The 448074-nt window shown below is 68.1% G+C and carries 426 protein-coding genes, 2 tRNA genes, 3 pseudogenes and 1 riboswitch (2 of these 432 running past the window's edge); of the genes and pseudogenes, 199 read left to right on the top strand and 232 right to left on the bottom strand.

The genetic code is table 11. The features are described 5' to 3' along the window. On the top strand, positions 1-374 hold the final stretch of the coding sequence (locus ACIBH2_RS04125) for an HpcH/HpaI aldolase/citrate lyase family protein (protein WP_397113240.1). Its footprint begins 442 nt before the window's first position; only the last 374 of its 816 coding nucleotides appear in the window; its start codon lies off the left edge, out of view; the stop codon is at positions 372-374. Positions 375-422: 48 nt separating this feature from the next. Here ACIBH2_RS04125 and ACIBH2_RS04120 read toward each other — a convergent pair whose 3' ends face one another. Then, a complete protein-coding gene (locus ACIBH2_RS04120) occupies positions 423-1316 on the bottom strand; it encodes a DUF4437 domain-containing protein (protein WP_397113238.1) in 894 nt (297 codons plus the stop codon). A gap of 82 nt (positions 1317-1398) precedes the next feature. Between ACIBH2_RS04120 and ACIBH2_RS04115 the strand changes: the two genes are divergently transcribed. Then, positions 1399-1962 carry a TetR/AcrR family transcriptional regulator C-terminal ligand-binding domain-containing protein gene (locus ACIBH2_RS04115; protein ID WP_397113236.1) on the top strand — a complete coding sequence of 188 codons (564 nt, stop codon included), beginning with the start codon at positions 1399-1401 and terminating at the stop codon, positions 1960-1962. Positions 1963-2008: 46 nt separating this feature from the next. Next, positions 2009-2752 carry an arylmalonate decarboxylase gene (locus ACIBH2_RS04110; RefSeq protein WP_397113234.1) on the top strand — a complete coding sequence of 248 codons (744 nt, stop codon included), beginning with the start codon at positions 2009-2011 and terminating at the stop codon, positions 2750-2752. 10 nt (positions 2753-2762) lie between these two features. On the opposite strand, the gene ACIBH2_RS04105 is transcribed toward ACIBH2_RS04110, so the two are convergent. Genes ACIBH2_RS04105 through ACIBH2_RS04065 form a run of 9 tightly spaced genes read right to left on the bottom strand, consistent with a single transcriptional unit; the run spans position 2763 to position 10999 of the window. Beyond that, positions 2763-3503: an arylmalonate decarboxylase gene (locus ACIBH2_RS04105; protein ID WP_397113232.1), complete on the bottom strand. Its 741-nt coding sequence runs from the start codon at positions 3501-3503 to the stop codon at positions 2763-2765. Next, entirely contained in the window at positions 3500-4144 is a 645-nt protein-coding gene (locus ACIBH2_RS04100; protein ID WP_397113230.1) for a hypothetical protein, read from the bottom strand. The genes ACIBH2_RS04105 and ACIBH2_RS04100 overlap by 4 nt, the downstream gene beginning before the upstream one ends. Then, positions 4141-4911 carry an SDR family oxidoreductase gene (locus ACIBH2_RS04095; protein ID WP_397113228.1) on the bottom strand — a complete coding sequence of 257 codons (771 nt, stop codon included), beginning with the start codon at positions 4909-4911 and terminating at the stop codon, positions 4141-4143. The genes ACIBH2_RS04100 and ACIBH2_RS04095 overlap by 4 nt, the downstream gene beginning before the upstream one ends. Next, positions 4908-5816 (bottom strand): hypothetical protein, encoded by a 909-nt coding sequence (locus ACIBH2_RS04090; RefSeq protein WP_397113226.1) that lies wholly within the window; start codon positions 5814-5816, stop codon positions 4908-4910. Before ACIBH2_RS04090 ends, ACIBH2_RS04095 begins: the two co-directional genes overlap by 4 nt. After that, positions 5813-6502 carry a hypothetical protein gene (locus tag ACIBH2_RS04085; RefSeq protein ID WP_397113224.1) on the bottom strand — a complete coding sequence of 230 codons (690 nt, stop codon included), beginning with the start codon at positions 6500-6502 and terminating at the stop codon, positions 5813-5815. Before ACIBH2_RS04085 ends, ACIBH2_RS04090 begins: the two co-directional genes overlap by 4 nt. Continuing rightward, positions 6499-7620, bottom strand: a complete 1122-nt coding sequence (locus ACIBH2_RS04080) for a Rieske 2Fe-2S domain-containing protein (protein WP_397113222.1) — start codon at positions 7618-7620, stop codon at positions 6499-6501. The genes ACIBH2_RS04085 and ACIBH2_RS04080 overlap by 4 nt, the downstream gene beginning before the upstream one ends. A 12-nt stretch (positions 7621-7632) precedes the next feature. Next, positions 7633-8580 (bottom strand): alpha/beta hydrolase family protein, encoded by a 948-nt coding sequence (locus ACIBH2_RS04075; protein ID WP_397113220.1) that lies wholly within the window; start codon positions 8578-8580, stop codon positions 7633-7635. Then, a complete protein-coding gene (locus ACIBH2_RS04070; RefSeq protein WP_397113218.1) occupies positions 8577-9386 on the bottom strand; it encodes an oxidoreductase in 810 nt (269 codons plus the stop codon). Before ACIBH2_RS04070 ends, ACIBH2_RS04075 begins: the two co-directional genes overlap by 4 nt. Continuing rightward, entirely contained in the window at positions 9383-10999 is a 1617-nt protein-coding gene (locus ACIBH2_RS04065) for a carbon-nitrogen hydrolase family protein (protein WP_397113216.1), read from the bottom strand. Before ACIBH2_RS04065 ends, ACIBH2_RS04070 begins: the two co-directional genes overlap by 4 nt. Positions 11000-11250: 251 nt before the next feature. Between ACIBH2_RS04065 and ACIBH2_RS04060 the strand changes: the two genes are divergently transcribed. The 5 genes from ACIBH2_RS04060 to ACIBH2_RS04040 are packed head-to-tail and all read left to right on the top strand — an operon-like array spanning position 11251 to position 14744. Further along, on the top strand, positions 11251-12402 hold the full coding sequence (locus tag ACIBH2_RS04060) for a hypothetical protein (RefSeq protein ID WP_397113214.1): 1152 nt from the start codon (positions 11251-11253) through the stop codon (positions 12400-12402). Then, the gene (locus tag ACIBH2_RS04055) at positions 12399-12989 is read left to right on the top strand and encodes a neocarzinostatin apoprotein domain-containing protein (RefSeq protein WP_397113212.1); all 591 of its coding nucleotides are present in this window, start codon (positions 12399-12401) and stop codon (positions 12987-12989) included. Before ACIBH2_RS04060 ends, ACIBH2_RS04055 begins: the two co-directional genes overlap by 4 nt. A 19-nt stretch (positions 12990-13008) precedes the next feature. Beyond that, positions 13009-13596 carry a neocarzinostatin apoprotein domain-containing protein gene (locus ACIBH2_RS04050; RefSeq protein ID WP_397113207.1) on the top strand — a complete coding sequence of 196 codons (588 nt, stop codon included), beginning with the start codon at positions 13009-13011 and terminating at the stop codon, positions 13594-13596. Further along, positions 13593-13919: a Dabb family protein gene (locus ACIBH2_RS04045; protein WP_397113205.1), complete on the top strand. Its 327-nt coding sequence runs from the start codon at positions 13593-13595 to the stop codon at positions 13917-13919. Before ACIBH2_RS04050 ends, ACIBH2_RS04045 begins: the two co-directional genes overlap by 4 nt. Before the next feature lie 24 nt (positions 13920-13943). Further along, entirely contained in the window at positions 13944-14744 is an 801-nt protein-coding gene (locus ACIBH2_RS04040; protein WP_397113203.1) for an alpha/beta fold hydrolase, read from the top strand. Here the strand turns inward: ACIBH2_RS04040 and ACIBH2_RS04035 are convergent. The 5 genes from ACIBH2_RS04035 to ACIBH2_RS04015 are packed head-to-tail and all read right to left on the bottom strand — an operon-like array spanning position 14720 to position 20496. After that, entirely contained in the window at positions 14720-16138 is a 1419-nt protein-coding gene (locus ACIBH2_RS04035; RefSeq protein WP_397113201.1) for an aldehyde dehydrogenase family protein, read from the bottom strand. The genes ACIBH2_RS04040 and ACIBH2_RS04035 overlap by 25 nt on opposite strands. Then, positions 16135-17277, bottom strand: a complete 1143-nt coding sequence (locus ACIBH2_RS04030) for an FAD-dependent oxidoreductase (RefSeq protein WP_397113199.1) — start codon at positions 17275-17277, stop codon at positions 16135-16137. The genes ACIBH2_RS04035 and ACIBH2_RS04030 overlap by 4 nt, the downstream gene beginning before the upstream one ends. Then, positions 17274-18662: an aldehyde dehydrogenase family protein gene (locus ACIBH2_RS04025; protein WP_397113197.1), complete on the bottom strand. Its 1389-nt coding sequence runs from the start codon at positions 18660-18662 to the stop codon at positions 17274-17276. Before ACIBH2_RS04025 ends, ACIBH2_RS04030 begins: the two co-directional genes overlap by 4 nt. Beyond that, on the bottom strand, positions 18659-19975 hold the full coding sequence (locus ACIBH2_RS04020) for an acyl-CoA dehydrogenase family protein (RefSeq protein ID WP_397113195.1): 1317 nt from the start codon (positions 19973-19975) through the stop codon (positions 18659-18661). The genes ACIBH2_RS04025 and ACIBH2_RS04020 overlap by 4 nt, the downstream gene beginning before the upstream one ends. Continuing rightward, entirely contained in the window at positions 19972-20496 is a 525-nt protein-coding gene (locus ACIBH2_RS04015) for a flavin reductase family protein (protein ID WP_397113193.1), read from the bottom strand. The genes ACIBH2_RS04020 and ACIBH2_RS04015 overlap by 4 nt, the downstream gene beginning before the upstream one ends. Before the next feature lie 114 nt (positions 20497-20610). On the opposite strand from ACIBH2_RS04015, the gene ACIBH2_RS04010 reads away from it, so the two are divergent. Further along, complete coding sequence (locus ACIBH2_RS04010; RefSeq protein WP_397113191.1) at positions 20611-21396, top strand: IclR family transcriptional regulator; 786 nt, start codon at positions 20611-20613, stop codon at positions 21394-21396. 2 nt (positions 21397-21398) lie between these two features. Here ACIBH2_RS04010 and ACIBH2_RS04005 read toward each other — a convergent pair whose 3' ends face one another. Then, positions 21399-22106, bottom strand: a complete 708-nt coding sequence (locus ACIBH2_RS04005; RefSeq protein ID WP_397113189.1) for a hypothetical protein — start codon at positions 22104-22106, stop codon at positions 21399-21401. 99 nt (positions 22107-22205) lie between these two features. Here ACIBH2_RS04005 and ACIBH2_RS04000 point away from each other — a divergent pair, with 99 nt between their 5' ends. After that, positions 22206-23090, top strand: a complete 885-nt coding sequence (locus tag ACIBH2_RS04000; RefSeq protein WP_397113187.1) for a hypothetical protein — start codon at positions 22206-22208, stop codon at positions 23088-23090. Between the two features lie 9 nt (positions 23091-23099). Here the strand turns inward: ACIBH2_RS04000 and ACIBH2_RS03995 are convergent, their stop codons facing one another. Then, entirely contained in the window at positions 23100-23723 is a 624-nt protein-coding gene (locus ACIBH2_RS03995) for an isochorismatase family protein (RefSeq protein ID WP_397113185.1), read from the bottom strand. A 12-nt stretch (positions 23724-23735) separates the two neighbouring features. Then, positions 23736-24944 (bottom strand): CaiB/BaiF CoA transferase family protein, encoded by a 1209-nt coding sequence (locus tag ACIBH2_RS03990; protein WP_397113183.1) that lies wholly within the window; start codon positions 24942-24944, stop codon positions 23736-23738. Positions 24945-25073: 129 nt separating this feature from the next. Between ACIBH2_RS03990 and ACIBH2_RS03985 the strand changes: the two genes are divergently transcribed. Then, a complete protein-coding gene (locus tag ACIBH2_RS03985; protein ID WP_397113181.1) occupies positions 25074-25973 on the top strand; it encodes a hydroxymethylglutaryl-CoA lyase in 900 nt (299 codons plus the stop codon). A gap of 15 nt (positions 25974-25988) precedes the next feature. On the opposite strand, the gene ACIBH2_RS03980 is transcribed toward ACIBH2_RS03985, so the two are convergent. The 3 genes from ACIBH2_RS03980 to ACIBH2_RS03970 are packed head-to-tail and all read right to left on the bottom strand — an operon-like array spanning position 25989 to position 29505. Beyond that, a complete protein-coding gene (locus ACIBH2_RS03980; RefSeq protein ID WP_397113179.1) occupies positions 25989-27506 on the bottom strand; it encodes an MmgE/PrpD family protein in 1518 nt (505 codons plus the stop codon). Beyond that, positions 27503-28321, bottom strand: a complete 819-nt coding sequence (locus tag ACIBH2_RS03975) for a cyclase family protein (RefSeq protein WP_397113177.1) — start codon at positions 28319-28321, stop codon at positions 27503-27505. Before ACIBH2_RS03975 ends, ACIBH2_RS03980 begins: the two co-directional genes overlap by 4 nt. Next, positions 28318-29505, bottom strand: a complete 1188-nt coding sequence (locus ACIBH2_RS03970) for a CaiB/BaiF CoA transferase family protein (RefSeq protein ID WP_397113175.1) — start codon at positions 29503-29505, stop codon at positions 28318-28320. Before ACIBH2_RS03970 ends, ACIBH2_RS03975 begins: the two co-directional genes overlap by 4 nt. Positions 29506-29647: 142 nt before the next feature. Between ACIBH2_RS03970 and ACIBH2_RS03965 the strand changes: the two genes are divergently transcribed. The 3 genes from ACIBH2_RS03965 to ACIBH2_RS03955 all read left to right on the top strand — a co-directional run bounded on the left by ACIBH2_RS03965 (position 29648) and on the right by ACIBH2_RS03955 (position 32207). After that, on the top strand, positions 29648-31111 hold the full coding sequence (locus ACIBH2_RS03965; RefSeq protein ID WP_397113173.1) for a dihydroorotase family protein: 1464 nt from the start codon (positions 29648-29650) through the stop codon (positions 31109-31111). Positions 31112-31113: 2 nt separating this feature from the next. Further along, positions 31114-31746 carry a hypothetical protein gene (locus ACIBH2_RS03960; RefSeq protein ID WP_397113171.1) on the top strand — a complete coding sequence of 211 codons (633 nt, stop codon included), beginning with the start codon at positions 31114-31116 and terminating at the stop codon, positions 31744-31746. 65 nt (positions 31747-31811) lie between these two features. After that, positions 31812-32207 carry a hypothetical protein gene (locus ACIBH2_RS03955; RefSeq protein WP_397113169.1) on the top strand — a complete coding sequence of 132 codons (396 nt, stop codon included), beginning with the start codon at positions 31812-31814 and terminating at the stop codon, positions 32205-32207. Between the two features lie 12 nt (positions 32208-32219). Here the strand turns inward: ACIBH2_RS03955 and ACIBH2_RS03950 are convergent, their stop codons facing one another. Next, entirely contained in the window at positions 32220-33143 is a 924-nt protein-coding gene (locus ACIBH2_RS03950) for an SGNH/GDSL hydrolase family protein (protein WP_397113167.1), read from the bottom strand. Positions 33144-33281: 138 nt separating this feature from the next. Next, positions 33282-34184 (bottom strand): serine hydrolase, encoded by a 903-nt coding sequence (locus tag ACIBH2_RS03945; protein WP_397113165.1) that lies wholly within the window; start codon positions 34182-34184, stop codon positions 33282-33284. A gap of 60 nt (positions 34185-34244) precedes the next feature. Between ACIBH2_RS03945 and ACIBH2_RS03940 the strand changes: the two genes are divergently transcribed. Beyond that, positions 34245-35219, top strand: coding sequence for a LysR family transcriptional regulator (locus ACIBH2_RS03940; RefSeq protein ID WP_397113163.1), 975 nt, complete (start codon positions 34245-34247; stop codon positions 35217-35219). A 5-nt stretch (positions 35220-35224) separates the two neighbouring features. Here ACIBH2_RS03940 and bla read toward each other — a convergent pair whose 3' ends face one another. After that, positions 35225-36148: a class A beta-lactamase gene (gene bla / locus ACIBH2_RS03935; protein WP_397113161.1), complete on the bottom strand. Its 924-nt coding sequence runs from the start codon at positions 36146-36148 to the stop codon at positions 35225-35227. 170 nt (positions 36149-36318) lie between these two features. Here bla and ACIBH2_RS03930 point away from each other — a divergent pair, with 170 nt between their 5' ends. After that, entirely contained in the window at positions 36319-36513 is a 195-nt protein-coding gene (locus tag ACIBH2_RS03930; protein WP_397113159.1) for a CDGSH iron-sulfur domain-containing protein, read from the top strand. A gap of 6 nt (positions 36514-36519) precedes the next feature. Here the strand turns inward: ACIBH2_RS03930 and ACIBH2_RS03925 are convergent, their stop codons facing one another. Further along, entirely contained in the window at positions 36520-38982 is a 2463-nt protein-coding gene (locus ACIBH2_RS03925) for a phosphoketolase (RefSeq protein WP_397113157.1), read from the bottom strand. Positions 38983-39089: 107 nt separating this feature from the next. Here ACIBH2_RS03925 and ACIBH2_RS03920 point away from each other — a divergent pair, with 107 nt between their 5' ends. From ACIBH2_RS03920 to ACIBH2_RS03910, 3 genes are all read left to right on the top strand, one after another. Next, positions 39090-41054, top strand: coding sequence for a molybdopterin-dependent oxidoreductase (locus ACIBH2_RS03920; RefSeq protein ID WP_397113155.1), 1965 nt, complete (start codon positions 39090-39092; stop codon positions 41052-41054). 101 nt (positions 41055-41155) lie between these two features. Further along, positions 41156-42163 (top strand): LLM class flavin-dependent oxidoreductase, encoded by a 1008-nt coding sequence (locus tag ACIBH2_RS03915; RefSeq protein WP_397113153.1) that lies wholly within the window; start codon positions 41156-41158, stop codon positions 42161-42163. A 6-nt stretch (positions 42164-42169) separates the two neighbouring features. After that, positions 42170-43039: an aminoglycoside phosphotransferase family protein gene (locus ACIBH2_RS03910; RefSeq protein WP_397113151.1), complete on the top strand. Its 870-nt coding sequence runs from the start codon at positions 42170-42172 to the stop codon at positions 43037-43039. Between the two features lie 427 nt (positions 43040-43466). On the opposite strand, the gene ACIBH2_RS03905 is transcribed toward ACIBH2_RS03910, so the two are convergent. The 4 genes from ACIBH2_RS03905 to ACIBH2_RS03890 form a co-directional block, all read right to left on the bottom strand. Next, positions 43467-44891, bottom strand: coding sequence for a DUF222 domain-containing protein (locus ACIBH2_RS03905; protein WP_397113149.1), 1425 nt, complete (start codon positions 44889-44891; stop codon positions 43467-43469). A gap of 60 nt (positions 44892-44951) precedes the next feature. After that, a complete protein-coding gene (locus tag ACIBH2_RS03900; protein ID WP_397113147.1) occupies positions 44952-45545 on the bottom strand; it encodes a TetR/AcrR family transcriptional regulator in 594 nt (197 codons plus the stop codon). Between the two features lie 34 nt (positions 45546-45579). Continuing rightward, positions 45580-47034, bottom strand: a complete 1455-nt coding sequence (locus tag ACIBH2_RS03895) for a hypothetical protein (RefSeq protein WP_397113145.1) — start codon at positions 47032-47034, stop codon at positions 45580-45582. A gap of 91 nt (positions 47035-47125) precedes the next feature. Beyond that, positions 47126-47347 (bottom strand): hypothetical protein, encoded by a 222-nt coding sequence (locus ACIBH2_RS03890; RefSeq protein WP_397113143.1) that lies wholly within the window; start codon positions 47345-47347, stop codon positions 47126-47128. Between the two features lie 424 nt (positions 47348-47771). On the opposite strand from ACIBH2_RS03890, the gene ACIBH2_RS03885 reads away from it, so the two are divergent. Then, on the top strand, positions 47772-48545 hold the full coding sequence (locus tag ACIBH2_RS03885) for a glutamine amidotransferase (RefSeq protein ID WP_397113141.1): 774 nt from the start codon (positions 47772-47774) through the stop codon (positions 48543-48545). Here ACIBH2_RS03885 and ACIBH2_RS03880 read toward each other — a convergent pair. Both ACIBH2_RS03880 and ACIBH2_RS03875 read right to left on the bottom strand, forming a co-directional pair. Then, on the bottom strand, positions 48542-50107 hold the full coding sequence (locus tag ACIBH2_RS03880; protein WP_397113139.1) for a DEAD/DEAH box helicase: 1566 nt from the start codon (positions 50105-50107) through the stop codon (positions 48542-48544). The two genes, ACIBH2_RS03885 and ACIBH2_RS03880, sit on opposite strands and share 4 nt — an antisense overlap. A 237-nt stretch (positions 50108-50344) precedes the next feature. Continuing rightward, on the bottom strand, positions 50345-51304 hold the full coding sequence (locus ACIBH2_RS03875; RefSeq protein WP_397113137.1) for a helix-turn-helix transcriptional regulator: 960 nt from the start codon (positions 51302-51304) through the stop codon (positions 50345-50347). A 109-nt stretch (positions 51305-51413) separates the two neighbouring features. On the opposite strand from ACIBH2_RS03875, the gene ACIBH2_RS03870 reads away from it, so the two are divergent. Then, entirely contained in the window at positions 51414-52349 is a 936-nt protein-coding gene (locus tag ACIBH2_RS03870) for a Gfo/Idh/MocA family protein (RefSeq protein ID WP_397113135.1), read from the top strand. Positions 52350-52470: 121 nt separating this feature from the next. Then, complete coding sequence (locus ACIBH2_RS03865) at positions 52471-53418, top strand: alpha/beta fold hydrolase (RefSeq protein ID WP_397113133.1); 948 nt, start codon at positions 52471-52473, stop codon at positions 53416-53418. A 4-nt stretch (positions 53419-53422) separates the two neighbouring features. Here the strand turns inward: ACIBH2_RS03865 and ACIBH2_RS03860 are convergent, their stop codons facing one another. Continuing rightward, positions 53423-54427 (bottom strand): alpha/beta hydrolase, encoded by a 1005-nt coding sequence (locus tag ACIBH2_RS03860; RefSeq protein ID WP_397113131.1) that lies wholly within the window; start codon positions 54425-54427, stop codon positions 53423-53425. A gap of 25 nt (positions 54428-54452) precedes the next feature. Then, positions 54453-54953: pseudogene (locus tag ACIBH2_RS03855) on the bottom strand (DinB family protein); the annotation flags it as partial. Positions 54954-55040: 87 nt separating this feature from the next. Between ACIBH2_RS03855 and ACIBH2_RS03850 the strand changes: the two are divergent. Both ACIBH2_RS03850 and ACIBH2_RS03845 read left to right on the top strand, forming a co-directional pair. Beyond that, on the top strand, positions 55041-55631 hold the full coding sequence (locus ACIBH2_RS03850; protein WP_397113129.1) for a helix-turn-helix domain-containing protein: 591 nt from the start codon (positions 55041-55043) through the stop codon (positions 55629-55631). Between the two features lie 62 nt (positions 55632-55693). Beyond that, positions 55694-56485: an SDR family oxidoreductase gene (locus ACIBH2_RS03845; RefSeq protein ID WP_397113127.1), complete on the top strand. Its 792-nt coding sequence runs from the start codon at positions 55694-55696 to the stop codon at positions 56483-56485. Here the strand turns inward: ACIBH2_RS03845 and ACIBH2_RS03840 are convergent. Then, complete coding sequence (locus ACIBH2_RS03840; RefSeq protein WP_397113125.1) at positions 56470-57258, bottom strand: phytanoyl-CoA dioxygenase family protein; 789 nt, start codon at positions 57256-57258, stop codon at positions 56470-56472. The genes ACIBH2_RS03845 and ACIBH2_RS03840 overlap by 16 nt on opposite strands. Positions 57259-57344: 86 nt before the next feature. Further along, positions 57345-58091, bottom strand: a complete 747-nt coding sequence (locus ACIBH2_RS03835; RefSeq protein ID WP_397113123.1) for a helix-turn-helix domain-containing protein — start codon at positions 58089-58091, stop codon at positions 57345-57347. Positions 58092-58241: 150 nt separating this feature from the next. On the opposite strand from ACIBH2_RS03835, the gene ACIBH2_RS03830 reads away from it, so the two are divergent. Further along, positions 58242-58673, top strand: coding sequence for a hypothetical protein (locus ACIBH2_RS03830; protein ID WP_397113121.1), 432 nt, complete (start codon positions 58242-58244; stop codon positions 58671-58673). 2 nt (positions 58674-58675) lie between these two features. Here ACIBH2_RS03830 and ACIBH2_RS03825 read toward each other — a convergent pair whose 3' ends face one another. Beyond that, entirely contained in the window at positions 58676-59371 is a 696-nt protein-coding gene (locus ACIBH2_RS03825; RefSeq protein ID WP_397113119.1) for a DUF2993 domain-containing protein, read from the bottom strand. Positions 59372-59484: 113 nt separating this feature from the next. Between ACIBH2_RS03825 and ACIBH2_RS03820 the strand changes: the two genes are divergently transcribed. After that, the gene (locus ACIBH2_RS03820) at positions 59485-60864 is read left to right on the top strand and encodes an acyl-CoA dehydrogenase family protein (protein ID WP_397113117.1); all 1380 of its coding nucleotides are present in this window, start codon (positions 59485-59487) and stop codon (positions 60862-60864) included. A gap of 20 nt (positions 60865-60884) precedes the next feature. Here ACIBH2_RS03820 and ACIBH2_RS03815 read toward each other — a convergent pair whose 3' ends face one another. Further along, positions 60885-61580, bottom strand: coding sequence for a class I SAM-dependent methyltransferase (locus tag ACIBH2_RS03815; RefSeq protein WP_397113115.1), 696 nt, complete (start codon positions 61578-61580; stop codon positions 60885-60887). A gap of 182 nt (positions 61581-61762) precedes the next feature. Between ACIBH2_RS03815 and ACIBH2_RS03810 the strand changes: the two genes are divergently transcribed. Further along, the gene (locus tag ACIBH2_RS03810) at positions 61763-62404 is read left to right on the top strand and encodes a class I SAM-dependent methyltransferase (protein WP_397113113.1); all 642 of its coding nucleotides are present in this window, start codon (positions 61763-61765) and stop codon (positions 62402-62404) included. Here the strand turns inward: ACIBH2_RS03810 and ACIBH2_RS03805 are convergent. From ACIBH2_RS03805 to ACIBH2_RS03795, 3 genes are read right to left on the bottom strand one after another with little or no spacing between them, the layout of a single operon-like run. Next, on the bottom strand, positions 62322-63923 hold the full coding sequence (locus tag ACIBH2_RS03805; protein WP_397113111.1) for a flavin-containing monooxygenase: 1602 nt from the start codon (positions 63921-63923) through the stop codon (positions 62322-62324). The genes ACIBH2_RS03810 and ACIBH2_RS03805 overlap by 83 nt on opposite strands. Beyond that, the gene (locus ACIBH2_RS03800; protein ID WP_397113109.1) at positions 63920-66496 is read right to left on the bottom strand and encodes an SDR family NAD(P)-dependent oxidoreductase; all 2577 of its coding nucleotides are present in this window, start codon (positions 66494-66496) and stop codon (positions 63920-63922) included. The genes ACIBH2_RS03805 and ACIBH2_RS03800 overlap by 4 nt, the downstream gene beginning before the upstream one ends. A gap of 7 nt (positions 66497-66503) precedes the next feature. Beyond that, positions 66504-68027, bottom strand: a complete 1524-nt coding sequence (locus ACIBH2_RS03795) for a flavin-containing monooxygenase (protein WP_397113107.1) — start codon at positions 68025-68027, stop codon at positions 66504-66506. A gap of 291 nt (positions 68028-68318) precedes the next feature. Between ACIBH2_RS03795 and ACIBH2_RS03790 the strand changes: the two genes are divergently transcribed. Continuing rightward, positions 68319-68855: a hypothetical protein gene (locus tag ACIBH2_RS03790; RefSeq protein WP_397113105.1), complete on the top strand. Its 537-nt coding sequence runs from the start codon at positions 68319-68321 to the stop codon at positions 68853-68855. Here the strand turns inward: ACIBH2_RS03790 and ACIBH2_RS03785 are convergent. Then, positions 68843-69700: a helix-turn-helix transcriptional regulator gene (locus ACIBH2_RS03785; protein ID WP_397113103.1), complete on the bottom strand. Its 858-nt coding sequence runs from the start codon at positions 69698-69700 to the stop codon at positions 68843-68845. The two genes, ACIBH2_RS03790 and ACIBH2_RS03785, sit on opposite strands and share 13 nt — an antisense overlap. A gap of 140 nt (positions 69701-69840) precedes the next feature. Between ACIBH2_RS03785 and ACIBH2_RS03780 the strand changes: the two genes are divergently transcribed. Further along, the gene (locus ACIBH2_RS03780; protein WP_397113101.1) at positions 69841-70290 is read left to right on the top strand and encodes an acyl-CoA thioesterase; all 450 of its coding nucleotides are present in this window, start codon (positions 69841-69843) and stop codon (positions 70288-70290) included. Between the two features lie 12 nt (positions 70291-70302). Next, the gene (locus ACIBH2_RS03775) at positions 70303-71580 is read left to right on the top strand and encodes a hypothetical protein (protein WP_397113099.1); all 1278 of its coding nucleotides are present in this window, start codon (positions 70303-70305) and stop codon (positions 71578-71580) included. On the opposite strand, the gene ACIBH2_RS03770 is transcribed toward ACIBH2_RS03775, so the two are convergent. From ACIBH2_RS03770 to ACIBH2_RS03760, 3 genes are all read right to left on the bottom strand, one after another. Next, positions 71514-72776, bottom strand: a complete 1263-nt coding sequence (locus ACIBH2_RS03770; RefSeq protein WP_397113097.1) for an acyl-CoA dehydrogenase family protein — start codon at positions 72774-72776, stop codon at positions 71514-71516. The genes ACIBH2_RS03775 and ACIBH2_RS03770 overlap by 67 nt on opposite strands. 8 nt (positions 72777-72784) lie before the next feature. Next, the gene (locus ACIBH2_RS03765) at positions 72785-73804 is read right to left on the bottom strand and encodes a phosphotransferase family protein (protein ID WP_397113095.1); all 1020 of its coding nucleotides are present in this window, start codon (positions 73802-73804) and stop codon (positions 72785-72787) included. A gap of 207 nt (positions 73805-74011) precedes the next feature. Then, positions 74012-74308 (bottom strand): DUF6285 domain-containing protein, encoded by a 297-nt coding sequence (locus ACIBH2_RS03760; RefSeq protein WP_397113093.1) that lies wholly within the window; start codon positions 74306-74308, stop codon positions 74012-74014. Between the two features lie 419 nt (positions 74309-74727). On the opposite strand from ACIBH2_RS03760, the gene ACIBH2_RS03755 reads away from it, so the two are divergent. Both ACIBH2_RS03755 and ACIBH2_RS03750 read left to right on the top strand, forming a co-directional pair. Continuing rightward, the gene (locus ACIBH2_RS03755; RefSeq protein WP_397113091.1) at positions 74728-76359 is read left to right on the top strand and encodes an ABC-F family ATP-binding cassette domain-containing protein; all 1632 of its coding nucleotides are present in this window, start codon (positions 74728-74730) and stop codon (positions 76357-76359) included. Positions 76360-76441: 82 nt separating this feature from the next. Then, complete coding sequence (locus tag ACIBH2_RS03750) at positions 76442-76693, top strand: helix-turn-helix domain-containing protein (protein ID WP_397113089.1); 252 nt, start codon at positions 76442-76444, stop codon at positions 76691-76693. Positions 76694-76758: 65 nt separating this feature from the next. On the opposite strand, the gene ACIBH2_RS03745 is transcribed toward ACIBH2_RS03750, so the two are convergent. From ACIBH2_RS03745 to ACIBH2_RS03730, 4 genes are all read right to left on the bottom strand, one after another. Continuing rightward, a complete protein-coding gene (locus tag ACIBH2_RS03745; RefSeq protein WP_397113087.1) occupies positions 76759-77721 on the bottom strand; it encodes a hypothetical protein in 963 nt (320 codons plus the stop codon). 31 nt (positions 77722-77752) lie between these two features. Beyond that, positions 77753-78238 carry a hypothetical protein gene (locus ACIBH2_RS03740; RefSeq protein WP_397113085.1) on the bottom strand — a complete coding sequence of 162 codons (486 nt, stop codon included), beginning with the start codon at positions 78236-78238 and terminating at the stop codon, positions 77753-77755. A 171-nt stretch (positions 78239-78409) separates the two neighbouring features. Then, on the bottom strand, positions 78410-78826 hold the full coding sequence (locus ACIBH2_RS03735; RefSeq protein WP_397113083.1) for an acyl-CoA thioesterase: 417 nt from the start codon (positions 78824-78826) through the stop codon (positions 78410-78412). Positions 78827-78946: 120 nt separating this feature from the next. Continuing rightward, the gene (locus ACIBH2_RS03730) at positions 78947-79438 is read right to left on the bottom strand and encodes a cupin domain-containing protein (RefSeq protein ID WP_397113081.1); all 492 of its coding nucleotides are present in this window, start codon (positions 79436-79438) and stop codon (positions 78947-78949) included. 71 nt (positions 79439-79509) lie between these two features. Here ACIBH2_RS03730 and ACIBH2_RS03725 point away from each other — a divergent pair, with 71 nt between their 5' ends. Both ACIBH2_RS03725 and ACIBH2_RS03720 read left to right on the top strand, forming a co-directional pair. Next, positions 79510-80016: a MarR family winged helix-turn-helix transcriptional regulator gene (locus ACIBH2_RS03725; RefSeq protein WP_397113079.1), complete on the top strand. Its 507-nt coding sequence runs from the start codon at positions 79510-79512 to the stop codon at positions 80014-80016. 133 nt (positions 80017-80149) lie between these two features. Beyond that, the gene (locus ACIBH2_RS03720) at positions 80150-80476 is read left to right on the top strand and encodes a type II toxin-antitoxin system PemK/MazF family toxin (RefSeq protein ID WP_397113077.1); all 327 of its coding nucleotides are present in this window, start codon (positions 80150-80152) and stop codon (positions 80474-80476) included. Between the two features lie 33 nt (positions 80477-80509). Here the strand turns inward: ACIBH2_RS03720 and ACIBH2_RS03715 are convergent, their stop codons facing one another. Together ACIBH2_RS03715 and acnA are read right to left on the bottom strand one after the other, a co-directional pair. Beyond that, positions 80510-81076, bottom strand: coding sequence for a TetR/AcrR family transcriptional regulator (locus ACIBH2_RS03715; RefSeq protein WP_397113075.1), 567 nt, complete (start codon positions 81074-81076; stop codon positions 80510-80512). 253 nt (positions 81077-81329) lie between these two features. Beyond that, complete coding sequence (gene acnA / locus ACIBH2_RS03710) at positions 81330-84128, bottom strand: aconitate hydratase AcnA (protein WP_397113073.1); 2799 nt, start codon at positions 84126-84128, stop codon at positions 81330-81332. Between the two features lie 213 nt (positions 84129-84341). Here acnA and ACIBH2_RS03705 point away from each other — a divergent pair, with 213 nt between their 5' ends. Both ACIBH2_RS03705 and ACIBH2_RS03700 read left to right on the top strand, forming a co-directional pair. Next, entirely contained in the window at positions 84342-84905 is a 564-nt protein-coding gene (locus tag ACIBH2_RS03705) for a DUF6676 family protein (RefSeq protein WP_397113071.1), read from the top strand. A 294-nt stretch (positions 84906-85199) separates the two neighbouring features. Continuing rightward, positions 85200-86612 carry an NlpC/P60 family protein gene (locus tag ACIBH2_RS03700; protein ID WP_397113069.1) on the top strand — a complete coding sequence of 471 codons (1413 nt, stop codon included), beginning with the start codon at positions 85200-85202 and terminating at the stop codon, positions 86610-86612. Here the strand turns inward: ACIBH2_RS03700 and ACIBH2_RS03695 are convergent. After that, positions 86609-87478 (bottom strand): patatin-like phospholipase family protein, encoded by an 870-nt coding sequence (locus ACIBH2_RS03695; RefSeq protein WP_397113067.1) that lies wholly within the window; start codon positions 87476-87478, stop codon positions 86609-86611. The two genes, ACIBH2_RS03700 and ACIBH2_RS03695, sit on opposite strands and share 4 nt — an antisense overlap. Positions 87479-87538: 60 nt before the next feature. On the opposite strand from ACIBH2_RS03695, the gene ACIBH2_RS03690 reads away from it, so the two are divergent. After that, a complete protein-coding gene (locus ACIBH2_RS03690) occupies positions 87539-88324 on the top strand; it encodes a class I SAM-dependent methyltransferase (RefSeq protein ID WP_397113065.1) in 786 nt (261 codons plus the stop codon). A gap of 149 nt (positions 88325-88473) precedes the next feature. Here the strand turns inward: ACIBH2_RS03690 and ACIBH2_RS03685 are convergent, their stop codons facing one another. Further along, a complete protein-coding gene (locus tag ACIBH2_RS03685; protein WP_397113063.1) occupies positions 88474-89460 on the bottom strand; it encodes a TerC/Alx family metal homeostasis membrane protein in 987 nt (328 codons plus the stop codon). A gap of 220 nt (positions 89461-89680) precedes the next feature. On the opposite strand from ACIBH2_RS03685, the gene ligD reads away from it, so the two are divergent. The 3 genes from ligD to ACIBH2_RS03670 all read left to right on the top strand — a co-directional run bounded on the left by ligD (position 89681) and on the right by ACIBH2_RS03670 (position 92492). After that, positions 89681-90646, top strand: a complete 966-nt coding sequence (ligD, locus tag ACIBH2_RS03680; protein ID WP_397113060.1) for a non-homologous end-joining DNA ligase — start codon at positions 89681-89683, stop codon at positions 90644-90646. Between the two features lie 222 nt (positions 90647-90868). Beyond that, the gene (locus ACIBH2_RS03675; RefSeq protein ID WP_397113058.1) at positions 90869-91924 is read left to right on the top strand and encodes an alpha/beta hydrolase; all 1056 of its coding nucleotides are present in this window, start codon (positions 90869-90871) and stop codon (positions 91922-91924) included. A gap of 49 nt (positions 91925-91973) precedes the next feature. Then, positions 91974-92492: a hypothetical protein gene (locus ACIBH2_RS03670; RefSeq protein WP_397113056.1), complete on the top strand. Its 519-nt coding sequence runs from the start codon at positions 91974-91976 to the stop codon at positions 92490-92492. Positions 92493-92510: 18 nt separating this feature from the next. Here the strand turns inward: ACIBH2_RS03670 and ACIBH2_RS03665 are convergent, their stop codons facing one another. Next, the gene (locus ACIBH2_RS03665) at positions 92511-93056 is read right to left on the bottom strand and encodes a MarR family winged helix-turn-helix transcriptional regulator (protein WP_397113054.1); all 546 of its coding nucleotides are present in this window, start codon (positions 93054-93056) and stop codon (positions 92511-92513) included. A gap of 69 nt (positions 93057-93125) precedes the next feature. On the opposite strand from ACIBH2_RS03665, the gene ACIBH2_RS03660 reads away from it, so the two are divergent. The 4 genes from ACIBH2_RS03660 (at position 93126) to ACIBH2_RS03645 (ending at position 98052) form a co-directional block, all read left to right on the top strand. After that, positions 93126-95231 carry an MMPL family transporter gene (locus tag ACIBH2_RS03660; protein ID WP_397113052.1) on the top strand — a complete coding sequence of 702 codons (2106 nt, stop codon included), beginning with the start codon at positions 93126-93128 and terminating at the stop codon, positions 95229-95231. A gap of 2 nt (positions 95232-95233) precedes the next feature. Next, positions 95234-95761, top strand: coding sequence for a TspO/MBR family protein (locus ACIBH2_RS03655; protein ID WP_397113050.1), 528 nt, complete (start codon positions 95234-95236; stop codon positions 95759-95761). Positions 95762-95779: 18 nt separating this feature from the next. After that, a complete protein-coding gene (locus ACIBH2_RS03650; protein ID WP_397113048.1) occupies positions 95780-97237 on the top strand; it encodes an SDR family oxidoreductase in 1458 nt (485 codons plus the stop codon). A 68-nt stretch (positions 97238-97305) separates the two neighbouring features. Continuing rightward, the gene (locus tag ACIBH2_RS03645; protein ID WP_397113046.1) at positions 97306-98052 is read left to right on the top strand and encodes a hypothetical protein; all 747 of its coding nucleotides are present in this window, start codon (positions 97306-97308) and stop codon (positions 98050-98052) included. 40 nt (positions 98053-98092) lie between these two features. Here the strand turns inward: ACIBH2_RS03645 and ACIBH2_RS03640 are convergent, their stop codons facing one another. The 6 genes from ACIBH2_RS03640 to ACIBH2_RS03615 form a co-directional block, all read right to left on the bottom strand. Next, a complete protein-coding gene (locus tag ACIBH2_RS03640; protein WP_397113044.1) occupies positions 98093-98791 on the bottom strand; it encodes a cation transporter in 699 nt (232 codons plus the stop codon). After that, positions 98791-99120: an ArsR/SmtB family transcription factor gene (locus ACIBH2_RS03635; protein ID WP_397113042.1), complete on the bottom strand. Its 330-nt coding sequence runs from the start codon at positions 99118-99120 to the stop codon at positions 98791-98793. Before ACIBH2_RS03635 ends, ACIBH2_RS03640 begins: the two co-directional genes overlap by 1 nt. Before the next feature lie 51 nt (positions 99121-99171). Then, positions 99172-101502 carry a galactose oxidase-like domain-containing protein gene (locus ACIBH2_RS03630; protein WP_397113040.1) on the bottom strand — a complete coding sequence of 777 codons (2331 nt, stop codon included), beginning with the start codon at positions 101500-101502 and terminating at the stop codon, positions 99172-99174. Positions 101503-101571: 69 nt separating this feature from the next. Then, positions 101572-102378, bottom strand: a complete 807-nt coding sequence (locus ACIBH2_RS03625; RefSeq protein ID WP_397113038.1) for a DUF4389 domain-containing protein — start codon at positions 102376-102378, stop codon at positions 101572-101574. A 100-nt stretch (positions 102379-102478) separates the two neighbouring features. Continuing rightward, a complete protein-coding gene (gene ilvD / locus ACIBH2_RS03620; RefSeq protein ID WP_397113036.1) occupies positions 102479-104197 on the bottom strand; it encodes a dihydroxy-acid dehydratase in 1719 nt (572 codons plus the stop codon). A 43-nt stretch (positions 104198-104240) separates the two neighbouring features. Further along, positions 104241-104630, bottom strand: a complete 390-nt coding sequence (locus ACIBH2_RS03615) for a hypothetical protein (RefSeq protein WP_397113034.1) — start codon at positions 104628-104630, stop codon at positions 104241-104243. A gap of 179 nt (positions 104631-104809) precedes the next feature. Here ACIBH2_RS03615 and ACIBH2_RS03610 point away from each other — a divergent pair, with 179 nt between their 5' ends. Together ACIBH2_RS03610 and ACIBH2_RS03605 are read left to right on the top strand one after the other, a co-directional pair. Beyond that, on the top strand, positions 104810-105985 hold the full coding sequence (locus ACIBH2_RS03610) for an FAD-dependent oxidoreductase (protein ID WP_397113032.1): 1176 nt from the start codon (positions 104810-104812) through the stop codon (positions 105983-105985). 63 nt (positions 105986-106048) lie between these two features. Beyond that, positions 106049-106429 (top strand): hypothetical protein, encoded by a 381-nt coding sequence (locus tag ACIBH2_RS03605; RefSeq protein WP_397113030.1) that lies wholly within the window; start codon positions 106049-106051, stop codon positions 106427-106429. Here the strand turns inward: ACIBH2_RS03605 and ACIBH2_RS03600 are convergent. After that, the gene (locus ACIBH2_RS03600; protein ID WP_397113028.1) at positions 106406-107956 is read right to left on the bottom strand and encodes an amino acid permease; all 1551 of its coding nucleotides are present in this window, start codon (positions 107954-107956) and stop codon (positions 106406-106408) included. The genes ACIBH2_RS03605 and ACIBH2_RS03600 overlap by 24 nt on opposite strands. 199 nt (positions 107957-108155) lie before the next feature. Between ACIBH2_RS03600 and ACIBH2_RS03595 the strand changes: the two genes are divergently transcribed. Genes ACIBH2_RS03595 through ACIBH2_RS03580 form a run of 4 tightly spaced genes read left to right on the top strand, consistent with a single transcriptional unit; the run spans position 108156 to position 110169 of the window. Then, a complete protein-coding gene (locus ACIBH2_RS03595) occupies positions 108156-108506 on the top strand; it encodes a hypothetical protein (protein WP_397113026.1) in 351 nt (116 codons plus the stop codon). A 57-nt stretch (positions 108507-108563) separates the two neighbouring features. Continuing rightward, positions 108564-109238 carry an SDR family oxidoreductase gene (locus ACIBH2_RS03590; protein WP_397113024.1) on the top strand — a complete coding sequence of 225 codons (675 nt, stop codon included), beginning with the start codon at positions 108564-108566 and terminating at the stop codon, positions 109236-109238. A 59-nt stretch (positions 109239-109297) separates the two neighbouring features. Beyond that, on the top strand, positions 109298-109753 hold the full coding sequence (locus tag ACIBH2_RS03585) for a helix-turn-helix transcriptional regulator (RefSeq protein ID WP_397113022.1): 456 nt from the start codon (positions 109298-109300) through the stop codon (positions 109751-109753). A gap of 5 nt (positions 109754-109758) precedes the next feature. Next, complete coding sequence (locus tag ACIBH2_RS03580; protein WP_397113020.1) at positions 109759-110169, top strand: VOC family protein; 411 nt, start codon at positions 109759-109761, stop codon at positions 110167-110169. Positions 110170-110175: 6 nt separating this feature from the next. Here ACIBH2_RS03580 and ACIBH2_RS03575 read toward each other — a convergent pair whose 3' ends face one another. Further along, a complete protein-coding gene (locus ACIBH2_RS03575; protein ID WP_397113018.1) occupies positions 110176-111120 on the bottom strand; it encodes a LysR family transcriptional regulator in 945 nt (314 codons plus the stop codon). A gap of 111 nt (positions 111121-111231) precedes the next feature. Between ACIBH2_RS03575 and ACIBH2_RS03570 the strand changes: the two genes are divergently transcribed. The 3 genes from ACIBH2_RS03570 to ACIBH2_RS03560 all read left to right on the top strand — a co-directional run bounded on the left by ACIBH2_RS03570 (position 111232) and on the right by ACIBH2_RS03560 (position 114254). Beyond that, the gene (locus ACIBH2_RS03570; protein WP_397113016.1) at positions 111232-111522 is read left to right on the top strand and encodes a hypothetical protein; all 291 of its coding nucleotides are present in this window, start codon (positions 111232-111234) and stop codon (positions 111520-111522) included. A gap of 66 nt (positions 111523-111588) precedes the next feature. Then, positions 111589-111825, top strand: coding sequence for a hypothetical protein (locus ACIBH2_RS03565; RefSeq protein ID WP_397113014.1), 237 nt, complete (start codon positions 111589-111591; stop codon positions 111823-111825). Between the two features lie 20 nt (positions 111826-111845). Next, a complete protein-coding gene (locus ACIBH2_RS03560; RefSeq protein ID WP_397113012.1) occupies positions 111846-114254 on the top strand; it encodes an ATP-binding cassette domain-containing protein in 2409 nt (802 codons plus the stop codon). A gap of 56 nt (positions 114255-114310) precedes the next feature. Here the strand turns inward: ACIBH2_RS03560 and ACIBH2_RS03555 are convergent, their stop codons facing one another. Further along, positions 114311-115828 carry a catalase gene (locus ACIBH2_RS03555; RefSeq protein WP_397113010.1) on the bottom strand — a complete coding sequence of 506 codons (1518 nt, stop codon included), beginning with the start codon at positions 115826-115828 and terminating at the stop codon, positions 114311-114313. 271 nt (positions 115829-116099) lie between these two features. Between ACIBH2_RS03555 and ACIBH2_RS03550 the strand changes: the two genes are divergently transcribed. The 9 genes from ACIBH2_RS03550 to ACIBH2_RS03510 all read left to right on the top strand — a co-directional run bounded on the left by ACIBH2_RS03550 (position 116100) and on the right by ACIBH2_RS03510 (position 123074). Continuing rightward, a complete protein-coding gene (locus tag ACIBH2_RS03550) occupies positions 116100-117308 on the top strand; it encodes an AAA family ATPase (protein WP_397116804.1) in 1209 nt (402 codons plus the stop codon). Positions 117309-117334: 26 nt separating this feature from the next. Next, positions 117335-118309 carry a DUF58 domain-containing protein gene (locus ACIBH2_RS03545; RefSeq protein ID WP_397113008.1) on the top strand — a complete coding sequence of 325 codons (975 nt, stop codon included), beginning with the start codon at positions 117335-117337 and terminating at the stop codon, positions 118307-118309. Continuing rightward, positions 118306-119316 carry a VWA domain-containing protein gene (locus ACIBH2_RS03540; protein WP_397113006.1) on the top strand — a complete coding sequence of 337 codons (1011 nt, stop codon included), beginning with the start codon at positions 118306-118308 and terminating at the stop codon, positions 119314-119316. Before ACIBH2_RS03545 ends, ACIBH2_RS03540 begins: the two co-directional genes overlap by 4 nt. A 69-nt stretch (positions 119317-119385) precedes the next feature. Further along, complete coding sequence (fabG1, locus tag ACIBH2_RS03535; RefSeq protein ID WP_397113004.1) at positions 119386-120102, top strand: 3-oxoacyl-ACP reductase FabG1; 717 nt, start codon at positions 119386-119388, stop codon at positions 120100-120102. Positions 120103-120163: 61 nt separating this feature from the next. Then, positions 120164-121003, top strand: coding sequence for an NADH-dependent enoyl-ACP reductase InhA (inhA, locus tag ACIBH2_RS03530; RefSeq protein WP_397113002.1), 840 nt, complete (start codon positions 120164-120166; stop codon positions 121001-121003). 15 nt (positions 121004-121018) lie between these two features. Further along, on the top strand, positions 121019-122068 hold the full coding sequence (locus tag ACIBH2_RS03525) for a ferrochelatase (protein ID WP_397113000.1): 1050 nt from the start codon (positions 121019-121021) through the stop codon (positions 122066-122068). A gap of 95 nt (positions 122069-122163) precedes the next feature. Next, entirely contained in the window at positions 122164-122334 is a 171-nt protein-coding gene (locus ACIBH2_RS03520; protein ID WP_397112998.1) for a hypothetical protein, read from the top strand. A 28-nt stretch (positions 122335-122362) separates the two neighbouring features. Next, positions 122363-122578: an amidase family protein gene (locus ACIBH2_RS03515; RefSeq protein WP_397112996.1), complete on the top strand. Its 216-nt coding sequence runs from the start codon at positions 122363-122365 to the stop codon at positions 122576-122578. Positions 122579-122582: 4 nt separating this feature from the next. Next, on the top strand, positions 122583-123074 hold the full coding sequence (locus tag ACIBH2_RS03510) for a pyridoxamine 5'-phosphate oxidase family protein (RefSeq protein WP_397112994.1): 492 nt from the start codon (positions 122583-122585) through the stop codon (positions 123072-123074). Between the two features lie 118 nt (positions 123075-123192). On the opposite strand, the gene ACIBH2_RS03505 is transcribed toward ACIBH2_RS03510, so the two are convergent. Continuing rightward, positions 123193-124356, bottom strand: a complete 1164-nt coding sequence (locus ACIBH2_RS03505) for a TDT family transporter (protein WP_397112992.1) — start codon at positions 124354-124356, stop codon at positions 123193-123195. Positions 124357-124426: 70 nt separating this feature from the next. Between ACIBH2_RS03505 and ACIBH2_RS03500 the strand changes: the two genes are divergently transcribed. After that, entirely contained in the window at positions 124427-125335 is a 909-nt protein-coding gene (locus ACIBH2_RS03500; RefSeq protein ID WP_397112990.1) for a LysR family transcriptional regulator, read from the top strand. Between the two features lie 9 nt (positions 125336-125344). Here the strand turns inward: ACIBH2_RS03500 and ACIBH2_RS03495 are convergent, their stop codons facing one another. Further along, the gene (locus tag ACIBH2_RS03495) at positions 125345-126058 is read right to left on the bottom strand and encodes a dienelactone hydrolase family protein (protein ID WP_397112988.1); all 714 of its coding nucleotides are present in this window, start codon (positions 126056-126058) and stop codon (positions 125345-125347) included. A gap of 146 nt (positions 126059-126204) precedes the next feature. Here ACIBH2_RS03495 and ACIBH2_RS03490 point away from each other — a divergent pair, with 146 nt between their 5' ends. Further along, positions 126205-126570, top strand: a complete 366-nt coding sequence (locus ACIBH2_RS03490) for a metalloregulator ArsR/SmtB family transcription factor (protein ID WP_397112986.1) — start codon at positions 126205-126207, stop codon at positions 126568-126570. Beyond that, positions 126567-127067 (top strand): SRPBCC family protein, encoded by a 501-nt coding sequence (locus ACIBH2_RS03485; protein WP_397112984.1) that lies wholly within the window; start codon positions 126567-126569, stop codon positions 127065-127067. Before ACIBH2_RS03490 ends, ACIBH2_RS03485 begins: the two co-directional genes overlap by 4 nt. A gap of 7 nt (positions 127068-127074) precedes the next feature. Here ACIBH2_RS03485 and ACIBH2_RS03480 read toward each other — a convergent pair whose 3' ends face one another. Both ACIBH2_RS03480 and ACIBH2_RS03475 read right to left on the bottom strand, forming a co-directional pair. Then, a complete protein-coding gene (locus ACIBH2_RS03480) occupies positions 127075-127887 on the bottom strand; it encodes a hypothetical protein (protein ID WP_397112982.1) in 813 nt (270 codons plus the stop codon). Between the two features lie 22 nt (positions 127888-127909). After that, entirely contained in the window at positions 127910-128737 is an 828-nt protein-coding gene (locus ACIBH2_RS03475; RefSeq protein ID WP_397112980.1) for a DUF3097 domain-containing protein, read from the bottom strand. A gap of 116 nt (positions 128738-128853) precedes the next feature. Here ACIBH2_RS03475 and ACIBH2_RS03470 point away from each other — a divergent pair, with 116 nt between their 5' ends. From ACIBH2_RS03470 to ACIBH2_RS03460, 3 genes are all read left to right on the top strand, one after another. Next, entirely contained in the window at positions 128854-129285 is a 432-nt protein-coding gene (locus ACIBH2_RS03470) for an NfeD family protein (RefSeq protein WP_397112978.1), read from the top strand. Then, positions 129286-130446 carry an SPFH domain-containing protein gene (locus tag ACIBH2_RS03465; RefSeq protein ID WP_397112976.1) on the top strand — a complete coding sequence of 387 codons (1161 nt, stop codon included), beginning with the start codon at positions 129286-129288 and terminating at the stop codon, positions 130444-130446. 70 nt (positions 130447-130516) lie between these two features. Continuing rightward, a complete protein-coding gene (locus tag ACIBH2_RS03460) occupies positions 130517-131260 on the top strand; it encodes a TetR/AcrR family transcriptional regulator (RefSeq protein ID WP_397112974.1) in 744 nt (247 codons plus the stop codon). Positions 131261-131279: 19 nt separating this feature from the next. Here ACIBH2_RS03460 and ACIBH2_RS03455 read toward each other — a convergent pair whose 3' ends face one another. Genes ACIBH2_RS03455 through ACIBH2_RS03435 form a run of 5 tightly spaced genes read right to left on the bottom strand, consistent with a single transcriptional unit; the run spans position 131280 to position 136578 of the window. Continuing rightward, the gene (locus ACIBH2_RS03455; RefSeq protein WP_397112972.1) at positions 131280-132338 is read right to left on the bottom strand and encodes a 2Fe-2S iron-sulfur cluster-binding protein; all 1059 of its coding nucleotides are present in this window, start codon (positions 132336-132338) and stop codon (positions 131280-131282) included. Then, positions 132335-133273 carry an SDR family NAD(P)-dependent oxidoreductase gene (locus tag ACIBH2_RS03450; protein WP_397112970.1) on the bottom strand — a complete coding sequence of 313 codons (939 nt, stop codon included), beginning with the start codon at positions 133271-133273 and terminating at the stop codon, positions 132335-132337. Before ACIBH2_RS03450 ends, ACIBH2_RS03455 begins: the two co-directional genes overlap by 4 nt. Continuing rightward, positions 133270-134814, bottom strand: coding sequence for a flavin-containing monooxygenase (locus ACIBH2_RS03445; protein WP_397112968.1), 1545 nt, complete (start codon positions 134812-134814; stop codon positions 133270-133272). Before ACIBH2_RS03445 ends, ACIBH2_RS03450 begins: the two co-directional genes overlap by 4 nt. Positions 134815-134819: 5 nt before the next feature. Further along, entirely contained in the window at positions 134820-135701 is an 882-nt protein-coding gene (locus ACIBH2_RS03440) for a metal-dependent hydrolase (RefSeq protein ID WP_397112966.1), read from the bottom strand. A 31-nt stretch (positions 135702-135732) separates the two neighbouring features. After that, the gene (locus ACIBH2_RS03435; RefSeq protein WP_397112964.1) at positions 135733-136578 is read right to left on the bottom strand and encodes a metal-dependent hydrolase; all 846 of its coding nucleotides are present in this window, start codon (positions 136576-136578) and stop codon (positions 135733-135735) included. 469 nt (positions 136579-137047) lie between these two features. On the opposite strand from ACIBH2_RS03435, the gene ACIBH2_RS03430 reads away from it, so the two are divergent. Next, positions 137048-137380 (top strand): transglycosylase family protein, encoded by a 333-nt coding sequence (locus ACIBH2_RS03430; RefSeq protein ID WP_397112962.1) that lies wholly within the window; start codon positions 137048-137050, stop codon positions 137378-137380. Positions 137381-137450: 70 nt separating this feature from the next. On the opposite strand, the gene ACIBH2_RS03425 is transcribed toward ACIBH2_RS03430, so the two are convergent. The 6 genes from ACIBH2_RS03425 to ACIBH2_RS03400 form a co-directional block, all read right to left on the bottom strand. Next, positions 137451-138248 carry an ABC transporter ATP-binding protein gene (locus tag ACIBH2_RS03425; protein WP_397112960.1) on the bottom strand — a complete coding sequence of 266 codons (798 nt, stop codon included), beginning with the start codon at positions 138246-138248 and terminating at the stop codon, positions 137451-137453. Next, entirely contained in the window at positions 138245-139303 is a 1059-nt protein-coding gene (locus ACIBH2_RS03420; RefSeq protein ID WP_397112958.1) for a glycine betaine ABC transporter substrate-binding protein, read from the bottom strand. The genes ACIBH2_RS03425 and ACIBH2_RS03420 overlap by 4 nt, the downstream gene beginning before the upstream one ends. Beyond that, positions 139300-140172, bottom strand: a complete 873-nt coding sequence (locus tag ACIBH2_RS03415) for an ABC transporter permease (protein ID WP_397112956.1) — start codon at positions 140170-140172, stop codon at positions 139300-139302. The genes ACIBH2_RS03420 and ACIBH2_RS03415 overlap by 4 nt, the downstream gene beginning before the upstream one ends. 130 nt (positions 140173-140302) lie before the next feature. Continuing rightward, a complete protein-coding gene (locus ACIBH2_RS03410) occupies positions 140303-140755 on the bottom strand; it encodes a flavodoxin domain-containing protein (protein ID WP_397112954.1) in 453 nt (150 codons plus the stop codon). 75 nt (positions 140756-140830) lie between these two features. Then, the gene (locus ACIBH2_RS03405) at positions 140831-142078 is read right to left on the bottom strand and encodes a PQQ-binding-like beta-propeller repeat protein (RefSeq protein WP_397112952.1); all 1248 of its coding nucleotides are present in this window, start codon (positions 142076-142078) and stop codon (positions 140831-140833) included. Between the two features lie 8 nt (positions 142079-142086). Continuing rightward, on the bottom strand, positions 142087-142548 hold the full coding sequence (locus tag ACIBH2_RS03400) for a M23 family metallopeptidase (RefSeq protein WP_397112950.1): 462 nt from the start codon (positions 142546-142548) through the stop codon (positions 142087-142089). Between the two features lie 92 nt (positions 142549-142640). Here ACIBH2_RS03400 and ACIBH2_RS03395 point away from each other — a divergent pair, with 92 nt between their 5' ends. The 3 genes from ACIBH2_RS03395 to ACIBH2_RS03385 are packed head-to-tail and all read left to right on the top strand — an operon-like array spanning position 142641 to position 147657. After that, positions 142641-143939, top strand: a complete 1299-nt coding sequence (locus ACIBH2_RS03395) for an ABC transporter substrate-binding protein (protein ID WP_397112948.1) — start codon at positions 142641-142643, stop codon at positions 143937-143939. Beyond that, on the top strand, positions 143936-145813 hold the full coding sequence (locus ACIBH2_RS03390; protein WP_397112945.1) for a hypothetical protein: 1878 nt from the start codon (positions 143936-143938) through the stop codon (positions 145811-145813). Before ACIBH2_RS03395 ends, ACIBH2_RS03390 begins: the two co-directional genes overlap by 4 nt. After that, positions 145810-147657: a hypothetical protein gene (locus tag ACIBH2_RS03385; protein WP_397112943.1), complete on the top strand. Its 1848-nt coding sequence runs from the start codon at positions 145810-145812 to the stop codon at positions 147655-147657. The genes ACIBH2_RS03390 and ACIBH2_RS03385 overlap by 4 nt, the downstream gene beginning before the upstream one ends. Position 147658: 1 nt before the next feature. Here the strand turns inward: ACIBH2_RS03385 and ACIBH2_RS03380 are convergent, their stop codons facing one another. Continuing rightward, complete coding sequence (locus ACIBH2_RS03380; protein ID WP_397116802.1) at positions 147659-148276, bottom strand: TVP38/TMEM64 family protein; 618 nt, start codon at positions 148274-148276, stop codon at positions 147659-147661. 279 nt (positions 148277-148555) lie between these two features. On the opposite strand from ACIBH2_RS03380, the gene ACIBH2_RS03375 reads away from it, so the two are divergent. From ACIBH2_RS03375 to ACIBH2_RS03355, 5 genes are all read left to right on the top strand, one after another. Next, entirely contained in the window at positions 148556-150415 is a 1860-nt protein-coding gene (locus ACIBH2_RS03375; protein WP_397112941.1) for a methylmalonyl-CoA mutase family protein, read from the top strand. A 2-nt stretch (positions 150416-150417) separates the two neighbouring features. Next, a complete protein-coding gene (scpA, locus tag ACIBH2_RS03370) occupies positions 150418-152694 on the top strand; it encodes a methylmalonyl-CoA mutase (protein WP_397112939.1) in 2277 nt (758 codons plus the stop codon). Beyond that, on the top strand, positions 152691-153785 hold the full coding sequence (gene meaB / locus ACIBH2_RS03365; RefSeq protein ID WP_397112937.1) for a methylmalonyl Co-A mutase-associated GTPase MeaB: 1095 nt from the start codon (positions 152691-152693) through the stop codon (positions 153783-153785). The genes scpA and meaB overlap by 4 nt, the downstream gene beginning before the upstream one ends. 111 nt (positions 153786-153896) lie before the next feature. Further along, positions 153897-155579: a hypothetical protein gene (locus ACIBH2_RS03360; RefSeq protein ID WP_397112935.1), complete on the top strand. Its 1683-nt coding sequence runs from the start codon at positions 153897-153899 to the stop codon at positions 155577-155579. Between the two features lie 2 nt (positions 155580-155581). Next, positions 155582-155959 carry a hypothetical protein gene (locus ACIBH2_RS03355; protein ID WP_397112933.1) on the top strand — a complete coding sequence of 126 codons (378 nt, stop codon included), beginning with the start codon at positions 155582-155584 and terminating at the stop codon, positions 155957-155959. A 17-nt stretch (positions 155960-155976) separates the two neighbouring features. Here ACIBH2_RS03355 and ACIBH2_RS03350 read toward each other — a convergent pair whose 3' ends face one another. Beyond that, positions 155977-156378, bottom strand: coding sequence for a pyridoxamine 5'-phosphate oxidase family protein (locus ACIBH2_RS03350; protein ID WP_397112931.1), 402 nt, complete (start codon positions 156376-156378; stop codon positions 155977-155979). A gap of 263 nt (positions 156379-156641) precedes the next feature. Between ACIBH2_RS03350 and ACIBH2_RS03345 the strand changes: the two genes are divergently transcribed. Next, a complete protein-coding gene (locus ACIBH2_RS03345; protein WP_397112929.1) occupies positions 156642-158360 on the top strand; it encodes a SulP family inorganic anion transporter in 1719 nt (572 codons plus the stop codon). A gap of 1 nt (position 158361) precedes the next feature. Here the strand turns inward: ACIBH2_RS03345 and ACIBH2_RS03340 are convergent, their stop codons facing one another. Continuing rightward, positions 158362-159006, bottom strand: coding sequence for a response regulator (locus ACIBH2_RS03340; RefSeq protein WP_397116800.1), 645 nt, complete (start codon positions 159004-159006; stop codon positions 158362-158364). A 183-nt stretch (positions 159007-159189) separates the two neighbouring features. On the opposite strand from ACIBH2_RS03340, the gene ACIBH2_RS03335 reads away from it, so the two are divergent. Together ACIBH2_RS03335 and otsB are read left to right on the top strand one after the other, a co-directional pair. Then, entirely contained in the window at positions 159190-160149 is a 960-nt protein-coding gene (locus ACIBH2_RS03335; protein WP_397116798.1) for an acyl-ACP desaturase, read from the top strand. Positions 160150-160195: 46 nt separating this feature from the next. Then, positions 160196-164185, top strand: coding sequence for a trehalose-phosphatase (gene otsB / locus ACIBH2_RS03330; protein ID WP_397112927.1), 3990 nt, complete (start codon positions 160196-160198; stop codon positions 164183-164185). Between the two features lie 3 nt (positions 164186-164188). Here otsB and ACIBH2_RS03325 read toward each other — a convergent pair whose 3' ends face one another. After that, positions 164189-164746, bottom strand: coding sequence for a CAP domain-containing protein (locus ACIBH2_RS03325; RefSeq protein WP_397112924.1), 558 nt, complete (start codon positions 164744-164746; stop codon positions 164189-164191). A gap of 68 nt (positions 164747-164814) precedes the next feature. Next, complete coding sequence (locus ACIBH2_RS03320) at positions 164815-165984, bottom strand: MFS transporter (protein ID WP_397112921.1); 1170 nt, start codon at positions 165982-165984, stop codon at positions 164815-164817. A gap of 161 nt (positions 165985-166145) precedes the next feature. Between ACIBH2_RS03320 and ACIBH2_RS03315 the strand changes: the two genes are divergently transcribed. Continuing rightward, on the top strand, positions 166146-167225 hold the full coding sequence (locus ACIBH2_RS03315; RefSeq protein WP_397112919.1) for an AAA family ATPase: 1080 nt from the start codon (positions 166146-166148) through the stop codon (positions 167223-167225). Here ACIBH2_RS03315 and ACIBH2_RS03310 read toward each other — a convergent pair. From ACIBH2_RS03310 to ACIBH2_RS03275, 8 genes are all read right to left on the bottom strand, one after another. Beyond that, a complete protein-coding gene (locus ACIBH2_RS03310) occupies positions 167222-168073 on the bottom strand; it encodes a class I SAM-dependent methyltransferase (protein WP_397112917.1) in 852 nt (283 codons plus the stop codon). The two genes, ACIBH2_RS03315 and ACIBH2_RS03310, sit on opposite strands and share 4 nt — an antisense overlap. 5 nt (positions 168074-168078) lie before the next feature. Continuing rightward, a complete protein-coding gene (locus tag ACIBH2_RS03305; protein ID WP_397112915.1) occupies positions 168079-168420 on the bottom strand; it encodes a VOC family protein in 342 nt (113 codons plus the stop codon). A 1-nt stretch (position 168421) separates the two neighbouring features. Next, on the bottom strand, positions 168422-168586 hold the full coding sequence (locus ACIBH2_RS03300) for a CopG family transcriptional regulator (RefSeq protein WP_397112912.1): 165 nt from the start codon (positions 168584-168586) through the stop codon (positions 168422-168424). Positions 168587-168624: 38 nt separating this feature from the next. Then, positions 168625-169473 (bottom strand): EamA family transporter, encoded by an 849-nt coding sequence (locus ACIBH2_RS03295; RefSeq protein ID WP_397112910.1) that lies wholly within the window; start codon positions 169471-169473, stop codon positions 168625-168627. 20 nt (positions 169474-169493) lie between these two features. After that, complete coding sequence (locus ACIBH2_RS03290; RefSeq protein ID WP_397116796.1) at positions 169494-170495, bottom strand: alpha/beta hydrolase; 1002 nt, start codon at positions 170493-170495, stop codon at positions 169494-169496. A gap of 82 nt (positions 170496-170577) precedes the next feature. Then, positions 170578-171462, bottom strand: coding sequence for an amidohydrolase family protein (locus tag ACIBH2_RS03285; protein ID WP_397112908.1), 885 nt, complete (start codon positions 171460-171462; stop codon positions 170578-170580). After that, entirely contained in the window at positions 171459-172514 is a 1056-nt protein-coding gene (locus tag ACIBH2_RS03280; protein WP_397112906.1) for a nucleoside hydrolase, read from the bottom strand. Before ACIBH2_RS03280 ends, ACIBH2_RS03285 begins: the two co-directional genes overlap by 4 nt. Positions 172515-172532: 18 nt before the next feature. Further along, positions 172533-173744 (bottom strand): FAD-dependent oxidoreductase, encoded by a 1212-nt coding sequence (locus ACIBH2_RS03275; RefSeq protein WP_397112904.1) that lies wholly within the window; start codon positions 173742-173744, stop codon positions 172533-172535. A gap of 103 nt (positions 173745-173847) precedes the next feature. On the opposite strand from ACIBH2_RS03275, the gene ACIBH2_RS03270 reads away from it, so the two are divergent. Further along, the gene (locus ACIBH2_RS03270; RefSeq protein WP_397112902.1) at positions 173848-174420 is read left to right on the top strand and encodes a TetR/AcrR family transcriptional regulator; all 573 of its coding nucleotides are present in this window, start codon (positions 173848-173850) and stop codon (positions 174418-174420) included. Positions 174421-174435: 15 nt separating this feature from the next. Here the strand turns inward: ACIBH2_RS03270 and ACIBH2_RS03265 are convergent, their stop codons facing one another. Next, positions 174436-175962: an MFS transporter gene (locus tag ACIBH2_RS03265; protein ID WP_397116794.1), complete on the bottom strand. Its 1527-nt coding sequence runs from the start codon at positions 175960-175962 to the stop codon at positions 174436-174438. A gap of 505 nt (positions 175963-176467) precedes the next feature. Further along, complete coding sequence (locus tag ACIBH2_RS03260; protein ID WP_397116792.1) at positions 176468-177766, bottom strand: CoA transferase; 1299 nt, start codon at positions 177764-177766, stop codon at positions 176468-176470. 99 nt (positions 177767-177865) lie between these two features. On the opposite strand from ACIBH2_RS03260, the gene ACIBH2_RS03255 reads away from it, so the two are divergent. Further along, complete coding sequence (locus ACIBH2_RS03255; protein ID WP_397112900.1) at positions 177866-178627, top strand: thioesterase II family protein; 762 nt, start codon at positions 177866-177868, stop codon at positions 178625-178627. A gap of 367 nt (positions 178628-178994) precedes the next feature. Here ACIBH2_RS03255 and ACIBH2_RS03250 read toward each other — a convergent pair whose 3' ends face one another. The 3 genes from ACIBH2_RS03250 to ACIBH2_RS03240 form a co-directional block, all read right to left on the bottom strand. Beyond that, the gene (locus ACIBH2_RS03250; RefSeq protein ID WP_397112898.1) at positions 178995-179666 is read right to left on the bottom strand and encodes a DNA alkylation repair protein; all 672 of its coding nucleotides are present in this window, start codon (positions 179664-179666) and stop codon (positions 178995-178997) included. A 52-nt stretch (positions 179667-179718) separates the two neighbouring features. Next, positions 179719-181179 (bottom strand): SDR family NAD(P)-dependent oxidoreductase, encoded by a 1461-nt coding sequence (locus ACIBH2_RS03245; RefSeq protein ID WP_397112895.1) that lies wholly within the window; start codon positions 181177-181179, stop codon positions 179719-179721. A 103-nt stretch (positions 181180-181282) separates the two neighbouring features. Then, on the bottom strand, positions 181283-182476 hold the full coding sequence (locus tag ACIBH2_RS03240) for an MFS transporter (RefSeq protein WP_397112892.1): 1194 nt from the start codon (positions 182474-182476) through the stop codon (positions 181283-181285). Positions 182477-182559: 83 nt separating this feature from the next. On the opposite strand from ACIBH2_RS03240, the gene ACIBH2_RS03235 reads away from it, so the two are divergent. Then, complete coding sequence (locus tag ACIBH2_RS03235) at positions 182560-182931, top strand: MerR family transcriptional regulator (protein WP_397112889.1); 372 nt, start codon at positions 182560-182562, stop codon at positions 182929-182931. Between the two features lie 31 nt (positions 182932-182962). Here ACIBH2_RS03235 and ACIBH2_RS03230 read toward each other — a convergent pair whose 3' ends face one another. Together ACIBH2_RS03230 and ACIBH2_RS03225 are read right to left on the bottom strand one after the other, a co-directional pair. Then, positions 182963-184495: a hypothetical protein gene (locus ACIBH2_RS03230; protein ID WP_397112886.1), complete on the bottom strand. Its 1533-nt coding sequence runs from the start codon at positions 184493-184495 to the stop codon at positions 182963-182965. Continuing rightward, entirely contained in the window at positions 184492-184713 is a 222-nt protein-coding gene (locus ACIBH2_RS03225) for a hypothetical protein (RefSeq protein WP_397112884.1), read from the bottom strand. Before ACIBH2_RS03225 ends, ACIBH2_RS03230 begins: the two co-directional genes overlap by 4 nt. A gap of 235 nt (positions 184714-184948) precedes the next feature. Between ACIBH2_RS03225 and ACIBH2_RS03220 the strand changes: the two genes are divergently transcribed. The 4 genes from ACIBH2_RS03220 (at position 184949) to ACIBH2_RS03205 (ending at position 189080) form a co-directional block, all read left to right on the top strand. Further along, a complete protein-coding gene (locus ACIBH2_RS03220; protein ID WP_397112882.1) occupies positions 184949-185647 on the top strand; it encodes a TetR/AcrR family transcriptional regulator in 699 nt (232 codons plus the stop codon). 43 nt (positions 185648-185690) lie between these two features. Next, entirely contained in the window at positions 185691-187154 is a 1464-nt protein-coding gene (locus ACIBH2_RS03215) for a DUF6301 family protein (RefSeq protein WP_397112879.1), read from the top strand. A gap of 122 nt (positions 187155-187276) precedes the next feature. Further along, positions 187277-188422: an acyl-CoA dehydrogenase family protein gene (locus ACIBH2_RS03210; RefSeq protein ID WP_397112877.1), complete on the top strand. Its 1146-nt coding sequence runs from the start codon at positions 187277-187279 to the stop codon at positions 188420-188422. Then, positions 188406-189080, top strand: coding sequence for a TetR/AcrR family transcriptional regulator (locus ACIBH2_RS03205; protein ID WP_397112875.1), 675 nt, complete (start codon positions 188406-188408; stop codon positions 189078-189080). The genes ACIBH2_RS03210 and ACIBH2_RS03205 overlap by 17 nt, the downstream gene beginning before the upstream one ends. Before the next feature lie 35 nt (positions 189081-189115). Here ACIBH2_RS03205 and ACIBH2_RS03200 read toward each other — a convergent pair whose 3' ends face one another. Continuing rightward, the gene (locus ACIBH2_RS03200; RefSeq protein ID WP_397112873.1) at positions 189116-190879 is read right to left on the bottom strand and encodes a penicillin-binding transpeptidase domain-containing protein; all 1764 of its coding nucleotides are present in this window, start codon (positions 190877-190879) and stop codon (positions 189116-189118) included. A gap of 181 nt (positions 190880-191060) precedes the next feature. Between ACIBH2_RS03200 and ACIBH2_RS03195 the strand changes: the two genes are divergently transcribed. Continuing rightward, a complete protein-coding gene (locus ACIBH2_RS03195) occupies positions 191061-191438 on the top strand; it encodes a DUF4345 family protein (RefSeq protein ID WP_397112871.1) in 378 nt (125 codons plus the stop codon). Here the strand turns inward: ACIBH2_RS03195 and ACIBH2_RS03190 are convergent. Together ACIBH2_RS03190 and ACIBH2_RS03185 are read right to left on the bottom strand one after the other, a co-directional pair. Then, a complete protein-coding gene (locus ACIBH2_RS03190) occupies positions 191431-192378 on the bottom strand; it encodes an endonuclease/exonuclease/phosphatase family protein (protein WP_397112869.1) in 948 nt (315 codons plus the stop codon). The genes ACIBH2_RS03195 and ACIBH2_RS03190 overlap by 8 nt on opposite strands. Before the next feature lie 78 nt (positions 192379-192456). Further along, complete coding sequence (locus ACIBH2_RS03185) at positions 192457-192795, bottom strand: helix-turn-helix transcriptional regulator (RefSeq protein WP_397116790.1); 339 nt, start codon at positions 192793-192795, stop codon at positions 192457-192459. Between the two features lie 155 nt (positions 192796-192950). Here ACIBH2_RS03185 and ACIBH2_RS03180 point away from each other — a divergent pair, with 155 nt between their 5' ends. Next, on the top strand, positions 192951-193370 hold the full coding sequence (locus ACIBH2_RS03180; RefSeq protein ID WP_397112866.1) for an Hsp20/alpha crystallin family protein: 420 nt from the start codon (positions 192951-192953) through the stop codon (positions 193368-193370). Positions 193371-193454: 84 nt separating this feature from the next. Here the strand turns inward: ACIBH2_RS03180 and ACIBH2_RS03175 are convergent, their stop codons facing one another. The 3 genes from ACIBH2_RS03175 to ACIBH2_RS03165 all read right to left on the bottom strand — a co-directional run bounded on the left by ACIBH2_RS03175 (position 193455) and on the right by ACIBH2_RS03165 (position 196188). Beyond that, positions 193455-194510 carry a DNA polymerase domain-containing protein gene (locus ACIBH2_RS03175; protein WP_397112864.1) on the bottom strand — a complete coding sequence of 352 codons (1056 nt, stop codon included), beginning with the start codon at positions 194508-194510 and terminating at the stop codon, positions 193455-193457. Next, positions 194507-195598, bottom strand: a complete 1092-nt coding sequence (locus ACIBH2_RS03170) for an ATP-dependent DNA ligase (RefSeq protein WP_397112862.1) — start codon at positions 195596-195598, stop codon at positions 194507-194509. The genes ACIBH2_RS03175 and ACIBH2_RS03170 overlap by 4 nt, the downstream gene beginning before the upstream one ends. 194 nt (positions 195599-195792) lie before the next feature. Beyond that, positions 195793-196188 carry a cold-shock protein gene (locus ACIBH2_RS03165; RefSeq protein ID WP_397112860.1) on the bottom strand — a complete coding sequence of 132 codons (396 nt, stop codon included), beginning with the start codon at positions 196186-196188 and terminating at the stop codon, positions 195793-195795. A gap of 429 nt (positions 196189-196617) precedes the next feature. Here ACIBH2_RS03165 and ACIBH2_RS03160 point away from each other — a divergent pair, with 429 nt between their 5' ends. Together ACIBH2_RS03160 and ACIBH2_RS03155 are read left to right on the top strand one after the other, a co-directional pair. Beyond that, complete coding sequence (locus ACIBH2_RS03160) at positions 196618-196794, top strand: hypothetical protein (protein ID WP_397112858.1); 177 nt, start codon at positions 196618-196620, stop codon at positions 196792-196794. Between the two features lie 73 nt (positions 196795-196867). Next, positions 196868-198442: a DHA2 family efflux MFS transporter permease subunit gene (locus ACIBH2_RS03155; RefSeq protein ID WP_397112856.1), complete on the top strand. Its 1575-nt coding sequence runs from the start codon at positions 196868-196870 to the stop codon at positions 198440-198442. Here ACIBH2_RS03155 and ACIBH2_RS03150 read toward each other — a convergent pair whose 3' ends face one another. From ACIBH2_RS03150 to ACIBH2_RS03140, 3 genes are read right to left on the bottom strand one after another with little or no spacing between them, the layout of a single operon-like run. Continuing rightward, positions 198443-199750, bottom strand: a complete 1308-nt coding sequence (locus ACIBH2_RS03150; protein WP_397112854.1) for a nitrate/sulfonate/bicarbonate ABC transporter ATP-binding protein — start codon at positions 199748-199750, stop codon at positions 198443-198445. Between the two features lie 14 nt (positions 199751-199764). After that, entirely contained in the window at positions 199765-201501 is a 1737-nt protein-coding gene (locus tag ACIBH2_RS03145) for an ABC transporter permease (RefSeq protein ID WP_397112852.1), read from the bottom strand. Continuing rightward, a complete protein-coding gene (locus ACIBH2_RS03140) occupies positions 201498-202205 on the bottom strand; it encodes an MgtC/SapB family protein (RefSeq protein WP_397112850.1) in 708 nt (235 codons plus the stop codon). The genes ACIBH2_RS03145 and ACIBH2_RS03140 overlap by 4 nt, the downstream gene beginning before the upstream one ends. Before the next feature lie 211 nt (positions 202206-202416). After that, positions 202417-202586: riboswitch (M-box (ykoK) riboswitch) on the bottom strand. A gap of 216 nt (positions 202587-202802) precedes the next feature. Here ACIBH2_RS03140 and ACIBH2_RS03135 point away from each other — a divergent pair. After that, positions 202803-202991, top strand: a complete 189-nt coding sequence (locus ACIBH2_RS03135) for a hypothetical protein (protein ID WP_397112848.1) — start codon at positions 202803-202805, stop codon at positions 202989-202991. A 138-nt stretch (positions 202992-203129) separates the two neighbouring features. Here ACIBH2_RS03135 and ACIBH2_RS03130 read toward each other — a convergent pair whose 3' ends face one another. The 10 genes from ACIBH2_RS03130 to ACIBH2_RS03085 form a co-directional block, all read right to left on the bottom strand. Further along, the gene (locus ACIBH2_RS03130; RefSeq protein WP_397112846.1) at positions 203130-203513 is read right to left on the bottom strand and encodes a YybH family protein; all 384 of its coding nucleotides are present in this window, start codon (positions 203511-203513) and stop codon (positions 203130-203132) included. A gap of 44 nt (positions 203514-203557) precedes the next feature. Continuing rightward, the gene (locus tag ACIBH2_RS03125; RefSeq protein WP_397112844.1) at positions 203558-204184 is read right to left on the bottom strand and encodes a TetR/AcrR family transcriptional regulator; all 627 of its coding nucleotides are present in this window, start codon (positions 204182-204184) and stop codon (positions 203558-203560) included. Between the two features lie 59 nt (positions 204185-204243). Further along, positions 204244-204648, bottom strand: a complete 405-nt coding sequence (locus tag ACIBH2_RS03120) for a hypothetical protein (protein WP_397112842.1) — start codon at positions 204646-204648, stop codon at positions 204244-204246. Between the two features lie 161 nt (positions 204649-204809). After that, positions 204810-206678: a Na+/H+ antiporter gene (locus tag ACIBH2_RS03115; RefSeq protein ID WP_397112840.1), complete on the bottom strand. Its 1869-nt coding sequence runs from the start codon at positions 206676-206678 to the stop codon at positions 204810-204812. A gap of 129 nt (positions 206679-206807) precedes the next feature. After that, a complete protein-coding gene (locus ACIBH2_RS03110; RefSeq protein WP_397112838.1) occupies positions 206808-207677 on the bottom strand; it encodes an NAD(P)-dependent oxidoreductase in 870 nt (289 codons plus the stop codon). Positions 207678-207771: 94 nt separating this feature from the next. After that, a complete protein-coding gene (locus ACIBH2_RS03105; protein ID WP_397112835.1) occupies positions 207772-209103 on the bottom strand; it encodes a pyridoxal-phosphate dependent enzyme in 1332 nt (443 codons plus the stop codon). A gap of 1 nt (position 209104) precedes the next feature. Continuing rightward, positions 209105-210547, bottom strand: coding sequence for an alanine racemase (locus tag ACIBH2_RS03100; protein ID WP_397112833.1), 1443 nt, complete (start codon positions 210545-210547; stop codon positions 209105-209107). Next, positions 210544-211806, bottom strand: a complete 1263-nt coding sequence (locus ACIBH2_RS03095) for a heavy-metal-associated domain-containing protein (RefSeq protein WP_397112831.1) — start codon at positions 211804-211806, stop codon at positions 210544-210546. Before ACIBH2_RS03095 ends, ACIBH2_RS03100 begins: the two co-directional genes overlap by 4 nt. Further along, complete coding sequence (locus tag ACIBH2_RS03090) at positions 211803-213017, bottom strand: aminotransferase class V-fold PLP-dependent enzyme (protein WP_397112829.1); 1215 nt, start codon at positions 213015-213017, stop codon at positions 211803-211805. Before ACIBH2_RS03090 ends, ACIBH2_RS03095 begins: the two co-directional genes overlap by 4 nt. 192 nt (positions 213018-213209) lie before the next feature. Then, positions 213210-213752 (bottom strand): DUF2599 domain-containing protein, encoded by a 543-nt coding sequence (locus ACIBH2_RS03085; protein ID WP_397112827.1) that lies wholly within the window; start codon positions 213750-213752, stop codon positions 213210-213212. 259 nt (positions 213753-214011) lie between these two features. Between ACIBH2_RS03085 and ACIBH2_RS03080 the strand changes: the two genes are divergently transcribed. Continuing rightward, entirely contained in the window at positions 214012-214455 is a 444-nt protein-coding gene (locus ACIBH2_RS03080) for a hypothetical protein (RefSeq protein WP_397112825.1), read from the top strand. Here ACIBH2_RS03080 and ACIBH2_RS03075 read toward each other — a convergent pair. Then, a complete protein-coding gene (locus tag ACIBH2_RS03075; protein ID WP_397112823.1) occupies positions 214341-214835 on the bottom strand; it encodes an SDR family NAD(P)-dependent oxidoreductase in 495 nt (164 codons plus the stop codon). The two genes, ACIBH2_RS03080 and ACIBH2_RS03075, sit on opposite strands and share 115 nt — an antisense overlap. 122 nt (positions 214836-214957) lie before the next feature. Here ACIBH2_RS03075 and ACIBH2_RS03070 point away from each other — a divergent pair, with 122 nt between their 5' ends. Next, entirely contained in the window at positions 214958-215857 is a 900-nt protein-coding gene (locus tag ACIBH2_RS03070) for a LysR family transcriptional regulator (protein WP_397112821.1), read from the top strand. Positions 215858-215864: 7 nt separating this feature from the next. Here ACIBH2_RS03070 and ACIBH2_RS03065 read toward each other — a convergent pair whose 3' ends face one another. The 3 genes from ACIBH2_RS03065 to ACIBH2_RS03055 form a co-directional block, all read right to left on the bottom strand. Continuing rightward, positions 215865-216821 (bottom strand): oxidoreductase, encoded by a 957-nt coding sequence (locus ACIBH2_RS03065; protein ID WP_397112819.1) that lies wholly within the window; start codon positions 216819-216821, stop codon positions 215865-215867. Beyond that, complete coding sequence (locus ACIBH2_RS03060) at positions 216818-217432, bottom strand: TetR/AcrR family transcriptional regulator (protein WP_397112817.1); 615 nt, start codon at positions 217430-217432, stop codon at positions 216818-216820. Before ACIBH2_RS03060 ends, ACIBH2_RS03065 begins: the two co-directional genes overlap by 4 nt. Before the next feature lie 142 nt (positions 217433-217574). Continuing rightward, on the bottom strand, positions 217575-219308 hold the full coding sequence (locus ACIBH2_RS03055; RefSeq protein ID WP_397112815.1) for a GMC oxidoreductase: 1734 nt from the start codon (positions 219306-219308) through the stop codon (positions 217575-217577). Between the two features lie 97 nt (positions 219309-219405). On the opposite strand from ACIBH2_RS03055, the gene ACIBH2_RS03050 reads away from it, so the two are divergent. Both ACIBH2_RS03050 and ACIBH2_RS03045 read left to right on the top strand, forming a co-directional pair. Next, positions 219406-220113, top strand: coding sequence for a MerR family transcriptional regulator (locus tag ACIBH2_RS03050; RefSeq protein ID WP_397112813.1), 708 nt, complete (start codon positions 219406-219408; stop codon positions 220111-220113). A gap of 104 nt (positions 220114-220217) precedes the next feature. Further along, positions 220218-221513: an LCP family protein gene (locus ACIBH2_RS03045; protein ID WP_397112811.1), complete on the top strand. Its 1296-nt coding sequence runs from the start codon at positions 220218-220220 to the stop codon at positions 221511-221513. A 2-nt stretch (positions 221514-221515) separates the two neighbouring features. Here ACIBH2_RS03045 and ACIBH2_RS03040 read toward each other — a convergent pair whose 3' ends face one another. Beyond that, a complete protein-coding gene (locus ACIBH2_RS03040) occupies positions 221516-222940 on the bottom strand; it encodes a PLP-dependent aminotransferase family protein (RefSeq protein WP_397112809.1) in 1425 nt (474 codons plus the stop codon). Positions 222941-223075: 135 nt separating this feature from the next. Between ACIBH2_RS03040 and ACIBH2_RS03035 the strand changes: the two genes are divergently transcribed. After that, positions 223076-224254 (top strand): MFS transporter, encoded by a 1179-nt coding sequence (locus ACIBH2_RS03035; protein ID WP_397112807.1) that lies wholly within the window; start codon positions 223076-223078, stop codon positions 224252-224254. Between the two features lie 3 nt (positions 224255-224257). Here ACIBH2_RS03035 and ACIBH2_RS03030 read toward each other — a convergent pair whose 3' ends face one another. The 5 genes from ACIBH2_RS03030 to ACIBH2_RS03010 form a co-directional block, all read right to left on the bottom strand. Continuing rightward, positions 224258-225541 (bottom strand): cytochrome P450, encoded by a 1284-nt coding sequence (locus ACIBH2_RS03030; protein ID WP_397112805.1) that lies wholly within the window; start codon positions 225539-225541, stop codon positions 224258-224260. 117 nt (positions 225542-225658) lie between these two features. Then, entirely contained in the window at positions 225659-226846 is a 1188-nt protein-coding gene (locus ACIBH2_RS03025) for an FAD-dependent oxidoreductase (RefSeq protein ID WP_397112803.1), read from the bottom strand. After that, positions 226843-227394: a TetR/AcrR family transcriptional regulator gene (locus ACIBH2_RS03020; protein ID WP_397112801.1), complete on the bottom strand. Its 552-nt coding sequence runs from the start codon at positions 227392-227394 to the stop codon at positions 226843-226845. The genes ACIBH2_RS03025 and ACIBH2_RS03020 overlap by 4 nt, the downstream gene beginning before the upstream one ends. Positions 227395-227559: 165 nt before the next feature. Further along, positions 227560-228459, bottom strand: a complete 900-nt coding sequence (locus ACIBH2_RS03015) for an oxidoreductase (protein WP_397112799.1) — start codon at positions 228457-228459, stop codon at positions 227560-227562. Between the two features lie 128 nt (positions 228460-228587). After that, on the bottom strand, positions 228588-229253 hold the full coding sequence (locus ACIBH2_RS03010; protein ID WP_397112797.1) for an ArsR/SmtB family transcription factor: 666 nt from the start codon (positions 229251-229253) through the stop codon (positions 228588-228590). Between the two features lie 115 nt (positions 229254-229368). Here ACIBH2_RS03010 and ACIBH2_RS03005 point away from each other — a divergent pair, with 115 nt between their 5' ends. The 5 genes from ACIBH2_RS03005 to ACIBH2_RS02985 all read left to right on the top strand — a co-directional run bounded on the left by ACIBH2_RS03005 (position 229369) and on the right by ACIBH2_RS02985 (position 234603). Beyond that, positions 229369-230628, top strand: a complete 1260-nt coding sequence (locus ACIBH2_RS03005) for an MFS transporter (RefSeq protein WP_397112795.1) — start codon at positions 229369-229371, stop codon at positions 230626-230628. Between the two features lie 91 nt (positions 230629-230719). After that, a complete protein-coding gene (locus ACIBH2_RS03000; protein ID WP_397112793.1) occupies positions 230720-231565 on the top strand; it encodes an alpha/beta fold hydrolase in 846 nt (281 codons plus the stop codon). A 73-nt stretch (positions 231566-231638) separates the two neighbouring features. After that, entirely contained in the window at positions 231639-232388 is a 750-nt protein-coding gene (locus ACIBH2_RS02995; protein ID WP_397112791.1) for an alpha/beta fold hydrolase, read from the top strand. A gap of 148 nt (positions 232389-232536) precedes the next feature. Further along, a complete protein-coding gene (locus tag ACIBH2_RS02990; RefSeq protein WP_397112789.1) occupies positions 232537-232944 on the top strand; it encodes a hypothetical protein in 408 nt (135 codons plus the stop codon). 126 nt (positions 232945-233070) lie between these two features. Further along, the gene (locus ACIBH2_RS02985; RefSeq protein ID WP_397112787.1) at positions 233071-234603 is read left to right on the top strand and encodes an FAD-dependent monooxygenase; all 1533 of its coding nucleotides are present in this window, start codon (positions 233071-233073) and stop codon (positions 234601-234603) included. 67 nt (positions 234604-234670) lie between these two features. On the opposite strand, the gene ACIBH2_RS02980 is transcribed toward ACIBH2_RS02985, so the two are convergent. Next, on the bottom strand, positions 234671-236002 hold the full coding sequence (locus ACIBH2_RS02980) for a family 1 glycosylhydrolase (RefSeq protein ID WP_397112785.1): 1332 nt from the start codon (positions 236000-236002) through the stop codon (positions 234671-234673). A gap of 144 nt (positions 236003-236146) precedes the next feature. Then, the gene (locus ACIBH2_RS02975; RefSeq protein WP_397112783.1) at positions 236147-237463 is read right to left on the bottom strand and encodes a family 1 glycosylhydrolase; all 1317 of its coding nucleotides are present in this window, start codon (positions 237461-237463) and stop codon (positions 236147-236149) included. 243 nt (positions 237464-237706) lie between these two features. Here ACIBH2_RS02975 and ACIBH2_RS02970 point away from each other — a divergent pair, with 243 nt between their 5' ends. Next, positions 237707-238696 (top strand): diiron oxygenase, encoded by a 990-nt coding sequence (locus ACIBH2_RS02970; RefSeq protein ID WP_397112781.1) that lies wholly within the window; start codon positions 237707-237709, stop codon positions 238694-238696. Here ACIBH2_RS02970 and ACIBH2_RS02965 read toward each other — a convergent pair. From ACIBH2_RS02965 to ACIBH2_RS02955, 3 genes are read right to left on the bottom strand one after another with little or no spacing between them, the layout of a single operon-like run. Beyond that, positions 238693-239415, bottom strand: a complete 723-nt coding sequence (locus tag ACIBH2_RS02965; protein WP_397112779.1) for a TetR/AcrR family transcriptional regulator — start codon at positions 239413-239415, stop codon at positions 238693-238695. The genes ACIBH2_RS02970 and ACIBH2_RS02965 overlap by 4 nt on opposite strands. 46 nt (positions 239416-239461) lie before the next feature. Then, entirely contained in the window at positions 239462-239959 is a 498-nt protein-coding gene (locus ACIBH2_RS02960) for a class I SAM-dependent methyltransferase (protein ID WP_397112777.1), read from the bottom strand. Positions 239960-239974: 15 nt separating this feature from the next. After that, positions 239975-240394, bottom strand: a complete 420-nt coding sequence (locus ACIBH2_RS02955; RefSeq protein WP_397112775.1) for a hypothetical protein — start codon at positions 240392-240394, stop codon at positions 239975-239977. Positions 240395-240650: 256 nt separating this feature from the next. Here ACIBH2_RS02955 and helR point away from each other — a divergent pair, with 256 nt between their 5' ends. From helR to ACIBH2_RS02940, 3 genes are all read left to right on the top strand, one after another. Next, positions 240651-242858 carry an RNA polymerase recycling motor ATPase HelR gene (gene helR / locus ACIBH2_RS02950; RefSeq protein WP_397112773.1) on the top strand — a complete coding sequence of 736 codons (2208 nt, stop codon included), beginning with the start codon at positions 240651-240653 and terminating at the stop codon, positions 242856-242858. After that, entirely contained in the window at positions 242828-243325 is a 498-nt protein-coding gene (locus ACIBH2_RS02945) for a pyridoxamine 5'-phosphate oxidase family protein (RefSeq protein WP_397112771.1), read from the top strand. The genes helR and ACIBH2_RS02945 overlap by 31 nt, the downstream gene beginning before the upstream one ends. Positions 243326-243433: 108 nt before the next feature. After that, positions 243434-244084 (top strand): class I SAM-dependent methyltransferase, encoded by a 651-nt coding sequence (locus ACIBH2_RS02940; protein ID WP_397112769.1) that lies wholly within the window; start codon positions 243434-243436, stop codon positions 244082-244084. A gap of 7 nt (positions 244085-244091) precedes the next feature. Here ACIBH2_RS02940 and ACIBH2_RS02935 read toward each other — a convergent pair whose 3' ends face one another. Then, complete coding sequence (locus ACIBH2_RS02935) at positions 244092-245339, bottom strand: site-specific integrase (RefSeq protein WP_397112767.1); 1248 nt, start codon at positions 245337-245339, stop codon at positions 244092-244094. Between the two features lie 53 nt (positions 245340-245392). Then, a complete protein-coding gene (locus ACIBH2_RS02930) occupies positions 245393-245752 on the bottom strand; it encodes an Rv2640c family ArsR-like transcriptional regulator (RefSeq protein WP_397112765.1) in 360 nt (119 codons plus the stop codon). 100 nt (positions 245753-245852) lie between these two features. Here ACIBH2_RS02930 and ACIBH2_RS02925 point away from each other — a divergent pair, with 100 nt between their 5' ends. Next, positions 245853-246362, top strand: coding sequence for an ArsI/CadI family heavy metal resistance metalloenzyme (locus ACIBH2_RS02925; RefSeq protein WP_397112763.1), 510 nt, complete (start codon positions 245853-245855; stop codon positions 246360-246362). Positions 246363-246394: 32 nt separating this feature from the next. Here the strand turns inward: ACIBH2_RS02925 and ACIBH2_RS02920 are convergent, their stop codons facing one another. After that, the gene (locus ACIBH2_RS02920) at positions 246395-247849 is read right to left on the bottom strand and encodes an aminotransferase class I/II-fold pyridoxal phosphate-dependent enzyme (RefSeq protein ID WP_397112761.1); all 1455 of its coding nucleotides are present in this window, start codon (positions 247847-247849) and stop codon (positions 246395-246397) included. A gap of 807 nt (positions 247850-248656) precedes the next feature. Between ACIBH2_RS02920 and ACIBH2_RS02915 the strand changes: the two genes are divergently transcribed. Beyond that, a complete protein-coding gene (locus ACIBH2_RS02915) occupies positions 248657-249886 on the top strand; it encodes a serine hydrolase domain-containing protein (protein ID WP_397112759.1) in 1230 nt (409 codons plus the stop codon). Here ACIBH2_RS02915 and ACIBH2_RS02910 read toward each other — a convergent pair. Together ACIBH2_RS02910 and dinB are read right to left on the bottom strand one after the other, a co-directional pair. Then, positions 249870-250694, bottom strand: coding sequence for a lysostaphin resistance A-like protein (locus tag ACIBH2_RS02910; RefSeq protein WP_397112757.1), 825 nt, complete (start codon positions 250692-250694; stop codon positions 249870-249872). The two genes, ACIBH2_RS02915 and ACIBH2_RS02910, sit on opposite strands and share 17 nt — an antisense overlap. A 58-nt stretch (positions 250695-250752) precedes the next feature. After that, a complete protein-coding gene (gene dinB, locus ACIBH2_RS02905) occupies positions 250753-251979 on the bottom strand; it encodes a DNA polymerase IV (protein WP_397112755.1) in 1227 nt (408 codons plus the stop codon). A gap of 134 nt (positions 251980-252113) precedes the next feature. Here dinB and ACIBH2_RS02900 point away from each other — a divergent pair, with 134 nt between their 5' ends. After that, positions 252114-253100, top strand: a complete 987-nt coding sequence (locus ACIBH2_RS02900; RefSeq protein WP_397112751.1) for a DUF1353 domain-containing protein — start codon at positions 252114-252116, stop codon at positions 253098-253100. Between the two features lie 124 nt (positions 253101-253224). Continuing rightward, positions 253225-253980, top strand: a complete 756-nt coding sequence (locus tag ACIBH2_RS02895; protein ID WP_397112749.1) for an SDR family NAD(P)-dependent oxidoreductase — start codon at positions 253225-253227, stop codon at positions 253978-253980. 10 nt (positions 253981-253990) lie between these two features. Here the strand turns inward: ACIBH2_RS02895 and acpM are convergent, their stop codons facing one another. Beyond that, a complete protein-coding gene (acpM, locus tag ACIBH2_RS02890; protein ID WP_397112747.1) occupies positions 253991-254296 on the bottom strand; it encodes a meromycolate extension acyl carrier protein AcpM in 306 nt (101 codons plus the stop codon). Between the two features lie 156 nt (positions 254297-254452). Next, a complete protein-coding gene (locus ACIBH2_RS02885; RefSeq protein WP_397112745.1) occupies positions 254453-255304 on the bottom strand; it encodes a hypothetical protein in 852 nt (283 codons plus the stop codon). Between the two features lie 382 nt (positions 255305-255686). Here ACIBH2_RS02885 and ACIBH2_RS02880 point away from each other — a divergent pair, with 382 nt between their 5' ends. After that, positions 255687-256805: a hypothetical protein gene (locus tag ACIBH2_RS02880; RefSeq protein ID WP_397112743.1), complete on the top strand. Its 1119-nt coding sequence runs from the start codon at positions 255687-255689 to the stop codon at positions 256803-256805. Between the two features lie 281 nt (positions 256806-257086). Continuing rightward, positions 257087-257932, top strand: coding sequence for an SAM-dependent methyltransferase (locus tag ACIBH2_RS02875; RefSeq protein ID WP_397112741.1), 846 nt, complete (start codon positions 257087-257089; stop codon positions 257930-257932). Here the strand turns inward: ACIBH2_RS02875 and ACIBH2_RS02870 are convergent. The 3 genes from ACIBH2_RS02870 to ACIBH2_RS02860 form a co-directional block, all read right to left on the bottom strand. After that, a complete protein-coding gene (locus tag ACIBH2_RS02870) occupies positions 257929-258300 on the bottom strand; it encodes a DUF4913 domain-containing protein (RefSeq protein ID WP_397112739.1) in 372 nt (123 codons plus the stop codon). The genes ACIBH2_RS02875 and ACIBH2_RS02870 overlap by 4 nt on opposite strands. 98 nt (positions 258301-258398) lie before the next feature. Then, positions 258399-259214: an NAD(P)H-binding protein gene (locus tag ACIBH2_RS02865; protein ID WP_397112737.1), complete on the bottom strand. Its 816-nt coding sequence runs from the start codon at positions 259212-259214 to the stop codon at positions 258399-258401. 37 nt (positions 259215-259251) lie between these two features. Then, positions 259252-260220, bottom strand: a complete 969-nt coding sequence (locus ACIBH2_RS02860; protein ID WP_397112735.1) for an MBL fold metallo-hydrolase — start codon at positions 260218-260220, stop codon at positions 259252-259254. Positions 260221-260318: 98 nt separating this feature from the next. Here ACIBH2_RS02860 and ACIBH2_RS02855 point away from each other — a divergent pair, with 98 nt between their 5' ends. Beyond that, positions 260319-260750, top strand: a complete 432-nt coding sequence (locus tag ACIBH2_RS02855) for a MerR family transcriptional regulator (RefSeq protein WP_397112733.1) — start codon at positions 260319-260321, stop codon at positions 260748-260750. Here the strand turns inward: ACIBH2_RS02855 and ACIBH2_RS02850 are convergent. Both ACIBH2_RS02850 and ACIBH2_RS02845 read right to left on the bottom strand, forming a co-directional pair. Beyond that, the gene (locus ACIBH2_RS02850) at positions 260689-262011 is read right to left on the bottom strand and encodes a cytochrome P450 (RefSeq protein WP_397112731.1); all 1323 of its coding nucleotides are present in this window, start codon (positions 262009-262011) and stop codon (positions 260689-260691) included. The genes ACIBH2_RS02855 and ACIBH2_RS02850 overlap by 62 nt on opposite strands. A gap of 116 nt (positions 262012-262127) precedes the next feature. Beyond that, positions 262128-263078 (bottom strand): helix-turn-helix transcriptional regulator, encoded by a 951-nt coding sequence (locus tag ACIBH2_RS02845; protein WP_397112729.1) that lies wholly within the window; start codon positions 263076-263078, stop codon positions 262128-262130. Positions 263079-263140: 62 nt separating this feature from the next. Between ACIBH2_RS02845 and ACIBH2_RS02840 the strand changes: the two genes are divergently transcribed. Beyond that, complete coding sequence (locus ACIBH2_RS02840) at positions 263141-264277, top strand: epoxide hydrolase family protein (protein ID WP_397112727.1); 1137 nt, start codon at positions 263141-263143, stop codon at positions 264275-264277. A gap of 20 nt (positions 264278-264297) precedes the next feature. Here ACIBH2_RS02840 and ACIBH2_RS02835 read toward each other — a convergent pair whose 3' ends face one another. Beyond that, positions 264298-267474, bottom strand: a complete 3177-nt coding sequence (locus ACIBH2_RS02835; protein ID WP_397112725.1) for a carboxyl transferase domain-containing protein — start codon at positions 267472-267474, stop codon at positions 264298-264300. Between the two features lie 165 nt (positions 267475-267639). On the opposite strand from ACIBH2_RS02835, the gene ACIBH2_RS02830 reads away from it, so the two are divergent. The 5 genes from ACIBH2_RS02830 to narI all read left to right on the top strand — a co-directional run bounded on the left by ACIBH2_RS02830 (position 267640) and on the right by narI (position 275073). Further along, complete coding sequence (locus ACIBH2_RS02830) at positions 267640-268230, top strand: DUF308 domain-containing protein (RefSeq protein ID WP_397112723.1); 591 nt, start codon at positions 267640-267642, stop codon at positions 268228-268230. A gap of 129 nt (positions 268231-268359) precedes the next feature. Then, on the top strand, positions 268360-272052 hold the full coding sequence (locus ACIBH2_RS02825; RefSeq protein WP_397112721.1) for a nitrate reductase subunit alpha: 3693 nt from the start codon (positions 268360-268362) through the stop codon (positions 272050-272052). Further along, positions 272049-273707 carry a nitrate reductase subunit beta gene (gene narH / locus ACIBH2_RS02820; protein ID WP_397112719.1) on the top strand — a complete coding sequence of 553 codons (1659 nt, stop codon included), beginning with the start codon at positions 272049-272051 and terminating at the stop codon, positions 273705-273707. The genes ACIBH2_RS02825 and narH overlap by 4 nt, the downstream gene beginning before the upstream one ends. Beyond that, positions 273704-274342, top strand: a complete 639-nt coding sequence (narJ, locus tag ACIBH2_RS02815; RefSeq protein WP_397112717.1) for a nitrate reductase molybdenum cofactor assembly chaperone — start codon at positions 273704-273706, stop codon at positions 274340-274342. Before narH ends, narJ begins: the two co-directional genes overlap by 4 nt. Further along, on the top strand, positions 274339-275073 hold the full coding sequence (gene narI / locus ACIBH2_RS02810; RefSeq protein WP_397112715.1) for a respiratory nitrate reductase subunit gamma: 735 nt from the start codon (positions 274339-274341) through the stop codon (positions 275071-275073). Before narJ ends, narI begins: the two co-directional genes overlap by 4 nt. Here narI and ACIBH2_RS02805 read toward each other — a convergent pair whose 3' ends face one another. The 4 genes from ACIBH2_RS02805 to ACIBH2_RS02790 all read right to left on the bottom strand — a co-directional run bounded on the left by ACIBH2_RS02805 (position 275074) and on the right by ACIBH2_RS02790 (position 277881). Beyond that, the gene (locus tag ACIBH2_RS02805) at positions 275074-275934 is read right to left on the bottom strand and encodes a haloalkane dehalogenase (protein ID WP_397112713.1); all 861 of its coding nucleotides are present in this window, start codon (positions 275932-275934) and stop codon (positions 275074-275076) included. It lies immediately after the preceding gene. 89 nt (positions 275935-276023) lie between these two features. Further along, positions 276024-276854, bottom strand: coding sequence for an alpha/beta fold hydrolase (locus ACIBH2_RS02800; RefSeq protein ID WP_397112711.1), 831 nt, complete (start codon positions 276852-276854; stop codon positions 276024-276026). Further along, positions 276851-277444, bottom strand: coding sequence for a TetR/AcrR family transcriptional regulator (locus ACIBH2_RS02795; RefSeq protein WP_397112709.1), 594 nt, complete (start codon positions 277442-277444; stop codon positions 276851-276853). The genes ACIBH2_RS02800 and ACIBH2_RS02795 overlap by 4 nt, the downstream gene beginning before the upstream one ends. Before the next feature lie 77 nt (positions 277445-277521). Further along, positions 277522-277881 carry a VOC family protein gene (locus ACIBH2_RS02790; protein ID WP_397112707.1) on the bottom strand — a complete coding sequence of 120 codons (360 nt, stop codon included), beginning with the start codon at positions 277879-277881 and terminating at the stop codon, positions 277522-277524. 174 nt (positions 277882-278055) lie between these two features. Here ACIBH2_RS02790 and ACIBH2_RS02785 point away from each other — a divergent pair, with 174 nt between their 5' ends. The 5 genes from ACIBH2_RS02785 (at position 278056) to ACIBH2_RS02765 (ending at position 282734) form a co-directional block, all read left to right on the top strand. Beyond that, positions 278056-279261, top strand: a complete 1206-nt coding sequence (locus ACIBH2_RS02785) for a DUF418 domain-containing protein (RefSeq protein ID WP_397112705.1) — start codon at positions 278056-278058, stop codon at positions 279259-279261. A gap of 142 nt (positions 279262-279403) precedes the next feature. Beyond that, a complete protein-coding gene (locus ACIBH2_RS02780; protein ID WP_397112703.1) occupies positions 279404-280369 on the top strand; it encodes an alpha/beta fold hydrolase in 966 nt (321 codons plus the stop codon). Between the two features lie 127 nt (positions 280370-280496). After that, entirely contained in the window at positions 280497-281504 is a 1008-nt protein-coding gene (locus ACIBH2_RS02775) for an agmatine deiminase family protein (protein WP_397112701.1), read from the top strand. A gap of 83 nt (positions 281505-281587) precedes the next feature. Next, the gene (locus ACIBH2_RS02770; protein WP_397112699.1) at positions 281588-282436 is read left to right on the top strand and encodes an alpha/beta fold hydrolase; all 849 of its coding nucleotides are present in this window, start codon (positions 281588-281590) and stop codon (positions 282434-282436) included. Positions 282437-282485: 49 nt separating this feature from the next. Beyond that, positions 282486-282734 (top strand): hypothetical protein, encoded by a 249-nt coding sequence (locus ACIBH2_RS02765; RefSeq protein ID WP_397112697.1) that lies wholly within the window; start codon positions 282486-282488, stop codon positions 282732-282734. A 3-nt stretch (positions 282735-282737) separates the two neighbouring features. On the opposite strand, the gene ACIBH2_RS02760 is transcribed toward ACIBH2_RS02765, so the two are convergent. Continuing rightward, positions 282738-283550, bottom strand: a complete 813-nt coding sequence (locus ACIBH2_RS02760; protein ID WP_397112695.1) for an NmrA family NAD(P)-binding protein — start codon at positions 283548-283550, stop codon at positions 282738-282740. 84 nt (positions 283551-283634) lie between these two features. Between ACIBH2_RS02760 and ACIBH2_RS02755 the strand changes: the two genes are divergently transcribed. Continuing rightward, positions 283635-284561 (top strand): AraC family transcriptional regulator, encoded by a 927-nt coding sequence (locus tag ACIBH2_RS02755; protein WP_397112693.1) that lies wholly within the window; start codon positions 283635-283637, stop codon positions 284559-284561. A gap of 22 nt (positions 284562-284583) precedes the next feature. Here ACIBH2_RS02755 and ACIBH2_RS02750 read toward each other — a convergent pair whose 3' ends face one another. Continuing rightward, a complete protein-coding gene (locus ACIBH2_RS02750; RefSeq protein WP_397112691.1) occupies positions 284584-285498 on the bottom strand; it encodes a phosphotransferase family protein in 915 nt (304 codons plus the stop codon). Positions 285499-285580: 82 nt separating this feature from the next. Here ACIBH2_RS02750 and ACIBH2_RS02745 point away from each other — a divergent pair, with 82 nt between their 5' ends. After that, positions 285581-286564: a hypothetical protein gene (locus ACIBH2_RS02745; RefSeq protein WP_397112689.1), complete on the top strand. Its 984-nt coding sequence runs from the start codon at positions 285581-285583 to the stop codon at positions 286562-286564. A 227-nt stretch (positions 286565-286791) separates the two neighbouring features. Beyond that, positions 286792-287967: an alanine--tRNA ligase-related protein gene (locus ACIBH2_RS02740; RefSeq protein ID WP_397112687.1), complete on the top strand. Its 1176-nt coding sequence runs from the start codon at positions 286792-286794 to the stop codon at positions 287965-287967. Between the two features lie 9 nt (positions 287968-287976). Here the strand turns inward: ACIBH2_RS02740 and ACIBH2_RS02735 are convergent, their stop codons facing one another. Further along, positions 287977-288426, bottom strand: a complete 450-nt coding sequence (locus tag ACIBH2_RS02735) for a MarR family winged helix-turn-helix transcriptional regulator (RefSeq protein ID WP_397112685.1) — start codon at positions 288424-288426, stop codon at positions 287977-287979. Between the two features lie 64 nt (positions 288427-288490). Between ACIBH2_RS02735 and ACIBH2_RS02730 the strand changes: the two genes are divergently transcribed. Then, entirely contained in the window at positions 288491-288859 is a 369-nt protein-coding gene (locus ACIBH2_RS02730; RefSeq protein WP_397112683.1) for a VOC family protein, read from the top strand. A gap of 56 nt (positions 288860-288915) precedes the next feature. On the opposite strand, the gene nuoN is transcribed toward ACIBH2_RS02730, so the two are convergent. The 14 genes from nuoN to ACIBH2_RS02660 form a co-directional block, all read right to left on the bottom strand. Further along, a complete protein-coding gene (gene nuoN / locus ACIBH2_RS02725) occupies positions 288916-290523 on the bottom strand; it encodes an NADH-quinone oxidoreductase subunit NuoN (RefSeq protein ID WP_397112681.1) in 1608 nt (535 codons plus the stop codon). Beyond that, positions 290520-292142, bottom strand: coding sequence for an NADH-quinone oxidoreductase subunit M (locus ACIBH2_RS02720; RefSeq protein WP_397112679.1), 1623 nt, complete (start codon positions 292140-292142; stop codon positions 290520-290522). The genes nuoN and ACIBH2_RS02720 overlap by 4 nt, the downstream gene beginning before the upstream one ends. A 73-nt stretch (positions 292143-292215) precedes the next feature. Beyond that, a complete protein-coding gene (nuoL, locus tag ACIBH2_RS02715; protein WP_397116788.1) occupies positions 292216-294087 on the bottom strand; it encodes an NADH-quinone oxidoreductase subunit L in 1872 nt (623 codons plus the stop codon). A gap of 16 nt (positions 294088-294103) precedes the next feature. Continuing rightward, positions 294104-294403, bottom strand: a complete 300-nt coding sequence (gene nuoK, locus ACIBH2_RS02710; protein WP_029927508.1) for an NADH-quinone oxidoreductase subunit NuoK — start codon at positions 294401-294403, stop codon at positions 294104-294106. Further along, complete coding sequence (locus tag ACIBH2_RS02705; protein WP_397112677.1) at positions 294400-295248, bottom strand: NADH-quinone oxidoreductase subunit J; 849 nt, start codon at positions 295246-295248, stop codon at positions 294400-294402. Before ACIBH2_RS02705 ends, nuoK begins: the two co-directional genes overlap by 4 nt. Continuing rightward, positions 295245-297041, bottom strand: coding sequence for an NADH-quinone oxidoreductase subunit NuoH (gene nuoH, locus ACIBH2_RS02700; RefSeq protein WP_397112675.1), 1797 nt, complete (start codon positions 297039-297041; stop codon positions 295245-295247). Before nuoH ends, ACIBH2_RS02705 begins: the two co-directional genes overlap by 4 nt. Continuing rightward, positions 297034-299496 (bottom strand): NADH-quinone oxidoreductase subunit G, encoded by a 2463-nt coding sequence (locus ACIBH2_RS02695; RefSeq protein WP_397112673.1) that lies wholly within the window; start codon positions 299494-299496, stop codon positions 297034-297036. Before ACIBH2_RS02695 ends, nuoH begins: the two co-directional genes overlap by 8 nt. Beyond that, complete coding sequence (gene nuoF, locus ACIBH2_RS02690; RefSeq protein WP_397112671.1) at positions 299493-300815, bottom strand: NADH-quinone oxidoreductase subunit NuoF; 1323 nt, start codon at positions 300813-300815, stop codon at positions 299493-299495. The genes ACIBH2_RS02695 and nuoF overlap by 4 nt, the downstream gene beginning before the upstream one ends. Next, entirely contained in the window at positions 300812-301507 is a 696-nt protein-coding gene (gene nuoE, locus ACIBH2_RS02685; protein WP_397112669.1) for an NADH-quinone oxidoreductase subunit NuoE, read from the bottom strand. Before nuoE ends, nuoF begins: the two co-directional genes overlap by 4 nt. Further along, a complete protein-coding gene (nuoD, locus tag ACIBH2_RS02680) occupies positions 301504-302862 on the bottom strand; it encodes an NADH dehydrogenase (quinone) subunit D (protein ID WP_397112667.1) in 1359 nt (452 codons plus the stop codon). The genes nuoE and nuoD overlap by 4 nt, the downstream gene beginning before the upstream one ends. Beyond that, complete coding sequence (locus tag ACIBH2_RS02675) at positions 302862-303671, bottom strand: NADH-quinone oxidoreductase subunit C (RefSeq protein WP_397112665.1); 810 nt, start codon at positions 303669-303671, stop codon at positions 302862-302864. The genes nuoD and ACIBH2_RS02675 overlap by 1 nt, the downstream gene beginning before the upstream one ends. Beyond that, positions 303668-304222 (bottom strand): NuoB/complex I 20 kDa subunit family protein, encoded by a 555-nt coding sequence (locus ACIBH2_RS02670; RefSeq protein ID WP_397112663.1) that lies wholly within the window; start codon positions 304220-304222, stop codon positions 303668-303670. The genes ACIBH2_RS02675 and ACIBH2_RS02670 overlap by 4 nt, the downstream gene beginning before the upstream one ends. A 100-nt stretch (positions 304223-304322) precedes the next feature. Continuing rightward, positions 304323-304736 carry an NADH-quinone oxidoreductase subunit A gene (locus ACIBH2_RS02665; protein ID WP_397116786.1) on the bottom strand — a complete coding sequence of 138 codons (414 nt, stop codon included), beginning with the start codon at positions 304734-304736 and terminating at the stop codon, positions 304323-304325. Between the two features lie 303 nt (positions 304737-305039). Then, complete coding sequence (locus ACIBH2_RS02660; protein ID WP_397112661.1) at positions 305040-305459, bottom strand: hypothetical protein; 420 nt, start codon at positions 305457-305459, stop codon at positions 305040-305042. A 232-nt stretch (positions 305460-305691) separates the two neighbouring features. On the opposite strand from ACIBH2_RS02660, the gene ACIBH2_RS02655 reads away from it, so the two are divergent. After that, the gene (locus ACIBH2_RS02655; RefSeq protein ID WP_397112659.1) at positions 305692-306120 is read left to right on the top strand and encodes a CBS domain-containing protein; all 429 of its coding nucleotides are present in this window, start codon (positions 305692-305694) and stop codon (positions 306118-306120) included. A 529-nt stretch (positions 306121-306649) separates the two neighbouring features. Then, complete coding sequence (locus ACIBH2_RS02650; RefSeq protein ID WP_397112657.1) at positions 306650-307039, top strand: hypothetical protein; 390 nt, start codon at positions 306650-306652, stop codon at positions 307037-307039. Here the strand turns inward: ACIBH2_RS02650 and ACIBH2_RS02645 are convergent. Further along, a complete protein-coding gene (locus ACIBH2_RS02645) occupies positions 307036-307476 on the bottom strand; it encodes a MarR family winged helix-turn-helix transcriptional regulator (protein WP_397112655.1) in 441 nt (146 codons plus the stop codon). The genes ACIBH2_RS02650 and ACIBH2_RS02645 overlap by 4 nt on opposite strands. Positions 307477-307580: 104 nt before the next feature. Between ACIBH2_RS02645 and ACIBH2_RS02640 the strand changes: the two genes are divergently transcribed. Together ACIBH2_RS02640 and ACIBH2_RS02635 are read left to right on the top strand one after the other, a co-directional pair. Then, the gene (locus ACIBH2_RS02640; protein WP_397112652.1) at positions 307581-308480 is read left to right on the top strand and encodes an MBL fold metallo-hydrolase; all 900 of its coding nucleotides are present in this window, start codon (positions 307581-307583) and stop codon (positions 308478-308480) included. A 170-nt stretch (positions 308481-308650) separates the two neighbouring features. Continuing rightward, entirely contained in the window at positions 308651-309580 is a 930-nt protein-coding gene (locus tag ACIBH2_RS02635) for a hypothetical protein (protein ID WP_397112650.1), read from the top strand. Between the two features lie 76 nt (positions 309581-309656). On the opposite strand, the gene ACIBH2_RS02630 is transcribed toward ACIBH2_RS02635, so the two are convergent. The 6 genes from ACIBH2_RS02630 to ACIBH2_RS02605 form a co-directional block, all read right to left on the bottom strand. Beyond that, positions 309657-310019 carry a hypothetical protein gene (locus ACIBH2_RS02630; RefSeq protein WP_397112648.1) on the bottom strand — a complete coding sequence of 121 codons (363 nt, stop codon included), beginning with the start codon at positions 310017-310019 and terminating at the stop codon, positions 309657-309659. Between the two features lie 198 nt (positions 310020-310217). Next, positions 310218-310291: transfer RNA gene (locus ACIBH2_RS02625), tRNA-Met, on the bottom strand. 51 nt (positions 310292-310342) lie between these two features. Next, positions 310343-310810, bottom strand: coding sequence for a MarR family winged helix-turn-helix transcriptional regulator (locus tag ACIBH2_RS02620; RefSeq protein WP_397112646.1), 468 nt, complete (start codon positions 310808-310810; stop codon positions 310343-310345). Continuing rightward, on the bottom strand, positions 310797-312584 hold the full coding sequence (locus ACIBH2_RS02615; protein WP_397112644.1) for an MFS transporter: 1788 nt from the start codon (positions 312582-312584) through the stop codon (positions 310797-310799). Before ACIBH2_RS02615 ends, ACIBH2_RS02620 begins: the two co-directional genes overlap by 14 nt. A gap of 145 nt (positions 312585-312729) precedes the next feature. Further along, positions 312730-313770, bottom strand: coding sequence for an aldo/keto reductase (locus tag ACIBH2_RS02610; RefSeq protein ID WP_397112642.1), 1041 nt, complete (start codon positions 313768-313770; stop codon positions 312730-312732). A gap of 314 nt (positions 313771-314084) precedes the next feature. Continuing rightward, on the bottom strand, positions 314085-314678 hold the full coding sequence (locus ACIBH2_RS02605) for a TetR/AcrR family transcriptional regulator (RefSeq protein WP_397112640.1): 594 nt from the start codon (positions 314676-314678) through the stop codon (positions 314085-314087). 96 nt (positions 314679-314774) lie between these two features. Here ACIBH2_RS02605 and ACIBH2_RS02600 point away from each other — a divergent pair, with 96 nt between their 5' ends. Next, a complete protein-coding gene (locus ACIBH2_RS02600; RefSeq protein ID WP_397112638.1) occupies positions 314775-315206 on the top strand; it encodes a 4-oxalocrotonate tautomerase family protein in 432 nt (143 codons plus the stop codon). Positions 315207-315340: 134 nt separating this feature from the next. After that, positions 315341-316177: a class I SAM-dependent methyltransferase gene (locus tag ACIBH2_RS02595; protein WP_397112636.1), complete on the top strand. Its 837-nt coding sequence runs from the start codon at positions 315341-315343 to the stop codon at positions 316175-316177. A gap of 1 nt (position 316178) precedes the next feature. Here ACIBH2_RS02595 and ACIBH2_RS02590 read toward each other — a convergent pair whose 3' ends face one another. Together ACIBH2_RS02590 and ACIBH2_RS02585 are read right to left on the bottom strand one after the other, a co-directional pair. Beyond that, positions 316179-316595, bottom strand: a complete 417-nt coding sequence (locus tag ACIBH2_RS02590; protein ID WP_397112634.1) for a PPOX class F420-dependent oxidoreductase — start codon at positions 316593-316595, stop codon at positions 316179-316181. Between the two features lie 42 nt (positions 316596-316637). Further along, positions 316638-317564: an SDR family oxidoreductase gene (locus ACIBH2_RS02585; RefSeq protein ID WP_397112632.1), complete on the bottom strand. Its 927-nt coding sequence runs from the start codon at positions 317562-317564 to the stop codon at positions 316638-316640. 158 nt (positions 317565-317722) lie between these two features. On the opposite strand from ACIBH2_RS02585, the gene ACIBH2_RS02580 reads away from it, so the two are divergent. After that, positions 317723-319189, top strand: a complete 1467-nt coding sequence (locus ACIBH2_RS02580; protein ID WP_397112630.1) for a dolichyl-phosphate-mannose--protein mannosyltransferase — start codon at positions 317723-317725, stop codon at positions 319187-319189. 3 nt (positions 319190-319192) lie between these two features. Here the strand turns inward: ACIBH2_RS02580 and ACIBH2_RS02575 are convergent, their stop codons facing one another. Then, entirely contained in the window at positions 319193-320074 is an 882-nt protein-coding gene (locus tag ACIBH2_RS02575; protein ID WP_397112628.1) for a LysR family transcriptional regulator, read from the bottom strand. Between the two features lie 124 nt (positions 320075-320198). Here ACIBH2_RS02575 and ACIBH2_RS02570 point away from each other — a divergent pair, with 124 nt between their 5' ends. The 5 genes from ACIBH2_RS02570 to ACIBH2_RS02550 all read left to right on the top strand — a co-directional run bounded on the left by ACIBH2_RS02570 (position 320199) and on the right by ACIBH2_RS02550 (position 325180). Then, positions 320199-321641, top strand: coding sequence for a form I ribulose bisphosphate carboxylase large subunit (locus ACIBH2_RS02570; protein ID WP_397112626.1), 1443 nt, complete (start codon positions 320199-320201; stop codon positions 321639-321641). A gap of 16 nt (positions 321642-321657) precedes the next feature. After that, positions 321658-322080 carry a ribulose bisphosphate carboxylase small subunit gene (locus tag ACIBH2_RS02565; RefSeq protein WP_397112624.1) on the top strand — a complete coding sequence of 141 codons (423 nt, stop codon included), beginning with the start codon at positions 321658-321660 and terminating at the stop codon, positions 322078-322080. Positions 322081-322169: 89 nt separating this feature from the next. Further along, positions 322170-323159, top strand: coding sequence for an AAA family ATPase (locus tag ACIBH2_RS02560; RefSeq protein ID WP_397112622.1), 990 nt, complete (start codon positions 322170-322172; stop codon positions 323157-323159). Between the two features lie 16 nt (positions 323160-323175). Further along, positions 323176-324246, top strand: coding sequence for a class 1 fructose-bisphosphatase (locus ACIBH2_RS02555; protein ID WP_397112620.1), 1071 nt, complete (start codon positions 323176-323178; stop codon positions 324244-324246). 55 nt (positions 324247-324301) lie between these two features. After that, positions 324302-325180 carry a phosphoribulokinase gene (locus ACIBH2_RS02550; RefSeq protein ID WP_397112618.1) on the top strand — a complete coding sequence of 293 codons (879 nt, stop codon included), beginning with the start codon at positions 324302-324304 and terminating at the stop codon, positions 325178-325180. Here the strand turns inward: ACIBH2_RS02550 and ACIBH2_RS02545 are convergent. Beyond that, positions 325172-326764 (bottom strand): flavin monoamine oxidase family protein, encoded by a 1593-nt coding sequence (locus tag ACIBH2_RS02545; protein WP_397112616.1) that lies wholly within the window; start codon positions 326762-326764, stop codon positions 325172-325174. The genes ACIBH2_RS02550 and ACIBH2_RS02545 overlap by 9 nt on opposite strands. 111 nt (positions 326765-326875) lie before the next feature. Next, on the bottom strand, positions 326876-327463 hold the full coding sequence (locus tag ACIBH2_RS02540; RefSeq protein WP_397112614.1) for an HdeD family acid-resistance protein: 588 nt from the start codon (positions 327461-327463) through the stop codon (positions 326876-326878). Between the two features lie 152 nt (positions 327464-327615). Between ACIBH2_RS02540 and ACIBH2_RS02535 the strand changes: the two genes are divergently transcribed. Beyond that, on the top strand, positions 327616-328779 hold the full coding sequence (locus ACIBH2_RS02535; RefSeq protein WP_397112612.1) for a thiolase family protein: 1164 nt from the start codon (positions 327616-327618) through the stop codon (positions 328777-328779). A gap of 147 nt (positions 328780-328926) precedes the next feature. Then, complete coding sequence (locus tag ACIBH2_RS02530) at positions 328927-330036, top strand: winged helix DNA-binding domain-containing protein (protein ID WP_397112610.1); 1110 nt, start codon at positions 328927-328929, stop codon at positions 330034-330036. 21 nt (positions 330037-330057) lie between these two features. Here ACIBH2_RS02530 and ACIBH2_RS02525 read toward each other — a convergent pair whose 3' ends face one another. Next, positions 330058-330561 (bottom strand): winged helix-turn-helix transcriptional regulator, encoded by a 504-nt coding sequence (locus ACIBH2_RS02525; protein ID WP_397112608.1) that lies wholly within the window; start codon positions 330559-330561, stop codon positions 330058-330060. Between the two features lie 97 nt (positions 330562-330658). Between ACIBH2_RS02525 and ACIBH2_RS02520 the strand changes: the two genes are divergently transcribed. Both ACIBH2_RS02520 and ACIBH2_RS02515 read left to right on the top strand, forming a co-directional pair. Then, entirely contained in the window at positions 330659-332056 is a 1398-nt protein-coding gene (locus ACIBH2_RS02520; RefSeq protein ID WP_397112606.1) for an MFS transporter, read from the top strand. A 152-nt stretch (positions 332057-332208) separates the two neighbouring features. After that, on the top strand, positions 332209-333354 hold the full coding sequence (locus tag ACIBH2_RS02515; RefSeq protein WP_397112604.1) for a serine hydrolase domain-containing protein: 1146 nt from the start codon (positions 332209-332211) through the stop codon (positions 333352-333354). 11 nt (positions 333355-333365) lie between these two features. On the opposite strand, the gene ACIBH2_RS02510 is transcribed toward ACIBH2_RS02515, so the two are convergent. The 3 genes from ACIBH2_RS02510 to ACIBH2_RS02500 form a co-directional block, all read right to left on the bottom strand. Beyond that, positions 333366-334316 carry a patatin family protein gene (locus ACIBH2_RS02510; protein WP_397112602.1) on the bottom strand — a complete coding sequence of 317 codons (951 nt, stop codon included), beginning with the start codon at positions 334314-334316 and terminating at the stop codon, positions 333366-333368. A 68-nt stretch (positions 334317-334384) separates the two neighbouring features. Continuing rightward, positions 334385-334786 carry a hypothetical protein gene (locus ACIBH2_RS02505; protein WP_397112600.1) on the bottom strand — a complete coding sequence of 134 codons (402 nt, stop codon included), beginning with the start codon at positions 334784-334786 and terminating at the stop codon, positions 334385-334387. Positions 334787-334815: 29 nt separating this feature from the next. Next, positions 334816-335403, bottom strand: a complete 588-nt coding sequence (locus ACIBH2_RS02500) for a hypothetical protein (RefSeq protein WP_397112598.1) — start codon at positions 335401-335403, stop codon at positions 334816-334818. 66 nt (positions 335404-335469) lie between these two features. Here ACIBH2_RS02500 and ACIBH2_RS02495 point away from each other — a divergent pair, with 66 nt between their 5' ends. The 3 genes from ACIBH2_RS02495 to ACIBH2_RS02485 all read left to right on the top strand — a co-directional run bounded on the left by ACIBH2_RS02495 (position 335470) and on the right by ACIBH2_RS02485 (position 337780). Then, positions 335470-335877: an NUDIX domain-containing protein gene (locus ACIBH2_RS02495; protein WP_397112596.1), complete on the top strand. Its 408-nt coding sequence runs from the start codon at positions 335470-335472 to the stop codon at positions 335875-335877. Positions 335878-336012: 135 nt separating this feature from the next. Next, the gene (locus ACIBH2_RS02490; protein ID WP_397112594.1) at positions 336013-337134 is read left to right on the top strand and encodes an NAD(P)H-dependent flavin oxidoreductase; all 1122 of its coding nucleotides are present in this window, start codon (positions 336013-336015) and stop codon (positions 337132-337134) included. A gap of 148 nt (positions 337135-337282) precedes the next feature. Then, entirely contained in the window at positions 337283-337780 is a 498-nt protein-coding gene (locus ACIBH2_RS02485; RefSeq protein ID WP_397112592.1) for a sensor domain-containing protein, read from the top strand. A gap of 30 nt (positions 337781-337810) precedes the next feature. On the opposite strand, the gene ACIBH2_RS02480 is transcribed toward ACIBH2_RS02485, so the two are convergent. Next, the gene (locus ACIBH2_RS02480) at positions 337811-338044 is read right to left on the bottom strand and encodes a hypothetical protein (protein ID WP_397112590.1); all 234 of its coding nucleotides are present in this window, start codon (positions 338042-338044) and stop codon (positions 337811-337813) included. Positions 338045-338213: 169 nt separating this feature from the next. Here ACIBH2_RS02480 and ACIBH2_RS02475 point away from each other — a divergent pair, with 169 nt between their 5' ends. Next, positions 338214-339089, top strand: coding sequence for a DUF1524 domain-containing protein (locus ACIBH2_RS02475; RefSeq protein ID WP_397112588.1), 876 nt, complete (start codon positions 338214-338216; stop codon positions 339087-339089). A 36-nt stretch (positions 339090-339125) separates the two neighbouring features. Here the strand turns inward: ACIBH2_RS02475 and ACIBH2_RS02470 are convergent, their stop codons facing one another. Then, positions 339126-339578 (bottom strand): SRPBCC domain-containing protein, encoded by a 453-nt coding sequence (locus ACIBH2_RS02470; RefSeq protein ID WP_397112586.1) that lies wholly within the window; start codon positions 339576-339578, stop codon positions 339126-339128. Between the two features lie 131 nt (positions 339579-339709). Between ACIBH2_RS02470 and ACIBH2_RS02465 the strand changes: the two genes are divergently transcribed. Both ACIBH2_RS02465 and ACIBH2_RS02460 read left to right on the top strand, forming a co-directional pair. Then, entirely contained in the window at positions 339710-340834 is a 1125-nt protein-coding gene (locus ACIBH2_RS02465; RefSeq protein WP_397112584.1) for a DUF418 domain-containing protein, read from the top strand. Further along, positions 340831-341358, top strand: coding sequence for an NUDIX domain-containing protein (locus ACIBH2_RS02460; protein ID WP_397112582.1), 528 nt, complete (start codon positions 340831-340833; stop codon positions 341356-341358). Before ACIBH2_RS02465 ends, ACIBH2_RS02460 begins: the two co-directional genes overlap by 4 nt. Here the strand turns inward: ACIBH2_RS02460 and ACIBH2_RS02455 are convergent. Next, on the bottom strand, positions 341355-341927 hold the full coding sequence (locus ACIBH2_RS02455; protein ID WP_397112580.1) for a TetR/AcrR family transcriptional regulator: 573 nt from the start codon (positions 341925-341927) through the stop codon (positions 341355-341357). The genes ACIBH2_RS02460 and ACIBH2_RS02455 overlap by 4 nt on opposite strands. 40 nt (positions 341928-341967) lie before the next feature. On the opposite strand from ACIBH2_RS02455, the gene ACIBH2_RS02450 reads away from it, so the two are divergent. After that, entirely contained in the window at positions 341968-343206 is a 1239-nt protein-coding gene (locus ACIBH2_RS02450) for a KasA/KasB family beta-ketoacyl-ACP synthase (protein WP_397112578.1), read from the top strand. Here the strand turns inward: ACIBH2_RS02450 and ACIBH2_RS02445 are convergent. From ACIBH2_RS02445 to ACIBH2_RS02435, 3 genes are all read right to left on the bottom strand, one after another. Beyond that, positions 343190-345472 carry an excinuclease ABC subunit UvrA gene (locus ACIBH2_RS02445; RefSeq protein WP_397112576.1) on the bottom strand — a complete coding sequence of 761 codons (2283 nt, stop codon included), beginning with the start codon at positions 345470-345472 and terminating at the stop codon, positions 343190-343192. The two genes, ACIBH2_RS02450 and ACIBH2_RS02445, sit on opposite strands and share 17 nt — an antisense overlap. Positions 345473-345586: 114 nt before the next feature. Next, a complete protein-coding gene (locus tag ACIBH2_RS02440) occupies positions 345587-346018 on the bottom strand; it encodes a hypothetical protein (protein ID WP_397112574.1) in 432 nt (143 codons plus the stop codon). Then, positions 346015-346296 (bottom strand): hypothetical protein, encoded by a 282-nt coding sequence (locus ACIBH2_RS02435; RefSeq protein ID WP_397112572.1) that lies wholly within the window; start codon positions 346294-346296, stop codon positions 346015-346017. Before ACIBH2_RS02435 ends, ACIBH2_RS02440 begins: the two co-directional genes overlap by 4 nt. Before the next feature lie 208 nt (positions 346297-346504). Here ACIBH2_RS02435 and mtnA point away from each other — a divergent pair, with 208 nt between their 5' ends. From mtnA to ACIBH2_RS02415, 4 genes are all read left to right on the top strand, one after another. After that, a complete protein-coding gene (gene mtnA, locus ACIBH2_RS02430; RefSeq protein WP_397112570.1) occupies positions 346505-348520 on the top strand; it encodes an S-methyl-5-thioribose-1-phosphate isomerase in 2016 nt (671 codons plus the stop codon). Beyond that, on the top strand, positions 348517-349092 hold the full coding sequence (locus ACIBH2_RS02425; protein ID WP_397112568.1) for a 1,2-dihydroxy-3-keto-5-methylthiopentene dioxygenase: 576 nt from the start codon (positions 348517-348519) through the stop codon (positions 349090-349092). Before mtnA ends, ACIBH2_RS02425 begins: the two co-directional genes overlap by 4 nt. Continuing rightward, on the top strand, positions 349089-349772 hold the full coding sequence (gene mtnC, locus ACIBH2_RS02420) for an acireductone synthase (RefSeq protein WP_397112566.1): 684 nt from the start codon (positions 349089-349091) through the stop codon (positions 349770-349772). The genes ACIBH2_RS02425 and mtnC overlap by 4 nt, the downstream gene beginning before the upstream one ends. 134 nt (positions 349773-349906) lie before the next feature. Further along, on the top strand, positions 349907-363295 hold the full coding sequence (locus ACIBH2_RS02415; RefSeq protein WP_397112564.1) for an amino acid adenylation domain-containing protein: 13389 nt from the start codon (positions 349907-349909) through the stop codon (positions 363293-363295). Here ACIBH2_RS02415 and ACIBH2_RS02410 read toward each other — a convergent pair whose 3' ends face one another. From ACIBH2_RS02410 to ACIBH2_RS02390, 5 genes are all read right to left on the bottom strand, one after another. Then, positions 363296-363898, bottom strand: a complete 603-nt coding sequence (locus ACIBH2_RS02410; RefSeq protein WP_397112562.1) for a GTP-binding protein — start codon at positions 363896-363898, stop codon at positions 363296-363298. Further along, positions 363879-364253 (bottom strand): DUF742 domain-containing protein, encoded by a 375-nt coding sequence (locus ACIBH2_RS02405; protein WP_397112560.1) that lies wholly within the window; start codon positions 364251-364253, stop codon positions 363879-363881. Before ACIBH2_RS02405 ends, ACIBH2_RS02410 begins: the two co-directional genes overlap by 20 nt. Continuing rightward, positions 364253-364678 carry a roadblock/LC7 domain-containing protein gene (locus ACIBH2_RS02400; RefSeq protein ID WP_397112558.1) on the bottom strand — a complete coding sequence of 142 codons (426 nt, stop codon included), beginning with the start codon at positions 364676-364678 and terminating at the stop codon, positions 364253-364255. Before ACIBH2_RS02400 ends, ACIBH2_RS02405 begins: the two co-directional genes overlap by 1 nt. Further along, on the bottom strand, positions 364656-367208 hold the full coding sequence (locus tag ACIBH2_RS02395; protein ID WP_397112556.1) for a nitrate- and nitrite sensing domain-containing protein: 2553 nt from the start codon (positions 367206-367208) through the stop codon (positions 364656-364658). The genes ACIBH2_RS02400 and ACIBH2_RS02395 overlap by 23 nt, the downstream gene beginning before the upstream one ends. Before the next feature lie 93 nt (positions 367209-367301). Then, positions 367302-369608 (bottom strand): nitrate- and nitrite sensing domain-containing protein, encoded by a 2307-nt coding sequence (locus tag ACIBH2_RS02390; protein ID WP_397112554.1) that lies wholly within the window; start codon positions 369606-369608, stop codon positions 367302-367304. Positions 369609-369723: 115 nt separating this feature from the next. On the opposite strand from ACIBH2_RS02390, the gene ACIBH2_RS02385 reads away from it, so the two are divergent. Further along, positions 369724-370206 carry an LOG family protein gene (locus ACIBH2_RS02385; protein WP_397112552.1) on the top strand — a complete coding sequence of 161 codons (483 nt, stop codon included), beginning with the start codon at positions 369724-369726 and terminating at the stop codon, positions 370204-370206. Between the two features lie 60 nt (positions 370207-370266). Here the strand turns inward: ACIBH2_RS02385 and ACIBH2_RS02380 are convergent, their stop codons facing one another. Further along, entirely contained in the window at positions 370267-370599 is a 333-nt protein-coding gene (locus tag ACIBH2_RS02380; RefSeq protein WP_397112550.1) for a CopG family transcriptional regulator, read from the bottom strand. Beyond that, positions 370596-370895, bottom strand: a complete 300-nt coding sequence (locus tag ACIBH2_RS02375; protein WP_397112548.1) for a hypothetical protein — start codon at positions 370893-370895, stop codon at positions 370596-370598. Before ACIBH2_RS02375 ends, ACIBH2_RS02380 begins: the two co-directional genes overlap by 4 nt. A 200-nt stretch (positions 370896-371095) precedes the next feature. Here ACIBH2_RS02375 and ACIBH2_RS02370 point away from each other — a divergent pair, with 200 nt between their 5' ends. Then, positions 371096-372649 (top strand): succinic semialdehyde dehydrogenase, encoded by a 1554-nt coding sequence (locus tag ACIBH2_RS02370; RefSeq protein ID WP_397112546.1) that lies wholly within the window; start codon positions 371096-371098, stop codon positions 372647-372649. A gap of 41 nt (positions 372650-372690) precedes the next feature. Here ACIBH2_RS02370 and ACIBH2_RS02365 read toward each other — a convergent pair whose 3' ends face one another. Then, positions 372691-373026 carry a hypothetical protein gene (locus ACIBH2_RS02365; protein ID WP_397112544.1) on the bottom strand — a complete coding sequence of 112 codons (336 nt, stop codon included), beginning with the start codon at positions 373024-373026 and terminating at the stop codon, positions 372691-372693. Positions 373027-373446: 420 nt separating this feature from the next. Here ACIBH2_RS02365 and ACIBH2_RS02360 point away from each other — a divergent pair, with 420 nt between their 5' ends. The 3 genes from ACIBH2_RS02360 (at position 373447) to ACIBH2_RS02350 (ending at position 375688) form a co-directional block, all read left to right on the top strand. Next, positions 373447-373965 carry a DUF6879 family protein gene (locus ACIBH2_RS02360; protein WP_397112542.1) on the top strand — a complete coding sequence of 173 codons (519 nt, stop codon included), beginning with the start codon at positions 373447-373449 and terminating at the stop codon, positions 373963-373965. Beyond that, positions 373946-374800, top strand: coding sequence for a helix-turn-helix domain-containing protein (locus tag ACIBH2_RS02355; protein ID WP_397116784.1), 855 nt, complete (start codon positions 373946-373948; stop codon positions 374798-374800). The genes ACIBH2_RS02360 and ACIBH2_RS02355 overlap by 20 nt, the downstream gene beginning before the upstream one ends. Before the next feature lie 81 nt (positions 374801-374881). Then, a complete protein-coding gene (locus ACIBH2_RS02350; protein WP_397112540.1) occupies positions 374882-375688 on the top strand; it encodes a class I SAM-dependent methyltransferase in 807 nt (268 codons plus the stop codon). Between the two features lie 43 nt (positions 375689-375731). On the opposite strand, the gene ACIBH2_RS02345 is transcribed toward ACIBH2_RS02350, so the two are convergent. The 3 genes from ACIBH2_RS02345 to ACIBH2_RS02335 all read right to left on the bottom strand — a co-directional run bounded on the left by ACIBH2_RS02345 (position 375732) and on the right by ACIBH2_RS02335 (position 378958). Then, positions 375732-376139, bottom strand: coding sequence for a DUF779 domain-containing protein (locus tag ACIBH2_RS02345; protein WP_397112538.1), 408 nt, complete (start codon positions 376137-376139; stop codon positions 375732-375734). Next, positions 376139-377656, bottom strand: a complete 1518-nt coding sequence (locus tag ACIBH2_RS02340) for an aldehyde dehydrogenase family protein (protein ID WP_397112536.1) — start codon at positions 377654-377656, stop codon at positions 376139-376141. The genes ACIBH2_RS02345 and ACIBH2_RS02340 overlap by 1 nt, the downstream gene beginning before the upstream one ends. An 84-nt stretch (positions 377657-377740) precedes the next feature. After that, on the bottom strand, positions 377741-378958 hold the full coding sequence (locus tag ACIBH2_RS02335) for a transcriptional regulator (protein WP_397112534.1): 1218 nt from the start codon (positions 378956-378958) through the stop codon (positions 377741-377743). 159 nt (positions 378959-379117) lie between these two features. Here ACIBH2_RS02335 and ACIBH2_RS02330 point away from each other — a divergent pair, with 159 nt between their 5' ends. Continuing rightward, positions 379118-379984 carry a TIGR03621 family F420-dependent LLM class oxidoreductase gene (locus ACIBH2_RS02330; protein ID WP_397112532.1) on the top strand — a complete coding sequence of 289 codons (867 nt, stop codon included), beginning with the start codon at positions 379118-379120 and terminating at the stop codon, positions 379982-379984. A 7-nt stretch (positions 379985-379991) separates the two neighbouring features. Here ACIBH2_RS02330 and ACIBH2_RS02325 read toward each other — a convergent pair whose 3' ends face one another. Next, a complete protein-coding gene (locus ACIBH2_RS02325) occupies positions 379992-380987 on the bottom strand; it encodes an SMP-30/gluconolactonase/LRE family protein (RefSeq protein WP_397112530.1) in 996 nt (331 codons plus the stop codon). A gap of 201 nt (positions 380988-381188) precedes the next feature. Here ACIBH2_RS02325 and ACIBH2_RS02320 point away from each other — a divergent pair, with 201 nt between their 5' ends. Beyond that, the gene (locus tag ACIBH2_RS02320; RefSeq protein WP_397112528.1) at positions 381189-382079 is read left to right on the top strand and encodes an alpha/beta hydrolase family esterase; all 891 of its coding nucleotides are present in this window, start codon (positions 381189-381191) and stop codon (positions 382077-382079) included. A gap of 19 nt (positions 382080-382098) precedes the next feature. On the opposite strand, the gene ACIBH2_RS02315 is transcribed toward ACIBH2_RS02320, so the two are convergent. Together ACIBH2_RS02315 and ACIBH2_RS02310 are read right to left on the bottom strand one after the other, a co-directional pair. Beyond that, the gene (locus tag ACIBH2_RS02315) at positions 382099-382836 is read right to left on the bottom strand and encodes a MerR family transcriptional regulator (RefSeq protein ID WP_397112526.1); all 738 of its coding nucleotides are present in this window, start codon (positions 382834-382836) and stop codon (positions 382099-382101) included. Next, positions 382830-383756 carry an alpha/beta fold hydrolase gene (locus ACIBH2_RS02310; RefSeq protein WP_397112523.1) on the bottom strand — a complete coding sequence of 309 codons (927 nt, stop codon included), beginning with the start codon at positions 383754-383756 and terminating at the stop codon, positions 382830-382832. Before ACIBH2_RS02310 ends, ACIBH2_RS02315 begins: the two co-directional genes overlap by 7 nt. A 92-nt stretch (positions 383757-383848) precedes the next feature. On the opposite strand from ACIBH2_RS02310, the gene ACIBH2_RS02305 reads away from it, so the two are divergent. After that, positions 383849-384652 (top strand): hypothetical protein, encoded by an 804-nt coding sequence (locus ACIBH2_RS02305; RefSeq protein WP_397112521.1) that lies wholly within the window; start codon positions 383849-383851, stop codon positions 384650-384652. 74 nt (positions 384653-384726) lie between these two features. Here the strand turns inward: ACIBH2_RS02305 and ACIBH2_RS02300 are convergent, their stop codons facing one another. Continuing rightward, the gene (locus tag ACIBH2_RS02300; RefSeq protein WP_397112519.1) at positions 384727-385782 is read right to left on the bottom strand and encodes a hypothetical protein; all 1056 of its coding nucleotides are present in this window, start codon (positions 385780-385782) and stop codon (positions 384727-384729) included. Positions 385783-386022: 240 nt separating this feature from the next. Between ACIBH2_RS02300 and ACIBH2_RS02295 the strand changes: the two genes are divergently transcribed. Together ACIBH2_RS02295 and ACIBH2_RS02290 are read left to right on the top strand one after the other, a co-directional pair. After that, entirely contained in the window at positions 386023-386544 is a 522-nt protein-coding gene (locus tag ACIBH2_RS02295) for a hypothetical protein (RefSeq protein WP_397112517.1), read from the top strand. Between the two features lie 7 nt (positions 386545-386551). Beyond that, on the top strand, positions 386552-387121 hold the full coding sequence (locus tag ACIBH2_RS02290) for a hypothetical protein (protein ID WP_397112515.1): 570 nt from the start codon (positions 386552-386554) through the stop codon (positions 387119-387121). On the opposite strand, the gene ACIBH2_RS02285 is transcribed toward ACIBH2_RS02290, so the two are convergent. Further along, complete coding sequence (locus ACIBH2_RS02285; protein ID WP_397112513.1) at positions 387079-387552, bottom strand: nuclear transport factor 2 family protein; 474 nt, start codon at positions 387550-387552, stop codon at positions 387079-387081. The genes ACIBH2_RS02290 and ACIBH2_RS02285 overlap by 43 nt on opposite strands. A 15-nt stretch (positions 387553-387567) precedes the next feature. Further along, on the bottom strand, positions 387568-388506 hold the full coding sequence (locus ACIBH2_RS02280) for a phosphatidylinositol mannoside acyltransferase (protein WP_397112511.1): 939 nt from the start codon (positions 388504-388506) through the stop codon (positions 387568-387570). 138 nt (positions 388507-388644) lie between these two features. Between ACIBH2_RS02280 and ACIBH2_RS02275 the strand changes: the two genes are divergently transcribed. Next, entirely contained in the window at positions 388645-389502 is an 858-nt protein-coding gene (locus tag ACIBH2_RS02275) for an alpha/beta fold hydrolase (protein ID WP_397112509.1), read from the top strand. Between the two features lie 7 nt (positions 389503-389509). On the opposite strand, the gene ACIBH2_RS02270 is transcribed toward ACIBH2_RS02275, so the two are convergent. After that, entirely contained in the window at positions 389510-390820 is a 1311-nt protein-coding gene (locus ACIBH2_RS02270) for a glycosyltransferase 87 family protein (protein ID WP_397112507.1), read from the bottom strand. 102 nt (positions 390821-390922) lie between these two features. Continuing rightward, entirely contained in the window at positions 390923-391957 is a 1035-nt protein-coding gene (locus tag ACIBH2_RS02265) for a LacI family DNA-binding transcriptional regulator (protein ID WP_397112505.1), read from the bottom strand. A gap of 170 nt (positions 391958-392127) precedes the next feature. Between ACIBH2_RS02265 and ACIBH2_RS02260 the strand changes: the two genes are divergently transcribed. Together ACIBH2_RS02260 and ACIBH2_RS02255 are read left to right on the top strand one after the other, a co-directional pair. After that, a complete protein-coding gene (locus ACIBH2_RS02260; protein ID WP_397112503.1) occupies positions 392128-393771 on the top strand; it encodes a glycoside hydrolase family 13 protein in 1644 nt (547 codons plus the stop codon). After that, the gene (locus tag ACIBH2_RS02255) at positions 393753-394511 is read left to right on the top strand and encodes a DUF4328 domain-containing protein (RefSeq protein WP_397116782.1); all 759 of its coding nucleotides are present in this window, start codon (positions 393753-393755) and stop codon (positions 394509-394511) included. Before ACIBH2_RS02260 ends, ACIBH2_RS02255 begins: the two co-directional genes overlap by 19 nt. Before the next feature lie 324 nt (positions 394512-394835). Here ACIBH2_RS02255 and ACIBH2_RS02250 read toward each other — a convergent pair. Then, positions 394836-395585 (bottom strand): annotated as a pseudogene (locus ACIBH2_RS02250) (MFS transporter); the annotation flags it as partial. A gap of 131 nt (positions 395586-395716) precedes the next feature. Between ACIBH2_RS02250 and ACIBH2_RS02245 the strand changes: the two are divergent. Continuing rightward, positions 395717-396166: a winged helix-turn-helix transcriptional regulator gene (locus tag ACIBH2_RS02245; RefSeq protein ID WP_397112501.1), complete on the top strand. Its 450-nt coding sequence runs from the start codon at positions 395717-395719 to the stop codon at positions 396164-396166. Between the two features lie 53 nt (positions 396167-396219). Here ACIBH2_RS02245 and ACIBH2_RS02240 read toward each other — a convergent pair whose 3' ends face one another. Next, positions 396220-396735, bottom strand: coding sequence for an Lrp/AsnC family transcriptional regulator (locus ACIBH2_RS02240; RefSeq protein ID WP_397112499.1), 516 nt, complete (start codon positions 396733-396735; stop codon positions 396220-396222). Positions 396736-396842: 107 nt separating this feature from the next. On the opposite strand from ACIBH2_RS02240, the gene ACIBH2_RS02235 reads away from it, so the two are divergent. Next, the gene (locus ACIBH2_RS02235; protein WP_397112497.1) at positions 396843-398087 is read left to right on the top strand and encodes an MFS transporter; all 1245 of its coding nucleotides are present in this window, start codon (positions 396843-396845) and stop codon (positions 398085-398087) included. Between the two features lie 8 nt (positions 398088-398095). On the opposite strand, the gene ACIBH2_RS02230 is transcribed toward ACIBH2_RS02235, so the two are convergent. From ACIBH2_RS02230 to ACIBH2_RS02220, 3 genes are all read right to left on the bottom strand, one after another. Then, positions 398096-398713: a DUF4203 domain-containing protein gene (locus ACIBH2_RS02230; RefSeq protein WP_397112495.1), complete on the bottom strand. Its 618-nt coding sequence runs from the start codon at positions 398711-398713 to the stop codon at positions 398096-398098. Positions 398714-398850: 137 nt separating this feature from the next. Continuing rightward, positions 398851-399291, bottom strand: a complete 441-nt coding sequence (locus tag ACIBH2_RS02225; protein WP_397112493.1) for a YdeI/OmpD-associated family protein — start codon at positions 399289-399291, stop codon at positions 398851-398853. Positions 399292-399371: 80 nt separating this feature from the next. After that, a complete protein-coding gene (locus ACIBH2_RS02220; protein WP_397112491.1) occupies positions 399372-399785 on the bottom strand; it encodes a VOC family protein in 414 nt (137 codons plus the stop codon). A gap of 75 nt (positions 399786-399860) precedes the next feature. Here ACIBH2_RS02220 and ACIBH2_RS02215 point away from each other — a divergent pair, with 75 nt between their 5' ends. Genes ACIBH2_RS02215 through ACIBH2_RS02205 form a run of 3 tightly spaced genes read left to right on the top strand, consistent with a single transcriptional unit; the run spans position 399861 to position 401636 of the window. Continuing rightward, on the top strand, positions 399861-400739 hold the full coding sequence (locus tag ACIBH2_RS02215; protein ID WP_397112489.1) for a sigma-70 family RNA polymerase sigma factor: 879 nt from the start codon (positions 399861-399863) through the stop codon (positions 400737-400739). Further along, positions 400736-401185, top strand: coding sequence for a VOC family protein (locus ACIBH2_RS02210; protein WP_397112487.1), 450 nt, complete (start codon positions 400736-400738; stop codon positions 401183-401185). Before ACIBH2_RS02215 ends, ACIBH2_RS02210 begins: the two co-directional genes overlap by 4 nt. Beyond that, the gene (locus ACIBH2_RS02205) at positions 401178-401636 is read left to right on the top strand and encodes a nitroreductase/quinone reductase family protein (protein WP_397112485.1); all 459 of its coding nucleotides are present in this window, start codon (positions 401178-401180) and stop codon (positions 401634-401636) included. The genes ACIBH2_RS02210 and ACIBH2_RS02205 overlap by 8 nt, the downstream gene beginning before the upstream one ends. A 95-nt stretch (positions 401637-401731) precedes the next feature. Here the strand turns inward: ACIBH2_RS02205 and ACIBH2_RS02200 are convergent, their stop codons facing one another. The 3 genes from ACIBH2_RS02200 to mihF form a co-directional block, all read right to left on the bottom strand. After that, positions 401732-402772, bottom strand: a complete 1041-nt coding sequence (locus ACIBH2_RS02200; RefSeq protein WP_397112483.1) for a hypothetical protein — start codon at positions 402770-402772, stop codon at positions 401732-401734. Between the two features lie 240 nt (positions 402773-403012). Next, a tRNA-Leu gene (locus ACIBH2_RS02195) sits at positions 403013-403097 on the bottom strand. 169 nt (positions 403098-403266) lie between these two features. After that, positions 403267-403581: an integration host factor, actinobacterial type gene (gene mihF, locus ACIBH2_RS02190; protein WP_067708976.1), complete on the bottom strand. Its 315-nt coding sequence runs from the start codon at positions 403579-403581 to the stop codon at positions 403267-403269. 384 nt (positions 403582-403965) lie between these two features. Between mihF and ACIBH2_RS02185 the strand changes: the two genes are divergently transcribed. Beyond that, entirely contained in the window at positions 403966-404811 is an 846-nt protein-coding gene (locus ACIBH2_RS02185) for a tetratricopeptide repeat protein (RefSeq protein ID WP_397112480.1), read from the top strand. 117 nt (positions 404812-404928) lie between these two features. Here the strand turns inward: ACIBH2_RS02185 and ACIBH2_RS02180 are convergent, their stop codons facing one another. Further along, positions 404929-407211, bottom strand: coding sequence for an ATP-binding cassette domain-containing protein (locus tag ACIBH2_RS02180; protein ID WP_397112478.1), 2283 nt, complete (start codon positions 407209-407211; stop codon positions 404929-404931). 174 nt (positions 407212-407385) lie between these two features. Between ACIBH2_RS02180 and ACIBH2_RS02175 the strand changes: the two genes are divergently transcribed. Continuing rightward, on the top strand, positions 407386-407700 hold the full coding sequence (locus ACIBH2_RS02175) for a hypothetical protein (RefSeq protein WP_397112476.1): 315 nt from the start codon (positions 407386-407388) through the stop codon (positions 407698-407700). Positions 407701-407712: 12 nt separating this feature from the next. Here the strand turns inward: ACIBH2_RS02175 and ACIBH2_RS02170 are convergent, their stop codons facing one another. Beyond that, entirely contained in the window at positions 407713-408213 is a 501-nt protein-coding gene (locus ACIBH2_RS02170; protein ID WP_397112474.1) for a nitroreductase/quinone reductase family protein, read from the bottom strand. 154 nt (positions 408214-408367) lie between these two features. On the opposite strand from ACIBH2_RS02170, the gene ACIBH2_RS02165 reads away from it, so the two are divergent. Together ACIBH2_RS02165 and ACIBH2_RS02160 are read left to right on the top strand one after the other, a co-directional pair. Then, positions 408368-408589 carry a hypothetical protein gene (locus ACIBH2_RS02165; RefSeq protein WP_397112472.1) on the top strand — a complete coding sequence of 74 codons (222 nt, stop codon included), beginning with the start codon at positions 408368-408370 and terminating at the stop codon, positions 408587-408589. After that, positions 408589-409812, top strand: coding sequence for a hypothetical protein (locus ACIBH2_RS02160; protein ID WP_397112470.1), 1224 nt, complete (start codon positions 408589-408591; stop codon positions 409810-409812). The genes ACIBH2_RS02165 and ACIBH2_RS02160 overlap by 1 nt, the downstream gene beginning before the upstream one ends. 49 nt (positions 409813-409861) lie before the next feature. On the opposite strand, the pseudogene ACIBH2_RS02155 reads toward ACIBH2_RS02160, so the two are convergent. Next, positions 409862-410740 (bottom strand): annotated as a pseudogene (locus ACIBH2_RS02155) (NAD(P)-dependent oxidoreductase); the annotation flags it as partial. A gap of 186 nt (positions 410741-410926) precedes the next feature. Here ACIBH2_RS02155 and ACIBH2_RS02150 point away from each other — a divergent pair. Next, entirely contained in the window at positions 410927-411238 is a 312-nt protein-coding gene (locus tag ACIBH2_RS02150) for a winged helix-turn-helix transcriptional regulator (protein ID WP_397116780.1), read from the top strand. Between the two features lie 3 nt (positions 411239-411241). On the opposite strand, the gene ACIBH2_RS02145 is transcribed toward ACIBH2_RS02150, so the two are convergent. Continuing rightward, entirely contained in the window at positions 411242-411832 is a 591-nt protein-coding gene (locus ACIBH2_RS02145) for a TIGR03086 family metal-binding protein (protein ID WP_397112468.1), read from the bottom strand. A gap of 264 nt (positions 411833-412096) precedes the next feature. Here ACIBH2_RS02145 and ACIBH2_RS02140 point away from each other — a divergent pair, with 264 nt between their 5' ends. From ACIBH2_RS02140 to ACIBH2_RS02130, 3 genes are all read left to right on the top strand, one after another. After that, positions 412097-413311, top strand: a complete 1215-nt coding sequence (locus tag ACIBH2_RS02140; RefSeq protein ID WP_397112466.1) for a hypothetical protein — start codon at positions 412097-412099, stop codon at positions 413309-413311. A 126-nt stretch (positions 413312-413437) separates the two neighbouring features. After that, a complete protein-coding gene (locus tag ACIBH2_RS02135; RefSeq protein WP_397112464.1) occupies positions 413438-414787 on the top strand; it encodes a M20/M25/M40 family metallo-hydrolase in 1350 nt (449 codons plus the stop codon). A gap of 20 nt (positions 414788-414807) precedes the next feature. Next, entirely contained in the window at positions 414808-415344 is a 537-nt protein-coding gene (locus ACIBH2_RS02130; protein WP_397112462.1) for a YbhB/YbcL family Raf kinase inhibitor-like protein, read from the top strand. A 56-nt stretch (positions 415345-415400) separates the two neighbouring features. Here ACIBH2_RS02130 and ACIBH2_RS02125 read toward each other — a convergent pair whose 3' ends face one another. The 4 genes from ACIBH2_RS02125 to ACIBH2_RS02110 all read right to left on the bottom strand — a co-directional run bounded on the left by ACIBH2_RS02125 (position 415401) and on the right by ACIBH2_RS02110 (position 420826). Beyond that, a complete protein-coding gene (locus ACIBH2_RS02125; protein WP_397112460.1) occupies positions 415401-417233 on the bottom strand; it encodes an AMP-dependent synthetase/ligase in 1833 nt (610 codons plus the stop codon). A gap of 194 nt (positions 417234-417427) precedes the next feature. Then, positions 417428-418435, bottom strand: coding sequence for a GTP cyclohydrolase II (locus ACIBH2_RS02120; protein ID WP_397112458.1), 1008 nt, complete (start codon positions 418433-418435; stop codon positions 417428-417430). A gap of 158 nt (positions 418436-418593) precedes the next feature. Then, positions 418594-420105 (bottom strand): PfkB family carbohydrate kinase, encoded by a 1512-nt coding sequence (locus ACIBH2_RS02115; RefSeq protein WP_397112456.1) that lies wholly within the window; start codon positions 420103-420105, stop codon positions 418594-418596. Positions 420106-420181: 76 nt separating this feature from the next. Beyond that, positions 420182-420826 (bottom strand): GTP cyclohydrolase II, encoded by a 645-nt coding sequence (locus ACIBH2_RS02110; RefSeq protein WP_397112454.1) that lies wholly within the window; start codon positions 420824-420826, stop codon positions 420182-420184. A gap of 464 nt (positions 420827-421290) precedes the next feature. Between ACIBH2_RS02110 and ACIBH2_RS02105 the strand changes: the two genes are divergently transcribed. The 3 genes from ACIBH2_RS02105 to ACIBH2_RS02095 all read left to right on the top strand — a co-directional run bounded on the left by ACIBH2_RS02105 (position 421291) and on the right by ACIBH2_RS02095 (position 422400). Then, positions 421291-421581, top strand: a complete 291-nt coding sequence (locus tag ACIBH2_RS02105) for a hypothetical protein (protein WP_397112452.1) — start codon at positions 421291-421293, stop codon at positions 421579-421581. After that, positions 421578-421862: a hypothetical protein gene (locus tag ACIBH2_RS02100; protein ID WP_397112450.1), complete on the top strand. Its 285-nt coding sequence runs from the start codon at positions 421578-421580 to the stop codon at positions 421860-421862. The genes ACIBH2_RS02105 and ACIBH2_RS02100 overlap by 4 nt, the downstream gene beginning before the upstream one ends. 151 nt (positions 421863-422013) lie before the next feature. Beyond that, positions 422014-422400, top strand: a complete 387-nt coding sequence (locus ACIBH2_RS02095) for a hypothetical protein (protein ID WP_397112448.1) — start codon at positions 422014-422016, stop codon at positions 422398-422400. A gap of 58 nt (positions 422401-422458) precedes the next feature. On the opposite strand, the gene ACIBH2_RS02090 is transcribed toward ACIBH2_RS02095, so the two are convergent. The 3 genes from ACIBH2_RS02090 to ACIBH2_RS02080 are packed head-to-tail and all read right to left on the bottom strand — an operon-like array spanning position 422459 to position 424838. Continuing rightward, positions 422459-423541, bottom strand: a complete 1083-nt coding sequence (locus ACIBH2_RS02090; RefSeq protein ID WP_397116778.1) for a quinone-dependent dihydroorotate dehydrogenase — start codon at positions 423539-423541, stop codon at positions 422459-422461. Between the two features lie 14 nt (positions 423542-423555). Beyond that, the gene (locus ACIBH2_RS02085) at positions 423556-423822 is read right to left on the bottom strand and encodes a DUF5703 family protein (protein WP_397112446.1); all 267 of its coding nucleotides are present in this window, start codon (positions 423820-423822) and stop codon (positions 423556-423558) included. Next, complete coding sequence (locus ACIBH2_RS02080; RefSeq protein ID WP_397112444.1) at positions 423822-424838, bottom strand: YncE family protein; 1017 nt, start codon at positions 424836-424838, stop codon at positions 423822-423824. Before ACIBH2_RS02080 ends, ACIBH2_RS02085 begins: the two co-directional genes overlap by 1 nt. A gap of 182 nt (positions 424839-425020) precedes the next feature. On the opposite strand from ACIBH2_RS02080, the gene ACIBH2_RS02075 reads away from it, so the two are divergent. From ACIBH2_RS02075 to ACIBH2_RS02065, 3 genes are all read left to right on the top strand, one after another. After that, positions 425021-425374 carry a hypothetical protein gene (locus tag ACIBH2_RS02075; RefSeq protein WP_397112442.1) on the top strand — a complete coding sequence of 118 codons (354 nt, stop codon included), beginning with the start codon at positions 425021-425023 and terminating at the stop codon, positions 425372-425374. A 99-nt stretch (positions 425375-425473) separates the two neighbouring features. Beyond that, complete coding sequence (locus ACIBH2_RS02070; protein ID WP_397112440.1) at positions 425474-426007, top strand: hypothetical protein; 534 nt, start codon at positions 425474-425476, stop codon at positions 426005-426007. A 1-nt stretch (position 426008) separates the two neighbouring features. After that, positions 426009-428111, top strand: a complete 2103-nt coding sequence (locus tag ACIBH2_RS02065; protein WP_397112438.1) for an MMPL family transporter — start codon at positions 426009-426011, stop codon at positions 428109-428111. Between the two features lie 40 nt (positions 428112-428151). Here the strand turns inward: ACIBH2_RS02065 and ACIBH2_RS02060 are convergent, their stop codons facing one another. From ACIBH2_RS02060 to ACIBH2_RS02040, 5 genes are all read right to left on the bottom strand, one after another. Next, a complete protein-coding gene (locus ACIBH2_RS02060) occupies positions 428152-428661 on the bottom strand; it encodes a GNAT family N-acetyltransferase (RefSeq protein WP_397112436.1) in 510 nt (169 codons plus the stop codon). Between the two features lie 193 nt (positions 428662-428854). Then, complete coding sequence (locus tag ACIBH2_RS02055; RefSeq protein WP_397112434.1) at positions 428855-429691, bottom strand: heme ABC transporter ATP-binding protein; 837 nt, start codon at positions 429689-429691, stop codon at positions 428855-428857. Then, the gene (locus ACIBH2_RS02050; RefSeq protein WP_397116776.1) at positions 429688-430677 is read right to left on the bottom strand and encodes a FecCD family ABC transporter permease; all 990 of its coding nucleotides are present in this window, start codon (positions 430675-430677) and stop codon (positions 429688-429690) included. The genes ACIBH2_RS02055 and ACIBH2_RS02050 overlap by 4 nt, the downstream gene beginning before the upstream one ends. Positions 430678-430871: 194 nt before the next feature. Continuing rightward, positions 430872-431912, bottom strand: a complete 1041-nt coding sequence (locus tag ACIBH2_RS02045; protein WP_397112432.1) for a hemin ABC transporter substrate-binding protein — start codon at positions 431910-431912, stop codon at positions 430872-430874. A 20-nt stretch (positions 431913-431932) separates the two neighbouring features. After that, positions 431933-432892 (bottom strand): aldo/keto reductase, encoded by a 960-nt coding sequence (locus ACIBH2_RS02040; RefSeq protein WP_397112430.1) that lies wholly within the window; start codon positions 432890-432892, stop codon positions 431933-431935. A 246-nt stretch (positions 432893-433138) separates the two neighbouring features. On the opposite strand from ACIBH2_RS02040, the gene ACIBH2_RS02035 reads away from it, so the two are divergent. From ACIBH2_RS02035 to mshC, 5 genes are all read left to right on the top strand, one after another. Beyond that, entirely contained in the window at positions 433139-434071 is a 933-nt protein-coding gene (locus ACIBH2_RS02035) for an undecaprenyl-diphosphate phosphatase (protein WP_397116774.1), read from the top strand. A 39-nt stretch (positions 434072-434110) separates the two neighbouring features. After that, on the top strand, positions 434111-434848 hold the full coding sequence (locus ACIBH2_RS02030) for a histidine phosphatase family protein (protein ID WP_397112428.1): 738 nt from the start codon (positions 434111-434113) through the stop codon (positions 434846-434848). Between the two features lie 39 nt (positions 434849-434887). After that, a complete protein-coding gene (locus tag ACIBH2_RS02025; RefSeq protein ID WP_397112426.1) occupies positions 434888-435472 on the top strand; it encodes a DUF3090 domain-containing protein in 585 nt (194 codons plus the stop codon). 3 nt (positions 435473-435475) lie between these two features. After that, complete coding sequence (locus ACIBH2_RS02020) at positions 435476-436249, top strand: SCO1664 family protein (protein ID WP_397112424.1); 774 nt, start codon at positions 435476-435478, stop codon at positions 436247-436249. 247 nt (positions 436250-436496) lie between these two features. After that, entirely contained in the window at positions 436497-437735 is a 1239-nt protein-coding gene (mshC, locus tag ACIBH2_RS02015; protein WP_397112422.1) for a cysteine--1-D-myo-inosityl 2-amino-2-deoxy-alpha-D-glucopyranoside ligase, read from the top strand. A gap of 46 nt (positions 437736-437781) precedes the next feature. Here mshC and ACIBH2_RS02010 read toward each other — a convergent pair whose 3' ends face one another. After that, positions 437782-438357, bottom strand: a complete 576-nt coding sequence (locus tag ACIBH2_RS02010) for an NADPH-dependent F420 reductase (RefSeq protein ID WP_397112420.1) — start codon at positions 438355-438357, stop codon at positions 437782-437784. Positions 438358-438663: 306 nt separating this feature from the next. Here ACIBH2_RS02010 and ACIBH2_RS02005 point away from each other — a divergent pair, with 306 nt between their 5' ends. The 3 genes from ACIBH2_RS02005 to ACIBH2_RS01995 all read left to right on the top strand — a co-directional run bounded on the left by ACIBH2_RS02005 (position 438664) and on the right by ACIBH2_RS01995 (position 443443). After that, positions 438664-439215: an adenylate kinase family protein gene (locus tag ACIBH2_RS02005; protein ID WP_397112418.1), complete on the top strand. Its 552-nt coding sequence runs from the start codon at positions 438664-438666 to the stop codon at positions 439213-439215. A gap of 88 nt (positions 439216-439303) precedes the next feature. Then, positions 439304-442267: a crotonase/enoyl-CoA hydratase family protein gene (locus tag ACIBH2_RS02000; RefSeq protein WP_397112416.1), complete on the top strand. Its 2964-nt coding sequence runs from the start codon at positions 439304-439306 to the stop codon at positions 442265-442267. 279 nt (positions 442268-442546) lie between these two features. After that, entirely contained in the window at positions 442547-443443 is an 897-nt protein-coding gene (locus tag ACIBH2_RS01995; RefSeq protein ID WP_397112414.1) for an alpha/beta fold hydrolase, read from the top strand. 69 nt (positions 443444-443512) lie between these two features. Here ACIBH2_RS01995 and fadD11 read toward each other — a convergent pair whose 3' ends face one another. Next, on the bottom strand, positions 443513-445324 hold the full coding sequence (gene fadD11, locus ACIBH2_RS01990) for a fatty acid--CoA ligase FadD11 (RefSeq protein WP_397112412.1): 1812 nt from the start codon (positions 445322-445324) through the stop codon (positions 443513-443515). A 220-nt stretch (positions 445325-445544) separates the two neighbouring features. Here fadD11 and ACIBH2_RS01985 point away from each other — a divergent pair, with 220 nt between their 5' ends. From ACIBH2_RS01985 to ACIBH2_RS01975, 3 genes are all read left to right on the top strand, one after another. Beyond that, positions 445545-446900, top strand: coding sequence for an MFS transporter (locus ACIBH2_RS01985; RefSeq protein ID WP_397112410.1), 1356 nt, complete (start codon positions 445545-445547; stop codon positions 446898-446900). A gap of 70 nt (positions 446901-446970) precedes the next feature. Beyond that, a complete protein-coding gene (locus tag ACIBH2_RS01980) occupies positions 446971-447633 on the top strand; it encodes a response regulator transcription factor (RefSeq protein WP_397112408.1) in 663 nt (220 codons plus the stop codon). Position 447634: 1 nt separating this feature from the next. After that, positions 447635-448074, top strand: the start of a protein-coding gene (locus tag ACIBH2_RS01975; RefSeq protein ID WP_397112406.1) for a sensor histidine kinase. 1060 nt of this gene lie beyond the right edge of the window; 440 of the gene's 1500 nt are visible here — the first part of the coding sequence; it begins with the start codon at positions 447635-447637; its stop codon lies off the right edge, out of view.

Genomic DNA, 448074 nt, shown 5'->3' with positions numbered 1-448074 from the left:
CCGAACTCGGCATCACGCCCAGCCCCGACGATCGGGAGCTGCTCGCCCTGCGCGGTCAGGTGGTGCTCGCCAGCGCCGCCGCCGGTATCGCGCCGCCTCTGGGGCCCGCCAGCACCGACTTCCGCGACCTCGACGCGCTGCGCGAATCGACTCGCGCACTACAGCGTTCGGGATTCCGCGGGCGTTCCTGCGTACATCCGGCGCAGGTGCCGGTGGTCAACGAGGTGTGCACCCCCAGCGCGAACGAGGTCGCTCGCGCGCGTGCGCTGGTGGCGCGGTTCGAGGCCGCCGCCGGTGGCGTGCTCCTCGATGAGGCGGGTCGTATGGTCGACCTCGCGGTGGTGCGTCAGGCGCGTCGTCTGCTCGACGAATGATCGCTGCCGGGGACGGGGCCCCGGCAGCGAAACCATTGCCGCGCGCGGCTATTGGTAGGACGGATCGGCCCACGCGCCGATGGAGCGGGACCGCACCGGCTCCACGAAGCGCGGCGCGAGGCTGTGCGGGTACTCCGGCCCCCAGTTGGTGGCCTTCCCGGTCATCTCGACCTTGGCGTCATCGGTGTACCAGTCCACGAGATCGGCGTCGGAGCGCACCAACCAGGTGCAGCCCTGCTCGGCGTCGGCGGTGAAATCGCCGTGCCGAATGAGCGGCGGCCGCCAGAAGTACGTGCCCGGCCACATCTTGCCGAAGTTGTAGTCGAAGCCGCCGTCGAGGCAGTACGCCTCCTCCGAACACGGGTGATGCGCCAGCGGCTCCTCACGCCAGCCCGGCTTGGCTTTGATCAGTCGGGTGTAGAACCCGGTCTTCTCATCGCGGTGCAGCAGCTTGATGTACAGCCCCGGCACCGGCGTGCCGCCGAGGTCGAAACGCATGGGGCTGCCGTCCTTCACGTCGATCCACGGCATCTCGGCGGAGTTGAGCACCACGAGCTTCTGATCGGGGCGCACGAAGTCGCGATCGGCGTCGGCCGGATCGAAACGCCAGTCGCCGCCCTCGCGGAAGAGCAGGATCTCGGTGCCCTCGGTCACCGAGATCGGCGGTGTCCAGACGCCCGTGGGTGCCATCCAGAAGCCCTCGGGGCCGAGGATGGTGTCGCCGATGGTGACCTGCCCCGACAGCACGTACCACTCCGTCTCGGCGTGGTGCACGCCCGCCGGACGGGACCAGTCGCTGGTGAACCGGACCTTGAGCGAGGCCGAGCCGTCTTCCTCGTCGTAGCTCAGATTGCGTTGCTCCGCAGTGCCTTCGGCGTGCTGGAACTCGGCGATGTGGGTGATCAGATCGCGGTCGTCGATGAGTTCTACATGTGGACGCATGGGTCCTCCTCGTAGGAACGATATTTCCACTACAGAACGTACTGGTTATTAATAATCAGTACAAGGTGTACAGTAAATTTTCATGACCAGACCGGGACGCCCGGCGGGACCCTCCGCCGACACCGAAACGGTGGTGTTGACCGCCGCCTTGGAGCTGCTGCTCAGCGAGGGCGCCGCGGCGCTGACTCCGCAACGCCTGCATACGGTTACGGGCGTCTCGCGCAGCACCATCTACCGCCACTGGCCGACGCCGCGCGAGTTCCTCGCGGCCCTCATCGCGGTGGCCCCGCACCCGCCGTCGCGGCCCGCTGGCGATCTGGCGGCGGACCTGCACGCCGAAGTCGACCTGCTCTGTGATCGCCTGCGCGACAAGCCCGTCGCGGCCTTTCTGCGCGCGCTGGTGACCGCCTCGGCGGCGGACCCGTCCTGCACCCCGCTGCGCCACCGCTATGTCATGGACCTGCTCGAACCCTTCCGCGCCGCACTGCGCGCCGCGGGGACGACCGACGCCGACTACATCGAGGAGGCGGTGACGGCCGTGGTCGCGCCACTGCTGGTCGACGCCCTGCTCCTCGACCGCCCGATCCACCGCGAGCGCGCGCACCGCGCCGTCGACGACGTCCTCGCCCGCGTCGCCGCCTCCTGAACCCGTATCAAGCACCGAAACACCAGCAGCACAGGGGATTTGCCAGATGACCAACGCCGTGGGAACCCGAGCCGTCTTCGGGGTCATTGTTCCCAGTACGAATACCGTTGTCGAACACGACTACTGGCGCGCGGGACTGCCCGGTATCGCCTATCGCGCGGGTTCGATGTACATCCCGAGCCCGGTCATGGGCGACGACGAGGACTTCCAGGCCCTGCTCGGCCAGATCCGCGCCTCCATCGACACCGCCGTGCGCGATGTCCTCACCGCCGAGCCGGACCGCATGGTCATGGGTATGTCCGCCGAAACCTTCTGGGGCGGAGTCGAAGGCAATGCCGCGTTCGAACAGCGGCTGCGCGACCGGACGGGACTGCCGGTGACCACGGGCGCGAGTTCCTGTCGCGCCGCCCTGCACGAGCTGGGTTGCCGCCGGATTTCGGTCTTCTCCCCGTATCAGCCGATCGCCGATCGCGAGGTGGGGCGCTTCTTCACCGAGGCGGGCTTCGATGTCGCGGCCATCACCGGTCTGCGCTGCCCGACCGCCATGGATATCGCCCGCGTCGAATCGGATCGGCTGCGCAAGGTCGTCGCGGAACTCGACGGGCCGGATGTGGAGGCGATCGTCCAGGTCGGCACGAATCTGTCGTTCGTGGCCTTGGCCGATGAGCTGGAGCGCGAACTCGACAAGCCCGTTATCGCCATCAATGCCGCCACACTGTGGCACGCACTGCGCGATCACGGGCTCGACGATCGGGTGGAGGGTGCGGGTCAGCTGTTGCGGGAGCACTGACCCGCACCGGTCAGTGGTCGCGCAACAGCGACCCGGCTCCTTCGACGCGGTCGGTGATGCCGTTGTCACGCAAGGCCATCCACCAGGTGGCGGCGTTGATGGCGATCACCGGCTTGCCCAGCCACCGTTCGGCCTCGTCGGCCAGGCGCACCATGGACAGGTTGGTGCCGCACTGGATGAGCGCGTCGACGCCGTCGTTCACCTCGAGCAGCGCGGCCCGCAACTCGTCCTCGGTGACATGTGCGATGGAGACCGCGGTGGGGCATTTGAGCCCCTTGATGGCGGCGACCTCGAAGCCGAGCTCGCCGAAGAAGCGCACCACATTCTGGTCGCCGATCGGCTGATAGGGCGTCACCACGCCGATCCGCTTGGCCCCGAACAATTCCAGGGCGCGGCGGCACGCCTCCGCGCCGGTGGCCACCTCTAGTCCGGTCACGTCGTGAATCTGTTTCACGAACTGTCGATTGCCTTCGACGCCGCCCCAGAACGTCTCGGCGGACATACCCATGACCATGTATTCGGGTTCGCAGGTCAGTACCCGTTCACAGGCGGAGACGATTTCGGCGCGAATCTGCTCCAGGAGCCGATCCATTCCGTCGTCGTCGCTCATATTCTGATCGCGAATATGGATGCGGCTGAAATGCGATGTCACTCCCGGCACGCCCATCCGGTAGAAATCCGGTTCCACAATGGTATTCGTGGAGGGCGCGATCACGCCGAATTTGCGTCGCCAGCCCAGTGCGTCGGTCATCGAATCATCTCCTCGCGGGCCGCCCGCACGGGGACGGCCGATAGTCGCCACGCGGCGATCAGGAACGCGCCCTGGGCCGCGGTATTGCAGAGTTGTTCGGCCCATTGCAAGGCCACCGTCTGATCGGGGCGTGAGGCGAGCGGGCCGAGAATGAAGAACACCAGCAGTTGGGTGCCGAACAGCGCGGCGGCGGTGGTGTCACCGCGCCTGCGGGCGATCTCGATGAGGTATACGCCGGTGATGGTGGCGAAGACGGTGGTGCTGACCAACATGGGCAGCGGATCGGCGGCCAGCGCCGCACCCGCCGCGCACAGCACCGTCAGGATCGGCACCAGCAGTGCCAGCCAGCGCGGTATCCGGCCGCTGACGGTATGCGCCACCTCCAGGCACAGCAGCGCGAATCCGAGGGTCAGCAGCGGAAAGAGCATGCCGCGCAACCACACCAGATCGGGGCCGTCGGCCGCCGCGACGAGTTTCGCGGTGGCCTTGGCGAATCCGCCGGTGCCGATGAGCGCCGCCGCCCCCAGCGCCGCCCAGCGCCGCGACACCATCCGGCTGAGCAGCAGCACCCCGGCGGTGGTGAACAGAACGGGTACGTAGTCCTCGACGGCCAGGGAGACGGGATAGTCGACCGCGCTCATTCGCCGAAGGGGTTTCGTCGACGGAAGGGGGCGGTGGCGAAGCGGCCGATGATCCTGGGTGTGGTCAGCCAGCGCACATGCGCGCCATTGCGGGTGTGGTGCACGGCGCGCTCGGCGAGCCACGGCGCGACGGTGTCCACCGGGTCGGCCAGAATGTCGAACACCTTGCGCGCCTTGGCCAATGCGGCGGGATCGGCGTATCCGTGGGTGAGCAGATCGGTGGTGACCATGCCGGGGCTGAGCAGTCCGACCGACACCCCGGCGGGCATCTCCTTGGCCAGCGCCTTGGTCAGATAGGTGACCGCGCGCTTGCTGGCCCCGTAGGTGGCGAGGCCGGGCACGGTGCGGCCGTCGCTGCCGAGCCCTTCCATATTCCACACGTGCCCGCCGGACGCGCCCGCCATCCCCGCGATGGCGACCGCGGAACCGTTCAGCACGCCCATGAAATTGATGTCGATCACGGCGCGCGCGGCATCGACGGGCAACTCCCACAAGGGTTTCCGGTCGTGCGAGATCCCCGCGTTGTTGATCCAGATATCGACGGTGCCGAAACTGGCGACGGCCTCGTTCCACAGGTATTGCAGCTGGGCCCGGTCGGTGACGTCGGCGACCACGACGACGGCATTGTCGCCCAGATCGGCGCGCACCTTCGCGACGCGCTCGGCATCGGTGCCGCACAGCGCGACCCGGTGTCCGCCCGCGAGCAGGGCGCGCACCATCCCCAAACCGATGCCGCGCGTCCCGCCGGTCACCGCAACGGTGCTCATGTTCGCTCCAGTACGCCGTGCATGACCGCGGCCAGCGCGTTGTGCTCGAACATCTGGTACACGACAGCGAGTTTCGAGCCCGCGCCCATTCCGGGTTCGGCGTCGATCATGAACTCGCGGCCGACGAGCCTGCGTCCGTCCTGGGTGTGCAGTCGCACGAAATTCGCTCGGCCGTAGGCGTTTCCATTGCCGTACACGTCCGGCCCCTCGTGGAAGGACCGCACCCCGTCGCGGCGGACGGTGATGGTGAGATCGGATTCCACCGGACCGGACATGATCAGATGCTGTTCGGCGACGAGCAGGCTCACCGGGTTGATGGCGAGCTCCATGCGCAGACCGCCCAGCGGCTGCTGGTTCGCGCCCCACAGTTCGAGGTCACCGGCGTAGCTGCTCTTCTCCTTGGTCGGCACGGTGAAAGGTACCGGCCCACAGCGCGTCTCGGTCTCGAGGCGCTCGTCGACGAGCTTCGGGTCGCGGGTGTAGACGCCGTTGAACACCCCGACGAGCGCGGGCCCCTGGTACAGCACCGACGAATACACCTGGGTGTCGCCGAGCGTCTGATTCCAGGTGTTCAGCGACACCTGCCAGCCCGGCCCGTAGTAGTTGGCGTCCACGAAACCGCCGTAGGGCTGGCCGGATCCGAAGAAGTCCGGCCCGGTGTAGAGCCGGTCGGTATCGGAGTCACGCACACCGAAGGCGAACGGCGCGCCGAGCGCGAAGCGCCCCGCCAGGTCGCCGCCGCCGGTGAGGCCGCCGTCCATGTAGTAGGTGGTGACGCCGTTGTCGAACACCGACGACCGGCGAATGTCCTCGTACCCGCGCCACGTGCCCTGGGGATCGAAAAGGGAAGGGCGGCCGACCCATTCGCCGTCGATGCGCTTCTGGAATTCGCTCGGGGCGCTCATGCGACCAACTCCCCGCGAACCCGCTCGGACTGTTCCGCGCCCAGCAGCCGGGTGACCTGCGCCCACACCGGGTCCACTTCGGGGCTGAACAGATTGGCGCGATTGGCCCGGTCGCGGGCGGCGAGCTCGGCGTCGACGGCCGGAACTCCCTTGTCCACCAGGGTGAGCCAGTGCGCCAGGTAGCTGTCGACGGTGCTGTCCAAGGCCCGGAACGCGGGTTCGGTGGCGCGGCACACCACCATCCACGGCGACATCATGGCGCGCTGACGCGGCCCGATGGCGGCCGGGGCGATGCCCTCGAGCTGCCACGCCTCCTCCAGTAGCGGAGTGAGCGGCAGGAAGGCGGCGTCGAGGTACTCCAGATTGATCGCGAGGTCCGCGCGCGGAATCAGATCCAGGTGCATGGCGTGGTATTCGCCAGCGTGTACCGAATCGAGCGTGAAATGCGGTATGGCCGAATCACTTCCGGTGAACGCGAAGATCATGTGGCTGTCCAGGCCGATGGGCGGCACCACCAGATCGACGGTGACGACCTTGTCGATCGGTCCGCCGCGCAGTACCCGCAGCCGACCTACCGGGTCGGGCCCCATGGCGCTGGTGAGCGCCACATCCTCGGCGGTCTCCAGGTGCAGCGCGGTGGTCAAGGTGGACAGGGTGCGCTCGCTGAGCGCGGTGGGCAGACTCACTGGGCGGTACCTCCGGTGCGGGCCTTGTGCACCCAGGCACTGGCCAATTCGGGATTGTCACGGCGGGCGGGGGAGGGGATCACGGTGGCGGTGCGGCGCGGTGAATCACCGGTGATGATGTCGTCGCCGCCGACCCACCAGCCCTGCTTCATGAGTTCGAGTCGCCGCCGCCGGTAGGCGACCTGCAGGCCGTCGCTGCGCACGTGCAGTTCGTCGGAGAGGTCGAACGGAAGCAGTTCGGGCCGTTGCGATTCCACCACCGGCACGTCCTGGAGCAGGATCTTCTCGATGCGCTTGCGGGTATTGCCGTCGGCCCAGTCGCCGGTGAAGAAGTTGCGATACCCGATGATCTTGATGAGGGTGCGCTCCTGCGAGAGCGGGATATTGAAGTCGTAGAGCACGAGATCCCCGATGGGCAGCCGCACGTGCAGTTTCACGATATTCGGCAGGTACCAGGCATTGGTGACCGTCACGTACTCCGGTCGCGGCCGCCGCTTGGACAGCAGCCCCCACACGCCGCTGGGCGGGGGCGGACACAGCTGGATATCGGCCTCGGCCGACCAATCCGTCTGGCGGATGCGGAAATCCGGGATCTGCGGCTTGTCCGGATTGCCGAAGGCGGTGCCGTGCACGAACGGGGTGTGCGCGGCGTCCACCACGTTCTCGAAGGTGCGCTCGTAGTTGGCGTTCACCTCCATCTCGTAGTGCACGGCCTTGAACGTGGGATCGTCGTGTTCGGGCAGCACCGGGATGGGCGGGCGCTCCTCCTCCGGCAGATCGCCGAGGAAGGCCCAGACCATGCCGTAGCGCTCGACGGTGGGGTAGGCGTCGACGCGGGCCTTGCGGGGAATCTTGCGCTCCTCGGCATTGGCCGGGATCTTCACGCAGACACCGTCGGCGTCGTACTGCCAGCCGTGGTACGGGCAGGCGATGCAGTCTCCGGTGACGGTTCCCATCGACAGCGCCCCGCCGCGGTGCACGCACAGATCCGACAGGCAGGTCACGCCGCCGGATACGGTGCGGTACAACACGAAATCCTGTCCGAGGCAGGTCACCTTGCGCGGTTTTCGGGTGACTCGGTCCGCGAATTCCACCGCGTACCAGAAGTTCTTCAGCATCGTGTCCTGCTCCTATCGTCGAGTCAGCCGCACCGCGGCATCGTCGAATTCGGCCAGCTCGGCCTTGGCCGCCGCCTCGTCGCGCAGCTGTGCGCGAAGGAAAAGCGAGGTGAGGCGGGAGAATGGGGCCAGGGCGTCGGTCTCGCCCGGGCCGTCGAGAAAGGCGCGCGCGGCGGTGGGGTCGGCGTCGGCGATGCCGAAGTGATTGGCCCCGGGCACCACCGCCAGCAGATGGTCGCCGTCCGGCAGCGCCTCGGCGAAGGTGCGCCGCACCGGATCGGGCCGGTCGGCCCCGTCCTCGCCGTAGCGGTCCGCGCTGCCCTGGATGACGCCGTCGTGGGTGCCGACTCCCAACAGCACCGGGCAGGTGACCTGCGCGGGCAGGACCGTGCCGGGTTCCCAGCCCAGCATGGTGGCCACCATGGTGTGCGCGCCCCAGGCGAAAACCGCTGCCACGGAAGGGAAGAAACGCGCCGACTGCAAGACCACGGTGCCGCCCGCGGAGTGCCCGCCCAGCGCGACGCGGTCGAGGTCGAGCGCGCCGCGCAGCGGCTCGACCTCGTTGAGTTCGGCGACCGCGGCGAGGACGGCCCCGATGGTCGGACAGGTCGGGCGGCTGCCGTAGGCGTCGGGTCGGGCGGCGTCGAGGTCCACGCCCGGGGTGAGACCGCGCTGCCCGCCGAACAATTCGGCGACCCGGTCCATGGTGACCACCACGAATCCGCTGGCGGCGATCTCGGTGGCGAAGCGGCGGTAGGAGTCCTGGCCGACATTGACGCCCGAGAGGAACACCACCACCGGATACGGCGCGTGTACCGGGTCGGGGCCGAAAAACCCGGTCAGTCGTTCGGCGTCGGTGCCCGCGGCGACGGCCGGGTAGTAGACCTTCAGATGGGCGGTGTCGAACGGGGCCTCGCCCGCGGTGCGGGCCGACCACCACAGGGAACGAACGAGACTCATGCGGTCGGCCTCGGCAGTTCTCGGTCGCCGCCCCACAGGGCGCGCACCAGTCGCTGGGTGAGTTCGGGTCCGAAGAGGCGCTCGCCCATGACATTCGCCGGATCGCGCTCGGCGATATTGCGCCGAATCGCCAGATCCCGCGCGGCCAGGTCGGCGCGTTCCGCCTCGGGCACCGGCTGCGCGGCATCCACCCAGCCCAGCCACTGCTCGACGCGCGCGGTCAGCAGGTCGGCCACGGTATCGAGATTGGGCCGCGTCGGCGGGAAGGAGTAGCAGTAGGCGGTGGGGGACAGGCTGCCGCGAATGAATCCGGTGCGACTGGTGAACCAGGTGAAGTCCTTGTGCTCCTCCTTGAACGCCAGCCACGGTTCGTCGTTCTGGGCGTAGTAGCTGTCGAAGTAGTCGCCGTCGCCGACGAGGTCGCCGCGCGGAATCGCGTCCACGTAGAACCAGCCGTCCGGCCACAGCAGCAGCGCCGACCCCAGGTGCGGCACTCGAATGTGCGGTCCCAGCCACGCGGTCAGGTGCAGGTTCACGAAACCCGTTCGCGGGTCACCGATCCAGGAGTGCACCAGCCAATCGATCTCCGGGCCGGTGTAGGCGGCCAGACTGCCCGACGGGCCGGTGGCTGCGTCGCCGTAGCTCTCCAGATCGACGGTGGACGGGTCACGGGTGAGTTCGAAGCGCTCGGCGATGCGATCGCGCAACCCGCTCAACAGGTTTCGCCACTCCTCGAAGGTTTCGGTCACGTCGGTGCGCGGGGTGTCGTCCACCATTTGCTCGACGTGGCGCAGGGTTTCGCTCATAGCTGCTCCGATGTTGTTGTCATGGCGTCGATCGGACGGCGAGGGCGTCCGTCGACGAGGTCGGTGCCCCGCGAGACCGTGCGGTTCACGGCCTGTGCGGGACGGATGGTGGCGCGGGCACTGCTCGCGCGGGGTGGCACGGTGGTGACGAGGGGATGGCTGATCACGCCGGTGAACGGACCGCTCCACGCGGTCCAGAGGGTGAAATCCGGGCTCAGACCGTAGATTCCGCCGGTGAGCCCGCTCGCGCCGCGACCCGCGGCGACCACATTGAGCCGGTTCTCGGCCGCGCGTTCGGGCAGGCCGAGACGCAGCTCCCAGGGTTCGGTGGGGGTGCACGGCACCGCCACCACATCGGCGTCCTGGATGGCGGCCAGGCGGAAGGTCTCCGGAAACAGCGCGTCGTCGCCGACCACGAGAGCCAGTCGGCCCCACGGCAATTCGACCACGGTGAGCTCGTCGCCGAGCGCGGTGCACCAGGGGTGGCGGGCGGTCGCGTGCAGTTGCGGCTGCCGCGCGACGACACCGTCGGCGTTGATCAGCACACCGTGGTGCGCGTCGCCGTCCAGAACGGTCGAGACCACATGGGCGGTCGTACCGTGCACGGCCCGCGCGATATCCGCGACCGGCAGCGCCGCCAGTTCGGGCAGCACGATCAGGTCGACGCCGTCGAAGGCCAGAGCGCTGATGGTGTCGGCGCTCGGGTCGGCGATCGCGGCGGCCATGGTCTCCGCACCGGCCCGCGCCCGTCGCCCCGTGAACGAGGAGCCCAAGGGCGCGTACAGCTCCGGCCGTCGGGCCGCGAGAATATCGGTGCCGTCCGCGCGTTGTTTGTCGTCGGCGCGCGCGATGTCGATATCGGCGACGACGATCGCCTCGCCGGTGGCCGGGGCCATGGCCACACACGTGCCGTCCGGTGCGACGATCTGGCTTTCCCCCGCCCCGTGCAGGCGGTCCGCGGGTACGCCGAGGCGCTCGGCGATGGCGGGCAGCTGATCCTCCGGCAGCAGCGGGCCGACCTTGTTGGCGGCCACCACCCACACCCTGTTCTCCGCGGCCCGCACCGGAATGTGCAGGCTCGCTTCATCGGTCGCGAACGAGTTGAGGCTGTTGAGCAGCAACTGCGCACCGCGCACCGTCAGGGAGCGGGTGACCTCGTTGATCACGCCCTCCATGCACGCGTACATCCCGATGCGGCCCAGCGGGGTGTCGATGACCGGTGAATCGTCTTGGCCGATATCGAGGTAGTCGTTCTCCGCGCCCATGAGGATCTGCTTGTCGGATTCGCCGAGCAGTTCACCGTCCGGCCCGTACAGGAGGCTGGTGCCGGTGGTGCGACCGTCCGAACGCGCCAACGTCACGCCGATCTTGACGAAAAGCCCGTGCCGTTCCGCGCGTTGCGCGATGGTGGAGAGAAAGGCGTCTCCCAGCGTGCAGGCCATTCGCCGAGCGTGCGCGCGGTCGGCGTACCAGGATAGGTGGTTACAGAACTCCGGCAGCACCACGAGTTCGGCCCTCGCCTCGGCGGCGGCGTCGATCATGCGCAGGCAGGCGGCGAGGTTCGCCTCGACATCCGTCCCCGCGGCGAGCTGTGCGGCCGCGACACGTGTCATGTGCTCGCCCCTTCCCTAGCGTGTTTCCTACATCGAAACACTGTTTCCAATAGAGCTGATTCTGTACCGGGTCGGGTGATCTGTCCAGGGCTGGCCCGGGATTTCACGTCGCGGTAATGCCGGATGCGCGAAACGCCTTGTTTCCCTGGGGTTACGCGGTCGTCCGCCTTGACACCCGTGGGTACCGCAGGTTCAATATGGCAATTCCGAAACCGCGTTTCCTACAGAGAAACGCTTGCAGGAGGGTGGCTATGACGACCTCCGATTCCCCCGCCGGTGGTAAGACGGCCCTGATATTGGCCGGAACCCTGGCGGGTCCGGTGGCTGCCGGTGGATTGGCGCTGTTGTCCAAACCGTTCGGCGGGATACTCGGTATCCCCGGCGCGGCGGTCGGGTACATCGTGATGACCTGCCTCGTAATAGGTTGTGTCACCGCGCTTCTCACCCTGCGGTGGCCGGTCTCCCGACGGGTCGCGGGCGGCTGCGCCGTGCTGGCGGGTGCGGGTTTCGCGGTGGCGGGCCTGGTCTCCACACTGTGGGTGTTCGTCGCGGCCGTGCTGGTCGCCAGCGCAGCCGCCGGGCCGCTCATCGTGGCGGCGCGCATGGTCGCCTTCGAGAGCCGGGCGACGCTCACCGGATGGCAGGTGGCCACCGCCGTCGGTGCGGCCGGGGCGGGCGGCATGGCCTCGCTGTATGTCGCGGATCCGGGGACCGGCCTCGTCGTCGCTGGGGCGCTGACCGCCGTACTCGGCGCGCTCGTCGTCGCGGTGGAATCGATAGCGCCGCGACGGGATACGCCCGCCGGATACGACGTCGGCCCCGGCGCGCTGCCGCGCGGCCTGCTGATCGGCTATGCCGTGGTCGGCGCGCTGGTCGGCGGCACCATTCTGCCCGCGCTGCATCTACTCCTGTTCCGCTGGAACACCTTCGGAGCCGAACAGACGAATCTCCTGCTGCTGGCGGTGCTCTCGGCGGCGCTCGTGTTGGCGCTGCCCGGTCCGGATACCAGTGCCGTCCCGCCGCTGCTGGTGCTGGGAGCCGGAGGGCCGCTGCTCGTCGCGACCGCACCCGGGGAGTCCACGCTCGCGATCGGTCTGGCCGTCACCTTGATCGCCTGCGCCCGCGCGGCCCGCGGACTGGATTTCGAGCTGGTCCAACTGTCCTACGGCACCGGACGATCCGCCGCGGTGACACCGCGCAGCGCCGCGATCACCGCGCTGGTGGTGGCCGTGGCGGGGGCCGCCGGACTGGGACTCGTGGCCGGAGTCGAACAGTTCTCCGGCACCGGAACCGGTCTGACCCTGCTCTCGGTGCCGACGCTCATCGGCGCGGTGCTGTGCGGGCGCGCCGCGCTCGCGCCGCGATCCGCCGCCGCCCCGCTTCTCCAAGGAGGCATCTCGTGATCCGTTCCGCCGCCGCACGTCTGGCCGCCGCCGTGGCCATCGCCGCGCTACCCATGGTCGCCACGCTGCCCGCCGCGCACGCCGAATCGCAGGCCAGCATCCAGGTCAGTGCCAGCTCCGATCTCACCGAGGGGCAGCGAATCACAGTGGACGGCAGTGGATTTCGGCCCGGCCTGTCGGCCGTCGCGGTGGGCCTGTGCAAGCAGGGGTTCACCAATGGTTTGAAGGACTGCGACCTGGAGGGCGGCGCCACCTTCGTCAATATCTCCGACGACGGCGGTTTCCCGACCGTCACGATCACCGCGCGCCGCAGTTTCAACGCCATCGACTGCACCAAACAGCAGTGCGTGATCGCCGCCGCGCCGCTGCCCGGTACCGAACCCGACGCCGTGATCGCCGCCAATTCCGCCGAGATACCAGTCACTTTCGCCGGTGCGAATCTGCCCGTCGCCACCGCCCCGGCGACCACCGCGGCGGTGCGCTCGGACTCCGATATCGAGGGTCCATCCACTGTCCTCTGGGCGGCGACCGCCGCCCTGCTGAGCATTGTCGCCGTCATCGCCCTCGCCGACCGGCGGCGGCTGTGAAATCCCCTGAGGAGGAAATATGAGAAAGACCGGACTGCGCTTCGGGCTGCTGCTGGCCGCCCTGGTCGGCACGCTCGTCGCCACCGCCCCGACAGCCGTGGCCGCACCCACGCTCACCCTGGACGAAAGTTCCGGTCTCACACCGGGACAGACGGTGACGGTGGCCCTGGAGGGACTGCCGCCGAATCTGCCGACCGTCGCCGTCGGCCAGTGCAAGCCGCAGATCACCCTGCCCACCGACTGCAACCTCGGCGGCTCGATCATGGGCAAGGCCGACGCACAGGGCAAGTGGCAGCCCAACGACGGCAAATACGTGGTGACGCTGGCGGCGTCGATCGGCGGCGTGGACTGTACCTCCGCGCCCGGGGCGTGCACGATCGCCGTCACCAGCCTGACCGACGCGTCGAACATTCTCGCCTCGGTGCCGCTGAGCTTCGGCCCGAAGCAGACGACGACCACCGCCGCCGCACCCGACACCGACACGGTGGCCGAGGAGGACGAGGACAGCGGCACCGCGATCTGGATCGCCGTCGGCGCGGCGGTCGTGATCATCGCGGCGGTGGTCGTGTTGCTGGTGCTCCGGCGGCGCGGCGGAGGCACTCGATGACCGAAGCCCTCACCCATATCGTGCTCATGAAATTCCACGACCGCGCCGATGCCGAGCACGCGGCGAAGCTGCTCGCCGAACTCGACAGCGCGGTCCCGCAGATCCGTTCCATGACGGTCGCGCTGGACGAACTCGCCACCTCGGTCTCCTATGACCTGTACCTGGCGACCACGCACGCGTCGGAGGCGGAACTGCTGGAGTATCAACAACATCCGGCCCACCGTGAGGTCGGGGCCTGGTTGGTGCCGAGGTTGGCCGCGCGGGCGGTGGTGGACTACCGTCGGCCGAGGACGACCACCGAGACACTGCCCGGCAGCGGATAGCTCCCGGGGGAAACGGCAGGGACTATGCGGGACTTCACGGTTCACCACGACGGCGTCACCCTGGCGGTGTCTCGCGGTGGCCGGGGGCGACCGCTGGTCCTGTGTCCGGGGCTGCTCTCGACCCAGGCCGACCAGCGTGAGCTGGTCGACCTGCTGCGCGCCGACCACGACGTGATCACCTTCGATCTGCGTGGCCACGGCCGCAGCTCGACCGCCGACCGGTACGACTTCGCGGCATTCCTCAGCGATCTGACCGCCGTCATGGCGGAGGTGGGTCGGCTGGACCTGCCGTCGCCGCCGGTGCTGGCGGGCTACTCGCTGGGTGCGGACCTGGCCGTGTACTACGCCAGCGAGCACCCGGACACCGTCTCCGGGCTCGTCCTCGTCGATGGCGCGAATCCCCTGCCCGAACCGTTCATCACCGACGCCGACGCGGCGCAGTTTCAGGCCATGCGCGAGGACCCGGAGATGTGGGAGGAGTTCGAGCGCGCCAAGGGGACCGCGCATCAGATGCTGCTCGGCGTGGCGGATCTGATCGCACTGGATCGCGAGATCGATGTGGTGCGGGCGGCCATTCTGGAACGGTTCCGGGAGCTCGACCTACCGATCACCATGATCATGTCGCTGGCCATCGCGGGCGACAGCGACGAGGGGCGCGTACCCCGGCACAACGCGAACTGGCGCGCGGGTATCGAACGGCTCGTGCGCGCGAAACCCGAGATCGCCGCCTCCTGGCTCGACGGCCCGCATCCGCTGGTGTTCACGCACGCCCGCGAGATCGCCGAGGCGATCCGGAAGTTTCAGCGCGCACCGGAATTCGGGTAGGCGCGCGCGGGCATCCCGGCGCCGCCCTTGCGGAATGCGGCGGGGGCGTGAATGACGGTGGACTGCACGTACTCCCGCAAGCCCTCGTCGGCGTACTCACGGCCGAAACCACTGTTCTTGGTACCGCCGAACGGGGCGCGCAGCGACATCCCGGTGCGGTTGTGGGTATTGATGAAGGTGAATCCGGCTTCCAGCCGGGCCGCGAACGCGAGGGCGCGGTCCTCGTCGGCGGACCATACCGAAGCGGCCAGACCGAGATCGGAGTCGTTGGCGCGCGCGATCGCCTCGCTTTCGGCCTCGTAGGTGAGGACGGGGACCAGCGGACCGAACTGCTCCTGGCGCACCAGATCCGATTCGTCGGGGAGGTCCAGCGCCAGCGAGGGGGCCACGTAATAGCCGTCGTTGTCGGGGATATCGGCGAGCGGGATCATCCAGCCGCCCCGGTTCCACGCATCGGCGATGAGGTCGTTCATGCGCGCCACCGCGGCCGCGTTGACCACCGGGCCCATGGTGACCTGTTCGTCCAGAGGGTCGCCGACGCGCAGAATGCGGTGTGCGGCACCGAGATACGACTCCAGGAATTCGTCGAAGCGCCGCTTGGGCACATAGAGGCGCTTGGCGGCCATACAGACCTGGCCCGCGGTGGCGAACGAGGCCAGCACCAGCCGGTCGTAATCGTCGGCGGTGAGCGCGAAGTCGTCGAGGAAGATCGCCGGATCATTGCCGCCCAATTCCAGGACCACCGGCTTGAGGGCGTGTCCGGCGGCCGCCGCGATGGCCCGGCCCGCCTGCTCGCCGCCGGTGAAGGCGGCCTTGCGGACGAGCCGATGGGTGACCAGCGCCCGCACGGTCTCCGGGCCGCCGTGGATCACGTGGGTGCCCGGCAGCAGCGCCGCCACCTCGGCCACCGTCAAGGGTGCGAGCGGAGAAGGCTTGAGCACCACGGTATTTCCGGCGGCCAGCGCCGGACCGAGCTTGAGCACGGCGAGAATGATCGGCGCGTTCCACGGGGTGATGGCGGCGACCACGCCGAAAGGCTCCGGCGTGCACACGGTTCGGCCCTGCGCGTCGTCGGTGACCGACGGCACCAGCACGCGCGGCGCGTTCTCGCGCACCCAGCGCAGATAGGTGGCGGCGAAACCGATCTCACCGCGACAGTCGGCCACCGGCTTACCGGTCTCGCGCGCCAACAGCACGGCGAGGTCGTCGGCCTTGGCCGCCAACGCGTCCGCGGCGGCGGCCAAGGCGTCGAGCCGCCGCGGCAGGGGTTGGGTCGACCAGTCGCGGTAATCGCGGTGTGCCGCTTGGACGACGGCGTCGACCTCGGTCGGCTCGGTGACCGGTACCGAGCCGACGATCTCCGTGGGGTGGGCCGGATTCTCTCGGGTGATCATCGCTGCGGCTCCAGGGAATCGAGTAGGCAGGCGCGGCGCAGATAGGTGCGGGCGGCGACCGGGTCGGCGGCCAATTCCTCGACATGCGAGCGGAATCCGTCGTCCTGGCCGCGCAGGCGCTGCCAATTGGCGTGACTGGCGCGCTGGACGTGTTCGACGGCCACGGTGCGCCGCCATCGCGCCGCGGTGTCGAGCCCGAACTCCGAACCGCCCGCCAGCACGTCGGCGAGCGCGCCACCGAGTTGGACGGCATCGTGGATACCGCTGTTCATACCCATGCCGCCGAGCGGATTGTTCACGTGCGCGGCGTCGCCGAGCAGCAGCACCCGGCCGCGCCGGAAGGATTCGGTCACCCGCTGGTGGACGCGGTAGAGCGAGGCGTGCAACAGCCGCCACGGTCGCCCCAGCTCGGCCACGGCGGTCAAACGCTGTGGCAGACGGGACAATTCGAGATCGTCCGGGGTGTCGGCGGGCGTGGGGAGCAGCACCCGCCAGTGCTGCGGCGTGCGCAGCAGCACCAGCCATTCCTCGGGATCGAAGACATAGTTGATCGGCGCGATCCCGGGCAGCGCCGCCTCGAGATCCTCGTCGACCGAGGCCACCAGGAAGCGTTCCGGATAGGTGCTGCCCTCGAATCCCGCGCCGAGACCGCGTCGCACCGCCGAATGCGCGCCGTCCGCGCCGATCACCCAGTCCGCGCGCACCGGGCCGCGCGAGGTGTGCAGGATGACGCCGTCGTCACCGCCGGACAGGCCGAGCACTTCGTGCCCGAAACGCACCCGCGCGTGTGCGGGCAAGGCGTCGAGCAGGATCGGGGTGAGCCTGCTCTGCTCGCACTGCACCCGGAAGGGATAGGCGGTGTCCTCGGCGAGCACACCGAGATCCAGGGTGGCGATCGCGCCGCCGCCGCGCTCGCGGTACTGGAAGGTGGAGGCGATGATCCCCTGTGCCAGCAGCGGTTTCAGTACGCCGAGCCCGTCGAGCATCTCGAGGGTGGGCGGATGGAAGGTGGAGGCCCGCGATTCGGTGGCGAGTGCGCCGCCCTGTTCCAGGACGGTGACCGGAATACCGCGACGGGCGAGGGTGAGCGCGGCGGTGAGCCCCACCGGTCCCGCGCCCACCACGACGACGCCGCTCATGAGGTGTGCAGGGCGAAGCGGCCCTCGACACCCACGACCCGCGCTCCGGTGAAGAAGCGCAGGGTCTCCGCGGTGCCCTCCTCGCCGAGTCCGGACCACCCCCACGCCGGGCGCGGGGTCATCAGGTGCAGGCTCATGATCGAGGACCCGTTCACCTTGACCTCACCGGCCCGGATCTGTTGCGCCACGGTCAAAGCCAGCTGCTCGTCGGTACCGCACACATAGCCTTCGAGGCCGTAGGGCACCGCGTTCGCCAGCCGGACCGCCTCTTCGACGGAGTCGTAGGTGACGGTTCCGGCGACCGGGCCGAACACCTCGTCGGCCAGGTCCTCACCGAGAAGCGTTGGCGCGACATAGTTTCCGACATCGGGCGTTTTGCCGTACGAACGGAATTCGCGCCCCGCCAGCGCATCGCGCACGGTACGGGCGTGCCGCGAGTGCACCAGCGGACCGAACTCGGTCCCCGGATCGAGCGGAGGCCCGAATCGCAAGGCGTCCAAGCGTTCACCGATCGCCTCGAGCAGTTCCGCGGAGCGATCGGCGGGCACGATCAACCGGCCCAGTGCGCGGCACCATTGGCCATTGAGGGTGGTCAGCAGTTCGGCGGCCATGCGCGCGGCGGTATCGAGATCCGCGTCGGGCAGCACCACGAGTGGGTTGTTACCGCCCAATTCGAGTTGGCACGGGCGCAGCAGTGGGGCCGACGCGGTGGCGACCGAACGTCCGCCCGCCAGGCCGCCGGTGAACGACACCGCCTTGATGCGCGGGTCGGCCACCAACTGCGCACCGGTGGCGACGCCGCCGTGCACGAGCTGGAACATGCCCGGCGGGACGTGCTCGGCAATGTCCTCGGCGAGCAGGACGACGCTGTAGGGCGTCAGCTCACTGACTTTCAGAATGACCGGGCAGCCCGCGGCGAGCGCGTTGGCGACCTTGTGCGCGGCCATGGGCGCGGGCGCGTTCCAAGGCACCAGGCACAGCGCCGGACCCAGCGGCAGGCGATGCACCCGCACGCCGTCGCGGTCCTCGCGCAGCAGGCCCCCGCGCACTTGATCGGCGGCGAGTCGGAACGATCCGGCGACGATCGCGCCGAGCGGCGTGACCTGGCCGATCGGCACGCCCGTTGCGAACGCGTCGAGTTCGGCGATGCGCGCCAGCCGGGGCTCGAGGGCATCCGCTATGGCGTCCAGCATTTCCGGTGTGCTGGCCCCGGACGCGCGCTCCGCCACGGCGAGGGCGAGTTCGACGCGTTCGGGGGCGGTGGCCACGGCGCGCGCCACCTCGGCTCCGGTCGCCGGATCCTCCAGCGCCACACCGAGATCCACCGATGGCGTACCCCAGTCACCGTCGACCAGGTCGACGATCGCGGGCAGTTCGGCCGTCATCGCGCGGCCCCTTCCGGTGCGGCGGTGTTCGGGGCCGAATCCGGTGCGGTGGTGAACAATTCATTGGCCTTGGCGTCGGTCACGATCCGCGCCACCTCCAACATGCCCCGCTCGGCGGGGAAGGTCATGACCAGACCCATGGCCAGATCGCGCAGCGCCCGGCCCGCCACGCCGCTCATGGACGCCGCGGAGGTGCCGCCCGCCTTGAGTCCGCCCAAGGCCACCTGGAAGCACGCCTCGGTGACCGCGCCCTTGCCGAGCCGCCACTGGGTGAACACCTCCTGCTTCGGTTTGATCGGCGGTTCGACCGTCTCGATGGCGAGCTGGTAGCGCAGCCACAGGTAGGCGGTGCGCAACTGCCGGGTCATCTCGCCGATCAGCACCTGGTGCACGGGGGAGGAGGCGATGGGCTCGCCGGTGTCGGCGAAGGTCTTGCGCGTGGTGGTCGCCAGCGTCTCGTCGTAGACGTGCTGCGCGCACCCGGTGTACACCGCCGCGATGGCGAGCTGGTTGCCGACGAAACTGCCTCTGCTCATGGTGAGCATCTTGGTGAACGCGCCTGGGACCGCCAAGGCCTCGTCGGCCGGAATGAACACGTCGTCGAGGCGAATGCCATTGTTGGCGGTGGCGCGCATGCCCAGGCCGTCCCACGGCGCGCGCACACTGACACCCGGTGCGTCGCGCGGGACGAAGAAGGTCGCCAAACCCTCGGCGGTGTCGTAGCCCTCCAGTTTGGCGGAGGTGAGGTAGTAGTCGGCGACCCCGGTCGCGCAGCCGAAGGACTTCTCGCCCTTCAGAATCCAGCCGCCGTCGACCTTGCGGGCGGTGGTGGCGATGGTGATGTTCGCGGCGGCGGTCTTCACCGACTCGGAGGCGAAATTGGCCAGCCACACCCCGTCGGCCATGCGGGTGAGCACCTTCTCCGCGAAGGCGCGCACCTCGGGGATCTCCTCCTCGGCGAACAGGCCCGCGTCGATGGCCTCCAGCGGCAACAGTCCGCGCGAGGCGCTGGTGTTGTGGAAGAAGAACGCCAAAGCCGTTGAGGGGCAGGCGGTTCCCATGGCGAAGGTGGCGGCGGCGAGATCGCGCAGGGTACCGCCCAGGCCGCCGAACTTCTCCGGCACCACCAGGCCCAGCAGTCCGGCCTCGCGCAACAGCGCGATGTGCGAGGCCGGGAAGGTGGCCGTCTGGTCGGCCGCCTCGGCGGCGGCGCGCAGGGTCGGCAGGACCGATTCGACCCGTCGCGCGCGGTCGCGTTCGGCCTCGGTCATATCTTCGACGAGCCGTTCGCCGGTCAATTGATCGCCGTTCATCGGGCAATCCCCTCGTAGTAGGTGCGGTCGTGATAGATGAGCGGGGGTGCGGGCCGCGGCGCGGCGGCGTCCTGGACCAGGCCGAGCACGATGGTGTGGTCACCGGCCGGGTGGCAGGCGGCCACCACGCAGTCCAGCCAGGCCACCGCGTCGGTGAGCACGGCCGCGCCGCTGGCCGAGCGCCGCCACTCACCCACCCCGAAGCGGTCGCCGACCTCGCTGCTCGAGGTGGCGAAGCGGCGGCTGATGTCCTCGTGGTCGTGGCCGAGCACATTGATGGCGAAAACGCCGCTGTGCCTGATCAATCGGCAGGTCGTGCTGGCCGAAGCCAGACATATGGAGACGAGTGGCGGATCGAGGGCCACACTGGTGAACGAGCTCGCGGTCATACCGTGTCGCTCACCGTCGGCGCGGGTCGTGGTCACCACGACCACGCCGGTCGCCCATTGCGCCAATACCGCACGGAGATTTGTCGGATCCACCGTGGCCTCCGTTTCGATAGCGGAAACGCTGTTACGCACACGGTAACGCTACGGGTAGCGCTGTGCAAGCCGTGGACCGGGAGATTGTTGGCGTAACCGGGAATTCGGCGAGCCGTTTCCCATTGGGAAATCATGTGGCCTAAGCTGTATCCCGTGCCGGACACCGAAGCCGAGAGTCAGAGCCGCTCCATCGCCGCCGTCGAACGCGCCATGGACGTATTGTTGCTGTTCGGCCGTACCGGCCGTCCCGATCTCGGGGTCACCGAGATCGCCAATGAACTGGGCCTCACCAAGGCCGCCGTGCATCGCATTCTCACCGCGCTGCGCAATCGGGAACTGATCACCCTGGAGCCGACCACGCGCCGCTACGCGCTCGGTCACGCCGCCATCGCCCTGGGGCGGGCCTATCTGGCGCGCACCGATCTGCGGGTGATGGCCGGACCGGAGCTGCGGCGGCTGGCGGTGGCCACCGGTGACACCGCGACCCTGTCGATCCGCCGCGGCGATACCCGCATGTACGTGGATCAGATTGTGCCGGACCAGGAATTGCGGATGGAGGTCGCGCTCGGGGTGCCCTACCCGCTGCACGCGGGCAGCTCCTCCAAGGTGATCCTGGCCTTCCTGCGCACGGAGGAGATCGACGAGTACCTCGACCGGCACGAGCTGACGCCGTTCACCGACGCCACCATCACCACGCCGCGCAAACTGCGCACCGAACTCACCGAGATCCGCAAGCGCGGATACGCGGTGTCGTTGGGGGAGCGCCAGATCGGCGCGGCGTCGATCGCCGCGCCGGTGCTGGACCACGATGGCGGCGTGGTCGCCGCCATCAGCGTGTGCGGCCCGCTGTCGCGCTTCGAGCCGAGGATGAAGGAGTGCCTGCCGCTGCTGCAGAAGGCGGCGGGGGCGGTCTCGGCGCAATTGGGTTACGCGGGCTAGCGTCACAGGTTCGCGGCGGGTTTGAGCACCCCCAGCAACGCCGCCACCAGCACGCTGCCCCAGATCGCCCAGACATAGGGCAGACAGCCGTCGACGCTGCGGCGCAGCGTGGTGTTCACCTCGTCGGTCGGCCCCGTCGACATCAGTGTCGCGAAGGCGGGGCCGAAGGGGCGCAAGGTCATTCGAATGCCGAGCCCGGCCGCGATGGCGGTGGCGTAGAGCAGGATCTTGCCGCCCAGCCACTTCGGATTCGTGGTGACGCCGAACGGCTCCGCCGCGACGAAGGTGTAGACCCCCGACACCACCATGGCGGCGATGACCGCGAAGCGGATGGCGAGGTCGGCGCGCTTCACACTGGCGATACTCCCGTGCGTGCGATGCGCGATCACGGTGAGCGCCAACCAGATCGCCGCGAAGATCCAGACCCCGACCACCGACCACCATGGGAACAGCGCGATCCCGAACAGTGACGCGCCGTGCGGTTCCAGGGCCATCAGCGTGATGCCGCTGGGCAGGAACAACACCAGGCAGATCTTCGGCCCCAGGTCCAGGCCGCTCATGATGGCCAGCGCCGTCGCCCGCGCGGGTGGTGTGAGATTCGGGTTGATCACGAACCGGCTGGAGTAGAAGACGCCGAGGTCGCCACCCAGCCAGAACACGAACAACACCAGGTGCAGCAGAATCCACCAACCATTGGGGTGTGCGCCCATCCATCTCTCCCTGTTCTCTTCTGCGAAACGCTGTTTCGTTGTAGGCTCCGCCGATAGTTTCACATCGAAACGGTGTTTCCACAATCGAAACGGGGTCTCATGCGCAGCTTGTTGGCGGCCACCCTGTCCCTGCTCCTACTCACCGCGGTGCCCTCCGCCACCGCCGATGACGGTGTGCGCCAAGAGGAAACGCGCGTCGCCTCGGACGCGGCCACCGTCTGGTATCCCGAACACTCCGACCACCGGATGCCGGTGGCACTGCTGCTGCCCGGCGCGAATGTGCGCCGCGGCCACTACGCCCGCTTCGCCGCCGAGGTCGCGTCCTACGGCTTCGTCGTGGTGGTGCCCGAGCGCTATCCGATTCCCTTCTACAGCCTGCCCAGCGAATTCTCGCTCACCGAGGTGATGGAGTGGGCGCGCCAACGCGCGGCCGATCCGACCTCCGAGGTGGGGCGACTGGTCGACACGAACACGCTCGTGGTGGCCGGGCACTCCTACGGCGGGGCGGCGGCGCTGTACGCCGCGGCCGACCGGTGCCAGGTGCCGTTCTGTTTCGGCCTGAGCTACCGGCATCCGCCGGAGCTGAAGGCGATCGTCGGTCACGGCACCAACACCACCGTCGGCGGCACGGTGGATCCTGTTGACGTCCAAGGGATTCCGGTGATGTACATCAACGGCACCGAGGACGGGGTCAGCGAACCGGCCGAGGCGCACGAGAGCTTCCGGACCATGGCGGGCCTGCCGACGGGAGTCTTCGTGAATCTGGTGGGCGCGAACCACTTCGGGCTCGCCGATATCGACAACCCGCCGGGGGCCGCGCCCGACAGCCGGGTCGGGACCGCGCCGCGCGAGGAGACCATCACGACCGCCGCCCGGTGGACGGCCATGTGGTTCCTCGCGCAGCTCGGCGATGCCTCGGCACGGGATTTCGTCTACGACAGCGGGCCGCGTGCCGCGGCGGGTGTCGAGGTCGAAATCCGCTGAGCCACCCCGCTACCGGTCCTCGATCACGCGCAGCGCCGCGTCGAGATCGAGGACATCGGCGTATTTGGCATTGAGGTCGTAGAGATTCGCCTCGTGCAGCCGGGGGTCGCGGTCCCCGCAGGCGTCGGCGACCACCAGCGGACGAAAGCCGTGCTGGAGCGCGTCGGTAGCGGTGGCGCGCACACAGCCGCTGGTGGTCAGGCCGACGATGAGCAGGGTGTCGATGCCCTCGGCGGTGAGATTCGCGGCCAGCGCCGTGCCGTGGAAGGCGCTGGGATACTGCTTGGTCACCACGGTCTCACCCGGCAACGGTGCGGGGTCGTCGAGGAATTCGCCGAGGGGGTTGCCCTCTTCGAAGACCGACAGGGTGGGCACCTTGCGCCGGAACAGGCCGCCGTCGGTGCTGCCGGGCCGGTAGGAGACGCGGGTGAACAGTACCGGAACCTTGCTTGTCCGTGCGCTTTTCACCATGGTCGCCGCCGCGCGCACCGCCTCTTCGACGGGTGCGCGCAACGGGGAGCCGTCGGTGACATACGCCGCGCAGATATCGATGACCAGCACGGCTGGCCGGGTACCCGCGCCCAGCGGCGTGTTGTAACCGGCCGCGCGGGCGTCCTCGACGAGATCCTTCACGTGCCGTCCCCTTCAGATGACGCCAGTCTGGGCGAGTTTCGCGATCTGGTCGGCGTCCAAGCCGAGCACCTGGCCGTAGACCTCGGCATTGTGCTCGCCCAGGTCCGGCCCGGCATGCCGGACGGAACCGGGGGTGGCGCTGAGCTTGGGCACCACGTTCTGCATGGGAAGCTCGCCCAGTTCCGGGTGGGTGACACGGACGATGGCCTGTCGGGCCGCGAAATGCGGGTCGTTGAACATATCCCGCGCGGTGTAGATGCGGCCCGCGGGCACTCCGGCCTTGTGCAGGGTTTCGAGGAGTTCCTCGGCGTCGGCGTCGGCGGTCCACGCGGCGATGAGCTCGTCGAGTTCGTCCATGCGCGCGCCACGGGCGGTGTGGGTGGAATACCGCTCGTCGGAGGCCAATTCGGGCCTGCCCATGAGTTCGGTGAGCCGGGTGAACACGGTGTCCTGGTTGGCCGCGATGAGGACCATCTCACCGCCCGCGGTGGGGTAGACATTGCTGGGGGCGACATTCGGCAGGACCGAGCCGGTGCGCTCGCGCTGGTAGCCGGTGACCGCGTACTCGGGCAGCAGCGATTCCATCATGGCCAGGACCGCTTCGTAGATGGCCGAGTCGACCAGCTGTCCCTGCCCGGTGCGCTCCTTGTGGTGCACGGCCGCGAGGGTGCCGATGGTGGCGAAGACCGCGGCGAGGGAGTCGCCGAGTGAGATGCCGGTGCGCGCCGGTGCGTGGTCGGGATCGCCGGTGGTGTAGCGGATTCCGCCCATGGCCTCGCCGATGGAGCCGTACCCGGCGCGCGGCGCGTACGGGCCGGTTTGGCCATAACCGGTGACGCGCACCATGATCAGGCCCGGATTGATCTCGCGCAGCTGTTCGTAGCCCAGGCCCCAACGCTCCATGGTGCCGGGGCGGAAGTTCTCGATCACGATATCGGCGGTCGCGATGAGTTCCCGGGCCAGGCGCTGGCCTTCGGGATTGCGCAGATCGCAGGTGACCGACTTCTTGTTGCGGGCCACGACCGGCCACCACAGCGATTTGCCCTGGGACTGCTCGCGGCCCCACTGGCGCATGGGATCGCCGACGCCGGGCGCCTCGAGTTTGATGACCTCGGCCCCGAAATCGCCCAGCAGCTGTCCGCAGAACGGCCCGGCCAACAGCTGGCCCATTTCGATCACGCGCAGATCGGCCAGGGGCCCGGCGGTCGTTTCGGCTGTCATTCGGCCTCTCCATTCCTGTGGTGCAACCGATTCCGCGCGGTTCGGCGGTCCGGTAGGGTGAGTTTGAAAGTGGTAACACTGTATCCCTCAGTGAAACAGTGCTGCAAGACAAGCGCATGGGAGGCCGGAGTGGACGTCACCGTAGTGGAAGTCGCGCCCAGGGACGGATTGCAGAACGAAGCGGAGATCATCGCCACCGCCGACAAGGTCCGGCTCGTGGAGCGCTCGATCGAGGCCGGGCTGCGGCGCATCGAGGCGGTGAGTTTCGTGAATCCGCAACGGGTTCCGCAGATGGCCGATGCCGAGGCTGTGATGGCGGGGGTGCCGCGCGTGGACGGTGTGTCCTATGCGGGGCTGGTGTTCAACGACCGCGGTCTGGACCGGGCGCTGGCGGCGGGCGTCGACGAGATCAATGTCGTTGTGGTGGCGACGGATACGTTCAGCCGCCGCAACCAGGGCTGCGATACGGCCGAGGGCGTCGAGCGCTGGACGGCGCTGGCCAAACGCGCCGCCGATGCCGGACTGTTCCGCACCGTCACCATCGCCGCCGCGTTCGGGTGCCCCTTCGAGGGTGAGGTGGCGCCCGGCGCGGTACTCGATCTGGTGCGTCGGGTCGCGGAGGCGGGTCCCGACGAGATCGCGCTCGCCGACACCATCGGCGTCGGCACGCCGGATCGGGTGCGCACCTTGGTGAGCGGTACCGCGGCGGCGGCTCCGGAGGCGGCGGTGCGGTGTCACTTTCACAACACGCGAAATACCGGTTACGCCAATGCCATTGCCGCCCTCGATGCGGGTGCGCGGGTCCTCGACGCCAGTACCGGCGGCGTCGGGGGCTGCCCGTTCGCGCCCAATGCCACCGGCAATATCGCCACCGAGGACCTGCTGTACATGCTCGATCGGATGGCGGTGTCCACCGGCGTTCGGATGGACCGCGTCAGCGAAACCGGGACGTGGCTGGGGGAGTTGCTCGGCAAACCCGTACCCGCGCTGCTCGGTCGGGCGGGGCCGTTTCCGACGCCCGCCCGCTGACGCGGCCATCTGTCGTCATCCCTGTCGTTCGTCCGGACCGCTGTGGCGTAGGAGCCGCAGCAGGGGGTCGAGATCAGTCAGATCGGCCAGGCCGTAGACGGTTTCGCTGATGTCGTCGGCGGTGGCCGGGGACAGGATGTCGGCGGTGTTGAGACGGAATTTGGCCGCCAGCTCCTCGGCCGACAGCGGATTGCCGGGGCCGCCGCGATTGACGTCGACGCGTTCGGTCAGGGTGCTCCCGTCGCGGAGCTCGGCGGTGAGGACGGCCGGGAACTGGTGCGGGAAGATCTCGTCGCAGTGCGAGTCGGGACGGCACTCGACCTTCGCGGCCAGCGCGAGTCGCACCGGATTCCGGGCGGCCTCGTCGGTGAAGTCCTCGTGGAAGACGCCGAGGCCGCCGCCGCCCAGCAGCGCCGCCGCCACCGTGTACGGGCCGGAAAACGCGGCGTGGTAACCGGATTCGGGATTGCGCTTCGCGGCGACGGGTTCGCCGATCGTGCGCAGCACCGGTGTCGGCGCGCCCAGGACGAGACGGGTGATGTCGTCGGCGACCACGCCGCGAGCGCGCAGCCGCAGCGCCGCGTCGATACCGGCGTGGGTGAAGTGGTTGCACGGGTACGGCTTGAAGAACACCCCCGGCAGCTCCCAGTGCTCCCCGAGCCCGTCGGTGATCGCCGCGGGCACCGCGTGCTCGCCGCAGAAGGCTTGCAGCAGACCGAATCTGCCCTCGATGACCGTCGGCGGTCCGGTGATGCCGTGCCGTGCCAGACTCGCGGCGGTGACCGCCGCGTGCGCCGCCCACCCGCAATGCACCCGTTTGACGGTGCCGCCCGTGCGGTTCGCCTCCAACAGGCCCGACCCCATGCTCGCGGCAATGCCGATCGCGTGCGCGATCCCGGGGCCGTCGAGGCCCCACAGCATCGCCGCCGCCGCGGCCCCGCCGAGCGTCCCGCAGATCGCGGTCGCGTGCAGGCCGCGTTCGAAATACACGGAGTTGCCGAGCTTCTCGTCATATCCCGCCATACCGAGCCGCACCGTGAGCTCCACGCCGACCGCGACCGCGTCGAGCAGCGCGGCCCCCGAGGCATGCACCGATTCCGCCACCGCCAGGGCCGCGGGGACCACGCTGGCCGACGGGTGCAGCACCGAGGGCAGGTGCGTGTCGTCGAAATCCAAGGCGTGCGCGAGGGTGCCGTTGAGGAGCGCGGCACTGGGCTCCGGATAGCGGCCGGGCATGCCCAGGGCGGTCGCGCGGGGGTGCCCGGACCACTCCTCGATCAGCGCGTGGACCGCCGTCGCGGCCGGAGTGCGTTGTGCGGCAAGGCTGTTGCCGAGCACATCGAGTACCCGTCGCGCGGCGTCGTCCCGCAGCCGCGCGCCGACGCCGTGGTCGCGCGCGGTCACCGCGAAATCCGCCAGGGCCCGCACCACGGTGCGGGGATCGGGCTGCGCGACACCGCTCGTGGCCGCACCGCTGGCGGTATCGGCCGAAGCGGGTCCGCTGTTCGCGTATCTGCTGGAGGTGGCGCTCACCGGGTCACCGCCGCGAGCGGGCGGACGGGGGATCCGGTGCCGCCGACGATCCGCAGGGGCGCGAGCACGAAGACGAATTCGTGGATCCCCTCGGCCGCGAGGTCTTCCAGCGCCAGGTGTTCGAGAATGAAGATGCCGGACTCCACCAGCAGGACCCGGTGTACGGGCAGGACACTGTGGCCCGCGCCCGGGGCGATGCGCTCGTAGGCGGTGGTGTCCGCCCCGGTGGCGGTGACGTCGCGGGCGGCGAGCCAGCGGGCGGCGTCCACACCGACACCGGGGACGCCGGACTGGCCGCCCAGGTAGGCCGCCGGTTCGTCGAACAGCCGCGACCAGCCGGTGCGGACGAGCACCACATCGCCGGGCTCGGGATCGACATCGGCGTGCTTGGCGGCCTGTTCGAGGTCGTCGACGGTCACCTCGTAGCCGCCGGGGAGGTGGTCGGTGTCGTGCAGGCCCGCGATGTCCAGGAGCAGGCCGCGTCGCAGCAGGCCCGGAAGATGTTCGGCCCCATGGGTATCGAACGCGCCACCGCGCTGGGCGGCCATGGCGTCGACGCCGCCGTGCAGCAGACCGTCGTGGCTGACATGGCTGAGCGCGTCGATATGCGTGCCGACATGGCCGCCGGTCACGATCACCTCGTTCGCGGCCGAACCGCCGTCGGGGCGCACCATGTCACCGTGCCTGCGCGCGAGGGTCATGCGGAAGCCGGGATGGTTCGGCGAGCACGGCATACCGGTGAAGAACGGCTGTCCGAGTTCGATGAGGCGCACGCCGCCGCGCACCAGACTCACCAGGGGGTCGCGGTCACTCATCGGACGACCCCCGCCGCGCGCAGCCGCGCCAACTGGTCGGCGTCGACGCCGTACGCGCCGAGCACCTCCGCGGTGTGCGCGCCCAGTGGCGGTCCGGTCCAGCGGATGCGGCCGGGTGTCTCGGAGAGCCGGAAGAGAATGTTCTGCATACGGACGGAACCCAATTCGTCGTCGGGCAGTTCGGCGATGGTGCCCAGCGCCTGGAACTGCGGATCGGCCAGGACATCGGCGGCGTTGTAGATGGGGGCGACGGCCGCCTCGGCCTTCTCGAACGCCGCGACCACCTCGTCGGCGTCGCGCGCGGCGATCCAATCGCCGACCGCCGTGTCGAGTTCGTCGGCGTGGCGGGCGCGTTCGGCCCCGGAGGCGAACCAGGGCTGCTCGATCAGATCGGGCCGTCCGACCAGGCGCATGACGCGTTCGGCCACCGACTGCGCGCTGGTGGAGACCGCTACCCAGCGGTCGTCGGCGGTGCGATAGGTATTGCGGGGGGCGTTGTTCGAGGAACGGTTGCCCATGCGCGTCTGCAACTCGCCGAGCTGATCGTAGGCGATGAGCTGCGGGCCGAGCAGGGTGAGGATGGGTTCGATGATGGCCATGTCGATCTGCTGGCCGCGGCCACTGCTCTCGCGCGCCCGCAGGGCGGTCATGATGGCGAAAGAGGTTGTCAGCGCGGCGATTCCGTCGGCCAATCCGAACGGCGGCAGGGTGGGCGGCCCGTCGGGTTCGCCGGTGATGGCGGCAAAACCGCTCATGGCCTCGGCGAGCGTCCCGAAGCCGGGGCGGTGCGCGTAGGGGCCGATCTGACCGAATCCGGTGACCCGCGCCAGCACCAGGCCCGGATTGATGCGACGCAGTTCGGAGTATCCGAGACCCCAGCGCTCCAGAGTGCCGGGCCGGAAGTTCTCGATCACCACATCCGTGTCGGCGACCATGCGCCGGAAGATCTCCTGCCCCTCCGGTGCGCCCAGATACAGCGTCACCGATTTCTTGCCGCGCCCCAACATCTTCCACCACAGGCCCACGCCGTCGCGCTGTGCGCCGTGGCTGCGCACCGGATCGCCCTTCGGGTGTTCGATCTTCACGACCTCGGCCCCGTAATCGGCCAGCAGCGTGGCCGCCAGTGGCCCGGCGAACAGCGTCGCCACATCCAGCACCCGGATTCCCGACAGCGGACCGTCCATCGTTCGACTCCTCACCTTGCCGCCAGAATGTTTCCCACAACGAAACATGAGAGTGGGTGAACGGCATTGACTATCAGCGCATACTACTGCGATGATCGCCAAATTGATAAAGTTGTTTCGCACAGAGAAACTGGAGTGAATCGTGGCGGCGACCGACCTGCTCATCCGGAACGCCCGTGTCGTGCGCCCGGGGGATCCGTCCACCGACCAACCGGAGCCCGTGGATATCGCCGTCTCCGGCGGTGTGATCAGTCGAGTCGGGCCCGACCTGTCGGGGGCGGGCTTCGATCGGGTGGTGGATGCCCAAGGGCTGCTGGCGTTTCCGGGTGTGGTGGACGCGCATCAGCATTGGGGCATCTATCAGGAACTGTCCGCCGATACCGAGAGCGAGAGCCGCGCCTGCGCGCAAGGCGGGGTCACCACCGCGATCACCTACATGCGCACGGGGCGCTACTACCTGAATCGCGGTGGGGCCTACCGTGATTTCGTGCCCGAGGTGCTCGACCGCATGTCCGGGCGGGCCTTCGTGGACCACGCGCTGCATCTCGCGCCCATGACGGCCGAGCACATCGCCGAGATCCCCTCGCTGATCGAGGATTTCGGGGTGACCTCGTTCAAGATCTTCATGTTCTACGGTGGTCACGGCCTGCACGGGCGCTCCGCCGACCAGGCCGATTTCCTCATGATTCCGCCGACCGAACGCTACGACCTCGCGCACTTCGAATTCGTCATGCGCGGAATCCAGAGTGCGCGTGCGCGTTTCGGCAATCGGGTGTCGCTGTCGCTGCACTGTGAGACGGCCGAGATCATGACCGCCTACACCGAGATGGTGGAGCGGGAGGGCGCGCTCACCGGCCTGCGGGCCTACAGTGCCTCGCGCCCGCCGCACTCCGAGGGCCTGGCCATCTCCATGGCGTCCTATCTCGCGCACGAGACGGGTTTGGCCAATATCAATCTGCTGCACCTGTCCTCGGCGAAGGCGGTCGAGGCGGCGCTCATCATGGCGGGGGCGTTCCCGCATGTGGACTTCCGGCGGGAGGTGACCATCGGGCATCTGCTCGCCGATGTCGACACCGCGCACGGTCTGGGCGGCAAGGTGAATCCGCCGCTGCGGGAGCGCGCCGATGTGGAGGCGCTGTGGCGGCATCTGCTCGCGGGTGAGATCGACTGGGTGGTCAGCGATCACGCGTGTTGCCGCGATGAGCAGAAGTTCGGTGTGGACCGCGACGATATCTTCGCGGCCAAATCCGGTTTCGGGGGAGCGGAGTACCTGCTGCCGGGTCTGGTGGGGGAGGGTATGAAACGGGGTGTGCCGCTCTCGCGTATCGCCGAGCTGACGTCCTGGAATCCCGCGCAGCGCTACGGGCTCACCGGGAAGGGCAGCATCGCGCCCGGTTTCGACGCCGATATAGTTCTCGTCGACCCGACTGCCGAATGGACCGTCCGTGCCGCTGACAGCGAATCCGCCCAGGAGTACACGCCTTTCGAGGGGTTCTCGATGAACGCCCGGGTCACCGAGGTGTTCCTGCGCGGTCAGCACATCTACCGCGATGGCAAGGTGCAGGGCGATCCGCACGGGCGCTACCTGCGCCGGACTCCGGCCTGAGAGTGGTTTCCCTGGTCTTGGCCCTGGTGGCCGTCGTCGAGCTCGCGTGCGTGGCCCGATTGTGTACGCGTGCGGCGGGGCCGGGCCGGTGGATACTCGTGGTGGTCGGCGTCGGACTGGCCTACGACTCGACGGCTTTCGCCGTGGGCGCCCTGCTCGGCGAGGGAGCGGTCCTGCATGGGCTGAGCGTCGGTCGGTTCGTCGGGCATGCCGTGTTGACGCCACTGCTGGTGATCTGGGTCGGGCAGCGGGTGTTCCCGGCCTTGCGGCGGTGGTCCTATGCGCTCGCGGCGGTCCTGATCCTGTGGGGCGCTACCGAACTCGTTCACCTGGAGCTGACGCCGCGTACCTACGCGGACACCCTGCGCTACGTTCCGGCGACGCCCTCCGGTCCGCCGCTGCCCGCGTTGGCGGTCACCGTGGTCCTGCTGATCGCCGGAACGGCGTTGTGGCGCAGGCGCGAAACGCCGTGGCCGCTGGTGGCGGCGGTGGCGCTGACCGTCTGCTCGGGGGCGGCGTTCGCGGTCCCGCCATTGGGCAATATCGGGGAAGCTCTGCTCCTCGCGGGGCTGGTCACGGTGCCTTTCCAGGCCCACGCCCCCCGGATAGGGGTCTCGACATCGGCGATCGAGTAACTACGCTCGGCACCGGACGGAGGTGTCGCAGTCGGGCACCTCACTGCGATACGAAAGGATCCACCATGCTCCGATCACGCAGGACCGCCGCCGCCGCGGCAACGACCTTCGGCGCGATCACCGCTCTCGTGCTGACCGCCCCCAGCGCTCCCGCCGCCATCACCGATTTCACCGTCGCCCCCGGCCTCGGCTCCAGCACCTCCTACGGCACCGGCTGCTCCTACACCGCCACCGCCACCGCGACCCCCGGCGACTACGTCAGCTTCTACGACAGCCAGAACGGCTCCTTCGACCCGCCCGGCGCCATCCAGGTCCCCAGCTCCGGCAAGGTCACCGCCCAGTGGACCCCCGCCAGCACCGGCGTGCACAACCTCCACGCCGTCCAGATCGGCGGCCAACGAGACCTTCAGGTCACCGTCGGTACGGGCGTCAAGCTCGGCCCCATCTGCCTGGTGACCTAGTCCGGAAACCGTTCAGGCCTTGCCGCGCAACGTATTCAACACGGCTTCGGCCTGTACCGCCGCTCCGCGGGCGTTGGGGTGCATCGGGAAGGCCACTCCCGGTTTGTTGTGGACCGAGGAGACGCTGATGCCCTCCACGTAGCGCAGCGGCTCGGGTTGGCAGACGTCGTGACCGGTACTGGGCGTGTAGGTGTCGACGAACTCCACGCCGGTATCGGTCGCGACGGTCGCCAGCATGGCGTTCATCTGAATGAATTTGGCACGCAGATAGGCGACGTCGACATCGAGGGCCGGGAGCAGCGGCCAACACGATTTGGCGTCGGCGGGAAATGCGTTGAGGTAGTCGACGAGCAGGATGCGCGCCCGCGGTGACCGCTCCCGTATCTGCGCGATGACCTCTTCGATCGCGGGTGCCGTCGCCGCGATGTTCTTCGCCAAGCGATCGACGCCCTTGGCGGTAAGTTTTGCGGCACAAGAATTCTCGGCCGACCCGGTACCTTCCGGCAGCGGCCGCACACAGTCTCGCGCCGCCACCGTGAAGCCGATATCGTTCCCGCCGATACCCAAGGTCACGAGATCGGTCGTCGCCGTGAGCCGATCGAACTGCGGCGGATTCACGCCACCGAGCGGAAGCGCTTGGGGCGCGGTCATTTCCACCGTCGTGGCACTCCCACAACTGGCATCGCGAAACACGGCGACCTCGAGCACCTTCGCCACCCGGTGCGGATAGTTCAGCGCCGACTGCGCACAATCCGCCGGAGTATGTTCCGTCGCCGGTGGCAAACGCGTGAACACCCCAGCGGTCCACGAATCCCCCAGGGCGACATACTCCGAGAAGGCGGGCGCAGCGGCCTGCGCGGGCGCGTGCGTACAGACCAACCCGGCGAATCCCAGCGCAATCAGCGTATTGCGAAGAATAGGAGCACAATTCGACACGACGAACCTCCGAGCCGGTCACCGGACACGAAACAAGGAAGTGGTGCGATCAACTGTGGCGCACACTCAGTCTCGCACAATCGAGAACCGGCCATCGGGAACGAAACGCCCATAGCGCCTGATCGAGGGCCGCGGCGCTTACGCGGTGAGTGGGGCGGGGACCTCGGCGCGGAGGGCGTCGACGGCGGTGCGGGCGGCGCGGGACATGGCTAGGTCTACGGCGATATTGCGGCTGCCCAGGTCTTCGGTGCGGGCGAAGAGGGCCAGGGCGTAGCGGGCGCCGTCGGGGTATTCGACTACGCCCGCTTCCATGTGGAGGCCGGGGAGGGTGCCGGTTTTGGAGGCTACGCGGACCTCGTCGGGGAAACCGGCCGCTATGCGGGTCCAGAACATCTGGTGGCGCATGAGGTTGCGGGCGGCGGCGCAGGCGGCGGGGGAACCGGCGGCGTCGCGCCAGATGAGGGAGAGCAGGTGGGTGATGTCGCGGGCGGTGCTGGAGGTGGTGTGTTCGGGGCGGAAGACCCGCATGCGCGACACCTGCTCGCGGGTCAGGGTGGGGAAGATGGCCGCGAATTCGGAGGCGTCGCGTGCGCCGACATCGGCAAACATCGATTCGAGGAGGTGGCGTGGGCCGCCGATGACGCGGGTGCGGTCGAGGCCGAGCTCCGCGGCGAGGAGCGCGGGTGTGTCGCGGCCCACGCGGTGCAGCAGGAGGTCGGCGGCGGTGTTGTCGCTGACCGACATGGCGAACAGTGCGAGGTCGCGCAGGGACAGCTCGATATCGTCGGCGCATCCGGCGGTGCCCCAACCGCCGAGGCGGTCGGCGGCGCGCACCAGCACGCGTTCGGTGGGGTCGATCTGACCGGCCTCCACCTGACGGCTGAACTCCAGGACCAGCAGGATCTTGAAGATCGACGCGATCACCACCTGCTCGTCCGCCCCGACCGCGATCTCCCGGCCGTCGGCGATATCGACGGCGTGCAGCGTGCCGCGCACGGGCAGCTCGGCGAAGATCTCCTGGATACGTTGCTCTGGTGCCACCCTGACACGGTAGACACCCGGTCGGCGTGCTGCCATATCCGATCGCATATCGTCGAGGTCGTGGACCTGGCCCGGCATTTGCGCTACTTCCTGACGGTGGCGGGCGAAATGCATTTCGGCCGGGCGGCCGAGGTGCTCGGTATCGCACAGCCGCCCCTGAGCCAGTCGATCCAGCGCCTGGAACGCGAACTCGGGGTGGCGCTGTTCGACCGATCCCGCCGCGCCGTCCAGCTCACCGCGGCGGGCGAACTCCTCGTCGACGAGGCCCGCGCGTTGCTCGCCGCCGAACAGCGGTTGCGCACCGTCATGCGCAAGGCGAGTGACGGTGACCTCGGGACGTTGCGCGTGGGCGTCCCGGCGGAAACCCCTGCGGCCGTACTGCATACGCTGCTGCGGCGCTTCGCCGACGAGGCCCCGGCCCTGACCCTCGACCTCCAGGAACTCGACACCGCCGATCAGCTTCGCCTGCTCGCGACGGCGGAACTCGACGTGGGACTGGTGGATCAACCGGTCGACGCGCCCGATCTGGTGCGCGGGCCCACCGCGAGCGTGCCGCTCGGCGTGGTGCTGCCGCGCACCTCACCGCTTGCGCGCCTGCCCGAGGTCCGATTGGCCGATCTCGCTGGCCACGACCTCGTGCTCTTCCCGCGCGCCACGGCCCCCGGCTGGCACGATCGTCTCCTGAACAGCTGTCGCGCACAGGGATTCGAACCCGCCCGCATCCGCCACGCCCGCAATCCCGAATTCAGCCTCGGCCTAGTGCTGGCGGGCAAGGGCGTGGCGTTCATGCAGGAGGCCATGGCGCGGCGCGAACCCCGGGTGGCGTGGCGGCCACTGGTCGACCGCCCGCTGGTCCGCCGTCTCGCCGCAGTCTGGACCGACACCGCCGTCCACCCGGCGGTCCCGCGTTTCGCCCATACCGCCGCGGTGGTGCTCGCCGAAGAGGAGATGCCGACGCCGCTGACGTCCTCCGCTCCGGGGCAACCCTGGTCGATCTTCTACGCTCGGCCGGGCAACGAGACGCGGGACCCCTGAACCGGTCAGCGCACCTGTGTCACAACGACTTTCGTCGCCTCGGCGACCAGCGCGCTGTCCGGCTTCGCCTCCGCCGCCGCATGCGTGGTCAGCACCGCGATGACGATCGGCGCGGCGGCACCGGCGGGCCAGGTGACCGCCACGTCATTGGCCGACCCGTAATCCCCGGTCCCGGTCTTGTCGCCGGTCCGCCACTCCGACGGCAACCCGGCGCGAATGCGCTCGCCGCCGGTGGTGTTGGCGAGCAACCAGTCGGTCAGCTGCTGTCGCTCCGGCGCCGGGAGGGCATCCCCGACGACCAGTGCCTGATAGTCGCGCGCGATGGCCGCGGGCGTCGTGGTGTCGCGCTCATCGCCCGGAATCGCGGTATTGAGCTCGGGCTCCCAGCGGTCGAGTCGACTCACCTGATCGCCGATCCCGCGCAGGAACTCCGTCACCGCCTGCGGTCCGCCCAGCAGCTTCAGAATCTCGTTCGCGGCCGCGTTGTCACTGTAAGTGATTGCCGCGTCACACAATTCGCGGACCGTCATACCGCTCTCGACATGCTTGCCGGACACCGCCGACCCCTGCGCCTTGGCGACATCCGCCTCGGTGAAGCGAATGACCTGATCCCAGTAGCCGGTGCTGAGTGGATGCGCCTTCAGCAGCGCGCCGCAGGCGAGAGCCTTGAAGGTCGACATCATGGCGAACCGCTCGTCCTGGCGGTAGCCGGTGGTCTTGCCGGAAGCGGTATCGATCGCGAAGACCCCGAGGCGCGCGTCGTGCTGCTGTTCGAGACCGGCGTACTGGATATCGGCGACGGGCGTGGTCGACGTGGGTGCCGTCTCACTCGACGCGCCTGCGCACGCGCCGACCAGGGGAACGAGCGCGGTCAGCAATACGGCGATTCTCGTGCGGGCCGAGAGGGCCCCTCTCCTGCTCTGTGTCATGGCGACACGAGAACACGGCCGCCACGCGCCTGTCCAAGACCAACACTCGTACGAACCGATATTCCAGTGGATATCATCGCAGGTCCGGAGGCCCGGCGCGGAGGCAAGGTAGCCGCCGGTTTCCCCGCTCGGTGGCCGGGTATGTCCCGAGGCAGCAGAGGAGGTTGTCCATGACCGACGACTACCGCCGCGTGGTCCTCACCCGCGACGGGCCCGCCCTCATTCAGGGCCCGGTCGAGCTGGTGACCGATGACGGCACCGTGGTGCGCTCCGATCGCTTCGTCGTCGCCCTCTGCCAGTGCCGCCGCTCCAAGACGTTCCCGCTCTGCGACACCAGCCACCGCAAACGCCGCCGCGAGGCGTGAGCCGCCTCAGCGGGCGGGCCAGGACCAGTCGGCGACGGCGGGAATATCGGCTCCGTGCGACCGCGTCCAGGCGCGCGCGGTCCAGCGGGCGTCCACCATCTCCTGCCGCAGCCCCGCCGCGCGCTCACGCAGCTCCGGCACCCGGTCGATCACATCCATGACCAGGTGGTAGCGGTCCAGATCGTTGAGCATGACCATGTCGAAAGGCGTTGTGGTGGTGCCCTTCTCCTTGTATCCGCGCACATGCAGCTGGTCGTGGTTGGTGCGGCGGTAAGCGAGCCGGTGCACCAGCCACGGATAGCCGTGGAAGGCGAAGATGACCGGCCGATCACGGGTGAACAAGGTGTCGAATTCGCTGTCGGGCAGGCCGTGCGGATGTTCGGTCTCGGGCAGCAGACGCATGAGATCGACGACATTGACCACGCGAACCTTCAACTCCGGCAGGCGATCCCGCAGAATCGCCGCCGCAGCGAGGGTCTCCAGGGTGGGCACGTCACCGGCGCAGGCGAGCACCACATCCGGTGTGTCACCGAGGGTGTCGCGATTGCCCGCCCATTCCCAGATCCCCGCGCCACGCGCGCAGTGCACGGCCGCTTCGTCCACCGACAGCCACGATTCCTGCGGTTGTTTGCCCGCCACAACGACATTCACGTAATGGCGTGAGCGCAGGCAGTGATCGTAGGTCGAGAGCAGGGTATTGGCGTCCGGCGGCAGATAGACCCGCACCACCTCCGGACTCTTGTTCAGCACCACATCCAGGAAACCCGGATCCTGATGGGTGAAACCATTGTGGTCCTGCCGCCAAACATGCGACGACAGCAGGTAATTCAGGCTCGGAATGGGCCGCCGCCACGGCACTTTCGCGCTGGCGTCGAGCCATTTGGCGTGCTGGTTGAACATGGCGTCGACAATGTGGATGAACGCCTCGTAGCAGGTGAACACGCCGTGTCTGCCGGTGAGCAGATAGCCCTCCAGCAGGCCCTGGCACATATGCTCCGAGAGCACCTCGATCACGCGTCCGGTGCGGTCGAGTTTCACATCGAATTCGCCGACTTCGGCCTGCCAGTCGCGGCCGGTCACCTCCAAAATGTCCTGGAGTCGGTTACTGGCCAATTCGTCCGGGGCGAAGGTGAGGAAATTATCCGGATTGAGCCGCGTGACCTCGCGCAGCCAGCCGCCGAGAACGCGCGTCGCCTCGTGTTTGACCTGTCCCGGCGCGGGGACGTCGACCCCGTAGTCGCGCCAGTCCGGCAGGAACAGATCGCGAATTCTGCTGCCGCCATTGGCGATCGGATTCGCGCTCATGCGCCGTGTCCCGGTGGGCATCTGCTCGAGCAGCGCGGGCACCGGGCTGCCGGTCGCGTCGAACAGCTCCTCGGGGCGATAGGACTTCAGCCACTGCGCCAGCACCGCGCGATGGTTCTCGTCGGTGCGCGCGGCGGGCAAGGGCACCTGATGCGCGCGGAAGGTGCCCTCCACCGGCGCGCCGTCCACCATCGGCGGGCAGGTCCAGCCCTTCGGGGTGCGCAGGACGATCATCGGCCAGCTCGGGCGCGCGCCGTCGCCACCACCGCGCGCCGCCCGCTGAATCTGGGCGATGCGGTCCAGGCATTCGTCGGTGGCGGCCGCCATCGCCTGATGCACGGTCGCCGGATCACTGCCCGACACGATGGTCGGCTCGTAGCCGCAGCCGCGCAGCAGCGAGACGAGCTCCGACTCCGGGATGCGCGCGAGAATGGTCGGGTTGGCGATCTTGTACTCGTTGAGCGCCACAATCGGCACCACCGCGCCGTCTCGCGCCGGGTTCAGGAATTTGTTGGCATGCCAGCTGCCCGCCAGCGGGCCGGTCTCCGCCTCGCCGTCGCCGATCACACAGAACACCGTGAGTTCGGGATGGTCGAGCGCCGCGCCGTAGGCGTGCAGCAGCGAATAGCCCAGCTCGCCGCCCTCGTGGAAGGAGCCGGGCGTCTCCGGTGCACAGTGGCTCGGCACGCCGCCCGGGAAGGAGAACTGCGCGAACAGCGCCGCCATCCCGGATTCGTCGCGCGGAATATGGCTGTACAGCTCGGAATAGGTGCCCTCCAACCAGCCGCACGCATTCGGTCCGGGGCCGCCGTGGCCCGGGCCCGCCACGAAGACCGCGTCCAGATCCCGATGCCGAATGGCGCGATTGGCGTGCGCCCAGACCAGATTCAGGCCCGGCACGGTGCCGAAATGCCCGAGCAGGCGAGGTTTGATGTGCTCGGGACGCAAGGGTTCGCGCAGCAGCGGATTGCTCATCAGATAGATCTGCCCGACGGCCAGATAGTTCGCCGCCCGCCACCACGCGTCCAGGGCCGCGAGCTCCTCGGGCGAGAGCGGTCCGGGTGCGTCGCCGAGACGATACGGCTTCGGGGCGACGGTTTTGCCGCCGCCGCTATCGAGATTGTCGGCCGAGGTGTCGTCCTGGGCACCGACCTGCTGCGTCATTCGCGGACTCTCCTCACGCTGGGACGTCGCCAGCGGCACCGGATCGATACCGCTGGTGCTCGGGTTCCGGATGGAGATGCTTCGCCCACTCTACCTACGATCGGACCATGAAGGTTCTCGGCGCGTGCCCGCTCGATTGCCCCGACGCGTGCTCGTGGGAGGTGACCGTGCGCGATGGCGTCGCGGAGCGATTGCGCGGCAACAAGGAGCATCCGGTCACCCGCGGGGCGCTGTGCGTGAAGGTGAATCGCTATCTGGAGCAGGTGAATTCGCCGGAGCGCATCCAGTATCCGATGCGCCGCGTGGGTGCGAAGGGCGAGGGCAGGTTCGAGCGCATCAGCTGGGACGAGGCGCTCGACGAGATCGCCGGGCGGCTCACCGGAATCGTCGACGAGTACGGCGGTGAGGCCATCTGGCCGTTCCACGGCACCGGGACCCTCGGGTTCATCCAGGGCGTGGAGGGCTCGGCCGGGCGGCGGTTCTTCAATGTGCTCGGGGCGAGCCTGCACAAGATGACCATCTGCTCCATCGCGGGCGCGACGGGGCTGGAGTACACCCTCGGGACCTCGGGCGGCATGGATCCGGAGGATCTGGCCAAGTCCGAACTGATCCTGCTGTGGGGGACCAATCCGTTGACCTCCGGGCATCATCTGTGGAAGTTCATACAGGACAGCGGTGCGTACACGGTCGCGATCGATCCCGTGCGCACGCGGACGGCGGAGCGATGCGATGAGCATCTGGCACCGCTGCCGGGGACGGATGCGGCGTTGGCGTTGGGGTTGCTCCACGTCATCGTGTCGATGGGAGCCGAGGATCGCGAGTTCATCGCCGAACAGACGGTGGGATGGCCCGAATTCCGTGAGCGCATCATGGAATATCCGCCGGAGCGGGTCGCCGAGATCACCGGGTTGCCGGTGGAACGGATCGTCGCGCTGGGGGAGCGCATCGCCACCACCCGGCCGACCGCCATTCGCGCCTCGCAGGGCATGCAGCGGCACGCGGGAGGCGGGATGGCGCTACGTGTACTCGCGTGCCTGCCGGGCGTGACCGGCGACTGGGCGATTCCCGGTGGGGGACTGCACTATTCGACCAGTGCGCATTTTCAGCTGGATCTGCCGGAGCTGCTTCGACTGGATATGTTGCCGCATCCGGTGCGCACGCTGTCCATGACCCGGCTGGGCGAGGGGCTGCTCGAGACCGATGATCCGCCGGTCAAGGCGCTGTTCGTTATTGCCGCCAATCCGGTCGGGTCCAATCCCGATCAGAAGAAGGTGATCGAGGGGCTGTCGCGGGAAGATCTGTTCACCGTTGTGCTGGAACACTTTCCGACCGATACCGTGGACTACGCCGATATTGTGCTGCCCGCGACCATGCAGCCGGAACATCTCGATGTGCTCGCCGCGTACGGGAATTTGTATCTGGTGTGGAACGATCCGGCTGTCGCACCGCCGGGCGAATGCCTGTCCACCACAGAGACTTTCCGTCGGCTCGCGCATCGGATGGGGTTCGAGGATCCCGCGCTGTACGACTCCGACGAGGAGCTCGCGAGCCAGCTGCTGAAGCAGTACGACATCGACCGGTTGCGGGCCGAGGGGTTCCTGAAGATCGAACCTGGGCCGGTGCCCGCGGGGAAACTGCAATTCGTCTCCGAGCGGGCGGCGCGGGACGGGCACGACCCGTTGCCGTCCTACACGCCGCCCGCCGACTCGGGTGACGGGCTGGTGCTCATCTCGGCGGCCTCGCACTACTTCCTCAACAGTACTTTCGGGGCCAATCCCGAATTGCGCCGCCGGGCCGGGGATTCCCGCGTCACCCTGCATCCCGAGGATGCGGCGCGACTCGGAATCGAGGACGGCGCAGCGGTTCTGGTGTCCAATGCGCGCGGTGCGTTCGAGGCGGTCGCCGAGGTCTCCGATATGGTCCGCCCGGGTGTGGCGGCAACCACCAAGGGGCGGTGGGCGAAGTTCAACAAGGGGGCGACCGTCAACGCGACCGTCGCCGAACGTGACTCCGACTACGGCGGGGGAGCGGTCTTCCACGACAATCGGGTGCGGATCACGCCGCGAGGGTGAGCAGCGTCATCGCGGCCGGTCGGGTGCACGCGGCATAAATCGGGCACCCGTGCGCCTTGTACTGAGGAGTGTGTTCTCCGATATCGAAAGGCGGCCCCCGCATGCCCATCGCGGTTTCCATCCTCGACCTGGCGTCGATCGCGCGCGGCCAGACGGCGCGGCAGAGCTTCGACAACAGCGTCGCGTTGGCGCGGGCGGCGGAACGCAGCGGGTACCGGCGGGTCTGGTACGCGGAGCACCACAATATGAAGTCGATCGCCTCGAGCGCGACCAGTGTGTTGATCGGGCACGTCGCGGCCCACACTGACAGCATCCGGCTAGGGGCGGGCGGCATCATGCTGCCCAACCATTCGCCGCTGGTGATCGCCGAACAGTTCGGGACGTTGGAGACGCTGTACCCGGGTCGCATCGACCTCGGATTGGGGCGCGCGCCCGGCAGTGACCAGAAGACCATGTACGCGCTGCGCCGCGACCCCGCCTCGGCGGACTCGTTCCCGCGCGACGTGCTGGAACTTCAGGGCTACCTGACCGGGAACACTCGGGTACCGGGCGTCCACGCGGTGCCGCGCGCGGAAGGCATTGTCCCGCTGTACATCCTGGGGTCCTCGCTGTTCGGCGCGCAGCTTGCGGCGCACCTGGGCCTGCCCTACGCCTTCGCCTCGCACTTCGCCCCCGACGCCCTGCACGAGGCGGTCGCCGTCTATCGCGACACCTTCCAGCCGTCGGAGCAACTGGCCGAGCCGTACGTCATGGCAGGAGTCAACGTCTTCGCCGCCGAAGACCACGACGCCGCCCTCGAGCAGAAAACCGTCGCCTACCGCGCCCGCGCCCGCATGATGATCGCCCGAGGCCCGGCCGCCGGAGACTTCTCCGACGCCGAGATCGACGCTTTCCTCGCCTCCCCGAACGGTTACCAACTCACCAACATGACCAAATACACGGCCGTCGGCACCGCCACCGAAGTCCGCGCCTACCTGGAAGACTTCGCCTCCTCCATCCAGGCCGACGAACTCATCACCACCCACCACGCCTCCGACATCACCGACCGCGTCCGCTCGGTCGAACTCACCGGTGAGATCATGGCGACCCGCGAACCGGTCGTCCAGTAACCGGCAGTGGACGCACGCTATCGCGAGATCCTGCGCCGATTCGGCGACGAGCGCTCCGAAGTAGAGGAGCGCTCGGGCCAATTCCACGACATCCTGTTGACCCCGACCCGCGCGTACCGCATCCCGCGCACACCGAGCGCGGTTGCCCAACTCCGTGAGACGGCACAGGCACTGGACAACCTGTCCTCGTTGGGGCTGGTGGTCCGGATGCCCGTGGTGAAAGCTCTGCTCGAGGATTCGGCACCAGCCTGCATGGTGACAAGTCGAATCCCCGGCCACTCGTTGCCAACCGACGCCCTCACCTCCGCCACAGCTCTGGACAGCGTGGCCACCCAACTGCTGGCCCTCCTGAACGATCTGCAATCGGCACCTGTGCTGACCCGTGCACGCGAAATCCTTCCCACCACCAGCGCGGACCGATGGCAATCGTTCGCGCACGACGTCCAAGTCCACCTCTACCCACTCATGTCAGCAGCAGGCGAACAGCGAGCAACAGCCGAATTATCCGCAGCGACAACCCTTCCCGTGATCACTACCGCACTCGTCCACGGCGACCTCGGCGGCGAAAACCTCCTGTGGGAGAGCGGCCCCCTCCTCAGCGGAGTCGTCGACTGGGACTCCGCCGCCATAGGTGACCCCGCCGAAGACCTCGCAGCACTCATGGCTGGCTACGGAGTTGTGTTGGGAGAGCGCATTGTTCAGCTAGCGGGATGGCCCGAAGCACTGCTCGCTCGCGCCCACATAATCCGCGGGACGTTCGCGTTGCAGCAGGCGCTTGCGGGTGTCTTCGACGGAGATGCCGACGAAGTAGCCGATGGCCTGAGCGAATACGGTTACCGCCGCAGCAATGAAGTCCTGGAAAAGATCAAAGACTAAAGCATGAAGTGTGGTCGCCTCGCCTGCCTTTCCTGACTTGAGCTAACGCGACTTGGGAGCCTCGCCTTCGGCTTCCAGCCTTTGGGACTGCACTAATGCTGTTTTAGAGAAACAAGATAAAGAACAAAACAAGACTCGAACGTTAGGCGTCGGACAACGAGCGTCATCGAGTACGAGTGTCCACGGGTACTGGCGTCATCGGCGACCGGTGTCATCGGCGACCGGTGTCATCGGCGACTGGCGTCATCGAGCACGAGCGTCACCGGCGACCGGCGTCATCGAGCACAAGCGTCAACGGCGACCGCCGTCAACAAGCACGGGGAATCAATGTACGGGGGAAACAACGTGCGGACGTCGACGAACACAAGCGTCGACGACTGGTGGCGAGAAACGGTGTGATCAATCGGCGTCGAGGAACGCGCCGCGATCACTGCCCGCTGTGTGGGGCACGCCGCCTCGCCACATAGCGGGCTTCGCCGTGGTGGGCTCGGTTCACTCGCCACCGCCGCGCGGGGTCGATGTGCGCGGGTGCACGCCACGCCACGCGGCCCGGGAACTCCGAATCCTCGCCGAGGACTTGGGTTTCCCACCCCGCCTCGGTACCGGTGATCAACCCATGACAGCGATCACAGGCCAGGGTGAGGTTCTCGATATCGGTCGGGCCGCGCTGCGCGTAGCCGAGAACGTGGTGCATCTGGCACATCGTCGCGGGAGCGTCGCAGCCTGGACGGGTGCAGCCACGCTCGATCGCCGTACGTGCCAGCCGTTGCCACCTATTGCCGAGACGGGGACCGACGCCCAGGTGCAGCGGCATGCTGCGGCGGTGATCGAAGATCATCAGGACCGGGTGTGCGCGCTCGGCCATGCGCAGCGCCTCACCCAGCGGGACGCTGCCACCGGTGGCGGTCGTTGCGAACCCGGCAGCCTGTTCGACATCCTGCACGCTCATCGTCAGCACCACCTGGACCGGAATACCGCGATGCACGCCGAGATTCTCCGGGCCACCCGCGCGCAGAAACGCCTCGAACGCATCGTGATTGCGCTGCGCAGCCGTCCGGGTGTCACGCGCGGCAGCCGCCTTCACCGCCTCCGGATCGACCGGACCCGCAGTGGCGGACGGACTTTCGGGATCGGCCGGGTTGCACATGCCCGGACGCGCCCACTTGGCAAGCATGACGTCCATCAACGCCCGCAGTGCCGGTGTGAGGGTCATGGTGCCTTCGGACATGCCATCGACGCCTTGGCTGGTGAGGGTGATGGCGCGGCGACGCTGGCGGTCGACGTCGTTGGTGAGTTTTCCGTCCGGGTCGAGGTGGGCGAGGATCGCCTCACCGAGCTTGCGCATCCCGTGCGGGGTGACCTCGCGGGCGTGGTTGGCGAGTTCCTGCTCGGCCAACTCTCGATCCACAGCCGCGACGCTGGCGGGTACGCGGTTCATCGTCGCGATGATCGTGCGCACATGATCTGGGGAGATCGCGCCCTCGGCCTGCGCTTCGGCGGTGTGCGGCAACAACGGCTCATGGCGTGCACCGCTCGCACCCAGGAACGGCACCAAGTTCTCGGTGGCTTGAATACGCCGCCACGCCTCGGCCTTCGACAGATTCAGGGTCTCAACAAGATATTTGTGCAGCGCCGAGCGTCCGGGTACGCGCGGCAGGCCACGGTCGGAGGCTCCCATGACCAGGCGGTGGCCGAAGTAGGCGAGTTTCCGCATCGCCGTTTCGATCCGCAACATCGATTCGACGTATTCGTCGTCCGACAGCGGAATCAACGAGGATTCCGCCAATTCGTCGACCACGGCGACGAAGGAATCGACCGCGTCGTGTGCTCGTTGTACCCCACCCCGTATCATGCTGTAATTCTATCGCGAAAATGGTTGTGGCAGAACGGCTTTTGTCCGGTTATGGAATTCTCAGGAGTCTGTTTTCTTTCCTATTGCGGGGAGAATTGCTTGGTCGACGATTGCTGTGATTGTTTCGTCGCTTGGTAATTCGCCGCTGTCGAAAGTTTTCTTCATTACGAGCGCTTCGCCGATGTCGGTGACGACCGGGGTGAGGAAGTTGGGGTCGAGTTTTCCGGCGTCGGCGTAGGTGTGTAGGACGGTGCTGGTGAAGCGGCCGCCTTTGGCGTCGAAGACGTGGGTGTAGATTGCTTCGGCGAGTTCGGGGTGGCGTTGGCGTTCCATCAGGATGGTGACGACTGCTTGGGCGGTGGGGGTCGCCATCCATCGGACCATGAGTTTCAGTGCGTCTATGAGGTCTTGGCGCAGGTTGTCGGTGGAGGGGGTGGGGTGTTCTTGGGGGAATTCGGCTTGTAGGGCGTCTAGTAGGACTGCTTGGGGGGTGGACCAGCGCCGGTACAGCGAGGTTTTCGCGGTACCGGCGCGGAGCGCGATGTTCTCCATCGTTAGTTTGCCGAGTCCGACTTCGTTGAGTTCGGTGATGACGGCGGAGCGGATGGCCGCCACCAACTCGGCGTCGGTGCGACGGGTGCGGGTACCGGCCATGTCCCTCCAATCGGCGTTTCTGTCGTGCTGGAGACTAACCTTCCTGGTGCCGCAGCGTGACAACCACCGTCGCGAACGGCCCGAGCTCGACGGTGTTATCGGGTACCGGCTGGGAGACGGGCCCGACGGTTCGCGTGTCGATCACGGTGGCGGTTTCGGCGTCGGCCAGGTGGATTTCGATGGGTTCGGCGAACTTGTTGATCAGCAATACTTTTCGCTGTCCGGAGGCCGTCGCGAACCCGCGGGCGTGGATTCGCGGCTGCGGCGAGACCGTCCCGCCAACCGAGGTCTCGTGCAGCGTGTCGCCGGGTGCGAAGTTGTCCAGCAGGAGTTTCAGCACGTGGTAGCGCGCATTCGGTTCACCGGTGTCCCAGTCCAGTAGCGACACTCCCGGAATCATGCCGGGATAGTCGATGAATTCGGCGATCCCCACCAAGTCGATGCCCAATGCCGTGAGTTCCGACCACAGATACGCCACGACCGCGCCGCCGAGCGCCCAGTACTCCTCGGGAACTTCCGGCGCGGGATTCATCAAGTCGGGGGTGAAGGTGCCGATTTCGTTGATGAAGGTCTTCGTCTGCGGCGATAGGCGTCGGCGAATCGAGTCGATCAGCTGCACCTGTCGGAGAAAGCCGTCGGCTTGGGCGAAGAACGAGGCTCGCCACCGGTCGAACGGCTGATTTCCCTCGGGGCCGAACGGGTTCAGGAGTTCCGGTGTGGCGTAGAAGTGGTAGGAGATCGCGTCGAGCGGAATGCCGTCGGCGTGGTTGGCCGGGTCGAGGAAATGCCAGAAGTACTCGGGGTCGAGCTTCGACATGGACAGCGACAGGCCGATGAATTTCATCTCCGGGTCCAGGCCGCGCAGCCGTCCGACGACTTCGTCGTAGAGCCGGGTGTAGGTCTCGGGGGAGAGTTCGTGCCCGAAATCGGGCTCGCACAACACTTCCCAATACTCGAAGCGGTGCCGCCGTCCCGACTCATGCCGCACACCGAACTGATCGGAGAAGCCGCCGTCGAGATACCAGCGCCCGATCCGCTCGAAATGCTCCGCCACCTCGGTCAGGCTGGGATCGCGAAACGTGTTGCCCTGCTCGTAATTCCAGTGAATGACATCCAGGTCATCGGCGTAGGGCACCGGTTCGGGCGTATCGAACATCCAGGTCGGGATCGTGGCGAAGTTCATCACCACCGGACGGCCTTCGACGGCGTCCAGGAAATCGTCGACGAACGCGTCGAGATTGCTGAAATCCCACGAGGTTCGGCCATCGGCGGGCGGATCGAGTTCGGGCACAGACAGTTTCGGCGACGACCACCACGGCAGGAACCGCGCGTGGTCGACCTTCAACGCGCGCAGGGCGTCGAACGCCTTGTCATGGATCGCTGAGCCGCGGCGCAGCGGCGGCGCGGTCCACAGGTGGGTGGTGAGCTCGGTGCTCGACGTGGCGACCGGCGTGGTCCAGTTGACGGCGACCGGCAAGGAATACGACATGGGGAACTCCCAAACAGAGCGAGTAGGGCAACCCCCACGCTAGCTACAAATCTGTAGCTACGCAATTGTAGCTATCTGGTGCGGTGAGGGTTCACTCTTTTCGGGCATGGCGTCCCTCGCCGTCGGAGGGGATCGGTCGAATCGGCCAGGCGGACGGATCGGACCACGACACGCCCACCCGGGGTAGCTCCTCCGTCGGCGCGTCGAGTTCGCGCTGCACTTGGGCGAGGAATTCGTCGAGGCTGCCGTACCGCGTCAGGATCTCCGTCAACAATCGCTGCGCATCGCTGTTCGCTGCGCTCACTTCCGTCATTCCTGCACTCCTGTTCGAGTGAGTGGCTCGGCTGCTGGGGCCGTGGCGACGGACCGCCACCGGCGGGAGTGGAGGAGCTCCGGGTTGGGTGCTCCCGCCGGTGGCGGCTCCTTCGTGTACAGCGAGGCCCCGCTGCGGGGCGGGGCCGGGGGGCGCTTGGGCGAGCGTCCCCCGAACATCCCGAGCACGGAGACTGCCAGAGATTTGCGGTACGGCGGCCGGGAGTCCGCGCACCGCGCTCCGTGATCGGAATGCCCGTGGCAACCGTAGTGGTGACCTATTGGTGGGCAAGGGTTCGCGCGCGCCGTTGGCACGAGATGTCAGCGATATCTGGCACGGGAGGTCAGGATTTCCGAATATTCGCTCACCGGACATTCCGTCAACATCGCATGCGAGATAGCCGCGATCTTCCACAATCTGAGCCATGCCCAAACCATGTCTGCTCTTGCAGCTGCGGCCCGAGCGAGCCGCCGCGGACGACGAGTACCAGGCCATTCTGCGCGCTGCCGAGCTGGATGCGGATCGAATGAAGCGGATCCAGATGGACCAGGAGTTCCCGGATGTGGAACTCGACGACTTCTCCGCCGTCATCGTGGGCGGCGGACCCAGCAATGTCAGCAAGCCCGAGGAACAGAAATACGAGTACCAGCGCAAGTTCGAACCGAAGCTGCGCACGCTGGTCGCCGAGATCGCCCGACGGGACTTCCCCTATCTCGGGGCCTGCTACGGGCTGAGCATTCTGGCCGATGTGCTCGGCGGGAAGGTGAGCGAGGAGCGCTACGGCGAGACGGCCGGTGCGCAGACCATCGAATTGACCGACGCGGCCCGCGAAGACCCACTGCTGCACGACATTCCACAGACCTTCCGGGCCTTCGTCGGACACAAGGAGGCCTGTCAGGAGGTGCCGCCCGGCGCGGTCCTACTGGCCGGATCCTCCGGCTGCCCGGTGCAGATGGTGCGCGTCGGGCAGCACGTGTACGCCACCCAATTCCATCCGGAACTCGACGGCGACGGGCTCGCGCTGCGCATCGAAACCTACCGGCATGCGGGCTATTTCGATCCGGCCGAGGCCGACATCCTGATCGCGCTGGGCCATCGGGAGTCGGTGCCGGTACCGGGAGAACTGCTGCGCCGGTTCATCACTCGCTATTGCGAGACCGAACGCGAGACCGAACTCCAGGTACCGGAAGCGAATTAGCGGCGGCCCGACCGCGGGGCGGCCACGCCCTGCTCACGGGTGCGCTGCGGGTGCGAGGTGCGCCCGCGCGAGGCTCCGGCGGTCGAACGGGTGCCGGTGCCTCGGGTGGCGGTTCCGGTGCGCTCGTGGCCGCCCGTCTGACGGGTGCCACCGGCGTGGGCGGTCGCGCCGCCGCGGCGTCCATTGGCACCGCCGCGCGCCTCTCGGCTCTCGCCGTCGAAGCCGCGCGCACCACGCGAGCGATTGCCGCGCTCGTCGCCGCCCCCGCGGGCGGGGTTCGCGCCGCGAGACCGGTTGCCGCGCCCGTTCTGTCCGCCGCCAGCGCCCCGGCGACCACGCTCGGCATCCGAGCCCGCCGCGACCGGGCGGGGTGCGACCAGCGGTGCGGTCTCGCCGACCAGCGCGGTCACCGACGGCGACTGCGCGGTGACGCGCTCCGGCGCCACGGTGATACCGGCCTTGCGCAGCAGCACGGCCACATCTCTGCGCTGCTCGGGCAGCACCACGGTCACCACGTCGCCCGAGCTGCCCGCGCGGGCGGTGCGGCCCGAACGGTGCAGGTACGCCTTGTGTTCCGCGGGCGGATCGACGTGCACGACCAGTTCGACATCGTCGACGTGGACGCCGCGCGCGGCGATATCGGTGGCCACCAGTACGCGGGCGGTGCCGTCGGTGAAGGCGGCCAGATTGCGGTCACGGGCGGCCTGCGACAGATTGCCGTGCAGATCGGTGGCCGGGATTCCGGCGGTGGTGAGCTGCTTGGCGAGGCGACGCGCGTGATGTTTCGTGCGCATGAACAGGATTCGGCGACCGGTGCCGGAGGCCAGCGCGTACACCAGGTCGCGCTTGGCGTCGGCCCCGCCGATCTCGAACACGTGGTGGGTCATGGCGGGCACGGGGGAGTGCGCCTCGTCCACGCTGTGCGACAAGGGATTGCGCATGAACCGCTGCACCAGCTTGTTCACGCCGTTGTCCAGGGTGGCCGAGAACAGCAGGCGCTGACCGTCGTTCGGGGTCGCCGCCAGGATCCGGGTGACGCCGGGCAGGAAGCCGAGGTCGGCCATGTGATCGGCCTCGTCGAGCACCGTGATCCGCACCGCGTCGAGGGAGACCAGGCGCTGCTTCATGAGGTCTTCCAGCCGCCCGGGGCAGGCCACCACGATATCGGCGGTCTTCAGCGCGCGGGCCTGGCGATTCTGCGGCACGCCACCGAAGACGGTGGTCACCTGGAGTCGGCAGGCGGCGGCGAGGGGTTCGAGGGTGGCGGCGATCTGCGTCGCCAGCTCACGGGTGGGCGCCAGCACCAGGCCGACGGGCTGGCCGGGCTTGCGCGTCACCCCGGCGGCGAGCCGGTCGACCATGGGGATGGAGAACGCGAGGGTCTTGCCGCTGCCCGTCTTGCCGCGCGCCAGCACATCGCGCCCGGCGAGGGTGTCGGGCAGGGTGGCCGCCTGGATCGGGAAGGGCGCGGTGACGCCGTCCGCCGCGAGGCGGTCGGCGATCTGCGCGCGCACGCCGAGGTCGGCGAAGGTGGGGGCAGGGCTCGATGAACGAGTCGTCATAGGGGTCTGGGTGCCTTTCGAGCATCAGGGGGATCCACAGCGGTGCGCAGGTACATCGCCCGCAATTGCCGTAACCGCTGGGTGGCCGACGCGAAGAGAAGACATCCACGACGGAGAGGAGTAAGCAAGATCGCTACTCGACGTCGACAACCATAACCCAGGTGGGCCGATTCCCGCGCATCGTGTGGTCGTGATCTCCCGGTCGACCGCCCGGATATGCCCCCGATGTGCCCCGATTCAGTGCCGCTCGGCCGCCGCGAGGGCGCGTTCGCCGAGGGCGCGCAGCAGCGGGGCCAGCTCGGGCGGGTCGAGCAGGGTGTAGGCGACGGGCAGCGCCGCGAGGTTGTAGGCGACGTACCGGGCCGCGTCCGGATAGGTGGTGAGCAGGCAGGTGTGCTCGTCGACGGCTTCGAGCACGCCCTGCCGTGCGCCCACATGGCGCTGCGCCGCGTCGAGAGGCTCGTGCAGCAGTACCCGCGCCTGCACGGTGCCGGTGCGTCGAAGTGAGCGCGTCAACCAGGTCGCGGCATCCATCCCCTCGGGCAGTTCCCGCGGCGGCACACGGACCCCCGTGCGGTGCACGCCCTCGATCCGGTCCAGTCGAAATGTGCGCCAATCCCCGCGGTCCCCGTCGAAAGCGATGAGGTACCAACGGGTTCCGGCGGCGATGAGCCGATGCGGTTCGACGAAGCGCCGGTCGCTCGCGCCCGCCGCCTTGGTGTAGCCGAAGCGGACCTTCTCGTGCGCGCGGCACGCGGCGGCCAGGGCCGCGAGGGTCTCCGGTTCCACCTGCGGTCCTCCGGTCGCGGGCAGCACCTCGGCTTCGGACAGGTCGGCGACGCGGCGGCGCAACCGGCCGGGCAGCACCTGCTCGAGTTTGGCCAGCGCGCGCAGCGAGGCGTCCTCGATTCCGGTCACCGCGGATGTCGCGCCGGTGCGCAGTCCGATGGCGATGGCGACGGCCTCCTCGTCGTCGAGCAGCAGCGGCGGCATGGCCGTCCCGGCGGCGAGCCGGTATCCACCGACATTGCCCTGCGTCGCGTGCACCGGATACCCGAGTTCACGCAGCCGGTCGATATCCCGGCGAATGGTGCGCGGCGTGACCCGCAACCGCTCGGCCAACTCCACGCCCGTCCATTCCCGAGGCGACTGGAGCAGTGACAGCAGTTGCAGCAATCGGCCCGATGGATCTCGCATAGCCCCCATCTTGGCAGCGCAACAGGACTTTGGGTGTCCTATTGGCCTCCTACCGTCGGTAAAGCCAGAGCGACAGAGCAGATCAGCAAGCTGAAAGGACCACGCACCAATGAAGATCGCATTGCTCGGAACCGGTTTCGGTCGTGCGCACGCCGCGGTGTTCGCGGCCCGCGACGATGTCGAGGTGATCGTCTTCGGTCGCACCCCGGCGGCGCTCGCGGAGCTGGAAGCGACATACGGGTTTCCCACGACCACCGACCTGGACAGCCTCTACGCCGATCCGTCCATCGATCTGATCGATATCTGCCTGCCGACCGCGCTGCACCCCGAGCATGTGCTGCGCGGGCTGGCGGCGGGCAAGCATGTGCTCTCGGAGCTGCCACTGGGGTTGGATATGGCCGCCGCGGCCCGGGTGGTCGACGCGGCCGCCGCCAGCGACCGGCAGGTGTTCGTCGACATGTACGACCGGTTCAGCGCGGCCAACCGAATCCTCCTGGACGCCAACGCATCCGGAACCTACGGCCCGCTGCGCGAGCTCGAACTCGACAACCACACCGCGCGCCTGTGGCCCGGCTACGACCTCGGACTCGACACCATCCTCCCCGACATGCTGCACGGCGATATCGACCTCGTGATCGAGCTGCTGGGTCGCCCGGCGGCGACCAGCGTGGCGGCCACGGCTGGCCCGGACGCGGGTTCGGCCGTGCACGCGCTCTTCTCGTACCCGGACGCGGTCGCCCGCTGCTCGGGCTCCTCGCTCATGCCCCACCCCTACGGCAGCCACGGCGGCTACCGCGCCACCTTCGCCGAGGGCGTCCTCGAGTACGCCTACCGCCCCGGCGACACGGAATCGATTGTCGTGGAACACACCGCGGCCGGTCGCCGCGACATCCCCGCGACCGGACCCGACAACTACACCGCCATGATCGAGCACGTCCTGGCCTGCCTGCGCGGCGAGGCGGAGAACCGGATCACCCCGGCCAGCGTCATGGACGCGCTGGAGCTGACGCTCGACGTGCACGCACAGGTGTCCCGGCGGCCGTAACCGTGCCACCTAGGTGGTGATTCGCTCCACCCTGTTGCGGCGATCTTCAGCACCCGGGTGGCTCCTCCCGGCGGCCGGGCTGCCGGAGAGTAGGGGCTACGCACACGAACCGGAGCCTCTGATGACGATCGCCACCACACTCGCCACCTCGGGGGAGCGTCGTGCCACGGTCCAGACCGCGGACGGCGTAGCCCTCGCGGTGCGCGAATACGGCCCCCGCGACGCCGCGCTGACCGTCGTTCTGCTGCACGGGCATTGCCTGCGCGGCGAGTCCTGGACCTTCGTCCGCGACGAACTCACGCGGCGACACCCGACGGCCCGGATCGTCAGTTACGACCATCGCGGCCATGGTGATTCGGCCGCCGCCTCGCGGCGCACGTACCACCTCGAACAGCTCGGTCACGATCTGCGCGATGTCCTCGACGCCGTCGCGCCGACCGGGCCGGTGGTCCTCGTCGGCCACTCCATGGGCGGCATGACCGTACTCACCTACATCAGCCAGCGCCCGCACGAGATCGGTACGCGCGTCGTCGGTGTCGGCCTCGTCGCCACCGCCGCGAGCGGTCTCGCCGACGCGGGTTTCGGCCGCCTGCTGCGCAATCCGTTCATCGGGCTGTTCCAGGCCGCCGTCCGCCGCGCGCCGCGCACCATGCAGCGTGCGAAACTCCTGGCCTGCAAGGTCTTCGCGCCCATCGTCCGCGCGGCCGAATTCGGCGATCGCAAGGTCAGCCCGACGGTCCTCGCCCTGGCCAAGGCGATGCACAATCAAACGCCCATCGTCACCATGGCCAGCTTCCTGAGCGCGTTCATGACCTACGACCAGACCGATGCCCTGCCCGCGCTGTCGCGAATCCCCACCCTGGTCCTGTGCGGGTCCGCCGACCTGATGACCCCGCCCTCCCACGCGGTCGCCATCGCGAGGGCCGTCGACTACTCCGATCTCGTCATGATCGACGGCGCCGGTCATTCGGTGATTCTCGAACAGCCCCATCGCGTCGCCGACGCGCTCGCCCGCCTGCTGACCCGATCCGGCGAGCCGTCGACGCTGCGACTCGCCCTCGCCGCGTAGTTCCTCAGCCGAGGAAGCGCTGTAGCTCCGCGGTGACGAATTCGGGGTTCTCCTCGACGAGCCAATGCCCGGCGCGGGGAACATCGACTGCCGCGACGATATTGGTCAGGCGCGGGGAGACGGTGGCGCGGACCGCGTCGAGCTGACCCTGCGCGGTCATGAGGAGGGTGGGGACGGCGGTGGCCGGAGCCGCGAGAGTGTCCTGGACGTCCTTGTCGAGGGATCGGTAGAGCTCGAAGCCAGCGGACAACGTCTCGGGGCGGCCGTAGGTGCGCGCGAATTCGGTGATGTCGGCCTCGGTGAACGGGGACCGGTCCGAGGTACCGCCGAAAGCCGTGCCGCCGAAGGAAACCTGCGGATAGAACAGGGCCAGGTATTCGCGAACGTCGTCGCCGACGACCTCTTCGGGCACGCGCCGCTGGGAGTGGAAGGCGATATGCCAACTCAGCGTGCGGTAGGTGGCAGCGTCGAGGGCGGGTCCGGGCAGCGGCAGGTCCAAATAGCCGAGGCGGGCGGTGTCCGCGGGGAACTGCGCGGCGTACTGGAAGGCGACGGCCGCGCCGAAATCGTGGCCGATCACGCGGGCGTCGCGAATCCCGAGCTGCTCGGCGATCAGGGTGTGTATGTAGCGCGCGAGAGTCGCCTTGTCGTAACCGGTGGGCGTGCCGGTGTTGTCGCCCAATCCGGGCAGGTCGATGGCGTAGACGGTGTGGTGCTCGGCGAGGGCGGGCATGATCGGCCACCAGCCGTACCAGGTTTGCGGCCAGCCGTGGATCAGGACCACGGGCGTACCGCTGCCTCCGGTGACGTAATGCATACGGACGCCATCGATCTCGGCGAATTCGTGCCGAAATGTGTTGTCGAACCGCGGGTCGCCCTGGGTGGCGGCGGCATAGGGCGCGAGGGCGGTGGTCGTGGAACAGGCGGCGGCGCTCATGGTGAGTACGAGGCCGAACAGGAGGGTGGCCATCGTGCGTGCCGACCGGAGCGCGCGGGATGCGGTGATCATGAGTACGCCTTTGCTGGAGAGATCGGCGGCCGGTGGTGCCGTCGATGAGTTCGCGGAGGATGTCGGCGTGGCCCGCGTGGCGACCGGTCTCCTCGATCAGGTGGGTGAGCGCCCAGCGGACACTGGGGGCGGGACGATCCGCGCGGGGCAGTGGTGCGCCGAGATCGCAACAGCCGTCGAGGATTTCGTTGACCCGCTCGACCGTGGCGCGGTAGCGGGCGACGACCTCGGCCACGCTGTCGTCCGTCGAGACCCGGAATGTCGCGCGCCAGTCGGTGACGGTGTCGCCGAGGAACATCGCGCGCTCAACCCAGGTCAGATGGTTCACCAGGCCGAGCAGCGTGGTGCCGGACGGCACGACGGCCGTGCGCACCTGTGGTTCGGGCGCACCGTCGACCTTCGCGGCGATCGCGGCGCGCAAATAGTCGAGAAACCCGCGCAGCACCTCGGTTTCGCTGTTTCCGGTCCTAGGCGGCGTGGTGTCGCGGCGCTTGCGACGCCGAGCGGGAGCGGCGGTGGCACTCATCGAGACTCCTTCTGTCGGAATACGGCCAGTCTCGGCCGCTGCCGTGCGTGCTGGCACGCGATCTTGCGGTTTCGGCAAGATGGACCCATGGATCGCGAAACAGATGACGTTCTCGACGCGGTGGGGCCGCGGCTGCGGGCGCTGCGGCGCGAGCGCGGCCTCACCCTCGCCGATCTCGCCGCGACGACCGGTGTCTCGGAGAGCACCCTCTCCCGGTTGGAGAGCGGGCAACGCCGGGCCACCCTGGAACTGCTGCTGCCGCTGTCGCGCACCTACGGCGTCCCGTTGGACGATCTCGTCGGCGCGCCCCGCACCGGCGACCCCCGCATACATCTGAAACCCATCAAGAAGTTCGGCATGGTCTTCATCCCGCTGTCGCGGCGACCGGGCGGGGTGCACGCGTTCAAAATGATCATTCCCGCGACTCCCGAGCCCTTGGAACCGACTCCCAAGACCCACGACGGCTTCGAATGGCTCTACGTCCTCAACGGTCGGCTGCGTCTCGTACTCGGTGACCGCGATCTGATCCTGCCGCCCGGCGAGGCGGCCGAATTCGATACGTCGCTGCCGCACTGGCTGGGCAGCGCGGACGGCGGCGCGGTCGAACTGCTCATCCTGTTCGGTGTCCAAGGTGTGCGCTCGCACGTGCACGCCGATCGCGGCGATTCGCAGCATTAGCCGAATGCTTTGGGGCAGTGTCGGTTTAGAGTGAGGACGGATCCAGGGGAGAGGAGAACGCGATGACAGCGCAGGCGGGGCTCGCCGGACGAACCTATGTCGTCACCGGATCGGCCTCCGGTATCGGGGCGGCGACCGCCGCGCTGCTGCGGGAGCGGGGAGCCGAGGTCATCGGCTGTGATCTCGACAAGGCCGATGTCGAAGCCGACCTGTCCACACCCGAGGGGCGGCGGTCACTGATCGATCAGGTGACCGCGTACGGGTCGGTCGACGCGGTGCTCGCGATCGCGGGCGGCGGCAAGACCGGCCTGTTGGAGACGAACTACTTCGGGGCGGTCGCGACCCTGGAAGGGCTGCGGCCGCTGTTGGCGCGCAGCCCCGCACCGCGCGCCGTGGCGGTGTCGTCGACGTCGTCGCTGGCCTCGGCGGACGACCGCATCGTGCAAGCCTGCCTCGACGGTGACGAGGCCGCCGCCGTCGCGTATCTGGCGGACGACTCGACCGCCGGTGGTCCGACCGGCGGATACGGAATCGCCAAGCGCGCGTTGAATCGCTGGGTGCGCAGGACCGCGCCGACCGACGCATGGGCCGGTACGGGAATCGCCCTGAACGTCGTCGCGCCCGGGGTTGTCGACACTCCCGCGGCCGCATGGATTTTCGCCGATGACGAGGTACGCCGCACCGTCGAATCCGCTGCGCCGCAACCGTTCGGCGGATTCCCGGGACGCCCCGAATGGGTCGCCGAACTCATCTGCTGGCTCGCCAGCGTGGAGAACCGATTCGTCACGGGGCAGATCATTTTCGCCGACGGCGGCTCGGAAGCCGTGGCCGTCGGCGATCACCACTGGCGGTAGCCGGTCGGCGAAAGGTGTTCCAGCCCAAGACGGATGGCTTCTTCGACGGGTGAGCGGCCATCGATTCCCAGGGGCTCGGCCGATTCCACCGTGGGCGTGGCCATGAAGCGTGGTGTCGTGCCCCGATGCGCCTGTGCCGCGTGGATCAGGAACGGGTGGCACAGGTAGATATCGCCCGCACAGCCGGTGGCCCGCGTGACCGGTAGTTCGGCGGTGGCCTCCAGCACGCCGGTCTCGTCGATGCGGGTGGCGTCGAGGCCCTCCTCGCCATAGCGGCGCAGGCGTGCGGGTACCGCGAGATGGGAGCCGACGCGCAGGCGGGTGGGTGCGTCGACCTCGGTGACATCGGTGAACAGCACGAACATGAACAGGGCGCGCCCACGCGACCGGTAGTTCGTGAAGGAGTGACCGGTCCAGCCTTCGGGCAGATAGCTGCCCTCGAAGTGCCAGTAGTCGTCGTCGGGTGGGTCCGCGTGCGGGAAGCGAACCGGGATGGCCTCGATCCCCGACTTGCGCACCCACCGGCCGGGACCGACGAGTTGGTCGAAAGCCCTTTCCAGCGCGGGCATTCGGGCCACTGTGCGGAATGGTTCGGCGTCGTATCCGCGCAATCGCACCATCGGTCGGGTCCAGGTCGCCGGATCGCCTGGCGCACAACCGGTATCGGGCCACATGAGCTCCACGCACCGCCGTGCCGTCGCCCGGGAGAAGACCGACTCCAGGCGGACGAACCCGTCCTCGACGAATCTGGTGATCTGCTCTCGATCGAGCATCACCGCGCACCTTTCGCTCTCGCCTACATCGGAGGCGTACCCGGACCTCGGCGCGGTATGCGGCAGGAATCCCCGGGGGACAACGACTATCCGAGATCGAAACGAATTCCGGCGCGCAGCATGGTCGTCGCCGACAGTCCGATCATGTCGCGGAAGGTTTCGCTGAAGTGCGAGGGCGTGGCGAAGCCCGCGTCCAGCGCGGCGCGGGTGAGGTCGTGGCCGGAGACAGCGCCACTGACGGTCCGGATCAAGCGATTCCAGCGTTGGTACCCGCGAAAGGTGGTGCCGTACTGCTGGGCGAACAGCCGCAGGAAGTGGGAGGTGGACAGGCCCATATTCGCGGCGATCCGGTCGGCGCGGAAGGTGCGCGAGGAATCGCCGCGAATCTCGGCGGCCACTCGTTCGATGCGCGGATCGGCGGGCGGGGCGGTGCCGGAGATGGCGCTGGCGTAGACGCGGTCGGGGTCCACCCGCGCGCCGCGGCACAGCTCGACCAACTCGCGCTCTCGACGGTGGTGCAGCCCGAAAGGCCCTGTCGCGGCGGTCATCTCGTCGGCGATCGCGGTAGCGGGAGCGCCCGCGGGTTCGACGAAGAGGGCCAGGATCCACCCGTCGGTGGCGACCAGGCGTTGGGTCGTGCGGGCGGGGGAGAAGAAGCTTCGGGTGTGTATCTCCCCGTGCGCCTCGGTGTGCAGGACGAGTGGCGCGTCCAGTCCGATGCCGAGCATCGCGACGGAGGGGGAGTGGGGTTCGACGCCGAGGTCGGGGCCGATGTAGCCGATGTGGCCGGGGCGCATCCAGGCCAGTGGTGTGGGGGCATCGGCGGGGGTCATGGGGTTAGGTTAGCGGGTGGGGAGGTTGGCCTGAACGGTCGCAAATCGCACCTGGACCACGATTTTCGTGTGCCCAGATCGATTTTCGACCGCTCAGGCCAACCCTGTCTACTACAATCCGTAATAGACCCGAGAATGCGGGGAGACCCCATGACCCACTCACCAACACACCCCAACTCCACCTCGGCGAACGCCGTCCTACGCTGGACCACAATCGTCTTCGCCATCGCCCTGGCCGTCCACGGAGCCGACCACTTCCGCCGCGGCATGGACACCATCTCGATGCTGGTCATGACCCTCGGCACGATTCAGACGGTCCTCGCGCTCGCCACCATCGCCCTGGTGTTCACGCACCACCGATGGGCCCCGCTGGCGGCCATCGGCATCGGGTTCGCGAGCGCCATCGGCTTCACCGTCGTGCACCTGCTCCCGGACTGGTTCGGTCCGCTCAGTGACAGCTTCTTCAATCCCCCGGCCTCGGCGCGCGTCACCGGATTCTCCTGGTTCGCCGCGCTGTTCGAGATCGCGGCCGACCTCGCCATCGGCATCGCCGGACTACGTGCTCGCACCTCGTGGCGTTGATGTCACGGCAGGTCGGAGAAGTGCACGTCGTGGGCCATGGCGGTGACCTGTAGGCCGTCCGCGGTCGGCTCGATGGCGGTCAGCCGGGCACCCAGAGGCAGGCGCTGCAATGGCACGGTGAAGGTGAGGTTCTGGCGCAGCAGCGCCAGGGAGATCGTCGGGCCGCCCGTGGCGGGTTGGGCCGAGACCGGGGTGACCTCGATGCCGTTCTCGGTCGGGGCCACCGTCACCACGACTATGGCCGGTATCGAGAGACCATCGACGGGGAACGTCCCGGTGACGCGCAGACCCTCCGGGCTGTAGGAGATCGATTCCACCTCCGAGGGCGCGTACTTTCGCACGACGTCGTAGGGGACCACGGCGGTGGCCGTCGCGGTGGCGGCGACGAGATTCGAGGTGCGCTCGTTGATCAGATCGCCCAGCGACGCCGACACGTCGGTCAGCGTGACATCCAGATTCTGGACGGAGATGTCCTGGTCGGTCCAGTCACCGACCTGGATGTCGATCTCGCGGTAGGTGCCGTCGACCGCCTGCGTCAGAAACGGGAAGCCACCGATCTCGACCTTCGGTTGTCGGGGCAGGTTGTACTCGGCGGCGATCTTGCGACCGATCTCGTTCTGCGCCACCGTGACCGCGACCCGATCGCCGACGACCAGCGCGATCGCCAGCACGACGACCAGTATCAACAATCCGCGCATGCGCTACTCCGTTCGACCATCCCACCATCATGCTGTGCATCGCTGGCGACCGCCGCCGGGCGCGAACCGCCGCCTCCGCGTGTCGAAACCACCTGGCCGGGTATCGACCAGTCGTGACTTTCGATTTGACACCCACGGCGGCACAACACGACCTGGCCAAGCGGGCGCACGAATTCGCGCAGGACTACATCAGACCCGTGGCCTCCCACTACGACCGAGCCCAGGAATTCCCTTGGCCGGTCCTGGAGGAGGCCGCCGAGCGCGGGTTCTACAGTCCGCTGTTCTACCGCGACCTCATCGGCGACCCCACCGGACTGTCACTGCCGATGTTCATGGAAGAGGTGTTCTGGGGTTGCGCCGGTATCGGTTTGGCGATCGTCATGCCCGCGCTGGCGCTCTCGGCAATCGGCCAGGCCGCCACACCGGAGCAAATGCTGCGCTGGGCCCCCGAATGTTTCGGCACACCGGGTGATCTGAAGCTCGCGGCGCTCGCCATCTCCGAACCCGAGGGCGGCAGCGACGTCCGCAATCTGCGCACCCGCGCCGTGCGCGACGGCAGCGACTGGATCATCGACGGCCACAAGATGTGGATCGGCAATGGCGGTATCGCCGACGTCCACGTCGTCAATGCCGTCGTCGACGAACAGCTCGGGCACCGCGGCCAGGCGCTGTTCGTCGTACCGGGCGGCACGCCGGGCCTGGAACTGGTGCGCAAGCTCGACAAGCTGGGCTGCCGCGCCTCGCACACCGCGGAATTGAAGTTCGACGGCGTCCGCGTGCCGTCGGAGAACCTGCTCGGCGGGGAGGAGAAGCTGGAACACACCTTGGCCAAGCGGCGTGAAGCGGCCCGCGGCAACGGCCGATCCCGGTCGGTCACCCTGGGCACCTTCGAGCAGACGCGACCCATGGTCGCCGCGCAGGCGCTCGGAATCGCCAGGGCCGCCTTGGAGTACATGACCGGCTACGCCAAGCGGCGCGAGGCCTTCGGTGCGCCGATCATCGACAATCAGGGCATCGCGTTCCCCATCGCGGATCTGGCCACCCGCATCGACGCCGCCCGACTGCTGACGTGGCGGGCGTCCTGGATGGCCGCGCGCGGCGTGCCCTTCGAACGCGGTGAAGGATCCATGGCGAAACTGGTGGCCAGCGAAATCGCGGTCCAAGCCACCGAACGCGCGATCCAGACCCTCGGCGGCTGGGGCTACATCAGCGACCACCCGGTGGAGAAGTGGTACCGAGATGCCAAGCTCTACACCATTTTCGAGGGCACCAGCGAGATCCAGCGCATGATCGTCTCGCACGCTCTGGGCGCGGCCGAAGGTCGACCGCCCCTGCATATCGACCTCGCGCCCTCGGGCGGACCGCTGAACAAGGTCTTCGGTCGCGGCACCGAACTGCGTGGGCGTACCGCGGCCGCGGCGCTGAACATGCGTGATCGCGTGCCGGGTCCGATCGTCAAGGCCGCGTTGAAATACCTCCGCCCGCCCCGGTAGCCGTGATGACCGCTAGGTGGCTAATCGGTATCGGACGGCTTCCGGACATCGAAATGCGCCATCGCGCCGGACAATTCGAGCCGCTCGATGCGCAGCCCGGCGTCGGTGAACCACCGCTCCACGTCGTCGACGGTGCCGCCGGGGCCGAAGATCCCACCCCATCGCATGACGGTGACAGCGGTGGTGCCGATCTGATTCGCGCCCTGTACGAGGCAATTACCCACCAGCCGCCCGCCGGGTGTGAGACAGCGCGCCAGCTCGCGCACCGCCGACGCCGGACCCGGCAGGCAGTGCAAACCGTTGACGCACAGGCACAGATCGAATTCGCCCGCCGGGAACGGCAGCGCTTGTATATCGGCCTCGACGAATTCGATTCCGGTCAGCCCCAAGTGTCGCGCCTTGCGTTCGGCGCGTTCCAGCATGGTCGGCGAGATATCGGCGGCGATATAGCGCAGCCGCTGCTCCGGGCTCAACGCGCCCAGCGCGAGACCTCCGCCGCACGGCACGTCCAGCACCGCGCTGCCATCCGGAAGTTCCCGCAGCACTTCGAGATTGCGATAGATCAGCGCGGCGTCGGTGCCGAAGACGAGCCGCGCGAACGGCCGCGCGAAGCGCTCGTTCTCCACGCCCGCGTTGTAGAGCGCGCCCCAAATCGCCTCGAACGCACGGTTCTTCCACAGATCGGTGGCATTCCAGCCCGGGATGACACTGCTCACGGCCCACCTCCCGCTCGTGCCGTCCGCCACCACCGCGTGCGGACTCCGTTGCGCGCTGGGCGATTCGGCTCTGCCCAGGACGGTACGCCACTCGCGGCCGACCCGACATGGTTCGACCGGCCACAACCCGCCCACTGTGCCATAGTAGTGTCTGAGACACCGTAGCCGACGGAGAGGCAGCAATGACCGCCGCAGCGACCCGACCGCTCAATCGCCTCGTCCACGCGGGCTGGGGGCAACTCGCCCGCGTCTACGATTTCGCACCCGTCCAGCGGGTCATGTACCGACCACCGCAGGACGAGATCATCGCGCGCCTAGCGGTGCACGGGGCCCGCCGCGTCGCCGATGTGGGTTGCGGCACCGGCATTCTCGCCACCCGTATTCGCAACGACCTGCGGGTGGACGAGGTGTACGGCTTCGATGCCGCGGCCGGAATGCTGCGCAAGGCGCGGGCCCGCACCGATCGGGTGCTGTGGCGGCAGCGGCCCGCCGAGGACCTCGGCCTGCCCGACGGCGCCCTCGACGCGGTGGTGTCCACGCACGCGTTCCCGTTCTTCAACCACGAACCCGCGGTGGCGGAGTTCCGTCGCGTCCTGCGCCCCGGCGGGCTGCTCGCGATGGTGGTGTTCAACCCGGACGGACCGCTCACGACACCGATGCAGCCCGCCCTGGTGCGTGGCGCGGCCTACTGGCCGACGCCGGAGGAGATGCGAACCCTGCTGGAGGGCAATGGTTTCGAGGTCATCGAGCAGCGTCGGGTGCGGCGGCCGCTGTTCGGGGCCGCGCTCGTCCGCGATGTCGTGACCGTGGCGCGGCGGCGCTGACGCCACCGGTGTAGCGGTAGTCGTCCAGGGGGAAATGGCGGTTCTCCCAGTACATCTCGAGCTGCGTCGAGGGCCGGAAGGCCGCGCCGTCGCCCTGGTAGTTGATGTAGTAGGTGTTCGAGGTGACGCAGCCCTGGGTGAACAGGTGGGTGCGCTTGGCGCGCTTGTCCATACGCGCGAAGTAGCGGTCGTGCGGTTCCTGGCGCACCTCCGCTCGCGTCGCGCCGCGGCGACGGGTCTCGGTGATCACGCGGGCGGCATGGGCGGCGGTCGATTCGATGAGCGGAATGTAGGAGCCCGGTGCGTACCCGTAGGGACCGGTGATGAGGAAGGAATTCGGGAATCCGGGGACCGAGACGCCCTGGTAGGCCTGGAAGCGGTTCTCGTCCCAGAACGCGCCGAGTTCGATGCCGTCGCGCCCGTAGATCGGATACGGCGGCGTATAGCCCTTCTCCATGACCTTGAATCCGGTGGCGCACACCGCCATATCGAATTCGCGTTCGACGCCGTCGGCGGAGACGATGCCGGTGCGGGTGAACCGCTCGATGCGCTCGGTGACGAGATCGACGTGCGGCCGCGTGAAGGTCTTGAAGTAGTCGTTGGAGATCGAGGGGCGCTTGCAGCCCAGTCGGTAGTCGGGGGTGAGTTTGCGGCGTAGTTCCGGGTCGCGCACCTGCGTGAACAGGAAACCCTTGAGCGCGGTTTCGCCGAGGGTGAGCCCGACCGAGGTCAGGCGCGGATAGTTCGACACCGCCAGTCCCGCACCCAATCCGGCGTTCACGCCGATATTGCCGACCAGGCGCACGGTCTTCTGCAAGGGCGCGAAAGCGAGTACGCCATTGAGCACCGGTCCCATCGCGAAATCGGGTTTCGGGCCGATCCAGATGGCGCGCCGCTGGTAGACGCACAGCCGCGCCACGTCTTTGGCCAGTTCCGGAATCGCCTGTAGCGCGGTCGCGCCGGTGCCGATCACCGCCACTCGCTGGCCTCGGTAGTCGTAGTCGTGATCCCAGCGCGAGCTGTGCATGATCGTGCCGGTGTACTCGTCGATCCCCGGAATCGGCGGGGTGTTCGGCTGCTCCAGGCCGCCCACGGCCCCGATGACGAAACGGGCCGTGACCTCCGAACCGTCGTCGAGGGTGAGTCGCCACAGATCGTCGGCTTCATCGAAAGCGCCGCGCACGGTGCCCTTCCCGAGCCGCAGTTTGGCGCGCAAGCCCTGTCGGTCGACGACCTCCTCCGCGTAGCGCTGAATCTCGTTGCCCGGGGCGAAGAACCGCGACCACCGTGATCGCGGCTGGAACGAGAAGTTGTAGACCGGCGACGGAACATCCACGGCGACACCGGGATAGGTGTTCGCCAGCCAGGTGCCGCCGACCTTCGGCCATTTGTCGATGATCACGAAGTTCTCGATTCCGGCCCGGCGCAGCGCCACGCCCGCGCCGATACCGCCGAAACCGGCCCCGATGACGGCGACCTCGTACCTCGGATGGACGCGGGAACCATTGGTGGAGTTCATGATCGGGACCTCACATCCTCGCGCAGGGACGCGGCTATGGTGTCGGGCACCTGCTGCCTGCGCAGTTTGCCCGCGGTCGTGCGCGGCAATGCGGGCACGAAGACGATGTCACGCGGCACCTTGTAGGTGGCCAGGGTGGCCTTCACGTGTGCTTTGAGTTCGTCGGTGCTGGCCGCCGCACCCGGTTTCAGCACCACGGCCGCCGCCAACCGCTGTCCGAAATCGTCATCGGGCACCCCGACCACGCCCGCGTCCGCGACCGCCGGATGCGCGAGCAGCGCGTCCTCCACCTCCTGCGGAAAGACGTTCTCACCGCCGGAGACGATCATGTCGTCGGATCGGCCGTCGATGAACAGCCGCCCCTCGGCATCGAAATGTCCGATATCGCCGGAGTCCATGTATTCGCCGACCATGGCTTTGCGCTTACCGTCGCTGTAGCCGCGGAACAGCAGCGGGTTCTTGTTGATGATTCGGCCGGTGGTGCCGGTCGGCAGGTCGCGGCCCTGATCGTCGACTATGCGGATATCCACCATCCCGGTCGGTGGTCGGCCCACCGTGCCCGGTGCGGCGCGCAGATCGGCCGGGGAGGCCAGTGCGCCGATTCCGGTCTCGGTGGACGCGTAGCCGTTGTAGAGCACATCGCCGAATTCGTCCATGAAGGCCAGGGCGAGCCACGGCGGTAGTGGAGCCGCACCGCACGGCACCATCTGGAGGCTGGTGGTGTCGTAGCGCGCCCGCGCCTCGGGCGGCAGGTCCATGATCCGCTTCACCATGGTCGGCACCAGGCAGGCGATGCGCACACCGTGCTGCTCGATGTCGGCCAGCACCTGTGCGGGATCGAACTTCTCGTGCACGATCGCCGTCGAACCCAGGGCGAAGGCGGCCAGCAGGGCGAAGAAGCCGTACGTGTGGTGCAGTGGGGGAGCGATGACCATGGGCTCGCCCAGGCGTGGCATCGGCTGGAGATCGGCCACCTGCCCGACGGCGCGCAGCATGCGCGGATGCAGGGCGGCGACCATGGGTAGGACCGCACGGATACCGAGGTGGCGTGGCGCGCCCTTGGGCACGCCGGTGGTGCCGCCGGTGAGGATGATGATGGCGCTTCCGTACGCGGGCGCGCGCACGGGAGCACAACCCTCGGCGATCAGCTCCGCCACCGTCGGCAGCCCACCGGCCGCCCCGCGCACCAGCAGGCGCGCTCCCAGGTATCCGGATTGCTCTATCTCGGTATGGAATTCGGCGTCGTAGCAGAGCAGATCGACGCGCTCGCGGCGCAGCACCTCACCGATCTGCGGTCCCGCGAACCCGTAGTTCAACGGCACCACATCCGCCGACAGCCGCGCGGCCGCGTAGGTGGCCTCGACGAACCCGCGATGGTTGCGGCACAGCACCCCGACGCGGTTGCCCCGACCGATATCCCAGCGTTCCCGTGCGGCCGCCGCCAAACGTTCCACGCGCCGGTGCAGTTCGGCGGCGGTGATCGCGCCCTCGTCGTCGATCATGGCGGGACGTTCCGGGAATCGCGCCGCGAAGGTCGCCAGGACGGTGGAGAGGCCGACGCCGCCGCGCAGTGACAGCATCGTCGGCGCGATCCTGGTGGGCGGCAACAACTTCAGCGCGCCGCTGTCGGGCAACCGGCTCGCCACTGTCACCAGTCCGTCGAGGAGCTTGGTGGCGGATTCGACGGCGGCCGAGCGGTCTGCCCAGTCGACGGGCCGGGCGTTCGGGTTGCTCGCCTGGGCGTACAGGGTCATGGCGCGCTGCGCGGTGCGGGAGCTGTCCAGGGCGTACAGCACTGGGGCACCGGCTCTTTCGAACCACGGGCGGATGGCGAGCGGGCGATCCACGATGGCCCGGCACACCACGCTGGCCGCCTCTTCCGGCGTATTGCCCGGCATGTACCGGTAGATCCGCCAGGGGCCGAGCATGTCCGTGCGCACCAATTGCAGGTGGATGGCGGTCGAGGTGATGCCGTCGGCGCGCAATTCGGGTGCGGCACCACGCATCCAGGCGTGGAACGCCGCTTTCGTGGCGACATAATTGGTCCACCCGACACCCGGTACATGAACCCCGGCGGTGCTGACATTGACGATATGGCCGCACTGCCTGGCCCGCATGGACGGCAGCAGGCTCATGACCAGGCGCACCGGGCCGAGATAGTTGACCCGGGTGGTCTCGTCGACATTGTCCCAGCGGTCGACGGAGTCCGAGAGCCACCGGCGAATCGAGCGTCCCGCGTTGTTGACGAACACATCCACCCGCCCGTGGTCGGCGAGCACCCGCCGCACCAGGTCGGCACAGGCGTCGATATCGGTCAGATCGGTGGGGTAGGGGTGGATCGAGCCCGGGCCATCCACCTCATCGCGCAAGCGCGCCAACAGTTCTCGGCGGCGCGCCACGGCGATCACCGTCGCGCCGTTGGCGGCCAGACGCTTGGCGGTGGCGCGACCGACACCGGAGGAGGCCCCCGTCACCAGGATCACCTTCCCGGCGACGGCGGGTGCGAGCCGCCGATCGCTGATGCCGTAACTCGTTGCGCCGAGCGCGATCCGCAGGGATTTCGGCAGTTCCATCGGAGACTCAACTTCCTTGTCGAGCGGCGGAGATCAGCGGCGGGCCCGCGAACTCGTAGTCGGAGAACGGGAATCGGCGATGGCCACGTCGCGCCTGAAAGAATCCGGTGGGCCGGATGTAGGTGCTGTCGCCCTGCGAATTGCGGTAGTAGGTCGGCACATGCGCGTTGAGTTCGGCCAGGTACCAGCGGATGGCCGCGCCGTGCTCGTAGATCCTGCGGTGGAAGGCATCGTGTGCGTCCTGGCGTACGGCCACGAAAGTCGCACCGCGCCTGCGGGCTTCACCGATGGCGCGCACGGCATGGTCGGCGGTCATCTCCACGAAGGCGTGCCAGCCGCTGCCCGACCACGAATAGGGGCCGACGAGAGTCCAGCGATTGGGCAGGCTCGGCAGTGCGACGCTCTCGTACATCTGCAGGCCGTGTTCGGCGAAGTACTTGCCCAGATCGAGTCCGTCGCGGCCGACCACCATGCCCGGCGTATAGGTCTCCGGATCGGAGAACACGTGATAGCCGGTCGCGAGGACGATCATGTCGAAGACGCGTTCTCGACCGTCGGCGGTGCGGATGCCCTGTGCGGTGAAGCATTCGATGGGGCTGGTGACGAGTTCGACATTGTCGCGGTTGAAACTGAGCAGATAGCCGGTATTCGCGGTGGGGCGCTTGGCGATCGGGCCGTAGTTCGGGGTGAGCGCGGCCCGGGTTTCGGGGTCCTCGACCATCAGGCGCAGCAGTCCCCGGTAACCGAGAATGGCGGCGGCGTCGAGGGTGCGCATGGTCGGCCGCACCAGGCCCAGCGGCGCGTTCGACAGCGTCCGCAGCACCCCGTCGACGGCCACGAGCACCGCACCGTGCACGGCCGCCTGCAATCCGGGTGTCCGCAACAGCGCCTGGACCGCGTCGGGAATCTTGGGATTGGGCTTGGGAATACACCACACGGGCGTGCGCTGGAACACCGACAGACTGTCCACCCGTGCGGCGATGGACGGCGTGATCTGTACCGAACTGGCTCCGGTGCCGATGATCCCGACCCGCTTACCGGTCAGGTCGTAATCGTCATCCCACTCCGAGGGCCGTTGGATCTTGCCCCGATACTCCGCCAACCCCGGTATTCCGGGATCCTGTCGCGGACTGATGAAGGCACCCACCGCACTGACGACGAACCGCGCGGTCAGCACGCCACCGCCCGCGAGGTGCAGGTTCCAGCGATGGTTCGCCTCGTCCCACTCCTCGCTGACCACGGTGGTGTTGAACCGGATATGCGGATACAGCCCGAACCGCCGAGCCACCTCGATGTGATACCGCTTCACCTCCGCGCCCGGCGCGAACAACCGGCTCCACCGCGAATTACGGGCGAACGAGTACTGATACGCGATCGACGGAATATCGACTTCGAGCCCCGGGTAATGATTCTCGTGCCAACTGCCCCCGACCTCGTCGGCCCGTTCGAGGATCACGAAATCGGCCACCCCGGCCTTCGTCAACTTGACCCCGGCGGCGATGCCCCCGGGCCCCGCACCGATCACAGCCACCTCGACATCCGCCCCAGCAATGTCCGCCGGTCTTTTACCGTTCGCCGCAGTGCCCACGATCCCAAGGCCTTTCGAGTGAGGAATCCCCACTCGCCGGTGGGTACCACCAGGGTATGTGTGTCTGGGACAGTGATCAAGAGCGTTCGGTGCGGTGACCGCCTCATCTGAGGGCAATCGTGGTTGGTCCGCCGATACGGGGGTACGGCCTCAGACATGTGTGCGCGAAATTCATGGGTGCCATGAGATTTCGGTGCGCGTTCACGAATGTGCTCGGCGGAAGGATGAAAGGCGATGTCGGATACGTTGATCGACGTTCCGGCCGCGCGACTACAGACCGCCAAGCCCGACCCTCGCGTGGGGGTTCGGGCCGGTCGGTCGGAGTTCGACGCGGCGGATATGTGGCGGGATGCGCAGGCCGTGCTGGTGAGTCGTGTCATCGGGCCTCGACAGGTGAAGACCGTTCCGCGGCTGGTGGTTCCGGTCGGACCGACCCAGATCGCGTATCGGGTGTCGACGTATTCGGCCGAGGCGGCGCAGTTGGCGGCGGATGGGCGGGTGCTCGTTCAGCCCGGTGACTGGCGCGGGAACCCGGTGCTCGGATCGCATCAGCGGCAGGGTCGGGCGCAGCTGGTCACGGCGGGCACGCTGCTGCCGTACGTGCAGTCGGAGCTGGCGGCGAAGTACCGGTGGCGCATGCCGCTCGCGCGGTTGGCGCATCGACTGATGCACGGGGTGGCCCCGTACGGCGACGTGGTGGTGTTGGTGACGGTGTTCGAGCCGAGCCCGATTCCGCTTCCCGCCGCGGACCGTCCGGATCAGTGCGAGTGATCGACCGCCGCCGCGTCGGGGTGGGCCAGTAGCCATCGCATGCGCTGGCGGCTCTCGTCGTCGGCCGGGGTCCATACGGTCAGGAAGGTCTCGGGTACGGCGGCGAGGTCGAGTCGGGTGAGAGCGAAGGAGAGTTCGCCGATCGCGGCATGGCGGTAGGTCATGGTCTGGCTGGGCGGCGGGGCCACGTCGTGGGCGGCCCACATGCGCGCGAATTCGGGGCTGGCCGAGGAGAGTTCGCCGATCAGGCGGATCCACGCCGGGTCGTCGAGGTGCTGGCCGAAGGCCGCCCGGAACGACGCCACCATGGGCGGCAGGCCGGTGTCGCGGTTGACGAAGCAGCGGCAGCACGCGGGGGTGGCGAACATCTCCCACAACACGTTTCGGCTGCTGTCGGGTCCGGTGAGACCGGGCCAGAGCGCGGCGCAGGCGGTGTTCCAGCCGAGCAGATCCCAGCGGCTGTTGAGCGCGGCCGCGGGCAGCCCGGCCATGCTGTCGAGAATCTCCTGCACGGCGGGTGTGATGTCGACGGCGGTGGCGGCCGCGGGGATCAGCGGTACCTCCGCCAAGTGGTAGAGGTGCTCGCGCTCGGCGGCGTCGAGTCGCAGCGTCCGGGCGATGGCGTCGAGAATCTGCGCGCTCACATTGATGGGCCGTCCCTGCTCCAGCCACGTGTACCAGGTCACGCTCACCCCGGACAGCTGCGCGACCTCCTCGCGCCGCAATCCCGGGGTGCGCCGCCGCAGCCCCGGCGGCATACCCACGTCACCGGGCGTGATGCGGTCCCTGCGGCTGCGCAGGAAGGACGCGAGCTCGGTGCGGCGGGCGGAGAGGGTGGCGGTCACGCTCCCATGATCGACAAAGTCGGGTCCTGGTGCCAGGTGCTGCCGGTACCAGTGTCGAGAGTCTCTTGGTACCCGGCGCACGCCCTCCGCACAGTGGTGATCCGGAAGTCGTCGATCAACCGCTACGAGGAGATATCCGCATGCACCCCGTCACCGAGCGAACCGCCTTGACGCCGTTCACCATTCGCTTCGCCGTCCGCAGCTACGAGCTGGACACCAACCACCATGTGGCCAGCACCGTCTACCTGCAATACGCCGAACACTCCCGCTTCGCCTGCGGTCAGGCGGCCGGACTGTCGCCCGACCGCTTGCTCGCCGACGGCCTGGGTCCCGTCAACCTCGAGACCACCCTGCGCCACCACGCCGAACTGCGCGGCGACGACGAGGTGGATGTGTCGTGCGCCTTCGTGTGGGGTCCGGGCAAGACCCATCGCGTCGAACACGTGCTGCGCAAGCCGGACGGCACGCTGGTGGCCGAAGTGAGCAGCGTCAGTGGGCTTTTGGGCCTGCGCACCCGGCGCATGGTCAGCGATCCGGCGCAGCGCCTGCGCGAGCGTGCCAGCAAGCCCGAACTCCTCGGTCTGGCCTGAACGGAGGCTGCGATGAGACAGCGATTGGGAACGATCGATCACGGCTTCGTGCCGCGAAAACTCACCGTCTGCTACGCGGCCATCTGCGTCGGCGAGGTGGATACGGCGCTGCTGCGGCGGGCATTCGAGCTGCTCTGCCGGAAGTATCCGATGCTCGGTGGCACTCTCGAACTCGCCGACGGCGCGTGCTATGTGCGCATCCGCGAGGATTCCAGCGCCGCTGTGGAGATCGTCGACCGCGCGATCGCCGATTGGCTCGCGAACGCGACGACACCTCTGGACCCCGAACGTATCCTGGCCAAGCTCGAGATCGTCCGCGATGGGGGAGTGACCGCCGTCGCGCTCCGGGTGAGCCACGCCATCAATGACGCCACCATGGGTTTCGCTCTGCTCCAGGACTTCTGGCGCATAGCCGCGGCGCTGAGTGCGGCATCCGCACTGCCCGATCTGAACCCGGTATTTCCGGGCAGCCTCGAAAACCTGTACGCCGAGCGCGGATTGGCGCTGCCGCGGCTCACCCACGCGGACCCGGGGCTGCCGCTGCGCAGCATTCCCTCTTCGGACATCGGCACGGGCACGCATTTCAAGCCCTCGGTCGCCGAGCGCATCATGCTGTCCGCCGAGCAGACCGCAGACCTGCTGCGCTACGCCAGGGAGTCGGGGACGACGCTGCATGCCCTGCTGAGCGCTGCGATAATCCGCGCCGAACGGGCGATGATCCCGGATGCGCCGGGCAGTGCGACCGAACTGCCCATGATCCTGTACCACCTGGTCGATATGCGCCCGCACCTACAGCCTCCGGCGCACCCGGCCGATGTCACCAACGGTTTGGGCTTCGCACCCACCCGCACTGCCTGCGCACCCGACTCCGACCTCGATGTGCTGGCCAAGGACGTCAAAGATCAGATCAGCACCGGTATCGAGAACGGTTCCGCCGTGGCGGTCATGCTCGCCGCGTCCGCGCACGCCAGCACCGGCCACACCCGTGACTCCGTCGGCAGCTTTCTCACCAACTGGGGCGTGGTCCCCGCTCTCGACCAACCGGTCGGCGTGGAGATCATCGACTTTCGCGGCTTCGCCACCTCCGACCCGGTCACCATGGCCGGGTACTTCGCCTACACGTTCCACGGCCGACTCACTGTCGAGCTGGCCTACTCCGACCGCTTCTACCGGCCCGCGCGGATCACGGAGCTGCGCGAGCACCTCCTCGGTAATCTGCGGGCTCACACGCCCTTGACGGCGGCGCGGTCCATGAACCCGAACAGGTATCCGGCGACGCGGCGCATCTGAATCTCCTCCGCGCCCTCGGTGATGCGGTAGCGGCGGTGGTGGCGGTAGATGTGCTCGAAGGGTTTGTGCCGGGAGTAGCCGAGGCCGCCGTGGACCTGCATGGCACGGTCGGCGGCCTCACAGCACAGGCGATTGGCCCAGTAGTTGCACATCGAAACCTGTTCGGAGACCGCGAAAGTGCCGTAGGTATCCATCGACCAGGCGGTCTTGTGAATGAGGGCACGCAGCATCTCGCACTGGGTGTGCAGCTCCACCAGCGGGAACTGGATGGCCTGGTTGGCCGCGAGGGGTGTGCCGAAAGGCTTGCGCTCCTTGGCGTACGCGACGGCTTGGTCGATGCAGTATTGCGCCGCACCGAGACTGGAGGCGGCTTGGCGAATCCGGTTCTCGTTGAAGAAATGCTGCACCACGCCGAGCCCGCGACCCTCCTGACCGAAGATCGCCGAATTCGGTACGCGCACATCGGTCAGCGAGATGCGGGCGTGGTCGGTGGGCATGTTGAACGTCCACAGATACTCCTCGACGCGGAAGCCGGGGGCGTCGGTGGGCACCAGGAACGCGGTGATGCCGCGCCCGTCACCGGCCGCGCCGGAGGTGCGGGCGAAGATGAGGTCGGCCTCGGCGATGTGGACGCCGGTGTTCCAGGTTTTGGCCCCGTTGATGATCCAGTCGTCGCCGTCGCGGACGGCGGTGGTCTCCATATGGGTGGCATCGGAGCCGTGCTCGGGCTCGGTGATGCCGAAGGCGAAGAACTTGGTCCCGTCGGCCAATCCGTCCACCCAGGCCGCGCGCTGCTCCTCGGAGCCGTATTCGAGCATGAGCAGCAGGCCCACGTTGTTGGCGACGATGGCGTGTTCGTTCTGCAGGTCGCAGTGCAGGCCCAGCCCACGCTTGGCGAGGCGCTCGCGGATGACGGCCATGCCGAGGTTGGTGCCGTCACGCCCGCCGAACTCCTTGGGGAAGGCGTAGCGGTAGTGCCCCGCCGCGTCGGCGAGGCGACGCGATTCGGCAAGCAGCGCTTCCCATTCCGCGCTGGGCAGGCCGCCGCGCTCCCAGTCGGTGCGGGCGTCCTCGCGGCGGTGATCGAAGAATCGTGCGTTGTCGCCGCGCTGTTCGAGGGGGATGATCTCGGCCTCGATGAAGGCGTCGAGTTCCGCCAGATACGCGGTCAGCTCCTCGGGTAGGTCGAAATCCACGCGTTCTCCTAGCTTGTCGTCTCGGGGCTTGTCGTCTCGGGGCGGATCAGCATGAGCAGATCCCACTCGATCTCCGACACCCGGCGACCGCTGGCCGCCATGACGATGTCGCGGACGGTGCCGTCCACGTGCGCGGCCGCCTGCGACGCCAAACCGACACCCCACGCCAGCGTGCCCATGACCTTCCACCAGCGGAACCGGTCGAGGTCGAAGACGCCGCCCGCCGACTCGTAGCCGCGCACGAAGCTCGCGCGATCGGCGAACCCGCCGAATTCCTGGGCGTCCTCGCGGAAGCGCCACATGCGCAGCGCGGGCCAGGCCAGATCGCGCATCGGGTCACCGCCGCGCTGCGCGCCCTCCCAGTCCAGGACGGCCTGTAGTCCGTCCGCGTCGACCACGAGGTTCCCGTTGCGCAGATCGGTGTGCAGCAGGGCGGTACGTGGCGGCGGTCCGGGTTGTCGATGTTCGAGCCAGCGCAGCGCCATCGCGAAGACCGGTCGGTCGGCCAGCAGCGCCCGCACGCCCTTCTCGGCATCGGCCAGCGCGTCGGCGGCCGGGTCGGGCCCTGCGGCGGGTACCGCTTCCGGTGCCGACGTCGGGTCGATGGCGTGCAAGCGGCCCATGGCCGCACCCCACTGGTGGGCCACCGTCTCGGCATTGCCCACGGCGGCGAGGAGCCGTAACACCTTGCGCGGCACGGTCTCTCCCGCGACATGCGCGGAGATCAGGAACGGTTCGCCGACACGGGTCGGATCGCCGCACACCGCCACCACCTCGGGCACCGGAACATCGTGCGCGCGAGCCAGTTCGCGCACCGCCGCCTCCGCTTCGACCGACATCAGCTCCACCGCGGGCGGCACGAGGGTGGCGACCAACCTCCGCGCCGTCCCGCCGTCGACTTCCGCGGTGAAGGCGATATTGCGCCTGCGCGCCCCAGCCGAGAGCGGCACCACCTCCCGCACCCGAACCGGCCGCCCGAACGTCTCCGTGAGGAACTCCGCCAGCCCGGCGGCTGGATCCGCGCTCACTCGCCCTCCCAGCTGTCGCAACCCGGCGTGGCGGTGCCCGGTTGGGCGACGTGCAGCGTGGCGACGCCTGGCTCGGCGAGGATTGGGTCGGCGCTCATTCGCCCTCCCAGCTGTCGCAACCCGGCGTGGCCGTGCCCGGCATGGCGGTGCCCGGCGCGGTGATGACTGGGTCGGCGGTGTCCGGCTCGACGAGGGTTGGGTCGGCGCTCACTCGCCCTCCCAGCTGTCGTAGCCCGGTTTCGCGATGGCCAGGTCGGCGCGCACCACCTCGGTCAGCGCCTCCCAGAGGGCCCGCTCGTCGCCGTCGCGCACCGCCGCCAGGAGTTCGGACTCGCGCTGGGCTGCGGCTGGCCCCAACGTCCACTCACGTCCCAGGATTCGGGCCAGATTCGCGCCGACGCGCGCCCGATGTTGCAATTCGGGCGGCAGCGCGGGCAGCAAGGTGTCCTCCAGCAGTTCGGCCAGGGACTCCAGCAGGTCGGCTGCCGACGGTCGATTCTGCACGGGCGACTCCCTCATCGGATAACCGCGCCCAGCATGACACGAGGCTCCTGCTCGGCGCAGCCGCTTGGGTCAGGCGCTCGCGCAAGGGGTTTCGCTAACCGCATGTCGCTCGGAGGGCGGGGGCGACGGGCGCACCTCGAGTCGGGGGCGCGTGGTCGGCGAGGGAGCGTGGACGACGCCGACACCGCGCGTGGCGGTTCTTCCCGAGGGTCTGCGCAAAGACGAACCGCACCGCACGGACTGGGCGGTCGAAAACATCAGAACATGCGGCAAAGACGGCGTCCGCGCAGGTGGCGGTGTGATGTGACGCCCCTGACCTTGGTGTCTGCGGGGCAGCACGTAAAATCGGTGGTTCGTGTGTGTCGAGTGGACGCACAATCGAAGCGTTTGCCACCGCCCCACGTTCTGAGGAGACCTTTGTGATCACCGCGACCGACCTGGAGGTCCGGGCCGGAGTCCGCACACTGCTCACCGCGCCCGGTTCGGCGCTGCGGGTGCAGGCCGGTGATCGGATCGGCCTCGTGGGTCGCAATGGCGCTGGCAAGACCACGACGCTGCGCATTCTCGCCGGTGAGGGTGAACCTTACGCGGGCAAGGTGATTCGTTCGGGCGATATCGGCTATTTGCCCCAGGATCCCAAGGAAGGCGACCTCGATGTGCTCGCCCGCGACCGGGTGCTCTCGGCGCGCGGCCTGGACAAGCTGATCCGCGATATGGAGAAGCAGCAGGCCCTCATGGCCGAGGTGGTCGACGAGAACGAGCGCGACAAGGCTGTGCGCAAGTACGGCCGTCTGGAGGAGCGGTTCTCGGCGCTGGGCGGCTATGTCGCCGAGAGCGAGGCCGCCCGCATCTGCAACAGCCTGGGCCTGCCCGATCGCGTGCTCGGCCAAGCGCTGCGCACCCTCTCCGGCGGTCAGCGTCGCCGAATCGAATTGGCGCGCATCCTCTTCGCCGCCTCCGACGGCTCCGGCGGCAAATCCGATACCGTCCTGCTGCTCGACGAGCCCACCAACCACCTCGACGCCGACTCCATCACCTGGTTGCGCGGCTTCCTGCAGAACCACGACGGCGGCCTCATCGTCATCTCCCACGATGTCGAACTGCTCGCCGACGTGGTGAACAAGGTCTGGTTCCTCGACGCCGTGCGCGCTGAGGCCGATATCTACAACATGACCTGGAAGAAGTACCTCGACGCCCGCGCCACCGACGAACAGCGTCGCCGCCGCGAGCGCGCCAATGCCGAGAAGAAGGCGTCGGCCCTCAAGCAGCAGGCCGCCAAGATGGGCGCCAAGGCCACGAAAGCCGTTGCGGCACAGAACATGCTCAAGCGCGCCGAGCGCATGCTCAACGAGGTGGACGAGATCCGCGTGGCCGACAAGGTGGCGCGCATCAAGTTCCCCGAACCCGCGCCCTGCGGCAAGACCCCGCTCATGGCGAAGAACCTCACCAAGCTCTACGGCTCGCTGGAGATCTTCACCGGCGTCGACCTCGCCATCGACCGCGGCAGCCGGGTGGTCATCCTGGGCCTCAACGGTGCGGGCAAGACCACCCTGTTGCGCCTGCTCGCGGGCGTGGAGACGCTCACCGCGGGCGAGATCGAGCCCGGCCACGGTTTGAAGATCGGGTACTTCGCCCAGGAGCACGACACCCTCGACGACCGTGCCTCGGTGTGGGAGAACATCCGCCACGCCGCCCCCGACGCGGGGGAACAGGACCTGCGCGGCCTGCTGGGCGCGTTCATGTTCTCCGGCCCGCAGCTGGAACAGCCCGCGGGCACGCTCTCCGGCGGTGAGAAGACCCGTCTGGCCCTGGCCGGTCTGGTCTCCTCGGCGGCGAATGTGCTGCTGCTCGACGAGCCGACCAACAACCTCGATCCGGTCTCGCGCGAACAGGTCCTCGACGCGCTGCGCAGCTATGCCGGTGCGGTGGTCCTGGTGACCCACGATCCGGGCGCGGCGGAGGCCCTGAACCCCGAGCGCGTGATCATGCTGCCGGACGGCACCGAGGACCATTGGTCACAGGATTATCTGGAACTCATTCAGCTGGCGTGATTCTCGTCACAAGAATCCGTTGATCACGGCACTCTGAGTGTCTAGCCTGGAAAGAGGCTGCAGGGCGACTCGGAGGATGGCCATGAGTGACAGGCCCGCACAGGGTAAAGCCGCATTGGGTAAAGGCACACGCGTCACCGGAAAGTCGCGAGACCGCCTGCAAACCCAGCTCAAGAAGCAGTACGAGGCGGGGGCGAGCATTCGGTCCCTAGCCCGCGAGACGGGGCGCTCGTACGGTTTCATTCACAACGTGCTGGTGGAGTCGCATGTGCAACTCCGCAGTCGGGGTGGCGCGAACCGGCGCAAGTCCAGCGCGAAATCGTCGGGCAAATAGGCGATTTCGGGCGAATCGCGACACCCTCGGTGTCGTGAGTGGGATTCGTGCGGGCCGACCAGGTTTCAGCGGTCGGCCACCGAACCATCGCCCAGGACAAGGAGATTGGCCAGGCTCTCGAAAAGCGGGAGACCGGTCTTGATCTCCAGGTACGCGAACTGCCCCTGCGGGTTGACCTCGAGGAAGTAGAACTCGCCGTCGAGGCCCACCCGCAGATCCAGCACGCCGAAAGTGAGTCCCAGCGCGCCCATGAGCGTGGTGAGGGATTTACTCACCGAGGCGGGCAGTCGGTCCGGGGTGAAGGCGACCGCGGTGTCCAGGCGCGAATCCACCCAGCCCACACCGGATTGCGAATCGATGCGCACCGCCCACTCGATGCCGTCCACCCACACCACGCGCAGGTCGTACTCGGCCGGAATGAAATCCTGAAATGTGGTGGGGGAGTGGCGAATCGTGGGCAGCCGATCCAGATCGGCGGCGGAGGCGATGCGGGTCTCGGTGAACGGGCCGCGTCCGGTGCCGGTGCGCTTGTAGATGACCGGACCGTGCCGCGAGGCCAGGAAGTCGCGCGCCTCGTCGACATCGTTGGTGATGAGGGTTTCCGGAATCGCGAAGCCCGCGCGATACGCGGTCTCCAATTGCACGATCTTGCGGGTCGCGGTGCGGTCGGCGCCCGGATCGTTCACCCACAGGGCGGGAATCGACCACAGCATGCCCTGGAGGAAGCCGTCGCATTCGGCTTGCCGGAAATCGTCGTCGGCGCGATCGGCGCCGCCGGGCACCAGACATGGCTGCGGGCGACGCCACCACACCGAGGCCACGTCGTCGAGTCCGAGCACATGGGACAGACTGCGGCCGGTTCCGTCGCTGGCGAGGCGGAAAGTCCCGTTCTCGCGCGGGAAGTCGCGCATATCCAGCCGAATCGGGGTGAGCCCGTGGTGGTTTCGCAGTGTCGCGGCGAGGGCGTCGCCGTGGAGGTCGTCGGCTTCGGTAACCATGAGCACCGAACCCGTTGCGCGGGTGGTCATATCGTTGGCGACGTCGGAGCGCGGGCGCTCGTCAGTCGAGGCTGTCGCAGGCGGTGCCGTCGTCGCTGCCGGAGTGCGAACGGGTCTGGCAACAGGTCATGGTCGCGCCGCCGACGCCGGGGCGAGTGGTGAGATCCATTCGGCGGGCCCAGGTTTCGGTGAGCCGCGCCAGTTGGTCGTCGCCGCGGGTGGGGGTGTGGTCCTGCGGCAGTGTCATGGGCCGGTCGGTGAGGGTGATGCGCCGCCGCTGGGTGAAGTCGGCGGTCGTGCCCTCCCGCACCTGCACCAGCACTGGCCGGTCGTCACCGAGGCGCGGATCGCGCGCTTCGAGATCGCAATCGGTCAGCGCCACGACATCGGCCCACCGGAAGGTCCAGGTGCCGTCGGTGACGCGCACCACGACATGCCTTTCGGTGGCGTCGACCAAATAGCCGGGTAGCGGTGGCGCGGTGATAGCGGCGGGCGGTGCCGCGGTGCCCGGGGGCGCTGAAATACTGGGACGAAGAGCGCCGGTCATGCTGAACTCCGATCTGCTCGGGATTTGCTGTAGAGCCGAGCGTGATCTGGATCATATCCCGCGACGCGGCTTGTTCGGTTCGCAACGAAAGATTTCAGGCCTACCGGCAAACCCTTGTCGACCGTTCGGAAACCGCTATGGCCGAAAGATTTTCGGTGCCCCGCAGGGAGTTCAGAGGGCGAGCGCCTCCGGGAATTCCGCGACGTCCCGCAGTGCGGCTGCGGGATCCGCTATCAGCTTGCGGGCGGCGAGATCCATGATGCCCGCGACCACGTCGACGGTGGCCGAGACGGTGCCGTCGAGTTTGCGAATCTCCTGGTGCATGCGGAAGGCCTTGCCTTCGCCCCAGACGAATTCGCAGCTCACGGTGACTTCGTCGCCGAGGTGCAGTTCGCGCTGGTACTTCAGCGTCTGTTCCAGGACCACCGGGCCGATACCGGAGCCGATCATCTTCTCGCCGGGAATTCCGGCCGCCTTCATGAGCTCCCATCGGGCGTGCTCGGCGTACTGCAGGTACACGGCCTGGTTGACGTGGCCGTTGATATCGAGTTCGTAGCCTCGGACGGTGATGGGCACAGTGAAAGCCATAACTGCGGAAACTGGGGCCCGACCCGTTGGTATTCCTGGATTTCCGGTGGTCTGAGCCACATTCGGCGACCGCTCCGCAATTACGGGTCGCTCTGTGGTCGCTGCCACTCGCCCGGTTGTTCAGCGGCGGTTGGCGGTGCGCTCGGCCCACCATGCGGGAGCGTCGACGAAGTGGTTGTCGAATTCCTCTTGCGCGGCCGCGAGATCAGCGAACGTGGACTCACCCTTGGCAATCCGGTCCAGCAGCCGGAAGTACTCGAACCGCTCCACGCCCGGCATGAGCGCGATCATGATCTTGGCTCCGCTGTCCGGGCTCGCGCCGAAGGCGTGCGGCATGAGCTTGGGCACGATGAGCGAGCCGCCCGCCCCGACCGTCGTGATGCGATCGCCCGCCAGCACCTGCAATTCACCCTCGGCCACATAGAACAGTTCGGCGGAGCGCGTGTGGTAGTGCGGTGCCGCGCCGTCCGCGCCCTGGGCCATGGTGACCTCCAGGGTGCTGGCCGCCCCGCCCGCCTCGTTCGAGTCGATGAGCAGTCGCACCGTGACAGAGTCGGTGGTGAGGGTTTCGGCGTCGGCGGGGTAGCGGATGGCGGCCTGTGTGGTGTTCATATCCAGCTCCATGTGATTCGGTCATTGATAATTCGCTACCGAACTATATCCCAGCGAATAGAATCTCGTCCATGGGTGAACCGAACTCCGATCCGATCGACGCGATCGCGAACCAGTGGCGGCGCGAACGCCCCGACCTCGACCTCGAGGCCATGGGCATACTCGGCCGCCTCGGACGGCTCATGGTGCGCGGCGAACAGCTGATCAACGCGGTCTTCGCCGAACACGGCCTGCAGCGCGGCGAGTTCGATGTGCTTGCCGCCCTGCGCCGTTCGGGCGACCCCTACGAACTCAACCCCTCGGTCCTGGCGGACACCCTGATGCTGTCGCGCGCCGGAATGACCGGCCGCCTGGACCGCCTGGAATCGGCCGGACTGGTCCGCCGGGTTGCGGACGCCGGTGATCGGCGCGCCATCCGCGTGGCCCTCACCGAGCCGGGCCGCGACCTGGTCGACAAGGTCGTCACCGCCCACACCGAGAACGAAACCGCCATGCTGTCGGTGTTGTCTCCCGCTGACCGACGCGATCTGGACCGGATCGGGCGAATCCTGTTGGGCAGCTGGGAATCACGGCTCTGACGCTGATTGCCCTCTGGGAGGACGCAAATCGGCCTCGCGTGCGCAATGAAGCCGCTGACCTGGCCCGGGCCGAGGAGTTGGCCGCCCTACAGGCCACCGCCGACGCGGAAGGGCGCGGGCACGGGCACGTCGCGTGAACCGAGGCGATATCTACACCCTCGACCGAGACCGCCCCAGCCGCGAGAATGACGAGCGCACTCCGTATCGGGCCATCGTCACCGCTGGCTACCTGCTCGCTCCAGGCGAGAACTGGGTTGTGGTCGCGCCCATAGAAGGCCTCGACCCCGATCGTCTCGTCGCGGTTCCACTCGCCGATGACGACCCTGTCCAGGGTTGGATCCGTCCCGATCGGGTCACGACCGTCTATCGACCATGGTTGTCGGGTCCGGTAGGTCGACTCACAGCCGACACCATGACGGTGTTCGACCAGCGGCTCACAGTGGCGCAAGGCCTCGAATGACGGAGTGACTCAGCGCTATCGGGCGGTGAATACTCAGTTCTTGCGGCGGACCGAGGCTTCCACGAGGTCGAGGACGGCCGAGAGATTGTCGCCCGCGTGGCCGGAGGCGATCCGGGCGATGAGGCCGTCGAGGACCAGATCGAGGTAGCCGAGCAGCACCTCGGTGGGTACGTCGTCGCGCAGCGCGCCCTCGGATTTGCGGCGCTCCAGGCGGGCCACGGTGGCGGCGGTGAGCTCCTCGGAGCGCTGTTCCCAGTTCGCGCGGAATTCGGGGTCGTTGCGGAGGCGACGCGCGATCTCCAAACGCGTTCCGAGCCAGTCGAAGTCCTCCGGATGGGCGAGCATATCGCGCATCACCTGGACGAGGCCCTGATTCGCGGCGACCTCGGCCATGCGGACGGTGTCCTCCTGGGCGAGGGCCAGGAAGAGGGCGTCCTTGTCGCGGAAGTGGTGGAAGATCGCGCCCCGAGACAGACCGGTCGCCTCTTCGAGTCGGCGCACCGTCGCGCCCTCGTAACCGAATTCGGCGAAGCAGCTGCGCGCTCCGTCGAGAATCTGGCCGCGGCGGGCGGCGAGGTGGTCGTCACTGACCTTGGGCATGGACTCCTCCGAAACCATCTGTGCGGGGTGCGTGCGCCGGATGTGGCGTACGCACCCCGCACGAGCGACGAGCGAAGCGACCCGGACGGGTCGCGCGGTGTGACGGTGACGAAGCCGTCCACCACCGGAATCGAGTGCGGTTCCCCCGACCCGGCCGTCGCCGACCGGGCGGGGAGCGCTGTTCGATTCTCTGACAACGGTTTTCAACCGCGCCTCATGACGATCATCCCCGCTGGCGCGGGGCGGCGGCGAATCAGCCGCGGATCATGTTGCGCAGCACGTACTGCAGGATGCCGCCGTTGCGGTAGTAGTCCGCCTCACCGGGGGTGTCGATGCGGACGACCGCGTCGAAGACGACCTTCTCGCCGTTCTCCTTGGTGGCGGTCACCTTCATGGTCTTCGGAGTCACACCCTCGTTCAGCTTGGTGATGCCCTCGATATCGAAGGTCTCCGTGCCGTCCAGGCCGAGCGACTTGGCGCTCTCACCGGCCGGGAACTGCAGCGGAACGACGCCCATACCGATGAGGTTGGAGCGGTGGATGCGCTCGAACGACTCGGTGATGACGGCCTTCACGCCCAGCAGGCGGGTGCCCTTGGCCGCCCAGTCGCGCGAGGAACCGGAGCCGTACTCCTTGCCGCCCAGCACGACCAGCGGGATACCGGCCTTCTGGTAGTTCTGCGAGGCGTCGTAGATGAACGCCTGCGGGCCGCCCTCCTGGGTGAAGTCGCGGGTGTAACCACCCGAGACGTCGTCGAGGAGCTGGTTGCGCAGCCGGATGTTGGCGAAGGTGCCGCGGATCATGACCTCGTGGTTACCGCGACGCGAGCCCAGGGAGTTGTAGTCCTTGCGCGCCACGCCGTGCTCGTCGAGGTACTGCGCCGCCGGGGTGCCCGGCTTGATCGGACCGGCCGGGGAGATGTGGTCGGTGGTGACCGAATCGCCCAGCAGCGCCAGCACGCGAGCGCCCTTGATGTCCTCGACCGGAGCCGGTTCCATCTCCATACCGTCGAAGTACGGAGCCTTGCGGACGTAGGTCGAGTTCTCGTCCCACGCGAAGGTGTCGCCCTCCGGGGTGTTCAGGTTCTGCCAGCGCTCGTCGCCCTTGAAGACGTCGGCGTAGGACTTGCTGAACATCTCGCGGTTGATCGCCGACTTGATGGTGTCGTCGATCTCCTGCGGGGACGGCCAGATGTCGCGCAGGAAGACGTCGTTGCCGTCCTTGTCCTGGCCCAGCGCGTCGTGCTCGAAGTCGAAGTCCATGGTGCCCGCGAGCGCGTAGGCGATGACCAGCGGCGGCGAGGCCAGGTAGTTCATCTTCACGTCGGGGGAGATGCGGCCCTCGAAGTTGCGGTTGCCCGAGAGCACCGCGGTGACCGAGAGGTCGTTGTCGTTGATCGCCTTGGAGATCTCCTCCGGCAGCGGACCGGTGTTGCCGATGCAGGTGGTGCAGCCGTAGCCGCCCACGTAGAAGCCCAGCTTCTCCAGGTACGGCCAGAGACCGGCCTTCTCGTAGTAGTCGGAGACGACCTGCGAGCCCGGGGCCATATTGGTCTTCACCCACGGCTTGGAGGACAGGCCCTTCTCGACCGCGTTGCGGGCCAGCAGGGCCGCGCCCAGCATGACCGACGGGTTCGAGGTGTTGGTGCAGGAGGTGATACCCGCGACCACGACCGCGCCGTGGTCGAGCACGAAGTCGCCGCGCTCGGGATCGGAGACCTTGATCGGCTTGGTCGGGCGGCCCTCGGAGCCGTTGGCGGCGGTCGGGATGACCGCGTCGTCCTCGGCAAAGGAGAGCACGGCCGGATCGCTGGCCGGGAAGGACTCCTCGACGGCCTCGTCCAGCTGCGTGTGCGGGGTGGTGTCACCCTCGGTCACGTAGTTGTAGATGTCCTTGCGGAAGGCGATCTTGCTCTCCGACAGCAGGATTCGGTCCTGCGGGCGCTTCGGACCGGCGATGGACGGCACCACGGTGCTCAGGTCCAGCTCCAGGTACTCCGAGTACTGCGGCTCGTGGTCGGCGTCGTGCCACATGCCCTGCTCCTTGGCGTACGCCTCGACGAGCGCGAGCTGCTCGTCGCTGCGGCCGGTGAGGCGCAGGTAGTTGATGGTCTCCTCGTCGATCGGGAAGATCGCCGCGGTGGAGCCGAACTCGGGGCTCATGTTGCCCAGGGTGGCGCGGTTGGCCAGGGGCACCTCGGCGACGCCCTTGCCGTAGAACTCGACGAACTTGCCGACCACGCCGTGCTTGCGCAGCATGTCGGTGACGGTGAGCACCACGTCGGTGGCGGTGACGCCCGGCTTGATCTCACCGGTCAGCTTGAAGCCGACGACGCGCGGGATCAGCATGGAGACCGGCTGGCCCAGCATGGCGGCCTCGGCCTCGATGCCGCCGACGCCCCAGCCCAGCACGCCCAGGCCGTTGACCATGGTGGTGTGCGAGTCGGTGCCGACGCAGGTGTCGGGGTAGGCCTGGCCGTTGCGGACCATGACGGTCGGGGCCAGGTATTCGATGTTGACCTGGTGCACGATGCCCATGCCCGGCGGGACGACGCGGAAGTCGTCGAAGGCGCCCTGGCCCCAGCGCAGGAACTGGTAGCGCTCGGAGTTGCGCTCGTACTCGAGGTCGACGTTGCGCTCGAGGGCGTCGGCGCGGCCGAACACGTCGAGGATGACCGAGTGGTCGATGACCATGTCGGCGGGGGAGAGCGGGTTGACCTTGTTCGGGTCGCCACCGAGGGTGGTCACGGCCTCACGCATGGTCGCCAGGTCCACCACACAGGGGACGCCGGTGAAGTCCTGCATGATCACGCGGGCGGGGGTGAACTGGATCTCGGTGTCGGGCTGGGCATTCGGATCCCAGTTCGCGATGGCACGGATGTGGTCGGCGGTGATGTTCGCGCCGTCCTCGGTACGGAGCAGGTTCTCCGCGAGGACCTTGAGGGCGTAGGGCAGCTTCTCGGTGCCGGGCACGGCCGAGAGGCGGAAGATCTCGTAAGAGTTGCTTCCGACCTCGAGAGTGCCTTTGGCGCCGAAAGTATCGATACTCGTCACGTTTCAGCTCCACTCGTCTGTGAATGGGGGCCACCGGCGGGGCTGTGCCGATGGCTCTCGTCGAGGCGCAGGCCTCGTCCGGATTCAACCCTAACAGTACGCTTGTCCTGTGAACGCACGGGGAGGGTCCCCTGCGCCTCGCGACCGGTGCGGAGCGGACATTCGGCGCGCCGCGGTGAGGTGATGTGACAACCGGTCCCGTACTCTGCACCCGTGACCGTCTCGCACACCCAGGCCTTCACTCCCGCACTTGCCGAGCTACCGCCGGATACCGATCTGAAGGCCATTCTCCTCGACCTCGCAGACAATCATGTCGCGGCACCCAAGGGGAAGAAACAGGACGGACTCGCCGAGATCGCCGCCGACGCCCGTGACCACGGCATCGACCTGAATATCGTGGTGATTCAGGGCAATCCGGGCATCGAGGCGAAGTTGCGCGACCTGGCAACCGAGGTTGGCAAGCAGGAGCAGGGCACCGTGGTGGTGTTCAGCGACGACTGGGTGGGCACCTGGAGCGACTCCTACACCCGGGCTCGGCTGGAATGGGCCGAGGACAAGTCGAAGTATCGCGGGCCCGATCACACCGTCGATGCCGCGCGGACTTTCGTGGATCGGCTCGAATCGCACGATCCGGTGTCGTGGACGCTCATCGCCGCGGTGCTGACCGCGGGTCTGGTGGCGCTCATCGCCGGGCTGTATGTCGTGAAGTCGCGTCGCGCCGGGCGGGAGGCCGTCGAGTCCGCGCCGGAGCCCGATCGCGAGCACGAGACGGTCTAGTTCTCTGAATCTTTGCTGGCGGCCGGATTTTTTCCGGCCGCCGATGCTGTGTGCCTGTATAGCGGCATGCCGCCGAAGCGGGCTAACGCACGGCTACGAGTGAACTGATCGCGGGTCATTCTGGCGTGCCTCCCAAATGTGCACCCGCATGTGTCGTACCGTTTCGCAACGGCATTGTTGGGGAAGAAGTGTCATGCGGGCCTCGGGAGTTCCATGTTTCGAATGGTGCTGATGAGGCTCATGAGGCAGTAGTCGTGTATTCCCCCGGGGCCAGACAGGATCCAGGGAGGTGCGATGCGATTACCGGCGAAGCGGCGGGGACGCCCGGTACGGGTCGCCGTGGGGTTGCTGGTCGTGGTGACGGCGTTGCTCGTGGGGGTGAGCGCGCAGGCGGTGCCGCCGCCACCGCCCAATCCCAGCGACAGTGAACTCGGCGAGGCGGGAGCGCAGGTCGACGCCGGGGTCGGCGAGGTCTCCGCCCTCATCAACCAGGTCGCCTCGGCCGAACAGCAATTGCGGCAACTCGACAATGCGGTGGCCGCGCGCCGCGAGGCCGTCAACAAGGCGCTCGTCGATCTGCAGTTGGCGCGCGAGGCCGCCGATACCGCCGCGGCCGCCGTCGCCGCCAGCAAGCAAGAGCTCACCGATGCGGGCGGGCGCGTGGACGCCGCACACCGCGAATTCAACAAGTACGTGGCGCAGATCTACATGCGTCCCGCCTCCACCTCGCTCATCACCTACATGTCCGCGCCGGATCCGGAGACGGCGCTGGCGCGGGCGCAGGTGCTGACCATCGCGTCGAAGAATCAGAAGCAGGTCGTCGAGGCGCTGCGGGTCGCCCAGGTGGATCAGGCGAACAAGAATTCCGCCGCGCGCCTGGCGCAACAGCAGGCCGATGCCGCCGCCGCCGACGCGGAGGTGAAGAAGACCGAGGCCCAGAACGCCGTCGCCGCCGCGCAGGCGGAGTTCAACCAGCAGGCTGCGGTGCGCAACAACCTTGTCGCGCAACGCGTTAGCGCCAACCAGCGCTTGGAGGAGGCCCGTGCTCGGGTGGGCGGCCTGCAAAGCCAGCGCGACGCCTTCCTCGCCTGGGATCAGCAGCGCCAAGCCGAAGAGGCCGCCGCCCGTGCCGCCGCCGCGGCGGCCGCCGCCCGCGTGGCCGCGAACCGCGAGGCCAACGACCGCGCCGCCGAAGCCGCCGCCACCCACCGCCCGCACACTCAGCTCGGCGGTTCCCCCATCCCGCCCCGCTACGGCCAATCCCCAAGCCGCCCAACGGGAGACCGCGCCACCCTCATCGAAACGGTCGTCGACCGCGCCATGTCCCAGATCGGCGTCGATTACGCCTGGGGCGGCGGCGACGAAGACGGCCCCACCCTCGGCATCCGCGACGGCGGCGTAGCCGACAGCTACGGCGACTACGAAAAAGTAGGCTTCGACTGCTCCGGCCTGATGATCTACGCCTTCGCCGGAATAGGAATCTCGCTCCCGCACTACAGCGGCTACCAATACAACATGGGCACCCGAGTAGACGTCTCCGCCCGAGAACGCGGCGACATGCTCTTCTGGGGCCCCGGCGGCAGCCAACACGTAGCTCTCTACCTCGGCAACGGCAAAATGGTAGAAGCCCCCCAATCAGGCGACGTAGTAAGCGTTTCCCCCGTCCGCGAAGACGGCATCATGCCCTACGCGGTCCGCCTGATCTAATCCGCCTGCGGCCAAGCCACATTCGCCAATCGCTCTGCCAGCGAGTCCGCCTGGCGTACGCCTTGGCGGAACGCGTCCGGCCAACTCGCCAAAGGGTTGGCGGCGTAGGTCTTGAAAACGTCGATCATGGCTGCGTCGGGGGCGAAATGCACGACGGTGTCGGCCGAGGTGTAGGCGAGTTCGGCTTGGAGGAGTGCGCGCGGAACCTGGTGTGCCAGTGGCTCGATGACCACGAGGACGTCGGATTCCTCGGCGGCATCCGCATTGGTCGCCGACCACACGCCGCCATCGATGTAGTAGCGGCCGTCGACGACCACCGGCGGGAATGCGCCCGGCAAGGCGCGGCTGGCGGACACCGCCGTCGGCAGCGGCACTCCGCTGTCACTGCTCCATACGCGGCGTTCGCCGGTCTCGGCCTCGACAACGATGACCCGCAACCGATTCGGCCATTCCTTGCCGCCGACCAGCCACTCCATCGGTGCGAGATGGCCCGGCTGCGCCGGTTCCTCCGCCATCGCCAATTGCCCGATCTTGCGCCGCGCCACATCCCGATCGACCCTCGGATCGAACAGTAGGGAGAAAACCGCCCCCAGCAATTCGGGCTTCAAGGCAGGGCGTGACTCCGCGTCTGGATGCCCGTGGTGCTCTGCGAACTCCTCCAAATCCCGCCCGGTCGCGATCGCCGCGGCCACCATCGCGCCAGCAGAGGTTCCTACCACCGAGTTGGCTGCCCCCAGATCGATTCCCCGGCGGCGCAATTCGGCAGCCAATCCGGTCATCCACGCGGCTCCGGGAATCCCGCCGCCACCCAATACCACCGATCGTCGAACAGTCCCCCCGGACGTCCGATCATGCCCACTGTCCATGCGGGGCAGCCTATCCGCCGTCGTTGGCCTCCGCAGATCGACGCGGGTTAGCGTTTGTCCATGAGCGGGCCGACCTCACCCTCGTACACCCTTTCCAACGCATGGGATTTCGCTGAGGAGAGGCTCGCGCTGCTGGGTGCGGCATACGACGCGGACAGCATCGCACTCGCGCAGCGGCTGGGTGTCGGTGCGGGTTGGCGGTGTTTGGAGGCTGGGGCGGGGGGTGGCTCCTTTGCGCGGTGGCTGTGTGGAGCGACTGCGCCGGGTGGACGAGTTCTCGCGGTCGACGCCGATGCTCGCCATCTGAGGGATCTTCCTGGCCTCGGTGGGGAAGTCGCTCAGATCGACCTTGTCGCGGAGGAACTTCCCTCGGGCGCATTCGATTTCGTCCATACGCGGTTCGTGTTGTTGCACATCGCCCAGAGGGAGACCGTACTGGAGAAGCTTGTCGGAGCACTCGCTCCCGGCGGCATTCTTCTACTCGAGGAAGGCGATGGTCTCGGTGTCCGTGAGGAGATGCCGGGTGCGTTCGGGGAGGTCTGGCGAGCCTTCGCCCAGTCGACCGAGGCCGCGGGCGCGAACCAATCCTGGGCCAGAAGCCTCCCCTCGGCTCTCGGTGCGCACGGGCTCATCGACGTTGAAGCCGACGCGCAGATCCCCATGTTCCGCGGCGGCTCGCCGATGGCCCACATGTGGAGCCTCACCTGGGTGCAGGTCGCCGAAACCTTGGTGGCGCAGGGGATCTCGCGTGAGGTCATCGCCGCCGCCCGGGCCGAACTCGACGACGATCAGCGATGGTTCTACGCGCCGCCCACGGTCCGCGTGTGGGCGCGAGCCCGCTCATGAGATGGTGGCTGGGTTTCGGGCGCTGATGTTGAACATCCAGATGATCCCGACTCGACCGATCGGCGGGTCCGATCGGTCGTCGAATCAGGCTGTCACCGAATCACGACATCCTCTGTCAGGGTTTCTGGAAATCCATGCGGCGCTCGCCATTACGGATCGGCGGGCTCTTTCGTGCTGATCTCCGCCGTGGATGCCGTGGCCGCTTCCTTTCGCGACGCGATGAGGCTGGTGATCGTGGTGACGATGAGGACGCCGCAGATCACGCTCAAGGAGAAGGGGGTGGAGATTTCGGGGGTGTCGACGCCGGATTCGTGGAGGGCGTGTAGGACGAGTTTGATGCCGATGAAGCCGAGGATCACCGAGAGGCCGTAGCTGAGGTGGACGAGTTTCTTCAGGAGGCCGCCGAGGAGGAAGTAGAGCTGGCGTAGGCCCATGAGGGCGAAGGCGTTGGCGGTGAAGACGATGTAGGGGTCCTGGGTGAGGCCGAAGATGGCGGGGATGGAGTCCAGGGCGAAGAGGATGTCGGTGGTGCCGATGGCGAGCATGACCACCATCAGCGGGGTCATGATGCGCTTGCCGTTCTTCTCGATGAACAGTTTGGTGCCGTGGTAGCGGTCGGCGACGCCGAATTTGTGCTCGATGGACTTGAGAAGGCGGTTCTCCTCGAACTCCTCCTCCTCGGCTCGGGCCTCGCGAATGAGCTTCCAGGCGGTGTAGATCAAGAACGCGCCGAAGATGTAGAAGACCCAGGAGAAATTGGCGATGACCGCCGCGCCCGCGCCGATGAAGACCGCGCGCAGCGCCAAGGCGATCAGCACGCCGAACAGCAGGACGCGCTGTTGCAGATGCGAGGGCACCGAGAACTTCGCCATGATCAGCACGAAGACGAAGAGGTTGTCCACACTCAGCGACTTCTCGGTAATGAAGCCCGCGAAGAACTCGGTGGAGGCCTGCGCATTGCCCAGGACGAGCAGCCCGAGACCGAAGGCGACGGCCAAGGCGATCCAGACCACCGTCCAGATACCGGCTTCCTTCATCGACACGTCATGCGGCTTGCGGCCGATGAAGAAGTCGGCGGTGATGAGCACACCCAACCCGACAACGGTCAGCACCCACAGGGTCAACGACACATCCACTACGCACGCCTCCGGGGCAGCTCTCTACAACACGATCAACGAAACTGCCGCCAGACGCCGCAGCGAGGAATGCGCGGGAACACGGCCCGCGCCGCCCACGAGGCTACCCGGGAAACCAGCAAAGGTAAAGAAATCCCCAAGGCTTGGTCGGATCAAGGTCAATCGACTCGCCCCCGTGTTGTCGGCACACGCGGCCGGTTTGCCCGTTATCGTCGGATAGGTGGCCAGTAAGTCCGCGTCGTCGGCGGTGGAGTTGACGGTTGGCGAGCACACGGTGCGGGTGTCGAATCCGGACCGGGTGTACTTCCCCGAGACCGGCGCGACGAAGCTCGACCTGGTGCAGTACTACCTGAGCGTCGGCGACGGCATCGTCAACGCGCTGCGGGACCGACCGTGCATGCTGCACCGGTTTCCGAAGGGCCTGCCCGGCGGCAAGGTACATCAGAAGCGAGTGCCGGGCGGAGCTCCGGACTGGATACCCACCGTGGAACTGTATTTCCCGCGCTACGGCCGCACCGCCGACGAACTGTGCGTGGAGAAGCTCGCCGACGTGATCTGGGCGGTGCAGATGTCCACCGTCGAGTTCCACCCCTGGAACTCACGCCGCTTCGACACCGAGCGGCCCGACGAATGGCGCATCGACCTGGACCCGATGCCGGACTGTCCGTGGTCGCGAGTGCAGCGCGTCGCGGGCGTCGTGCATGAGCTGCTCGATGAACTCGGAGCGGTCGGCTGGCCGAAAACGTCCGGCGGCAACGGATTACACGTCTACGTACGGATCGCGCCGAACTACGGCTTCCAGGAGGTGCGTCGGGCCGCACTGGCCTTCGCGCGCGAGGTCGAACGCCGCGCCGCCGAGGATGTGACCACGGCCTGGTGGCGGCGCGACCGCGACCCGCGCATGCTGTTCGTGGACTACAACCAGAACGCGCGCGACCACACCATCGCCGCGGCGTACTCGGTGCGTGGCGTCCCGGAGGCGACGGTCTCCACGCCCGTGCGCTGGGCGGAGATTCCGGACCTGCATCCGCGCGATTTCACCATGGCCACGGTGCCCGCCCGCTACGCCGAACTCGGCGACCTGCACGCCGGAATGGACGAGGCGGTCTTCGATATCGAACCGCTGCTCGAGTGGGCCGAGCGCGACAAGGTCGACGTGGATCTCGACGAGGACACCGAGGACTGAGCGGGCTACCGCGTAACGAGTCCTCGTATTCTGCCGCTGTGCAGACTCTTTCGCTGCTGTGACCGACGGCACACAAGCGACGGCTAATAACTAGCAACACTTTGGTGTGGCGGGCCGATACCTCCTTCGAGCACCTGGTGCTCGTGTCCGTTCCGGTGTGGGGGCCGGTCTTCTTGTCTGCCTTGCGGTCTCGCGACCGCACGAGCGAAAGGGTCCGCATCGATGCGATCGACTCGCACAGTGTCGAATTCACTGAGACGCTTCGGCTTCCAGTGCCGGAGTGTGGCATTGGCGCTGGTAGCGCTACTGGCCGCGGCCATCGCCGTGGTGGGCGCGGGAGCGACCGCGCAGGCGGCGTTCACCCCCGCCGCCTTCGACTTCTGGGTCGACTCCCCGACCATGGGACCGATCAAGAGCCGGGTCCTGCGCGCGGCCGACGGCAACACCAATCGGGTGGTCTACGCCCTCGACGGCATGCGCGCACCGGAGACCTTGAACGGCTGGGAAATCGAAACCAATGTCGCCGAGGTGCTGGCCAGTTGGAACATCAATGTGGTCATGCCCGTCGGCGGCCAGTCCAGCTTCTACGCCGACTGGAACGCGCCGAGCGAATTCTTCGGCATCCCCGCTGGCACCGGCTCGGCGAACACCGGTTCCGGTGCGACGGACGCGCTCTCGGGCGGCCCGGGCAAGAGCTACCGCTACGAGTGGGAAACGTTCATCACCCGTGACCTGCGCTGGGCGCTGCGGGATCGGCTGGGCTTCAACCCGAATCGCAATGGCGTCTTCGGCTTGTCCATGGGCGGCAGCGCCGCGCTCACCCTCGCGGCCTACCATCCGGACCAATTCAGCTACGCCGGTGCCTATTCGGGCTACCTGAACATCTCCGCGCCCGGTATGCGCGAGGCCATCCGCCTGGCCATGCTCGACGCGGGCGGCTACAACGTCGACGCCATGGCCCCGCCGTGGGGTCCGCAGTGGCTGCGCATGGACCCGTTCGTCTTCGCGCCCAACCTGATCGCCAATGGCACCCGCCTGTGGATCGCCGCCGCCAGCGGCCGCCCCTCCGCCACCGATGGACCCAGTGTCGCCACCGTGAACGGTATGGCCCTGGAAGCCTTGGCACTGGCCAATACCCGCGCCTTCCAGGTGCGCATGGCGACCCTCGGCGGCGGCAATGTCACCTACTCGTTCCCGGCCTTCGGTATTCACGCCTGGAACACCTGGCAGGACGAGGCGTATCGGATGATTCCGGACCTCTCCGCCAATATCGGCTAGGGCGCGCGGTGGTCGTCGGTATCGTTGCGCGGCACAAGGCGGTAATGCGGTGCTGATAGCGGAAATCGATGTGGTGCGCGCGGTGGATTGGCTGCTGCGCGACCTGCCCGCCGCCGCCCTGCGCGGGATCGCCCGCCGGGCGGAAGCCACACGGCTGCAACGGCAGCGGCCGGTGACCGCCCGAGCGCTCACCGGCCGCGACGGCCTGGCGCGCTACCGTCGACCACTCCAGCGGACCGCCGTCGAACTCACCGAGATCCTGACGGTGCTGGAACCGCCGACCCCGCAACACGATTGGGAACGGGAGGCGCGGACCTACGCCGAAATCGGTTCGGCCTGCCTGGATCTGGCCTACCACATCGAGCACCGGCTGCTCTCGGCCGGTGACGACACCGGGAGTTGGGCGGTGCGGCTCGTCCACAGCGCCCATCACCTCGATACCTTTCTCCGCCCCGGAACGGTCGCCGACCAGGTGCAGCGCAGTTACTGCGCGCTGTTCGACGCCGCGGTCCTGGACGGGCGGGGGAGGTTGCGTCCGGGCATCCTCGAAACCGGTGCGCTGCCCTAGCTTTCGTCGCGGTCGGGACTATTCGTCGACACTGGCTGTGGCCGGTCGGCCGTGGCTCGCGGTCATCTCCGCGTGATGCTGGTGCAGCGCGCCGATCACGGCCGTGAGCACGCGATGGGCGGCGGCCAGATCCGCATCGGGCAGATCGGCCATGGCCGCTCTGGTGCGGATACCGAGCGGAATGAAGAACTCCTCGGCGGCGGTGCGGCCGGGCGTGTCGTGGTAGAGGATGACCCGTCGCCGGTCCGCGGGATCGGTACCGCGCCGCAGGTGCCCGGAGGCGGTGAGGCGCTCCACCATGTAGGTGACCGCCGCCGAGGACACACCCATCAGCTTGCCCAGCTGCCCCGGCGTCAGCGGCCGTCCCGCGTACTCGGCGGAGGCGATGTGCAGCATGGCTCGGAAATCATTGGGGCGCACGTTGTTCCATCGGGCGAAAACATGCCCCAATTGCTCCGAGATGGCGGTCAGGGCGCGCAGATCCGCGCCGATCTCGGTCTCCAACACCGCGCGCTCATCGCCCGGTGGCGTCCCGCGCGAGGCCGTTGCGTCGCTGTTGCTCACCCGCTCAGCCTAGTCCGCCCGGCCATTCATTCAGTTGCTTAACAATTAAGTTTCTGAGATATTCGAGTGGTGGGACTTTGGGATCGCTACGCCACGTTCGTCACCGCCCGGCGCTCACCACTGCTGCTGTTGGCGCTGCTCGCCGCCGCCGCAGCGCTGATCGCGGGCATCGGCAGCAACGATTCCGCCACGTCCGCGCCGCGATCACTGCCCGACCACGCGGAGTCGGCGCGCGTCGAACAACTGCTGAGGCAATTCCCCGATGGCGCGAATTCATCCGCGCTCGCGGTGATCACCCGTGCCGACGGCGCGCCGCTCGACGAGCGCGACCGCGCCGCGGCGACCTCCGCGATCGGCCGGGCCGTCGTCGCCGCGACCGGCGAAACCGGTTCCGGCCCACTGATTCCCGCGCCGGACGGCACGGCCGTGATCGGACCGATTCCGGTCCCGGCGGACCTGAGCGGCCTGGAACTGTCCGACCGCGTCGACGCGGTGCGCGAGGCCGCGCGCACCGACCTGCCCGACACGCTGCGACTCGAGGTGACCGGCGGCCCGGCCTTCGCCGCCGATATCGCCGATTCGTTCTCCGGGGCCAATACCACCCTGTTGGCCGTGACCGCCCTGGTCGCCGCGGTGCTGCTGATGATCACCTACCGCTCCCCGGTGCTGTGGCTGGTGCCGCTGCTCGTCATCGGCCTCGCGGACCGGGTGGCCACCAGTCTGGGCACGGCGCTGGGCCGCTTCACCGATCTCAGCTTCGACGGCTCCACCGCGGGCATCACCAGTGTGCTGGTGTTCGGCGCGGGCACCAATTACGCGCTGCTGCTGGTCTCGCGCTACCGCGATGAACTGTGGCGGGAGCCGAATCACCGGGTCGCCCTGCGACATGCGGTGCGCCGGGCCGGACCGGCGATTCTGGCCAGCAATCTCACCGTCGTCATGGCGTTGTTGATCCTGTTGGCGGCGTCGGTGCCCAGCACCAGGAGCCTGGGCGCTCCGGCGGCGATCGGACTGGTGCTCGCGCTGGTCTTCGTCCTGTTCGGCCTGCCTCCGGCATTGGTGCTGTGTCGGCGACAGATCTTCTGGCCGTTCGTGCCGCGCCCGGATGGCCGGGACAACGCCGAACGCGGTATGTGGCATGCCGTGGCGACCCGCGTGGTCGCCCGTCCCGCCCTGGTCGCGATCACCGCGACGGGCCTGTTGGGCGTCTGCGCGCTCGGTGTCCTCGCCGTCGACATCGGTCTGTCGCGCACCGAACAGTTCCGGGTGCGCGCGGAATCGGTCGATGGATTCGACACGCTGGCAACACATTTCCCGGGCGGGTCCGTTGATCCGACGGTGGTGGTGGCCAAGGCCGCGGCGGCGCCGGAGGTGGATCGGGCGCTCGCGGGGGTGCCGGGAGTGTTGGACGTCAAGCGCACCGGAGACACCCAGACCGGACTGGCGCGCTGGTCGGTGGTTCTCGATGCCACACCGACCTCCGACAGGTCCGCGAGCATCCTCGAGGACATGCGCTCGGCGCTGTCCGACATACCCCAGGCCGACGCCCTGGTCGGCGGTAACGACGCGCAGGCCCTGGACGGTCGCGATGCCGCGGCCCGGGATCGCGTGCTCATCGTCCCGCTCATCCTCGCCGCGGTCTCACTCGTGTTGCTGGTCCTGCTGCGCGCCCCGCCCGCCGCGTTGCTGCTGGTGGCGGTGACGGTCCTCAGCGCCCTCGCCGCGCTGGGCTTGGGCGGCTGGGTCGGCACGGTGTTCTTCGGTTTCCCCGCCTGGGACACCAATGTGCCGCTGCTCGCCTTCCTGTTCCTGGTCGCCCTCGGCGTCGACTACACCATCTTCCTGGTCACCCGAGCCCGCGAGGAGACCCCGGAACACGGCACCCGCGGCGGCATCGTGCGCGCGGTCTCGGCCACCGGCGCGGTGATAACCAGCGCGGGCGCGGTACTCGCGGCGGTGTTCTGTGTGCTCGGCGTGCTGCCGCTGATCACCATGGCGCAACTCGGGCTCGTGGTCGGTTTGGGCGTGGTGCTGGACACCCTCGTGGTGCGGACGGTGATCGTTCCGGCGTGGTTCGCCGTTCTCGGGCCGTGGGTCTGGTGGCCTGGGCGGGTGGATCGTGAGACCGCGTCGCAGGCGCGGCGACAACCGGTGACAACAGAGAGGACGGGGTAGTGATGAGTGGTACTGCGGCACAGCGGAATTCGTCGACCGACCGGTTCGAGGGCTACTCGACGCGCACCCAGGCGATCGGCGGGGCTGTCATCGTCGCGCTCGTGATAGCCGCCGCCGCGATCGGCAATATCGCGGCGGTGAACACGGCCGACAAATACGAGCGCTTGACCCAGCCCTCGTGGGCACCGCCCTCCTGGGTGTTCGGCCCGGTGTGGACGGTCCTGTACGCGCTGATGGCGCTGTCGGCCTGGTGGGTCTGGCGCGGCGGGCCGTGGCCGCTGGTGCGCACCGCGCTGGCCGCCTTCGGGGTGCAGTTGGCGCTGAACGCCGCGTGGACGCCGTTGTTCTTCGCCGCCGAGTGGCGGGGCGTGGCGCTGGTGGAGATCGTCGTCCTGACGGCGGCGATCATCGCGACGATCGTGTTGTTCGCCGGGCGCAGTCGGTTCGCTGCCGGGTTGCTCGTACCGTATCTGGTGTGGACCGTGTTCGCGACGGCCCTGAACTTCTCGGTATGGCAGTTGAACAACTGAGCCGGAAGAGGTGATGGCGTGCGCTGTGTGGTGGCCGGTGCGACCGGATATATCGGCGGCAGGCTGGTTCCCGAACTGCTTCGGCAGGGCCATTCCGTGCGGATCCTGGCACGCAGCCCCGAGAAACTGCGCGAGGTGTCGTGGCGCGACGAGGTGGAGGTGGTGACCGGCGACATCACCTCCGCCGAGGCCGTCGACGCGGCGCTGACCGATCAGGAGGTCCTCTACTACCTGGTCCACTCGCTCAATCGCGCCGATTACGAGGAGGTGGACCGGGCGGCCGCGCGCTTGGTCGCCGACAGCGCGGCCCGCGCCGGGCTGCGGCGCATCGTCTACCTCGGCGGTATCACGCCCGCGGGACAGGAGCTGTCACGTCACCTCCGGTCGCGAGCGGAGGTCGGCGATATTCTGCTCGCCGGTCCGACCCCCACCCTGGTGCTGCGGGCGGCGGTGATCATCGGCTCGGGATCGGCCAGTTTCGAGATGCTGCGGTATCTGACCGAGCGGCTGCCGGTCATGGTCACCCCGCGCTGGGTGCGCAATCGCATCCAGCCCATCGCGGTGCGGGATGTGCTGCACTATCTGGTCGCCGCCGCGAAGGTGCCCGAATCGGTGTCCGGGGCCTTCGATATCGGCGGGCCGGATGTGCTGACCTACGTGGACATGATGCGCGGGTACGCGGAGGTCGCCGAATTGCCGCGCCGCGTGATCGTGCCGGTGCCGGTGCTCACGCCGTGGCTGTCGGCGCAGTGGGTGAATCTGGTGACGCCCGTACCGCGTTCGATCGCGGTGCCGTTGATGGAATCGCTCATCAACGACGTGGTCTGCGCCGACGACGCCATCTCCGAACACATCGCGCCGCCGCCCGAGGGTCGCACCGGCTATCGGCGCGCGGTGGCCTTGGCGCTGGCGCGCATCAAGGATCTGGATGTGCCGACGCGCTGGTCCGATGCCGACGCGCCGGGTGCTCCGTCGGACCCGATTCCAACGGATCCGGACTGGTCGGGAGGAACGTTCTACACCGATGTCCGGGAATGCGCCACCGACGTCAGTCCGGAGCGGCTGTGGACGGTCATCGAGGCCATCGGCGGCGAAAACGGTTGGTATTCCTTCCCTTTGGCGTGGTCGCTGCGCGGCTGGATCGACCGTATCGCCGGTGGCGTCGGCCTGCGCCGGGGTCGCCGCGACCCGCATCGCCTGCGCACCGGCGAAGCCCTCGACTGGTGGCGCGTCGAGTACATCGACCGCCCACGGCTGCTGCGGCTGCGCGCCGAGATGCGGGTCCCCGGTCGGGCTTGGCTGGAACTGTCCGTCGTCCCCGGCGACGGCTCCGGAGCCGTCTATCAGCAGCGCGCGCTGTTCGAACCGCACGGCTTCGCCGGTCACCTGTACTGGAAGTCCATCGCACCGTTCCACGCGGTGATATTCGGCGGCATGGCACGCAATATCACCGCCGCGGCACAGCGAACGAAGTAACCCCCGACCTCGCAGGGGAGAGGTTTTCGGGGCTACGACCGCCCCCGCGCGTGCGGACATAATGCGGCATGGGGATTTTCAGGCCGACGTGCCCGGTGGGGGAGACCGAACGAGTATGGGTCGAGGAGATGTTGGGTTGGTGCGCGGCGCAATTCGGCACCGCACCGCTGCGCGCACCCGTGATACTCCCGACCGGCGAGTTCTTCCCCGGCCCGTACTCCGGCGCCGAAGCCGAGGCTCGCGCGGTGGTGGACCGGGTGCGTCGGTACATGGGCGTCGAGCCGAATCGCATTCTGGTGGAGGTCCGTTCGGACGTGGACGACCTGCCGGATGTGGCTTTCCTGGAGGGCACCTCGCACGGTGAGGCCGGGCACTACCGGGTGGAGCGCGGCCGCGCCGTGGTGTCGCTCGACCTGACGCGCAGCCGTTCCCCGATCCAGTTGGTGGCGACCGCCGCGCACGAACTGGCACACGAACGCCTCCTCGGCGAGCGCCGCATCGACCCGGACCGCCACGACGGCGAACAACTCACCGACCTCACCACGGTCTACCTCGGCCTCGGCGTCTTCAACGCCAACTCCGCCTTCCAATTCACCCAGGGCACCCACGGCTGGCGCTCCCAACGCCTCGGCTACCTCTCACCCCCGATGTTCGGCTACGCCCTGGCCTGCTGGTCCGTCATGCGCGGCGACCCCAAACCCACCTGGTCCAAACACCTCGACACCAACCCCCGCGTCTACATGAAACAAAGCCTCAAATACCTCCGCGCCACCCCCGAAGCCTTCCCCGCCTGGCGCGCCCCGCTGAACACGTGATCACCAGGTAATGGTGGCGGCAATGGCCGATGTCCAGCGCTCAGTCGCAGCAGGCGCAGGCGTCTGTGGGGGAGGGGGCTCGGGTGGACGGTGTCGGGCAGCAGGTGTCGCCGTGCCAGGCGTTGATGCCCTCCTTGATCGCGATCGCGGCGATGACCAGGGCGGAGATCGGGTCGGCCCAGGACCAGCCGAAGAGGCTGTTGAGCAGGAGTCCGACCAGCAGTACCGCGGAGAGGTAGGTGCACAGCAGCGTCTGTTTGGAATCGGCTACCGCGGAGGCGGAGCCGAGTTCGCGCCCGGCGCGGCGCTGTGCCCGCGACAGCACCGGCATGACCGCCAAACTCACTGCGGCCAAGGCGATTCCGATCGGCGAATGCTTCGCCTCGCCGATTCCGAGCAGCCCGCGAATCGCATCGACGCTGACGTAGAGCGCGAGCGCGAAGAACGAGAAGGCGATGATCCGCAGCGCGACGCGCTCGCGCCGCTCCGGATCCCGTCCGGCGAACTGCCAGGCCACCGCCGCCGCGGACGACACCTCGATCACCGAATCCAGGCCGAATCCGATCAGCGCGGTCGAGGACACTCGCGCGCCTTCGCCGAGCGCGATGACCGCCTCGACCACGTTGTAGGAGATGGTCGCCGCGACGAACCATCGAATTCGCCGTGCCAGTACGGCTTTGCGCTCCGGCGTCGGCCCGGCGACCGACCCTAGCGCGGGCATGCCCAAAGGTGCCGACATCAGCAGCAGTCCTCCGAGTCGGCGGCCGGGCAGCAGGCCGGATCGACCGCCAACACCAATCCCAGCAGATCCCCCAACGCGGCCCCGATGCGCGCGTCCGCGAGCTCATATCGACTGCGCCGCCCCTCCGGCACCGCCACCACCAGCCCGCACCCCCGCAAACAGGCCAAATGATTGGACAAGATCTGCCGGGTCACCCCGATCTGCTCGGCTAGTTCCGACGGATACCCGGGCGCTTCGCGCAACCGCAACAAGATCTGAGTCCGCGTCGGATCGGACAGGGCATGCCCGAATCGCGCCAACGCATCCCGATGAACCAGCGTCTCCATACCCGGGACTGTACATCAGAATCTGTATTCAGAAAACACTGAACTCAGGTGTCAGTGCAAGCGCAGCCATTGGCCGGTGGAGGGGATGCCGTTGCCGTCCACCACGAACAGGAGGTACCAGCCGGGTGGGGCCAGGGCTGGGTTGGCGGGCATGGTCAGGGTGAGGGAATTCGGTGGGGCGGAGGTGAATTCGACGTCGATGAGGCGTTGTTCGTTGTCGCTGGAGTGGGTGCAGGCGGACGGGCGGAGGAGGTTGGCTTCACGGACGGGCGTGTCGGTGGTGGCGATGATGGTGCCGCCGTAGGTGGCGGTGTCGGTGGAGAGGGTGAGAGCGGGACGCGGCCCCTGGAACAGGTAAGGGGGCCAATAGATTTCGATGCGGAGTTCTTCGGTCTTGCGCGCGGGGTTGGAGCCCGCGGTGACCACCTTGGCGTCGGGGGTGAGCAGGGCCACCGAATGGTAGAGGCGAGGGATGCGGGAGGGGGCGGTGTGCATCCAGGTATTGGTGGCGGGGGTGAAGATCTCGGCGTGGGGCGGAGCCGCGTGGGCCATTTCCTCCATGCCGGAGCCGCCGGTGGCGAGAACGGTGCGATCGGGGAGCAGGACCGCACTCAGATGCATACGCGCGTGGTCCATGGGCTGAACGGGTTCGTAGGTGGGCTGCGCCGTGGTGGTGTCGACGACGCGCGCGTCGGCCAAAGCCGGTGCGGGACTGTGCATATCGAAGCCGCCGCCACCGAGAATGAGCACCTTCTGGTCTTGTGCGGGCGGCAGTAGGACGCTGGCGGCCTGATTGCGGGAGCCGGGATCGGTGAGGCCCGCGACCTCGGTGACGGCCCCGGTGGCCGGATCCCAGAGGCACGGGCGCATACCGTTGTTGCCGCCGTACTGGCCGCCGGTGTAGAGCAGTCGGCCGTCGGCGAGCAGGACCAGGTGGCCGTACATGGGAATCGGCCCGGGCACCGGCAGCTGCGACCACGTCTCGGTGGCGGTGTCGAAGAGTTCCGGGACCACCGAGAGGAAATTGTCAGCGCCAAGCCCCGAGACCGCGACCACATTGCCGTTCGGCAGCGTGACGAGCGAGGGATACCAGCGCCCGAAAGTCATGTCCGGCAACCGATTCCAGGTCAGCGCCGCCGGATCGAAGACGAGCGCGTCACGCAGGCCGTAGAACGGGTCGTAGCGTTCGGTGCCGCCCGCGGCGAGCAACCGCCCATCGGGCAGAAAAGCCTGTCCGACGCAGAACAGGTCGATCGGCGTCTCCGGCGCGGCCATACCCGGATTCGGGTAATGCCAGACGCGCGTGCGGAATTCGCGCGCGGCATGGCGATCGGCGTCATTGCCGGATCCGGCGAAGAACAGCACATCCCCGGTGTGCAACAGCGCGGCATGCACCGGGTTGATCTCGGTACCGAAATCGAGAACGCGCCACAGCCCCATATGCGCGGCGTGCAGCAGGTCGGTCTCCAGCTCGAGCACCTGAAGGTACCCGGCATTGACCCCCTCGGGGGCGTCGATCACGCACACCACGAGTTCCGGTGCCGCACCGCCGAAGTCGACCAGAGCCGTTGCGGCACCCTGGTTCTCGGTGAACCCCCACGGCAGCACGGTCCATCCGCTCCACCCGTCGAGCGCGTGCCCGGTCCCGTCCAGGCCCCAGCCGATCGTATACACCCCCGCGTTCGCCCCACCCGGATTGTCGACGGCGAACACCACCAGCTCCGGCTTGCCGTCCCCATCCAGATCGGCCGCCGTGATCCCGGCGCCTTGGTTCTCCCACCCGTACCAGTCGGGCACCGCGACCCACGGCGTCCATTCGGCTACCGCTCCCTCGGCGCTGAATCCCTTGGCCAGCCGGAACTGTCCGGAGTTCGCGCCGGGCGGATTGTCGACCGTCAGCACCACGAGCACGTCCTGCCCGTCGATGCGCGTCAAACAGATATCGGCCCCTTGGTTCTCCCACCCGAACCAGTCCGGCACCGGCACCCACGGCGTCCAGCCGCCGGTCACCGTCCCATCGGTCGCCAGATCCCGCCCCACCCGGAAATACCCTTGGTTCTGTCCGGGCGGATTGTCCACCACGAACACCACCAGATCGAGCTGTCCACTGCCGGTCAGATCCGCGACCGCGATGCCCGCGCCCTGGTTCGCCCACCCGAACCACTCCGGCACGGTCTGCCACGGCCCCCATTCCCGCACCGACCCGTCGGTCGCGAATCCCAGCCCTACCCGGTACAGCCCGGCATTCTGCCCCTGCGGATCGTCGACCATGAGCACCACGACATCGGGCGCGCCATCGCCGTCGATATCGCCCACGGCGACACCGCAGTCCTGATTCTCCGCCGCGAACCAATCCGGTACCGGAACGAATTCACCTGCCACGCCTCGATACTCGTCCACCGGACACGATCGCGCCCGGTGATCGACAAGGTTGTCCGCCGATGTCCGCGTTCAGCGCGTCTGCGAGACCGAGACGGTATCCGAATCGTCGTAATCCACGGTGGACTGCGCGGCGGTCTGCCCGATACTGCCGAGAATGCCCAGAATCAGTATGGCGATGAGCAGAATCCGGCCGGACTTGGCGACCACCAGCGGCCGGGTGGGGGACTGGGCGGGCGGCTGGTTCGGGTAGGCCAACGGCGCGCTGTCACCGAACACGCCCTTCAGGTACGTGGGCGTGACGAGATAGGTGTAGGCGTTCGTGCGCAATTCGATCCGCACGACCGCGGCGGTGGCCTCGAATACCGCGCGCGGCATCCGGCCGGTGACGAGCACGATCACCCAGAGGAAGAACGCGAGGATCGCCCATCCCGTCGCGAACCAGCTCGACAACACCACGATCGGGAAGGCCAGCACGATGCGGAACAGCACCGCCAACCGATTCAACGGTGTCGCAGGCGAATAGAGCACGCGGACCGGGTAATCCACCGGATTCCAGGCGAAGGGCGGGTACGCGTCCACGAGCAGCATGCCGTAGGCGGTGACCCGCGTCGTGTACGTGAGGTAGCCACGCAGAAACTCGTCACACCACTGTGGCAGCCGACCCAGCACCAGCGCCCCGAACCACCCGCACACCAACACCACGAACGCCGCCAGCCCGAGGAACCACAGTACGATCACCTGGGGAATGACGAGCAGCAGGCGAAACAGCACGGTCAAGCGCGAATGCTGTTCCGGTGGAAAGATATCCAGATCCACCGAGGGCTCGACGCCCACCGGCTCGGGACCGGTGGTCGGGTAGTGTTCGGGGCCAGTCATCGCGGGACCTCCCGGGTCGTCTGCGTCGGACATCGTCAACCCAGGGAATGTAACCCAGAAGTTGCCGATTCGGACGCAGCCGACCCGGGTCGATCGCGGGTCAGTCGCAGACGGCACCGTAAGATGCCGACCCCACCAACTTCGAGTACTTGGCCAGCACGCCACGGGTGTAGCGGGGCGGCAAGGGCTTCCACCCCTGCGCCCGGCGGTCGAGCTCCTCCTTGTCGACCAGCAGTTCGAGGGTTCCCGCGCCCACGTCGAGACGGATCTGGTCACCGTCGCGAACGAAGGCGATCGGGCCGCCGTCGACGGCCTCGGGGGCGACGTGGCCCACGCACAGTCCCGTGGTGCCGCCGGAGAACCGGCCGTCGGTGAGCAGCAGGACGTCCTTACCCAGCCCCGCGCCCTTGATCGCCGCGGTGATGGCCAGCATCTCGCGCATGCCCGGACCGCCCTTGGGGCCCTCGTAGCGAATGACCACCACGTCACCCGCCGCGATGGTGCCGTCCTCCAGCGCGTCCATGGCCGCGCGTTCCCGATCGAAAACCCGTGCGGTACCGGTGAACACGTCGGAATCGAACCCCGCCGACTTGACCACCGCGCCGCCGGGCGCGAGCGAACCGTGCAGAATCGTGATGCCGCCGGTCGGATGAATCGGTGAATTCATGGCCCGCACCACCTTGCCGTCGGGATCCGGCGGCGCGATCTCGGCCAGATTCTCCGCCACGGTGCGCCCGGTCACGGTGAGGCAATCCCCGTGCAGCAGACCGGCATCCAGCAGCGCCTTCATCATGACCGGCACGCCGCCGATGCGGTCCACATCGGTCATGACATGGCTGCCGAAGGGCTTCACATCGGCCAGATGCGGCACCCGGCGGCCGATGCGGGCGAAATCGTCGAGGGTGAGATCGACATTCGCGTCGTGCGCGATGGCCAGCAGATGCAGGACGGCATTGGTGGAGCCGCCGAAGGCCATCACCACCGAGATCGCGTTCTCGAACGCCTCTTTGGTGAGAATGTCGGCGGTGGTGATACCGCGCCGCAGCAACTCCACGACCGCCTCGCCGCTGCGCCGGGCATAGCCGTCGCGCCGACGGTCGGTCGCCGGTGGCGCGGCGCTGCCCGGCAGCGACATGCCCATCGCCTCGGCCGCGCTGGCCATGGTGTTGGCGGTGTACATACCGCCGCAGGCACCCTCGCCCGGGCAGATGGCGCGCTCGATGGCATCCACGTCCTCCCGGCTCATCAGGCCGCGCGAGCACGCCCCGACCGCCTCGAACGCGTCGATGATGGTCACTTCGCGCTCACTGCCATCGGACATCTTGGCGATACCGGGCAGGATCGAGCCCGCGTAGAGGAATACGCTCGCCAGATTCAACCGCGCCGCCGCCATGAGCATGCCGGGCAGGGATTTATCGCATCCGGCGAGCAGTACGGAGCCGTCGAGGCGTTCGGCCTGCATGACCGTCTCCACGCTGTCGGCGATCACCTCGCGCGACACCAGCGAGAAGTGCATGCCCTCGTGGCCCATGGAGATGCCGTCGGAGACCGAGATGGTTCCGAATTGCATGGGGTAGCCGCCCGCGGCGAACACGCCTTCCTTACTGGCGGTGGCGAGCCGGTCCAGCGAGAGATTGCACGGCGTGATCTCGTTCCACGAGGACGCCACGCCGATCTGCGATTTCCCCCAGTCGGCATCGCCCATGCCGACCGCGCGCAGCATGCCGCGCGCGGCGGTTTTCTCGAGTCCGTCGGTGACGTCGCGACTGCGTGGCTTGATATCGGGGCTGTTCGGATCATTGCGCACGATGCCGATCATCCCTCACGCGGAGCCGATACCCGTCCATATCCCCTGTCGCGCGTCAACACCACGAGGCTTGCGGACGGCAGACGGCCCACCCCGTTCCGTCGGCCGAGGGCGTCGGGGTCCAGGTGGCCGTGCCGCCCCGCCCCGAGGTGTCGGGCCGCGACTGCGGCGCGGGGCGCGCGTGATAGTCGCGCAGCGCATTGCGATGGTCGTTCTGCCGCAACGCATTCCAGTCGCGATGTTGATATCCGAACGGGTCGATGGCATGTGCGCCGGTCGTATCGCCCTGGTAGGAGCTCGGCCGTGACGGCGACCGATCATCCCGGGACGTCGGCTCGGCCAGTGCCGGACCCGCCGCGACGGCCGCCGCCGCGGCCACGCCGAGAACTTGGCCGACGACTAGGGCGGTTCCGCGAATTCTGCTGCTGGAGCGGTGTTTACGCATGGGGGCTCCGTTGCCTCTCTGCAGGATGAACGAGTGCTATCTACGTAGTTGCATAGTAGGAAACCTACTGAGTTGGACCGTAGGTGGTGGCGCTGAGAGGGGGCTGAGAATTCGTGAGCGAGTCACGGAACGTCAACTAGCGGTTGACGTTCTTGAGATCGTCAACCTAAGGTTGTCGCATGATGAACAGGGAAGCGCCGCGGGGAGTGATCGTCGGAGCCGGAATCGCGGGTCTGGCCACCGCGCTGCGCCTGCGCCGCGCGGGCTGGGACGCACTGGTGATCGAACGTGCCCCGGCCCGGCGCAGCAGCGGGTACATGGTCAATCTCGTGGGGCAGGGCTACGACGCCGCGGCGCGCCTCGGAGTGCTCGAGGCGCTGCGGCCGCACGATATCGGCTGGTTCACCTCGATCCTGACCAGGAGCGACGGCACCGAGAAGTTCACGGTGCCCTCGGCCGTCGCACAGGCCGCCGTCGGCGACCGGGCACTGACCGTCTTCCGGGGCGACCTCGAATCCGTGCTCTACGACGCGGTGAGTCGCGACGCCGACATCCGTTTCGGAACCACGGTCCACGACATCGCCCAAGACGCCGACGGTGTCGATATCACACTGAGCGACGGCACCCGCGAACGCGCCGACCTGCTGGTCGGGGCCGACGGATTGCACTCGGCCGTCCGCGATCTCGTCTTCGACGCCGATTCCGACTGCCGAGTCGACCTGCGCCACATGGTTGCCGCGTTCCCGCTGTTCCGATTGCCCGAGGAGGTGCCGAACGGCGCCGGAACGACCTTCATCGGCGTACGGCGCACCGCGGCGGTGGTCAATCTGGGGCCGGGGCGCTCCTCCGCGTTCTTCACCTACCGCACCGACGACCCGGAGGCCGCACTGCGGGACGGACCGGTGCGCGCCCTCACGACCACCTTCGGTGATCTGAGCGGCGGCGTCCCCGATGTCCTGGACCAGCTCGAAACCGACCCGACCACAGCCTATTTCGATTCCGTCAGCCAAATCGTGCTGGACCGCTGGAGCAGCGGGCGCGTGGTGCTGATGGGCGACGCCGCCTGGTGCGTCACGCCGTTCGCCGGATACGGTGCGGCACTGGCCCTGGACGGCGCCGACCGCCTCGGTATCGCTCTTTCCGGCGATACCGACATTTCGGAAGCGTTGCGCCGGTGGGAGATACAGCTGCGCCCCGAGGTCCGCAAGCGCCAGGCCCTGGCGCGCCGGGGCGCGATGCAGTTCGCACCGCCCACCAAGGCGCATATCTGGATATCCGACCTGATGCTGCGCGCCATACAGATTCCGGGCATACGCGGCATGGTCGAGCGCTCGATTCGACGCGCGAACCACTGACGGTCGACACGCGCACCTTGCGGTGACAGGCATTTCGCGCCGCGCACTGGCACGGTGCCCGGCATGACGGGTTATCCGACCGACACGCAATCGCTTTCGCTGACCACCGAGGTGGCCGATGCCATCTCCACCGCGGTGAACGCCCGGGCGACCGCTGAGACCGGCGTGAATCTTCCACCCCTGGTGTGGATTTGGCAGCGCGGCGTCTACGCGCTGCCCAACTCCGACCAACAGGATGTGGAGTTCCGCGGCCGCGTCACCCCGGGCGAACCCGAGGAATCGGCCGCCCGCCAGCTCGCCGTGTGGGCCGAAGCGCTGCGACTCACCGAATGCACCACCGGCACCGAACGGGAATACGGCCGCCGCACCTACACGGGCCTGCTGGCCGGATCACGCATAAGGATTACCGGCCGGTCGGGTTCAGGCGTCGACCGCCGCGGGTGATTCCGGAGGTTCGGCGATGGTGCGCTTGGGTCCGGTGAACCAGCGGCGCGCGGAGGCGAACCACCAGATGGCGATCGCGCCGACCACGGCGATCAAGGTGAGCGGAGCGTAATTGACCGCGGTCCAGGTGAATTCGTCGTTCCACGGGTAGCCGCGATCGTCCATCGGAAGGATGAACAGCAGGCTGATCAGGACGATCCACAGCAGGGCGACAATGCCGACGGGTCGGTACCAGCGGCCGAGTTGCCATGGGCCGGTCTGGAATCGAGCGCCGTGCAGCTGTCGGAGCAGCACCGGAATGCCGTAAGCGATGTACAGGCCGATGGTGGCCACCGACGTCGCCGCGGCATACGCGGTGGGCGCGTTCTCGGCGGGCACCAGCATGGACGGGATGAGCAGCAGGAAGGCGAAGAAGGAGATGAACAGCACGGCGTTGACCGGAACCTTGCGCGCCGAGAGCTTCGACCACAGCGCCGAACCGGGCACCGCGCCGTCGCGGGAGAAGGCGAACAGCATGCGCGAGGCGGAGGTGACCGAGGCGTAGCCGCAGAACAATTGGGCGATGGCGGCGATGATGAGCAGCAGCCCGGACCAGAAGGAGTTCAGCGAGTTCTCCAGAATGTAGATGACCGGATAACCGCTGTTCTTCGTCGGATCGAGGGCGTCGTCGAGATCGGGTATCGCGAAGGTCACCGCCATGATCAGCAGGTAGCCCGCGATGGCCGACACGATGATCGTATTGATGATCCCCTTGGCCGCCATCCGCGAAGCATCGTGGGTCTCCTCCGACATGTGCGCCGACGCGTCGTACCCGGTGAATGTGTACTGCGCGTGCAGCAAACCCAACAGGAACGCGAAGGCCACACCGCCGAACCCGACCGCGCTGTTGTCGACGGTCTCGGTGAAGACCCAGCCGACGCTCTGATGGTTCTCCGCGCCGATGCCGAGCACCAGCACGAAGATCAGCACGCCGCCGACATGCCACCACGCGGAAATATTGTTGATCACCGCGGACAGGTGCGGGCCGATGGCATTGAGCACCGCGTGCAGCACCAGGATGACCGCGAACACGGAAAAGATTGCGGTGCGGTCGGTTCCGATATCGAGGCCGATGACATTGAGGACCACGGTGGTGAAGATCGCCGCCCCGTAGTCGATGGCCGCGGTCACCGCGATCTGGCCGATGAGATTGAACCAGCCGGTGAACCAGCCCCAGATCGGCCCGCCCAATTCCGAGGCCCACCAATAGAGTCCGCCGGAAGTCGGGTAGGCCGAGGCCAGTTCGGCCATGGCCAGCCCGACGAACAACACCATGATCGAGACCAGCGGCCACCCCCACGCCATGGTGACGGGCCCGCCGTTCGCCAATCCGATGCCGTAGCTGGCCAACCCGCCGGTCAGGATGGAGACGATGGTGAAGCTGATGGCGAAGTTGGAGAATCCGGACCAGGACCGCGCCAGATCCTGTCGGTAGCCGAGTTCGGCGAGACGGCGTTCATCGTCGGATTGGGGCTGGGTCTGGGTCATAGCGTGCTCCCGGGTGAAAACGCTGCCCTCACACAGCGTTTGCCAGGAGATCAGTCTGAAGTAAACCCGGGTCAACCGCAGCGCATTGTGGGAACTCGCGAGCTGAGTCGAATCTGAGAGAGCTCGCAGGAGTCTCACAGGCTACGGCCAGCATCGCGGGGCACTCTCGAAGAGAGGAACGGCGAGAGTGAGGTGCGAGATGGTCCAGTTGGAGGTCGAGGGAACGACCGTGACGGTGCATGTGACGGGTGCGCATCGCGTACTCGCGCTGCGTGAGCACGTGACATTCGATCTGGCGCAGATCAGCCGGATCGGCAAGGCCTCGGTGGATCTGCGCCCGCCGTGGGTGCGGGCACCGGGTGCGTTCTTCCCCGGCGTGATCGCCGCCGGAACCTTTCGGGGCAAGGGCCGCAAGGAATTCTGGGACACCCTGTTCGTCGGCCAAGCCGTGCGGATAGACCTCGTCGGCGCCGACTTCACCCGACTCGTCGTCGATGTGGAGGACCCGGAGGCGACCGTCCGCATGCTCGCCACCGCCGTCGCGGCCTGACCCGAACTCCGCGTTGGTAGCGTCGGGAACGACGTGCCGACAGAGAGGAGTTCGACCGTGAAGGTGTTCCAGATCGGTGCGGCCGGAGGCGTCGGCCGCCGACTCGCCCGGCTGTTGACCGACCGCGGTGACGAGGTCACCGGCATGTACCGCAACCCGGATCAGGCCGACACCGTGCGCGAGTCGGGAGCCACCCCGCTGTCCGGCGATCTGATCGCCGACTCGGTCGACGAGCTGGCCGCCAAACTCTCCGGCCACGACGTGGTCGTCTTCTCCGCCGGAGCGCACGGCACCGGAATGGACAAGACGACCGCCATCGACGGCAAGGGCCTGGAGAAAGCGGCCGAGGCCGCCGCCCGCGCGGGGGTCCGCCGGTTCGTCCTCGTCTCCGTCTTCCCCGAGGCCGGACGCGACCGCGACACCTCGGAGGGCTTCGAGCACTACATGCGGGTCAAGAAGACCGCGGACGTCTACCTCACCCGCACCGACCTCGACTGGCAGATCATTCGCCCCGGGACCCTGCTGAACGATCCGGGCACCGGCCGCGTCACCGCCGGGCTCGCCATCGAATACGGCTCGGTCACCCGCGACGACGTGGCCGCCTTCCTCGCCGCGGCGCTGCGCGAACCGGCCCTCGACCGCGGCATCATCGAACTCACCGGCGGCGACACACCGATTCCGAAGGCCGTCGCGCACTTGGCGGCCACACTGCATCCCACCCGCGCGCACTGAACCGCGACGCCCGTCGGTCGGAGTACCGCTGCGGGGCCGCACCGCGGCGTGGCACGATCATGCAGGTGACCAATAAGTCCGCTTCGGAGCAGAATCTGCGTGATCTCGCCCGGCTGCGGCGTGTGCGCGATCGCATCGACCGGGAGTACGCGCAGCCACTGGACGTCGAGCGGCTCGCCCGCGACGCGCACATGTCGGCCGGGCATCTGAGCCGTCAGTTCAAACTCGCCTACGGCGAATCGCCCTACTCCTATCTCATGACCCGACGCATCGAGCGCGCCATGGCGCTGCTACGACGTGGCGATCTCAGCGTTACCGAAATCTGCTTCGCCGTCGGCTGCTCGTCACTGGGCACCTTCAGCACCCGCTTCACCGAACTCGTCGGTGTGCCGCCCAGTGTCTACAAGCGCGAGGCGGCGCAGGAGGCCGCGGGGCTGCCCTCGTGTGTGGCCAAACAGGTCACCAGACCGATCAGGAATCGAGAAGCGCCGCCGACCGCGTCGCAATTAGCCTGATCAGCATGAACATCACCATTCAAGCCAGCTTCCTCCCGCAGAACGACCCGGACGCCGCCCTGGCCTTCTACCGCGACACCCTCGGCTTCGAGGTGCGCAAGGACGTCGGCTACAACGGCATGCGGTGGATCACCGTCGGCCCCGCCGGACAGCCCGACACCTCCATCGTGCTCTACCCACCGGCCGCCACCCCCGGCCTCACCGACGACGAACGCCGCAGCATCGACGAGATGATGGCCAAGGGCACCTTCGGCAGCATCGTGCTGGCAACCAAGGATGTCGACGGTGAATTCGACCGCATCCAGGCCCGCGACGCCGAGGTGGTCCAGGAACCGACCGACCAGCCCTACGGCGTGCGCGACTGCGCCTTCCGCGATCCCGCCGGGAACATGGTCCGGCTACAGCAGGCCGACTGAATCGGTCTAACTCACCGACCGCAACCGCCGCAGGGTGGACGGATCCAGATCCAGGGTCAGCTCGGTCGGCCCGAGTTCGGTCGCGATGCGCGCGAACTCCGTCCCCCAGCGGCCGATGTCGGGCCGGTGCACGAGACCCCAACGCAGCGTGGGGTTCTCGTCGATCGGGAGGTACACCGCCTCGCCGCGGTCGTAGTACTTGATGCCCTGCCCGCACGCGAAAGCGACCGCGTCACCGGACGTTACGGCCCACAGCACCTCTTCGCGGGTGGGGATCGGCGCACCCGGCTCGCGCGGGTCCGAGGGCAGCGGCGAGAAGGACTCCTCCCAGTACTCCGGAATGGGGAGTCCGGAGGGCATTATCGGGTAGTCGGCGAGATCGGCGAGCGACACCGAGTTCCGTTGCGCCAGTGCGTGATCACGCCCGACGACCAGCACGATCGGCTCGGAGAACGCGACCGGACCGGTCACCAGGTCGGGCTCGCGCACGGGCAGCGCCACCAGCGCCACATCGACCTCGCCGCCGCGGATCAATGCGAACGGCTCGTCGATGCGCACCTCGCGCATACGGAACTCGACCTGCGGGAAGCGGCTGCGGAACAGCGCCGTCATGGGCGCCAGGTCCTGCCACATCGGACCCAGCACACCCAGGGTCAAGGTGTCCGGCCCGCCGCGCGCGGCATTGGCGGCCGATTCCATACCGTCGAGAATGCGGCGGTAACCGGCTTGCAGGTCGTCGCGCAGCTGTTCGCCGAGCGGGGTGAGCACGACCTTGCGGCTGGTCCGCTCGAACAGCGGCGCGCCGATCCTGCGCTCCTGCTTGGCGATGGTCTGACTCACCCGAGGGGTCGAAATGTGCAACCGCTCCGCGGTGCGGCCGAAGTGCAACTCCTCGGCGAGGGTCAGGAAGATCTCGATATCGCGCAACTCCACCCCGTCATCGTTGGCCATCGTTAACCCCCGACGCAACCGGCGTTTCACGATTGCTCATTGTTCGCGGCTTCCCTCGGCGGAAAACTGAGAGCCAGCAGGACATCCACTACGAGAAAAGAGGTCGCGACCATGGCGTTCGTTCGCACCCACCGCTACACCGTCGTGACCGGCAAGCTGGCGCAACTGCTCGAACAGCGCGCCCTGCTGCTGCGCGGTATTCGGTCGGCGCACGCGGCCTTCACCACCGCCACCCTCATCCGCCAGGACGACGGGTCCTACCTCGACATCTGGCGCTGGGAATCGGCCGAGGCCATGCGCGGCGCGACCGAGGCGGTACGCGGCTTCCCACTGGGCGCGGCCACCTCGGCCTTCACCACCGAACACTCCGTCATCGACGGCAAGGTCCTCGACGAGCGATAGCCGATCGATAACCCACAACACCACTTCCGCACGCGCCGACGCCGTGCCCGAACAAGGAGAACCATCATGGCCTGGAGCAAGCGCAACCGTCAGCTGCACCGCGCGATGTCCATCACCTTCACCGCGACCGTCGTGGTCGCCTTCATCGCCGCCGCCCTCGGCTTGACCGAGACCGCGGTCTGGATCTTCTACCTGCCGCTGCCCCCGCTGTTCTTGCTGATGGGCACCGGTCTGTACATGTTCGCCCAGCCCTACCGGGCCAAGCGACGCGCCACCGGCTCGAACCTCGCCTCGCAGCACTGATCAGGTTGAATGGAGACACCATGACCACCGCAACGAAGAAGGCCGCCAAGGCGCGGACCGCGAAGACGCCGACGCCGCCCGCCGCCGACAGCCACGATCTGATCCGCGTGCACGGCGCCCGGGTGAACAATCTCAAGGACGTCAGCATCGAGCTGCCCAAGCGCCGCCTCACGGTGTTCACCGGTGTCTCCGGCTCGGGGAAGAGCTCGCTGGTGTTCAGCACCATCGCCGCCGAATCGCAGCGGCTCATCAACGAGACCTACAGCACCTTCGTGCAGGGCTTCATGCCGACGCAGGCGCGTCCCGAGGTCGATGTGCTCGAGGGCCTGACCACGGCCATCATCGTCGACCAGCAGCGGATGGGGTCCGACCCGCGCTCCACGGTCGGCACCGCCACCGACGCCAATGCCATGCTGCGGATTCTGTTCAGCCGCATCGGCAAACCGCATATCGGTTCGCCGCAGGCCTTCTCGTTCAATGTGGCCTCCATCAGCGGGGCGGGCGCGGTCAAGATCGAACGCGCGGGGAAGTCGGTGCGCGAGCGCCGCAGCTTCAGCATCACCGGCGGTATGTGCCCGCGGTGCGAGGGCCGCGGTTCGGTCTCCGATATCGACCTCACCCAGCTCTACGACGACTCCAAATCCCTTGCCGAGGGCGCGTTCACGATTCCCGGCTGGAAGTCCGACAGCTTCTGGACGGTGCGGGTCTACGCCGAATCGGGCTTCGTGGATCCGAACAAGCCGATTCGCAAGTACACCAAGAAGGAGATGAACGACTTCCTTTACAAGGAGCCGGTCAAGGTCAAGGTCGACGGCGTCAACCTGACCTACGAGGGCCTGATCCCGAAGATCCAGAAGTCGTTCCTGTCCAAGGACCGCGAGGCCATGCAGCCCCACATTCGGGCCTTCGTGGACCGCGCCGTCACCTTCACCACCTGCCCCGACTGCGAGGGCACCCGGCTCACCGAGGCGGCGCGCTCCTCGAAGATCAAGAAGCTGAGCATCGCCGACGCCTGCGCCATGCAGATCAGCGATCTCGCCGAATGGGTGCGCGGGCTGAAGGAGCCGTCGGTGCAGCCGCTGCTCGACGCGCTCGGCCACACTCTGGACTCCTTCGTGGAGATCGGGCTCGGCTATCTGTCGCTGGAGCGGCCCTCGGGCACGCTGTCGGGCGGAGAAGCCCAGCGCGTCAAGATGATTCGCCATCTCGGTTCGGCGCTCACCGATGTCACCTACGTGTTCGACGAACCCACCATCGGCCTGCACCCGCACGATATCCAGCGCATGAACGACCTGCTGCTGCAGCTGCGCGACAAGGGCAACACGGTGCTGGTCGTGGAGCACAAGCCCGAGACCATCGCCATCGCCGACCATGTCGTGGACCTGGGCCCCGGCGCGGGTTCGGCGGGCGGCATGATCTGCTTCGAGGGCAGTGTCGAGGAGTTGCGCACCAGCGGCACCGTCACCGGCCGCCACTTCGACGACCGTGCCCAGCTCAAGGATGAGGTCCGTAAAGCCAAGGGCACGTTGGCGATTCGCGGGGCGAACAAGCACAATCTGCGCGACGTCGATGTCGATATTCCGCTCGGGGTGCTGTGCGTGGTCACCGGCGTCGCCGGATCGGGCAAGAGCTCGCTCATCCACGGCTCCATTCCCGCCGACGAGGGTGTGATCTCGGTGGACCAGACGCCCATCCGCGGCTCGCGGCGCAGCAACCCGGCCACCTACACCGGCCTGCTCGAGCCCATCCGCAAGGCGTTCGCGAAGGCCAACGGCGTGAAACCCGCGCTGTTCAGCTCCAATTCCGAAGGCGCGTGCCCGAACTGCAACGGCGCGGGGGTCATCTACACCGACCTCGGCATCATGGCCGGGATGGAGACCACCTGCGAGGTGTGCGAGGGCAAGCGGTTCCTGGCCGAGGTGCTCGACTACAAACTCGGCGGTCGCGATATCAGCGAGGTGCTCGCCATGTCGGTGACCGAGGCCGAGGAGTTCCTGGGCACCGGCGAGGCGCGCATTCCGGCGGCGCACGCCATTCTGGAGCGCCTCGTGGACGTCGGGCTCGGCTACCTCACCATCGGGCAGCCGCTCACCACGCTCTCCGGCGGCGAGCGGCAGCGGCTCAAGCTGGCCACCCACATGGCCGACAAGGGCGGCGTCTACGTCCTCGACGAGCCGACCACCGGCCTGCACCTGGCCGATGTCGAGAACCTGCTCGGCCTGCTCGACCGCCTCGTCGAATCCGGCAAATCGGTGATCGTCATCGAGCATCACCAAGCGGTCATGGCGCACGCCGACTGGATCATCGACCTCGGTCCCGGCGCGGGCCACGACGGCGGCACCATCGTCTTCGAGGGCACGCCCGCCGAGCTGGTCGCCGACCGCTCGACCCTCACCGGGCAGCACCTCGCGGAGTACGTGGGGGCCTGACGCCTACGGCGGTCCGCACCTGGCCGACCCTCGCGGTACGGCGCAGGTGCGGACCGTCAGGCTTTGCGCTGCGCGGAGCTGCGGGCCGGATTGGCCTGCTGCGCCGCCTTGGGATCCTTTTCGTCGGCCTTGGCGCGCACGCCCGCCTCCACGCGGTCGCCGAGATCCTTGTCGACATTGCGCCAGTACTCGAAGGCGCGCTGCAGCACCGGCTCGGTGACGCCGTTCAACAGGTGCCCGACGATGTTGGAGACGAGGCGTTCGCGGGCCGCGTCGTCGAGCACGTCGCGGACCATGGTCCCGGCCTGGCCCCAATCGTCGTCGTCGCGGCGACGCGTATAGGCCGCGTGCACCATTTCGCCGTCGGTGTGCCAGACCGCCAGCGGCCCCGCCTTGACGAAATCGGCGTGCGGGCCGCCCTTGGAATTGGGCACGTACACCGGATCGCCCGGATTGTGGTGCCGCATATGGCCGTCCTTGGTGTAGGACCGAACCTGCGCCGCATGCGGTGAATTGACCGGCAGCTCCTTGTAATTCGAGCCGATGCGGTAGCGGTGCGCGTCCGGATAGGAGAACCAGCGGCCCAACAGCATCTTGTCCGGACTCGGGCCGGTGCCGGGCACCGCATTGCTCGGTTCGAAGGCGGCCTGCTCGATTTCGGTGTGGTAATCGGCCGGATTGCGATTCAACGTCATCTTGCCCACCGGAATCAGCGGGTAATCGCCGTGCGGCCACACCTTGGTGAGGTCGAAGGGATTGAAGCGGTAGGTCTTCGCCTCTTCGAACGGCATGATCTGCACATGCAGCGTCCAGCTGGGGAACTGGCCGTCGTCGATGTGTTCCCACAGGTCGCGGGTGTGGTAGTCGGTGTCGATCGCGGCCATCTGGTCGCCCTCGTCCTGGGTGAAGAACTCGATCCCCTGATCGGTCTTGAAGTGGTATTTCACCCAGAACTTCTCACCCGCGCGGTTCACCCACATATACGTGTGGCTCGAATACCCGTTCATATGCCGCCACGTGCGCGGAATACCGCGGTCACCCATCAGCCAGGTCACCATATGGGCCGATTCCGGGGACAGCGTCCAGAAATCCCACTGCATATCGTGATCGCGCAAGTTGTTGTCGGCGCGGCGTTTCTGGGAGCGGATGAAGTCCTGGAACTTCATCGGATCCCGTACGAAGAAGATCGGCGTGTTGTTGGCGACCATGTCGAAGTTGCCCTGCTGGGTGTAGAACTTCAGCGCGAAACCGCGCGGATCGCGCCAGGTGTCCGGGCTGCCGCGCTCCCCGGCCACGGTGGAGAAGCGCGCCAGCATCTCGGTCTTGCGTCCGGGCTGGAACACATCCGCGAAGGTGTAGGCGCTGACATCCTCGGTGACCTCGAATTCACCGAACGCGCCACCGCCCTTGGCATGCGGCTGGCGCTCGGGCACGCGCTCGCGATTGAACGCCGCCATTTTCTCGATCAGGTACGCGTCGTTGAGCAGAATGGGCCCGTCCGGGCCGACCGTCAGTGAATGTTCGTCGCTGGGTACCGGGATCCCGGCGTCGTCGGTGGTGTAGTTGTCGGGCATCGTGCTCCTTTCCTGCCGATATCCGCCGGTTACCCAACCTCACGAAACACACGCGGTCGGATCGATTCGGGTGTCCGGACCCACCTCCCGGACCTGCGTCGCCGCCCTCGTGAACGCCCCCGGGCACACCGTCGTAGCACCGGTGGACACGCCCCGGAATCCGGTGTCCGATCGGGGAAATTGACGACTCTTGCCCAACCGGATGCGGCGTGATCGGCGGATACCTGGAATAGTTGGGGCCAGCACGCACAAGACCGAGGCGAAAGCGGGGATTTTGGTGACTTCGAACGACGGTGTGAGCGCGGTCAGCACGGTGAAGGAGACGCCCTCACCGGCACCGAGCACCCTCGAGCGCGATGTCCAGACCCTGGAGAAAGCGATCTACGAAGTCAAACGCGTGATCGTCGGGCAGGACCGGCTCGTCGAGCGTTTGCTGGTCGGTGTGCTGGCGCGCGGACACGTCCTGCTCGAAGGCGTGCCCGGTATCGCCAAGACGCTGGCCGTGGAGACCTTCGCGAAAGTGGTGGGCGGCAGCTTCTCTCGCGTGCAGTTCACCCCCGACCTGGTGCCCACCGACCTCATCGGTACTCGCATCTACCGTCAGGGCAAGGAGGAGTTCGACACCGAACTCGGTCCGGTCGTCGCGAATTTCGTCCTCGCCGACGAGATCAACCGCGCGCCCGCCAAGGTGCAGTCGGCGCTGCTCGAGGTGATGGCCGAGCGGCACGTCTCCATCGGCGGCAAGACCTACCCGATGCCGAATCCGTTCCTGGTCATGGCGACCCAGAACCCCATCGAGAGCGAGGGCGTGTACCCGCTGCCCGAGGCGCAGCGCGACCGCTTCCTGTTCAAGGTGGTCGTGGACTACCCGTCGGTGGAGGAAGAGCGCGAGATCATCTACCGGATGGGCGTCACCCCGCCGGAGCCCAAGCGCATTCTCGAACCCGGTGAAGTGGTGCGCCTGCAGCAGCTGGCCGCCAACACCTTCGTGCACCACGCGCTCGTCGACTACGTCGTGCGCGTGATCGCCGCGACCCGCACGCCCGCCGAATTCGGCATGAACGATGTCGCGGGCTGGATCGCCTACGGCGCCTCGCCGCGCGCCTCGCTCGGCATCATCGCCGCCGCCCGTGCCGTGGCGCTCATTCGCGGCCGCGACTACGTGGTGCCGCAGGATGTGGTCGAGGTGATCCCGGATGTGCTGCGCCACCGCCTGGTGCTGTCCTACGACGCGCTCGCCGACGAGATCAGCCCCGACGATGTGATCCGCCGTGTGCTGCAGACCGTCGGCCTGCCGCAGGTGGCCCCGCAGGCCGTCGCGCCGGGCAGCCCGCAGACCCCGATGCCCGCGCCCGCGCAGCAGCCGGTCATGGGTCCGCACGGTGCGCCGCAAGCCATTCCGCAGCCGCCGCAGCAGCAGAGCGTGCCGCAGCCCCCCAACGGTCAGGCGGCGGTGCCCGGACAGCCCCAGCCCAAGTGAGGCGAGGCCCGGATTCGGTTGCGCCCGTGACGATCTCACATTCCAGCCAGACTCAGCACGCCCCGCCGTCGTTTCGGTCGGGGAATCTGTCCGACCCGAAACTGTCGGCGGCGCTGAAGACCCTCGAACTCACGGTGCGCCGCCGCCTCGACGGCGTCCTGCACGGTGACCACCTGGGCCTGATCCCGGGCCCGGGCTCCGATCCCGGCGACGCCCGCATGTATCAGCCGGGTGACGATGTGCGCCAGATGGATTGGTCGGTCACCGCCCGCACCACCCATCCGCACGTGCGGCAGATGATCGCCGACCGCGAGCTGGAGACCTGGCTGGTGGTCGACCTGTCGGCCAGCCTGGATTTCGGCACCGCGCTGTGTCAGAAGCGGGATCTGGTGGTCGCGGCCGCGGCCGCGGTCACGCATCTGACCAGCGGCGGCGGCAACCGGATCGGCGCGGTGGTCGCCAATGGCGAGCAGCTGATCCGAATTCCCGCGCGTACCGGGCGGATTCACGCCCAGACCATGCTGCGCAAGATCGCCACCACCCCGCACGCCGCCGACGGTGTGCGCGGGGATCTGCACGGCGCCATCGAGTCGCTGCGGCGGCCGCAGCGCAAACGCGGTCTGGCCGTGGTGATCTCGGACTTCCTCGGCGAGATCGACTGGCAGCGTTCGTTGCGCGCCATCTCCGGCCGCCACGATCTGCTCGGGGTCGAGGTGCTCGACCCCCGTGATCTCGAACTGCCCGATATGGGCGATGTGGTGCTGCACGATCCGGAGACCGGGCGCACCCGCGAATTCAGCGTGACCCCCACGCTGCGCGCCGATTACGCGCGCGCAGCGCAACGTCACCGGGAACAGGTCGAGCAGGCGCTGCGCGGATGCGGCGCGCCGGTGATGGAGTTGCGCACCGACCGGGACTGGATCGCCGACGTGGTCCGGTTCGTGTCCACCCGGCGTCATACCTTTGGCGCCCCGAATGCCGGACGGGTGCCGCGCCAGTGACCTTCTCGATTTCGAACTTCACCCATACCGCCTGGCTGGGCTTCCTGGTCGTGGTCGCGCTCATGGCGCTGGGCTACGTCCTGGTGCAGCAGCGGCGCAGGCGGCATCTCATCACGTTCTCCAATATGGAGATGCTGGAGAAGGTCGCGCCCAAGCGGCCCAGCCTGATGCGGCATGTGCCCATCGCGCTCATGCTGGTCGGGTTGATCGGCCTCACCATCGCCGCCGCGGGACCGACTGCCGCGCAGAAGGTTCCGCGCAACCGCGCCACCGTGGTGCTGGTCATGGACGTCTCGCTGTCCATGGAGGCCACCGATGTGCCGCCGAGCCGCCTGCAGGTGGCGCAGAAGGCGGCCAAGGACTTCGCCGACGGGCTCACGCCCGGCATCAACCTGGGCCTGGTCACCTTCGCGGGTACCGCCTCGGTGCAGATGCAGCCGACCACCAAGCGCGAAGCGGTCAAGGCGGCCATCGACAACATCAAACTGGCCGAACGCACCGCCACCGGTGAGGGCATTCTGACCGGTCTGCAATCCATCGAGACCCTCGCCGCGGTACTGGGCGGGGCCGAGACGCCGCCGCCCGCGCGCATCGTGCTCATGACCGACGGCAAGCAGACCGTGCCCGACGACAAGGATGTCGACAATCCCCGCCACGCGTTCACCGCGGCGCGCCTGGCGAAGGAGAAAGGCATTCCGGTCTCGACGATCTCGTTCGGCACCACCTGGGGCACGGTCGAGATTCCGGATCAGGAGGGCAAGGGCTCGCAGCGCGTGCGCGTACCCGTCGACGACGAGTCGCTACAGGAGATCGCGCGGCTCTCGGGCGGCGAGTTCTATTCGGCCTCCAGCCTCGAACAGCTCACCGAGGTCTACGACACCTTGGAACAGCAGATCGGCTACGAGATGACCATGGGTGACGCCAGCCGTCCCTGGTTGATCCTCGGCATGCTGGTGACCGCCACGGGCGTGGTGACCGCCTTGGTCTATCGTCAGCGCCTGCCGTAAAACTGTGCATCGATCGGTAAGTCGGTACCGCGCGCCGAGCCATGACTACGAACAGATAGGTTGACTCATATGTCGAACATCACATCCCGGTCGGTCCTGGTGACCGGTGGCAATCGCGGCATCGGGCTCGCGGTAGCCCAGCGCCTGCTCGCCGATGGCCACAAGGTCGCCGTGACCCATCGTGGCTCGGGGGTGCCGGAGGGTCTCTTCGGCGTGAAATGCGATGTGACGGACAGTGAATCGGTGGACGCGGCCTTCACCGAGGTGGAGGCGCACCAGGGGCCGGTCGAGGTGCTGGTGGCCAATGCCGGTATCACCGACGACACGCTGCTCATGCGGATGACCGAGGACCAGTTCACCCGCGTCATCGACGCCAACCTCACCGGCGCGTTCCGCTGCGCCAAGCGCGCGAATCGCGCCATGCTGCGGGCGAAGTGGGGCCGGATGATCTTCCTGGGCTCGGTCGTCGGCATGATGGGTCAGGGCGGGCAGATCAACTACGCCTCCTCCAAGGCCGGTGTCATCGGCTTGGCCCGCTCGGTCACCCGCGAACTCGGCTCGCGAAACATCACCGCGAATGTCGTCGCGCCCGGCTTCATCGAGACCGATATGACCGCCGATCTGCCGGACGATATGAAGGAAATGGTCGAGAAGTACATCCCGCTGCGGCGCGTCGGCCAGCCCGAGGATGTCGCGGCCGTGGTCAGCTTCCTGGCCTCCGAGGACTCGCGCTACGTCGCCGGTGCCGTCATCCCGGTCGACGGCGGCATGGGCATGGGCCACTGAGCCTGCCCCGCTCGAACCCCCTAGCCCGCAAGAACTTTCAACAAGGAGAACCGACCAACCCATGAGTGGATTGCTCGCAGGCAAGACCGTGCTCATCACCGGCATCATCACCGACTCCTCCATCGCCTTCCACGCGGCCGCGGTCGCGCAGGAACAGGGCGCGAAGGTGATCATCACCGGTATTCCGGAGCGGCTGCGGCTGATCGACCGGATCGCCAAGCGCCTGCCGCAGGAGGTTCCCCCGGCCATCGGCCTCGATGTCACCAATGAGCAGAACCTGGCCGAACTCGCCGACAAGGTGCGCGAACTCGCGCCCGAGGGCATCGACGGCGTGCTGCACTCCATCGCCTTCGCGCCGCGCACCCTGATGGGTCCCGAGGCCATGCCGTTCCTCGACGGCCCGGGCCCGGACGCCGCCAAGGCCTTCGAGATCTCCGCGTGGTCCTACGCCTCACTCGCGCGCGCCGTGCTCCCCGTCATGAACGAGGGCGGCTCCATCGTGGGCATGGACTTCGATCCGCGCACCGCCATGCCGTACTACAACTGGATGGGCGTCGCCAAGGCCGCGCTGGAATCGGTGAACCGCTACGTCGCGCGCGAGGTGGGCGAGGCCAAGAAGGTGCGCTCCAACCTCATTGCCGCGGGCCCGATCAAGACCCTCGCCGCCAAGGCCATCGCGGGCACCGCCACCGATGACGCCAAGCAGCTGAACATGCTCAATACCTACTGGGACGGCGCGTCGCCGATCGGCTGGGATGTCGACGACCCGAGCGTGGTCGCGAAATCCATTGTCGCGCTGCTGTCGGACTGGCTGCCCGCCACCACCGGCTCCATCATCTACGTCGACGGCGGCGCCAGCCACAACACCTGGCTGCCCACGGACGGTTTCGGCCAGAACTGAGCTGAAGGAGAGGCCGTGGCCGCCGACGCCTTGCTACTGCTGTCCTTCGGCGGTCCGGAACGCCCCGAGGACGTGATGCCGTTCCTGGAGAACGTCACTCGGGGCCGGGGAGTCCCGCCGGAGCGTCTCGCCGAGGTGGCGCAGCATTATCTGCACTTCGGCGGGGTGTCGCCGATCAATGCCCTCAATCGCGACATCATCAAGGCGATCGAGGCCGAATTCGCCGCGCGCGGTATCGATCTGCCTGTCTACTTCGGCAATCGGAACTGGTATCCGATGGTCGAGGAGACGGTGGAGCGGATGCGCGCGGACGGTATTCGGTCCGCGCTGGTGTTCCCCACCTCCGCGTGGGGTGGGTATTCGGGGTGTCGCCAGTACCACGAGGACATCGAACGCGCCCGCGCGGCGCTGGATTCGGATGCGCCGCAGCTGGAGAAGCTGCGGCAGTACTTCGACCACCCGCTGCTCATCGAATCCTTCGCCGACGCGATTCGCGCGGCGGTGGCCGAATTGCCCGCCGACCGTAGGGATTCCGCGCGCCTGGTCTTCACCGCGCACTCCATTCCAGTGCGCGCCGACACCGTCGACGGCCCACCCGCCGAGGGCGGCGGCCTCTACCGTCGCCAGGTGTTCGAAGCCGCTCGACTCTGCGCCGCCGCAACGGGTTTCGACGACTACGACGTGGTCTGGCAGTCCCGTTCCGGACCGCCGCAGGTGCCGTGGCTGGAACCCGATATCGTCGACCACCTCGATGTCCTCGCCGAGGCGGGGGAGCGGGCGGTCGTGGTGTGCCCCGTCGGCTTCGTCTCCGACCACCTCGAGGTGATCTGGGATCTCGACAACGAGGCGAAAGCCCGTGCGGCCGAACTGGGTATGGCCTTCGCCCGCGCCGCCACCCCGGGCACCGACCCGCGCTTCGCCCGCATGGTCGCCGAACTCGTCGAGGAACACCTCACCGACGCCGAACCGCGACGCCTCGGCGCGGTCCCCGGCTTCGGCTGCACCCGCAACGGCCTACCCTGCACGCCCGGCTGCTGCGGCGCGCCGATCCCCGAGGGACACTGAGCCCGCGCTGTACATCCAGATCATCCGCGAGCACTACGATGTCGCGGCGGGCCCCCGACCGCCCGCCGCCCGAGATTCCCGGAAGGTAACCACCAGTGGAGAAACGAGCCATCGGCAGACCGGACATGTTCGTCTGGATCCCGGTCATCGCGCTACTGGAGGCAGCGGGCGTCTGCCTGGTCATCCTCCAGTCCACGGCGGTCGCCCTGGTCCTGATCGTGGTCGCGGTTCTCCTGGTCGGCCTCGACGCCTGGATCAACCGCTGAATTCCCCGGTCGGTCGCGCCACCGCACCGTGACGCTCGCTCGGCCGTGGCCAACGCCCTGTTTGATGGTGAATCTCCTGGGCCTTCCCGCGACGCAGGTCCCATTGGGCCGCAGCGTCTCCGGTCTTCCCTTGGGTGTTCAGGTGGTCGCGGGGCGCGATCGTGACCACCTCTCGATCGCGGTGGCGATGGCGCTCGAATCCGGTTTCGGCGGTTGGCAGCCGCCTGGGGGAGGCATAGCGTGACGAAATGACCTATTGGACGGAATTCGATGCTGCCGCGCCGCGTACTTCGACTGTTTTCCGCCGTCGTCACGCCGCCACCGGCAATCTCTGTATGCTCGCGACCCTGCGGTCGGATGGGTTTCCGAGGATCAGTCCCATGGAGCCGAGATTCTTCGAGGATCGGCTCTGGATCGCGGGGATGCCGGACACCACGAAGTTCAAGGACCTCGCGCGCGACCCTCGGTTTTGTCTGCACACCGCCACCGTCGACACCATGGTCGGAGATGGGGACGCCAAGCTGTGGGGTGTCGTGCGGGATGTGCAGGACGAAGAGCTGCATCAGCGGTTCGCCGAGGACCTGTTCGAGCAGACGGGGTTCGACCTGCGGGGGAGGGTGTTCAAGCCGTTCTACATGGCGGAGCTGACGGGGGCTTCCGCGGTGGAGAGCGTGAACGACCGGCTGGAAGTGACCGTGTGGAAGCCGGGGCAGCCGGAGCGGGTCGTCATCAAGGACTGACCTTCGAAAAGGCATGGCGCGCAGGATTGCACGGAGTGCAAACAGGCGCGGCGTGCGGAAATGCGCTGTGCGCCAGAACGAATGCGTTCTGACGCACGGAAACGCGTTGTGGGGCGGCTCAAGCGGGAACTGGGGCGGGCGGCCGCAGCAGTCCGCCGTGCCGCACTCCGCTGAGCGTACGGGCGGCGACCAGCACCCAGAAGCCGACCAGCATCAGATACAGGGCGACGGCGGCGATGGCGAACAGGTCCGCGCCGGTGTGGGCGAAGAGCACGCTGCTGCCGGTCACGCAGGTGCCGACGGGGAAGGTGAAGCCCCACCAGGTCAGGTTGAAGGGCATCACGGTGCGGTGGCGCAGGGTGACGGCCATGGCCAAACCCAGCCACAGCATGGCGAAACCCCAGGTGGCCACGCCGAAGACGACCGAGAACGCCAGTAGCCCCTTGGCGTAGAGCTCGGGCAGCGCACTGGGCGCGGCATTGGCGAGCATTCCGGCGGCGGTCACCGCCTGGCCGAGCGGGCCGAGCACGATCCACACGGTGGCGACGGCTTCCTTGGCGGGCGGCCCGAAGTGCAGCAGCCGCGACCAGATGAGGGTGATGGTGAGGACGGCGGCGATGAGGCTCAGCCCGAACATGGCCAGGCAGCCGAGCATCATGGTCAGCCGAGCCTGCCCGGCGGGCAGATGCGGGACCAGCAGCGCACCGGTGGCGGCCGAAACCATGGGCGGCACAACGGGCATGAGCCAACCGCCGAAGGCCGCATCGGCCTGTGGGCGCTGACCGGTGATCATCCGGTACGGAATCGCCACGGCGGTGAGCAGACCGAGCACGGTGCCCGACGACCACAGCACCCAGTCGACGGCCACGGCGGCGGACATACCGATCACGTCCGAACCGAGCAGCAGCGTGCCCGCGCCGACGGTCATCAACGCCATCGGGGGAGCGCCGTAGAAATGCGACATGACCGGATGACGGCCATGCGCGCGGGCCGCCTCGGGGTGCCGGACCCAATGCGCCGCGAACGCTCCGGTGATCACCACCAACAACGCGGCGGCCAGCACCCACACGACGGTGGCCGCACCGCGCAGCCCGTGAGGCTGGACGGGCAGGGTGGCGGCGGCGGTGGCGATGATTCCGGTGCCCATCACCACGGCGAACCAATTGGGTCCGATATGCCGGAAGGCATCGACCGGTCGCTCCACCCGCACCGGCGCGCGCCGCGGCGACCGGGTCACGGTGCGAGGCGAACGGGCTACGGAGCGATGGAGTGTGGTGGTCATGTCTCCACCCTGCGCCCGCCACGCGGTCAGCGGTACCGGCCGCGTATCGATGCATCCATAGAATCGTTCTATGCCCCTGTCGCCCCGTGTGCCCGATCTCGCCGCCCTCGATCTGCTGCTCTCGGTGATCGAACTCGGCAGTCTGGGCCGCGCGGCGCAGGCGCACGGTATCAGCCAGCCGTCGGCCAGCTCCCGCATGCGCCACCTGGAACAGCTGGTCGGCGTGCCGGTGCTGGAACGCACCTCCCTCGGCTCGCGCCCCACGGCGGCGGGCGCGCTCATCGCCGCCTGGGCCCGCGACGTGGTCGACGCGGCCGCCCGCCTCGACGCCGGTATCGACACCCTGCGCGAGCAGCGCGACTCCCGCCTCCAGGTCGCCGCCAGCCAGACCGTCGCCGAATACCTGTTCCCCACCTGGCTCATGGCCCTGCGCTCGCGCGCCCCCGCCACCACCATCGCCCTGGAATCCGGCAATTCCGCCGAGGTCGCCCGCCTGGTCCTCGACGGCCGCGCGGGTATCGGCTTCGTGGAGAGCCCGACCGTCCCGCGCGATCTCGAAGCCCACGTGGTCGCCCACGACCGCCTCGTCGTGGTCGTCCCACCCGGCCACCGCTGGGCCCGCCGCACCGCCCTCACCGTCGCCGACCTGGTCGACACCCCGCTCATCCACCGCGAATCCGGTTCCGGCACCCGCATTTCCTTCGAGCGCGCCATGCGCCGCGTGCACCCCGACTGGCAGCCGAGCGTACTGCTGGAACTGTCCTCCACCACCGCCATCAAAACCGCGGTGGCCACGGGACTCGGCCCCGCCGTCCTGAGCTCCCTGGCCGTCGCGACCGAGCTCGCGGAGGGAATCCTGGTGTCGCCGCCCATCACCGATCTCGACCTGGATCGCCCGCTGCGCGCCGTATGGCCCCGCGGCCAACATCCCACCGGCCCCGCCCGCGACCTCTACGCCATCGCCCGGGCGCGGCGCTGACCCCGCCGATCAGCGGGTGAGGTGCTCGTCGAAGAACCCGAAGATCCGGCCCCAAGCGTCCTCGCAAGCCTCCGGATTGTGGCGCAGCCCCATGACTTTGAACAGGCGACCGGTCGCCCCGGCATTCTCCTGGAAGAACGAGTGCGTGGTGTCCGGATAGATCTTGATGTCGTGCGGAACGTCGAGATCGGTGAGCCGCTTGTCCAGGGCTTGCACCTGGCGCACCGGGATCGACCAGTCCGAACCGCCGTAACTGCCGACCATCGGGCAGCAGCCCTCGCGCACGAAATCGTTCACTTCCAGCCAAGGTGTGGGCATACCGTAATTCGGTGCGGCGGCATCGAATCCGTACCCGGTCGACAACATGATGGCGAACATGCCGCCCATACAGAATCCGATGACACCGGTCTTGCCGGTGCAATCCGGCCGCGCCACGAGATATTCGCGCGCTGCCGCCAGATGCGCGAGCGCCGGACCCTTACCGCGCGCCATCGTCCGCACCGTCGCGGCGATACAGCCGATCTTGTTGCCCGCCGAGTACAGATCCGGCGCGACCACCAGATAGCCGTGCGCGGCCATATGGTCGGCCAACCGCCGCAGATCGGCATTGAGCCCCACCGCGTCCTGGATCATGACGACGCCCGGCCACGGCCCCGCCCCCTCGGGAACGGCCAAATACCCGGATACCGCGTGTGTGCCCGAGGCGAAGATGATGTCCGGCACGCCAACCCCTTCCGTCGGGGGCGCGGCGGTAACCCCGAGCGCCGTCGCCCTTCGGCCATTGTGCTCGAGAAACCATCCGACCGGCAGGTCATGACTCGCCAAATTCGATATCGACAAACGCGTAACCTATCGGTTACGCTTTCCGGGTGGACGAGGTGGCCGCGGCGATATCCGATCCGGTGCGCCGGGAGATTCTGACCCTGCTGCACGCCCGGCAGCGCACCGCCGGAGATATCGCGGCCCACTTCCCGATCAGTCGTCCCGCGATCAGTCGACATCTGCGCGTGCTGCGCGAAAGCGGTTTGGTGCGTGACGAACTCGTCGGCCGACAGCGCTTCTACACCCTCGATGCCGCGCCCCTGCGCGAAATCGTGGACTGGATAGCGCGATTCGAGCGGACCGATCCGTGGGAAGGACGCCTCGACGCACTGGAAACCGAGGTCTACCGGACCCGACGCGAACGGCGCGCCCGCCCGGCCGACCCCGAAACCGCAAGGGAGACAACGGCATGACACCCCAACCCACCGGACGCCTGCTGCGCACCGACACCGGCCGCGACCTCGTCCTCACCCGCACCTTCCGCGCCCCCATCCAGGACGTCTGGGCGAGCGTCACCGAACCCGAGCGCTCCGCCCGCTGGTTCGGCCCCTGGGAGGGCGAGGCCGGACCGGGCCGAAACATCAAGGTGCAGATGGTGTTCGAGGAGGGCAAGCCCTGGTTCGAGATGCATATCGACGCCTGCGAACCGCCCCGTCGGCTGGCACTGCGCACCACCGACGACGCGGGGGAGTGGATCCTCGACGCCGTGCTGACCGAGTACGCGGGCGGCACCGAACTGACCTTCACCCAACATCTCGCACCGACCTCGAATGTCGCGGATGTCGGTCCGGGCTGGGAGTACTACCTCGACGCCTGGGTGGCCGCCGAACACGAGGCTCCGCACCCGGAGTTCGCGGACTACTACCCGTCCATGAAGGCGTACTACGAGCGGCTCGCCGCGCAATCGTGAGGGCCGGTCAGGGGACGGCATGCACCGCGGCGAGTCGCGCGGCGCGAATGGCGTTCCACAGCGGGCGCAACAGCGTCTCCTGCGCGGCCGCCGCGCTCGCCGAGATCGGCGCGGAGGCCGGTTCACGTTCGGCGACGGTCAGGATGGCGGCCACCTGATCGGCCGTATCGAGAATGCGCCGCGCCCGCAGCGGCAGCGCATCGGGATACCGGTGCTTGGAGTGGCTGGCGAGTTCGGCCTCGATGAGCTCGCGCGGTCCGGCGGGGCCGGAGTCCATGCGCGTGGTGTGTAATCGCTGCAAGGCGTCGGCGGCATCTCGAACCGCCTGGCGCATGGTGTATTCCGCCTCACCGAGCGGCATATCCGGTTCGGTGAGCGGTGGGACAGGCGTCGAGTACACCGTCCACTGCAAGGTGTCGTCGTCGGACCAGAACGGCACCAGCCCGGTGCCCGTGCTCCCCGGCGCGCCCAGCAGCAGCCCCTCGCCGACTTCCATTGCGGCGGTGGCGAATTCGGTGCCCGCGGGCAGCCCGCGCACATCGCCGGGCACCGGCAGCACCAACCGCACCCGTCCGCCGGGCGCGGCGACCGATTCTCGAATGAGCTTGAGCAGCACCATGATCCCCGCGCCCTGTCCGGCGTCGAGGGCGTCGTCGGCCGCCCACGGCAGCCCGGTGTGACCGCCGGTGACGGGATCTCCGGCGGCCACGGTCTGGCGGGGCGCCCAGACGCGCAGCGCGTCCAGCACATCGTCCGGGGCGCTGCCACCGGCCAGCCAGGAGCTGGCCCACACCGTCAGCGTGGCGCTCGGGGTACTCATGACAACGAGGATAACTGGCGGGCTACTGCGGCTCGGTGACGAAGTCGATCAATCGTTCGACGGCGCCGATGAGCGGACTCTCCAGGTCGCGGAAGCTGGAGACGGCGTTGTAGACCCGCCGCCAGCCCTCTTGCGGTGTGCCCCAACCGAGTCGGGCGCACACGCCGGTCTTCCAGTCCTCGCCGCGCGGCACCGTCGGCCACTCGCGGATGCCCACCGCGGCCGGGCGCACCGCCTGCCACACGTCCACGTACGGATGCCCGGTGACGAGCACGTGCGGCCCCAGTCCCGTGGTGAGCCCGGTCTCCTTGGAGCCGGTCACGAGGTGGTCGACCAGGACGCCGACCCGATGCCCGGGTCGCGGCCCGAATTCGGCGAGCCGCTGCGCGAGATTGTCGAGACCCTCCAGATGCTCGACGACCACGCCCTCGACCCGCAGATCGTGCCCCCACACCCGCTCCACGAGCGCGGCGTCGTGCACGCCCTCCACCCAGATCCGGCTGGGCAGCGCCACCCGAGCCCGCAGGCCCTCCACCCGCGTCGAGCCCGACGCCGACCGGGTGGGCTGGCGCGGCGCGGTGGCGGCGGGCTTCACCAGGGTCACGGGTTGCCCGTCGATCAGAAAGGCGGCCTCGCGGAGCGCGAACAGCCGCACCCGCCCCTGCCGGTCCTCGAGTTTCACGAACTCGCCGTCGTAGCTGCGGTCGAAACCCACTACGGCGCCGCAGAATCCGGTGGCGGCGTCCTCGGCCACGAGGTCGCGTTCGGCGACCACCTCGGGCACCGCGCGCTTCCGCGTCCTGGCATGTCCGGAAAAGATGTCACCGCCGTAGATGTCACGCCCACTCACCGCATCGAAGGTACCGGCCGCGCGCCGATTCCCCGCGCAGCGACCCGCGCGGGGCGGCGACGCGTCCCGGTCCGATTCGATCTCCCTCGCGGCCGGGAAACGACTAGTGTTGGAGCGTGGCCGCAATCATTTGGCTGATCGCGGGGATTCTCCTCGCGGCGGCGGAGATGCTCACCGGTGATCTGACCCTGCTCATGCTGGGCAGTGCCGCGCTCGTCACGGCGGGGGTGAGCGGACTCACCGGCGCCGGATTGATCGTGGACGCGGTGGTTTTCGGTGTCACCTCCATCGCGCTCATGCTGTTGGTTCGCCCGATGCTGTTGCGCCGCTACGCGATTCCGCCGCCGACCCCGACCGGTATCGAAGCGCTCAAGGGGAAGACGGCCAAGGTGGTCACGCCGATCGACGAGCACGGCGGACGAGTGAAACTGGACGGCCAGGAATGGAGCGCGCGGCCATTCGACGCCCGAGACAGCTACGAGCCCGGCGAGACCGTCTATGTCATGGAGATCGACGGCGCGACCGCCGTCGTATGGAAGGAACCCTAGATGCCCGTAGTGATCGTCGCCGCCGTACTGATCTTGTTGGTGGTGATAGTGGTCTTCAAGTCGGTGGCGCTGGTGCCGCAGGCGGAGGCCGCGGTCATCGAGCGCCTCGGCCGCTACTCGCGCACGGTCTCCGGGCAGCTGACGTTCCTGGTGCCGTTCGCGGACCGGATTCGCGCCAAGGTGGATCTGCGCGAGCGAGTGGTGTCCTTCCCGCCGCAGCCGGTGATCACCCAGGACAACCTGACCGTGCAGATCGACTCGGTGGTCTACTTCCAGGTCACCAGTCCGCAGGCCGCGGTCTACGAGATCTCGAATTACATTGCCGCCGTGGAACAGTTGACCATCACCACGCTGCGCAACGTGGTGGGCGGCATGACCCTGGAGGAGACGCTCACCTCCCGCGACCAGATCAACAGCCAGCTGCGCGGCGTCCTCGACGAGGCCACCGGCCGCTGGGGTCTGCGCGTCTCCCGAGTCGAGCTCAAGGCCATCGATCCGCCGCCCTCGATTCAGGAGTCGATGGAGAAGCAGATGAAGGCCGACCGCGAGAAGCGGGCCATCATTCTCACCGCGGAGGGCCAGCGCGAGGCCTCCATCAAGACCGCCGAGGGCCAGAAGCAGGCGCAGATCCTGGCCGCCGAGGGCGCCAAGCAGTCGGCCATTCTCTCCGCCGAAGGTGAACGCCAGAGCCGTATCCTGCGCGCGCAGGGTGAGCGCGCCGCCGCCTACCTCCAGGCGCAGGGACAGGCCAAGGCGATCGAAAAGGTCTTCGCCGCAATCAAATCCGGTAAGCCGACCCCGGAACTGCTGGCCTACCAGTACATGCAGACCCTGCCGCTGGTGGCGAAGGGCGATGCCAACAAGGTGTGGCTGGTGCCCAGCGATTTCGGCAAGGCCCTCGAAGGATTCGCCCGCAATTTCGCCGAGAAGGGCGAGGACGGCGTCTTCCGCTACGAGCCCCAGCCCGACGGTGACGGCAGCGAACGCCCCGAGGACGATTCGGCCGAGGTCGCCGACTGGTTCGATACGGCGACCGACCCGGCCGCGGAACGCGCGGTGCGCGCCGCCGAGGCCGATGCCCGCCAGCCGGTCGAACAGCCCGGCCTGCCGCCCGTCGGCCCGACCACCGGCGAAACCGAGGGGCAGCGGCAGCTGCCCTGACCGCGGCGGCGTGCTGCGCGGACCGGCCGGTCCACCTGCCGGTACCGGCGGTATCGCATAGTATTGCTCCATGTCGGCCGCCGAGAAGAAGGTCACCCGCGGCGCCAAGCGCGCCGCGGCGGCCGCACCCAAGCCCGACGCGCGGACCGAACGCTGGCGCGCCCACCGCGAACAGGTCCGCGCCGATTTCGTGGACGCCGCCCTGCGGGCCCTGGCCGAGCACGGCTCGGATGTCAGCATGGACGATATCGCCCGGGCGGCGGGCTGCGCGAAACCCAAGCTGTACCGGCATTTCGACGACAAGACCGACCTCTATCTCGCGATTCTCGACCGAGTGCAGGACATGCTGTGGGATCGGATCATGAGCCGGGTGAACCTCATGGTCGATTCGGTCGCCGATCTGCTGCGCGTCGGTATCGAGGAGTATGTGGCGGTGGTGGAGGAGCGGCCGGAGGTCTTCCGTTTCCTGGTGCACGGCCGGATGGCGCAGCAGACCGAACAACCCGAACGGGCCCTCGAGGTGGCCATGCGGTCGGCCGTGCGGGTGGCGCGCGTCGTGGAGACGCAGCTCGATGGCCAGAATGTGGATACCGGGAGCCTGGAGTTGACGACCTACGCGATCTTCGGCGCGGTCGGCTCCGCCACCGAGTGGTACCTCGGAGCCAACCGCACGCGGGCGGAGCTCATGACCGCGGAGCGGTTCGCCGAACACGTCAACACCATCGCGACCGCCATGCTCGATGCGGTCTCCCAGCTCAACAATGTGGTCGTGGATGTCCGCAAGCCCGCTCACCTGGCCTTCGCCACGGTGTGAACGGGCTTGCGCGACAGCGTCACTGATCGAAGACGATGTGCACGTCCGGCGATTCGGGCAGGGTCTGACAGGCCAGGGTCAGCCCTTGCGCGAGCTCGTCGTCGATGAGCGCCTCATTGCGGATCATGCGCGTGCGGCCGTCCTTGACCGAGCACACGCAGGTGCCGCAGGCCGACTCCCGGCAGACATAGGGTGCGTCGATGCCGTTGTCCAGCAAGACATCCAGCAGCGGCGTGGTGCGTGGCCAGCCGAAGTGATGGGTCGCGCCGTCGATCTCGACTTCGAGCGTGGTCGTCGTGCCGGTTCGGTCCACCGGCGGGTCGACAACAGCGGTTTCGGCCGAGGCGGTGGGCTGTTCGAAGGGATTGGCGGTCAGTGACCGGTACTCCTCCAGATGGACCCGCGAGGACGGCACCCGCAGTGCCGCCGCCGCCGACCGCAGGACGGTGGTGAACCCGAGCGGCCCACAGATATACCATTCCCGACTCCGATGCCGCCGCAGCATTTCGGCCACCCGGCGGGAATTCGGCAGTCCGCGTTCGGATTCCAGCCAGTGCAGCACCCGCAACCGGCGCTTGTAGCGGCGTTCCAGCTCGGCCAGTCGGGCCGCGAATATCACCGACCGCCGGTCCCGGTTCGCGTACAGCAGCACAATGCTGCCGCGCCCGGCGACGAGCACCGATTTGATGATCGACATGATCGGGGTGATCCCGCTGCCGCCCGCCGCCAACAACAGGTCACCGTCGAGCCCGCGCGGGCCGAAGGTGCCCAGTGGCTCCGTCACGGTGATCAGATCACCGGGAATGGTGATGTCGCACAGCAGATTCGACGCGTAACCGCCCGCCGTGCGTTTGACCGTCACCGCCAGCCGGTCGTCGCAGTGCGGGCTGCTGCACAGCGAATAGCAGCGCGCCACCGATCCGGTGCGCTCACTCGGAATCCGGAGGGTCAGAAACTGTCCCGGCCGATACCGGAAGCGGTCGGCGAGATCGTCCGGAATGTCGAAGACGAGGGTGCGCGCGGCGGTGGTCTCGCGCACCACCTCGGCGACCTCGAGGTCATGCGAACGCGCCGTCATCGCCCGACCCCCACCGGATCCGGGACTCTGTCGGCGGCGTCCGCTCGCTGATCGAATCGCTCCAGCGCCCATCCGGCCCACCGGGTCAGCCGCTCGGTCGAGAAGGGCTGTGTCATACGCCGATTCAGGCCCGGGGCGACGCGCATGAGCACATAGCCGAGCCAGGCCTCCGGTCGCACCGGCACCACGGCCAGGTCGTAGCGCACCGCGCGCTGCACGGCCCGCGCGACCAGATCCGGGCTCATGGGGGAGTACGGCAGGCTCTCGCCGAGTTCGCGCAGCCGCCGCGCGAACTCCCTGCCCCGCTCCATGACGGCGTCGTCGACGCCGACCGTCACGGCATGCTCGCCGATACTGGTGTTGATGAAGCCGGGGCATACGGCACTGACCCCGATTCCCTTGGGCCCCAATTCGAGTCGCAGGCATTCGGTGAGCATCTTCACCCCGGCCTTGGACACCGAGTACGCCGACATGACCGGGGTCGGGGTGAACGCCGCCGCCGACGCGATGTTCACGATGTGCCCGCGCCGCCCGTTGTCGACCATCTGCTGTCCGAACACCCGGCACCCGTGTACGACGCCGAGCAGATTGACCCCGAGTTGGCGATCCCAGTCGGCGGGCCGCATATCCAGGAACGCTCCGCCGACCACGATCCCGGCATTGTTCACCACCACATCGGCCACGCCGTGATCGGCGAGTACGGTGCGGGCGAAGGTTTCCCACGCCTCGGGGTCGGTGACGTCCAGGCGCAGCGCGGTCGCGCGCTGGCCTCGCGCGTGGATCATGGCCTCGGTGGCGCGGGCGGCGTCGAGGTCGATATCGGAGACCACCACGTGCGCGCCGCCGCGGGCGAAGCGCAGGGCGCAGGCGCGACCGATACCGCTGCCCGCGCCCGTCACCACGACCAGTTCGGGTCGAACATCAGTGAGTTTCATGCCGACTCCTCGAGTACGGTCGTGCGATGCGGGGTCCGGTCCGGTGTGCCGTACCGGTAGTCGTCGAGGTTGTAATGCCGGTTCTGCCAATACATCTCGCCGTGCGTGGAGGGCCGGAAAGGCGAATCGCCGTGGCTGTTGATGTAATACGTATTCGAGCCGTGGCAGACCGGTGTGAAGAGGAAATTGCGCTCCTGTCGACGTAGGCATTTCGCGAAATAGTCGTCGTGTGCGGATCGGCTGATCTCGCACACGATTTCCCCGCGCCGCTTGGTTTCGGCGATGGCGCGGCTCAGATGTGCGGCGGTCGCCTCGATCATCCAGAAATACGAGCCGAGGACGAATCCGTAGGGCCCGGTAATGGTGAACATATTCGGGAACCCGGGCACTGATACCCCGTGGTACGCCTGGAACCGGTGCGTGTCCCAGAAGTCGCCGAGGCTCAGGCCCTCTCGACCGTGCACCGGGAACGGCGGCACCGCGTCCTTCTCCCAGAGCTTGAATCCCGTGGCGCAGATGAGCACATCCACGTCGTGGCGCGCGCCGTCGGCGGTGCGCACGCCGTGCGCGTCGATCCGCTCGATGGGGTCGGTCACCAGGCTCACATCGGCGCGGTTGAAGGTGGACAGGTAGTCGTTGGACATGGACGGCCGCTTGCAGCCGAGCCCATAGCGCGGAATCAGCTTCTCCCGCAGCACCGGATCGTGCACCTGCGACCGCATCCACCGCCGGACCGGGATCTCGGCCAACCGCCGTCCGGTATCGGTGAGCCACGACGGCCCCGCGACCATACCGCCCATGCCGATCTCGGTGGCCACCGTCCCGACCGTGCGAATGCCCGAGCGCAGCCACGGTGTACTCATCACCGTCCGCCCCCAACCCCGCACGGCCGCATCGCGTTTCGGGAACACCCAGATGGGCGTGCGCTGGAAGACGGTGAGGTGCGCGACCTGTTCGACAATGGCGGGCACCAATTGCAGCGCGGTCGCGCCGGTGCCGATCACCGCCACCCGCTTACCCTCGAGGGCCACGTCGTGATCCCACAGCGCGGTGTGGACGAGCGCCCCGCCGAACTCGTCGAGCCCCGGAATCTCGGGCATCTTCGGCCGTTCCAGTCCACCCACGGCCATGACCACGAAGCGGGCGGTCAGGGTGCGCTCCCCGTCGGTGCGCAGCAGCCACAGCGCGGCATCCTCGTCGTACTCCGCACCGGTGATCGTGGTGTTCAACAACAACTTTCGCCGCAGGCCGTACTTGTCGACCATGCTCTCGGCGTAGTCGCGCAGCTCGTCCCCGGGCGCGAAGATCCGCGACCAGTCGCCCCGCTGCTCATAGGAGAAGCTGTAAATGAACGACGGAATATCCACGGCCACACCGGGATAGGTGTTGGCATGCCAGGTGCCGCCCACCCGATCCCATTTGTCGACGATCAGGAAGTCGTGAATCCCTTTGCGCTGGAGAGCGATACCGGCACCGATACCGCCGAATCCGGCCCCTACGACAACGACCTCGTGGTCGGGGCGGCGTTCTGGACTGGTCATGGTGCTCACCGCACCCGGTCGAGGAGTTCGCCGTCGGAGCCGAACAGCTCCTCCTGCCACCGCCGAACCAGTGGTTCGGTGTCGATGTCGTCGGGATGGAAGCCCGGCCTCAGGTATTCGCGAATCTCGGCCTGCAACCCCTTGACCAGCGGCCCGCGCAGCACGCCCACCGCCTGCCGCGTCACCCGCACCGGCCGCCACGCGGTCGGATCGGTGAGAATCGACAGCCCCACCGCCGCCGCTATGAACGGAATCGCCCCGACATACGGGATGGTCATGACGCCGATGCGCACGAGCTCCCCGCCGCCGCTGGCGCGATACACGTCGAAGGCCACCGACTTGTGCTCGAGTTCCTCGAGCGCATGCCAATTCAGCAGATCGCGCACCTCGGGGCTGGTCGACGCGATGGACTGCAACTCCGGACTGGTCAGCACCCGCCGCGCCAGCATGGTGGTGAAATGCTCCGCCGCCGCGGTCGCGGCCAGATGCACCCGCGCGGGCAGCAGGTTCTCGGCGCGAATCAGCGCCTTCTCGCGTCGGCTGCCCGGCGCGAAGTGCGGCACCCGCACCAGCGGGTACCCCATGGCGACCAGTTGGTCGTTGAGCAGCCGATGCTGCTGCCCGTGCATCGCCTCCTGGCCGATGAACCCGGCCGCGCGCTTCTTGAGCACCGGATCGTCGATCTCCCCCGACACCCGCCGCACCGAGCGCACGAACGAATCCTCGCCGGGCGGGAACGCCGCCGACAGCAGCGCGGTGAGATGACTCAGCACGATGTCGCCATCGGCGAAATGCCGGTTCAGGGGCTCCGGTTCACCGAAGCGGAAGCGCATGCGACGCACCTGCGGCGCGCCGGTGGTGCGAGTGCTGGGCAGGGTTTTGCTCATGGTGAATCTCCATTGATTCGGGCTGCCGCGATTACTTCATATGCTCGGCGAGGACGCCGTCCGCGCCGAAAAGCTCTGTCTTCCACTGCTCGAGCAGTGCGGTGGTGTCGTTGTCGTCGGGATGGAATCCGGGCCGCAGGTACTGCGCCAACTCCCCGGCGAGGCCCTTGAACAGCGGACCGCGGAACAGCGTGTACGCCTCGCGCGCCAGCCGCGCCGGATGCTGGCGGGCATACGGGTCGCGGCGCAGCGACAGCGCGAGCGCGACCAAGGTGAGCGGGAAGGTCAGGCCCAACAGCACCGCCATGGTGGCGATGCGCACCTGCTCGCTGCCGCCGACGGATCGGAAGACGTCGAAGGCCACCGATTTGTGCTCGATCTCTTCGAAGGCGTGCCAGTTCAACAGGTTTCGGACCTCGGGATCGCCCGCGAGGGCCTGCACCTCGGGGCGGGTCAGCACCCGCTGCGCCAGCACGGTGGTGTAGTGCTCGGCCGCCGCGGTGCTGGCCAGATGGACCAGCGCGGGCAGCCGCTGCTCGATGCGGCGCATGCGCTCGACGGCGGCGGGGGAGTCGTACCACTCGACGGGATACCCCATCGCGGCGAGCTGATCGTTGAGTCGCCGGTGCTCCTGGCCGTGCATCGCCTCTTGGCCGATGAACCCGGCGACCCGCTTCCGCAGTGTCGGATCGGTGATCTGGTCGGAGAATTTGCGGACCGAGCGGATGAAGGACTCCTCACCCGGCGGGAATCCGGCGGACAGTCCCGCGATGAAGTGGCTGAAGACGATATCGCCGCCCGCGTAGTACTTGGACATCGGTTCGGGGTCGCCGAAGCGGAATCTGATCCGCCTGGCCTTGGGATAGGTGCTGGTCATGGCACACCTCGTCGATCTCGTACCAGGAGTATGCGGTACTGCTAGTACGATACCGTCTCAGACGGTGCTCCGGAAGCCCCGAACGCGTATCGAGACGGTCACTGGGCCGGTTCGCCGCCCTACGGGAGTGACTTCTGAGGTTGCTGTGGCGGTCGGAATCACGCTTTAGGAGTGACCTCGCGCACATTTTGTTTGGTAACTACGCATATGTCATTATCGCGCGACTCGCGTTATGCGCAGCGAAAACGATTGATACTTCAGGATTTATGCGAGTCAAATCGCCAGTTATCGGAACGTGATCCGCCGTGATTGTTCCGTTATGGTCGTTCACGGCTCGGAACGAGAGCCGGACTCGAATCGCCGTACACCGGCAACCCCATCCCGTGGTTCGAAGTCCCACAAGTCATCCCTGGGGATGGGGCCCCGGCTGAGTATTCGCCGGGCGGTTGGGCGCAGGCAGGAATCTCACATGCTTCGGAACAGCAAGTTCACCCGTATCGCCGGTACCACCGCCGCGCTGGGAGCTCTCGTCGCTATCCCGTTCGGTGTCTCCACTGCCACCGCCTCGGCCGCCGGTCACGACTGGGACGCGGTCGCCGCCTGCGAGAGCGGCGGTAACTGGAGTATCAACACCGGTAACGGCTACTACGGCGGCCTCCAGTTCTCGCAGAGCACCTGGGAGGCCAACGGCGGCAGCGGCAATGCGGCCAATGCCAGCCGTGAAGAGCAGATCCGCGTGGCCGAGAACGTGCTCGCCACCCAGGGCCCCGGCGCCTGGCCGGTGTGCGGCGCGCACCTCTGAGCTGATTCGGCTCGCGCGTAGCGCTGAAAATCTCGGGAAGGCCCCGTCCTCGGACGGGGCCTTCGCCGTATCAGCGGTGTGCGCCGTAGATCGCCTGGGCGAGTTCGGTTCTCAGCGCTTGGAATTCCGGCGTGGCGGTGACCGCGAGGTCGCGGACGCGCTCGGTGTCGTCGCCGGGCAGTGCGATGCGGCGATCGAGCAGTATGCGGCCGGGTCGGGCGCTCATGACCAGCACCCGGGTGGAGAGGAATACGGCCTCCTCGACCGAGTGCGTCACGAAGACGACGGTCTTGCCCGCCTGCCGCCACAGGCGCAGCAGTTCGACCTGGAGCCGTTCGCGGGTGAGCTGGTCCAGCGCCCCGAACGGCTCGTCCATGAGAATGATGCGCGGATCGTTGATGAGCACGCGCGCGATCTGGGCGCGCTGTTGCATTCCGCCGGAGAGTTCGTACGGGCGTTTGTCGCCCGCGCCGTCGAGCCCGACCAGGCGCAACAGTCGATCGGCCTCGGCCCGGCGGGTCGCGCGGTCCACGCCTCGGCAGGCGGGACCGAATTCGATATTGCCGCGCACCGACAGCCAGGGAAACAGCGTCGGAGCCTGGAAGACGACGCCGCGCTCCGGGCTCGGCCCGGCCACGCGATCCGGCCCGACCAGCAGCGTTCCGGTGGTGGGCTCCAGGAATCCGCCGAGCAGTTGCAGCAGGGTGGTCTTCCCGCAGCCGGACGGTCCGACGACGCTGACGAATTCGCCGGGCTCGATGACGAGGTCGGTGGATGCCAGTGCGACCGTGCTGCCGCTCGGTGTGTCATAGGTCTTCGAGACCTCGGTCAGGACGACGCGATCGCGCGTGTCGAGGGTCGTGGTCATTGCGCGGCCACGCTCTTCGCGCCCTGGGCGTAGACGGCGTTCGAGTACGCCTCGGTCGCCGCCAAACCCTGGATTTCGCCCTGGCTCAACAGGAATTCGGCCGAGGAGCGCAGTTCCGCGCCGAGCTGGCGACCCAGATAGGCCTCGCCCGACTGGGTGGCCGCGTCGAGGAAGGTGTAGCCCTTCAACTGCTCCGCGACGGCCGTGACGGGAATGCCCAATTGCGCGGCGATGCGGATGGCGGCAGCCTCGGGATCGCTCTGGATCTGCCGCACGGCCCAGTTCTGCGCGGCCGTCCACACCTCCAGGACCTTCGGATTGGCCTCGACGAAAGCGCCACGCGCGCCTTCGACGTCGAAGGTGGGCTTACCGGCGGCGGCGGTCTCGGCCGCGGTGGTGACGAGGTGCCCGTCGCGGGTGAGCTCCGACAGCGTCGGCTCCCATACGAACGCGGCGTCGATCTGTGCCCCGCGCCAAGCGCCGAGAATGGCGTCGGGGGCCAGGTTCACCAGCGTGACATCCTTGTCTATCCCCGCGGTGCGCAGCGCGCCGAGCAGGCTGTAGTGCGCGGTGGAGGCGAACGGCACGCCGATGCGCTTGCCGCGCAGCCCGGCCACCGTCGTAATGGCGGGATCGCGCACCGCGAGCGATTCGGCCGCGCCGATCACGTCGTGAATCCACACCACCTTCATATCCAGGTGCAGCGGAGCCGAGATCGCCCGCGCCGCAACGGCACTGCCCAGCAGCCCGAGATCCAGGGAACCCGCTCCGAAGGCTTGGATCACCGCGCCGCCGGAGGCGAATTTGCTCCAGGTGACGGTCGCCTTCGGCAGGCAGGTCTCGATCAGTCCCGTGTCCTTGACGACCAGCGCGCCGTTGGGAATGTCCTGGTAGCCGAGTCGCACTGTGCCCGTGAAGGTTTCGTCCACGGCCACCGGGCAGGCGATCCGCTCGCCGGAGTCGCGCGAGCGATCCGTTCGCCCCGACTCCACACACGCGGTCAGGGCGGCGACCAGTGTCCCCGCGAGTGCGAGTACGGCGAATGTCCTTCTCATGCTTTGCCTTTCCAGGGAACGAGTACCGCGCCCAGCCATTTGATGGCGGAGTCGAGGGCCAGGGCGGTCACGCCGATCACGATGATGCAGGCCACCGTCAGCGCCGTATTCAGCTGCTGACCGGCCAGATAGGCCAACCCGCCGATGCCGGGGATGCCATTGTTGAGCTCGGCCGCCACCACCGTGGTCCACGCGAACCCGACCGCCACGCGGATGCCCGCGATCACCTCCGGCAGCGTCGCGGGCAGCAGCACCCGTGTCGCCACCTGAACACGGTTGGCCCCCAAGGACCGCGCGGCATTGATGCGATCGGCGGAAACCCCTTGTACCCCAGTAATGGTCGCGATGACGATCGGCGGAAACGCCGCGAGAAACAGCAGCCAGATCTTCGAGGTATCACCGATCCCGAACCAGACGATCAGCAATCCGATGTAACCCAGTGGCGGCAAGGCCCGCAGGAAGTTGAGATACGGCTCCACGAGCGCCCCCACGGTCCGCGAGGCCCCCAGCGCGAAACCCACTGGCGGCCCGATGATCACAGCCGCGCCCGCCCCGATCGCGATGCGCTGCAAGCTCGCGACCAGGTGTTCCCACAGGAAATAGTTCTGCGCCCCGGGCACCTCCCGTGGTACGCCGGGCGCGATCTCGTGCCAGCTGTTGGCGCGAACGAACGCCTCCCACACCGCGTTCGGCGTCGGCAGGAACTGCGGATCGACCAAGGCCGCCGCGGTCACCGCCCACCACACGCCCAGTGCCGCCAGAGCGGCGAGCACTCGGATGGCCACCCCGCGCACGCGGGCGGACCCCGCCCCGATGCCGCGTATCGGTCGGATCCCGGCCCCCGCGCGCACCGCCCCGACGCTGATCATGCTGTGTCCCAGACCTTCCCACTCGAACCGCGGTCCTCGGTCCGATGCCCGGCCAAGACCATTCGGTCAGATCCTGGTGGTCAGGGGTGCGACACAACACCTCCACGATCAGCGTGATTCGAAATCCGCGCTACGCGCTCTGCAAGACGGCGATCGGCAGCGTCACCGCCCACTCGCGCGCCATATCCTTGGCCCGCACCTCGGTCGAGGCGTCATGGCGACCGTGCTCCCCGACCTGCGTCGCCCCGCACGCGCTGAGCTTCTCGGCCGCGATCTCCCCGCCGCGATTGAAGGTGTCCCCGTAGACGCTGTCGCCGAGACCGAAGACGGCGAACCGCAGCCCCGAGAGGTCGGGTCGAGTCGCATCGAGCTGTTCGAAGAACGGTTCCGCTCCCGTGGGCAGATCACCGTCGCCGTAGGTGGAACAGACGACGATATGGAAATCACTCACGTCGAGGTCGGCGGGATCGAAGTCGGCCATATCGAAGACCGAGACATCGAAGCTCGACAGCTCCTCCGCCACAGCCTCGGCGACCACCTCCGAGGTGCCGATCTCGGTTCCGAACAGAATGACGACGCGCACGCGCAACTCCCTTCGATGTAAGTAAGGCTAACCTAATTTACATCACGGGAGTTGTGTAGAGCGCCTGTCGTGTCGTCAGAGCGCGATCGCGTACACATAGCCGTCGCCGTAGACGAACGCCGTATCGTCATTCGCCGCGACGGCACTGGTGGCCATACCGATATCGCATTCCCAGCGTTGAGATCCGGTGGCGGCATCGAGAGCGCTCACCTTGCGGCCCTCCGCCGTGAACACTGTCGCGTTCACCACCACCGGAGGTGCTCCGGTCTTGCCCTTGCTCCAGCGCAGCCTGCCGGTGCGCGTATCGAACGCCTGCACCGTGGTCGTTTCGTAGCTGCCCACCCAATAACCACCGCCCGCGTACGTCAGATCGCCAGCCACCGCGGCGTAATCGGCCAAGTGCGCCCGAGCCGTCCACAGGGGTGCGCCCGAGGCGAGATCGAACACCTCGAGACCCGTCGACGCCCCCGCGACCACCACGGTGTTCGCGCCGACGGTCGGTTTTGCCATGAAGCCCTGAATCTCCGTGCGCCATCGGAGCGCACCCGTCGCCGCATCCAGTGCTACCAGCGCTTCGCCGTCGACGGCGGCGACGATGCCCGCACCCGCGGACAGATCCAGCGGACCGCTGGCACCGCCGGTCGGGGTCATCCACAGGATGCGGCCGGTTCGCGAGTCGATCGCGGACACGCCGCGGACATAGGGCCTGCCACTGGCCATCGCGTACACCACACCGCCGTCGGCACTGGCACACAGCTGTCCGGTCGTTGTCGCATCTTCGGTCCGCCAGCGGCGCTCGCCGGTCGAGGCGTCGAAGGCCACCAGCGGCAGCTCCGTAGCCACGATCACGACGCCCGCGACGGCAAGCGGGCCGTAGTCGATATTCGCGCCCGCGACGGCGGTCCACCGCGTCTTCCCGGTCGCGGTGTCGAGGGCGTGGAGGATGCCGTTCTCGGCGGTGGCGAACACCGTGCCCGCCACCACCGCCGGTGGTGTCCAATCCATGTCGGTCCGCACGGGAACCGCTGCCCGCCAACGGATCTGCCCTGCGGTCACGGTCGGGTCGGCCACCGGCGTCCCCGGTACGGTCTCGCGGTCGAAGAGCTTCGGCAGCGTGAGCGCGCCCGCGCCGCAGACGGCACCACCGACCGCCGCGAGTCCCGCGATGAGGGCCGTCCGCCTGCGCACCGGGGGCGTGGGCCGTGGGGCGGTGGGTGGATCGCCCTTCGTCAGCCGGACCGGAACCGGTGCGGCCGAGTGGAAGTCGCGAGGATCGTCGGAGGTCACGGCGGCATTGTGTCCGATGCGGACCACACGGTCCACTCGAATCCTCAGCCCGACAAGACCGGTCGTCGCTCGGCGATGGGATAGGCCGCGCCCGCGAGGATCGGCAGTGGGTCGAGGCGGTCCGGCCCCGGCGGCGCCCAGACCGAGCGGTGCCACTCGAGGTGCAGATGCGGAGCGACATTGCCATTGGTGCGCGGGTCCGGATCGATGCTGGCAATCCGTTCGCCCGCTTCGACGCGGCGGCCGACGGGGACCTCGGGGATGACGTGGCCGTAGACGGTGGTGCCGCCGCCGTCGGCGGCGGGGTGGTCGACGACCACCCAGCGCCCGAATCCGCTGGCGGGGCCGGAGCGGGTGACGTAACCGCCTTGGGTTGCGAAGACTGGTCGGTTGGATGAGCCGCCCGGCCAGCCGAAGTCGACGCCCCAGTGGAAGCCGCCGGAGCGCGGGCCGAACGGGGAGGTGACGATGTGGCCGCGTTCGAGCGGCCAGATCTTCGGAGCCATCCGAATCTCCTGAAATATCGAACCTTGCCGAATATCCTGCCGGGCAAGGGAAATCGAACGGGTGCGAATCAGCTGCGGGGGACGTCGATGCCATGGTGACACGCCGGACGGTCTTGCGGGCGGCGGTCGCCGCACCGCTGCTGGCGGGGTGCGCACCGGATGTCCTGCTCGGCGAGCGCGACAAAGTGCGTATCGCGGTGCCGTGGAGCGGATTCGAACGGCAGGCCTTCGACGCGGTGGTGGACGGAGTGCGCGAGCGGGGGCAGGCGCTGCGGGACGTGCAGGTGATTCCGCTGGGCGACGATATCGATACGGCGTTCTCGGCGCGCGGGCCATCCGCGCCGGAGATCGTGATGTTGCCACAGGTGGGGCGGATACGGGAACTGCTCGACGCGAACTATCGGCTGCGCCGCGTCGACGACAGGCAGTGGCCGGGCGGTGCGCGGCCGCGCTATTCGCCGCAGTGGCGCGAGCTGCTCGGTCGCGGGGAGGCGGTGTACGCGGTGCCGTTCAAATACAGTCTGAAATCACTCATCTGGTACGACAAGCAGACCTTCGCCGAACGTGGACTGCCCGATCCGAACAGCTGGACCGTCTCGCAGTGGCCTGCCGCGATGAGCAAGCTGGCCGCGACGCCGGTGCGCCTGTTGGCCTTCGGGGCCGCCGACGGGTTCGTGGTCACCGACTTCTTCGAGAACGTGCTGCTGGCCCAAGCGCCGGAGGTCTACGCCGACCTCGAGACCACCGGCGGCGGACGGCGCTGGGACCGTCCGTCGATGTGGGCGGCGCTGGAGCGCCTGGGGGAGCTGTGGGGGCATCCGGCGGCGTTTCCGGGAGGGGCCGCGGTGGCCATGACCCGGCAGTTCCCCGATGCCGTGCGCGAGGTGTTCGAACATCGCCGGGCGGCCATGGTCGTGGCGCCGGATTTCGCGGAACCGGTTGTGCGGCGCAGCCTTTCCAGCGCGAAGCGCGACGAGAGCGTCGTGGGCCTCGCGCGGTTCCCGGCGGTGGCCCCGGGCGGACACCGCCCCATGATCGCGGGCGGCGATGTCATGGTGCTGACCGAACGGGCGAGCGGCGCCGCCTGGGAGTGGCTGGCCGGGCTCGCGGCCCCCGAGGCGGTGCGGCCCTGGATCGACCGCCACGGCGGCTTCCTCTCCCCGCATCCGGAGACCGAGGGCCGGTATCCGCCCTTGCTGGAATCCATTGCCTCCGACCTGGATTCGTGGGAACGCTTCGATCTGTCGGACCGCATCAGCTGGGGCGTCGGCCGACTCGGGCTGCAGCGCACCCTGGCCGACTTCCTCGCCGATGTCGCCGACCGCGACCCCGAGGCCGTCGCGCGCGCCATCGGCAGACTCACCGAACTCGAGGGCAGGCGGCCCGCGTGAGCCGACCCCCGTTCGACGTCGGCGCCCTGCGCGCCCACGGGCTGACCCTGGAACTCACCCCGCGCCGGCTGTCCGGGCCCCTGGTCCCCGGTCGCCCGCCGCAGCGCTGGTTCTGGTTCGCCATTCGAGTACCCGCGCTGCTGCTCATCGCCGTCGTGCTGATCGCCCCGACGCTGTGGACGATTCGTCAAGCCGCCCTCGCGCGTCCGCTGCTGGTTCTCGCCTGCGCCCTGGCCGTTGTCTGCGCGGTGATATCGACACTGCTCACCCGCGAGCGTGACCGCGACCGGCTGCGCACCCCGTGGCGGTGGATCTACGACCATCGCGGCCGATTGCTGCCGGTGTCGCTCGGCGGCCTGGCCGTCGCCGTGGCGTTGGTGGTCGCGGAATTCGACCGCGACGGCCTGCGCGCCTATCTGCTGACCTTCGGATGGGTGGTCTTCGGCGAACTGCTCGTGGCGCTGGCGCTGGTGATCGCCTGGCGCAGTAAGAACGCCCGCTGGCTGTGGTGGCCGTTCATCATTCCGTTCGGCATCTCGGCCTTCGTCTCCGGTATCGCGTTCCGGCTCATCTTCGAATGGCTCGCCGACCGCATCCACCTGGGCAGCGTGGTCGAGTACCGGATCTGGTTCCTGATCATGATGGGTTCGGCCTTCCTGTGGACCTGGCTCGGCGTGCTGATCTGCCTGTGCCGCGCCGCCATTCGCGGTATCGACGCCGATCAGGTGCGCAGCGCCCGGCTCTACACCGACGAGCACCGCGCGCCCTCCTTCGACCGTGCCACCTTCGGTCATCTGGTGGTACTGCTGCGCCCACCGCTGCTGTTGCTGGGCCTGGTGGTGGGTATCGCCGCCGCGCGCGTCTTCGACGTGGTCCTGATCGCCGTACCCGCCACCATGCAGGTCTCGGTGGACAGCGCCACGGTGCACTGGTGGAATCTGGCCACCAGCAGTCGATTCGACAGCGGTGAGGCCGCCGCCTACGCGCTGCCGCTGGCCGTGCTCATCGGCCTGGTCGCCTGGATTCTGCAACCGGATATGCGGCGCTACCGCCGTCGCTGGGTGGAAGACCGTGCGCCGCTGCCGGATTCGGCGCGCACCGGCTGGTGGCCGCTGGCACTGCTGGCCTTCGTCACCGTGGCGACACTCTTCCCGCTCGGCGTGCTGATTCGCCGAGCGCTGCGGCAGGGCAATGGATTCGGATGGGACGCCTGGCGCTGGGCCTGGGGCGACGACGCGCTGTGGCGCTCGCTCGAGACCACCGCCTGGGTGGCCGTGCTGGCCACCTTCGTGGTGGTGGCCGCCGCGCTGCCGGTGGCGTACTGGCTTGCCGCGCTGGCCACCGAGGGCGTGAAATCCGGTGTGGCGCTGCCCCTTCTGGTGGTCCTGACGGTCATGCCCGCGCAGATCTACGCGGGCCCCATCCGCAGCCTCATGGATACCGCCGGACTCTCCGGCACTCGCATCCCGCTCATCTTCGTGCACGCGGCCGCGGGCCTGCCCATGGCCATTCTCATTCTGCGCGGCGCGCTGCTGGCCCCGCCCGACAGCCCCGCCGCCGACGCGCTGCACGGATTGACCAGTCCCGCAACGGCATTGCGGCGCATTCTGCGCACCGCCGGACCGGCACTGGGCGCGGTGGTGGTCCTCGAGATCATCCAGATCTGGAACGACTTCTTCATCGGCCTGCTCGTCACCGGCGCGAGCGGCAGCCCGTGGTCGCTGCTGCTGTGGGGCGAGGCCCGCCAATTCCACGAGAACGCGGCACATCTGGCGACGGGCGCGCTGGTGGCGGCGGTGGTGCCGGTGACACTGCTGCTGGCGACCTGGCGGCGCTGGCTGGTGCCGGGGCTCACCGGGGGAGTGGCGCGATGACCGAACCCGCCCGCGACGACCCGGCCCTGGTCGCCACCCCGCGATCGGCGCTGTTGCGCGCGCTGCTCGGCACCGCGTCGGCGGCGGCCACCGCGCTGATCTACGAACTCGTCCGCACCCTGGTGGTCGATTCGGTCGGCGACGACCCTCGGGTGAAATCGGCCATCGAGACCATCTTCTGGGTGCCGGTGGTGCTGGTCGCCGCAGCGGCGGCCGCCTATGTCGGCTACCGGGTCACCCGGGATCTGCGCCAACGCCTGGCCGCCGCGCGCACCTCCGACCTGGTCGCCGACCTGGTGCCCCCGGGCCCGACCGTCGCCGTCGGCGCGACCGCCGGTGTCGATCTCACGGGGGAGGTCGACACGCTCGGCGACGACTACGGCTGGGCGGACGAAGCGATCCGGGTGCTGCACGCGCTTCCCGTGCGCACCTTCCGAACCTCCGCGCTGCTCGCCATGCTGACTGCCATGCTGGAGGCCCCGGCCCGCGACCCCGACGAGCCGAAACCGCCCACGGTGAAAGCGTTCTCGCTACTCGGCGCGCTGTCCCCGACCTATCTGTCGCTGTCCTCGGGAGACCAGTGGGAATGGCGGGGCCGCGCGGATTCGCTCGTCGGCCCCAACGCGCCCGGCCAGCGTGATCCGCGCTGGCGCGGCCCCATGTGGCGGGCCGCGCTCCCCGCTCTCCTGCGCTACCACGCCGATTTGGCGCAGCGGTGGGCGATCGCGTTGAACCGCCCCGAGACGGCGGTCGGGGCCGCGCGCTGGTTCGCCGCCGAGGCGGATGAACTCAGAACGCTGATCACCTCCTGCGCCACCGGCGAGGTCGCCACCCGGCTCGAACCGATGCTGGAGGTGATCGTGCCGGAACTCGCGCGCATCGCGGACGCACTGGACAGCTGGTACGCGACACTCGGCCTGCCCGAGAACGTGTCGCGGCACGACGGCGGCTCGAGTTCGGCACAGGCGATGCGCGATCTCACCACCGGCGCACAGCGCCAGCCCCGCCCCGAATTCGCGCTGTGGTGGCAGTTGGCTCGCATTCGAACCGGCGAGACGGCCTACGGCGCACGCCGCCTCGGTCGCCGTCGCGCGCTGCGTCGGCTGATGATTCGCCGACACCGGTACCGGCCGCGCGAATACGCGTCGAGCCTGCTCGCCCGAGGCGAACACCGGGCCGCGCTGGCGCGCCTGTCGACCCCGGGACTCGAAGCGCCGCAACCGTATCCACCCTCCGAGCCGGTCGATCGCCGGACCGCCCTCGACGAGATCGAGGCCCAACTCGAACACGCCTGGTGGCGGCTCCCGCGCGCCGATGTCGCGGGCGAGGTGGCGGCGCTGGTGAACCTCGCCATCGTCCACCTGCACCAGTCCCGCCTCGAAGCCGCCGCCGACCGCCTCGAATTGGCGCAGTCGCTGTCGCGCGCCGGACGCGATCCACGCGGCCACGCCCACGTGCGCGAGACCATGGGCGCGCTGTGGTGGGCGCGCGGCGAACCGGTCCGGGCCCTGGGGTGCTGGCAGTCGGGGCTGCGCGCCTATCGCGCGCTCGAGGACGATCTCGGTATCGCCCGCTGTCTGCAACACCTCGGCGGCGCGGCCGTGGTCGCCCCCGAACTGTGCGGCGAACTCGTCGGCGGCACGGCGGATTCGAGTACGACCGAGGTGCTACGCCAGGCGACCGGTTGGCTGGGCACGGCACAGCGCCTGGGCGAATCCGGCGGCCGCCCACCGCGCTACGCCGGGCACTACCGCGACAGGGCCGTGGCGGCCCTCGCCGCCGCACCGACTCCGGTCACGCCGTTGGCTGAAGTCGAGCACTGGCCGCTCGCCGACGAGGAATGACTCACGGCCGCACCGGTTCCGGCTCCGCCGCGACCTCGGGCACCAGATCCTCCTCCGGCGTCGCGAGCCGGGTGTCGAGCACCAACCCCAGAATCCCGATGGCGATACACGCGCCGGAGACCAGAATCTGCGCCGGAGAGGTGTGGTTGGTCAGCGCGTCGGCGAGCAGCACCGTGCCGATGGTGCCCGGAATGATGCCGAGGAACGTGGCGATCACGTACGGCACCGTGCGCACTGAGGAGAGTCCCGCGCAGTAGTTCACGACCGCGAAGGGCGCGAACGCGATGAGTCGCAGCGAGCCGACCGCGAGCCACCCGCGCCGGGCCAGCCGGGTGTCGATCGCGCGCACCGTCGGATGGGTGAGCCGGGCCCGCACCCGATCCTTGTCCAGCGCCCGCACGAGCAGCAGAGCCAACACCGCGCTAACCGTCGTCGCCGCGATCGCGAGGCTCAATCCGAGGGCCGGACCGAACAGCATGCCCGCGCTCACCGTGAACACCGTGCGCGGAAACGGCGTCACACAGACCAGCGTGTGCACGAGGAAGAACACCAGCGGCAGCAGCGGTCCACAGCTATCGGCCCAGTCCCGGACCTGTTGCGCGCTCGGCACCGGCATCATGACGGCCAGCACGAACAGCGCCGCGACAGCGACGATCACAGCGACGGTTCGGTATCCACCGAGACGGCGGAATCGGGTCCGCGGGCTTGTTGGCACCGCGCCAGGTTACCGGCTGGTAGTGAACACCGGGCGACGGGAATCACAACGCTCCCGCTAGCATCAGAGAAAGGACGAGGAATGCTCGTTAACCGAAGTGCCGTCTGAGCTGGGCGAACAATGCGTTCGGCACATTGCGGGCGGTTCCTTCGGGGGCACGTGTGGGAGAAGGAAACAGCAGCTATGCCGATTGCTTCAGACCCGGGCACCGAGCCGGTGCCCGAGTATGCCGCCTGGCGTAAGGGAGTCGCCGGGGTGCTGGCCAAGGCCCGCCGGGTGGACGTCTCGGAATTGCCGGACGAGCCGGAGCAGCTGCTCGCGGTGAAGACCTACGACGGCCTGACCGTCAATCCCCTCTATACGCGGCGCGACGAACTGCCCGAGCAGCCGCTGCCGGGGGCCTTCCCGTTCGTGCGCGGCGGTGACGCCACCCGCGACGTCCATCGCGGCTGGTTCGTCAATCAGCGCTTCGGCGGCTCGCAGGGCGCCGCCGTGAATCAGGAGATCCTCGCGGCGCTGGAGAACGGCGTCAGCGCGGTCTCGGTCGGCGTGGGCGAGGGTGGCGTGCCGGTGGCGGAGCTGCCCGCCGCGCTGTCGGGCCTGCTGTTCGAACTCGCACCGCTCACCCTCGAGGCCGGTCCCGCCGTGGCCGAGGCGGCCGCGCAGGTGTACTCGGTGCTCGACGACTATCAGGTCGCCGACCGCGCGGGTATTCGGGTACAGCTCGGCGCGACCCCGCTGACGAGCCTGTTCGCGGGCGGTTCGGCCATCGATCTGGACGGCGCCGTCGCGCTCGCCAAGGAGGCCGCCGCCCGGCCGGAGACCGTCCGCGCCCTGCTGGTGTGCGGCGTGGCCTTCCACAACGCGGGCGCATCCGACGCGCAGGAGCTGGGTGCGGCCGTCGCCGCCGGGCTCGAGTACCTGCGGGCGCTCACCGAGGCCGGGGTCGATATCGCGGATGCGTTGGGGCAACTGGAATTCCGCTTCGCGGCCACCGACGACCAGTTCGAGACCATCGCCAAATTCCGTGCCGCGCGGCGACTCTGGGCGCGCGTGGCCCAGGTGTGCGGTGCGCCGGAGTTCGGCAACGCCCCGCAGCAGGCGTTGACCTCGCCCGCCATGATGACCCAGCGCGACCCCTGGGTGAATATGCTGCGCACCACGCTCGCCGCCTTCGGCGCGGGTGTCGGCGGCGCGGATATCGTCACCGTGCTGCCCTTCGACGACGCGCTGCCCGCCGGGGAACTCGGTGTGTCCCAGGCGTTCTCGCAGCGCATGGCGCGCAATACGCAGTTGCTGCTGCTGGAGGAGTCGCATCTGGGCTTCGTGCAGGATCCGAGCGCGGGCTCCTGGTACGTCGAATCGCTCACCGACCAGCTCGCCGCCAAGGCGTGGGAATTCATGCAGCAGCTGGAGTCCGCGGGCGGCTACCTGGCCGCGCTGCAGTCCGGTGTGCTCGCCGAGGCCATCGCCGCTACGAAGGCTCAGCGCGATTCCGATGTGGCGCACCGCAAGACGGCCATCACCGGTGTCAACGAATTCCCGAACCTGGGGGAGAAGCCGCTCTCCGAGGCGGCCCGCGCGCAGGACCGGATCGCCCGCTACGGCGCGGCCTTCGAGACGCTGCGCGACCGCTCCGACGCCTACCTCGCCGCGCACGGCGCGCGCCCCAAGGCGCTGCTGGTGCCGCTGGGCCCGGTGGCGGAGAACAATGTGCGGGTCACCTTCGCCGCCAACCTGCTCGCCTCCGGCGGTATCGAAACGGAGAATCCGGGAACCCTGGATCTCGCCGGAATCGCCACGGCCGTGCGGGAATCCGGCGCCACCGTCGCGGTGCTGTGTGGTTCCGACAACCGCTACGGCGCGGAGGCCGGGCCCGCGGTCCAGGCGCTGCGCGAGGCCGGAATCGGCACGGTGCTGCTGGCCGGACCGGAGAAGGCGGTCGCCGACACCACCGGGGCGCAACGGCCCGATGGATTCGTGACGGCGCGGATGGACGCGGTCGCCGCGCTGTCCGGTCTGCTCGACAAGCTGGGAGCTTAGGGATGAGTGATATCAACCATCTGATCGGCAATTTCGCCGAGGTCCCCCTCGAGGGCACCGCCGACGCCGCCGTCACGAGTGACCAGGTGAAGGCGTTCGTCGCCGAGGCGGCCACCGCCAATCACTATGCGCCCGAACAGCTCGAGTGGGCCACCCCCGAAGGTATCGACGTGCCACCGGTCTTCACCAAGGCCGACCGCGATGCCATTGTGGCGCAGGGCTATCCACTCGACAGCGTGCCCGGTGTGGCCCCGTTCGTGCGCGGACCGTACCCGACCATGTACGTGAACCAGCCGTGGACGATTCGCCAGTACGCGGGCTTCTCCACCGCGGCCGACTCGAACGCCTTCTACCGCCGCAACCTGGCCGCCGGTCAGAAGGGCCTCTCGGTCGCCTTCGACCTGGCCACCCACCGCGGCTACGACTCCGATCACCCGCGCGTCACCGGTGACGTCGGCATGGCCGGTGTCGCCATCGACTCCATCCTGGACATGCGGGAGCTGTTCGATCACATTCCGCTGGACCAGGTGTCGGTCTCCATGACCATGAACGGCGCGGTGCTGCCGATTCTGGCGCTGTACGTGGTGGCCGCCGAGGAGCAGGGCGTCAAGCCCGAACAGCTGGCCGGAACCATTCAGAACGACATTCTGAAGGAGTTCATGGTCCGCAACACCTACATCTATCCGCCCAAGCCCTCCATGCGGATCATCTCCGATATCTTCGCCTACACCTCGGCGAAGATGCCGAAGTTCAACTCCATCTCCATCTCCGGGTACCACATCCAGGAGGCCGGAGCCACCGCGGATCTGGAGCTGGCCTACACCCTCGCCGACGGCGTGGAGTACCTGCGCGCCGGACTCGACGCGGGTATGGAGATCGACCAGTTCGCGCCGCGGCTGTCGTTCTTCTGGGCCATCGGCATGAACTTCTTCATGGAGGTCGCCAAGCTGCGCGCGGGCCGCCTGCTGTGGAGCGAGCTGGTCGCCAAGTTCGAGCCCAAGAGCGCGAAATCCCTTGCGCTGCGCACCCATTCGCAGACCTCGGGCTGGTCGCTGACCGCGCAGGACGTGTTCAACAATGTGGCCCGCACCTGTGTCGAGGCCATGGCCGCGACCCAGGGCCACACCCAGTCGCTGCACACCAACGCCCTCGACGAGGCGCTGGCGCTGCCGACGGACTTCTCCGCGCGCATCGCCCGCAACACCCAGCTGCTGATCCAGCAGGAGTCCAACACCACGCGGCCCGCCGACCCGTGGGGCGGCTCGTACTACGTGGAGTGGCTCACCCACCAGCTGGCCCAGCGGGCCCGCGCCCACATCGCCGAGGTGGAGGCGCACGGCGGTATGGCGCAGGCGATTTCGGAGGGCATTCCGAAGCTGCGCATCGAAGAGGCCGCCGCCCGCACCCAGGCGCGCATCGACACCGGTCAGCAGCCGGTCATCGGCGTCAACAAGTACCAGGTCGAAGAGGACCAGGCCATCGAGGTTCTCAAGGTCGAGAATTCGCGGGTGCGCGCCGAGCAGAACGCCAAGCTGGAAAAGCTGCGCGCCGAACGTGATTCGGCCGAGGTGGAGCGGGCGCTCGCCGAATTGTCCCGTGCCGCGGCGTGGGAGCGGAGCGACCAATCGGGCTCAGCCGAGGGCGGCATGGAGAACAACCTGCTGGCGCTGGCCATCAACGCCGCGCGCGCCAAGGCCACCGTCGGCGAGATCTCCGATGCGCTGGAGCGCGTCTACGGCCGCCACCAGGCCGAAATCCGCACCCTGTCGGGCGTTTATCGCGAAGAGGCGGGCAAGGTGACCAATATCAGCAAGGCCATCGAACTGGTCGAGGAGTTCGCCGAGAACGAGGGCCGCCGCCCCCGCATCCTGGTCGCCAAGATGGGCCAGGACGGCCACGACCGCGGCCAGAAGGTGATCGCCACCGCCTTCGCCGACCTCGGCATGGACGTCGATGTGGGCCCGCTGTTCCAGACCCCCGAAGAGGTGGCCCAGCAGGCGGCCGACAACGACGTGCACATCGTCGGCGTCTCGTCGCTCGCGGCCGGTCACCTCACGCTGGTGCCCGCCCTGCGGCAGGCACTGGCCGATGTCGGCCGCCCCGACATCATGGTCATCGTCGGCGGCGTCATTCCGCCCGGTGACTTCGACGAGCTCTACGAGGCCGGTGCCGCGGCCATCTTCCCGCCCGGCACCGTCATCGCCGAGGCCGCCATCGACCTCATCAAGAAGCTGGGCGCCTCGCTCGGCCACGAGATCGGCTCCGGCGCAAGCGAATGAGCGATGCCGCACACGGGACCGAGGGCGGTGCGGACCGCCCTCGGCTCGGCACCACAGCAGGGGTCGGCCCACGCGGTGCGGCCCAGCCGGTAGCGGCGACTCGGCGAGTCGTGGACGTGGACGAACTGGCGGCGCAGGTGCGCGCCGGACAGCGCGCCGCGCTGGCGCGGGCCATCACCCTCGTCGAATCCACCCGCGCCGACCACCGGGAGCTGGCGCAGCGGCTGCTGCTCCAGGTCACGCCGGGGACCGATGCGGCGATCTCCAATCGCGTCGGCATCACCGGCGTTCCGGGCGTGGGCAAGTCGACCTTCATCGACTCGCTCGGCATGCGGCTCATCGAACAGGGGCACAAGGTCGCGGTATTGGCCGTCGACCCGTCCTCGACGCGCACGGGCGGTTCGATTCTGGGTGACAAGACCCGGATGGGGCGACTGTCGGTCGAGCGCGACGCCTATATCCGGCCCTCGCCCACCGCGGGCACGCTCGGCGGCGTGGCCAAGGCGACCCGCGAGACCATCGTGCTGCTGGAGGCCGCCGGATACGACGTGATCCTGGTGGAGACCGTCGGCGTCGGCCAATCCGAGGTCACCGTCGCCAATATGGTCGACGTGTTCTGCTTCCTCACCCTGGCCCGCACCGGAGACCAGTTGCAGGGCATCAAGAAGGGCGTGCTGGAACTCGCCGACCTGGTGGCGGTGAACAAGGCCGACGGCAAACACGAGGTGGAGGCCAAGGCCGCCGCGCGCGAACTGAGCGGCGCGATGCGGCTCATCCACCCGCGCGAAGCGCTGTGGCATCCGCCGGTCATCACCATGAGCGGTCTCGAGGGTCTCGGCCTGGACAAGTTCTGGGACACCGTCCTCGAACACCGGCGCGTGCTCACCGAGGCGGGGGAGTTCGCCGAGAAGCGCCGCCGCCAACAGGTCGACTGGACCTGGAACATGGTGCACGACCAGCTGTTGCGCCGCCTCACCGACAACCCGTCGGTGAAATCCCTTCGTGCTCGGGTGGAGCAGCAGGTGCGCGACGGATCGCTCACTCCGGCGCTGGCCGCCGAGGAGATCCTGAACGCTTTCGACACGCACTGAGTCCGAATCAGGGTAACGCCGTATCCCAAACCTGGGCCGCCGTCGAAAAACCTTGCTACGCTGCCTAACTCGAAGACCCTGCCGAGGGGGAGACGAGGGGTGGACGGGGCTGTGACAGCAGAACACGGGGCGGAGACGGCGGTTCCGGTCGTGGATCCGACCGACGAGGCGACGCGGCATCTGGCGTCGGCCGTGCATCTGGACGACGCATTGGCCGACGCCGTGGTGACGGAGTTCGTGCTGGAACCCAAACGGGCCGTCCCGCCCTCACCCGGGGTGCGCGCCGAAGTGGTGCTGCGCGAAGCCCTCGCCGCCCGCGCGCGACGGCGCATCACCACTAGCGCCGTGCTCGTCCTGCTGCTGATATTCGCGCTGCTCGCGCCCGCGCAGGCGCTGCTGTGGCTGTTCGTCGCACTGGCCATCGCCGCGAGTGCCATGGTCGCCACCGTGCTGACCGCCCGCCTGAGCCCGCAACGCCGCGCCGCCGCGCGCTGGGGGATCGCCGCCGCGCTCGGCCTCGTCCTCGCCGCCGTGGTCGGGCTGCTCTTCGCCGCGGTCGTCACCGCCGCCGAACAGGCCGACCTGGAATCCGACGCCATGGTGGGCGTGGCCCTCGGTCCGGAGTACCTGCTGGTCGTCGCCCTCTACGCGGCACTGCTGCTGCATCACCTCTCGCGTCAGCTGCTGGTGTCGAACTCCTTCGCCTACGGCGTCTTCCAGCCCGACGCGCCGCCGCGCCCGTTCGCCGCGTGGGCCAGCGGCGCGTACGTCGACCGGCTGCGCCGCATCGCGGAATTCGATGCCCGCCAACGCATGCTGCCCGCCAGCGAGATCGTGGTCTACCGCGGCCTGGACCCGTTCGTCGGCGGCGGCGCGTGGGTGAACTCCTGGTCCAAGGCCTTCGAACTGCACGCCGCGGAGAACGGCGCGGCCGTGCCGACCTTCCGGCCCGCCGAGCTCCAGGACTACATCACCACCGAACTGCTCGGCCTGCGCCGCACCCCCACCCTCGCGCCGGGCTGGCGATTCAGCAACCTCCAGGTCTCGCACTGGGCGCTGTTGGCGGCGGGGCAACTGCTGCACTACAACGGCGCGCGCACGTTCCTGAACCAGCTGAACGAGGGCGTCAATCCCCGTATGACGGACCGGGATTGGGCGAGTCTGATGGACAGCTCGCCGGAGTGGCTGCGCTACTACCGCTGCTATCGCGTCGAGGGGTGGGAACGCCAACTGGTGGTCTCCGGCTATCTGCACGTCGGCTGCGAGGAGCGCACGCTGTATCTGGAGTGGAACAGCTACGTCCTGCCGCCGGTCGCGCCCGAGTACCGCACCGTCGATTCGCCGTCGCGGCTGCCCGTGCTGCGCGCCCTCTGGGATGCGTTGCGCGACTTGGTGTTCCTGCCGGTCACCGTGCCCGCGCGCGTCGTGGATCTGGTGCGCGCGCTGTGGGAGCGCTCCGGTGTGGGCCGCGGTCGCTGGCATTCGCCCGCGCAGGCCGGGCACGTCTTCGGAGCCGATCTGAGCGTGCGCGAACTCGGGGCCGACGACGATCTGCCGAGCTTCTTCGAGCGCACCGACGCCGACCGCTTCCTCAAGATCATCGAGCGTCGCGTCTTCGAGGCGGTCCGCGCCTTCCTGGCCGAGCGCGGCATCTCCACGGCCGAATTCGACGCCATGGTGCGTGAGATCAATCAGCACACCGTGTTCAACCACTGCGACGTGATCGCGGGCAACATTGGTGGCAAAGGCAATGTCGCCTCCGTGCACGCGGGCGGCGCACAGCGAAAGGCATAGGCATGTCCGACGATTCGATCAGTTTCCACGGCAGCAATGTGACCGCGGGCAATATCGGCGGCCACGACAACACCGCCCATATCACCGGGGTGAACCAGGCGGCCACCACCGAGTCCGCCGCACTGCACGCCGCCCTCGCGGAACTGCGCGGCGAATTGATTCGATTGCGCGAAGCATTGCCCAGGGCGGGCGGTGCGGACGCCGATCGCGCCGAGGTCGACGGGATCATCGATGTAATCGACGCGGACGAACCGGATATCGTCGACGCCGCGAGCCGGTGGGCCCGACTGCAACAGCGCATTCCGGAATCGCTGCGCAGTCTCGACGGCCTCGGTCGGATAGTCGACCTCATGGAGAAAGTGCAACAGCTGACCATGTGAGCGCGCGGCGGCGACATTCACGCGGCCGGAACATATTCCACCCCGGAGATGAAATCGGGTCGAATCCGCACAATTCGGTGGCGGGGTCCCGGCAGCGTGGTGGGGAGCAATCGGCGGTAGCGGGCGAGATCGTCGGGGTCGGTGACCTCCTCGGCGGTGCCGGTGACGATGACACACCATCCGTGCTGGGTAACCGGGTCGATGGTGTCGGCCTCGAAGGCCACCATCTGCCGATCCGTGGTGAGGGTGATACCCGGGTGCGCGTGAATGACCAGTAGTCCGCCGTCGAGCACGTGATTGACCGGTCTGATGGTCGGCAGCGCATAGCGGGAGAACACCACGCGGCCGAATCGAATAGTGCCCAACAGCCGCAGCGATTCCGAAGTGGACAGTTCGCGGGGCTGCAACCCCTCGTACACGGCAACACCCCACAAAACTCGGTCGACCACCGGTACGCGAGCGCTTCCCGCTGGGACACGAAGTATTCCATGTCGGCCGAGATCGTGCCGAAGCCGTAGTCGAATTCGTGATCGGCCACGATTCCCGTTGCGGGCGAGTCCAATTGCCCCGCGCCGCGCCACTCTGTCCGAGACAGTACGGTCGTCTTCGCGCCAATTCCGTCGCCTTTTTCCATTGCCGGGATACGCGTGAATTCCGCGCGCCCGGGTAATCTCGGGACCTGATGATCAACGGTCCGGTGCGCCTACTTCCGGGGCTCGAGCAGTTCCGCGGCTACCAACGGGCCTGGCTGCGGCCCGACGTGCTGGCCGGGGTGACCGTGGCCGCCTATCTGGTGCCACAGGTCATGGCGTACGCGACGGTCGCCGGACTGCCGCCCGTCACCGGGCTGTGGGCCGCGCTGGGGCCCCTCGCGGTCTATGTATTCCTCGGCAGTTCCCGGCAGCTGTCGGTGGGCCCGGAGTCCACCACCGCGCTGCTGACCGCGGTGGCGCTCGCGCCCTTGGCGGCCGGTGATCCGAGCCGGTACGCGGCGCTGGCCGCGGTGCTGGCGCTCATGGTGGGAATTCTCTGTGTCGCAGGCTCTTTCGCGCGCCTGGGCGTACTCGCCGATCTGTTGTCCAAGCCGGTGCTGATCGGATACCTGGCCGGTACCGCGGGCATCATGATCGCCAGCCAGTTGGGGAAGGTGACCGGTGTGAGCGTGGACGGGGAGACCATTCCCCGCCAGGTGTCGTCGTTCTTCACCGATATCGACGAAGTGCACTGGCCCACAACGGTCCTCGCCGCGGTGGTGTTGGCGGCGCTGCTGGCACTGCACCGCTGGGCCCCGCGCGCGCCCGGCCCGCTGCTGGCCGTTCTGGGCGCGTCGTTGGTGGTGGCGATCTTCTCGCTGAGCGATCGCGGCATCGAAGTGGTCGGCACCATCGCCTCCGGCATCCCGGCGCCCGGCGTGACCGGGGTGCCCCTCGCCGACATCACGCAACTGCTGCTGCCCGCCGTGGGTATCGCGGTGGTCGGATTCTCCGACAATGCCCTCACCGCACGGGCTTTCGCCGCCCGCCACGGCCAACGCACGAATGCCAATCGCGAACTCGGCGCACTCGGGGCCACCAATCTGGCCTCCGGTGTGCTGCACGGGTTTCCGGTGAGTTGCAGTGGCTCCCGCACCAGCATCGCCGATGCCGCCGGTGCCCGCACCCAGGCATATTCGGTAGTTGCCCTGGCCGCCATTCTGATCGTCTTGTTCGGCGCGCGAGGCATTCTCGCCGACTTCCCGACCGCGGCCCTCGGCGCGCTGGTGGTCTACGCCGCGCTGCGCCTGATCGATCTGCCGGAGTTCCGGCGCATCGCCCACTTCCGGCGCAGCGAACTGGTGCTGGCCCTCGGCACCACCCTCGCCGTCCTGGTCTTCGGCGTCCTCTACGGGGTGGTCATCGCGATCGCCCTGTCCATACTGGATCTGCTGCGTCGGGTAGCCCGCGGCCACGACGCCATTCAGGGTTTCGTGCGCGGTCTCGCCGGAATGCACGATATCGACGACTATCCCGAGGCGAAACTCCTGCCCGGCTTGGTCGTGTACCGCTACGACGCGCCGCTGTGCTTCGCCAATGCCGAGGACTTCCGCCGTCGCGCCCTGGAATCGGTGACCCTGTCCGAACAGACCCAGCCACCGGGCACCGGAACGCCCGTGCGCTGGTTCGTGCTCAATGCCGAGGCGAATGTGGAGGTCGACCTCACCGCCCTGGACGCTGTCGACCAACTGCGCGCCGAATTGACCTCGCGCGGCATCGTTTTCGCCATGGCCCGGGTCAAACAGGATCTGCGGGCCGCGATGGACGCGGCCGGGCTGGTCGAGCGCATCGGCGCGGATCGCCTCTTCCCGACCCTGCCCACGGCCGTGGACGCGTTCCGCGCGGCCACCGGTGCCGCCGAGCCGTGAGCTACCGGGGCATCGAACCGGAGCGCAGTTTCGACGCCAGCACCGCCGCCTGGGTGCGGCGTTCCATCCCGAGTTTCGCCAGCAGCCGCGACACGTAGTTCTTCACCGTCTTCTCGGCCAGGAACATGCGCTCGGCGATCTGCCGATTGGTGAGGCCGTCGCCGAGCAGGTCGAGCAGTTTGCGTTCCTGTTCGGTCAATCCGGCCAACGGGCCGTCGGGTTGGGTGCTGCGGCGCAATCGGTCCAACAGCGCGGCCGCCGCGCGATTGTCGAGCAGCGAACGCCCCGAACCGACCTCCTTGATGGCCTTGGCCAGCTCCATGCCCTTGATGTCCTTGACCACGTAGCCGCTGGCCCCGGCCAGAATGGCGTCCATCATGGCCTGCTCGTCGGTGAACGAGGTGAGGATCAGACAGCGCAGATCGTCGCTGCGGGAGAGCAGTTCGCGACACAGCTCGATGCCGTTGCCGTCGGGCAGTCGCATATCGAGCACCGCGACATCGGGCCGCAGCGCCGGAATCCGTGCCAGTGCCTGCGCGACATCGCCCGCTTCGCCGACGACGGTCAGGTCCGGATCGCCCTCGAGGAGGTCGAACAGTCCGCGCCGGACGATCTCGTGATCGTCGACGAGAAACACCTTGATCATGGCGGCGTCCGATCTGTGGTCGATGCGAACCAACATAACGCGCACCGCGCCGCCGCCGGGATGGTCCAAAGTCCCTAATCCGGCAATGGATCGGGACATTCGTCCCTATCGGTCGGCCGTCGAGGGTGGTGGCATGGGCACGGTCGAGATCATCGAGACGAGTGCGGAAGGCGGACAATGGCATTGACGCGGGAACTGACGCAACACCAGATTCTCACCGAATTGGAGCCGGTGGCCGAGGCGGCCCTGAACCGGCATCTGTCCCTGGCCAAGGACTGGCACCCGCACGATTACGTGCCGTGGGACGAGGGCCGCAATTTCGCCGCGCTCGGCGGCGAGGACTGGGCTCCGGAGCAGTCCCGGCTGAGCGAGGTGGCCAAGGCGGCGCTCATCACCAACCTGCTCACCGAGGACAATCTGCCGTCGTATCACCGCGAGATCGCCGAGAACTTCTCCCGCGACGGCGCGTGGGGCACCTGGGTCGGGCGCTGGACGGCCGAGGAGAACCGGCACAGCGTGGTGCTGCGCGACTATCTGGTGGTGACGCGCGGCGTCGATCCGGTCCGGCTCGAGGACGACCGCATGGCGCATATGACCACCGGTTTCGCCGCCCCGGTCGATGCCGCGACCGCCGCCCAACATGCCGGGTTCCTGTATTCGGTCGCCTATGTGAGCTTTCAGGAGCTCGCCACCCGCATCAGCCACCGCAATACCGCCGCCGTCTGCGACGATCCGATCGCCGATCGTATGCTCGCCCGCGTCGCGGCCGACGAGAACCTGCACATGATCTTCTACCGCACGCTGTGCGGCGCGGCCCTGGATCTGGTGCCCGACCAGGCGATGGAGGCCATCGACCTGATCGTGGAGAACTTCCGGATGCCGGGCACCACCATGCCGAATTTCCGCCGCCACGGCGTGCTCATGGCCAAACACGGCATCTACGATCTGCGCCAGCATCTGGAAGAGGTGCTCATGCCGGTGATTCGGCAGTGGAATGTGTTCGGGCGCAACGACTTCACCACGCGCGGCGAACAGGCGCGGGAACGGTTGGCGGTCTATCTCGCCGATCTGGAGCAGGTGCGGATCCCGCGCTTCGAGGAGCAGCGTGATCGGGCGCTGGCCCGGGCCGCGGCCCGGCGCTGACCTGGGATGCTTGAAGGATTCCGCCGCCGGGGCGACCCTGGGGAGGGTGGCGGACAAACAGACGGCGGCGCTGATCGACCCGCGCCGCTACGATGCGGTCATCTTCGATATGGACGGCGTCGTCACCGACAGCGCGTCCCTGCACGCGGCGGCCTGGACCGAACTGTTCGACGATTTCCTGTCCCGGCGGGCGGACGCGGCGGGGGAGGACCACTCGCCGTTCACGCACGCGGACTATCTGCACAGCGTGGACGGCAAACCGCGCTACGACGGGGTCGCGGATTTCCTCGGTTCCCGGGGTATCTCGATACCGTGGGGCGACCCCGACGACGGCCCGGATGTCGAGACCGTCTACGGGCTCGGCAATCGCAAGGACCAACTGTTCCTGACACGCCTCACCCGCGACGGCGTGCCGAGATTCGATTCCACCGTCGCGCTGGTGCGGGCCCTGCGCGCGGACGGTCTCGGCGTCGCGATCTTCTCGGCCAGTCGCAATGCCGCCCAGGTCCTCGACGCCGCTGGAATCGGCGATCTGTTCCCGGTGCGCGTCGATGGCGTCGAGGCCGAAAAGCTCTCTCTGCCAGGTAAACCCGATCCGGCGATGCTGGTGGAGGCGGCGCGGCGGCTGGACGCCGAGCCCGCCCGTACGGTGGTGGTGGAGGATGCCGAGGCCGGTGTGGCGGCCGGGCGCGCGGGCGGTTTCGGATTGATCATCGGTATCGACCGCGACGGCGATCCGGGGCGGCTGCGCACCGCCGGTGCCGATGTGGTGGTCTCGGATCTCGCGGGCACCAGGCTGCGCGACGGTTTTCGCCGCATGTCCGAGATTCCGGACGCGCTGGCCTGCTGGTCCCGGGTGGCCGACCTGCTCGATACCGAAAAGGCCGCGGTACTCCTGGATTTCGACGGCACCCTCGCCGAGATCGTGCCCGACCCGGAGGCCGCGCGACTGGTCGACGGGGCCGCGGCGGCGCTGGCCGAATTGGCGACCCGCTGCCCCGTGGCCGTCATCAGCGGACGCGACCTCGACGATCTGCGTACCCACGTGGATGTGCCCGGCCTGTGGTACTCCGGCAGTCACGGCTTCGAACTGCTGGCCCCGGACGGCACCCGCCACGTGCACGACGCGGTACCCGGTGTCGAACGCGCCATGGCCGAGGCCGCCGAGGAACTGCGTGGCCGCTTCCGTGATATCGCGGGAATCGCGGTGGAGCACAAGCGATTCGCCGTCGCCGTGCACTACCGCAACGCCGCCGAGTCGGATGTCGCCGCGGTGGTGGCGGCCGTGCAGGACCTGGCCAGAGACCGAGGACTGCGCGCCACCGGCGGCCGCAAGGTGGCCGAACTGCGCCCGGATGTGGACTGGGACAAGGGCACCGCGCTGCGCTGGATCCTCGACCATCTCACCGTCCCGGCGCTACCCATCTACGTGGGCGACGATTTCACCGACGAGGACGCCTTCGACGCCGTCGAATCGGACGGTCTGTCGGTGCTGGTGCGCCACGACGAGGACGGCGACCGCCGCACCGCCGCCCGCTTCGCGCTCGCCGACCCGCACCGGGTGCGCGATTTCCTGGACCGGCTGGCGGGTCTGCTGCGCACCGAGGAGACCGCGGCCGCCTCGGACTCCTGGGCGCTCACCTACGACGGCTACGACCCGGCGCGGGAGCGTCTCCGCGAGGCGCTGTGCACGGTCGGCAACGGCTACCTCGCCACCCGGGGTGCGGCGACGGAGTCGGCGGAGGGTGAAAGCCACTATCCGGGAACGTATCTCGCCGGAATCTACAACCGGCGCTACGACGAGGTCGCCGGGCACACCATCGACAACGAGAGCCTGGTCAACCTGCCCAACTGGCTCCCCGTCACCTTCCGGCTGCCCGGCGGCGACTGGTTCGATATCGACGACACCGACATCCTCTCCTACCGGCAGCAATTGGATGTGCGCCGCGCGGTGCTGCTGCGTCGCTTCCAGGTCCGCGACACCGACGGCCGGATCACCACGGTGCAGCAGCGCCGCTTGGTGGCCATGCATCAGCCGCACGTCTGCGCGTTGGAGACGACCGTCACGGCCGAGAACTGGTCGGGCACGATGGCACTGCGCTCGGGGATCGACGGCGGCGTACGCAACAGCGGCGTGGCTCGATACCAGGGGCTGTCGGGCGATCACCTCGACCGTGAGCGGGCGAGCGAACTAGCGCCCGACTCGGTACTGCTCGCGGTGCGCACCAACCAATCCGGCATACCGATCGCCATGGCCGCGCGCGGCACACTCCAGCGCGACGGTGAAGCACTCGACGCCGCGACCGAATTCATCGACGAGGACGGGCTCGTCGGTCACGTGCACACCGTCGAGGTGGGCGAGGGGGAGACGGTCACCTTCGAGAAGGTCGTCACCGTCTTCACCGGCCGCGATCCGGCCACCTCCGCCCCCGACGAGGCCGCGACCCGATGGCTCACCGCGACAGGCGATTTCACCGAACTCCTCGCCGGGCACACCGCCGCCTGGGAACACCTGTGGGACCGGCTGCGCATCGACCTGGACGGCCAGAGCGCCTCCCAGCGCGTCCTGCGGCTGCACCTGCTGCACCTGGTGCAGACCCTGTCGCCGCACACCGCCGACCTCGATGTCGGCATTCCCGCCCGCGGCCTGCACGGTGAGGCGTATCGCGGGCATGTGTTCTGGGACGAGCTGTTCGTGCTGCCGGTGCTCACCGTGCGATTCCCGGCACTGGCCCGCGCCCTGCTGCACTACCGCTACCGCCGCCTGCCCCAGGCCCGTCGCGCCGCCGCCGAGGCGGGACTGCGCGGTGCGCTGTTTCCCTGGCAGTCCGGGAGCGACGGCCGCGAGGAGAGTCAGCGTCTGCACCTGAATCCGCTGTCTGGACGCTGGAATCCGGATCCGAGCCAGCGCGCCCGCCATGTCGGCAGCGCCATCGCCTACAGCGTATGGCAGTACTACCAGGCCACCGGCGACGAAGAGTATCTGGCCGAGCGCGGCGCGGAGATCCTCGTCGAGATCGCCCGCTGCTGGGTGAGCCAGGCCGAGTACGACGCCGACGCCGACCGATTCCACCTGCGCGGCGTCATCGGCCCGGACGAATTCCACACCGGACCGCCCGAGGCCCCGGGGACCGGGGTCGACGACAACGCCTACACCAATGTCATGGCGGTGTGGGTGATTCTGCGCGCCCTCGACGCACTGGCGCGGCTCGCCCCGCGCACCCGCGCGCAACTGCTCGAATCGCTCGGCGTGGACGCCAGCGAACCGCAACGCTGGGAACATGTCAGCCGCCGCATGTATCTCCCCTTCCACGACGGCGTGATCAGCCAATTCGAGGGCTATGCGCAACTGGCCGAACTGGATTGGGAGCACTACCGGCAGCGCTACGGCGATATTCAACGCCTGGACCGCATCCTGGAGGCGGAGAACGACTCGGTGAACCGCTACCGGGCGGGCAAACAGGCCGACGTGCTCATGCTGTTCTATCTGCTCTCCGCCGAGGAACTGCGAAACCTGTTCGGGCGCTTGGGCTACGACCTGCCCGCCGAGATGATTCCACGCACCGTCGACTACTACCTGGCGCGCACCTCGCACGGCTCCACGCTGAGCGCGTTGGTGCACGCGTGGGTGCTGGCCCGGGCCAATCGTGATCGGGCGCTGGAGTTTCTCGGCAGCGTCCTCGACTCCGATATCGCCGATATCCAGGGCGGCACCACGGAGGAGGGTATTCACCTCGGGGCCATGGCGGGCAGCGTCGATCTGGTGCAGCGCTGCCTCACCGGTCTCGAGCTGCGCGCCGATCGTGTCATTCTCAACCCGTGCTGGCCGGATACCTTCGGCGCGTTGACTTTCCCGATCGTCTACCGGGACCACCGGCTCACCGTCGAGGTTGCGAGCGACGCCGTGACCGTGCGCTCGGATCCCGGCGGCGCGGCGCCCGTCGAGATCGCCTGCGGCGGAAGGACCGCGCAGCTCACGCCCGGCCGTACCGTTCGTTTCGCCCTGGACTCGCCCTGCGCTACCGATTCGGAGTGAGGGTCAGCGCGGCGGAAAGACATTGCGGTGGTACTCGCCCGCGAAATTCCCCGGCGGGCTGAAGCGTGCCACCACGAAGGTGATCTGCTTGTCCGGCAGCCACGCCACGCCGGTGCCCACGTGCGTGGTGTTCTTCCACACCAGCTGTGCGAAACAGCCGTGGTCACCGAGCACTTGGAGGAAGTTCTCGCGATTGTTCGCGTGGTGGTAGTCGTAGGCCGGATGCCCGTCGCTCGCGATGCTCTGGTCGTACCAGTGGGCCACCGCCTTCTCCACCGCGTCCCGAGGGTCCAGCCGGGTGCTGTAGGTGTACAGGGTCTCCCCGAAGCTGCCGTCGACGGGGCTGCTCTCCATGATCCCGCGTTCGGCCCACCGCTGCGCCCCCGCGGCGAGCTCGGCGCTCACCTCCAGCGCGGGCACGCCGTGGCGTTCGCGGTGTTGGTTGACGGCCGTGGCCATCATCGCCGAGACATTCTCGGTATCGGCCCGGGTGTCGGGTGGGGACAGCAGCATGCACAAGGACGTGGCTCCCACCAGGATCAACGCCTTCGAGGTGCGCATGCGGTGACGGTACCCGCTGCGATCGGGCCTGGTGAGGCACCGTTCGGGGCGTGTCGGGCGCGCCCGCGTCACCGTTGCCGAATCGTGGCCTCGGACAGGATCGCCTCGGGTCGTCCGGCGGCGAGCCCGGTGAGGACGGCCAGCAGTGCGGCGGCCGCGAGGACCAGGTAGGCGCGGGCGTAGCTGCCGGTCCACACCGACAGCGCGGTGCCCGCCCAGGGCGCGAGCGCCATGACGATCACCACCGGGGCCGAGAGCAGACCGTTGAGGCGGCCGTAGTGGGTCGCACCCCACCGCTCGGTGATGGCGGTGGCCAGGACGAGGGTGTAGACGCCGCGTACCAGCCCGGCGCCGACGGCGGCCGCGATGAGCGCGATCACGCCGTCGACGACCCCGAGCAGCGCCGACGCGGCGGCCGTCACGACGAGGACCACGACGGTGCGCGACCGCACCGAACTGCGCGTGGCCACCGGCAGATAACCGACCCGGCCCAATACCTGTCCCGCGCCGCCCAGAGCCAGCGCGAGCGCCGCGAGGGTGGGGGAGAAGCCGCGTTCCTCCAGCAGCGGAACGAGATTGAACACGCCCGCCCCGGTGGTGAACGTCCCCAGACACAGTGTGACCACGAGCAGCAGGAAGGCGCGGCTGTGGGCGATGCGCGCGTAGTCGGCGAGGGCCTCGTGGATCGGCGCGGGCGGATGCGGCCATCGCCCGCGCAGACCGAACCAATGGGCCGGAACCGTCACCACGGCCAGCACGACCGCGAGCACCAGATAGGTTGTGCGCCAGTCACCGTGCTCGTTCAGTGCCGCGGTCAGCGGGGCGAACACGGTACTGGCGAGCCCGGAGGCGAGGGTGACGATCATCAGCGCCTTCAACCGCTCCTCGCCCCACCACCGTGTCAGCGCCGCGAACGCGGGTGGATACAGCACCGCGCCCATGGCGGCCCCCGCGAGCACCCACCCCGCGCAGAACACCGCGAGATTCGGAGCCAACGCCACCACCGGCAGCGCGACGACCCCGAGTACCGATCCCGCGGTCATGACGACACGCGGCCCGATCCGGTCGAGTGTGCGGCCCACCGGTATCCCGACGACGCCCGAGACGAGCTGTCCCGCCGAGAAAGCCGCCGTGATCACCGGCAGCGACCACCCCGTATCCCGCGAAATCGATACCGCCAGCACCGGAAACGCGAAGAACAGAATCCCCCAGCTGGTGGTCTCGGTCAGGCACAACACCGCCAGTACCCGCCGCAGCCCGGCACGTGTGAGAGTGCCGCTCCGCGAAGAGGTTTCGATATCGATAAAACGAGCCTAGCCGTTGGAAATTCGGTTGAGTGCCGGTATCGATACGTGAAGGATGTGCGTGATCCGCCAGACGCGATACGGAAGGGCTTGGTGTGCGGCCGATATCGGTGCTGTGGCTGACCGGTGCGCCCGGAGTCGGAAAATCGACCATCGGTTGGGCGCTGTACCAGCGAGCCCGGGCGCGACACCTGCCGGTCGCCTACGTCGACATCGATCAGTTGGGGTTGCTCGCCCCCGCGCCGCCGGGTGACCCGGAACGCCACGCGGTGCAGGCGAACAACCTGCTCGAGGTGGCCGACACCTTCGGCCGCTACGGTGCGGAACAGGTCGTAGTCTCCGGGGTGGTCGATCCCGCCCGCGGCCCCGACTCCGCGTTGACCGGCTCACCGTTCGTCGATCTCAGGCTGATTCGACTCCATTGCGCCCGTGCCGAGTTGCGCCGCCGCTACCTCGGACGCGGCTCCACCGCGGACCGCCTCGACGAGCTGATGGCGGTCGCGGACGCGTTCGATCGCGGCGGGCTCGGTACGCCCGTGGACACCACCACTGCCTCGGTGGACGCGGTCGTCGAGCGGGTGGCGGCCGAGTACCTCTGTCGGCAACCGCGCGACAATCCACGTCGCCGTGGCCACGTGGTGCGAGCAGCGACGCGTGCCCCCGTACTGCTGCTCACGGGTCCGACCGCCGTCGGCAAGTCGACCGTGGGCTGGGAGGTGGTGCGCGCACTGTGGAGCCGTGACATCCCCGCCGCGTACATCGATGTGGATCAGCTCGGGTTCGCGCATCCGGATATCGCGCCGAATATCAAGGCGGACAATCTCACCCGCCTCCGCCGCGCCTACCAACTCGCGGGTGCGCAAGCGTTCGTCGTCGTCGCCCGCGAGACGCCGCATCGCTACCTCCGGGCACTCTCCGGCGACCTCGTCACCACCGTTCGCCTGGAGGCTTCCCCGAGCGAGTTGCGCACACGGATCGCGCTGCGCGCCGACGGTGCGGGGCCGCGCCTGGCGGGCGACTCCTTGGTCGGTGCCTCGCTCGCTCGGCAAGCGCGCACGGCGGACCGCGCCGCCGCGGAAGCGGAAAAGTACCGCCGCTACCGCGAGCCCGCCGCCCTGGTCATCGACACCGACGGCAAGCCAGCGCGGTCCTGGCCGCCGAACTGGTGGAGCTAGGTTTTCGCGAGCAGCATCTGCTCCGACTCCGCCGGACGTAGCCCATCGGCGCGGTTGGCGAAGTAGCGGTCGGTCATGGCGGTGGACGAAATATGTTCTACGGTGCCGAATCCCGCCTGCCGCGCCAGCGCGAGCATCTCGTCGGGGCTGTAGAAGCTGATGAACGGCGTCCCCGACGCACGGGCGCCCTGCTCGGCGAACTGTCGCAGGCGCTGTTCCTCGCTGCCCACGAGTTCGGACGGCAGCATGAAGGTCATGGCCACCGTCGATCCGGCGGCCAGCTTCGAAAGCTGGCGCAGCGTCGCGAGATTCGTCTCGGCGGTGAGGTACATGGATACCCCGGTGGAGGCCACGACCGCCGGGCGGTCCGGATCGAAGCCCGCCGCCGTCAGCCGACCCCACCACGAGTCCAGCTCGAAATCGACCGGTACGAGGCGCAATCCGGCCGCGACGCCGTAGCCGAGTTCGACGAGCCGTCGCCGCTTCCACTCCTGCGGACCGGGCTGGTCGATCTCGAACACCGTGACGCGCTCGGCCAATTCGGGGCGGCGCTGCGCGAGCGTATCGAGGCCCGCGCCGAGCAGCACGTACTGCCGCACCCCGCGCTCGATCTCCGCGGCGAGCACATCCTCGATGAACCGCGCCCGCCCCACGATGCCCGCGCGCATCGGCGCGGTGGTCCGCGCATCCATATCGGGGCGGTCGCGCCACCCCTCCTCGGGTGCCACCAGCCGTAACCCCACGTCATCGCTGAAAACCGGTGGGGCCGAATCGACCAGCATATGCAGTGCCCGCCACAGCGCCACCCGCTCGGCGGTGTTCTCGGGCGCGATCGAGGTGTCCGACATGGCGCTCACTCCTCGCCCGGTGCCTGCAAGGTCCACAGCCGACCGTCCGGGTCGCGCACGGTCATCTCGCGCGTCCCGTAATGGGTCTGCTCGTACTCGGTGACGATCTCGGCATCGACACCCGGCCGCGCCTGGGTGTCGGCGACTTTCAACACCAGACGCGTCCGCGTCTCCTGATCGGCCGGAATCTCCGCGACGAACACGTACGGCCCCTGCCCATTCCGGAAAAGCCCCGAATTGTGGTCGGTCTCGAACTCCGCCTCGAATCCCAGGTCTCGCAAGAACCTCGCCGTCTTCCCCCAGTTGCGGGTCTCCAAGAACACGGCCTCGATACCCTGCGTCGTCATATCAGTCCTTTCCCGAAGCTGCCTGCTGGTCGGCGAGGTAAGCCCGCAGCGCATCGGCCACCAAGGCCGACAACGACATCCCCGACTCGATCGCCTGCAGCTTGACCTGCTTGATCAAGCCCACCGGCAGATAGACGTTGAACTGCTTCACATCCTCGTCGCCCACCACTCGATGCTAGCATGCTAGCAAGCTAGCCGACCGGTTCAGGCGATCGCGATCATGACGGTGGCCGCGAGCGCCGCGACCAACCCGAAGATCTGGCCCAGTCGAAGGCGTTCCTTCAGCAGCCACACACCCAGCGCCACCGGCACGATCGGATACAGCGACGACAGGACGACCGCCACCGCCAGGAATTCCGTGCGCGTGGCGATCAGGTAGGCCACGAGCGCCAGCGCCGCGAGTACGCCGGAGAACCCGGCCATGAGATCGACGCGTACCTGCCTGGCCTGACCCGCACCGACCACGAATCGCGCGGCGATGACGGCGACCAGGACCACCGCGGCGACGCGCCCCGCGGTGACCGGCCAGATACCGGAGGCGGGCGTGGCCTCGGCCAGCGCCAGATACTGCACCGCGATACCCACACTGGCGATGAGCCCGTCGGCCACGGCGCGCCGGTCGCCGATTCCAGGTCCGGAGCCCTTGCTCCCGTCGGCCACGAGCCACAGCGCCGGAAGGACGAGAGCGATTCCGCCCCACACCAATACCGCCGGGCGCTCGCCGAGGACGGCCGCGCCGACGAGCACCGGCAGCGCGACGCCGCCGACCGCGCTGACCGGCACGACCACCGACATCGCGCCGCGGGCGATACCGCGGAACAGGAACGTCATGGCCACGCCGGTGCCCGCACCGGACAGCGCGCCCCAGGCGAGGTCGGCCACATGTGGTGTGCCGCTGGAGACGAGCGGCGCGGCCACGAGGGTGCAGAGCAATCCACCGAGCTGGCCGAGCAGCGCGACGCGCGCGAAACCGACTCTCCTGGAGGCGATTCCGCCGAGGAAATCGGAGAGGCCATAGCTCAGGGCGGAGACCAGCGCCAGGAGCATGCCCATCTCGAATCAGCCTCGCACCATCACGACAGCCCCAACCCGCGTGCGAGCACCGGCCAGGAGTGGATGAAATCGTCGTGCCAGTAGCCCCAGGAGTGGGTACCGGTATCGCGGAAGTTGTAGGTCGCCGGGATGCCGAGCGAGTCGAGCTTGGTCTTCAGATTGTGGGTGCAGAAATTGGTCGCGGCCTCGATGATCCCGCCGATGACGAGTTGGTTGGCCAGCGCCTGCGGGCCGCGTCCGGCGGAGTACTCGCCGTCGAGGACATCGTGGACGCCGGGCAGTCCGGAACCGGTGGACAGGTACATGTCCAGGTCGCGCAGACCCTCCGCGTGCAGCACCGGATCGTTCTCCGCCCAGGCGGGCGCGCCGACGGGGCCGTACATGTCCTCGGCATCGCCCTTGCCCCACAGATCCACGGCGAGGCTGACGAATTCGCGACCGACCGGATCGGAGGTCTGCGCGCAGCCGGAGTAGGCCGCGACGGCTTTGTACAGTCCCGGCTTGTGAATGGGCAGGTTGAGGACGGTGGTTCCGGAGGTGGAGAGCCCGGCGATGGCATTGACGCCGTTGGTGCCCAGGGCGGCGTCGATGAGCGGCGGCAACTCCTCGGTGAAGAAGGTGCGCCACTTGATCTTTCCGCGCTGGGGGTCCTCGTTGATCCAGTCGGTGTAGTAGGTGAACGCCCCGCCGATCGGCTGTACGACGTTCACATTCTTGTCGGCGAGGAAATTGTCGACGATATCGGTCTTGGTCTGCCAATTCGCCGAGCCCTCACCGCCATCCGCGCCATTGAGCAGATACAGCGTCGGGCGCGGGACCGAGGCGTCGGCCGGACGCCGCACATCGACGGGGAAGTACTGCTCCATCGCCGCCGAATAGACGAACAGCCGCAGCGTACGGTCGTCGGTGAAGCTCACCTTCGCGATCCGCGAACCGTCCGGCGCGACCGGGTCGGCCAACAGCCGCTGCGTGTCGATGATCGGATCCTCCGCCGCGGCGGGCGCCGCGCCGACTCCCGCCAGACCGGCGAGCACCCCGCCGACCGCCAATACCGCCGCGAGTCGTCTTCCGGCGTATCGATGTATCACTGTCGTGCGCTTCCGATCAGGAGATGCTGAACAGCCGGGCGGCGTTGTCGTGGCAGACGCCGCGCAGCCAGTCGTCACCGAGGTCGAGGCGTTCCAACGCGAACAGCGCGTGGCCATAGGGGTAGGGGATGTTCGGGAAATCGCTGCCGAAGAGGATGCGGTCGGCGAAGTCGCGCAGTCGCCCGCGCTCGGCGGCGGGGAACGGGTCGTGGTCTTCGAAGAAGTCGGTGAAGTTCATGGTGGTGTCGAGGTACACCCCGTCGTATCGTTCGGCGATATCCAGGAATTCGGTGTACTCCGGCGCACCCATGTGCGCGATGATCAGGCGTAGTCGCGGGAAACGCCGCAGCAACTCGATCATCGGTCCGGGGCCGGTGAATTCGCCCGCGGCGGGCCCGGACCCGCAATGAATGAGCACCGGCACCCCGGTGTCGTGGAGCAGACCCCAAACCTCGTTGAGCAGCGGGTCACCCGGATGGAAATGTCCCACCTGCACATGGGATTTGAAGATCCGCGCGCCCGCGTCGATGGCCGCCTCCACATAGCTGGCCGCCCCGTGCTCGGGGTAGAAGGTCGCGGTGTGCAGGCAATCCGGTGTGCGCGAAGCGAAGTCGGCCGACCATTCGTTGAGCCAGGCGGCCATATCCGGCTTGTGCGGATACACCAGCGAGGTGAAGGCGCGAACCCCGAACCCGCGCAGCGTCTTCAGACGCACATCCTCCTCGTCGCGGTACTCGATGGGCCACTCCCGCCCGGTCAGCGGACCGGCCGAATCGAAGTACGCCCACACCTTCCGCAGCACCTGCTCGGGCATGAAATGCGTGTGGACATCGATGATCCCGGGCAGCCCCAGTCGAGCGCGCAGGCCGGTGACGTACTCGTGGTCCGCCGCGTCGGTCACGGATTCTCCTGTCCGTCCCGCGGCGGATACACCGCACGCGCGTAATCGCCGACCCGGGTGATGAGGCGGTCGAAGAACTGCTCGGGGTCGGTGCCGATCACGATGTCGGCGTTGGGTTCCCGCCCCCACATGCCGGTCCAGTCGGCCACCGTGGTCGCCCGCGTGATGCTACCGACCAGTTCCACATCGACCGTAGCGGGCCGGGTTATCGCCAAGCGCGGATCCAAGGCCACCGCCGCGGCGAACGGATCGTGCATATGCGCCAGATACCCCTGGTCGTACAGGCGATGGAAATCGAAGTAGAACCGCACCGCATCGGTGCAGTGCCGAATGATCGGATTGCTCGCGGCCGACCGCATCTGCGGGGGATCGGTCTCGGTCACCATCTCCACCGGCGTACTGCCCGCCCGTTCGGCCAACAGCACCAGGTGTTTCGGCCGCATCTCGATGGTCTCGGTGATATCCAGCGCGCAGACGATCGGCCGCCGATCCGCCGGGGCCGCGGAGAAGGCGTCGAACACCTCCTTGGCGGCCTCCGGGTCCACGTGCACGTTCCACTCGTTGGTGGGCGTGGTGTTGCCGGGGTGGTTGAAGGCCCCGCCCATGATCACCAGCCGCCCCAGCAATTCCGGCAGGCGCGGTTCGAGGCGCAGGGCGAGTGCGAGATTGGTCAAGGGGCCGGTGCAGAGCCCGGTCACCGTCCCCGGATCGGCCCGCACCAACTCGACCCACATCTCCGCCGCCGACCGCGAGGAAACCGACCGCTCCGACAAGGGCAGTTCGGCGTACCCCACGCCCTGCGGGCCGTGCGTGTCCTCGGTGGTGCGCAGCGGAATCGCGAGCGGTTCCGCCGCGCCCAAGGCGACCTCGATATCCCCGGCCCGGCACACATCCAGCCACGCCAGATTGTTCGCGGCCACCCGCGCCGCCCCCACATTGCCCGCGGTGGCGGCGATGCCGATGATCTCGGCCTCGGGGGAGGCGAGCAGGTAGAGCAGGGCCAGCGAGTCGTCGATGCCGGTATCGACGTCCATGATGATCTTCTGCCGCACGGTTCGAGCCTAGCCGGGTCAGTAGACGGGCAGCTCGTAGTCGTCGGTCTTGCTCACCATCTTCATCATGATCGGTCGGAACAGCCGGGTGGTCATGAGCTTGCCGACGGTGTGCGCGGCCTTGAGCCCGAACTGGCTGGTGGGCAGCATCATCGACAGACCACCGCCGGGCAGCTCCTTGGCCTGGTCCAGGAACGGCGTGATCGCGGTCTCGTACCGTGCCAGCGCACCTTCCAGATCGCCTGGGGTAGCCGCGATCTCACCGGCCAGAATGTAGGCCCCGACAATGGCCATGGCGGTGCCCATGCCGGTCATCGGCGAGCCGCAGAAGGCGGAGTCGCCCAGCAGCGTCACCCGTCCGGCGGACAGGCTCGGCATATCCACGCGATCGAGCTCGTCGAAGTAGAAATCGGTCGCCTCGGGCATGGCGGCCAGCACCGTCGGGGCGATCCAGCCCGCCTCGGCGAGCATGTCGCGGATCAGCTGCTGCTGGGCCGCCACATCCCGGCGCAGCGCCGGATTCGCCTCGGTGCGCAGGGTGATGATGGCCTTGCAGGTGCTCGGATCGGCATCCGGGCGAATCCCCACCGACGCCCTCGGAATCGCGTGCATGGTCATCCAGTTCGGCTCGATCCCGGCCGGGGTCGGCATGGTGAAGAAGGACATGTACCCGCCCAGATAGGTGGCGAACCGCTCCTCCGGACCGAATACCAGTGTGCGGGTGGCCGAGTGCACGCCGTCCGCGCCGATCACCAGATCGAAGCGCTCGGTGGGACCGGAGGCGAAGGTGACGGCGACGCCGGTGTCGTCCTGTTCGATGGCCCGCACCCATTCGCCGTAGCGGTAGTCGAGATCGCCTGGCGTCGCCGCGATTTCGGTCAGCAGCACCTGGTTCAGATCACCGCGGGTGATCTCGATATCGGCCACCGGGCCCTTGCCGTCGAACATCTCGGCGGGCATCCGATAGACCGGCGCGCCCTTGCGGTCGACCAGCGCCATGCCCTCCTCGTGCAGCTGGTATTTGCGCACGCCCGCCATCAGGCCCATCCGTTCGGCGACCTCCCGACTCGGGCCGCGCAGATCGACGGCCTGCCCGCCTGGGCGCGGTTCGGGGGAGCGTTCGACCACCGTGGTGCGCACGCCAGCGCGGAGCAGTTGCAGCGCCACGGCGTTTCCGGCGATGCCGCCGCCGACGATCAGGATGCGCAGGTTCGAGGTGGTGGTGTTCATCGGGTGACTCCTTGGAGAAGTACGAATGTCTTAGACAAATGTCTAACACATGACTGGCACGTATGTCTAGAACAAATGTCTAAGACGCTGATAGGGTGGGGTTATGGGAAACCGAGAAGACCTGATGGCGGGCGCGCGCAAGGCCATCCTGGACCGTGGACTGGCCAAGGTGACCGCCCGAGATATCGCCACCGCCGCGGGCGTGAGCCTCGCGGCGATTGGCTACCACTTCGGTTCGAAGGACCGTCTCATTACCGAGGCGCTCACCGAGGCCACGGGTAGCGGCATCGGTGACGCGTTCGAGGCCGTACTCCGGGAAGCGGGGGAGGGGCGCACCCTGCGGGAGTCGCTCACCTACACGTGGAACGGCTTGCTCGATGCCATCGCGGGCCATCGCGAACAGCTGCTGTTGAGTATGGAGAACGCGGTGCGCATCGCGCGGTCGGAGGAGTCGCAGCAGTTCATGGCCGAAGCGACCGAACAGGCGCACGGCGATATCGCGACGACCTTGCGCGAGGTGCATCCCGAGCTGACCCGGGACGAGGCCGAGGCGGTCGCGAAGCTGTACTTCGCGACGATGCAGGGCATGGCCCTGCTGTGGTTGGTCGCGCCGAGCGGCGACATGATCGACGGCGGCGAATTCGAACTCGCGGTCGAGGCCATGACCCGCAAGTGAATCCGGCTCGGCGGATCAACTCGGCGGCACATCGCGCAGTCGGCTCACGGCGAGCAGCGCCAAGACCAGTGCCGCGCCCGCCGCGATGGCGGCGGTGACATGCATGCCGGTGAGGAACGCGTGCTTGGCGGCATCGGCGACCGCCGTCCCTAGTCGATCGGGTAGGCCGTCGGCGACATCGATCGCCGCCCCCAGTGTGTCGCGGGCGGTGGCGACCTCGCCGTCGCGCAGTCCGTACGGCAGGGTGTTGGCCAGCTGACTCCGGTAGATGGCGATGCTGATACTGCCGAGTATCGAAATACCCAGTGCCCCACCGAACTCGGCCCCGGTCTCCGAGAGCCCGGAGGCGGCTCCGGCCTGTTCCGGCGGCGCGGAGCCGACGATCAGTTCGGTGGTGATACCGAAAACCGGTGCCAGCCCGAAGGATACGAGCAGCGACGCGACAATGGTCAGCGGCACCCCGCCCGTCACGGTGATCTGGGTCAGCAGCAGCAACCCGGTGGCGGCCATCGCCATCCCGCCGCCGATCATGTACGCCGGTCGCACCACCCGCCCGATGCGCGGTCCCAGCTGCGAACCGATCATGAAACCCAGTCCGGCCGGAATGGTCGCCAGTCCGGCCCGCAGCGGTGACATCCCCAGTACCAGTTGGAAATACTGCGCCACGAACAGGAAGTACCCGAAGGCGACGAAGATGGCGAGCATATTGATCGCCAACGCCGTCCGAAAACTGCCGAAGCGGAACAACCGCAGATTCAGCATGGGCTCGGCCGAGTTCAGTTGTCGCCGAACGAATACGACGCCGACCAGCAGCCCGGCCAGCAGCGCGGGCACGGCGGCGCCGCCTATCCCGTCCTGGGCCGCCTTCTTCATGCCGAACACCACCAGCAGCACCGCGCCCGTGCACATGAGCGCGCTGAGTGGATCCAGCCGTCCCGCGTCCGGATCCCGGAATTCCGGCAGCACCCTCGGCGCGAGGACGATGAGCATCACCATGACGGGGACGGCGAGCAGGAAAACCGCACCCCACCAGAAGTGTTCGAGCATGAGCCCACCGGCCAGCGGGCCGATCGCGCCGCCGACCGAATAGGAACCCACCCAGACCCCGATGGCGATGCGGCGCTGCTCGGTATCGCGAAACATGGTGAAGATCAACGACAGTGTGGACGGCGCGAGCGTGGCACCGGCGACACCGAGCAGTGCGCGGCAGCCGATGAGCACCGGGGCCGAGGGCGCGAAGGCCGCGATGATCGACACCGCCGCGAAGGCGGCCGCGCCCACCATGAGCAGCCGTCGCCGCCCTATTCGGTCTCCGATGGTGCCCATGGTGAGCAGCAGCCCGGCCACCAGGAAGCCGTAGACATCGATGATCCAGAGCAATTGCGAACCGGTGGGCCGCAATTCGGCGCTGATCTGTGGGACGGCCAGGTGCAGCACGGTGAGGTCCATGGAGTACACCAGGCAGGCCAGGGCCAGCACCGCCAATCCGGCCCATTCCCGCTTTCCCACCCTGTCAGCGTCGGTTTGCGCGGCAGTGAGCAGAGGCCCAGACGTGTCCACGATGACTTCCTCCAGACGAGTGCCGACATGAGTCGGTACTGACGATGTCGGTTTCAGGATCCCATCTATTAACGACACAAATGCCTGGTGGGCGATGGATTTTCGAGAATGTCGGGATGCATGAACAGGTGCACTTTCACGATCTTGATCGACCTTGTGGGGAGGGTGATTTCCGACGCTCGCGAAGGGTTTTCCGCGCTGCCATGAGCGGGCGTCCAGTCCCGTTCCATACCGCCCCGGGACCCGTTGTGGCTCGGGCCTCGTGGTCGTGCGGCGCGGTGGGCATGGGTGCTCGCAGTCCTGGACTCGCATACGGCGGTGCCGTGTCGTGAATTCGCGGAGGGCTTCGTGGCGCGGGGCCGTCCGAGAAATCGACACTACGCCGCCGTCGCGCTTCCGGCGAGAGGGAGATTCGGAACGCGAAAAACCAACCAGCGCAACTAGATCGGGGTATCCGGCGAGTTATCGCCGGGATGCGCGGAATATCCTATTCGGTTCGCCAGGCTGGTTCGTTGCCGCCGTACGGCGGTGCGGGCCACGGGTAGTCCGGGTACTCGGTGAGTGCGGGCACCGCCGTCACCACGGCGTCGTGCGCGACCGCGTACCGCTCGTCCGGCGACCGCGCCGGTTCGTGGGCGGGGGAGCGTCCGGGTGCGGCGAGCAACCAGGATGCCGTGCGCGCCAACGCCACTCGCACATCGCGGCCCACGCCGTCGGCGTCGCGGGCATTGAGCGCGTCGACGACCCCGGCGGCGAGCAGGTACCCGCTGGCATGGTCGAGGGCCTGCGCGGGCAGCGCGCCCACCGGCGGCTGCCCTGATGAATTCCCTTGCGCCCCTTCGATGAGCGAGATTCCGGCGGCCGCCTGCACAATGCTGTCGAAGCCGCGCCGCGTACCCCACGGGCCCGTCTCGCCCCAGGCGCTCACCCGCGCGTGCACGATGCCCGGCCGCCGCGCCGCCGCATCCAGTCCGGCCGCTTCGAGCGCGCCGGGTCGGTAGCCGGTGACGAGAACGTCGGCCGTACCGAGCAATTCGTCGAAGACGGCGCGATCGGTGCGCAGGTCCAACAGCGTGGACCGCTTGCCCTGGCAGATATCGACGTACTGCCAAGGAATCTCCGGCAGTCCCGGCGGATCGACGCGCAGCACATCGGCTCCCAGCAACGCCAGCGAGCGCGTCGCCACCGGACCGGCGATCACCCGGGTGAGATCGAGTACCCGCACTCCGCGCAACGGCAGCATCTGCGTTGCGGCACTGACGGTTTCGAACTCGCCGCGATCCGCACGCAGGTCCATCGCGACGAGCGGGCCGTCCGCGGCAGCCTTGCCCTGCGGGCTGTCGGCCCACTCCTGTTCGGTCCGCACCCGCACCGCGATGGCCCCGAATTCGTCGGCCCGGTCCTCGATATCGGCGGCGGGCAGTTCGGCGATGCGCGCGGCGACGACGTCTCGACCGCTGTCCTCGGGCAGCGCCAGCGCCGCCAGCAGTCGCGTGCGGTGATGCGGATAGTTGGCGTGCGTGCGCACCCACCCGTCGGCCGCGGGGAAGAATCCGGACAGCTCCGCGAACTGGCGCACGCCCGCGCCGTCGATGCGCAGCAGCTTCTCGCTCGAGAACGCCGCGGCCACTCGTCCGGGCTCGAGGCGCTCCGCGATCTCCGCGAAGCCGGTGGCTCGTCTGCGCCGGTCAACCGCCGCCGCGAAGGCCGCGACGGCCCCGCCCGCGAGGCTCCAGACCGGCAGCGTGGCAGCCAGATTGGTCTCGGGGTCCGGTGGTGCGGGCATACTCGATGCGGTGACGGCTATCCCGGCCTCGTAGTCGCGGACCAGCGCTGCACACGTATCCACCCGTCCGACAGTACTGCGCGAAGGAGAATCTCGTTGGTGGCGAATCTCACCGGAACCACGTGGCTGCGTCAGCTGCGCCCCGACCCGGCCCCGCGGACCGTGCTGGTCTGCTTTCCGCCCGGTGGGGGAGCGGTGACGGCCTATCGGGCGCTGTCGCGGGAATTCGGTTCCGGTATCGCGGTATTCGCCGTGCAGTATCCGGGCCGCCAGGACCGCCTCGGCGATCCGGTCATCACCACGCTGACCACCCTCGCCCAGCAGGCCGCCGCCGATCTGCTGCGCTGGCCCACCGGCATCCGCTTGGCGCTGTTCGGGCACAGCATGGGCGCGACGGTCGCCTACGAGACCGCCCGGCAGCTGGAAGCCGCGGGCCGCGAGCTGGCCCATCTCTTCGTCTCGGGCCGACCGGTTCCCTCGTACGCCGAACCCGGCCGCCTGCACCAGGGTTCCGACGACGCCCTCATCGGCGACCTGGAACGCCTGGCCAATGACCCGGCCTCGGTCCAGATGCTGCGCGACGAACCGAGCCTCGCCGAACTCGTCCTGCCCGCGGTCCGCGCCGACTACCAGGCCGTCGAGACCTACCGCTACGAGCCCGGCGACAAACTCCGCAGTCCGATCTCCGCGCTGGTGAGCACCGAAGACCCCACCACCACGGTTACGCAGGCCAAGGAGTGGGGCGACTACACCACCGCCGATTTCGACACGGCGACCTTCCCCGGCCGCCACTTCTACCTGGATCTGCCCGAAAACACCCGCCCGGTAGTCGATTTCGTCACCCGCCGCCTGGCCGACTGAACCCACCGACACCATGACCTCTCTCCGCATAGGGGAGTGAGCGCATACCAGCATGCTGATATGCGCATCTAGATATGTAATCGCAGACCTGGCGTCCAACGTCAGCGCAGGAAGTGGCGCGCGGGAACGGCCGCCCCAGTGCGGCCCGAGAGATCGGCAACTAATCCAGGCCCTTACGTATTGGCCGCATGAACTGCGAAAACAATCCCTCTTCGTTGAGCTTTAATATCTATACGGCACTATGCGCATCTACGCATGTAGTCCATTCTCAACGTCCAACCACTCCCGACACACAGCACGACCCCAAAAGACGCCCAGACAAGAAGGGCCCCAACCTAGTTGGGGCCTAGACCGGTACGGGAAGTGGCTATTTGCTCTGTTGGCGGCGGACCATTTCGGTGATCCAGATGGGCGCGTACGGCGATGTGCAGCCCGGGGAGGTCGGGTAGTCCTCGAGGACCTTCAGGCGTTCGCCGATATCGAGGGCGCGGGCGCGGAAGTCGGGGTGTTCGATGCCGATCTGGGCGAGGCAGGTGTTCATGGCCCATTGCAGGCGGTCGGGGGCATCCTTCATCCGCGCTTCGATGATGTCGAGCAGGCCGGGGAGGTCGAGGCCCTCGGGTTGTTTCGCGACACGTTCGGCGGTGAGTGTCCACCCGGCGCTGGCGACGACCGGGTCGGGGTCGGCGAACCAGGCCAGGCGCAGTTCTTCGGCGTGGGGGTTCTTCTTGACGACGTAGCTCAGCAGCCAGTCGTGGACTTTGGGGGTGCGCGCTTCGCGGAGCATGGCGTCCAACTCGTTGCGGTCGAACGCCTTTGGACGGCAGATGAGCAGTGCCAGCAGACGTGCGGCCGTGTCGTCGGTGGCCCACAGTTCGCGGGCGAGGTTCTGGTTGGTTTTAAGCCGCTTGGCGACGGACCGGAGTTTGGTGAGGTTCACGCCGTGGTCGTCGCCGTGTTTCTCGTTGACCGCGCGGACCTTCGGATCCTCGAGGTCGGCCAGTTCGGCCAGTACGTCGGACACTTTGGTCTCGGCCACCTCGGCCTCCTGCTCGTCGGATGTGGGCTGCGGGACTCAGCCTACGACCGGGCTACCAGTTGGACGGTTCGTAGTCCTTGAGGAAGACGCCGAACAGGTCGTTTCCGGCTTCGCCCTGGATGATCGGGTCGTAGACGCGGGCCGCGCCGTCGACGAGGTCGAGGGGTGCGTGGAAGCCTTCCTCGGCGAGGCGGATCTTGGTGTAGTGCGGGCGTTCGTCCGTGATCCAGCCGGTGTCGACGGCGGTCATGAGAATGCGGTCGGTTTCGAACATTTCGCGGGCGCTGGTGCGGGTGAGCATGTTCAGCGCGGCTTTGGCCATATTGGTGTGCGGGTGCCCGGGGCCTTTGTAGCCGCGGTGGAAGACGCCTTCCATGGCGGAGACGTTCACGACGTATTTGCGGCGGGCGGGTGCGGCGGCCATGGCGGCGCGCAGGCGCGAGATGAGGATGAACGGCGCGGTGGAGTTGCAGAGTTGCACTTCGAGGAGTTCGGTGGCGTCGACCTCGCCGACGGATTGCACCCAGCTGTTCGTGTGGGCGAGGTCGGGGACCAGGCCGCCCGCGTCGATGGCGACACCGCGCGAAATGCGTTCGGGGGTGGCCGATCCCGCGACCAGGGCGAGTTCGGTGATGTCGGCGGCGGTGAGGTCGGGGGTGAGGGAGGCGGTGAGCGCGGTGGGGTGGGCCTGCATGGTTTTGCCGAAGGTGATCTTCTCGGGGAGTTCTCCGGCGGGCAGGGGGCCGTTCTCGGCTTCGACGAGGGCGCTGTAGGCGCCCGCGGAGCGGCGGACGGTTTGGGCGGCGTTGTTGATGATGATGTCGAGCGGGCCTTGGGCGGCGACATCATCGGCGAGGGCGACGACTTGGGCGGGGTCGCGCAGGTCGATGCCGACGATGCGGAGTCGGTGCAGCCAGTCGGCGCTGTCGGGTTGGGCGGTGAAGCGGCGGATGGCGTCGTTGGGGAAGCGGGTGGTGATGGTGGTGTGCGCGCCGTCGCGCAGCAGGCGTAGCGCGATGTACATGCCGATTTTGGCGCGGCCGCCGGTGAGGAGTGCGCGTCTGCCGGTGAGGTCGGTGCTGGCGTCGCGTTTGGCGTGGCTCTTGGCGGCGCAGTCGGGGCAGAGCTGGTGGTAGAAGGCGTCGACGCGGGTGTAGCGCTGTTTGCAGATGTAGCAGGGGCGCGCTTTGAGGAGGGTGCCCGCGGAGGCTCCGGGGGTGTTGGAGCTGATCAGGATGCCCGCGGTCTCGTCGTCGATGCGGTTGGGTGAGGCGGTGGCGGTGGCGGCGAGGACTTCGCGGTCGGCGGTGGCGACGGCTTGCCGGGAGGCGATGCGTCGGCGCTGTTTGAATTTCTTGAACAGGTGGCCGACGGCTCGTTGGACGGTGACGGCGTCGGGGTGGTCTTTGTCGAGTTGTCCCGCTTGGTCGAGGACGCGCAGGCAGATGGCCAGTTCGTCGGGGTCGATGGCCGTGGTGTCGGAGGGGGTGTCCGTGGTGGTGTGCTCGGCCATCGGAGGGCGCGGTGTTCCTTCGTGCGGGGGCGGGTGACGCTCCATTGTCGCATCGGTGGTGTCGGGGGTGTGCGGCGGTCGCTGGTGGGCGACCGCCGTGGTGCTAGGCGGTTGTGCGGTGGGGGAAGCCGTGGCGTCGTGCGGTGCGGATGATGGCGCAGGCGGTGAGGGCGAGTAGGGCGGTGGTGAGGGGGAGGGTGCGGGTGTCGTGGGTGGCGTCGAGGAGGGCGCCGCCGGTGATCGCGCCGCCCGCGATGGCGATGTTCCAGACGGTGATGGTCATGGATTGGGCGATGTCGCCGTGTGGTCCGGCGATGGTGGCGGCGGCCGCGGGGAGCATGGTGGGTGTTCCGCCGAAGGCGGCTCCCCAGATGGCGATGGCGGTGAACAGGAGCCAGGGTTGGTCGGCGGTGGTGGCGATGGTGGTGGCGGCCGCGGCGATGAGGAGGGTGGCGGTGAGCATGAGGGTGCGTAGCCAGCGGTCGACGAGGGCGGCGACGATCGCGATGCCGAGGACGGAGGCCGCGCCGAAGACGAGGAGTGCGGCGGCGATGAGGTCGGGGCGTTGGGCGGCGGCGATGGTGGGGCCGATGTAGGTGTAGAGGATGTTGTGGCCGAGTACGAGGACGAAAGTGGTTGCGAGAACGGCGGGTAGGCCGCGGATCGTGCGGCGTGGGGTGTCGGTGCGCGGCTGGGGTGATTGGCCGGGAAGCTGCGGGACTTGCCAGAGCACGGCCCCGATGAGGAGGAGGGTGATCGCGGCGACGGTGCCGAAGGCGTAGCGCCAGCCGAGGAGGTCGCCGAGGAGGCTGGCGGCGGGTACGCCGACGGCGAATCCGAGGGGGGTGCCGAGCATGGCGATGGCGAGAGCGCGTCCGGCGCGGTCGGGGTCGACCAGGCGCATGGCATATCCGGCGATCATGGCCCACAGGACGCCGGAGACGGCTCCGGCGGCGATGCGGGCGGCGAGGGTGAGTGGGTACCAGGGGGAGAGTGCGGTGACGGTGTTGACGAGGGCGAATCCGAGGATGAGGCCGAGGAGGAGGGTGCGGCGGGGTAGGTGTCGGGTGGCGGCGGTGAGGGGTATGGCGGTGAGTGCGGTGCTGATCGCGTAGACCGAGACGAGGTGTCCGGCTTGGGCTTCGGTGATGGCGAGGTCGTCGCTGACGCCGAGGAGGACTCCGGCGGGCATGGTTTCGGTGACGCATCCGATGAAGACGACGGTGGCCAGTGCGGTGAGTGCGCCGACGGGTAGGGCGGCGGTGGTGGTATCGCCGAGCGTGGTGTGGGTTGCCATGTCGACGAGTCTGGGAACCTCACATTGGTGAGAGGTCAAATCCGCGAACGGCTTTCGCGGGTGTGTGGCTGGATAATGTTGTTATGAGGATCGGTCAACTGGCGCGGCGGACCGGCGTTTCGGTGCGGTTGTTGCGGTATTACGAGGAGCAGGAGTTGATTCGGCCGATGCGGGATGCGGCGGATCGTCGTGTGTACGCGGAGAATTCGGTCGATCGGGTGTTGAAGATTCGCGGGTTGTTGGAGGCGGGGATTCCGACGCGGATCATTCGCGACATTCTGCCGTGTTTGAATCAGCCGGATTCTATTCATATGCGCATTGTCGCGCCGGAGATGTTGGCGAGTCTGCGGCGGGAGCGGGAGAGTCTCGACGAGCGGATTCGCGCGTTGTCGGCGCATCGGGAGGCGATCGACCGCTATATCGAGCAGGCGGAGCCGAGGGTGCGTCCGGCGTGATGTCCCGGCCACCGTGGTGGCCGGGGGTGCGCTATTCGGCTGTGGCGGTGGCGGGTTCGAGTTGGGTGGCGGTGGTGTCGTGGCCGAGTTCGCGGGCTCGTTCGGCGAGTAGGCCGAGGAGTTTGTGGGGGATTTCGTCGCGGACGTCGACGAGGGCTTGCCAGACCACGTCGGGGGTGTCGGGGGTGAGGGCGGTGAGGAATTCGTCGAGGTCGTCGAGGCCGTCGATGAGTGTGAGGACGCGGGCGCGGCCGTCGGGGTCTTGGGCGAGGGCGATGTCGACGAGGGTGTGGATATTGTCGCCGCGGGCGGCGGTGAGCAGGCCGGTGAGTAGCTGGTCGCGGGTGAGGTCGCCGAGGCAGGAGGCGAGGATCGGGGTGGCGGTGTCGGGGAGGGCGTCGACCAAAGGCAGTGCGTGCGACCAGAGTTCGTGTTCGGCGGTGCTGGTGATGACGGCGCGCAGGATGTCGGGTTCGGTCATGACGGGCAGGGCGGCCATGCGGCGGCGGTGTTCGTCGGTCATGGCCAGTGCGAGGGGGATCATGGCGTCCCAGAGTCCGGCGGTGTCGGCGTCGCGGATGAGGTCGGTGAGGCGTTCGTCGGGTTCGGCGGCGACGCGGGCGGCGATGAATTCGAGCTGCTGTTCGGCCAGGTGGGGTGCGAGGGGCAGCAGGTTGGGCCATTGGCCGTGGTCGAGGGCGGTGTCCATGATGGCGGTGAGGACGTGTTCGTCGTGGACGGCGGGGCGTTCGGCGAATACGCGCAGGCTGTCGTGGCTCATGGCGCTGGTGATGGGCAGCAGGGTGGTCCAGGCGTCGAGGTCGTGGACGGCGTCGATGAGGGCGTCGAGGACGTCACCGCCGAGTTCGGCGGCGGTATCGCCGATCCAGGCGCGGTGGTGTGGGGCGATGGAGTCGAGCAGGTCGATGCCTTCGGCCCACATGTCTTGTTCGGCGGCGGCGCGGATGACTCCGGGGACGCGGTCGGAGACGACGTGTAGGACGTTGTCGATGGCGGTTTTGTCTTCGAGCAGGAAGGCGATGCGCAGCAGGTCGGTGTCGCTCATGATGGGCGCGGCCGCGCGCAGGGCGGGTTCGGGGACGACGTGGACGAAGCGGCCCATGGTGATGTGGTCGCCGCGGGCGAGGAGTTCGCGGGCGACGTCGGCGACCATTGTCGGGGGTACGGCGGCGATGATGTCGGCGGTGCGGCGCGGGTCGAGTTGGACGGCGCATTCGGCGAGGAAGCGCGCGGGGAGGGCTTTGGCGATGTCGATGGCGCGTTGCGGGTCGACGGTGCTGGCGGTGGCGGCGCACAGGACGGGGCCGAAGGCGCGTTCGGCGACTTTGGCGCTGATGGAGAGGGGGACGAGTTTGCTGGCGGCGGCGACGCCTTTGAGGCGTTTGGCGTCGGCGTCGAAGAGCAGGTCGGTGGCGCGTTCGCGGAATTCGCGGATGGCGGCGGGGGGTAGGTCGACGAGGAAGTCGAGTTCGGTGGGGTCGGTGATGCCGAGGACGCGGGCGAGTTTGGTGGTCTCCGCGACGGCGACGAGGTGTTCGCTCACAGGCCGAGTGCTTTCTTGACGGCCGGGCGCATGAGGCGCGGCACGAAGTCGAGGGAGGTGTTGATGGCGTGGTCGAGGTTGGCGGTGCGTTGCTGGATGGCCTCGGTGAGCAGGCGGTGTAGTTCGGTGAGTTCGGGGTCGCCGAGTTGGGTGAAGGCGTCGGGGAGTGGCGCGTGGAGGGTGGTGCTGAGTTGGCGTGCTGCGTCGGACATCGGCATCTTTCGGATCGTTTTCCGTGGGACCGGCGGATGCGCCGGTGGGACCCCTCGCCACACCGGCGGCGTACTGCCGGTACGCGTTTCGATACTGGCAGTACGGTCGGCGTGAAATCAATGCCGTGTTGCCGGTGCTCGGTGTGGCTTCAGTCACTCGACTACCCGGTCGGGTCTGGGTGAAACGGGTGGTCGGTTGTCGGTCTGGGCTCGTACTACCGGTACGTGTATGGTGCTGGTCGTGGCGCGTATCAGTTCCGGTTCGGCCCCGCGCACGATTACGCGGGATGCGATCGTGGATGCCGCGATCCGGGTGATCGATCGTGACGGCCCGCGTCCGAGCATGGACGACATCGCCCGCGAGGCGGCCATCACCAAGCCGCGGCTGTACCGCCAGTTCGCCGACAAGGCCGATCTCTACGCCGAGATCGCCGACCGCATGACCCGCCTGGCCTTCGCCGCCGCGGGCACCGACATGACCCTCATGCTCCAGCCCCCGCGCACCGCCCTGCGCCGCGTCTTCACCGCCTACGCCGCCGGAATCCTGGAGCACCCCAACGTCTTCCGCTACCTCGGCCAGGCCCCCATGCTGCAACAGGCCGACGGCGCGGTCCTCCAGGTCGACCTGGGCCGCGACGCCGCCCGCAAACTCACCACAATGGCCACCACGGTCGCCGAAGCGGTCCCCATCGACACCACCGGCATCGACTACCTCTCCCGAGCCCTGATCGGCGTCGTCGTCTCGGTCAGCGACCTGTGGCTCTCGGACACCGCCACCCCCACCCCGCCCCAGACCGCCGAATTCATCGACCGCACAGCCGATCTGGTCTGGGACCTCATCGACGGCTTCCTCCGCCGCCAGGGCATCCACGCCGACCCCGACACCCCGATCTTCACCACGCTCGCCGAGGTGAACACCGCGCGTTCCGACGGCGAGTGATCCGACCCCCGGCGGTGTCGGGGTCGGGCGCTAGGCTCGCGTCGTGGGAGTGGAGATGCGGGTGGACCGCGACGGGGCGCGCGAAATAGCCGAAGCGGCAAAGCTATTCGACTGGACGTGGACGCTGTCGGATGTCGAGCGTTTCGGTGCGGGATTCGGCTGGAGCGAACCGGCACGGTCGGAGACGGACGGGCAGTTCGAATTGGCGACCGGCCTGGCGGTGGAGCGGCCTCGGGCGCGCATTGTCGGCACGGACGGGCGCATCGACCGCATCGTGGTCACGATCGCCGACACCCTCGACGCCGAGGCGGATCCCGGGCCCGCGGTGGCGGCCGCGTTCCACCGCCTGACTCTCGGGGTATGGCAGCGTTGGGAGCCGCCGACCGAATGGACGGTGCTGGCTGAGTTCGGTAACGGCTGGGTGTTTCCGAACGTGGTGATCGGTGTCGTGCCGCAGGAGCGGTCGGTCGAACTGTGGCTTGCCGCGCCCGCGGAACGGGAGCGGGTGAGCGCCCGAGAGCAGCACGCGATCACCGTCTTCACCTCCTCCGAGGAGTGGCGCAGGTGCGCTGCGGCTATTTCGTCTCTCGCGCACGCCGATCCGGGGTCGTGGTCGCGTGCGGAGATGGAAGGTGTGCTCGCGGCGATCGGGTGGCCGCCGGTCACTACGAGCGAACCCGAGGCGCTGCGGGCGAAATCCGATTCGTCATCGCTGTGGGTGACACGCAGCGACGACGACGATCGGCGCTACCGATTCGGCGAATACCGCAGTGTGCGGCTGTCCCACCGGGTGCCCGAGAATGTGTTGCGGATCGCGTATCTCACCGCGCTGGACCTGTGTGTGCGGGAGCTGGGCGCGCCCTCGTTCGTCGGTGGGCCGGGCGCGTTGGCGACGTGGCGGCGGGGGCCGGTGACGGTGACGTTGTCGCGGCGGCTGGCGTGGCTGGGATCGGGTTCGCTGGAATTGGCGCTGCGACCCACCGAAGCCACCGAGAACGAGGACTACACCTGGTCGGAGTACGACGAGCAGTGGGAACCGGCGTTCCGGTGGCGAGTTCGGCCCGATCGCGATGCCGATCGATCCGATATTTCCGGCATGTACTTCCCGGGCGCGCCTCGGTCGCGCGATTGGGACGATTTCGAGGAGCGGCTCGACGATGTCTTCGGGTCCCTCGGCGCTGATCTGCCGGTGCTGTTCCGCTTCGCGACCACGATCGTCTGGGTGATCACCCAGGAGACCGACCCGGGTTTCGTTGCGCAGGGCTGGTTTTCGGGGACCGAGGCGCGGGTGGAGGTGCGGGACGCGTCCGATGGCGAGATCGCGTTCTACGACTTCCCGCCCGGTCGTGCCGGTGCCGAACAGGTGGTCGCCCTCGTCAAGGCCGCGGTGCGGGCGGTGGTGGATACGCCGGAGCGGTTGCGGTACTACGCGTTCGCGTCGAGTAAGCCGCAGCAGCTGTGGGACCTTCGATTGGGCTTGGCGGTGGACACGCGGGAGGCCCCGTAACCGCCCGCGTACCGAAGCCTGTTGACGCCAGGCCAGCAAGTCGTTGACATTGTGCCAATAACCCTGCACGCTGGTGTCCGACAGCGCCGGACTGGCGGCGCGCGTGAGTGGAGGATGCGACGATGACACGGCCCGCATGGAGCGACGATGAGGTCGAGGCGGTACGCGGATTGGCTACCACCTTCTTCGAGAAGGAGGTGGTTCCGCACGAGGAGAAGTTCATCGAGCAGGGGCATCCGGATCGCGAGTTGTACCGGCGCGCGGGGGAATTGGGGTTGCTGTGTGCGGCGATTCCGGCGGAGTACGGCGGGGGTGGGGGGACCTTCGCGCACGAGGCGGCCATCATCGAGGCGCAGTGCCATACCGGGGACGGGGCGATGGGGATGCCCGTGCACTCCTCGATCATCGCGCCGTATGTGCACGAATTCGGGTCCGAGGAGCTCAAGCGGCGGGTGCTGCCCAAGGCGGCCAGCGGTGAGATGGTGCTGTCCATCGGTATGACCGAACCGGGGACGGGCTCGGATCTGCAGAACATCAAGACCCGTGCGGTGCGCGACGGCGACGAGTACGTCATCACCGGGTCGAAGATCTTCATCTCCAACGGCTGGCTCTGCGACGGCATCATCATCGCCGCCAAGACCGATCCGAGCCTGGGCGCGGCGGGTGTGTCGCTGATCTTCGCCGAGGTGAGCGACGAGACGCCCGGGTTCAAGCGCGGGCGCATCCTGTCCAAGATCGGCGGCAAGGGCCAGGACACCGCGGAGCTGTTCTTCGACGGCCTGCGCGTGCCCGCCTCGAACCTGCTGGGCTCGGCCGAGGGCCAGGGCTTCTACCAGATGATGCAGATGCTGGCCCAGGAACGCCTGGTCACCGCCATCATGTCGGTGGCCATGATGGAGAAGGCGGTCGAGCTCACCGTCGACTACGCCAAGGGCCGAGAAATGTTCGGCAAGACGCTGTTCAAGATGCAGAACACGCGCTTCGAACTGGCCGAATGCGCCACCATCACCAAGGTTTCGCGGGTGTTCCTCGACGACTGCCTGGTCAAACACGTGGCCGGAGAGCTCGATATCCCCACCGCGGCCATGTCGAAGTACTGGTTGACCGATCAACTCGGTATCGTGGTGGATCGTTGTCTGCAGCTGTTCGGCGGCTACGGATACATGACCGAATACCCGATCTCCCAGCTCTACACCGGTGCCCGAGTGCTGCGGATCCTGGCGGGCGCCAACGAGGTGATGAAGGATCTCATTGCCCGCTCACTCTGAGACCGAGACGGTCGAGTCGACGGACACCGTGCCGGTCGACGGCGCCGACGCGCCCGCACGGCGGCGTCGACTCGAACCCGACGAACGTCGCGCGCAAATCCTCGCCTGCGCCATCGACATGTTCGGCGAACGGCCGTACGCGGCCGTGTCCACCGCCGAACTGGCGCAGCGCGCGGGCGTGGCGCGCGGCCTGATCAACCACTACTTCGGCAACAAACGCGACCTCTACCTGGCGGTCGTGCGCCGTATGGTGACGCTGCCGCGCCCCGAGGCCATGGCCGTGCCCACCGGGACGACGCGAGAACGCGTGGACGCCAGCGTGTCCTGGCTGCTCGACACCATCGGCGAACACGGCCACACCTGGGTGAAGGTCACCGGCCTGGAAGGCATCGGCGACGACCCGGAGGTGCAGCGCATTCTCGACGAGGCCGACACCGCCGCCGCGGACCGCATGGTCGCCATGATGGGCCTCGAGGGTTCGCTGCACAGCGACGAACTGCGCGCCCTGGTGCGCTGTTACGGCGGCCTGGTGAAGGCCGCGGGCCGAGAGTGGATCGTGCGCGGCAGCCTCACCCGCGCCCAGGTCCACGACCTGCTCGCCGACATGCTGCTCACTTTGGTGACGCAGACCTTCCCGAACGTGCACCGCGGCAACTGAATCGGGGCCCGCGCCCCGATTCGGTCGCCCGGGATTCAGCGCGCCCGCAGCATCCGTCCCGCCGCCTCGACGGCCGGGCCAGAGCTGTTGGCGTCGGAGACGAACACCGCGAAGGCCAGATCGCCGTCGATGCCGACGAACCAGCCGTGCGCGTGGGTGTCGTCGATGAATTCGGCGGTGCCGGTTTTGCCGAGCAGGCCGGGGATATCGCGCAGCTGGGTGGCGGTGCCGTCGGTGATCGTCTCGCGCATCATGGTTTTCACCTGATCGGCGACGGTCGCGGGCAGCGCCGGGGGCGTGCGGTCGGGGGTGCCCGGCTGCCCGGCGACCAGCGTCGGGTTCGGCGCGGAGCCGTGCGCGAGGGCGGCGGCGACCAGGGCCATGCCGAACGGGGAAGCGGTGACCTTGCCCTGGCCGATGCCCTCTTCGACGCGCAGGGCCGGGGTGTCGGCGGTGGGCACCGACCCGGTGACGGTGGTCAGGCCCGGGGTCACGTAGTCGATGCCCAGGCCCAGTTGCGCGGCCGCGTCGGTGAGCGCGGTCGGCGGCAGATCCACGGCCAAGCGGCCCATGGTGGTGTTGCACGAGCGCGCGAACGCGGTGTGCAACGGCACCGACCCGAGGTCGAAGTTGTTGTCGTTGGGGATGCGTCGACCCTCGATATCGGCGGTGCCGGGGCAGGCGACCACGCTGTCGGGGGTGACCGCGCCCGCCTGCAACGCCGCCGACACCGTCACCGTCTTGAAGGTGGAACCGGGCGGGTACAGGCCGGTCAACGCGATCGGACCCTGCGCGTCGGCGGCCGAATTCTGGGCCATGGCAACGACATTGCCGGTCGAGGGCTGCAACGCGACGATGGCGGCGGGCTGAGTGATCGGGGCGAGCGCGGATTCGGCGGCGCGCTGCCACCCCAGATCGAGGGTGCTGCGAATATCGTTGGTGGGTTGGGGGTCTCGGCCCGCGACCCGCTGCGTGCCGGTCGGTGTCTGCGCGCGCACCGCCCAACCCGCCGCGGCGTCGGCCTGCGACTGCCACAACTCGGACAACCCCGCCAGCGTCGGTGAGGCGAGCTCCTTGTCCACCGCCAGCAACCGCGTCTGCGGGGCGAGGGTGACGTTCGGCAGCGCCGACAGCGCCGCCTGGATCGGCGCGAGATCGCTCTCGCGCAGCGTGATCGCGGTGACCGGTTTACCTTGTGCCGCCGCCAGATCGGACTGCAACGACTGCGCGGTGATGCCGGGGGAGATGGGCGCGAGCAGCGCCGCCACCGCGGCGGTGTCCACGCCGGGGGACAGGTTCACCAGCGTCACGGTCTGCTGGGTCATCAACTCCCCGTCCGCCGCGAGGACCTTCGTCGCGGGCGGATACACCGCGCTGTAGCTCAGCGGCCCGGTCTCGAGCCCGGGTGCGACGGTCGCGGGATCCCAGCCGACCTTCCAGCCGTCGCCGGTCTCGCTGGCCTTGCCGGTGGTGGTGTAGCTCCACTCGTTCGCGCCGTCCTTGCCGAACTTCCAGGTCGCGGCGAGGGTGAAGGTGTGGGCGTCGGCGTCGATATCGCGCACCTCGAACCGCGCGTCCTTGCCGAGCCCGTCGTAGAGGCTGGCGATGGCGGCCGACGCGCGGCCCGGATCGGTGGTGGCCGCGCCCGCCGCGCCCGCGTCGTCGTTGTTGAGCGCGTCGGCGAAATCGTTGGCGGCCGAGGTCATCTCCTCGGTGGTGTTGTCGCCGAACACTCCACACGCGGTCAGCGCGAGCGTCGGAACAGCGAACAGGGCGAGCAGTCTCGTACTGGTACGCATTGGCCCGACCCTACCGGCTGGCACTCCCCGCGCTGGTCAGGCGCGAATCACCGCCGCGACGAGCGCCCGCGTGCCCCGAATTCGCGCCGTCGGGGCCGGGTTCGGACGGCACGTTTCTGGAAGCGTCGACCCGCCCGCGCCCGCGATCATCGTGCGTGACCCGAACGAAAGAGGCCCCGCCGTGCAGACAGCGCAGACAGTCGTGCTCATCATCGTCGCTCTCGCCTTCCTCGGCATGGGCGGCTACGCACTCGCCGCGCCCGCCGCCCTGGCCCGGCCGTTTCACCTACGCGCCGACACCCCACCCGGCCGCTCCGAAATCCGCGCCGTCTACGGCGGCTTCGGCCTCGCCATCGCCGCCGTGCTGGCGGTCGCGGCCCTCGATCTCGCCGAGACGCGCCGCGGCGTCGTCGTCACCGTCGCCGCCGCCCTGGCCGGGATGGCCGTGGGCCGCCTCGTCTCCCGCCTGCTCGACGCCCCCGTCGCGTTCTATCCGATCTGGCTGTACTTCTGGATCGAAACACTCGCCGCCGCAGCGCTTTTCGCCACCCTTATCTAAGGTGTACGCGCGCCACGAGCGCGCGATGATCGGCCCCCGGCAGCGTGACCGTCTCGACACTGCTCGCGTGTCCGCCCGCGACGAGAATATGGTCGATCCCGACCATCGGCGGATAGGCCTTGTCGGTCGGATAGGTCACCAGATGTCCGGCCCCGGCCTGGTCGGCGGCATCACCGAAACGCCCCGACAGCAGGGCGCGGAACCGCGCGTGATCGTAGGTGGCGTTGAAATCGCCGCCCACCAGCGCGGGCCGCCCCACGGGCGCGCGGTCGAGAATCGCGTCCAGCCGCGACAATTCGTCGGCCCACACCGCGGTGCCGTACACCGGCGGCACCGGATGGAAGGCGTACACCGTCACCGGCCCCACCTGCGGCACCGTCGCGGTCGCCGACAGCTGATTGAGCACGTACCCGTCGAATTCGACGGTGTCCGAGAGCGGATAGGCGCTCCAGATCCCGGTGCCGGTCGCGGTGCGCCCCGGCGACAGATAGCGGTGCGGCAGCAGTTCGTCGAGCCCCGCCCGCCCCAACTCGGCCACCGCCACCGGCGTGAGCTCGTTGACGGTCAACACCGTGACACGGCGCTCGCGCACCTCCTGAACCAGCGCACGCGGATCCGCGCCGTCGAAGAGCAGATTCGCCTGCATGGCCACCACCGTCACCCCGTCCCCGCCCGACTCGCGCACATACAACGGGACCTGCGTCCACACCGCCGCCGCCAACACCACCACGGCCACCGCCGCCCCCACCCACTGCCGCAGCACCGCGAACCCGGCCACGCCGACCAGCGCGCAGGCCATCAGATACGGCGCGAGCGAGGCCGCCAACACCACCGGCTCCCACGACCACCGGCTGAAATGCGTGGCGACCCCGAGGATCCCGGCCAACGTCGCCGCACCCGCCACGACGCCGAGGCCGCGGCGCACCACTGTCGATCTCATGACCGACAGCCAAACACGCCGCGCCGACACCGCATCCACCAGGTGCCGACGCCCGGGCGTGCCAGCGGCGAAACGGGGTTACTCGGGTGGTTGCCAGGTGCGCAGATGCGTGCGCAGCGTGTGATTGTCCGCGCGCAGCCGGTCGTTGTCGGCGTGCAGGGTCGCGTTGGCGTCCTCGAGATCGAGAATGCGACCCACCCCCGCGAGATTCACCCCCGCCGCGAGCAGGGTCGTAATGCGTTGCAGCCGAGCCAGGTCCGCGCCACTGTAGCGGCGCGTCCCACCGTCGCTACGGCTCGGTGTCAGCAGTCCGTGTCGTTCGTAGAGTCGCAGGCTCTGGACGCCGACGCCGGACAGTTCGGCGGCCACCGAGATGCCGTACACGGCCTTGCCCGGATCGGGCAGCGCGGAAGTCATCGCCTGGTCCACCACAGCTCACCTCCTCGGATCATCACAGATTTCTATTCTAACCACTTGCGATCATCGACCCAGCGCGCTATAAAAAATCTATGCCGCGAGGCACAGATAATCTGACACTCAGTTGAGATTGGAGTGAGTTGGAGGTGACGGCCATGCTGATGCGTACCGACCCGTTCCGTGATCTGGACCGGTTGACTCAGCAGGTTTTCGGGACCGCGGCTCGTCCGACGGTCATGCCCATGGACGCCTGGCGCGACGGCAATGAATTCTGTGTCGAACTCGACCTGCCCGGGATCGATCCCGACTCCCTGGATCTGGATATCGAGCGCAATGTGGTCACCGTCCGCGCCCAGCGCCCCGCACTGGACCAGAACCGCGACATGATCTCCGCCGAACGCCCCCGCGGCGTGTTCAGCCGCCAGCTGTTCCTCGGCGAGGGCCTCGACACCGACAATATTCGCGCCGACTACACCGATGGTGTACTGCGCCTTGTCATTCCGGTCGCGGAGAAGGCCAAGCCACGCAAGATCGAAATCGCCCATGGCAACGGGCACAAGGCCATCGACGCCTGACCCGTCTCCCGCGCGGGCCCGCTCCACCGGGCCCGCGCATTCGCCTGCCTGCGATCAGGCGACGAACACCGCTCGCCCCCAAGGCTATTCGGCTTTGCGTGCCTTGCTCGGCTGCACCCGAGGCGGCTCGTTGGGCATCTTCGGATACACCGGCGGCCACGGCGCGTCCATGAGTCCGGCGGCCATATCCTTCGCCGAGAGGTCCAACAGCGGCTCGATGGATTGTGGTGCGCGATCGGCCCACGGGTCGCCGCGCTCGGCCACGCGCGCGGGCACGGTGGCGATGGTGAGCTCATCGGGGACGATGGCGTCCAGGTCGGCCCACGCGATCGGGGTGGAGACCTGCGCGCCCACCTTGGGGCGCACGCACCAGGCCCCGAACACCGTTTTGTGCGGGGCGTTCTGGTTGAAGTCGACGAAGACGCGGCTGCCGCGCTCCTCTTTCCACCAGGCGGCGGTGATGGTCTCGGGATGGCGGCGCTCGAGTTCACGCGCCAACGCGACGGCGGCGGCACGCACCTGATACCCGTCCCACCGGGGTTCGAGCAGCGCGTACAGGTGCAGCCCGCGCGAACCGGAGGTCTTCACGCGCACGTCGATGCCGAGTTCGCGGCACAGCTCGTGGGTGGCGATCGCGGCCGCGCGCAGATCGTCGAAACCGATACCGGGCGAGGGATCCAGATCGATGCGCAATTCGTCGGTGACCCCGGTAGGCGGCAGGACCTCCCCGGCCGCGTCGCGGACCTCCGGCGCGGCGATGTCCTCGGCGCCCGCGTGCGTGGGCCAGACATGAAATCCCAAGCAGCCCAGGTTCACCGCCCACAGAATGTGCGCGAGGTCCGCCGCCACGAGCGCGTCGCTGGTGGTGCCGTTGGGGGTGGAGACCACCGTGGTCCGCAACCAGTCCGGCACCGATTTCGGCACCCGCTTCTGGAACCACGACTTCCCGCTCGCCCCTTCGGGATAGCGCTCGAGCAGCACCGGCCGATCCCGGATGGTGTTCATGAGCGGTTCGGCCACCGCCTGGTAGTAGCGCACCAGATCCAGTTTGGTCTCACCGCGTTTGCTGAAATAGACCTTGTCGGGATTGGAGATGGTGACGGTGTGCCCGTCGGCCTCGATCTCGACCGCGTCGCTCACGGCTTCGCCTCTCTCGCCTCGGCGAAGATATCGGCCAACTCGGCGGGCGCGACCTCGTCGAGCTGTGCGTAGGTACAGGATTCGGGGGTGCGGTCGGTGCGGAAGCGCACCAGGCGGCCTCCGTGGCGTAGTCGTCCGGCCATGACATGTTCGTAGCGCACCTCACCGACAAGTTCGGCGCGCAACGGCTCCCACGACAGATCCTTGCCGCCGGTCCAGCGACTCACCCCGCCGGGCATCTTGCCCTCGGCTTTGGCCTGCGCGGCCGCATCCGCCCAATCCCGCCATGGATGATTCTCCAGCGCGTTCACCCGCAATGGAGCCAACTCCTCCACCAGCTCGCGTCGCCGCGCCGCGGTGAAACTGCTCGCCACCCCCACATGATTGAGGCGGCCGTTGTCGTCGTAGAGGCCCAGCAGCAGCGAACCGACGCCCTCGCCGTCCTTGTGCCAGCGGAATCCGGCGATCACGCAGTCGGCGGTGCGTTCGTGCTTGACCTTCAACATGACCCGCTTGTCCATCAGGTACGGCAGGTCCTTGGCCTTCACCATCACCCCGTCGAAGCCCGCGCCCTCGAACCGGGTGAACCAGTCCCGCGCGGTCTGCGGATCATCGCTGATCGGGGTGAGGTGCGTGCGCGACAGACTGCCGTCGAGCACGGTCTCCAACAGTCGCCGCCGCTGCTCGAACGGCTCCTCGGTGAGATCGCGGTCGCCGAGTGCCAGCAGATCGAACCCGACGAAGCTGGCGGGAGTCTCCACCGCCAGCTTGTTCACCCGCGACGCCGCCGGATGCAGCCGCTGCTGCAAGGTGTCGAAATCCAGGCCGTGCTCGGTGACCACCACGATCTCGCCGTCGACCACGCACTTGTCGGGCAGCGCCTTGGCCAACAGCTCCACCAGCTCCGGGAAGTACCGGGTCAGTGGCCGGTCGTTGCGGGAGCCGAGTTCGATCTCGTCGCCGTCGCGGAACACGATGCAGCGGAAGCCGTCCCATTTGGGCTCGTAGAACAGGCCGGGCTCGGCGGGGATGGCGGAGACGGATTTGGCCAGCATCGGTTTCACCGGCGGCATCACGGGCAGATCCACACGACCTCCTCGGTATGGGCTTCACCCAGATAGACGTCGCGACCGACACAAACTAATCGGTCGATTCCGACGGCTCCCAAGATCGTACGACCGAACCGGTCGGGCGTTTAGGAGGACGCAGCTTTCCGTGCGTGCGAACTGGCAGTCGATGCCGAATCAAGAGGCCGAAACGAGAGGCCGAATCGTACGCGCGCTCAGCCCTCCAGCCACCCGTGTTGATCGGCGAAGGCGGTCAGTCGATCGCGAATGGTCAGGATCTCCCCGGCCGTCAGCGCCGGGCTGGCGTCGAGCAGCAGTTCGGTGATCAACCGGCGATGCTCCTCGGCCGTGAGCGGCCCGGCCGGGCGGTCACGCTCCTTGGTCTTGTGTCGTACCGGCACGCTCACCCCGCCGACCAGGGCGAGGTTGATCGCCTTCGGTCCCCGGTCACCTTCGGTCACATCGAATTCGAACACTCGCCCCTGCCGCAATTCGTCCTCGTCCAAGCCGATGTCGTTGACATGGACGAAGACGTCCGGACCACCGTCTTCGGGTCGAATGAATCCGAACCCCCGAGAGCTGTCGAACGACACCAATTTCCCGATGGACACCTAACACCCGCTCCTCGTCGCCGCGTCCCTCTGCCGGTACTGTAGCCCGCCAACCGACCCTTGTCGGACGAAAAGGACGTTTGCCTGAAATTCGATGGCCTTCGACTCCTGAAGCGCCACCCCGCTGGGCATTTCGTTCCCCGCGCCGAAAACGTTGCAGGTATGGCGCGATTGCGGTTGTGGCCGTGCGGGTTTCGCGAGGGCCGCGCGCGCTGTTGCCCGGTTGCGGTGCGCCCCTGGGCTTTGCGCGTGGGTAGGACCCTAGGCTTTGCGCGTGCGGGGTAGGACGGTCCGACCCCGCGCGGACTCGCGGCATGGCGTGCGCTAGATCCGTCATCCAACGCCGTTGCTCACTGTTTGCTACCGCTCGGTATGATAGGCGCGATCGACGTTCGGCCCGATACTCCGCCGCACCGAGAGGACCCCGCCATGGGCACAGCCGCGACACCGTCGAACCGCGCGGACAACCCCGGTGACGACACCGGGATACCCCCGCGAAACCCTGGTGACCCAACGGAATTCGATCTGCGCGCCGAGGCGCTCGCCGACAGCGAGGCCGAGAACTTCTACGACAACGACGACGGCTGGCCGCCCCCGCCCGCGTGAGCACGGCCCGAGATCACCCGCGAGACGCTGAGCCCCCGCATCCGGCGGGCGCGGGCGGCGACTCACCCTGGAAATGTGGCTGGTTCTCCGGCCCCCGACCTGGCAGGCTGAAACGGTGACATCACCTCCGGATATCAATGCGGCCGGTGCGGCCGACGACAAACTCGACGCCCGGGTGTTCAAGATCGCCGGTGTGGTCGTGCTCGGCGCGATCATGTCGATTCTCGACGTCACGGTCGTGACCGTCGCGATCCCCACCTTCCAGGCCGAGTTCCACTCCACCTACGCCATCGCGGCGTGGACGATGACCGGCTACACCCTGGCCCTGGCCACCGTCATCCCGCTCACGGGGTGGGCGGCGGACCGCTTCGGCACCAAACGCCTCTACATGACCGCGCTGGTGCTGTTCGTGCTCGGTTCGGTGCTGTGCGCGACGGCGTGGAACATCGAGTCGCTCATCGCCTTCCGCGTCATCCAGGGCCTCGGCGGCGGCATGCTCATGCCCTTGGGCATGACGATCATGACCCACGCCGCCGGACCTCAGCGCATCGGCCGCGTCATGGCGGTGCTGGGCGTGCCCATGCTGCTGGGCCCGATCTGCGGCCCCATCCTGGGCGGTTGGCTGATCGACGACTTCCACCACTGGGAGCTGATCTTCCTCATCAACGTGCCCATCGGCATCGTGGCGCTGATCCTGGCGTGGGTGGTGTTCCCGGCCGACAAGCCCGAACCCTCGGAGTCCTTCGACTTCCTCGGCATGCTGTTGGCCTCGCCGGGTCTGGCACTGTTCCTGTTCGGCGTGTCCTCCATTCCGGAGGCGGGCACCGTCGCCGCGAAACGCGTGTTGATCCCGGGCATCATCGGCCTGATTCTCATGGTGGCGTTCGTCTTCCACGCGCTGCGCACCCGACACCCGCTCATCGACCTGCACCTGTTCCAGAACAAGTCGCTGCGCTACGCGGTGCTGACCATGACCCTGTTCGCCATGGCGTTCTTCGGCTCGGGTCTGCTGCTGCCCAGCTATCTGCAGCAGGTGCGCGGCGAGTCCACGCTGATGGCCGGTCTGCTCATCGCGCCCCAGGGCTTGGGCGCCATGTTGACCATGCCCATCGCGGGCCGCATGGTCGACAAGATCGGGCCCGGCAAGATCGTGTTGACCGGTATCGCGCTCATGTCGATCGGCATGGCGTATCTGACCCAGGTCGGCGCCGATACCTCCTACCCGCTGCTGCTGACGGCGCTGTTCGTCATGGGCCTGGGTATGGGCTGCACCATGATGCCGACCATGACCGCGGCCATTCAGACGCTGACCCACGCGCAGGTCGCGCGCGGGTCCACGCTGATGAACATCATCAACCAGACCGCCGGATCCATTGGCACCGCGGTCATTTCGGTGGTGTTGACCAACCTGCTGAAGGATCGCGCGTTGGCGGGTCCGGCCATCGCGGCCAATTTCGATCCGACGGTGGCCGATCAGCTACCGCCGCCGGTGCTGGCCGAGGGGCTCGACCAGGCGGCGCAGGCCTTCGCGCACACCTTCGTGGTGGCGCTGGTGCTGTTGCTGGTCACGCTGATCCCGGCGTTCTTCCTGCCACGCACCAAACCCGCCAATCCGGAGGCGGCCGAAGCGGCGATGGTGGCGCACTAGTCACAGTCCGGCGGCCGGGTCCGCGGTGATCCGGCCGGAATCGGTGTCGTAGTCGTACAGCTCGCCATAGCGACCCCAGTCGATCGCTATGTCGAGCTGGCGCTGGGCGTCCTGCGGGGAGAAGGACCGGCGCAGCAGATCCAACACGAAATCGGCGCGGGCGCTGCGATCCGAACTGCCCGCCAGCGCACTGCAAATGGTGCGCACCAGCGGTGCGCGGTGGCGGGCCTGCGCGGCGAACAGGCGCTTGGACTCCTGGATGTCGGCGGTGGCCCAGCGTGCGCCCACCTCGGTGAGCAGCACATCTCCGGACTCGGCGGTGAGGAAGCCCAGCATCGCCGCGGCGTCGACCAGCGGCAGCAGATCGTCGAGTTCGAAATTCAGGTCGTCGGCGATCTCGGGCAGATCCACCCGGTCCCCGCCGTGGTGCACCAGATCCACCAGGCCCGCCATCCCGCCGACCGACGCGTCGGGCAGGGGAGTGGTCACCGGCGTCCCGAGATCCGGTCGCGTCGAGGAGGTTTCGGCATCGCGGCCGGTGAGCAGGCCGTAGAGGTGATCGACCAGGGCGGCGAAGCTGGGTGTGTGGCGATCGCGTGGGCGCGGCAGGTTCACCGCGACCTCGGCGAGAATATGGCCCGGATTCGCGCCCAACACCACCACGCGGTCGGCCAACTGCACCGCCTCCTCGATATTGTGGGTCACCACGCAGATACAGCGGGTGGGGAAATCCTTTGTCGCCCACAGCTTCACGAGTTCGGTGCGCAGGTTCTCCGCGGTCAGCACTTCCAGCGCCGAGAACGGTTCGTCCATGAGCAGCAGATCCGGTTCCAGCACCAGCGCGCGAGCGAACCCGACGCGTTGGCGCATACCGCCGGACAGCTCCTTGGGGTAGGCGGATTCGAAACCGTCCAATCCGATGCGGTCGATGGCCTCGAGGGCGCGTTCACGACGCTCGCGCGGCGCTACCCCGCGCGCGGCCAGCCCGAGTTCCACATTGTCCTGCACACTCAGCCACGGCATCAGCGCGAAGGACTGGAACACCAGGGCCGCACCGGGATTCGCGCCGTTGAGCGGCTTTCCGCGGTAGCGCACCTGGCCGCTGGTGGGGGCGAGCAGGCCCGCGATGGCGCGCAGCAGCGTGGATTTGCCGGAGCCGGAACGGCCGAGCAGCGCGACGATCTCGCCGTCGTGCAGGTTCAGGTCGATGTGGTCGAGCACCTGCAGGCGTTCGCCGTCGGCGGCGGTGAAGGACATGCCGACGCCGTCGATCTCCAACAGGACATCGCCGAAAGTGGTGTGGGTCATGGGAAATGCTCCTGTCACAGCGAGTAGCGGCGTTCGGCCAGTGCGTAGAGTCGCCGCCAGAACAGGCGGTTGATGCCGACCACGTACACGCACATGACCAGGACGCCGACGAAGATGCGGGGGAAATCACCGGCGGTGGTGGCCTCGGCGATGTAGGCGCCGAGACCCTTAGCGGTCAAGGTGGTGTCACCGAATTCGACGATCTCGGCGACGATGGAGGCGTTCCACGCGCCCCCGGCGGCGGTGATCGCGCCGGTGACGAAGGACGGGAAGATGGCGGGCAGGATCAGTGTGCGCCACCACAAGATGCGCGGCAGCCGCAGATTCGCCGCCGCCTCACGCAGATCGTTGGGCACGGCGCTGGCACCGGCGATGACATTGAACAGGATGTACCACTGCGCGCCCAACGCCATCAGCGCGATACCTGCCCAGTTCAGGCTGGCCCCGGTCGCCACCAGCACCGCGGTGATGAGCGGGAACAGGAAGTTCGCCGGAAACGACGCCAACACCTGCACGATGGGTTGCGCGATGCGGGACACTTTGGGGTTCAACCCGATCCACACCCCGACCGGCACCCAGATCAGGCTGGCGACGATCAGCACCACGATCACCCGCAGCAGCGTGAACACACCCAATCCGGCGGCGTGGGCGACCTCGTCGAAGCCGACGGTGTCGAGGATGTAGCGGATCATCGCCAGACAGCCCAGCACGATCGCCACACCGGTCACCGCCGTGAACGCCGCATCGGCGAGGCGGCGGCGCACCACCGGCACGTAGAGCGGATGTTCGGCCAGCCCGAAGATCCGCATGGCCCGGTCGGTCGGGTACACCAGCGGGCCCAGCGCGCGAGCGAGCAGGCCGGGAATGTGGGAGCGGCGCAACAGATTCAGCATCAGGCTGCGCGGGGCGTGCGCGGACTTGGAGTCCTCGTAGCGGAACCGCTCGGCCCACACCGTGACCGGCCGCCAGAACAGCACGTTCAGGCCCACCACCATGATGATCATGACGGCGATGGCGAGCAGCACCTTGTGGGTGTCGCCGTCGCTGGTCGCGGCGGCCACATAGGAGCCGATGCCGGGCAGCGCGTATTCGCGGTTGTTGACGCTGATGGCCTCGGCCGCGGTGAGGAAGAACCAGCCGCCGCCGAAACTCATCATGGCGTTCCACACCAGCGGGAACATGCCGCTGGGCACGTCCACGCGCCAGAAGCGTTGCCAGCGTGAGAGTCTCAGGTTCCGGGCGGCCTCGTCGAGTTCACGCGGCTGTGCGGTGAGGCTGGCGTAGAAGCCGAAGGCCATGTTCCACGCCTGCGAGGTGAAGATGGCGAAGATGGACGCGCACTCCAGCCCCAGCGACGAGCCCGGGAACAGGGCGATGAATCCGGCGACGGTGATGGACAGGAAACCCAGGATCGGCACCGACTGCAGGATGTCGAGGGTGGGCAGCAGGATCTTCTCCGCGCGCGGCAGTCGCGCCGCGGCGGTCGCGTACACGAAGGTGAACGCGATCGACAGGCCCAGGGCGATGAACATGCGCAGCAGTGACCGCGCCGCGTAGTAGGGCAGCTGCGCCGGATCGGTGGAGATCGCGGCCTGGGACTGGGATTCGTCGAACGGCACGGCCATGCCCTGCGAGACCCGCACGACGACCCAGATCAGCACCGCCGCGGCCAGGAACACCGCGACATCGGCCCAGCGCGAGCGCGGCCGGGCCAACGCGCCGCGGGTGGGGAAGGAGCCGACGGTGGTCATTCGCGCTCCTCCGTCCCGTCCAGAATGCGCCAGCCGACGCTGGTCACATGCGGTTCCAGGCTCAAGCGGCTCACCGCCGACTCCATCTGCCGGTCGTCGCGGCGGTCGGCGAGCAGCTCCGCGCGCACCTCGACCTTGCCGCCGCCGATATCGGAGCTGGCGATGGCGGCCAACTGGAAATCGGTGCGGGTCAACGACTGCACCAGCAGCGCGCGGATATGCGCCTCGTGCGCGTCGTCGGTGACCGCCACGAACGAGTACTGCGTGGTCTGCTCGGCACCGGCGTCGGGCTGACGGTCCACCCGCCGTCCCGCCGCCCGCAGCGCGGTGTTGACCACGACCACCACGACGGTGCCCGCCAGGGCCACATCGAGCATGCCCGCGCCCGCGAGCGCGCCGATCGCCGCCGAACACCACAGCGTCGCGGCGGTATTGAGCCCGCGGACGTTGAACCCGTCGCGCAGGATCACGCCCGCGCCGAGGAATCCGATGCCCGAAACGATCTGTGCGGCAACGCGAGTGGGGTCGGCGGTCCCGCCGTGGAATCCGTGCGCGGACAGCAGGACGAACAGGGTGGCACCGGCGGCGACCAAGGCGTTCGTGCGCAGTCCGGCCATGCGCGCCCGGTACTGGCGCTCGAATCCGATCACCGCGCCCAGGCTCACTCCGGCGAGCAGCCGAATGAGCATCTCCAACGTCGACATGACGCTCTCCCAAGAATGTGCGGCGCACCAGCAAACCGCACGCTACCTGGGGCGTCGTACTCCTGGGCGCATTGCGGAGGTGTCGCCGTATGAACAATCGACCAACGGGTATGTGTCGCTTCCGTCAGGCACGGCAATCACCTCCCATCTCCGCGAACGCGGCGCGGCGCAATGCGATGCCATGGGGTGGGTCCGGCGATTCGTCCGGATCGAGTACCGCTCCTCGTAAGACCTTTGGCACTTCACGGCGTGAACCCCGGGTGGGGAGCTGGTCGGGATCACCCCTTAATCCGGGGAGACCTGTCCTGATCGGTGGCGTCTCTCGACGTTTACGATCGCCAGCCTGTATCCGCGAAGGAGCCTCAGCGAACGATGGCACCTTGCGTCTGCGAGTAAACACCCGCCAGCGGCCCGCTGGCAAACCCTTGTGACCGGAGCCACAGGCCACGAACCGGTGCGGCGCGGGGCGGTGGCCCGTCGTGTCGGGGTCCCGCGCGCCGTGATTGGATCGATTCCGCTCGAGCCATCCGCGCCCGCCGGGTCAATCCATGTGCTAGACAGTGAATTCGAGCGGCAGTGCTACGCAAGGGGGCAGTCGTGGGAGCGACGACCGGCCGGGACCACTGGGTGCACGACGACTGCGAGAAGGGCTTCGTGTTCCCCATCAGTCGCCGACGCGCCGAGGGCATCGTGTCCATCCACGCGTCGTGTGAACCGCCGTGCCCGCGCAAGCAGGCCGCCAGCGAGTTCCTCGACGACATGCTGTCGAGCGCGAATCCGGAGTAGCCGAAACGTTGGGCGCGACGAGGAGGCGGCGGAGTCTCGCCTCCTGGTCGCGTGATTGATCACATTGTCACCGAATGGGGTCGGAGGCAATGGATTCTGGGACGGTTGGCCAATTTCGTCATGAGTCGGCGCAATCGGTCATGTGCTCTGACCGTCGGGCTGGCGTGGGGCGAAGGGCCACTCCTCGAAGTGGGCGCAGCGGCCGGAGGAGTCGAAGCGGATGATCCACAGGTCGCGCCAGCGGGCGGGGTCGTCGGCGTGGTAGTCGACGAAGACGCGGACCACGGCGGTGTCGCCGTCCACGGCCACGATGCGCGAGCTCATGGTGAACGGCTCGTCGGGGCCGTCGCGGCCGTCCTCCCAGAACTTCGCCAACGCCTCGACGCCGACGAGCGGCTCGGCCCAGGGCGACACCAGATACTCGCAGTCGGGGGTGAACAGTGCGCTCAGCGACGAGGTTCCCGGTGTGCGCCAAGCCCGTTCGTAGGCGGCGACCCACTGCGACACGGCGGTACGGTCCATGGTCGCGACGCTACGCCGCCGACCGGCCGGACACGCGGAGTTCGTCAGTCGCGGTACATGCGCCGGTAAGCGCCGATGGTCTCGACCAGATGGTCGACGATCTGATCGCGGCTCGCGCGCAGCGTGCCGCCCAGCCAGGCCGAGAACATGCCCGCATTGCCCGAGGCCATGGTGACCGCGGCCATGCGGCGGGAGGTCGGATCGGCGATATGGGCGAACAGGTGGTCCTGGATCAATCGGGTGAAGGCAGGCATCACCGCGATGGTCGTCTGCCCGAGGCCGGTGCTGGAGTACGGCTCCACCAGGAACAGCCGGGACTTGCGCGGATCCTCGAGCACCTTGTCCACCAACACCTGCGACAGCGCCCGATCGCGCGCGGGATCGTCGGCCACGGCGTAGGCGGTCATGGGTTCGAGGAACTCGTCGGCGATCTGGCGGTAGAGCACATCGAGGAGTTCGTCGCGGCTGCTGAAGGATTCGTAGAAATACCGGTCGGTCAGATTTGCTTTGCGGCAGACCGCGCGCATGGTGACCGCGCCCGCCCCGGATTCGCCGATCAGGTCCAAGGCGGCGTCGAGCAGGGCGGCGCGACGGGCCTCACGGCGTTCGGTGAGGGTCGTACCGCCCCAGATGCGGGGCTCGGCGTCGGAGGGTTGCTGACCTGTCTGCACCGGGACAAGCGTAGTGCCCGGTGCCGGGCGGGTGCGCCACGCCCGGCACCGGATTCGATTCAGCGCACCACGCAGGCGCTGCCGAGGTTGATGCCGGTGCCGACATTGACCCAGGTCCACCGGTCGCCGCCGTAGGACCAGGCATGGATACCGGTCCAGCCGGTATTGCTCGGCGTCCAGGTGGAGGTGGCCCTGCCGCTGCTGCCGAGGTTGAACGACTGCGGGTTGAACGTTCCGGCGTTGGTGGAGTACAGCCAGACCGATTCCCACGCGCTGCCTTCCACCGTGACGGTGTGGGAGCAGTTGGTGCCGTACTGGGCGCTGCCGAGCCCGATGCTGTTGCCGGAGGCGACGCTCACGTTGGAGACGTAGGCGGTGGCGTTCGGCGCGGCCAGGACGACGGCGGCGGCCATGGCGGCGAAGGTGGTGGTGGCGGTGAGGGCCGACTTCCGGAATCGGACCATGTCGATCATCTCCCCTGTAAGCGGGTGAATGGTTTACGCGCCGACGTTGGCGCATACCATAAAGTGTCGAGGTCCAGGGGTAGCGACACGCCCGGAACGGACTACGCGTTCTGAAATACCTTGGGCCGCACCGGCTCTCGATCAGCCAAGCTATCGGTTGGCTACCCGAGCAGTTCGTCCACGTAGCACCACCGCCAGCTCTCGCCGGGCTCCACGCTGCGCATCACCGGATGTGTGGTGTTCGCATAGTGTTTCGAGGCGTGATTGCCCGGGGAGGAGTCGCAGCACGCGATGTGCCCGCACGTCAGGCACATGCGCAGATGCACCCAGACCATGCCCTCGGCAACGCATTCCGCGCACGAGTCGGGGGTGTCGGGGACCACGGTGTGCGGTGCGGCGCGCAGATGGTCGCAGTCGCCGGTGGCCATGGGTGAGAGCAGCAGGTCCGCGTCGTCGTCCTCGGCCTCGGTGACCCGCGAGATGGTGGATTCCTCCAGGTCCAGGGTGGCCATCACCTCTTCGAGCACCTCGTGGTCGAGGGTGCCGGTATCGCGCACGCGCAGCACCACCTCGCGTTCGGCGGCCAGCATGGCCAGTCGCAGCCGCCGGTATTCGCCGCTGGGGGTGACGCGCAGCGATTCCGAGCGGCCCAATTGCTCCCAGGCGGCGCGGGCGCGATGTTCGGCCTGCTCGCGCAGGGTGGCCGCGGTCTGCGGGGGTGTGGCGTCGGTGATATTGGCGTCGAGGGCCTCGAGCCCGGCGGCGGTGGCCTGTTGCAGCAGCGCCGCCGCCTGCAGCGCGTCCTCGGCGCGGCTGGGTCCGCGCAGCCGCAGCAGCCGCACCACCCACGGTAGCGAAACACCTTGCAGCAGCAATGTTCCGGCGACCACGACGAGTGCGACCAGTCGCAGGGTCGCCAGTTCCGGTGTGTCGGAAGGCAACAGCAGCACCGCGGCCAACGTCACCACACCGCGCATACCCGCCCAGGACACCACCGCCGGGCCGGAGAGCGCCGGTTTCGGTTTGCCGTGCAGCCGACCCTCGACCAGCCACGCGAAATAGGTGGAGGGAAACACCCACACCGGCCGCGACAGCACCACCACACCCAGCACGGCCGCGCACACGAGCAGCAGGGTGCCGTGTGGCAGATCGCTGTTCCAGGCGTCTTCGACGATATGGCGGACCTCGAGCCCGATGAGCAGGAAGACCGCGCTCTCCAGAATGAATTGAATGGTGCGCCAATTGGTGCGCTCGGCGACGCGCGACGCCGCGGTCTGCCATACCGGTGCGCCGTGTCCGAGGATGAGACCGCAGGTGACCACCGCGATCACGCCGGAGGCGTGCACCTTCTCGGCGGGCAGGTAGGCCAGGAACGGGGCGAGCAGCGACACGCTGGTGTCGAGTACGGGATCGGTGATGCGGCGGCGCAGCATGCGCAGTACCGCCGCCGCCAGGATGCCGATGATCGCACCGCCCCCGGCGGCGATGACGAAGTCCAGCCCCGCCTGCCAGATACTGACCGTTCCGGCCATGGCCGCGATGGCGGTGCGCAGCGTGGTCAGCGCGGTGGCGTCGTTGAACAGCGACTCACCTTCGAGCAGCGTCACGATCCGGCGCGGCATGCCGACCCGCCGCGCGATGGCGGTGGCCGCGACCGCGTCCGGCGGCGCGACCACCGCGCCGATGGCGACCGCCGCCGCGAACGGCACCGGCAGCAGCCACATCACCACCCCCGCCACGGCGAAGGTGGTGAACAGCACCAACCCCACCGACAGCAGCGTGATCGACACCTTCTTGGGTCGAAAGTCGATGAGCGAGGTGCTGATCGCCGTCGCGTACAGCAGCGGCGGCAACAGCCCGAGCAGGACGATCTCCGGTTCGAGCACCACCTCGGGCACGAACGGCAGATACGAGGCCACCACCCCGGCCACGGTCAGGATCAGCGGCTCGGCCAACCCGAACCGCCGCGCGCACGCGGCCAATGCCACGGCCGCCGCCACCAACCCGACCATCCCGAAGGCAATCTCCACGTGATCATGGTGCCAGCCACCCCCGCCCCGCCCACGTGCGGACCAGCCTGTGGCGAGCCCACCTACCTTCGACCGTGCGCCCCCGGCGGGCACACCCGGCCGAGCCGCGTATCGCGAGGGTGTGATCGATTATTCGGAGGACTTCCGCAGGGTTTCGATGACGCTGGCGATGCCGTCTCCACCGTGGCCTGCCCGTTCCGCTTGGAGCAGAAGGGTTTTGACGAGTTCGGGTAGATCGGCGCGGATACCGCGGGTGTGGCTGGTGTCGATGAGGTGGTCGATGGCGGCGGTGTGCACGGTGACGGTGCCGTCGTCGTCGGGGTAGCTCCCGGCGGTGATGTGGCGGGCGTGGTCGGGCATGAGTGAGGTGATGAAGGGCATGTGACCGGCGGCGACCGTGGCGAAGGCGGTGGGGTCGACACCGGACGCTTCGACAAGGGCCACGGCGTGGTAGAAGGCGACGAGGGAGCCCCAGGCCAGTCCGAACAAGGCGGTGTCGTAGGTCGAGGTGAGGCCGGGCTCGGGGCCCAGGTAGACCGAGTTGCCCAGTGCCACCAGCACATTCGTGTGCGCCGTGTAGCTGGATCGGGCACCACTGAAGAGGAAGAGCGCGTCGGGTTGGCCGACGAGGCGGGTTCCGCTCATTGCCGCGCCGTCGAGGTAGTCCGCGCCGAGGGCGTTGACGACGTCGGCCATGCGTTCGGCGTCCTGTGGGGTGCCGGAGGTCAGGTTCACCAGCGTCCGCCCCGACAGGTGCTCGCCGAGCGGTTGCACGACCTCCCGGACCGTGTCGTAGTCCGGTACGCAGATCACGATCAGCGGGCTGGCTTTTACGGCGGCCTGGACCGTCGCCGCGCGTGCCGCTCCCGCGGCGACGAGCGCATCGGCCCTGGCGGGGGAGCGATTCCAGACCGTCGTCGGGTGCCCGGCAGTCAGGAAGGCTTGGGCCAGGCGAGTTCCCATCTGCCCCAGGCCGATGACGGTTACAGCGGTTTTCATGTCCTCACGGTGCGTCAGTGGGCGACCTCGAACAAGGACGGTCTGCGCAACGCACGGTGAGCGGAACTAATACCTACAGGTCACCGCGGTGCATCTAGTCCAGGCGCGGCGCGGATTCCATGGGTTTGCCGCTGTCGCGCCAGGCGGTGATGCCTCCGGCGAGGCTGGCCGCGTCGTAGCCCGCGCGGCGGGCCAGGGCGGCGAAGCGCAGTGAGAGCTCGCCGACGGGGCAGACGAAGACGAGGGGGTGGGCGCGGGAGAAGGGGATGCCCTGGGTGAACATGTCGTCGAGTTGGTCGTCGCGGATGTTGATCGCTCCCGGCACGTGCGCGATGCGGTAGGCCATCGCGCCGCGGGTGTCGACGATGGTGGGGCGCGCGGTGCGGTCGAGGTCGGCGAGTTCGTCGGGGGACAAGCGGGGCGCGGCGGCGAGTTCGGCGGCGGTGGGTTGGCGGCGGCGGTCGGTGACGCCGAACAGGTCGGGGCGGCGTTTGCGGATGTAGGACAGGTACGGTTCGAGGCGGTCGCACACTATGAACACCGCGACGAGCGGGCGGCCGGGGTCCGCATGGGGCACGGCGCGCAGATGATCCAGCGCGGCGGCGTAGGTCGCGCCGCTGGTCGGTCCGGACAGCACCCCGTGGCCGGTGGCGAGGGCGAGGGTGGCCTCGACCGCGCGGCCCGCCTCCACGGCGATGATGCGGTCGTAGAACTCCGGCTGGAACAGCCCCACATCCCACATCTCGGTCTCGGAGCGAATGCCGGGGATGAAGTCGCTGCGCTCGGACACCACCGCGATGGTGCGCAGCTCCGGATTGTGTTTGCGCAGATAGGTCGCCGCGCCGCGAGTGGAGCCGGTGGTGCCGAGTCCGCCGATGAGGTAGTCCACGCGCGTGATGCCGTCGCGGGTCAGGTCCTCGTGGATCTCGCGTCCGGTGCCCTGGTAGTGCGCCTCGATATTCTTCTCGCTCGTGTACTGCGACGGATGATGGTAGGCCCCAGGCGCTTTGGCCATGGTCGATTCGATCACCGAGTACACGTCGTTGGGTGCGGTCGGGTCCGGGCATTCCGAGAGTCCGGGCAGCTCCTCGATATCGGTGCCGAACAGCCGCAACAGCTCGCGCACCTCGTCGACCTTGATGCGGTTGGTGACCGCGCGCAACCCGATTCCGTGCATAGCGCCCAGAATGCGCAGCGCCTTGGCGGTATTGCCGCTGGAGGCCTCGATGAGGGTCTGTTTCCGCGCGATGATGTCGTCGAGTTCGTCGCGGATCATGCCCCACGCCACCCGATCCTTGACCGAGCCGAAAGGATTGAAGGATTCGAGTTTGGCGTAGAGCTCGACGTGTGCGAGCCCGTGCACGGACGGGTCCAGGCGCAGCAGCGGGGTGTTGCCGATGAGTTCGGTGATGTGGTCGTAGCGCATGTCACGCCCCCCGGTAGGCGGCGACCGCGGCGGCGGGCTCGTAATCGCCGTCGCGGCACACCTGGAATCCGTCGGGACCTTGTGTCACAGCGAGTTTCGGCACCCGAGGATGCATGGACGCGGTCGCCGCCGACAAATCCATGTGATAGGCGGCGGTATTGGGGAACACGACGACATCCCCGGGGACCGGTCGGCGCGGCAGCCACACCTTGTGATTGGTGACGAGATCGCGTTCCAGACACAGCCTTCCGGCCAGGAACACCCCGACGGGCTGCTCGTCGCCGCGGGCGGCGGGCAGCAGCACCGGGTCCACCATCACCTCCTGATCGGCGGGGGTGACGGTGTCGCGGCTGACATCGAGATTCACCAGTGTGATGCCTTCGCCCACATCTTTGACGAACTCCACCCGGGCCACGGTAATTCCGGCATGGTCGACCAGCGCCTTACCCGGTTCCAACCAGATATCGAGCAGATTCTCCGCCGTGACCTGCGCGACGCTGCGACCCCCGTGCGCCGCCAGCCCGGCACCGAGCAGATCGTCGAGCATGCGGGTGGCGGGCACGGTGTTCGCGTACTTGTGGAACACCGGCGTCCCGTGCACCGCACCGCCTTCGAGATGGAAGCCGAAGGTGTTGCCGCCCCACGTCATCGGCTCGCCGCGACCCAACAGCGCCTCCCGCAGCGCCAGGACGTAGCGGTCGAAGGCGTCGCCGTCGGCGGTGAACACCTGCCGGAATCCGCCGCCGATATCGAGCACCGATGGCGTGAGCCCGAGCCCGTAGGCGCGTTCGGTCAGCGCCAGACACGCCTCCACCGCCCGCACCCGCTCCACCGTCTCGCCGGAATCGATGTGAAAAGCGAAGCCGCGCAACGCGATCCTGTCGCGCTGGGCCGCCAGCGCGTCGAGGGCGGCGTCGGCCTGCGACAGCGGTATCCCGAACCGGCTGATCGGAGTCGCGGGGAACCCGGAGAGCCGCACCAGGACCGGCACTCGCGTGCTGTCCCCGGCCAGTTCGGCCACGCGCCGCAGCTCCCACAGGTTGTCGACGTTCACCGTCACCCCGGTATCGACCAGATCCCGCAGGAAACCCTCACCTTTCGGGCCCGTCACCTCGATGCGGGCGGCGTCGAAACCGGCCCCGCGCGCACTGGCCAACTCCTCGGGCGAGGCCACGTCGATGGCGATCCCGGCGCGTTCGGCCTCGCGCACGAAGGCCCGCGACTGATTCACCTTGTGCGCGTAGCAGATTCGATACCCCGACACGCGCGCGTCGAGCACCGCCCGAAACCGCGCCAGATTGGCGGTGAACACCTGCGGGAACACCAGGTGCGCGGGCGAGCCGAACCGGGTCAGCACATCGGCCAGCGCGCCGGGGGCGTCCAGGAAGGCGCGCACCAGCGGATCGATCTCGGGCGGCAGGGTCGGCGCGACGGTCGGCGTCATACGACCTTTTCGGCGGTCGCGGGTGCGGGGGTCTCGACGGTGGGGTTGTAGCCGCTGTCGCGCAGCGCCTCGAAGGCGCGGTGCCGGTTGCGGGGGCTGCGGAAGTCGGCGACCACCCGTTTGGTGATCAGGTCGATCTCGTGCACCGTGATCCCCATCGACTCCAGCGTGCCGGTGATGGTGCGAACGCAGTGCTGGCAGTTCATATCCGGCACCCAGAACGCCCGCTCCTCGGCGGCGAGCTCACCGGTGTCGGACTCCTCGTCCGAGGCGATCTCGGCGAGGGTGAGCCGAGTGGAGATGGCGCAGAACAGTTCGGTGAATCGGTCGATGAGCACCGGCAGGATGCTGTAGTGCGCGCCGTCGAGCTGATGCGGCATGGCGGCCAGGCAGGCCGGTCGGGTGCCCGGCGGCAGCAGGGCGTACTGGCGGGAGATGAGGTCGAGTTCGTCGTGGTACTTCGCGATGGCGTCGGAGACGCTGAGGCCCTCGACGGTGGTGGCGCGCCGCATGATTCGGTGCGCCTCGGCGATGGTGGTGTCCTTCATCGAGCGCAGTGTGGCGACGGTGTCCGCGGAATAGCGCACGGTGCCGTCGGGCTGGGTCGCGAAGGTCACCGCGATCATGCCGCGCCGATACGTCGAGGCCTGCAACTCCCAGTACCAGCGCGTCGCCACCGCGCCGTAGATGCTGGAATCGCGCATGCCGATGGCGAATTCGATGGGTGTGCGATACGGCGTCCACCGCGCCAGCAGCGCGTGCTGGGCCAGGGCCCGCCCGGCGGCCTCGATGCCCACCCGGAAGATGTCGAACGGTTCGTGGTCGGTGGTGGTGCCCAGCAGCACCCCGCGCTCGCGGTCGGTCAGCTGTGAGATCCGGTGTGCCAGTGCGGCATCGGTGGACAGTGCCCGCCACAGCGACAGCACCGTCTCGCGCATGGCGATCGGCACGATCGGCCCCAGCCCGCCGGTGTGGAAATGCCCGGTGTTCGGTATCCCGTCGCTGTCGGTCCAGGCGATCCGGTGCGTCGCCGAGGTGACCTGGTCGGGCCGACACGGCTTCATGAACCGTCCCAGATACAGCCGCTGCGACAGCGTCAGATGCGAGCCGGGCTCGGGACGCAGTGGCGCACAGGTGTATTCGATGCGCGCCCGCGGCGGCAACTGCGCCCCCTCACACAGTCCCGGCCGGGCCAGACAGGCCAGCACCCGAGACGCCGCGCGGCGGTCGTAGCGCGAATCGTGGGCGTTGATCGTCATCGGACCTCCGTGGCAATCGTTGCGACACACTCGGTGAATCGGTCGATGTCCTCGACTGTGGTGTAGATGTGCGTACTGACTCGCACCGAATCCGCATCGGTCGGGGTGCGGTCGGAGGGTACGCAGTGCGCGCCGGTGCGCACCAGGAAGCCGAGTTCGTTCAAGACGAAGCCGAGGTCGGTGGCGGTGATCCCGGGTAGCGTGAAAGATACTATGCCGTAACCGGTTTCGCAGGGAGCATGGGCGGGGCCGGGGAGGAATTCCAGATCCCGGACGCGCCGCAGACCCGTGATCAGGCGCTGGGTCAGGGCCCGGTTGTGGTCGGTGATCGCCGCGAGGCCGAAGCCGTCGAGTACCTCCAGCGCCGCGCCCAGGGCGAGGATGCCGGGCAGGTTGTGCGTGCCGCCCTCCAGCCGGTGCGGCATGTCTCCGGACAGCAAACCCGAATCGTCCTCCGCGACAGCGGTATTGCCGCCGGGCAGGAAGGGGCTGAGCTCGTCGTGGCGGTCGCTTCGGCAGTACAGCACACCGGTGCCCGGTGTCGCGAACATCTTGTGCGCGGAGAGCACGGCGAAATCCGCGCCCAGTTCGGTGAGGTCGAGACGCAGGTGTCCGCCGCTCTGGCTGCAGTCGAAGCACAGCGCGATCTCCGGGTCGATGCGCCCGCGCAGCTCCTCGAGGGTGGTGAGCGCGCCGAACACGTGATGCAGGTGCGTGACGGTGATGAGCCGGGTGCGCGCGGTGATCTTGGCGGCGATATCGGCGGTATCGGCCTCGCCCAGCGCCGTCACCCGATACGGGACCAGGCGGATGGCACGCCCGAACGCGGCCAGCATCTGCCGCAGCCGCAGCCACGGATACACATTCGAGGCGTGATCGCGCGGGCTGTAGAGGATTTCGTCGCCGTCGCGCAGATTCGCCAGACCCCAGGACAGCGCGACCGCGTTGAGTCCGGCGGTCGCGCCGCCGGTGAACACCACCTCGTCCGCGCGCACCCCGAGGAATCCGGCCGTGCGCTCACGCACCCGCTCCAGTTCACGGGTGACGCCGCTGGCCCACGAATGCGTCGCGCGCCCGGCATTGGCGGTCTGCCACGACAGATATCTGGTGACGGCCTCGATGACCGGCAGTGGCTTCTGGGTGGTGGAGGCGCTGTCGAGGTAGACGGGCCCGTCGTGCAGCGCCGGAAACATCCCTCGCGCGTTCGACACCGGGATCACCGCGGCGGGCCGGACGAGACTCGGACCGGCCGACGGAGGCGCTGATGACCGCAACGTGCCGCTCCCTCCGTGGAGTTACGCGCTTCGACGCCACCCACGATACGCAACTTTCAGGTGCGGCTCGAAGGTTCTCGCGGGCAAGAGGTTTCGCCGCAACCGTCTCGTTATGGCCGGTAGGGGGCCTCAGCGCTCGGGACCACCGGGGTTGCACAGGGCGTCGACGGTCTCCTGATAGCCGACGGCGGGCCGCCACGGCTCCAGATTCCAGCTCGGCTTGTCCGGGGCGACCAGGCGCGCCCATTCCCAGTGGCACAGGAATTGGTCGCGCATCCCGGGAGTGTCGGCCTCGGGTGTGGCGGTGAGGATCTCCTGCCAGGCGCGGTCACCGGCGGTGGGGTAGGTGTCGGCGCGACCCGCGGTGGTGGGGTAGACGAGCAGGCGGCGGCCGTCGACGGCGTCGGTCCATTCGGTGTGGTCGATGAGCGGCACCCCGGCGTAGGTGTCGGGTGGCAGCGGCGTCGGTTCGGCGATGTTCTTGGGGACCGAGGCGGTCGGCGCGGCCGCGGTGAACGGCGCTGCGGGTGCGGGTTCGGCCTCGGTGTGCGCGGCCGGGTCCAGGGGGCCGATGACCACCGGCGTGGATTCCTGCGACGCTCCGCAACCGGTCAGGGTCGCCGCGGCCACGCAGGTCAGCAGTGCCCCCGAGAGTCGTGCGCGTCTCCGCATACGGCTGATCCCCTTCCCTGCTGTCCTGCTGCGGAAACCGACGCTACCAGCGTTGAATCCGCGATCACTTTTTGCTCAACGCGGCCGGTCGCGGTTCGGTTCCACTGGCTTTGTGGCCCAGACAGACCATACGATGTCACGCGCGGGGCGACCGGCGAAACCGGCCCGGTCGCGCCCGCCGTGGTAACTGGTTGCTTGCCGCGCGGAGCGAGGGTAGAGGCAGGAGATGTCACCGACTGTGAAATGTCTTGTCTGGGAAGTGGACAAGACACTGTGGGACGGGGTGGTCAGCGACTCCAGCTGTGGAGAGCTGCGCGCCGACGCGGTACGGGCCCTGCGCATCCTGGGTGAGCGTGGCATTCTGCACGCGGTCGCCAGCCGCGGCGAATGGTCGTGGACCGACGCGGAATTGCGCCGCCACGGCCTGCACGACCGATTCGCCGTGATCGAGGTGGGGTGGGGCCGCAAATCCGCGGCCATCCAACGCATCGCGCAAACCCTCGGCCTGCACCTGGACAATATCGGCTACATCGATGCCGAACCGCTCGAGCGCAGCGAGGTCGCCCACGCCCTCCCACAGGTCCGCTGCTACGCGGCCCGCCACGTGGATGTGCTTGCCGCCCTCCAGGAATTCCGTGCCCCCGCCTCCACCGCCCCGCCCCCGACCTCCCCGATGGGTTTCGCGCACGTCTTCGGCAGCTGAGCGCTCACGCCAGCCGTTCCAACACCACCACCGGGATGACCCTGCGGCTGCGCGCCGCGTACGCGTGACGCCTCGGTCACCTCGGCGAGTTCGACGAACCCGGCGATGCCGTGATTGACGAACACGTGGTCGTCTCGACCCAAGCGCTGCCGTGTCAGATCGGCCAGCGCGGCGATATCGGCCATGCTGGCGGCATCGGAGCGCACCACGTGCGCTGCCCGCCCGGCGAGCGCCGTGCGGGCCTGTTCGAGGGTCTGCTCGTTGCGGCCGGTGAGGACCACCTCCGCGCCGCCGTCGAGCAGCGCCCGCACGATCGCCAGGCCCATGCCGTGGGTGCCGCCGGTGACGACGGCCTTCTTGCCCGCGAGCTTGTTACTCATCGGAGTGTGTCCTCTATTCGTTCGAATGGTCGAAATGTCTTCCGCACCAAGGGTGGTCGTCGGCGGGAACGGCGGCAATGGCGATATGGTGAACCAGCGTTGAGCAGGACTGAAGGGGCGTGATGGAGCGGTACGAGATCGAGACGTTCCTGGCGCTGGCCGAGGAGCTGCACTTCGCCCGTACCGCCGAACGCCTGCGCCTGTCGCCCGCGCGCGTCAGTCAAACCATCAAGCAGTTGGAACGGCGTATCGGCAGTCCGCTGTTCGAGCGCAGCAGCCGCCAGGTCTCGCTCACCCCATTGGGGCAGCGCTTCCGCGATGACCTGCTGCCCGGCTACCAGCGCATACAGCAGGCCCTGCGCGACGCCGTCGCCGCGGGGCACGGCCTCGGCGGCCGGGTGCGCGTGGACTACTCCTCGGCGTGGGCGGGGACGGTGTTGGTCCGGGCCGCCGATGTGTTCCGCGCCGAGCATCCGCGGTGCGAGATCGAGATTCGAGAACTGTCGCTGGTCGATTCGTTCGGTCTGCTCCGCGCCGGTGAGGTCGATCTACAGTTGAGCGAACACCCGGTCGACGTTGCGGGCCTCACGGCGGGGGCGGTGCTGTTCTCCGAATCGCCCGCACTGCTCGTGCCCGCGGGTCATCCACTGGCACAGCGGGATTCGGCGACGCTGAACGATCTCGCCCGGGCTCCGCTGCTCACGTTCGCGGGGCTGTCCCCGGCGTTCCAGGAGCTGCACTACCCGCGGCGCACGTCAGCGGGGGAGACCGTCGAGCACATCGAGATGGCCATGACCTTCCACGAGGCGATGTGCCATATCGCCGAAGGCAAGGGGATCACCGTGGTCGCGGCCCGCGCCGAGCGCTTCCACACCCGCGAGGACCTCGCCTTCGTCCCACTGCTCGACGCCCCACCCTTCGAGTACGGACTCCTGTGGCCCACCGCCCGCGCGAACGCGGTCGTCGAGGCGTTCGCGCGCACCGTGTGCCGAGTGGCGCACGATGCACAGGCAGCGCGCTGAGCGGGGACTACAGGTAGCGGACGCCGGTGAGTTCTTCGGCGGCTCGCCACAGCCGCACGCCGGTGTCGGGGTCTTGGGCGCGGCGTGAGATCGCGACGCGCACGGGCTTGCCGATCAACTCCCAGCGCCCTCCGGGACCGAAGTAGTCGGCTCCGCGCGCGTCGGTATCCAGTGCCGCGCGCAGGACGGGTTGCGCGCCGTCGGTGGCGCTTTGAGTGAACCAACCGGTCAGTGCGGTCAGCCGAGGGTGGTAGACCAGCTGGATCAGTGGGTTCTGCTGTTGCAGGATGCGCGTGCGCACACCGCCGGGATGCGCGGCGAGCGACAGTGTCGGCGAACCCGCCGCGCTGAGCCGCCGCTGCAGTTCGACCATGAAGGTCATCGACGCCAGCTTCGACCGTCCGTAGGCGGCGGCCTGGTCGAATCCTCGGGTGAACGCCAGGTCGTCGAAGTCCAGGGCGGCGTCGCGGCGGCGGTGGGTGATGCTGCTGACGGTGACGATACGGCCCGCCGGTGCGGCGGTGAGGGCGTCGAGCAGGCCGCCGGTCAAGGCGAAGTGGCCGAGGAAGTTGGTGCCGAAGTCGGTTTCGAACCCGTCGACGGTGTAGGAGTGTTCGCGGGCCATCACCCCGGCGTTGTTGATCAGCAGATCGATCACCGGCCACCGTTCGCGCACCTGCCGCGCGCACGCGGCGACGGACTCCAGGCTGCTCGTATCGAGGGGGACGACAACCACATTCGCTGTCGGCGCGGTGGTGAGGATATCGTCGCGCGCCGCGCTCGCCCGCTCCCGGTTACGGCAGGCCAGCACCACCGTGGCATTGCGCGCGGCGAGTGCTCGCGCGATCTCGAGTCCGATACCGCTGTTGGCTCCGGTCACCACGGCGACCCGCCCGGACTGGTCGGCTACCCGAGCCATCGTCCACTCTTGGTCCCGCGCGGTGTGGGCCTGATCGAAACTCATTGCGCCTGTTCCTCATCCGCGCCCGCGCCGGGCCGGTCGGCCAGCAGCAGTCGCGCGACCCGGGTCAGTCGCTGCGCCATCTCCGGATAGGTGGAGTGCCCCATACCCGCCTGCACCATCGCGCCGCTGACCGCGAGGTCGAGTGCGTCGAGAACGCCCTCGGGGCAGCCGGGTCCGGCCGCGAGCCGCACCCGCCCGCTCATGGCCGCGCCGATACTCGTGCGCACGCGCGCCACATCCGGATCTCGGCTCAGCACCGCGGCGGAGGCGGCCACACTCAATTCCGGTTCGGCCGCGGCCAATTCGGCCAGCTCGGTGAAGACCCGCGCCAGCCGCTCGGTCGGCGTTCCCTCGACGATCGGCGTCTCGCACCACCGCTCGACGCGTCGCCAGTACATCTCGCTGACGAGGTGCTGTTTGGCGGAGAAGTAGCCGTAGGCGGTGGCATGGGTGAGTCCGGCCCGGCGGCACACCTCGCGCATCGAGAGTTGTTCGTAGCCTTGCTCGCGCAACACCTCGAGGCCCGCGTCCAGGAGACGGTCGACCGTCTCCGTCGACCGGCCCGCCAATGTCCGCCGCACAGGAGCCGCGTTCGGCACCGTTTTCGTCATGCGCCTGACGGTAGGCTAGCCACCTGTAAAGTTCAACGGGTGGCGGCCTTTTCGGTGGCCGCCACCCGTTATCGGAACAGCGATTGCGGGATCACGACGCGAATGCACTCCATGCCGTTACGCACTCGGTGTCGAAACCCGTTCAGGCGGGCGTGGATTCGGCCGCCCCGCCATTGCGGATCTCGACGATCGGCAGCACCAGCGCCGCCGGAGCCGAGGCCGGGACCACCGGATGCTTCGGCGCGACCGGCGCGATGCGCTGGTACCCGGTGCCCTGTTCGGGACGGGTGTCGAGCTCGCCCTTGTTGGGCCACAACGCCGCCGCGCGTTCGGCCTGGGCGGTGATCGTCAGCGACGGGTTCACCCCGAGATTGGCCGAGACCGCCGCACCGTCGACCACGCTCAGCGTCGGGTAGCCGTACACGCGGTGATACGGATCGATCACGCCGCTGTCGCGATCCGCGCCGATCACCGCGCCGCCCAGGAAGTGCGCGGTCAGCGGGATATTGAATACCTCGCCCCAGGAGCCGCCCGCCACGCCGCCGATCTTGTCGGCGACCCGGCGCGTCACGTCGTTGCCCGCGGGGATCCAGGTCGGATTCGGTTCGCCGTGGCCCTGTTTGGAGGTCAGCTTGCGGCCGAACAGTCCGCGCTTGGTGTAGGTGGTGATGGAATTGTCGAGGTGCTGCATGACCAGGGTGATGATGGTGCGCTCACTCCAGTTCCGCACGCTCATGAACTGCAGCAGCGTCAGCGGATGTAGCAGCACCGTCCACAGGAACCGCAGCCAGCGCGGCACCCGTCCGCCGCCGTCAACCATCAGCGTCTGCAGCAGCCCCATCGAATTGGAGCCCTTGCCGTAGCGGACCGGTTCGATGTGGGTGTCGTGGGTGGGATGGATCGAGGAGGTGATGGCCACGCCCCGGGTCCAATCCCGGTCCGGATTCACCTTCCGAGTCGCCGCGCCCACAATGGATTCGGAGTTGGTGCGCGTCAATACGCCCAGCCGCTCCGACATCTCGGGCAGCGCACCCTGATCCTTCATGGCGAACAACAGCTTCTGCGTGCCGCGCGTGCCCGCCGCCAGCACCACGTGCCCGGCGGTGTAGGTCTTGGGCTGCTTGCGCACCCACGCGCCGGTGCGCACGGTGCTCACATCCCAGCTGCCGTCCGGCAGCGGCCGCAACCCGGTGACGGTGGTCATCGGAATGATCTGCGCGCCCGCCTTTTCCGCGAGGTACAGGTAGTTCTTGACGAGCGTGTTCTTGGCGTTGTGGCGGCAACCGGTCATGCACTCGCCGCATTCGATGCAGCCGGTGCGGGCCGGGCCGACACCGCCGAAGAACGGATCCTCCACCGTCTTTCCGGGCTCGCCGAAGAACACGCCGACCGGAGTCTGCACGAACGTGTCGCCGACGCCCATATCCTCGGCGACCTGCTTGAACACCTCGTCGGCCGGGGTCATGTGCGGGTTCTGCACCACGCCGAGCATCTTGCGCGCCTGCTCGTAGTAGGGCATGAGCTCTTCGCGCCAGTCGGTGATATCGCGCCACTGGGCGTCGCGGAAGAACGGCTCCGGCGGCACGTACAGGGTGTTGGCGTAGTTCAGCGAGCCGCCGCCCACCCCCGCGCCCGCCAGGATCAGCACATCGCGCAGCGGATGGATGCGCTGGATGCCGTAGCAGCCGAGCTTCGGGGCCCACAGGAACTTGCGCAGATCCCAACTGGTCTCGGGCAGTTCGTCATCGGCATAGCGGGCTCCGGCCTCGAGTATGCCGACCCGATAGCCCTTCTCGACCAGTCGCAGCGCGGTGACGCTGCCACCGAATCCGGACCCGACGATGAGGACGTCGAAATCGGTTTCGCGCTGAGACATGCGGAACTCCCTGAATGGTGTCGACGGTGACGCGCGTTACGCTAACGCGGACAGTTGCCACTGTCAATGAAGGGTGAACTCACTCTATGCTGAGCGCGTGCCCCGATACAGCCGCGCGCAGCTCGCCGACCTCAGCGGCGTGCCCGCGCGCACCATCCGCTACTACCACTCCCTCGGTGTGCTGCCCAAGCCCGGCCGGGCCGGGAAGGAAGCGGTCTACGGCGACGAGCATCTGAACCGGCTGCGCGACATCGCCGCCATGCAGGCCCGGGGCCTGCGCTTGGACGCCATTCGCGAGGTCTTCGCCGCCGAATCGGCGAGTACCGACTGGCGTGCCGTCTTCGATCCGCGCCAGCCGGTCGCGGACCCGCCGATGGTGATGTCGGACGAGCAGGCCGTCGTCATGTCCGATGACGAGCTGACCGAATTGCTGGGTGATCGCCGGGTCGAGGTGTTCGACGATCTGCTCGCCGCGCAGTACGTCGAACCGCACGGGGAGGACTGGCGTATCCCGGACCTGCCGATGCTCAAGGGCGCGCTCATTCTCTACGACACCGGCACCGACATCACCCTCGCCGGAGCCCTGCGCAAACTCATTCGCACCCATATCGCCGAACTCGCCGACGAGATCGCCCGCACCTTCCGCGACGCCGCGGCGACCAGTTACGGCGGCGAGGGCATCGGCACCGATCTCATGCGCTTCCGCGACCGGTTCCGCGCCGCGGCGTGGGAGGTGGGCGGTGCGACGCTGGCCGACGAGATCGAACGCGCGGTCCGCGAGGTGGACGCCGAAGCCGATCGCTAGGGGTTGCCTCGCGCGCCGCTCGCGGTTCGCTGTGCCCGGACTCACCGACTGGTTGGTCGGTGCATTAAGGCTGCTCACAGCATTGCGGCACAAAATCGAAGGTGATGCCCGACGACACCGACCCCACCGCGTCGGCGCGCCGCGGACCCAAGCACGCGCGCCGCGTCCCCCGCCACCGCGCCCCGGCGACCCCGAGTCCCCGGGCGCGGCGTCTGCGCGGGTTCGGTCGGGTGCTCGCGGCGGTGGCGTCGGTGGTGGTCATGGGGGCGACCGCGGTGGGGTTCTACGCCTCGGCCGGGCTCGACAACGGCTTCGTGCGCTCGAGTGCCATCAGCGCGGAGGACGAGAAGGCCCTCGACGGCGATCTGAACATCCTGATCATCGGGTTGGACAGCCGCAAGGACTTCGACGGCAACGATCTGTCGCCCGATATTCTGGCCGCGCTGCACGCCGGGGACGGCGATGTCGGCGGCTACAACGCCAATTCGCTGATCCTGCTGCACATTCCGAAGGATCTGAGCAAGATCACCGCCTTCTCCATTCCGCGCGACGACTATGTGGCGGTCTCCGGGATTCCGGGCTATTCGAAGGTCAAGATCAAAGAGGCGTACGGCCTGAAAAAGGCCGCGGTGGAACAGAATCTGATGGCCCAGGGCGTCACCGACGCCGTCGAACTCGAGCATCGGGGCCGGGAGGCGGGCCGCGCCTCCATCGTGCAGACCGTGCGCACCCTCACCGGCGTGCCGATCAACCGCTTCGCCGAAATATCGCTGGCCGGTTTCTACGACCTGGCCAATGCCGTTGGCGGCGTGGAGGTCTGCCTCAACAACGCCGTCGACGACAGCGAGTACTCCGGGGCGAAATTCCCCGCCGGACGCCAGCACCTCGACGGCGCGCAGGCACTCGCCTTCGTGCGCCAGCGCCACGGGCTGCCCAATGGCGACCTCGACCGCACCCACCGCCAGCAGGCCTTCCTGATGTCGGTCGCGAAATCCCTCGAGGATTCCGGCACCTTCACCGACCTGCGCAAACTCACCGATCTGGTCGGTGTCGCGCACAAGGACATGGTGCTGTCCACGGGCTGGAACCTACTGGATTTCGCGCAGGTCATCGCCAAGGCCGGGGCCATCCCCGTCGAATTCCGCACCCTGCCGGTGCTGCGCTACGACACCATCAACGGCCAGGACGTGAACATCGTCGACCCCGAGGCCATCAAGAAGGAGGTCCGTACCGCCTTCGGTATGGATCCGGTGCCCGATCACGAACCCTCCACCGCCACAACGCCATCCAGCGCCGTACCGACGACCTCGGTGGCCCCGGGCGGTACGACCGAACCGACACCCAGCGCGGGCAAACCGGTGATCGGCGCGATCGGTGACGGCATTCCCTGCGTGAACTGAGCTCACGGCAGCGCGCGGCACAGGGCGTCCAGGGCCGCGGGAAACGCGTGTTCGGGCGGGGTGCCGTAGCCGATGACCAGGCCGTCTCGAGGCGGCATGGTGGAGTCCGGATGGCGGTAGGGGTGTAGGCCGTCGAGGGCGACCCCCTCGCGGCGGGCCGCGCGCAGGGTCGCCTCCTCGGTGCCGTCGGGCAATTCCAGCACCGCGTGCATTCCGGCGGCGATGCCGCTCAGGCGAATATGCGGGGCGCGGCGGGCCAACGTGGTGGTCAGCAGATCGCGGCGGCGGCGGTAGATGCCGCGCATGCGGCGCAGATGCCGGTCGTAGGAGCCGGTCGCGAGGAAGTCGGCCAGGGTGAGCTGATCGGTGACGCCCGTGAACACCTCGCGGCCGCCTTTGGCGGCGAGCACATCGTCGACGAGCCAGGCGGGCAACACCATCCAGCCCAGGCGCAGCGCGGGGGACAGGCTCTTGCTGGTGGAGCCGAGGTAGACCACACGATCGGGATCCAAGCCTTGCAGTGCGCCGATGGGTTGGCGGTCGTAGCGGAATTCGCCGTCGTAGTCGTCCTCCCAGACCATTCCGCCGCGGGCGCGCGCCCAATCGATCACGGCCGCACGGCGTTCCGGGTGCAGCGCGCCGCCGGTGGGGTATTGGTGTGCGGGGTGCAGCAGCGCCGAGGTGGCCTCGGAGCCGGTGAGCTCGTCGATCCGCGCGCCGTCGGCGTCGACGGTCAATGGCACTGTGCGCACGCCGTTCTCGTGCAGGACGCGGTGGTGCACGTCGAGGCCGTAGGCCTCCACCGCGACCGGGCCGGGCAGCACCGAGGCGAGTAGCCGCAGTCCACCGGCGAATCCGGAGCAGATGACGATGCGCTGCGCGTCGGTGCGCACACCCCGGGCGCGCGCGAGGTATTCGACCAGGGCGTGCCGTAATTCGGGGCGGCCGCGTGGATCACCCACGCCGAAGGCGTCATTGGGGGCGGCGGCGAGTGCGCGCCGCGCCGAAGTGAGCCAGGCGGCGCGCGGGAAAGATCCGGCGTCGGGGGAGCTGGGCAGTAGGTCGTAGATGAACGGTCGGCGCGGCGGGGGCGCGGCCCGGCGCGGGTGGGTCGGCGCGATGGGGGTGGCGCGCTCGGCGACGCGGGTGCCCGATCCGGCGCGCGCCGAGAGCCAACCCTCCTCGGTCAGTTCGGCATACGCGCTCGCGACGGTATTGCGCGCCAGACCCAGATCGACCGCGAGGCCGCGATAGGGCGGCAGGCGCGTGCCGGGCGCCAAGCGACCCGAGCGGATGGCGTCGCGCAGGGCGTCCATGAGTTGCGCGCGTCGGCTGCCCACCCCGCTCAGTTCCAGATGCAGGTCACTTCCGACGGGGCGCTCCGGATCCGAACGCCCCTGGTCCGAATTGACCCACGATTTCGTCACGGGAATGAACCATACCCGGGGTGCATTCGGCTCCTAACGTTCAAGCGGGAACCGAAGGAACCCACCGCGCGGAAGATCCGGCACCGAGCAGCGTTCCCGCTCGACCCGGTGCACGACGAAAGAATCGATGAAACCATGTCTGTCGCAACGACATCCGACGACCGGTTGGACGGCTCGTACTCCGCGGTCAAGGGCTGGTCGGCCGTGGCCGCGGTCACGCTGGGCATTTTCGCGCTCATGACCTCCGAGCTGCTCCCGGTCGGGCTGCTCACGCCGGTGGCCTCGGCCCTGCACGTCTCCGAAGGCGTCGCGGGTCTGATGGTCACCGTTCCCGGCCTGGTCGCGGCCGTCTCCGCGCCGCTGATCACCCTGGCCACCGGGCGCGTCGACCGCCGTATCGTCCTCGCCGTCCTGGTCGGGCTCGTCGGTCTGGCCAATCTGGCGTCGGCCTTCGCGACCGACTTCACCCTCATCCTGGTCGCGCGCTTCCTGATCGGGGTGGCCGTGGGCGGATTCTGGTCCATTGCCGGTGGTATCGCGCTGCGCCTGGTGCCGCCGCATCAGGTGCCCCGCGCGACGGCGGTGATCTTCGGTGGCGTGGAGACGGCGTCGGTTCTGGGCGTGCCCACCGGCACCTTCCTCGGCGACCTCAGCGGTTGGCGCTCGGCGTTCGGCGCGGTCGGTGTTCTCGGCTTGTTCGCCCTGCTCGCCCTGGTGGTGCTGCTGCCCTCGATTCCGGCCCGCAAGACCCTCGAATTCGCTGATCTGCCACGGGTTTTCACCGGCAACGCGGGGGTGCGGGCCGGGCTGGCGCTCACTTTCCTGATCATCACCGGCCATTTCCTGGCCTACACCTTCGTGCGCCCGATCCTGCACGATGACGGCATCGACCACCGGATGACCGGAGTGCTGCTGCTGGTATTCGGCGTCGCGGGTATCTGCGGCAATTTCCTCGCCGGAGCCCTTGTCGCACAGCATCTTCGGCGCACCGTGGTCGGCATAGCCCTGCTGCTCGCCACGGCCATGATCGTGCTCGCGCTGGCCGATCACACCGTGTACACGGCGGCGGCCGCGCTCGTCGTGTGGGGCCTGGGCTATGGCGCGGTGCCGGTCACGCTGCAGAGCTGGATGCTCGACGCGGCCGGGGACGACACCGAGGCCGGGTCGTCGCTGTTCGTCTCGGCGTTCAATCTGTCCATCGCGCTCGGGGCGCTGGTGGGCGGTGTGGCGGTGAACGGACTCGGCACCATCGGGGTGCTGTGGCTGGGTGCGGTGCTGGCGCTGCTCACCCTGGGTGTGGTGGGTCGCCGGTAGTGCTCACCAGGGGACCGTGCGCGGCCCGATGACCTTGTACGCCAAAGGAAGTCGCGCCGGTCCCCGCAGGTTCACGTGCTCCCGGTAGGGCGGGGGATCGACGCTCAGGCGGGCGTCGGTCACGCGCTGGGCGAAGCGGGTGAGCGCGAGTTGGGCCTCCTGGCGGGCGAGGGGTGCGCCGAGGCAGAAGTGCGGGCCGAGGCCGAAGGCCAGATGGCGGGTGTCGCGGTCCGGATCGAAGACGTCCGGATCGGGGAAGGCCGCCGGGTCGCGGTTGGCGGCGGCGAGCAACGCGATGACGAGGTCGCCGCGCGCGATCTGGTCATCGCCGAGAGTGATGGCCTCGCGGGCGATGCGCGGCACCAATTGCACCGGCGGGTCGTAGCGCAGCGTCTCCTCGACGATCTTCGAGACGAAGCCGGGGTCGGCGCGCAAGGTGTCGAGGTGCCGGGGATGGCGCAGCAGGGCGAGCACCGCGTTGGCGATGAGGTTGACCGTCGTCTCGTGCCCGGCGAGCAGCAGCAACCCGCAGGTCGCGATCAGCTCTTCGTGCGTCAACGTATCGCCGCTGTCCTCGACGGCGATGAGAGCCGACAGCAGATCCGGACCCGGAGTCGCGCGGCGGGTGTGCGCCAGCCGATCGAAGTAGTCGTGGAGTTCGTTGTTGGCGCGCACCAGCTTTCCCGCATCGGGGCGATACGCGGCGGTGGAACTCGAGGTCGGATCCAGGGTGCGCGAGACCAGCGCGGACCACTCCCGCAGCCGAGGCTCGTCGTCGAGCGGTACACCGAGCAGCTCGCAGATCACCGTGATGGGCAGCGGATACGCGAGATCGGCGACGATATCGAGGGACCCCGCGGCGGTGGCACGGTCGAACGCGTCGTCCACGATGGTCTGGATGCGCGGACCGAGTCGGCGCACCACCGCCGGGCTGAACGCCGCGCTGACCAGCCGCCGCAATCGTGTGTGGTCGGGCGGATCGCGGAACAGAAAATGCGCCACCCCCGCCAATTCCCCCGCGCGTTCCCCGACGACATCGTGAATCGGCATCTCACCCATGGGGATGGCGGCATTCCGACGTTCGACGCTGGCCTCCGAATCCCGCAGCAGCGCAGCGCAATCCGCGTACGACGAGACCACGACCGTCGACGGCCCCAGTCGCGCGACACCGAGTTCTCGAATGCGCGCGAGCACCGGATAGGGATCGGCGCGCACGGCGGGATCCATTATGCGAGCGATCAATTCCGGCCCACGCGGAGCGCGAGCATCGGTGGCGGGTGTGGTCATGACGGAACTCCTCCCAGCGCCATAACCATAACTACGGTCGGGGCGTCCGCGCCGCCGATTGGGGTGGGCAGCAGTTCGTCGGGTGTCGATCTCTTCGGGGTTTCCGGTTTTGGGTTGTCAGGGGGTGGCTCGCCCTGCGAGAGAGTGTCTGCCGATGCGGGACAGGGCCGTGGGCAGGGTCGCCGCCAGTTCGCCCATCCCGCGAATGAGGGTGGTCAGGCGTTCTCTCGTGTCGGTGTGGGTGAAGTACTCCACGGTTCGGGCTGTGGCGCGCTGGCTGATCTGGGTGAAGGGCCGGACGCGTGCTTCGTAGTGGGCGAACGCCTGGGTGACGTCGGGCGTGGCCTGTAATTCGCGTGCCAAGGTCGATGTGCCGAGCAGGGCACCGTGGGCGCCCATGCCCGATAGGGGGTCGATGCAGTGCGCGGCGTCTCCGACGAGGACGACACGGCGGGTGTGCCAACGGGATTGACGTGTCTGGGCGAAGCGGGTGAGGCGGACCTCGGTCGCGGACGGGATAGCGTCGGCGAGGTTGGCGAGATCGTGTCCGGCCCGGTGGGCGATGACGCTGATCTGGCCGAGGAGTGCGGGTAGGTCGGGGTCTGCGGGGACGCGCAGGGCTGCGACGAGCAGGGTGCGGGCGGTGCCGGGGTAGGGGTAGATCTGCAGCAGGCTCCCCTCGCGGCCGACGACGACGGCCTTGTTGCCGGTCGTCATTTCCTGGTCCAGATTGATCCAGATGTGGCTGACGCCGTTGTGGTAGACGCTGTGCGAGTCGGGGGCGAGCATCATGCGGCGGACGGTCGAGTGGATGCCGTCGGCGCCGACCACGATGTCGAAGGCGTCGACCGTGCCGTCACTGAACCGGGCCCGGACCTCGTCGGCGTAGTGCTCTAGCGCGGTGAGCGAGATCCCCGGTCTCTGCTCCACGGCGTCAGGGACGTGAGCGAGGAGCGCGCCGATGAGTGGGCCGCGGTGGGCCAGCCGATACCCGCCGACATCGAGGGATGACGTGCGGGGCCGAGGTCGCCTTCCCAGGCGCAGGGATATCGCCGGTGCGGGAAAGCTCACCGCCTCCACGATCTCGGTAGCGCCCATGCGCTCCAGGATCGTCAGCGCGGTGCGGTCCAGTTGGATGAGATAGGCGCCGCGGCTGGTATCGCGGTTCTCCTCGACCAGGACGACGTCCCAGCCGGTCCGCTCCAGCCACCACGCGGCGGAACTTCCGGCGATGCCGCCCCCGACCACCAGTGCCCGCCTGTCAGCGCGGCCCTTGCTCGCGGCAGCCGGTGTGGAGTGGGTCATGACGCGTCCCTTCGCGTCGCGCCGCCGAGCAGCAACTCCACGACCATGGGGCTGAAGTCGTTGCGGGCCAACCGACCTTCGCTCACGGCCCAGCTCCCGGCGGTCAGCAGGCCATAGAGCGCCTCGGTGAGCCACACGGCGCTCAAGTCGAGGCGGAACGCGCCGCTTTCCTGGCCGCGGCGGAACAGGGCGGTGAGCCGCTCATCGATACGCCTCCAGCCCGGGTTCCGCTCCTCTCCCTCGAAGAGCTGGCTCTCGGAGTAGAGGAATGAGATGAGACCGACGCAGGGCTCGAGCGCACGAACCAACCGGCGTACCGCCTGATCAGCCGCGCCTTCCTCCAGCCGCGCCGCGTCGAGCGCGGCCTCGCACTCGAAGAGGCCGAATTCCTCCAAGGCTCGTACGAGAGCGTCACGGCCGGGGAAGTACCGGTTCAGGGTGGCCCGGCTGATGCCCGCGGCCCGGGCGACCTCTTCCGTGGTCGCCGAGGCCTTGCGTGTCAGCAGATCGGCCGCGGCGCGCAGGACATGATCACGATCGAAGCTCATGAGCCGAAGATACCTCATGTGAGACACAGATGTCTCTCATGAGACGTAGAGCACTCACACTTTCGGGCAATACAACGACCGCGTCAACCAATAACGTTGGGAGCCAAGCAAACTCGCAACCGGCGATTACCGCAGGCCGAACCCGCGATTCAGCCTCGGCGTCGCTCAGCGCGCGAATTCGAACCGCACGTCGGTGAGCTTCTCCGACTGGTCCCACAACCGTTGCGCCAGTTCGCGATCGCGCGAGGCCGGACTCGAGCTGACCGGGGCCGGGTGCCCGCGCAGGCCCAGCAGCCCGTCCGGCCCGTAGTAGCCGCCCGGCTCGACCTCGGCGGTCGCCGCGTAGAGCAGCGGCAGCGCGCCCATCTCGGGATTCTGGCCGGGATTGAGCCAGGGCAGGGCGGTGGTCACATAGTGCAGCGGCACCGTCACGAAGCGCATGGCCGAGCCGGTGCGCGTCATATCGGTATCGGCGAATCCGGGGTGCCCGGCCACTGACAGCAGCGGTGAACCCGCCTCGGTCAGTCGCCGCTGGAGTTCGTGGGCGAAGACGAGATTTGCGAGTTTGGACTGCGCGTAGGCCAGGTACCGGTGGTAGCCCCGCCGCTGCCAATCCAAATCGTCCACATCGATCGCCCCGATGAGGTGCGTGAGACTGCTCATCGACACGACCCGGCCCCGCAGCTGAGGCAGCAGGAGCCCGGTGAGCGCGAAATGCCCGAGATAGTTCGTCCCGATCTGCATCTCGAACCCATCCACGGTGCGCGCGAACGGAACCGCCATCACCCCGGCATTGTTGATCAGTACATCCGCGCCCTCGACCGAGTCCGCGAAGGCGTGCACGGAGGACAGATCGGCGAGATCCAACGGCCTTGCCTCGGCGCGCGGCCCGAGTTCGCGGGCGAACGCCTCGGCCTTGGTCATATTGCGACAGGCCAGAATCACCTCGGCTCCAGCGTCGTACAGCGCTCGTGCGATGGCGGCGCCGAGGCCGCCGTTGCCTCCGGTGACAATGTGCACGCGGCCGTGCTGATCAGGAATATCGCTGGCGGTCCATGGCGACATGGCGGCTCCCGGGAAAGACGGGGAGTCTCGTCGGCACGCGTCGTTGCGGTTCGGCGAAGAGCTCGAGACGTAGGCGTCTACCCCACGCTACCAACAAACCGCTTGGTTTGCTTGTGCGTCAACGCCTTTCACGCCTCTGCGGTCTCGACGGGCAAACCCGCGAGGGTCCACTCCAGCATGCCCTCCTCGAGGCGCTTCACCCCGCGCCCGGCGCGCTGCGCGATACGCGTTGCATCCGGTGCCATAACGCAATACGCGCCACGGCAATACGCCACGATCTCCCGATCCGCGGGCAACTCGGCAAGCCGCAGCGCGAGTTCGGAGAGTGGCACGCTGATGGCCCCGGGAATATGCCCGGCGGCGTACTCCTCGTGCGGCCGCACATCGATGAGCACGACCTCTCCCGCCGCACGCCGCCGCAGCAGTTCGTCGCGACTGATCGCATCCTCGGGCGCGCCGAGCACTGCCGCCGCGGCCGCCGCGACCTCGGCCAGATGCGCGTCCGCGACGCTCTGCACCAACGCGAACAACCGGGCGACATCACTTCCGGCGAGGCGATAGATCTGGCGGGTGCCCTCCCGCCGGGCCACCACCAGCCCACCCGCCTTGAGCGATTGCAGATTCGCCGAAGCCGTCGTCACATTCATGCCGGTAGCCGTCGCGATCGCCTCGACGGTCCGCTCACCTTGAGCGAGCAGATCGAGAATCTGCAGCCGCCGCCCATTGCCCAGCGCCTTGCCCACCCGGGCGATCTCCTCGAACAGTGCCGCTTTCCGTCCGCTCGGCTCACTCACGCTTGCTTCTCCAATACTCTTTGGAATAGCTTATTCCATAGTTCCTTGGAATAGTGTCGTCGGCCCCGATCGTATTCGCGGCGCGTGCGGCTACCCGCAGCGAAAGAACCGTCTCGTGCCCCACAGCGTCACCACCGCCGATGCCCAGCCCTCCGAGACCGCGCGAGCACAGCGGCGCGTGCTGCGGGTGTTGGTGTCGGCGCAGATCCTCAGCGGTGCCGGGCTGGCCGCCGGTATCACCGTCGGAGCCCTGCTGGCCCAGGACATGCTCGACTCCACTGGCCTGGCTGGGCTGCCCAGCGCGCTGTTCACGGCGGGTTCGGCGTTGGCCGCGGTCGCGGTGGGGCGGCTGTCCCAAGCCCGGGGGCGGCGGCCGGGTTTGGCCGTCGGGTATCTGACCGGTGCGGTGGGTAGCCTCGGCGTCATCGCCGCGGCCGTGCTCGAAAATCCCGTGGTGTTGTTCCTGGCGTTGTTCGTCTACGGGGCGGGCACCGCCACCAATCTCCAAGCCCGTTATGCGGGAGCCGATCTCGCCGATGCCGCGCATCGGGGGCGGGCGGTGTCGACGGTGTTGGTGGCCACGACGCTGGGCGGTGTCGTCGGCCCGAACCTCGCGGCCCCGACCGGCAGCCTCGCCGAGGCCCTCGGCATTCCGTATCTGGCCGGGCCGTTCCTGCTCGCGGCGCTCGCCTACGGCTTGGCCGCGCTCGTGCTGGCCGTGTGGCTGCGCCCGGACCCGCTGCTGCTGGCGCGCGAACTGGGTGCCGCGGAATCGGTCGGCACGCCAGTGGTGGCCGCCGATGCACCGGCGAAAGGGGCTGAGAAAGGTATTGCCGCAGGCGGTTTCGTCATGGCGGTGACCCAGCTGGTGATGGTCGCGATCATGACGATGACCCCGGTCCACATGCTCGCCCACGGCCACGGCACGGCGGCCGCCGGACTGGTGATCGCCATCCATGTCGGTGCCATGTATCTGCCCTCGCCGGTCACCGGCTGGCTGGTCGACCGCTACGGCCGCCTCCCCGTCGCCGCCGCCTCCGGCGTGACACTGTTGGCCGCTGGAGTGCTGGCCGCCCTCGCCCCTGGTGACTCCATCGCTCTACTCGCTCTGGCCTTGGCCCTGCTCGGTCTGGGCTGGAACCTGGGCCTCGTGGCGGGCACCGCCATCATCACCGATACCGTCCCCCTGGCCACCCGCGCCAAAACCCAAGGCGCGGTGGATGTCTCGATCGCCATCGCGGGGGCCACCGGCGGCATGGGATCCGGCCTCATGGTCGCCGCCACCAGCTACCCGACGCTCGCACTGGCCGGTGGACTGCTCGCCATGGCGGTCGTCCCGGCGGCCGCCCTCACCGCGCGGCAGCGCACCACCTGACCGGAGTGGTCGCGAGGGCACACGATTCGTCGCCGATGCGGCTGTGCCGCAGACCTTCCCGACCGCTCAGGCTCGAACTACGGTCACTCTCATGACGATTCGTCTGGAGGCCGCCGAACACCAGGTCGATGGTGTGCGGTGCGCCGTGTACGACAGCGCGCCCACCGGCTCCACGGAAGCCGTGGTCTTCGTGCACGGCAACCCCGGCCCCATGGACGACTGGGCGGAGCTGACACCGGAGATCACGGACTTCGCGCGGGTGATCGCCATGGATATGCCGGGTTTCGGGCGGTCGGAGCGGCCGCGCGGCTTCGATCACAGTGTGGTCGGGCATGCGCGGTTTCTGGGGCGTCTGCTCGATCAACTCGGCGTCGACCGCGCGCACCTGGTGTTGCACGACTTCGGTGGTCCGTGGGGATTGCGGTGGGGGCTGGACCATCTCGATCGTCTGGTCAGCCTCACGCTGATCAATACCGGCGTCCTCGACGGATACCGCTGGCATCGGTACGCGAAGATCTGGCAGACGCCGGTGGTGGGTGAGCTGTTCCAACTCGCCAGCGGCCCGCGCGCCATGCGTATCGCGCTGAACCGCGACAACCCGAAACCGCTGCCGCGCACCTATATCGATCGCGTCGACAGCTATGCGGACTGGGGACACAAGCGCGCGGTGCTCGAGGTCTACCGTGCCACGCGTGACCCCGGTGCGGCGTTCCCGGAGCGGAACCTCGGCATGCCCGCCACCGCGTTGCCGACCTGCGTGATCTGGGGTGACGGCGACCCCTACATTCCCGTCCGGTTCGCCCACCCGCAGCGAAACGTCTTCCCCGAGGCCGAGATTCACCTCCTCGAGGGGCTGGGCCATTGGCCGTTCATCGACGATCCCGAGGCGGTCGGCAAGCCCTTGACCGCATTCCTTCGCCGACACGTTCGGCCTTGAGCCGCAGCGTATTCGGCGCACTGTGACCGATCGCATCGTCTCCGACGCCACCGCGAGGAGGAGACTCGAAGTCGTGGAAGCTCTCACGATCACCGAGTGCGGGAGCGGACCGGCGGTCGCGTTCGTGCACGGGGGTGCTGGGCCGAGGACGACGTGGACCGGGCTGGAGTCGCTGTCCGCGCACTGGACGCTGTTGCTCGTGCACCGGCGCGGGTTCGGCACGAGTCCGCCGCCGGTGGGTGGGCGGCAGGATTTCGAGGTCGACGCCGACGATCTCGAGGCGGTGTTCCGCGAGCACCGCCCGCATGTGGTCGCCCACTCCTACGGGGTGCTCGGGACGTTGCTCGTCGCCGCGCGTGCGCCCGAGAGCGTGCGCTCGCTGACTCTGATCGAACCGCCCCTGTACTTCCTCGCCGCCAAGGATCCCGAGGTGGCACGGCTGCAGCGCATCGGCGACGAGGTGCTCACCCAGGGGCTCGACGCCGATCCGGACATCCTGCGCGAATTCCTCACACTCGCGGGAGCCCCCGACGTCGGAACCGAAGGTGTTTCGGATGCGGCCGTGCGCCGCGCGTGGGGCGGCCGCCTACCGGGTGAAGCCCGGCCCGATCTGGACGCGGTGCGCGCCGCCGGAATACCGGCGCTGGTCGCCTCCGGCGGACATCTCCCGGCGCTGGAAAGCATCTGCGACGGCCTCGCCGACGCACTCGGGGCGCGGCGGCTCATCGCACCGGGTGCGGGCCATTTCGTCCCGGCGGCACCCGGTTTCGCCGACCAACTGACGCGGTTTCTCGCCTCGGCCCACCGGCGTGCGCCGCGATAACGTTTCGCGATCGTTCGCGCCAGTGCGCCTCGAGGGCTTTGCTGGGCGATGGCCGTGGGGGAGGATGGACGGGCGGCGCGTCGCGCGCCGCGATCTCTTCTGAGTGTGTTCGGCGACCTGTTCCCGCTACGCAGGAGGACGACGATCCATGCTGACTTCCCGGAATTCCCGCCCCGCCCTCATCGCCGCCGTGCTCGGCGCGACCTGTGCGGCCGTCGTATCGGCCGCGACCCCGGCCCACGCCGCCAATTCCATCGATATCACCGGTGTCGGTCCGGCCAATGTCGGCGTCGACTACAGCTGCGACGCCTCGGCCGGAGTGGTCGCGGTCAAAGCGCTGGTGGGCGACCCCAATGCCGAAAGCCCCTCGGCCAGCGGCACGCAGAGCGCCGTCACCTGTGACGGCAGCAGTCAGGCGACCGTGGTGACCCTCGTGGGTGCGAATGGTTCGAACGCGCCGCTGTCGGCGGGGCAGACGGTGCAGGTGCGGGTGGCGCTGGTCGACAGCGGCGACACCGTGGTGAGCGGAACGGCGAATGTGTTCACGCTCGGTTAGCAAGAAGAGAACATTACTCGTTTCCCTTTTCAAGGTATAACGCAACCGCCCACTTGCCGCAAGACCCCGGGTATGCCGCAGAATCGCTGCCCTAGGCCAGAATCCGCGCAAATGGGAGTGCAATACATGCGAGTAGTGGAAACCGACGTGATCGTGGTGGGCGCTGGCCCGACGGGCCTGATGCTGGCCAACGAATTGCGTCTGGTCGGCGTGCGGACACTCGTCCTGGAGAAGTACCCCCAGCCTCGGGAGACCCCGAAGGCCAGCGGGCTGGGCGGACGCATCCTCGAACTGCTGCGGTACCGAGGTCTGCTGGAGCGTTTCGAAGCCGCGGGCGGTCCGTACCCGCCTTCCCGATTCCCGTTCGGCGGTGTGTATCTCGACCTCACCCAGATGGCGGACGCGCCCATGCGGGCGCTGGCGATTCCGCAGCTGGCGATCGAGCAGGTGCTGGCCCAGCGCGCCGAGGAACTCGGCGCCGAGATTCGACGCGGACACGAAGTGGTCGGATTCGACCAGGACGACGACACCGTCGCCGTCGACGTGCGCGGACCGGAGGGCCCGTACCAGGTGACGGCGCGCTATCTGGTCGGCTGCGATGGCGGCCGCAGCCCGATTCGCGCGCTGGCCGGTATCGAGTTCTCCGGCACCACGCTGATCGAGGTCAACCGACTGGCTCAGGTCACCACGCCGGATTCGGTGACGGTGCACGACAACGGCGATCTCGAAGCGCCCGGGATCGGTCGGATCGCGGCGGGCTTCACCCGAACCGACCGCGGCCAGTTCGCGATTCACGCCACGCCGGAGATCCTGTTCCTGCAGACCTCCGAGGACGAGGGCCGCGACTACGACAACGACGAGCCGCTGACCCTGCCCGAGGTGCAGGAGAGCATTCGACGCGTCCTCGGCGCGGATCTGCCGCTGGGAGATCCGATGCGGTTGTCGCGCTACGTTTTTCAAGATCGCCAGGCCGAGCGGTACCGCGCGGGTAGGGTGCTGGTCGCCGGTGACGCCGCGCACCTGTTCCCGGCCACCGGCACCGCGCTCAATGTCGGCATGACCGACACCGTCAATCTGGCCTGGAAGCTGGCCGCCGCGGTCGAGGGCTGGGCTCCGGACGGCCTGCTCGAGACCTACCACGACGAACGTCATTTCGCCGGTGCGCGCGCCCGGCTACAGACGCGTGCGCAGGTGGCTTTGCGCCGCGGCGGCGATCCGGCGGCCGACGCGCTGCGCACGGTCGTGGAGGAACTGCTCACCGACGCGTCGGCGCAGCAGCGGCTGGGAGCCCTGGTCGGCGGCACCGATATTCGCTATCCGATGCCCGGCACGGATCAGCACGCGTTGGCGGGCACCTTCGCCAGCGACCGCACGCTGCACACCGACGCGGGTGTCACCAGCGTCGCCGAGCTCATGCGCGACGCGCGCCCGGTCCTGCTCGACCTCGCCGACCGAGCGGAGCTGCGGGAGGTCGCGCGGGAATGGTTGCCGCGCATCGACATTGTCACCGCGAAGACCGATGACCGACCGGCCGACGCGCTGCTGATCCGCCCGGACGCCTACATCGCCTGGGCCGCGAGCGGCGACGAGGCCACCGATACCGCCGCACTGCGGGAGGCGCTCGCCACGTGGTTCGGCGAGCCGGTGCGGGCGAGCTAGCGGTCCGGTGCGACAGCGGGAGTCGTCGCACCGCAACGCCTTCCGCCGTCCCGGTCGACGCTTCTCGTCAGAGTGCGTCGACCGGGGTTTCGCAGCTCGCGGGCGGATCGACCAGGCCGCAGTCGGAGACTTCCCGCACCGGCCGGTAGTCGAGGGGCAGCCCGTCGGCGGTGATGATGCGGCGGTAGGCGTCCACCGCGTCGGTGGGCACCCGCGTCAGCTCCGGATCGTTCTGCACATCCACGGTGTAGAGGCCGAAACGCGGTGCGTAGGAACCCCATTCGTAGTTGTCGGTGATCGACCAGTAGTTGTAGCCGATGATGTTCATGCCATCGGATTTGGCGCGTTGAATCCAGTAGACGGTGTCGCGCAGATGGTCGGCGCGGGTGTAGCCGTCGGCGCGCGGGTTGCCGTTCTCGGTGGGCATGCCGTTCTCGACGATATAGAGCGGCTTGTCCGGGAACTTGCGCGAATAGTGTTGCAGCGCATAGTAGATGCCCTCCGGCCGCACCGGCAGGTCCCACATGCCCTGCGGCGGCGGGACCGAGCCGTCGGGGCGGTGCGCGGCGACCTGGTCCGGCGGCTGGTAGCCGAAGTAGTAGTCCACGCCGATGAAGTCGAGCTGTTCGCCGATACGGTCCATGAGTGGGCCGTTCACCTCGGCCTCGGCCCCCGCCACGTAGCCGACATTGCTGGTGACCCGCGCACCGGGCTGCACCCGATGGATGTAGCCGTAGATATCGTTGTGCGCCTGCGCGATTCGATCCAGCATCTGTCCGGCGTCGGTGCCGTTGTGGCGGACCTCGTGCATGATGTAGGCGACCGGCTCGTTCACGGTGACCCACACCGGATTCCAGTCCGCGTAGCGGTCCACGACCCGGCGGGCATTGGTGAGCCAGTCCTCCACCATGGCCGGATCCTGCCAGCCGCCGCGATCGGCCGCCCACCCCGGATAGACCCAGTGGTCGAGGGTGAGCATGGGTTGCATTCCGGCGTCGAGAATCGCGGCGACCACCGCGTCGTAGTAGCGGAACGCCTGTTCGTCCCACACCCCGGGTTCGGGCTGGACGCGCGCCCATTCGATGCCGATGCGGAAGACCTTCGCGCCCAGATGGGCGGCGAGGGCGATATCCGAGGCGTAGCGGTGATAGAAGTCGACCGATTCCCCGTAGGGCTCATAGCCCTTCTCGTCGATGTAGCGCAGCCAGTTGCTGTCGGGCGCGTTGCCCTCGGACTGGAAACCCGAGGCCGCCACGCCCCACAGGAAATCCTCGCCGAGTACGCTGCGAGTCGCCGCGGCCGCGGGTGCCGGATTCACCGTGGCGAGGCCGGTCACCAGCAGAAAGGCCGCGGTCGCGGCGAGTCCGGTCTGAACGGTGCGGCGCGGCCGTGATCGCATCGGGACTCCTGTTTCCGGGACAATCTCCTGGCTGGCCAAACCGTTGGACCGCTTGGTTTGGAGTCGCCTTCCGGAAAGAGTAGCTGTCAGATAGCTGAATCTCGGTGCAGCCGCGCGCGTGTCGTCGGTTTCCGTACCGTCGCGTCACCGTGGCACGGTCACCGGCTCCGAACAGCTCGAGGGCGCGTCCACCAGCGAGCAGGTCGCCGGAGCACGGGTCGGCAGGTAATCCGCCGGAACGCCGCCGTCGCGTGTGATGGCCCGGTAGGCGTCCACGGCGTCGGTGGGTCGGCGCGTCAGGTTCGGATCGGTCAGCACGTCGACGGTGTAGAGGCCGAAACGCGGTGTGTAGGAACCCCATTCGTAGTTGTCGGTGAGGCTCCAATAGTTGTAGCCCATGATGTTCATGCCGTCGGCCTTGGCGCGCTGGATCCAGTAGATGGTGTCGCGCAGATCGTCCCCGCGCAGATACCCGTCGGCGCGCGGCAGTCCGTTCTCGGTGGGCATGCCGTTCTCCACGATATATAGCGGCTTACCGGGGAACATGCGGGCGAAATGGCGCAGCGCGTAGTAGATCCCATCGGCCTGCAACGGCATCTTCCACAGCTGCGAGAGCGCGTTCGGGGCCGCCGTCAGCGAATCGGGGGACAGGCCGTAGTAGTAGTCGATGCCGACGTAGTCCAACCGCGCGGCGATGCCGTTCAGCATCGCGCCGTTGATGGCATTGTCGACAGAGGGAATGTAGGCCACATTGCTGGTGACCATGGAGCCGGGCCGCACCTGGTGGATGTAGTCGTAGATCCCGTTGTGCGCGGCGATGAGTCGCTCCTGCATGGCCGGAATGTCGGTGGCGGCCAACCCGCCGTTGCGGGTCTCGTTCATCAGGTACATGGCCGGTTCGTTGATGGTGACCCACAGCGGATTCCGAGCGGCGTAGCGGTCCACCACTTTTCGCATATTCGTCAGCCAGTCGTCGAGCATGGCCGGATTGCTCCACCCGCCGCGATCGAGCTCCCAGCCCGGGTACACCCAGTGGTCCAGGGTGAGCATGGGCCGCATGCCCGCCGCCTCGATGGCGTCGATGACCGCGTCGTAGAACCGGAATCCGGCCTCGTCCCACACACCCGGACTCGGTTGCAGGCGCGCCCATTCGATGCCGATGCGGTAGACGTTCACGCCCAGGTTCTTCGCCAGCGCGATATCGGAGGCGTAGCGGGTGTAGAAGTCGACGCTGTCGCCGTAGCGGTCGTAGTCGGGGTGGCTGGCGATGTAGCGGGTCCAATTGCTGTCGGGCGCATGGCCTTCGGACTGGAATCCGGAAGCCGATACGCCCCAATAGAAGTCGTCGCCCAGCGGCGGCACGGTCGATGGGGCGGGCGCCGCCGCGGCCGATCCGGTGGCGGCGAGTAGCGCGGCCCCGGCGAGGGCGGCGAGGACCTGACGGCGGGTGTGCGGGCGCATGGGACTCCTCGTCCGAACGGCGGATTCTGGCAGGGCCAAGCTAGTCGGTCGGCGCGGTCGGACCCGGCCACGCCGATCCGGCGTGTCGCCCTGTCGCGAAGGGTACTGGGCATTCGTCCAAAAATGTGGGCCAACACGAGAAGTTCCCGTGGAACGGTTGTGTGGGACTCCGAGTCCCATATATTCTCGATAGTGACGCGCCGACCGTTCGACTCACCGGTCGGCCCGAACGAGGAGACATCGATGACGCTGTCGCAATCGGTTGGCGAACTGTTCGACCAGGACTACCGGGACGCGCTGGCGACCCTGTCCGAGGGCTCGGTTCACCGCCGTTTCGATCCCTATCTGGATATCGATTGGGACGCACCGGAATTCGCGATCGACCCCAACGATCCGCGGTGGGTGCTCTCGCCGGAATACGATCCGCTCGGCGCGACGCGCTGGTATCAGGAGCTGCCGCTGGAGCGGCAGATCGAGATCGGCAAATGGCGTATAGCCAATGTCATCAAGGTCGGCGCGGCCTTCGAGAGCGTGCTCATTCGCGGCATGATGCAGTACATCATGAAGCTGCCCAACGGTTCTCCGGAGTTCAGGTACTGCCTGCACGAGATGACCGAGGAATGCAACCACATCCAGATGTTCCAGGAGCTGGTGAACCGCATCGGCGTGGATGTGCCCGGTATGCGGCGGCTGTTCAAGGCGCTCTCGCCGTTCATCGGTGTCGCCGGTGGGTACGCGCACGTCATTCTGTTCATCGGCATTCTCGGTGGCGAGGAGCCCATCGACCACTATCAGAAGGCGCTCATTCGCGACGGCGACTCGGTGCCGCCCGCAGTGCTGCGCACCATGGAGATTCACATCGCCGAGGAGGCGCGCCACATCTCGTTCGCGGGGGAGTTCCTCGCCGCGCACCTGGCGCATATGAACGCCGCGTCGAAGGCGGTGTGCGCGGTGGCTTTTCCGCTCGCCATGCGCTGGCTGGCCGGGGAGATCATGTCGCCGCCGCGCTCGTTCGCGCGGCAGTTCGACATTCCCGACGAGGTCATGCGCGAGGCGTTCTGGGGCGCTCCGCAGTCGCGCCGCATTCTGTCGGGCTACTTCGGTGATATGCGCAAGCTCGCCACCGATCTGGGGTTGATGAATCCGGTCACCAAGCAACTGTGGGCGTTGATGCGCATCGACGGTGCGCCGTCGCGGTATCGCAGCGAGCCGGAGCGCGGGACGCGGCGTTAAGGTGCGGCGAGCTCGCTGAGCACCTCGAGCAGTGGGCGGTCCGGATCCAGGGCGAGGTCGTGGTCGCGGGCCACGGCGTCGAGCAGGCTCCAGGCGTATCCGGTGACCGTGGTGATGAGGTCCGCGCGGCTCAGGGCGGGTTCGGGATCGCGGGTCCACCGGGTCACCGTCGCCTCGACCATGGACACGATGGCGAAGGTCATGGTGTCGACGGCCGGTTCGTCGACCACGCCGACCACACCGGCCAGGCCGGAGACCAGATCGCGGGTGCGGGCCGCGATGGCGGTGGCGAGGCTGGTGGCGGCATCGAGATCGTCCGGATCGCCGACGGCGGGGCCTTTGCGCAGGAAATCGTGCAGCCGCTGATGGTTCTCGAACCAGTCCACGACCGTGTCGACGGCACGGGTGAGGATTTCGCGAATGGAGCCGAACGCCACGTTCAGCGCGTCGTCCAGGGTGTCGGTGAAGCGCTCGCACACCGCGGTCCGCACTCGTCGATCGAGTTCGTCGCGGCCGGAGAACTGCCGGTACACCACCGATTTCGCCAATCCGGCGCGTTCGGCGATCTGCTGCATGGACACCTCGGCTCCGGCCGGGGTCTCCTCGAGCAGTTCGATGGTCGCGGCGACGAGGAGTTCGCGTCTGCTCTCGTTGTGCGGCTGCCAGCGGGCCTGCCGCCCACCGAGGGCGGTCGACGCGGTGGTTTCGGCGCTCGACACCGCCCGAGTCTAAAACATTGAAGATGCGGCCCTGGGTCTCGCGCGGTCAGCGGCGGATGGCGTGGACCACGCGGGGGCCAGCGCGCTCGGGCTTGTGGGGAAGGTCGAGGTAGCGTGCGGCGAGAGTCGCGGTATCGACGTCGGCGAGTACATCGAAACCGTTGTCGCACAAGGGTGTTGCCACGTCGGTGCGGTCGAAGACGATCTGTGTGCCGGACGCCAGGGTACCGGCGTAGCGGAGCGTGGTGCCCAGTGCGGGCGCATCGTCGAGCCAGATGAGAAACGACGGTTTCCGCGAGTCGAAATCCACTGCGGCCAGGGCGTGTTCGAGGTCCGGATGTCGCACCTCGAACACTCGGACGTGCGGATAGGGGTTGTGACGGGCGAAGGTGTCCAGACAGGGGCCGTGCAGCACCACCTGGTCGATACCCGCCGACACCGCCTCGGCCAGGCGGTCCTCGGCGAAACGGCACCGGGCGATGGTGAACAGGCGTCGCAGTGCGCGTTCACTGCGTACACGGGGTGGGGCCGCGGCGGTGGTCATGGGAGTGCCTTCGCCTCAGCGGCCCGGCGGCTTGGGCCAGCCGGGCATGTGCGGCGGCATCATGTCCGAGAAGTCCGGCATGGGCGGCATTTTCGGCAGCGGCGGCATCTCGGGCATGGGTGGCATCGGCGGGGGAGTCACGAATCCGCCGCCACCGCCGAAGCGCTGGAACGCGGCCTGTCGGGAGGTGCCGAACAATTCGCCGACCTCGGCCCAGGTGTGGCCCTCGGCGCGCGCCTGCTGCACCAGCGTGCGCAGGACATCGTCGACCACGCCGTCGAGGCTGCGAGCGGCGCGCAGGGCGGCCATGACGGAGGTGGCCGGTTTGCCGTCGGCCGGGTGCAGTACCTCGGCGACGAGTTCGGCGTTGGCGGACAGGAGTTTCGCGAGAATCGCGCGCTCTTCGGCGGGGTCGCGGGGGTGGGTTTCATCCATGTGTAAATGTTGCCTTGACACCATGAGCCGTGTCAAGGATGGGTTTACATCATGATCGTTTGATGGTCGGCAGCACGGAATCATCCGATGGAGTGACTGGTCGCCGAGGCGGCGGATTTCGCGATAGCCGTCGGCACCGAACGGTCCGACGAATCCCTTCCCTTTTCAACATATATCGCACCCGGGGGCTTGCGGCAAGGCCCCGGGGATGGCGCAGAATCGCTGGTCGATGTCGGAAGCTGCGGAATGGAGGCCTGTGTCTATCCAGGGATACGAGGACGAATTGCGGGCCGAGCGCGGCTATGTGGCGGGCCTCTACGCGCGGCTCGATGCCGAGCGCGCGCGGGTGAAGGGACAGTACGGGGCGGCCTTGCGGGGACACGGCGGCACGCTCGTGGACCGCGATGCCGAGGTGCGTGCGCTGGCCAAGGAGGTCAAGCGCCTCGACGTGGCCGACAACGGGCTGTGCTTCGGGCGGCTGGACACGCTCTCGGGCGAGCACTCCTACATCGGCCGCATCGGGATCTACGACGAGGCCGACGAGTTCGAACCCCTGCTGCTCGATTGGCGGGCACCGGCGGCGCGGGCGTTCTACACGGCCACCGGCGCGAACCCGGAGGGTATGCGTCGGCGTCGGCAGTTCCATACCCGCGGGCGCGAGGTGGTCGATTTCACCGACGAGGTGCTCGGTCGCCCGGGCGGCGAGGAGCGTGGGGACGCGGCGCTGCTCGCTGCGGTCAACGCGCCGCGCGGTCAGGGCATGCGCGATATCGTCGCGACGATCCAGGCCGAGCAGGATCGGATCATTCGGCTCGACCATCCGGGTGTGCTGGTGATCGAGGGTGGGCCGGGTACCGGTAAGACCGTGGTGGCACTGCATCGTGTGGCGTATCTGCTCTACACGCAGCGCAAGCAGATCGAACGCCATGGCGTGCTCGTGGTGGGGCCGAATCCGGCGTTCCTGCACCACATCGGGCGCGTGCTGCCGTCGCTGGGTGAATCCGATGTGGTGTTCATGACGACCGGCGACTTCGTGCCCGGACTGCGCGTCACCGCCGAGGACGGGCCGGAGGCGGCGCGGGCCAAGGGGTCGTTGAAGATTCTGGAGGTGCTCGCGGCGGCCATCGCGGATCGCCAGCGGGTGCCGGAGGAGCCGCTGCCGATCGAATTGTCCGATGTGGCGCTGCGGATCGATGCCGAGACCGCGGAGTGGGCCAGGGAAGAGGCGCGCGGTAGCGGGCTGCCGCACAATGCCGCGCGGGCGGTGTTCCGCGAGATCATCACCTATGTGCTCACCGAACGCGCGATCGCCCGGATCGGCAAGGGCTGGTTGACCCGGTCGGACCGGGAGGCGTGGGAGCAGATGCGCGAGGATCTGCTCGCCGAACTCGCCGAACACGACGCCTTCACCGCGGCTCTCGATGAGCTGTGGCCGGTGTTGACGCCGGAAACCCTGTTGGCGCAGCTGTATTCGTCGCGGGAGCGGTTGCGTGCGGCGGGCGCCGACGAGGCGCTGTGGCGGGCCGACGGCGTGGCGTGGACGGTCTCGGATGTGCCACTGTTCGACGAGTTGGTCGATCTGCTCGGTCGCGACAAGTCCGAGGACGACGCCGCCGAGCGCGAGCGTCGCGCCCAGGCCGAATACGCCGCCGGTGTGCTGGATCTCATGACCGGCCGCGAGGATTCCATGGACGACGAGGACCACCTCTACGCCACCGACCTGCTCTACGCCGAGGATCTCGCCGAGCGTTTCCTCGAACGCGATACCCGCGAACTCGTCGAACGCGCCGCCGCGGACCGGGATTGGACCTACCGTCATATCGTGGTCGACGAGGCGCAGGAGCTGTCCGAAATGGATTGGCGCGTCCTCATGCGCCGCTGTCCCGGTCGGTCCTTCACCGTGGTCGGCGACCTGGCCCAGCGTCGCTCCGCTGCCGGAGCCACGTCCTGGGGCGCGATGCTCGACCCGTACGTGCCCAACCGCTGGGTGTATCGCTCCTTGACGGTGAACTACCGCACCCCGGCGGAGATCATGACGGTCGCCGCCGGAGTGCTCGCCGAGTTCGCGCCGGGCGTCCAGCCACCGGAATCGGTCCGCGCCTGCGGCGTGAGCCCTTGGTCCCGGCAGCTCCCCGAGGCCGAATTCGCCGCTGCCATCGAGGAATTCGAGCGCGAGGAAGCCACTCGCGAAGGCACCAGCATCGTCATCGGTCCGCCGGGCCTGCCCGGTACGGTGCCCGCCTCGGAAACCAAGGGCCTCGAATTCGACGCCGTCCTCGTCGTGGAACCGGAGCGCATTCTCGCCGACGGCCCACGCGGCGCGGCCGAACTCTACGTGGCCCTGACCCGTGCCACCCAACGCCTCGGCGTCCTGCACCAGAACCCCCTGCCGCCCATGCTCTCCGGCCTCACCGAAATCCAGGAGCGATCCCCATGGAACAGCACGTCATCACCGAAATCCTGAACCGCCCACTCAGCCGGGAACTGTTGTCCCGCGACGTGACTCGCCTGGCCTACGTCGCCTTGGACGGCACGCCCCGCAGCATCCCGATCTCCTTCACCTGGAACGGCACCGAAATCGTCCTCTGCACCACCAAGAACGCCCCGAAACTCCCCGCCCTGCGCAAGAACCCGATGGTGGCCCTCACCATCGACACCGAGGTCCACCCACCCGCCATCCTGCTCCTGCGCGGCCGCGCCGAACTCGACGTCGTCGACGGCATCCCCGACGAATACCTGCAAATCAACGGCAGCTACCAGATGACCCCCGAACAACGCGTCACATGGGAAGCCGAAGTCCGCTCCCTCTACGACGGCATGGTCCGCATAGTCATCACCCCCACTTGGGCCAAACTCATCGACTTCGACAACACCCTCCCCACCGCCGTCGAGGAACTCATCCGCCAACGCGCCGAACGCGAAAACACCTGAGCCTCCGGCATATCGGCTCTGAATCATCCAGAACGTGACCGGCCGGGCGTCGAGTGGGATAGCCTTGTCGGTCCAAGCCCGGCTTGGTGCCGGTGGGGGGAGCGGGCAATGAGTCCAACCGCGGATGGTTCGGCGAGCGGCGTCGGCAAGGTGAGCCGACGCTACGACCGGATCGCGCCGATCTACCGGTTCCTGGTCGGATCGATGACGGTCACGACGCGTTTGCGTCGTGCCGCCGTGGCTCGACTACAACTGCGTCCGGGGCAGAATGTCGTCGAAATCGGTTGCGGCAGTGGAGCGCATCTACCGCTGCTGGTCGAAGCGGTCGGACCGACCGGCAAGGTAATCGGCATCGACCTCTCGCCGGGAATGCTCGAACGCGCCCGCCGCGTGGTCACCGAGCACGGCTGGGACAACGTCATCCTGGCCCGAGACGACGCGCACGCCCCCACCAGCTTCGACGAAGCGGACGCGATCTTCTTCGGCCTCTCCTACGCCATAATCCCCAACCCACACACCGCATTGCGCCAAGCCTGGTCACGTCTCTCGCCCGGCGGCACACTGGTGATCTCGGAAGGCTTCGTACCCGAACGACCGCGCATTCTCCGACCGGTCCTTCGCACACTCAGCTCGCTGACCGTGCTGGGCCGAGTGGATTGCAAGCCCTGGGAAGACCTCGCCGAATTGACTAGCGGCGTGGGGACGGAACGTCACCGGGGCGGGCTCTATGTGATCACCTGGGCGCGCAAGCCTCTCTGATACCGCACTACAGGCCGAGTTTGGTGACCGCGTTGTCTTCCAAGGGGTTGGCGGTGCGGATGTAGCCGTGCACGGTGCGGGGGTTGGACCAGCGGCCCTGGCGCATGATTTCGCGGTCGCTCGCGCCGCCGAGGGCGGCTTGGGTGGCGAAACCCGCGCGCAGGGAGTGGCCGGAGAAGAGGGCGGGGTCCAGGCCCGCTCGGGCGGCGTAGCGCTTCACCAGTTCGGCTATGGCTCGGCCGGACATGGGGCTGTCGCCTATGCCGCCGTGGCGGGTGATGGTGGGGAAGAGGGGGAGGTCGGGGGTGGTGGTGAGGGGGGTGCCGGTGAAGCCGTGGCAGCGGTGGATGGCGGCATCGGCGCGGGGATGGTCGGTGAGCCAGGCGCGGGCGGCGAGAGTGCCTCCGGCGGTGTGGATTTCGAGGAGACGGACCCAGTCGGCGAAGGCGCAGACGGGGCAGGTGTGCGGGTGCTGGCCGCGGGGGAGGGCGACGCGTTGTTCGGCCACACCGGTCGGGTCGGTCTTGGTGGTGGGCAGATGCACCAGGAGGACCGGTTCGCCCGTGGCGTGGTCGAGTTGGACGCGGATATCCGAAACCCGAAGTCCCGCAAGCTCACTGCGGCGCAGTGCACCGGCGAATCCGATGAGCAGGGCGAGGGCGTCGCGGCGGCGGGCCGGTTCGGTGGGCCAGCCCGGCGCGGGCAAGTGCGCCAGCAACTGGTCGAGGGTGTGCAGCAGAACCGGGCGCTTGCGGGTGGGTGGGGTTCGCCGGGTTCGTCGAATACCCCGCAGTGTCAACCGCACAACGTCCGAGCGGGTCGGGGAGGGCAATCCATTGGCGGCGTGCACCGCCGCGATGGCCGCCGCCTTCCGTTCCAAGGTGGCCGGGCTGAACGCCCACTCGCCACCCTCGCGCCGCGCATCGGCCGCCGCCGCGAGGTAGACGGCCACGTCCAGCGCGTCGGCGGGCAGCGCCTGCCGCCCCTCGGCCGCACACCACCCGGCCCACCCGATCCAATCGGATCGGTACGCCCGCAACGTATTCGCCGACTGCGATGCCTCCAGGTATCGCCGCAGCGCCCCCGCCTGCACGTCGTCGAACCGCTCTCGCACCAACCGCAGCGCGGCCGCGTCCACGAGCACACTGCCCACGCCGCGCCGCAACTCGCTGCGGACCGATTCCGGCACCGCCACAACGGCCTTCGCGTCACCGCCGTTGTCTGCCTGGTCGTCGTTCGCCACGGGGTTGGTCACGCCGTTCAGCCTAGGTGGTGCCGGACCGGGCACGACGGCGGCGCGGCGCTGAATCAGGTGCAGCAGTTGGGGTCGAGGACCACGCACAGGGCGGCGAGGGCGTCGCGGCGGGCGCGGTGGTAGATGTTCATGCCGCGGCGTTCGGATTCGACGAGCCCCGCCTTCTTGAGTTGGCCGAGGTGATGGCTCACCGTCGACTCCGCCAAGCCGACGGTCGCGGCGAGGTCGCCCGTCGTCTCCTCACCGCTGCCGGTCGTGAGCAGCAGGGACATGAGTTTCACTCGGGCCGGATCGGCGATTGCCTTGAGCCGCAACGCGACTTCCAGTGCGGCGGCGTCGTCGACCGGTCCGGCGGCCACCGGTGGGCAGCAGACCGGTGCGGACATGTCGATTACGGGGAGAGCCTTCGGCATGAGATCGACAGTACCCGGAGTATTGACATATGTCGAAAAGGTGGCCAGACTCGGAGTCGCAAGTTCTTCGATATATGTCTCACAACTGGAGGTTTCGGCCATGTCTCGCATCCAACTCGCCCTCAATGTCGACGATCTCGACCAGGCGGTCGGCTTCTACTCGTCGTTGTTCAATACCGAGCCCGCCAAGCGCAAGCCCGGCTACGCCAACTTCGCCATTGCCGAACCGCCGCTGAAGCTGGTGCTGCTGGAGAACCCGGGCAAGGGCGGCAGCATCAATCACCTCGGCGTGGAGGTCGAATCCTCCGACCGCGTCCACGAGGAGATCGCCCGGCTCTCGACCGCCGGATTGTTCACCGAGGAGGAGATGGCGACCACGTGTTGTTTCGCCACCCAGGACAAAGTGTGGGTCACCGGCCCCGATGCGGAGCGGTGGGAGGTCTACACCGTGCTGGCCGACAGCGAAACCTTCGGCACCGCACCGGCCCTCGCCGAGACGCAAGACGGTCCGTGCTGCGGTACCGCGAAGGACGCCGAGGTCGAGGACGCGTGCTGCGGCAGTGCCGCCAAGAAGCGCGCCGTCGCGTCCGGCGCGAGCTGCTGCGGCTGACCATCACCGCGGTCAAGCCTCGCTAGCCGCCCTCACAGCGCGACGACGCGCAGCGTGGCGAGGGTCGAATCGGCCGGGTCGGGGACGTTCATCCCGGCCTCGACACCGGATTTCAGGTATTCGACCACCGCCACGTCGATGAGTTCACCCGGCACGATCACGGGAATCCCGGGCGGGTATGGCGTCACCTGTTCGGCGGCGATGCGGCCGGGAGCCTCGTCGATCGGCACCGTCTCGCACGGCCCGAAGAAGGCGTCGCGGGGCAACATGATCGTCTCCAACTCCAGATCACGCGGTGACGGCAGTCGAATATCCGGTGGCGCGGCTTGTTTCGCTTGAACCCGCCAGGCGGCGAGTCCATCCACCAGGGCGTCGATGGTGGTCTTGTCGTCCGCCATCGACAGGGTGGCGAGGATGCGTCGGTGATCGGAGAGCCCCAGGTCGATTCTGCGGTTCTCACGCAGCCAATCGGCGATCTCGTATCCCGTCGCGCCGGTGGCGGAGACATCCATGAGGACCTGCAACCGGTCCAGATCGTGCGAAGCCTCCACGCCGAGCAGCTCGTCCTCCATCACCGAGATGCCGGGGATGGCGGAGAGATTGCGGCGGGCGTACCGCGCCGTTTCGAGTGCGGCGTCGAGCAATTCGTGGCCCTGCTCGACCATCTGTCTGCGCCACCCGTCCATGGCGCTGTAGAGCAGCACATTCGGGCTGGTCGTCATGAGCAGGTCGGCACAGAGCTTCAGACGGTCCCGGTCGACCAGATCGCCCTGGACGTGGAATACCGAACCCTGCTCGAATCCGGCCCCCATTTTGTGCACGCTCACCACGCAGACATCCGCGCCCGCGTCCATGGCCCAGGTCGGCAGGTCGGCGTGGAAGGGCAGATGCGCGCCCCACGCCTCATCGATGATCAACGGCTTGCCCCGCGCATGGCACACCTCGGCGATGGCGGCGATATCGGCACAGGTGCCGTAGGGACTCGGACTGACAATGAGCGCTCCAGCCGCCTCCGGATGCAGCTCCCAGGCCCGCTCCACCTGCTGCGGCGAGGGCGGATGCGAAAAGTGCCGCTCCGCATCCCATCTCGGCGTGATCCAATATGGCTGCACGCCCGAGAACACCAGCCCGGCGACGATCGACTTGTGGCTGTCGCGTCCCAGGATCAGTCCGCCGTCCCCGCCCGCGACGGCCATCATGGCCGCCTTCACCGACAGCGAACTGCCGCAGGTCGAGAAGAACGCCAGCTCCGCGCCGACCGCATCGGCCATCAGCTCCTCGGCGGACCCGAGCAGCTTCCCCCGAGCCAAACGGTCGTCGAGTCCCGGCCCCGCCAGCACATCGGCACGCATGGCCGGGCCGAGGACCTCCGCGACCCGGGGATCCGCGCCCCGGCCCTGCCGATGCCCCGGCGGGGTGAAGCCATAGCGTCCCAAGCGCTGGTAGTCGGCCAGCGCATCCAACATCGGTGCACGTGAGTGATCCATCAGCTATCGCATACCCCCCGACGCACCCCCTACACCCGCACACCGGGAGCAACCGTTCGCGAAGCCTCGTCCGGCCGTCGCAACGACGCAGCGGAGTCGACGACGACCCGGACGAGACTTCCCCACCGGTCGGGCACACTCGGATCCCCGCACCCGACCCCCACACCCTAAATCGGCGAACTCCCGGAAACCCATGACCCGACGTGCCGAATCCCGCGACATCCCATGCCAATCGGAACAAACATGATCGAGATCGCGCGGACACACCCACAACCTCACCCCCGCGCAACCCTCCAGCACCCCCGCTCAGTCGCCCATCACCCCGAACGGCGACTCCCGAGGGCCCTCATCCAACGGCATACTCCACCCCAGCCCACCACCCCCCGGCGCACCCCACCCCGCGCCGCCATGGTCCGCCCCGTACTCGCACAACAACACACAACCCCCCGGCAACCCACTCCCCGGCTGCGGATAATCCGAATCCCGGTACTCTCCACCCCCCGAAACCCCAACAACCGCCGCCACCCCAACCCCCACCGCGAACATGAGCGCCATGACCCCGCTCCCTCCAACCGCATTCGAGCCATTCCAACGCCGCCGCCATAGCCGCGACTCGGCCCGATAAACCAATCCGACCGGCCACTCTCGCAGCGCGTCAGCGCCACCCGATCGTGGACGGTGACGTCTTCGACCTGCACGAATACTGTGCGGAGCCAGCCCAGGTTCCGAAGGATCGACTTCGAGATCGGTGTCCAGCGGAGTAACGCCTGACCTGGGGTACTGGTCGGTTCTCTCTATCCTGGTCGGATGAGCCCTGATAGGACGTCGATGGTGCTGGTTGGACCGGATGTGGATGCGGTGACGACGGTGGGGGTCGAGGGGGATGCCGGGGGCGTCGGGGTGGATCCGAGGGCGGTCGAGCGGGTTTGGGCGTCGGTGCGTGAGTGGTATCGGATGGGGACTACGCCTGCTATTCAGGTGTGTTTGCGGCGGGAGGGGGAGGTGGTGTTGAACCGGGCCATTGGGCACGCGTGGGGGAATGGGCCTTGGGACGGACCGGAGGTGGAGAAGCGGGCGGTGACGACCGAGACGCCGATCTGTGGGTTCTCGACGGCCAAGGGGGTGTCGGCGGCGGTGATGTTCATGCTGATCGAGGACGGGGTGTTCGGGCTGGAAGATCCGGTGTGCGAACACATTCCGGAGTTCTCGGGGTTCGGGAAGGAACGGATCACCATCGGGGATGTGCTGTCGCACGCGGCGGGGGTGCCGTTCATTACCCCGCCGTATCGCGGGGCGGAGCTGGTGTTGGACGAGGAGTTGGCGGTGCGGGCGCTGGCGGATTTGCGGCCGAGTTGGCGGCCGGGGCGGCTGCGGGTGTATCACGCGTTGACCAGCGGGTTGATTCAGCGGCTGTTGGTGCGGCGGGCCACGGGGAAACCGATGCGGGAGCATTTGCGGGAACGGGTGCTCGAGCCCTTGGGGTTTCGGTGGACGAATTTCGGGGTGAGCCCCGAGGACGTGGATCTGGTGGCGCCCAGCGTGAAGGTCGGCCCGGGGCCCTCTCGCGTATGGCGGCATCTGGCGGGGAAGGCGCTCGGCGGGGGCTTGTCGGGACCGACCGACGCCGCGGCGGAGCGGGCGTTCCTCACCGCGGAACTGCCCTCCGGCAACCTGGTCACCACGGCGTACGAACTCTCGCGCTTCTACGAAATCCTCGCGCGCGGCGGCGAATTGGACGGCGTACGGATCATGCGCCCGGAGACGCTGGCCACCGCCGTGCGCCCCGCCCGGTGGATTCCCAGTGCGGCAGGACGCGTCTCCACGGCGGGCTACGAACTGGGCGGACGCCGCTCGAAATTCGGCCGCCATACCGAAACCCATTTCGGCCGTAGCGGATTGACAACCCAATACGGATGGGCCGACCCCGCCCGCGGACTGTCCGGCGCGATCCTCACCACCGGCAAGGCCGTGGCCGATACCGACCGCCCGTGGCAGCTCGTAGCCCAGATCTCCGAAACATTCACCCCCGTGCGATGAACATCGACAGGGGCGCGTTGATGAGCCCGTGCATGAGCAACACCATCCACGGATTGCGGTGGCGCGACCAGAGATAACCCAAGAACAGCCCCGTGACACCGATATTGACGACGACGGCGGCGAAATCCACGGCCAGGCCGCCGCCACCGAGAATCGCCATATGCCACGACGCCCAGAGCACGCTGGTCAGCAGAATCGCGGGCCAGCGGCCATAGCGGGATTCCAGACGAGTCTGCAGCCAGAAGCGGTAGAACACTTCCTCGATCACGGCATTGAGCAGAAACACCACCGCGATGGTCAGCGCATCGGGGACCGTATCCTCCCGATCCGGCCAGAGCGCGTACGTCACCAGCACGGCCGCGGCCACCGCGGGCAGCGGCCGCAGCCACCGTCCGCGCACGTCCAACCCCGCCCACTCCCGCCACGTGACGATTCGCAGCGCGACCGGAATGACCACCAACAACAGCACTTTCGGCCCGACGAACCACCAATCCGTCCTCGGCGCGAGCAACAGCGTCACGGTGAACGCCACCGCGAGGCCGACCAGCACCCACGCATTCCGGGTGACCACACGAGAGTCACTGCCCAGAAAGGCGTCCGCCGCGGGCGCCCGCGGCGGCACCAGCCACGCGAGACACAGCCCGGCCAGCGGAGACAACCACAGCAACCAGATCGCCCGCGTCTGCTCGCCGTCCCCGGAGAAGCGCACTTGGGTATGCCCCGTGCCGACCAGAATCGTCAGCGAAACAAGGTAGAGGGCGACCCCGCCGATCAGCAGAATCTTGTCCATTCGCGAGGCGATACGCACCCCGTCCACGGTAGCGGCTCGCACCGGTATTGCGCCCCAAGGTGTTTCGCGCAGTGTGTCAGTCCGGCAGCATCGGAACCGAGAGCCCTTCGCCGCGCCTGAGCAGCGCCGCGCGGGTCACCGCACCCGCCCCGAAGCGATCGTGCAGCGCGTCCAAGGTCGAGTCGAGCGTGGACTCCGCCCGCGCCTCGAAGGGCAGCGACAACTGCACGCTGTCGGCATTGTCGAGATTGGTCAGCGACAGACCGATGAGCGTCAACCCGCGCTCGTGCACCAGAGGAAGCGCGGCGGCCAACAGCGTGCGCGCGGCACGAAGAATGACCGCACCACTGTCGGTCGCCTCGGCGAGCGTATGCGAACGCGTAGCCCGCCCGAAGTCGTCGAAACGCATGCGCAACACCACGGTTCGACAGACCCGATCCGCGGCGCGCAACCGGCGGCCAAGCCGATCCGCCAAGCCGTGCAGATACGCCTCCAACTCCTCATCGGTACGAGTCCGACGACCGAGCGCCCGCTGTGCGCCAATGGAGCGCCGTCGCCGCCCGGTCTCGACACGCCGCGGATCACGCGCCCAGGACAGGGCGTACAGATGCCGCCCGGCGGCCGGTCCGACCGCCGCCGCCAAGGCGCTTTCACCCCACTGCGCCAACTGCCCCACCGTGGTGATGCCGCGCTCCCGCAATTCCCGCGAGGTCACCTCACCGACACCCCACAATCGCTCCACCGGCAGCGGATGCAGGAACTCCAACTCCCGATCCGGTGGAACCTCCAGCAGCCCATCGGGTTTCGACACCGCACTCGCGACCTTCGCGAGGAACTTGGTCCGGGCCACCCCGACCGAAATCGGCAATCCGACCTCGTCACGCACCCGCGCCCGCAGCCCGCGCGCGATCTCGACCGGCGTCCCCGCGATCCGCCACAGCCCGTGCACATCGAGGAACGCCTCGTCGATCGAGATACCCTCCACCTCCGGCGTGGTATCCCGAAAGATCTCGAACACCGCCTTGCTCGCCTGCGCGTACGCCGACATGCGCGGCGGCACCACGATGGGGTGCGGACACAATCGCCGCGCCTGCCCCGCGTTCATCGGCGTGCGCACCCCGAACGCCTTCGCCTCGTAACTCGCCGCCAGCACCACCCCGCCGCCGACGATCACCGGCTTGCCCCGCAATCGCGGATTGTCGCGCTGCTCCACCGAGGCGTAGAACGAGTCCAGGTCGGCATGCAGAATCGCGGCCCGCTCGGGTCGGGCGCGGCTGCTCGCAGGGGATCCAGACACGAACATATGTTCGCATACCAATCGGTTTGGGACTAGCTCTGCCCGCCGTCACGGACATGCCCGACATTGAGGACGATCAAGGGGTTCGGCGCGTCTTCGCAGTTCATGCCATATTTTCCGCACGTTCCTGCCATCCTGGGATGATGCGGCTCGATGGCGAGCAGACCAGCGGAGCGTTCTACGACGGAGGCCGGGCCCCCGCCAAGGAAGCGGCCGACGCGGTCGCCCCCGAAGCGGTGGTGGTGAATGTCGCGCCGGAACCGAAGCAGCGACCCGCCCCCGAACCGCGAGCCGTCGAACCGCAACCCGACCTCACCATCGCCCTCGACCGCCATTTCGACACCCGCACCGGCCGTGAGGAATTCCGGCTGTTGCGCCGCATCGGCTATCTCGACGACGCGCCGAACGGCGTCGGCCAGATTCTGGTCCCGGGCAATCTGGAGTCGTGGACCACCGACCTCACCTCGGTGCCCTGGTTCCTCACCTGGCTGGTGCCCAAGACCGGCGCGCACCTGCCCGCGGCCATCCTGCACGACGGCCTGGTCCTCAATCGCGACGAGCCCGCCAGCTATATCGCCGAACGCGTCATCCACCGCGACGAGGCCGACCGGATCTTCCGGGATGCCATGGCCGCGACCGGCACCGGACTGATTCGCCGCTGGATGGTCTGGGCCGCCGTCACCGCCGCGACCATGCACCACGCCCGCCAGGTCGACTGGACGCCACTGCGCAAGTGGCACTACCGCACGGCACTGTGGGGCACCTTGGGTGTCATCGTGCTGCTCGGCCTCTGGAGCACCCTCGACATCCTCGACGCCCCCGCGATTCCAGGCGTGCCGTGGATAGCGGAGCGCCCGATACAGGCGCTCATCGGCGGTGCCGCCGGTGCCATCGCCATCCCGCTGCTGCTCGGCACCGCATGGGGGAAATTCCGCATCGCGGGCTGGATCATCGGACCCCTTGTGGCCCTGGTCATTCCGGCCATCCTCCCGATCGTCCTCATCGGTGGACTCGCGGTCGCCGTCGATCGCCTCCAGCGGCGGAGCCCCTGGCTGGCGCGGATCGTCGGCATCGTCTTCGTCGTGGCGACGTTCGTGGTCTTCGCCGTGTCCTGGTGGACCGCCTGACGAGTTCTCCTGCGGCTCATCCGCTCTCGTGTGACCCATGCCATAACGCCGCGGCGTCACAGCGAGTGCGCCGTCGGCATCTCATGGTCGTTCCGACAACGACGACACGAGTGAGGTCGACACCATGAATGAGCGCACAATCGCACTGGTCACGGGGGCGAACAAGGGCATCGGACGGGCGGCCGCCGCACAGCTCGCCGCACTGGGGATGACGGTCCTGGTCGGCGCGCGAGATCCCCGGCGCGGCGAGGAGGCGGCCGCGGCCATCCGGTCGGCAGGTGGCGACGCGCTGGCCGTGACCTTGGATGTCACCGATGCGGCGACCGTGGGGGAGACCGCGAAGTTCATCGAGGAGCGGTTCGGGCACCTCGATGCGCTGATCAACAATGCCGGAATCACCGGCTCCGGCCAGGTCTCACCGACCGACGCCGTCGATCAGATCCCCAGCACCGTCGACCTGGCCATGGTGCGAACGGTGTTCGAGACCAATGTCTTCGGCCTGATCGCGGTCACCAATGCCATGCTGCCGCTGCTGCGCCATGCACCCGCGCCGCGCATCGTCAATGTCGCCAGCCATGCGGCGTCACTGACCCTGATCGGTGATCCCGACGGACCCTTCGCGGGACTGCTCCCCTCGGCCGCCTACTCGCCCTCCAAGTCCGCGGTCACCGCACTGACCGTCGCCTATGCCAATGAACTTCGCAAGGACGGCATCCTGGTCAATGCGGTCGCCCCGGGCTACGTGGACACCGACAGCAACAACCACACCGGATTCCTGACCGTCGAGCAGGGGGCCGCGATTCTCGTCCGCATGGCCACCCTCGGCGCGGACGGACCGACCGGCGGCTTCTTCAGCGAAGAGGGCCCGCTGCCCTGGTGACCCGGGTAGGTCAGGTGGCGGGGCCGTCCTTCAGCCTCGCCTCCAATTCGGCTGCCAGCTCCGGCCTTTCGGCCTCCATCTTCTGGACGTAGAGAACGGCGTCGTTCACGGTGCGCAGGCTCGCCATATCCTCGTCGGGAATCTGCACGCCGTATTTGTCCTCGAGTTGGACGGCGACCTCCACCAGGGAGAGCGAGTCGATATCCAGATCGTCGACGAAGGATTTCTCGAGGAGTACCTCGGCCGCCTCGATCCCGGTCACCTCTTCGACGATTGCCGCGATACCGGCCACGATGTCTTCTTGTGTTGTAGTCACGCGCTCACGCTAGGAGCTCCACCGTGGTGGAGTTTCCACAGTTTGTGATGGACGGCACAGGATACGGAGCCGGACAACAGAGCGCGGTCGGTGCGGCTTCGAGGAGCCGCACCGACCGCGTCATGTCGAATCCGCGAGCGCGAATTCAGTGGATTGTCAGGGCTTCAGCGCGCAGTTGGGCGGCTGCACGATGCCCTGGTTGGCCACATTGTCACCGAGCAGGACGGTCACCTTCGCCTCGACCGGGGCCTGGCCGTTGGCCGAGATCTTCACGGTGAAGGATTCGGTCTTCTCCTGCGCGGTCGCGGTGCACAGCGCGCTCCAGGCGATCTTCTGCCCGTTGTCGATGATCTGGAAAGCGACGTAACCCTTCTTGGGTTCGGTGCTGGACACCTGCTCGATCTTCGGCGTGACCCCGGCGGGGGCGTCGACCAGATCGGCGATGGGGGTCTCGGCCCGCCCGAAGGTGTTCACCGAGGCCCGGTCCTCCTTGGCGGTCAGCTTCGCGCCACCCTGTCCGGCACCGGTCGTGGTGGTCGTGAGGGTATTGGACGCCGCGGTGGTGTCGAACGCACCGTTCGGTGCGAAGCCCTTGACGACCGCCTCACTCGAAATGGCGGTATTGGCGGGCGTCTTGCCCTCGACCATGACGGTGAAGGTGGCCGAGCCGCTCTTGGTCTTGCTGATCTCGCCCAGATTGAACACGACCTTCTGGGCGCCCTGCTTGGTGCCGCCGGTCTGATAGACGGTGCTGCCCGGAATGGTCATCTCGGCAACGACATTGGTGAACGAGTCATTGCCGGTGGTGCTGACCGTGAGCGTGCACGCCACCTCGTCGCCGGGGAAGAGGCTGCCGGGGGTCTGCACATCGCGGCACTCGTACTTCGAGGTCGGACCCGCCACGGCGTACGCCGGAGCCGTGCCGAGGTGCAGCGCGCCTGCGGCGAGCGAGAAGGCCGAAGCGAGCATGACGGCGCGCTTCACTGCGGGCTTGGGGGCGCTGATCATTGGTTGTCTCACCTTTCTGATGGATGGTTCTGCCCCGCGCCGACCGCGGTTCGAAGCACCCGTTTCTGTTTCCGCACTGATGGTCTGCGGTGCGACTCTGCGGCGACCAATGAGGCGCTAATGACTCCGAGCGAAGGCCAAATTGGTACGGGCGTACATGCGAGCCCAGTTTTTCGGAGAATTCGTTGGAGTTACGTAACGTTGGCTGCGACCAAACGGAAACGTATTGTTCGGGAGGTCGAGGGAGGGAGGGCCGTTCGGCTGACCTCCGATAAGGTTCACTTATCGGAGGTCAGAACGGCGGCGGACAGATTGCGCCTCAACGGGATTCGTTTCGTGTTGTTCCGTTGGAAATGACGAAACCAACGCTACGATTTGGTTCGTGTCGACGAGCATCTGTAATTACCCGGGCTGTACGCGTCCCATCCATCGCGGCGGAGGTCCGGGGCGGCCCTCGGAGTACTGCGACCATCCCGACCACACGCGGTGGCGGGCCTGGCGGGAACGCCAACGCGCGCAGCAGGCGGAGGGTGAGGCTCCGGTCGCGAACGTCACTGTGACGCAACAGGGGCCGGTGACCGTGGCTCGTATGCGCGCCGACGAGTTGTTGATTCAGTTCCGCGGGCTAGCGGATCAGTTGGGGACCACGCTCTCCGCGGCGGTGGCCGAAATGTCCACCTTGGCGGACCCTTCCGTGGCCGAGGCGCAAGTGCAGGCCGTACAGGCCGATGCGGCGCGACGGATCGCGGAGGCCGAGATGGCGACGGTGGCCGCGGAGCAGGCGCGGCGGGAGGCCGAAGAGGCCCGGGCGGCCGCGGAATCCGCCGCCGAGGATGCGGCGGCCGCCGCGGAAGAAGCGGAGGCCAAGATAGCGGAGGCGCTCAGCGCGCGCGATGACGCGATGAAAGAGGTTGAGCGGGTGACCAAACAGGCCGCCGACGACGTCTTCGCCGCACGCACCGAGGCCGAGGCGGAAATCCGGACAATTCGCCGCGAGGCGGCCGAGGATGTGGAACGCGCCCGGCAGCAGGCGAGCGAGGAGATCGACCTGGCACGGTCGAAGACCGCGGCCGAGATCGAACAGGTCCGCCGCGACGCCTCCCAGCGCACCACGGCCGCGGCCGCCGAACGCGATCTCGCCGTTCAGCGGGCCGCCGACGCCGAACGGGCCATCGACCGCGCGGAACAGGCTGTGGCCGAACGCAATCAGGCCATGGCCGAGACCCGTGACGAGCTCACGCGGGTCCGTGCCGAACTCGATCGCGTCCGCATCGAATTGTCCGAGTCCCGCCGCACCGCCGCCGATGATGTGGCCAAGATCCGCGCCGAATTCGGCGTCACCCTGGAGCAGACCCGCCAGGAGGCGGCCGCCCGGCTGGCCGCGCTCGACGACGCCCGTGAACAGATCCTCGCCCGCGCCGAACGCGCCGAACGACAGCTCGATGCGGTCCTCGCGGAGCGCGGGGGGAGTACGGTGCCCGAGAAGGCCGCCGCGCGCTGAAATCGCCCACGGAATCGGGCGTCGATTGCCCCCACGGGACCATCGGGTATGACCATACTCAGCAATGGACAATGGCAGTGAAAAATCGTGACTGGTCGGTATAAAACGCTAGCTGCAGTTCGCAATTCGAATCTTCACGGCGAAGATTTCGATCGTGTCGGAGATATGGGCTTGCACCTGTATCGTCATGGGAAAGACTGCTCCGCTCGGACGCGATCTGGAATGATCTTCAATCGTGGTTCCGCCGGTAAGGCGACTGCCCGTGCGATCATCGACCGCTGGTGCACGGAAGGGTAAAAGGGGTGCGAGACTTGAACATCAACGCCATTCGGGCTCGGCAATCTCGGCCGAGCGTGGCGCGCGTGTACAGCTACGTTCTCGGCGGGCGCGACAACTACGGGGTCGACAAGGATGTCGGGGACTTCTTCATGGGCGACCTCCCGGGTTCGGAGTTGCTCGCCATCACCAATCGCGATGCCGTGCTGCGCGCCGCTCGCGATATGGCCGCCGATGGCATCCGCCAGGTGATCGATATGGGTTGCGGTCTGCCCACCGACGAGAACATCCACGATGTGCTGCGCCGTCAGCACCCCGACGCCCGCGTCGTGTACGTGGACAACGATCCCTTCGTGGTGGCCCACGGTCGGGCACTGCTCGCGATCGACGAGAATATCGCCGTCCTCGAGGCCGATGTGGGCGATCCGGCGGCGATCCGTGAGCATCCGGATGTGCAGCGGCTCATCGACTTCGACGAACCCCTCGGCATCATCTTCGGCATCACGCTGAGTTTCCTGAACGACGACGAGGATCCCGCGGGCGTGGTGAAGAGCTGGGCGGATCGCATGGCCCCCGAGAGCCGTGTCTACATCTCGCACTTCCAGACCGGGCGTACCCGCGAGGCCGCGGCCACCGAGCGCAAGATCCTGGAGGCGTTCGGGCGGGGTCGCTGGCGCGACGAGAAGCAGATTCTGGAGCTGTTCGGCGATCTGGAACTGCTCGATCCGGGACTCAAGGCCTGTAAGCAGTGGCGGCCGGATCCGCCGCGGGCCAACGAGCCCAGCGAAGAGCGCGACCTGAGTGTGTGGGAAGAGCTGGTCGTCTCCGGAATGGCCCGTAAGTCCGGCTAATCCGTCGGTTCGGTGAACAGATCCTTCCGCGGCGAGACCAGCGGAAGGGGCGCGAGCATATCTCGATGCCCCAGCTTCGCACCGCAGAAACGGAACGGGCCGTCGGAGGCGAAGAGCCGACCCATCTGCGGGTCGGCATGGTCGAGGAACCACACGCTCAATCCGGTGCGTGGCTCCAGTCGATAGTGTTCCCAAGCGCGCCAGAGGATTTCGAGGCGCGCCACGGCCTCGGCATGCTTCCACCACTCCGGGCACCAGGCCAGCGTCGGATCGTTGACCACGTCACGTCGGTACACCAGGCTCAGATAGTTCTCGACGAACTCGATCACCGACGGATAGACGTGGCCTACCGATCTCCAGTCACTCATGGCCTCTATTCAACAGCACGACCGGCCAACGTCACTGTGACGCAACGAAGTTCGTATGGCGCAGTCGCGCCATCGAACGAATCTCGTCCGGACGCCTGTCAGCGGAAGGCGTCGGCGTGCGCGGTGGCCCACTGTTCGAAGGTGCGCGGCGGGCGACCGGTGACCTCCTCGACCGTGGGGCGCACAATCGATTCGTCGATGGCGCCGTGGACGTAGAAGTCGAAGAAGGCGTCCACGTACTCGACCGGGGTGTTCTCCAGCATGTCGGCCCGGGCCTCGTCGTCGGTGAGGCCGTGGCAGACGAGGTTTCGGCCCAGGACCTTGCCGAGAACAGCCACCTGGTCGGCCGGGCGCAGCGCTTCCGGCCCGGTGGGCCACAGGATCTCGCCGTGGAAACGCTTGTCGCGCAGGGCTTCCGCGGCGACCGCGCCAAGGTCGAAGGCATCCAGGCTGGCCGTGCGGACCTCCGGGAACGGCGCTCGCACCACATCCCCGGCGCGCAGTTGCGGCAGCCAGCGCAGGGCATTGGAGGCGAAGGCGCAGGGGCGCAGGATCGTCCAGGTCGCCCCGGATTCGAGGACTTCGCGTTCCGAGGCGGCCATGTAGCGGGTGACGGCATTGCCGTTGTCGCCGGTGCCCGCCGAGACACCCGACAACTGCACGATGTGTTCGACCCCGGCCCTCGCCGCCGCCTGAGCCACCCCGGGGTAGCCCGGCAGCAGGAACAGAGCCCGAATACCGTCGAAGGCAAGGGTTTCGGGTGCGGTGAGGTCGCCCGCCACCGCGTCGACGCCCTCGGGCAGGGTGACGCGCCGAGGGTCGCGTACCAGCGCCCGCACGGGTTCCCCGGCCGTCGCCAACGCCTGTACGACCTCCGCGCCCACATTGCCGGACGCGCCCGTCACCAGAAACATCGTGTCGATCCCTTCATCGTGTGAAATCGACACCAGCCTAAAGGCGTTGCCGGTCCACCGCCTCGTCGTGCGCGGCGCCGCGTGGACGCAGGTGCTCCGACGCCGCGTGGTCGTGCGTGGGAACGATGGTCGCGAAGTGTCGAGCCACGTGCAGACGGTGCAGGGCCTTGAACGCCTCGTCGCGGTCGTTGTCGACGAAATTGCCCGGGAAGCTGGCCTTCTGGCGAATGCGGTCGACCTGTTCGGTGTGCCAGGCGGCATCCCCGGCCAACAGCACCCAGCCGCGTGCGGTGTGCGCGAGGACGCCGATACTGCCGGGCGTATGGCCCGCCAGATCGACCAGAACGACACTGCCGTCGCCGAAAAGATCATGGCTGCGGGTGAAGGTCAGTACGGGCGGCCCGTCGAGCTCGTACTCGACGATGGGGCGGTCGAGCAGCGCATCGCGCACCCCGCCAGCCGGGGGTACCGCGCCCGTACCGATCCACTGGTGCTCGGTCCGGTGCAAGTGGACCGGGAGGCCGGGCAGGTCCAGCAGGCCGCAGACGTGATCCCAGTGCGCGTGGGTCGGGAGCGCGAAATCCGGTGTCGGCAGCGATGGCTCGCGGCGTAGCGCGGTGGTGGTCGGGAGCGTGCTCGACGGCGGACGAACGAGCGCGCGCAGCACCGTCGGCAGTTGCGCCAGGGCGCGCTGTTCCACATCCACGCAGACGCTCGGGTCCAGCAGGAAGGTGGCGTCGGGGTGTTCGACCACGAAGGTGGTGAGCGCGTTGGTGACGTGCCGCGGTGTGTACACGCCCTCCACGATGATCGCGGTCGGCACCGATCGCGGGGTCTGCGGCAGGGCGGTCACCCGTACGGTGCGCCGAGGGGTCGGCAGCCCGGCATTGGTGAGCGAGCGCAGGAAGCGCTCGTCGGCTCGTCTGGGGCGTACCGCCCCCGTCGCCAAACCTACTGCTGCCGTGCAGCATTCGAGCAGACTCGGGGTGCGCGCCATCTCGGTCATGATCCCACTCTCCATTCCCACTGTCGCCCGGCTACCGATCCGCCGTCGGGGTTGTGGAACGGTAATACTCGAGGTCGACGTGAAGTAAAGGAGAACTGGTGGCGACTGTGACGGATATGCGTATCGGCGACGCGGCCGCCGCTCTCGGAATCGAAGCCCACGTGCTCAGGCACTGGGCATCGGTGGGGCTGCTCGCCCCGAACCGCAGCCCCTCGGGTCATCGCAATTACGACGCGAACACCCTGGATCAGGCCCGGCTCATTCGCACGTTGCAGCGCGCGGGGCTGTCACTCGAGCAGATCCGTCAACTCGCGGTCGGCGCGCGGGCCGAACGGGTGACCCTCATCGATGCCGAACGCGCGGCAGTGCGCGAGCGTATCGCGTTGCTGCGGGCCACCGACCGCTTCCTCGAGCACTTGGGCGAATGCCGCCATCGGGTCGTCTCGGAATGTCCGGAGTGCTCGCGGTTCACCGCACGGGAGCGTCAGCGGACACCACGATTTTCGCGCCATGTGCCGGGACGTGGGTGATATTGCGAATCCGGGCCCGTTCGGCTCGCCCACCCTCGGGTAGCGCGACCGTGAACCGACCCAGTACCTCACGGAGTACGACGGTCCCCTCCATGAGCGAGAAGCCCGCGCCGATGCACCGACGGACACCGCCCCCGAAGGGCAGCCAGGTATTGGCGGCGACGCTGCCGTCGAGGAAGCGATCGGGGCGGAACCGCGCGGCATCGGGATAGTTGTCGGAGCGCTTGTGCGCCAACAGAATCGACGTCGACACCACGGTGCCCTCGGGCAGCGGTATGTCGCCGATCGTCAGGTCGCGGGTGAGGCGTCGCCCGGTGGCCGCGATGATCGTGCGGCGGCGCATGGATTCCTTCAGCACCGCCTTGAGGTATTTGTCGTCGCCGTCGTGTGCGGCGCGACGCGCGGCCTCCTGGATGTCCGGATTCGCCGCGAGCTCCTGCAGCGCCCACGACAGCGCCGACGCGGTGGTTTCGTGGCCCGCGAGCAGCAGGGTGATGAGCTGATCGCGCAGCTCGGCATCCGAGAGCGGTTGATCCGCCCCGTCGCCCGCGCCGACGGCGAGTAGCCGCGACAGCACATCGGCCCGCTGGTCCACCTCGGGATGCGCCCGCCGCCGGGCGATCTCGGCCAGCAACAGCTCGTCGATGGCCCGCTGGGTGGCGCGCATCCGCTTCCACACCCCGTAGCGCTCCAGGCGGGGCCACTTCCAGCCGAAGAACACGATCGGATTGATATTCACGATCCGGCGCAGCAGCGGCGCGAGTTCGTCGCGTCGCCGCTCATCGGTCATACCGAAGACCACCTGCATGATCACATCCAGGGTGAGTTCGTTCATACGGTCCAGCGCGGTCACCGTGGACCCCGAAACCCACCGATCCACATGCGTTTTGGCAATGGCCTCCACCATGCCGCGATACCCGTGCAACGCCGACCCGGTGAAGGCGGGCATGAGCAGCCGCCGCGCCCGCGCGTGCTCCTGCTCGTCGGTGAGCAGCACCGACCGGGTGCCCATGATGTGGACCAGCAGCCGATTCCCTTCCCCGGCATGCAGATCCGCCGGACTTCCGGCGAAGATCTCCCGAATGTGCTCGGGCCGCGAGAAGACCACCAGCTGCTCGGCGTAGGGCGGTACCAGCCGCAGCGTGAACACGTCCCCGTAGCGGCGCGCCGCCGTATCGAGCAGCAGCCCACGCCATTTCGCGTACAGCAGCGTCTGTATCGCTCTCGGAATACGGGGGCCGGGTGGGTAGGCGGTGTGCACGTCGTCGTTCCTTCCGCGCGGAACCGGCGCGGGCGACCGCCACGCCTGTTACCACCGTAGGTCGTCGCGGCATCGCACGGAACGGCCGCGAGGAGCTCGTGCTCTCCGACGCGCGGCTAGCGCAGGGCGGCGGCGCAGCGGCGGGCGATCTTCTCGATCTCCGCGACGAGCTCCGGGGGATCGGTGACGGTGAAGTCGGTGTCGATGGAGGTCAGCATCCAGGTCAGCGCCCACGGGGTGTCCGCGCCCAGATGCAGGAGGCACGAGGAATCGTCGACCGCCTCGAGAACGCCCATGCCCGGCCAGATCTGGTCGGCGAGTTCGGCGGCGCCGCGGTGCAGGGTCACCGTGGCCTGGTACGGCCACGACGTCTGCGACAGGCGGCGGGAGAGGTAGGCCACCACATCGCCGTCGGGTGGTTCGCGTGGCGGGAAGCGCGGCCCGGTCGGGATACGCGGGCGCAGGCGGTCCACCCGGTAGGTGCGCCAGTCGTCGCGGCGCACATCCCAGCCGACCAGGTACCAGTGCCGGTTGAAGTTGACCACCGCGTGCGGTTCGGCCTCTCGAATCGATTCGCGCCCCGCGTGATCGGAGTAGTCGAAGCGCAGCCGCTCGTGCCGGTTGCAGGCGTCGGAGAGGGCGATGAGCGTATCGGAGTCCACCCTCGGCCCGGTCGGCTCCACGCGCACCACCGTCCGTTTCAGCGCTTCGAGCCGGTGTCGCAGACGCGAGGGCATGACCTGTTCGAGTTTGGTCAGCGCACGCAGCGACGCCTCCTCGATACCGGCGACGGTGCCGCCCGCGGTGGTCCGCAGCCCCACGGCCACGGCGACGGCCTCCTCGTCGTCGAGCAGCAGCGGCGGGAGGGCGGAGCCCGCGGCGAGACGGTATCCGGCCGTGCCCTGGACGGCGTCGACGGGATAGCCGAGTTCGCGCAGGCGGTCGATATCGCGGCGGACGGTCCGCGCGCTGACGCCGAGTCGATCGGCCAATTCCGGGCCGGACCAGTCGCGATGGGTTTGCAGCAGCGACAGCAGCCGCAGCAGTCGAGCCGAAGTTTCGAGCATGCTCCCAGACTGCCACGACCTTAGGACAGAACCCGACCTAAGAGGCTTCTACCGTGGAGAACATGACGAACATCGAGCCTTTCCGCATCGATATCCCGCAGCGCGACCTCGACGACTTGAATGCCCGTCTGGCCAATACCCGGTGGCCGTCGGAACTGCCGGGCGTCGAGTGGAGCTACGGCATTCCGACCGCGTATGTGCGCGAGCTGGCGGAGTACTGGCGCAACGACTACGACTGGCGCGCCCAGGAGGCCGCCCGGAACGAGATCCCGCAGTTCGTCACCGAGATCGACGGACAGACAATCCATTTCATGCATGTGCGCTCGCCGGAGCCGGACGCGCTGGCGCTGGTGCTCGTGCACGGCTGGCCGTTCGAGGATTTCACCGAGATGATCGGCGCGCTCACCGATCCCCGCGCGCACGGCGGCGACGCGAGCGATGCCTTCCACCTGGTGATTCCCACCCTGCCCGGATTCGGCTTCTCCGGCCCGACCCGGCGGCCGGGCGATGCCGCCACCGAGCGCAGCGCCGAACTGCTCGCGAAACTCATGGCGCGCCTGGGCTATTCGCGCTACGGCGTGCAGGGCGGCGATATGGGTTCGTTCGTCGCGCCCGAGCTCGGCCGCATCGACACCGAACATGTGGCCGGTATTCACCTCAACGATCCGATCACCATCCCGTCCTGGGACGACGATCCGTCCGGTTACAGCGCCGAGGACCAGGAGAAGATCGCCGCGCTCTCCGATTGGAGCAGCCAGGAGACCACCGGTTACGCCGGTATCCACTCCACGCGTCCGCAGACTCTCGCCCCCGCGGTGTCCGACTCTCCGGCGGGCATGATGGCCTGGGTCCTCGACGTCGTGAACACCTACACCAACCCCGCCACAACCCGCCCCGACGACGCCATCGACCGCGACCTGCTGCTCACCAATCTCGCGATCCTGTGGTTCACCGACACCACCGGCTCCTCCATGCGCGGCTACAAGGAGTCCCAGTCCTGGGGAGCCGCGGCGGCGAAGTCGTCCGTCCCCACCGGAGTCGCGATCTTCCCGGGCGGCAATACGATTCGCGGCATCGTCGAAAAGCAGAACACCGTCGTGCACTGGTCCGAATTCGACCGAGGCGGCCACTTCGCCGCCATGGAAGCGCCGGACCTGCTCACCGCGGACCTGCGTGACTTCTTCCGCAAACTGCGCTGACGCGGCCGCTGGATCGGCGCCTAGCGGAGGGTGTCGATCCAGCGCCGGGTGTCGGCGGGATCGATGACGTCGTCGAGTTCGAGGACGGTGGCGGCGGTGAGAGCTTTGCCGTTGGCGTAGGCGAGTTGGACGAGATTGTCGAAGGCGGTCTCGCGTTCGGTCGGGTCCTCGATGGCGGCGAGTTCCTTGGCGAAGCCGAGGCGGACCGCCCCTTCGAGGCCCATGCCGCCGATTTCGCCGGTGGGCCAGGCGATGACGAAGCGGGGCGCGCGGAAGGAGCCCGCCGCCATGGCTTGAGCACCCAGACCGTAGCCCTTGCGCAGGATGATGGTGCCCCACGGGACGGTGAGCGCGGCGGCGTCGATGAACAGGCGGCTGAACTTGGTGACGGTGGCATGTGTCTCGGCTTCGGGACCGACCATGAAGCCCGGTGTGTCGCAGAGGGATACGATCGGCAGTCCGTGGGCGTCGCAGAGGCGCAGGAAGGCGCTGAGCTTATCGGCGGCGGGTGCGTCGATCGCGCCGCCGAGGTGGTGGCAGTCGTTGGCGATGAGGCCGAAGGCGCGGCCCTCGACGCGGATGAGCGCGGTCACCACGCCGACGCCCCAGTCGCGGCGCAGTTCGAGCACGGAATCGACATCGGCGACCGCGTCGATCGCGGCGCGAATATCGAAGGCGCGCAGTCGATTCTCCGGGACCACGTGGCGGGACAGCCGAGGATCCGGCGCGGTCCAGTCGGTGGCGTCCCCTTGGAAGTACGCCAGATAGCGCCGTGCGATATCCACCGCCTCGGCCTCGTCGGCGGCGACGATGTGCACCACGCCATTGCGCCGCTGCACCTCGATCGGACCGATGTCCTCCGGCGCGTACACGCCCAGCCCGCCGCCCTCGATCATGGCCGGACCACCCATGCCGATATTCGCGTCGGGGGTCGCGATGACAACATCGCACATGCCGAGCAGTGCGGCGTTCCCGGCGAAACAGCGGCCCGAGACGATGCCGATCAGCGGTACGTGGCCCGACAGCGCGCCCATGGCGCGGAAGGTGGTGACGTCGAGGCCGGAGATTCCGGCGTAGTCGGTGTCGCCCGGTCGCCCGCCGCCGCCTTCGGTGAAGAACACCACCGGAAGGCGTTGCGCGTGCGCGAGTTCCAGCATGCGATCGGTCTTGGCGTGATTGCGCATGCCCTGGGTGCCCGCCAGGACCGTGTAGTCGTAGGACATGACCACCGCCCGGGTCGCCTCTTTGCCGAAGCGATCGGCATTGATGGTGGCGACACCCGCGATCAGGCCGTCGGCCGGGGTATTGGCGATGAGATCCTCGGGGCTGCGGCGCAGTCGCTGCGCCGCGACGGCGAGTGCGCCGTATTCCACGAAGCTGTCGGCGTCGACCAGGTCGGCGATGTTCTGCCGGGCGGTGCGCCGACCGAGGCGATGGCGTTTGGCGACCGCCTCCGGACGGGCCTCGTCCAGACCGACGCGGTGTCGCTCGCGCACCTCGGCGAGGTCGGCGCGCACCGAATCCAGGTCCACCGCTTCGACATTCGCGCCGGAGCCGTCGTGATCGGCCTCGGCCCACAGCAGCAGGGGAGTGTGCGGGTCCACTACCGCGCCGGGCTCGACGAGCGCCCGCAGGACGCGTAGCGGCTGTTCGGCCCGCACCACATGCTGCATTTTCATGGCCTCGAGGACCGCGACCTCGGCACCGGCAGCCACCACCGCGCCCGGTTCCACCACGGAGACCACCGTCGCGCCCATGGGGGAGCGCAGGACCTGCTCACCCTCCTGCGCCTCGAGGTGGTCCTGGGCGACGGCGAGCTCGGCCACCTGATGGGGTGCTGAAGCGAAATCGTCTGCCTTGACGAGAAGTTCGCCGATCCGCTCCTCGAACCAGGACGTCGAGACCGCCTCGGACTTCGAGAGTTCGTCCAATACCGCGCGCTGCACGGCGATATTCGTCTCGACGCCCACGATCACCGTCTCGGCGAGCGCATCCGCAGTACGCCGCAACGCGGCGGTATAGAACGGCCCACGCGCGATGATCTTGGCCAACAGGGAGTCGAACCGCGCGCCTTGACGCATCCCGCTGAATGCCGCCGTATCGACCCGAACTCCGACACCCGTCGGGGGAGTGAACTGGGTCAGCACACCGGTGCCGGGCAGCATTTCCCCACCGGCCGTGAGCATTTCGGCGTTGACCCGCGCCTGTACCGCAAAGCCGCGTGCGTCGGTCGGCAGGTCCAGGTCGGCGAGCGAACGCCCCCGCGCGAGCTCGAGCTGAACGGCCACCAGATCCAGCCCCGTCACCTCCTCGGTGACCGTGTGCTCCACCTGCAACCGCGGATTCACCTCCAGGAACCACGCCTCGGGACCGTTCACCAGGAACTCGACCGTGATCACACCCCGGCATCCCACCGACTCCGCCAACCGCACCGCGTACTCGTGCATGCGATTCCGCAGCGCCGCCTCGAGATTCGGCGCGGGCGCGACTTCGATGAGCTTCTGCTGTCGCCGCTGCACACTGCAATCGCGATCGCCGACCGCCCGCGCGGACGTCCCGTCCGCCACGATCTGAACCTCGATATGCCGGGCGTCGGCGACCAGCGCCTCGGCGTACACGGTGTCGTCCCCGAACCCCGCGAGCGACTCGGCGCGACAGCGCTCGTACGCCTCGGCGAGCGACCCGGCATCGCGCACCATCCGCATACCGCGCCCACCGCCACCGGCGGCCGCCTTCACCATGACACCCCCGGGATGCGCCGCCAGCAGCGCGGCGATCTCCGCCACCGACGCCCCCGCCTCGGTCGCCGGGAGTACCGGCACCCCGGCCCGCAGAGCCGCCGCCCGCGCCGCGACCTTGTCGCCGAAAATCCGCAAGACCTCCGGCGACGGACCCACGAACACGAGGTCGGCCGCCGCGCACGCGGCAGCGAATTCGGCGCTCTCGCTGAGAAACCCATACCCCGGATGCACCAGCGCACCCGCCCCCGCCGTCCGCGCCGCCTTCACCACTGCCGCCACATCGAGATACGCCGTCGCCCCCACTCCGGGCAACTCCACCGCCTCGTCGGCCAACCGCACCGGCATGCCGTCGGCCTCGTCGCCGGTATACAACGCGAGCGTCGCGAACCCCCACTCCCGCGCGGTCCGCAGAACGCGCACGGCCACTTCACCCCGGTTCGCCACAACGATGTGCATCCCGCCAGTCTCGCCGACGCCGCCGCGCGACGCTCACCCAACCGGGCCTCGCGCCGGTTGTCGGGGTGATAGCGGTGCCGCGCCACGCCGATTCTGCACCGCGTGCCGACATGCCAAAAATGCAAATGTCCAGGTAATTGGGCGAATCGGTCATACCATTGATCTATGCCCACCAATCGGATCGAGGGGCGTACCGCGGTGTTCGCCGACTGGGCTTGGCAGACACTGTTGGTTGTCGGCGTCTGTTCGGTCGTGCTCGGACTGACCCTCGCGGTGTGGCCCGCCAAATCGGTGACCGTGGCGGGGACGCTGTTCGGGCTGGTGCTGGTCGCCACCGCGGCGGTGCAGTGGATCGTTGCCTTCGGCGCGAACATCCCGACGGCCCTGAAGCTCCTGGAGTTCGCGAGCGGGTTACTCGCGGCGCTGCTCGCCTACCACTGCTTCAGCAGCGGGGCGTGGGTGCTGTTGCTGGCCATGTGGATCGGTATGGGGTGGATGATCCGCGGCGTCGTGCAGGCCATTGTCGCCGCCTGGTCCGACGAACTCGCCGGTACCGGCCGTCAGGAGGTGATCGGATTGGCCACCACCGCCGTGGGTTTGGTCATCGCGGTGGGACCGTTCTCGTCCCTGACCACCCTGTCGGTGGCGGTCGGCCTGCTCACCGTCGCTCTCGGGGCCACCGAGATCGGCACCGCCGTGCGCCTGGAACGCACCGAAGACCCGATCATCGAGGTCTACGACCCGCTCGCGCGCTGAGGTCTCCGGCCAATTCGTGACGCCGGAAATCCATCGGTTGCCCAAGAGTTGCGGATAGTGTCGATCTGTTCGTGTGATGGGTAACCGATCGCGCGAGGCAACGCCGCGATCCGGGCGAGAGGCTGGTTGATGGCGCGTACGGCACGACGGAACCGACCCACCGTGAACAGCGAGTTGACCGAGGCGCTGATTCGCAGCAGGCGCTTCTTCACCCGCACCGACATGTCACCGGATCTGCGCACCGAGTACCTGCGCGGCGGGCGCGAGGCCGACGACTTCTACCGCGACCGCTGGTCCCACGACAAGGTGGTGCGCTCCACGCACGGCGTGAACTGCACCGGATCGTGTTCGTGGAAGGTGTACGTCAAGGACGGCATCATCACCTGGGAGACCCAGGCCACCGACTATCCCTCGACCGGTCCGGACCGACCCGAGTACGAGCCGCGCGGCTGTCCGCGCGGCGCGGCGTTCTCCTGGTACACGTATTCGCCGACCCGGGTGCGGTATCCGTACATCCGCGGCGTGCTGTTGGAGATGTATCGAGAAGCCAAGGCGCGCACCGGAGATCCGGTCGAGGCGTGGGGGTCCATCGTCTCCGATCCGGAGCTCTCGCGGCGCTACAAGGCCGCGCGGGGGCGCGGTGGGCTGGTGCGGGCGAGCTGGCCCGAGGCGGTGGAGCTCGTCGCGGCCGCGCATGTGCACACCATCAAGCGGTACGGGCCCGATCGGGTCGCCGGGTTCTCGCCGATTCCGGCCATGTCCATGACCTCCTTCGCGGCGGGGTCGCGGTTCATCTCGCTCATCGGCGGGGCCATGCTCTCGTTCTACGACTTCTACGCCGACCTGCCGGTGGCCTCGCCGCAGGTCTTCGGCGACCAGACCGATGTGCCGGAATCCGGCGACTGGTGGGATGCGGGCTATCTCGTCATGTGGGGTTCCAATGTGCCGGTGACGCGCACGCCGGACGCGCACTGGATGGCAGAGGCGCGCTATCGAGGCCAGAAGGTCGTGGCTGTCGCACCCGACTACGCGGATAACGTGAAGTTCGCTGACGAGTGGATCGCACCGCATCCAGGGACCGATGGCGCACTCGCCATGGCCATGGGGCACGTGATTCTCAAGGAGTTCTTCGTCGACCGGCAGCCGGAGTACTTCCAGCAGTACGTGCGCCGCTACACCGATCTGCCGTTCCTGGTGCGTCTCGACAGCGCCGAAGGCGTCTTCAGGCCGGGCAAATTCCTCACCGCCGCGGACCTGCCCGAGCACGCGGACGAGCCGAATGCCGCCTTCAAGACGGTGCTGCTGGACGAAGACGGAAATCCGGTGGTGCCCAACGGATCTCTCGGCTTCCGCTTCGGTGAGGAGGGGGAGGGGAAGTGGAATCTGCAACTGGGTGAGGTGCGGCCGCGGCTGTCCATGGATGGCGGCGGCGCGGTCCTGGTGGAGTTGCCGCGCTTCGACACCGCCGACGGTTCCGCCGCGACCATTCGCCGCGGCGTGCCCGCGCGCACCATCGGCGGGCACCTCGTCACGACGGTCTTCGACCTCATGCTCGCGCAGTACGGGGTGCACCGGCCCGGCCTGCCGGGCGAATGGCCCACCGGCTACGACGACGCGGACCATCCCGGCACGCCCGCGTGGCAGGAGGCCATCACGGGCGTCCCGGCGGAGCAGGCGGCGCGGATCGGACGCGAGTTCGCCGCCAATGCCGAAGAGACACAAGGCCGTTCGATGATCATCATGGGTGCCGGGACGAACCACTGGTTCCACTCCGACACCATCTACCGGGCGTTCCTGACGCTCACCACGCTCACCGGCTGCCAGGGCCGCAATGGCGGCGGGTGGGCGCATTACGTCGGGCAGGAGAAGTGCCGCCCGGTGACCGGGTGGGCGCAGGTCGCCAATGCGCTGGACTGGACGCGACCGCCGCGGCAGATGAACCAGACCATCTACTGGTACCTGCACACCGATCAGTTCCGCTACGACCCGTTCAGCGCCGACACCCTCACCACCACGACCAGCGGCAAGTTCGCGGGTCGCTCCACCGCCGATCTCATCGCGCAGGCCACCCGGCTGGGGTGGACGCCCTCGTTCCCGACCTTCGACCGCAATCCCCTCGATCTCGTGGACGAGGCCGAGCGGGCGGGCGTGGCACCGGCGGAACATATTGTCGCCCAACTGAAATCGGGCGCACTGCGCTTCGCCTGCGAGGATCCGGACGCACCCGAGAACTTCCCTCGGCTGCTCACCATCTGGCGGTCCAACCTGCTCGGCTCGTCCGCCAAGGGCAACGAGTACTTCCTCAAACACCTCCTGGGCACCGAGTCGTCCTTGCGGGCCGAGGAAGCGCCACCGGAACAGCGCCCCAAGGAGGTGGTGTGGCGCGAGGACGCCCCGGTCGGGAAGCTGGATCTGCTTCTCACACTGGACTTTCGCATGACCAGCACCACCATCTTCTCCGACGTGGTGCTGCCCGCCGCCACCTGGTACGAGAAGCACGATCTCTCCTCGACCGACATGCATCCATTCGTGCACTCCTTCAGCCCGGCCATCGCGCCGCCCTGGCAGACCCGCACCGATTGGGATGCCTTCATGACCATCGGCGAGGAGTTCAGCCGGTTGGCGCAGAAGCATCTCGGGGTGCGCAAGGATGTCGTCGCCGCACCGCTACTGCACGACACTCCCGATGCCATGGCCACCCCGCACGGAATCGTGAAGGACTGGAAAACCGGTGAGTGCGAACCGATTCCGGGCGTCACCATGCCGAAGCTGGTGGTGGTGGAACGCGACTATTCGGCGGTCTACGCCAAGATGAGCGCGCTCGGGCCGCTGCTGGAAAAGCTCGGCGCGACCACCAAGGGCATCACCTACGACGTCACGCCGGAGGTCGAGTACCTGGCGCGGAAGAACGGCACCGTGCGCAACGGGTACGCGTTGGGCAGGCCGTCGCTCAAACGCGATATCGACGCGTGCGAGGCGATTCTCGCGCTCTCGGGCACCACCAACGGGCGGCTGGCGGTGCAGGGGTTCGAGAAGTTGGAGCGGCGCACCGGCACCGAGATGGCCGATCTCGCCAAGGAACACGAGGGCAAACGGATCAGCTTCGCCGACACCCAGGTCGCGCCGGTTCCGGTGATCACCTCCCCGGAGTGGTCGGGCTCGGAGAGCGGTGGGCGGCGGTACTCACCGTTCACGGTCAATGTGGAGCGAAACAAGCCGTGGCACACGCTGACCGGGCGTCAGCACTTCTATCTCGACCACGACTGGATGAGCGAGGTGGGGGAGCAGCTGCCGGTGTACCGCCCGCCGCTCGATATGACCGCGCTCTTCGCCGAACCGCGGTTGGGCGAGAACGGCGAGCAGGGGCTCACGCTGCGCTATCTCACCCCCCATTCGAAGTGGTCCATTCACTCCGAGTACCAGGACAACCTGTTCATGCTCAGTCTCTCGCGCGGCGGGCCGACCATGTGGATGTCCAACCTCGACGCCGCGAAACTCGGTATCGCGGACAACGATTGGATCGAGGCGGTCAATCGCAATGGCGTGGTGGTGGCGCGCGCCGTCGTCTCGCACCGCATGCCCGAGGGCACCGTGTACATGCACCACGCGCAGGACCGCCTCATCGACGTACCGCTCGCCGAGACGTCGGGCAGGCGCGGCGGCATCCACAATTCGCTGACCCGGCTGCTGATCAAACCGACCCATCTCATCGGCGGATACGCCCAATTGTCCTACGCCTTCAACTATCTCGGACCGACCGGCAATCAGCGCGACGAAGTGACGGTCGTTCGCCGTCGCGGCCAGGAGGTGAGCTACCGATGAAACCCATGGCGCAGCTGGCGATGGTGATGAACCTCGACAAATGCATCGGCTGCCACACCTGTTCGGTGACCTGCAAACAGACCTGGACCAATCGGGCCGGAGTCGAGTACGTGTGGTTCAACAATGTGGAAACCCGTCCGGGACAAGGGTATCCGCGCACCTATGAGGATCAGGACAGGTGGCGCGGCGGGTGGAGTCTGGACCGCAAGGGACGGTTGAAGCTGCGTGGCGGCGGGCGGCTGCGCAAGCTGTTCACCATCTTCGACAATCCGATCCTGCCGGAGCTCGACGACTACTACGAGCCGTGGACCTACGACTACGAGACCCTCACCACCGCGCCGCTGCAACAGCACACGCCGGTGGCACGGCCCAAGTCGCTGATCACCGGTAAGGACACCAAGATCACCTGGTCGGCCAACTGGGACGACAACCTCGGTGGCGCACCGGAACTCACCGGTGCCGACCCGCTACTGGCCAAGGTCGGCGACAAGGTCAAGCTCGAATTCGAGCAGACCTTCATGTTCTATCTGCCGCGCATCTGCGAACACTGCCTCAATCCCTCGTGTATGGCGTCGTGCCCGTCCGGGGCCATCTACAAGCGCGCCGAGGACGGCATCGTGCTCGTCGACCAGGACAAGTGCCGAGGCTGGCGCATGTGCGTCTCCGGCTGCCCCTACAAGAAGGTCTTCTTCAACCACCGCACCGGCAAAGCGGAGAAATGTACATTCTGCTTCCCACGGCTGGAGGTGGGACTGCCGACGGTGTGCGCGGAGACCTGCGTGGGGCGGCTGCGCTACATCGGCATCATGCTCTACGACGCGGACACCGTGCTCGACGTGGCGTCGACACCGGAGGAGAAGGATCTGTACGCGGCGCAGCGCGACGCCTTCCTCGACCCGTTCGATCCGGAGGTCATCGCCGCGTGCGAACGGGCCGGAATACCGCGCGATTGGGTTGCGGCGGCACAGAATTCGCCCGTCTACGCGCTGATCAGCAAGTACCGGGTGGCACTGCCGCTGCATCCGGAGTATCGGACCGTGCCCATGGTCTGGTACATCCCGCCGCTGTCGCCGGTGGTGGAGGTGCTGCGCGATACCGGCCACGACGCCGAGGACCATGGGAATCTGTTCGCCGCCATCGAGGCCCTGCGGATACCTGTGGAGTATTTGGCGGAGCTGTTCACGGCGGGCGATCCCGAGCCCGTGGACGCGGTGCTGCGGAAGCTGGCCGCCATGCGCAGCTATATGCGCGATATCAACCTCGGGCGGGAACCGCGGCCCGAGATCGCGGCGAAGGTCGGATTGACCGAGGAGCAGATCTACGACATGTACCGGCTGCTGGCCTTGGCCAAATACGAAGAGCGGTACGTGATTCCGCCCGCGCACGCCGAGCAGGCACACGGGCTCGAGGAGCTCGCCACCGAATGCAGCCTCGACTACGACGAGGGACCCGGGATGGGCGGGTGGGGTCCGTTCGGGGAGAGCTCGGGCGCACCGACACCGGTGGCTGTGGAGAACTTCCGCATGCTGCAGGATCGGCAGACCGCCGACGAGCCCGGCAGTGTGGCGTCCCGAGTGAACCTGCTCAACTGGGATGGGCGCGGTCGACCGGATGGGTTGATGCCCAAGCAGTCCGGCGGAAGGCATCGCAAATGAAGCTGACCGAGGCCGAGTGCCGGGCGGCGTGGCAGGTGCAGTCGCTGTTGCTGGGGTATCCGGATGCCGCACTGCTGGAATCACTTCCACTGTTGGAGCGAGTGGTGGAAGCGCTGCCGGTGGCAGTCGGTGCACCGTTGCGTTCCGTGCTGGATTACCTCGCGAACGCCGAACCGCTCGCGGCGACAATCGAATACGTCGACACCTTCGACCACCGCAAGCGCTTCAGCCCCTATCTCACCTATTTTCTGCACGGCGACACCCGCAAGCGCGGAATGGCGCTGCTGGAGATCAAACAGACCTACCGCGCCGCCGGATGGACCTTCGACTCCGAGGAATTGCCCGACCACCTCGCCGTCGTCCTGGAATTCGCCGCCGCCGAACCGAGTGCGGGCCAGCGACTCCTGACCGGCCACCGCGCGGGAGTGGAGGTGATGCGGCTGGCCCTGCGGGATTCGGAGTCGCCGTGGACCGGCGTACTCGAATCGGTCTGCGCCACTTTGCCGCCGCTGCACGGTGACGAGAGCGCCGCCGTCGCCAAGCTCATCGCCGCCGGACCGCCCGGCGAGGACGTCGGCCTGGAACCGTTCGCCCCGCCCACGTACATGCCCGAACCGATCGGAGGACGACGATGACGGTCAGCACCAGCGACGTGCTGCTGTGGGTTGCCGTGCCCTACGCCGCACTCGTCGCCTGCGTGGTCGGCCTCGTCTGGCGCTACCGCTACGACAAATTCGGCTGGACCACCCGCTCGTCTCAGCTCTACGAGAACCGCCTACTGCGCCTGGGCAGCCCGCTGTTCCACTACGGCATCGTCTTCGTCTTCCTCGGCCACGTCCTCGGACTGCTCATCCCCGAATCCTGGACCGAGGCCCTCGGCATCAGCGAAACCGTCTACCACACCGTCTCGTACAGCCTCGGCGCAGTCGCCGGTATCGCCACCATCATCGGCCTGATCATCCTCATCTACCGCCGCCGCACCGTCGGCTCGGTCTTCTCCGCCACCACCCGCAACGACAAGATCATGTACGTCCTCCTGGGCATCACCCTCCTCCTCGGCCTCGGCGCCACCCTCTACGGCAACTTCACCGGCAACCCCCACAACTACCGCGAAGACATCTCCCCTTGGTTCCGCTCCATCTTCTACCTCCACCCCAAACCCGAACTCATGGCCTCCGCCCCCCTGGGCTTCCAACTCCACGCCCTCGCAGCCTGCGCCCTCTTCGCCTTCTGGCCCTTCAGCCGCCTGGTCCACGTCTTCTCCGCCCCCATCGGCTACCTCACCCGCCCCTACATCGTCTACCGCACCCGCGACACCGGACTCGGCGAACACCGGCCGCCGCGCGGGTGGGAACGGGTGCAGTAGTCACGGGAATCGCTTGGCGATGGCGGTCGCGATCTCGTCTGGTGCGTGTTCCTGGATGAAGTGGCGGGCGTGGGGGAGTTCGACCACTTCGAGGTCGGTGAAGGCGGCGCGGATTCGGGGGAGGCAGGCGGTGGGGCGAAAGACCATGTCTTTCATGCCCCAGACCGCGAGGGTTGGTTTGTGGCCCAAGTGGGTGGGGACGGCGTGGGCCAGGTCGTCGAGGAGGGGGCGGGCGGCGCGGATTTGGTTGGGGGTTGCGGCGAGGCCGCGGCGGGCCTCGGGGGTGGGTTGGACCGCGCGGTAGTGGTCGGCCTCGGCGGGGGTGAGGGTGCGGCCCAGCTCCGCGAGCAGTACACGTTCGACGAGGAAGTTCTGTTCGAGGATGCGGCGCTGCATGGGACGGCTGCTCATGACGCTGCTGAAGGCGCGGTTGGCCCAGGCGTCGATCGGCCAGAAGACGGTGTTGCCCAGGACGATTCCGCGTACCCGGTCCGCGCGGGCGGTGGCCGCGCCCAAACCGATCGGTCCGCCCCAATCCTGTCCCATGACGATGAAGCCGTCGAGCCGCAGATGATCGATCAGCTCGCCGAGCACTCCGGTGTGCTCGGCGATGGTGTAGCCGAAACCCGCTGGGCGCTCGGACAATCCGAACCCGAGATGGTCGACGGCGACACACCGGTACCGGTCACGCAGGCTCCGCACGATATGGCGGTACAGAAAGCTCCACGCCGGAGCGCCGTGGCAGAACAGGATCGTAGGTCCGGTTCCCTCGTCGATGTAGTGGACCCGCCCGACGGACGAGTCGAACCAACGCGATTCGAATGGGTACAGATCCCCGTCGGGGACGAAGTCGATCAGCATTGCGCCCTCCCTCCGATGGGAGGCTACCGGCCAGTAGCGATTCATGCCGGACGCTCACTCATCAGCTGCGCGTCCGAGCTGCCCGGCGACTAGGCGACGGGAGTCAGGAAGGTGTCGAGCAGTAGTTGCGCGAACTGTTCGGGGCAGTCGGTGAATCCGCTGTGGCCGCCGGGGAATTCGGTGAGTGGGAGGCCCAATTGGGTGGCGAGGTGTGCGGCGGGGCGGTAGGGCAGGTGGCCGCGGGATTCCGCACCGGCGGCGAGGACGAGGTGGTTGGAGGCTGGGCGCAGAGCCGCTATGTCGGGGACGTGGGAGGTGAAGGGGCGGAGTTCGTGTTCGAACATGATGGGGCCGTTGGACATCAGGCGGGTGATCATGGCGGCGGCTCGGGGCGGCAGGGTCGCGGGGTCGGGCATGGGTTTCATGGTGCCGCCGATGCCTTCGAGGAAGCGTGCGCCCGCGGCGGCCATGCCCTGTGTGCGGAAGAGTTGGTAGACCTCTTCGATGAAGGCGCGGTGGTCGGGGGCGTCGGGAAGGACTGCGAAGCAGGCGGGTTCGTGGGCTACCACGCGGTGGATTCGCTCGGGGTGGCGGGCCAGGAGGTCGAGGGCGACGGTGGCTCCGCTGCTGCCGCCGAAGATGTAGGCGGGATCGGGGGAGAGGTGGGTGATCAGTCGGTAGGCGTCGTCGCTCTGCACCTCGACGCGCTGATCTTCGGGGTGCCCGCTGTCGAGGGTGCTGTGTGAGTAGCCGCGGGGGTCGAGGCTGGCGACGGTGAAGTGTTCGGCCAAGGGCTCGGCTATGGGATCGAAGACGGCGGCGTCACCGCCGCCGCCGGGAATGAGCAGCAGTAGCGGTCCGGTGCCGCGAACCTCGTAGTGGATGGTCGCGCCGATGGTCTTCAGGGTGCCGGATTTCATTGGATCGTGTTCTCTTCCTTGGTTTTCCGCCACTGCTCGAGGGTGCCGTGCAGGGCGTCGAGAATGTGCTCCCACGACGTCTCGGTGGGGCGGGAATGCGCGAAGCCGCCCGCCGCCTCGAGTGTCGCGAAGCCGTGAAAGGTACTGCGCAGCAGCCGAACCGCGTCGGTCGCCTCGGGTTCCTCCAGGCCGTAACCGCGCAGCAGCGCCGAGGTCAGTTCGATGGTGCGCAGAAAGGCGGGCTCGTCGGCCACCTCGGCGGGATCCATGCGGATCTGGGTGGCCGCGTAGCGCCCGGGATGTTCCAGCACATAGCCGCGATACGCGGTGGCGAAACCGATGAGTGCCGCCCGCCCGGAGCGGCCCGCGACGCCGAGCGCGATGCGATCGGCCATCTCCGCCGAGGCCAGCAACGCCATGCGCACCCGCAGATCGTGCAGATTGCGGACATGTGAGTACAGGCTCGGGTCCTTCACGCCGAAGCGCTTGGCCACGGCCGACAGCGTCACCTTGTCGAAACCGATCTCATCGGCGAGTTCGGCTGCGGCAGTGGTGATTCGCTCAGCCGTCAGGCCCACGCGGGGAGACATGCACACCTCTTTGCCTAATGTGTCTAGGAACAAACCTAATATACATAGGTTTGTTGGAGGTGTGTCAAACCCGCAGATCAGACCAGGTTGTGGGCGACCGGGTGGTATGGCTGGTAGAGCCCGAGCGGGCCCGCGCCCGGCACTTCGAGGGTGATGATCCGACCCCATCCGGCCTGGGTGATGCCATCGACGAATTCGACGCCCTTGGCCCGCAGCTCGGCGATGGTCGCCTCGAGGTCGTCGCACATGAGGTAGAGCTGGATGTGCCCACTGTCCAGGGGATCGGCGGGGTGCACCGCCACTTCGGCGGGCGGGGATTTGAAGATGAGCCAGCCGTCTCCGGCATCGACATTCGGCAGGCCGAGGACGTCACGGAAGAAGGCACGGGCGGCCGCTGCGTCGGTGGCATGAATGATCGTGTGCGCGCCAGTGATCATAGAGTCAAGCTATCAGTCGGCATACCTCGAAACCGGGAATTCGCGGTCGCTGAATGTGCACGTCAATACGTCCCAGGTTTGTCGCCGCCATCCTCCATTGGTCGCGGTAGTGGGGGCGGTGGATGGTCCCCGTGGTGGATGTCCTCGGTAGATGCCCTGCCATAACGTGGCGGTATGTCCGGTCCGGTGCTGTCTTCCCCTCGTCGTATCGGTGAAATCGATATCCTGCGCGGCTTCGCGTTGTTCGGGATTCTGGTCACCAATGTCATTGTGTTGACGGCGCTGCTGTCGTTCACCGGCCCCAATTCCGAGCCGACACCCGTCTACGACGGAACCTGGGACCGGCTCGTGTACGGCTTGGTGTTCGGGCTGTTCCTGGGCAAGTTCTATCTGCTGTTCGCTTTCCTGTTCGGCTACTCCTTCACCTTGCAGATCGCGGCGGCGCAGCGCGCGGGCGCCGCGCCGGTACCGCGACTGCTGCGCCGCAGTGGCGCGCTCTTCCTGATCGGATTGGTCCATGTCACGCTGCTGTGGCTCGGCGATATCCTCACCCTGTACGCGCTGCTGTGCTTGATCCTGTTGCTGCTGCGCAAGATTCGCCCCCGTCCGGCACTGATCACCGGCCTGGTGCTGTACGCGCTGTTCTCGTTGCTGGCGTTCATTCCGGGTCCCGACAACGACACCGGGGTCGCGGCGCTGGGCAACTTCCTCGACTTGCAGCGCATGCGCGAGCAGTACACAGGCGGCGTCGCGGACACCTTCTTCGCGCAGATTCACGTCGGTCCGGTGTTCATGCTGTTCACCTGGCTCGCGCAGGGCCTGCCGAGTCTCGCCATGTTCCTGATCGGTATGGCCGCGGGAAAGAAACGCGTCATGGAGGACGCGGAGCTGCTGCGGCGCTGGACGCCGCGCGCGCTGGTGGTGGGATTCGGTGTGGCGCTGCCGGTTTCGATCGTCACCGTGGTGGGTCAGGTGAGAGGCGGTGCGCTGCCGTCGTTCTGGCCGGGGTTGCAGGAATTGGTGAACCCGTTCCTGACGGTCGCGTACGTGGCCGTGGTCATCTGGCTGACGCGTTCGCGGTGGGCTGGCACGGTCGCGCGGCTTGCTCCCGCCGGGCGTATGGCCGCCAGCAACTACATCTTCCAGTCGATCGTGCTCATGCTGGTCTACACCGGATACGGTCTCGCACTGGCGGATCGGGTGCCGCCCGCCACGGTCGTCGCCATCGCCCTGGTCACCTTCGCGGTGCAGCTGTGGCTGAGCGCCTGGTGGCTGCGCCGCCACCCGTACGGCCCGGTCGAATGGCTGCTGCGGGCCGCCACCTACCGCCAGTGGCCCGCGTGGCAACGCGTCCCCGCTCCGGAACCGGCGCGCGCCTGACGTATCGGCTGGCCGGAGCCTCGTTGCCCTGTGTCGTCGCCATTGACGCCCCGCCGTTCGCACCGCACTATCGAAGACCGCCCGGACGGCGAAAAGGTTGGGTGTGGGATACGCTGCCCGCGCACGATCGAAGGTGGGGGCCATGGCGAAACATTCGATGCCCGAGCCGGTTTCGACAGCGACGCGACGCCGGAGGCGATGGCTCGTGGCGCTGGCGGTCGTGGCCCTGATGGTGGCGGCACTCGTCGGCAACACCCTGGTGGTGCTGCGCGAGACCGCGGCGGCGAGTGGGGATCAGATCGTGCGTCTGGAAGACGGTGATCTGCATGTGGTGGAGGACGGCCCCCGCGACGGCCCAGCCCTGCTGCTGATCCACGGCTACGCCGGGTCCACCGCGTGGTGGGATCCGATCGTCGCGCGACTCGCCGCCATCTACCGCGTGATTCGCGTCGACCTGCTCGGTCACGGCCGTTCAGCGAAACCCAGGGACGGATACGACATGCCCGCCCAGGGCCGTCGTGTCGCCGCCATCCTCGATCGCCTCGGCGTCAAGAGCGCCACGGTCGTCGCGCACTCGATGGGCGGCGTGGTCGCGACCGCCCTGGCCGAACAGCGCCCCAGCCTGGTCACGGGCTTGGCGCTGCTCGACACCACCCCGAGCAACTCGGCCAGCATCCCGCAGGGCCCGCTGACCCGCCTGGTCTCCGAACCCGTTGTGGGCGAACTACTCTGGCGGCTGCGCACCGACCGCGTCATCCGCGACGGCCTCGACAGCGCCTTCCACCGCGATATCCCGATCCCCGACGTGATCGTCGACGATATCCGCACCATGACCTACCGGTCGTTCACCGCCTCCTCGGAAGAATCCACCCGCTACCGTGCCGAGCGCCCGCTGCCGAATCGCCTCGCGGGGTTGAACATTCCGGTGCTGGTGGTGTTCGGGTCCGAGGACGGGCGGGTGCGGGCCAGTTCGGCGGAGGAGTATCGGGCGGTTCCCGGGGTGCGGATCGAGATGCTTTCCGGGGTGGGGCATACGCCGATGATGGAGGATCCGGAGGGGACTCTGGGGGTACTGGAAGTGTTTGTTGGGAGTGTGGGAGGGAGGTGATTGGCCTGAGCGGTCGGAAAACGTGGCGGAGGTGCGAGATTGGGGGTGTGGGGGTGATTTCTGACCGTTCAGGCCAACCCGCCCCACCTTCCACCTCCCCCCAACGCCCCACCAATAGTCTGTAGCAATGCCAGAGCAACCCCCCAAGCGCCTCCCCGCCGAATGGGAACCCCACACCCGCACCTTCATGGCGTGGCCCGCGCTGGAATCGGTCTGGGGCGAATACCTCGACGAAGTACGCGTCGACATCGCACGCCTGGCCCAGGCCATCGCGGCACATGAACCCGTGGTGCTCATGGCCCACCCCGAACAGGCCGCCGACGCACAGCGAGCTGTCGGCAGCGGCGTCGAGGTCATCCCCCTCCCGGTGGACGACCTCTGGGCCCGCGACACCGTGCCCGTCTTCGTCCACGATGCCGGGCAGGTCGTGGGCGTGGACCTCAACTTCAACGGTTGGGGCGGCAAGCAGACACGCGACCACGACGGCGCGGTCGGCCGGAACCTGCTCGAGCGATTCGGGATTGCGCGAATCCAAGCTCCCTTCGTCTCCGAGGGCGGTGCTCTCGAAACCGACGGGGAGGGCACGCTGTTGGTCACGGAGAGTTCGATCGTCAATGACAACCGCAATCCGGGCAAGAGTCGCGATCAGGTCGAATCGGAGCTGAAGCAGGCGCTCGGTGTGGAGAAGGTCATCTGGCTGGCCGGGGTGCGAGGCGAGGATGTCACCGACGCGCACGTCGATGCGCTCGTCCGCTTCGTGGCACCCGGAATCGTGGTGCTGGACACCGCGTTTCCCGGTGAGCCCGACTCCTGGTCGCGCTGCTCCGACCAGGCCCGCGCCGTGCTGGCGAACAGCACCGACGCCCGCGGCCGCGAGTTCGAGATCATCGACCTGCCGCAGCCCGATCCCGACCTGGTTACCGGGGACGGAGACGATTTCGCGCCCACCTACACGAACTTCCTCGTCGCCAACGGCGCGGTCTTCCTGCCCGCCTTCGGGGACCGGCGCGCCGACGATCGTGCCCGGGGCATCCTCGCCGACCACTTCCCGGGCCGCGAAGTCGTGCAGCTTCCCATCGACGAAATCGCCGCCGGAGGTGGCGGTATCCACTGCGCCACGCACAATCAGCCCTGAATCCGAGGGTGCGACCGATGAATTCACCGCGGCCGGGGCGTCTCAGTGTGTGTCAGTGATCATCACGCACCTCTGGAGACCTCATGACCGCGACCGCAGCAGTACGCACCGCGACCCTCACCGTCCCCGACGCCGACCTCTACTACGAGCTGCGCGGTAACGGCCCGCTCCTGGTGTTGCTGGGCGCGCCCATGGACTCCGGCGCCTTCGCCGGGCTGGCGGACGCGCTCGCCGACGAGTACACGGTGCTCACCACCGATCCGCGTGGGCACGGCCGCAGCGTGCTGCGCGATCCGGAGCAGGATTCGACGCCGCGGGCACGGGCCGACGATGTGGCGCGGTTGATCCGGCACGTGGATCTGGGACCGGCCATCGTGTTCGGTTCCAGTGGTGGCGCGGTCACCACGCTCGCCTTGGTGGCGGCGGCACCCGAACTCGTCACCGTGGCGATTCCGCACGAGCCGCCGGTGGTGGAGTTGCTCGACGATCGCGACGAACTGTATGCCCAGAGCGAGGAGCAGATCGCGCTGTACCTGGCGGGCGACCGCGTCGGCGCATGGCGAAAGTTCATGTCGGCGGCCAATATCCAGATGCCCGAAGAGGTGTTCATGGCCATGTTCGGCGCGGAGCCGCCCGCCGAGCAGAAGGCCTCCGAGGACTACTGGTTCCGGCACGAACTGCGCGGGACGACCCACTACGTCCCCGACTTCGACGCGCTGCGGCGGGCGGACACCCGCGTCATCGTCGGTATCGGCGAGGAGTCCACCGATCAGGAGTGCGACCGCACCTCACGCGCCCTGGCCGCGGGCCTCGGGATCGACGCCACCCTGTTCCCCGGCGACCACACCGGCTTCGTGCCCGACCCGGTCGGCTTCGCCGCGCGCCTGCGCGAACAAATCCGCAACCTCAGCGGCGGCCCCGAGGGTGTGTGAGAATCGGCGGCGTTCATGATCTGGCTGATTGCTGTATGAGGGAGCGATTATGCGCGTTCGATACTTGGTGGCTCTGCCCGTCGCGGTGATGGCGATGGTGCCGGTGATCGGCGTTGTCGGGGCGGGATCGGCGCAGGCGGCCCCGCGGCCGTTCACCTGCACCGCTGAAACTTGGGGCGGGGACGCGCTGCCGTCGGTGACGGTGGAGGCCCGAACCCTGAAGCAGGCCGTGGGACAGGCCAAGACCGAGTGGCGGGGCAAGGCCAAGTTCGAAACCATCGAGTGCACCGCCAGCTGAGTGTCACCGACGCGTTGCCTCGCTGAATTCCCTCGGTTCGCGGCCGAGTAGTTCGCGCACCTCGCCGTACACGGTCGCGTAGTCGCCGCGGCGCAGCGCCGCGAAGGTTTCCAGCGACCAGTTCAGCTGTTCGGTCGAGACGCCCGCTGAGCGCATGCGCGCGACCCATTCGCCCTCGGGCTCCTCGATATAGCGAATGGGTCGCCCGGTCACGCGCGAGAGGATGTCCAGGACATCGGGATTGGACAGGGCGCGCGGCCCCGACAGATTGTAGACGCGGCCCGAGTGACCCTCGGTGGTGAGCACAGTGACCGCGATATCGGCGATATCGGCGACATCGATATAGGCCGACCGCACCTCCGGGGCGAGGGGAAGCCGCAGTTCACCCGCCTGCATGGCGTGCAGGTACGCACCCGCCAGCAGATTCTGTTGGAATGCGCCGGGCCGCAGAATGGTCCACTCCACGCCGGATTCCCTGACCGGTATCTCTCGCGACAGCATGGGCGCGCTGCCGTACCCGGCACTGAGTCCGGACAACAGCACCAACCGTCGAACGCCCGAGGCGGTGGCGCGCTCGACCAACCCCGCCACCGCGGCCGCATCGAAATCAGGCTCCATCGGCGTCACCAGGTAGGCGGCGCTCACACCGGACAGCGCGGCATTCCAGGTGCGTTCGTCGTGCCAGTCGAATGGCACCGAGCCCGAGCGGGATACGGCGCGGATGCGCACTCCGGCTGCCCGCAGGCCCGCGGCGACACGCGAGCCGGTCTGTCCGGTCGCTCCGGTCACCAGCACTGTGCTCTTCTCTTCGATCATGCTTCCAGCCAAGCGGAGTGGTCGGTCGGCGGCCATGGGTGATCGACTCGATCGGCTTCGCGAACGTCTCGATAGAGTCGCCGGGTGGACCCGCTCGCCGACCTGTTGCGTGCCGTGAAGGCAGACGGTGCGGTGGTGCATCGAGCGCACGCCGAGCCGCCGTGGTCGTTCCTGAACGACGAGCCAGCGCCGCTGACGGTGTATTCGGTGCTGCGGGGGAGCGTGTGGCTGGTTCTCGACGAGGCCACGCGCTTGGACGAAGGTGATGTCGCGGTGGTGCGAGGTCCGGCGGTCCACACTGTCGCCGATCGCCCGGACCGGCCGCCGCAGGTGCGGATCAGGCACGCGCATCACTGTGTCGGCGTCGCGGACGAGCGGCCGATCCTCGATACGCCGAGGCTGGGCCCGCGCGTCTTCGGGCGCTCGGAGGCGAGTCCGCTCGCACTGATCACCGGTGCCTACCGTGGTGTCGACGACGTCGGTCGCCGATTGCTCAGTGTGCTGCCGCCACTGCTCGTCGTCCGCGCCGAAGGACTCGACAGTACGAGGCAGCTGCTGACCGAGGAACTGCGCAACGACGGCCCGGGCCAGCACCTCGTCCTCGACCGTCTCCTCGACCTGATTCTCGTTCGCACGCTCACGAATTGGTTCGCCCGCCCGGACGCCACCCCGCCCGCATGGTTGCGGGCCCTGGCCGATCCGGCAGTCGGTGCGGCCTTGCACGCCATGCACGCGGACCCCGCCCACCCGTGGACGGTGACCACGCTCGCCGCGAAAGCCGGTGTCTCACGGGCGGTTTTCGCCCGCCGCTTCACGGCCGCCGTCGGCAGTTCCCCGCTGGCCTACCTCACCCAATGGCGAATGGACCTGGCCACCCAGCTGTTGCGTGAATCCGACGCCACCGTCGCCGCGGTCGCCAAGCAGGTCGGATACACCGACAGCTTCGCGTTCAGCACCGCGTTCAAACGCCATCGCGGTGTGAGCCCCAGCCGGATTCGCGCGGCCGATTGAGCACGGATGTCGTCCGGGATCGTCAGACCGCCAATTCCTCGTACAACCCGTCCAGGGCAGTGCGGTCGTCCTCGGTACCGTCGTGCGGAGCGGCGAACCAGCGCGCGTACTCGGCGATTTCGGAGAGCCGCCAGTCCAGTGCGAACAGCTCCATCATCGCGGGGTCAGGGGACAGCAGGTCGTTCGCCGCGGGGACCAGATCCGCGTAGTCCCGTTCGGGGGGTGCGAGAGCCAGTGATTCCCAATCGACCAGCTTCAAGCCGTCGGGGGACATGACCTGGTTGTCGTTGTGCGGTTCGCCATGTGTCGGCACCCACGAGTCGCGTTGGGAGAATGCTACTTCCGCCAGTTCCAGGTAGCGGGCGGTCCAGCGCTCGATCGCGTTGTCATGCGCGGCGACAGCGAGCCGTGCCTGCTCTGCCATCGGTCCGCTCGTCCAGGGCTCGGCGGTGCGGGCTCGCAATTCATCGGCGAACTCGGAGCCGACGCGCGGAGCCCACGACCGCAGGCCAGCAGGTGGAGCGGCGCGATGCAGCGCCTCCAGCGCGAGAACGACTTCGCGGATATGCCGAGGCTCGCTGGCCTCCTCCGCGCTCGGGCTTCGACCTGCCAGCCACGGCGTCACGCTGAGCGCACCGGCGCCGACATCGACGGTGAATCGCCCGGACCGGGCGGGCAACGGGGCACACACCACGTCCAAACCAGCGGCGGCCAATGCGGCGGCCCCAGCGTAGGCAGCCTCCAGGGACACCGCGCTGTGCCGGGGCCCCAACTGGTCCAACGTCACGAACAATGTGGCGCCCCCGCCGGTCACCCGCCAGTGGTGCGCACCGAAACCCCATGGCAGATAGGCGATATCGGCAGCCTCGGGCAGCCAGTGCGTAGCGACGGCATGCGCGATCGCCTCGTCACCGATGAACGAAGGACGGGAACGCACAAGATCGAATTCTAAGATGCGTGCGGTCCTGATCGGTAGGTTCTGTCGCGCCGTCGGGATATCTTTCTCGATCGTGAAGACGATGAGCAGGGACCAATTCGATTCGGTCCTGCGGGGGTTGGGGACCGACTTCGGCACATGGAGTCGCGAGGATGTGATCACCGCGTGCGCGCGGGTGGGGTGGATCGTCGGGGACTCCGACGTGGTGATGCCGGAATGGGAGGGCGGCGGCTGGCTCGACGATGTCGGCGCGGAGTATCTGCGCGCCGATCCCGCGCTCGCGGAACTCGGCGTCCACGCGGGCTATATCGAACCGCATCTGTTTCGGGAATATGTGGCGATGGCCAGCGCGGTGTGGGGCACGCCGTCGTTCCACGGCGGCGATGTGGGAGTCTTCGTGCGCTGGCGGGACCGGAGCACCACTCGCGAGCTGTCACTGACTCACGGTGGGAGTATGTACGTCTCGGCGTTCTCCACCTATGCCAAGGACAGCGTCGACGAGAAGAACTGGGATTACAACGAATACGTCGACGAGGTGCCCTCCACCTGGCTCGGCGAACTCGGCGGCGGTGACATGGTCGGCTTCGTCTCCGGCCACCACCTGGTGGACAGCTGGACCGATCTGACCACCGCGCTCACCCGCACGCTGCGCGACCTGCAACTCGGCATGATCGCGCTGGGGAACCCTTTGACCGACAACGACGGCCCCCTCGAAGACAGTGTCGTCATCACACTGCGCCCCACCGCCGAGCAGGACGACCGACTCCTGCAGATCCTGCTGAGCGTGCATGATCCGGCGATCCACATCAGCGACGACACCCGCTGGCACGACGAACTGGTCGCCCATGGCTTCCACCCCGACCCCCGCGACCCGGACTACCAGTGGCTGCACGAGGTCCCCGTCGGTGACACCGGCTGCACCGAATTGGCAACCCTCGCAGTAACTTTTCTCCAAATCTTCGGCCTGGAGCTGGACGATGTCACCGTGGAATCCTGGCGCTACAACGACCCCTATCAGTACTTCACTCTGACCTGCGTGGGCGTCCCCGAGACCGCCGCTTCCTGACAGTCGAGGACGGCGGCGAAATTCGGTCGTGTTCCGTGCGGTTCGGCTGCTACCGTGCGGGCATGGTCAGTTCACGAATCATCGTCGCGGCAGCGCGAGCTTTCAGCTCGCCGGTAGCTGCCGCCTGACCTTTCCCATGCCAGCGACCGGAAACGGCTCGCTGGAGTGTCGGTTGTTCGGCATGTGCGGTCGCTTCCGGTCGATTTCCTCTCGATGGAGCGACCACCATGATCACTACAGAGCAGACCGTTCAGACCTTCCTCGACTTCTTCCGTGAGCGCGGTCATGAGCTGACTCCGGATGGGTCACTCATACCCTCGCCGGGGGATCCGGTGTTGTTCACCACCTCGGGGATGCACCCGTTGACTCCCTATTTGATGGGCAGACCGCATCCGCTGGGTCGGCGGCTCACCGGTCGGCAACGATGTTTGCGCACAACCGATCTCGAGGAAGTCGGTGACGAAACCCATCTCACCGTGTTCGAGATGCTCGGGTCGTGGTCGCTCGGCGACTACGACGGGCCGCGGAGCCTGCGGTGGGGATTCGAACTGTTGCGGGACGGCTTCGGGATCGATCCGGGGCGGATGCACGTCACGGTGTTCGGTGGTGATGGGCGGGTCGAGCCCGACCACGAGTCGTGGCGCACATGGGGAGAGCTAGGGGTACCCGTGGAACCGACCACGGAGGACAACTGGTGGTCCAATGGGCCGACCGGGCTCTGCGGCCCCGATTCCGAGATCTTCGTCTGGACGGGAGAGGGTAGACCGCAGGGGACACCGACCTCCGATGAGCGGTGGGTGGAGGTGTGGAACCACGTCATGATGCGGTACGTCCGCCACCCCGACGGGAGCCTCGAGCCATTGGGTCGGCCGAGTATCGACACCGGCCTGGGCCTGGAACGGCTCGTCCGCATGCTGCGAAATACGCGGTCGGTCTTCGAGATCGATGTTTTCCAACCGTGGTCGAGCACCCTGCCCCGACTCTGGGGACCCCTCGACGAGCCATCGTCACGCCTGGTGTCGGACCACCTGAGATCCAGCATTGTCGTACTCGGCGACGGCGTCACCCCCTCCCCGTCGGGCCGCGGACACATACTCCGGCGACTGATCCGCCGCACGCTCACCACACTGTGGCGCGACGATCCCACCCGAACCTTGTCCGACCTGCCGATAGACCTGATGGAACACACCCTCGGGCATTTCCAGCAATCCACCGACCCCCACAGGGTTCGCACACTCCTCCTGGACGAGGAGCGCAAGTTCCGCCTACTGCTCCACCGAGGACGAAAGATCCTGTCCCACAGCCGTTTCAACGGCCCCTTGACCGACGACGACTACCACTACCTACACGACACCCACGGACTGCCCCGCGAACTCGTGGAGTACCTCGACACCGAAGCGTGACCGCGTAGATCACACCGTCCCGCGCAGGGAATTCGTCATCGTCCGCAGGATCCGCAACGCGTCCGCCTGCTCGGCTTCGGTCAGCCCGGCCAGCATTCTGAGCTCGACGGAACGGACTGCCGCCGAGGCCTTCTCCAGTTTCCGGCGACCGCGGGGTGTCAGGCGGGTGGGAAGGACCTTGCCGACGGGGGCCTCCGTGGGCCTGGTTACGTGACCCTCCCGCTCCAGAGCTTGCAGTAGGACGTTCATCGACTGGCGGGTGACGAAGGTGCGGCGGGCCAGTTCGGAGTTCGACAGGCCTGGACGCTGGGAGAGGAGTTCCAGACAGGAGTAGTGGGTGACGGTCATGCCCAGTGGGCGAAGCACCTCTTCCATGGCCGCACGCAGGGCACTGGATGTCTCTTTCAGCAGGTAGCCCAGTGAGGTGTCCAGGTCTACACGGACATCGTCTTGACTCATGTCAGTATTCTGACATACCTTGGTTTATGTCAGAAGACTGACACGACAGAACAGGAGCACCACCATGGCTGTCACCGGCCCCGACTTTCTCTCGCTCCAAGCCCGCGATCTCCCCGCATCCCAAGCCTTCTACGAGCAGTACCTCGGCCTCGTCCGCTCACCGGCCGGACCTCCACACGCCGTCGTCTTCGAGACCAAGCCGATCGCCTTCGCACTCCGCGACCTCGTTCCCGGCACCGACCTCGATGCGGTGCAGCAACCAGGCGTCGGCGCCGCCATCTGGCTCCACGCCACCGACGTCCAGGCCATCCACGACGCCCTCGCCGCCGACGGCCACGCCATCGTCGCCGCGCCGATCGACGGCCCCTTCGGCCGAACCTTCACCTTCGCCGACCCCGACGGCTACCACATCACCCTCCACGACCGAAGCTGACGGCCGAAAAGGAAGGGGCCCCGGCGAATGCCGGGGCCCCTTCCTTCGAGCGGTGTCTACCGCACGAATGTGGCGGCGTCCTGGGCCAATTCGAGCAGAGGTTGGGGGAAGATGCCCAACACCAGGGTCGCTGCGGCGGTGACCGCGATGACCGTGGTGGTCAGGGTGGGGTAGACGAGATTCGGTGGAGTGGTCGGGGGGTCGGTGAAGAACATGAGGACGATCACGCGGACGTAGAAGAAGGCGGCTACGGCGGAGCTGAGGACGCCGACTATGACGAGAGCGGTCGCGCCGCCGGAGGCGGCGGCATTGAAGACGGCGAACTTGCTGACGAAGCCGCTGGTGAGTGGGATGCCCGCGAACGACAGCAGGAACAGCGCGAAGATCGAGGCGAGCCAGGGGGAGCGGCGGCCCAGACCGGCCCAGGACGGGAGGTCGGTGGCCTCATCGCCATTGGCGTCTCGGACCAGGCTCACCACCGCGAACGCGCCGACGGTGCCGAGGCCGTAGGCCACCAGGTAGAACAGCACCGACGAGACGCCCTCGGTATTCGCGGCGACCAGAGCCGTGAGGATGAAACCGGTGTGCGCGACCGAGGAGTAGGCGAGCATGCGCTTCATATCGGTCTGCGTGATGGCCAGGACCGCGCCGACGACCATGGTGGCAATCGCGATGGCGGCGAGGATGGGTCGCCAATCATCGCGCAGGCCAGGCACTCCCACGTACAGCACGCGCAACAACGCACCGACTGCCGCGATCTTCGTCGCGGCGGCCATGAATCCGGTGACGGGTGTCGGCGCACCCTGATAGACGTCGGGCACCCAGGACTGGAATGGCACCGCACCGATCTTGAAGAGCAGACCGACCGCCAACAGCGCCACACCGAGCACGGCGAGCGTGCGGTCGCCGGAATCACGCGCCACGGCATCGGCGATCCCGGAGAACCGCACCGTTCCCGCGTACCCGTACAGCAACGCCATCCCGTACAGGAAGAACGCCGACGAGAACGCGCCCAGCAGGAAGTACTTCAACGCCGATTCCTGCGAGAGCAGTCGCCGCCGCCGCGCCAACCCGCACAGCAGATACAGCGGCAACGACAGCACCTCGAGCGCGATGAACATGGTCAGCAGATCGTTGGAGGCCGGGAAGAGCATGAGCCCGGCGACCGCGAAGAGCATGAGCGGGAAGACCTCGGTGGTCGCGACTCCCGCCTTGGTGGCGGCGATTTCGTCGGAGCTGCCCGGGGTGGCGGCAGCTTGCGGCGTGAACGCATCGACGCCCTTGGAGGCAGTGAGGCTCCACGTGCCGGGCCCCTCACGCCGAACGGACATGCGGTCCGCCCGCCGCTCGGCCATGAACAGCAGTCCGAGAATCGACACCACCAGGATCGTGCCCTGCAAGAACAGCGTCACTCCGTCGATGGCGACCGCACCCACCACCGCCGTCGCCTCGGTGCCGCGTAACCCGATCACCGCGCCCAACGCGACCGCCAGTCCGCCGAGCCCGAGCGCCAGGTGCACCGGATACCGAACCGGCCTGGGCAGGAACGCTTCCACCAGCACGGCGACCACGGCCACACCGAACACGATGAGCATCGGGGACAGGTCCCGGTACTCGATACTCGGCGCGGGCACCGAGGCCGCGAGAATCAGAGGAGTGCTCACTTGTGCGTACCTCCGTGCGTCGAGGAACCGGGTGCCGCCTCCGGCTGCACGGCCGGTACCGGATCCTGTTTGCCGATGGTGGTCAAGGTCCGCGCCACGGCCGGATCGATGGTGTCCAGCACGGGTTTCGGGTAGACGCCGAGGAACAACAGCGCCCCGACCAGCGGCACCACCACGACGAGCTCACGCGGCAGCAGATCGTAGATCTTGTCGCTGCCCTCCTTCACCGGCCCGGTCATCATGCGCTGGTACATCCACAGCACGTACAGCGCGGCCAGCACCAGCGCGCTGGCCGCGAAGATGGCCGCCACCGGGTAGCGCGTGAATGTGCCGATGAGCACCAGGAATTCGCTGATGAACGGTGCCAGACCCGGCAGTGACAGCGTGGCGAGACCGGCGATGAGGAAGGTTCCCGCCAGCACCGGCGCGACCTTCTGCACCCCGCCGTACTCGGCGATGATCCGGGTTCCCCGCCGCGACACCAGGAATCCCGCGATCAGGAACAGCGCCGCCGTCGAGATCCCGTGATTGACCATGTACAGCGTCGCCCCGGACCCACCCTGGTTGGTCATGGCGAAAATGCCCAGGATGATGAACCCGAAGTGCGAGATCGAGGTGTAGGCGATGAGCCGCATGACATCGGTCTGCCCGATGGCCAGCAGCGCGCCATAGATGATCCCGATCACCGCCAGCACGCTGATCACCGGTGCGTAAGTCGAAGAGGCCGAAGGGAACAGCAGCAGGCAGTACCGCAGCATGCCGAAGGTTCCGACCTTGTCGACGACGGCCATCATGAGCACCGCGCTGGCCGGTGTCGCCGCGACGGCCGCGTCCGGCAGCCAGGTGTGCAGCGGCCACAGCGGAGCCTTCACCGCGAAGGCGAACATGAATCCGAGGAAGATGGCATTGAGGACGGCGGGCCCGGCCCCGAGCTGCCCGGAGTTGGCGGCCTCCATCACGAGCCGGAAATCGAAGGTCCCGGAGCTGCCGCCGATACCCTCCCGCACGGTGAGCACATACAGCCCGATCACCGCGGCGAGCATGATCAATCCGCCGAACAGGTTGTACAGCAGGAACTTCACCGCCGCGCGCGAGCGCTGCTGGCGCAGCACCGCATCCGCGGTCTTCGGCCCGAACCCACCGATGAGGAAGTACATCGGAATGAGCATGACCTCGAAGAACACGTAGAACAGCAGAATGTCGAGGGCGGTGAAGGAGATGAGCACCATGCCCTCCACCACCAGGGTGAGCGCCATGTAGTGATGCGCCACCCGCCGCGAACTGCCGACCTCGCGCTCGTCGTTCCATCCGGCGATGATCAGCAGCGGCACCAGCCCGGCGGTGAGCAACACCAGCACGAGCCCGATGCCGTCCAGCCCGACCGTGTATCCGGCCCCGAAAGCCGGTATCCACTTATGGGATTCGACGAACTGGAAGTGCTCACCACTGCCCGGCACGAACTGGGTCGCGAGGTAGATACCCACGCCCAGGGTGCCGAGCGAGACGATCAGCGCCCATACCCGCGCCGCCGTCCGCCAGGCTCCGGGAAACAGCAAGGTGACTGCGGCACCCACGAGCGGGGTCACCCACAGCGTTGTCAGCCAAGGAAACTCGCTCACGCCGCCACCTCGCTGGCGCTCGGCGTCGCCGCGAGCGATGCTCGCAGTGCCAATGGTTCGTTCGCAAGCTCACTCACAGGATCCTCACCGCCAGCAGGGCGGCAGCCACCAGGGCCGCGCCGGTGAACATGGACAGGGCGTAGGACCGCACGAATCCGGTTTGCACCCGCCGGATTCGCGCGGACGTGCCGCCGATGACGGCGGCGGTGGTGTTCACCAGGCCGTCGATTCCGCGATTGTCGAGGAACACCAGCGAACGGGTCAGATGCTGACCGGGCCGCATGAACGCCGCCTCGTTCACCGCATCGTGGTAGAGATCGCGGCGCGCGGCGACGGTGAGCGCGTTCCCGGCGGGCGCGACCACCGGCACCTCACGCTTGGCGTACTGGTCGTAGGCCACCCACACACCCGCCGCGACCACGGCGAGGGCGAAGAAGGTGATCATCCAGATCGGAATGACCGGTTCGCCATGATGCGCGCCGACCACCGGCGCGAGCCAATTCTGTAGCGAGGAACCGAAAGCCAGCGCCGCACCGGATCCCACCGAACCCAGCGCCAGCAGAATCATCGGACCGGTCATACTCGCCGGAGCCTCGTGCGGATGCGCGTCCTCGTGCCACCGCTTCTCACCGAAGAAGGTCAACAGCATGACGCGGGTCATGTAGAACGCCGTCACACCCGCACCCACCAGAGCCGCGATACCGGTGACCCAGCCGCCCCAACCACCGTGCGCGAAGGCCGATTCGATGATCCGGTCCTTGGAGAAGAATCCGGCGAACGGCGGCACCCCGATGATCGCGAGATACCCGAGCCCGAAGGTGATGTAGGTGACCGGCATGACCTTGCGCAGCGCGCCGTAGCGCCGCATATCGGTCTCGTCGTTCATGGCGTGCATGACCGATCCCGCACCGAGGAACAGCCCGGCCTTGAAGAAGCCGTGCGTCAGCAGGTGCATGATGGCCGCCGCGTAGCCGACCGGCCCCAATCCCGCCGCCAGGATCATGTAGCCGATCTGGCTCATGGTCGAGGCGGCGAGCGCCTTCTTGATGTCGTCCTTGGCGCAGCCGATGATCGCGCCGTACAGCAGGGTCACCGCACCGACGGCCATGACCGCGGCCTGCGCGCCGGGCGCCAGATCGAAGATCGGATTGGACCGCGCGATGAGGTACACACCCGCGGTGACCATGGTGGCCGCGTGGATGAGCGCCGACACCGGGGTCGGACCCTCCATGGCGTCCCCGAGCCAGGACTGCAGCGGCACCTGCGCGGATTTGCCGCACGCGCCGAGCAGAAGCAGCAGGCCGATGGCGGTGAGCGTGCCCTGTCCGGCGGCCTCGGCCGCCCCGAACACCGTCTGGTAGTCGACGCTGCCGAAGGTCGCGAACATGATCATCAGCGCGATGGCCAGACCCATATCGCCGACGCGGTTGACGATGAACGCCTTCTTGGCGGCCGCGGCGGCGGAGGGCTTGTGCGACCAGAATCCGATGAGCAGGTACGACGCCAGGCCCACGCCTTCCCAGCCGAGGTAGAGCACCAGGAAGTTGTCCGCCAGCACCAGCACCAGCATGGCGGCGAGGAACAGGTTCAGGTAGCTGAAGAACCGTCGTCGCGCCGGATCGCCCTTCATGTACCCGATCGAATAGATGTGGATGAGCGAGCCCACACCGGTGATCAAGAGCGCGAAGCACATCGAGAGCTGATCGAGTTGCAGCGCGAAGTCCACGCTCAGCCCCGTGACGGGCGCCCAGCTGAACAGCGATTCGTGGATCGCGCGGTCGGCGTCGGCGCGACCGAGCATCTCCACGAACGCCCAGGCTGCGACGCCGAAGGAGGCCAGGGCCATCAACGTCCCGACCCAGTGACCCCATTTGTCGGTGGAGCGGCCGAGCAGCAGGAGGAATACGGCACCGCCGAGGGGCAGTGCGGGCAGCAGCCACAGCATCATCTGTGCGTCCATATCAGTACCGCAGCAGATTCGCGTCGTCGACCGAGGTCGAGCGGCGGGCACGGAAGATGGTCATGATGATGGCAAGCCCAACAACGACTTCGGCCGCCGCCACCACCATGGTGAAGAAGGCGAACACCTGCCCGTCGAGGTTCCCGTGCTGGCGCGCGAAGGTGACGAAGGCCAGGTTCACCGCATTGAGCATGAGCTCGATGCACATGAACACCACAATGGCATTGCGCCGCACCAACACCCCGGCCGCGCCGATGGTGAACAGTAGTGCGGAGAGATACAGGTAGTTGTCCGGATTCACCGCAAGCCTTCCTCGTCAGCCGTGCGCGAGTCGTCGGAGTGGTTGTGCCCGTTGCTGTTCCCATTGCCGTTGCCCACGGAGAGCGCCGCGGCTTCGGTGTGGGCGCGGTCGCGCCGGTGCCGCAGGATGGTGCTGACCGACAGTTCCGCGAAGGAGCCGTCGGGCAGTCGCGCCGGAGCGTCGACGGCATTGTGGCGGGCGTAGACACCGGGTGTGGGCAGCGGCGTGACCTGCTTGCCGTCCCGGAAGCGCTGTTTGGACAGTTCCCGCTGATCGGTGCGCGGCCCGAACTTCTCGCGATGGGCCAGCACCATGGCGCCGATGGTGGCGGTGATCAGCAGCGCGCCGGTGAGCTCGAACGCCCACACGTAGCGCACGAAGATCAGCTCCGCGAGCGCGCCGATCATATTGTCGCCGCCGAGGCCGGGACCCGTTGTGGCGACGCTGTTCTCGTTCATGCCGCGGGAGATGGCGGCCATGAGAATCAACCCGAAACCGATACCGACCACCAGCACCGCGATGCGCTGCCCGCGCAGGGTCTCGCGCAACGATTCGGAGGAGTCGACGCCGACGAGCATGAGCACGAACAGGAACAGCATCATGACCGCGCCGGTGTAGACGACGATCTGCACCACGCCCAGGAACAGCGCCTCCTGGGCGATGTAGAACACCGACAGCGAGATCATGGTGGCGGCCAGGCACAGCGCCGAATGCACCGCCTTGGGTGCGCACACCATGCCCAGCGCTCCGGCCACCGCGATGGCCGCGAGGACCCAGAACAGCACGGCCTCCCCGGTGGAGGTCTGGGTCATGGCCGGTTGGGCTTGGGCGAGAAGGGAATTCATCGAACCTCTCCTTCCGCGCCGACCGCCGCGGGCTCGCGCGGTGCGGATTCGGTTGTCGCGCCGGGCACTTCGCCGCGGTAGTAGGAGCCCTCGTCCGCACCCGGGTACATGGGATGCGGCGGCGGGTACATGCCCGTGCGCAGCGGGGCCAGCAGATCCGCCTTCTCGAAGATCAGGTCCGCGCGGTTGTCGTCGGCCAACTCGTACTCGTTGGTCATGGTCAACGCCCGCGTCGGGCAGGCTTCGATGCACAGGCCGCAGCCGATGCAGCGCAGGTAGTTGATCTGGTAGACCCGCCCGTAGCGCTCACCGGGAGAGAAGCGCTCCTCCTCGGTGTTGTCCGCGCCCTCAACATAGATGGCGTCGGCCGGGCAGGCCCAGGCGCACAGCTCGCAGCCGATGCACTTCTCCAACCCGTCCGGATGCCGGTTGAGCTGATGCCGTCCGTGATAGCGCGGTGCGGTGGGCACCTTCACTTCCGGGTACAGCTCGGTATTGGGCTTCTTGAACATGGTGGAGAAGGTCACCCAGAAACCCGCGAACGGCGTCAGCAGACCGGGTTTCGCGGCGGCCTTGGCCGGTTCGGTGGGCATGGGCGGGACGGGGAAGTCCGAATACATCCGCGTCGCATCGGGATCCGGCGCGGCCTGGGTGCGGTCGTCGCCCGCGTGTCCGGCTCGGACAACCAGCGCCAACATGAGCAGTGTGACCACGATGCCGCCGATCACCATGCCCGGCGTCTGCACGTTCATGCCCTCGTTCTGGAGCACCCGCAGCGTGGCGACGTACATGACCCAGGCCAGCGAGACCGGAATCAGCAGCTTCCAGCCGAGATTCATGAACTGGTCGTAGCGCAGTCGCGGCAGCGTGCCGCGCAGCCAGATGAACACGAACAGGAACGCCCACACCTTGGCGGTGAACCACAGCATGGGCCACCAGCCGGAGTTCGCGCCCTCCCAGAGGCTGATCGGGAACGGCGCGTGCCAGCCGCCGAAGAACAGCGTGGTGGCCAGCGCCGACACCGTCGCCATATTGATGTACTCCGCCATCATGAACATGGCGAATTTGAGCGAGGAGTACTCGGTGTGGAAACCGCCGACCAGCTCACCCTCGGCCTCGGGCAGATCGAAGGGCGCACGGTTGGTCTCGCCGACCATGGAGACCGCGTAGATGAGGAACGACGGCAGCAGCAGGAAGACGTACCAGGTGCCGTACTGGGCCTCCACGATGCCGGAGGTGGACATGGTGCCCGCCAGCAGGAACACGCCCGCGAAGCACAGCGCCATGGCGATCTCGTAGGAGATGACCTGCGCGGTCGAGCGCAATCCGCCGAGCAGCGGATAGGTTGACCCGGAGGCCCAGCCCGCCAACACGATTCCGTATACGCCCACCGAGGCCATGGCCAGGATGTAGAGCACACCCACCGGCATATCGGTGAGCTGCAATGCGGTGGTCTCGCCGAAGATGCTCACCTCGGGGCCGAACGGAATCACCGCGAACGCCATGACCGCCGGGATCAGCGAAATGACCGGGGCGAGAATGAAGATGGGCTTGTCCACGATGGCGGGGATGATGTCCTCTTTGAGGAGCATCTTCACGCCGTCGGCGATGGACTGCAGGGTGCCGCGCGGACCGACCCGGTTGGGGCCGACGCGCATCTGCATGAAGGCCACGATCTTGCGTTCCGCGTACACCGCCAGCATGGGGGTGAGCAGCAGGAACACGAAGATGAACACCGATTTGAGGAGGACCAGCCACCAGGGATCGTGGCCGAAGATGCTCAGATCACTCACGGTGGTCCTCCCGTCGGATACGTACCAGGTGGCCCGGGGTCGTGCCGAGTTGCACGAGCACATCGGAGCCGGGGGAGTTCATGGGCAGCCACACGACGCGATCGGGCATATCGGTGATCACGAGGGGCAGTGTGATGTGGCCGTGGTCGGTGCCGACCGTCACCGGATCGCCGGTGGTGACGCCGATTTCGGCGGCGGTCCGCTGGGACAGCCGCACCACGGGGGTTCGGGCGGTCCCGGCCAGATTGGGTTCACCGTCCTGGAGCCGACCGCGGTCGATGAGCATGCGCCACCCCGACAGGATGGCGGTGCCCGAGGACGGCTGCGGTACGGGATGCGGCCGGTGCACGGAGGCGGCGGCCGCCGGGCCCGACCAGACGCCGAGGTCGGCCAGTTCGGCGCGGGCGTGGGCGGCGTCCGGAACGCCCAGGGCGATACCCATTTCCGAGGCGATCGCATCGAGCACCCGGTACTCCGGCAGCGGCGCGGCCTGACGGCGCAGCGTCGCATCACCCAGGGCCGCCTCGAACGGCCGGTGGCGACCCTCCCAGGTGAGGAAGGTGCCCGCCTTCTCCATGGCGGAGGCCACGGGGAACACCACATCGGCGCGACCGGTGATATCGCTGTGGCGCAGTTCTAGGCTCACCACGAACCGAGCGGAGTCGATGGCGGCCAGCGCGCCGTGCGGGTCGGGCAGATCGCCGACCTCCACGCCGCCGATCACGAGTGCGCCGAGAGTCGGTGCGGCAGCGAGGATTCCGGCGGTATCGCGCCCCGGGGTCGCCGGGAGGTCCTCGACATTCCAGGCGTCGCGAACCTCGTGGCGCGCATGCGGATCGGCGACGGGGCGGCCGCCGGGCAGCAGCACCGGCAGGGCACCGGCCTCGATGGCCCCGCGCTCACCCGCGCGCCTCGGCACCCAGGCGAGCAGCGCCCCGGTGTCCTCGGCGAGCCGGGTGGCCGCGGAGAGTCCGCCGGGGGCTCCGGCGAGACGTTCACCGACCATGATCACCGCGCCGGGCTGGCGCAGAAGGCCCGAAATATGCTGGGCGAGTACGGGTTCGATGATCCCCGTGGTTTCTCCGCCCCGCAGTGCCTCGAGAATGTGCGGCTCGGCTCCCGGCGTGGTCGGCAGCCACTGTCCCGACATGCGTTCCAGCCCACGGGTCCGGTAGGGCGCGAGCGCGAAGATCGCCGTACCGCGTTTGCGGACCGCCTTGCGCAGTCGCAGGTACACGATGGGCGACTCTTCCTCGGGCTCGAATCCGACGAGCAGCACCGCCGGAGCCTGCTCCAGCGCACCGTAGTCGACCGTGATCCCTTGTCCGGCAACGCGGGCCGCGAGGAAGTCGGCCTCCTCGGCGGAGTGGTCGCGGGCGCGGAAGTCGATGTCATTGGTGCCCAGGGCGACGCGCGCGAACTTGGAGTACGCGTAGGCGTCCTCCAGGGTGACGCGGCCGCCGACCAGAACGGCCGCATTGCCGTGCGCGCCAGCCATTCCGGCCGCCGCCGCGGCGAGCGCCTCGGACCACGACGCCGGAGCCAGCCGCCCGTCCCAGCCGCGCACCATCGGTGTCGTCAGCCGATCCCGCTCGGTGGCGTAGGTGAAGGCGAAGCGACCCTTGTCGCAGTTCCATTCCTCGTTGACCTGCGGATCGTCACCGGCCAAGCGCCGCATGACCTTTCCGCGTCGGTGGTCGGTGCGCTGGGCACAGCCCGAGGCGCAGTGCTCGCACACCGCCGGGCTCGACACCAGATCGAACGGCCGCGCCCGGAACCGGTAGGTGCTGCCAGTGAGTGCGCCCACCGGGCAGATCTGCACGGTATTGCCGGAGAAGTAGGAGTCGAAGCTCTCGCCCTGGGCGATGCCGACCTGTTCCACCGCACCGCGTTCCATCAATTCGATGGAGGGATCACCGGCGACCTGCGAGGCGAATCGGGTGCAGCGCGCACAGAGCACGCAGCGCTCCCGGTCCAGCAGGATGGCCGTGGAGAGCGGTATCGGCTTGGGGTAGGTGCGCTTCTCACCCTCGAACCGGGACTCGGCGCGGCCATTGGACATGGCCTGGTTCTGCAGCGGGCATTCACCGCCCTTGTCGCAGACCGGGCAGTCCAGCGGGTGGTTGATGAGCAGCAGCTCCATCACGCCCTCTTGCGCTTTCGCGGCGACGGGGGAGGAGAGCTGGGTGTGCACCACCATGCCGTCGGAGACCGCCATGGTGCAGGAGGCCACCGGCTTGCGCTGGCCCTCCACCTCGACGATGCACTGGCGGCACGCGCCCACCGGGTCGAGCAGCGGGTGGTCGCAGAAGCGCGGCACCTGCACGCCGATGAGTTCGGCGGCGCGAATGATGAGGGTGCCCGCGGGGACGCTGATGGTGGTGCCGTCGATGGTGACGCTCACCAGATCCGCTGGGGCGGTGTCACTGTCGTTGGTGCTGACTGTCGCGGTCATCGCGCTCCTTCAGCGGTATCGGCCCAGGCCGTGGTCCGGGTCGGATCGAGCGGACATGCGCCGTACCGGATGTGGTCGACGTACTCGTCCCGGAAGTATTTGAGCGAGGAGAAGATCGGGCTGGCGGCACCGTCGCCGAGGGCGCAGAAGGATTTGCCGTTGATGTTGTCGGCGATATCCATGAGCTTGTCGAGGTCGGTGCTGTGACCCTGGCCGGATTCCAGGCGCTCGAGCAGCTGGACGAGCCAGTAGGTGCCCTCGCGGCAGGGTGTGCACTTGCCGCAGGACTCGTGGGCGTAGAACTCGGTCCAGCGCAGCACCGCGCGCACCACACATGTCGTCTCGTCGAAGATCTGGAGGGCCTTGGTGCCGAGCATCGAGCCCGCGGCGGCGACGCCCTCGTAATCCAGTGCGATATCGAGGTGTTCGTCGGTGAACAGCGGGGTCGAGGATCCGCCCGGGGTCCAGAACTTGAGCTTGTGCCCCTTGCGGATGCCGCCCGCGTAGGACAGCAACTCCCGCAAGGTGATTCCCAGCGGCGCTTCGTACTGGCCGGGTCGCGTCACGTGACCGGAGAGCGAGTAGATCGTGGTGCCCGGCGACTTCTCGGTGCCGAAGCCTCGGAACCACTCCACCCCATTGGCGAGGATGGTGGGCACGGAGGCAATGGATTCCACATTGTTCACCACGGTCGGGCAGGCGTAGAGCCCGGCGACGGCGGGGAACGGCGGACGCAGCCGAGGCTGGCCACGACGGCCCTCGAGCGAATCCAGCAGCGCCGTCTCCTCGCCGCAGATGTACGCGCCCGCCCCGGCGTGCACGATCACCTCGAGGTGGTAGCCGGAGCCGAGGATATTGCGGCCGAGATAGCCCGCCTCGTACGCCTCGTCGACGGCGGTCTGCAAGCGCCGCAGTACCGGCAGCACTTCACCGCGCAGATAGATGAAGGCATGCGAGGCCCGAATCGCGTAGGCCGCGATGATCACGCCCTCGATGAGCATGTGCGGGCTGGCCAGCATGAGCGGAATGTCCTTGCAGGTGCCGGGTTCCGACTCATCGGCGTTGACCACCAGATAGTGCGGCTTCTCGATCCCGTCGGGCCCGGGGCCCTGGGGGATGAAGCCCCATTTCATGCCGGTGGGGAAGCCCGCGCCGCCGCGGCCGCGCAGCCCCGCGTCCTTGACGGTGGCGATGACCTCGTCCGGGTGCATGCGCAGCGCCTTCGGCAGCGCCCGGTAGCCCTCCTGGCGGCGGTAATTCTTCAGGGTCCACGATTCGGGTTCCGCCCAGTGGCGGGTGAGCACCGGCGTCAGGGTCACTGCGCTCCTCCGTCGGTCGAGTTCTCTTGCACCGCGTGCAAACCGGCAAGGGTTGCCGGACCGGGCTTGCCGTCGTTGGCATTCGGCCGCTGGTCCGGATATCCGGCGAGAATGCGGGCGGTTTCGCGGAAGGTGCACAGCGGCGCACCGCTGCGCGAACCGGTGACCCGCTCGCCACGGCGCAGCGCGTCGACGAGCGCCCGGGCGGATTCCGGCGTCTGGTTGTCGAAGAACTCCCAGTTCACCATGACCACCGGGGCGTAATCGCAGGCCGCGTTGCACTCGATGTGCTCGAGGGTGACCGCGCCGTCGGCGGTGGTCTCGCCGTGCTTGATACCCAAGTGCTGCTTCAGGTTCGCGAGGATCTCGTCGCCGCCCATGACCGCGCACAGCGTGTTCGTGCACACGCCGACGTGGTAGTCGCCGGTCGGCGTGCGCCGGTACATGGAGTAGAAGGTGGCCACGGCGGTCACCTCGGCATCGGTCAGACCCAACTGCTCGGCACAGAATTCGATACCGGTGCCCGAGACATAGCCCTCCACCGACTGCACGAGGTGCAGCAGCGGCAGCAGCGCCGACCGCGGATGCGGGTAGCGGGCAATGATCTCCGCAGCTTCCCCCTGCAACCGGTCGTGCACCTGCTGCGGGTAGGGGATGGGGCGGGTCGTCAGGTTCAGCAGAATCTCGGTCATCGGTCCACTCCGCCCATCACCGGGTCGATACTGGCCACGGAGGCGATGACGTCGGCGACCATGCCGCCCTCGCACATCGCCGCCACCGCTTGCAGATTCGTGAACGAGGGGTCGCGGTAGTGCACGCGGTACGGGCGGGTGCCGCCGTCGCTCACCATGTGCACGCCGAGCTCGCCGCGCGGGGATTCCACCGCCGTGTACACCTGCCCGGGCGGTACCCGAATGCCCTCGGTGGTCAGTTTGAAATGATGGATCAGCGCCTCCATGGAGGTGCCCATGATCTTGGCGATGTGCTTGGGGGAGTTGCCGAGTCCATCCGGACCGAGTTGCAGGTCGGCGGGCCAAGCGACCTTCTTGTCGCTCACCATGACCGGGCCGGGGCGCAGCTTGTCCAGGCACTGTTCGACGATCTTGAGCGATTCCTTCATCTCGTTCACGCGAATGAGGTAGCGGCCGTAGCAGTCACAGCCGGTGTCGACCTGGACGTCGAATTCGTAGTTCTCGTATCCGCAGTACGGCTGGGCCTTGCGCAGATCGTGCGGCAGGCCGGTGGAGCGCAGCACCGGGCCGGTGATGCCGAGGGCCATACAGCCGGTCAGGTCCAGGTAGCCGATATTGCGGGTGCGGGCCTTCCAGATGGGGTTCTCGTTGAGCAGCAACTCCAGGTCCCGCAGGCGCTTGGGCATGATGGCCAGCAGTTCGCGCACCTTGTCCACGCCGTCGTCGGGCAGATCCTGGGCCAGGCCGCCGGGGCGGATGTAGGCGTGGTTCATGCGCAGACCGGTAATGGTCTCGAAGACATCGAGGATGAGTTCGCGCTCGCGGAAGCCGAAGAGCATCGGCGTGAGCGCGCCCAACTCCATACCGCCGGTGGCGAGGGCCACCAGGTGCGAGGAGATGCGGTTGAGCTCCATCAGCATGACCCGAACCACGCTGGCGCGCTCGGGAATGTCGTCGGTGATGTCGAGGAGCTTCTCCATGGCCAGGCAGTACGCCGTCTCGTTGAAGAACGGCGACAGGTAGTCCATGCGCGTCACGAAGGTGACGCCCTGCACCCACGGCCGGTACTCGAGGTTCTTCTCGATTCCGGTGTGCAGGTAGCCGATTCCGCAGCGGGCCTCGGTGACGGTCTCGCCCTCGATCTCCAGAATGAGTCGCAGCACGCCGTGCGTGGAGGGGTGCTGCGGGCCCATATTGACGACGATGCGCTCCTCGGCGACACCGTCGAGCTGGGCGGAGATCTCGTCCCAGTCGTTGCCGACCAGGGTGACCGTCTTCTCCGGCTTCGGATCCGACTGGGAGACAGGTGTTTCCGGCGCACCGGAAGCTGTGCGCCGGGTGTCGATGTCGTTCATTAGCTGTACGCCCTCCGCTCGTCGGGCGGCGGGATGCGCGCGCCCTTGTACTCGACCGGAATTCCGCCGAGCGGGTAGTCCTTGCGCTGCGGGTGCCCGCGCCAGTCGTCGGGCATCGAAATGCGGGTCAGCGCGGGGTGACCGTCGAACAGGATGCCGAAGAAGTCGTATGTCTCCCGCTCGTGCCAGTCCGTGGTGGGGTACACGGAGTACAGCGAGGGAATGTGCGGATCGGCGTCGGGAGCCGAAACCTCCACGCGCACACGACGATTGTGGGTGATGGAATTGAGGGGGTAGACCGCGTGCAGTTCGCGGTCCTTGTCGTCGGGGTAGTGCACGCCGCTGACGCCGAGGCACAGTTCGAAGCGCAGCGCGGGATCGTCGCGCAGGGCGCGGGCCACCGCGACCAGGTGTTCGCGCCGCACGTGCAGCGTGAGTTCGCCGCGGAAGACCACGATCTTCTCGATGGCCTCGTCGTAGACCTCGCCCAGGGCCACCTGCAGGGCGTCGACGACCTCGTCGAAGTAGCCGCCGTACGGCGGTTCGGTACCGCCCGGCAGCTTGACCGCGCGGACCAGTCGGCCGTAGCCGGAGGTGTCGCCGGTGCCGGAGACCCCGAACATGCCGCGACGCACGCCGATGACCTCATCGGGTGCGGGATCGGGTTCCACTGTGGCGGACTCGGTTTCGGCCTCCGTCGGCCCCTTGGCCGGTGGCGGCTCGACGGGTTCGTTCGATTCGCCGTGCTTACGCTCGTCCACGGCTGCCTCCGGAGGACTTTCGGTGCTGTTGGGGGTATCGAAGGTCATCGCAGCAACCCCCGCATCTGAATGGTCGGGGTGGAGGCGAGGGCGGCGGCTTCGGCGGCCCGGATCGCCTCTTCGCGATTGACGCCCAGCGGCGCTTCCTGAATCTTCTCGTGCAGCTTCAGGATCGCGTTCAACAGCATCTCCGGCCGCGGTGGGCAACCGGGCAGGTAGATGTCGACCGGAACGACGTGGTCGACGCCCTGCACGATGGCGTAGTTGTTGAACATGCCGCCGGACGAGGCGCATACGCCCATCGCCAGCACCCATTTCGGTTCGGTCATCTGGTCGTAGACCTGACGCAGGACGGGGGCCATCTTCTGGCTCACCCGTCCGGCCACGATCATGAGATCGGCCTGGCGCGGCGAGGCGCGGAACGCCTCCATACCGAAGCGGGCGATGTCGAATCGCCCGCCGCCGGTGGCCATCATCTCGATCGCGCAGCACGCCAGCCCGAAGGTGGCGGGCCACAGTGAGCCCTTGCGCAGGTATCCGGCCATATTTTCGACCGTGCTCAGCAGAAATCCGCTGGGCAGTTTTTCCTCGAGACCCATTTCGGCTTACATCTCCCGGCTAAGCCCCGCGCACGCGCGGGGTGCACTGTACGGAATTCCCCTGTCGCCCTGCTGTTCTCGGCTCAATCGCAACCCTGTCTCAGTCCCAACTGAGACCGCCGCGCCGCCATTCGTACGCGTAGGCCACCGAGACGTTGAAGATGAACAGGGCCATCGCCGCCAGGCCGAAGATGCCGAGCGAATCGAAGTGCACCGCCCACGGGTACAGGAACACGATCTCGATGTCGAAGATGATGAACAGCATCGCGGTGAGGTAGTACTTCACCGGAAAGCGTTGTCCCGCAGCGTTTCCCGGACCGCCCGCGACGGCGTGCGGGGTGGGCTCGATACCGCATTCGTAGGGTTCGAGCTTGGCCCGGTTGTAGCGCTTGGGGCCGATGAGGGCCGCGAGACCAATGGAGAACAGCGCGAACGCCGCGGCGATCGCGCCGAGAACAAGAGTCGGCACCTCGATATTCACAACCGCACTACCCCTCCTTGCGAGCTGACGCATTTCGGACGGCATGCTGCCGAGGCGGGCTGACGTCGTCGTCGAAGCCGGGCCAGTCTCGCCCCAGGGCACCCGCATGGGCATGGGCTCAGAGCGGTCTGGACCGGCGGATTGATGCCGAATTCGACTGATACCTGAGCTCGCACCCGTGTGAGCTAGGGCACAGCCTACAACTCACACGCTGGGATGCATGAATTTTCGGCGCGCCGTTTGATCGAATTCAGAACGGTCATTCATGACCGATCGGACGAAGTACGCGAACGTCACTGTGACGTTCGAGGGCCGCCCAGCGGGAGGCGGGAAAAGTCAGGCGGCCGACCGGTTTCGGAGCACGCCGACCACCGCGTCGGTGAGCCGGATCGGGTCCAGCGGATGCGAGACCGCCGCCTCGGCGCGCGACCAATTCGCCAGCCAGACATCGTCGGGGCGACCGGTGAGCACGACAATCGGTGGGCAGCCGTCGATTTCGTCCTTGAGCTGTTTCGCCAGGCCGAGACCGCCGGTGGGCTGGGACTCACCGTCGAGGATCGCCAGATCGACCTCACCCGCATCGAGGCGCTCGATGACCACCGGGGCGGTCGCTACCTCTAGGTAGTCGAACTGCTCCAGTTCCGGATGGGGTTTGCGGCCCAGGGCCAGCATCACCTGGCTCCGGGTATCGGCGTCGTTGCTGTACACGAGCACCCGCAGCGCGGCGGGACGTTTCGCTTCGGCCACGTTCCGCATGGTACGGGGCGCGGGCGCGCTCGCGTGGCAGCTTCGCGCATTCACCGCGCGTCGCGCGCGTCGCCGTGGGCCCGGCGGGGGAGGCCGCTTCCCGAACGGCGGCGTTTGACATCGCGGTCGTGTCTCAATCCGGGCTTTGAGGGTCGAATCGCAAATCTTTGCTGGTCACCGGCGGCCGATCGCGCGATCCTGGTAAGCATCGACGATCCAATTCCATGGGCGGTGGCCAGATATGCGAATCTCCGAGATCCTGCGCAGGAAGGGTTCCGACGTAGTCACGATTGCACCCGATGCCTCGGTGCGCGCGCTGCTGGAAATCCTCGCGACCCACAATGTGGGCGCGGTGGTGGTTTCCCCGGACTCGACCTACCTGGTCGGCATTGTCTCCGAGCGCGATATCGTGCGGCACCTACACGGCTCGGGACCCGACATTCTCGACCGCCCGGTCTCGGACATCATGACCGATGTGGTGCACACGTGCTGTCCAGAAGACCGCGTCGCCACCCTCAACAAACGCATGACCGATCACCGCATCCGCCATCTGCCCGTGGTGACCGATGGCCGTCTCATCGGCATAGTCAGTATCGGCGATGTGGTGAAAGCGCAGATCGCGGAGCTCAAGGACGAGCGCGAACACCTGGTCAACTACCTGCACGGGTGATGCACGGCGTGCATTCCCGCATCGAATGCCGACCTGTCGCAGTCCATTTCGCGAAGTTCGTACGGAAATCGGAACTCCCCCGGAGTAATCCGGGGGAGTCCTCCCTGAATACCGCATAGGCTCACCAGCCCTGCTATAGGTGATTGATCCTCTCGACGCCCTCTTGGCCGTCGTCGTCACTATTCACGGCTTCGTTCCAGTTGTCATGAGCCTGCCCATTGGGCCCAGGACTCTGCACCATCTCCCTCATCACATACCTCCTCGCCGGTGTTCCAGAGAATTCCATCCGGCGACCCTGTCGAAACCCGCAAACTCGAATAGGCCGAACACAATTCTCCTCCCGCCCGGTCGATGACTTCTCATTCTGCGACCATCAGAAAAAAGACGGGCGATCTCCCTGTGACGCAGCTCATTTCGCGCCGCCGTCACGCCGCGCCCGCGCTCCTCGTCCAAGGAGCGAGCCCGATGGCCGGGCGGATCGAGGAGTAGTCCGATGAACAACTCGCGACGAGTACCCGCAGGACCATTCGTGACGGCGGCGACCCTGATCGCCGCCGCGACAATGGTGGTGTTCGGCCTCTGGATGCGGGCCGACCCCGCCGGTTTCGCCGAATGGGCGAATTGGCCCAACCACGAGCATTTCCTGCACGACGCCGGGGTATTTCAGCTGGCCATCGGGTTGATGATGGTGTGCGCACTGTGGTGGCGCGACGCCTTGGCGGTGGTATTGGCCGGTTTCGTCTTCGCGAACTCGTTCCACGCGGTCAACCACGCCCTCGACAGCGACCAGGGCGGAAACAGCTCGGACCCATGGTCGCTCGCGCTGGTCTCGGTGTTGGCGCTGGCGGGACTGGTGGTGCGACTGCGAATGACGCGCGACCGCCGGGCCGCGCGCTCGCGGACGGTGGCAGTCGACTAGTCGCCGGTGACCGCGCGTTCCAGTAGACGCTGGAGGGTGTGCAACTCGCGCTGACTCAGCGGTTGCAGGGGAGAGTCCGCGGCGAGTTGGGTGAGCAGCTGTTCGCGCAGGGCGGTGCCCTCCGGCGTCAGGACGAGGAGTTTGGCGCGGCGGTCCGTGGGGTGCGGACGACGCCGCACGTAGCCGCTGCGCTCGAGGCGGTCGACGACGAAGGTGGCGTTGGAGGGCTCGCAGCTCATGCGTTCGGCGAGTTCGCGCATGGTCATCGGGCCGGTGAGTTCGCGCAAGGCGACCGCTTGGGGCGCGCTCAGACCCAACGGGGTGGCGCGCAGGCGGACGTGGCTGTCGATGCGTTGCGCCAGTGCGTTGACCAGGCCGCACAGTTCCCGTTCCGCGGCGGCCACGCCGTCGGCGTCCAGCTCCGGCGTAGTGCTCATGGGGGCCATCCTAGCGGGTCCATCAAGCTGCAATAGTTGCAACTAGAACTATTCCGACTTTAAGCTTCTGTGCGGAACGACACGGACAGGCAGGAGCTCGCACCATGACCTCTCTCCACACCTCCCTCGATACCGTCGCCGCGGACCGTTTGCGGCGGCCGTCGCGGATGCGTTCGATTCGGTTGGGGGAGTTGACGATCACCTATGTGCCCGACGGTGCCGTCGGCCTCGCACCGCGCGGCTGGCTGCCCGACGCCACCGACGAGGATTGGGGCGCGCACGCCGACCATCTCGACGACAACGGATACCTGGTAGCCGGAATCGGCGGGCTGCTCATCGAACTCGGCGACCGAGCGATGCTCATCGACTCCGGCATCGGTCCCATATCGGTGCCCGCCGACCCGGAGAATCCGCTGATCGGCGCCATCGAAGGCGGTGCGCTACTGGAGAATCTGGCCCGGCTCGGCCGTACCCCCGACCGCATCGAAGCTATTGCCTTCACCCACCTGCACGGCGACCACCTCGGCTGGGCCGCGCATCGCGCACCCGACAGCCCGGTCTTCACCGCCGCGGACTATCTGATCGCCGAACCGGAATGGACCCAACGGCACCCCTCCGCCGACCACGCCGTCACCGCCGACATGCTCGCCGCCATGACCCCGAAGGTCCGCACCATCACCGACGGCGAGGAGATCTTCCCCGGAGTCCGAGCCCTGGTAGCCCCGGGCCACACACCCGGACACACCACCTTCTCCATCACCTCCCGAGGCCACCATCTCCTCGCCTTCGGCGACGCCCTCCACTCCCCACTCCAAGTCCGCCACCCCCACTGGTCCTCCGGCGTAGACCACGACCGCACCGAATCGGCCCGAGCCCGACACCACCTCGTCGACACCCTCGCCACCTCCGGCGACCTAGCCTTCGGCAACCACTTCGCCGACGTCGTCTTCGGCACGGTCGAACGAGACCTCGACGGCAACACCTTCTGGCGGCCACTCCTCTGAATTCCGAACCCGCGCAACCTCACCCGCTCGCTTTGTTAATCATTCACCGGTCCGGGCGGGCGGTGCCTGCGTATCCTGTAACCGCAATGCGACGGGGGTCGCGGCTCGGTGATCACCGCTGGATCGGCCATCGTGCAGCGCCGTGACATCGGTGAATTACGGAGTGCCGCATGGCTTCTTCTCCTTCCAACTCCAGGTTGATCTTCCGGCTGACCCGCGGCCAGGTGGTATGGGCCGTGGTCGGCGCCGGGGTCCTCGTCGCGGTAGCGGTGATGGCGCGCGGCAACCTGCACACGATCTACAAGGTGCAGCCCGACTTCGTACTCGGCTGCGCCTTGGCGATCAGCACCTTCTGCTTCACCCGGGCCTTCAGCCGCAACGGCGTCGACATAGCACTGGATCTCATTCGCGAGGGCACCGTCCCCGAGATCGCCGCCGCCCTGGACCAGGTGCACCAAGACAAACTGCACCGCGACGGCGTGCACGAACAGGTCGCCCTGCTTATCAGAAACCTGGTCGCCGCCACCTCCCGCGCGGTCGAGTACTTCGACCTACAAACCCGGTCCCCGCGGTTCTACCTCAGCGCACCCCACATCATGGTGGTGATGCAGGACCTCGACGACGCCATGTTCAACGCATCGCAGATCGGCCTCGCGGTAGGCAGCCGAGAATCACAGCTGCCCTGCTACCCCCTGCCGGAGCAGGCTCGCCATCTCCTCAGAGATTCCCTACGCGACCTACACGAGGCCGTAGCCCGCCGCAACGAAACCTACGAAGCCCTGGCAGCCCAATTCGACACCCCCAGAGAAGACGAACTGTGGGGCGCGTTCACAGTCATGACCTCCGATTCGTTCAAGGCTCTCCGAGATCTGGAAGCCCTGCTGGGCAAGTACATTCACAGCCCACCAAAAGACCAGATCGCCGTCCTACAGGGCTACGTCGCAGCCGCCCGCTCCCGCGCCAGAACCGTCGAGGAAATGACGATCACACGCCCCGATCTCGTACTCCCACCCGCACTGACAATCCTGCTCGAGGATCTGGAGACCGTCGAAGAGAAACTGAGACTCGCCTCGGAGGCCATCGAGGGTGCGCACGCATAAGCGAAAGCGGCTCGGAACCTGGTGGTTCCGAGCCGCTTTCGTCAGTAGCGGGTGCCGTCACGATGTGGGTGTCGCCCTAAGAACCGAGTGTGCCTTCACCGGTCGACACGGTCCCTCCGGGCATCTTGATTTTGTAGCGAACCGAGTCGCCGGGGTTGCCATACAGAACGCCGGTCATCACAGTCGCCGTCGCGATGTACCCCTGACACGCGGCCGGGGAGTAGCCGACGCTGGTCGCATTGCTTGTCAGATCCTCTATCTCGACGACGATCAGTTTGCCGTGGTCGGTGGCATCGCACGTGTAGTTCAGCGTCAACGCGGCGGAGCTCACGACGCTGCGAATGGGTCCGACGACAGACACGGACTCGGCGTGTGCAACTGGAGCTGCGAGCACCGCTGCGAACAATGCGGCCATGACAGCGAACAGGCGGCTTAGCATGATTGATCCCCCCAGGTTTGGCCGCGTGACTGCTGGATGCCTGGCGGGCGATCTGTCACTGTGACCGATGGTTCTTTAGCGGCCTTAGTGTCGCGGGCAATCCGGCACTGATCAACTGAATTCCGCGGTACCGACTGGCAGATGCCGAACCAGCGCGAAAATGGCCCGAAACCATTAGGTTTCGGGCCATTTCGTTAGTAGCGGGGACAGGATTTGAACCTGCGACCTCTGGGTTATGAGCCCAGCGAGCTACCGAACTGCTCCACCCCGCGTCGGGTAGGGACAACATTACAGACAGTGGGGCTGGATACCAAAACGGCTGGTCAGCGGTCGAGTTCGTCGATTATTACGGCCAAAGCCGTTGTCAGGATTGCTCTTTGTTCGGTGTCGAGGCGTTCCATGGCGGCGGCGAAGCGTTGGATGCGGGCCGAGGTGAGGCCGCTGACGAGGTCGGCTCCGGCGGGGGTGGTGGAGAGGAGTTGGGCGCGGCCGTCGCCGGGGTCGGCGGCGCGGGCCAGGTAGCCCTGTTTTTCGAGGCCGGTGACTATGCGCGACATGGTGGGTGCGGTCACTCGTTCGGCGGCGGCCAAGTCGCCCAAGCGCATTGGGCCCGAGCGCGCGAGGGTGGCGAGCGCCGAGGCGGAGCCGGGGCTGAGCGCACCGACGTCCGCGGAGTTGCGCAGCATGCGCCAGAGTCGACCGAGGGTGAGGTAGACCTCGGCGGCTTCGGTCAGCTGGTCGGTGGCGGCGTGCTCGGGCAGCGTCTTCTCCTGGGGTTCAGATTCCCGCACGCTGTGCCGCGGCGAGTTCGGCGGCCTCGTCGGGCTCGGGGCGCGCGCCGCCCGCGAACCACGACGCCACCGCGCCGATCAGCATCATAATGGCGGCCCCGAGGAAGACCACGACAAGACCCGAGTGGAAGGGGCCGGAGATGAGGTGCGGGAAGAACTCCTGGCCGGTGAGGGTCTCGGTGTGCACGCCGGGGTGTTCGAGGGTGCCGCTGGGGCCGAGCAGCTCCTCGATCGGGTTGTAGCCGAGGAAGGCGGCGAAGAGGCTGCCGACGGGCGGCATTCCGGCGACCTGTGCGGCGACGTTCGACGGCACGCCCTGTTCGGTCAGTCCGGAGTTCATGGCGTCGGGCAGCGGACCGGAGAGGCCGACGATCATGAGGGAGAAGAAGACTCCCATCGACAGCGCGGTGCCGCCGTTGAACAGTGTGGCGCGCATACCGGAAGTCACGCCGCGCTGCGAGGCGGGCACGCTGTTCATCACCTCGGCGGTGTTGGGGGAGGCGAACATGCCCGAGCCGAGGCCGTTGAGGAAGACGATCAGCGCGAACACCCCGTAGTCGAAGTCCACCGGTATCACGATCAGCATGACGAATGTCGCCGCGGTGATGAGCATTCCGGCGGTGGCGAACTGCCGCGTCCCGTACTTGTCCGACAGCCAGCCCGCCACCGGCCCGGCCGCCAGGAATCCGATCGTCAACGGCAGAAGGTAGATTCCGGCCCACAGCGGCGTCGCCTCGAAGTCGTAGCCGTGCAGCGGCAGCCAAATGCCCTGCAACCACACGATCAACATGAATTGCAGGCCGCCGCGTCCGACCGACGACATGAGGCTCGCGAGATTGCCCAACCCGAAGGCGCGATTGCGGAACAGCGACAGCTGGAACATCGGCTGCTCGACCCGGGACTCGATCCAGCAGAACAGCACCAGCAGCGCGAGGCCGCCGAACACCGAACCCAGCACCCACGGGCTGGTCCAGCCGGTGGTCGAATCCCCGTACGGCTGAATGCCGTACGTGATACCGGTGAGCAGTGCGGTGAGCCCGAGCGCGAAGGTGATGGTGCCCGGCAGATCCAGCGATCCGGGTGTGCGAGTGCCGAAGTCGTGCAGCGAGCGATACGACCACACCGTTCCGACAATGCCGAACGGCACGCTCACCCAGAACACGGCCTTCCAATCCCACTCCGAGAGCACACCGCCGATCACCAGCCCGAGGAACGAACCCGCCACGGCCGCAACCTGATTGATCCCCAACGCGAACCCGCGCCGCTGCACCGGGAACGCGTCGGTGAGGATCGCCGCCGCATTGGCCATGAGCATGGCCCCGCCGACGCCCTGCACCACCCGCCACACGATCAACCAGATGGCACCGCCGCCCCCGTCGAACGGATCGAGGAACAGCGCGACCGCCGACACCGTGAACACCACGAACCCGAGGTTGTAGATCCGCACCCGCCCGAACATGTCGCCCAACCGCCCGAACAGCACCACCAGGACCGCGGAGGCGAGCAGGAACCCCATGAGCAGCCACAGCAGATAGCTCACATTGCCGGGGGAGAGCGGATTCAACCCGATCCCGCGAAAGATCGCCGGAAGCGAGATGATCACGATCGAACTGTTGATCGTCACCATCAACATCCCGAGCGTGGTGTTCGACAGCGCCACCCACTTGTACCGAGGATGATCTCGATCCACCCGCAGCCGCCGCCGAACGGTCCGAATCTCCCCGGGGTCGATCCCGGTACTGGGCGCGCTGGCCACAGGGTGCCTCCCGATCATGCCGATGTGGAACAGCAGCCCAATATAGTTGCAACGCGCTAACTAATTGAATCGGGAGTCTCGACCAGCGGCCCACCCGCGGGCCCTCGCCGGTCAGAGCTGGTCGGCGAGGGATGTCCACGTCGTTCGCCACCCGCTGTCGTCCTCACGCCGGGCGGGCGGGGCCGCTGCCCGCGCCGGAGGCGATGATCGCCGCCGAGATCTCCTCGAGGTCGGTGGGGGTCAGTTGGAGTGATTCCGCGCCGATCCAGCCGTCGACCTGGCTGGGCTTGCGCGCTCCGACGATGGCGCCGGTGATGCCGGGCCAGGCGAGGACCCATGCGATGGCGACCTCGGGCACGCTGCGGCCATGGCGTCGGGCGATCGGGCGAAGTGCCTCGGCGAGTTGGAGATTGGCGGTCAGGCCGGTGGTGAAGTCGTGGTGGGCGGTGCGCCAATCCTCGGCGGGGAGACCGGCCACGCGCTCGGCGGAGAACGTACCGGTGAGCAAACCCGATTGCAGGGGCGAGTAGACGATGACACCGGTGTCGTGGGCGTGGGCCCACGCGATCTCGGCGGCCGCGGACCGGTTGATCGCCGAGAACGGCGGTTGTATGACATCGACATGCGCGATGCGCTCGGCGGCGTCGAGCAGATCGGGCGTGTGGTTGGACAGCCCGATGGCCCGAACCTTGCCCTCGGCCTTCAAGTCGGCCATGACCTGCCAATACTCCTCGAGCGGTGTGGCATTGGGCGACACCGCGCCGAAGCCGCCTCCGGCATACTCCAGCGATTCGCCGGTATCGGGATAGTGCACCTGGTACAGGTCGATCCGGTCGACCCCCAACCGCCGCAACGAGTCCTCGACCTCGCGACGCACGCTGGCGGGCTTCATGATTCGCCTCGGCGCGGCCGCCGGATTCTCCGGATCCCAGACCAGCCCGACCTTGGTGAAGACATAGGGCCGGTCGCCCTCCGGCATCCCGGCAATGGCCTTGCCGACCAACTCCTCCGAATGCCCCAGCCCGTACACCGCGGCGGTATCGATCCAGTTGACGCCCGCATCGACCGCATGGCGAATCGCGGCCACCGACTCGGCATCATCGGTGGCGCCCCAACTGAACGTCCACCCCGAGCCGGAAACAGCCCACGACCCGAACCCCATGCGGGAGATCTCCATACCGGTGCGACCAAGAGTGACAGTCATAGTGATGTGCTCCTGTGAATCGAAAAGCCGAAACTCTTCCGGCGAGTTCAACTTTCAGGGATGCACTCGACCGCAGGCAGTGCTCGCCTCTGCCTAGGCACGCGATGACCAGACACCGTCGATACGGGCATGCCGGAAGTCCGACGCGCTCAACATCGACGCCGCCAGCAGCAGCCGGAGTTCGAGAGGGGGTAGGAGCGGTGGGGGGACAATGTGGGCTCCTGTTCGGGCGGGTTGGCCTGAACGGTCGAAATTCGCGGCGGGAAGGCGAATATCGCTGCCCGGCGGTGATTTTCGACCGCTCAGGCCAACCTTCAAGCCCCCCTCACCAACGACCGTACAACCACCTCCAACTGCTCCCCGATCTGATCCAGAGGTTCAACACTCCGCTGGGCGCGACACATAGCGACGCTGCCCTCCACGGCGGCAACGATGAGCGTCGCGGTCCGGTCGGCCTCGGAAGGGTTTGCGCCATGGTCGCGCAGGGAGGCCGACAGGAGGGTGGACCACTGGGTGAAGGCGGCTGCCGCGGCGTCGCGGGGCGCTTCCTCGCCCTCGGGGAGGTCTTCTATCGCGACGGCCAGGATCGGGCAGCCCGCACGGAAGTCGGTGTCCACCACGATCTTTCGCCACGCCCGAAGAAAAGCCCGTAGGCCGTCGATCGGTCCCTTCTCGAGTTGGCGGGCGAGCAGGGTCGCCGTGAGATCACCCGCGAAAGTGACTGCCTCCGTGGCGAGTTGGGTCTTGCCGCCGGGGAAGTAGTGGTAGGTCGAGCCCAGGGGAGCGTGCGCGTGCTTGGCGAGTTCGCGGACGCTGGTGGCGTTGAGCCCGCGGCGGCGGATCATGTCGACGGCTCCGGCCACGAGTTTGCGGCGGGAGTCCGAGGGTTCCGACGGCTCGATCGGCATTCGCACCTCCCTGTCTATAACGGTCGTCATATAGTAGCGTCCTGGAGTTATAACGACCGTCATAGGACGACGGTCGGCACGTAGAGGAGCGAGACCATGCCGATGATTCAGCTGACCCTGCCCGCCGGAGTGCTCACCGCCGCGGCGCGTGGCGAGCTCATGAAATCGCTGCCCGCGACGCTGCTGAAGTGGGAGGGCGCGCCCGATACCGCGTTCTTCCGCGCACAGGCCTGGTGCCGGATCGAGGAGGTCGCCGAGGGTGGCTTCGCGGCGATGGAGGACGACCAGCCGCGGTTCCGCGTGGACGTGACGGTTCCCGAGGGCGCGCTCTCGGACCGTCGCAAGGCGGGGCTCATCAAAGAGGCCACCGACCAGGTGCTGGCAGCCGCCGGACTGGGGGAGGCCGATGCGCTGCGCGTCTGGGTGCTGATCCGCGAGCAGGCCGAGGGCACCTGGGGCGCGGCTGGAAATGTCGTGCAGTTCAAGGAGTTGGCCGCCCTGGCGCAGGCCCAGCGCGAGAACGCCTGAGCCGCAACCTCGCTACGAGCGTGCTCGCCGAGGCGAAGGCGGCGACGATTCGCGAGCGCGTCGCCGGATAATCGATGGCGCCCGTTGTCGGACCCGTGTTACCAAGATCAACAGGGGGCCGACGAGAGGAAGCCATGCACGAGTCGACCGCGGTCGCCGCCAACCGCGCGAACTGGGACGATCGGGCCGATGTTCACGCCCGGTCGGAAATGTACGATGTCGCGGGTTTTTTGGCCGATCCGGGCGAGATTTCCTCGGTCGTGCGCAACGACCTCGCCGTGCTCGCGCCGCATCTGCCCGAGTCCGGCATTCGTGGCCGCTCCCTGCTGCACCTGCAATGCCATATCGGCACCGACACCATCTCCTGGGCTCGGCTGGGCGCGGTCGAGGTGTACGGCCTCGACCTGTCGCCGAATTCGTTGCGCCATGCCCGCCGGATCGCCGAGGCCGACGGTCGCGACATCACGTGGGTGGAGAGCGATGCGCGATTCGCGTCCGCGGCGATCGACCGCCGTTTCGACACCATCGTGACCAGCGCCGGAACCATAGTATGGCTGCCGGAGCTCACCGCGTGGGCGCGATCGATTCACGAGCTGCTCGAGCCGGGCGGCTTCTTCATGATTCGTGACGACCACCCGATGTTGGGCGCCATGGGGTTCGAGCCCTGGGAGGTCACCGACGACTACCTCAGCGGCGGCGGTGCGCACACCGAGGAGGACTCCGGCTCCTACACTCCGGGTTCGGAGGGCCAGATCGCGCACACCACCAACCATCAGTGGCAGCACGATCTCGGCGAGATCGTCACGGCACTGTTGGAGGCGGGGCTCACCATCGAAGCCCTCCACGAGCTCCCGTATATGGACTGGCGGCCGTTCCCGGACCTCGTCGCCAGCCCCGAAGGCTGGACTCTGCCCGCTGGGTCGCCCCGCATCCCGCTCAATTTCGCGATCGTCGCCACACGCCCCGACTGAGCTACGCCACGTCGCGACTGCCGCCGTCCGGATCGGCCCGGTCGAGATGCCAGCTGTGGATGCGCCGGGGATGAATGCGAATGATGGTGTGGCTGAACCATTCCGGCGCGACAGGAATGTCCTCGACATCGAGGATCTCGGCGGTGCCGCGAATTTCGATCCCCCGTCCCCAGCCGGGTTTGACCTCATTGGGATCGTCGGGCGTCATATCGTCGACTATCAGGCTGACCGTCGAATTCGCCCGGATATTGCGGTAGCGCTGGGCATTCGGGTTGGGTCCGCCGATGTCGATGGTGCCGTCGGAGTTCAGACGGAATCCCACGGCGACCTGGTTGGGATGGTTGTCCTTGTTGACGGTGGCAAGGCGCGCCAGGCGTTGGGTGGCCAGGTACGCGCGTTCGGCATCGGTATAAGGCATAGCAGGCAAGGTAGAAGCTCGAGCGAGGTTGAGGTCAAGCGCTCAGCGAAAGAACTTCGCGTGTTCGAGCGCCCACTCGGCGAAGGTGAGCGGTGCACGACCGAGGATGTCGGCGACCGAAGGATCCTGGTCGAGGGTCGGTGCCAGCTCTTCGTCCGGATCGCACTGTTCCAGGGTGCGCAGCGTCGCGTCGATCGCACGGTCCGGCCACCCGCGCCGCCGCCACACGGCCCGGCTCTCCTCGGGCGTCAGCTCGAGGGAATCGATCTCGCGCCCAATGGCATTGGCGATGAACCGCACCCGTGCCCGCGTACTCACGGGCACCCCGACCGCGTCCACCGTCATACCCAGGTAATCATCACTGCGCAGGGCCGCGGCCGCGACGGTGGCGAGATCCTCCTCGTGGATGAACGGGTAGTGCCCCGTCTCGGCGAAGGCCTCCCGCACGACACCCTCCGCGCGAATCGTGTCCGCCCAGTCGGAACCCGTTGCGGGATAGGTGTCTTCGAGCACCGCGCCCATCACGGCCGACGCCCTGATGTGCGTCCACCCGATGCCCGACCGCTCCACCGCCTCCTCGATGGCCAGCCACTCCGCGCCGGGCTCCTCGTATCCCATTCCGTACGAGGACAATAGGGCGATCTGACCGACATGCGCGGTGCGGGCGAGTGCGAGGGCGTCATCGACGGTGGCCGGATCGGCGCCGGTGAGGAACACCGCGTCCACACCCGTGAACGCGTCCCAGATCTCCAGGGGCCGCGTCACCGACCCGACGATCATCTCCACCGCGTCGGGCCAATCCGCCACCTGCTCCGCCTCGGCGACCACCCGCACCCGCTCACCGACGGCCAGCAATTGCCGAGCCAGACACCGCGCGATCACCCCGTACGGACCGCACCCCTCGCTCTTGCTCGCCGCACCCACGGTGAGCAGATACAAGCGGCCGGGCTCGAATATCTCAGGTCCCAACGGAAATGCCCTCCGGCATAGCAACGAAGATCGTGCGCCAGCTCGAGGTCGCGCATCCGAACGCGCACACTGTATCCGCTCACCGCGTGCACGTCATGAGGTGCCCACGCCCCGCGGGACATAGCCACAAGTCTTTCGTTTTGCGTAAGGTCGGGTGGGTGGTGAATGTGGGGGGACGTCGCGCCGAGTTGGCGGACACCGCTCGCGGGTGGTGGGTCGCGGGGGTGTTGACGCTTGTCGCGGCGCTCTCACGATTCGTCGGATTGGTATCGGCGACCGACGGCGGCACCCCTGTTTTCGACGAGAAGTACTACGCCGTGCAGGCGTGGGAGATGCTCTCCAACGGCACGGGCGTGGAGGACAACCCCGCGTATCCGGTGGTGGTGCATCCGCCGCTGGGTAAATGGCTGATCGCGCTGGGCGAGGCGATATTCGGCAATACGCCCATGGGATGGCGGTTCTCGGCGGCGGTGGCGGGCACGGTTCTGGTGCTGTTGGTGATTCGCATCGTGCGGCGGATGGCGCGCTCGACCATGATCGGCGCGATCGCCGGATTGCTCATGATCGTCGAGGGCGTCACCTTCGTGTCCTCTCGGATCGGCATGCTGGACATCTTCCTGGCGGTCCTGGTCACGGGCGCGTTCGGCTGCCTGATCGTCGATCGCGACGAGATGTGGACGCGGATGGCCCATCCCGACGTCGTGTACGGGGTGCGTTGGTGGCGGTTCGGCGCGGGCGTCCTGCTCGGCATGGCGTGTGCCACCAAGTGGTCGGGCGCGTATTTCGTGCTCGCCTTCGGCGCACTGTCACTGGTCTTCGATGCCAGCGCGCGGCGGGCACACGGCGTGCGCGGCGCGTCCCTGGGGATGGTTGTGCGTGATTCGGCCTCGGCGGTTTTCGCCCTCGCCGTCGTGCCTCTCCTGCTGTATGTCGGGTCGTACGCGGCCTGGTTCGCCAGCGAGACCAGCGTGCACCGCTACGCGGTCGGCGAGCACATCGGCCGCGGCGGTTTCTTCTCGTTCGTGCCCGACGCCCTGCGATCGCTGTGGTTCAACCACAGCAAAACGCTGGATTTCCACACACATCTGACCAACTCCGCGGGCAATCACCACCCCTGGGAATCCAAACCCTGGTCGTGGCCGATGGGATTGCGGCCGATGCTGTACTACTTCCCCGATCCCGCCCAGAACACCGGATGTGGGCAGTCGTCGTGCGTGCGGGCGATCATGCTGCTCGGCACCCCGGCGATCTGGTGGCTGGCGCTACCGCTGCTGGCCTGGGCCGTGTGGCGGACGGTGACGCGGCGAGACTGGCGATTCGCGGCGGCGCTCACCGGTTACGGCGCGGCATGGCTGCCGTGGTTCGCGTCGCTGGATCGGCAGATGTACTTCTTCTACGCCACCGCCATGGCACCGTTCCTGGTCATGCTCATGGCATTGGCCCTCGGCGAGATTCTCGGGCGCGCAACCGATTCCAGTGAACGGCGAAGTCTCGGGCTCCTCGTGGTGTGTCTGTACCTGGGCATCGTGGTGGCGAATTTCGCCTGGAACTATCCGATTCTCACCGGAATGCCCATCACGCAAGCGAATTGGCAGGACCACCTCTGGCTGCCCAGCTGGCGGTGAACCTCAGGCGCGGGCCGCACGGAAGGCACGTGCGCCCACCTGTTCCGCATCCATGATGTGCGTCAGGAACAGCTTGGCAGGGGGCGTCGGCGTACGGGTCGTCACCGCGTGCCAGGGCCGGTCCAGGGGTGTGCCTTCCACCTCCATGACCTCCAATTGCTGATGGGCGAGGTCGTTTTCGATGGCATCGCTGTGAATGAGGGTGACGCCCAGGCCTTCTCGCGCCGCCGCGCGCACTGCCCCGTGCGTTCCGAGAGTCAGCGTCTTGGGGCGAATCTGGAGGCGTTCGAACAGCGCGAGGGTGGTGTCGCGGGTGCCGGAGCCGTGCCCGCGCAGCAGCCAGGTGGCGGTGAGCGGATCCGGCCACTGCCCGGGCGCGCCCACCACCACCAGATGGCTGGGGCGGCGGGCGCGAATGACCAGCCCGGTATCGCGCGGCGGACGACCGGCGATCACGAGATCCGTTTCGTGGTGTGTCAATTCGACGAAGAGCAGATCGCGCGGCTGAATCGAGAGCCCGATATCGATATCCGGGAAGCGGTGCCGAAACGAGGCGAGCAGACGCAACAGCACGTACTCGCCCGCCGTCGCCACCACCCCGATACGCAGCCGACCGGTCTCGGCCTCGCGCACGGCGGCGTGCGCCTCCTTCATGAGCCCGAGGATGCTGCGGCAGTAGTCGGCGTACACCCGCCCGGCATCGGTCAGCGCGATACCTCGGCCGTGTTTGGCGATGAGCTTGGCCCCCAACTGCTTTTCGATGTGCGCGACGGCGGCGGAGGCGGCCGCCTCGGTGATGTGCAACTGCGCGGCGGCCCGGCGAATACTGCTGTGCCGGGCGACGGCCAGAAACGTTTCCATTCGAACCGCACTGACCGTTCCCATCGTCAGACGGTAGCAAACTTGACGATTCGGTTGAGCGAGACGAGAAACAATCGAATTGTTTGTCGATAACGCCCCCGTCATCCTGGAATTCGCAAGGCGACCACCGGCGCGAGCAGGAGGAACAATGGGTGACACACCAGCACGGGACCGGTGGGATCCGGGCGTACAGTCCTATGCCTCGATGGGATATTACGCCCCCGACTATCAGCCCAAGGACACCGATGTGCTCGCGGTCTTCCGGGTGACGCCGCAGCAGGGCGTCGATCCAGTGGAGGCCTCGGCGGCGGTCGCGGGCGAATCCTCCACGGCCACTTGGACGGTGGTGTGGACCGACCGGCTCACCGCGCACAACCGCTACCAGGGCAAGTGCTATCGCGTCGACGAGGTGCCGGGCCGCCCCGGGGAGTACTTCGCCTATGTCGCCTACGATCTCGACCTTTTCGAAGAGGGTTCGATCACCAATCTCACCTCCTCGGTGATCGGCAATGTTTTCGGTTTCAAACCGCTCAAGGCATTGCGCTTGGAGGACATGCGTATTCCGGTGGCATACGTCAAGACGTTTCAGGGGCCGCCCCACGGAATCGTTATGGAAAGGGAATATCTGAACAAATACGGACGGCCGCTGTTGGGGGCCACCGTGAAACCGAAACTCGGTCTCTCCGCGCGGAACTACGGCCGCGTCGTCTACGAAGCCTGTAAGGGCGGACTCGATTTCACCAAGGACGACGAGAACATCAACTCGCAGCCGTTCATGCGCTGGCGCGATCGCTACCTGTTCGCCATGGAGGGCGTCAACCGCGCCACCGCCGAGACGGGCGAGCTCAAAGGGCACTACCTCAATGTCACCGCGGGCGATATGGAGGACATGTACGAGCGCGCCGAATTCGCCAAATCCCTCGGCAGCGTGATCATCATGATGGACCTGACCGTGGGTTACACGGCCATGCAGTCCATGTCGAAATGGGCGCGGCGCAATGGGATGCTGCTGCACCTGCACCGGGCGGGACACTCCACCTACACCCGGCAGAAGACCCACGGCGTGAGCTTCCGAGTCCTTGCCAAGTGGTGTCGCTTGATCGGCGTGGACCACCTGCACGCGGGCACCGTCATCGGCAAGCTCGAAGGTGATCCGTATACCGTCAAGGGCTTCTACGACACCCTGCGGGACAACAACATTCCCGCCAACCCGCGCAATGGCATCTTCTTCGACCAGGACTGGGCCAGCCTGCCCGGCGTCATGCCGGTGGCCTCCGGCGGTATTCACGCCGGGCAGATGCACCAGCTGCTCGACCTGTTCGGCGACGACGTGATCCTCCAGTTCGGCGGCGGCACCATCGGACATCCGCTCGGCATTTCCGCTGGAGCCGAAGCCAATCGGGTCGCCCTCGAAGCGGTGGTGAAGGCGCGCAACGAAGGTCGCGACCTGCTCAAGGAAGGTCCGGAGGTGCTCCGCAAGGCGGCCGAGATCTGCCGCCCGCTCGAGGTCGCCCTGCAGACCTGGGGTGATGTCACCTTCGAGTACACCTCCACCGACGCCCCCGACGCCGTTCCGACGGCGACCCGCTGAACCTCCAGGAGCCGCAATGTATCTGCGTCAGGGCACCTTCTCGCACCTGCCCGAACTCACCGATGCCGATATCGCCGCCCAGGTGCGCTACGCCCTGCTCAACAACTGGCCGGTGTCCATCGAGTACACCGATGATCCGCACCCCCGCAACAACTACTGGGAGATGTGGGGGCTGCCGCTGTTCGATCTCGACGAGCCCGACGGCGTGCTCGCGGAGATCGACGCCTGCCGGGCGACGTTCCCGCGGCACTACATTCGCGTCAACGCCTACGACGCGAGCTACGGGCGACAGACCACGGCCCTGAGCTTCCTCGTGCAACGACCACCGCACGAGCCGGGGTTCCGACTCGACCGCATCGAATCCGAGGATCGGCGGCAGCGCTACGGCTTCCACCCGTACGCCACCGAGTCCGCACCCGGTGCGCGCTACCGCGACTGACCGTATTACGCTGCCGGAGGCCGATTTTGAGTACCTATGGCCAGATGGGCCCGAATGGGCGGGAGCCTGCACCCGCCACCGGGTTCCGAATGCATCGGCCCGGAGCCACGAACCCCGGCGCGGTGCGCGGTTCGGCCGCCGAGAGTTCCCAACCCGGGGACCCGGCGGCGGCCGACCACCTGCTCGCCGACGACGCCGTGATCGACCTGTCCACCGATATCGCGGGCAAGGACGTCGAGGACACCCTCACCCGCCTCGACGAGGAACTCGTCGGCCTGGCCAATGTGAAGCGCCGGGTGCGCGAGATCGCCGCACTGCTGCTCATCGACCGGGCGCGTGAGCGTTTCGGCCTCTCGGCCACCCGCCCCACCATGCACATGAGCTTCACCGGCGGTCCGGGCACCGGCAAGACCACCGTCGCCCTGCGCATGGCCGAAATGCTCCACGCCCTGGGCTACATCCGAAAACCCAAGGTGCACACCGTTACCCGCGACGACCTGGTCGGCCAGTTCATCGGCCACACCGCACCCAAGACCAAGGAGGCGCTCGCCAAGGCCGCCGGGGGAGTGCTGTTCATCGACGAGGCGTACTACCTGTTCCGGCCGGAGAACGAGCGCGACTACGGCCAAGAGGTCATCGAGATTCTGTTGCAAGAGATGGAGAACGAGCGCAACACCCTCGTCGTCATCTTCGCGGGCTACCCCGACCGCATGGAGACCTTCTTCTCCGCCAACCCCGGCCTGTCCTCCCGCGTCGCCCACCACATCGAATTCCCGGACTACACCCACGACGAACTCCTGCGCATCGCCGAACTCATGGTGGCGCAGGAGAATTTCCGCTTCGACGAGGCCGCCGCGGCAGCGTTCTCGCGCTATCTGGAACTGCGGATGGCCCGCCCCCGCTTCGCCAATGCCCGCAGCGTCCGCAACGCCATCGACCGCTGCCGCCTGCGCCAGGCCAACCGCCTGGTCCACCTGCACCGCTCGCTCGGCCGCGCCGACCTGATCACCCTCACCGACAGCGACGTCTACGGCAGCAGTGTGTTCGCCGACGCCCCGACCGAAGGGGCCTCGGAATGAGGAAATGAGACCGATCGTGCCCGAAGGCTTGAAAACCCTCACCCGCTACACCATCGAGCAGGAGCACCGGCATCCCGGATCGTCCGGGGAGTTCTCGGCGCTGGTGAATGTCCTGGCCACGGCGACGAAGATCATCGCCAACCAGGTCACGCGGGGTGCCATCGTGGGCTCGCTCGGGGCGGCCGAGGCGGACAATCTGCCGGTGACGGTGCATCGGAAGATGGATGCCATCGCCCATGACGCCATGGTGGCCGAGACGCAGTGGACGGGGCCGTTGGCGGCGCTGCTGTCGGAGCAGATGAGCGGGTTGCATCAGGTGCCCACCGAGGTGCGGCGGGGGAAGTATCTGCTGGCCTTCGACGCATTGGACGGGTCCAGCAATATCGATGTGAATCTGCCGGTGGGAACGATTTTCAGTGTGCTGCGCGCGCCGGAGGACGGGCGTGAGCCGACCGGGGAGGACTTTCTGCAACCCGGCATACAGCAGGTCTGTGCGGGATTCACCCTCTACGGGCCCGCCACCATGCTGGTGCTCACCACCGGCAACGGAGTGGATGGATTCACCCTCGACCGGGAGATCGGGGCGTTCGTGCTCACCCATCCCAAGATGCGAATCCCGGACGACACAGCGGGTTTCGCGATCAACGCCTCCAACGAGCGATTCTGGGAGCGGCCCGTCCGGCGCTATGTGCACGAGTGCCTGGAGGGTGTGGACGGGCCGCGGGGGCGTGACTTCAATATGCGGTGGGTGGCCTCGCTGGTCGCCGACACCTTTCACATTCTCACGCGCGGTGGCGTGTACCTGTATCCGCGCGATACCCGGAAACGACCGCCGCGCGTCTCACTTCTGTACGGGGCCAACCCGATCGCCTTCGTGGTCGAGCAGGCCGGGGGCCGCGCCACCACCGGTGACGAGCGCGTGCTCGAGGTGCGGCCGGGTGAGTTGCACCAGCGCGTTCCCTTCATCTTCGGCTCCCGCAACGAGGTCGCGCGCATCGAGCGCTATCACCGCGAACCCGAGGAAGGTCCGTCCTTCGACGCCTCGCTGTTCGGGACGCGTTCGCTGTTCCGGTCGGCGGGCCGCTGATCGACAAGCGGCGCACCGCACGTGAATTCCGTTGTCCGGCAATCGAGGAGGTCCTATGTCGGTCAAACATCCCGTGGTCGCGATCACCGGGTCGTCGGGGGCGGGCACCACCAGTGTCACGCGCACCTTCCAGGAGATATTCCGACGCGAAGGGATCAACGCGGTGATTGTGGAAGGGGATTCGTTCCATCGCTACGACCGCAACGAGATGAAGCTGGCCATGGCCGAAGCCGAACAGCAACGGAATCTGCAATTCTCGCACTTCGGGCCGGACGCCAATATGCTCGCCGAACTCGAGAGCCTGTTCCGCGACTACGGGGAATCCGGGGTCGGCATGGTGCGCCGATACCTGCACGACGAGGGCGAGGCCAAACCGTACGGGCAGCCGCCGGGCACCTTCACCCCGTGGGAGGAGCTGGCTCCCGGCAGCGACCTGCTGTTCTACGAAGGACTGCACGGTGCGGCGGTCGCCGACGGCATCGACGTCGCGCAGTACACCGATCTGCTGGTCGGGGTGGTGCCGATAGTGAACCTCGAATGGATTCAGAAGGTGCACCGCGACCGGACCGAGCGCGGGTACTCCAGCGAGGCCATCATCGACACCATCCTGCGCCGCATGCCCGATTACGTGAAATACATCTGTCCGCAGTTCTCCCGGACCTACGTGAACTTCCAGCGCGTGCCGACCGTGGACACGTCGAATCCCTTCACGGCCAGGACGATTCCCACCGCCGACGAATCCTTCGTCGTCATTCGCTTCGCCGATCCGAAGGTGATCGACTTCCCGTACCTGCTGTCCATGCTGCACGACTCGTTCATGTCCCGGCCCAATTGCATCGTGGTGCCGGGCGGCAAGATGGAGCTGGCCATGCAGCTGATCTTCACGCCGCTGATCCTGCGTTTGATGGACAAGCGGCCCAAGCGATTACGCTGATCGGGCCGTGACGCCCAGTTCGGTGCAGGCGCGCGCGGCGCTCTCCAGCGCGCCCTCGATCCAGGCCCGCCCGCGTGTGGAGGTGCCGTCGCCCGCGAACACCACCCGCCCGTCCATTTCCCCGGTGCGCGTATCGGGTCCGATCTCGACCGCCTGGCCGGGCAGGTACACCGCGGCCTCGCCAGCGGCCCAGCGATCCTGTGCCCACGACTGCGAGGCCCAGCCGCCGGTCCACGCCTGGCGAACCTGGTCGCCGTAGCGTTCGGTGAGGTGGTCCAGGCATTCGGCGGCGCGGTGCTCCGGGGCCAGGGCATCCCAGGCGCGGGCGTCGTCGGACCAGGTATAGGAGGCGATGACGACACCGCCCTCGCCGACCGGATGCGACGGGTACACGGTGATGCGTGGTGCCGCATCGGTGACATCCAAGCCGCCGTGCCCATCCCACCAGCGGCGTTCGAATTCCAGGAAGGTCTTGGTGGCCGCGTCGTGATGCAGTTCGGCGATGGCGCGCTGCTTGCCATAGGACAGGTGCGGGCGAAATGTCATGTGCCGCAACAGCGAGAACGGCGCGGTGACAACGACGCGATCGGCCTCGAGCTCGGCGGCGTTCGGGCCGTGGGTGATTCGCAGACGATCGGTATTACCGTCGATATGGGTGACCTCGGAATTCGTCTGGAGTTCCGCACCGGCGGCCAGTGCGGCGAAGCCGAGTTCCGAGGTCAATCGGTCGGTGCCGTCGACGATTTCGACCAGTTCGGTGCCGGGACCCAGATACGCCGCGGTCATAATATTGTGGGTCAGGCTCAACCCCATGCGTGCGGTCAGCCCCTCGGTCGAACCGAGGTAGTCGATGTGCCGATCGTCGAGATCGCGGGCGAGCAGCCAATCCCGCAGTGACAGTTCGTCATAGCGGGCCAGGAACTCCGCCCACTCCTCGACGCCCGAATTCCGGTCGATCTCGGTCTCGCGGAAGGCCTGATCGAGCAGGGCGCGGCCGTGCAGCGGGTCGAGGCCGAAGGACGTGGCCAGGGGAGCCGGATCCTGGTCGTACTGCGCGCGAGTCAGCGAGATGCCGCTGGCGGTGACGGTCCGCGACGGGTGGCCCAGCAGGAACGGACGGGTCGGCAGCCCGAGCCGGGCCAGGACACCCGTGGTCATGGTGTGCGTGGTCGGAATGCGCATAGCGCCCGCCTCGGCGTGGCCGCCGGTGCGTGAGAACTGTTCGCGCAGTGTGCGAATGCGCCCGCCGATGCGGTCGGAGCCCTCCAGTACGCGCACCCTGTGTCCGGCCCGCGCCAGCACCCAGGCCGCGGCCAAACCGGAGACGCCCGCACCGACGACCGCGATATCGAGTGGCGTCTGCGCGGGCTGCGGGCCGGGACCGGTCAGCAGGCTCGCGTACTGGGTGCGCACATTCGCGCCCGTCTCGTCCACGCCGACGATATCGCGGGCGACCGCTCGTGCTCGGTCGCGCCGGGCGGTCGAAATTCTGGTGTGCGAGAACAGAATCGACTTCCGGTCCGCCTCGATGGCCGTCACACCCACGCCGCCGATGACCGCACCCAAGGTGCCGACCGTAGCCATTCGCAAGACATCCCGCCGCCGAACAGACACCATCACGCCTCCATGAGTTGGCCCAACGGAATCCGGCGGTCGCCTCCGCAGAGGACGACCGCCGGACGAGATCGGAGAGTTCTACAGTTCCCTCGGTACCGCTTTGGCGCTGCCCTTCACCTGGAACGCCGAAATGATCTCCATAATGCCGATGGCGATGAGCCAGCAGCCGACCACCAGCGTCAGCGCGCCGATCGAGGCGAACGGCACCGCGATCAGCCAGCCACCGGCGATGGCGAGCAGGATGCCGAAGAAGATCGACCAGCCGCGGCCGGGCATACCGTCGGCGGCGATGGCTACGGTCAGCGTGGTGATACCGCGGAAGATCCAGCTGATACCGATCCAGATGGCCAACAACCAGATCGCGTCGAGTTCATCGCGGAAGCAGAAGAAGCCCAGGATGAACGACAGAATGGCGCTGATGAAGGCCAGGACCCGCATACCGGCGCTGACGTGCGGGCCGAAGGCGGCGATGAGCTGGAAAACGCCCGACACGATCAGATAGATGCCGAAGAGAACGCCCGCGACCACCAGGGTCTTACCCGGCCACACCAGGATGATGATGCCGAGTGCCACCGAGAGGACGCCGGTGACCAGAATCCACTGCCACGCACTGCGAGCCAGCGCGTGGACCGGCCCCTCTGAAACTTCCTCTTTGCTGGTTGTCATGGCGACAGAATAAGCACAGGTAGAGGCAATAGCGGGGAGATTGCCATGTGTTGCGGGCTACTCGCGACCGGGATCGATGCAGCCGGTGCGGTACAGTAGGGAAAGTTAACCGGGATTCACACGGTTCCGCTGAGCACGCACAAGGAGCAGTCATGACCTCGGCCGTCATTGTCGACGCTGTCCGCACACCTTCGGGCAAGGGGAAACCCGGTGGTGGCCTCTCGGATATCGCCCCGGCCACGCTGCTGGCGGGCGTGCTGGAGAGCCTCGTCGAGCGCACCGGGCTGGACCCGGCGCTGATCGATGATGTGATCGGCGGTTGCGTGACGCAATCCGGTGAGCAGGCGGGCAATATCTCGCGTATCGCGGTGCTCGCGGCCGGGTTCCCCGACTCGGTGCCCGCCACCACGGTGGACCGGCAGTGTGGATCCAGCCAGCAGGCGGCGCATTTCGCGGCCCAGGGCGTCCTGGCCGGGGCGTACGACATCGCCATCGCCTGCGGCGTGGAGTCCATGTCGCGGGTGCGGATGTTCTCCAACACCCAGGGCGTCGACATCTACGCCCCGATCGCCGCGCGCTATCCGGACGGCCTTGTGCAGCAGGGCATTTCGGCCGAGGTAATCTCCGCCCGCTGGAAGCTCGACCGGACCACGCTCGACACCTTCGCGGCGCGCTCGCATCGCCTGGCCGCCGAGACGGCCACGGCGGGCGGCTTCGACCGTGAGATCGTCGCGGCCGGAACGCTCACCGCCGACGAGACCATTCGCGCCACCACCACCGTGGAAGGGCTCGCCGGGCTGAAGCCCGCCTTCGCCGACGCCGAGTATCAGGCGCGCTTCCCCGAGATCGACTGGTCCATCACGCCCGGCAACTCCTCGCCGCTCACCGACGGCGCATCGGCGGTACTGATCATGAGCGAGGAGAAGGCGAATCAACTCGGCCTCACCCCGCGCGCTCGCTTCCACTCCTTCGCGGTGGCCGGTGACGATCCGCTGCTCATGCTGACCGCCGTCGTCCCGGCCACCCGCAAGGTACTCGCCAAGGCGGGCCTGACCATCGACGATATCGACGCCTACGAGGTGAACGAGGCCTTCGCCCCGGTGCCGCTGGTGTGGGCGCACGAGCTGGGCGCGGACCCGGCCAAGCTCAACCCGCGCGGCGGCGCGATCGCCCTGGGCCACCCGCTCGGCGCGTCCGGCGGACGGATTCTCTCCACCATGCTCAACCACCTGGAGCAGACCGGCGGGCGCTATGGCCTCATGACCATGTGCGAGGCCGGTGGCCTGGCCAACGCCACCATTATCGAACGGCTCTGAGCCGCATCCTGTTTGCGACGGTGGCCGTGCGTTCGTCCGAACGCACGGCCACCGTGCTGTTCGAGGGTGGAGCCCGAATGCGCTGACCATGTCGGAGCGCGGTCGTAGGGTGAGGGCGTCGCGTCGGATGAGCGCAGGAGGAACGCGGTGCGAGTTTCGTGGGAGCAGGTCTTCGCCTGGCGGATGCGGCGGCAGTTCGTGGACCCGCGGACCGATGCCGGTGCCGTCGAGATCGCCGAGCGCCTGGGTGGCGTGCAGGCACAGGTGACCTCGGCGGCGGAAACGGCTGTCGCGGTGCGGCAGTCGGCGGGGGAGCCGGGCGAGGTGGTGCGCGCGCTCGGCACCGGGGAGCTCGTGAAGACCTGGGCCATGCGCGGCACCCTGCACGCGCTCACGCCGGGGCAGGCGGCCGGGGCGCTGTCGTTGATGGCCTCGGCGCGGACCTGGGAGAAACCCACCTGGCAGAAGGCTTTCGGGGCCTCGCCCGAGGAGGTGGCCGACCTGGTCAAGGCCGTCTCGGAAATTCTCGACGGGGCGGTGCTGACGCGGGCGGAGTTGGTCGCGGCGCTGGTCGCCGAGCCCCGCTTCCAGCCCATGGCGACGGAGCTGCGCTCGGGGTGGGGTGCGCTGCTCAAACCGCTCGCGTGGCAGGGAGCGCTGTGTCACGGCCCGGCGCAAGGGAGTTCGGTCACCTTCACCAATCCCGCGAGCCTGATTCCGCAGTGGCCGGGGATTCCCGATCCCGATGCGGCCGCGTCCGAGGTGATCGCGACCTATCTCGGCGCCTACGGGCCCGGTACGCCGCAGGCCTTCGATGCCTGGCTCACGCGCGGCAGCCTCCGCAAAACCACTGTGCGGCGGTGGTTCTCCGAGATGGGGGACAGGCTCACCGAGGTCGAGCTCGACGACGACCGCACCGGCTACATACTCACCGAGCACGCCGAGGAATTGGCGGCCGCGAAGCCCGCGCGGTCGGTGCGGCTGCTGGGCGCGTTCGATCAGTACGTCCTCGGGCCTGGGACCAATGACACCGCGCTGCTGCCGGGAGACCATCGCGCCAAGGTCAGCCGGACGGCGGGATGGATCTCACCGCTCGTCCTGGTGGGCGGGCGGATAGCCGGTACCTGGGAGACCGACAAGGACGAACTCGTCGTCTCGATGTTCGATGACGCACCGGTGCCCAAGGGCGTGAAAGGCGAGCTATCGCATATCGCTCGCGCCACCGGGCAGGAGCTCAGCGGGATTCGACCGGCCTGAGCCGGGCCCGTCCGACTCGGGTTATCGGTGATCGTGTCCGGTCGCGTGCGCACCGCGATCCGGCAGTAGGTCCGGCGTGCGAGCGCCCGGCCCGAGAACGGGTCGAATATCCGCGCCCCGCAAATGCTCGCCGCACTCCGAGCACACCGGTTCCACGGTCATGGTGTGGCCGCAGGTCGTGTGCACGGCTTCGACGGGCGGCCCGTCGGGTGCGGCGTAGGTGTCACCCCACTGCCGCATGGCGGCGAGCACCGGCCACAGTGAGCGACCTTTCGGGGTGAGTCGGTAGTCGTAGCGCACCGGGTTCTCCTGGTATGCCACCCGCTCCATGATGTCCTGCGCGACAAGGTGTTCCAGGCGCTGGGTCAGCACATTGCGCGCGATGCCGAGCCGCGAGCGGAACTCGTCGAATCGCGTCACGCCGAAGATGGCGTCGCGCACGATCAGCAGCGTCCACCATTCGCCCACCACCTCCAAACACTGCGCGATCGAGCAGTTCATGTCCTCGAAGCTGGTGCGGCGCATTCCCTCAGCATAGTCAGTTGCTTGAACGAACTCACTACCCTATGGTGCGTTTCATGAAGCAACTCACTGACGGTTGGTCGGGGGATGGGAAGAGATCGTGAACAGCGTTGTCGTAGAGAAGAATTCGCGGGAGGGCGACTCCCGGGTGGTGTTGGGCATTGTGGCGGTGGCGGTGCTGCTGTCGAGCCTGGACCTGTTCATCGTCAATGTGGCGCTGCCGAGGATCGCGGCGGATTTCGCGGGCGCCGATATCGCGGGGCTGTCGTGGGTGCTCAATGCCTACGCCATCGTGTTCGCGGCGCTGCTGGTACCCGCCGGGCGACTCGGTGACCGCAATGGCAATCGGCGCGCCTTCCTGATCGGGCTGGGCGTCTTCGTGCTCGGGTCGGCATTGTGCGCGGTGTCGTGGAATACCGGGTCGCTGGTGGGTTTCCGGGTGCTGCAAGCGGTCGGCGCGGCCGTCTTGACGCCCGCCTCGCTCGGCCTGGTGCTGGCGGCGACACCGCCGGAGCGGCGGGCCACGGCGGTGCGGCTGTGGGTGGCCTTCGGCGGTCTCGGTGCGGCGCTCGGTCCGGTACTGGGCGGCCTACTGGTCGAAATCGATTGGCGCTGGGTCTTTCTGGTGAATGTGCCGCTGGGCCTCGCCGCTGTGGTGATCGGCCTGCGGCGGCTGCCGAATCCGACGGGATCCGGCGGACCTCTGCCCGATGGATTCGGCGCGCTCGCGCTCATCGGCTCGGTGGCCGCGTTGATTCTCGCGCTCGTGCGCGGGCCGGAGTGGGGCTGGGGTTCGCCCGGCGTGATCGGCGGATTCCTGGGCGCGGTCGTGCTGGCGGTGGCTTTCGTCGTGTCGTCGCGACGGCACCACAGTCCGGTGGTGGATCCGAATCTGCTGCGCCTGCCGAATTTCGGGCTCATGCTCGGCAATTCGCTGCTGTTCAATATCGCCTTCGCCGGAATGCTGCTCTCGGCGGTGCTGTGGGCGCAGCAGGTCTGGGGTTGGTCGGCGCTGAAATCCGGGCTCGCCATCGCGCCCGGGCCGCTGGTGGTGCCGATTGTCGCCGTCTTGGCCGGGAAAGTCATTGCGCGTCTCGGCGCGGGTCCGGTACTGGCACTGGGCGGGGTGGTCTTCGCCGCCGGAATCCTGTGGTGGGCAACGGCTCTCACGCTGCGACCCGACTACGTCGGCGGGATGCTCGGCGGCATGCTGATCACCGGTCTCGGCGTGGGCCTCACCATGCCGACCAGCTTCGCCGCGGGCACGGCCGGACTGCCGCCACAGCGTTTCGGCACCGGGTCGGCGGTCCTGAGCATGGCGCGACAGATCGGATTGGCCATCGGGGTCGCGGTTCTCGTGGCCGTACTCGGCACGCCGAGCGGACCCGACGCGACGTTGACGGCGTTCCAACACGGCTGGTACGTGATCGCCGCCGCGGCGGTGGCCGCCGGTGTAATCGGCGTCGCCGCCAGAATGCCTCGGCCCGCGACGGCTTAGGTCCATCGGGCACGGTGTCGCCCTAGGTCGTGCGCGCGAGCCGGACTCGCGCGCACGGCTTGTCCATACGCCGAAGGTCGGGGGCGGTCTCGGGGACGGACTCAGGGTTCGGCCGGATGTGCTGGGCCCCTGCGGGTTTCTACGGTCGATACATGAGAATCGTCCCGATCGCCGCCGCCGTCGCGGCACTGCTGACCGCCACCGGCTGTTCGGCCCTGGACATGGACGACGAGCCCCGGGTCGTCGAGCCGCCGACCACGGTATCGGCCGCCCGGGTGGAACGGGTGCGGGCCGATATCGACGCTCTCACCCGGTCCGGGCTCACCGGCGTGATCGCGACACTCACCGAGAACGGCCAGACCGTCACCCTCGCCTCCGGTGTGTCCGACCGCGCGACCGGCACACCGATACCCATGTCGCCGCCGCAGCGGGTGCGGGTGGGCAGTATCGCCAAGACCTTCGTCGCCACCGTGATCCTGCAACTGGTGACCGAACAGCAGGTGCGCCTGGACGAACCGGTCGATACCTATCTACCCGGACTCCTCGTCGGCGACGGCGTGGACGGGCGCGCGATCACCGTGCGGCAACTGCTCCAACATCGCAGTGGCCTACCGGAATTCAGTGATATGGCCGAGGTGGACGAGTACCGCGCCGCGCTGGCGGGGCGCACCTTCACGCCCGCCGAGGAGGTGGCGTTGGCGCTGCGCAAGCCCGCCCAATTCGCGCCGGGCACCCGATACAAGTACACGAACACCAATTACGTCGTGGCCGCGATGCTGGTCGAAAAAGTCACCGGCAAGCCGTATTCCGAAGAATTGGCCCGACGGATCACCACACCGCTGCAACTACCCGACACCTACCTGCCGCCCTCCGGCGAACTGGATATTCGCGGCCCCCATCTGCGTGGTTACGCCGACATCGACGGTGTCCGCACCGACGTGACCCGTATCGAGCCGTCCGTGCCGTGGGCGGCGGGCGCGCTGATCTCCACCGGCGCGGACCTCAACCACTTCTTCGCCGCCCTGCTGGCCGGAAAGGTCGTGGCCGACCCCGAACTGCGGGAAATGCTCACGGGCCTTCCCCAGGACACCGACAGCCCCCTCGCCTACGGCCTCGGCATCGGCTCGACCGAATTGCCCTGCGGCGCGCAGTACTTCGGCCACACCGGCGGAATCTACGGGTACTACACCATTTCCGGGGCGACCCGCGAAGGCCGCGCGGTCACCTTCGCCATCAATGACTCGACGGATACGAACGCCGACATCGTCGCGCTACTCGACCACGCCCTGTGCCCGTGACTGTGATGCGCTCATGCGCCAGGTGCGAGTTCCTGGGACAGGTAGGGACGCAATGCGGTCAGCGTGGCGGCGTGGCCGAGATCGAGGGCTTGCTGAATGACCGTGGCGTTGCGGCCTACTCGGCCGATCGGGGGTGCACCGGCGGGCGGGCGGATCTGGAGGACGGCGGGGTTGGCGGTCATGGCCGCCTCCTCGCGGTGTTGGATTTCGGCGCGGGCCATCCAGGAGTCGACGGTGCCGGGGGCGTGGCGGGACAGGAAGTTGGCGACCACTCGGGTTTCGAGTCTCGAGGGGACACTGGGCTTTTCGTCGGCGCGGCGGGTGCGCAGGACCAGGACGTGGGTCGCGCCCTGGGCGAGGGCGGTGGCGACCGGCACCGATTCGGACAGGCCCGCGTCCACATAGCGGCGGCCGCCGAGGGGGATCGAGCGGCCCGCCAGGATCGGTAGGCAGGTGGTGGCGCGCAGGGCCCGCTGCAGGGTGGGCACGTCGGTGATGAAGGGGTGCAGGTCGACCGCCGTGCCGTCGGCGGTGTCGGTGGCGATCGGGTGGAAGGTCACCGGATTGGCCAGGATGGCCGGGAAATCCATGGGCACGATGCGCTCGTACACCGAGTGCACGAGGAAATGGGTGTCCACCACCGGGCCGCCGCGCAGGGCGCGGGTGGGGGAGATGACGCGGTTGATGACCGTCGGATGCCAGGCGCGCCGTGAGTCCACCGCGCGCCCGCACAACAGCCACGCCCCATTGAGCGCACCCGCGGACGCGCCGTACACCGCGTCGAAGCAGTTCGTCAGCCCCAATTCCTCGAGCGCCATCGCCATGCCGTGGGAGTAGGCGCCGCGCGAGGACCCACCCTCGATCACCAACGCCAACCGGGCGGCGTCGGCCCGCGCGCCGGGCGCGCTGCCCTCCCGGTGGCGCTGCGCGATGAGTTCTCCGACGTCGATGGGCTCCGGCACACCGCTCTCCTCGATTTGAGACATTGCCCCTCATGTGTACCACATAGCTGTGGCTCCTACGCCGTCCGCTAGCCGGGGTACTCCGCGTGGACGTCGCCGTCGAAGAGTCGCCAGAGGAAGGCATTCATCTTCGCCGCGGCGGGCGCGTGCCGAGCCAGGATCGCGGCGACGGGCGGTGGTACGGCATCGGGAATGTGTCCTACGGCGCATTGGGCCACGTACTCGTTGCGGAGGATGTAATCGTCTCGGGTCAGCGGACCGCCGTTGGGCGGCTTCGGGACTCCGCAGACATCGGTCACGATCCAATTGACCAGGCGCATGGCGGTGTAATCGGCGTCGTAGGCGATATGGCGTTCGGTGAAGTCGCGTTCCGCGGCCGACAGCTCGAACTTCGGCGAGAGGACCAGTCCGAAGTCGCTGAGATGGATCCGCTCCATATCGGTGCGCATATTGCCGAGGTGTCCATCCATGTGCAGCAAATCCCGATCTCGCAGAAACGTCACGATCTCGCAGAGCTGCTGTTCGAAGGCGGCGGCCTTCTCGGCCGGTTCTCGCGCAGCCAGTCCGTTATCGGGTGTGGGATGTACTCGCAGAACAGCACCAGGCTGGACCGCGCGGCCGCGAGCGCTTCGAGACGGGCCCGCACGGCCGGACTGCCGCCCTGTGCGGCGACCACGGCGTCGATGTCGGTGTGTTCGGCCGCGACCGGCGACCGGCCGGGAAGTACCCGCCAGTGATAGAGGAGCGGAAACGATCGCGCCTCACCGGCCAACACGGCATCGGTGATGACGATGTTCGCGGCCAGCTCGCGCCAGGCGCTGAAACCTGGCCCGCCGATACCGTATTGGCACCACATCGGCAGGTCGAACAGGTTCGCCGTAGAGCCCGGATTGGCGACCTCCAGGTCGGTCAGCGGGATTCGCTTGGTGAACACCGGCACGCCGTCCACGTCTACGAGCGACGCGCCACCCCCCACACCGTCGCTGATGGCCCGTCCGGTACCGACCAGCTGGGTGAGCTCTGGCTCGCCGAGCGAAGCCAGGAGGTCCGAGAGTCTTTGGTGGCGGGCGGTTCTGGCAGCCGTCATCGCACGAGTCTGCCACCGACGAGAAGGCACCGCTGGCGTGCCGAGTGCGAGCGTTAGGCTGCGCGAATGCGAACCGAACCCGCGCGGAGACTCATCGATACGGTGGCCTGGGTACGAATCGAGGACGGCCGCATTCTGTGCGCGCGGCCTCGCGGCAAGGACATCTTCTATATCCCCGGCGGAAAGCGCGAAGGCGACGAGACCGACGCCCAGACCCTGCTGCGGGAGATCGAAGAGGAGCTCACCGTGGAGCTGTTGCCGCACACGGTGGTTCACGTCGGCACCTACGAAGCGCCGGTGCCGGACGCGGTGGTGCGCATGGCCTGCTACACCGCCGATTACAGCGGAATCCTCACGGCGAGCAGTGAAATCGACGAGATCGCGTGGTTCACCTACGCCCACCGCGACGACGTGCCGCCGGTGGATCAGCTGCTCTTCGACGACCTGGTCGAGGCCGGTTTGCTGGCCAGGTGAGTTCCACACAATAGAACAGGTTGTTGACGCCCGACTATCGGCGGTAGTGGGGACTCTGGTCAGAACCTAGAACATGTTCTAATGTGAGTTGGACTACGTAACCCGTCCAGGACAGTTAGAGGAGTCCAGCACCCTATGCGTACCGAGATCTGCGATCGGTTGGGCATCGACGTCCCGATCTTCGCCTTCACCCACTGCCGCGATGTGGCCGCCGCGGTCAGCAATGCTGGCGGACTCGGCGTACTCGGCGCGGTCGGATTCACCGCCGAACAGCTCGAGGTCGAACTCACCTGGCTCGACGAGCACGTCACCGGCGTCTACGGCGTGGACCTGGTGATTCCCTCCAAGTACGAGGGCAAGGGCATCGACGACCTGACGCCCGAGCAGCTGGAAGCCAAACTGGCCGAACTGGTTCCGCAGGGGCACCGCGATTTCGCGGAGAAGCTGCTCAACGACCACGGCGTGCCGCATCTGCCGCCGGAGGAGCACCACAACCAGCTGCTGGGATGGACCGCCACCACCGTCGCGCCGCAGATCGAAGTTATCCTCAGGCATCCCAAGGCCAAGTTGGTCGCCAACGCGCTGGGCACCCCGCCCGATGACGTGATCAAGCAGATCCAGGACTCCGGCCGCCTCATCGGCGCGCTCTGCGGTTCGGTCAAGCACGCGCTCAACCACAAGCGAGCCGGGCTGGACTTCGTGGTCATGCAGGGCACCGAGGGTGGCGGCCACTGCGGCGAGGTCTCCTCGGTGGTGCTGTGGCCGCAGGTCATCGACGCGATCGGCGATATGCCCGCACTCGCCGCCGGTGGTATCGGCAATGGCCGTCAGGTCGCCGCCGCGCTGGCCATGGGCGCCGCGGGCGCGTGGACCGGCTCGCTGTGGCTGACGGTGGAGGAGGCCAATGTGCCGCCCGCCCAGATGCAGACCTACATCGACGCCACCAGCCACGACACCGTGCGCTCGCGGTCGTGGACCGGTAAGCCGTGCCGCATGCTCAAGAACGACTGGACCGAGGCGTGGGATCAGGCCGATACGCCCGATCCGCTGGGTATGCCGCTGCAGATGATGGTCGCCCTCGACGGCGTCAAGCGCGGCCACCGCTACCCGGAGGCCGCCAAGGACGTGAACTTCAATCCGGTCGGTCAGGTCGTCGGCATGATGAACAAGGTGGAGCGCTCCGCCGATGTGGTGCAGCGCCTGATCGCGGAGTACCTCGAGGCGTGCGAGCGGCTGAACAAGCTCAACAACGCCTGACCCGCGACGAGGCTCGTCGCGCGTAGGGGCTGGGCGCGACGGGTCCGGCTGCCGGGCAACGCCGATCGGCGCGTCGACACACCATGCGGTGGTCGGCGCGCCGATCTCGTGTCGGAAATGCGGAACGACCGCGCGCTACGGTGTCCTCATGTCCACGCTCCAAGCGATGTCGCGGAACGCCTACTACGCGGTGATATCTCCGCCGGTGGCCTTCGCGCCCACCGGGGTTCGCGCGCGGGTGCTGCGACGGACCCTGCGCACTCGATTCGATGTACGCGAACCCGGCCTGGGACGCGTCGTCCTGCACACGGTGCTCGCCGCGACAGTCGGACTGGTCGCCTGGTTCGTCGTCTTCCTCGCCGCGATCGCCGCGGTGCGTGGCATCTTCTATCCATTGGTCACCAGCGGCGACTACGAGAATTCGTGGGGCGGCCCGACTTTGGCGGGGGCGTGGGCGGTCCATGCCGCCCTCGGCGTCGGACTGCTGCCGGTGTGGACGGCACTACTCGCCGGAATCGGCTGCGTACAGCGGCTTCTCGCGCAGCGGCTGCTCGGGCGCAGCGGCCCGTGGTGGCCGATACCGGTCGCCCTCGTGTTGGCGGCGGCCGGTGTCGTGTTCTTCATCGCGTGGACGCATCAGGCGTGAGCCGCTGCGCCCCAACCGTACTCGGCGGTGTCAGCAGAGCGGGGCCTTCGACCCGGTGAAGCTGCCCTTGAGCAGGCAGACCAGCAGCTCCGCGCCGTCGGCGGAGTAGGTCGCCGAGCCGCTGCCCGAACCGCTCTCCCCGGCGACGTCGGCGGTGGGGGCCTCCAGCGGGATTTCGGCCTGCGCGGGGGCGGCGAGTGCGCCGACGCCGCCGACGAGCGCGGCACAGACCGCGAGAGTGCCGACCAACTTCTTCGAATTCATGTGCTACTCCATTGATCTCGATCTTGGCGGGCCTCAGTATGTAAGTAGCCGAGCCGTCGCCGACAGACCCGAAGGTCACCGCCCCCAGCACTGGGGGCTGTGAGAACGGTCTCCACATCGGCGGGGCGGCTTGCTGTTCGGGACTGTGGATTGCGACGGTGGTCGGGACATGTTGAAGAAGAAGCCGTCGCGCGCGCGGAAAATCATTCTGCCCCTGGCCATTGCCGTCCTCTTGGCGGTGCTCGGCATAGTGCTGACCAAAGTCAGCAAGCCGAACACGCCGATTACCTCGAGTACGCCCAGCGAGCAGCTCGCGGCGGCGCGGACTCGGTTGGACAAGCTCCAGGTCAAGGAGTGGGCTCCCAAAACCGGTTACGACCGTGAGCAATTCGGGTCGGCGTGGAGCGACGATGTGAGCGTCGAGCTCGGCCACAATCGCTGCGATACCCGCAATGACATCCTGCAACGGGATATGCGCGACGAGAAGCTCGACACCGATGGCTGCAAGGTGCTGTCCGGAACGCTCGACGATCCCTATACGGGCAAGACCATCGCGTTCAAACAGGGCCGCGAGTCCAGCGCCGCCGTGCAGATCGATCATGTTGTGGCACTGAGCAATGCGTGGCTGACCGGCGCGCAGTCGCTCTCGCCGGAGCAGCGGCGCAATCTCGCCAACGACCCGCGGAATCTGCAGGCGGTGGACGGGCCGACCAATCAGGGCAAGGGCGATTCCGATGCGGGGGAGTGGCTGCCGCCGCGCAAGGAGTACCAGTGCACCTACATCGTGCGGCAGATCGAAGTGAAGACCGTCTACAGCCTCTGGGTCACCAAGTCCGAACGCGACTCCATGGCGCGGGTGCTCTCCTCGTGCACCGGAAGCGGCGCGGCGGCCACGACCACGGCCGCGCCGACCACGACGGCGGCGAATGTCTACTTCAAGAACTGTGAAGAGGCGCGGGCCGCGGGGGCCGCGCCGCTGCGTCGCGGGCAGCCCGGCTACCGGGTGCAGCTCGACGGCAACGGCGACGGCGTCGCCTGCGAATAGTGCGACAGCGCCCGGCGATTCACGCCGGGCGCAGCACTACGCGCCGGAGGTGCGCAGGGCCTCGGCGCGCTGTTTGACGGCATCGGTCATCTCGGCGAAGCCACGGCGCAACGCGCCGCCGAGCAGGCCGGTGACGACGGGGCTGAGCCAGCCGTCGAGCTCGAAGTGCGAGTCGTAGCGGCACCGTTCCGCACCCAGCGCGGTGACGGTGTGCGACCGTTCGCTGTGCAGCGTGCCGAGGGGCACCGGCTTCATGCGATAGCTGAATTCCCGTCCCGGCGTGTGGGAGTGGATGTACTCGCGCTGTTTGCGCGGGCTGGGGCCGACGAGGCGCACCTCCATGTCGATGGGCGTGCCCGGTTCCAGGGTGGTGCTACAGGAGATGCAGAAGGGGTTCCATTCGCCGTAGCGGTCCACGTCGGTGAGCACCCGCCAGACGAGTTCGGCGGGCGCGTCGACCTCGACGCTCTTGTCGATGACCAATGCCATGGGGCGAACAATAGCAACTGGACTGGAACGTGTTCTATCGACGTGTGCTCGGGCGGGTCAGGAGAATCTCAGGGCCGGGTCAGACTTCGGAGTGATCCGCGGGGGCGGCGGTGGTGGCTATGTTGCGTTGTGTGGTGGGAACCGGGGAAGTCGCGCCGATACCGCGCCTGGTGGAGCTCGATGCCTTGCGTGGATTCGCGCTCGGGGGAATCCTTTTCGTCAATATCACGGTCATGGCGGGACCGAGCGGGTTTCCCGACGGCGCCGCCGCGATCCTGGACGAGGCGGTATTCCTCGACAAGTTCTATGTTCTGTTCTCGTTCCTGTTCGGGTACTCGCTGACCCTGCAGATCCGGGCGGCCCAGCGCGCCGGGGTGAGCGCGCGGGCGCGGACGGTGCGCCGATGCCTCGGGCTCATGGCGATCGGTGTCGCGCACGCGGTGTTCTTCTTCAGCGGGGATGTGCTGTTCGGTTACGGCGCAATCGGTTTGGTGCTGTTGCTGTTCAGTCGGGTCCGCCCCAAGGTGGCGCTGCGCCTCGCGGTGGGGTGTTACGCGCTGTTCGTGGCGGCCTTCTTGGTGTTGAGCCTGCTCGGTCCGCCGGAGAGCGGCGCGGTCGGCGGTGACGATCGCGCCCTCAACGCCCTACGGGCTGGATGGGGCGCGGCCGCGCAGTGGCGTTGGGAATTGTTCACCGACCGCCTGCCCGTCCTGCTGCTCTTCGGTCTGGTGAATGTGCTGCCGCTGTTCCTGGTCGGCTACGCGGCGGGCGCGAGCCGCCTGCTCGAGGACCCCGCGCGCTACCTGCGCTGGTTACCGCGCGTTCAGTGGATCGGATTCGGTGTGGGAGCACCGATCTCGATCCTGACGGCCGTGACCCACTGGACCTGGCTGACCGCGCCGTCCATGATCGCCGCCCCACTGCTGTCCGCCGCCTACGCGGCGACCCTGTTGCGAATCATCCACAGCTGGCCACAGGTCGCCTCCGTCTTCGCGCCCGCCGGAAAGATCGCCGCCACCACCTACATCACGCAATCGATCATCGCCTCGATCATCTTCACCGGATACGGATTCGCGTTGGCGGGCCACCTGTCCCCCTGGACCGTCCTGGGCACCGCGGCCGTGATCTACGCGGCGCAACTGGCGCTTGCCAGCCTGTGGGTGCGCCGCCACCGCTACGGCCCCGTCGAATACCTCCTGCGCGCGATCACCTACGGCCCCAAGCACTTACATTCGCCCGCTACCGTCGAGAAGTGACCCTCGCCGACCGCTACCCGATCCTGCACACCCCCACCCGCTGGGAATGGGGCGGCCTCGACGTCGTGTTCTCCACCGTCCCGCCCCCGGATGACCTGATCACCAATATCCACGTCATCTGCTTCGTCGACGACCGCATCGTGCTCTGCCGCGACGATCGCGACGTATGGCTGGTGCCCGGCGGCACCCGAGAGGCCGCAGAACCGATAGCCGACACCGTGGCTCGAGAACTACGCGAAGAAGCGGGAGCTCAGCTGGCGGGCCCACTCCACTGGCTCGGCGCGCACTACGCGACAAGCGACGCACCCGCCCCCTACCGCCCCTGGCAGCCGCACCCACACAAGGCGTGGCTGTGGTGCAGCGCCGACGTGGTTCTCGTGAGCGACCCGACGAATCCTGGTGATGCCGAACAGATCCTGGAGGTACGTGCTTTCCCTGTCGCCGAGGCCATTCGATTGTCGGCCACCGATGGGCCGCATATGCCGGAACTGCTGCGCCTCGCCGTGGAGGCGCGCGGGCGTTAGGTAGCGGGCGGGGCGACGGCGGTGTCGATGAGGCGACGGGTGGCGCGGTCGACGCGGGCGGTGTCGCCGGTGATCCACCAGTCCTGGATCAGGCCGCGGATTCCCGAAACCAGGAGGGTGGCGGCGGATTCGGGGTCGTCGAGGGTGGGGTCTATGCGGGTGAGGGCCTCGGTGAGGGAGGTGACCACGGTGCGGACTGCGGAGTCGGCGTAGGGGCGGAAGGGGCTGTCGGGGACGCAGGCCGCGCCGAGGACCTGGAGCAGGACGCGCAGGCTGGTGGCGGCCTCGCCGGTGGTGTTGAGGGTGAAGGCGCGAGTCAGTCTGGCGCGCAGGGTTTCTCGGTCGTCGACGTCGGCGAAGAGGGCGCTGATGTCGGGGCGCTGGGTTTCCAGGGCGGCCACCAGCATGGCCTCCTTCGTGCCGAAGTAGTGGATGAGCATGCGGGAGCTGGTGCCCAGGTACGCGGCCACGGGGCGCAGGGACAGCTCCATGAGGCCGTACTCCGCGATATAGGAGATGACGCCGGAGAGCAGGTCGGCGCGGCGGGCGTGGTCGAGGGGGCGGGGCACGGGTTTGACTGTAGCGGACGCTACAGGTATCCATGACGCCATGGGTGTAACAAGTGCTTCAGAAACTCGCGGTGTGGTGGTCACCGCCATGGCCGCCACCACCTGCCTGGGCGCGGACCTGGATACGACATGGGCGCGACTGCTCGACGGTGACAGCGGCATCGGCCCGCTCACCGACGAGTTCGTCACCGAATTCGAGCTGCCGGTGCGCATCGGCGGACGGCTCACCGCGCAGCCCGGCGAGCAATTGACCCGCATCGAGCAGCGGCGGATGTCGTTCGTCCAGCAGTTGGCGCTGGTGTTGGGGCGGCGGGTGTGGGCCCAGGCCGGAGCTCCCGAGGTGGAGGCCGAACGGCTCGGGGTGGCGATCGGCACCGGCCTCGGCGGCGGCGACGCACTCGTGGACGCCGTCGACCGGATGCGCGCGGGCGGCTACCGCAAGGTGCCGCCCATGACGGTCCCCATGGTGATGCCCAATGGCGCGGCGGCCACCGTCGGCCTGGAGATCGGCGCGAAAGCCGGTGTCTACGCACCTGTTTCGGCCTGTGCCTCCGGGGCCGAGGCCATTGCCCACGGCTGGCGCCTCATCACCACCGGCGAGGCCGACGTGGTGGTGGCCGGTGGGGTGGAGGGCCATATCGACGCGGTCCCGATCGCCAGTTTCGCCATGATGCGCGCCATGAGCACCCGCAATGACGAACCTGCCCGCGCTTCACGGCCTTTCGACCGCGACCGCGACGGCTTCGTCTTCGGCGAGGCGGGCGCGCTGCTGGTCCTCGAATCCGAGGAGCACGCCCGCGCCCGCGGCGCGCACATTCACGGTCGCGTCCTCGGCGCGGGCATCACCTCCGACGGCTACCACATCACCGGCACCGCGCCCGACGGCGACGGCGCGGCCCGTGCCATGCGCAAGGCCATCCGCGCCGCCGGACTGCAACCCACCGACATCACCCACATCAACGCCCACGCCACCTCCACCCCCATCGGCGACGCTTCGGAGGCCAAAGCCATCGCGACCGTCACCCCGACCGCCTCGGTCTACGCCCCGAAATCGGCGCTGGGCCATTCCATCGGCGCGGTCGGCGCACTCGAGGCCATCCTCACCCTGCGTACGCTGCGCGACCAGATCATCCCTCCCACACTGAATTTCGAGAACCCGGACCCCGACACCGACCTCGACGTGGTCGCCGACAAACCGCGCGAGGCCGCCCTCGACTACGCCCTCAGCAACTCCTTCGGCTTCGGCGGCCACAACGTCACCCTCACCCTCGGCCGCTGAGATCACGGCGCACGTATTCAGCGGTGTAGGAGGTCTTGGACCGCACGAGTTCGGCGGGGGTGCCCTCGAAGACGACGCGACCACCGTGGCGGCCGCCATCGGGACCCAGGTCGATGATGTGGTCGGCGTGTTCGATGACGTCGAGGTCGTGTTCGATGACCAGGACGGTGTTCCCGGCGTCGACTATGCGGTCCAGCAGCGACAGGAGGGTGTCGATGTCGGACATGTGCAGGCCGGTCGTGGGTTCGTCGAGGATGTAGATGCCGCCCGATTTACCCAGTTCGCCAGCCATTTTCAGGCGCTGACGCTCGCCGCCCGACAGGGTGGCGAGGGGCTGGCCGAGGGTGAGGTAGCCGAGGCCGACCTCGATCAGGGCGCCGATCTTACGGCGGATGCTGGGGTCGGTGAAGAAGTCGGCCGCCTCCTCGGCGGTCAGGGCCAAGACTTGGACGATGTTCTTGTCGTCGAGGGTGTAGGCCAGCACGTCGGGGTCGTAGCGGGTGCCCTGGCAGCGCTCGCAGACCGTGGTCACCGGGTCCATGAACGCCATATCCGCGGTGATCTCACCGCGCCCGCCACACTCGCGGCACGCGCCTTTGCTGTTGAACGAGAACCAACCCGGCTCCACGCGATTGGCGTCGGCGAACGCCTTGCGGATCGAGTCCATAGCGCCGAGATGGCTGACCGGGGTCGAGCGCGAGGACGAACCCAGACCGGCCTGGTCGACAACGATCGCCTCGGGGTGCTGGGCGGCGAAAATTTTCGAGATGAGTGTCGATTTACCGGAACCGGCGACACCGGTGAACACCGTCAGCATACCCGTCGGCACATCGACGCTGATGTCACGCAGGTTGTGCATCTTCGCGTGACTGATGCGCAGATGTCCTGTGGGCGTGCGGAATTGCTCCTTCAGACGATGGCGGCGACGCAGCGCTTGCCCGGTTGGTGTGCCGCTGCCGAGCAGTCCCCGGTAAGTGCCCTCGAAGACGACCCGGCCGCCGTGAATACCAGCGCCCGGACCCATATCGACGATGTGGTCGGCAATGGCGATGACATCGCGGTCATGTTCGACGACGAGGACGGTATTGCCGTGATCGCGCAATCGCGCGAGCAGATCGTTCATGCGGCCCACATCGCGGGGGTGCAGGCCGACGCTGGGTTCGTCGAAGATGTAGGTCATTCCGGTCAGCGACGAACCCAGGAACCGCACCATTTTCAGTCGCTGCGCCTCACCACCGGACAGGGTGGTCGTCTCACGACCGAGGTTCAGATAGCCCAGGCCGATATCGTCGAGCCGCTGCAAACCCGCGATGGCCTGTTCGGCCAGGGGCGTGCCCAGTGGGTGGTCGACAGCGCCGAGTACTTTGATCAGTTCGACGACCTCCATGGCCGAGTAGTCGGCGATGGTGTGGCCGTTTATCTTGGTGCGCAACGCTTCCTGATTCAGCCGGGCACCGTGGCACAGCGGGCACACGCCCTCGGTGGTGAATCGGCGCACGGCCGCGCGGGTCTTGTCGGAGAGCTTCGACAGATCGCGATGGAGATAGAGCCGGTTGAACTTGGCGATCACACCTTCGTAGGCGACATGGGCGACGCCCATCTTGGAGCCCAGCGCCACCTTCACTTCGCGATCGGGACCGTCGAGCAGATCGCGCCATTCGGTCTTGGTGTACTTCGACAGCGGCTTGTCCGGGTCGAAGAGCCCCGATTTCACGAACATCTGCCACTGCACCGACCCCACGGTGAACTGTGGAAACAGCATCGCGCCCTCGGCGAGCGACTTCGAGGTGTCGAACATGGCGTCGACATCGAGGGTTGTGGTGCGACCCAGGCCGTCGCAGCGTGGGCAGGCGCCATCGGGGGTGTTGAACGAGTACATCGTGGCCATACCCGCCGACGGCTTCCCGGCGCGAGAGAACAGCAGTCGAATGATCGAGTAGATATCCGTGGCCGTACCAACGGTGGAGCGGGCGTTGCCACCGATCGGCTTCTGATCCACGACCACCGCCGTGGTCAGCCCGTCGATACGGTCCACATCGGGTTTCTCGTAGCGCGGCAAACGATTTCGCACGAAGGTCGGATAGGTTTCATTGAGTTGGCGCTGCGACTCCACCGCGATGGTCGAGAACACCACCGACGACTTTCCCGACCCCGAGACGCCGGTGAACACCGTGATCGCGTCCTTCGGGATCCGCAGCGACACATCCCGCAAATTGTGTTCGCGGGCATGTTCGAGGGTGATTTCCCGGATGGAACGGGTGGCCATGGACTCTCCCTTCGAGGTTGTCGACACCGACACTCGGCGTCTCGAAGCACGACGGTAGATCCTCATTAGGTCGTTGAACGTCCTAGTTGATAGCTGTTGGTTAGCTGTACACGCTCAGGGCAGCGTATCGGTCTGCACGCGCGGATCGAGCTTGCGCAGGGTCTCCGGGCGGTCGGTGAGACAGGGCCAATCGCGGCTCACCGCTTCGATGGTCGCGTGCCCCGCGGGGATCAACGCGTCGGCGTCGGGACGGTCGGCCAGTGCCGCGCCGAGGTGATCGCTCGCGGGCCGATCCAGGGGTTGGATGACGGTGTTCGGCAGGTCCAGCAGGACGGCCAGAATGTCGAGGCGCACAGGGGAAATGAGTGCCCGCGCGGCGGCCAGCGCGGTGGCCGGGACGATGATCGTGTGGCCCGCGTCGGCGGTCGCCCACACCACCGATTGCACGTAGGCGACGCGGTGCGCCCAGGCGGTGAGGGCGGCGGTGTCGAACACTATGCCGCCCAAGGTGGATCCGGCGAGGGGACCGGCGGCCGCGGGGGTCATGCCGCGCCAGCGCGGTCGCCGGGATCCTCCTCGTCGGATAAGGGCGGCAAGCCTTGGACGGCACGGGCCTTGTTGATGAGGTCCAGCGGTGGCCGCCCGCCGAAGACCTCTTCGATGCGGGCCAGGGATTCGGCGCGGTCGACGCGGGCCCGAACGGATTCGGTGACGAAGGCGGAGACGGATTCGATGCGACCGCTGCTGCGCCAGCGGTCCAGGGTGGTGGCGATCTCTTCCGGCATCGTCACGGTGATTCTGCGGGTGCGACGCTGTCTCGCCATATCGGAATGTTAGCCGTGCGGGCCCGGTCGGGGGGAGCGTGATTGGAATACCGGTGATCGGAAACCTGCCGGTCGCGCGGGGATCGGGGTTCGATACCGTTGCGGTTGTGCCCGTGTTCGGCGGGCCCGCCCGAACTGCTCGCGACCAGGCCGGATCGTGTGGGGTCGCGGGGCCAGTGGATCGAGACAGAGGTTAGAGGACCAGCGGATGGATGACAGTTCGATCGAATGGATCGACGGGGCACTCGTCACCATCGATCAGCGCGCACTCCCGCACGAGGTGCGGGAACTGCGGATCACGACGGTCGACGACCTCATCGATGCCATCAAGTCGCTCGCGATTCGCGGAGCCCCGGCCATCGGCGTCGCCGGAGCGTTCGGCGTGGTGCTCGCCGCGCGAGCCAACACCGTCGACGGGGTGGTCGATACCGCGCGCGTCTCGGACGAGGCCCGGCGCATCGCCGATGCCCGACCGACCGCCGTCAATCTCGCCTGGGGTGTGCAGCGCACGCTGGCGCGGCTGCCGCAGGGAACGCGAGCCATGCTCGACGAGGCGCTCGAGATGCTTGCCGAGGACGGCCGCGTGAATCTGGCCGCCGCCAACCATGCCGCCGATCTGGTGCAGCGGCTATGCCCGGCGCGGCCGCTGCGCATCCTCACCCACTGCAATACCGGCCGTCTGGCCACCACCGCGGTCGGCACCGCCATCGGCGCGCTGCGGGTGCTGCACGAGCGGGGCGCGCTGGCGGAGGTCATCGTCGACGAGACCCGTCCGCTGCTGCAGGGCGCGCGCCTGACCGCCTGGGAAATGGCCGAAGCCGGAATCCCGCACCGGCTCACCATCGATTCGGCCGCGGCCTGGGCCATGGCCACCGAGAACGTGGACGCCGTGCTGGTCGGCGCGGACCGCATCACCGCGGACGGGTCGGTCGCCAACAAGATCGGCACCTACATGCTGGCGCTGGCCGCCCGCCATCACGGCATTCCGTTCATCGTCGTCGCCCCCGAATCCACCCGCGATATCGAGACCGCCAGCGGCCGCGACATCGTGGTCGAACAGCGCGCCGCGCACGAGGTCACCGGATTCGGCGGCGTACCAACCGCGCCCGAGGGCACCCAGACCTTCAATCCGGCCTTCGATGTCACCCCGCCGGAGCTGGTGACCGCCGTGGTCACCGAATTCGGCGTGCTCGAGCATCCCGGCGAGGCCCGTACGGCCGCCGACGCCCAGACCCAACGGGTCTTCCGGCAACCGCCGCCCGCCAAGACCAATGGCTCGGGGGGAAAGCACCGGTCGGCCGAGGTGACCGCGAACGGCCTGCCCAAGCGCGGGGCCGCGGCGACGAATGGCGAACTGTCCGACGCGGCCCAGTCCACCAATGGTGACGGCACCAAGCCGAGCTCGGCGGCGTCCACCAATGGCGAACTCCCCAAGCACGATTCGATCGAGTCGCCCAGCGGCCTGCCGCAGCGTGCGGCCGGTCCGAGCGACGAGGAGCCCGACACCACCACCGAGTACCTCGCGGCCCTGACCCGCTCGGTCACCGAACTCACCCAGGGCGAATCCACCGCGGGCGCGGGGCGGGAGATCGCGGCGCTCGCGCGAGGCCTGTACGCCAAGGGCTGGATGCCGGGCACCGCGGGCAATATCTCGGTGCGCCAAGGCGGTACGGTCGTCGTCACCGCGAGCGGCCTGTCCAAGGGCGAGCTGACCGACAACGACATGGTCACCGTCCGGGTCGAGGATTCGCGGCCCGTCGCCGCCACCCGGCGCAAGCCCTCGGCGGAGACCACCATTCACACCGCCGTCTACCGCGCGGCGAAATCCGATGCCGTCGTGCACGTGCACCCGCCGCACGCGACGGCGCTGTCCATCGGTGCAGCGAATGCAACCGTGCAGACCGTGCGCTTCTCCGGCTACGAACTCATCAAGGGCCTGGGCGGAAAGAGCCCGCACACCATCGATATTCCGGTGTTCCCGAATCACGCCGACGTCCCGCGCATCGGTGCCGATATCGAGGAGTACCTGAGCGCGCATCCGGATGCCCCGCCGGTGCTGTTCATCGCCGGACACGGCATCACGGCCTGGGGCGACACTCTCGCACAGGCCCGCGACCGGGCCGAATGCCTGGAAGCCATGTGCGAATTGGCCACCCTGACCGGTCGCCGCCAGATCTCGGTGGGCGACAATGGGTTCGAGGGTTTCGAGGAGGATCCGACATGACACTGTTGCAGGTAATGGCCGATTCCAGCGCCGACAAGGTGAAGCTGCGCACCGAGGACGACGCCGTGATCGCGGCCGAATTGCGCCAGCGCGGTATCAGTTTCGACCGATGGCCGGTGCTCACCGGCATCGATGCCGAGACCTCGACCTCGGATGTGCTGGCCTTCTACGCCGACCGCATTGCCGAACTCAATGCCGACGGCCGCTACAAGCACATCGACGTGGCCCGGATCCATCCCGCCGACGACGACCCGGAGTGGCCCGCCAAGGCCGAGGCGGCGCGCACCAAATTCCTCGACGAGCACCGGCACGCCGAGGACGAGGTGCGCTTCTTCGTCGCCGGGCAGGGCTGCTTCTATCTGCACCTCGGCGATGAGGTGTTGGCGACGGTCTGCACCGCGGGCGATCTCGTCTCGGTTCCGGCGGGCACCCTGCACTGGTTCGACATGGGCACCCGCCCCGAATTCATGGCCGTCCGGTTCTTCGAGGAAGAGGACGGCTGGATCGGCGATTTCACCGGTGACAAGATCTCCGGCGGCTTCCCGACGCTCGACGAGTTGCTGACCGCATGATCACCGCCGTCGTCCTCGATATCGAGGGCACCACCAGCCCGACCAGTTCGGTACGGGAGGACCTCTACGGGTACACCCGTGACCGGCTGCCCGGGTGGCTCGCCGAAAACGAGGGCGGCGCAGCCGATCCCATCCTCACCGCCACCCGGGACCTGGCCCAGCGGCCCGACGCCGGTCCGGCCGAGGTCGCCGAGATTCTCATCGGCTGGCTGAATTCCGATGTCAAGGCCGAACCGTTGAAGGCGGCCCAGGGCATCATCTGCGCTGAGGGTTTCCGCGCGGGCGCGCTGCACGGCGAGTTCTTCCCGGACGTGCCGCCCGCCCTGCGTGCATGGCGTGCAGCGGGGCACGAGCTGTACATCTACTCCTCGGGTTCGGTGCGCAATCAGAAGGATTGGTTCGAATTCGCGCGCGGCGGCGATCTGTCACCGCTGATCAGCGGGCATTTCGATCTCTCCAGCGCCGGGCCGAAGCGGGAGGCCTCGTCCTACGAGAAGATCGCGGGCGCGATCGGCGTGGCGGCCGAGCGCATTCTGTTCCTCTCCGATCATCCGGACGAATTGGATGCGGCGGTGGCCGCCGGGTGGTCGGTGCTGGGCGTGACGCGCCCCGGCGAACCCAATGCCCCGCGCCCGCCACACCGCTGGATCGGCGACTTCGCCGACGTCGACTTGGGATGAAAGACCCTCTGGTCACATAAATTTCGTGATCGGCGCAATCCGGTCATAAGCCCCCGGCGTGGGCTACAGCATCCTCCCAGCAACTTTGCGGTACGTTCCCGAGCGGCCATTCACCTCGGACCTCGGGAGGGACCGTGCTCGCCGATTCCACGGATGTGCGCGCCGCGACGCCATTCGAATTGTCCCGAGCGCAATGGGAACTGTGGCTCGCCGAGTATCTGCGCGCCGAGGCGCGGGGTGAGAGTCCGCCCCGGGCACTGCCCGGGCAGGCGCAATACGTGGTGCTGCGCGGCGAGCTCGACACCCGGGTATTCACCGAGGTGAGTCAGCGCTGCATTGCCGAATTCGGCGTCGGCGGATTGCGAATCGGGGTGGCGGACGGGCGACCGTTCCAATGGGTGGCCGACGATATCGGCGGCGAATTGGAGCATCTGGACTTCTCCGAGCACGCCGATCCGGTCGATGCGGCGCTGGAATGGATGCGGCGGCGACACCGCACACCCATCGGACTCGTGGACGCGCCACTGTGGTCCTCGGCCCTCATTCGGGTGGGTCCCGAGCACCATCTCTGGTATTCGCAGATGCATCACATCGCCATCGACGGCTACGGCGGGCTCAGTCTGACCGCGCGGATAGCGCAGGCGTACGAGGCGGCGCTCGCGGGTGCGGAGCATCCGCCCTACACCGGGCTGTCGCTGTCGGAAATCCAAGCGGCGGAGGCGGATTACCGGGAGTCGGCCCGCTTCGCGGCGGATCGCGAGTACTGGCGGGAGCGGCTCGCGGACTGGTCCGCCCCCGCCCGCATCGCACCGCGCCACGGCGAGGAACAGGTCGCGCGGCGCTCCGCCGGGAAGTTGTCACGGGAGGCGTGGGAGAGCCTGGAGAAACTCGCCGCCGACTGTGGGGTCAGTGCCGCGCAGGCATTGGTGGCGGCGGTCTGCGCGTTCCGTGCGGGGACGGCCGGGGAATCGGATCCGCTGGTGTTGTTGGCGGCCTCGGCGCGCACCACGGCCGCACTCAAGAAGTCCGGCGGCATGCTCGCCAATGTGCTGCCGATTCGATTGCGTTGTGCGGGCGCGGTGACAATGCGCGAACTCATCGAGGCGGCGGCGCGGGAGACGACCGGTGGATTGCGGCATCAGCGTTACCGATTCGAGGATGTGCGCCGCGATCTGGGGGTGAGCGCGGATCAGGTGCTCGGCCCGAGCGTGAACATCATGTTCTTCGATCGGACCATTCGAGTCGGTGCGGCGACCGGTGAATACCACATTCTGTCCTCGGGCGCGGTGGCCGATCTGCATATCAACCTGTATCGCGCGGGCGAGGAACGCGGGCTGTCGGTGGACGTGCTCGGGCATCCGGAGAAGTACGACCAGGCGGCCTTGGACGCACAGCTGGATCGATTCCTGCTATTTCTCGGCAACTTCATCGCCGCGGGTCCTAACGATCCGGTCGGGCGGATCGCGCTGCTCACCGAGAGCGAGCGCACGGAGCTAGTTGCGGCGAACGATGAGAAGCTTCCACCGCCGGTCCTACTGCCTGAACTGTTGAGTGCGGCTGCGGCGCGCGACCGGTCGGTACCGGCCGTGATGTGCGGCTCCGCGAAGCTGACCTACGGGCGACTCGACGACCTGTCGAACCAATTGGCGCGCAAACTGTCTCGGCACGGTATCGGCCCGGAGCAGGTGGTCGCGGTGGCGGCCGGGCGGTCGATCGGATGGCTCGTCGCGGTGTGGGCGGTGGCGAAGGCCGGGGCGGCGTTTCTGCCGGTCGATCCGGATCATCCCGTCGAGCGGACAACGGGGATGCTCGCCGAATCCGGGGTGCGGTTCGGCATCACCACGAACACGGCGCAACTGCCGGAGGCGCTGCGCCGCGATGGCGAGTGGCTGGTTCTCGACGAGGTCGGCCGGGCCGGTGAGTTCGAGAAGTACGACGCCAAGTCGATCACCGATGACGATCGGGCGCGGCCGCTGCGGCAGGAGCATCCGGCGTGGGTGATCTACACGTCCGGGTCCACCGGGGCGCCGAAGGGTGTGGTCGTCACCCATGCGGGTCTGTCGGGACTGGTTGCGGCGCAGGCGAAATACACCTCGCTCACCGCGCAGACGCGGGTGTTGTCGGTGGCCGCGCCGACCTTCGACGCCTCGATGTGGGAGATGCTGCTCGCGGTGACGGCCGGTGCGACGCTGGTTGTCGCCTCGAACGACGAGTACGCCGGACCGCGACTGTCCGAACTCATGCGCCGTGAGCGGGTGACCCACGCGTTCATCACCCCCGCCGTACTGGCCGGACTGAATCCCTTCGAATCCGACGGCGTGCGGTGCCTGGCGACCGGCGGCGACGCCTGCCCCCAGTCGGTGGCCGCTGCATGGGCTCCCGGTCGGGTGCTGCTCAATGCCTATGGGCCGACGGAGGCGACGGTTGTCACCAATCTCGGCGAGATCGACGCGAAAGATCCGGTGGCCCTGGGTGATCCGGTTCCGGGAATGCGCTGTTTCGTGCTGGACCCGTGGCTGCGGCCGGTACCTGACGGCGTCGTCGGTGAACTCTATCTGGGTGGCCCGGGGCTGGCGCGCGGGTATCTCGGGCGGGCGGCGCTGACGGGTGCCCGCTTCGTGGCGGATCCCTTCGGCGCAGTCGGACAGCGGCTGTATCGCACCGGCGACCTCGCGGTGCGCACCACCGAAGGCGGCCTGGAGTTCCGGGGGCGCACGGATTCCCAGGTGAAGGTGCGCGGTGCCCGCATCGAGTTGGGGGAGATCGAGGCGGTGCTGTCGAGCTGCCCGGGCGTCGTGCAGGCGGTGGCCGTGGTCCACGACCACGGCATCGCGCCCCGGCTCGTCGCCTATGTGGTGACGGCCGACGCCACGCTGACGGCCGCGCGGTTGGAAGCCGCAGCGGCACAACGACTACCGAGCCACATGGTGCCGACCGTGATCACGATGGAACACTTACCGCTCACCACCAACGGCAAGGTCGACCGGCGTGCGCTGCCAGCTCCCGAGCGGCTCGCGACGACGTACCGGCCGCCGGTCACCGCAGCGGAACAGGCCGTCGCCAGAGCGTTCGCGGAAGTCCTGCACCCCGGCATCACCGAGCCCGGCAGCGGGCCGGACACGCCGCTCTCGACCGATCCGGAGGCAAGGCGGATCGGGCTCGACGATGACTTCTTCACCCTCGGCGGGGATTCGCTCACGGCCACCTCGGTCGTGGCGCGGGTGAGCGCGGCGCTGGGTGTGCGGGTGACGGTGCGAGATCTGTTCGAGGCCAGCACGGTTGGCGGGCTCGCGGCGCGAATCGCGGAGCGCGATACCGTGCGGGATCGCCCGCGCCCGGTGGCCAGGCCACGTCCCGAACGGGTGCCATTGTCGTACGCGCAGCAGCGGTTGTGGTTGCTGAACCGGCTGGATCCAGAGTCGCCGAGCTACAACATGCTGTTGGCCTTGCGATTGACGGGGACGGTGGACCACGCGGTGCTGAGGGCCGCGCTCACGGATGTGCTGGAGCGACACGAGGCGCTGCGCACGTACTTTCCGGAGTCCGAAGACGGTGCCCGCCAGGAGATCTCCCCGACCGAGGCGATAGCGCTCGATCTGGTCGCCGAACCCGTCACCATCGCGGAGCTCGACGGTGTGCTCATCGAATTCGGGTCGCGAGGCTTCGACCTGGCCGCCGAGGTACCGCTGCGGATTCGGCTGTTCGCGGTCGGCGAGGACACCGACGAGCAGGTGCTCGCGCTACTGGTACATCACGTGAACGCCGATGGCTTCTCGCTCGCGCCGTTCGCGCGCGATCTCGCGCGCGCGTACGAGGCGCGGCTCGGCGGCGGCGCACCGGACTGGGAGCCGTTGCCGCTGCACTACGCGGACTACACGCTGTGGCAGCGCGCGGTGCTGGGCTCGGATGCCGATGCGGGCTCGGAGATTTCGCGGCACCTCGACTATTGGACGACCGCACTCGCGGAACTGCCCGCCGAATCGGGACTGCCACCCCACCGCCCACGACCCGCGACACCCTCGCTGCGGGCGGGTCAGGTGCAGGTCGAGATTCCGGTCGAGCAGACCCGCAGGCTGTACCAGGTCGCGCGGGCGCACGGAGTGACGCCGTTCATGGTGATCCATGCCGGGCTGGCGGTGGCGCTGGCCGCGGCGTCGGGCGAGCGCGACATCGTGGTGGGCACGCCGGTGGCGGGGCGCGGTGATGCCCGGCTCGACGACCTGATCGGCATGTTCGTCAATACGGTGGCGCTGCGCACGACCGTCGAGGCGGCGGAACCGTTCTCGGCGCTGCTGGCGCGGGTACGCGATACCGATCTGGAGGCGTTCGCGCACGACGAGGTCCCGTTCGAACGGATTGTCGCGGCGCTCGATCCGCCGCGCACCGGAGCGCATCCGCTGTTCCAGGTGATGGTGGCCTTCAATCTCGCGCACGCCGACTTCGAATTGCCCGGGCTGCGAGTCGAACCCGTCGAGATCGACCTGCCGCTGGCCAAGTTCGATCTCGAATTCGGGATCGCCGAGGTCGCGGACGGTCTCGCGGTGACCGTGCGGTACGCGGTCGATCTCTTCGAACACGACGACGTGGAGGCGCTGGCCCGGCGGTTCTGCGTGGTGCTGGACCGGATAGGCGGCGAGCCGGAGGTTCGGGTCGGGGATATCGACCTGCTCGACGCCGAGGAGCGGCGTGCTCTGCGGGAGTGGAACGACACCGATATCGTGCCCGCCGCGACCTGGCCGGAGCTGCTGCGTCGCGCCGTCTCGGAGCAGCCGGACGCTCCGGCGGTGGTGTGCGACCGAGCCACGCTGACCTACCGCGAATTGGACGCGTGGGCGAATCGTTTGGCGCGCAGTCTCATCGCGCACGGGGTCGGTCCGGAGGACGTGGTCGCGGTGGCGCTGCCGAGGTCCCTGGAATGGGTGGTGGCGGTCTGCGCGGTCGCCTATTCGGGCGCGGCGTATCTGCCCGTCGACCCGAGCGCGCCCGCCGACCGCGTCGAGTACCTGCTCCGCGATTCGGTGGCAGCGGTGGGCGTGACCACCGAGCACTGGCGGACGGGGCTGCCGGAGGTGCCCGGCGGGTGGCTGTCGGTATCGGAGTTCGCGGTGGGAGAAACGGCACCGCCCATCAAGGACGCCGATCGCGTACGGCCACTACATCTTTCGCATCCGGCCTACGTCATCTACACCTCCGGTTCGACGGGTCGACCCAAGGGCGTCGCGATCACCCATACCGGCTTGGCGCAGGTGATCGAAGGGCAGGCGCACCACTGTGGGGCGAGCCCCGGTGCGCGCGTACTCGCGGTCTCCTCACCGAATTTCGACGCCTCGATCTGGGAACTGCTGCTCGGCCTGGGCACCGGCGCGACTTTGGTGGTCGCGCCACCGCAGGTCTACGCGGGCGATGACCTGCTCGAGCTGCTGTCGCGGGAGTGGATCACCCATGCGATTCTGACGCCCCGGGTTCTCGCCACCCTGTCCGAACCCGAACGGGTGCCCACCCTGCGGTTCCTGGGCACCGCAGGTGAGGCGTGCCCACCCGAACTGCTCGAACGATGGTGTGCCGATACCGGTTTCGTGAATATCTACGATCCGACCGAGACGACCATCTGGGCGACCGCGAGCCGACCGTTGCGCCCGGAGGACGCGGCGGCGGTGCCGATCGGCGCACCGGTGACCGGCGTCCGCTGCTACGTGCTCGACAGTCGCCTGCATCCCGTGCCGCCGGGTGTGGCGGGTGAGCTGTACATCGCCGGGTGCGGCGTCGCACGCGGTTACCACCGCCGTCCGGGGCTGAGCGCTACGCGGTTCGTCGCCGACCCTTGTGGACGATCGGGGGAGCGCATGTACCGGACAGGGGATCTGGCCCGGTGGCGGGTGGACGGGCAGCTGGAGTACGTGGGCCGCACCGATTTCCAGGTGAAGGTGCGCGGTATGCGGATCGAACTCGGCGAGATCGAGGCGGCATTGACCGCGCTGCCCGACGTCGCCGATGCGGCGGTGGTGCCGCACACCAGCGCGACCGACACCGAGATCGCCGCCTATGTGGTGGCGGCCGCACAGCACCTGGACCCCACGCGGCTGCGCGCGGAGCTGGCACGGCGACTACCCGAGCCCTACGTCCCCGCCGTCGTCACCGTGGTGGATCGGTTGCCGCTCACCGTGAATGGGAAGCTGGATCGGGCGGCACTGCCCGCGCCCGTCCGCCCCGAGACCGACTACCGGCCACCGCGGTCGGCGCTCGAAGTCGTGGTCGCGGAGGTGTTCGAGCGCGTCCTGAGCAGCGGGCGGGTCGGTCTCGACGACGATTTCTTCGGCCGGGGCGGCAATTCGCTCACTGCCACCAGTGTGGTCGCGCTGCTGCGCGCCGAGCTCGCCGAGCTCACGGAATTCGGTGTCCGCGTGGACCTTCGCGACCTCTTCGAGCAGCCGACCGTCGCCGGATTGGCCGATCGGCTGGCCACGCGCCGGGACGCGGAGGCGGGTGGCGCGGCGGAGCTGCCATTGGTGCCGACGCCGCGACCGGATCGGATACCGCTGTCGTTCGCGCAGCACGGACTCTGGACCCTGGACCGGTGCGGTGTCGCCTCGGCGTACCACATCCTGTTGGCGGTCCGTCTGCGCGGGGAGCTCGATACCGAGGCGCTGCGGGCGGCGGTGACCGATGTCGTGGTGCGGCACGAGGCCCTGCGGACGTACTTCCCCGAACCGACGAGGGAGCCGTATCAGTGTGTCGCCATCGCGGATTGGGCGGTCGGCGTCCTGGATCTCCAACGCATCGCGCCCGAAGAGCTGGACCGGGCGCTCACCGACCTCGAGTCCGCGCCCTTCGATGTGACCAGTGCGCCGCCGCTGCGGGCACGGCTGTACCAGGTCGACGACCACGAATGGGTCCTGGCCCTCGTGGTGCACCACATGAACGCCGATGGTTTCTCCCTCGCCCCGCTGGCCCGCGACCTCGCCGCCGCCTATACGGCGAGGACCACAGGCGCACAACCGGTTTGGTCGCCGCTACCGGTCCAGTACGCCGACTACACGCTGTGGCAGCGCTCGCGCCTCGGAGCGCCGGACGATCCCGAGTCGGAGTCGAGCCGCCAGCTCGCGCACTGGGTGCGCACCCTCGCCGACGCGCCCGCCGAACTGCCGTTGCCCCTGGATCGGCCACGACCCGAATTGCCCGTCCACCACGGCGCGAGCACGACCACCCTGGTGTCGCGGGAGGTCACCGACGCGTTGCGCGAGATCGGCCGCGCGGAACACGCCTCGCTGTTCATGGTCGTGCACGCCGCGCTCGCCGTCGTGCTGTCGAAACTCGCGCGCACCCGCGATGTCGTCATCGGCACACCGACGGCTGGACGCACATCCACCGGGTTGGACGAGCTCGTGGGCATGTTCGTGAATTCCGTCGCGCTGCGGGTCGTTCTCGATCCCGACGAGGAATTCATGGCGCTGGTCGCTCGCGTCCGTGAGATCGACGTGAACGCCTTCGCACATGCCGAGGTGCCGTTCGACCGCGTGGTGGCGGCGATCGATCCACCCCGCTCGGCGGCCAGACACCCGCTGTTCCAAGTGGCTTTGGCGTTCCAGAACTACCGACGCGCCGACCTGCGGCTGCCCGGCGTCGAGGTCCAGGTGCTCGAACGATCCGCCACGAGTACCCGCTTCGACCTGGAGTTCGCCGTCACCGAAAGCGCTGCGGGACTGACGGTCACGCTGCGCTACGACACCGCGCTGTTCGACCACGCCACCGCGCGCGCCTTGTTGCGGCGGTTCGATCGGGTACTCGGGCAGATCGCGGAGGATCCCGCGCGCCGGGTGCGCGCGCTGGATGTCTTGGAGCCCGCCGAGCGCATCCGAATGCTGCGCGAGTGGAACGACACCGGCGATGCCACGCCGAGGACGCTGCCGGACGTCTTGGCGGCCGCCGTGACTCGCCGACCGGACGCCGACGCGGTCGTATTCGACGGCTCCAGGCTCACCTACCGTGAGCTGGACGAGCGGTCGAACCGTTTGGCGCGCTGGATCATCCGTCGCGGCGTCGGTTCCGAACAGGTGGTCGCCGTCGCGCTGCGCCGCTCGGCCGACTGGGTCGTGGCGCTGTGGGCAGTGGCCAAGGCGGGGGCGGTGTTCCTGCCGGTGGATCCCGGATATCCGCAGCAGCGGATCGCGCACATGCTCGCCGATTCCGGTGCGGTGCTGACCCTCGAGGGCGCAATACCGCGCGAAGTCGACCTGTGCGAGGCGAATCCGATCACCGAGTCCGACCGTCTCCGGCCGCTGCGCCTCGAGCACGCCGCCTATCTCATCTACACCTCCGGCTCCACCGGTACGCCCAAGGGCGTGGTGGTCACCCACAGCGGGTTCGCGAACATCCTGGCCGCCCAGGCCGAACACTGTGCCCCCGACGCTGATTCGCGGGTGTTGCAGGTGGCCTCGCCGAGTTTCGACGCCGCGCTGTGGGAGCTGCTGCTGGCGGCGGGCGCGGCGGCGACGCTGGTGATCGCACCGCCCGAAACCTACGGTGGCGCGGAACTGGCGGAACTGCTACGGCGAGAACGGATCACCCACGCGTTCCTCACGCCCGCGGTCCTGGCTGGCCTGGAACCCGAGGATCTGGGGGCCGAACCGCTGCGTGTGCTGGTGACCGGCGGTGAAGTGGTCGGGCCGACAGTGGCCGGAAAGTGGGCGGCGGCACGCACTCTCGTCATCGCCTACGGCCCCACCGAGACCACGATCATCTCCAACATGAGCGCGCCGTTCGTCTCCGGCGATACCGCGCTGGGCGGCCCCGCGACGGGGGTGCGCTGCTATGTTCTCGACGATCGGCTCGTGCCCGTGCCGGTGGGCACCCCCGGCGAGTTGTATATCGCCGGAGCGGGCGTGGCGCGCGGATACCATCGCCGCCCGGCGGCGACCGCCGAACGCTTCGTGGCGAACCCGTTCGAACCGGGTCGGATGTACCGCAGCGGCGATGTGGTGCGCTGGCGCGGCGACGGAGCACTCGAGTTCCTCGGCCGTGGTGATTCCCAGGTCAAGGTGCGCGGGCTGCGCATAGAACTGGGCGAGATCGAGGCGGCCGTGTCGGCCGTGCCGGGCGTCGGTCAGGCCGTCGTCCTGGTGCGCGAGGACATACCCGGAGACCGTCGCATCGTGGCCTATGCGGCCACCGAACCCGGTCGGACCGTGGAGGTTTCGCGTATTCGCGAGGCCGTGGCACAGCGTCTGCCGGACTATATGGTGCCCTCGGCGGTGGTCGTCGCCGAGCGCTTGCCACTCACCGTGAACGGCAAGGTCGATCGGGCCGCGCTGCCCGCGCCCACGCTCGAGGCCGAACCCTTCCGCGCGCCGAGCACCCCGGCCGAGTACGCGGTGGCGGCGGCCTTCGCCGCGGTGCTCGGCCTCGAGCGGGTCGGCGCGGACGACGACTTCTTCCGGCTCGGCGGCAATTCGCTCAGCGCCACCCGGATCGCCGCCAGGGTCGGGGCGACATTGGGCGTGCGGTTGCCGGTGCGGGAGATATTCGACGCACCCACGGTCTCGGGCCTGGCGGCGCGAGCCGCGGCGGCCGCCACGGACTCGACCGAATGCGCGCTCGCGGGGTCTTCGCGGCCGGAGGTTGTTCCACTGTCGTATGCCCAGCAGCGGCTGTGGTTGCTGCACCGGCTCGATCCGTCCTCCGCCGCCTATCACATCGCGCTGGTGCTGCGGCTCGAGGGCGCGGTGCGGATCGGGGCCATGGCGGCGGCGGTGCGGGCGGTGCTGGCGCGGCACGAGGCGCTGCGCACCTACTTCCCGGAGCGGGAGGGTGTGGGCTGCCAGGTGGTGGCCACCGTCGACGAGGTCTTGCCGGAGCTCGACATTCGTGTCGTGGACGCGGCCGGGTTGTCCGCGGAGTTGGACGAGATCTGTTCGGCTCCCTTCGACCTCATGGCGTGCGCGCCGCTGCGGGTGGCCTTGTTCGCGGTCGATGACGCACCGGAGACCGCGCGAGAGTGGCGGCTGGTGTTCGTCGTTCATCACGTCGATGCCGACGGGTTCTCGCTGGGGCCGCTGGCGCGCGATCTCGCGGTCGCCTACACGGCCCAGGTCGACGGGTCCGAACCCGAGTGGCCGCCGCTGCCGGTGCAGTACGGCGATTACACGCTGTGGCAGCGGGACGCACTCGGTTCGATCGAGGACCCGGACTCCGAGGTGCGTCGCCAGATCGACTACTGGACAACCACACTCGCCGATCTACCACCCGAGACCGGGCTGCCGTTCGACCGCCCCCGCCCGGCCGTGGCCTCCCATCGCGGCGCGGGCGTGACGCGTGAGCTTCCCGAGGCGACGGTGCGGCGGCTGGAGGAACTGGCACGCGCGCACGACGCCTCGCTGTTCATGGTGGTGCACGCCGGGCTGGCGCTGCTGCTGTCGGCGTGGTCGGGTAACGGGGATATCGCCATCGGCACGCCGGTCGCGGGACGGGGTGCGGCCGAACTCGACGATCTGGTGGGCATGTTCGTCAACACCCTCGTGCTGCGGACACCCGTTGGGCACGAGCCGTTCTCCGTTCTGCTGGACCGCGTCCGCGCCACCGATCTGGCGGCCTTCGCGCACAGCGAGGTGCCGTTCGATCAGGTGGTGGAGGCGCTCGATCCGCCGCGCTGTCGCGCCCGGCACCCGCTGTTCCAGGTGCTGCTGGCGGTGCAGAACCTGGATCCGGTGCGGCTGGAACTACCGGGACTGCGGGCCGAAGCCGTGCCGCCGGAGCTACCGGTTGCCCGGTTCGACCTCGAATTCGTCGTCGACCGGGCCGATTTCGCCGACAACGACGCCGGACTGCGCCTCGGCGTGCGGTACGCGACCGAGCTGTTCGACCGGGAAACGATTGCGGCACTGGCAGACCGATTCCTGGTGCTGCTCGAACGCCTCGCCACGGACCCCGACGCTCCCGTTGTCGAAACGCTCACGGCGGACGAATACCGTCGGGTGGTCCTTGACTGGAACGACACCGGCGCGGCGGAGCCGCCGCTACTGCTGCCCGAGGTGCTGGCCCGCGCGGTTCGGGACGCTCCGGACAACGAGGCCGTGCGCTGTGGTGCTACCGGGCTGACCTATCGCGATCTCGAGGCACGCTCGGATCGGGTGGCGTGGTGGCTCACACGTCGCGGAGTCGGCCCCGAAACCGTGGTGGCGCTGGGTATGTCGCGGTCGCTGGCCTGGGTGGTCGCGGTGTGGGGCGTAGCGAAGACCGGTGCGGCGTTCATGCCCGTCGATCCGGGATTCCCGACTGCCCGCATCGCCGGAATGCTCGCGCACACCGAGGCCGCGGCCGTCGTCACCACGGCGACGGAGCAGGCGGCATTCGCGGCGTCGACGGAGGTCGAGCACCTCGTTCTCGACACCGACGGCTCGCCGATCGACCCGCCTGCGGCCCAGGGCATGCGTCCGCACGAGGCACAGCGCCCCGCGCGTGATCGCCTCCGCCCGCCCCGAGCGGACAACACCGCCTACGTCATTCACACCTCCGGATCGACCGGCACCCCCAAAGGCGTCGCGGTCACCCATGCCGGTCTGGCGAATATGGCCACCGCGCAAGCCCGGATGATCGCCGCCGACCGCGCATCGCGCATAGTGTGCGTGGCCGCACCGAGTTTCGATATCTCGGTGTGGGAGCTCGTCCTCGCCGCCCGCGCCACGGCGACCCTCGTCGTCGCACCCGCCGATATCTACGCCGGTCCCGAGCTGGCACGGCTGCTGCGCGCGGAGCGGATCACCCACGCCTTCCTCACGCCCGCCGTCCTGGCCCTCACCGACCCGGGCGGACTGCCCGCGGTGACCACGGTCGTCACCGGCGGCGAGGCCTGTCCACCGGCCGTGCTCCGAACCTGGGGGAGCGGCAGGCGTTTCGTGAACGCCTACGGCCCGACCGAAGCGACGGTCATCGCCACCCTGGGCGCGCTCGAGCCCGAACGACCGGTGACCATCGGCACCGCGGCCGTCGGCACGCGCTGCTATGTACTCGACCGCTACCTGCGCCCGGTGCCGATCGGTGCGACCGGCGAACTGTATCTGGGCGGAGCCGGGCTGGCACGCGGCTATCTCGGCCGCCCGGGTCTCACCGCGTCACGGTTCATCGCGAATCCGTTCACCCCCGGGCAAAGGCTGTATCGCACAGGTGATCTCGTGTCCTGGACGCGCGAGGGCGAGATCGCCTATCGCGGACGCGCGGATTTCCAGGTGAAGGTTCGAGGGATGCGCGTGGAGTTGGGGGAGATCGAGACGGCGGTCGCGGCCGCACCGGGCGTGGCCCACGCGGTCGCCGTGCGCGCGGACGGCCCGGCCGGTGCCAGCTTGGTCGCCTACGCGGTGCCCGAGCCCGGCAGCACTCTCGACCCCGGCGTGGTGGCCTCGACCGCGGCGCGTTTCCTACCGGAGACTTTGGTGCCAACGGTCGTGGTGCTCGACCGGCTGCCGCTCTCGCCGAACGGCAAGGTCGATCGCGCCGCCCTGCCCGAACCGCCACGGCCGCAGCGCATTCGCTATCGGCCGCCGGTGACGCCGTCCGAACACGCGGTCGCGGCGGCCTTCGCGCGGGTCCTCGGACTCGACCGGATCGGCCTGGACGACGGCTTCTTCGACCTCGGCGGCAATTCGCTGGCCGCCACGCGCCTGCTGTCGTTCCTCGGCGGCGCGGTCACGGTGCGCGAGCTGTTCGACACGCCCACGGTGGCCGCGCTCGCGGCATTACTGGACGAGCGGCGCGAGGGCGCGGTCGACGACGACTCCTACGCCGTGGTGGTGCCGTTGCGCCGTGCCGACGCCGACCCACTCTTCTGCATCCATCCCGGCGGTGGTTTGGCGTGGCCGTACGCGGGCCTGCTCCCGCACCTCGACCAGCCCGTGGCGCTCTACGGCATTCAGGACCCGTGGGTGGTATCCGGCGAGGAGCCGCCGTCGTCGATTCACGACTACGCGAAACGCTATGTGCGCGAGATCCGTAGCGCCCGACCGGAGGGGCCGTATCGGCTGCTGGGTTGGTCGCTGGGCGGCCGGATCGCCCACGAGGTCGCGGTCCTGCTGCAACAGGAGGGAGCCGAAGTCTTATTGCTCGCGATCATGGACGCGGCCGCCGACGACGGCAGCCTCGAGATCGAGAACCTCGACCCCGGCGCGGAGCTGGCCGAGATCTTCGGCCTGGACGCCCCGCCTCCGGAAACCGAAGCGACGGCGGCGAATCCGGGACTGGCGTCGCTGCGGGCGAACTTCCTGACCGCATCCGATTTCCCGCCCGAGATCGTCGACCGCGCCGTCACCGCCCTCACCCGACAGGTCCCGGGCTCTCCGAGCGGTGTCTTCGCGGGCGACCTCCTGCACTTCACCGCCACCCGCGAACACCACCCCACCCGCGACCCGGCCCGCAGTTGGCGACCGTACATCACCGGGGACGTGCACGATATCCCCGTGGACGCGACGCATATGGGACTGGCGCGACCGGATCCGCTGTCGCGCATCGCCGCGGCGATGCGGATCCGGTGGCGGTGATCAGCTGCCGACGCGGGCGGTGGAGGCGCGCTCGATGAGGTACTGCACCAAGGTCATGAGGACGTTCTTGGCGGAGGTGCGGTCCCGGGCGTCGCACAGCATGACGGGGATGTGTGCGTCCAGATCCAGGGCGTCGCGGACTTCTTCGGCGGTGTAGCGGGGCGCACCGTCGAAGCAGTTCACCGCCACCGTGAACGACACGCCGCGGCGTTCGAAGAAATCGATGGCGGCGAAGGAGGATTCGAGGCGGCGGGTATCGGCCAGCACCACCGCTCCCAGCGCGCCACGCGCCAATTCGTCCCAGAGGAACCAGAATCGGTCCTGGCCGGGGGTGCCGAACAGGTACAGCACGAGGCTGCGGTCGATGGTGATGCGGCCGAAGTCCAGGGCCACCGTGGTGGTGGTCTTGCCTTCCACGCCGCGCAGATCGTCCACGCCGGTGCTGAGTTCGGTGATCAGCTCCTCGGTGCGCAGCGGGGTGATCTCACTGATCGCCGACACCATTGTCGTCTTGCCGACGCCGAAGCCGCCAGCGATGAGAATCTTGACCGAGGACGCCATCTGCTGGCCGTCGCCGGTCGGATCAAAGTTTTCGGATGCCATCGAGTACAGCTCGCAATACGTTGAGGTCGCCGGGTGCGGTCTCGGGCGAGACCGGGGCCCGGAAGTTGAGGTTCCCGTCGGAGATGAGGTCTCCGACGAGGATCTTCGTCACCGCCAGCGGCAAACGCAACGAGGCCGATACTTCGGCCACCGACAGCGGAAGCTGGCACAGGCGAACGATTTCCGCGTACTCGGGTTCGACCCGGCGCAGCGGCGGCGCACCGTAGCGCGAGTGCACCACGGTGAGCATGTCCAGATCGTGCGCCGCGCCCATCGTCCGGCCTCCCGTCCGGGCGTATGGGCGCACGAGCGGACCGGCCGCCTCGTCGAACCATTGATCCCCCGGCCGCGGCATCATGACAGTCGGGGGTTGCCTTGTCCGGCCAGGCCTTGGCGCGGGGTCGTGGACAGATAGGTGCCGACGCGCTGCACGGTCAGGTTCATCTCGTAGGCGACCATGCCCAGATTGGCCTGCTCGGTGGCCTGGAGGGCCAGGCACGCGTGGCTACCGGCGGCCGTCACGAACAGCACCGCGCGGTCGAGCTCGATGACCGCCTGCCGTACGCCGCCGCCGTCGAATCTGTTGCCCGCGCTGCGTGCCAAGCCGTACAGCGTGGAGGACATCGCCGCGAAATGCTCGGCGTCCTCGCGGTTCATGGCGGAGGAGCGGCCCAGCAGCAGTCCGTCGGTGGAGTGCACCACCGCGTGACGGACGCCCGCGAGCCGGTCGACGAGATCGTCTAGTAGCCAGTTGAGATCACCAGCGTTGGAGGTGGTCACCGTCGCCTTCCTGTCGGTCCGGGAATGAGGTGGTCGGCTCGAATGCATCGAACCCGGCCCGACGGCCCTGCCTGGTTCCGTTCTCGATGGCGGACATCAGGTCTCGGGCCTGCTCGGCGCTGGGAGCCGGACGCTCCGACGGTGCCACCGGATCGGCGGCGTTCGCCGGGGCGTTCGCCAATTCCGGTGCGAGACTTGCCTGTCGACGCCGACGCGGGAGCGCGGGCCGAGCATCGGAGCCAGTGTACTGGGAGCGGCCGAATTCGCGTGCGGTATGCCCGATCTCCGGGAAACGCTCGGGACGCGGCGGCATGACCGGCGGCCGGGTGGGGTTGGTCGGCGGCTCGAACGCCGTCGAATTCTGGAACGACGGGAAGCTCGGGGCGGGATCGACCGGCTCCGGCGCCTCGGGTCGGCGGGGTTCGAGTTCGGGGCGCGCGGACGCGGGATCGGCTGTCGCCGGGGTCGATTCGGCCAGCCAGGAGCCGGTGTCGGTGGCCGACGGTCGGGCTTCGGCGAGCCAGGAACCGGTATCGGGCAGCGCCGCGGAGGTGTCGGACGCCGCGGCGGCGGGCTGTGCCGGAATCTGCGGGATCTCGCCGGTGCCCGAGACCGCGACGGTCAGGCTGGCGGGCACCAGCACGATGGCCCGCACGCCGCCGTAGTCGGATTCGGTGAGCCGCACCGAGATACCGTGGCGCACCGCCAGCCGCGCCACCACGAACAGGCCGAGACGGGAATCCTCCGACAGCGTGTTCACGCCGAAATCCGGTGGGTTGCGCAGCATCTCGTTGAGCCGGACCTGTTCGGACTCGGGGATGCCCATGCCCTGGTCCACGATCTCCAGGGCCAGGCCCTTGCCGACCACATTGCCGCGCAGTGCGATCTGCGACTGCGGCGGCGAGAAGGCGGCGGCATTGTCGACGAGTTCGGCGATGAGGTGCACGAGGTCGGCGACCACCGTGCCCGCCACCGCGAGCTCGGGCATGCGGGCGATCTTCACCCGGGTGTAGTCGAGCGCCTCGCCGACGCCACTGCGCACCAGCTCGACCAGCGGAACCGGTTGCCGCCATTGGCGTCCCGGCTGGCCGCCCGCGAGAATGATGAGGTTCTCGGCATTGCGGCGTTCGCGGGTGGCCAGATGGTCGAGGCGAAAGAAGGTCTCCAACAGCGTCGGATCCTCTTGGCGCGCTTCGGCTTCGTCGAGAATCTCCAGTTGGCGGTGCACCACCACCTGGCTGCGGTGGGCGATATTGAGGAACACCGACTTCACGCCCTCGCGGGTGCGAGCCTCGGTGACGGCGGCCGACACGGCGGCGGCGTGCGCGTGGGTGAAGGCCTTGGCGACCTGACCGATCTCGTCGTGGCCGAAGTCGAGGGTGGCGACCTCGGTGGCCGGATCGACGTCCTGGCCGTCGCGCAGTTTGGCCATGATCTCCGGCAGCCGGTCGTCGGCCAGCGACAGGGTCTGGTCGCGTAGGCGCTTGAGCCGCCGAATGATTCGGTTCGCCAGCAGCAGTGCGACCACGAACGCCGCCGCGGACAGCGCCAGCACGCCCGCGCCACCGAGGAGCGAGTCGCGAGCCTTGTCGTGACCCGCCTGCATGGCCAGTTCGTTGGCCTCGCGGTTCTGCGCGTCCCACAGGTCGGCCAGCGCGGCGGCCACATCGGTGACGGCGCGCTGCCAGTCCTCGGTGTTCAGTGGCAGCGCCGCCGGGTCCTTCTTGTCCTTGTCGGACTGCTGCGCGTAGGCGCGTTGCAGCAGGGCGTTCTCCATGGCGCTGAGCTGCTGCCAGGCGGGGCTGGCCAGCAGCTGCTTGGCGGCCTCGGACTGGTCGACATCGGCGTCGCCGGTGAGGATTTCGACGGCGACACGGTAGAAGCCGATGAGTTTGACGTACTCGTTGGCGAGGTCGGTCGGCAGGCCACTGCCATTGGCCAGGGCCGCGCCGAGGGCATTGGCGCGCGTCAGCGATTCCAGCGCCAGCAGCACCTGCACCGATTCGGCGAGTTCGGCGGCGACCTTGGCGTTCGGGGCGGAGTCCTGCACGATGCGGGTGCCGATGAGCACCACGTCGGGCAGGCGGCTGTAGAACAGGTACGCGTCGCTCATGGGCAGCAGGCCGGAGTCCACACCGGCGCGCACCTTGACGAGATTCTCTTTGAGCATGAGGAATCCGCCGACATCGCCCTGGATCTCCTCGGGACCGAGATCCTTCACCGAGGTTTCGGTGGGGGCCATCACCCGGAAGGCGTTGTCCAGGCGCAGGCGCGCGGTGGCCAGGGCGCTGCGGTCGGTCTCCTCCCCGGCGTAGAGCCACATGGTCGCTTGGCGTTCCTGCTGAACGGCTTTGAGCATCTCCTGGACCGGATCGATGCCCTCGATCATCTGGGCCGCCCAGTCCTCCGCGTGATTACCGGTCGACACCAAATACCCGGCCGCCCCCGCGCCCACCCCGAGCAGCGCCGCACTCGGCACGAGCGCGATCGCCAGGATGCGGGTTCGGACGCCGAGCCTCGCTCTGAACATCCGCACAACGTAGCGGGACGTACATCACACCCGCCGCGCGGGTCCCGTTGAGCGGGAACGGATTAGACATCGCGAGTGATGTGTGGTGCTGAATCAGCGTCGAGGGGTGTCCTCGGCCGCGGGGTAAGGCTGCGGAGTTGCGCGGCGGCCTTGTCTGGTGCCGTTCTCGATGGCGGAGAACATGTCTCGGGCCTGTTCGGCGGTGCGCTGTGGATTTGCGGGCTGCTGTCCAGTGTCCTCGGCGGGCGGCTCCTGCGCCAATTCCGGTGCGAGACTGGCCTGTCGGCGGCGGCGCGGCAGGTGCGGGCGGTCGGGAGCGGGCGGTGGGGCGGGGGTGGTGAGGGTGGGTGCGACTATCGGACGCGGCAGGGTCGTGGTGGGGGTCGAATCCGGTTCCGGTGATGGGCGATACGGTTCCGGCCGCTCCGCCGGAGCCGCGGGCCCGGCGGGAAGCTCGGGCGCGCCCAGCTCGGCGGCGATGAGACCGGCGGGGACGACGACGATGGCGCGAATGCCGCCGTAGTCGGACTCGGTGAGGCGCACGCTGATGCCGTGCCGGTGGGCGATACGGGAGATGACGAACAGGCCCAGCCGGGAGTCCTCGGACAGGGCGGTGACGCCGAAATCCGGTGGGGTGTCCAGGAGGTCGTTGATGCGCTGGAGTTCCGGCTCCACGATGCCCATGCCCTGATCGGTGATCTCCAGCGCCACGCCCTTGCCGACGGTGGCGGCCGAGATCTCCACGCGCGATTGGGGCGGGGAGAAGGCGGTGGCATTGTCGAGCAGTTCGGCGAGCAGGTGGATCAGGTCGGCGACGACCACGCCGACGATGAAGGCGCGCGGCATGCGGGTGGTGCGAATCCTGGTGTAGTCCAGGGTTTCTCCGATGGCGCTGCGCACCAGGTCCAGCAGCGGGATGGGGTGTCGCCACTGTCGTCCGGGTTGGCCGCCCGCGAGGATGATGAGGTTCTCGGCATTGCGGCGTTCGCGGGTGGCCAGATGGTCGAGGCGGAAGAAGGTGTCGAGCAGTGTCGGATCCTCTTGGCGGGCTTCGGCTTCGTCGAGGATCTCCAGTTGGCGGTGCACCACCACCTGGCTGCGGTGGGCGATATTGAGGAACACCGATTTCACGCCCTCGCGGGTGCGGGCCTCGGTGACGGCGGCCGACACGGCGGCGGCGTGGGCGTGGCTGAAAGCGTCCGCTACTTGGCCGATTTCGTCATTGCCGAAATCCAGGCGCGGGTTCTCCTCCTCGACGGCGACGTACTCACCGGCGGAGAGTTTGCGCATGGTCTCGGGCAATTCCTCGTCGGCGAGCGCGAAGGTGCGGTCGCGCAAGCGTTTCAGTCGGCGGATGATCCGATTGGCCAGCAGGAACGCGACGCCCATCGCGCCGAGGGCGACGAGCAGCATGGCGAGGGCGGCGAGTTGGGACTTGCGCGCCGTCTCGGCGGCGGCCTCGGCGGCCAAGGACTGCGAGCGTTGGCTCTGGGCCTGCCACAGCTCGGTGAGGTCGCGGTTGACCTCGGTGGCGGCGGTCTGCCATTCCGGAATGGTCAGGGGCAGTGGGGTAGCGGTGGTCTGCTGCGATCGCTGCGTGGCGGAGTCGGGGCGCGGCATGGCGCGCTGGGACAGCACGGTCTCCATGGCTCCGAGGCGCTGCCAGGCCGATCCGGAGACGAGCGTCTTCGCCGCGGCGGCCTGATCCGCGTCGGCCTCGTGGCCGACCAATTCGATGCGCGTGCGGTAGTAGCCGACCAGCCGCAGATACTCCGCCGCCAGATCGGCGGTGAGGCCGCCGCCATTGGCCAGCGCGGCGCCGAGGGCGTTCGCGCGGCTCATCGCCTCGACACTCAGCAGAATTTGCGCGGCTTCGCCCAGTTCGGCGGAGGTCGCCGCATTGGGTGCGGTCTGCTGCGCGATGCCGATCGCGGCGACGACGATATCGGGCACTCGACTGTAGAAGGCGTACGCGTCGCCGACCAGGAGCGCGCCCGCGTCGACTTGGGCACGGACACCGAGCAATTGCCGCCCGAGTTCGCGCATGGCGGCGGTGCTCTCGCTCATGGACTCCGAACCCAGACCGTCCAGGGTGTCCTGGGTGGGCGCGATGGCGCGCAGCGCGTCGTCGAGGCGGATGCGCGCGGCGGTCAGCTGTCCGCTCTCCGGGTCCTCACCGGCGTAGTGCCACAGCGTGATCTGGCGTTCGAGCTGGATGGCCTCGATCAGCTCTCGGGTCGGGGCGACCCCGGCGCGCATCTCGTCGGCCCAGGTTCGGGCATCATTGGACCGCGTGACGAGGACTCCGGCGGCGCCCACGCCGATGACGAGCAGCGCGATACTCGGCACGAGCGCGATCGCGAGAATCCGGGTCCGAACGCCGAGCCGCGGTCTGAGCATTCGGAAACGGTAGGCAGGCGAACGACCTTCTGCCGCCACGAGTCCCTTTGAGCAGGACGGTATTTGACTCGACCACCGAACTTCCCGTAAGCCGGGCCAACAAGGGAGATCAGCGATGCCCCCGACCCAGATCGCGGTCTGCGGACCGCGCCACTGCACCGAGACCGAGGCCGCCCACGCCCGCGAGATCGGTCGGCTACTGGCTGACGCGGGCGCGACGGTCCTGTGCGGCGGCGGCAGCGGAGTAATGGCCGCGGTCGCCGAAGGCGCTTCCAGCGCTGGCGGTTTGGTGATCGGCGTTCGCCCCGATACCGACCCGACCCACACTTGCCCCGGCCTATCGGCTGTCCTGTACACGAATATGGGCGAGGCCCGAAACGCGATTCTCGTGTGGTCGGCCGATGCGGTGATCGTGGTCGGCGGCTCGTTCGGCACGCTCTCCGAACTCGCACTCGCCAACCACCGTGGCGTACCCGTGGTCAGCCTGGGCGGCTGGCAGTTGCTCGACGCCGACGGCGACGCTGTCGATATCGGTCAACTCGCGGTCAGCCCTGCCGACGCCGTGCGGGCTGCGCTGGCCGCACAGCGGCAGTCGTGATGTGGGTCGTCCGCAACGCGGGTAGCGCGTCGGGCACCGTCGGGCCGTGGTCGGCGACGACTACGCGACAGACCGGTGGGCGACGGTCGTCAGCAGCCGAAGCGCGTCCGCCAAGTCCACGACCATGCCCGAATTCTCGGCCGCCAACCCCATTTCGATGTACTGGCGGATCAATTCCGACTGGGTGATGCCCTTCGCCTTGGCGGTGGCCTTCAACCGTTCATCGGTCTCGACCGACCACTTCACCGATCGCTTCACGGGGATGCCATCGGCGGGGCGGTCTTCGGGTCGATTCGGTGGCAGGTCCTGCGGCAGCGGCGCATTGGGATGGAACTCGACAGCGTCGGCCCACTTCGCGAATTCCGCGGCGGTGCGCGGTAGCTCGTGCGTCATATCGTGTCCTCCCATTCGGCGAAGGCCATCGACTGCTCCGGCGTCATATCGGTGACGGCGACGATCTCGTAGTCGCTGACCGCGCTGTCCTCGCAGTCACCGGGTAGCCGCCGCAACCAGACGATGACGCGTCGGCCGTCCGGGGTTCGTCCCCAGAATGTCAACGACGCCACGCCGCCTCCGGCGGCCGGAACGACTCTTTTGTGCGTGCCGTACACAATGCCCGCGATGTCGTCCGGCGCGATTTTCAGTTCCGCGACGATCGACAGTGCGAGCGGAAGCCAGTGGTAGCCCATCTACCCACCACGGTACCACGCGTGAGGTACCGCTGGTCGGGGGCGAGTCCTCGGCATTCATGTACCCGCGGTCCCGGCGTGTGCGAGTTTCGACCGGAAATTCGACGGTTATCGTCCGCTATGTCGGAGTACGCACAGGCCGGTCAGGGGCCGGGGTAGATTGAGGGTAACCACGAGTTACTCGTAAGTAGGAGGCGGATATGCCCGTGCCGGAAGCGGCGGTATTCGATCGTTTGCGGACGTTCGCGGCGGTGGATACCACCGGGGAACACACGACCCGGGCCATCACCGAGGTGTTCACGGGCAGTCCGCTGGGCTCGGTTCCGGTGGGGACGGCCGACGATGTCGCCGCGGCGTTCACCAAAGCCCGTGTGGCGCAGGTCGACTGGGCCGCGCGCACGCCCAAGCAGCGGGCGGAGGTGTTCGAGCGGTATCGGGAGCTGATTGTCGAGAACCGCGAATACCTCATGGATGTGGTGCAGGCCGAGACCGGTAAGGCGCGGTGGGCGGCGCAGGAAGAGATCATGGGGCTGATCTTCGCGGCCCGGTATTTCTCCCGGGTGGCCCCGCAGCTGCTCGCCCCGCACAGTGCGCCGGGCGCGTTCCCGATCCTGAATCGCGCGCAGGTGCGGACTCAGCCCAAGGGCGTGGTCGGTGTGATCGCGCCGTGGAACTATCCGATGCTGCTGTCGGTGGGTGACTCGATTCCGGCGCTGCTCGCGGGCAATGCGGTGGTGGTGAAACCCGATTCGCAGACGCCGTACTCGTCGCTGGCCAATGCCGAGCTCATGTACCGCGCCGGGCTGCCGCGCGATCTGTTCGCGGTGGTGACCGGTCCCGGCACGGTCGTCGGGACCGCCATTGTCGACAGCTGCGACTACCTCATGTTCACCGGTTCCTCGGAGACCGGTCGCGCGCTGGCCGAGCAGTGCGGCCGCCGCCTGATCGGATTCTCCGCCGAACTCGGCGGCAAGAACCCCATGATCGTCACGCGCGGCGCGCATCTCGACAAGGCCGCCAAAGCCGCTGTGCGCGCGTGCTTCTCCAATGCCGGGCAGCTCTGTATCTCCATCGAGCGGCTCTACGTGGACCGCGCCATCGCGCCGGAGTTCACCGAGAAGCTGGTCGCCGCGGTGAAGAACGCGAAACTCGGTGCGGCCTACGACTATTCGACCGATATCGGCTCGCTCATCTCCGCCGCGCAGCTGGAGACGGTGCAGAAGCACGTCGCCGACGCCACCTCCAAGGGCGCGAAGGTCCTGGTCGGCGGCAATGCCCGCCCCGACCTCGGCCCGCTGTTCTTCGAGCCCACCGTGCTCACCGATGTCACCGACGCCATGGAGTGCGGCCGCAACGAAACCTTCGGCCCCCTGGTCTCCATCTACCCCTACGACTCCCTCGACGAGGCCATCGCCCTGGCCAACGACACCGAATACGGCCTCAACGCCAGCGTCTGGGCCGACACCAAAGCGGCGGGCGAGGCCATCGCCGCCCGCCTACGCGCCGGAACCGTCTGCGTAGACGAGGGATACGCCCCCGCCTGGGGCACCACCGGCGCCCCCATGGGCGGCATGGGCATCTCCGGCGTAGGCCGCCGCCACGGCCCCGACGGCCTCCTCAAATTCACCGAACCCCAAACCGTCGTAGTAACCCGCTTCCTCAACCTCGACCCACCCCCCTTCGTCCCCCAAGACAAGTGGCAGCCCTTCCTCATGGGCGTAGCCCGAGCCATCCGCTTCCTCCCCGGCCGCTGACCTCCACGAAGACCCCCGGATCACCCGGGGGTCTTCGCTTTTCACATCCCGTCGGCGGACAGTGGTGGCACCACCCAGCGTGCGTGGGTGTGCGCCGGGTTCACCGTGATCACATCCGCCGCGCGCACCAGGTCCTCGGGTACCTGTTCGCCCTCGAAATGCTGCCGTCCCGGGACCACTACCGCCTCGGCGTCGACCTGTGCCAGCAATCGTTTCAGTCCGGCCAAGGGGGCCTGGTCACCGCGGGCCACTACGATCTTGGCGAGGTCGTAGCCCAAACGTTTTGCGGTGCTGCGGATTTGGTTCTCGTCCCAGGCCTGGCTGATTCCGGATACGTCGCTGCGGAGGTAGCCGAGGGCTGTTGGTCGGTATCGCATGGCCCTTTCCTTGCCGTCGAATGCTGTAGGGCAACGCTAGAAGTCGGCGTGTCCGAACCGGAAGACTGTTGCGAAAAGTTGCGACAGGTTCGGATGGGGCTGAAGCGGAAGCGTTTACGTAGTCTCGGCAACGGACCGTGAGCCCTTGACCAGCGTCGATGCGGGGCGGACGATGGAGCTGCCCCGCAACTTTCCGCAACCCAGGCAGGTGGACAGCCATGCGCCTCACGTTCGTCGGTAAAGATCCCAATTCGAATCCGGCCGGTTCACCTACCGTGTATCGCACGGACCGGCAATCCTGGGTGGTGCAGGGGTGGGTGGTCACCGATCCCGAAGCGCTCGCCCATATGGACATACCCCCGGGCGAGACCTGTGTGGAGATACCGGACAGGTTGGTTCCGTTTTTCAGGCAGGCAGATCGTGGTCTCGATAACCGATGACGAATTCGAGCGATTACTGAGCGGATTCGAGCGGTCGGCGGTGCATCTGGAGACTCGCGACGCCTATGGGACGGCGGTGGAATTGCCGCATCTGGCCGCATGGGTCGCGGGCGAACACGACGACCTGCGCTGGCTGGACGGCTGGTGTGCCATGGTGCGCGCCCATGTCACCGCAGGGCGGTCGGTACGACGGGCGCGGATCGTCTCCGAGCCCTTGAGCGACTATCAGCGGTGGTCGTACAGCATCGCGGAGCCGATGGTCGAGGCGGGCGAGGAGATCAGGTGGGTACCGCGCCGCCTGGTGTCCTCGATTCCGCTGCCGGGCAACGACTTCTATCTGCTCGACGACCAGCTCGTGATCTTCCTGCACTATGCCGGGAACGGGCTGGCCGTGGACCGGGTGACCACGACCGATTCGGACGATATCCAGCTGTGCCGCACCGCGTTCGAGGCGGTGTGGCAGCTGGCGATTGACCATCGTGACTATCGACCCGTCTAGCGCCGCACAGCAGGCGCGGCGCGCGCTGGGGGAGCGGCTGCGCGAACTGCGCAAGGAGATCGGCCTCACCGCACGAGATCTCGCCGCGGCGACCGGTCAGCACTACACGCGGGTCAGCAAGGTCGAGAACGGCGCGCAGGCCCCGACCGAACGCGATATCCGCGAGTGGTGTCGAGTGTGCCGCGCCGACGACCAGATCGACGATCTCATCGCGACATTGCGCGCGGTCGATTCGGCCTATCTGGAGTTTCGCCGCCAGAGCCGCGCCGGAATGAAGCGGGTCCTCGGCGCGCACACGCCCCAGCGCTATCAGCACACCAAGGTATTCCGCATCTACGAGCACAATGTCATCCCCGGGCTGTTCCAGACCGCTGAGTATTCGGCGGCCATGCTGTCGTTCTGGGTCCGATTCCTCGACACCCCCAATGATCTCGACGAGGCCGTGGCCGTCCGGATGGATCGCCAGCGCGTCGTCCAACGCGGCGGCAAGCGCTTCGTCGTGGTCCTCGAGGAACAGGCGTTGCGAACCTGGTTCGGCACCGCGGAAACCCAGGCCGGACAGCTCGGGCGACTGCTCGAACTGATGTCGCTGCCGAATATCTCCCTCGGCATCATCCCCTTGATGACCGAACGGGTGGCGGTCGCCTCCGCTGGATTCTGGATCTTCGACGATCAACTCGTCGCACTGGAAACGCCCACGGCGAGTATCCAAGTCACCCAGCCCGCCGAACTCGACCTCTACATCCGCATGTTCGAGGTGTTGAAGCAGTCGGCGGTCTACGGCCGCGAGGCCCGCGCGCTGATCCTCGCGGTCCTCGCCGAACTCGACAAGTGACTCATCGCCCGGTTATGCCTCCTACGTCCGCTATCAGCGCAACGTCGACCGCCGTAGGCTGAAACGGTCGAAAGGATGCCCATGACCAATCCGCTTGCCGCACCGGATCCTTGGGACTACGTCGCCGACGGCTACGACGAGGTGTCGGCCGACATCATGCTGCCGTTCGCGCAGATCGCCCTGGACGTGGCCGATCCCAAACCCGACGCCCGCATCCTGGATGTGGCCGCGGGACCGGGAACACTGACACTCCCGGCCGCCACCCGGGTGGCCAAGGTGGATGCCGTGGACTTCTCACCGCCCATGATCGAGCGGCTGCTCCGGCACGTGCGCGCGGCCGGGCTGACGAATGTGGCGGCCCAGGTCGGCGATGGCCAGGCATTGCCGTTCGCGGACAACGAATTCGACGCCGCCTTCTCGATGTTCGGACTCATGTTCTTCCCCGATCGCGGCAAGGGCTTCGCCGAACTGCACCGGGTGCTGAAGCCCGGTGGCGTCGCCGTGGTGTCGAGTTGGGCCCCGGTGTCGGAGTCCTCGCTCATGACGTTGATCTTCGACGCGCTGCGCGCTGGAAACCCGGAAATGCCTCGGCCGCAAACCAATCCGGCAAGCCTGGAGAACTCCGACACCTTCGACCGCGAACTGCGCGCCGCCGGATTCCGCGAGGCGAGCGTCGAGCCGCATACGATCTCGCTGGCCTTCGACAGCGCCGACGCGCTGTGGGACCGCTTCGCGCGCGGCAGCGCACCGCTACAGCTCTCGCGCCGCAACCTCGGCGCGGAGGACTGGACGCGGCGCGAACAGCTCACCCTGGACCATCTGCGCGCGAATTACACTCCGGGCCAGGCGCTCTCGACGACCGCCTGGCTCGGCTCCGGAACCAAGTGAACGGTAGCGCGGCCAGCCCGGAGAAACCGGCCGCGCTACCCCCTCATCCGGTCAGATCCGCGCCACGGCGCGGTGCCGGGGCCGCCTCCAGAACCGTCGTCTCGGCGTCGGTGAACAATCGCGACCGGATGATGAATCGGACCCCCTCGGGGGCTTCCAGGGAGAAGCCGCTGCCCCGACCCGGCACCACGTCCACGGTGAGATGGGTGTGCCGCCAATAGTCGAATTGGTCGGCGCTCATCCAGAACGGGGTGTCCGGGAAGACGCGGCCGAGCAGGACATCGGCCGCGCCCACCCGAAACTCGCCCAGCGGGTAGCACATCGGGGAGCTGCCATCGCAGCAGCCGCCCGACTGATGGAACATGACCGGGCCGTTGCGCGCGACCAGGTCTTGCAGCACCTCGGCCGCCGCCTCGGTGATGCCGACCCGGGACACCGAACCCGCTCTCATCAGAAGAATCCGAGCTTCTTGGGGGAGTAGCTGACCAACAGATTCTTGGTCTGTTGGTAGTGGTCCAACATCATCTTGTGGTTCTCACGGCCGATGCCGGACTTCTTGTAGCCGCCGAACGCGGCGTGCGCGGGATAGGCGTGATAGCAGTTGGTCCACACTCGGCCCGCCTTGATGGCCCGGCCCATGCGGTAGGCGGTGTTGCCGTCGCGCGTCCACACGCCCGCACCCAGGCCGTAGAGCGTGTCGTTGGCGATGGTGATGGCCTCTGACTCCGAATTGAACTGTGTCACAGCGACAACCGGCCCGAAGATCTCCTCCTGGAATACGCGCATGTCATTGCGGCCCTCGAAGATGGTCGGCTCGATGTAGTAGCCGTTGGGCAGACCCTCCACCTTGCGCATCTCGCCGCCGGTCAGCACCTTCGCGCCCTCCTGACGGCCGATGTCGATATAGGACAGGATCTTCTCGTACTGGTCGTTACTGGCCTGCGCGCCGATCATGACGGTGTCGTCCAAGGGATTTCCGCCCTTGATGGCCTTGGTGCGCTCGACGCAGCGGGCCATGAACTCGTCGTAGATCGAGGAGTGCACGAGCGCGCGCGACGGGCAGGTGCACACCTCGCCCTGGTTGAGCGCGAACATGACGAAGCCCTCGATCGCCTTGTCCAGGAAGTCGTCATCGGCGGCGGTGACGTCGGGCAGGAAGATGTTCGGGCTCTTGCCGCCCAGTTCGAGGGTGACCGGAATGATGTTCTCGCTGGCGTACTGCATGATCAGGCGGCCGGTGGTGGTCTCACCGGTGAACGCCACCTTCGCCACGCGCGGGCTGGAGGCCAGCGGCTTACCCGCCTCGACGCCGAAGCCGTTGACCACGTTGACGACTCCCGGCGGGAGCAGATCGGCGATCAATTCGATGACCAGCAGCAGCGAGGCCGGAGTCTGTTCGGCGGGTTTGATGACCACGCAGTTGCCCGCCGCCAGCGCGGGGGCGAGCTTCCAGGCCGCCATGAGGATCGGGAAGTTCCACGGAATGATCTGCCCGACCACGCCCAGCGGCTCCTGGAAGTGGTAGGCGATGGTGTCGGCGTCGATCTCGGAGATCGAACCCTCCTGGGCGCGAACGGCTCCCGCGAAATAGCGGAAGTGGTCCACGGCCAAGGGGATGTCGGCGGCCAGGGTCTCGCGGACCGGTTTGCCGTTCTCCCAGGTCTCGGCGACCGCGAGCATTTCGAGGTTGGCCTCGATCCGGTCGGCGATCTTGTTGAGGATATTGGCGCGTTCGGTGACCGACGTGGCCGCCCAGGCATCGGCGGCACGATGCGCGGACTCGAGAGCCAGGTCGATATCGGCGGCGGTGGAACGCGCCACCTCACAGAAGGTTTCACCGTCCACGGGGGACGGGTTCTCGAAATAGCGGCCCTCGATGGGGGCCTTCCACTCGCCGCCGATGAAGTTGTCGTAGCGGCGGGCGAAATTGACGATGCTGCCGTCGGTGCCGGGTTTGGCGTAGATCATGACGCGCGGCCTCCTCGCGTGTTTCTCCGGATTGTTCGGGGCTCAGCATGGACCGGTGAGGTTGGCGCAGGGTTGGCGTGAGTGCTAACCGCTCAGCGCGGCATGTAGTCGGGCGGTGACCAGGGCGCGGCGGGCATCACCGGGCGGCAGCACCCGCAGTGCGTGCTCGTGGACCTCGATATCGTCGGGGCGGTGGCGGCCGTAGCGGAAGGCGTGGTCGGGGTGCCCGCCCGAGAGCACGGCCGTGCGCAGCACCACGTCGATGTATTCGCGCCACTGCACGATGCCGGGGGTTTCCGAACCCGGCAGCAGCGGGCCTCGGTAGAGGCGCAGGGCGGCGCCGAGATCACCCGCCTCGATGGCGGCGAGCAGGTCGACGGCATCGCAGACGATGGGGCGGGTGAGCATGTAGCGGCGGTCGGCGATACCGCCGTCGGTGGCTCGACGCAGATGGGAGACATCGGCTTTCAACGTGGACGACGACATCGGACGGTCGCCGTAGACCGCGTCGCGCAGGCGCTCGGGGGTGAAGCCCTCGGGCTCGAGGGCGAGCAGGGTGAGGATCTCGAGCTGTCGCGGCCGGACCGGAATCGGACTGCCCGCGCGCAGCAGTCGTGGCGTGCCCAGGCATTCCAGGCGGATGGCGGGGCCGGTGCGCGGGGCGTCGGCGCGCAGGCGCGTTTCGATGGCGTTGACGAGGGCACGGACCGTGGACATGGCCAGAGGATTGGCGCGGTCCCAGTACGAGGACAGGTCCAGCAGACCGACCTGTCGACCGTCCGGTCCGTGGATGGGCGCGCAGTAGCAGACCCACGAATGCAGGGCCTCCACCAGATGTTCGGCGGAGAACACGGTGCTCGGGCGGCCGGTGTGCAGTGCCAGCGAGACGGCATTGGTGCCCATCCCGTATTCGTCCCACACGCCGCCCGGGGCGAAATTGACCTGTTCGGCGCTGATGCGCACCCGCCGTGAGCCCGAGGACCACAGCAGCACGCCGTCCTCGTCGGTGATACCGGTGATGAATCCGGCGTCCTCGGCGATACTGCGTAGCTCATCGGCCATCGACAGCACGGGTTCGCGTAGCGGTGAGCGCGACCAGCGCGATCCCAGATCGTCGCGGTCGGTCGCGGGGGCGACGGCGCGTGACGGATCGACCGCGCCGCGCACGCGCTGCCAGGATTGCGCGACCTCGTTGCGCAACAGGGCATCTCGGCCGATCGGCCGGGCCGGAGCGGTGGCCCAGCGCGCCCAGACCTTCGCCAGTTCCTCGCGCTGTTGCGTGAGAGTGTGCACCTGCGTCATGCGCAAACTCCCTCGTCATCGGTTCGGTTCAACGCACCCCATCATGGTCCTCACGGCCCGGTGTCGGGACGGATCGAAAGACTTACGGCACACGATGTCAGATGTGATTCCCGTGCGCTCGCCGCGGTGGCCGCGAAACAGACTGGTAGACAAGAGGCTATGCACAAGCCGTTCCGCTTCGGCGTGAATTTGACCGCGCCGGGTTCCAGATCAGAGTGGGTCGCGAAGTGTCGGCGGGCCGAGGAGTTGGGCTACGACGTGGTGGCGGTGCCCGATCATCTGGGGCTGCCCGCACCGTTCCCGGCGCTCATGTTGGCCGCCGAGGTCACCGAGCGGGTTCGTCTCACGACCTTCGTCCTCAATACGCCCTTCTACAACCCGGTGCTGCTCGCGCGCGATGTCGCCGGACTGGACGCCTTCACCGACGGGCGATTCGAATTGGGCCTGGGCACCGGCTATGTCGGGGCCGAATTCGAGGCCGCCGGAATGCCGTTCCCCAGCGCCGGACAGCGGGTGGACCACCTCGAGGAGACCATCGGCACCCTGCGCAAGCTCTACGCCGACCCCGACTACCAGCCCCGCCCCACCCAACCGACCGGTCCGCCGCTCATGGTCGCCGGATGGGGTGACCGCGTCCTGCGCCTCGCGGCCGAACAGGCCGAGATCATCGCCTTCGTCGGCGGCACCGTCGGCAACGGCAACCCGATGCTCGCCGACGCCGCGGCCGTAGCGAAGAAAATCGACTACGTCCGCACCCTGCTGTCCGGCCGAGACGCCGAATTCAACCTCCTCATCCAACAAATCGCCGCCCCCGCCGAACGCGAAACCCTCGCCCTCGCCATGGCCCCCGCCCTCCCCGTCGACACACCACTCGAAGACATCCCCACCCTCCTGGTAGGCGCCCCGACCGAGATCGCCGACACCCTCCGCGAACGCCGCGCCCGCTACGGCTTCTCGTATATCACTGTGCTGGAACCGAACCTGGAGAAGTTCGCCCCGATCATCGAACTCCTGTCGGGGGAGTGAGACTCGATCACGGGACGTGGGTGACCGCGATGGCGGTTTCGGTGAGGCTGCCGAGGTAGAGCGCGCCGTGGTGTTCGGCAACCGACGTGACCATGGCGTAGTTGGTGCTCTCGCGTTGCAGGTCGTGGACCAGCTTGCCGTCGAAGTCGAACGCCTGCACCCAGACGGTGCGGGCCGGTGCGGGTCGCAGGGCCTCGGGGGCTGCCCAGGTGAGGCGGCGCAGGATGCCTGGGAGCGGGAGCAGCGCATCGAGTAGCGGGTTTCGCGGGGTGACCATGGCGACCCAGATCAGGCCGTCGCTGCCGAGGTACATATTGTCGGGGCTGCCGGGGAGGTTCTCGACGAGACGGTCGTGGGTGCCCGCTTTCGGGCCGGTCAGCCAGTGCCGGGTGAGGCGGTAGGCGGCGGTCTCGGCCACCACGACGCACGAGTGATCGGCGGCCAGCACCACGCCGTTCGCGAAATCCAAACCGTCGACCAAGGTTTCGATGGAGCCGTCGGGATCGCGGCGGAACAGACGGCCGGTGCCGGAGTGCTCGAGAATGTCGCCCATCCACTCGGCCAGGGGCCAGCGGCTGGTCGATTCGGAAAAATAGATCGTGCCGTCGGAGGCAGCTACGACATTGCTGGGGAAGGTGAGCGGCCGTCCATTCACCTCGGCGGCCAGAACTTCCACGACGCCGCCGGGCTTGTCCAGGCGCAGCAGGCCACGCTCCGCGTCGCAGATCAACAGGGCGCCATCGGGTTCGGAGTGCAGGCCGAGCGGGCGGCCGCCGGTGTGGGCGATCTGTTCGACGGTGCCGAGATTCGGGTCGACGGCCAGAATGGCGCCGTTGTCGATACCGGTGACGACGCGGCCATCCGCGGTCACCACGACGTCTTCGGGTGCGGTGCCGGGCAATTCGATGCGCCGGATCTCGGGCAGGGGTGGGACGCTGTGGGTTTCGCGCGCTCGGGGGGTGGCTTTGGGCGGCGTCCAGCGGCGGGGCTGCATCTTCGGCATGGTTCACCGTAACCCCGAAACGGTCCGATGCTGTGGCATAGCTGATATGCCACAGTAAAATTGGGGGTCTCGCAATGCGAGACAAGATCAGGCGTGTTGGTTACCGTGAGCCCTTCGAAAGTGCTTGGAGTGAAGGGATTTTCGGTGGCTACAGCACCGACGTCTTCGGATGTGAAGTTATTTGGTTTTCGCCTTGTGCCGATGCGGCTACGGCCCGGGGTCGTTCTTGCCGCATTGTGCGCCCTACTCACCCTCGCGGCGTTCGGCGCTATGCCGACCGCGGCCGCCGATGAGGAAATACTCGAGGATCCGAACGCGATCGCGGCGGCGTGCTCGACCACGGCCACCGCCAGGACGGAGGAGCGCACCATCGGTGACCGGAAGTACTGGATATACGTGCCCGCGGGCATTCCGAGTACCGGTGCGCCACTGGTGGTTTCCGTGCACGGGGGCCGGAACAACCCCCTCACGTTCGAGGGCCAGACCGGGTGGACGGATATGGCCAGGCAGCACCGGTTCATCGTCGCGTATCCGCGCGGCAGCAAGAGCGACGGTGGCGGCAATTACTCCTGGGATTTCGCGAGCAATTCGGCGGATGTTCCGTTCCTGCGCAATGTCGTCGGCCAAATCCGGGGGCGCTACTGCGTCACACCGAGCCGCGTCCATATCGTCGGCCACTCCAACGGCGGCCAAATGGCGTCGCGAATGGCATGCAACGCACCGGATGTATTCGCTTCCGGCGCGGTCTATGCCGGTCCGGGTCCGACCGTGCCCTATGTCGGCGACTGCAATCCCAATCGACCGGTGTCCTTCGGGCTCTTCGTGGGCGACAAGGACGACACCGTCATGATGGAGCTGATGAACAAACACCAGGAGCAATGGCGCTGGGTCAATCGGGAATGCGGTATCGGATGGACCACCGAGACCGGCTACGACGTGAAGGACGGCAAGCGCTTCGACTGCCGCAATGGCACCAAGGTGATCTGGCGCGTCTACGGCAACGGCGAGCACAATTATCCGACCGGTGACCGCCGCACCGATATGCACAATCGCATGTGGTCGCTGTTCCAGAACAACCCGCGACCCTTCTAGCGGGTAGCGCGCGCCGCCGTCAGCCTTCGGATGCGGCTGTGCGGCGGCGTTGCGCGCGATGGGCGAGGGTCTCCACGATGCGCTGCCAGGCCGGTGACGACTCGGCGATACGGGAGATCGTCAGCTCGGCGTTCCCGGGTGGGCCGCCGTCGCGTTCGTGAGCGATCTCCCAGGCATCCAGGTCCTCGATGAGGTGGTCCAAGCGGGGATCGCGCGGATCCCAGTGCACCGCTTCATCACTCGCGAGCAGCAGCCGCACGGTCTCGGGGTCGTCGAGGAGGGCGTTCTTCTCTCGAACGCGTTGGGCGACGCCGCGGGGGTCCACGGGCCGCAGCAGGATCCACGCATCGCGCTCGAGCCGCACCCGCTGTTCGCTCACTCCGAGCCCCCGCATCCGATCCAGTACGGCGACCACCTCGGGCGGCAGGAAAAGCCCTTCGCCGCTGGCCAATTCGGCTATCCGGGTGCGGTTCTCCTCGAGCTGGTCGATCTTACGCCGTAATTCGGCGTCGATATCGGTGATGGCCGCGGCGAATTCGGCCGGTGGGGCGTGCAGCAGCGCGTCGATGCGGGCCAACGGCACCCCGGCATCGGCCAAGGTCTTGATGCGTATGAGGTCCACCGCGGCCTGTGCGCCGTAGCGGCGGTAGCCGGAGGCATCGCGCTCGGGTTCGGGCAGCAGGCCGACGTGATGGTAGTGGCGCACGGCCCGCACGGTCACCCCGGCGGCCGCCGCGAGTTGGCCGATCGTCAGCACCGTTCACCTTTCGTCGGGGACGCGCCGAGTCTAGGGGCGCGCACCCGGTCGACGACATCGCGGATGGCCTGGACCACGGCGTCGGGGCGGTCGAAGCAGAGCCGATGATGCAGGGTGTCGGTGAGAACGCGCTGTTCGCCGTGGGTCACCGCGCGCACCACGGCCGCGTCCATGCGCATCTTGGCGTCGTTGATCTCCGGTGCGGTCAGCATCGGCTGCGTGGGATCGGTGCCCACGACGGTGATTGCGATCAGCGGGATATCGGGAAACCCCGGTCCGGCCCGCAGCTCGGTGGCGAGCTCGACCAATCCGCGCCGCTCGGCCAGGCCGGTGCGCAGCCATTCATCGCTGTCCTTGGCCTCGAGCAGCGGCGTCCGGATGTGTTCCGGAAAATGCGCGAGCAGTTCGGTGTGCATCACAGACAGGGCCGGGCGCAGTTGCTCGAGTTGCTCCGGCCCGGGACCCATTCGTTCGGCGGCGGCCAGACTCGCTGTGGGTGGCATGTATTCGTCCCAGTCACGGTGCAGCACATCGAGGAGCACCATTCCCGCCACGTCCTGCGGGTAGAGCTGTGCGAAACGGTGCGCGTAGAGCCCGCCGAGGGAATGCGCCGCGAGTACATAAGGCCCCTCGATGTGCTGAGCGCGCAGTAGCTCCCGCAGTTCGGCGGCGACGGCCGTGGCGGTGCGCGGCAGCGGGAGTGGATCGCTGAAGCCGCTACCACCTCGGTCGTACACGACGGCGGTGGTGAACCGCGAAACCTCTTGCTGGACACCGTAATAGTCCAGTCCGACGGCGCTCGCGCCGGGCAGGAACACCACGGCCGGTCCGCCGCCGCCCGCCCGGTGCACGAAGATTCGGCGGCCGTCGAGCTCCTGGAATTCGCCGATCGGCGCGGTGAGAGTGCTGTTGTTCGTCATGCGCCCAGCCTCCAACCCTGACGCAGGGTCAAGGTCAAGCACCTCGACGACGGCTCGCGGCGCACGAGTGTCGAGGAGACGAGAATCGAGAGGTGAGCGAATTTCGGCTGTCGCCCGAGCGGCGCGCGGAGTTGGCGGCGCTCTTGGCCGACGAGCGCCGATTCCGCAATACCTATCCGGCGGTCGCGGAGTATCTCGCGGCGGCCGAGCAGCTGCCCGGCGGGGACGGGGCGTTCGATCTGCGCCTGCTGCACTACATGACCGGTGGGGAGAGCGCGAACCCGTACTGGGACATCGTCGCCCCGTCCGTGAGCCTCGTGCGGGGACGGCGCGTCGTCGCCGGTGCCAGTGCGCGACTCGCCTTCGCGCAGACCGTACTGCAAGCCGCCTACGCCTACGCGGTACCCGCGCCGGAGACCCTCGAATGGGTGGTGGAGGTCAGCGAAGGGCGGCGGGTGCTCGAGATCGGGGCCGGACGCGGATACTGGGCGCACCTACTCGCCGAGCGTGGCCTCGACGTCCTCGCCGTCGATCGCGAGCCACCCGATGAGCGGCAGAACATTTGGTTCCCGGGGACCGCTGGGCAGCGGGCGACGTGGCATCCGGTCGGGGATCTGGGAGAGTTGGCCGAGCTCACCGGGGCCGAGTGGGCGCAGTGTGTGCTGCTGTTGGTGTGGCCGCCGGGGTGGGAGAACGCCATGGCGTCGGAGGCGCTGGCGTCGTATCGGCGGGCGGGAGGGGATCGGGTGGTCTATATCGGGGAGCCGCGGGGTGGGAAGACGGGGGATCGGGCGTTCTTCGATGCGCTGGAGGCTGAGTGGCGCGTGGGTGGGCGGGATTCTGGGTTTGTGTCGTGGTGGAACCTCAGTGATGGTGCCAGCTGTTGGGTTCGTTAGGGCTGGTGAGCCTGAGCGGTCACAAATCGCCCGCCCACACCGAAAAACGCCCTGCAACGACGATTTTCGACCGCTCAGGCCAATCTCCGCGGCAACAACACCCCGCTCACCAACCACCCCACCATCCCCGCCACCACCGGCGCACCCGTCCAGAACTCCACAATCGTCGGCGGATGCCCCACCGACGACGACGCCACCCCTAGGTACAACGACCACAGGAACAACGGGGCCACGATGGCGAACAGTTGATACGCACCCCGCCGCTCACCCGTCGGCCGAATCCACTGCGCCAACAGGTCCACACCCAGTGCCCCGCAAGCGAATCCGATCAACACCCCGAGGTTCTCGACGGCGGTCTCGGCCCCCGACAAGACAACCGACGGCAGGATGACCAGCAGCGCCGCACCGAAGGGCAACCGCCAATATCGCGCGAGATACAGCAGTGGCGTCAACAGCACGATATTGGTGATGACCATTCCGGCGGCCAAACGCCGAATATCAGGGCCCTGGTCGGTGGAGAACGACCACACGATGGCTCCGGCGCTGTAGACGATCGCATTGCCGTATTCGAGGAACAGCAGTACCAGCGCCGCCGCCATCCCGCAGGCGAGCAGTGCGGGCCACAGCGCGCCGAGGGTCGACGGCAGTTCGGTCCGCGCCAGGGCCGAGCGCACCGGGGCGGTGACGATGATGAACATGGCCGCGACCAGTCCGAGATGGCTTGGGCTGAACAGAATGTCGATGGACTGCTCGATACCGAACACCGTATGCCAGGACCAGTCCGCCACACCCGAGAGCGCGAAGACCGGAATCGCCACCACCGCCGCGCGGTAACCGAGCGGCACCGCCGCGAACCCGCGCGCACCGAGGCGGATATTGCGCCACACCAGCAGCAGGATCCACGCGGCGGTCGCCGCGAACCCGGTGTAGAACACCCCGTGCCACGGCGTGAAGAACGATTCCAGCTCCGGCACATTCGAATGCGCCCACGCGTCGAGCATCAGCCCGCCCACCAACCAGGCCGACAGCGCCGCCGTCACGGCGTCCTGGCGCGGCGTGGCGGCCGGACCACTCTGGCGCGGATCGCCCACCGCCGCACGGATTCTCGAGCCGGGGGTACGGGTGCTCATGGGCTCACGGTACGCGGAGCCGACACCGCGACCGGTCGAATTCGACGGTCGAACCGAACGGTCGCACAACGGTTTTCGTGATCTTGGTGGTGACTCCGACGCGCCCATCGTTTCCCCCGCACGCGCCGCACCCCGCGTTTGAACACCGCATGACGAGGCATTACCTGAGCTGTAACGACCGGCTCTACGAGGAGGTCTCAGGTGTCGGGTGCAGTATGGGCAGTAATCATAATTCTGATAGTGGCGGCGGTTGTCGCGGTGGCCGCGTTCGCATTACGGCCGATGTGGCGCAGTCGCCGACTGAAAAGCAAATTCGGGCCGGAGTACGACCGGACCGTCCAGGAGGCCGAGGATCGGCGCGCGGCCGAACGAGAACTGGCGCAACGGGAGCGGCGGCATTCGGAGCTGAATCTGCGCGAACTCTCCGAGCACGAGAAGCAGCGCTACGAGATGGAATGGTCGCGCGTGCAGGAGCAGTTCATCGACGATCCGCCGCAGGCGCTGGGCGCGGCCGATCGACTGGTCATCGCCATCATGGCCGACCGCGGCTATCCCACCCAGAGTTACGAGCAGCAGGTCGCCGACCTGTCGGTGGAGCACGCGCAGCCGGTCGGGCACTACCGCACCGCCCACGACATCGCCACCGCGGCCGCCAGCGGGAGAGCCTCCACCGAGGATATGCGCACCGCCATCGTGCACTATCGCGAGCTGTTCCAGGACCTCCTCGTCGGCGCTGGCCACCATTCCACCCACAACAAGTGAGACAGCCATGAGAATCGGATCCGACCGCAACAAGAAGAACGAAGCGCCCGTCGACGACACCACCGCCGATGATCAGCGCGTCGCACCGCACGCCGCCGATCAACCCGGCACCGGGGCGGGCGATCAGTCCGGCTACGCCGCCGGTTCCGAGCGCGCCGGATACGCCGGGACCGCCGACCGCACCGGCGCGACCGAGGCGATCCAGCGCCCCGACCAGTCCGACGAGCGCATTGTGAAATCCGGTGGCCCCGAGCGTGATTTGGGCACCCATCGGGCTCCGTCGACACCCACGCTGGAGACCGGGGAGCCGTTGATCGCCGTCTCCGAGGTCGAACGGCTGCGCATGCAGTGGCGTGAGGTGCAGGGTCTGTTCGTCGACAATCCGCAGGACGCGGTCTCGCGCGCCGACGAACTCGTCGAGGGCGCGCTGCGCCAGCTCACCGAGACCTGCGCCGATCGCAAGCGCAAGCTCGAGGGTCGGTGGTCGCGCGAGGACTCCGGCGATACCGAGGAATTGCGTCAGGCCATGCGCGGCTACCGCGCCTTCTTCGACCAGTTGCTCGCCACCGGCGGCTGATTCGGCGCCGCCACGAACATATAGCTCTTCTCCTCGACGCGCCGCTGGATCCACCAGCGGCCGTCGACGCGCGTGAAGGTGTCCAGATACCACAGCCCGCACAGCATGAGCTGGTCGCGACCGTCGCCGCCGGGCACCATCATGGGGTTGTGGCACATGGTGCGCGCGGTCGCGGTGTCGCCGTCCACGCTGATCGCGGAATTGCTGACCAGGTGTTGGAACGCCAGGAAATTCGGCATCACCTCGGCGAGGAATTTCTTGGTCGCCGCCAGGTCACCGGACGGTCCACCCATGGCCGTGTAGTCGATATGCGCGTCGGCGGTGAAGATGTCGTCGAGCAGGTCCCACTGCTGGGTGTCCACCGCATGCGAGTACCGGACCATGAGGTCCTGGATTTCGAGTCGGTCCGAGATTTCCTGTAGGGACAGCAAGGGGGCCTCCGTCGTTCAGTCCGTCGCCTCGCGGGCCGCGCGTTGTCGGCGTCGAGATTCCATGCGCGCCAAGTGTTCCGGAGAGAAGTCCGCGGTCCACAGCGGTTGCAGCATATGCCAGTCGGCCGGATGCGCGGCGATATTGGCGGCAAAGCGATCGGCGAGCAGTTGGGTGGCGCGCTCGACTCCGCCGGAGGTGTCGATGGGCGCGCCGATGGAGAAGCCCCAGCCGTCGGGGGTGAACCAGCAGTGCACCGGCAGCAGGGGCGCGCCGGTGTCGATGGCGAGGCGGGCGGGGCCCGAGGGCATGCGGGTCCATTCGCCGAAGAAGGTGACGGGCACACCGGTGCCGGAGAGATCGCGTTCGCCGAGCAGGCCGACTATGCGGCCCGCGCGCAGGCGCTCGGCGAGCAGGTCGAACGGTGGGGTCGCGCCGCCGGAGAGCGGAATCAGCTCGAATCCCAAACCTTCACGGAAGCGGACAAAACGGCGGTACAGCGATTCGGGACGGAGCCGTTCGGCGACCACGGTGGGCGGGCCGACGCGCTGGACCACCCACACGCCCGCCAGATCCCAGTTCCCGCTGTGCGGCAGCGCCAGGATCGCGCCTCGCCCCGCGCGCATGGCGGTGTGGATGTGCTCGACGCCCTGGGCGCAATCCTCGATGCGCTGCGCCAGTGTCACCGGATCCATCCCCGGTAGTCGGAACGCCTCGCGCCAATACCGCGCGTACGACCGCAGACTCGCCCGCACCAGATCGTCGGGCACTTCTTCCGCCGGAACGCCGACCACGCGGGACAGGTTGCGCCGCAATTGTTTCGGTCCGCCGTCGCGGCGCGCCGCGCGATCGGCGACGGTATCGAAGAGCCGGACGGCGACGCGTTGCGGCAGTGCCCGCACCACCCGCCAGCCCGCCGCGTACCCGAGATCCCATAGTCGATCGGCAGCGCTCATACCGCGATTGTGCCCTGTGCGGACACGTCACGGACCGGACGCGTGCGAAACCGTCCAGCTCGTACCACTTCGCGCGACCCCGTGTGAGACACGATCGACCGGGTACGCGTGGGGGAGGATACGAAGGAGGAATTCGGCATGCGCGATATCGGCCACCGTTGGATCACCGTCGACGGAATCGACACGTTCTACCGCGAGGCGGGTCCCGCCGACGCGCCGGTCCTGTTGCTGCCGCACGGGTATCCGTCGTCGTCGTTCGAATTCCGCCATCTCATGCCCGCGCTCGCCGACCGCTGGCGCACTGTCGCGCCCGACCTGCCCGGTTTCGGGTACAGCGCGACACCCGAGGACTTCTCCTACACCTTCGACGGGTACTCGGAGTTCCTGCGCCGCTTCACCGAGGCGCTGGGTCTGTCCTCGTACGCGATCTATCTGCACGACTACGGTTCGCAGTTCGGGTTGCGGTTGGCCATGGACGCGCCGGGGCGGGTGCGCGGGCTCATCATTCAGAACGGCGATATCTACGAAGACGAGCACGGGCCGAAATACGCTCCGCTGAAACGGTTCTGGAACAATCCGACCGAGCAGGGCAAGGCCGCGCTCGCCGAGGCGGTGAGCCTGGAGGGGTTCCGGGGCGAGTTCGTGGGGGAGCTGCCCGAGCATCTGGTCGACCGGGTGAGCCCGGATCTGTGGACGCTGTCGTGGGCGCGCATGACGCCCGAACGGCGGGCGCATCTGGTGGATCTGCTCGCCGATCAACGCCACACGGTGTCGTGGTTTCCCAAGCAGCAGGCGTATCTGCGCGAGCACCGGCCACCGACGCTGATCGTGTGGGGCCGCCACGACGGCTATATGCCCGAGGGCGCGGCACGGGCCTATCACCGCGATCATCCCGAGGCGGAGTTGCACATCCTCGACGGCGGGCACTGGCTGCTGGAGACGCACTTGGACGAGGTCACGGGGCTGATCCGGACATTCCTCGACCGCATTACGTGAGCGGGATTTATGTGTAACCGTCGGTTACAGATACTTTCTTCGTCCGGAATCGGACGGGAATCTTGGTGATCACCGTACCACCGCCGCTGCGGTGCAGCCACACGGCGGTCGCCGCGAACAGCGCGACGGTCAACCAGATGTAGGCGTTGTGGGTGAACAGGCCGAGTCGACCCGCCGGAATATCGAAAATGCTGCCGTAGTGCAGGCCGAGCAGTTCGAAGACGCCCCCCGAGGTCACCGCGAACACCAGCAGCAGTGCGGTCGGCACGAGCACGCCGCCGTGGCGCAGCGCCAGATGGCCCAGGTAGATCAGCAGCGGGGCCAGCCAGACCCAGTGGTGGATCCAGCTGTAGGGGGAGACGACGGTGGTGGTCAGACCGCACAGGACCACAGCGGGCAGTTCTCGACCGGTCGCCGAGAGTTGCCGCGCCAGCAGCAGACAGACGGCGACGAGCGCGAGCACCGCGAGGAACCACAGCACCTGCAACTCCCCGGCGGTGCCCAGGGACCGGGCGATCATGCCGCGCAGCGACTCGTTCTGCGGATTCTCCGGCACACCCACCCGCGTGGGGTCGGCGAACGCACCGCTCCAGAAGGTCAGCGAATCCTTCGGCAGCACGGCCACACCCACCACGATGGTGGCGACGAGTGCGCCGATGGCGGTGGCGGCGGCGCGAATTCGGCCCGTCACCACCAGGTAGAGCACGAAGAACAGTGGGGTCAGCTTGATTCCGGCCGCGATACCGGTCAAGACGCCCTTGAGGCGCGAGGAATCGGGCAGTGCCATATCGACCAGCACGATGAGCATCAGCAGAATATTGACCTGCCCGAAAGCCATCGTCTGCCGGATCGGTTCGCAGAACAGCAGCAGCCCGGCGAGGGGCGGGCCGATGAGCAGCAGTCGCCGATCGCGGCGGTACCCGAGCAGCGACAGCGTCGCCCAGACCGAGCCGGTGAGCATGGCGAAATTGGCGAGCGCGCCGACCCAGGTGAACACCGTGCCGTGCAGCGCGACCAGCGGCACGAACATCAGCGCCGAGAACGGGGTGTACACGAATTCCCACACGCCGCGGGTATTGCCGCGCAGGGGGCTGTCGTAGACCGAGACGCCGTCCACGACCCGCTGCGCCGCGATCTCGTAGGTGCCCAGATCCATCAGGTGCATCATCATGGTCGGCGCGGCCAGGACCTGCTGAATGTAGTAGCCGCCCGCCAGCACACCCACGATCGAGACCGCCCAGACCACGCTCACCGGGATGGCACGTCGCGGCGGCGCACCCCGATTCGAGACCTCGAGCCGCTCGACCGCCACTGACATGCCTGACCCCCATTGCTTCGGGCTTCCGCTTGCGGGGACCACCGTAGTGACCATCCGGCTCGACCGCACACCGCGGGCCGTGAACGGGACGGGGCTCGCGGGTCAGCGCCTCGCGACGGTCGGGTCGTTGGGCGGGGGCGCGGTGGAGCCTCGGAAGACCAGGCGACGCGCGGGCAGCACCGTCGACGCGGCGTCGAGGGGCGTGCGCCCGGCGAGGTGGTCGATGACCGCGCGGGCCGCGCGTTCGCCCTGGCGGCGGGCGGGTTGGGCGACGGTGGTCAGGTTGATCATCTCGGCGATCGGGTGATCGTCGACGGCGACCACCGAGATGGATTCGGGGACCGGCAGGCGCGCGTCGTTGCGGAGTTTGCGCAGTGCTCCGGCGGCGACCTCGTCGGAGTGGCAGAACACGGCGGTCGGCAGGGGTTCGTCGATATTGAGCAGTCGGTCCATGGCCGCGCCGCCCTCGTCGAGACCCCAGCGCACCGAGACGACGTAGTCCGCACGGAAGGGCAGTCCGGCGGCGGCGAGTTGGTCGCGGTAGCCGCGGTAGCGGTGGCGGTCGGCATCCCAGGCGGTGCCCTCCACCGATTCGGTGCGGATCATGGCAATGCGGTTGTGTCCCTGGTGAATCAGATGGCCGACGGCTTTGCAGGCGGCTTCGTGATCGTCGAATCGGATGGTGGGCAGACCCTCGGTGTGCGCGCCGACGCTGATGACCGGATAGCCGCGCGCGGTGAGCAGGTCGCGGTCGGTGTTGGCGATCGGCGCGGCGAGGACGATCACGGCGTCGACCTTGCGCCGGTGCGGTAGCGCGGCGAAGAAGGCCGTGCGTTGGTCGGCGGTGGGCAGGCAGTAGAGCAGCAGGTCCAATCCCGCTGTGCGCAACTCGGATTCGATGCCGCCGAGGACGCTCGAGTAGAACCAAGTGTCGACCACGGGGGTGATGACCGCGACGCGGCCGGTGGTCTCCGGGGCGGCGATATAGCCCAGCTCCTCGGCGACCTTTCGAATGCGTTCGCGCAGTTCCCCGGAGACGCCGGGCTCGTTGCGCAGGGCACGCGAGACGGTGGGGATCGAGACATCGCGGCCGACCCGGGCCGCGATATCCGCGAGGGTGACCTGTTTTCGGCTCACGGCATCCACTGTAGATGACGCAAAAAGTTGCGTACATCGACGATGAAGATCACCTATAAAAGCAGGAAATTACGTTGTGGCGCAGCCTTGACCGGCAGCGGGAGCAGCGCAATTATCGTTGTATCGACTGTCGTCGAATCCCTTCGTTTTCGTGTTGCAGGTGACGGCTCATGAACCCGGCGACCACTTCTTCCGGCGATGCCTGGTGGCGATCGGCGGTCATCTACCAGGTCTATCCGCGCTCGTTCGCCGATGGCGACGGCGACGGGGTCGGCGACCTCGCGGGACTGCGGGCGCGGCTGCACTATCTGGCGGAATTGGGGGTCGATGCGCTGTGGGTGACCCCGATCTATCCGTCGCCGATGGCCGATGGCGGGTACGACGTCGCCGACTACCGCGATGTCGATCCCTCCTACGGCACGCTCGAGGACGCCGAGGCGCTCATCGCACAGGCCCACGCGCTGGGGTTGCGGGTGCTGTTCGACCTCGTGCCCAATCACACCTCCAGTGCGCACGCGTGGTTCCGGGCGGCGCTGCGCGGTGATCCAGGTGCGCGGGAGCGCTATTGGTTCCGGCCCGGTCGGGGTGTGCACGGCGAGGCACCGCCGAACGATTGGGAATCGATCTTCGGCGGTTCGGCCTGGACTCGTGTCCCCGACGGGCAGTGGTACCTGCACCTGTTCGCACCGGCCCAACCGGATCTCAATTGGGAAAATCCCGAGGTGCGTGCCGATTTCGAACGCACGCTGCGCTTCTGGTTCGACCGGGGGCTCGATGGGTTCCGCATCGATGTGGCGCACGGGCTCGTCAAGGACCCGGCACTACCGGACGCCGGGGTGCGCGGTGCGGGGCTGAGTCGTATCTGCGAGCATCCGGCATGGGACCAGGACGGCACCGCCGAGCTCTACCGGCCCTGGCGCGCTATCGCCGACTCCTATTCGCCGCCAAAGGTATTCGTCGGCGAGATGCATGTCCGCGACAATATTCGGTTGGCCCGCTACCTGCGAGAAGACCTGCTGCACTCGGCATTCCAGATGGATCTGGTGCGTTCCCCGTGGCGGGCCGAGCATCTGCGCGCGGTCGTCGACGACGCGGTCGCCCAGGCCACGGTCGTGGGCGCGGCGCCCACCTGGGTGCTGACCAACCACGACGAGACGCGGATCGTAACCCGTTATGCGCGTACACAACCCGATACCGAGATCGGATCCGAATGGGACCGCGGCCGATGGGCCGACGAGACACCCGATCACACCCTCGGCCGACGCCGCGCCCGCGCCGCGGCGCTGTTCCAACTCGCCCTGCCCGGATGCGCCTACGTCTACCAGGGTGACGAATTGGGCCTGGAAGAGGTCGAAGATCTGCCCGGTGCGGCGCGCCGCGACCCGACCTGGGCCCAATCGGGATACACCGATGTCGGTCGCGACGGCTGCCGGGTGCCGATCCCGTGGGCCGACAGCGCTCCGCCGTACGGCTTTTCGCCCGACCCCGCGGTGGAACCGCCGTGGCTGCCCCAACCCGCGACCTGGGGTGATCGCACCGTCGCCGCCCAGTCGGCCGACCCCAGGTCGTTCCTCACGCTCTACCGCGAGGCGCTCGCGCTGCGGCGGGCGCACTGGGCTCCCACACCGGCGATCGAATGGCTCGACACCCCGCCGGGCGCGCTCGCGTTCACCAATGGCGTCGCCCAGTGCTGGGTCAATACCGGTCCCGAGGAACTCGCGTTGCCCACGGATCTCACTATCGCACTGACCTCGCTGCCGGGACTCGGTCACACACTGCCGCCGGATGCGTCGGCATGGCTCCTACACAACTGAAAACACCCTGGTTACAAAGGAATCGAACAATGTCTCAGGAACGAGAAGCCATGCTCGGGCAGCGCGGTCTGCGACCCCTGGCGTCGTTGGGTACGTGGACCCTCGCGGCAATCGCGGCCTCGGTGGTGATGTCCTTGGTCAGTGCGATCGCCGACGGCATCACCTACGCCGACTTCGAGAACAGCCGCGCCGAGGAGGGGGAGTGGCAGTCGCCGGTGTGGATCGGAGTTGTGTGGCTGTTGCTACAGCTCGCCAGCGCCGTTCTGTTCATCGTCTGGATGTGGCGCGCGCGGCTCAATGCCGAGGCGTTGTGTCTGGCACGCCATCGCCGCTCGCGCGGGTGGGTGATCGGCGGCTGGTTCTGTCCGGTGGTCAACGCGTGGTTCCCGCAGATGATCATGTCCGATATCGTCCGCGCGAGCGATCCCCGAACGCCCTCCGATGCACGGGATCTGCGCGCCCGTCCCGCCAGCCCGCTGGTCGGCGTGTGGTGGACGGCCTGGTTGGCGACCTGGGTGCTCACCTGGGTGAGCGTGCGGTTGAGCGCTCCCGAATGGGAGAGCGAGACCACCGAGGACTACTACGTCACCACCATGGGGCCACAGGGCGGCTGGAGCCTCATCGTCGTGGAGGTGCTGATCTCCGGCACGCTCGCGGTGGCCGCTATCAGCTTGGGGGCCATCATGATTCGCGTGCAGGGCTGGCAGGAAATCCGATCGGCTGAGCGCCAAGGCAGCTAGGGCGTAGACGGCGCCGAGGACACAGGAGGCCGACCAGCCCCCGTGGGTGTAGGCCCAGGCGGTGGTGATCGCGCCGAGGGCCGAGCCCAGCGAGTAGCAGGCCATGTAGACGCCGATGACGCTGCTGGCGCGGGTGGGGTGGGCGGTGGTCAGCAGGTGTTGGCTGGTGACGTGGACGGCTTGGATGGCGAAGTCGAGGGCGAGAATGCCGAGCACGAGTAGCCATAGGGCCCAGCGGGTTTGGGCTATCAGAAGCCAGGAGGCGGCGAGTAGCGCGAGGGACCAGGTGGTGACGCGGGAGGCGTGTCCGCTGTCGGCCCAGCGGCCCGCGCGGGCGGCACCGAGCGCTCCGGCCAGACCGGCGATACCGAACAGGCCGATCTCGGCGGTGCTCAGCTGCCATGGGGCGGCTCCGAGGGGCAGGGCCAAGCCGCTCCACAGGGTGCCGAACGAGGCGAAGAGGAAGAACGTGATCAGTGCTCGGTTCCGGAACAGGCGATCGGTGCGGACGAGCCGGGCCATCGACGCCAGCACCCGCGTGTATCGGGTGTCGGCGGTGCGCGGGTCTGGGCGCAGGCGCGCTCGGGTGGTGAGTGCGAGCAGCGCGCACGCCGCGGCGAGCAGGGCGTAGATCGCGCGCCAGCCGACGGTGTCGCCCAATGCGCCCGCGAGCACGCGGATTCCGAGAATGCCGATCACCACGCCCGAGGTGACGGCACCGATATCGCGGCCGCGCTCGCTCGGGTCGGAGCGGGCGGCGACGTAGGCGACGGTCACCTGCACCACCACGGCGAAGAGGCCCGCGACCGCGAGGCCCACGATCGAGAGGACGGCATTGGGGGCGACGGCCACGAGGGCGCATCCGAGGGCGGTGAGCAGCAGGTGGGTGGTCATCAGGGCGCGGCGGTCGAGCACGTCGCCGAGGGGGACGAGCACGATCAGGCCGAGGAAGTAGCCGATCTGCCCGGCGGCGACCAGCCAGCCCAGTGCGGCGGCATCGACTCCGAGATCGCTTCCCGCCCTGGCCAGGACGGGTTGGATCGCGTAGATGGTCGACACCGCCGTGGCGCACACCAGCGCCAGGAGCAATCGCTGCGATCGGGTGACCTCTGTCGACACCACAACCTCCAATTTGGTAGCAAAATGAAACCATTCGAACCGTAGGGCATAATGGTTTCGAATTGCAGCCGATCGCGAGGAGTGCGATGCCGACGCCCGATTCCGGCCGCGAGTGGACCGACCCCACCTGTCCCGTGGCGCGCACGGTCGACCTGGTGGGCGATCGGTGGAGTCTGCTGATCGTGCGCGACGCCATGGACGGCGCGGCGGCGTTCACCGAGTTCCAACAGCGCCTCGGCATCGCCCGCAATATCCTCACCGACCGTCTGCGCCGCCTCGTCGAGCACGGCATCCTCACCACCGCGCCGACCCCGGGCGGCAAACGCCACGTCTACGAACTGACCGACGCGGGACGGGACCTGTTCACCACCATCGTCGCGTTGCGGCAGTGGGGCGAGCGGCACGCCTTCACCGCCGACGAACCGCGCTCGACGCTGACCGACCTCGACGGCGGTCCCGTCGCCGAACTGCGCCCGGCCTCCGAGCGCGGCGAACCCCTCGCGATGACGACGACCCGCGTCAACAAGGTCGGCTGACACGGCTCGCGCCGCTGGCCGCGTAAACACGTGCTACGCGGAGGGACTCACCGTCAGCTCGAGGTGCGCGGCTGATCCGAATCCCTCGGCCAGCCCGTCGGATCGGTGACGGGGCGATCGACGTCCACCGAGACGATCGCGCGGGCTTCGTACTGGGTCGACAGGACGATGTGGGTGTCGATGGTGCCGTGTTCGCCGATGCGCTCGGCGAGACCCTCGAAATGGTGCAGGGAGGCGGTGCGGACCTTCAGCAGGGTGCAGTGGCTGCCGCTGAGTTTGTGGACCTCGACGACCTCCGGATAGTCCTCGGCGGTACTGGTTTTCAGCAGGCAGCGGCCGAGGGCACAGCGCAATTGGATGAACGCCAGGACGGGCATACCGGTGCGGCGCGGGTCGACGCGGGCGGCGTAGCCGGTGATGACGCCCGAATCCTCCAGGCGGCGAACGCGATCGGCGACGGCGGGGGCGGAGAGGTGAACGCGGCGGGCGAGTTCGTTGTAGGACAGGCGGCCATCGGCTTGCAGTTCGGCGAGGATCCGCCAATCGGTGTCGTCCAGGGGTTTGTTCATCCGTAAACCGAAACCTCGCGATCGCATTGCGAACGACAGCCATGGAAGGCGAATCGCCTTGATCGGCTTATTCTTTCACCCTCGCCCGGCTTCTAGCGTTGTTATGCATGACGGCGATCGAGACGCACGAACCGACACGGGAACGACGGTGGCTGACGGCATTGTTCCTCGGGGCGGCGTCGATGAGCCTGGCCATGGTGACGGCCAGCACGATGGGGACGCTGGTCGCGGCCGAGGCGTGGGGCGCGGCATGGTCCGGGCTGCCGAGTGCGGCGGGGGTGGTCGGCACCGCGATCGGGGCCGCCGTATTGAGCGCGGTGATGGCGCGGCGGGGGAGACGCGCGGGTCTGGTGACCGGGTACGCGGCGGGGACGGCCGGTGGGGTGCTCGCCATGTTCTCCACGACGACGCCGTGGGTGCTCGTCGCGGGCATGGCGCTGCTCGGAATGGGGAACGCGGCGGCGCAGCTGTCGCGCTACGCGGCCGCCGAGGTGGGATCGCGGCGCAGCGGGACGGCGCTGGCGGTGGTGGTGTGGGCGGGAACCCTTGGGGCCGTGGGTGGTCCGCTGTTGCTGGCCCCGATGTCGGCGGTGGCGTCGGCGGCGGGGTACGCACCCGGTGCGGGGATCTTCGCGCTGGGCGCTGGGGCGGTAGCGCTGGCGACCTTGGCGGCGGCGTCGCTGCCGCGCACCGATGCCGTGGCACCGCGGGCGATGACCACGCATACGGTGGCCGAGCTGCCAGTGACTCCGCTGCTGCCGGTGGCGACGTCGCCGACACCGGTGGTTCCGCCGTCGCATCGCGCCCCCATGCGTCTGGCGCTGGCCACGATGCTGGCGGCCCAAGCGGTGATGACCATGATCATGACCGCCGCGCCCGTGGCCGTGCACCAACACGGCCACGGCCTGCACACCGTCGGCGCGATGATCTCGGTCCACACCTTCGGCATGTTCGCGCTCGCACCGCTGTCGGGTCTGCTGTGCGACCGTTTCGGCGGCCGCGCGCTGATCGCGACCGGCCTTGCGCTACTGACGTTTTCGTCGATCACCGTGGTCATCGCGTCCGGCGGCCCAGCCCTCGCGCTCGTGCTGTTCGCTCTGGGGTACGGCTGGAATCTCGCCTATATCGGTGCCAGCCACGTGATTTCGGGCAATCTGCCCCCGATCGACCAGGTGCGGTTGGAGGGCACGGTCGAGACGCGGGTGTGGGGCGGGTCGGCGGCGGCCACGGTGGCCTCCACCCTGCTGTTCGCGACCGGCGGCTACGGCCTCGTCGCGACGGTATCGCTCGCGATCCTCATCGTTCCCGTGATCGCCCTGTACCGAACAGTCGATCGTCCGACAGCGTCCTAGCGGACGGGCTATCCCGCTGGCCAGCCGCCGTTGTACCGCCGCTCGTCGGAGTCGTCTCCGACCAGGTGCTGGATGCCGAGCTTCTCGGCGAACAGGTGACGCTGCGTGATCCACCCCAGCACCGCGAGGCCGATCCACGACAGCGTGGCGGTGATCTGCTGCCAGCCCGGGTCCGGGTGGCGCAGGAAGGCCAGCGAATCATCCATCCGGCCCAGACCGCTGAGGATCATGCTCGCGCCGCCGATCGACGTCAGCCACAGCAGGGCCCGCGCACGAAACTTGTTGGCCAGGAACGCACCCGACACGCAGACGGCGGCCGCGACGATCATGCTCAACGCCCAGTTCTTGTCACCCGGCTGCAGCACCGTCGCCAACTTCGTGCCGATCATCGCGCCGGAGAGCCCACCGATGAAGTACGTCGCGAACCGAAACACCAGCGACGTCACCACCCACGAGGACACCGCCCCGATCGAACCGATCAATACCAGCCAGGTGAACGATGCCTCGAACAGGTCCGCGATCATCCAGCCGAGCCCGAACCCGATCGCGAGGATCCCCAGGTGCACCGACCGGATCCCGTAGAAACACAGCAGCGCACCGACCAGGACGACCACGATCCCGTTCATGAGACTCCTCTCGACCAGCCGACTGTGCCCGCCGACGCTACGGAACCGCAGGCGCTGGGACCTCACACGCCGCGGGTGAAATCCTCCGCGCACGCACTCGGGTTCGGTGAGATGAGTGCCGCGGGCGCACCCTGGGCCTACTGTCCGCCGTGGAGCTCCGCTATGACGTTTTCGACCCGCCGCGTGCGCGTTTCGGGCTTCTTCGCCTTCTCGATGTTGAGCACGTGGACGCGTTTGCGGCTGTGGGAGAGCTTGTCGTAGGCGGCGCGAGCGGTGGGGTCGGCGTCCAGGGCGCGGGTGAGCTCGGGCGGTTCGACCAGGGCCGGGGGATCGGCGTCGAATTCCAGGTCGACCTCCACCTCGTCGCCGGTGGCGACACCGGCGGCTTCCCGGTTGGCCTTGCTCAGGCCGAGCAGGTAGCGGCCGCGCATGATCGCCACTCGGCTCTGCCAGGAGTGGCCGTTGATGGTGATGGTCACCCTCGGTCGCTTGCCCGCGCCGAGGGCGTCCACTACCTCTTCGGGGACCTCGAGCCCTCGCATGGGCTCCGGTGGCTCGACGAATGTCCGAAACTTCATGATGCCCTCCTGACAGCAGTTGGCTCACGACGGACCCGACCGGCCGGTCCTATTGATCTCGAGACTATCGCTCGAGCGGGTTATTCGGCGTAAGGCTGATCCGCGGCCTTGGCGCTGTAGGCGAGACTCCAGATGTAGCCGTCCAGGTCGGCGAAGGTGCCGCCGTACCCGCCCCACGGCAGCGCCCCGGCCGGTTTGAGAATCGTGGCACCGGCCTTCTCGGCCTCGGCGATGATCTCGTCGACACGCTCCTGGCTGCGCACGACATAGGTGAGCACCAGGCCGCCGAAGCCGCTCCCCTCCGGATTCGTGCCCACCTGCTGCGCCAAGCCCTCGCGGCCGTAGAAGCCGACGAGTGCGCCGCCATCGGACTCGAAGAACACCGAGACGCCGTAGTCGTTCTTGATCGTCCACCCCAGACCCTCGGTGTAGAACCGCTTGGACTTCTCCATATCGGCGACACCGAGCAGGATCGAGCTGACGTTCGCTTTCATGATTTCTCCTTTGTCACATCGGCGTGGGATTGCCGGTCAATAGGTATGACAGCCCCGAACGGAAGAATGTGACCGATGGTCCAGCACGATTGGCTGAACGAACAGTTCGCCGAACACCAGAGCCGCTTGCAGGCGGTCGCCTACCGCATGCTCGGCTCGCGCGGTGAGGCCGAGGACGCGGTGCAGGAGGCGTGGCTGCGGGTCAGCCGCGCCGACACCGATCAGATCGAGAATCCGGCCGGATGGCTGACCACGGTCGTCGCGCGGGTGTGCCTGAACATGTTGGAGGCCCGTCGAATTCGGCCGGAGGATTCCTCCGGAGCACTGCCGCCCGAGTCGGAGGTGCCGGACCCGGGCATGCAGCCGTCCGGTCCCGAGGACGAGGCGTTGCTGGCCGATTCGGTCGGTGTCGCGTTGATGGTGGTGCTGGAGACGCTGAACCCCGTGGAGCGGTTGGCCTTCGTCCTGCACGATGTCTTCGCCGTGTCGTTCAACGAGATCGGGACCATCATCGACCGCTCCCCGGCCGCGGCGCGGCAGCTCGCCAGTCGGGCGCGGCGGCGGGTGCAGGGAGCGGCGGAGGCGTCCGAGGCCGCGCGATCCCGGAAGCGAGAACTCGTGGCGGCCTTCCTCGCGGCCTCCCGCAACGGCGATTTCGCGGCCTTGGTCGAGCTGCTCGATCCGGACGCCGTGCTCGGCGAAGTCCGTGGCGGGCAGGCGGTCGCGGCCTTCTTCTCCGGACGGGCGCAGGCCGCGCGACTGGCACTGGTCGACGGGGTCCCGGCGGCGGTCTGGGTGCACCAGGGTCGGCCGAAGGCGGTCTTCGAGTTCACCATCAGCGACAACGCCATCACCCGAATCGTCATCGACACCGACGAGGAGCGCTTCGCCGACCTCGACATCGTCTACCTCAGCGCCACACCGGTCGTCGACCTCCGCGAGAATCCGGCGTGAGGGGCCCACGGCTCACGGCCTTCCATCTCACCGTCCACGACCTCGACCACGCACTCGCGTTCTACCGCGATGTACTCGGCCTCGAGGTGCACGGCGAGGTCGAATGCGAAGGAAGGCGATGGGTGACGGTCAACCCACCGTCGCAACCGGACATGCGGATCGTTCTCGAAACCCCCGACGGGGTCGCCTCGGCAACCGACCGCCTGACCCTCGAGGAGCTGATCGCCAAGGGCCTGGCAGGCCGTCTAGTCTTCGCCACCACCAACTGCGACACCACCTTCGCGCACCTCGAAGCCGCGGGCATCGAGGTGATCCAAGAACCGACGACCAACCCCGACAACACCCGCGACTGCGCCTTCCTGGACCCCTCCGGCAACCTGCTGCGCTTCACCCAACCCTGGCCCGCGGTCCCACGCCCGCCACACGAAGGGCCCACCGATGCGTAAGGTCCGCTCAACCCCGGGCATGCGCCTGATCAACCGATTGATCAGCGCCCGAGCCCGCCGCTCCACCACCTCCCTCCTGGGCATGAACATCCTGATCCTGCACACCACAGGCCGCCGAACCGGACAGCCTCGCCAGTCACCGGTCGCCTGGTTCCCCGACGGCGACCACCAGTGGCTGATCGCAGCCTCCGCCGCAGGAGCCGCCGCCAACCCGGACTGGTACCACAACCTGAAAGCCCACCCCACCCAGATCGCGATCGAACTCGACAACCACGGCCCACTACCGGTCACCGCGACAGAACTCACCGGCACCGACCGCGAGCACGCCTGGCAGCAGATCGTCACGGCAGCACCACGATTCGCCAACTACCAACGCAAATCCACCAGAACCATCCCCGTCCTCCGCCTGACTCTCCAGCGCTGCGCGCGAGGCGAATCGTCGCTGAAATGACAGAACCCGTTGCGATGCAACGGGTTCTGTGTCGATCAGCACGAAATCTGATCATCGAGTAGCGGGGGGCCGGATCCAGCCAAATTGGATCCAGACTACGGAATCGACGGCCACACTTCCCACGCGATGCGGCCTGCGGACTCACACACCCGGGACTCTTCGGCGGCGTCGGGCGGCCATGCGACGCTGACCTCCACCACCTCCACCAGTGACGGGTCCGGACGATCGGGGGCATCGGGGACGACGCGGTACCCGAGCCACGGGTTCCAGATCTTCGCGGTAGTCGCGTAGACGCATGCTTTCGCGGCCTCTGCCCGGTAGGGGACGTTGTCGAGCACCCAGACCTGCGTCGGTCGACCATTCACCACCGCGTTGGGCCGGGATGGGAATTTCCCCTGGTTCCGCTGCAGGTCCAAACGCACTCGGACTTCGACCGAGGGATGAACGTCACCCGACTTCACAGTCCACCGGCAGCTGTTCTGCGACAACCGTGCGGACCGGGTTCCCGGGATGTTCAGCACCATGTCCAGCGTCGGGGTCGCGACCCGGCTGCACAGATCCACGCTCGCCGCTGAACTTGCCGGATATGTCAGGTGCCGGAACGCCCCCGTGGCCATCGCCCGCTCCGCGGCGTCACCGACTCGCGTGGCGACGGCCCGCCGATCGATGTCCTCACCGGGATCGGGAGCGGGGCCTGTCCACGAGGCGCGGGTAACGACGGCATCCCCGTTGTCGTGATAGACGATGTCGATCACGGCGTCACCGACACCCGGTGTCCGCGAAGGGGCTTCCACGCCCATACCCCGATGGACAGTGCCCGAATCCCGGACCGTCAGTCCATCGGCGTGGTAGCGGTCGAGATCGATGTCTTCAGTCACCTCGACATCGAGCACCACCCCCCGATCGGACTGGTCCGGTCTTCCCACCAGAGCAAAGCAAGTCCGCAGAGCCAGAGGGCGGATCCCCCGCACCGTGATCCCCGGACCACCCACCACATCGGAGGTGACGAAGCCGCACGGATCGACAGTGGCGATCACACCAAGGCCGACCTCAGCTGCATCCGGATTCGCCCGACCCGGAATCGGGGATGTCGCCGCCCGATACGTGAACGCGCCCGCGACGAGCACGGTATCCACGACAAGCGCCCCCACCAGCAGAATCAGTCGGCTCCTCCGCATCACCGGCACCACCTCCGGCGATCACAGTGCCACAGCTCCATACCCGAATCGCGGAGCCACACACGCATTCACAATGCCGCGTCCCGTACCGCACCTTCGGTGACCGTGGCGACCCGTCCGAACCGGTAGGGTTCGATTTGGCTTTGAAATAGAAGAGCGTGAATCCCTTTGTAATACAAAGAGATTCACGCTTCGTTGTGTCCGGAGGGGGACTTGAACCCCCACGCCCTAATACGGGCACTAGCACCTCAAGCTAGCGCGTCTGCCATTCCGCCACCCGGACCGGTGGTGCTCAGCAAGGTTATCGGATGAGGCCGTGGGGACCAAATCGGCCTCGGGAGGGGGTGGGTGTGGTTGCCGCCGGGCCGAAGGGCTTGGTGGCCGGGCGGCCCCCCGTAGGTGAACGGAGCTGGTGGCGAGAGGTCGCCACCACCCGTTCAACGGCTGGAACGTCAGGCGTTGAGCGCCTCGAGCAGGGCGGCGCGCTGGCGCGAGCCCAGTCCGCCGATGCGGCGGTCGGCCGGGATCTCGGCCTCGTCCATGAGCTTGGCGGCCTTGACGGGGCCGATGCCCGGCAGCGCCTTGATGACCGCGGCGACCTTGGTCTTCTTGACCAGGTCTTCCTTGTCCGCGCGCTTCAACACTTCGGCCAGCGAGACCGAGCCCTTCTTGACCTGCGCGATCAGTTCCGAACGAGCCTTGCGGACGGCAGCGGCCTTGGCCAGTGCCTCGGAGCGTTGTTCGGGGGTCATCGTGGGCAGAGCCATATGTCGTTCCCTTTCACTCGTCGCTGGTAACTCGTCGGCGTCGATTCAACATCACGACTGGCCGGGCGCAAGTCCGACACACCGCGCGGACCGGGGGAGCCCGTGTCCGTGTCGCAAGGCGGATGACCAGGCACGGTGCCGCGGGGGCGGCATTTCAGGTGGGGTTGACGGGTTTTCGACCGGGCCGGGTGATCATCGAAAACACCTGCGGTAGCTGACCTTTCGCTGATCATGCGGGCCGAATCGCGGGGTCGGCGAAGGCCACCGGACAGGCGACCAGGTGTTTGCTGGTCGAATCTCCTGGCAAATACGGGACTTACCGACCCTCGGGGGTATTACCGTGTGCCGGAACATCGCGACGAGCACCGGCGGAAGGCGGCGCAGATGAGCAGGTCGTATCCGTACGCCGAACGGGAGACCACCACGACACCGTTGGCGGACCGATATGACAGTGCCGCGCCGCTGGCCTGGAACGGACGCAGCGTGTACCCGATGCACTGCGAGCCGTTGGGCGTCGAGGCGTGCATCGTGACATTGACGCTGCGCTCGGTCGCACCGCCGGAGGGCGTCCGCAGCCTCGGGGTGGGGCTGTCGGTGGAGGGCGGGCACGTACTGCTCGACGGCCGCAAGCTACGCGGCGTGGATGTGTGGAGTGACGCCATGCGCGGGGGAGTCGCGCTGCGGGTCTGCCCGATCGGCCCGGGCGCGTCGTTCTCGCTCACGCCCGTATGGGTCGACGAATCCGAGGCGATCGTGTCGTGGACGGGCAACTACGGGATCGTCGTCCAACGCGGGGAACCCACGATCCTGCGCTGTAGCACCGGCGTCGGCGGCCCGAACTTCGACGAACTCGTGGTGGAGCTGCGCACCGGCAACTCCGCCGCCGTCGCCGAGCCGGAACCGACCTCCGATGCCAGCCGCTACCGCGACGCCCTCTACGAACTCGGCGTGGCCATGCACGGCCGGGGCGAGGAAGAACAGGCCTGCCAATTGTGGACGCAGGCGGCAGGTTTCGGCCATATCGGCGCGGCCTACGACCTGGGTGTGGTCCGCTTCCGCCAAGGTGCATGGGCCGACGCGGAGCACTGGTGGCGCACCGCCGCCGACCACGGCGACCCGCGCGCCATGTCCGGGCTGGCCGAGGTGCTCGACCGCCGCGGCAATGCCAGCGAGGCCCGCGTCTGGCGCGCCGCCTGCACCGCCGAATCCCTTGACCAAGGCGGCAATTGACCCGTTTCCGGCACGCCATGCGCACTCGCACCCCACGCCCCACGCGACCCGCCCCATGAGGGGGAACTGGTGGCGGCGTCGTGCGAGAGCGCCGCGCCACCAGTTCCCCCTCGTGGGTTACCGCGCGGCTTGGCCGTTCTTGTAGCGGCGCAGGTACTCGCCGGTGAGGGAGTTGGTGGCTGTCAGGAGCTCGGCGGGGGTGCCGGTGAAGACGATGTCGCCGCCGTTCTTGCCGCCGTCTGGGCCGAGGTCGATGACCCAGTCGGCGTGGGCGACCACGTCGAGGTTGTGTTCGATGACGATGACCGTATTGCCGCGGTCGACCAGGCCGTCGAGCAGTGCGAGCAGCGTGTCCACATCGGACATGTGCAGGCCCGTCGTGGGCTCGTCCAGAACGTAGACGGTGCCGGTGTTCTGGAGTTGGGTGGCGAGTTTGATGCGCTGGCGCTCACCGCCCGACAGCGTGGACATGGCTTGGCCGAGGCTGAGGTAGGCCAGGCCCACTTCGTTCATGGTGCGCAATTTGGCATTGAGCGCCTTCTCCGGGAAGAACTCCACGGCCTCCTCCGCCGACATCTCCAGCACGTCGGCGATGGACTTACCGCGCAGGTGGTGGGCGAGCACCTCCTCGGAAAATCTACGGCCGTCACAGGATTCGCAGTGGGTGGTGACCGGGTCCATGTAGGCGACCTCGGTGATGATGACCCCGCGGCCCTCGCATTCGGGGCACGCGCCCGCGGAGTTGAAGCTGAACAACGCGGCCGGTTCCCCGGTGGCTTTGGCGAAGAGCTTGCGGATGGTGTCCATCAGGCCGAGGTAGGTGGCGGGGGTGGAGCGCGAGGACGCGGCGATGGCGGATTGGTCGACGAACACCGAATCCGGGTAGCGCGACATGAATTCGTCGCGAATCAGACTCGACTTGCCCGACCCCGCGACCCCGGTGATGGCGGTCAGGATGCCGGTGGGGATGCGCGCGGTGACGTTCTTGAGGTTGTGGGCGACGGCGTCGGCGACGACCAGTTCCCCGGTGCTGGACCGGAATCGTTCCTTCACCCGGAAGGTGCGGCGCAGCCCCGCCCCGGTGAGGGTGTCGGCGCGTTCGAGTTCGGCGAAGCTGCCGGTGAAGACCACCTCGCCACCGTGCACGCCCGCGCGCGGCCCGACATCGACGATGTGGTCGGCGATCTGGATGACGTCGGGATCGTGTTCGACCACCAGCACGGTATTGCCCTTGTCCCGCAACGCCTCCAGCATGCGGTTGAGCCGACCGACATCGCGCGGGTGCAGCCCGACACTGGGCTCGTCGAAGATGTAGGTCATCCCGACCAGGGTGCTGCCGAGATGTTTGATCATCTTCAGCCGCTGCCCCTCACCGCCGGAGAGGGTGTTGGTGGGGCGATCCAGGCTCAGGTAGCCCAGCCCGATATCGGCGACCCGGCCCAGCGCGACCCGGGTGGCGTCGGCCAGTCCGCGCGCGGCCTCGTCGGTGACCTCGTCGAGCACCTCGATGAGATCGGTGATCTGCATGCGAGTCCATTCGGCGATATTGCGGCCCTTGATGGTGGTCGCGAGGGCCTTCGGATTGAGCCGCGCGCCCGCGCAGGCCGGACAGGTGCCCTCGGTGAGGAACTTCTGGATCTGCTCACGGGTCTTCTCCGACAGCCCCGAGGTGTCGCGCTTGACCTTCGAGCGCGTGAATTTGTCTGCCAGCCCTTCGTAATTGGCCTTCCAGCTGCCCTTGGCGTAGGTGAGCTCCACCTTGCCGCCGCTGCCGTGCAGCAGGTCCTGCCATTCGGCGTCGGTGTAGTCGGCGAGCTTCTTGTCCAGGTCGAAGCGCCCGGAATTGCCGTACAGCTGCCAGTCTCCGCTGCCGACCCCGTAGCCGGGCAGCAGGATCGCGCCCTCGTTCAACGACTTCGACCGGTCCACGATCTTGTCGGTATCCACCCGCACGCTCACCCCGAGGCCGTCGCATTCGGTGCACATGCCCTGGGGTGTGTTGAAGGAGTAGTCGTAGACCAGCCCGGTCGAGTTCTCCCCGAACCGCGCGAACATGGCCCGGATCATCGAATAGATGTCGGTCATGGTGCCGACGGTCGACCGCGGCCCGCCGCCGACGGGCTGCTGATCGATGATGACCGGCGCGGTGAGGTTCTCGATGGCCTCGGCGTGCGGGCGTTCGTAGCGCGGCAGGAAGTTCAGGATGAACGCCGGGAAGGTGGCGTAGAGCTGCCGCTGCGATTCCACGGCGATGGTGTCGAAGACGATGGAGGACTTGCCGGATCCGGACACACCGGTGAAGACGGTGATCTTGTCCTTGGGGATGTCGAGAGAGACGTTGCGCAGATTGTGCTCGCGGGCACCGAGAATCCGAATCGTATCGGCGGAGGCGATTGGCATCCTCCTACGATGCCATCCACACCCCCCTCGACGTGCGGGGTGTTGTGACGTAAATCACATTTGCCAAGGGTTGTCCCGACGGTGCCGCACAGCTCCCTCTCAGCACCGCCCCTCTACGCTGGCGGGCGACAGCGGCGGGTCCGGCCCGCCGCGCTGCATCCCGGAGGATCGATCATGAGGACCATGCGATGGACGGCGGTCGCCGCCCTCGCCGTCGGCGCGACACTGCTGAGCGGCTGCACCGATGTCGAGCGCGCGCTGAACAAGGGCGGCGACACCAAGTGCAGCGAGTACCTCGCGCAGGATCCCGACGATCAGCGCATGACGGTCACCAAATTCATCAAGCAGCAGACCAATACCGAGTCCGAGCCGACCGGCACGTCGGTGGACTTCACCATGGCCTCGGTGCAGGCGCTGTGCTCGGTGCAGGCCAATGCCGACACCCCGATCAAGAACGCCGATATCGCGGGGATCTTCTTCAACAAGTGACGCGGCGCGCGCCTACGCCAACGGCGTCAGGCGCACGACCACGCCGCCCTGCTGCCAGGTCTGATAGATATCGGCCTTGTTGGGCGAACCGTCGGCGGTGAAGCCGATGCCGTTGAATTTGGCGTTGTTCTTGTTGTCGCGCGCGATCACCTCGTAGAGCTCCATCACCGACTTCTCGTCGTCGAGTACATCGGCGAGCATCTCGGTGGGCGCACCGCCCATCGACACCTTCACCGGCACATTGCCGCGCAGGTTCTTCACCCATGGCCGCAGCGCCGTCCCGATGAGCAGGTCACCGTCGTGGCGGGTGTAGGCGACCGGAATGTCGTACACCTTCCCGGATTTGACGCCCACCACGTGCAGGGTGGCCAGCCGCTTGCCGACACCTTTGGAGAGCACCGGCACCTTCAACAGCCCGCGCACGATCGTGTTGATCACGTTCTGGTACCCGCGGATCGGCTCGGGACCATCGGTACTGGGTGTGCCGTAGGGATTCTCGGACGGTGTGCTCATCGGGCGCGCTCCTCGACGAAATCGGTTCGGACGCAACCCAGTATCGCGCCGTACGCGCCGTCACGCCGGGGCCTCGCACCGATTGTCGGCGCGCGCGATGTGTGATCAAGTAGGAGCACGGAGTGATCCGGTTCATTGGGGAATGGGGTAGCGCATGAGTGCCAGAGCCGAACTCGAGCGGGAATTGGGTGGGCCGCTGGCCGCGCTCGACGCGCTCACCGAGGCGGAGATCGCCGATCTGCTGGGGCTGTTCCAGCAGGCGCAGCGGACCGAGCAGGCCGCCATGGTGGAGGCGGTGGACAAGACCGTCAGCGCACTGCCGTGGCCGTTGAAGACGGCGGCGAAGAAGATCATGTTCGGAAATCGGTTGGGCTGATGAGTGATCTGGTGACCCGGGCCCAGGTGATTCTGCTGGCCCGGACCTTGCACGTCCCCGCCGAACGCCTCGCGCACCTGGAGAAATTGGGTGCGGCGGGACTGCACGAACTGCAACAACGCATGGCGCGCGTGATCTTCGCCCGGCACAACGCGACGTTCTCGCGACTGAGCATGCTGGTTCCGGTTGTGCCGCTGAGTATTTCGCTGCCGCTGGTACAGCGTTTGGTGCCGCCGGTGATGGCCGGGCGCGCGGCGGGCGCGATCGGCGTGGACCATCCGAAGAAGGCCGCCGAGGCGGTGGGCATGCTGGATCCGGCCTACGCCGCCGACGGCGCGCCCTACATGGATCCGCATACGGTGGGTCAACTCGCCGACGTCGCCCCGGCCGAACCGGTGGTGCGCATCGTCAACGAGATCCTGCGCCGCAAGGACTACGTGACGGCCGGACCGTTTCTGGCCTACGCCACCCCGACCTTGATCGAGGCGGTGGAGAAGGGCGTCCACGACGACGAGGGCCTGATTCGATCGGCGGCGTACTCGTATTCGGGCGAGAGCATCTCGGTGATCGTGCGGCATCTGCTGGGCGGGGCCGAGCAGCGGATCCCGCGGCTGGTGCGCACGATCCTGGACGGGGACAAGGAGTTGCGGCTGGCCGCGCTCTCGGTCTTCGCGCGCACCGACGCCGATGTGATCGAGGGGATCGGCGACATTCTGTTCGAGCAGGCCACGCCGGAGGAGATCGCGGATCTCGTCGCGACCTTCCTGGCCGACGAGGCGAGCGCGGAGACGCTGCGGTTCCTCGCCCACCTGAGCCCCTCGGCGCTGGAGCGGCTCGCAGCCAATCCGATCGTCCAGGACCGGGGGGCAGTCACCACGCTGGTGGCGGCACTCGACGGCTGCGACGATCTCCAGCAGTGGCGCGGACTGTTCCGCCTCGCCGAGCATGTCGCACCGGAGGTGGCACGTCGTGCCGGGACGCAGCTGGGTGGATTCGACACGGCGACCCTGACGGGGCTGCCGTCACTGGTCGCCGAGACCGAGCAGTGGCCCGCCCTGCTGAGCCTGCTGGCCGCGGCCGAGGCGGACGCGCAATCACGCGTGGGCGAGACCTGGTCGACATTGGATGCCACGCGGCGGACGGAGGTCGACCAGCGCATCCGCGAGCTGGGCTACACCGAGTCGCTGTCGGCACTGACCGCGACATTGCACCTCGTGCATTGAACCGAACTGCCGCCGCCCGCAACCGCTCTCGGCGGCGGGCGGCGTCGGCTCAGCGCTGGCGCAGTTCCTCGATGGTGCGGGCGAAGGCGAGCGCGCCGTGCCCGTCGGCGACCTGGCGGTCGATGAGGTTCTTCACCGGGCCGATGAGGTCCAGGGCCACCCCGGCATCGCGGCTGGCGCGCACGATGGCATCGACTGCCGCTTTCTGGAAGCCGAGGTGCTGCACATCGGTGGTGTAGTCGCCGGAGTCGATGGCCTTGCCGTATTCGGGCAGCCCGTGCGCCATGGCGGTGAGCCAGGCCGCGGTGCGCTCACCGAAGGCCTCCGCCGAGACCCCCACCGACCCGACCATGGCGGCGGCGTGGAAGAACCCGCTGAACATCAGGTACATCGAGGACAGCAACGCGAAGTCCTGCAATGCCGCCAATCCGGCGTCCTCGCCGAAGTACTCGGCCGAACCGAGCAGTTCGAGGGTGTCGAGATTGCGGTCGAAGACCTGCCGCGCACCGCTGTAGAGCAGCGCCGAACCGGGCTGACCGATCATCGGCGGAATCGCCATGATGCCGCCGTCGAGGAACTCGATGCCGTGCGCGGCGGCCCACCGGGCCAGTTCCCGCGACTCCTCGGGCGCGGTGCTGGTGAGATTGATCAGCTGCTTGCCCGCCAGCTCGGCGACCACCGGATCGAGGGTCTCGTGTACCGAGGCGTGGTCGAGCAGCACCGCGACGATCACGTCGCTGGCACGCACTGCCTCGCGCACCGAGGCCGCGCCCCGAGCGCCGCCCGCGATCAACTCGGCGTCGCGGCCCGCGCTGCGATTCCACACCGTGGTCTCGCGGCCGCCCTTCAGGAACGCCGTCGCCAGGGCCGAACCCATCGCGCCGAGACCCAGAACGGTGACGGTGGGGTGCTGGTTGTCCGCCATTGCGGATCTCCTTCTAACGTGGGGAAAGTGGTTGTCGGCGCGCCGGAATCAACAGTGCTCCCGCCCGCGTTGCCCCACAAGACCGCACTAATTCGTCAGGCAATTACCGGCAGGTAAGTGAACAGGTAGCGAGGGTTTCGCGTGGGTGAGAAGAGATTCGGGCCATACTTCTGCGGCATCGACGCGGCCATGGACGTGGTCGGCGGCAAATGGAAGTCGCTGGTGCTGTGGGAATTGCACGAGCACGGCACCCGGCGCTTCGGGGAGCTGCGGCGCGGACTGCCCGGGGTGTCGGAGAAGATGCTCGGCCAGCAGTTGCGCGAGATGGAGGAGGACGGGCTCATCAGCCGCGAGGTGTTCCCGGAGATCCCGCCGCGCGTGGAGTACTCGCTCACCGAGGAGGGCGTCGCGCTCAATACCGCCTTGGAGCCGTTGGCGGTGTGGGGTCGGCGACGCATCGAGCGCATCGGCGCGGATCGGGTACCGCACCTGGCGTCGTGAGGGTCAGTTGGTGAAGGCGGGGTCGCGGCCGAACCATCCGGCCAGGCGGTCGTAGATCGGCGCGTCGTCGGGGACGGGAACCTCGGGGGCGAAGGCCTTGCCGGGGCCGCGGAATTCGGGGCGCAGCACCGCCTTCGACCAGGTGAGCGCGTGTTCGGCGACGGCGGGGTCCCAGGCGGGGGACTGTCCGGTGGCGCGGGCGAGATCCCAGGTGTGCATGGCCAATTCGGCGATTTGCTGATCGGCGCAGGCGCGCAGCGGGGCCTCGGTGTTGGTGGTCGGCACCGGGACGAGCCGGTCGAGGTCGGCGGAGTGCCAGATGTCGAGCAGGGGTTTGGCGCGGGCGCGGAATTCGCCGACCCAGTCGTCGGAGAGCGGGTCGGGTTCGGCCTGCCAGTCGGTGCTCGCGCCTTGCGCGGCGGCCGAGAAATTCCGCAGCCCTTGGCCGATGACGTGGGCGACCAGGCGCCGGACATTCCAGCCGGGGCACGGCGTCGGCAGCTCGGCCTGGTCGGGCCGCACCCCCGCGATGACCGATTCCATCTGGGCCAGTGCGCGTTCCACCAACGCGACGGTGTTGTCAGCGGTATCCACGCCTGCCGATTCTCCGCCTGCCACGCCGCCGACACGCCGCGAATGTCAGGCCCGGGTGTCGAGCCCGAGCCCGGTGCACAACGCGCGCACCGAAATTTGGGATGACTCACAAGTCTGTCCCGTTTGCCGTTTTTCATCGCCGCGCGCCTCTATGATCGGGCCGATGTCGACTGGATACCGGCTCGGACGGTCGGAGGACGGGGGAATGATGTCCACCACAACCGGTTTCGGCCACCCACGCTTACCTACGACGCGGCCCGACCAATGACCGATCTGGTCGTTCGGGCGCAACTCGTCTTGCTGGCGCGCACCCTGCACGTGCCGGTCGAACGCGTCGCGCACCTGGAACGACTGGGCGCGCAGAAACTACACGAACTGCAAGAAGGCATGTCGGGCAAGCTGTTCGAACAGCACAATCCGGTCTTCGAACGCATCGGCAATCTGGTGCCGATCATTCCACTGCGCATATCGATTCCCATTGTGCAGCGCCTGGTTCCGGCGGTCATGACCGGACGCGCGGCCGGGGCGGTGGGTGTGCGCTATCCCAAGAAGGCCGCCGACGCCGTGGGTCTGCTCGAGGTCGGCTACGCCGCGGACTGCGCGCCGTATCTGGATCCGCGCACGGTCGGCCAACTCGCCGATATCGCCCCGCCCGAACCGGTGGTGCGCATCGTCAACGAACTGCTCGCGCGCCGCGACTACGTCACCGCCGGACCGTTCCTCGCCTATGCCACACCCGAACTGGTGCGCGCCGTCGAGCAGGGCGTGCCCGATGACGAAGGGCTGATCCGCTCGGCGTCCTACGCGTTCTCCGGCCCGGCCGTCAGCGCGGTGGTGCGGCAGCTGCTCACCGGCGGCGACCGCATCCCACAGATGCTGAGCACGGTCGTCGACGGCTCCAAGGAGCTGCGGCTGGCCGCGCTGTCGGTCTTCGCCCGCTGCGACGACGATGTGATCGCCGCCGTCGGTGATCTGCTGCTCGAACACGTCCCGCCCTCGGGGATCGCCGATCTGATCGCCACCGTGGTCGGTGCGGGCGGCACCCCCGACGTGCTGCGTTTCGTGGGCCAACTCGGCTCGGAGTCGCTGCTGCGCCTGGCGCTGAACCCGGGTGTCGGCGAGGTCGCCGACGCCCTGGTCGCCGAATGCGACGGCAGTACCGAGGTCGCGCTGTGGCGCGGCATGCTCGAACTGCTCGCCCGCGCCCCCGGGGAGGTGCGTCGCCGCGCGGGCCGCCAATTCGCCGTGCTGGATCCGGCGACGCTGCACATGCTGCCCACCATCGCCCAGGCCGCGCGGCTGTGGCCGCCGCTGCTGTGGGTGCTGGCCGGAACCGATGTGGACGTGCAGGCCACCATCGCCGAACGCTGGGCCAAAGCGCCGCGCCTGAATATCGACGTGCTCGATCGCCGCATACAGGACCAGCGGCTCGAGGGTCTGCTCGCCACCCTCACCGCCACGCTGCGGCTCTACCGCTGAGCGCGGCGAGAACCCTTGCGCCCAGGCTGATTCCAATACCGCGCGCGCCGGTCCACCGGCGTCGGCGACACGGCCCATCGACGGCTCCCCGCCGGTGCGCGCCCACACAGTGGTAGGAAAGGGGACGTGTCCGAAACCGTCGAACCCCGCACCTCCCGCGCCGTCTCCGAAGTGGTGGACCTGGTCAGCACGCTGATCCGCTTCGACACCTCCAATACCGGCGAACTGGAAACCACCAAGGGCGAGCGCGAATGCGCGCAATGGGTGGCCGATCAGCTGCACCAGGCCGGATACACCACCGAATACGTCGAATCCGGCGCACCGGGGCGCGGCAATGTGTTCGCGCGGCTGAAGGGCGCGGACTCCTCACGCGGCGCGCTGCTCGTGCACGGCCACCTCGACGTGGTGCCCGCCGAGGCCTCCGACTGGAGCGTGCACCCGTTCTCGGGGGCGGTGCGCGATGGCTACGTGTGGGGCCGCGGCGCGATCGATATGAAGGACATGTGCGGCATGATGCTGGCGCTGGCCCGCCAGTTCAAGATCGAGGGCACCGTGCCGCCGCGCGATATCGTGTGGGCCTTCGTCGCCGATGAGGAGAACGGCGGCAAATGGGGTGCGCAGTGGCTGGTGGACAACCGGCCCGACCTGTTCGAGGGCGTCACCGAGGCGGTCGGCGAGGTCGGCGGTTTCTCGCTGACGGTGCCGCGCCCCGACGGCACCGAGCGTCGCCTGTACCTGGTGGAGACCGCCGAAAAGGGTTTGGGCTGGATGCGTTTGCGCGCCAAGGCCCGCGCCGGGCACGGATCGTTCCTGCACGAGGACAATGCCGTCACCATCCTCGCCCAGGCGGTGGCGCGGCTGGGCACCCACACCTTCCCGCTGGTGGTCTCGGATTCGGTGGCGGAGTTCCTGGCCGCCGTCGCCGAGGAGTCGGGCCTGGAGTTCGATCCGACCAGCCCTGACATCGAGGGCCAGTTGGCGAAGCTGGGCACCATCTCCCGCATCATCGGCGCGACCCTGCGCGATACCGCCAACCCGACCATGCTGCGCGCGGGCTACAAGGCCAATGTGATCCCGCAGACCGCCGAGGCGGTGGTGGACTGCCGCGTGGTGCCGGGCCGCCAGGCCGAATTCGAGCGGGAGGTCGACGCGCTCATCGGCCCGGACGTGGAGCGCGAGTGGATCACCAAACTCGACTCCTACGAGACCACCTTCGACGGGCATCTGGTGGACGCCATGAACGCCGCGGTGCTCGCCCACGACCCGCAGGGCCGCACCGTGCCCTATATGCTCTCCGGTGGCACGGACGCGAAAGCGTTCGCGCGCTTGGGAATTCGCTGCTTCGGCTTCGCGCCGCTGCGGCTGCCGCCGGAGCTGGACTTCTCCGCCCTGTTCCACGGGGTCGACGAGCGGGTTCCGGTGGAATCGCTCGAATTCGGCACCCGGGTGCTGGAACACTTCCTGCTGCACAGCTGATTCGCGAAAGGAGCACTCCCGTGCCCGATTACGACTACAACCCCTACGCCGCACTGCCGGAGCTGCCGAGCTTCACCGTCACCTCCGCCGATGTGAGCGATGGCCAGGAGTTCGGCAACGACCAGGTGAGCGGCGTCTTCGGCGCGGGCGGCAAAGACGTCTCCCCGCAGCTGTCGTGGAGCGGATTCCCGGCCGAGACCAAGAGTTTCGCCGTCACCGTCTTCGACCCGGACGCGCCGACCGCCTCGGGTTTCTGGCATTGGGCCGTCGCCGACATCCCGGTGTCGACCACCTCGCTGCCCAGCGGCGCGGGCAGTGAGGGCGGCGCGCTGCCCACCGGTGCGCTGCAGCTGCGCAACGACGGCGGCTTCGCCGGGTTCGTGGGCGCGGCCCCGCCGCCGGGTCACGGCCACCACCGCTACTTCATCACCGTGCACGCGGTGGATGTGGAGTCGCTGGGGTTGCCCGCCGACGCCAGCCCCGCCTACCTGGGGTTCAATCTGTTCTCGCATGCGATCGGGCGCGCGCAGATCGTGGCGACCTACGAACAGAAGTAGACCGAAAACGACGGTGGCCCTGGGCTTTTCGCCCAGGGCCACCGTCGTGTCAGCGCTTACGAGGGGACGTTGACGACGTTCTCGGGCAGCGGGGTGGTGTAGAGCTCGGCGATCTCGGCCGCGTACTTGGTCGCGATCGGGTTGCGCTTGAGCTTGAGGGTCGGGGTGAGCTCCTCACCGCCGGGCTCCCACGCCTGCGGCACGATCACGAACCGCTTGATCTGCTCCACGCGCGAGAGCTTCTTGTTGGCCTCCTGCACCGCCGCCAGGATCTCGTCGATGATCTCCTGCTTGGTCGACAGCGTGGTGACGTCGGCGTCGGGGGTGCCGAGGGTCTTGGCGCGCACGGCCGCGGTATCGGGGTCGAGCACCACCAGCGCCGCGATGTAGGGCTTGGCGTCACCGATCGCGACCACCTGGCCGACCAGCGAGGACGCGGCCTTGACGGTGTTCTCGATATTGGTGGGAGACAGGTTCTTGCCCGCCTCGTTGATGATCAGTTCCTTCTTGCGGTCGACGATGTGGACGTAGCCGTCACCGTCGATGGTCGCCACGTCGCCGGTGTGCAGCCAGCCGTCGGAGTCGATGGCCTCGGCGGTCTTCTCCGGCATCTTGCGGTAGCCGCGGGTGACGATGGGGCCGCGAATGAGCAGCTCGCCGTCCTCGCCCAGCTTGATCTCCGCGCCCTCGATGACGCGGCCGACCGAACCCGGGCGCGGCTTGTCGAGTTCGGTGTAGGTGCCGACGCCGGAGGTCTCCGACATGCCCCACACCTCGGTGACGGTGAAGCCCAGCCCGAGCATGTACTCCAGGGTCTCCGGCGGGATGGCGGCCGCGCCGGAGGCCGCGACCTTGAGCTCGTCGAGGCCGAGCGCGGCGCGCAGCTTGGACAGCACCAGCGCGTCGGCGAGCTTGTGCTGCACCGACAGCAGCGCCGGGCGGCCCTTGCCCGCCAGGTCCGCGCGCGCGGCGTTCACGCCGACGCCGATGGCCCAGTTGGCCAGCGCCTGCTTGGCGCCGCTGGCCTCGGTGGCGAGTTTGGCCTCGATACCGGCCTTGATCTTCTGCCACACCCGCGGCACGCCGAAGAAGGCGGTGGGGCGGGCGTCGGGCAGCGCGGCGGCGATCTCGCGCGGATCCGGCACGGTGGTCATCTGCACGCCGGTGAACAGGTTCGCGCAGTGGCCCGAGATGCGGTCGGCCACATGGGCGGCGGGCAGGTAGGAGACCGAGCGGTCGTCGAAGCCGACGATGAGCGGTCCGGACAGCAGCCCCACGATCTGGGCGACCACATTGCTGTGGGTCAGCTCCACGCCCTTGGACGGCCCGGTGGTGCCGGAGGTGTAGATCAGCGTGGCGACGTCGTCGCCGGTGACGGCCTGCCAGGCGGCGTCGAAGTCGAAGCCCTCCAGCGGCGCGGCCTCCACCTCGGCCAGCGACACGCAGCCGGTGGCCGAACCCTCCACCAGCACAATGTGTTCCAGCTCGACACCGGCACCCCGCACGGCGTCCAGGAACACCGGCTCGGTGATCACGACCTTGTTCTCGGCGTTGGTGAACAGGTGGTTGATCTGCTCGGAGGAGGAGGTGTTGTAGATCGAGAACGGCGTCGCGCCCAGATGCAGCGCCGCGGTGTCGACCAGATTGAACTCCGGCCGGTTGGTCAACATGATGCCGACAGTGTCACCGTGCCCCACCCCGAGCCCCGCCAGTCCGGCGGCGATGGTGCGCACCCGCTCCCCGTACTGCTTCCAGGTGATCTGCTGGGTCCCGCCCACGGTCCGCAGCGCCACCTGATCCGGCCGAACCGTCAGCGTCTCCTGAAACGCCGCCGGAATCGTGTAGACCGTTTTGCCCGATTTGTGCGTATAGCCGATGTCTGTCGTCATTTCCCTGCTTCCGATTGCCCTTCCGACGCCTCGCCACGACGCCCACCGTGAGCTGCGAGAACGCTGAAGCCCGGAAGTCTCCGAAACACTCACACCGAACCACGCCCCGGTGACGCGCCCCACATGTGGCGCGGCTCACTCATCGTAGCCATAACCCACCGGCTGTGTCGCGGGCTACCCCGGCAATGCGGTGGTCAGTGGCCGTCGCGGCGGTGGGCACGCCATGGCCACGCCAGGCGCATCCATGCCCGCCAGCCGCGTACCGGCGCGAGCACCAGCCGCTCGGCGGCGCGATGTTCGTCCCAGACCGCGACCGCCCACGACGAGAGTGGTCCGGTGCGACTCCACAGATGGCACAGCAGCGAGACCAGCAGCGCGCACGCCACCGTGGCGAGCGCGACCGCCGCGGCGTGGCCGTCGATCGGCCAGATGGTCAGCAGGGCCCAGACGAGCGCGGCGGCCCCGAGTCCCACCAGGGTCAGCAGCAGGCGCTTGGCGGCGGTGAGCCAGTCCCACACGGTGGGCGACCACAGCCCGTGCCCGAACTCCCGGTGTCGCCGTTTGGCGCTCAAGTATCCGGCCGCTTGCGCACCGCGCGGTTTGGTGTAGAGCCGGACGCGTTCGACCCGGAAGCCCGCCTCGCGCAGGGCGTGCACTTTGCGCGGATTGTTGGTCATCAGCTGCACCGACCGCAGGAATCCCAGTGCGCGCAGACCGTCGATGGCGCTGTCGTAGACGCGCGCGTCGTGCGGAAAGCCCAGTCGCTCATAGCTTTCGAAGGTGTCGGTGCGGTGCGTCTGGCTGTAGGCGTAGCCCTGCGCCTTGGCCATCAGCCCGGAGCCCCTGCCCTCCTGTTCGAGATAGATCAGCACGCCGCCGCGCTCGTGGTAGATCAGATCCAGTGCCAGCTCCAGTTCGGGCCCGCAGTCGCAGCTGTCGGAGCCCATGGCCTCGCCGTAGAGGCATTGCGAGTGGATGCGCACCAGCGCGCCGTCGCGGGGCTCGCCGAAGACGAACAGGTGTCCGTGGCCGCCGACACCGGAGACCTCGCGCACCCGCACCGGCAGGGTGCGCCCTTTGCGGGTGAAGGTGTGCAGGACCTCGGCGGAGTCGCTCCGCTCCCGCACCGGCGGGTGCTGCCCCTCGCGGATGAAGTCGTCGTGGACTTCGGCGGGTGCGGTGCGCTCACCTGCGACGGGCACGGCGGTCAACCTTTCGGTAGCGGACATCGGTGTCGGCCAACTTAGAAGAGATCGAAAGACCCTGCTCGGTGAGCGGACCCGCAGCTCACCGCAGCGAGCCCACACAGTGCGTCCGCAACGATAGCCAAGTGTGTGCCGGATGCATGGGACAACTCCGATTAGTGATTTTTTCGCGCCGCGTCGACCGCCACCAGGTCGTCGATCTCCGCGACCGACGGCATCACCTCGGAGACGCCGCCCACCGATTGAGTCGCGGTCATGGCGGCGACCGCCCAGGCGAAATCCGTCTCGTCGGCCGGTTTTCCCCGAGTGGCCAGCCGGTAGGCCAGCGCGGCGGAGAACGCCGCGTAGGCGCCCGAGGATCCGGCCATCGCGGTGGGCACGTCGGAAACCACGACGTCGCCACGGCGCGAACGTATCCGGAGTTGGAAGCCGTCGATCGTGCAGACCGTATCGACGCCGAGAACGAGCAGACGGTCGGCCGCGTCACCGGCCCCACTCGGGTTGTCCGAGGCCAAGCGCTCGAGCTCGGAAGGCGTGCCGATCACGTAGTGCACCGCGCGCAGGCTGCGATACAGCTTGCGCGGCGAGCTGTTCAGCGGTGGGGAGGCGCTGACGATCACCCACGGGGGACGTGGCGCGGTGGCGACGATATCGAGGGCGCGCACGATCACCTCGAGGGGTTGTTCGAAGGTCAGCAACACCACGTCGGCGGTGGCCAGCGCGCCGCGGTGGGCGGGGGACTCCAGGTCTTCGGCGTGCAGGCGCAGCCGGTCGTCCTTGTAGGCGAGATTGGCGGGGAGTTTGGCGGTCGCCTGGATCACCGCGGTCACCGGGGTACGGGCTCGCCTGACCACCGCGATCAGGCTCGGATCGACGCCGCGCAGGCGCAGGTAGGACAAGATCTGCTGGCCTTCGCCATCGTCGCCGACCGCGGCCAGCAGTTGCGCCCGCAGGCCCAGCCGCGCGGCGGCCACCGCGCGGTTGAGCCCTTTGCCGCCCGGTGACTGTTCGAAGTCGCACCAGCTCGACGAGCCGGGCACCGGCATCTCGTCGACGACGAAGATCTGGTCGATCACCGCGTCGCCGACCACGGTCACCCGTCCGCGCGCCTCGTCGACGGAATCGCCCTCGGTGGTGTCGGTGGCGTCGAAAGCCGTTCCGGCGGTGAGCAGTTGGGCCAGCGCGGTGAACGCGCGGCGTTCGGGTTCGCCACGCAGCGTCCGCACGGTGGGCGTACGCGGGGTGGCCTCGGCCCCGAATTTCTCGTGCAGCATCCGCCACCGCTCGATCAGGTATTTGCGGCGGTCGCCCAGTTCGGCGGCGTAGAGACGGGTGAGATCGACGCCGTCGGGCGGGTTGTCGCGTAGCAAGCCAAGCGCGAGTTCGGCGTCGACGATGAGCCGTTCGGTCGGGGCCAGCCGCCGGGCCGCGTGTCTGATCACCCCGGGCACGGCTTCGGCCGGTGACAGGCCGGTATGGGTCGCGTGGCCTTGGACGACGGGCAGCTTCAACAGCGCGTCGACGTCGATCTCGGTGCCGCGCAAGCGCTCCGGGCTCAACCCCGAGCGTTTGCCGAGGCGGCTGAGAATATTGCGCACGGCGAGCATGCCGGTGTCCTGCGCTGTCGTCGCAGGTTCGGGGTCCCTGGGGCTGTGCTGCATTGCCATCCGCACTTACGGTACCGCTCATGTGGTTTCCGCTGGGGGCGAAACGGCAATTGCACTGTGGCGAAGGCAATTGCCGTCACGGCGGATGCCGGTGCAGCAGATGTCCGGCGTGGATGCGCTTGGCCTCGAGATAGTGCTTGGCGCGCTCGCTGCGGGGTCGGGTGCGCAGCGGCACCACCTCGACGCGCAGCCCCGCGGCGCGCAGCGCCTCGACCTTGTCGGGATTGTTGGTGAGCAGTCGCACCGCGGCGAGATCCAGTCCGCTGCGCAGGCTTTCGGCGGCGCGGGTGTAGGAGCGGGAGTCGACGTCGACACCGAGCATGCGGTAGCTGGTGAAGGTGTCGACCCCGTACTCCTCGCTCAGGCGCAGCCCCCGGGCCTTGGCGATCAGCCCCGCACCGCGCCCTTCTTGTTCGAGGTAGACCAACACGCCCGCGCCCTCGGCCTGGATCATGTCCATCGTCAATTCCAGTTCGGCACCGCAATCGCAGTCGTCGGACCTCAGCGCATCGCCGTAGAGGCAGCGTGAGTGCAGGCGGACGAGCGGATTGTCTCCGAGCTCGCCGAAGACGAGGAGGTGGCCGATCGTGGGATCGGCCGTCACCTCCATCACCTGGATCTGAATCTCGCGGCCTTTGCGGGTCAACGAATGTTCCGCCGCGACGGTCAGCGACACGGCCGCCGAATCGTCTGCGGCGGAGCCATTTCCGGTTCCACACACACCACGAATGATGACAGCTGCGCGGGCGTTATCGACCCGTGCGGGACAACGGATACTCGTAGCGTTACCGCCGACCTGGTTTAGCACGGTGGAGGACCGTCAATTCTTTGGTGGCAACGGCAATTGCCGGAACGGGATGGCAAATGCCATGCTGGGTTAGGCGGTAAACGCCCCCACCAGACGGTCGGGAGGTCCTGGTGTTCGGAGTGAATCTCCCCAAGCGACGTATCAGGCGGTGTCGCACGGCGACGCACGGTGAATCCGACGCGGAATTGGAGACGAATACCGTTGGCGTCCGGGCGGATTCCGTCTAGACACACATCCGACCACTCGGACTCGTCGCCCTTCGACTACTCGGCAGCGCTTCACCGGTCGATCACCGCCCCGGGATCGGCCGGTCCCGGCATACCGAAAAAGCTGGCCAGCGTGGCGACGACTCCCCATCCCGTGAGGAGCACACCGTCGTGATCTACGAAAGCAGTCGATCCATCACCAGCAGCCTCACCCAGGAGTGGGCGCGGCGCAGTACCGAGGATGATCCGGCGTGGGAGTTGAGTTGGCGGCCGGAGCCGCGGTTGACGCTCGAACAGGCCAGGGCGGCAATGGAACTCACCGAGTTGTTGAGTGGGCCGCATGATGAGCGGGATGCGGCGGCGGCGCGGCGGGCCGAGGATATCGCGGCTACGTTGGGGATTACGGTGATCGACGCCATCTCCATCCTGTACCGGCGCAGACTGGAGCGGGGGGAGTCGTGACGATCTTCGTCGCCGAGTGGCAGATGACCAGTGATCTCACCGCGGAGGTCGCGCAGCGGGTGGCCGACGGGTGGGAGCTGTCGTGGCGGGTGAGTTGGTTGCCCGCGCGGCTGGTGACGCGGGCGCAGGCGCTGGCGGGGATGGAGCTGGCGGAGATCTTCGCGGGGGACCACTACCAGCGCGACATGGTGGTCGCGGCGCGGGCAATCCAGAGCGCCGAGGAACTCGGTATAGCCGTGGAGGACGCGATGTATGTGCTCATGGGGCGGCGGAGCGCATGAGGAACCGGGAGCTGAGCGGGCGTTTGAAATACCGACCGGATGGCACCCGATAAGACCGCAACAGCTCCGATGCGAGCGACCGCTCGTGTCGGTAGGCACGGCGGGAGGGACCGAACCCGGCCTTCCCGCGGTGGCCCGATGGGAGGAACCTGTGGCTATCGATATGACCGACCGGGCGATGACCAGCGATATCACCCCCGAGTACGCCTTCCGCGTGCCCGGCCCGGGCGCGCGGATCTGGCGGCTGAGCTGGCTGCCCGAGCACCGGCTGACCCGCGAACAGGCCCGCGCCGGAATGGAACTCGACGAGCTGCTCTCGGATCCGGAGGTGGTCTACGATGCCGTCGCCCATGCGCTGGCCGCCGATCTGGCGCGACGGCTCGGGGTGCTGGTCGAGCACGCGGTGATCATGCTGGCGGTGCGCACCGCCGACCGTCTCGACCCCGACTCCGCCGCCCGCCGCGAGCCGGTGCTGTCCGGCCCGTCCACCCATCTGCCCGCCGTCTCGGGCGCGCGCTCCCAGCAGCGCTGGATGTGATTGCGCGCGCGGCGAATTCGCGTCCAGCGCCGGAGTTTCCCGAGTCCAGCGCCAGAGTTCAGCTGCGCGGTGCGGTGTGTCCCGCGCCGACCGCCTGGGCCAGGTTGGCGTAGCCGTGTTCGCGCAGCCGCGCCGCCAGCCCGCGATGGATGCGCCGCGTCCAGAACGGCCCGCCGTAGATGAATCCCGTGAACCCTTGCAGCAGACTGGCTCCCGCCAGCACCCGCTCCCACGCCTGGTCGGCGGTTTCGATACCGCCGACCGAGATCAGCACCACCCGATCGCCCACCCGGGCGTAGAGGCGACGCAACACCTCGAGGGACCGTTCGGCCACCGGCGGCCCGGACAGCCCACCCGCACCGAGCGATTCGACCTCATCGGCGGCGGTGCGCAGCCCGTCGCGGCGAATGGTGGTGTTGGTGGCCACGATTCCGGCCAACCCCAACTCCACCGCGAGATCGGCGACGGCGTCGATGTCCTCGTCGGACAGATCGGGGGCGATCTTCACCAGCACCGGCACCTCGACGCTGTCGAGCACGGCGCGCAGCAGCGGCCGCAGCGACTCCACCGCCTGCAGATCCCGCAGTCCCGGCGTATTGGGGGAGCTGACGTTGACGACCACGAAATCGGCGAGCGGGCCGAGCAGTTTGGCGCTGATGGCGTAGTCGGAGGCGGCGTCGGCGGCCTCCACGACCTTGGTCTTGCCGATGTTCGCGCCGATCGGGATGCCGCCGGGCGCGCGGCGCGCGAGATGGTCGGCGGCCGCGGCGGCACCGTGGTTGTTGAAGCCCATGCGGTTGATCAGCGCCCGGTCGGCGGGCAGCCGGAACAGTCGCGGCGCGGGATTGCCCGGCTGCGCCTGCGCGGTGACGGTGCCGATCTCGGCGTAGCCGAACCCGAGCGGACCCCACGTGTCGGCGCCTTCGGCGTTCTTGTCGAATCCGGCGGCCAACCCGACCGGCGCCGGGAAGTCCACGCCGAACACGGTGCTGCGCAGGATCGGATCGTCGACGACGAGCAGTTTCGCCAGCAGCCACCGGGTGGGCGCGAAGCGAGCGGCCAGCTTCATCGCCGCGAACGCCAGATGGTGGATGCGTTCGGGCGGCAGCAGGAACATCGCCTTGAGCAGCAGCGCGTACAGAAAGGCCCCCATACTCACATCGCCGCCTCGGGGGCGGGGGTGAACAGCGCGGTTTTGCGGCGGCGCAACAACACTCGACGGCTGCCGTCGGTGTAGGCGCGTACTCGCGACAGCTCCCAGCCGCCGAATTCGGCTTGAATGGTCAGCCGCATGGAGGCGGTGACCCGGTTGACGTCGGGGGGTAGTCGCAACGGGACGTATTCGTACTCCTCGTCGCTGGCGTCCTCCCACCCCGCCGGAAGTGTGCGCTGCTGCCGCGCCGATCGTGAGGCCCGAGCCATCACTGCCCCTTTCGCTGGTCCGCGCCGATCCGCTGCAGACCGTCACCGGTCGCGGATCCCACGAACATGTCACCGGTGCGTTCGTCGATGGTCACCGAATCGGGTTGGCGAACCGTCGGGTAGCGTCCCACCTCTTCCGGTATACCCGTCGACAGGTCGTAGCCGACGACCTCGTTCGTGCCTGTCAGCGTCACCCACACGGTCTCGGACCGTTCATCGTAGGCGAGTGCGTAGGGCGAAGAGCCTACCGGGAAACGCTGGTGCAGCACGAGCGGATCGGCCGTGTAGACCAGCAGCTCGCCGCCCGCGGTGTCGGTGACGAGCTGGCGTCCGAAGTGGTCGCCGATCATGGTGGTGGCGCCGTCCCCGGCGCGCAGGGCCAGCCCGGGACGGCCCGCGTCCAGGGAGAGTTCGGTGATGACGGTCTGGCGGCGGTCCAGGGCCACGACCTGCTCACCCGACGCCACCACGGCGTCGGCGGAGGCCAGGCCCTTGACAGTGTGCGAGACCGCGCCGTCGGCATTCAGTATCAGTACCCGCCCGTCGGCCAACCCAACCGCGAGACCGCCGTCGGGACGCGGCGCGACCGCGCTAGCGTCGCCGTCGACGGGGATCTCGGTGAGCGCGCCGGTGGCCGCGGCGACCCGCAGCACCCGGCCCGGGGCGGGGGCGAGCACCTCACCCGACGCGCCCGGCGCGAGGGTGGCGGCCGCGGCGGGCAGCGCGAGGGTGCGTTCGGTGGGTGGTGTGGCGCCACGGTCGATGAGCCGCAACGACTTTCCGCCATCGCTCAGTACCGCCAGCACCCCGGTGTCGGGGGCGGCCAGCACCGCGGTGATGGGCGCGCTGGGGCTCACCTCACCCGCGGGCGTCGCCGCGACGGCGGGCGCGGCGGCCGGGGTGGCGGGTTCGCGTGTGGCTCCGGGCTCCACGTCGTCCTGGGACGAACAGCCCGCGAACAGGGTCACCGCCGCCACGGCCGCGAGGGCCGAGCGGGTCCAGCCGCGACGGCGCATGCACCGAACTCCTTCGTCTGCCGAAACCATGGTCTGCCGAAACCATGCGTGCCTCTTTATCTGACCATGATGGCTCGCGTGCCCCGGCCGCGGGGGTGTTCGCGGCGGCGAGCCGCGGTCAGGTGTCGGCGGCAAAGGTTACGGTGGAAGTGAACGCAGGGCAGCATCAGGGAGAGCGGTTGGTGACAGACCACACATCCGGATTCGCCGTCGAGGATGTGACCGTGGGTCGCTACGCGCACGGTTTCGGAAGCACCGGTGACGGACGGTCGTTCGCGTTCCGGACGGTTCGCTCCACCCTCGTCCTGGAGATCTACCGCGCCGATCTGGCGACCGAGGTCCCCGACGCGGCCGATGTGGAGGCCGTCGCGCAGACCACCGTCGCCGATATCGACCTCGACGACGAACGCAGCGTGGTGGCGTTGGTGCGCGATCTGCTGCCGCAGGCGGTGCAGGTGGCGGCCGCCCAACCCCGCGAGCAGACCACGGTGCGCGCACTGCTGGGTCGCCTCGGCGCGGTCCTCGACGGGATGTGACATGCCGGACGGTCCGCGTCGGCCGCGCATGATTGACCCCGCGCGCGCCGCGCATGATTGACTAGGGGCAAGCAACATCAGTTCGACGCGAGGAAGTTGATGGCACTTCGACGTTCGGCCGCCACCGCCGTGACCCTTGCCGTGCTCGGGGCCGCGCTCGCGGCCTGCGGCGGCGGCGCGGACGAGGATTCGGTGGCCGCGGCCCGCTCCTCGGCGGTGGCCGCGCAGTCCTCCTCCTCGGCCGCCGCGGCCACCAGCGCCGCGCAGCGCCCGGCCATCCCGACCGCCGCCGAACTCGACGCGCAGATCAAATCCGCGCTGGACCCGAATCTGCCCGACTCCGAACGCACCGCGCTCATCGAGGACGGCGAGGCGTTCAAGGACGCCATCCCCGACATGTACAAAGCGCTGCAGGACAATCCGCGCGCGGTGTACGGGGTCAAGGATCCGGTGTTCGACAACCACGACGGCACCCTGACCGCGACGCTGAGCCTGGACAAGGACGGCACCGGCACCAATGTGCGCACCACCGTGGTGCATTTCGTGCACACCGACGGGCGCTGGAAGATCTCGCGCACCGATCTGTGCGGCATTCTGCGCTCGGCCGACTACACCACCGCGGCCTGCGGCTGACATGCTCGAATCCGGCTCGCTGCGGTGGGGGCGTCTGATCCACCGCCACCGGTACCTGGTGTTCACGCTGTTCGGGTTGGCGGTGCTGGCGTCGGGATTCTACGGCCGCGACCTGGGCGATCACCTCACCCAGGAGGGCTGGTTCGACGAGTCCAGCGAATCGGTGGCGGCCTCGAAGCTGGCCGATTCCACCTTCGGGCGCGACACCGACTCGGATCTGATCGTGGTCTACACCGCCCCGCCGGGCCACACCCTCGATGAACCGCCGCTGCGCGCCGCGGTCGCCGACGAGCTGACCCGGCTGCGCACGCTGCACGCCGACCGCATCCTCAAGGTCGACTCGTATTGGGACGGCTCCATGATGGGGCAGTTCGCCGACGAAACCCGCACGCACGCTTTCGCTTCCATCGGTCTGCGCGGCGACGGCGGCACCGACACCGTCAACAACTACATGGCCGTCAAGGACGACTTCCGCGCCGGAAACGACGGCGCGGGTCCGGGCGGCACGACCGTGCAGCTGGCCGGGCTGCAACCGGTGGTCGAGGGCATCAACACCGGCATGCAGACCGATATCCACCGCGCCGAACTGATCGCGCTGCCGCTGGTGGCGATCCTGCTGTATTTCGTGTTCGGCGGGGTTGTGGGCGCGCTGTTGCCGGTGCTCATCGGCGGTATGACGATTCTGGGCACTCAGGGCATCATGCGCATGCTCACCGACCACATCCAGGTCAACGTATTCGCCTCCGCGGTGGTCACCTTGGTGAGTTTGGGGTTGGCGATCGACTACGGATTGTTCGCGGTGACGCGGTTCCGGGAGGAGTTGGCGGCCGGGCGCGGCGTCGAGGAGGCGACCGCGCGCACGGTGGCCACCGCCGGGCGCACGGTGCTGTTCTCGGCGGCCATCATCGCGGTGAGTCTGGGCGCGCTGTTCATCTACCCGAACGGGGTGCTGCGCTCGGTTCCCCTGGGCGGGATCAGTTCGGTGCTGTTGGCGGCGGTGTTGTCGGTGACGGCGCTGCCCGCCGCGTTGAGCATCGTGGGGCGGCGCATCGATCTGTGGGGGTGGCATCGCCTGGCGAGTATCCGTACCGCGCAGCAGATCGACGACGGGTTCTTCTCGCGGCTGGCGCTGTTCGCCATGCGCAAGCCGTGGCTGGTGATCACCCCGGTGGTGTTGGCGCTGCTGGCGTTGATCCTGCCGTTCCGCAATATCGAGTTCGGGGGTTTGAGCGAACGCTATCTGGCCGCGGACAATCCGGCGCGGGTGGCGCAGCAGAACTTCGACGCCTGGTTCCCCAGCTTCCGCACCGAACCGTTGAAACTCGTGGTGGTGGACGCGAATTCGCAGCAGCTCTCCGATATCCGCTACGAGGCCAACCAGCGCACCGCGGGTTTGATGACCGGCCCGTTCGATCCGTTCGCGCCCACCAAGGACGGGGTGACCGTGCTCGGGGCGGGGTTGCGCGAGGAGACCGAGGCGGATGCGGCGATCGCGGCGCTGCGCTCGATCCCGCAACCGGACGGCGTGCGGGTGATGGCGGCGGGGGTGCCCGCGCTGGAACGCGACAGCATCCACGGGCTCATCGAGGGCCTGCCGTTGTTGGCGTTGATCCTGGTCAGCGCCGCGGTCGCGTTGATGTACGCGGCGTTCCGATCGCTGGTGTTGGCGGTGAAGGCGGTCGCCATGAGCGCGTTGAGTCTCGGTGCGACACTGGGCATTCTGACCTGGATCTTCGTGGAGGGCCACGGGGCGGGGTTGTTCGATTTCACGCCCGGACCGCTCATGTTCGCGGTGCTGGTGTTGATCGTGACGGTGCTGTTCGGGCTGTCCACCGATTACGAGGTGTTCCTGCAATCGCGGATGGCCGAGGCGCGCGCGGACGGCGCGTCACCGCAGGAGGCGATCCGCTACGGCATCGCGCACACCGGCGGGGTGATCACCTCGGCGGCGGCGATTCTGATCGTGGTGACCGGCGCGTTCGGGTTCTCGGATCTGGTGCTGATGAAATACATCGCCTACGGCATGATCGCCGCACTGCTGTTGGACGCCACCGTGATTCGCATGCTGCTCACCCCGGCGGTGTTGAAACTGGTGTGGCGCTGAGCGTTCGGGCGGGGACCCACGGCCCCCGCCCGAACGTGCCTCAGATGCCGAACGGCGCCGCGTAGGCGATGACGCCGCGCGGCAGCGGCGCACCGTCGAGGCTCATTGCCATGAGCGCGTCGGGATCGACCTCGAAGCTCACTCCGATACCGTGCTCGGCCGCGCGCGTGAATCCGAAGCGCGGGTAGTAGCTCGGATGCCCGAGCACCACCACGAACCGTTCACCGCGCGCGGTAGCCGCGGCGAGGACGGCGCGCACGACCGCGTCACCGACGCCGGTGTTCTGGTGGTCGGGGCGCACCGAGACCGGGGCCAGACACAGGGCCGGGGTGTCGCCGATGTGGCAGCGGGTGAGCAGGGCGTGCCCGATGACGGTGCCGTGCGCGTCGACGGCGACCTGGGACAGGCCCTCGAGCCAGGAGTGGTCGGCGCGCAGCTTGTCGACGAGTTCAGCTTCGTCGGGTCGTTCGAACGCGGCCGCGACGATATCGCGCACGACCGGGATGTCGTCGCGGGTTTCGGCGCGCGTGTACCAGTGCTGAAATGCCATGATGGCGGACTCTTTTCGTGCTCGTGGACGGCCACCGCGCGAGCGCGGGGCAGGAGGGGACGGGTCAGGCCGTCGCGGAGGCCGGGTCGGTCGCGGCGACAGCCTTGCGCGCGGTCATCAACCCCACCTCCAGTTCCTCGATCGAGACGAACACGAACGCCGACCACGATAACACCGCGGCGGCGCGGTCGGGTCACCCCCGCACGGGCAGCACCAGTTGCGCGCCGGTCACCGGATGGTCGAGCACCTCCACCGGATGCTGATAGACGCGGGTGAGCAGCTCGGTGGTGAGCACCTGCCGCGGCGGGCCGTCGGCGGCGATACGGCCCGCGTCGAGTACGGCGACGCGGTCGGCATAGGCGGCGGCGACCCCGAGGTCGTGGACGACGACCACGACGGCCGCGCCCTTGGCCGCCCGATCGCGCGCCAAAGCGAGGACCTGTTCCTGGTGGCCGAGATCCAATGCGGCCGTGGGCTCGTCGAGCAACAGCGTCGGCGTGTCCTGGGCCAGGACGCGCGCCAACGCGACGCGGGCGCGTTCACCGCCGGACAGCGCCGGGAACGGTCGGCTGGCGAAGTGGGTGACGTCGGTGGCGGCCATGGCGGCGGCGATGTGTTCGTCGTCGTCGAGTTGGCGGTCGGTGCGCACCCACGGCGCGCGACCCATGGCGACGACTTCGCGTGCGGTGAACGGGAATCCGATGGTGTGCGCCTGCGGCAGCACCGCGCGACGACGCGCCATATCGAGGGGCGTCCACGCGGTGAGCGGGCGGCCGTCGAGTTCGACACTGCCCGCGACGAGGTCGAGTTCGCCGGTCAACGCGGCCAGCAGCGTGGATTTTCCGGCGCCGTTGGGGCCGACCAGGGCGACGATCTCCCCGGCGCGCACCTCGAAATCGACGCCGTCCAGCACGCGCCGGTCGCTGCCGCGTTCCACGACCACGCCGCGCGCCCGCAGCGTGACACTGCCGGTGTCGGGCGGCTGGGGAAGTGGTTGGGCGCGTTGGAACAGGGTGCGTGCGCGTCTCATGCCCAGCCTCCCGAGCGGGCGCGGGTGCGGCGCAGCAGCCAGAAGAAGAACGGTCCGCCGACCAGCGAGGTGAGCATGCCCAACGGCAGGTCGGCGTTGTGCACGATGGACCGTGCGCCGATATCGGCGGCGAGCAGCACGACCGCGCCGAGGATCGCCGAGAGCGGAATGAGGACCTTGTGGGCGGGGCCGACGAGCATGCGCACCAGGTGCGGGACGATCAGGCCGACGAACATGATGATGCCGGTGAACGCGACCCCTGCGGTCGCCAGCAGCGCGACCACGACGATCACATTGCGGCGCAACCGCTCCACGTCGACCCCGAGGTGGCGGGCCGCGGATTCGCCGAGCGCGAGCAGATCCAGGCGCGCGGCCATCCACATGGCGGCTCCGACGCCGAACACGGTGAGCGGCAACACGATCCACACCGCCTGCCAGGTCGCGCCGTTGAGCGAACCCAACTGCCAGAACACGATCTGATCGCGGGCGGCGGGGGAGGCGGTGAACAGCAGGAACGACAGCAGTCCGGCGGCGAAGGCGTTGATGGCCACACCGGTGAGCACCAGCGTCACCACTTCGGTGCGCCCGTTCGAGCGCGCCAGCACGTAGACGAGCACGGTGGTGGCGAGTCCGGCGACGAACGCGCCCGCCGCGACCGACCAGGCGGCCGCGAACGCGCCACCGAGCACGATGACCGCGCCCGCGCCGACCGCGGCACCGGAGGACACGCCGATCACGCCGGGTTCGGCGAGCGGGTTGGCGAAGACGCCTTGCAGCAGCGCACCGGCGGTGGCGAGGGCCGCGCCGACCAGCGCGGCCAACACCACGCGCGGGAAGCGCACCTCCCACAGGGTCAGGTATCCGGCGGGATGGTGTGGCATCGGACCCCAGTCCAGGCCCATGCGGTGAAATACGCTGCCCGCCACTTCGGCCGGGGTGGTCGGTACTTGGCCGACCGCGGCGGAGATCAGCGCGAACACCACCATGGCCGTCAGCGCGGCGGCGAAGATCAGCGCGGTACGCGACCAGCGGCGCGCGCCGCGCGCGGGGTCGGGATCGACGGCGTCGGCGGAGAGGTCGTGCGGCATCGTCGAGGACGGTGTCGGGCGACCGCGCGTCACGTTCCGAGCCGCGACGGCGGCCTTCGGGTGCGGCCGGTCGGCCGCCTCGTTCGCCTCGCTCATGCGTGGGTGGTGCCGTACACGGCCTGGGTCAGCGCGGTCAGCACGCGCCCGGTGTTGGGGCCGAACGACAGCAGCACCGAATCGGCCATGTCGACCACGCGTTTGTTGCGTCCGGCCGGGGTCTGCGCGATGCCCGGGATCTTCTCCACGCCGTCGACGCCGCCGACCGAGGCCAGGCCGTCGCTCATGACGAGGATGACGTCGGGGACCGCGGCGATCATGGCCTCGCTGGTGATGGGCAGGAACTGTTCGGTGATCCCCGAGGCGGTGCCCGCGTCGATGCCGCCGATCGCGGTGATCAGCGTATCCGCGCCCGACCCCTGCCCGGCGATCATGGTGATGGCGGTGGAGCGCAGGTACAGGAACGCGATGCGCGGCTTCGGATCCTGCGGCGGCACGGCCGCTTCGGCGGCGGCGATCTCGTCGGTGGTGCGCTTCGCCAGCGCCTTGCCCGCGTCTGGCACACCGAGCGCGGCGGCGACGGCTTCGATCTGCGGGGCGACGCCGTCGATGCTGCGCTGCGGATCGAAGTAGACGACGGTGATGCCGAGCGCCTTCAACTGGTCGCGGATCGCCGGTGTCGCGGCGGTGGTGTCGGTCAGGAACACCGAAGGCCGCAGTGCCGCAACGGCTTCCACGCTCAGCGTGCCCGAACCGCTGCTCACCGTCGGCAGGTCCTTCACCGCGGGGAACGCCGCGGAGTTGGAGCGGCCCACCAGTTTCGAGCCGAGCCCCAGCGCCACCACGGTCTGCGCGAGCGTGCCGTAGCGGTCGGAGGCGATGATGCGGCTGGCGTCGGTGACGGTGACCTCGCTGCCGTCGAAGGACTTCACCGTCGCGGGCAGCACCGGGGTGGGTTCGGGCCCGATCGGCACCGGATCCAGATCGCCGACGGTGGCGGTGGTCGGCCCCTGCTGACCGCCCGCCCCGGTGTCGACGCCCCGGCACGCGGTCACGCCCGCGACCAGGCTCACACCCACCAGCATGAGCAGAACACGCCGGGCGAACACGGATCGACCACGCACCAGAGGCTGCATGCAGGTAAGGCTAGCCTGGCTCATTCTGTGCGTGCGCTCACGTCTCCGAGGGCCGCGGCGATCGCGCGCGGCAATTCGAGGGTTTCGGCGGCGAGCACCCCGGTGAGCTGCCCGATATCGCGCGCGCCCACGATCATCGACGCCACCCCGGGCTGATCGCGAATCCACGCCAACGCCACCGCCAACGGTGACACGCCGAGCCCGTCGGCGGCGGTGACGAGCGCGTCCACCACCCGGGTGGCGCGATCGTCGAGCGAGGCGACGATCTCGGCGGCCGTCGCCTCGTCCGCGCCCCGCGAATCCGCGGGCACCCCGTCCCGGTATTTGCCGGTCAGAATCCCCCCGGCCAGCGGCGCGGTGGCGACCACGCCGATGCCGTGATGCTGTGCGGCGGGCACGAATTCGTGTTCCGCGCCGCGCGCCAGCAGCGAGTACGGCGAGTAGGCGGCGGTGATCGGCGCGGCCGCGGCGATGGTCGCCAACTGCCAGGCGTCGTAGCCGCGCGCCCCCGCGTAACGCACCCGCCCCGACCGCACCGCGTACTCGAGGGTGCCCGCGATCTCCTCGAGCGGGGTGTGCGGATCCCACGCGTCCACGGTCCACAGATCCAAATGGTCGGTACCCAACGCGGCGAGGGTGGCGTCGAGCTGGCGCATCATGGTGCGCCGCGACGCGTCGACCGCCCACCGGGTCGGCGTCGGCGCGGGCGCGGCGGGATCGCCCAGCAGCGGGCGACGCCCGGCGCTGCCGGACAGCACCAACTCCTCGCGCCCCACCTCCCGCAACAGTTCGCCGAGAATGCGCTGCGCGGTGCCGTCGGTGTAGGACGGCGAGGTGTCCACGAGCGTGCCGCCCGCCTCCACGAACGCCATCAACTGCGCGCCCGCGTCCTCGGGATCGGTTTCCCGCCCCCACGTGTGGGTAGCCAACCCCAGTCGCGATACCCGTAGCCCACTGCGTCCGACTGTGCGCTGTTCCATCACCGTGCAAACCCCTGTGTCACACCGGTCAGCCTAAGCGCACCCGTCGCGTCCGCCGGGATATGCCTCGCCGTCGACTCCGGCGTGCCCGCCCGCGGCCGCACCGGTGGTCGAGCGCGCGCGGCGCCGGGTAGGGTCGCTGCGGTATCGCGGCGCGCGATCCGGCGCGACGCGTCGGCGGTGGGCGAATTGTCCACCGGGAAAAGACGATTCGGTGTGGACAAGGAGTGGTGCGTGGGCGAGTCGATGACGTGGCTGCAGGCGGTGGTGCTGGGGCTGGTGCAGGGCTTGACGGAGTTTCTGCCGATCTCCTCCTCGGCGCATCTGCGGATCGTGTCGTCGGTGTTCTTCGGTGACGACGCGGGCGCGTCGTTCACCGCCGTCACCCAGTTGGGTACGGAGGCCGCCGTTCTCGTGTACTTCGCCAAGGACATCTGGCGCATCCTGCTCGCCTGGTGCACCACCATGTGGTCGAAGATCACCCCACGCCAACGCCAGACCGTGCCGCTGCACGACCAACCCACCACGCGGCTCCCGGTCTACGACGAACGCCGCCCCGACTACGGGTTGGCCGCCGACGCGCAACGCGAACTCGACTACCGCGTCGGCTGGTACGTGATCATCGCCACCATCCCCATCGGCGTGCTCGGATTCCTGTTCAAGGACGAGATCCGCACGGGCGCGCGGAATCTGTGGCTGGTGTCGTTCATGCTCATCGCGTTCGCGTTCGTCATCGCCGCCGGTGAGCACTACGGCAAGAAGCAGCGACCCATCGAGCAGCTCACCACCCGCGACGGGTTGATCATGGGCTTCGCGCAGTGCCTCGCCCTCATCCCGGGCGTGTCGCGTTCGGGGGCGACGTCCACGGCGGGCCTGTTCTGCGGCCTGACTCGTGAGGCGGCCGTACGGTTCTCGTTCCTGCTGGCCATTCCCGCCGTGCTCGCCTCGGGCCTGTTCTCGCTGCCCGACGCCTTCGAACCCGCCGGTTCCGGACTCAACGCCTCGGGCCCACAGTTGTTGGTGGCCACCATCATCGCCTTCGCCGCGGGCTACGCGTCGGTGGCGTGGCTGCTGCGCTTCGTCGCCGACCATTCGCTGAACTGGTTCGTCGGCTACCGCGTGCTGCTGGGTCTCACGGTGATGGGTCTGCTCGCCGGTGGCGTCATCTCGGCGACGTGATCACATGTCCCAATACCAAGCAGCCAGTAGGCTGATCCGGTGACGGTGATCCTGTTGCGGCACGGCGTGTCCACGTCCAATGTCGCCCACACGTTGGCCGGTCGCAGCGCGGGTATCGATCTCACCGACCGTGGCCGCGACCAAGCCCAGGCCCTGGTGCAACGGCTGGGTTCGCTGCCCATCGAACACATCGTGTGCTCGCCGCTGCTGCGCTGCCAGCGCACGGTCGCGCCGCTGGCCGACAAACTCGGCCTCGAGGCCGAACCCGACGAACGCCTGCTCGAGGTCGACTACGGCGACTGGACCGGCCGCCCGCTCAGCGAACTGGTCACCGAACCGCTGTGGAAGGTCGTGCAGCGCCACGCCTCGGCGGCGGTGTTCCCGCACGGAGAAGGGTTGGCGCAGGTGCAGTCTCGCGCGGTGTCCGCTCTGCGCGAACACGACGCGGCGCTGGCACGAAAACACGGCGGCGAGGTGTTGTGGGTGGCGTGCACCCACGGCGACGTCATCAAATCCGTGATCGCCGACGCCTACGGCATGCATCTGGACCTGTTCCAGCGCATCGCCGTCGAGCCCGCGTCGATCAGCGTGATCCGCTACACCCCGACCGCGCCGTACGTGTGGCGGGTCAACGACACGGGCGCCGATCTGTCCACGCTCGCGGCGATCACCCCGCAACGCGACGGCCCGCCACCGACCGGGCCGGTTCCCGGCGGGGAAACGGGCAACACCGCGAGTACGGATAATGGGGATGCGGAACGCCCCGATTCTCAGTGAGTAGTTCTCATTCCGGGTAGTGCAGTCAGGAGGTGCAGATTGTCCCGAGCAATCCATATTTTCCGCACCCCCGATCGATTCATCGCCGGGACTGTCGGCGAGCCGGGCGACCGCGCCTTCTACCTGCAGGCTGTGCAGGAACCGCGCGTGGTGAGCGTGCTGCTGGAGAAGCAGCAGGTGAAGGTACTGGCCGATCGGATGGGTCTGCTGTTGGACGAGGTCGCGCGCCGCTTCGGCACCCCGGTGCCGCCGCAGGCCGCCGATGTCGCCGACACCGCCCCGCTCGTCACCCCCATCGACGCCGAATTCCGGGTCGGCACCATGGGTTTGGGCTGGGACGCCGACGCCAACGCGGTGGTGGTGGAGCTGTTGGCCATCACCGAGACCGAGGTCGACGAATCGGTGGTGCTCGACGACACCGAGGAGGGGCCCGACGCGGTGCGGGTGTTCCTCACCCCGATCCAGGCGCGCGAGTTCGCGCTACGCAGCGCGCGGGTGATCGCCGCGGGACGGCCACCGTGCCCGCTGTGCGGAGAGCCGCTCTCACCCAACGGGCACATGTGCGTGCGCACCAACGGCTACAAGCGCGGCGAGATCTTCGGCGCGACCGAGATCGAGGACTGACCCGTGGCCCGCGACCCCTTCGCCACCGCCGACCTCGAGATCGTCGGCCAGGTGACCACCGCCAGCAATGTGACGCTGGTGTGCGGCGCCGACGGGGTACGCGTGGTCTACAAACCGGTGCGCGGGGAACGGCCGCTGTGGGATTTTCCGGACGGCACCCTCGCCGGGCGGGAAGTGGCGTCGTATCTGGTGTCGGATGCGCTGGGGTGGGGGTTGATCCCGGAGACGATCCTGCGCGACGGGCCGGTCGGGCCGGGCATGGTGCAGCGGTGGATCGAGCAGGTGCGGCAACCGGTCGGGCGGCCGGAGCTGGTGGATCTGTGTCCGGTCGGGGAGATACCGGAGGGGTTTCGGGAGGTGCTGCGCGCGCTGGACGGGGGCGGGCGGCCGGTGTCGCTGATCCACGCCGACGATCCTCGACTGCGCCGCATGGCCGTCTTGGATGTGCTGCTCAACAATGCCGACCGCAAGGGCGGGCACGCCCTCGACGGCGCGGACGGACGCGTGTACGGGGTGGACCACGGCATCTGCCTGCACACCGAACCCAAGCTGCGCACCGTGCTGTGGGGGTGGGCCGGGGAGCCGGTGGAGGACGAATTGCTCTCCGACATCACGCTTTTCGTGAAAGCACTGCCCGGTGAGTTGGGTGACCGGCTGGCCGAGCTGATCACCGACACCGAGATCGACGCGCTCGAGACGCGCGGGCGCGCACTGCTCGACAACCCGGTGCTGCCGCTACCGCAGGGCACGCGCCCGATTCCCTGGCCCGCGTTCTGAACTCGCCGCTGCCGCGAGCATTGGTCCAGAGCCGCCCGCTGGCGATGCGCGCGGTCGCATCCTCGGCAACCCACGCCGACGCGCGCGTCCGGAGGGCCGAAAACGTTGCAAGAATCATGATTCCAATGGTTGACGGCCGCGCGAGATCGTCTACGGTGCAGGTCGGCGCAGCTCGGTGGGCGTGTCGCAGATCTCGGTGAGCGGGGGCGGCGGGGCTGGGCCTCGATGGTGGCTTTACCCTCGAATCATGCAGTCCTGGTCCGATACCGCTGTCCCCACCGTTCCCGGAACCGGACCGGCGTTGCGTCTGTTCGACACCGCCGACAAACAGGTGCGCCCGGTCACGCCCGGTAAGACCGCCACCATGTACGTCTGCGGCATCACCCCCTACGACGCCACCCACCTCGGGCACGCCGCCACCTATCTCACCTTCGATCTGGTGAACCGGCTGTGGCGCGATCAGGGCCACGACGTGCACTACGTGCAGAACGTCACCGATGTCGACGATCCGCTGTTCGAACGCGCGCAGCGCGACGGCATCGACTGGCAGGAGCTGGGCAGCCGCGAGATCGAGCTGTACCGCGAGGACATGGCCGCGCTGCGGGTGGTGCCGCCCGCGCACTACATCGGCGCGATCGAATCGGTGCAGGAGGTCGTCGAGCTGGTCGACAAGCTGCTCGCCTCCGGCGCGGCCTATGTGGTCTCCGATCCCGAGTTCGCCGACATCTACTTCCGGCACGACGCCACCGAGCAGTTCGGCTACGAATCCGGCTACGACCGGGCCACCATGGAGCGGTTCTTCGCCGAACGCGGCGGCGACCCGACCCGGCCGGGTAAGCGCGACCCCATCGATCCGCTGCTGTGGCGTGCCGCGCGCCCGGGTGAGCCGTCGTGGCCCGCCCCGTTCGGCGCGGGTCGGCCCGGCTGGCATATCGAGTGTGCGGCGATCGCGTTGAACCGCATCGGCACCGAATTCGATATTCAGGGCGGCGGCAGCGATCTGATCTATCCGCATCACGAGTACTCCGCCGCGCACGCCGAAGCCCTCGTCGCGGGCCGCCGCTTCGCCCGCCACTACGTGCACGCCGGACTCATCGGCCTCGACGGCGAGAAGATGTCCAAATCGCGCGGCAATCTGGTGTTCGTGTCCACGCTGCGCCGCGCGGGCACCGATCCGGCCGCCATCCGCCTCGGGTTGTTCGCCGGGCACTACCGTCAGGACCGCGAGTGGTCCGATGCCGTGCTCGCCGAGGCGTTGACGCGTCTGGACCGCTGGCGCACCGCCGCGGCGCTGAGCTCCGGTCCGGCCGCCGAGGACACCGTCGCGCGGCTGCGCCAACACCTCGCCGACGACCTGGACACCCCGAAAGCGCTTGCCGCCGTGGACAACTGGGCGCAGCAGGCGATCAGCTACGGCGGCCCCGACACGACCGCGCCGGGGCTGGTCCGCGACGCGGTGGACGCGCTGCTCGGCATCGCACTCTGAGACGGATCGAGCCTGCGCGCCGAATGTGCCCCTCGCTGGAGGCGGGTTACTCTCCGGCGTTCTTGGATTGCGCCAGGCTGCCGCCGTCGACCGGTTCGAATCCGGCGTCGCGAATGAGCGGCACCACGGTGGCGGCGGCTTCGCGGTCGTCGCTCCAGTAGCGCATGTCGGAGCGCTCGCCGCCGCTCTGCCCGCGTTGGCCGTCGGCGAGCAGGTCGGGGGCCAGACGGTCACCGAAGGTGCGGACCAGGCGGACGTCGCCGAGGCGCTTCCACTGGTATTGCGGGCTGGTCAACCCGTCCGGCACCGGCAGCGGGGTGGGGACGCCGTTCACCTCGGTGAGCGGGTTGCTGGGGTCGATGATGATCTTGCCCTGGAGTTCGGGCCCGTACTCGCGGGCGATATCGCCGAAGGCCTCCCACCACACGGCGATGACCACCACATTGGTGGCGGCGAGCATATCGGTGACCGACAGGGCGGTGGCGTGCTCGCCGAGTTCGTCGGCGAGCCGTTTGGGCCCGTCGGGGTGTTCGGCACTGAGCAGGACGTAATCACCGCCCGCCACCAGCAGCCGGGCCAGATTGCCGCCGATGCGGCCGGTTCCGATGAATCCCACACGCATGATGTCCTCGTTTCAGCCGAATGGATGACGAGACGTCGAGCGACGAACCGATAGTAGCTGACAGATAGCCATCCGCATGGACGCTTGGTCCGGGCGGGCCGACGCCGTACCCGGCAGCCCACCCCGCGAGCTCGGGTCTCGTCGCGTACTGCGGCGGCGTTGCCGACGCGCCCACGCGTCGCCGGGTCGCCGATTCGCCCCTCGCCGGTTTCGTCGGGACCCGTGGCGCGAATGCCGGTGTCGTGCAACTCTTTCCGTACCGGGGTGGCGGTGAGGTACACCGGGCGAACCGGCGGGAGTCGAACCATGCGCGCTGTGCTGTCGGGGAATATGGGCTCGGGGGTGGGGATGCAGCGGGTGCTGCTGTCGGAACGATTGCGGATTCCCTCGATCGCGTTGGGCGGCGCGGTGCGCGCGGCGGTCGACGCCGATACCGAACCGGGGCGGCGCTTCCGCGCGGTCGCCGACCGCGGCGAGCCGGTCGACGACACCCTGCTGGTGGACATCCTCGCCGCGCACCTGGTGCGCGACGACACCCGTGACGGCTTCCTGCTCGACGACGTACCCGCCAGCGTGGACCGCGCCTGGCTGCTCGATCAGCGCCTCGACCACGCGGGCATCCCGCTCGATACCGTTGTGGCCCTGGATGTTCCGCTCGAGATCCTGATCCGCCGCTACGCCGACTCACCCGACGCCGGAGCGCGCCGCGCCCGCATCGAGGCCCATGCCCGCTGCATGCGCCCGGTGCTCGACTACTACCGCAACCGCGCCCGCGACGGCCGTCTGCGCTACCGCGTGGTCTCGGGACTGGGCTCCACCGAGCAGGTGTACGCGCGCATCCTCGACGCGCTGCGCTGACCGGGCGCACACCACCCCTTCCCGCCGCACCGTAGATAGCGATACGGTGAGCCTCTGATGCTCTCACCCTCGATGAGGAGGTAGGACGGTGACGGCGGTGCCCGGATTCGACCGTATCCGTATGGTGCGCAAGCAGATTCGCGCCGGAGGTGAACTGCTCGGCGCGGTGCGCCGCGATCCCCGAATCGTGCGCGACCTACTCGCGGGCTTCACCGGGAAGGCCACGGAACCCGAACCGGCGCAGGAATTCGGCGAACACGTGCCGCCCGAGGGGTTGGGGGAGTTCGCGCGCAGCGCCCACGCCCAACAGGATCTCGCGGTGAGCGCCGACGCGGCACTGGCCTACCTGCTGCAGCTGGGTCGCATGCCGGACTGGTTGACCTTCCACGCGGGCTGGCGCGGCGACCCACCCGGCCAGGCCGAACCCGGCCTGGAATACACCCAGCAGGCCAAGTTCATGGGCATCCCCGCCGAACTGCGCTGGACCGTCACCGAGCTCGGCGCGACCGGATTCGAGATTCGCGGCACCGGCCCGCAAGGGTTGCGGCTGGCGTTCTGGATCAGCGTCGCCCCCACCGCGACCGGGTGCACGGTCTTCGTCGACGCCGGATTGGCGGGCGCGCCGATCGAGGGACCCCTCGGCGGTTCGGTGGCGCGCAGTCTCGGTGAGGCGCTGCGCGATTCGCTGACCGCGCTCCCCGCCGCGCTCGGGTCGGCGGCCCCGCACCAGCCGCGCACCGCCCGCAAAGCGGTGCGGCACAAAGCCTCCGATGTGGTGTTGGCGCCGACCACCCCGGTCCTGGTCGGCGTCGGCCAGGTCGTCGCCCGCACCCCCGACCCGCAGTTCCGGGACCCGTCGGCACTGGCCGAACAGGCGTTGCGGCGCGCCGCGGCCGACTCCGGCGCGGGTGAGGCGCTGCTGCGCCGAGCCGACGCCGTGTACGCGGTGGCGTCGACGTCGTGGCAGTACCGCGATCTGGGCGCGCTGGTCGCGGCCGCGGTCGGCGCGGGCGAGGTCGACACCGTGCAGTCCAGCCCGTTCGGCGGCGACGGCGGCCAACTGGTGCTCAACGAGGCCGCCGCCGCCATCGCCGCCGGAGACTACGACGTCGTCTTGGTGACCGGCGCGGAAGCGGGCGCGACACAAGCGGCGGCGCAGCGCGCCGGAGTCGAGGTGGATTGGCCCGTGCAGGCCGCCACCGTGCGCCCGACCCGCACCGTCGGTATCGACAAGCCCGCCAACAACACCGCCGAGACCGCGGCCGGGCTGCTCGCGCCGATCAACATGTACGCGCTGCTGGAATCGGCCAACCGCCACGTCCTCGGCCGCACCCCCGACGAACACGCCGACGCCGTCGCGCAGCTGTGGTCGCGGCTGTCGGCGGTGGCGGCGGGCAATCCGAACGCCTGGCAGCCGCAGGAGTTCACTGCCGACCAGATCGCGACGGTGACCGCCGACAACCGCATGATCTCCACCCCGTACACGAAACTGGAGTGCGCGAACTTGCAGGTCGATATGGCCAGCGGCATCATCGTGTGCAGTGCCGCCGCCGCGGAGGCCGCCGGAATCCCGCAGGACAAATGGGTGTTCCTGCACGCGGGCGCGTCCGGGCACGACGAATGGTTCGTCAGCGAACGCGCCGACCTGGCCGCCTCCCCGGCCATCCGCACCCTCGGCGCGGCCGCCCTCGACCACGCCGGAATCAGCGCCGACGACCTGACCCACATCGACCTCTACGCCTGCTTCCCGGTCGCGGTGCAGATCGCCGCACGCGAACTCGGGCTGCCCGTCGACGACCCGAAACGGCCGCTGTCGGTGACCGGCGGGCTCACCTTCGGCGGCGGACCGGGCAACAACTACGGCGGCCACGCCGTGGCGACACTGGTGCAGAAGTTGCGCGCCGAACCCGGCAGCTACGGTCTGGCGACCTCCTTGGGTTGGTATCTCACCAAACACGCGCTCGGCGTGTACTCGACCACCCCACCCCGAACCGGGTACCGGCATCTGACACCGGTCATCGAACATCCCGCGTCGCGGCCCGCCCGCACCGACTACTCCGGGCCCGCCGTGATCGAGGCCTACACGCTGCCCTACGACCGCGACGGCGCACCCGAGGCCGCCATCGTCAGCGTGCTCACCCCCAAGGGTGAGCGAGTCCTGGTGCGCGGCAGCGACTCCGCGCTGCTGGCCGACCTGTCCGAGCGCGACCTGCTCGGCGCGTCGGTGACCGTCACCGACGGCGGTCTCACCGTCACCGACACCACCCGCACCGTGCTGCCCGCGCCGCCGCCCGCCCCGGTGCTGGTGGAGCGGCGCGGCCACATCACCGTCATCACCATCAACCGCCCGCATGCCCGCAACGCCATCGATCTGGCGACCGCGCTCGGCCTGGAACGCGCCCTCGACGCCTACGACGCCGACCCCGACGCCCGCATCGCCATCCTCACCGGGGCGGGCGGATACTTCAGCGCCGGAATGGATCTCAAGGCCGCCGCGCGCGGCGAGGTGCCCGTCACCGAGAAACGCGGCATCCTCGGCGTCATCGGCCAACCTCCGACCAAACCGTTGATCGCCGCCGTCGAAGGACCCGCGCTCGCGGGCGGCTGCGAACTCGCGTTGGCCGCCGATCTCATTGTGGCGGCGCAGGATTCGACGTTCGGCATCCCCGAGGTGAAACGCGGCCTGGTCGCGGTCGGCGGCGGTGTGCTGCGCCTGGCCCAACGCCTACCGCGCGCCTTGGCGATGGAGCTGTCGCTCACCGGCGACCCCATCACCGCCACCCGCGCCGCCGAGATCGGTCTCATCAACCAGGTCGCCGCCCCCGGCCACGCCCTCGACGCCGCGTTGGAGCTGGCCGAACGCGTCGCCGTCAACGCGCCGCTGAGCGTCGCGGCGTCGAAACGCATCATCGACGAATGCCCCGACTGGTCCACCGCCGAAGCCCTCGACCTCCAGGGCAAGATCGGCGGGCCCGCGCTGTCGTCGCAGGACGCCGGGGAAGGGGTGCGCGCGTTCATCGAGAAGCGCGCACCGGTGTGGCAGGGACGCTAGACCGTCCTGGCTCGGCCGCGCCACGCGGCCGAGCCAGGGTGACTGCCGCGACACCACTGTCCGCGCCCGAATCCCACGATGACACGCTGATCCCCAGGCGACGCCGTTGCGGACGGCCAGCGTTCGCACCGGAGGAGCCAGGACATCGAGGTTCACCGCATGGCTCGGCGCGGTCGACCACGCGCCGCCCGCCCGGGCGCGCCCTTGCACCCGAGATCGTGACCGGGCACCGTGGCAGCCGAGATCGGCACGGCCGCAACGCATCACGAGAGGTCCCGCATGACCAGTCCACTCCCCGACGCAACCACCCTCACCCTGCACCGTGACGGCCTGGAGCTGACCGCCCGACACGTCGGGTCGCCGAACGCGCCGCTGGTGCTGGCGCTGCACGGATTCCCCGACACCCCGCACAGCTTCGACGCCCTGGTGCCGCTGCTGCTCGACGCCGGATACCAGGTCCTCGCGCCGTGGCTGCGCGGCTACACGCCCGGGTCGGCGTCGCGCTCGGCTCGCTACGACGTGCTCGCGGTCAGCGACGACATCCGCGCCTGGCATCGCGAACTCGGCGCGCCACCCACCCATCTGGTCGGCCACGACTGGGGTGCGTTCACCGCCATGGTGTTGGCCAAACATGATCCCGCGCAGTGGAAGTCGATGACCCTGCTGGCCATCCCGCCCTTCGGTGGCGGGTTCGCGCGCGAATCACTGCCGCTGCTGCCACGCCAAACGTTGATGTCGTCCTATATCCCGCTCATGCAGTCGGGGTTCTCGCCGCGGCTGCTGGTGCGCGACAACGCCGCCTTCGTGCGCCGCCTGTGGCAGCGCTGGTCCCCGGACTGGCGGTTCACCGACACCGACTTCGCGCCCACCGCACAGGTTTTCACCGACCCCACCAGAGCGTGGGCGGCCACCCGCTACTACCGGTCGCTGTTCACCGTGCACCGCGCCGCCACCCGCGACTTCCACCGCGCCCTGCTCTCCCCACTACCCCCACTGCCGACCCTGGCCCTCGCCGGAACCAACGACGGCTGCCTGTCGGCGCGACTGCACCAGGTCCTGTCCGAGCGCGCCGGAGCCCACCACGCCCGCATCCCCGACTGCGGCCACTTCCTGCACGCCGAGCAACCCGCCGCCGTCGCCGCCCACCTCCTGCCACACCTGCGCGCCGCCACCTAGACAGCCGATCACCAGGTACTGGTGGCGGGAACACGCGAGAGGCCCACGCCACCGGTACCTGGTCGACGCTCAGGACGACGGCACCGGCTGCGCCGGTTCGTGGACGTCGGCGGCGGGGGTGGGGGAGTAGAGGCGCTCGATCTGGTCGGCGTACTTCTCGGCGATGGGTTTGCGGCGCAGCTTCATCGTCAAGGTGATCTCGTCACCGCCGGGCTCCCAGAACGTGGGCAGGATCAGGAACCTCTTCACCTGCTCGACGCGGGACAGTTTCGCGTTGCCCGCGGCCACGCCGCGCGCGATATCGGCGATCACCCCGGCGTCGGCGGCCAAGGCCGCGGCGGACGCGTCGGCCATACCGCGTTGTGCCGCATACGGTCCCGCCGATTCGGCGTCCAACACGATCAACGCCGTGTTGTAGGGCCGGTTGTCGCCGATCACCGCCATCGCGCCCACCAGCGGTGTCGCCGCTTTGATGGTGTTCTCGATATTGGCGGGCGACATGTTCTTGCCCGCCGCGTTGATGATCAACTCCTTCTTGCGGTCCACCACCCGCAGATAGCCTTGCGCGTCGACGGTGATGATGTCGCCGGTGTGCAGCCAGCCCTTGTCGTCGAGCGCGTCGGCGGTCTTCTCCGGTTCGTCGCGGTAGCGCTTCATCACCAGCGGCCCGCGCACCAGGAACTCACCGTCCTCGGCGACCATGCCCTCCAAACCGGGCAGCAGTTTCCCGACCGTCCCCAACCGGGCCTGCTCGGGCGGGCTCACCGACGCGATACAGGTGAGCTCCGACATCCCCCACACCTCCGAGATCGGAATACCGAGCCCGTAGAAGAACCCGAGGGTCTCCGGCGGCACCGGCGCGGCCCCCGACAGCGCCCACTTCAACTGATCCAACCCGAGTTTCGCCCGCAGCTTCGACAGCACCAGCTCGTCGGCCTTGGCCCACTCCGCCGCCTGCGCGTCATCCAGCGACGTCCCAGCCAACTGCGCGGCCGCCTTGCGTCCGGCCACCTCCAGCGCCCACGTCAACGCCGCCTTGCGTGCCTGATCGGATTCGTTGGCGACCGAGAACTCCACGGCCGCTTTGAGTTTCTCCCACACCCGCGGCACCGCACCCCAAATCGTGGGATGCACGTCCGCCAGCGCGGCGGGCAGCTGCGTACGATCGGGCACCACCGTGATCTGAGTTCCGCAAAACTCCTGCAAATACAAGGCGGTGACCCGGTCGGCCATATGAGCGGTCGGCAGATACGAGGTGATCCGATCCCCGAACTCGATCGGCATCACCGACGCGTACGCCTGACATTCGAACGCCAGACTCGCATGCGTGATCTCCACACCCTTCGGATTGCCGGTCGTCCCGGAGGTGTAGCACAGCGTCACGATGTCCTCGGGGCCGATCGCCCGCCACGTCGCCTCGAAATCGAAATCCGGGCGCGCCCGCCCACACAGCTCCTCGACCCCGATGGTGCCCTCGGGCGCGCCGTCCACACACACGATCGTCTCGATCGCCACCCCCGACGCCCGCACCCGCTCCACATACTGTTCCTCGCAGATCACCACCCGGTTCCCGGCATTGGCGAACACATACCGCAACTGCTCCGCCGAGAGCGTGTTGTACACCGAGAACGCCGTCGCCCCCGTGTGCTGCGCCCCCACCTCCAGGGGATAGAACTCCACCCGATTGGCCATCATCAACGCCACCGTGTCCCCACGCCCCACCCCCAACGCCGCCAACCCGCCCGCCACCGCACGCACCTGCGCGCCGTACTCACGCCACGTCAACTCCTGGGTCCCACCCACCGACCGCACCGCCACCGCCTCCGGGTCGATCGCGGCCACTCGCTGAAACGCGGCACAGGAGGTATTCGGTTCATCCATGACAGTTCTCGATCCACTACAGCCGACCTTTCCCCGACGGTAGAGCCCCCACCCCACCCCCGTGCCCGTTTCGCGCACTTCCGGCGGGTGCGGCGGCACGACGATCGTCCTAAGGGACTGTTAGGAAACCCCCGCGCCCCTCCCGCCGCGGGTGTGGCAGCCGACACAGTGGTCTGCGACCGGGATGCGATGAGGGCATCCCTGATGAAGGAGAACCACCGTGACACCGCCACCCGCCACCGAACGCCGGGTCGTCGCCAACGTCCTGCGCGGCTCCATCGGCAACCTCGTCGAATGGTACGACTGGTACGTCTACGCCGCGTTCAGCGTGTACTTCGCCAAAGCCTTCTTCCCCGAAGGCGACGCCACCGCCCAATTGCTGTCCACCGCGGCGGTTTTCGCCGTCGGCTTCCTCATGCGCCCGATCGGCGGGTGGGCGTTGGGCCGCTACGCCGACCGGTTCGGCCGCCGCAGCGCGCTCACCCTCTCGGTCACCGTCATGGCCGCCGGGTCACTGCTCATCGCCGTCACCCCCGGCTACTCGACCATCGGCTTGGCCGCACCGGTCATCCTGCTGCTCGCCCGCTTGCTGCAAGGACTGTCGGTCGGCGGCGAATACGCCACCAGCGCCACCTACCTGTCCGAGGTCGCCTCCGCCGGACGCCGCGGCTTCTACTCCAGCTTCCAATACGTCACCCTCGTCGCGGGCCAACTCACCGCGCTCGGCGTCCAGATCGTGCTGCTGCAATTCCTGACCACCGCGCAAATGCACTCCTGGGGTTGGCGCATCCCGTTCCTCATCGGCGCGGGCGGCGCGATCGTGGTGATGCTGCTGCGCCGCGGCATGGACGAATCCGAATCGTTCGAAGCCGAAAAGGCCACCGCCGCACAGACTTCCGAGAAGCGCGGCTCGTTGGCGGTGCTGTTGCGGTATCCGCGCGAATGCCTGCTCGTGGTCGGATTGACCCTCGGCGGCACCGTCGCGTTCTACACCTACACCACCTACATGCAGAAGTTCATGGTCAACACCTCCGGCATCTCCAAATCCACGGTCGCCTGGATCAACTTCGCCGCCCTGCTCGTCTTCGTCGTGCTGCAACCCCTCGCCGGGGCCCTGTCCGACCGTGTCGGCCGCCGCAAACTGCTCATCTTCTTCGGCGTCACCGGCACCCTCGCCACCGTGCCGATCATGACCCTGCTCGGGCACACCACCAACCCGCTCGTCGCCTTCGCGCTCATGATGGCCGCCCTGCTCGTCATCACCGGCTACACCTCCATCAACGCCATCGTCAAAGCCGAACTGTTCCCCACCAAGATCCGCGCCCTCGGCGTCGGCCTGCCCTACGCGCTCACCGTCGCCATCTTCGGCGGCACCGCCGAAATGATCGCGCTCGCCCTCAAGAAGGCCGGACACGAATCGGTGTACTTCTGGTACGTCACCGCCTGCATCGCCGTCTCGCTCACCACCTACTGGTTCATGCGCGAAACCTCCGCCGAATCCACCATCGACGCCGACAACGCCGTCCCCGTCGAGGTGGCGGTCGAACCGGCCCGCGACACCGTCGCCGCCCGCTAGGTCCGACCCCCGCGGGTCGCCGGATACACCCGGCGGCCCGCCCCGGCCTCCCACACGAAAGAATCACCCCGTGCGACTGGCAGTGGTGGAAGACGACGACGGCGTCGGCGACGCCCTCGTCGAAGCCCTCAACGCGCGCGGCCACCAGGCCGATCGCATGCGCCGCGGCACCGACCTGCTCACCGCCCACCGCGGCTACGACGCCGTCATCCTCGACCTGGGCCTCCCCGACGCCGACGGCCTCACCGTGCTACGCCAACTCCGCGAGATCAGCACCGTGCCCGTGCTCATCCTCACCGCCCGCAGCGACGAACGCTCCATCGTGCGCGGCCTGCGCGGGGGAGCCGACGACTACCTGATCAAACCGCCACGCATCGCCGAACTCCTCGCGCGCCTGGACACCATCACCCGCCGCGCCACGCGCACCGCCACCGAACCCACCCCGCATCTCGTCGAAACCGGCGACGTCCGCGTCGACCTCGCCGCCCGCCGCGTCGAAGTCGCCGGAACCGTGATTCCCTTGACCGCCAAGGAGTTCGAACTCGTCGAAGCCCTCGTCGAACGCCCCGGCGCCGCGGTGAGCCGCCAACAACTCATGGACCGCATCTGGGGCGACGCGTTCGTCGCCGTCTCCCGCACCCTCGATGTCCACATGACCGGTCTGCGCGCCAAACTCGACCGGCCCGGACTCATCACCACCATCCGCGGCTACGGCTACCGCTGGGGTCAATGACATGCGGCGACGCCTGCTCATCGCACTCACCCTCTTCGCCGCCCTCGCCGTGCTCGCCTTCGCGATCCCGCTGTGCCTGTTCGCCGCCTCCAACGCCACCCAACACCTCGTCGGCGGCCGCACCGGCGACGCCGACCGCTTCGCCACCCTCGCCGACACCGCCGCCACCACCGGCGACATCCGCGCCCTCGCCTCCGAAGCCCACCGCTACCACGACCTGTTCGGCGAACCCGTCCTCATCGTCGACGCGCGCGGGGAAACCCTCGTCAACGCCGGAGCCGACCTCGGCGACCCCACCATCGCCGCCACCGCGGCGGCCGCCCGCCGCAACCAACGCCCGCACCCCATCGATCGACTCACCCCGTGGGGACCCGACACCCTGCTCATCGCCCGCCCCGTCGGCACCGGCGCACAGGTCAACGGCGCGGTTCTCATCCAAGC

It is taken from the genome of Nocardia sp. NPDC050406 (assembly GCF_044459025.1).
Taxonomy (GTDB): domain Bacteria; phylum Actinomycetota; class Actinomycetes; order Mycobacteriales; family Mycobacteriaceae; genus Nocardia.
Note: the sequence above shows the minus strand (reverse complement) of the source record. Positions and strands in the feature narration are given on the sequence as shown.

What these genes read in the sequence shown, in the direction of transcription:
- ACIBH2_RS02970 (WP_397112781.1), top strand. Translation starts at nt 237,707, where the DNA reads ATGACGCTGTCGCAATCGGTTGGCGAACTGTTCGACCAGGACTACCGG.
- ACIBH2_RS02945 (WP_397112771.1), top strand. Translation starts at nt 242,828, where the DNA reads ATGGAACAGCACGTCATCACCGAAATCCTGAACCGCCCACTCAGCCGG.
- meaB (WP_397112937.1), top strand. Translation starts at nt 152,691, where the DNA reads ATGAGCGATGCCGCACACGGGACCGAGGGCGGTGCGGACCGCCCTCGG.
- ACIBH2_RS02440 (WP_397112574.1), bottom strand. Translation starts at nt 346,018, where the DNA reads ATGACCCCCGCGGCCGCCGGTCCCCTCGCCGGATCCACCTTGGGCGGC.
- scpA (WP_397112939.1), top strand. Translation starts at nt 150,418, where the DNA reads ATGAGTGATATCAACCATCTGATCGGCAATTTCGCCGAGGTCCCCCTC.
- ACIBH2_RS02150 (WP_397116780.1), top strand. Translation starts at nt 410,927, where the DNA reads ATGGACGTGGTCGGCGGCAAATGGAAGTCGCTGGTGCTGTGGGAATTG.
- ACIBH2_RS02385 (WP_397112552.1), top strand. Translation starts at nt 369,724, where the DNA reads ATGCCCCCGACCCAGATCGCGGTCTGCGGACCGCGCCACTGCACCGAG.
- ACIBH2_RS03130 (WP_397112846.1), bottom strand. Translation starts at nt 203,513, where the DNA reads ATGGACCGTACCGCCGTGTCGCAGTGGGTCGCCGCCTACGAACGGGCT.
- ACIBH2_RS02830 (WP_397112723.1), top strand. Translation starts at nt 267,640, where the DNA reads ATGCCCACCAATCGGATCGAGGGGCGTACCGCGGTGTTCGCCGACTGG.
- ACIBH2_RS04035 (WP_397113201.1), bottom strand. Translation starts at nt 16,138, where the DNA reads ATGATCACCCGAGAGAATCCGGCCCACCCCACGGAGATCGTCGGCTCG.
- ACIBH2_RS02035 (WP_397116774.1), top strand. Translation starts at nt 433,139, where the DNA reads ATGACGTGGCTGCAGGCGGTGGTGCTGGGGCTGGTGCAGGGCTTGACG.
- ACIBH2_RS03780 (WP_397113101.1), top strand. Translation starts at nt 69,841, where the DNA reads ATGCACCCCGTCACCGAGCGAACCGCCTTGACGCCGTTCACCATTCGC.
- ACIBH2_RS03930 (WP_397113159.1), top strand. Translation starts at nt 36,319, where the DNA reads ATGACCGACGACTACCGCCGCGTGGTCCTCACCCGCGACGGGCCCGCC.
- ACIBH2_RS03400 (WP_397112950.1), bottom strand. Translation starts at nt 142,548, where the DNA reads ATGGCTCCGAAGATCTGGCCGCTCGAACGCGGCCACATCGTCACCTCC.
- ACIBH2_RS02325 (WP_397112530.1), bottom strand. Translation starts at nt 380,987, where the DNA reads ATGCCGAAGATGCAGCCCCGCCGCTGGACGCCGCCCAAAGCCACCCCC.
- ACIBH2_RS03375 (WP_397112941.1), top strand. Translation starts at nt 148,556, where the DNA reads ATGCCGATTGCTTCAGACCCGGGCACCGAGCCGGTGCCCGAGTATGCC.
- ACIBH2_RS03640 (WP_397113044.1), bottom strand. Translation starts at nt 98,791, where the DNA reads ATGTCGGCACCTTTGGGCATGCCCGCGCTAGGGTCGGTCGCCGGGCCG.
- ACIBH2_RS02670 (WP_397112663.1), bottom strand. Translation starts at nt 304,222, where the DNA reads ATGGGTCTCGAGGAAAAACTGCCCAGCGGATTTCTGCTGAGCACGGTC.
- ACIBH2_RS02975 (WP_397112783.1), bottom strand. Translation starts at nt 237,463, where the DNA reads ATGCGCCCGCACACCCGCCGTCAGGTCCTCGCCGCCCTCGCCGGGGCC.
- ACIBH2_RS03020 (WP_397112801.1), bottom strand. Translation starts at nt 227,394, where the DNA reads ATGAGCTTCGATCGTGATCATGTCCTGCGCGCCGCGGCCGATCTGCTG.
- ACIBH2_RS02730 (WP_397112683.1), top strand. Translation starts at nt 288,491, where the DNA reads ATGGCTGTCACCGGCCCCGACTTTCTCTCGCTCCAAGCCCGCGATCTC.
- ACIBH2_RS04025 (WP_397113197.1), bottom strand. Translation starts at nt 18,662, where the DNA reads ATGACGGCCGAACTGCCCGCGATCGTCGACCTGGTCGACGGTGACTGG.
- ACIBH2_RS03700 (WP_397113069.1), top strand. Translation starts at nt 85,200, where the DNA reads ATGCGATTACCGGCGAAGCGGCGGGGACGCCCGGTACGGGTCGCCGTG.
- ACIBH2_RS03885 (WP_397113141.1), top strand. Translation starts at nt 47,772, where the DNA reads ATGCCCAAACCATGTCTGCTCTTGCAGCTGCGGCCCGAGCGAGCCGCC.
- ACIBH2_RS03295 (WP_397112910.1), bottom strand. Translation starts at nt 169,473, where the DNA reads ATGGGCATGCTCCTGGCGCTGGTCTCCGCCCTGAGCTATGGCCTCTCC.
- ACIBH2_RS03385 (WP_397112943.1), top strand. Translation starts at nt 145,810, where the DNA reads ATGACCGAACCCGCCCGCGACGACCCGGCCCTGGTCGCCACCCCGCGA.
- ACIBH2_RS03510 (WP_397112994.1), top strand. Translation starts at nt 122,583, where the DNA reads ATGACCTATTGGACGGAATTCGATGCTGCCGCGCCGCGTACTTCGACT.
- ACIBH2_RS02615 (WP_397112644.1), bottom strand. Translation starts at nt 312,584, where the DNA reads ATGATCGGGAGGCACCCTGTGGCCAGCGCGCCCAGTACCGGGATCGAC.
- ACIBH2_RS03690 (WP_397113065.1), top strand. Translation starts at nt 87,539, where the DNA reads ATGAGCGGGCCGACCTCACCCTCGTACACCCTTTCCAACGCATGGGAT.
- ACIBH2_RS02535 (WP_397112612.1), top strand. Translation starts at nt 327,616, where the DNA reads ATGACCTCGGCCGTCATTGTCGACGCTGTCCGCACACCTTCGGGCAAG.
- ACIBH2_RS04120 (WP_397113238.1), bottom strand. Translation starts at nt 1,316, where the DNA reads ATGCGTCCACATGTAGAACTCATCGACGACCGCGATCTGATCACCCAC.
- ACIBH2_RS02985 (WP_397112787.1), top strand. Translation starts at nt 233,071, where the DNA reads ATGCGAGTAGTGGAAACCGACGTGATCGTGGTGGGCGCTGGCCCGACG.
- ACIBH2_RS02885 (WP_397112745.1), bottom strand. Translation starts at nt 255,304, where the DNA reads ATGATCAGCGCCCCCAAGCCCGCAGTGAAGCGCGCCGTCATGCTCGCT.
- ACIBH2_RS02275 (WP_397112509.1), top strand. Translation starts at nt 388,645, where the DNA reads ATGCGCGATATCGGCCACCGTTGGATCACCGTCGACGGAATCGACACG.
- ACIBH2_RS03275 (WP_397112904.1), bottom strand. Translation starts at nt 173,744, where the DNA reads ATGAACACCACCACCTCGAACCTGCGCATCCTGATCGTCGGCGGCGGC.
- ACIBH2_RS02280 (WP_397112511.1), bottom strand. Translation starts at nt 388,506, where the DNA reads ATGAGCGCTGCCGATCGACTATGGGATCTCGGGTACGCGGCGGGCTGG.
- ACIBH2_RS02005 (WP_397112418.1), top strand. Translation starts at nt 438,664, where the DNA reads ATGCGCGCTGTGCTGTCGGGGAATATGGGCTCGGGGGTGGGGATGCAG.
- ACIBH2_RS03740 (WP_397113085.1), bottom strand. Translation starts at nt 78,238, where the DNA reads ATGACCGGCGCTCTTCGTCCCAGTATTTCAGCGCCCCCGGGCACCGCG.
- ACIBH2_RS02760 (WP_397112695.1), bottom strand. Translation starts at nt 283,550, where the DNA reads ATGATCGAAGAGAAGAGCACAGTGCTGGTGACCGGAGCGACCGGACAG.
- ACIBH2_RS04105 (WP_397113232.1), bottom strand. Translation starts at nt 3,503, where the DNA reads ATGACCGACGCACTGGGCTGGCGACGCAAATTCGGCGTGATCGCGCCC.
- fabG1 (WP_397113004.1), top strand. Translation starts at nt 119,386, where the DNA reads ATGTCGAACATCACATCCCGGTCGGTCCTGGTGACCGGTGGCAATCGC.
- ACIBH2_RS02170 (WP_397112474.1), bottom strand. Translation starts at nt 408,213, where the DNA reads ATGAGCACACCGTCCGAGAATCCCTACGGCACACCCAGTACCGATGGT.
- ACIBH2_RS03575 (WP_397113018.1), bottom strand. Translation starts at nt 111,120, where the DNA reads ATGGCCAACGATGACGGGGTGGAGTTGCGCGATATCGAGATCTTCCTG.
- ACIBH2_RS03155 (WP_397112856.1), top strand. Translation starts at nt 196,868, where the DNA reads ATGTGGCTGGTTCTCCGGCCCCCGACCTGGCAGGCTGAAACGGTGACA.
- ACIBH2_RS04065 (WP_397113216.1), bottom strand. Translation starts at nt 10,999, where the DNA reads ATGACACGTGTCGCGGCCGCACAGCTCGCCGCGGGGACGGATGTCGAG.
- ACIBH2_RS03225 (WP_397112884.1), bottom strand. Translation starts at nt 184,713, where the DNA reads ATGCCGATGTCCGACGCAGCACGCCAACTCAGCACCACCCTCCACGCG.
- ACIBH2_RS02525 (WP_397112608.1), bottom strand. Translation starts at nt 330,561, where the DNA reads ATGCGCCGCACCAGCTTCGAGGACATGAACTGCTCGATCGCGCAGTGT.
- ACIBH2_RS03505 (WP_397112992.1), bottom strand. Translation starts at nt 124,356, where the DNA reads ATGACCACCACACTCCATCGCTCCGTAGCCCGTTCGCCTCGCACCGTG.
- ACIBH2_RS03085 (WP_397112827.1), bottom strand. Translation starts at nt 213,752, where the DNA reads ATGCGGAGACGCGCACGACTCTCGGGGGCACTGCTGACCTGCGTGGCC.
- ACIBH2_RS02495 (WP_397112596.1), top strand. Translation starts at nt 335,470, where the DNA reads ATGCGAACCGAACCCGCGCGGAGACTCATCGATACGGTGGCCTGGGTA.
- ACIBH2_RS02560 (WP_397112622.1), top strand. Translation starts at nt 322,170, where the DNA reads ATGCATCGGCCCGGAGCCACGAACCCCGGCGCGGTGCGCGGTTCGGCC.
- ACIBH2_RS04000 (WP_397113187.1), top strand. Translation starts at nt 22,206, where the DNA reads ATGCGCAGCTTGTTGGCGGCCACCCTGTCCCTGCTCCTACTCACCGCG.
- ACIBH2_RS03445 (WP_397112968.1), bottom strand. Translation starts at nt 134,814, where the DNA reads ATGACCAGTCCAGAACGCCGCCCCGACCACGAGGTCGTTGTCGTAGGG.
- ACIBH2_RS02350 (WP_397112540.1), top strand. Translation starts at nt 374,882, where the DNA reads ATGACCAATCCGCTTGCCGCACCGGATCCTTGGGACTACGTCGCCGAC.
- ACIBH2_RS02060 (WP_397112436.1), bottom strand. Translation starts at nt 428,661, where the DNA reads ATGGCATTTCAGCACTGGTACACGCGCGCCGAAACCCGCGACGACATC.
- ACIBH2_RS03555 (WP_397113010.1), bottom strand. Translation starts at nt 115,828, where the DNA reads ATGCCCGACAACTACACCACCGACGACGCCGGGATCCCGGTACCCAGC.
- mtnA (WP_397112570.1), top strand. Translation starts at nt 346,505, where the DNA reads ATGGATGACAGTTCGATCGAATGGATCGACGGGGCACTCGTCACCATC.
- ACIBH2_RS02125 (WP_397112460.1), bottom strand. Translation starts at nt 417,233, where the DNA reads ATGACGACAGACATCGGCTATACGCACAAATCGGGCAAAACGGTCTAC.
- ACIBH2_RS03625 (WP_397113038.1), bottom strand. Translation starts at nt 102,378, where the DNA reads ATGACTGGCCCCGAACACTACCCGACCACCGGTCCCGAGCCGGTGGGC.
- ACIBH2_RS02805 (WP_397112713.1), bottom strand. Translation starts at nt 275,934, where the DNA reads ATGCTGATCGACTTCGTCCCCGACGGGGATCTGTACCCATTCGAATCG.
- ACIBH2_RS02370 (WP_397112546.1), top strand. Translation starts at nt 371,096, where the DNA reads ATGCCCGTGCCGGAAGCGGCGGTATTCGATCGTTTGCGGACGTTCGCG.
- ACIBH2_RS03840 (WP_397113125.1), bottom strand. Translation starts at nt 57,258, where the DNA reads ATGCTCGATCGAGAGCAGATCACCAGATTCGTCGAGGACGGGTTCGTC.
- ACIBH2_RS03055 (WP_397112815.1), bottom strand. Translation starts at nt 219,308, where the DNA reads ATGTCTCAGCGCGAAACCGATTTCGACGTCCTCATCGTCGGGTCCGGA.
- ACIBH2_RS02055 (WP_397112434.1), bottom strand. Translation starts at nt 429,691, where the DNA reads ATGAGACGCGCACGCACCCTGTTCCAACGCGCCCAACCACTTCCCCAG.
- ACIBH2_RS02405 (WP_397112560.1), bottom strand. Translation starts at nt 364,253, where the DNA reads ATGCCGCGGCCGGGGGATCAATGGTTCGACGAGGCGGCCGGTCCGCTC.
- mshC (WP_397112422.1), top strand. Translation starts at nt 436,497, where the DNA reads ATGCAGTCCTGGTCCGATACCGCTGTCCCCACCGTTCCCGGAACCGGA.
- ACIBH2_RS03600 (WP_397113028.1), bottom strand. Translation starts at nt 107,956, where the DNA reads ATGACCCAGACCCAGCCCCAATCCGACGATGAACGCCGTCTCGCCGAA.
- ACIBH2_RS02260 (WP_397112503.1), top strand. Translation starts at nt 392,128, where the DNA reads ATGAACCCGGCGACCACTTCTTCCGGCGATGCCTGGTGGCGATCGGCG.
- ACIBH2_RS03100 (WP_397112833.1), bottom strand. Translation starts at nt 210,547, where the DNA reads ATGACGCCGACCGTCGCGCCGACCCTGCCGCCCGAGATCGATCCGCTG.
- ACIBH2_RS03305 (WP_397112915.1), bottom strand. Translation starts at nt 168,420, where the DNA reads ATGACGACGCAGGGTATCGAGGCCGTGTTCTTGGAGACCCGCAACTGG.
- ACIBH2_RS03895 (WP_397113145.1), bottom strand. Translation starts at nt 47,034, where the DNA reads ATGTCGTATTCCTTGCCGGTCGCCGTCAACTGGACCACGCCGGTCGCC.
- fadD11 (WP_397112412.1), bottom strand. Translation starts at nt 445,324, where the DNA reads ATGGATGAACCGAATACCTCCTGTGCCGCGTTTCAGCGAGTGGCCGCG.
- ACIBH2_RS03925 (WP_397113157.1), bottom strand. Translation starts at nt 38,982, where the DNA reads ATGACGCAGCAGGTCGGTGCCCAGGACGACACCTCGGCCGACAATCTC.
- ACIBH2_RS02215 (WP_397112489.1), top strand. Translation starts at nt 399,861, where the DNA reads ATGGTCCAGCACGATTGGCTGAACGAACAGTTCGCCGAACACCAGAGC.
- ACIBH2_RS03180 (WP_397112866.1), top strand. Translation starts at nt 192,951, where the DNA reads ATGCTGATGCGTACCGACCCGTTCCGTGATCTGGACCGGTTGACTCAG.
- ACIBH2_RS04020 (WP_397113195.1), bottom strand. Translation starts at nt 19,975, where the DNA reads ATGAACGGCGATCAATTGACCGGCGAACGGCTCGTCGAAGATATGACC.
- ACIBH2_RS02840 (WP_397112727.1), top strand. Translation starts at nt 263,141, where the DNA reads ATGACGAACATCGAGCCTTTCCGCATCGATATCCCGCAGCGCGACCTC.
- ACIBH2_RS02240 (WP_397112499.1), bottom strand. Translation starts at nt 396,735, where the DNA reads ATGAACAAACCCCTGGACGACACCGATTGGCGGATCCTCGCCGAACTG.
- ACIBH2_RS03595 (WP_397113026.1), top strand. Translation starts at nt 108,156, where the DNA reads ATGGTCCAGTTGGAGGTCGAGGGAACGACCGTGACGGTGCATGTGACG.
- ACIBH2_RS02780 (WP_397112703.1), top strand. Translation starts at nt 279,404, where the DNA reads ATGGCGAAACATTCGATGCCCGAGCCGGTTTCGACAGCGACGCGACGC.
- ACIBH2_RS02835 (WP_397112725.1), bottom strand. Translation starts at nt 267,474, where the DNA reads ATGCACATCGTTGTGGCGAACCGGGGTGAAGTGGCCGTGCGCGTTCTG.
- ACIBH2_RS02270 (WP_397112507.1), bottom strand. Translation starts at nt 390,820, where the DNA reads ATGTCAGTGGCGGTCGAGCGGCTCGAGGTCTCGAATCGGGGTGCGCCG.
- ACIBH2_RS04045 (WP_397113205.1), top strand. Translation starts at nt 13,593, where the DNA reads ATGACCGAAGCCCTCACCCATATCGTGCTCATGAAATTCCACGACCGC.
- ACIBH2_RS03260 (WP_397116792.1), bottom strand. Translation starts at nt 177,766, where the DNA reads ATGCCCGCACCACCGGACCCCGAGACCAATCTGGCTGCCACGCTGCCG.
- ACIBH2_RS02140 (WP_397112466.1), top strand. Translation starts at nt 412,097, where the DNA reads ATGACCGATCTGGTCGTTCGGGCGCAACTCGTCTTGCTGGCGCGCACC.
- ACIBH2_RS02595 (WP_397112636.1), top strand. Translation starts at nt 315,341, where the DNA reads ATGCACGAGTCGACCGCGGTCGCCGCCAACCGCGCGAACTGGGACGAT.
- ACIBH2_RS03485 (WP_397112984.1), top strand. Translation starts at nt 126,567, where the DNA reads ATGACACCCCAACCCACCGGACGCCTGCTGCGCACCGACACCGGCCGC.
- ACIBH2_RS02930 (WP_397112765.1), bottom strand. Translation starts at nt 245,752, where the DNA reads ATGCCGAAGGCTCTCCCCGTAATCGACATGTCCGCACCGGTCTGCTGC.
- ACIBH2_RS02070 (WP_397112440.1), top strand. Translation starts at nt 425,474, where the DNA reads ATGGCACTTCGACGTTCGGCCGCCACCGCCGTGACCCTTGCCGTGCTC.
- ACIBH2_RS02255 (WP_397116782.1), top strand. Translation starts at nt 393,753, where the DNA reads ATGGCTCCTACACAACTGAAAACACCCTGGTTACAAAGGAATCGAACA.
- ACIBH2_RS02085 (WP_397112446.1), bottom strand. Translation starts at nt 423,822, where the DNA reads ATGGCTCGGGCCTCACGATCGGCGCGGCAGCAGCGCACACTTCCGGCG.
- ACIBH2_RS02050 (WP_397116776.1), bottom strand. Translation starts at nt 430,677, where the DNA reads ATGGTGGTGTTCGCGCTGATCTCCGCCGCGGTCGGCCAAGTACCGACC.
- ACIBH2_RS03460 (WP_397112974.1), top strand. Translation starts at nt 130,517, where the DNA reads ATGTCGGCCGCCGAGAAGAAGGTCACCCGCGGCGCCAAGCGCGCCGCG.
- ACIBH2_RS02600 (WP_397112638.1), top strand. Translation starts at nt 314,775, where the DNA reads ATGCCGATGATTCAGCTGACCCTGCCCGCCGGAGTGCTCACCGCCGCG.
- ACIBH2_RS03605 (WP_397113030.1), top strand. Translation starts at nt 106,049, where the DNA reads ATGACGGGTTATCCGACCGACACGCAATCGCTTTCGCTGACCACCGAG.
- ACIBH2_RS02640 (WP_397112652.1), top strand. Translation starts at nt 307,581, where the DNA reads ATGACCTCTCTCCACACCTCCCTCGATACCGTCGCCGCGGACCGTTTG.
- ACIBH2_RS02915 (WP_397112759.1), top strand. Translation starts at nt 248,657, where the DNA reads ATGAGCCCTGATAGGACGTCGATGGTGCTGGTTGGACCGGATGTGGAT.
- ACIBH2_RS04090 (WP_397113226.1), bottom strand. Translation starts at nt 5,816, where the DNA reads ATGAGCGCCCCGAGCGAATTCCAGAAGCGCATCGACGGCGAATGGGTC.
- ACIBH2_RS02540 (WP_397112614.1), bottom strand. Translation starts at nt 327,463, where the DNA reads ATGACAACCAGCAAAGAGGAAGTTTCAGAGGGGCCGGTCCACGCGCTG.
- ACIBH2_RS02665 (WP_397116786.1), bottom strand. Translation starts at nt 304,736, where the DNA reads ATGCGTCAGCTCGCAAGGAGGGGTAGTGCGGTTGTGAATATCGAGGTG.
- ACIBH2_RS03140 (WP_397112850.1), bottom strand. Translation starts at nt 202,205, where the DNA reads ATGTCGACGTTGGAGATGCTCATTCGGCTGCTCGCCGGAGTGAGCCTG.
- ACIBH2_RS02735 (WP_397112685.1), bottom strand. Translation starts at nt 288,426, where the DNA reads ATGAGTCAAGACGATGTCCGTGTAGACCTGGACACCTCACTGGGCTAC.
- ACIBH2_RS04060 (WP_397113214.1), top strand. Translation starts at nt 11,251, where the DNA reads ATGACGACCTCCGATTCCCCCGCCGGTGGTAAGACGGCCCTGATATTG.
- ACIBH2_RS04110 (WP_397113234.1), top strand. Translation starts at nt 2,009, where the DNA reads ATGACCAACGCCGTGGGAACCCGAGCCGTCTTCGGGGTCATTGTTCCC.
- ACIBH2_RS03920 (WP_397113155.1), top strand. Translation starts at nt 39,090, where the DNA reads ATGAAGGTTCTCGGCGCGTGCCCGCTCGATTGCCCCGACGCGTGCTCG.
- ACIBH2_RS03610 (WP_397113032.1), top strand. Translation starts at nt 104,810, where the DNA reads ATGATGAACAGGGAAGCGCCGCGGGGAGTGATCGTCGGAGCCGGAATC.
- ACIBH2_RS02225 (WP_397112493.1), bottom strand. Translation starts at nt 399,291, where the DNA reads ATGAAGTTTCGGACATTCGTCGAGCCACCGGAGCCCATGCGAGGGCTC.
- ACIBH2_RS02300 (WP_397112519.1), bottom strand. Translation starts at nt 385,782, where the DNA reads ATGAGCACCCGTACCCCCGGCTCGAGAATCCGTGCGGCGGTGGGCGAT.
- ACIBH2_RS03480 (WP_397112982.1), bottom strand. Translation starts at nt 127,887, where the DNA reads ATGAGTACCCCGAGCGCCACGCTGACGGTGTGGGCCAGCTCCTGGCTG.
- ACIBH2_RS03340 (WP_397116800.1), bottom strand. Translation starts at nt 159,006, where the DNA reads ATGATCAAGGTGTTTCTCGTCGACGATCACGAGATCGTCCGGCGCGGA.
- ACIBH2_RS02790 (WP_397112707.1), bottom strand. Translation starts at nt 277,881, where the DNA reads ATGATCACTGGCGCGCACACGATCATTCATGCCACCGACGCAGCGGCC.
- ACIBH2_RS02410 (WP_397112562.1), bottom strand. Translation starts at nt 363,898, where the DNA reads ATGGCATCCGAAAACTTTGATCCGACCGGCGACGGCCAGCAGATGGCG.
- ACIBH2_RS03465 (WP_397112976.1), top strand. Translation starts at nt 129,286, where the DNA reads ATGCCCGTAGTGATCGTCGCCGCCGTACTGATCTTGTTGGTGGTGATA.
- ACIBH2_RS03030 (WP_397112805.1), bottom strand. Translation starts at nt 225,541, where the DNA reads ATGACCACACCCGCCACCGATGCTCGCGCTCCGCGTGGGCCGGAATTG.
- ACIBH2_RS03500 (WP_397112990.1), top strand. Translation starts at nt 124,427, where the DNA reads ATGCCCCTGTCGCCCCGTGTGCCCGATCTCGCCGCCCTCGATCTGCTG.
- ACIBH2_RS02570 (WP_397112626.1), top strand. Translation starts at nt 320,199, where the DNA reads ATGGGTGACACACCAGCACGGGACCGGTGGGATCCGGGCGTACAGTCC.
- ACIBH2_RS02340 (WP_397112536.1), bottom strand. Translation starts at nt 377,656, where the DNA reads ATGATCTACGCCAAACCCGGCACCGACGGCAGCATCGTCAATTTCGCC.
- ACIBH2_RS02165 (WP_397112472.1), top strand. Translation starts at nt 408,368, where the DNA reads ATGAGTGCCAGAGCCGAACTCGAGCGGGAATTGGGTGGGCCGCTGGCC.
- ACIBH2_RS02230 (WP_397112495.1), bottom strand. Translation starts at nt 398,713, where the DNA reads ATGAACGGGATCGTGGTCGTCCTGGTCGGTGCGCTGCTGTGTTTCTAC.
- ACIBH2_RS02290 (WP_397112515.1), top strand. Translation starts at nt 386,552, where the DNA reads ATGAGAATCGGATCCGACCGCAACAAGAAGAACGAAGCGCCCGTCGAC.
- ACIBH2_RS02565 (WP_397112624.1), top strand. Translation starts at nt 321,658, where the DNA reads ATGTATCTGCGTCAGGGCACCTTCTCGCACCTGCCCGAACTCACCGAT.
- ACIBH2_RS03975 (WP_397113177.1), bottom strand. Translation starts at nt 28,321, where the DNA reads ATGAGTGACCGCGACCCCCTGGTGAGTCTGGTGCGCGGCGGCGTGCGC.
- ACIBH2_RS03455 (WP_397112972.1), bottom strand. Translation starts at nt 132,338, where the DNA reads ATGACGGCGCGTTCGCATGACCTCGAGGTCGCCGAGGTGGTGCGCGAG.
- ACIBH2_RS02940 (WP_397112769.1), top strand. Translation starts at nt 243,434, where the DNA reads ATGAGTCCAACCGCGGATGGTTCGGCGAGCGGCGTCGGCAAGGTGAGC.
- ACIBH2_RS02785 (WP_397112705.1), top strand. Translation starts at nt 278,056, where the DNA reads ATGTCCGGTCCGGTGCTGTCTTCCCCTCGTCGTATCGGTGAAATCGAT.
- ACIBH2_RS03900 (WP_397113147.1), bottom strand. Translation starts at nt 45,545, where the DNA reads ATGGCCGGTACCCGCACCCGTCGCACCGACGCCGAGTTGGTGGCGGCC.
- ACIBH2_RS02860 (WP_397112735.1), bottom strand. Translation starts at nt 260,220, where the DNA reads ATGACCGAGATGGCGCGCACCCCGAGTCTGCTCGAATGCTGCACGGCA.
- ACIBH2_RS03355 (WP_397112933.1), top strand. Translation starts at nt 155,582, where the DNA reads ATGTCCGACGATTCGATCAGTTTCCACGGCAGCAATGTGACCGCGGGC.
- ACIBH2_RS03395 (WP_397112948.1), top strand. Translation starts at nt 142,641, where the DNA reads ATGGTGACACGCCGGACGGTCTTGCGGGCGGCGGTCGCCGCACCGCTG.
- ACIBH2_RS02040 (WP_397112430.1), bottom strand. Translation starts at nt 432,892, where the DNA reads ATGGAACAGCGCACAGTCGGACGCAGTGGGCTACGGGTATCGCGACTG.
- ACIBH2_RS02660 (WP_397112661.1), bottom strand. Translation starts at nt 305,459, where the DNA reads ATGCGGAACGTGGCCGAAGCGAAACGTCCCGCCGCGCTGCGGGTGCTC.
- ACIBH2_RS03825 (WP_397113119.1), bottom strand. Translation starts at nt 59,371, where the DNA reads ATGCGCGGATTGTTGATACTGGTCGTCGTGCTGGCGATCGCGCTGGTC.
- ACIBH2_RS02435 (WP_397112572.1), bottom strand. Translation starts at nt 346,296, where the DNA reads ATGGCGAGACAGCGTCGCACCCGCAGAATCACCGTGACGATGCCGGAA.
- ACIBH2_RS03890 (WP_397113143.1), bottom strand. Translation starts at nt 47,347, where the DNA reads ATGACGGAAGTGAGCGCAGCGAACAGCGATGCGCAGCGATTGTTGACG.
- inhA (WP_397113002.1), top strand. Translation starts at nt 120,164, where the DNA reads ATGAGTGGATTGCTCGCAGGCAAGACCGTGCTCATCACCGGCATCATC.
- ACIBH2_RS02245 (WP_397112501.1), top strand. Translation starts at nt 395,717, where the DNA reads ATGCCGACGCCCGATTCCGGCCGCGAGTGGACCGACCCCACCTGTCCC.
- narJ (WP_397112717.1), top strand. Translation starts at nt 273,704, where the DNA reads ATGAAGCTGACCGAGGCCGAGTGCCGGGCGGCGTGGCAGGTGCAGTCG.
- ACIBH2_RS02925 (WP_397112763.1), top strand. Translation starts at nt 245,853, where the DNA reads ATGTCTCGCATCCAACTCGCCCTCAATGTCGACGATCTCGACCAGGCG.
- ACIBH2_RS04100 (WP_397113230.1), bottom strand. Translation starts at nt 4,144, where the DNA reads ATGAGCGCGGTCGACTATCCCGTCTCCCTGGCCGTCGAGGACTACGTA.
- ACIBH2_RS02955 (WP_397112775.1), bottom strand. Translation starts at nt 240,394, where the DNA reads ATGGATGAAACCCACCCCCGCGACCCCGCCGAAGAGCGCGCGATTCTC.
- ACIBH2_RS03585 (WP_397113022.1), top strand. Translation starts at nt 109,298, where the DNA reads ATGCAGGTGACCAATAAGTCCGCTTCGGAGCAGAATCTGCGTGATCTC.
- ACIBH2_RS03235 (WP_397112889.1), top strand. Translation starts at nt 182,560, where the DNA reads ATGAGGATCGGTCAACTGGCGCGGCGGACCGGCGTTTCGGTGCGGTTG.
- ACIBH2_RS03065 (WP_397112819.1), bottom strand. Translation starts at nt 216,821, where the DNA reads ATGAGTTTCGATCAGGCCCACACCGCGCGGGACCAAGAGTGGACGATG.
- ACIBH2_RS03645 (WP_397113046.1), top strand. Translation starts at nt 97,306, where the DNA reads ATGGGGATTTTCAGGCCGACGTGCCCGGTGGGGGAGACCGAACGAGTA.
- ACIBH2_RS02605 (WP_397112640.1), bottom strand. Translation starts at nt 314,678, where the DNA reads ATGCCGATCGAGCCGTCGGAACCCTCGGACTCCCGCCGCAAACTCGTG.
- ACIBH2_RS03240 (WP_397112892.1), bottom strand. Translation starts at nt 182,476, where the DNA reads ATGGCAACCCACACCACGCTCGGCGATACCACCACCGCCGCCCTACCC.
- ACIBH2_RS02445 (WP_397112576.1), bottom strand. Translation starts at nt 345,472, where the DNA reads ATGGCCACCCGTTCCATCCGGGAAATCACCCTCGAACATGCCCGCGAA.
- ACIBH2_RS03970 (WP_397113175.1), bottom strand. Translation starts at nt 29,505, where the DNA reads ATGGACGGTCCGCTGTCGGGAATCCGGGTGCTGGATGTGGCGACGCTG.
- ACIBH2_RS02980 (WP_397112785.1), bottom strand. Translation starts at nt 236,002, where the DNA reads ATGCGATCACGGCCGCGCCGCACCGTTCAGACCGGACTCGCCGCGACC.
- ACIBH2_RS02010 (WP_397112420.1), bottom strand. Translation starts at nt 438,357, where the DNA reads ATGCGTGTGGGATTCATCGGAACCGGCCGCATCGGCGGCAATCTGGCC.
- ACIBH2_RS01995 (WP_397112414.1), top strand. Translation starts at nt 442,547, where the DNA reads ATGACCAGTCCACTCCCCGACGCAACCACCCTCACCCTGCACCGTGAC.
- ACIBH2_RS03835 (WP_397113123.1), bottom strand. Translation starts at nt 58,091, where the DNA reads ATGACCCCCGCCGATGCCCCCACACCACTGGCCTGGATGCGCCCCGGC.
- mihF (WP_067708976.1), bottom strand. Translation starts at nt 403,581, where the DNA reads ATGGCTCTGCCCACGATGACCCCCGAACAACGCTCCGAGGCACTGGCC.
- ACIBH2_RS02065 (WP_397112438.1), top strand. Translation starts at nt 426,009, where the DNA reads ATGCTCGAATCCGGCTCGCTGCGGTGGGGGCGTCTGATCCACCGCCAC.
- ACIBH2_RS04030 (WP_397113199.1), bottom strand. Translation starts at nt 17,277, where the DNA reads ATGAGCGGCGTCGTCGTGGTGGGCGCGGGACCGGTGGGGCTCACCGCC.
- ACIBH2_RS02045 (WP_397112432.1), bottom strand. Translation starts at nt 431,912, where the DNA reads ATGCAGCCTCTGGTGCGTGGTCGATCCGTGTTCGCCCGGCGTGTTCTG.
- ACIBH2_RS03035 (WP_397112807.1), top strand. Translation starts at nt 223,076, where the DNA reads ATGTCTGTCGCAACGACATCCGACGACCGGTTGGACGGCTCGTACTCC.
- ACIBH2_RS02960 (WP_397112777.1), bottom strand. Translation starts at nt 239,959, where the DNA reads ATGACCACCGCCGCGGCCCCACCCCGTGTACGCAGTGAACGCGCACTG.
- ACIBH2_RS03425 (WP_397112960.1), bottom strand. Translation starts at nt 138,248, where the DNA reads ATGACCACGACCCTCGACACGCGCGATCGCGTCGTCCTGACCGAGGTC.
- ACIBH2_RS03210 (WP_397112877.1), top strand. Translation starts at nt 187,277, where the DNA reads ATGACACGGCCCGCATGGAGCGACGATGAGGTCGAGGCGGTACGCGGA.
- ACIBH2_RS02740 (WP_397112687.1), top strand. Translation starts at nt 286,792, where the DNA reads ATGATCACTACAGAGCAGACCGTTCAGACCTTCCTCGACTTCTTCCGT.
- ACIBH2_RS02775 (WP_397112701.1), top strand. Translation starts at nt 280,497, where the DNA reads ATGCCAGAGCAACCCCCCAAGCGCCTCCCCGCCGAATGGGAACCCCAC.
- ACIBH2_RS03790 (WP_397113105.1), top strand. Translation starts at nt 68,319, where the DNA reads ATGTCGGATACGTTGATCGACGTTCCGGCCGCGCGACTACAGACCGCC.
- ACIBH2_RS03435 (WP_397112964.1), bottom strand. Translation starts at nt 136,578, where the DNA reads ATGACCAGCACCTATCCCAAGGCCAGGCGGATCAGATTCCGCTTCGGC.
- ACIBH2_RS03185 (WP_397116790.1), bottom strand. Translation starts at nt 192,795, where the DNA reads ATGACTTCCGCGCTGCCCGATCCGGGCAAGGCCGTGTACGGCATCTCG.
- ACIBH2_RS02450 (WP_397112578.1), top strand. Translation starts at nt 341,968, where the DNA reads ATGGGTGTAACAAGTGCTTCAGAAACTCGCGGTGTGGTGGTCACCGCC.
- ACIBH2_RS03060 (WP_397112817.1), bottom strand. Translation starts at nt 217,432, where the DNA reads ATGACGAAAACGGTGCCGAACGCGGCTCCTGTGCGGCGGACATTGGCG.
- ACIBH2_RS03905 (WP_397113149.1), bottom strand. Translation starts at nt 44,891, where the DNA reads ATGATACGGGGTGGGGTACAACGAGCACACGACGCGGTCGATTCCTTC.
- ACIBH2_RS02825 (WP_397112721.1), top strand. Translation starts at nt 268,360, where the DNA reads ATGGCGCGTACGGCACGACGGAACCGACCCACCGTGAACAGCGAGTTG.
- ACIBH2_RS03565 (WP_397113014.1), top strand. Translation starts at nt 111,589, where the DNA reads ATGGCCTGGAGCAAGCGCAACCGTCAGCTGCACCGCGCGATGTCCATC.
- ACIBH2_RS03800 (WP_397113109.1), bottom strand. Translation starts at nt 66,496, where the DNA reads ATGGAACTGCCGAAATCCCTGCGGATCGCGCTCGGCGCAACGAGTTAC.
- ACIBH2_RS02480 (WP_397112590.1), bottom strand. Translation starts at nt 338,044, where the DNA reads ATGAATTCGAAGAAGTTGGTCGGCACTCTCGCGGTCTGTGCCGCGCTC.
- nuoD (WP_397112667.1), bottom strand. Translation starts at nt 302,862, where the DNA reads ATGAACGACATCGACACCCGGCGCACAGCTTCCGGTGCGCCGGAAACA.
- ACIBH2_RS03345 (WP_397112929.1), top strand. Translation starts at nt 156,642, where the DNA reads ATGATCAACGGTCCGGTGCGCCTACTTCCGGGGCTCGAGCAGTTCCGC.
- ACIBH2_RS04070 (WP_397113218.1), bottom strand. Translation starts at nt 9,386, where the DNA reads ATGAGCGAAACCCTGCGCCACGTCGAGCAAATGGTGGACGACACCCCG.
- ACIBH2_RS02490 (WP_397112594.1), top strand. Translation starts at nt 336,013, where the DNA reads ATGCGTACCGAGATCTGCGATCGGTTGGGCATCGACGTCCCGATCTTC.
- ACIBH2_RS02745 (WP_397112689.1), top strand. Translation starts at nt 285,581, where the DNA reads ATGAGCAGGGACCAATTCGATTCGGTCCTGCGGGGGTTGGGGACCGAC.
- ACIBH2_RS03450 (WP_397112970.1), bottom strand. Translation starts at nt 133,273, where the DNA reads ATGAAACTCACTGATGTTCGACCCGAACTGGTCGTGGTGACGGGCGCG.
- ACIBH2_RS03310 (WP_397112917.1), bottom strand. Translation starts at nt 168,073, where the DNA reads ATGTCGGACACCTCGATCGCGCCCGAGAACACCGCCGAGCGGGTGGCG.
- ACIBH2_RS02470 (WP_397112586.1), bottom strand. Translation starts at nt 339,578, where the DNA reads ATGGCATTGGTCATCGACAAGAGCGTCGAGGTCGACGCGCCCGCCGAA.
- ACIBH2_RS03000 (WP_397112793.1), top strand. Translation starts at nt 230,720, where the DNA reads ATGACGATTCGTCTGGAGGCCGCCGAACACCAGGTCGATGGTGTGCGG.
- ACIBH2_RS02635 (WP_397112650.1), top strand. Translation starts at nt 308,651, where the DNA reads ATGGCTTCTTCTCCTTCCAACTCCAGGTTGATCTTCCGGCTGACCCGC.
- ACIBH2_RS04115 (WP_397113236.1), top strand. Translation starts at nt 1,399, where the DNA reads ATGACCAGACCGGGACGCCCGGCGGGACCCTCCGCCGACACCGAAACG.
- ACIBH2_RS03990 (WP_397113183.1), bottom strand. Translation starts at nt 24,944, where the DNA reads ATGACAGCCGAAACGACCGCCGGGCCCCTGGCCGATCTGCGCGTGATC.
- ACIBH2_RS03145 (WP_397112852.1), bottom strand. Translation starts at nt 201,501, where the DNA reads ATGACCACCGTCGGCTCCTTCCCCACCCGCGGCGCGTTGGCCCGGCCG.
- ACIBH2_RS02475 (WP_397112588.1), top strand. Translation starts at nt 338,214, where the DNA reads ATGTTGAAGAAGAAGCCGTCGCGCGCGCGGAAAATCATTCTGCCCCTG.
- ACIBH2_RS02115 (WP_397112456.1), bottom strand. Translation starts at nt 420,105, where the DNA reads ATGGCAATGCAGCACAGCCCCAGGGACCCCGAACCTGCGACGACAGCG.
- ACIBH2_RS02900 (WP_397112751.1), top strand. Translation starts at nt 252,114, where the DNA reads ATGATGCGGCTCGATGGCGAGCAGACCAGCGGAGCGTTCTACGACGGA.
- ACIBH2_RS03865 (WP_397113133.1), top strand. Translation starts at nt 52,471, where the DNA reads ATGACGATCGCCACCACACTCGCCACCTCGGGGGAGCGTCGTGCCACG.
- ACIBH2_RS03730 (WP_397113081.1), bottom strand. Translation starts at nt 79,438, where the DNA reads ATGAACACCACACAGGCCGCCATCCGCTACCCCGCCGACGCCGAAACC.
- ACIBH2_RS02505 (WP_397112600.1), bottom strand. Translation starts at nt 334,786, where the DNA reads ATGGATGGACACCTCGGCAATATGCGCACCGATATGGAGCGGATCCAT.
- ACIBH2_RS03560 (WP_397113012.1), top strand. Translation starts at nt 111,846, where the DNA reads ATGACCACCGCAACGAAGAAGGCCGCCAAGGCGCGGACCGCGAAGACG.
- ACIBH2_RS02645 (WP_397112655.1), bottom strand. Translation starts at nt 307,476, where the DNA reads ATGAGCACTACGCCGGAGCTGGACGCCGACGGCGTGGCCGCCGCGGAA.
- ACIBH2_RS03015 (WP_397112799.1), bottom strand. Translation starts at nt 228,459, where the DNA reads ATGTCGCCATGGACCGCCAGCGATATTCCTGATCAGCACGGCCGCGTG.
- ACIBH2_RS03075 (WP_397112823.1), bottom strand. Translation starts at nt 214,835, where the DNA reads ATGAGTAACAAGCTCGCGGGCAAGAAGGCCGTCGTCACCGGCGGCACC.
- ACIBH2_RS03915 (WP_397113153.1), top strand. Translation starts at nt 41,156, where the DNA reads ATGCCCATCGCGGTTTCCATCCTCGACCTGGCGTCGATCGCGCGCGGC.
- ACIBH2_RS02080 (WP_397112444.1), bottom strand. Translation starts at nt 424,838, where the DNA reads ATGCGCCGTCGCGGCTGGACCCGCTCGGCCCTCGCGGCCGTGGCGGCG.
- dinB (WP_397112755.1), bottom strand. Translation starts at nt 251,979, where the DNA reads ATGTTCGTGTCTGGATCCCCTGCGAGCAGCCGCGCCCGACCCGAGCGG.
- mtnC (WP_397112566.1), top strand. Translation starts at nt 349,089, where the DNA reads ATGATCACCGCCGTCGTCCTCGATATCGAGGGCACCACCAGCCCGACC.
- ACIBH2_RS02330 (WP_397112532.1), top strand. Translation starts at nt 379,118, where the DNA reads ATGCACAAGCCGTTCCGCTTCGGCGTGAATTTGACCGCGCCGGGTTCC.
- ACIBH2_RS02550 (WP_397112618.1), top strand. Translation starts at nt 324,302, where the DNA reads ATGTCGGTCAAACATCCCGTGGTCGCGATCACCGGGTCGTCGGGGGCG.
- ACIBH2_RS04095 (WP_397113228.1), bottom strand. Translation starts at nt 4,911, where the DNA reads ATGAGCACCGTTGCGGTGACCGGCGGGACGCGCGGCATCGGTTTGGGG.
- ACIBH2_RS03580 (WP_397113020.1), top strand. Translation starts at nt 109,759, where the DNA reads ATGAACATCACCATTCAAGCCAGCTTCCTCCCGCAGAACGACCCGGAC.
- ACIBH2_RS02765 (WP_397112697.1), top strand. Translation starts at nt 282,486, where the DNA reads ATGCGCGTTCGATACTTGGTGGCTCTGCCCGTCGCGGTGATGGCGATG.
- ACIBH2_RS02335 (WP_397112534.1), bottom strand. Translation starts at nt 378,958, where the DNA reads ATGACGCAGGTGCACACTCTCACGCAACAGCGCGAGGAACTGGCGAAG.
- ACIBH2_RS03190 (WP_397112869.1), bottom strand. Translation starts at nt 192,378, where the DNA reads ATGAGATCGACAGTGGTGCGCCGCGGCCTCGGCGTCGTGGCGGGTGCG.
- ACIBH2_RS02500 (WP_397112598.1), bottom strand. Translation starts at nt 335,403, where the DNA reads ATGACGGCTGCCAGAACCGCCCGCCACCAAAGACTCTCGGACCTCCTG.
- ACIBH2_RS02575 (WP_397112628.1), bottom strand. Translation starts at nt 320,074, where the DNA reads ATGGGAACGGTCAGTGCGGTTCGAATGGAAACGTTTCTGGCCGTCGCC.
- ACIBH2_RS03430 (WP_397112962.1), top strand. Translation starts at nt 137,048, where the DNA reads ATGCTTCGGAACAGCAAGTTCACCCGTATCGCCGGTACCACCGCCGCG.
- ACIBH2_RS03025 (WP_397112803.1), bottom strand. Translation starts at nt 226,846, where the DNA reads ATGACCCACTCCACACCGGCTGCCGCGAGCAAGGGCCGCGCTGACAGG.
- ACIBH2_RS03655 (WP_397113050.1), top strand. Translation starts at nt 95,234, where the DNA reads ATGAGTGGTACTGCGGCACAGCGGAATTCGTCGACCGACCGGTTCGAG.
- ACIBH2_RS02515 (WP_397112604.1), top strand. Translation starts at nt 332,209, where the DNA reads ATGAGAATCGTCCCGATCGCCGCCGCCGTCGCGGCACTGCTGACCGCC.
- ACIBH2_RS02795 (WP_397112709.1), bottom strand. Translation starts at nt 277,444, where the DNA reads ATGTCTCCCCGCGTGGGCCTGACGGCTGAGCGAATCACCACTGCCGCA.
- ACIBH2_RS03735 (WP_397113083.1), bottom strand. Translation starts at nt 78,826, where the DNA reads ATGGCTTTCACTGTGCCCATCACCGTCCGAGGCTACGAACTCGATATC.
- ACIBH2_RS02345 (WP_397112538.1), bottom strand. Translation starts at nt 376,139, where the DNA reads ATGAGAGCGGGTTCGGTGTCCCGGGTCGGCATCACCGAGGCGGCGGCC.
- ACIBH2_RS03775 (WP_397113099.1), top strand. Translation starts at nt 70,303, where the DNA reads ATGAGACAGCGATTGGGAACGATCGATCACGGCTTCGTGCCGCGAAAA.
- ACIBH2_RS03325 (WP_397112924.1), bottom strand. Translation starts at nt 164,746, where the DNA reads ATGCGCACCTCGAAGGCGTTGATCCTGGTGGGAGCCACGTCCTTGTGC.
- ACIBH2_RS03715 (WP_397113075.1), bottom strand. Translation starts at nt 81,076, where the DNA reads ATGCCCAAGGTCAGTGACGACCACCTCGCCGCCCGCCGCGGCCAGATT.
- ACIBH2_RS02310 (WP_397112523.1), bottom strand. Translation starts at nt 383,756, where the DNA reads ATGACGAACAACAGCACTCTCACCGCGCCGATCGGCGAATTCCAGGAG.
- ACIBH2_RS04075 (WP_397113220.1), bottom strand. Translation starts at nt 8,580, where the DNA reads ATGAGTCTCGTTCGTTCCCTGTGGTGGTCGGCCCGCACCGCGGGCGAG.
- ACIBH2_RS04080 (WP_397113222.1), bottom strand. Translation starts at nt 7,620, where the DNA reads ATGCTGAAGAACTTCTGGTACGCGGTGGAATTCGCGGACCGAGTCACC.
- ACIBH2_RS02320 (WP_397112528.1), top strand. Translation starts at nt 381,189, where the DNA reads ATGCGGCTACGGCCCGGGGTCGTTCTTGCCGCATTGTGCGCCCTACTC.
- nuoL (WP_397116788.1), bottom strand. Translation starts at nt 294,087, where the DNA reads ATGCTGTGGCTGCTGCCCGCACTGCCCCTCGGCGGTGCCGTATTCCTC.
- ACIBH2_RS03850 (WP_397113129.1), top strand. Translation starts at nt 55,041, where the DNA reads ATGGATCGCGAAACAGATGACGTTCTCGACGCGGTGGGGCCGCGGCTG.
- ACIBH2_RS03750 (WP_397113089.1), top strand. Translation starts at nt 76,442, where the DNA reads ATGAGTGACAGGCCCGCACAGGGTAAAGCCGCATTGGGTAAAGGCACA.
- ACIBH2_RS04040 (WP_397113203.1), top strand. Translation starts at nt 13,944, where the DNA reads ATGCGGGACTTCACGGTTCACCACGACGGCGTCACCCTGGCGGTGTCT.
- ACIBH2_RS03070 (WP_397112821.1), top strand. Translation starts at nt 214,958, where the DNA reads ATGGAGCGGTACGAGATCGAGACGTTCCTGGCGCTGGCCGAGGAGCTG.
- ACIBH2_RS03380 (WP_397116802.1), bottom strand. Translation starts at nt 148,276, where the DNA reads ATGATGCCGGTGCCGAGCGCGCAACAGGTCCGGGACTGGGCCGATAGC.
- ACIBH2_RS03420 (WP_397112958.1), bottom strand. Translation starts at nt 139,303, where the DNA reads ATGAGAAGGACATTCGCCGTACTCGCACTCGCGGGGACACTGGTCGCC.
- ACIBH2_RS02845 (WP_397112729.1), bottom strand. Translation starts at nt 263,078, where the DNA reads ATGCTCGAAACTTCGGCTCGACTGCTGCGGCTGCTGTCGCTGCTGCAA.
- ACIBH2_RS02990 (WP_397112789.1), top strand. Translation starts at nt 232,537, where the DNA reads ATGCTGACTTCCCGGAATTCCCGCCCCGCCCTCATCGCCGCCGTGCTC.
- ACIBH2_RS02390 (WP_397112554.1), bottom strand. Translation starts at nt 369,608, where the DNA reads ATGCTCAGACCGCGGCTCGGCGTTCGGACCCGGATTCTCGCGATCGCG.
- ACIBH2_RS03830 (WP_397113121.1), top strand. Translation starts at nt 58,242, where the DNA reads ATGACCCACTCACCAACACACCCCAACTCCACCTCGGCGAACGCCGTC.
- ACIBH2_RS03725 (WP_397113079.1), top strand. Translation starts at nt 79,510, where the DNA reads ATGGGTGAACCGAACTCCGATCCGATCGACGCGATCGCGAACCAGTGG.
- ACIBH2_RS03745 (WP_397113087.1), bottom strand. Translation starts at nt 77,721, where the DNA reads ATGACCACCCGCGCAACGGGTTCGGTGCTCATGGTTACCGAAGCCGAC.
- ACIBH2_RS03440 (WP_397112966.1), bottom strand. Translation starts at nt 135,701, where the DNA reads ATGAGCAAAACCCTGCCCAGCACTCGCACCACCGGCGCGCCGCAGGTG.
- ACIBH2_RS02895 (WP_397112749.1), top strand. Translation starts at nt 253,225, where the DNA reads ATGAATGAGCGCACAATCGCACTGGTCACGGGGGCGAACAAGGGCATC.
- ACIBH2_RS02365 (WP_397112544.1), bottom strand. Translation starts at nt 373,026, where the DNA reads ATGCGATACCGACCAACAGCCCTCGGCTACCTCCGCAGCGACGTATCC.
- ACIBH2_RS03150 (WP_397112854.1), bottom strand. Translation starts at nt 199,750, where the DNA reads ATGACCCACACCACTTTCGGCGATGTCCTGTTGGAGATCGACGGCGTC.
- narH (WP_397112719.1), top strand. Translation starts at nt 272,049, where the DNA reads ATGAAACCCATGGCGCAGCTGGCGATGGTGATGAACCTCGACAAATGC.
- ACIBH2_RS02870 (WP_397112739.1), bottom strand. Translation starts at nt 258,300, where the DNA reads ATGAGTGACTGGAGATCGGTAGGCCACGTCTATCCGTCGGTGATCGAG.
- ACIBH2_RS03615 (WP_397113034.1), bottom strand. Translation starts at nt 104,630, where the DNA reads ATGCGTAAACACCGCTCCAGCAGCAGAATTCGCGGAACCGCCCTAGTC.
- ACIBH2_RS03870 (WP_397113135.1), top strand. Translation starts at nt 51,414, where the DNA reads ATGAAGATCGCATTGCTCGGAACCGGTTTCGGTCGTGCGCACGCCGCG.
- ACIBH2_RS02920 (WP_397112761.1), bottom strand. Translation starts at nt 247,849, where the DNA reads ATGGATCACTCACGTGCACCGATGTTGGATGCGCTGGCCGACTACCAG.
- ACIBH2_RS03270 (WP_397112902.1), top strand. Translation starts at nt 173,848, where the DNA reads ATGGGAAACCGAGAAGACCTGATGGCGGGCGCGCGCAAGGCCATCCTG.
- ACIBH2_RS02220 (WP_397112491.1), bottom strand. Translation starts at nt 399,785, where the DNA reads ATGAAAGCGAACGTCAGCTCGATCCTGCTCGGTGTCGCCGATATGGAG.
- ACIBH2_RS02205 (WP_397112485.1), top strand. Translation starts at nt 401,178, where the DNA reads ATGCGTAAGGTCCGCTCAACCCCGGGCATGCGCCTGATCAACCGATTG.
- ACIBH2_RS02695 (WP_397112673.1), bottom strand. Translation starts at nt 299,496, where the DNA reads ATGACCGCGACAGTCAGCACCAACGACAGTGACACCGCCCCAGCGGAT.
- ilvD (WP_397113036.1), bottom strand. Translation starts at nt 104,197, where the DNA reads ATGATCGGCATCGTGCGCAATGATCCGAACAGCCCCGATATCAAGCCA.
- ACIBH2_RS02425 (WP_397112568.1), top strand. Translation starts at nt 348,517, where the DNA reads ATGACACTGTTGCAGGTAATGGCCGATTCCAGCGCCGACAAGGTGAAG.
- ACIBH2_RS02235 (WP_397112497.1), top strand. Translation starts at nt 396,843, where the DNA reads ATGACGGCGATCGAGACGCACGAACCGACACGGGAACGACGGTGGCTG.
- ACIBH2_RS03095 (WP_397112831.1), bottom strand. Translation starts at nt 211,806, where the DNA reads ATGACGATCAACGCCCACGATTCGCGCTACGACCGCCGCGCGGCGTCT.
- ACIBH2_RS02610 (WP_397112642.1), bottom strand. Translation starts at nt 313,770, where the DNA reads ATGACTGTCACTCTTGGTCGCACCGGTATGGAGATCTCCCGCATGGGG.
- ACIBH2_RS02160 (WP_397112470.1), top strand. Translation starts at nt 408,589, where the DNA reads ATGAGTGATCTGGTGACCCGGGCCCAGGTGATTCTGCTGGCCCGGACC.
- ACIBH2_RS03105 (WP_397112835.1), bottom strand. Translation starts at nt 209,103, where the DNA reads ATGCGCTACGACCACATCACCGAACTCATCGGCAACACCCCGCTGCTG.
- ACIBH2_RS04005 (WP_397113189.1), bottom strand. Translation starts at nt 22,106, where the DNA reads ATGGGCGCACACCCCAATGGTTGGTGGATTCTGCTGCACCTGGTGTTG.
- ACIBH2_RS03805 (WP_397113111.1), bottom strand. Translation starts at nt 63,923, where the DNA reads ATGAACTCCACCAATGGTTCCCGCGTCCATCCGAGGTACGAGGTCGCC.
- ACIBH2_RS03810 (WP_397113113.1), top strand. Translation starts at nt 61,763, where the DNA reads ATGACCGCCGCAGCGACCCGACCGCTCAATCGCCTCGTCCACGCGGGC.
- ACIBH2_RS02485 (WP_397112592.1), top strand. Translation starts at nt 337,283, where the DNA reads ATGTCCACGCTCCAAGCGATGTCGCGGAACGCCTACTACGCGGTGATA.
- ACIBH2_RS03845 (WP_397113127.1), top strand. Translation starts at nt 55,694, where the DNA reads ATGACAGCGCAGGCGGGGCTCGCCGGACGAACCTATGTCGTCACCGGA.
- ACIBH2_RS02705 (WP_397112677.1), bottom strand. Translation starts at nt 295,248, where the DNA reads ATGAATTCCCTTCTCGCCCAAGCCCAACCGGCCATGACCCAGACCTCC.
- ACIBH2_RS02630 (WP_397112648.1), bottom strand. Translation starts at nt 310,019, where the DNA reads ATGCTAAGCCGCCTGTTCGCTGTCATGGCCGCATTGTTCGCAGCGGTG.
- ACIBH2_RS03245 (WP_397112895.1), bottom strand. Translation starts at nt 181,179, where the DNA reads ATGGCCGAGCACACCACCACGGACACCCCCTCCGACACCACGGCCATC.
- ACIBH2_RS03160 (WP_397112858.1), top strand. Translation starts at nt 196,618, where the DNA reads ATGGGCACAGCCGCGACACCGTCGAACCGCGCGGACAACCCCGGTGAC.
- ACIBH2_RS02590 (WP_397112634.1), bottom strand. Translation starts at nt 316,595, where the DNA reads ATGCCTTATACCGATGCCGAACGCGCGTACCTGGCCACCCAACGCCTG.
- ACIBH2_RS02545 (WP_397112616.1), bottom strand. Translation starts at nt 326,764, where the DNA reads ATGGCTACGGTCGGCACCTTGGGTGCGGTCATCGGCGGCGTGGGTGTG.
- ACIBH2_RS02770 (WP_397112699.1), top strand. Translation starts at nt 281,588, where the DNA reads ATGACCGCGACCGCAGCAGTACGCACCGCGACCCTCACCGTCCCCGAC.
- ACIBH2_RS03110 (WP_397112838.1), bottom strand. Translation starts at nt 207,677, where the DNA reads ATGAAAACCGCTGTAACCGTCATCGGCCTGGGGCAGATGGGAACTCGC.
- ACIBH2_RS02175 (WP_397112476.1), top strand. Translation starts at nt 407,386, where the DNA reads ATGAGGACCATGCGATGGACGGCGGTCGCCGCCCTCGCCGTCGGCGCG.
- ACIBH2_RS02380 (WP_397112550.1), bottom strand. Translation starts at nt 370,599, where the DNA reads ATGACGCACGAGCTACCGCGCACCGCCGCGGAATTCGCGAAGTGGGCC.
- ACIBH2_RS03120 (WP_397112842.1), bottom strand. Translation starts at nt 204,648, where the DNA reads ATGGTCCGATTCCGGAAGTCGGCCCTCACCGCCACCACCACCTTCGCC.
- ACIBH2_RS03695 (WP_397113067.1), bottom strand. Translation starts at nt 87,478, where the DNA reads ATGGACAGTGGGCATGATCGGACGTCCGGGGGGACTGTTCGACGATCG.
- ACIBH2_RS02675 (WP_397112665.1), bottom strand. Translation starts at nt 303,671, where the DNA reads ATGACCTTCGATACCCCCAACAGCACCGAAAGTCCTCCGGAGGCAGCC.
- ACIBH2_RS02800 (WP_397112711.1), bottom strand. Translation starts at nt 276,854, where the DNA reads ATGAAATCCGGCACCCTGAAGACCATCGGCGCGACCATCCACTACGAG.
- bla (WP_397113161.1), bottom strand. Translation starts at nt 36,148, where the DNA reads ATGACACAGAGCAGGAGAGGGGCCCTCTCGGCCCGCACGAGAATCGCC.
- ACIBH2_RS03880 (WP_397113139.1), bottom strand. Translation starts at nt 50,107, where the DNA reads ATGACGACTCGTTCATCGAGCCCTGCCCCCACCTTCGCCGACCTCGGC.
- ACIBH2_RS03200 (WP_397112873.1), bottom strand. Translation starts at nt 190,879, where the DNA reads ATGCGTACCAGTACGAGACTGCTCGCCCTGTTCGCTGTTCCGACGCTC.
- ACIBH2_RS03675 (WP_397113058.1), top strand. Translation starts at nt 90,869, where the DNA reads ATGCGATCGACTCGCACAGTGTCGAATTCACTGAGACGCTTCGGCTTC.
- nuoE (WP_397112669.1), bottom strand. Translation starts at nt 301,507, where the DNA reads ATGACCGAGATTCTGCTGAACCTGACGACCCGCCCCATCCCCTACCCG.
- ACIBH2_RS04050 (WP_397113207.1), top strand. Translation starts at nt 13,009, where the DNA reads ATGAGAAAGACCGGACTGCGCTTCGGGCTGCTGCTGGCCGCCCTGGTC.
- ACIBH2_RS02655 (WP_397112659.1), top strand. Translation starts at nt 305,692, where the DNA reads ATGCGAATCTCCGAGATCCTGCGCAGGAAGGGTTCCGACGTAGTCACG.
- ACIBH2_RS03635 (WP_397113042.1), bottom strand. Translation starts at nt 99,120, where the DNA reads ATGGAGACGCTGGTTCATCGGGATGCGTTGGCGCGATTCGGGCATGCC.
- ACIBH2_RS03860 (WP_397113131.1), bottom strand. Translation starts at nt 54,427, where the DNA reads ATGATCACCGCATCCCGCGCGCTCCGGTCGGCACGCACGATGGCCACC.
- ACIBH2_RS03875 (WP_397113137.1), bottom strand. Translation starts at nt 51,304, where the DNA reads ATGCGAGATCCATCGGGCCGATTGCTGCAACTGCTGTCACTGCTCCAG.
- ACIBH2_RS02185 (WP_397112480.1), top strand. Translation starts at nt 403,966, where the DNA reads ATGAGCAGGTCGTATCCGTACGCCGAACGGGAGACCACCACGACACCG.
- ACIBH2_RS02375 (WP_397112548.1), bottom strand. Translation starts at nt 370,895, where the DNA reads ATGGGCTACCACTGGCTTCCGCTCGCACTGTCGATCGTCGCGGAACTG.
- ACIBH2_RS03045 (WP_397112811.1), top strand. Translation starts at nt 220,218, where the DNA reads ATGCCCGACGACACCGACCCCACCGCGTCGGCGCGCCGCGGACCCAAG.
- ACIBH2_RS03570 (WP_397113016.1), top strand. Translation starts at nt 111,232, where the DNA reads ATGGCGTTCGTTCGCACCCACCGCTACACCGTCGTGACCGGCAAGCTG.
- ACIBH2_RS02395 (WP_397112556.1), bottom strand. Translation starts at nt 367,208, where the DNA reads ATGTTCAGAGCGAGGCTCGGCGTCCGAACCCGCATCCTGGCGATCGCG.
- narI (WP_397112715.1), top strand. Translation starts at nt 274,339, where the DNA reads ATGACGGTCAGCACCAGCGACGTGCTGCTGTGGGTTGCCGTGCCCTAC.
- ACIBH2_RS03415 (WP_397112956.1), bottom strand. Translation starts at nt 140,172, where the DNA reads ATGATCAGCGTCGGGGCGGTGCGCGCGGGGGCCGGGATCCGACCGATA.
- ACIBH2_RS02865 (WP_397112737.1), bottom strand. Translation starts at nt 259,214, where the DNA reads ATGTTTCTGGTGACGGGCGCGTCCGGCAATGTGGGCGCGGAGGTCGTA.
- ACIBH2_RS03955 (WP_397113169.1), top strand. Translation starts at nt 31,812, where the DNA reads ATGCTCCGATCACGCAGGACCGCCGCCGCCGCGGCAACGACCTTCGGC.
- ACIBH2_RS02180 (WP_397112478.1), bottom strand. Translation starts at nt 407,211, where the DNA reads ATGCCAATCGCCTCCGCCGATACGATTCGGATTCTCGGTGCCCGCGAG.